Here is a 461373-nt window from a genome sequence, read left to right on the forward strand (position 1 = left end):
TCGAATACCTGTTGGCCGAACAGTTCTCGCACACGGACATCAACGCGAACCTCGCTCCCCTGTACGCGCAGATGCTGGTCGGACTCATTGCGCAGGTTGGACAGTGGTGGCTGGACGATCGGCGAATGAAGAAGGACGAGGTCGCCGCACACGTTGTAAACCTAGTCTGGAACGGCATTCGCAATATGCGTCCCAGCCCCTCGCTGGTCGTCCGATCGGAGGATTGTGTGCGCAATGACTTCAGCTGATCGCGCTTCCTGCCCGACGCACGAGGCGCACGATGAGGTCGCTCGCATTGTCGAAGCGTGGACGAACGAGCGCCCAGATCTGGATCCCACGCCGATGCTCGTTCTGTCGCGAGTGACTCGTCTGGCCAAGCACCTCGACCGCGCCCGCCGAGCCGCATTCGCCGACCACGGCTTGGAAACGTGGGAATTTGACGTTCTTTCGTCCCTGCGTCGCGCAGGGGAACCCTATGTGCTGAGTCCGGGTGATTTGATCGCCGAGCACTTGGTGACAAGTGGCACGATGACGAACCGTATTGACCGCCTGCAGGAGAAAGGCCTGGTCACGCGTTCTTCCGCGCGTGAAGATCGTCGCGTCGTTCAGGTGAAACTGACCGAGGAGGGCAAGACGAAGGTTGATACCGCGCTTGCGTCCCTACTCAATTCTGAACGTGGAATCCTGGCTCCTCTGTCATCTGGCGAACGCGAGAAACTCGCTGATCTTCTGACAGTTCTACTGGCCCCCTTTGAAACTAAAGAATGACTGTGACTCGCGAATCTGAAGCGTTGGAGCGCCTGCACCACATGGAAGAGCGCTACACCGAAGCGTGCGCGCTGATGGATCAGGCAGAAGGTGCGCTGGCCAGTATTGAGGCACTGGATCAGACAATGATTCCGCTGATGGGTCAGTATTCATCGTCGTGGATGAACGACCGTGAGGTCGCAATCGAAGCAGGTGAATGCCTTGAGGTGATCGGCGAAGACGAAGTGTGGAACCTCTATAGTCGCCAGTGCGCCCTCATGGCCAAACTTCTGGCGGATTCCAGCCGTTTCTTCACCGACGATCTGCTGGGCGACTGAGTTCTTCGTCCTCATCGGTGGCTGAGTCCTGACGGTGCCTGGGCTGAGTCCTGATGGTCGCTGAGTCCTGGCCGTCAGCTCCCAACTCATCCAACAGTTCCGCCGCTTCCAGCCACGCCATTTCAAGTTCATCGATCTCGTCGAGAATCTGGCGATGTTCGGCTGCCACCTGTGTCAGTTCATCGACCAACGAGGCATCCGTGGCAACGCGGGCACCCAAATCGGCGAGGCGATCAGACAGTTTTATTTCCGAGGCGCGCAGTTTTTCGAGTTTACGTTCGATACGATCGGCGTCTTTCTTCGCCGCCCGGCGAGCGGCGGCGTTAGAGATGGTCGGGGCGGCCTCGTTCCCCGCGGAATTCGAAGCAGAATTGCCCGCGGACTTACCTGTCGAATTCCCGGATACATTCGCCGACGTTGCCCCTGCATTACTGCCAGAAGTCGTAAGCCCCAGCCCCTCTTCGCGCATGGCGAGATACTGTTCGACACCACCGGGCAGGGCGCGCAACTTTCCATCGCCGAGCAGTGCGACCTGGTGGTCGGTGACGCGCTCCAGCAGGTAACGGTCGTGCGAAACGACGACGAGCGTGCCCGGGAAGGAATCCAGCAGGTCTTCCATCGACGCCAGAGTATCGGTATCAAGGTCGTTCGTCGGTTCGTCAAGCAGGAGCACGTTCGGTTCAGCCATCAGCAGGCGCATCAGCTGCAGGCGACGGCGTTCACCACCTGAAATCTCGCTAATTCGCGTGTAGGCGCGCTGACGGGTAAAGCCCATGCGTTCCGTCATCTGTGCGGCACTGACCTCGCGCCCGTCGACGATCGAGGTCTGCGCGACCTCGGCGACGGCTTCGACGACTCGCATATCCGCGAGCGCATCCAGTTCATGCGTATCCTGGGACAGCGTGGCCACTTCGACGGTTTTACCGCGCTTGACGCGACCGGAGTCAGGCTGGATGTCTCCGCGCAGCAGGTTCAGCAGAGTTGTCTTTCCTGCACCGTTGACACCGACGATGCCGACTCGTTCGCCAGGTGCGAGGCGCCAGGTGACACCGTCAAAGATGATGTTCGCCTCGCCGTTCGGGCGCGTGAATGCGATCGAAACATCCTCAAGGTCTAGGACGTCTTTGCCCAGGCGCGCGGTCGCCATTTTCACCAGTTCAACGGTGTCGCGCGGTGGTGGCACGTCGGCGATCAAGGCTTCTGCGGCAGCAATGTGAAACTTCGGCTTTGATGTGCGCGCGGGCGCGCCTCGACGCAACCACGCGAGCTCTTTGGTCAGCAGATTCGCGCGCTTTTGGGCAGCCACATCGGCTTGGCGGACACGTTCGGCGCGGGCCAGCGTATAGGCAGCGTACGAGCCGTCGTAGATTTCGACGTGGCCAGCGATCTGTGGGCGGTCGCCACCCGGGTCGACTCCGGCGACGACTTCCCAGATGTGCTCGCACACGGTGTCGAGAAACCATCGGTCGTGCGTGACAACCAGCAGAGCACCATTCGCGCCGGGCTTCGCGAAGCGCGCGTTCAGGTGACGGGCCAGCCACGCGACGCCTTCAACATCGAGGTGGTTCGTCGGCTCGTCCAAGCAGACGATGTCAGATTCGGTGGCGAGTACTCGGGCAAGTGCAACGCGACGCCTCTGCCCACCCGACAGGGTCCCAATCAGTGCGCGCGTGTCGATGTCGGACAGCAGACCCGCGTGGATGTCGCGGATCGTTGCGTTCGAGGCCCACTCGTATTCTTCAAGCCCGGGGTGGACAGCGTCGACAACACTCATCTGCGGGTCGAGCGAATCCACCTGATCCAACACAACGATGCGGACACCGTCGCGCTTGGTGATGAGGCCTAAGTCCGGTTCCTGAATCCCGGCCACCAGGCGTAGCAAGGTCGACTTTCCAGCGCCGTTCGGGCCAAGAATACCGACGCGCGACCCATCAAACAGGCTGACGGTGACATCATCGAGCAGTTTGCGTGATCCCGCCATTGTGGCCAGGGATTGCGTTCCTAGAAGGTGAGCCATTTATGCGTTGTCCTCGTGCTCAATCATTGCGCCACGCGCGGCACCCCACGTCGTCAACACTGCGGAGACGGCGGGGAGCTGAGCGAGTTCGTCGGCGATGCAGTGGGCGTCTTCCGCGCTGGTGGCAAGGGCGGCGATTGTCGGGCCGGATCCGGAAAGAATCACGGCCAGGGCGCCAGCATGACGCGCGCCAGCAATCGTCTTAGCCAGTTCGGGGCGCAATTCAAGTGCCGCTTCGGTCAGGTCATTGACGAGGCAGGGCGCGGCTTGCTCGGCAGAACCTGTCAGTAGAGCGCCCGCTTCATCACTGAGATCTTCAAGAAGCTCCCACGTGCCTCCAGGCCCGCCCATCTGGTCAAGCTGATGGAAAACAGCAGGTGTTGATAAACCCCCGTGCGCCAAGGCGATCGCCCAGTGGTGACGCGGTTCGTCTGAACCGTCGGCAAGCAGACTCATATGGTCGCCTCGACCTGTTCCCAGCGCGATGCCACCGGTCAGGCATGCGGGAACGTCAGCCCCCAGCGTTCGTCCCATCATTTCAAGCTGATCGCTGTTGAGGCCCAGCTCCCAGAGTGCATTGCAAGCGACAAGCGTCGCGGCAGCATCCGCGGAGCCACCGGCCATACCGCCAGCCATCGGCAGATGCTTTTCCACGTGGATCTCAATGCCGGCAGCCGTGTGTCCCCACGGCCCCATCGCAGCAAGTTTCTGCAGGCTACGTGCAGCTTTGACGCACAAGTGGTTTTCGGGATCCAACTCCGCCATTGCAGCAGTCGTCGCTTCATCAACCCGACCGTTAGACAGGTACGCCGTTGTTGTCACGTGAATACCAAGACGGCGCGACGTGCGAACAGTGACTGTCTCGCGCATATTGAGCGCTTCAAAGACCGTGACCAGCGGGTGATATCCGTCCTCGGTGGGGTGTCCCACGCGAAGAGTCAGATTCACTTTGCCCGGAGCACTCGCCCTCACTTCACGCATCAGCAGAATCCTGCTGTTGAGCGAGCGCCGACTCCGCCCCATTGTCAGCGCCAAGGGCTGCAGTGGAGGCGGCCTGATCTATTGGGGAAGACCCCACGGACTTGCCTGTACGAGGATCGACGCGAGCAGCCAGCACCCCACACGCACGCAGTTCGAGGACCGCGCGACCAAGGCGCACGAATTCTTCAATACCGAGTGCTTCACCGCGGGCGGTCGATTCCACTCCGGCAACGTCCAACAGCGCTTCGGCGGCAGCTGGCGAACCCGCCCACGTCTTCAACGCAGCGCGGAGAGTCTTACGGCGCTGACCGAACGCCACATCACAAACCTCGAAGGTTGCTTGACGCAGGTCTTCATCGCCACGAGGCTCGCCATCGCGGCGCAAACGAACCAACGCAGAGTCCACGTTCGGAACCGGCCAGAAAACACTGCGACCGATCGTGCCCGCACGCTCAGCCTGACCGTACCAGGCGACCTTCACCGACGGCACGCCATAGGTTCGCGACCCGGGGCCTGCAGCCAAGCGATCAGCGACCTCAGACTGGACCATGACAAGAACATCCGTCAGCGTCGGGAATCTCTCTAGCATCGCCAGAAGCACCGGAACAGCAACGTTATACGGCAGGTTCGCGACCAGCTTCGTCGGAGGTGGCCAATCCACACCAAAGTCAGCAACACCGTTGATCTTCGTCGCATCCGCGTTCACCACGTGGAAACGATCAGCGGCTTCAGGCATACGAGCAACAACAGTCTGCGGAAGAGCTCGAGCCAGTGGCGGATCAATCTCGACCGCCCGCACGCGCGCACCGGTCTCCAAAATCGCCAGCGTCAGCGAACCAAGGCCGGGGCCAACCTCAATGACCTCGTCCCCCGCTTCCACACCACCGGCGCGAACGATGCGACGAACCGTCCCAGCATCGTGTACAAAGTTCTGCCCCAAAACTTTCGTCGGGCGAATACCGAGCGCATCGGCAATCGCTTTCACTTCAAGCGGGCCAAGCAAGCCGGTTTCAGACGGCTGGACGCCCTCTGGAAGAGTCGGATCCAAGCGAGTATTCGGGGTGCGGGTACGAGATCGAGTCACCCTGTCATTCTACTGGTCAGGCAGGCTGGACCGCGGTGCGGAAAGTGTGCGCTAGGTTGCGCTCGCCATGCCAATGAACGGTGCCCGCACAATTCACGCGGAGGATTAGTACCAGCCGACAGACTCAGAATGAGCCCATGCACCACACGGGCTCTGGTAGCGACCCTTGATATACTTCAGACCCCACTTGATCTGGGTTTCTGGGTTGGTTCGCCAGTCGTCACCCTCGGACGCCATCTTCGAGCCGGGAAGCGACTGCGGGATACCGTAGGCGCCCGAGCTCACGTTCTCTGCTCTGGGGTTCCAATGAGATTCGCGAGTCCACAACTTGTCAAGGCACTGGAATTCACTGATGTCCCAGCCAAAACTGACCACCAGTTCCTGGGCAATGCCACGCGGATCGCCAGCAGCATAGGAAGCGACGCTGACACCGTACACGGACGCAGCGCGAGCCTTCGCACGATCCGTCGCGCTTTCAATCGATGCAATAACAGCGTTCACTTCGTCTTCGGTAGAGATCGTTCCAAGCTTTGCCGTGTATGCGGTGATCGAGTTGCCCGCACTGTCCACGGTTGTCTCCAACGTGGCCTTCGGGTCGATTCCGGCGATAGCAAGCGCCTGAGGAGTCGCTTCCTTTGTACCATTCGACCTGACCTGCGCGGTGGGAGCGGTTGTCACCAATTCACTGATCACGGCGAAAAAAACGGGCCTGCCGTTTACTCTTTCCTGCCATTGCTTCTGAGCAGCAACGCCTTGAACACCCGCTTGGGTAATCTTCGATTCACCCTTGAACAGGTCCGCAGACTCTTGGGTGGTTTCGCTGAATTCAACGGGGATATCCACATCAACGTATCCGCGAGTCACGCGGTCCACGTTAATTTTCATCGAGCGATCAGGCCGGACACTCACGTTCAGGCGGTCATTGGGAGTCAACTGGACTCCAGCCTGCGCGACGATGTCATCGGGACGCTGTTCAGGAGAGACCTGAACCGTAGTCTGCTGACCGTCAGCCTGAACCGTGATGTTCTGCGAACGCTCAACAATCTTCGTCACATCTTTCCTGACAGACCTACGATCCACCGCAACGGCAACATCGCTACCAAGGGATGATGAACTGACAAGAAGAGCCTGAGCGGAGGAAGCGGTCGACCAAATCGTCGTCGGCGTCCCATCAACGGTCAGCTTGTATTCCTTCGCGGTACGCACGATGATCGTTCCCCCATCGGGAGCAACCGTGTTCAACGACGGCTGGATCAGATCGTGTTCACCAACCGCGACACCCGCGCGCGCCAGAACCGACGAGACGCTTCCACCCCACGTCGTAATCGGCTGAGAAACCCCATCGACTTCGAGCGTCAGCTCGGCGCGAGACGACATCATTCCGCCTCCAGCAACAACCGCCATCGTCGCAGACGCCAACCATGCGGTGGCAACGACTGTTTTGCGCGTTGGGTTTAATCCGCCCAGGAAAGCACGGGTGGGGTGCAGGACGGTTTCAGAAAGCATCGAACGTGAAATCACGAGGTCGGTAGCTCCTTGAGTGGAATGTGAGTAGTTCACCAGTGTCCACGGTACGTGATTCCGGGGGCACTGCACAGGTGAACAGGTGCAAGGTGATCCTTTACACCCCACTTATTTTAAGAAAGTCAACGCTCACCCGCGGCGTGTTGAGAATCAACGTCACCCAGCAACGTGGATTCTGTTGTCACTCAGGCAGAATCTGTCAGTTCAGACCCAATGACCGGTTAGTACAGGCGCGTCACCTGTCAGTACAGGCCCATTGCTCGAGTGCACGACGGCCACTGACCCCAGCCTGCACGCGCCTGCAGCGCTTGAGCTCGGGCAGTTTGTTCTTCAGCGGACGCGTTGGACGGAAGCCCCGTACCACCAACTGACCGCCAGGTCGACAAGGTGAACTGGTAGAGACCGTAGTATCCGTTGCCCGTGTTCGTTGCCGGATTACCGCCCGACTCACACTGCGCAAGGGCTGCCCAAACACCAGAAGAATCAGCAGACAGTGAGTATGCGCTTCCAGCGCCGGCAGAAGCGGCAGCGGTTGAAGCGGTGCGCTCCTTGGTTCCCTTGGCAACGATCTCGCTGGTTGCCTTGGTCTTGGTTTCAGAGATCACACGGTTCACGGTGACCTGCCCGTCGACTGTTTCGCGGAACAGCTTGCGGGTGATAGAGCCGTTCACACCGGCCTGAACGACCGAGGTTTCGCCCTGGTAGAGGGTGTCGTCTTCACGCTCTTGGGTCGAGTAAGCAACCGCCTCGGTTTCGGTGACGGTTTCTCGGCTCACTCGGGTGACCTTCAACGTGGTCTTACCTTCGCTGAAGATGTAAGAGAAACGATCAAATTCGCCGAGCCTGACACCAGCATCTGCGAGAACCTTGTCAGCTCCCTTACCGGACGCGGTGATTTCGGTTTGTGTGCCATCAACGTCAAGGATGATCGGCGTACCGTCGGTAACAACGGGCATTTCAGAACGCAGTTTGGAACGATCCGCAGCCAACGTAATCGTGGACTCGCTGTTGATGGAGTCCAAGACGCCGTCGATGCTGTCGGCGGTCGACCATGCAGTCAGGTCTTCACCGTCAATGTTCACCGCGTATGCGGAGGCCATGCGGACTACGATCATGTCGCCGTCGTGGACGCGAGTTGAGGTCGCGGGAGCAACAAGGTCGTGCTCGCCAATATTCACACCTGCGGATTCAAGAACATCGTCAACAGTGGTGTAGAAACCTTCGACCGGCAGTGAGACACCGTCGAGTTCGAGGGTGACCTGATGATGAGCAGAGGCAACTCCGCCCGCGGCGATTCCCACCATTGCAAGGGCAAGCGCGGACGCGCCAGTGATGACGGTTCGTTTACTCGGGTGTGAAATGTTCACGCGGCTCCAGACTTTGAAGGTTCCGCTCGGGTGACTCGATGCGTGCATCGTGTGAGCCGATAACGGACTAACACACTTACCGTAACCGTTTTGTTATCTGCGTGCGTCAGTTCGTGTCTATCTTCACGAAACAAATTAACGAGGTTCATCACCGATCTTGATGCCTCATGGGACGAAGCTAGCGCGTTCTCAACCGCCAAAAAGGCGTACCCACCCCCTACTTTCCGTAGACTCTGAGCGAGTTTTCCATCAATCGACGGCAGGCCTCTTCTTCACTGGCTTCCCAAAGATCCGCGATAAATCGGACGGTGTGAGCCATCACGTACGAAGAGTTTGGCGAACCACGATGTGGGACGGGTGTCAGGTAGGGAGCGTCCGTTTCGACAAGAACAAGTTCGCGGGGCATCCGGAGAAGCCCCTGGCGAAGGTGATCATTGGCGGGATACGAAATGGGGCCCGCGAACGATGCATACCAGCCATTCTTTGCCAGGATGTCTGCCAGTTGCCCATCTCCGGAGAAGCAGTGAAAGACAATCAGCTGATCTGCGCGCGCCACGTCATCAAGGACGGAAACCGTGTCATCGTGAGCGTCACGATCGTGAATCTGCAGGGGCAGGCCGGCTCGCTCAGCCATCTGAATGTGGGCGGCAAACGATTCTTTTTGCGCTTGCTTACCTTCGTCTGCGGTACGGAAGTAGTCCAACCCGCTCTCTCCGACGGCGACGACCGTCGGATCACTTAAACGTCGTTCAACTTCTGACAGCGCTTCGTCAAGGGGAATGTGATGATCGCGTTGAGTCGGGATTAAGCCGTCGGGTGACGGGACCTGGACTCCAGCGTGAAGAGCGGCTTCGTTGGGGTGGATCGCCAGCGAAACCTGGACACCTTGGAAGGATCGAGCGATCTGAATCATCGGATCGAAGTCAGGGAGCTCGCAGGCAGAGGAGACCTGGCGGGTGATATTCACCGATCGAGCACGCTCAATCTGTTCTTCAAGGGACAGCTTCACACCGTCAGCTTTCGGAATTTCGCCCTCATGGACGGGAAGGTGCGTGTGATTATCCATGACCGGCTCTGCCAGCGGAGCCGGGACCTCTGGCCATGTGCGAGGACGTCGTTTACCCACGTCAAACCCCCTTCGGAGAATAGACGGACAATCCGGAATCTGGAACCGGGAACAAAGCAGAACCATCGTCACCGATCTGGACGGGTTCACATCCGCCGATCACGCACTCCCAGATCTGACCGGCATGATGAGCACCCACATTCAGAGTCTTTGCGCTTTCACCAGAATCGGAAATAACAACAGCAACACCGTCACTAGCGTCATCCATCTGCCCTTGCCTCGCCCAACCGACCACGTGAGAATCGTCGAACGCATCCCACTGGACACCGTACGCGCGCGTCTTACGCATCTTCATCAGGGTTTCTAGTCCTTCAACCGGAGCAATAGGATGCTCACCTTCAGCCCCGAATAGGTCGGCGTGGAATACACAGGGGTAGCCGGCCTCGCGAAGAAGAATCAGCGCATAGGCTGCGGGCTTGAACCAACTATCGACCGGCGACGCCAGCGATTGACCATCCTGAGTATCATGATTCTCCACAAATGTGACTGCCATCGTGGGGTCCGCGTCCACCAGCGTGCCGTTGAAGATTCCGCCCATGTCGAAGGTACCGTTGGCGCGCGACGCGTGGTGGAAGTTGAAGTGAAGCGGGACATCAAACAGGCTCAGTCGGCGATCATCACCGATGAACGACCGCAGTTCACCAAGGTCAGCGCTCCAGTATTCGCCGACCGTGAAGAGTTCCTTGCCAGAAACATCACGCATGCGGTCGAGCCATGCCATCGTAAAGTCGCGTCCCATGTGTTTCAACGCATCCATGCGCAGGCCGTCAACCCCCGTTGTTTCGAGATACCAGGCTCCCCATTCGACCAGGTGATCCATGACTTTGGGATCGGTCAAGTGGACGTCAGCGCCCATCAGGTAGTCAAAGTTACCGAACTCGTCATCGACGTTTTCGTTCCACTTTTTACCCTCGAACAGCCAGAGCCCCTTGCGCCCAGTCGCTTCATCCCAGTCAGTCCCGTGAAAACACGTCCAGTCCCATTCAAAATCCGAGTACGTGCCAGCACGACCTGGGAACGTGAATCGCGTCCAGACCTGGATCTGTTCAGGGTTGCCGACTTCAATGGTGCGATTCTGCTGATCAATCGGGGTTGCGGTCACCGTTTCTGACGCGTCTGCACCCATCTTGTGGTTGAGAACCGTGTCTGCAAGCACGTGGATCCCGTAATCATGCAAGGCCTGGATAGTCCCCACATATTCTTCGCGCGTCCCATACTTCGTGCGAACAGCGCCCTTCTGGTCAAACTCCCCCAGATCCCACAGGTCATACACGCCGTATCCGACGTCATCAATGCCCGCCTGCCCCTTATATGCTGGAGGCAACCACACGGCGCTGACTCCCAGGTCAGACAGGTGCTGCGCCTGATCAGCAATCGAACGCCAAAGCGAGCCGTCATTGGGCACGTACCACGAAAAACCCTGCAACAAAGTGCCGTTCATGTCAGTCGCCCTGTTTCACGATCGCGATTTCAACCGCCTTGGCAGCCTCTTCGCCCAGCAGATGGTTCACGAGGCTCAGACCAAGCTGGATAGCCGTCCCCATTCCGCGCGACGTGAACACGTTATCGTCCACGACAACCGAATCGGTCAGAGCGCGCGCCCCGCCCACTTCGAGATCCTTCATAAAGCCCGGGTTCGCCGTCGCGTTTCGCCCGTCGAGGAATCCAGCGTGAGCCAAGACCGAAGGAGCCGCGCAGATCGCAGCGACAGGCTTGCCGAAGGCGATGCGACGAGCAATCTCTGCCTGAATCTTCATGTTTTCTTCAAGGTTCACGGTGCCCGGCATGCCTCCGGGCAGGAACAGCACGGTGTATTCAGACAGGTCCGCGTCATCAAGATGCAGGTCACACACCAATGTGATGCCGTGCGACGACGTGACGGACAGGGAACGGGTAGGCGACAGCAACGACGGCGCGCTAGCAAAAGGATTGGAACGAGGTTCTTCTACGGCCTGACTGTCTGATGCCGGAACGGCAATCAGGTCAGCGCGCACGCCCGCCCGATACAGGCAGTCGACGACCGCGAGCGCTTCCACTTCCTCTAGTCCGGGCGCGATGAGGACGCCGACGGACGCGTCGGTTGTGACAGTGGTCGGGGTTGGCATGAGGACCTCCTAATAGCTTTCTGCCTTCAAGTATCGCGCTGACCATGGACGAATTCACTGACAGCAAGCGTGAAACTACCTACTGCCCCGCGTCTACGCGCCAAATGACTTGCTTCGCAGAGCCTCGACGGGATCTTCACGCGCGGTTTACGCGATGGGACGATGCCGACGACCACCGTCGGGCGGACGGAGATAGTGATCAGGATCATCGCCGCACTCACGGGAAGTTGCGCATGATCGACAGGATCAACCGATGTTGAGCATGATTTCTTCTTGGTCCAGGCGCTCCATTGCCGTTTCGAGGGCGGCGGATGAGAACACGCCTTCATTACGTGCTTCGAGCAGAGCCTGACGCTGTTCGCGGATCGCTTCGAGGGCAAGGACTCGCATTTGTTCGATGGTGAGGGCACCTTGCTCGGGATTCATGTCCGAACTGGGGTTTACGGGCACCGGGTCACGCCCATCACTTTCACTAGTGGAGGCAGTTTCTGATGCCCCCTCTGCGACGCTCGCTTGGACGATGGTTGCTCCGATCACCCCACCGAAAGGCATGGGTGTCTTAAGAGCGGAAGGATGCAGGGCCTCGGCCAGAGCACTCTCTTTAAGCGAGGAATGCATGAGGTGAAGAAGGTGCTCGCGTTCTTCTTCATTCACTGTATCTGCAGCCATCTGAGGCTTTACCAAGCGGATCACCCACGGCAGGGTCAAGCCCTGCAATGCCAACGAACCGCCGGCTACGACCAGTGCGATCAGCAGGAGGACGTTACGCATCGGGGTCGCGAAAGGCAGAGTTTGGGCGGCCGCAAGTGTGACGGCACCTCGCATGCCTGCCCACACCAGAATCGACCCTTCGCGCACGCCCAAGGGCTGGGCGTTGAAGTATTCCAAGTCGTTTCCGCGACGCCTCTGCTGGCGCCAGCCACGTTCAACCCTGCGGTGCCACCGTTCAACAGCCGCATTCCATTGCTCGGGGCTCATGTTTCGGGCTTCAAGAAGCTCAGGATCGACATCACTCGCGTGCGCCAGGCGCTCTTCATGCAGACGCAGACGTTCTTCGTCACGTTCCATTCGCGCGCGAGCATGCGATTGACTGTGGTTCAAGAACGCCAAGAGGGGCGCGAGGAAGAGGACGCGAACACCAACCGCGATGAGGCCAAGAAGCAGGGCGAGGAGCAGGGCATATCCAACGCCGATCTGGCCTTCCTCAACTTTCTCGAAGATGCCGAAAGCTTGGATCCCCATAATCAGGAAGACGAAGCCTTCCAAGACCAATTCCACCGTGTGCCAGTTCTGCTGGGAAAACCGCCTGTTCAGAGCAGGCATGCGCACGTTGCGATTGTAGGAAACGATCAAACCTGCAACGACGGCCGCGACCAAGCCTGAACCACCCAAGTGTTCAGCGGGGATCGAGGCAATGAACGGCATCGCAAACGAAAAAACGGTGTCTGCTGCGGGCTGTTTAATCTTTGAACGCATGCGGCTACCAACTTCGCCTACCACCCAGCCAACAGCAACGGCGGTCAGTAGCGCGATAACAAAATCGCTCAGCAGGTACGCGGGGTTGAGGGCATCGGCGTCACCCAGAAGTGCAGCCGACGTTGCCGACGACACCAGGACAAGGGCCGTCGCGTCATTAAACAGGCCCTCGCCCTCCAAGATGGTGATGATGCGTGGAGCGACACCCTGTTTCTTCACAATCGATACGGCAACCGCGTCAGTCGGCGAGAGCACCGCGCCCAGCGTGATTGCCCACGGGAGCGAAATAGCCGGGACCAGCCAGTTCAAGACACAACCGACGACCAGAGCGCTGATGATCACCAAGCCGATCGCAAGGGCTGCGACCATTCTCAGTTCGCGCCGAAAATCCATGATTGGCATCGACACTCCGGCCGCGAACAGGAGCGGGGGCAAGATGACTTCGAGGATCAGATCGGGTTCCAACTCGATCGGATCAACCCATGGTAGAAAGCCGATTGCGATGCCCAGTGCAAGCAGAATCAGCGGTGAGGCCACGCCGATTTTCTGCGACACCTGCGCAGCAAAAGCGATAGCGATCAACGCGACAACGGCAATCAGCAGGGTGTTCATACCCGCATTTTATTGAAGGGGTCGCGGGTTTTCTCGCCAGTCTCAGCGCCGGTGGTTCTGAGCGCAGGCACTTTTCAGAGCATATGACTGCGAGTGCAGATGATCGTGAGTACGAGGATTATCAGCGCACACGGGCATCAGCGCGATATTTATCAGCGCAGACGCTCACGACCTGCGAAGAACCTATCCCCCAAAGCAAGTAACGCCGGCAGGACAAAGATAATCAGCGCGGACGCACACAATGCGCCGATCGAAATGGTGCGACAGATCTGCGCGATCGTCGGGTTCTCAAATAGGAAGCCAAGAATGCCGGTCACGAGGATCATGATTGACCCGGACGTTGCGATCGTGTGCATCGAATTGTCGTATGCGCGAGCCAGTGCATGCCGGATATCAAGTTCTTTCCGACCCTCGCGATACTGGCTTGTCAGCAGGATGCCGTAGTCGATCGTCGCACCCATCAAAATGCACTGCACCATCAGCTGGGCCAAATAGTAATTGTCGTATCCCTGCAGTCCGATCGTGGCGATCGTCAGGAAAACGCCGCACTGAACCAGCAGAACCAGTAGCAACGGAACCGACAGCGACAGGAAGGTCAGCGCGACGACAAGGAAGATTGAGCCGGCAGTTAGCCACTGGATCAGACTCATTTCCGAATCGAAAGACGACTTGAGCTCGTGCACCAACACCGAGTTGCCGACCAGGTAGCAGTTCCCGCCCAGATCCTCCGCGCACGCCGATTCCAGTTGGCCGATCAACGCTTCGGTCGCATCGGATTCTTCAGGCAGGGTCGTAGTGATGACCATCCGTGACCAGGTGTCCCCGACCAGTTGAATTCTGGCCTGTCGGATCTGGTGTGATGCGTCGGTGATTGCCGTGCGCATCTTGTCGTCGATGAACGAAGAAAAGCGCGCATCATCCAAAATCTGCGTATTCAGCGTGTCCACCAATTGCGCGATCGATAGTGTCTGACCAGCGGTTTCACCCCGATCTGTTGCCGTTTGCGCGCCGTGAATCAGGTAGGCAAGCACGACGTGATTCGTATCGAGCGAGCGACTTGAAGCGGTCAGCGCCGAAAGCTGTCCCAGCAGGCTTGTCATCTCAGTTGGGTTCAGCTGACTGTCATCAACGACAGCGCGCATGACCTGACGCAGGGCACTCAGCTGGCTCACCTGGCTTTCACTGAAATTCCCGGACGTTTGAGGGTCGTACGCCATCGTGTCGAGGATGAAGCTCACGGCGTCATAGGCGCTCATATTCCACGAACTCGTATCGCCGTACATCGAGGTGCGGAGCAGGGAAAGCTGACGAACTTGGTTGGCGTCCATGCCAAGGAAACTCGCCAATTGCCTGGGCGTAAAGTAGGTGCCCGCAACCGAAGCATCGATGATCGAATGCAAGGTGGAGACCTCGGCTTGCTGTTGTTCTGACAGAGACGAGTCATTCGCCAAGTCAGAGGCAATCGTCTGCGGAGTGTAGAGCCAGTCGGTCGCATGGGCGGGCGAGTCCGCAATCGCAATGATCACCTGAAGCTGAGCCGAGTTCATCGACACGATGGACGCGAACGTTGACAGTGGGATCTGCTGACCGGACACGGCAAGGGAAGCGATCTGATACATCTGCTCGATGCCCGCTTTTTGGTCGTCGGTCAGAGAGCCCGCCAGCGGAGATGCTTCTCCCGCCTGGACCTGCGTGTTCAGGAAATCGATCATCTCCCACGGGCTGGCCGTAGTCGCGGTTGCAGGGTCGTGCCCCGAAAGCGTGGCGCGCATCGCAAGGATCTGCCCCACTTGTTCGGGCTCCATTGACAGGAACTGAGCCAGCCCCTGCGCATCCATCGGTGTAGCGAGCGTTGTGGTATCAGTCAATGCCATCAGGCTTGCCAGCTGCGCTGACCTCTCCCCCATTTGGGCACTGACCTGCGGTTCGTTTGTTGCAACCGCGTTGAGCGCTTCAACATAAGCCCTCAGTGTTCGCGAATCGTTCGCGTACTCCCCCGTTTCAGCTTTCTTCTTCGCGTAGAGCAGGCGCACCTGCGACGAATCAACCCCCAGCAGATTCGCCATCTGTTTGAAAGAAATCGGAGTGGTCATCGCCTGAGCATCGGTGAAACGTTGCAGGTTTTCCGCTTGAGCCCGCGCATCACCACTGACCATGGGCGCGTATTGAGTGTTCGGCACGTCGTTGACGATGAAGTCAGCGAACTGGCCAAGCGTCATCGAATCGGCCGAAATATTTGGGTTCGAGATCGCGTGATACAGGTAGATTCCGCGCGCCTCGGATTCGCTCATCCCCAGGAAGTTCGCCAAATCTGCGGGGCCTCGCACCCCCAGCAGAGCATCACGGTCAAGATAGGGCTCCAGCTGCGCCAGCGAATTCAACGTGTCTTCATCCGTGCGTGACACGATCAGCCGATTATTGCGAATGAAAGAAATGAACGCCGGCAGACTCATACGCTCAGTTGCCTGGCCGTCATGCGCTAAGAAGTAGACCAGAGACAGCATGTCCGAGTCGAAACTCAGGTCCTCACTCCCCATTTCGCTCAGGGCAACAGACATATCGTCGACAAAACGCTGGCGTCCGATCGTCGTCGGTTGAGACATGACAGAGCGAACCCCATCAGTATCGGAAATACGCTCAGCTAGCTGGCCCGCAATCGCATCATCGCCATTGCGATACAGAAGAACAATCGAGTTTTCCTTCTCGAAAACATCCGCAATCGGATCCGCCTTCGCCAGCGTGTACGCAACCGGCGCGCCTCCAGCCATCACGCCACCGCCAGCGAATAAAGCAATGAAGGCGACGAGGATCGGAATACGAGCTTTATATTCGAACCGTGCAAGAGAGGATGAAAGTTTGCCCGAAGATAAGGCTTCGCGGTCTTCTCAATCGCCCTATCGCACCACAGGATCAGCGTCGGCAGAATCGTAAACACGCTCACCATCGACAAGAACACACCCTTGGCCAAAGCAATACCCAAATCCATGCCGATCAGCAAAGACATGAAACAGAGCATCAGCAGGCCAACAACCGTGGTCATCGACGAAGAAACGATCGACGAAAAAGCCCCCCGAATTGCGCGCACCATCGCCTCTGGGCGCGACCCATCAGGCGTCTTCTCCTGGCGGTAGCGATTCATCAGGATGATCGAATAATCCATGGACAAGACCAGCTGAAGGATCGCTCCGATCGTGAAAGTCACATCTGCGATCGACCCACGAATCAGGTTCGTCCCCAAATTCAGGACAACGGCCATACCTATTGTGACCAAGAACAGAATCGGCTCAAGCCAGGACGCGCACATCGCAAACAGGATCAGTGCAAGCAAACCAACAGCAACCATCACGATCCACAATGGAAGCTCTGAGGTCGGTGACGGGTTATCCGACTCAATCAACGCACCCTTGATCGCGAATTGATCGGTGAGTGCCTGCTGGATCGCCGCGTCTTCTGCCGACCCATAAGCATGCTTGGACTCAACAATGAACAGAGTGTGATCACCCTGGTGATAAATCCCGTCTGAATCCTCAGTCCGAGCCTCGTACCCCACCGAATCAACATTCGGGATCGTCTGAAGCTTCGCCAAAGTCGACTCTTCTTCGGAAGCTGTCAGGCCGGTGAACATGACGCGCGTCGACGACGTGTCCATGGAGCCGGGGAACTCAACCTCCATGATGTCGGTGCCGGCACGCATCTGGGAGGTCGCGGGCAGGAACTCCACCATGTCATTGATAACGCCAACCCTGGGAGTCAAGACAGCGCACACACCGGTCGCCACCACCATGATGACAAAGATCAGATGGCGGAACCTCACCAAGAAATTGGCACTTGCGGTCAGCACTGACGACTCCGTTTGCTCCATTACATGCGGATTTTTACACGGTACCTGGTGGCGTGTCCGACACGCTAGAGAATCCGGGCAGGTGAGGGCTCGGTTGACGGGCTGAGCCTACGCCCGATGCTACACCTCGCCTCAGGACAACCGCGGCGCGATGCTGTGGCCACCTGAATCCACTTCCACAATCACCACACACCCACTCAACCTGCGAGAACCTCCCACCCATCACACAAACCAACCTCCCCGAACAGTACAGTGAGTGGCGGCCTCCGCCTCCAACACGCGTGTGGCGGCTTTCTCGACCTTTGGCGGGTCACAATGCTCTGTTCTGCACCGCCAAACACTCACAAATCTGTCAATGCTCCGCGCATGACGAAGCGGGTCGCCCCGAGGGGCGACCCGCTCACGCCGTTTTCTGCGACTACTCGCTCAGCTCCTGCGCTTGGCGCGCGTCGAAACAACGGCTCCAGTCGCGGCAAAGAGCGCGGCGAGAGCCATAAGACCCGCCACATCGGCGCCGGTCTTGGCAAGCCCGCGGCTCTTGGCCGTTGCGGCCTCCTTGGTCGTTGCGGCCTCGATGAGGAAAGGCACCTTGACGCTGACCCCGGTCGCCGCATCGGTGAGAATGATCTCATGGGATCCGATCGGCGTCGTCGCGGGAATCGTGTACGAGAAGCGCACGACTCCGCGCTCGTCCGCGACTGCGGTACCAATCGTGATCGGATCGGAGTGGAGAACCGCGCTGATCTCGTGACCGGCAGTGAAGCCCGTTCCTACGATCTCGATGCTCTCGCCGATCTTCGCGGTGCTCTTCTCGAGGGTAATGGTTGGCCCGGGGTTCGGGTTTGGCCCGGGGTTCGGGGCGGGCTCTGCGGCCTTCAGCTTGAGCTCGACGATCCCGGACTCGACGGTTCCGGCGGAGTTCTCCGCGAGCAGGCGGATCTGGGCACCGTCGGTGCTGGGAGTGACCTTGATCGACGTGGCCCGGCCAGTGTCGCCATCGAGGTTAACCCACTGGTCCAAGCCCTTCTCCTTGATCTGCCACTGCAGATCCGGGGCGGGATCGCCCGTCACATCGGCCGCAAGGTTGAGGGTCGTCCCCTCGGGTGCGGTGATGGTGCGGAACTGATCGTCTCCCGCTATCTCGACCTTATCCATGTCGTCCGACTCGATCGAAATTGGCGAGATGTGCGGTGCTTCTCCGTTAACGATCTTTTCACCGAAGACCTCGACCTCTGCGAGCGCAAGCTGGGTATAGGGACCCGGCAGGATAACGCGCACATGACGCGCCTGGAAGCCGCCGAAATCGACGCTCGACGGGAAGCCACCAACGCCGTTGACCTTGAGTGCCTTCACGCCATCGGCAAGCGGGCCGTTCGGATCAAAGTTGGACGGTAGCTCCTCGCGGGAGGCGACGACCCAGAAGTCCTTCAGGCTCTCATAGCAGGCCCCCTTTTGGCAGGGGTCGCGGTCCGAGCGATTCCAGACGTTGACGTTCGAGAGCGCGAACTCTTCGCCGAGGTCAACCTGCCACCACGGGTTGGTCGCATAGTTAGTGTGCGAGACGGAACCATTGTCGAAGACTCCATCGGTTATACCGTCATTGGCGCGCGAGGCGGGGGCGTACCAACCGGTCGAAACCTGCGTCGCTGTCTTGCCGAGCGCAAGATTCTCTGGAGCCGCGAGGGTCGGGGATACTGCGCCCGCGAGCGCGAGTGCTGCAACCGTCGCCCCACCCAAAATAGTTCTCGTGAAGTTCACCTTCTTACCTTTCGAAATGCTTCTCGCCAATGAACTCTGTCGTCGGCCGACCCTTATTGAGGCGCTCCTACGATAGTGGTTATCGATCGATTATTACATTGTTTGAAAGAAGAATCACATGTTACTCACACTTACCCCTAGGTGCACTGTTCGAGGTGGTTGATTCATTGTGTGATGGGCGGTTTGTTGTCGCAGGCCTGAGTGGAGTCTGCGATGATTGCGAAAGTACATCCAGCCAACTAAGGCATCGCGTCGACATTGTCCACAGATGTAGCGGTGGGCGCAGGCCCACCCCCTCGGCGGCATCAATTACTCTTCTCACATCCTTACACGCAGCGAGCGTGATCCGGGCCTCACACTCGAGGTTGCGCGGTTCGCAGACAACCCCGTACGATAATGCAAGTCGTTCTCATTATCGCTAGAAGGTTCATCATGCGCGCCACCCGCCGCGGGATTCATCCCCTCCTCGCCCTGTTCACCGCGCTCCTCACCCTCGCGTTCTTTGCTACGCCGACGATCGCCGCGCCCGACCCGCAGGGCGGAGAATCAACGACGAAAGCGCTCCTCACCCACGGGCACGCCGACGTCTTCGCCCTCGTCCCCAACGGGCCGACGATCTCCCTCGTCGCCAAGGAGGACGTCACCACTCCGGGCGCACCGACCTACCACAACCCCGCAAAGCTCATCCTCGGCGTCACCGACGCCGCGAAAACGAGCGCGACCAAAAAGATCGAGGGCGTTGGAACCGCCGGCTATGCACTCCCCCAGTCCGAGGATCCCGCTCTCCTGTGGCCCGGTTGGGACTCGAACGCCATCGCCCCTCTGCGCCCAACCGCGATCCGCCTCGTCATCGACGAGGTCTCTGGGCCTGGTCGCATCTTCCTCTGGCGCTCGGCCGCATTCGGCGCGACCTCCCCGATCTTCGAGCAGGGCTCCCTCGAGGCCACTCCCGGGCGCTCGATCCTCCAGAACGCGCCCGCCCACGAGCACGCGAACTGGCTCTTCACAGACGCGGGCACCTACTCCCTCACTCTCCACGGCGAGGTCGACACCCCCAGCGGGCACCTCGTCTCTGACCGAGCCTCCTACACCTTCGCCGTGGGCGCCACCGCGATCGCGCAGGCCACCCCCGGAGCGTCGGCTCCCGTCGAGCCGTCGACGCCCGGCACCGGATCGACCCCGACCCCCGCGCCAGCGCCTCAGTCCACCGCCCCCCAAGCGCCCGTACAGCCAGCCGCCGAGCAGTGCCTCCCCACCCCCGTCACCTCGAACGGGAGCAGCACCGCAGTCGGCGGATCCCACACGATACGAGCGAACACCCACGTCCACCCGAACTGGGTTTTCACCGCCCCCGGCCTCTACAAAGTCTCGATCACTCAGACCGCGACCCTGAAGTCCGGTGCCCGCGTCTCGACCTCCGGCATCCTCTCCTTCAACGTCGGCGGTGCCGGAAACGCCGACTCCGGCCACTTCGACATCGGGACGAGTGCCAGCCCCTCGTCGATCTCCATGCTCGTCAAAGACGACCGCTCGCAGCCCGCGCGCTGGGTCGCTCCCTCCTCCCTCGTTTTCGGGCTTGGCTCCGCAGCCGAGACGACTGCACCCGCCGGTATCGAGTTCATCGCGAAGCAAGGTCAGAGGATCTGGATGATCTCCTCAAGCCAGGTCCCCTCCGTCCCGTGGCTCGGCGCAAACACGATGCACCCCAGCCTCCTCGCCCGCACGACCGGCGATGTCACCTGGACGCTCAACGGTGTCTCCGGCCCCGGTTCACTCGCCGTCTTCGAGTCCGGCAACTTCGGTTTGCTCGTCGGCGCCCGCTGGTTCGGCGGCAGCAGCTCAGGCTCGACGACCGTCTACGTCGGCCGCACCGCCGACGGGCACCCCTGCGAACTCGACCAGGCGACGATCGATCGTCTGCGCGCCGAGGGTAAGATCGTCGACGGCTCAGCCCTTCCCGGCGGTCTCGCATCGACCGGCGCACGCTCCGCCACCCCGGTCGTCCTCGCCTCGCTCCTCGCCCTCGCTGGGCTCGCCGCACGACGGTGGGCAAGAAGGTGAGGCGCACCCGAGCGCGTCGCGCTGGGGGTGCCCTCGTGCTCTCCCTCCTCATCGGCGCTCCTTCGCTGCTCCTCGGCGCATGTGCCCCCGTCCTCGCGGACGACGGAGTCTCTGCCGAGGAGCCTCCCGGCGCACGATCAGAGTCCGCTGCACCTGGCAGTGCTGATGTGGCCGATGACGGGTCGCAGCCTCGGATCGTTGCGACGACGCCGATCATCGCCGACCTCGTGCGCGCGGTCGCCCCGCGAGCGCGCATCGCGACGCTCGTCCCCGCAAGCGTTGATCCGCACTCCTTCGAGCCCTCGATGGCGGCCCTCCGCGACATCGCGCACGCCGACATCGCTTTCTCCAACGGACTGCTCCTCGAGCAGAGCGCACTCACCTCCTCCATCGACGCGAACCTCCCAAAGGGCGCCCAGCACGTCGCCCTCGGCGAAGAGTCCGTCCCCTTCGGCGCACGTCCGATTCCCCTCGTCGAGGACCTCTCTCTCGCGACGATCTGGCTCGGGCTGCGCGTCGACGGACGCGCCTCAACCGACTCAACCGTCTCCTTCGAAGCAGTCTCGGCGACCGGCCCCGGCGACCTCGCCGCCTTCACGACCGGCACCTTCGGCGAACCGCGCCCGTGGATCGCCTCGAAGGATGGGATCAACTCGAACGACCGCGTCGAACTCCCGACCAACGCTCACACCCACATGTCGTGGGGTTTCACCGAGCCCGGCGTCTACTCGCTCTCTCTGCGGGCGACGCTCCACTCGCCGACGGGCGACACTCCGCTCGGTGAGAAGACCCTCGTCTTCGCCGTCGGCGTCGACCCGCACTCCACCGGGCGGAGCGTCCTCGACTCCGGGCACGCCGATCTCACAGCGAAGCTTGAGGGCTCGATGACCCTGCGCGCAGACGCCCCCGCAGGCGACCTCGACCCCGACCGGATCGTCATCGCCGTCCCGGACACGACGACGACCACGATCCCCGACAATCGGTGGCGCTTCCTCGCCGAACCAGGCACCTCCGCCCGCATCCTCGCCCAGGCCGTTATCGGAACCCACGTCCACGGTGAGATCGACCCGCACATGTGGCACGATGCGAAGAACGCCATCGCCTACACTGACCTCATCGCTGACCGCCTCGCCGCCCTCGATCCCTCGCGCGCGGCCGAGTATCGGGCGAACGCTGTCGCCCGCGACGCCGAACTTGAGGCCCTCAACCGGTGGATCCGCGAAGTCGTCGCCACTATCCCTGAGAAGAGCCGTACCCTCGTGACCGCGCACGACTCCTTCGGCTACTACGCGAAGGCCTACGGGCTGCGGATCGGCGGGTTTGTCGCGCCGAACCCGTCCCTCGAGCCCTCGGCCCTCCAACTCGCTAACCTCACGCGTGTCCTCGAGCAGACGCCAGCCGCCGGAGTCTTCCTCGAACCGATCTCCCGCTCCCACCTCGGCGAGCTCGTCGCACTCGCGCACACGACCGGTAAGTCCGTCTGCTCGCTCCACTCCGACACGCTCACCGACGAGGTCCCCACTTACCTCGACCTCATGGTGTTCAACACGCGCTCGATCAAGTCCTGCCTCGACCCCGCCTCGCTACCCGCCTGGCCCTTCGAGTCGGAGGCATCCATCCCGAATCCCACCCGAGGAGACCAGTGAAACTCACGCACGCACTCGCGCTCGCCACCGCGGCTCTCATCGCCCTGGCCCCCGCCTCAGTCGCCACAGACACGACGACGCAGGACCCCGCCCTCACCCAGGTTGTCGACTCGAACGAGACCGTCGCCCCCGAAGGCACGCCTGTCGAGATCTCCGCCGGGCACGTCGACCTCGGACCGAAGTTCCTCGACGGCACGTGGACCTTCCTCGCCCGCGACGACTCCGCTCAGACGCCGACCTGGCGCCACCTTGACGACGTCGTCCTACGAGTCTCCGACGCCGCGAAACTCGAACTCCCCGCCGACGACCAGTACTCCTTTATCTCGGCGAACGGCCCGGTCTGGGCCGTCCCCCAGTCTGAGATCGCCAACGTCGTGTGGCTCGGCTGGAACACCCAGGACCCCGAGGTCGTCGGCAGACTCGCCCAGGGCGCGACCCTCGTCTTCGAGGGACACGAGGGCGAGGGGGACTTCCACGCCTTCGTCCAGGCCGGAAACTTCTCCGGCCCCCAGCAGCTGTGGAACTCGACGAAGCCGAACTCGCAGCCGATCCACGTTGACGCAAACACGCACACCCACGCGAACTGGGTTTTCACGCAACCGGGGATCCACCTTATCCGCCTCAGCATCCAGGCCCAGCTCACCGACGGCACCACTGTCGAGGACACTCGCGTCCTCCGCTTTGCCGTCGGGGACGCCGCCGACGCGCAGAAGGCACTCGAAGCCCAGTGGAGCGTCTCGAACGCCCCTGAGTCGCCCGCTCCCGTTGACTCGCCGTCGGCCGTCGACCGCTCGACCGTTCTCCCGCTGTGGATCGCCGCGGGGCTCGGCGCCACAACCCTCGTCCTTGTCGCTCTCGTCCTCGTCGCCCGTCGCCGCAGCCACGAGCGCGAGCGGGTCGCTGAGAGGATCGTCGAGGATGGGACTTCCGGCTCCGTCGAGCCGAAGCCGGAAGCATCCGATGATGCCGACGACCGGGGGTCTCAGCGATGAGTCGCGCACTGGAGGTGTCCAGCCTGCGCGTCGACCTTGGCGGGCGGACGATCCTTGAGGATGTGTCCCTTCGAGTCGACGAGGGCGAGCTTGTCGGCCTCATCGGGCCGAACGGGGCTGGCAAGACGACGCTCATGCGCGCGATCATGGGACTCATCCCCTACCGCGGGAGCATCGAGGCGAGCGGCTCGGTCATCGGCTACGTCCCGCAGCGCCAGGATCTCGACTGGAACTATCCGATGAGCGCCGCCCAGCTCGTCGCGACCGCCTTCACCGGTCAGCGTCGCGCGCCTCGAGGTGCGACGCGCCTTGAGGCCGTCTACCGGGCTCTCGACGCAGTCGGCATGTACGCGTTCCGCAACCGGACGATCAACGAGACCTCGGGCGGTCAGAAGCAGAGGATCCTCGTCGCCCGGGCGCTCGTTACCTCGCCGCGTCTGCTCCTCCTCGATGAGCCCTTCACCGGGCTTGATCACCCGAATCAGGACGCGCTATCGCGCCTCTTCGTTGACCTCGCCCGTTCAGGAGTCGGAATCCTCATGTCAACGCACGACCTCGGGCAGGCCGTCGATATCTGCCACCGACTCGTCATGCTCAACGGGACTGTGAGGGCCGAGGGCGAGCCCTCCACCCTCTGCTCGCCGGAGCCGTGGATGGAGACTTTCCACGTCTCTAAGGACTCCGCACTCCTCCGCTCCCTCGGGATGGTGCGCCGATGAGCCTCCTCGACTTCCTCTCCGACCTCGCAAACCCCTCGCTCGCTTTCCTCCCGAGGGCGCTCCTCATCGCTGTCCTCTCCTCACTCGTCTGCGGCCTCGTCGGTGCGCACGTCGTCCTGCGCGGACTCTCCTTCGTCGGCGATGCGCTCTCACACGCCGTATTCCCCGGAATCGCGATCGCCTTCGCGCTCCAGGGGTCGATCCTCCTGGGAGGAGCCGCAGCCGGGATCCTCGTCGCGATCCTCATCTCCGTCTTCTCCCAGAACCGCCGGGTCGGCGAAGACTCCGTCATCGGCGTCTTCTTCGCCGCCGCTTTCGCCCTTGGCCTCGTCGTCGTCGCACGAACGCCTGGCTACACGGGATCCCTTGAGTCGCTCCTCTTCGGGTCGCTCACCGGCGTGACGAACACCGATGTCCTCATCTCCCTCGGGGCGTGCGCCGCAATCGGCATCGCCCTCGCGCTCTTCCACGACCGGATCGTTCTCGTAAGTGTCGACCGCGATTTCGCGATCTCGGCGGGCCTGCACGTTGGGCGCATCGATTTGCTTCTCCACCTCGCCATCGCTACTGCCGTCGTCGTCTCCATCCAGACGATTGGGAACGTCCTCGTCCTCTCGCTTCTCATCGCTCCCGCGGCGACCGCGCGACTCCTCACCGACCGCGTCATCCCCATGATGCTCATCGGCCCGGTCATCGGTGCCGTCTCTGCCTTCCTCGGCATCTGGGCCTCCTGGTCGCTCAACATCCCCTCGGGCGCGGCGATCGTCCTCGTCGCGACCCTCTTCTTCGTCCTCGCTCAGCTCCTCTCGCCCGGGCGCGGACTCCTCCTTCGCGCCCGACCGGTGGCGCAGACCACAGAAAGGACACTCGCATGAGGCCCCTGCCGTTCACCGGCCTCCTCACCGCGGCCGCCCTGCTCGCCGCGCCGATACTCACCGCACCCGTGGCGCACGCAGTCCCGTCAGAAACGACCTCTCCCACGGAGTACGCCTCCGGCTCGACCAACGCTGAGGCCGCACCCTCGTCCCCCGGAGCGCCCGACGATCCCGAGCACCTGCCCGGAGAGGCTGGCTACGGGGACCTCGTGCCCGCCGACCTCACGGTTCCTGCGGGCTCGCCCGGCGCCGACCCGGAGGCGACCCCTGGGCCCGACGGCCGCGTTCCCCACGTGTGCGCTGGCCGCAAGCTCCTCCACCACGCGCATGTTGACGCCGCCTACGTCACCCGTGTCGACGACACCTTCACCGTTACTGTTGTCGACGGGCGCAAAGTCGTCAAGGACCCAAACTCCGTCTGCGTCCGACTCGCCCCCGACGCGCGTACCTCCGACTCCCAGGAAGTCTCACGCATGGTCGTCCCCTCGGGTGGCCTCTTCAACTTCATTGGCAAGCCCGGCGACATTGTCTGGCGTGCCCCCCAGGAGCAGATCGACAACTGGCGTCCCGTCTGGGCTGGCATCGGCGCCTTCGACACGGCGCACGAGGTCGCCCAGCCCGAGGGGATCCTTCTTGACGAGGTGAAGCTCTCGATCGCGAATTCCTCCGGGCCCGGAGCCGTCGAGGTGTGGCGCACCGTCGGCACGAACTCCCTGAGTCGAGGGCTCTCTTCCGACCCCTCGCTCGCACCGCTCTCCCTCCAGGTTGGCTCCCACGGCCACTGGAACTGGACCTTCTCGAAAGCGGGCGTCTACCGGCTGGACATGGTTGCCTCCTACACGTCCACCTTGACCCAGAGAGCCGTTAATTCCTTGCCCTCGACCATCACGTGGCTCGTCGGCTCCGATGCCGAGGTCGGTCTGCCCGAAGGCACCACAACCTCCCTCACTCCGATCGGAACGACTACCGAGCAGGTGAAGGAAAAGATGATCGCTTCCGGCGAACTCTCCGCCGAGGAGACGCCCGCCGAGCCCGAGCCCCCCTTCACCCAGGCCGAGGCCCGCAAGCAGATCGAAGCTCTCTTCGGCTCTACTGCGAAGGCGCCAGCCTCACCCTCCTCCCCCTCCCACTACGTCTACAAGGGGACCTTCAAAGACGATGTGCGGGCTGGCGTGCCGATCAAGCGGGTGACCCTCGAGGTGAACGCGAACGACAAGCCGATCCCCGGGGAACCGATCCTCGAAATCCCCGACTCACTCAAGCAGACGACCGCCGACGGCGACCGCTGGGTCCTGCCTACCTCCGGTGAGCACGGATCGCTCGGATTCGACTTCACCCAAATGCCCGCCGATCTGCGCTCCGGGCCAGCCGTTTACTCCGTCGACACCTTCGACGGCCCCAAGGGCGGCCGCTACATCGCGGGGACCGTCACCGACGGGGCGATGAACGTCACCCTCGATACGACGCGCGACCCCAACCGTGGCTTCACCGTCGATGCAGCCGCAGTTCCCCTCGCCCACGTCTTCACGAAGCCAGGCGTCTACACCGTCGGTTTCAACATCGAGACACGCGACAAGGACGGGAACTTCTCCTACAAGTCCCGCTCCGCTCACTTCGTCGTCGGCGACGCCGCGATCTCGGCGCTGCGCGCGATCACTGCGGAGAACAACGGCGAGGCGCCCTCGCCCTCTCCAAACCCTGCGAATCCGGATGCCGATGCGCCACCGAGCGGTGGCGTTCAGCCCGACAATCCCTCGATACCTGATCCTGCCAACCCGTCCACCCCTTCCCGTCCCGGCGACTCGGCGATCCACATCATCACCGAAGGGCACATGGATCAGGCGATGTCCCTGAAGGACGGGAAAGCGGAGGTCTTCGTCGACGACACCGCCGACCCGCGCCACCCCGTCCACCGCGCCTCCGGAACCTTCGCCTACGCTGTCCCCGACTCGACGCACGCGAAGATCCCCGCCGGCGCGAAGGGCTACAGCGAACTCGCCGCTGCGGCGCCCGAAGGTGTGTGGAGTCTGCCCGAGACCCAGCTCGAGGGCATCCCCTGGGTCGGCTTCTCAACCCAGCGGGTCGACTACTCGCAGCTCTCAAGCAAGGGCGTCGAGGTCGCGATGAGGAACTTCACCGGCCCAGGTCGCCTCGTCACCGGCGTCTCCTCCCTCTTCGAGGGATTCACGCCCCGACTCGACTCGACGAAGCCCGACATGGTCCTCCACTACCTCTTTGGATCACACGACCACCAGGCCTTCTACTTCACAAAGCCCGGGCGCTACTCGACCGACTTTGTCTACACCGCGCACCTCGCTGACGGCTCCACCATCGAGAAGACGCTCCATGCGATCTTCCTCGTCGGCGATGACGCCATCAAGAGGGGCGCTGAACCGAACCCCTCGCCTGAGCCGAACCCCTCGCCCGCACCGAACCCGGAGCCCGGCGACACCCTTCCCATCGACGAACTCGTCGCGAAGCTCAACGCCGAGTTCCACAGGAACTGGACGAACCCGAACAACGGTGCGCAGCGGCCCGTCCAGCCCACGCCCGCTCCGGGCACCTCCCCGTCAACCGGATCAGCGTCCACGGGCTCCCCCTCAGCAAGTGCGAGCGCCCCGGCCTCGCCGATCGAGAACCCGACCGCGGCCGCCGCGAGCCTCGCCGAGGGTGCCGGGCAGACCGGAACCCCGGTAACCGGTGGGTCGACCGTATCCGGCTCACTACTGTCGTCGAACTCGGCAACTGGCGCGGAGTCAACGACCTCCGACTCCGACGCATCGGACGCTTCCAGCGCCGACGAATCCCAGTCGAGCGGCGTCGAGGGGCTGGACTTCGCGGACTCCTCACAGTCAGGAGAGTCCACGACGCGGGCGCTCACCAAGCCTGCTACCCCCGTGAGCGCCCTGCTCAATCCTGAGCGCGGTTCCGCCTCGTACGGGAGCGGCTCGAACTGGTGGCAGTGGATCCTCGTAGGGATCGCTGGTAGCGGACTCGTCGGGGCGGGCGCCTGGGCACTTCTCCTGCGCAAGCGCGTAAACGGCCGCGCACGTAGAGTTCGCTGACACGTCTCCCGGATCAGCTACCCAGCCCGTGACTGAGTGAAATGTGAACGCCGAGCGGCGGCCCGGACCTTCCCGGTTCGAGCCGCCGCTTCGTCATCTACTTCTTCGCTTGCGCCTCCGCCTACTTCTTCATCCGAACGAGCCGCTGGCGAACTTGACGCTGGCGCTAACTTCGACTTTGAGTCTGACTTTGGCGCTGGCGCTGACTTTGGCGCTGGCAAAGCCTCCACCAAAGCTTTGAACTAGCCCCCGGAAGTTGGACTGGTTTAATTCTAGGTGGTTAGGGTTTCAAGGGTTTGATTCCGATATTGCATCGGGGTCAGGCCCTTGAATCGTTTTTGAAGCCGGGTGTTGTTGCACCAGAAGATGTAATCATCTACGGCCCGGTAAAGCTCATCAACACTGGCGAAGTGCTCGCCGTAGTACATTTCGGTCTTCAGGTGACCGAAGAAGTTCTCCATCACCGCGTTGTCGTAGCAGTTGCCCTTTCGCGACATCGACTGGATGCCGCCAACGGACTCAATGAACTGGCGCCAACTGGAGTGCTGGTACTGGATCCCTTGGTCAGTGTGTACCATCAACCCTTCACCAGGTTCATGCCACGTGATCGCATTCTTTAACGAGGTAGAGGTGAACTTTGTTGACGGGGATGTCGACAACTCGTGTGCCAGAATGCTCCGGTCGCTCAGATCCATGATCGGTGAGAGATAGACCTTCGTGCCAGCCACCCGAAACTCGGTGACATCACACACCCACACAGTGTTGGGTTGTTCTGGCGTGAAGTTGCGGTTCAGGAGGTTGTCGGCAATGTGGCTAGTCTGGCCTTGGTACGAGTTGTACTTCTTACGTGACCTGACCTTGGATTTCAAGCCCATCTGGTCCATGAGTTTGTAGACGAGCTTGTGGTTAACCTCCCAGCCTCGTTTACGTAGTTCACTGTGGACCCGACGGTAGCCATAGCGGTGCTTCATCTGCTCAAAGATGGCCTTGATGACGTCCTTAAGCGTGGCATGTACGTCTGGCCACTCCAGGCGTTGCTGGTGGTAGAAGTACGTCGACCTGGCCAGGCCCGCGGCTTCCAAAAGATCATCGAGTCGATGCTCTGACTTGAGGATGACGATGGCTCTGGTCTTTAGCCTCGCCGTTGGTTCCTCAAGTCCCGCAATTTTTTTAGGTATGCATTTTCCGCCCGAAGTTTCTCCACTTCACGGACAAGCCTGTCTTCCTCGGTCAACAGTGCAGGCTCTACAGAGCCTTTCGGTCGTCCCTTCGGTTTGGGCCTGAGCGCCTCATCACCGCCTTTGCGCCACTTACTCACCCAGTTTTTGACCTGTTGAGGTGAGGACAGCTCAAATTCCTTCGCCAGGTCCATGCGTGTTTCGCCAGCGAGGAAACGGTCGACCACTTCCTTCTTGACCTCGAAGGAGTATTACTTCTTAGTTGGTTTCTCCGCAAGACATAGCCTGCCATGTAGAAGCCAGCGACGGTACAGGCTACGAGCCGGGTCGTGCCGGACCCCAATCCGACTTGCCGCAGCCTTAAAACCCAAGTCTTGCTCAAATAGGCCAACGAGCTGTTCTCGTTGTTCCTCTGACAGAGAACTTCGTGCTCTCATAGAAACACTCCCCTTTAGTCGGTGTCTGATTTCTCAGTCCAACTAAAGGGGAGCAGTTCACTTCAGCAGCCCCGCGGGTTATGCCCGCTACGCTTTCCTCCTGGTCCTGCTGATCACCAGCGCAATGCCAGCTACAGTAAACAAGGCTGCCGCATAGAGATAAACCAGCACATTAGCTCCGGTTACCGGTACGGGGGGCACCACTTTTTCTGCAAATACCGGGGTGATCTCCGTGTCCTCACTGAACTTATGCCGTTTCGTGAAGTCATAAACTCCCAGTTTAGCTTGCCCCTCATTTTGGGCAGCTTTATCAGCTGACCAATGCTTCAACCCGGTTGCGGCCTTATCTTTATCGCTGACTGCAATCTCGGGAATCTCTACCCAAGCCTTGGGGTTAACCCAATAGCTCTGAGGAGGCAGCTTGCCCAGTCGACTGGAGGGCTCCACCGTCACCTTTACATAGGTTTTTCCATCCAAGAGTTTCGCCAAATCGCCATGAGGATCGGTTGCCTGCTTCAAGAAGTCTGGCATGGGTCCCGTAGGGGGCGCATCGTACCGGTTCTTATAAACCCTTATCGGCAGCTCTATCTCTTCAATCTTTTCTCGGCCCGCAAACTTAACTTTCGCTTTGAGTTTCACGGTACGAACAAGTTCGTTTGAATCCGGTTCTTCTTTTACCAGCGCGTAAAGATCATTCTGGGTGGCTACAGGGGTACCGTTTTCATCTACGAACTCTACCGTCGCGTCATCAGGCAGTTTCGTTATCTTGGTTTTGTCTTTACTCTGTAGCTGAATAGCTGCCCTCAGCTCATCCAGAGTGGGCACAAAATTATTGATCCAGGTGTCATCGGATGCCTTAAAGGACTCGGTAGTCGCCACCCCTTTAGTCATCAGATCTGACCAATCAAACTGTGCGGGAAAGGTATGGTTTTCGTTTATCTCCGTGCCCGGCGATAAAAGTGGTTCCTTATCCCACTCTTTAAAGCTCTTGCCTTCTTCCGGCGTGACATAGTGCTTGTTCTCGTCCGGCTTTTTTCCATTCTCCAATTCTTGGGGAACTGGAAGCAGATCAGACTTAAGCCCCTTCAGTACATCGTAATTAATTTCTTTGATGGGGTTCCCATCTGTGCCGGCACCGAAGGAGCCGCCCTCACTGGCCTTAAAGGTTACCCGGACGTACCCGTCTGGAGGAGTAGGACTATTTGAGGGCACCTCAATAACCCTGACATCCTGATAGTAGAAGGTAATCTCATCGGAACCGGTACCGTTGATTCCTTTGAATTCATTAGTCTTTTCATCTACATCGTAGAAGAGCTGCTGCTGGGGAGCAGACGTTAGCCTCCAGCCGTTTATCGGCTTGTAGTTTCTGGCATCGTAATGTCGACAGAGGCTAGTCACTGTTTCCTGGTCTAGAATACGGTACTTCTCTATAATGTTTTTCTTTTCCGCATCGGTAGTGGCTTTCTCCAGCTCTGCCTTAGCTCTTTGGTCCACATAGTTAACCTTGTAATCATGGGTCCGGAAGGGGCGATAGAAGAAGTGGAACTCATTGTCCTTGGCTTTCGGATTATCAACTAACTTCCCGTCTTCTAGAATCTGTTTCGGTTCTACCCTAAGCGTCTGGAAATAGGTGTTATCTTTCGTTGCCCGATGCTCACCAGCCAGCTTTTGATAACCCTCATAGAGTTTTTTAGTTTCTTCGTCTTTGGTGTTCCGCAATTCTTCATCGGAAGCCAAAATCCATTTGGCATCTTGCTTAGAACCAATGGCGGCCACGTATGTTTCGGCACGCTGGTTTCCTTTAGTTTCTATAGCCGGATTATCCGTCACGGTCTTATCAATTGCGAGATTGTCATCCAAGAAGTGGTGGAAAACCTTTACATCCTGCATATCATTTTTTACCCAAATGGCTTTCAGGTAAATGGAACTTACTACGTCGTTACCGTAGGAGTAAACCTCCGGAACTTTATAGGTGTCCCGATAAGAGGTATCCACTTTGTCGGTGTCTTCGCCGGTATTGGCATCCTTCTGATAGCGCAGCACCTCCCAACCCATGAAGCTATAGCCTTTTCGGGTTGGTTTATTCGGTTCTACCAGTTTTTGCCGCTGCACTACAGTAAAGACTTGCTTATCCCCTTCGTTTTCACCCTTTTTCGCGTAGGTGACTTCTTTTTGGTCAGAGACATCGCCTTCCTTAATGGTCTTAGGTGCGGTGGTAACATTCTTCTCCTCAATGGGATCTAGCTTGCCCCCATTGGGATCGAAGGTTACCTTCCACTTATAGTCTGGTTCCCCCCATTTGGCGTAGAGCACCAGGTTGTGCACAGGCATAGTTTCCTTGTTTTCCCAAACCAGTTTCTGCCCGGCCGGGTCTAGCGCCCAACCCTTAAATACCATTTGGGGTGCGAGGCCCTCAGGTCTCTTAATCCGATCATTTCCCTCGTCATCTTTTTCCACCAGATCCGTCAGCTCTAGATCAATTAAGGTCTGCGGGTTATCTAGTTCTAAATCCTTTAAGGGTTTTTGGTAGAAGACGTCTGTCTGATTGGTCTCGTTGTACTCGCTGTCGTCCTTGAGGTTTGCGGGGTCATTGTTGAACCGCAACTTGTACTTATTCCGGTGGTACTGGAAGCGAATATAGCCATTTTTATCAAACGGGTCACCTTCCTCTTCCCGCGGATCCCCGAATTCATCAGCACGGTTAAAGAACGTGCGCATAAACTGCATGTCGCCCTTGGTTTTTTCGTTGCCATAGGGGTCTATTACCGTTTCGTCAGGAAGGGGAGTTTTGTCTTCCCGCTCATCGTTCATAGCAGCAAGCTCATCCTCGGTAAGCTTCTGGGAGGGTTCGTTTAGGCCGTAAGGGGTAAAACCCTGCACCGTTGGGTACGGGTGAAGATAGGCTGAACTGTCGGTATCCGCTTTGGTTCGATAGAGATTGTAGTCAACGATGGTCTCTCCGGACTCAAACCCATCCATCCAAAAGTCCATGTGGTGAGGTATTGACTGGCCTGATTCTTTGGAACCACCCTGTTGGTCGATACCAAAGGAAAGAGTAGTGAAAGTTTTCGGGTTAGCAAGCCAGTTGACCTTCAGAGTGACGCCATTTCCGGCATCAATCTCGTTAGTGTAACCACCCAGCCTCTCGTACTCTGCCATATCGAGAAACTCTTCAGCCGAGAGCCGGTAGGGAGGAGTATCGCGGTATTGCCAATTTGGAATAACGAAGTTTGGTCCCCAGCCAAAACTTTGCTTCCCCTCGGAAAACCCCTTGGTTTCTTGGGCGTCATCTGGCCACTCTGTCATCAACTGGTTAAACCGGGCCTTAAAGTGGTAGGGGTTTCCTGGCTCGCCTAACTTTTCGCCGTGTCTCCAAATTTCCGGATAGAAGGTCGACTCAGCTGCATCACCTGTCCTAGCATTCGACTTCGTAAAGTAAAGGTCATACACCTGGCGATCATAATAGATGTTATAGACGGTTTTGCCGGTGGAAGAAACCGCCTTTACTACGTCTGGGCTATTTGGATCAGCGTTTTCTTTATCGGTTAAATCTTTATTGTATTTATAAAATTTATTAAGGTAAAGGAAGGTATTGCGGTAAAATCTTTGGTTGTTCCATATTTTATCTAACCGTGCCTGATCTAGATCCGGAAACTCCACCCCTTTTACCGTCTCATTTGCAAGGTCTGGACGAGTACCGGTGGCCTGATCCTTATACACATGGGTACCCACGAAGTCGTACTTTTCTAAAAGAGAAGCCCCCTCGGGGTAGTCGGCCTTTTCCGTCCAAAATTGGATTGCATAGTCTGCCTTCTCGTTATCTTCCCAAATCGCAGTGAAGTTGACGTTTTCAGCGGGCATAATCAGCTTGGCGTTTAGATCTTTAATCGCATTACCGCTGTCGTCTTTAATAACTTCGCCGGCCTTAAACGTCTTCTCGCCAGATTCATCTTTTAGGTCAATCGAAGGCTTCCAACCTTGGAAGGTAGCTCCCACTTTTTCGGGAATATCTTTTTTCTCGAGAGTGGGGATGACCTGCCCGTAGTACAGAGTGCGGGAAGGAAGTTCCGCACCCCCATCGGTGTCGAAAGTGACGTCATAGTGGTTACGGTTGTAACGGTATTCCACGGAAAAATTCTTCGTGTCTTGGGGAACCTGCACCGTAATAGAATCAGCCTCTGGAATAAAACCCGCTATTTGAGCTTCATCTAAAGGCTTAACTTCTAGATCGGAACCGACGCTACCTTCCTCAGTAGTTTCAGTTATTTCTGTTTCCCCGGGTTTTGTACCATATTCGTCAAAATCATTGATGTCTTGGAAAACATGCTTGATCTTGACGCTATTTTTTACAGCCGGGTAGTCAAAGGATCGAGTTTTCTGATAGGTCTTTCCGTATTCATCATCGCCACTCTGTTCGCCATTTTTAGCTTCGTTAACCACCGTGTCGTAGTCAATACGGAAATTATCTTGAGGCTTGACGTAACCCAGGAAATCCGGGAGGTTAATAGTCTTATTTACCTTGTCTTTTTCTTTTTGACTAGCACCTGCCCCTACGGTCGCCACATAGGGCTGGTAGTTGATGGCATAGTCTCCCTCTCTCTCAACCCGATAATCGCTACGGAGGGTGTAGATATCTGGCTGCTCCGGATTCTTGACGAACTCTTCCGTTGTTTTGCCATCAGGAAGCTTCACCGGTTCCAGTTCCATAGAATTTTGGTATTTGCTGGTTTCCGCGGCGTCAGCTGTCAGCAGCCGAGAAAATATCACTGCCGCCGGAAGTATCAATGCCAGCGCCAGTAGTAGAGACAGGGTTTGTTTGAACGAAACTTTCATGGGGGGGACTTTCCGTCTCTGATGCCATAATTTATTTTTGAAGGCAAATATTGGATTTCTGACTATTGATTACTTTAACACCATTAAAACACTGTCTTACAACCTTTTAAGGCGGGTAAGAGTGCCAGCTCGCCCTGACACCTCAAATCGTCGGGCGCTCGGCGAGGGCGGGACGGACGTTCGCCCCAGAAGGCTCAGAGGCCCCTCCTCATCTATGGGAGAATCCTAATGAGCGAAGGAGGGGACATGCGCAAGGACTTGGTCGAACAGGTCGTCGACACCGTGATCGACAGGATCGTCGAGGGCGCGTACCGCGAGGGCGACGCCCTGCCCGGCGAGGTCGACCTGGCGAAGGAGCTCGACGTCTCCCGCCTCACCGTCCGCGAGGCCGTGAAGGTCCTCAAGGATCGGGGGGTCCTCGAGGTGCAGCAGGGACGCGGCACCTTCCTCGCGCCGCGGACCCGGTGGACCGATCTGTCGACGGTCATTGCGCTGACGATGCGCGAGTCCTCGCCGCGCGACGCCGGACTCCGACTCGTCGAACTGCGACGGATGATCGAGGTCGGGGCCGCAGGTCTCGCCGCGCGCAACCGCACGGAGGAGGACCTCGAGGCCCTCGAGTCCCTGCTCGAGCGGATCGACGAGGCCACGGCGGCCGGGGACATCGAGGCGAACGTCGATGCGGACCTCGATTTCCACAGGCGCATCCTCCTGGCGAGCGCGAATCCCTTCATGCCGGTCGTGCTCGCCCCCCTCACCCAGGCGCTTCACGAGTCCCGCTTCGTCACGGCCTCGCAGCCCGAAGTGCGCAGGCGGGCCCAAGACCACCACCGGGCGATCCTCGACGCGATCCGTTCGAAGGACGAGGAGGCGGCGAAGGACGCGATGCGCTCGCACATGACGCAGACGCGGCTCGATCTTCTCGCGAACACGGCCGAGTAGGAACGGAATCCGCAAGTCCTCAGAGGACTACTTGCGCGCACGCCGATGCGTGGCGTATAGTGACACCAGTCCTCAGAGGTCTGAGCAATGGTGCTCGGATGAGAGGGCCCGAATCCCGAAGGAGTGTCATGCCGCTCATCAGTCGCGACGAACTCGTCGCAGGGCTCCCCCCGCAAGCCCCCGTCTCCCCCACCGACGTCGACGCCGCCCGCGCCTCCGCCGCCCGGCGCCCCGTCCTCGTCGTCCTCGATGACGACCCGACGGGCACCCAGTCCGTCGCAGATCTGCCCGTCCTCACCGCATGGGAGGAGGCTGACTTCGACTGGGCCCTCGCGACGGGCTCCCCCGCCGTCTACGTGATGACGAACTCGCGCTCCCTCGCCCCCGCCGACGCGGAGCGCGTCAATCGCGAGGTCGTCGCCTCCGCCCTCGCCTCAGCGAAACGCCTCGGCATCGAGGTCGATTTCGTCTCCCGCTCCGACTCGACGCTCCGCGGCCACTTCCCCCTCGAGCCCGACACGATCGCCGCCGCCCTCGAGGAGAACGGCGAACGCGGAGTCGACGGGGTCGTCCTCGTCCCCGCCTTCCCCGAGGCCGGGAGGATCACCCTGCGCGGGATCCACTACGCCGGATCCGCCGAAGCGGGCTACGTCCCCGCCGCCGAGTCCGAGTTCGCGAAGGACAACACCTTCGGGTACGCCCATTCGACGATCGCGGACTGGGTGGAGGAAAAGACAGGCGGCCGCACCCCGGCCGGGCGGGTCCTCCTCATCGACATCGAGACCCTGCGCACCGACCCCGATCGGACGGTCGAGATCCTGAGGAGCGCACGGGATTCGCAGCCCATCGCGGTCGACGTCGTCGAGGCCTCGGACCTGCGAGCCCTCGCCCTCGCCCTCATCCGCGCCGAGGAGGCCGGCTCGCGCTTCGTCTACCGCGTCGGCCCGCCCTTCGTCCGCGAGCGCATCGGGCAGATCGCCCACGAGCCGCTCACCTCCGAGGAGATCGCGCAGTCGCGCTCCGGGAGGATCCCGAGCGCCGGTGGCCTCGTCGTCGTTGGCTCGCACGTCGGCGTCACCGCCCGCCAGCTCGACCGGCTCACCGCGAGGTCCGAGGCCGAGGTGCTCGTCCTCGATTCTGCGCGGATCATCACCGGCGACCGCGCGGAGGAGCACATCCGCGAGCTCGTGGAGAAGGCCGCCGCCGCCCTCGAGACGAACACGATCATCCTGCGCACCTCGCGCGCGATGCTCTCCGGATTCGATGCGGACACCGCCCTCGCCCAGGCGCGCGCGATCTCCGCGGCGATCGTCGCCGTCGTTCACGGCGTCGTCGAGCGGGTCACTCCCCGATTCGTCGTCGCGAAGGGCGGGATCACCTCCTCCGACGTCGCCTCGAAGGGCCTCGAGATCCGGCGCGCCCGAGTCATCGGACCGATGCTCCCCGGCATCGTCTCCCTCTGGTCCTCCGTCGACGGGATCGCCGCCGGCGTCCCCTACATCGTCTTCGCGGGCAACGTCGGCACCGACGAATCCCTCGCGGATGTCGTCGAGAAGCTCGAGAAGTAGCACCTTCATCCCCGTCCGGCCGCGGACGACGAGGTCTGCGGCCCCCAACTTCAAGGAGAGAACACCCATGTCGAAGCGAATCGCCGTCCTCGGTCTCGGAGCGATGGGACTGCCCATGGCCTCCCATCTCGCCAAGACCTTCGAGGTCACCGGATTCGACCCCTTCGAGGAGCGCCGCGCCCTCGCCGCCGAGCACGGCGTCGCCGTCGCCGACTCCGCCCCCACGGCCGCCTCCGGCGCGGACTTCGTCCTCATCGCCGTGCGCAACGCCGCCCAGCTCGAGGAGGTCCTCCACGGGCCCTCCGGCGTCGTCCCGGTCCTCGAACCCGGAGCCGCGATCATCCTCACCTCCACCGTCGGCGCCGAGGCCGTCGAGGCCGAGGCCGATCGCCTCGCCGAAACGGGCATCGGCCTCGTCGACGCACCCGTCTCCGGTGGCCCCGTCCGAGCCGGGGAGGGCGACCTCCTCGTCACCTGCGGCGCGACCCCCGAGGTCTGGGAAGTCGCGAGGCCCGTCCTCGACGAGATGGCGGGAACTCTCGTCCTCGTCGGCGACGCCCCAGGCAAGGGGCAGTCGATGAAGACCGTCAACCAGCTCCTGTGTGGCGTCCACATCGCCGCCGCCGGAGAGGCGCTCGCCCTCGCGGGGAAGCTCGGGCTCGATCAGAGGATGGTCCTCGACGCGCTCATGGCCGGCGCCGCCCAGTCCTTCATGCTCGGCAACCGCGGGCCCCGCGCGATCGAGGCGTGGGAGGGCGTCGAACCCGAGGTGTGCTCGCGACTCGATATCTTCGTCAAGGACATGGGCATCGTCACCTCCGCCGCGAAGCGCGCGGGCATCGCCGTTCCCGTGGCCGCCGCCGCCGAACAGCTCTACATCCTCGGCAATGCGCAGGGGCGCGGCGGGGACGACGACTCCACCGTCATCCGCGTCGTCTCCGCCAGGTGAGGTTCACATGAGCACCGGAATCCTCCTCGGGATCGCCGTGGGCGCGATCCTCGTCCTCCTCCTGCTCGTCATCCAGCTGAAGATGTCCGCCTTCGTGGCGATGCTCCTCGTGTCGCTCGGCACCGCCCTCGTCACCGGCATCGCGCCGGAGGAGGTCGTCGGCACACTCCAGAAGGGCATGGGCAACACCCTCGGCTCCGTGATGATCGTCGTCGGCCTAGGCGCTATGCTCGGCCGGATCATCGAGACCGCCGGGGGCGCGGACGCCCTCGCGCTCGCCTTCACGAAGAAGCTCGGCGCGAAGCGCGTGATCGGCGCGGTCGTCGCCGCCGCCTTCGTCCTCGGCATCCCCGTCTTCTTCGACGTGGCCTTCATCATCCTTGCGCCGATCGTCTTCGGCTTCGCGCGCATCGCGGGCATCAACCCGATGAGGATCGGGCTTCCGGTCGCAGGGGTCCTCCTCACCGTGCACGTCGCTATGCCTCCCCACCCCGGCCCCGTCGCGGCCGCCGGCATCACCGGCGCGGACACCGGCATGATGATCCTCGTCGGCCTGCCGATCTGCGCAGCGACCGCGTTCATCGGCCACTTCGCGGCGAAGCTCATCGACGTCGAGAAGTACGAGCTCGGTGACTCCCCCGCCTCCGCCCACATCGGCTCCGTCGGCTCCGCGGGCTTCGAGGGTGCGCTCGCCGTCGGCAGGAAGGCGATCCCCGCCGGGCTCGTCGTCCTGCTCATCCTCCTGCCGATCGTGCAGATCATGGGTGGCACCGTCTCGAACATGCTCCTCGCCGACGGACCCACCCGGAAGTGGATGGGCCTCATCGGCTCCTCCCTCGTGGCCCTCCTCGTCGCCGTCATCGTCGCGTCCATCGCGGTTGGGCACCACCAGGGGTGTAACCTCGAGAAGCGTGGCTCCGTCCTCGACTCAGCGCTCCCGGACGTCGCCGTCATCGTCTTCGTCACCGGCGCGGGCGGCGTCTTCGCCTCGGTCCTCGTTGCCTCGGGCATCGGCGATGCTCTGTCGACCTCGCTCGTCGCGATGCGCATGCCGTTGATCCTCGCGGGATTCCTCATCAGCGCCGCGCTCCGCGCCTCGCAGGGCTCGGCGACCGTCGCGATCCTCACCACCGCGGGCCTCCTCGCCCAGCCGATCGCCGATGCGGGCTACTCGCCCCTCCAGACGATGCTCGTCACCCTCGCCATCGGCTTCGGCGCTCTGGGACTCTCGCACATCAATGACTCCGGATTCTGGATCGTCACGAAGTACCTCGGTCTGTCCGTCAAGGACGGCCTCAAGACCTGGACGCTCCTCTCGACGGTCCTCGGCCTCACGGGCTTCCTCCTCACGTGGGGAGTCTTCGCCCTCGTCGGGTGATCCGTTCGACGTCCCTCCCCCTCGGTCAGCCGTGGTCGCCCCCGTACAATCGGAGGCGACCACGGCTGATCGGTCGCTCGAACACTATCCGCGCGCGCTCCGCGCCTCGACATGCGCGATCGACTGCCACCCATCCCCGTCAGAGACCGGGAGAGCCCGGGAGTCCCGGGAAACAAGGCGGATCGTAACCGACACGACTCACGAGGGTGCGGCCGCGCCCGAGAAGGACCAGGCCATCGAGACGACCCCCACAGCGGTGCCCGTCGAGTACTCCGTCAGAGTCGTCCGACTCGGCGACATCGTCCCCGTCGCCGTCGAGCCGGAGGCCGCTCCGGACATCACCGATTCGGGCAACGAAGCACAGACACAATTTTTTCAACAGTTTGTTGACGCGAACCTATTGAGTCACTAAGATAAACGATTAAAGCGTCAAAGCCGGAGGTTCTGCATGACTGCTTCACCGTCGAAGCTAAACGAGCACGATCAGATTATCTCCACCCTTCAACAGCTGGTTGAACCAATGAAAGCAACACTTGTCGGACCCGCCGAGGTCATCGTTCACGATCTCACTCGGCTCCCGAATTCAATCGTCGCGATTGGCGGCGATGTCACCGGTCGATCGATCGGCGATCCGGCGACCGACAAGCTCCTTGACGCCGTCGCCTCCGGAAATCTGCGCACCAGCATCGGATACCGGACAACGTCTCCGAGCGGTAAGGAGCTTCTCTCAACAACCGCCATCATCCGCGACTCGACCAACCAGCCCGTCGCCGCCCTGTGCATCAACCGCGACATCTCCAGCTGGGAGATCCTTCATTCCCTCACAGGCGCGCTCGCGGGCCTCTCGCTCCCAATTTCCGCCGAAGAGGAGCAGGCGACGACCGAAGTCTTCGTTAGAGACGTCGACGAACTCGCGACGCTCCTCCTCTCACGGGCCGTTGCAGAGTCGGGGGTTCCCGTCGACGAGATGAGAAAAGAACACAAGGTCGAGGTCGTCCGACTCCTCAAAGCGAGGGGCTTCTTCCTCCTGCGGGATGCAGCGGAAATGGCCGCCGAAGCCCTCCACTGCACGCGATTCTCCATTTACAACTACCTTAACGAGACCGAGGGGGAATGATGACCACTACTGACGAGGACTTCAGCCGGCACCTGTCGCGCTGGGGCACGCATTCGGCGAAATGGGATCTGCTCGCCAAGGACCTCGGCGAGAACGCGATCGCCCTGTCCGTCGCGGACATGGAGTTCGTCTCCTGCCCCGAGGTCCGAGAGGCGATCGCCGACGCCGCCGCCCTCGGCGCCTACGGCTACACCGAGGTCTTCGACGACTTCGCCGAAGCCGCGACCGCGTGGATGACCCGCCGCCACGGATGGTCCTGCGAGGTCGAGGACGTCCACTTCTTCCCCCGAGTCGTCCAGTGCGTCGCCGCCCTCGTCGATCACGTCCTGCCGCGAGACGATCGACCGGTCCGCGTCGTCACGCTCGATCCGGCCTACTCGCCCCTCCTCGAGGTGTGCGAACGCGCGGGCACCGATCTCGTCCGCGTGCCCATGCGCGACACCGCGGCCTCCGCCTCGATCGACTGGGAGGCCCTCGAGGAGGCGCTCGCCGACGCGGACCTGCTGCTGTGGACGAACCCCCACAATCCGACGGGCAGGATCTGGAGCGCCGACGAGCAGCGCCGACTCGCCGAGCTGCTGCGCGAATGCCGCGCCCTCGTCCTCTCCGACGACATTCACTGCGACTTCGAGCGCCCCGGCGGGCAGCGCTACTCGGCCCTCGCCCGCGTCGCGAAGGACCTGTGGATGAGCGGACGGATCGTCCACTGCGCCTCTCCCGGCAAGACCTTCAACATCGCGGGCCTCGAAGCGACGGCGATCTGCGTCCACGGGCCCCTCGGCGCCGAGCTCGAGGCAGCGAAGAGGCGCATGGGTCTGCACAACCCGAATTACTTCGCCATCCCGGCGGCCATCGCCGCGTGGACGAAGGGCGACGCGTGGGTCGACGCCCTCGCGAAGGAGATCGACGCCAACCTCGAAGCCGCGAGGTCCCTCCTCGCGCGCCTCCTGCCGGAGGCGAGGGTTTCGGACCCGGACGGCACCTATCTCCTGTGGATCGACGCCTCCGCGTACATCGGCTCCGAAGCCGACCTCGTGCGCGCCGAGCGCGCCGCCTCCGTCACGGTCAGCCCGGGACCCGATTTCGGTCCCGCATACGATCGATTCTTCCGTATCAACACAGCACTCCCCCGTCAAGAACTCCTCGAGGGGATCACCCGGCTCGCCGGGGCGCTCACGAGGAACTGACGATCCACATCGAAAGGACAACGATGTCTCCTACAACCCCCACCGCCCCGGCGAAGGCCGAGCGCAGGACTCCGAGCCTGCTCCTCGCTGCAGTCCCGGTCATCACGCTGATCGTCCTGTTGGGAGGTGGCTACATCTTCGCTGAACTCCCGGTCGAGCCCCTCCTCATCGCCTCGGCTGTCGTCGCTGGCCTGGTCGCCTGGCGTCTCGGGTACTCATGGAACGAGATCATGGACTCGGTCGCGGAGAAGATCGCGAAGACGATGCCCGCGATCCTCATCCTCATCTCGGTCGGCCTCCTCATCGGCACGTGGATGGCGGGCGGCACGATCCCGATGCTCATCTACTACGGCCTGAAGATCATTGACCCGCAGTACCTCGCCGTGATCGCCCTCGTCGTCACCGCGATCGTCTCCCTGTGCACGGGCACCTCCTGGGGCTCCGCTGGCACGGTCGGCGTCGCCTTCATGGGCGTCGCGGTCGGCATGGACGCGAACCTCGCGATGGTCGCCGGCGCAGTCGTGTCGGGCGCCTACTTCGGAGACAAGCTCTCCCCCCTGTCGGACACGACGAACATCGCCTCGATGGCGACCGGCGTCAACCTCTTCACGCACATCCGCCACCTCCTGTGGACGACGCTTCCGTCCTTCCTCACGGCGGCCGTCGTCTATCTCCTCTTCGGCCTCGGCCTGTCCGGCGGCCAGGTCCCCGAGAAGGTCGGCACGATCCTCGGCACCCTCGATTCGGCATTCAACTGGAACCTCCTGCTCCTGCTGCCGGTGATCATCGTCCTGGGCGGTTCGATGTGGAAGAAGCCGACGATCCCCGTGATCCTCGTGTCCAGCGCGGTCGCGATGTTCAACGCCGTGGTCTTCCAGGGCATCTCCTTCAAGGACACGGTCGTCGCAGGCGTCAACGGCTTCGACGTCGAGATGGTCGGGAAAGCCGGATTCGATGCCTCGTCCGTCATCGAGGACGTCACGCGCCTCCTCAACCGCGGCGGCATGAACTCGATGATGTCGGTCCTGCTCATCTGTTTCTGCGCGATCACCTTCGCCGGCGTCGTCTCGGTCTCCGGTTCGCTCGACGTCCTCATCTCGAAGCTCCTCAAGCCGGTGCGCTCGACCTTCGGCCTCATCGCGGCGACGATCGTCACGGGCCTCGCGACGATCGGCATCACCTCGAACGGCCAGGTCTCCCTCCTTATCCCGGGCGAGATGCTCCGCGGCGAGTACGTGAAGCGCGGCCTCGACCCGAAGAACCTCTCGCGCACGATCGAGGACTCGGCGACCCTGTGGGAGCCGATCCTCCCCTGGACGTCTGCTGGCGCCTACATGGCGGGCACGCTCGGCGTCGCGACGCTCTCGTACCTGCCGTGGGCGGTGTGCAACTGGATCGCCATCGGCTTCGCCCTCCTGTGGGGCGCGACCGGCATCGGCATCGCGCGCCTGAGCGAGGAAGAGAAGGCAGCTCTCCAGGAGGCCTGAGCCTCCATCACACGCCACTCCTCGTAGACAGGAGTTGCGCAAATCGAGCGGGGTCCGAAGCGTCAGTTTCGGGCCCCGCTCGTCGGCGTTTGGGCTTCTCGCGTCGAAACGACGCTGATGGCAGGGCGGTCGATCTGTTCCGCACGAACTACCTCGAGGCCGTTCACAACGGCGCCGCGACCGTCACCTATCCTTACACCTGGTCAGGACACCTGGTCAGGCCCTGTGAACACAGGGGTCGCCAGCGGGCGTAAGGCTGGTAGGTCCGATAAGGGCAGGGTCCACTCCACTGTGGCGCACAGCTGGCTTCTTGGACGTTCCTGTCGAAGTGCTTGTTCCAGCTGAAGCCATTGAAAAAGCAAAGCGCCAGACCCTTTCGGGGTCAGGCGCGTGAGCTTATTGGAGGAGTGCCCCAAGTCGGGCTTGAACCGACGACCGACGGATTATGAGTCCGTTGCTCTGACCGACTGAGCTATTGGGGCTTTCAAAGACTACCATCTCAAGACGCCACCTTCAGTTCACGCCCGCTCGCGTGGCTCGGCGCTTTCACTTGCATCCCTCGCCCGGGAACGAGTTTCGCGATGAAGTCCGCGTTTCTCTCATTCACGAGGCCACGCACTTCCGCTCGTACCAGTTCACTGCCGGATTCCGGCTGGCCCCTGGACGCTCCCTTACGTCAGTGTTGATGAGCTTTACCGGGCCGTAGATGATTACATCTTCTGGTACAACAACACCCGGCTTCAAAAACGATTCAAGGGCCTGACCCCAATGCAATATCGGAATCAGACCCTTGAAACCCTAACCACCTAGAATTAAACCAGTCCAACTTTCGGGGCTAGTTCAGGTCTGTGGTCACTGAGCTTTGGAGCCCTCGCACATACGCCCCGAGTACCGACGAATCCGGATGGGTGGACGAGAAGTCGTCATATTTCATTGGCGGGTTGCCTGATAACGGGAAAGCAGCGTGATTGGTTTTTAGCCTGCGTGCTGTAGCACAAAACACTAGGAGGAGCGGGAATGTTGTACGTCGAAGCCATAGTGTTATGCCTAGTGTTTTGGCTGACGTGCTTCCTAGGTACTGGCACGGACGTAAAGAATGCTCAGAGCTTGTCCTCCTACCCAAGCGAAGCACAAGACGCAGTACACGGCAGGCCTGAGATTACAGATAACGCTGGAAAGAAAACCTCCCCAGCGCTCTCTTTCCTTTCCAGTCTTCCGGTGTTCAGCGTGGTTCTTTTCCTGGCGGGCTTGCCGGTAAAACAAGCAGGCTTTACCGGCAACTTTCTGAATGTTCTGTTTTTAGGGCAGGCGCTGAATCTGTTCGATTTGCTGGTGATTGACCTTCTCTGGTGGAGACATTCCAAGCGAGTACGTTTCACCGGCACGAAGAACAACCCCGAGCTTTACCGTAATCCACGTAAACATCTGGCATCGTTCGCCCGGGGAACCCTCCTGTTCACCCTCGTCGCCGTCCTAGATGGCTGGCTCCTATCCCTGCTCTAATCCTTCCGGTAATAAGAGCATTCATACCCGTCAGCAGCGAGGGGCAGGCCGGCAGCCCAACCAGGTAAAACGCACATGAATTGGCAGCCTGGGTCACGGTGAAGCTGGAGCCGATGGGTTCGTCGATGACAATCTCATCGTGGACATGCATGACAATCCGATGCCCCGCACGGGCGACGAGCCCCATCGCGTGGACAAGCAGATCTCGAGCTGTGGCTTGCACGATGTTCTCGACGAGTTTCCCTCCGTAGGTCTCCAACCGACCCCACTTCCTGCCCGTGGTGACACCACTGTAGGTGATTGACGTGCCGTCCCAACGGTTCTCACCCAGACGCGGCTTCACATACGCCAGCCTGCGCCCAGAGGGGATGATGAACAAGATGCCAGACTCGACCGAGAAGCGAAGGTTGCGCAGCCGGACGGGTCGGCGGTGATGATCGTCCGGGTGGAGACGTTCGAACGCCTGGGCGGGAAGATCGTCACCGCCACTTCGGCGATGTCATACATTGACCCGAACGCGTGCAGAGCGCCCAGCGCATAGAGCATCAACTGCGGATTGTTCAGGGCCTCGACGAGGACGCCTTGCCCGTATTTGAGATCGATGATCTGCAAGGTGGGTTCGGCGATGATCACGCAATCCCCGGTACCGAACCCGCCCGGCACCACGTGGGAGAAGTCGAGGCGCTGCTCGATGAGCACCTGCGTATCACCACAGGCCTCCCGCGCCAACGAGACGTACTCCTGGACGAAGGCGACGTAGTCGTCAGTGAAGGTTTCCATCTCGTCATCGATCCAGGTCGATTCGGGTTTGAAGCCCGGTGCTCGGTGGAGGGCGCGGCGGAGCTTCCACTCCGCCAGGGCGTGTGCGGCGGTGCCCTGCTCGGCAGCATCCGACGTGGAGCCGGGTTCACCGGATTCGAGCACCGCCGACGGCGTGCAGTTCAGCCACCGATGCGCACCCGACGCCGAGAGCAGAGCGTGCTGGTCAGGCATCAGCCAGCCCCCGCGCCTGCTCCAACAACCACGCGTACTTGCCAGGATCAACCTCGGAGAGCTTCGCCGCACCAGCCGCCTGAATCAGACGCCGAACTTCGGCGGTCTTACCAGCCTGCGACAGAGTGGACAAAGCAGTGCGCACCTCGACAAGCGACACCGGCGAGACGGCAGGAACCGAGTTCGCCTCGCCTTGGACTGACGGCTTTGCATCGGTTGATGGTGCTGCTTCTACTGGGATGGAGGGGCGGTCGCCGACGAGTGCATACTCGTCCTCGAAGCCCTCGTAGGCCTGTGCCTCGACCCACTTCGCGGCTTCAACAAGACCACGGTTGAGTTGGTTGATGCCATCGATGATCTGGTTCGCAATATGAACGGGGATCACTTCGCACCCCCATCTATGACGCCGACAGCTTCGGCGAGGTCGGTGAGGTCGTCGCGTTCAACAATGTGGAGTTCGTCGACGCTTTTACCCGGCAGCAGTACCACGACGCGGTCGGTGCCACCAAAGATGCGGCGCATCCACCTGCGCGGCAAACGCAGACGCCGCACCCCGACAACGGCGAACGCCCGTCGCCCTTAGTGACGTGGGCTGTGACAGTGTGATTCATGTTCTCGTGCCTTTCTCTGGGAGCCAGCACCGAGTCGGTATCGTCTGGCACCTAGAGGGCTTCGAACCCCGCCCGAATATCACCCCTCCTCCAGAAGCTCTTTGAGCGTCTTCTTCGAACGCGCAACAATGGCCGATACCCGCGACTGAGCGATCCCATACCGCGCGGCGGCCTCTTTCTGCGTCAACCCGACCACCGCGACGTCAAGCAACAGTGCGCAGTCACGGGCAGGCAAAGCATCGAGCGCCTGGCGAATAGCGAGCACGCCGATCAGATTGTCAGCCTCCGAGGACTGCTCCTGGTCGGCGAGGTAGCCTGTCGACGTCAACGCACCATCGACCACCGAGGTCTGCTGCTCGGTGCCATCCACTGTCTTGTGTCGGGTATGACGGAGGTGCTTCTTCGCCTGGTTGTATTCCGGCTTGTTGATCTCCTCAATGAGGATCTCCTGGGCATCTCGGCGCTCCACGCTCGCAGGGTCTGTGGAGGCGGTGCGGCGGCGCTGATAGTCGGTCTCGACAAAGACCGCGATCTCGTCTTCAGAGACCTCGACGGTCTCGTACCGACAAGGTGCCACTTCCTTGATGTTCTGGGTTCGTTCGTAACGGATAACGAGTTTGCGGGTGTTCTTGGGTGCCAAAGGTCTGGCCCTTCCTTGAGGAAGGGAGACCCGTTCGAGCGGTGTTCAGTTGTGCACGGATCTGGAGAAGTCGTTCGAAATCACTACGGCGAGCACCTATTGCAGGTACCCGCCGTAGCTACTCGAACATGTCTCCGGTTGATTCGTAGACAGCCCTGATTAGCTACGCCAGGGCGTACGGAGCAGTTGACGGTGGCCACCGCCCGCTACTCCGGACAACCAACACGCTCGCTTTTGCGTTCGCGGAGTTTTACTCCCCGAACGCCGAGCAGTAGGCATATAATCCGTAATGTCTACCACTCGTTGCCGAGTGAGTCAGCCGTCGAGAAACAGACTATTTTTCGGGGTTGCTCACGCAGGGAGATCGAGGGAGACCATCAAGGGAGAAACCGGGAGACTTCAAGATCGGATGTGTCAGTGAAGTTCTGTGACCTGCTGAAGTGTCTGCAACCGATTACGGGGAAGGGATCGAACGGTGCTGCGCAAGTTGCCGAAGTCATCTCGATGTTGACGAGCGTCCCAGAAGACAGGTGGAACACGCCTGCTGACCCGTCAACGCTCGCGACGGAAGAGACACGTCGCAAGATCTTCACCTCAGACACAGCGTTCACGAAGAAACTGGCGAATGCCATGTATGAGTGCCTCAACCTCGACAACTTCATCTCCGCCATCGATGAGCACCCAATACCCGCAAAGGAGCAGGTGCTTGCGAACCTTGGCCAGCACGGCATAACTGGCATCGACCTGTACGACCTCGGCTCAGAATGCGCACGGATCGCTCAAGACTTCCTCATCTCCAAGGCCAAAATCGCCGTCGCCCCTCAAGCCGCCGAGCGTGCGGTACAGCTTGCTTCCGCCAAGTCCAAGAACCGCAGCTCTTTGTACCTCCAAGCGCGCGGATGTGCTTCATGCCAACGTGACCTGAGCGTCCCGTCCGGTTCAGATCGCGCCGCAGTCTCGGAACTCGTGCTCATAGATGCCAACTGCCCGGAACCCGGTTTCAACGATTTCGTCGTGATGTGCCCACAATGCGCGACCAGTTACAGCGCGAACGCAAGCCAAGAAGAACAAACCAAGATGGCGGACGTTAAACAGAACTTGGTGAAACAAGAAGAACTGTTCCTCAAAGCGATGGCTCCTCTACGACTCGAGAGTGAGATCACCGCTCTCTTGGAAGAGGTCAGCCGCCTCAGTAGCGATGATCTCGACCACGCGAACATCAACCGCAACTACGATCCCGTTGATGTAGATGCGAAGATCACTCAGGACGTAGAACTCCTCCTTGAAGTCCGTGACGCGATGACAAACTACTACGCGACAGTCGAATCACGGATGAAGAACCTGGACGACCAAGATCACCTGAACTTCCAGCTTCTGTCGAACGATATGCGTGGCCGATACCTTGAACTTCAACAGGGCGGAAACACGCAAGCTCAAGTCTTCGACCAACTGACGAGCTGGGTGCAACAACGTACGAACAAGAGGCAACGTACGTGCGCTATCTTCGTTTCCTACTTCGTTCAGATCTGCGAGGTGTTCGATGCGCCTACCAAATAAGCTCTTCACCTTTGCCGAATCCACCCTCTCAGATCTCGCGCCAGTCCTGTCGCAGATAAGCCCTGATGGCACCGCAGTAACTGATCTCCAAGCGAACTGTACGAGTTTGCGCGACGACCCCCAGCGATTCATCGAGGCACTAACAGTGCTTTTTGCACTCAACCGAGTACAACTCGATGAAGAAACGGAGATGATTCACCGTGTTGACTGAGATCTACTGTGAGCAGTTCTCCGATGACGACGGGCGCAGCCGCCGCATTCGCTTCAACCCAGGACTCAACATCATCCGGGGTAGCCAGAACGCGGCGAACTCCATTGGCAAATCGACGCTCCTGCTCATCATTGACTACGCCTTTGGAGGCGATGATTTCATCAAGTCAGAAGCCGTGGAACCCTTCGCTGTTGGGCACCACACCATCTACTTCGCGTTCCGTTTCCAAAACACTCTCTGCCACTTCAGCCGTGACACTTCACGCCCAGGTTTCGTTCAGACGTACACGGACAGCGACTACCAACACGCGGGCGAAGAACTCACACTGAAGGATTTTCGAGAGTTCCTGAAATCCAACTATGAGCTAACCGACCCCGACCTGTCATGGCGAGGCGCGTTCGGGATCTTCTCCAGGATCACCAAAGACAGAGCGATCAACTACCTGAAACCTCTCAAGGCCGTCGCTGAGTCAGCTGATAGAGATGGCATCAAGGCGCTCGAGAAACTCTTCGACGTCTACCAACCTCTGAAAGCCCTCGAAGAAAGACACGCAGTAGCGCAAGAACAGCTAAATACGCTCAAGGCGGCAGCGAGGCTCGGGCTAAGTGACTACATCAAGTTGCGCACGGATAAGGAGTACAAGACGGCGCAACGTGAATTGGCGACGGCGCAGGAGAACTTGGCACAGTTACGCTCCCAAACTGATCAGCGACTTTTCGACGAGGACATGGCCAAGGCCGATGAGCGCTCGCAACTCAACGCTCAGCTTAGCCAGCTCGTCACCTACCGCAAAGACGTCTCAGCAAAACTTGCTGTGCTGGAGCGAACCCGTCGTGGTACCCCAGAAATCGACACCGAGGAAATCAACCAACTTGGCGTGTTCTTCCCTGACGCGAACATCGCGGCATTGCGTCAGATAGAAGGCTTCCATCGCAAGCTGACCGGAATACTAGACCGACAGCTCGATGAACAGCAGGCTCGTTACATCGAGATCGCCGAGGTGCTGGATGGGCAGATCAATCAGGTTCGTACCCAGATGGCCGCCATCAGCATTTCTTCGAACCTCAACGACCGAGAGCTTGCTGACGCCGGTCGGTATAACGCGACCATTCAACGCCTCACCGCTCAGATCGACGCCTTCGAGAAGACACAGGCCGCCAAAACAGAGGTCAAGGAAGCGGCTGAAGAACTCGCGAGCAGACGACCAGCGCTCTTGGGAGAAATGACCGGGAAGCTCAATCAGGCATTGGCCGATGGCAACAAGACAATCTACGGTGACAGTCAGAACCCTCCCGAGTTCAAGCTGAAAGAGGGAACCCAAGGTAATCAGACCTACCAGTTCGGCACACCAAGAGACAAAGGCGACGGCACCAAAGCTAAGAACCTCATTCTGTTCGATCTGTCAGTGCTTCAACTTACGAACCTGCCCGCAGTCATCCACGATTCAACGATCATCAAGAACATTGGAGACGAGCCGGTCGAAAAGATCATGCAGCTGTACGTGGAGAGTGAGAGATTCGGAAAGCAAGTGTTCGTTGCCTTCGACAAGCACCTGTCGTACACCGCTGCAACCCAAGCGACGGTTGAAAGCCACACGGTCATCGAGCTTGGCGAGGGCACGGCATCACTGTATGGGTGGGCATGGAACACAAAGGACGAGAGGGGCGAGTGATGAGACTCAGCTACAACAAGCTCTGGAAACTCTTGATTGACAAAGGCATGAACAAGACTCAGCTTCAGACCAAGGCGAAAATCTCGCCATCGACCATGGCGAAGCTCGGGCGAGGCGGCAACGTACAAACTGATGTACTCGTGCGTATCTGCGAGACCCTCGACTGCGACATCGCTGACATCGTCGAGGTTGTTGAAGGCGAAGGAGCCTAGATTATGGCACGAATGCGGACTTTTGATGAGGCGACCAGGGTGCAGATGCCAGCAATGGTTCATCTGACCAGGCTGGGGTACACCTACTTCGGGAAGCTCACCGAGGACATGGCCGGAACCGTCTATGACTCGGATACGAACATCCTCCTCGAAGTATTTAAGTCTCAGTTCGAGAAGCTCAACCCCGAGCATGCCGGCTGCGCCGACGAGGTGCTTCGTAGCATCCGGCAGGAACTCGATAACGACGACCTGGGTCGAAGCTTCTACAACCGTCTGGTCAGTTCAAGCCCAGTGAAGTTGGTTGACTTCGACAACCCCGCGAACAACACGTTTCATTTCACTGCTGAGTTCACGTGCAAGAACGGGCAGGACGAGTTCCGCCCGGACATCACCCTTTTTGTGAATGGTCTCCCTCTGTCTTTTGTGGAGGTGAAGAAGCCAAACAATCGGGGCGGCATGGTTGCGGAGAGCACGCGCATGAACCGTGGGCGTTTCCCGAATCGCAAGTTCCGCCGATTTATCAACATCACGCAGTTGATGATTTTCTCCAACAACATGGAGTACGACGCGGAGGGAGGCATCACACCTATCCAGGGCGTCTTCTACTGCACGGGCGCGCGCGGCAACACGAAGTTCTCTACCTTCCGTGAAGACAACCCAGCGGGGTCAGCCGAGGCACCTTTTCACGCCCAGTTCCCCTACGCAAAGGTCGATGACAACGTCGAGCGACAGATCTTGGCTGACTACAACGTTCAAGTCATTCGCACCACCCCTGAGTACGCCACAAATCTGAAAGAGAACACACCAACGAACCGGGTGCTCACTTCGATGGTGTCCCCAGAGCGGCTGCTGTTCCTTATCAAGTACGGGATCGCCTACGTGCGAATCGACCGTGAGATTGACGGAAAGATCGAATCCACCGATCAAAAGCACATCATGCGCTACCAACAGTTGTTCGCATCCTTGGCGGTACGTCAACGACTGGACGAGGGTGTAGCTTCTGGGGTCATCTGGCATACGCAAGGTAGTGGCAAGACAGCGTTGTCCTTCTACTTGAACAACGTGCTGACCGACTATTACGCGGCGCATAACAAAGTGGCAAAGTTCTACTTCATCGTTGACCGCCTCGACCTTCTGGAGCAAGCATCGCAAGAGTTCGAGGCGCGCGGCTTGGAAGTTAAGACCGCGAACTCACGTGCGGAACTGATGGAACAGTTCCGCACGAATCAATCACTCGAGGGCGACTCGGGACGGCGCGAAGTGACCGTTGTGAACATCCAACGGTTCGACGAGGACAAAACCAAGATCGACGCATCCGCCTATGCGACGAACCTGCAACGAGTGTTCATCATCGATGAGGCGCACCGAGGCTACAACCCGAAAGGTAGCTTCCTGGCAAACATGCTCGAATCTGACCCCAACTCGGTCAAGATCGCGCTCACTGGCACGCCGCTACTCAAAGATGAGCGCGCATCCTGGAAAGTCTTCGGTGACTACCTGCACACCTACTACTACGACAAGTCAATCCAAGACGGCTACACCCTCAAGATCATCCGCGAGGACATCGAGACCGCCTACCGGGACAAGCTCTCTGAGATCTACGACAGCCTCGACCATCTGGTACTCAAGAAAGAGGTCAGCAAGAAGGAAATCGTCGAACACGAGCACTACGTCAAAGAACTGCTCCGTTACGTCATCACCGACTTCAAGCGTTTCCGCACGATCAACGGTGACGACAGCCTTGGCGGCATGGTGATCTGCGAGACCAGCCAACAAGCTCGGAATCTCGCCGCGTACTTCGATGAAATCCAAGCCGAACTCAACGCAACGAGTAGCAACCCGTCGAAACTACGTGCTGGACTGATCCTGTTCGACAGCGATGACAAGGACACTCAAAAGCAGATCATCAAAGACTTCAAGAAGAACTACACCGTAGACATCTTGATCGTCTTCAACATGCTTCTCACCGGGTTCGACGCACCCCGGCTCAAACGTCTGTACCTCGGTCGAAAGCTCAAAGACCACAACCTGCTCCAAGCGCTGACGCGCGTCAACCGCCCCTACAAAGACCACAAGTACGGGTACGTAGTGGACTTCGCAGACATCAAGCAGAACTTTGACGAAACCAACGCGGCCTACCTCAAAGAACTCAACAAGTTCAACGACCCGGACGAAACGGGAGAGGACGGGCGCGCCGCGATTGAACAAGTAATTGAGGATCCCGCTGCGCTCGTCGCTCAAGTACGCGAGGCCAGGAACATCCTCTTCACTTACGATCTCGATAACGCTGAAGAATTCAGCCGCCAGATCGCAGGGATCGACGAGAAAGAGACACTCGTTGAACTCCGGAAGGCCTTGCAGTCAATCCGTGAAGGCATGAACCTCGCGCGCACCTTCGGCGACGATGATCTCAAGGCCACGATGGAGCGAATGAACATTGAGAAGCTCCCTTCCCTGCTCTCCGAAGTTGAGAACGCCATCGGTATCCTCAACCAGAAAGAAGCGTTCACTAGCACCGATGAAACCCGACGGGTCATCAACGAGGCGATGCTCGACATTGAGTTCAAGTTCCGGCTAAAGAACGAAGAGGAACTGAACATACTCGCCGGTGCAGGCGACAAGTTCCAAGCGAAGTGGAGGCGCGCGATCCACGAGTTCACAGCGAATATCGACCAAGAAGACCCGGAGTTCGTTACCCTCCGCGACGCCTTCATGCACCGGTTCAAAGAACGTGGCTTCGTCATCGACTCGATGAGCGCTTTCGACGAGGAAGACCGTGCCCTCGACCAGGTCATGGATCGCCTCATCGAGATCAAGCGTCGCAACAATGCCTTGCTGCGTCGATACAACGGCGACCCGAAGTTTGTGCGCGTTCACAAACGCATTCGGGAGGAGGGTGAGCAGCGCCGCAGGTCAGGGCAGCCACCTATGGGGTTTGAATATGACGAGGAACTCGTCGAGTTCCTAACTGTCGTGAAGAACGAGATTGACTACAAGATCTACGAGCGAGCCGACATTCTGAGAACCGATGGGTACTTCTCCCAGGTCGTGATGCGGACTCTGGCTCTAGGTCTAGCAGAACTCAACCTCAACGGCACCCGAGCCGACAAGACGTTCATGCAAGAACGCATCACCCGCCAATACCGCGACCAGTACACCGGCGCACACACGATTGCATGATGAAAGGATCAAACTTCGTGAGCCAAGACATCAAGAGGGATACCGCTGAACTCATCGACGCCCTCAAGGCGACCTGTCAAACGTACGGTCTGGGTAACGACGGCAATGAGTACAAGATCATCACACAGGTGTTCTTGTACAAGTTTCTCAATGACAAGTTCGGCTACGAGATCAAGAAGCTCAGCCCCGCGCTTGCAGATGCTGACCAGTGGGAAGTTGCCTACGCCCAAATGAGCGAGGACGACCGTCTCGATCTGCTTGATCTGCTCTCCCCTGACGTGCCACGTCTGAAGCCTGAACACCTCATCGCGAACCTGTGGAACCAGCAAGCCAAGGGCGAGTTCGACGCGATCTTCGACGCAATCATGCTGGACATCGCAAATGACAACATCGAAATCTTCTCGACCCAAACCACTGAACGCACCAAGATCCCCTTGTTTGAGCGACTCACCGTCTACGTCACCGATGATGCACAACGCGCGGCGTTCGCCAGAGCGCTTATAGATAAGCTGGTGAACTTCTCGTTCGAGGATTCTTTCAAAGAGCACTACGACTTCTTCGCCGCAGTGTTCGAATACCTGATCAAGGACTACAACACCGCCGGTGGAGGCAAGTACGCCGAGTACTACACTCCACACGCCATCGCCACCATCATGGCCAGGCTACTCGTTGGAGACGAACACGACCTCTACAACGTCGAGTGCTACGACCCGTCAGCCGGAACCGGAACGCTCCTCATGGCGCTCAGCCACGCAATCGGTGAAGACCGATGCACGATCTTCGCCCAGGACATCTCCCAGCGCAGCAACAAGATGCTCAAGCTGAACCTCATCCTCAACTCGTTGGTCTCGTCACTGGATCACGCGGTTCAGGGCGACACGCTCACCCAGCCGTATCACAAGAGCGACGACGGATCCGAGCTGCGACAGTTCGACTACGTGGTGTCGAACCCACCCTTCAAAATGGACTTCTCGGACACCCAAGAGAGACTGTCCGCGATGCCTGAACGTTTCTGGGGCGGAGTGCCGAAGGTTCCCGCAAAGAACAAAGACAAGATGGCGATCTATCCGCTGTTCATCCAGCACGTCATCAACTCCCTCAAATCGGAGGGCAAAGGCGCAATCGTCGTACCCACAGGTTTCCTGACCGCCAAAACCGGCGTCGAGAAGAACGTGTTGCACCACCTGATCGACGACCGCATCGTCTACGGCGCAGTCAGCATGCCATCGAACGTGTTCGCCAACACCGGCACCAACGTCTCCGTACTATTCTTCGACAAATCGGGTAACAGTGACAACGTCACCTTGATTGATGCATCCAAACTCGGTGAACTCTACAAAGAAGGCAACATCCAAAAGCGTCGCCTCCGCGCAGAGGAGATCGATCAGATCGTCGAGACATTCACCAAACAAGAAGCTGTGGACGACTTCTCCGTAATCGTCAGCTACGACGACATCAAAGAAAAGAACTACTCCCTCGCAGCAGGCCAGTACTTCGACGTCAAGATCGAGTACGTCGACCTTACCCCCGAAGAGTTCCAAGCCCAAATGGCCGAATACCAAGCCACGCTCCAAAACCTCTTCTCAAAGAGCGCGAGCCTGCAAGACGAAATCATGACGGGACTGCGAGGGGTTGACTTTGCGTAAGACAACACTCAAAGACTTGTTTTCAATAGAGCAAGGGTATGCCTTCAAAAGTTCCAGATACGTGAAAAATGGCAAGTATGTGCTCTGCACTCTCGGGAACATCAGTGAAGACAACAACTTCAAGTTCAATCCCAGTAGAGCTAACTATTATCCAGATGAATTCCCGCATCGATTCATCCTTGAGGCAGGTGATCTGATCTTGCCGCTCACCGAGCAAGCGGTCGGGCTGTTTGGAAACTCTGCCTTCATACCTCAGACTGACGAATTCCATTTCGTTCTGAACCAACGCGTAGGCAAGATCGTGCCCAAGTCTGGCGTTAGCAAGCGCTATCTGCATTACCTGTTGTCGACAGGCTTAGTCAGACAGCAGATTGAAGCTACTGCATCTGGAACAAGCCAACGCAACACATCCCCCGAAAAGATTTACGGGGTGACGGTGTGGGTTCCCTCTGAGTCCGCTCAAGAGTCAATAGGTGACTTCCTGTTCAACATTGAGGAACAGATCAATGTGAACAATCAGGTAAACGATAATTTATCTGAACTGGCCACCGTCGCTTGACCGTTCATCAGCATCGGCAGTAGCCAGTCGCGTAACTCCTGCAGCTGTCGATTTTCCCGCAAGTTCTCTGAGATCATCGTCATTGCGGGTACTGCAACGGCATTGAACACATTCAGTTCAGCGTCTGACGGTATGTAGATCGGGCGCTTCTTCAACAGCGGCTTTTGCAAGTGGCGCAGACCGGTGCCCAGGAAGTACTTCTGGTCAAGTTCCGGCGAAATCGCCTGCAACAGCAAATATGCATAGTCCGCGAGGTCATCGCGAGCGGTGATAGCCCAAGTGTCCGTGGAGTAGGCCATCTCGCCTACGTAGAACTTCACGTCTGCATTGCCACCAGTATTCAGTAGTAGGTTGCGACCACCGGCCAGCGGCTCATCCCAACGCAAGACCGAAGCGCCGCTCGTGAAGAACGGGTAGCGACCGGCTATATCCTTCGCATCTCTCACCTGCACTTGAGACTTTGGTAGCTCGATCAACACATCAGACAGTTCGCCGTTCGGATCCTTGCGGAAGAACTGGTGCATGAACTGCGACAGCGCCATCGCCTGTAAATTATCGTTTACCTGAACGTTTGTGGCGATCGCTACATCTAACGAGTCAAGGAGGTCGACAATGGCTTCTTGCTCGTCTTTTGGCGGGTAGGAAAGTGGAATCGCCGAGACGATTCCAGAGTTCAAGTTCGGCATGTTGGAGCCAACAGCATGTTGGACTACCCATTGTCGAGTCTCTGGGCGGTTCAGGTAAAAGGACGCGAACTTGGGCATAACCTCAGGCGAGGACACGCGGATACGCATGCAACCCGTACCGCAAATCATGTCTGTATCGTTGGCGGTCACAAAGGCGTGTTTCTCAACGTCACCTCTTCGTGCATAGATGATGTCATCCTGCGTCACGCGATATCGACTAAGACGTTCTGTATCCTCTTCGCCAATTCTCGCGATGTCTTGGTAGTCAACGGTTCGGTTGCCGATATTTTGCGGCATCAAGACGGCGGTTCCGGAGGGTTTATAGTCAGATTTGTGGAGCGCACTTCCGAAAGGGCCAGTAATGATCTCTGCAACTTCTCCGAGGGTCGTTGCTTTCCACATGCCAGCTTTCCTATCCGATGTATCGCCTGTGGGCGTTCTTCACGTTCGTCTGCCTTACCATCGCATACTGCAGCGTGGTGTCGATACGTTTATGCCCAAGCAGGTGCTGCAGCTGTTCAACCGGCATGCCCTTGTCGATGGCCTTCGTCGCGAGCGTCCTGCGGAACTTGTGCGGGTGAACTTTCTCAATGTTCAGCGCTTCCCCCAATTGTCTCAACCTTGCTTCGATTGCGCCAATGCTGAGCCGCCGGTGTGGCGCGTACAAGCCGACGAACAGTGCGGGGTCATCGTCGTCGCGTCGGTCGAGGTAATTGCCCAGGTGAATCTTGGTTCGGGCGTCGAAGTAGGCGACTCGTTCCTTGTTCCCTTTGCCCTGCACAACGCACTCCCGTTCCCCGAAGTCGATGTCTGCCCTGTTCAGTTTGACCAACTCACCCACGCGCATGCCGGTGGACGCCAGCATATCTATCATCGCAAGGTCACGCACTGTTGGGCATCGGTCGCGCATCGTTTCGAGTTCCTCATCGGTGTATATCTCCTTGACCCGGATGACTGCTTTGACCTTGTGGATGCGTCGAACGGGGCTCTTTACGATGTGGTCTTCATCTTCGAGCCATGCAAAGAAGCTGGAGAGGATACGCCGTATGTTGTCGATGGTGATCTGACTTGAGCCACGTTCCTGCTGATACGTGGTCAAGTAGGTGCGTAAATCCTCGGTTCGTATCCTGGTCGCTGAGATCGCCGTGCCGTCAAGCATCGCTGCGATCGTGCGCTCGTAGTAGATGAGCGTCTTCTCTGAACAGCCTTCCAAGCGTTTCGCGGCGATGAAGGTGGCCAGCAGACCATCATCATTGGCTTGCTTCCGTTGGCCTGCCTGCACTTCGTAGCCTTCGGTCACGCGATGCAGGGTGGATTCGAGCTGCTTGAGCTGGGCGTTGTCGAGCACGTTGAGCATGCCTTGCAGAACGTCCGAGATGAGTTGTTGCTTCATGTCGTCCTCCGTCTATGGGGAGAACGCAGGTCGGCGGCTGCTCCCGGCTTGGGTAGCCCCGCCGCCGATGGGAGCACCTAGCTGCAAACGATAATTTATCTGAACTCGCCACCGTCGCCTGACCGTTCATCAGCAACGGCAGCAGCCAGTCGCGTAGTTCCTGTAGCTTCCTGTTCTCTTCCAGATTGTCGTTGCGCATTCTCATAATCGGAGAGACTGCGGATGCGTATGATTGCGCAATGGTCTCGGGTGGAATGACCGTCATCATGCCTTTCAGGGTTTCGTGACGGATGCCCTTGAATATGCTTCCCGTTGAACTCTGTTCGGCCTGTTTCACGAAAGCATCGCTCATGAGATGGCAGTAGACATACTCAGGCGTCGTAACACCGCGTCGCGGTCTGATCGAGAAAACAGATTCGTTGATCTCCCAGTCTCGTGGTTCCTCGTAGATCAGAAAGCATCGCCGAAGCGGTGCGATGCTCGCGAAGAGAATGTCTCCAACCCGCAGATCGGAGCGGCGGCGCACCTTAGCCATCGCTTCCTCGTCGATGTAGTCGCATGAGGTAAAGTCCAGACCGCCATCCTTCGTCAAGTTCTTCACTGTTAGATAAGCGATTCCTTGAGTTCGGAGGTTGAAGTTCTGACGTGGGTTGAGTCCGGTGCGGATTCCGTCGAAGAGTTCTTCGTTAGCTCCGACTCGCCAGTCTAAAGGGATCTCGCGTTTGAGCTGGTCGTTCCAGGCCATTCGTCCGCCGGAAGATCGGTACGGCCTGCCGTTCTCGTCCGGGAAGTCGAATTGCAAGAACCAGTACCCGTAGAGCGTCTGCAACATGACCTGTAAATTATCGTTTTGCGTCGCCTGCACGAGCATCTGCCCAGCAGACAACGCGCGCCACGAAGAACAATTCGACGCCACACTCAACCTTTTGACGGAGTCACCGCGCATCCACCTCCGTGGGTGCGTGCACACCTTCAGTGACGGGTTGACCGAACGACGGCACAAGGTTCGGTGCTGCATCGACTCATCGGATCAGAATGGAGATCCCCTGGCGAAGTCCGACTTCGCGGTGCTATCGCGCCAAATCAAGCAGTAAGCACATGCTCCGACACACCGCAGTCACGTATCAATAGCCGCATCCACTCTTTCCCATAGCCTCAAAGCTACGGGAACCAGCACGCCGATGGGTCCCGCACTTCTCTGTCTATCCGACACCTTTCGGCGGCACTCATACTTTTCGGCGCAAGCCACACTTTTTGGCACTACCCCTTAGAGTGTCATTCGCGATCCGATCGAAGCACCTAAAACGCGCCCAAGTACCCGCTTCCATGCCCGCCCCAGGTCACACCAGAAGCACAACAAACCCCTCGAATTCCTTGTTTTACCTAGTAAAACTCGGAACCCAAGGGGTTCTGTTCGCACTCACACTTTTGTATCAAAATGAGCGTCCTAATGGTGGAGCTAAGGGGATTCGAACCCCTGACCTTCTCATTGCGAACGAGACGCGCTACCAACTGCGCCATAGCCCCAGGTGCCCGTTTAGCATAGCACCCAACGGGCAGCGATGAAAAACCGGGCAGCGATGAAAAACGGAAAACGAAGACTCAGGAACGAGGCACCGATCTCAAACGCTTCGACCTTCGAACGCGCGTAGAGAAGCGCACGTAGTGAACAGAGGCTCACCCGGTGTTCGGGTGAGCCTGCCCAAAAGTCAGAGCGTCAGCACGGGTGTCAGTTACTGCGCGCGACGAGCCTCCAGCACGGCGTCCAAGTCAAGCGCAACAGCCTGGTCTGCGACAACCTGTTCGGTGGTCATGGCGTTCTCGGCGACAGTTGCTGCGATCGGGCGAGCCGGCACGGCCACGCCAACCTTCGGGATTCCGCGGATGTCGGTGTCAATGTGGACCGAACGACCGCTGACGCGACCGCGCGTTGCGTATCGTGGCGCGGGGATCGGGTTGACGGTCCATGTGCGACGCTCAACGGTGGTGCCGGTCAGTGCGAGTTCTTCAGCTTCGTCTTCAGCATTGACGAGGTCCGTCTGAGTTTCACCGCTGACCACATCGGCGGACGCATTGGGCATCTCGATCACGTTGGTGTCACCAGATTCGGCGAGCGAGGTAGAAGCGGATGCTTCCAGCTCAACTTTTTCAAGTGCGTGCGATGCAGGGGAGACCGTCGCGCGAGACGTGGAACGATCTGCGGTGATACCGGCGAAGAGGTCGTCCTTTTGCGCCTTCGGGGCGGGTGCGGATTCTTCCTTGCGGACTCCTCGAGCCGAGGCTGCGTTGCGCAGGTTTTCGAGCAATTCGAGCTCAGCTTCGTTTGCTTTGTCGGAACGAATTGCCGCCATACGCGAGGCAACTAGGGACATGACAAGCAGAGCTGCGGGGATCAGAGTCCAGAGGAAAGACGCCGAAAGAGCGGCACAGACGATGGCGACCAGTCCGGTCAGACCAACGCAGGTGGCGCTGACTCCAAGGCGACGGCGACCTGCAGCCGCTTCAGCGGCGAGGCGCGCAGCGCGACGCGCACGAAGCTTAGCAATCTCACGCACGGCTTTATTTGCGCGGTGCTCGATACGAATCTTCGCATTCATTGCAGCTTGATCTGCCATGGCGATCGTTGCCCTTTGCGTAATTGTGCGACGAACACCGAGCAACTGCCCGGTAGATCGACCGCAGGTTTGGCGGTTGCTTTCATTATTGTTGAGGAGCTTCATGCCCGTTGAGAAACGGTCACTTTCACGGCTGAAAGTTTTCGCATTTTGTCGGGCAGCGAGCAGGGGAATCAGCCCCAGTAGTGTCACTACCGTTGCAATGATGATGATTCCGCCAAACTCCACGGGACAACGCTATGGGTTTTCACATGCGTTTGAATGGTGGGCTGGGCGCGTGTTGTGTTTCCTGCTCAAAGCCACTTTCACACGTGCAACAATCGCAACATCAGCCCCACCAGCCACGCTACAACTGCGCCCTCAGCCCGCATGAAGACTGCGCGTTCAGCCCACACGAAAACCAGGCAACACCACCGGTCGAGACCTCGTACGCGACACCTACCGGCTGATCGCGTGACCGTAAATTTTCTTCACTAATCCACCGGCCGGCAGAGACTCCGTGTCGATCGAAAACGCTTCATGGTCCGCCCACGCGCCGTCGATGTACATGTAGCGCGGTCGCAGGCCTTCACGGTGTAGACCGAGCTTGCGAGCAACTCCCAGCGATGCGCGGTTCTCGGGTCGGATCACAACCTCGATCCTGTGGAGTCCCAGTTCGCCGATAACCAGGTCGATGATCGCCGCGCAGGTGAATGTTGCCAGCCCTCGTCCAGCCCATTTTTCCGCCAGCCAGTAGCCGAGCATCCCCGATGACATCGCCCCGTGCGTCACGTTGGTCAGCGAGAACTGTCCGGCAATCTCGCCGCCGATTTCAAGCTTCATCACCAGCGCCCGCCCCGCGCGTTGAGCCCTGTCGATGGTGCGCGCATATTCGCCAAGCGTCTGGCCTGCGTTGCCGTACGTGTTCGGTGGCAGGGTTGCGTCCCAGGGCTGTAGCCAATCGGCGTTCTCGCGTCGCACTCGGTCGATCGCCGTGTGAGCGCCGGCGAAAGCAGGGCGAATTCGTAGCAATTTCGGGTGCAGTTCCGCCTGCTCTTTCTTGGGTTTCGCACTACCTTCGTGCTCCGCCGATTTCGTCATCGACGAGGCCGCTCGCCCGTGCATGAACCCTTCACCGACTGGGTCGCGGACCTCAAGGCTCAGTTCACCAAGAGTTCTGCCCCAGATCCGGATGAAGTGTCCAAACATGATCTGGTCCTCTACGTAGTCGACGACTGGTCGGGCTGAAGCTAGCGACCGGAAGACAGTAGGTAACGGCTGATCACTAGCAGGTAGCAGCGAGCGGGTCTAAGAATCACTCAAGAACCAAGCACTGCAACATGTCACCCGTACGCACGTTAGTTGTGCTTTCAGGGACAATGGCAAGCGCGTTGGATTCCGCGAGTGCACTGAGCAGGAGCGATGCGGGAGCACCCATGACCTTCGCTTGGTAACCGGTCTTGGGGTCACCGACTAGGCGGACACGAACGAATTCGCGACGGCCTCGCGGTGAGTACCAAGAGCGGTCGACGGCAGCCTTCACGGAGGGTCGGGTCAGCTGGGTCCAGCCCTGCATATGACGAAGTGCTGGGCGAACAAAGACTTCGAAACAGACCTGGGCAGAGACCGGGTCGCCGGGAAGACAGAAGATCGGGGTTCCACCCTCACCGTTGTCGTCGCCCCCGACAGTTCCGACGCCGAGGATGTGTCCCGGCCACGCGGCAATGTTGTCGAAACGAACGGTGCCCAGCGTGGACAGGACCTCGCGGACCGTGTCGCCTGAACCGTGCGAGATACCGCCGGTGGTCAGGATCAGGTCTGCGCGAACAAGCTGGTCTTCGATGGTTTCGCTCAGGACGTGGCGTTCGTCTGGGACCGCGGCAACGCGGAAGGTCTGAGCCCCCGCATCGGCGATAGCCGTTGAGAGGGCGTGACCGTTTGCGTCAAAGACAGTGCCAGGACGCGCTTTTTCGCCGGGTTCAACAATTTCGTCGCCGATGGACAGGATGACGACGCGAGGACGCGGGTGAACGTACACGCGCGAGCGACCCACACCTGCAAGCAACGCGACCTGGCGGGCACCAACGCGGGTTCCCTTTCGCAGGACAATTTCGCCTTCTTCAACGTCTTCTGCCTTTCGGCGAATATTTTCGCCGACTGCTGGCTGGGTTCGAACGTTGACTTGCGCCATGCCATGGTCAGTGAATTCAAGGGCGATCACCGAATCGGCACCGGCCGGCATCGGGGCGCCAGAGGCGATACGAATCGCGGTTCCGGGCACCAGTGCTGCGGGGTTCACGTCGCCCGCGCGAATTTCTTCGGTGACGCGCAGGGAGAGCTCATTGTCGGGGCGAGCGCCGGCAAGGTCTTCGGAACGCACCGCGTAGCCGTCGCGGGCCGCAAGGTCAGCGACCGGAAGATCGAAGGGAGCTTCAACGTCCTCGGCAAGAACGCAGGACACTGCGTCCGCGAGTTGCACGTCCAGTGGTGGCTGCTGGGCTACGGCTGAAAGACAGTCTTGGTAGAACTCTGCAACGCTTCGCATCAGGCCTCATTCGGTTGGGTGTTCAGATATTCACGCAGTGCCGGCCCCATGTCTGGGTCGGTGAGCGCAAAGGCGATGGTGGCTCTAAGGTAGCCGAGTTTGTCGCCGGTGTCGTATCGGGGTTCGTCGATGATGACACCGTACAGTCCGCCACCGTTTTCGCGCGGCGTGGCGATGAGCTGGGCACATGCGTCGGTCAGCTGGTATTCGCCGCCGGCTCCTGGAGTGATGTGTGTGAGCGCGTCGACAACGATGGGGTCACAAATGTAGCGTCCGTCGATCGCTGGGCGCCCGACGTTCGGTAGCATTTCTTTTGGAACAGACTGTGTGATCGGCAGGAAACGGGTACCGCGTCCCGCGGCGGGAACAACCGCGTGGGTGACAGTCTCATGCTGCTCGATCATGCTCTCCACCCTAGTTCGAGCAGGAGCAAAACCGAGTGATACACGAGGACAAAGCCCTCATTCGCGCGAGAATCCGCACACAGCGGAGTCAGCGTCGGGTCTGCACTTCCGCCGATCAGCGTGCGCGTGAACGCGCTCAGTTGGCTGCGTTGTGGCCCGAGGTGCTGGCAGATTTCGGGTTTTCTTCCGCCTCTGTATCCTCTGCGCCAGTTGACGAGACCGCGCTTACCTCTGTGTCCTCTCCCCCTGCTCAGGGCGCGAGTTTTCTTCCCGCTCTCTTCATTTCAAGCCCCAGCGAACCTGACACTGCCGGGCTACTTCAAGCGTGTGAGTGGTGTTTGATTCCCGGCCTCGTCGACCCAGATGGGAAGGCAGCTATTGGCGTGGCCTGGACGTACGTGGATTCGCGCCCGCAGGCGGCAGAGCCAATGGAGGCGAACCTGGAATCTATTGTGTCTACTGGCCCGCGGTTTACTCCTACGCGTATAGAGAGCGCCGACGAATTGGCGAAAGCCGACCTGATCGTTGTACCCGCACTGGCTGTGGATGCGCGAGGAGTCCGTCTTGGGCAGGGTGGCGGATGGTACGACCGGGCGCTCGAGCACGCTCGGCCTGGTGTTCCGATTATCGCCGTAGTCTTCGACAATGAGTTTTTCTCCGATCCTCGCGATTATCTGCCCGTTGAGCCTCACGATCAGCGGGTGAACGGGGTGCTGACTCCCAGCGGTTACACGCGACTTATCCACAATTCGCGCTAAGTGCCACTTATCCACAGTTTCCGTTTCGCTCAGGTGCGAGGCTGCGACTGCGTGCTTTTACTTGAGGTATGACCAGACGCATTTCGTTCACGGCGATCCGCAGGCTTGGACTCGCCATCATCTTCGTGTTCACCATCGGAGCAATCGCTTTGACCTTGCTCCCTCATTCTGGCGGACATCAAGTGCTGATCCTCGCCACCGACATTGAACGCGGGGACGCCATCGACTCTTCAGCGGTCACGCCAATCGAGGTCCCAGAACGGCTCGTCCCCGCCGACGCCATTACCTCGACCGACGTATTACCCGCTACTTGGACAGGAGAGCCAGCCACGAAAGGCACAATCCTCTCGGAAAGCGTCATGGCAGGATCAGCGTTAGGGCGAAGTTTAAAACCCGGACAAAACCTGATTTCTGTCATATTAGATAGGACACAAGTCCCCCCACTTGAGGCCGGAGATTCCGTGGTTTTATGGGGTTTTCCTGACAACTGTGACGTAAACACCTGTTCAGCATCTTTATTGACTAATCAAGCACTTATATCCTCAGTGTCAGTAACCGACGCATCCCAATGGGGATCGTCTGCTACTGCTCGTCTCGACCTCATCGTTGACGAAGCAGTAACCGACACCGTTCTCGGCCACGCCGGGACACATACGCTCGGCCTCGCTTTGGCTACACCACATGGCTAGCGGGACACTTCAATCAGGAGATCACAATGATCCAGGGATTCAAGGAATTCATCTCCAAGGGCAACGCTCTTGACCTCGCAGTCGCCGTCATCATCGGCGCAGCCTTCACCCCCATCGTCACCGCTATCACAGACGTCATCATGGACATCATCGGCGCCGTCATCGGTCAGCCGAACTTCGACTCCGTCCTCCAGTTCACGATCAACGGCTCTGACCCGATTCGGCCGGGCACCATCATCACCGCTGTTGTGAACTTCCTCCTCGTCGCAATTGCTGTTTACTTCGCGATCGTTGCTCCGATGAACAAGATCAAGGCCGCAACCGCTAAGAAGGAAGAAGCTGTAGAAGAAGCACCGGCAGCTCCCTCCACCGAAGAACAGCTCCTCACCGAGATCCGCGACCTGTTGGCGAACAAGAACTGAGACTCAGTTCCTTACACGCGTTCAAGTGGCTCCATCCCTACAGGGACGGAGCCACTTTTGCTATGCACGGATATAAGCTCCCTAGTCCGCTTGTTTAAAGGACAGGCGATGAAGTGACGGGAGAGGCCTTTTCAATAGGAGAAAACGAAGAGCACCTAAGCGCGCGCTTGGGCGTGAGGCGGAACGTTGTCCAGCAGACGACGATCATTCGCCCCATCCCCACGATCCGGTGAATCCGCGAACGAACCTGCCCTGCGATCGTCGGGGTGAACGCGATCCTCCCACGATGGCGCGACCCCGTGAGCAATCAACTTACGATCCACGTCAGACACGAAAGTCGCCACGCGACGACGCTTCTTCGTACGCTCAACAGGCGCAGTCTGATCGACAGTCGCTCTCTGCTCAGCAGAAACTCGCCGATCAGAGGGAGTGAACGCGGGCGAATCAGTCGAGACGCTCAGGTTTTCAGACACCATGAATCACTGTTCGTCAGGGGCAGCCGGACGAGTCCTGCGCACGACGTTGCCCAGCACCGCATCAGACTGGAAACCGCGACGAGTAATCCCCAAAGCGTCACGCAACTCGTCAATCAACTCATTGAACGAGCGATCGACGCCGTCAGAGCGGATCCACATCGCCATCTCATCAAGCTGATCATCAGAGTAGGCCGCCAGTGGCAGGCCAGGGGCGATCGCCGGACGCGGACCACGCGCCGTCTCAGGCTGATTCGCAACGATGATCTCGAGCATGCCCGTAATCACCTCGTCAGCGCGCTCGCGGGCATCCATCTGATGATCCGACTTCGCAGGCTCCGTGACTACGTCATCCGTCTGTGCCCCAACGCCACCGGATTCAGCCGGTTCTTCCAGGACGATCTGTACCTCAGGCTCAAGAACTACCTGCTCGCTGGGAGCCAAGACCGGAGCGGGGGCCACAGCAGGACCCGCATCGCTAGATGCAACTTCAGGAGCGTTCAAGCCAACCAACGTATCCGGGCCAGAGGTATCCACGTCTACAACCATCGGGACCTCGACAACCTGTTGGTCAGGCACACCGTTGATTTCATCCACCGCATCCAAAACAAGCTGAACAATCGTGTTTGCTTCCTTTGCCGGGTCAATGAAAACGGCCATCGATAACGCCGTATGGACCTTCCAGCCCTGGGCTTCAAGCATCGCCGGCCACATACGGTCACGGACACGCAAGGACGGCTCCGCCACATACGCTTCATCATCAGTCAAAACCGCGACAAGCAGTCGACCGGGAACCTCCGGGTGGCCAATCGCAAGCGGAATACGCATTCCACCCGGGATACCCACGTTCGGGACTACCTCAAGCCCCATCGAATACAGGCGTTCTGCCAAGTCAATCAGCAGACGATCCGGTTCAGCTTCCAGAACCGGCCACCCTCCATTCCCCACACCGGACTGACCTTCGCCAATCTCAATCAGGTTGTAGAGCATCTGGGCGCCTTCAGCGGAAAGACGCGACGGATCGATATCGCCGGAGTGAATCGAAGAAATCAACGTCAGATCACCACGCACCGCACGCAAAACATCCGACATTGCCGACAGCCCGTTCTGGCTGGAGAAGACACCGAAATCATGGATCACACGCCCGTGCGGGGTCTTTGCAAAACCAACGGAAATGATGATCCGATCGCGACTAAAACCACGAGCGCCGCCAGGATCCACGACAGCGAACGGCTGAGCGGTTGCTTCGTCGAAGAAGGATGCCAGTCCGGGTTCCGAGGCTCGGACTTTCTCGATCGCGCGCTGAATGCGATTCGCGTGCGTAGTTGACAGGGCGATCACACCCAGCGAACGTTCCGGCTGAGACACGGCGTGCTCGATGACCTGTTCAACGACAGCATCGACTTCCGCGGTGGTTGATTCCACTGCGTGAGAACCCGGAGCGGGCATACCGGAGCTTTCGCACCAGAACGCCGTAATCGGAGCGGCTGCAGCCGTCCACGGGACCGGGACACCCGTATGGTCGATGCCATGGCGAGCAAGAAGCAATGCAACCTGGTCATTCAAACGCGTCGGTGCAACGTCCATTCGCGTCGTTGGTAGAACACTGGCCAGCACACGCGCCGCCCCACCTTCGTGAGCGCCAGACAAGTCTGCCAGTACAACAACTTGGCGAGCACGAGCAATAATCGGGATCAGTTCAACCAGTGGCAGATCATCAATATCGTCCAGGATCAGCAGGTCAACATGATGTCCGGCCTTGACGATCGCGGGAACCAACGTAGGAACCGTGAACACCACTGGCACCAGGTAACGGACCAGGGGAAGAGCGTTGTAGAAATCAAGCGCGCCAACGGGCGTGCCCGAAGCCAATAGAGCTTCCAGTTGTTCTTGCTGGTCCGGGCGTGTCGCCATCGCCTGTAAACGCAACCTGCGAAGCTGACCCAAAACCTGCGGAGCCAACGTATTCACCTGGGCAAGATCCAGGGCACGACCAGACTCAAGCGTGGCCTCAAGATGAGCGGGGTCGAAACCACCCAGTTGCGGATCGCTTGCCAGCATCAGGCCAAGAATTGATGCCCACCACGCCAGATCCAGTTCTGAATCCACCATCTCGTCATCAACGTGACGATCACGCAAGTCTTCAGCCAGCGACGCCAAACCTGCACCCTTGAGCTTCTTCAGCACTGTGACGCGACGTGGCAGTTCACGTGCACCTTCGGGATCAGTATCCAAGGACTCGAACAACGCCGCCAGATCAACGATCGTCATCTCTTCGAAGTTCTTATGACCCGTCGAGAACATCGGGCGCAGAGCCTTCAGATCATCCTGAATGCTTGTCGTCAATTCGATCGCTTCATTCATACGGTTCGGCAAAGTCGGCCAACCGTCGCCACCGGTATGGTCGCGCCACACATCGCGACGTTCCTGCACCTTGAGGAGTTCAGCGTGCAGGTCCGAAACATGCGTTCCAGGACGAACAAAGTCCTGGGCTCGTTTCAACAGACGCGTCCGTTCTGAACGCTTCATCGTGATGCCGTGGGCGGCACGCCACTGCTTCGACGCAGTCGCAATCACCATGTCAGCAGCCGAGTTCTCAAAGATCTGCGGAGTGAAAATATCAAGAACGTCGCGAACACCCTCAAACATATGCAGTTGAGCGAGCCACTGAGACAGCGTTGTCGCAGTTCGAATATCCGCTTCACCCGCAATCGTGCTGATACGAACACGAAGTTCAGGCAAGCTTTCCGTTGCCAAACGATGAACGCGCAACAAAACGTCAGGAACCTGCTCGTCCGACGAAATAACAACGCCCTTCCATGCGGTATGCGCCGTTGCGCGTGCAAAAAGACCCAAGTTCGAGGCCTCGTGCAGAAGCTCCCTAGCCTTCGCACCCTGATCCTGAGCAATATCTAACAGAACATCCTCGCGGAAACGAACGCGGGTAGAAGGGCTCGGATGCGCGCTTGTCAGGTCTGTCAGCACCTGAAGAGCCTCGTACGCACTTGCCCCAAATGCGCGGAACGGACGATGCAAGTACGTCGTGTACGACGACAAACGCGAACGCACATCGCGCAGCTTGGTACGTATCTCGTCCACTTCACCCATATCCGCAACCGGGGACGTATCGGTCATCACCTGATGGATGCGCGCACGGATTTCAGACCCGTCCGCGGTAGTGCCATCCAGACGGACCCCCGCTTCACTCAACCCCAAGGAACGCAGACGCTCTTCAGCCATCGTCGTACGCGACGGCGAACCCCCCAAGTGGATCACGCGCCTACCATAGGCCGCACTATCAGCAAGAATCGCGCCCACCAGCGCAGTGTCATCCGAACCGTGAGGCACATCCACAACGAAAGAACGACCCGAAGCAACAGCTTCAACAACATCCTGCTGCTGAGGCGTCAAATCGCCTGCGCCACGTTCTTTCCACGGATCGCGATCGGTTGGAACAGAATCCGGCAGTACGCGATGAGTGTTCTGGCGAGCTTCCTGATCGCCAGCCAGAGCACGCACAATATCCGAGCTCAAAATATGCTCAGCATTGTCATACTCGCGGTGCAGCTGAGAAGCCGGATGCTCGAACAGGCCGATAATGAGTTCGTCACGAAGCTCAAACTGGTCAAGATGACGACCCAACTCGCGGACCTTCGCCAGCGCCTTGGATGAAGAGAACCCGTGGATAGATGTCGCTTCATCAATCAACGCCTCAGCATCGACTGCGACTCCGCTCTTCAACAGAGCTGACGTGATCGTGTTGTCCAGCTTGTAGCCAGAAGCCAGACGAATCGTCACGTCATCAGGTTGGTCTTCAAGAAGAACAGGGCGAAGCAGGACAGCAGAGCTGGCCCATTCGCCAGCATTCATCCATCGGGCGTAGCCGATAGACATGTGAACAGTTCCCACACCGTGGCGTGCAGTGAGCTCACTTGAACGCGCCATGATTGCGCGCGCATGATCCAAGCCTCGTTTCAAGGCGGAAGGCTCACGGATGAGAAGGGACAGACGCGTCGGCTGGTCAGCGTAGAGCTTTGCAAGCCCACCTGGGTGCGGAGCGCCGATAGTCAGACGAGGAGCATCCGCACCATCAATGCGAGTCCGGCGAAGCAGGTCATCTTGCCACACAGTCAGTTGATCGCGAAGACGCTGGTGCGTGTTCGGCTGGGCTGACTCCTCTGTCGGCGCAACAGGAGTCTGTTGCTGCGACGAGGGCGTTCGTGAATGACGTGAGAAAAAACTAGAGGCCACGATTCCACGGTAGTGGAGTGGCCTCGGTTTTCAACGGAGGCGTTGCCGTGTAGGGGCAGATTCCCCTACGCGGCAACGCGTCTCACAATTGATGTCAGTAGTGAGTGACGACGGCAGTACCGGAATCAGCCCAGCTGAAGACGTAGTGTGCTTCAGCGACGGGCAGGTTCACACAACCGTGCGAACCACCAACGGAGCCTAGTCCAAACTGGCGAACCCACGGAGCACCGTGGATCGCGTAGGAACCGGTGAAGTAGGAAACCCACGGCACATCCTTCGCGCAGTAGGGCCACTCGGGGGTACAACCCATGTCCTGCTTCTCGTACTTCAGGTAGATGTGGTAGGTACCGGTGACGGTCTCATGACCGGGGGCGCCGTGGTTGACCGCAATGGGGTCGTGGACAACGGTCTGGCCTTCGTAGGCGGTCAGGCGGTTCGTGGTCAGGTTAATATCGATCCACTTTTCACCCTCATGCATGGCATATGGGTAGGCTTCGTAGCCCGCCATAACGGGGCGCGTTTCAGTGGGTGGCGGAACCTTGTCATAGTCGAAGCTACCCGAGTAGTCGGTCCCAGCATTCAGGGCAGCAACCACATCGGCGCCCACCTGAGCGGAGTTGTTGACGGCTTCGCCTTCCTTGCCGGGCATCGATTCGGCCAGGACATTACCGGCGCCATCAACGTTGTTGATTGCCGGGGTTGGGGCAACGTTCGTTGCTTCAGCAGTCTTATCAACCCATGCCTGGACAGCTTCAGGATCGATGGAAGGGGTTCCTTCTACGTCATCAACGCCGGGCAGAGCAACCCACGCTGCGCGGTCGACGGTTTCGGCAGTGTAGTCCTTAATACCGTCACTGATCGTCACCGAGTGAGCAACAAGAGCGGTGGCTGCGTCGGCAACCTTTTGAGCTTGCTTGTCAGACACAATCGGGTCCTGCGTGGACGGCGAAACGGAGATTGCCTGTGAGGACAGAGTCTGCAACGCCGTGGCCACAGCATCATTCAGCGGCTGGGCATCAATCGCGATACCAGGTACCCCGGGGGTCACAACGAACGCACCCTGCTCATCGACTGAAACGGTCGCCGACTTGGGGGCCTCGCCGACGGACTTCACCAGGGAAGCCATGTAGGCGTTGAAGGTTTTCTTATCAGTAGAGGAAACAAGGGGGTAGTCGCTACGCTTGAACAGGCCAACGAAGCGTTCCCAGACGGAATCCGAAGAAGCCAGAACTTGATCCGCTGACGCTTGCGCATCAACGGTGACGCCCAGATCTGCAAGCGATGCCTTTGACGGGGTACCGTCAACATCTATGTCAATTGAAACCTGGGAGGCCTGATCGTTGATCCATGCGACAAGCTCGTCACGATTCATCGCGTTGACATTGTGTCCGCCAACGGATGCGGTCGGAAGAGCTTTATCAGAGTAGTAGCTGGCGTACGCCGTGCCGGCACCACCGACAACAACTAATACTCCAATGATCGCTGCAATCAGCCATTTCATTCGGGTCATGCGTCACTGCCTTTCATTCCGCTCACAATCGTAATGGGCTGATGCTTGCTGAGGAAAGTCGTTGAGTTGTCAAACACTGTTAATGTCGCCTCAGTCGACATTTCTTTTTTCACAATCGTTCCACTCGGGTTAACCTGCCTGTCACCGCTAAGGTTGCGCCAATCGCTTCTGGCACACACTTTAAGTTCGTCGCCCTCGAGGATCCGCTACAGTCCGACTACACCGAAGGCAAGGTTGACGCGCTGACGCTGAATGACTCCACAGTTGATTCCAAGTAGTACACCGCGACTGGAGGTCAGAAAGTCTCCGTCGACTTCAACCAAGCGCAGATCGCCACCGGCGAATAAGAGCACCGATGCACTCACCAACAATGGCAGGCACGAAGTACATCAGCGTGAACACCGCAAGGTCGCCCCAATCTCTGGGCGAGGTCAGGCCAAACGCCTCGGGAACTGAGACAACGAACGCAATAGTCGTCACGACGGCAAGGAGCACCGGGCGCCAGAATCGAAAACCCCAGCGATACGCGGACACCATCGCGCACACGTAGGCAACAAGCGGCAGGACAATAAACATTCCCGACAGCCCTTTTTCATCGTCAATCATCGTGCGCATGGCATCAACGTGGAACAGCAGGAATTGATATCCCACCTGCACGACGAATACGACGAGCAACAAAATCCATTCGGCGCGACGCATCACTGCACCTGCCAGATCAGGAAGCCCCGCAACGCGATACCCGCATAGAAGAGCACGGGAACTCCCACGCCACTGACAATCAGCGCCACGACTGCTTTCGGAGTGAAAGGTGCGGGCGCGTGCCGGTCAAAGCGAGTCGGTATCTGCTGTTCGGGCGACGGGGCGGCCGACCCGAGGGGCTCGAGCTCTTCCATAGTCCAAGCGTACAGTCAGCACCTCGTTCACGGAAGAGGTGCCTCTGTATCGCTTGAAACGTCCGAAGTGAACGCGTCAGACCTCACCCCACCCCTAACCCGCACCTCGTCGAGCGTCACCACCTACACCTCACGCGACACAACCACGCGTTCCAAGCCCAAACCGTCGCACCAGGTGCAGTCCGTGCCAGAGAACTGGCACCCATTTAAGAAGCGGAACAAAACCCAGGACGCTTCAAGCACGGCTCCGCGAGACCATCGAGACCGCAACCCGCACCTACGCGCGCACGCCTACGAGTTCTAATCGAGGGCAAAGAGAGTAGATAGGAACGTAGATCGGGGTTCTGAGCGGCTTTTTGGCTCAGAACCCCGATCACTTTTCGTTGATATTCCAACGTTTCTTGTGCCCCCGAGACGATTCGAACGTCCGACACCCGCTTTAGGAGAGCGGTGCTCTATCCCCTGAGCTACGAGGGCTTAGCCAGCCATATCCTGCGCGCGAACGCGCCGGCAGTCTGAGCGCCTCCAACTCTACCAGCCTCGCCGACTTTCGCTCCACGCGCGAGCGCACAGCACCGGACGCCAGTTGTACGTATGGCCTCGTCAATCATCCGCTAGCGCGCAGTGCACACGCCCGCCCCTCATCCACGAGGCCGCGTACACCGCCACACCACTCCCCCATCGCCGGCGCAGAACACCACCGCACAAAACCCCGCCGAAACACACTGGTGGGGTAAGGCCGAAGCCTCACCCCACCAGAAAACGAGTACTACGAATCAGAGGGCAGCCAAGCACTCGATAATCGCGCTAGCAACCTTCGGAGACGCGACGCTCATGGCGCGCAGAACATCCTCGTGTTCAGTTGGTGTGTCGTCAAAACTGAGGTCGGAGACGACGGACAGACCGCCAACCTCGACGCCCAGCTGGTGGAGCGAGATCGCTTCAAGGATCGTGCTCATACCAACGGTGTCCACACCATTGTTCGCGAGCATCCGCGATTCAGCTGCCGTCTGGAACTCCGGGCCGCGCAGCAGGCCGTACGTGCCCACGCGGTCGCTAATCGGAGCCAGGATACGCGTAATGCGTGGCGACCAGACCTGCCAGATGTCGGTAAACACCGGGCCCTCGAACGGGGAAACACCAGAGAAATTGAAGTGATCTTCAATCGTCATCACGTCGCCCACTGTCCAGTTACGCAGGCATCCGCCAGCATTCGTCAGAATCGCGACCGTGATGCCGGTCATCGCGCAGACGCGGACCAGCTGGCAGACCTGTGTCGGCGTATAGCCCTCGTACAGGTGGACGCGACCGGTAGCAACCAAAAGGTGCTTCTCACGACCACCGTGCACATTCACGCGCACGCTCAGCAATTCAGCGCCGTGACCTTCAACCGCCGGAACCGGAACGCCGGGAAGGTCTGCCAAGGGCAGGCGAGCCTCGATTTTCCCGATTTCGTCCAGCGCATCACGCAGACCAGAGCCAAGAACGACAAGCGCGTCGTGGCGTTCAACGCCGGTGCGCGTTGCGATCAGCTGAGCACCCTCGCGCACCTCGTCCACTGCCAGCGGGTCACGCTGGAAGCAGTAGTCCAACGCTTCACTACGCACAGCATCCACAACGGCAACCGATAAATCAGGCACTGCGGTTTTCCTGAGCAGCGATCTTCTTCATGGAAGCCAGCAGGTAAACAACGTAGCCGATGATCAGAGCAAGGATGACACCGATGTTGCCGTATGCCCACGGGCCTTCCTTACCACCGAGCATCCACAGCAGGTAGCCCTGCCAGTTGTTCCATGCGGCAGCCTCAGCGAACGAGTTGATCACGAAGCCCCAGCCGATCACGCAAGAGACGGCCATGATAACGATGGACACCCAGTTGATCGAACCGTAGATGCCGGAAGCATCGAACAGGGCCTTCTCGTCGTAGTCAGCCTTACGCAGAGTAATGTCAGCCATCATGATGCCTGCCCATGCGGCGAGCGGAACACCCAGGGTGATCAGGAAGGACTGGAACGGGCCGATAAAGTCCGGGGAGAAGAACACGACGAAGATCGTGCCGGCGGTCAGGATGATACCGTCGATCAGCGAAGCCAGCGGACGAGGCACCGCGATGCCCAGCGTCAGCAGGGTCAGACCGGAGGAGTAAATACCGTTGATCGCACCTGACAGCAGGGACAGGATTGCGGTCAGCAGGAACGGAATGAGGAACCAGGTCGGCAACAGGGTGGCCAGTGCACCAACCGGATCGCCACCGATGGCGTCGGACAGGTCAGCGTCAGAACCGGCAAGCATGAGGCCGAAGGTGATCAGGACGACCGGGCCGAGCGAGCCACCGAAAGTGTTCCAAAAAACGATGGACTTACCATCGGCGTCGCGACTCTGGTAGCGCGCCCAGTCAGCAGCAATGTTGACCCAGCCAAGACCCATGCCGGTCATGACCATGGTGGCGGCACCGATCGTTGCAGCCAGTGAACCGGATTCGATTGCGCCGAGTGCGGACCAGTCGATGTGCGGGACGACCAGGATGATGTAGATGATCGTAGTGATACCGGTCAGCCAGGTGAGGACTGCCTGCATCTTCATGATGATGTGGTAGCCGGCAACTGCGCCGAGAACGATGAGCGCTGCGACGACAACGGCGGCAACGATCTTGACGGCGTTGCCGTCTTCGCTCGACCAGCCGAGGCGGACGAACACGGTGGAGGTCGCTAGGACGGCGGTGATGGCGAGGGAGGTTTCCCAGCCGATAGAGGTCAGCCACGAGAAGATACCGGGGATCTTCGCGCCGTTCACGCCGAAGGCGGAGCGGGACATGACCATGGTCGGTACGGAGCCACGCTTACCGCCAAGGGCGATGACGCCACAGATGATGAAGGAGACAACGACACCAATGATGGTGACGATGACTGCCTGCGCGAAGGAAATTCCGAAGCCGAGAACCCAGGCGCCGTAGCTCATGCCGAACACGGAGATGTTCGACGCGAACCAGGGCAGGAACAGGTTATGGGGCTTAGCGGTACGTTCTTCGTCGCTGATGATTTCAATGCCGGCAGTTTCGATGCCGGACTGGGAAACGGAGCGGGTTGCGTCCGCTACCATTTCTGGCGTGCTCATAGACGTTCCTTGTCTGTGTAGATCAGGGCGAACCGCAGGATCGGTAGTTCGCACCGAATTAGACTAGACCATTCTTGACTATGAGTGACGTTCCCTCGGCCACACGCCAGAAAACCTTGTGGCAACACAATGGTGTCTGGGCGGGGACCCGCCCAGACACCATCCATCAAGACAACGCGCTCTTCGCGCGAGCCATCGGCTGAGTCAAGCGTCAGCGACGCTCCCACGTCGGAGCCTTCGCTGATTCAGCCTTGCCCAGGTGATCAGACGGAACAATCATCACGGGGCATGTTGAGTGACTGAGTACCGTCTGCGCGGTCGAGCCGAGCAAGACGCCTGCCAAACCACCGCGGCCTCGTGTACCGACAACGACCAGATCAACTGCTGTCGAGAACTCAATCAACAGCGAAGCGGGCGACCCGTCCAGCGCATGGCGCGCAACCTCCATGTCGCGACCGTCAAGTGCCTGGTCAATGGCGGCACCCATTGCGGTGCGGACATCTTTCAACAGGTTGGAGTGATCCAAACCGGTCGGCGCCCACGTCATCATGGACGTGCTCGAAGCAATCGGAACAGCCGAAACAGCGGTCAGTCGAGCACCCCATGTGGATGCTTCATCAATCGCGCGACGCAAAGCCGACGAGGGAACCTCGGTACCATCCACACCGACAACGACACGTTCGATCGGCATGAAGCACTTGCCGGACGTATGGCGAGGAACGATGACAACCGGACACTTCGCGTGTGCCGGCAACGCGGACGAGACCGTGCCGAGAAGACGATCAGCAAAGGAACCGCCTCCACGCGAACCGACAACAACTAAATCAACTTCGCGTGACATTTCAACCAGAACGCCCGCCGGGTCACCCGGCTCAATAGATGAAGTGACCTTTCCTAGGCCACGCTCTTTCGCCGCTGCGACCGCTTCTTCAACGACCTGCTGGGCGCCACGCTTCAGAGCTTCATCGTCAAGAACCGCGTAGCCACCATCCAACGCCGCCGCTGAATAGGATGCCAATGCGTAGGTACAGAGAACGTGGACACGCCCGCCCGTGCGTAGTGCGCGGTCAGTGGCCCATTTGACGGCCGCGATGGACTCCGTTGAACCATCAACGCCGACCAAGATGACTTCGGTGGATGCCATAATGCCCCCTCGTGACTTACATCACCTACCATTGTGCACCACATCGCGATTTTCCGAAACCGAAAATAGAACTTTTACCTGTTCAAGAGGGTTTTAGACAAAAAACTAGAGCAAAAGAACCGAAGTTCTTTCGCTCTAGTTGAAGTATGCGCTCTTAACGAACGTTGAGCTCAGTAACGAACGAACATGCCACCTGCACGAACGGGCGAAACCTTAGAGAGAGAACCCGGGACGGTGGCTTCCACCATCTGGCCGTTACCAATGTAGATGGCAACGTGACCCGAATAAGCAACCAGGTCGCCAGGCTGAGCTTCGCCGGCCGAAACCTGGATACCACCGGCAGCCTGCGCGCCGGAGGAGTGCGGAAGGCTGATTCCCGCAGCGGCATATGCCAGCATGGTCAGACCCGAGCAGTCAACACCACCGTAGGAAGCGCCACCGTAGACGTAGGGAATACCGGTCAGAGCAAGAGCAGCGGCTACAATAGAAGATCCGGCAGCGTTGTACGCAGCAGCGGTTGCAGCGGTTGAAAGGCTGAGGTCTTCACGAGCCTCGGAACGATCCGCGGCGACAGTTTCTTCAGCGACCGGAGTAGCGGCAGCAGGAGCTTCTGCGGTCGCGGTCGGAGCTTCTGCTTTCCATTCAATATCCGCAACGGAAACGGTGACACCAGTTGCTTGAGGAGCAGTGGTCGTGGTGGGAGTAGCTTCTTGATCACCACTAGGAGCAGAAACGGTGACAGCGTTTGCGGCGCCACCAACAACTGCAGTCAGAGCAAGACCGGTCACGGATGCAATTGCCGCCGGACGGATCGGGCTGAGCGACGTGATCGTGTCGGTCAGTTCCACGATCGGCACCATTGGGCGACGTGCCTTGCGGTGACGTGGCGCAGGTTTGAGGTTCGTCAAGAGTGTTCTCCTTTTGCACCTTCGAGGTCAGCTGTCGGATTCGAGCAGGAGAGCCCGGCTTGGTTTCCCAAGCTTCACCCCAAGGCCACAAGGGCCGAATTGGTTCCCCCGAGTTGGATCAAATGAACCGGATCCTTCACGATCCAACTTCGGTAAATGAAGGACGGCTGGCCTATCGACCGTTATGAACTCTATACCTTTGACCCCCAAATGTCACGCAAAGGTAACGAAGTGGAGTCAAATCACATTTCGACTACTAGATGTGGTGCCAGCGCCAGAGGAATTCGGAAGCTGGAATCACTGTCAGAGGCATCCTGATCGGCGCGCGCAATCCGCACATAATCGCCTTCTCCGCGCAGGATAATGCTGACTCCAGGACCAATCTTTGCCGCGGCAAAATCAGCGATGATGTCATGTTCAGCCTGGATAGGTTCACCGATACGAACGAGTCTCACAATTTGGTCGTCGTGGGCACGCGCCACAAGTTCCGCAGACTGCCCACTGACCTCGACGCCCATTCCAGGAATCGGGTTACCGTAAGGATCCGTTGTCGGATCCTTCAAGAGCTCAAGCAGACGACCTTCGACCTTGTCGGACATGACGTGTTCCCAACGGCATGCTTCATCGTGGGCACACGCCCAATCCAAACCGATGACATCGACCAGGAGTCGTTCAGCCAAGCGATGCTTACGAACGACCTCTACAGCCCGCTTACGGCCTTCTTCAGTCAGCTCCAATCGACGATCACCCAGAACGTGCAGAAGCCCGTCGCGTTCCATGCGAGCAACGGTCTGCGAAACAGTCGGACCTGAGTGATCAAGTCGTTCAACGATGCGTGCACGCAGGGGCGTCACCCCATCCTCTTCCATTTCAAAAATGGTCTTGAGGTACATCTCGGTGGTGTCGATGAGGTCTCCCACGGCGGTTCCTTTCCTACGATGAACCCCTGCACGAATCGTGCATCGTTCAAAGGTTTTCAGGTACTTAAGAGAATATGAGTTATCGAGTATTTTTACCTGACGATTGTCATTTCCGTTGATATTGCGCCAAACGGTGGACAGGCATACGCGGTGAGCACCCACGGTATTTAGCACCATGTGTGTCATGGAATATGTTCCGCGAGCGCATCTAATGCGACTAAGTTTGAGCCTATGGAGACATTCCCCCCGATTCCTGTTTCTATCCTTCCTGCTGACGGCCGCTTTGGTTCCGGCCCGTCGCGTGTGCGCCCGGAGCAGATTGATGCGTTGAAGACGCCTAGGTTGATGGGGACCTCGCACCGCAAGTCCCCGGTGAAGAATGTTGTCCATTCAATCCGCGAGGGATTGACGACCTTGTTCAGTCTTCCCGATGACTATGAAGTCGCCCTTGGCAACGGTGGCGCCTCAGCGTTTTGGGACGTGGCGGCGGCCTCGCTCATTCGCAAGCAGGCCGCGTTCGCGACCTTCGGGGAGTTCGGCGCAAAATTCGCCAAAGAGGTGGACAAGGCCCCGCATCTCGCCGACGCGCTTCGCGTTGAAGGTCAGCTGGGCACCGTTGTCACGCTCACGGGGAACGAGGCCGGGACCGCTGGGGAAGAACCCGATGCTTTTGCTTATCCGCACCATGAGACCTCGACGGGCACGATCAGCCGGGTGAACCGTACCGGTGGTGAAGACGCATTGACGCTGGTGGATGCGACCTCGATCGCCGGCGCTGCGCACGTTGATATTGCCAACACCGACGCCTATTACTTCTCTCCCCAAAAGGCTTTCGCCTCTGACGGTGGCCTGTGGGCGGCGATCCTCTCCCCTGCAGCCGTCGAACGCGCACAAGAATTGCATGGGGCGACCGACCGTTGGATGCCGACCTTCTTCGACCTTTCGGTGGCGATTTCTCACTCGCGTAAGGATCAGACGCTGAATACGCCGGCTGTGGCGACGCTGATCATGATGGATCAACAAATCCAGTGGATGAATGCCGGTGGTGGCTTAAAAACGATGGAAGCGCGCTCTCGCGCCGCTTCCGACCTGATTTACGCCTGGGCCGACGCCTCGTCAGTTGCTCACCCCTTCGTTGAGAATAAGGACTGGCGCTCCCCCGTTGTCGTCACCGTTGAATTCGACGACGTGGTCGATGTGAAGGTCCTGTCTGACGGCCTGAGAGCATCGGGCATCGTCGACATCGATGCCTACCGCGGGGTTGGTCGCAACCAGCTCCGCATCGCGACATGGCCCTCGACTCCAACTTCGGACGTCGAAGCACTTCTGGAGTCGATCGATTGGGCGCTCGAACGAGCACTGTGACCCCAAAGGTCAGCCCAGGCCTCGTCGATCGCGATAATCCACCGCAGAGAACGTGGACGCAAGCTGGAACATAACGAGGTCCTACTAGGCGCAACCTGCACGACGCTCAGCGCGCAGGCACTTGACACGCTACTTTCCGGTCGCGTTCCGTTCAGCTTCAGCGAGCAGAGTAGCTAGGTATGCGCGCTCCGCGGGGCCCTCGACCTCGATCGGGTGCGCCGAAACACGGAACTTGACCCGGTAATTCCAATGAATCAGACCCCACACGCCCGCGATAACTCCGATCGCTAGGGAAGCTCCACCGCCGACAAGAATCGACCAACGGGCACCAAACTGCTCGCCCACCCAACCGATGAAGGGCGAGCCGATCGGCGTCGCGCCCATGAAAATCATCGAATAGAGAGCCATCACGCGACCGCGAACACTCTCTTCCGTGGTGATCTGAATAGTCGCATTCGCTGCCGTCACCATGGTCAACATTGCAAGGCCCGTCGGGATTGCAAGAACCGCGAACGACTCATACGTCGGAGCCAAAGCCAACACAATTTCAAGCAGACCGTAAATCGCCGCGCCCGACACGATCAGACGCAGTCGAGGCTGAGCGCGACGCGCAGCAAGAAGTGAACCGGTCAAAGCTCCCACTGCCATAAACGAACCCAGAATGCCGTACTCGCCCGCAGCCTTGCCGTAGACCTCAGTCGCCATCAGGGCACTGGTCAGCTGGAAGTTCATGCCCAAACCTGACACGACCGCTACAATCACCAGGATCAGCACAATGTCGGGACGATTCTTCACATAGGAAACGCCCTCGCGAATCTGGCCGGGCGAACGCTTCACAACCTTGCGGGGAACCAAATCTGCAGAACGCATCAACGCAAGCGTCAAAACTGGAGCAAAGAACGCAACAGCGGTCACGATCATCACCCAGCCAGTACCGATCGCATCAATCAACAAACCGGAAACAGCCGGGCCAAGCAGACGCGCAGCATTAAAGGCCGTCGAGTTCAAACCGACAGCGTTCGACAAAGACTGAGCCGGAACCAGTTCAGACACAAATGCCTGGCGCGCAGGTGAATCAATCGCGCCAGCAACGCCACCCAACAACGCCAACACATACACATGCCAAAGCTGGGCTGTATTCGTCAGAATCAGCACGCCCAAGATCAAGCCCAGGAGCGCGTTCGCCAACTGCATCGCCTGTAGCAGAGCGCGACGATTCAGACGATCAGCAAGCAAACCAGCCCACGGTGACAACAACAGAATCGGCAGGAACTGCAAAGCGGTGACAACACCCACTTGCGTGCCAGAGTTCTTCGTCAGAACGGTCAGAACCAGCCAGTCTTGCGCAACCCTCTGCATCCACATGCCCGTCGAGGCAATAATGTTTCCGAAGAACCACAATCGGAAGTTGAAGTAACGCAACGAATGGAAAGTACGTGACACGCGCGGATGCGCCTCCCTAGTTTTTCGGAGACCTAAGAAATAGCTGTTTCAAGCATACGAAAAGCCCCACGGCAATGTGAACTGCTCCCGAAGACTCGAAGCGCTGAAGCCCCAAGACCCATCAGCTCCCACCATGACGCGACCTCGAACGCGATGGCCTCATACACGCATCGGGCGAGGTCCGCATCAGTGGTCCCGAGCTGCAGGCCCCAGAAGACCCCGCTCGGCGCCTTCGACCACCTACCGCGATTTTGATCGGAAAGACGGGCGAAGAAGAAGGGCACCCCCGCGTCGAGTTCCAGCGCCGCCAGTTCATCACTTCGGTCGTATGTTCCACGCGGTAGAGCATTCTTCACGTACCACCGATGCGCGGCTCCTGCAGTCGCGACCGCCGCCTCTCTGACGAAATCCCCGCGCTTGAGAAAGGCGAAGACGGGACACCACTATGCGGGACTCCACTAATCGCGCCAACGTCAGCCTCAGATGAAGCCGGTACTTGTTAAGATGAGAAACGTCACGCCGACCTCCTGCGCAGTCACTTCACTCGCTCGTCTTCAGCGTCGACATTCCATCACCACCTATGCGAAAGGCCCGAAGTGAGCACCCCGTTCGAAGGGGGGAGCTGCAACTCCTCAGGAAGTTCCCTCCCCCCCTCCCCCCGTTAATCCCCAGATCCCTGTGAAGAAGCCGCGCAATACGCTCGGACTCGTCGCGCTCATCCTCGCCATCGCCGGAACAATTCTCTCGTGTGTACCCGGCATCATAATCCTCGGGTGGATCCTCCTGCCCGCCTCCTTCGTCCTCGGACTCGTCGCCGTGCTTCAGAAGGACAAGGCCCATGGTCAAGGCCTCGCAGCGATCATCATTTCCATCGTTGGAACCATCGTCGCAGCCATTGCTTTCATCGCCGTCATCGACCACGCCGTAGATCAGGCGCTGACCACTGAGACCACGACCTCGACCCCCGCAGCCTCGTCGCCTCAAAGCACTCCCGCCGAATCGAACGCCCCCGCTACGAATGAGGGCGATGCCGGCTCCTCCAGGGAGAATCCTCTCCCCATCGGCTCGGAGATCACGACGAAGGACTGGAAGGTCACCGTCAACTCCGTCGACCTCAATGCGGATGAGAAGGTTGCCGCCGCAAGCGATTTCAACGAGCCGGCCACGGATGGCTTCTCCTATGTTCTTATCAACATAACGGCCACCTACCTCGGCAATGACTCCCAGGGTCAGATGCCCTGGGCGACGGTCGACTTCGTCAGCAAGGACGGCAAGACGTACAACCTGGCGTCTTCTCAGAAGCTGACTGTCGCGCCGGAGGAGTTCGACCAATTGTCTCCCCTTTTCAATGGCGCATCGACGACCGGAAACATCGTCATCGAGGTCCCGACCGATGGGATCGAGCAAGGCACTCTCGCTGTCCAGGCGGAACTGCTTGCGGATAAGAAGTTCTTCGCCGTCAAGTAGTCGAGTCGATTCCACTGTACATCGGGGCCGTTGGAGCATCACTGCATCGACGGCCCCGCTGGCTTATCACGCACCGACGAACGCCCTCGCGACCTCGAGGAATGAACTGCTCCCCTTTAGTTGGACTGAGAAATCAGACACCGACTAATGGGGAGCAGTTCAATGCACCGTGGGGTCTTTCCATTCGGACGATTGGTGATCAGTCAAGCAGAGCATCACACCTCTGCGCATCACACGATCTGTTGCGAGGAGATCAGACTCCCAGCAGAGCCTGGATCGGCCCAAGCAGGAAGTAGACGACGAAGAGGATCGAAGCCAGCCACATGAGCGGGTGGACCTTCTTCGCACGGCCAAGAACAACCTGGATGACGGTGTGAGTAATGAAGCCAACGCCGATACCGACAGAGACGGAGTAGCCGAAGGGCATGAAGGCGATGGTCATGAACGACGGAAGAGCGATTTCCGGGGCCTGCCAATCGATCTCGGTAACCTGGGTCATCATCAGGAAACCAACGAAGACCAGAGCGGTCGAAGCGGCTTCGGTGGGGACGAGCTCCATGAGCGGTGCAAGGAAGGTCGAGAGGAGGAAGAGGATACCGGTGACGACAGACGCAAGACCTGTGCGTGCGCCTTCAGCGACACCCGCTGCGGACTCAACGTAGGAGGTGTTCGAGGAAACGCCACCGAAACCACCGACGGCGGCGGCGAGGGAGTCGATCACCAGGATTTCGCGAGTCTTCGGTGGGTTGCCCTGTTCGTCGAGCAGATTGCCTTGGGCGCCGACGGCGACCATGGTACCCATCGTGTCGAAGAAGTCAGCCAGCATGAGCGAGAAGATCAGCAAGGCGACGGAAACAATGCCTACCTTACCGAATGCGCCGAACATGTCGACCTTGCCGAGCGTGTTGAACACGGGGACGGCAACAGGTGAACCGTCGAGAGCCGGAATGGTCTGGCCCCAACCGGTAGCGTTCTCATCCGATTTCATACCAAGGTGAAGAACGGCTTCGACGATGACGGCCAGAATCGTCGAAGAGACGATCGAGATGAAGACGGCACCCTTGACCTTACGGATGTAGAGGACGAAGGTCAGAAACAGGCCGAAGACGAAGACCAGGGTCGGCCAGCCCTGCAGGGAGCCGTTGATGCCCAGCTGAACCGGGGTGGCGCCTGCGCGGACGATACCGGCGTCAACCAGACCGATAAGAGTGATGAAGAGGCCTAGACCAACGGTCAGAGCGGTCTTCAGCTGATGAGGAACAGCCTTGAACACTGCCTCACGGAAGCCGGTGAGAACCAGGATCAGGATGATGATGCCTTCCCATGCGACAAGACCCATGGCCTCTGCATAGCTCAGGCCCATGCCTATAACCATGGTGAAAGCAACGACAGCATTGAGGCCCAGACCGGCAGCAAGTGCCAGCGGATAGTTGGCGACAACACCCATGAGGATGGTCATAACGCCTGCAACAAGCGCGGTACCTGCCGCAATACCCTGAGCAGTAATAGAGCCATCCTCCGGCAGTGCTGCCCCGAGGATGGCTGGATTCACGACAAGAATGTAGGCCATGGCGAAGAACGTGACGACACCGCCACGAATTTCCTGGCCGATCGAAGATCCGCGTTCGCTGATCTTGAAGAACGAATCAATTGAACCTTTGGCCGCTGATTGGGATGAAGCGGCAGTCTGTTGTGTGCTCACGAACTCATCGTGCCAACGTGCGAAACTCACAGGCAAGAATCGTGTCGGGCGCCACAACACAATGTGGACACCGTGCCTACGGGGTCACATTCACAGGCATTTTCTCGGTGTCCAGTGCACCGTCGTCAATACGCGACGGGCGAACCGACCACTGGGTTCCCTGCTTGGCAACATCAGTTTCCGAGTGTGCGCCGCAGGTGTGATCGAGGCTGACCACGCGACCATCATCGGGAGCCCATTCGTTGGCGCATACACCGAACACCGTGCGCATCGAACCCGACAGTTTCACCAAGAAACCACAGGTTGAGCACGAGTTACGTGGCGGGCGAGACGACTTCGGTCCCTGCTCAGACTTGTACCAGCGATCAACGGCAGCACTACGGCCTTCTTCGGACAGGACGCGCTTGCGACCCAAGCCGATTTCCTTCAGCTCCGGGTAGTCAATGTCCTCGCCGACATCTTGGAATGACTGCTCAAGGCGGGCATCTTCTGCCTGGTAGGGGAGGATATCGTCGCGCGACAAATCGCCTGGACGCAGGCGGTCTTCCCACGGGATCCACTGCGGAGCAAGCAACGCACCATCGCGAGGAAGCATGTCGACCTCACACACGGTCGCGTGACGCGAACGCGGAACGCGCGCAACCGTCACTGCCCACGCCCAACCGACATAGCCGTCGTCGGCGGAAGCGAAATAGTGGGTTCCGATGCGCTCTGAGTCCATGACGAACCCAAGGTGTTCACCGATGGGACGCGGGTGGGCAACAGCCTTCGCGGATTCACGAGCAACGTCGACTGCTTGGGCAAGAACCGCGTCCTTCTTCGGGGTGCGCACCGCTCCCTTATGCGTTGAAGGCGAGCGCGACGAAGTTTTCACCGTTGTGTCATTGGCGGGCGTCTGGGGTGCAGGCGCAGTATCGCCAGCGTGTGTGTCAGGCATCGAAATCCTCGGCTACTGCTTTAAGAACCTTCGCGATCTGAGGCGCGTTCTCGGGGTACTTTCCGCGACGCAAGCTGGTCGAGGAAGCATCGAGCAGTTTGATGAGGTCCTCAATCACGGGGACCATGGCTTCAGGCTTGCGGTGACGCGCCGCCGCAAGCGACTTCTTTGGGGTCAGGATGCGAACAGTCAGTGCCTGTGGACCCTTGCGTCCGTCAGCGACACCGTACTCGACGCGCGTCCCCGGCTTCACCGTTTCAATTCCTTCGGGGAGCGCCGAAACGTGCAGGAATACTTCCATACCGTCGTCACCGCCGATGAAGCCGAAGCCACGATCAGCATCGAAGAACTTCACCTTGCCAGTAGGCATGTTGCTCCCCTTTCCTTTAGGAATCATTCGTTTTCGTTCGTCCTGTCATTCTAATGCGCCCGCCACCTTAATGCGCTACATGCTTTCAACGCCAAATGAATACGGGGCGGGTAACATCGAGTTATTGAACGCTTGCAGGTCGGCTCAAAGGTCAGGAGATCCCCATGTCGTTCCGTTCCGCTGTTTCGCGTGCGTGCGCCAGTGCCGTTGTCGGTATCGCCCTGATTGCAGACCTTGGCGCGCCAGCACTTGCCACATCCCCTGTCACTATTTCAACGTCGGTGACCGACCCCTCGGGTTGGCTCAGTGACTCTCACGTTTCGGAAATATCCTCTTCCGCGGACGAGGCCGGGTCTGCCGGTTTGCAGGTTTATTTCGTGACGGTTCCCGATTTTTCGGGTGCTGAGCCAATTGAATGGTGCAAGACTTCGGGTTTGAACTCCGGATTGTCACATCAGTCGATCATCTACGTGATTGCCTATGAAGAGCGCATGTTCGCAACGTGTGGCAACGCTGATCAGCAACTTGTCACCGATTCGGATATCACGCGCGCAACGTCGGCAGCAAAGAAAGTTCTTGCCGCATCGAATCCTCTGGACGCTGATACGACGACGGATGCAGCAACAACCTTTATTTCAACGTTGACATCAACCGTGACAGGTCAAACCTCGTCCTCTTCTTCACACTCTTCGTCGACCGACGCTCCTTCCTCCGAGAAGTCGGGATTCAGGTGGATCCGCACCGTTGTCATCCTTGTCGTTATCGGTGGACTGATTGTGTTCTTCGTGAAGCGCAACAAGGCGAAGGGCACTTCAACCCCCGCTCCGAAGGCAACCGCTGACCGCCCTTGGGCACCCGGCGATCAGCTTCCGTCATTGACCGAGGATCAGGTACTGGCCCTGACCAACCAATCTTCGACTCTGCTCCTTCAGGCAGACGAACTGGTACGTTCGGCCGCCGATGAGCTTGATTTCGCGCGCGCTCAGTTCGGTGAAACGAAGACCGACGCATATGCGAAGGCACTTTCTGCCGCTCAAGCGGGCATCGCGAAGGCATTTACTGCCCAGCAAACGATGAACGAGGCCCCCGATTCTCGTTCGCGTACCGAGGCTGCGCTTACGCTGCAACATGAGTTGAACCAGGTCATGCCAGCTTTGGTTGAGCAACAGAAGGCATTCAGCCAGCTTCGCGATGAAGAGGCAAGCGTTCCCACGCAGGCCACGGACGTGAAGACGCGCATTTCTGAGGCAATCGCAGCGTTGCCCAGCGTGGAAGCTGAACTCACCGCCCTTCAGACGCTGTACTCGTCCACGACCGTTGCCTCGTTGACGGACAATCCTCAGCAGGCACGCGCTCTCCTTGATTCAGCGTCGGTCGCTGCGAACCAAGCAACCTCCCTCGCAACCTCTGATCCGTCAGCAGCACTGGTGCAACTCGATATTGCTCGCCGAGCACTCGCGATGGCGGGACACCAGACCGAGGCAATCATGAGCGCCAAGCACGATCTCGCTGCCGCGAACGAGGTTCTGACGAAGGCAATTGCTTCGATCACCTCGGATCTTTCCGACGTGACGACCCTGAAGGCAGACTCAGCAGCGTTCGCACCGCTTGTTGCCGAAGCACAGAAGGCTGTAGCCGAGGCTCAAAGCGCACGCACAGGAAGTGGTGACCCGCTGGCTGCGCTGGAAAACCTACGTTTGGCCGAATCTCAGCTGGACGCCGCGCTTGAACCACTTCGTTCTCAGGCTGACGCAAGAGAACGCAAGGTCCAGGCAGCACGGAACGCCGTGTCCGACGCTCAAGCCCAGTACGCGCGAGCTGACTCTTACATTCAGGGACGCCGGGGCGTCATCCCGTTGGACGTCCGTTCCAAACTCGCTGAGGCTAAGGCTGAACTCGATCAGGCTGTTGCACTTGTCCAAACTGACCCCGATCAGGCAACGACCCTGGCGAAGAGCGCGCGTAGCGCGGCCCTTACCGTGCTGTCAACCCCGATAAACGATCCCTCATACAGGCAGGCTGATCAGTTCAAACACCACACGAATAGAAGCGGTGGAATCTTCACCGATAACACCGGCCTTGGCAATGCCCTGCTGTGGTCTGTCCTGATGGATGTCGGTCGTAGCCTCGGGCAAGGAGGAAGCTCCGGTGGCGAATTCTCTGGCGGAGGCTTCGGCGGAAGCGGTGGCGGATTCGGTGGCGGTAGCTCCGGCTCCTTCTGATCTGAACATATGGCTGGTGCCTTGCAGGAATGCCCTGCAGGGCACCAGCCATCTCGGCTCCACCTTCACACCGAACGGATATGCAGTCCGTTCACAGGAAGTATTCGGTGTCACACTCTAAAATGGAGGTGACGCGATAATCGCGCAATCCATCCAGCGAAGGACAGGAACAATGGCAGAAAAGCAGTCCATCATCGGTCGCATTTCCCAGCTCGCAAAAGCAAACATCAATGCCCTCTTGGATCGCGCTGAAGATCCGGCAAAGATGCTTGACCAGCTGATCCGTGACTACACGAACTCCATCGCAGAAGCCGAAACCGCAGTCGCCCAGACTGTCGGCAACCTGCGTCTGGCAGAAAAAGACCACGAAGAAGACGTTGTCGCAGCAGCTGACTGGGGTCGCAAGGCTCTGGCCGCTTCGCAGAAGGCAGACGAAATGCGTGCAGGCGGCGATGCTGCAGGCGCTGACAAGTGGGACAAGCTCGCCAAGGCAGCGATCGGCAAGCAGATCACCTTTGAAGGCGAAGCCAAGGACGCAGAACCAATCATCGCCTCACAGACCGAGGTTGTTGAGAAGCTCAAGACCGGCCTTGCTCAGATGAAGGACAAGCTCGAAGAACTCAAGTCCAAGCGCGATCAGCTGGTGGCACGGCAGAAGACCGCAGAGGCACAGACCAAGGTCAATGACGCTGTCGCATCTATCAACGTGCTCGATCCGACGTCAGAGCTCGCACGCTACGAAGAGCGTGTCCGTCGCGCCGAAGCACTGGCACAGGGTCAGGCAGAGGTCGCGGCCTCGTCCCTCGACGCACAGTTTAAAGAACTCGAAACCGACGCCTCCGAGATTGAAATCGAAGCGCGCCTGGCAGAGCTCAAGAACAAGGACTGATCGCTCAGCTCGAACGTCATTGCGACCAGCGAGTAGCTGAATCAAACAGAAGTGGTGTGGGGCAGTGCCCCGCACCACTTCTGTTTGAGGTTTGACGAACTATCCGGCACCTGATCGCCTCAGGCACAGGCATACTGACGCACAGGCCCCAAACAGCCCGGCTGGCGGTTTTTACAGGTAGTCGAACGGGTTGAAGTCGTCGACGTCGATGATGCTCAGTCGCGGTAGAGTTACCTGGAATGCGTGCAGATCGTATTCGAGGTCAAGGATCTCCAAGCCCTTGGCTTCCAGCTCATGGAAAGCGGTCGACAGGAATTCGCGGAAGCAGAGGATCGCGACACGACGTCCCTGATCCAGCAGACGCTCAACTTGAGGAGCGAAATCAGCGTCATGGCTGGCAAGAATGACCGAGCCCGAGTCCAGCTCTGAGATCGCATCCATCGTGCGCTGCAAACCAAGGTCAACGACCTTCACGTCGGCAGGACCCGAAAGCGGGATCACCGAGTAGTTCATGGCGATGAGTGCTTGAACGAATCCCATCGGTAGCGAACCGGAAGAACCGTTGAGGAAGAAGAGGCCCTTCGCTTCACTTCCCCAGTGTTCTTCGGCGCGTTCAAGGACTCGATTCCAGCGCGGGCGTTCTTCTTGATTCGGACGACGATCCAACACTGACATACCAAGAGTGGCATCGATATTTTCGCCGTCAACGATCAAGTAGGTTTTTTCTTCGTTAAATGAATAGTTATCCATAGGGTCAAGAGTAAAAGATTATTACGCGAAAAGGGCGTTGCTCGACACCTATCGTGCCGAGCAACGCCCTATCGAGTGGAAACTACCTACTCACGTGCGTGAGCAGATCACTTCACGTCTTCGTCAACCCAGTCGAAGGTGCGGGTAACAGCCTTCTTCCAGAGGCGGTAGGTGCGATCGCGCTCTGCGGTGTCCATGGACGGCTTCCAACGCTTGTCTTCCTGCCAGTTGGCAATGACATCGTCTGTGCCATTCCAGAAGCCGACTGCGATACCGGCTGCGTAGGCAACACCCAGAGCGGTCGTCTCTGCAACGACCGGGCGGATGACGTCCACGCCGGAGATGTCAGCCTGGAACTGCATGAGCAGATCGTCAGCCGTCATACCACCGTCAACCTTGAGTTCCTTCAGCGGGACGCCTGCATCGGCGTTCATTGCATCAATGAGCTCTGCGGACTGGAATGCGGTCGACTCTTCGACTGCGCGGGCAATATGGCCCTTGTTCACGTAGCGGGTCAGGCCAACGATCGCACCGCGAGCGTCGTCCTTCCAGTACGGTGCGAACAGACCGGAGAATGCCGGGACGAAGTACACGCCACCATTGTCTTCAACGGTCTGAGCGAGCTTTCCGATCTCGGAGGACTTCTCGATCATCCCGAGGTTGTCACGCAGCCACTGAACCAGCGAGCCTGCAACTGCCACGGAGCCTTCGAGCGCGTAGACCGGCTTGGCGTCACCAAGCTTGTACAGCACGGTCGTCAGCAGACCGTTGGTCGAGAAGACGGGCTCTTCACCCGTGTTCATCAGGGTGAAGCAACCGGTGCCGTAAGTGTTCTTCGCGGTGCCCTTTTCGAAGCAGGCCTGACCGAAGGTTGCAGCCTGCTGGTCACCAAGGATGCCGGAGATCGGAACGCCTGCGAGCAGACCATTCGGGCGACCGGTGCCGTAGGTGTCTGCGGATGCCTTGATCTCGGGGAGCATTGCCGGCGGGATGCGGAAGTCGGCGCAGATGTCTTCGCGCCACTTGAGCTCACGAACGTCCATCAGCAGGGTACGGGATGCGTTGGTCACGTCGGTTGCGTGGACGCCACCGTTAACGCCACCGGTCAGGTTCCAGAGAACCCAGGTGTCCGGGGTGCCGAAAAGCAGGTCGCCTGCCTCTGCCTTCTCACGTGCTCCCTCAACGTTGTCGAGGATCCAGGTAATGCGAGGTGCGGACGGGTAGGTTGAGATGTTCTCGCCGGTGATCTGGCGGTAACGTTCGGTACCCAGCGGGTCGCCTGCTGCGACGCCACGGACGATTTCCGAAGTACGGGCGTCCTGCCAGACGATTGCGTTGTAGACGGGCTCGCCGGTGTTCTTGTCCCACACGATGGTGGTTTCACGCTGGTTAGTGATGCCAACAGCAGCAAGTTGGGTGGCGTTGATTTCTGCCTTCTGAAGCGCCTCGGCGACGACGGTGCGAACCGATTCCCAAATCTCTACGGGATCGTGCTCAACCCAGCCCGGGTTCGGGAAGATCTGGGTGAATTCCTTCTGACCAACCGAGACGATTTCGCCGGAGTGGTTGAAGACGATCGCACGGGAGGACGTGGTGCCCTGGTCAATCGCGAGAACGAATTTTTCATTAGACATGACTGATGTCCCTTCTGTTCACTTCTTTGTGTTTCAGATAGAAACGTGGGGTCCCAGACGAGTCCGCCTGGGACCCCACGCAAGGTTAGAGTGCCAAAGCTCTAGGTTCAGGCCAAGCCGGAGCCGAATGCAACGAGTGTTGCGACGATGGCGCCGATGATCGGGCCGACGACCGGGACCCAGGAGTAGCCCCAGTCGGAGCCACCCTTACCCTTGATCGGGAGAATTGCGTGAGCAATACGCGGGCCGAGGTCACGGGCCGGGTTGATCGCGTATCCGGTGGGGCCACCGAGCGAGTTACCGATGACGACGATGATCAGTGCAACGCCGAGCGGGCCAATCGCGGTTTCGGTGTAGCCGGAGACGAAGACCCAGAGGATCAGGACGAAGGTGCCGATGGCCTCAGTGAGGGTGTTCCAGAATCCGTTGCGAATCTCGGGAGCGGTCGAGAAGACGCCGAGCTTGAGGGCCGGGTCGAGATCTTCATCGAAGTGCTGCTTGAAGGTCAGCCAGCAGAGGATTGCACCAACGAATGCACCGAGGAATTGAGCTGCTAAGTAGATGCCAACGTTTGCTGCAGTGACGGCAACGCCGGGGGCCAGTTCGACGGACGAATCCATCATGTGACCGACGGCCTTAGCAATGGTGACTGCAGGGTTGAGGTGGCCACCCGAGTCGTATGCGACGTAGACGCCTGCGAGAACTGCGAGGCCCCATCCCCAGTTAATCATGAGCCAACCGCCGCCGTTGCCCTTGGACTTGGGCAGGAGGTTGGTAGCAACGACGCCACCACCGAGGAGGAGAAGGACTGCTGTACCGAGGAACTCAGACATGAAGATATGTCCGGCAGTGAGTTCATGCGGCGCAAGAGGAAGAAGTGTTGCGAGCATTTTTCCAATCTTTCTTCGATGCTTCGTTGCATCGAATTGTCGGGCGGTTTCCCACCCGCAGGGTTCCTTTAGCGAGACAGGACTGATCACGCCAAGTGCGAAAAGTCTACCGCGTCACATACGAATTCTTTTTCAAGACTCCGCTTGTTTCGCAGGACCGCTCGTGAGCACTTTGCGGTCGCAGAACAAACCCGCGCTGACCTGTGATGTCTTCACCTGGACACCACACAGTATGACAGCGTTTGCACATCGAACCTGCCCCTGTGCACAACCGTGCATCTGAGGGGACACTTACCTCTCCAATGTGTGCACGCTCACCAAATCGCACAGTCTCCCAAAGGATTGGACATTCAACAGTTAGACCTGCACGCCTGTGCATGGCAGACTATGACACGTGACGATTCGTGACGAACAGGCTCATGAAGCCGCATCAATGTATTACCTCCAAGGCCAGACCATGGAGACGATCGCACGCCACCTTGGCGTATCACGCTCCTCGGTCTCTCGTTTACTGTCCTACGCGCGCGACACCGGCTTGGTTCGCATCTCAGTGAGCGCCGCTCCAGGACACAAAGGAACCCTTGCCGGTCAAATTTCTGAAATCTTCGGCGTACAGACGTCCGTTGTTCCGGTCCATGACGTCCACACCGAAGTCAACCGACTTCATAACGTCTCGCTTGTCGCGGCGGAACGTCTGGTCGACATGCTCAAACCCGGTGTCACCCTTGGCATCGCATGGGGCAACACGACCTCAGAGATCACCCGTTGTATGCCACGCGTCAACTTCCCCGGATCGACCGTCGTCCAGCTCAACGGGGCCGCGACCGCTACCGAGTCCGGCATGCCGTACGCAGACGCGATTATTTCCCGCGCAGCGCGCGCAATGGGCGGACGCATGGTCCACTTCCCCGTTCCCACGTTCTTCGACTACGCAGAGACAAAGAAGCAGCTCTGGCGCGAGCGCTCGGTTCAGACCGTGTTGAAGACGATTGACGACTGCGATATCGCTCTGTTCGGCGTCGGCTCACTTTCGGCACGCTTGCCCTCCCACGTTTATTCGGGTGGCTTCCTGGACACTGAAGAAATCGCAATGGCCCAGAAGGACGGCGTTGTCGGCGACGTCTGCACCGTCCTCCTGCGCGAAGACGGCTCAACAGACATGGAACTCAACAGCCGAGCTTCCGGGCCCAGCCCAGAGACTCTCCGCAAGATCCCGCGTCGCCTCTGCGTCGTAGCTGGTGCCTCGAAGGCGCTCCCGCTACTTGGCGCGCTGCGCGCACACGTCGCCACCGACCTCGTCCTTGACGATGGCGTGGCACGCGAACTGCTTGATCTGGTTCGCACTCGCGCGGCGCAGGCGCGTGGCCTCGCCCCTAGGCGCTAAGCCAGATCATACCCAGCCAAAAACCAAAGAAAAGTGGAGCTCACAACAATCGTGAACTCCACTTTTCTTTATCCAAGCAGACACCACACTCCGGTTGACAAGGACGTGTTCTAGGCGATCTGCGCACGAAGCCCATCAATGACAACGTTCAAGAGGCCGGTCCGGGAATGCTCAGAGCTTCTTGACCAGCGGGAACGTGATGGTCTCACGGATACCCTGACCGGTCAGAGCCATCAGCAGGCGGTCAAGGCCCATACCCATGCCACCTGCCGGTGGCATACCGTACTCCATGGCCATCAGGAAGTCTTCGTCCAAGACCATTGCTTCCGGGTCACCCTTTGCCGCAACAAGCGCCTGCGCTTCGAAACGCTCGCGCTGGATGACCGGGTCGACGAGTTCGGAGTAGGCTGTCGCCAGTTCGAAGCCTCGGACGTACAGGTCCCACTTCTCGACGATGCCCGGCTTGGAACGGTGTCCGCGGGTCAGCGGGCTGGAGTCTTCGGGGTAGTCGCGCACGAAGGTCGGCGCATACAGCTTGTCACCTACAGCGACTTCGAAGATAACCTCTGCGACCTTACCGGGACCCCAGTGGTCAGCAACGTCTTCACCGAGTTCTTCGGCGATCTTCACCAGTTCGTCCAGCGGAGTATTCACCGTGAACTCACGACCAAGAGCGTCAGCCGTGGCCTCGAACATCGAGATTTCTTTCCACGAACCCGAAAGGTCATAGGATGAACCGTCAGGCAGGGTGACGACCTCGGTGCCCAGGGCGTCGCGTGCCGCCTTCTGGATGAACTCACGGGTGCGACGAGCCATCGTGTCGTAGGAACCGTAGGCTTCGTAGGCCTCGAGCATCGTAAATTCGGGGCTGTGCGAAGAGTCCGCGCCCTCATTACGGAAGTTGCGGTTGATTTCGAAGACCTTGTCGACGCCGCCGACAACCGCACGCTTGAGGAACAGCTCGGGCGCAATGCGCAGGAACAGCTCGGTGTCGTAGGCGTTCATGTGAGTCGAAAACGGGCGTGCGGCCGCGCCACCGTGCAGGTTCTGCAGCATCGGCGTTTCGATCTCGATGAAGCCAGCTTCATCGAAGTAGTTGCGTAGCGACTTCACAACATTGGCGCGCATACGCACCATGTCGCGGGCGGCCGGGCGAACAATCATGTCGAGGTAGCGGCGACGAACACGCAGGTCCTCAGACAGGGACATTTCGGTGCCGTCTTCTCCGGTGTAGGTCTTCGGTAGCGGGCGGATCGCCTTTGCAGCGATCTGCCATGCGGGGACCGGGTCGCCTTCGTTGATGCCGGGCGTGAACAGGTCGGCGGGCGCGGTGCCAGGGCATGCCATGATCGACAGTTCGCCACGACGCGAGGAAATGACGCGACCGTGCACGAACAGGTGGTCACCAAGGTCCACGTCGGTCTTGTACTGAGCCAGCGAATCCAAACCGACCTCTGCGGCCGACAGCATGACCTGAATACGGTTGCCGGCGCCATCCATCAGGGTTGCGAAGCAGAGCTTGCCACCGTTGCGAGCAAGCATCACGCGACCGGCAATACCGACCTCGTCCTGAGTTTCTTCGCCGGTTTCAAGGTGAGCGTACTTTTCACGAACATCGGCGATCGAAGTGGTAATCGCCAGGACGACCGGGTAGGCCTGGCCTCCTTCGGCAAGCAGGCGCTCGCGCTTTTCTTGGCGGACACGCACCTGTTCGGGGGCGTCGTCGTTTTCCGGGGCAGCTGGGTTTGTATTCACGTCAGTCACCCTGCCAGTTTAACGGCATCACCGCACCCATTTCGCATAGGGAACGCGAGTGGGTGCAGTGCCACATCGCACAACGTCAGTTCGCGGATTATTCCACCTTGGCACTCGTATCGACGAGGCCGGACACTTCAACGTATGCCTATGCCACCGTTGCCCGTTTTAAAAAGGGACGCGGGGAGGGACAGAGGCACTACGTGCCGGACGACTTCAGGCCGAGTTCGCGAGCGCGATCAGAGTCTTCTGGAACCGTCCCCGCTGAGGACCCGACCTCGACAATATGGTTGTCAGCGTCAACGAATGCGACGGCGGGCTCCCAGCCTTTCACCATGGATTCTGGAACCTGGCAGTAGGCCATGATGATGACCAGATCGCCGAGGTTCACGAGGTGCGCAGCGGCGCCGTTGAGCTGGATGACACCGGAGCCTCGCGGACCGGCGATCGTGTAGGTGGACAGGCGATTGCCATTGTTCACGTCTGCAACGTCGACTTGTTGCCCGGGCGCAATGTTCGCCGCGTCCAGCAGCTCCTCATCGATGGTGATCGAACCGACGTAGTGCAGGTCAGCACCCGTGACGGTGGCGCGGTGGATCTTGCCCTGGATCATCGAGCGCATGATTTCACTCACCGGCATTCCCCTGTTCAACAGGCGCCACAAACGGCATATTGTCGATCAGGCGCGTGGCGCCAACCTTGACCGCGAGCAGCAGACGGTATTCGCGCTCCCCCGCCTGATTCAAGGTTGCGGGACGCAAGGAATCAGCCGACGTCAGTTCTGCCGATCCGTAGGCGCCCAGGATATCGAAGGTTCCATCATCAACCAGCGCGATGTAATCAATGTCGATATCGCCGGTCGCCTCGACGTGGCCTCGTATGACGTCAATAATCTGGGTGGCAGGTGCGCCCGCACGACCCGCTTCAACACCCAGCGTCAAGCTCTGGTTGAGAGCACGAGCGCGGACACGCTCTTCGTCGGACAGGTAGCGGTTGCGACTGGACAGGGCAACGCCGTCGGCGTCACGCACAATCGGAACGCCGATCACGGTCACCGGCACGTCGAGCTGGCGGAACACATGGCGCAACATCGCAAGTTGCTGAGCATCCTTTTCGCCGAACAGTGCAACATCTGGGCAAACGAGACCCATGACCTTCGTGCACACCAGCGCAACCCCACCGAAGTGGGTCGGGCGAGTCTTGCCTTCTAGGACGCGAGCAATCGGACCGGGATCAATCGAAACGGTGACGGGCTCGGGGTAGGCATCTTCGGGGCTCGGCGCCCACACGACATCCGCGCCCACGGTTTCAAGCGCGTCCATGTCCGCTTCGAGCGTGCGCGGGTAGGCGTCATAGTCCTCACCCGGAGCAAACTGCGTGGGGTTCACGAAAATCGTGACGATGACGTGGTCACCGTGCGCCTTCGCCTGTTTGACCAGCTCCAAATGCCCCGAATGCAGGGCGCCCATCGTCATCACCAGAGCACGCGAGCCGGTCAATGGCTTCAGCGCTGCGGCAAGTTCTTCACGCGTATGAGTGAGCACTGGTCGTTTCGTCATACTTCCATTGTCGTAGTAGGCAGACTCATATGCGACCTCTAAGGGCGAGTATTCCCCCACGTTTCTGACTGACGCACTGCCAATTCTGCGCCAACACGACGCGGACAACCAGCGTCAGAGCCCGCCTTCCATCAACGCCGTTTTAATCGAGTCGCACGCTCGATCACTCAGGTGGCCTCGTCGATAGAGGATGTCGGTCGCCTGATGCGCACGCGCGCGGTAGATATCCGCGAAATCACCCCCAGCATCACGATCACCGTCGGATGCGAGCAGGCCAGCCAGCGCTTTCACATGTTCAGCAATGACCTGCGTATCGCCGTTCGCAATCGGAGCCGCAAAAGCCCGCTCAATTTCAGACAGCGCTTTTTCTGCCGTTCCAGCCAGAAGCGAAGAAGCGAAGAGGGCGGGGTCCTCAATCCCAGCACGTTCAAGACCAGCCAACGACTGGACGACCGCCGTCACGATCCCAAGCGTGCCAAGCGTGAGCGCCGCGTGGACTGCCGGGCGAGCATCTTCGTCGACAACGATGGGTTCACCACCCATTTCCACAACCAGCGCCTGCGCGATCGGCAAGAAAGGTGCGGGCGCGCTGACAGCAAACGGAGTACCCGACAGACGCGGAATATCAAGGCTCATACCCGTGAATGTCATAACGGGGTAAATCGCGGTCGGAATCGCGCCATTCGCCTGCGCGGGCGCCAGAATCCCGGTTCCAAACGGACCGGCCAGATGACAGACGATCTGCCCCATTTTCCACGCGCCCATGTCGGCAAGGCCCTTGACCAGAGGCTCGATTTCTCCGTCGGGAACGGCCAGAATCACCAAGCCCGATGCGGCAATTACCTCGGTTTCATCCATGATCGCCACGCCCGGGAGCATCATCTCCGCACGCTCACGCTCAGCGTCCGTGTGCGCGACGACGCCGGCGATTCGATGCCCCACGGAACGTAGAGCGGAAGCGATGACAGGACCGACCGTCCCCATGCCGATGAGTCCGACGTCAAGCCTGCCTGGTTGCTCACTCACAATGTGCCGCCTTGAGTAGATGGTGTGCGCGGGCGCGCGTCTTCAACGGTAGTCGATATTCGCCCGCCGTTATTCGATCGACGAGGCCGCGCTCGATTCATCGGCTTCCAGCTGAACATCGGCGCGATCACAATCGAAGTTATCTTCACCTACGGTCAACGCTGCTTTCACACGAGGGGTCATCCTGTGGCGCGTAGACGCTCTGATCATCCTGACGGGCGTCAAGACCCTTCGTGACGCGCAGCATCCAGTGTTCCGCGGGCTCGCTGGCACGCTTCAGCTGAGACTTCGCACGGAGCTCTTCAAGCAAGGCAACGCCGGCTTCCTCATCAATGTGGCCTGCCAACTCTGGGGCACTACCTGGAACGATGGAAGCATTCACATCAACCAGCTGGCGCCTTTTCTCCCACGGACCTTGAATGATCGCCAGGGATTGAATCCGTTCCACGGGTATGAAACCGGTCTGCCAGGTCAGCCAGCCCTTGCGGATCACAAAGCACGTATCCGTCAGCGCGACTGCGCGACGCTTGTAAGAGAACCAATCAAACAGGCGCGCACGCATCGGAACGGGAAGGAATCCTTGCCCTTCGCGCGTTCCATTCAAAGCAGCTTCGATGAAAGCAACGGGGTCAGTCACACCCAAGTCACGGATCACCAGCCACAGAGCAAGCTCCGCGTCAGCGCGAGTGCCCACCGGCAAAAGAACGTCAGCGGAACGCTGAGACTTATCACTATCGGTTTTGCCACCGTAGCCAGCCTGCGTGATCTTCACGCGATACCAGCCGAAGCGACGCCAAAGCCACGGCTGTTGAACAAGAACAGCGTGGACACGACGTGGCGGAATCGTCTGATTACGGGTTTCCAGAAGACCCGAACGAGTGCGAATACCATCCGGGGAAACGGCTGCAGTGAAGTTAAATTCGCCTGCGAAACGACTCCAGATTGCAGCGACGGCAGCAATAATACCTGCAAAACCAGAGAAGATACCCGCCGTCCCCTCAATTCCGACTTTGATCAGCAAAACAACCGACATGACCAAGATGGCAAGCACAACCAGGATCGCAATGATCATGCCCATATTCGTCACCAGCGAAGCAACAAGCCTGCCCACAGGAACCGTGTACAGGACTCGTTCGGGAGCGACCACCGGACGCTGAGGAACCAAGGCACCGGCCTGTTCCGATGACGGTGTCTGATCGATGGAGCCGGCCTCGTCCCCCGATCCGATGGCGGAATCAGACTGAGGCGCATCCTCCACAGAAGCGGAAGTTGGCGAAGAGTAGACGCCGGCAGCGCGCGCCAAGATTTCAGCGCGCACATCATCCAATTCCTGTGTTTTAAGGAAACCGAATTCAACATTCGACTGTCCGCCACCGGCAACCTCAATGTTGATCTTGCCTAAGCCGAAAATACGCCCCAGCAACGGATGATGAATATCGACCGCCTGAATGCGATCCAGGCGAGCGTGCTTCAACGTTTTCACGAAGATGCCAGCGCGGTAATACACGCCTTCGTCGACAACGGCGAAAGACGTGAACTTCCACGAGAAGTACGAAAACAGCGCGATCGCAAGAAAAATCAAGAAGGCCGAACCGACAATGACACCAACGACCAGCGAGAGCGTCTGATGGCGAACAAAATCAGAATTCGCAATATCGGCAACCGTGTCGAAATTCTGATAGGTGACAACCGCAAGCAGAGCCACGATCGCCTTCCACGCATGGATAATCGGAGATGCCGGGTGCAGTTTGCGCCACTGCTCGTCGGAGACACCGCCCTGCGTGGCGCGCAAAGGGGCGGATTCATTCGATTTATTCACAGGCCAGCCAATTCCGCCGTGCCACGCTCGGCAAGCATGTCGCGAAGGCGAGCGGCTTCAGCAACCGGAACACCGTTCAACGTCGCATCCGTCGATGCGGACGCCGTATGAATCTTCAGCTCTGCGATGCCGTAGTGGCGAGCAATTGGACCTTCAGAGAGTTCCACATACTGAATACGACCGTAAGGAATCAACGTCAGACGACGGAACATAATGCCCTTGCGGATCAAAAAATCGTCATCGCCCGTGCCAAATGCCATCGCGCGAACCTGACGGTGAATAATCGCCAGCGACCAGACCATCATGATGACAACAACCGCGAATCCGATCCACCACCACTTCGAAACGAGAACCGCGAGCGCGACTCCGCCGGCGAGCAGAGGCAGGAACGTCAGAATCGTCGTGATGATGCGGACCTGGGCAAGCTTGGGCGATACGGAGTGGAACTCCACATCGGGTGGGCTCATTGGATCGAGCATCGCTGGTCCTTTCGGGGTTCCCTCATGTGTGTTCTTGGAGTTCTATCGTGCCATATACACAGGTCGTTGATAAGTGCTGAGTAAATGGTGTGGCACAGAAACGGGCTTTTATACGCACACATGCGACTCTCGCAAACCATTCAGGAAACATTCAGAAATATCAGTCACACTATGGATATGACACGCACAGGCACTGAGGAAGAAGCTCGCCTGCTCGTCGTTGACGACGAGCCGAATATTCGCGACCTTCTGGCATCATCACTTCGTTTTGCCGGATTCGATGTCCTGACCGCGGAAGATGGCCACTCCGCCTACCGTATCGCCATGGACGAGGCCCCTGACCTGATCGTTTTGGACGTCATGTTGCCAGACATGGACGGATTCACCGTGACCCGTCGCCTGCGCGAAGCAGGAGCGACAGTCCCCGTTCTATTCCTGACCGCACGCGACGATATGCGCGACAAGATCCAGGGTCTGACTGTCGGTGGCGACGACTACGTTACTAAGCCCTTTGGCCTTGAAGAGGTCGTTGCCCGTATCCGCGCCATCTTGCGACGCACCATCGGCTCCGACGAAGACGATGGCAAGCTCCGCGTCGGCGACCTGATCATTGACGAGGATGCGCACGAGGTCAGCCGTGCGGGCGTCGAAATCGACCTGTCCCCCACAGAGTTCAAGCTTCTTCGCTACCTGGTGATCAATGAGGGACGCGTCGTGTCGAAGATGCAGATCTTGGATCACGTGTGGGAATACGACTGGGGTGGAGAAGTTGCGATCGTCGAATCGTATATCTCCTACCTGCGTCGCAAGTTGGCAGTCGAAGGTGCGGGCGGCGAACTGATCCACACCAAGCGCGGTGTCGGATACATCCTGCGCGCCGACGACTGAGGAATACATGAGTAGCTCCTCGGGACCGCTTGGCCACCTGCGTACTTTTTGGGAACGTCGTCCCCTCTCTACTCAGCTGGTCACCCTGATTACAACCCTGTTGGCTCTGGGGCTGATCATGTCTGGAACGGTCATGGTAGGCCTCCTGCAACGCCATCTGGTGTCTCAGATTGACGAACAGTTGCGCGTCACGGCGAGCTCTTTCATTCGAGGCGAAAACACGTCGATTAAAGACGGCACCTCGGGTCTACCAACCCTGTATTACATTCACGCACGCTCCATAAGCGGCGACGATACGACCTACTACTACCCGGGAACGTTGGAAACATCGGGAACACCCGTGATCCCGGATCTGCTTGCAACTGCGCAGATTTCGGAAACCTCCGACGAGATCACTAACCCCATTACCGTGCCCTCGACTAAACTGGGCTCCAACTGGCGCGCGGTCGCTTTCCCGTTCTATGCGTCCTCCACGGCAAACACGCCCCTGGGCACCATGACGATCGCTCTTCCTCTGACAGACGTTCAACGCACCCTGCGCACCACGGGCACCTACTTCTCGATCGCCGGTGTTGTCATCGTCTTCGTCGGCGCATTCCTGGGCCACACTTTGGTTCGCCGTTCCCTGCTTCCCCTGAGAGAAATCGAATCGACCGCGGGCAAGATTGCGGCCGGCGACCTCACACAACGCGTTCCTTCCCAACCGGGAAGCACCGAAGTCGGATCTCTGTCCCTGTCGCTCAACGCGATGCTGACCCAGGTTGAGCAATCATTCCACGCTCGACAAGTGTCAGAACAGAAGATCCGTCGCTTCGTGTCTGATGCATCCCACGAACTACGCACGCCACTAGCCGCGATCTCCGGCTACTGCGAGCTCTACTCCATGGGTGGCGTTCCCGATGAACGCGTCGACGAAGTCATGGGACGCATCCAATCAGAATCAACGCGCATGGCCTCACTGGTCGAAGACCTGCTGACCCTGGCTCGCTTGGACGAGGGACGCCCCCTTGAAATCACCGATATCGACTTGGTGAAACTTGCCGGTAACGCCGTATTTGACCTGCAGGCACTGGACCCCACTCGTTCCGTTGCCCTGACGTCTCTCAGCGGACACAAACCACCCATGACACTGGTGACGCAAGCCGACCGCGACCGCATATCGCAGGTATTCACCAACCTCATTGGCAATATCGTCCGTTACACCCCCGCGGGCTCACCCGTCGAAATCGCACTCGGCAAAACAGGAGACACGGCTGTCGTCGAATTCCGCGACCACGGTCCCGGCATCGCAGAAGCAGACCAATCGCGAGTCTTCGAACGCTTCTACCGCGCCGACACGTCACGTGCTCGCACACAGGGAGGCTCCGGCCTTGGTCTTGCCATCATCGCCGGCATCATCAATGCCCACCGCGGCAACGCCACACTGAGCAAAACTAAAGGAGGCGGACTGACCGCCCGCATTGAACTCCCGCTCCTCTACTCCCCCACGGACACGAACCCGGATACACCAGCCATCAGCCCCACCGACGTAGAAAAGTAGCATCCAGACCGGTAGGCCCCACGCACCCAGCGCGCCTGTCACGCGCTTCTTTCACTTCGAGAACGCGCAGGCCCCCTCAATCCACAATGAGACGTAGGCCACCGAAAATGCCTTATTCCTATCCCCTGAGTATGATTTCGGCATATCCCTAAAACAGGAGTGAGCGTATGGGTGCTGGAGCACCACAATGGCTTATCAGCTCGTTTACTGACGCCATGATTGAACTCGGCACAACCGCCTCGGTTGACCGACTAACTCAAGAAGCGCACGCACTTGTCGAAGAATGGTCCGACGAGCGCCTGGCTCTGCATAACCTGCATCATCTGATTAACGTTCTTACGCGCATCGATGAGCTCTCTGCAACCACGCACGACCCAGACGTCCTCCGCGTCGCCGCATGGTACAGAGGGGCAACCCTCAACCGTTGCATCGCGGTGAAACTCAAGGGCATCGACCCGCAGGCGACCGTCAACGAATGCGTCGCCAACACCGCCGAGCACATGGAATCGCTCGGCGTCAGCGAAGACGTGACAAACCGTATCGGTGAACTCATCGGATACCTCGCCAAGCACCGCGCACCGCGTGACGATGTGGACGCCCAGGTACTGGTGGATGCCGACCTCGCACTGCTGGCCGGAAGCCCACAGGAATACAAGAAGTACCGCGAGAAGCTACGCAACGAACTCGCCGACCTGGAAGAAACTCCCTTCCTCAAAGCACGCCGCGCACTGATTATCAAGCTCCTGTCCTACGACCCGCTCTACCAGTCACCACTGGGAAGCGCGTGGGAAGACGCCGCCCGTTTCAACCTGGAAGTCGAACTAGCAAAAATCAACTCCGCACTCTGCCAGTGCGGTGACAACAATGACGATGCCGACGACACGGATGATTCCGACGACACCCCCGAAGAGGATCTCACCACAACCGGCACCATCATCTTAAAGCGACGCCATCTGAAGAAGAACGTTGCTACGGTCGAAACTCCGGCAGACGAACTCACGATGACCGGCACCCTGCCGAAGATCGTCATTCCTACAGAGCCTATCGCTCCAGAAGACGATGAAACAACGTCGTCCCTTGAAAGCGCGATCGAAGCAATGGATCTGCCGGCAAACCCGGCATAAGCCAGACTTATCCACATTGTGTGTGGGTGACACTTATCCACAATTGAGCGCTCGCCCGGTTTCTGCTTCGTCCTTTCTTTCCTAGCGTGGGCGTACGCACCATTTTTCAATGTGCGTCACCACGATTGGAAAGGGATTCTCATGGCAGTTTTCACCGTCGATTCTTCGCAAATCTCAGCGAGCGCTATGCGCGTCAGTGTCCTCAGCAACGAAATCCGTTCGCAGATTCAGACGATGCTCGCAGACCTACAGGCCTTGGAAGGCTCATGGACAGGCGCTGCGCAAGCAAATTTTCAGACATGCGTCGCTTCCTGGCAAGCCACACAAGCGCAGGTCGAAGCATCTTTGGACACGATCGGATCTCATATGCAGATTGCAGCCCAAAGCTACGAAGACGCCGAGGCCGCGAGCGCAGGCCTTTTTGTGGGCGCATAAGCCATATTTCACGCTCTCACGGAAGCGTCTGATGGGCTTGTCTACTGGCGTTTGCTCCAGGTGCCAACATCAGACGCCTGAGTAATGCCGATGGTTCCAAAGACACGCCTGATACCACTTGCTCGACTAGTCTGAAGAGACAGTCGGGGCCGACCCTCATCGAAGGGTCGGCCCCGGTTGTTTTCAGCTACGCGAGACGCGCGCGGGCATCAGTGGCTCAGTACATGCCACCCATGCCGGCGTCTTCGCCACCGGCCGGTGCCGGGGGTTCAGGCTTGTCGGCTACGACAGCTTCGGTGGTCAGGAACATGCCTGCAATCGAAGCAGCGTTCTGCAGAGCAGAGCGGGTGACCTTCACCGGGTCAGAGATGCCAGCTGCCATCAGGTCGCCATATTCGCCGGTTGCTGCGTTCAGGCCGTGACCCGGTTCCATTGCTGCGACACGGTCTGCGACAACGCCACCTTCGAAGCCAGCGTTCTCAGCGATCTGCTTGAGCGGAGCGGAGATTGCGACGCGGACGATGTTCACGCCGGTTGCTTCATCGCCGGGCAGGCCTTCGAGGGTTGCCAGTGCGCGGTCAGCGGCCTGGATCAGAGCAACGCCACCACCGGCGACGAGGCCCTCTTCGGAGGCTGCGCGAGCATTACGCACTGCGTCTTCGATGCGGTGCTTACGTTCCTTGAGTTCGACCTCGGTTGCAGCGCCGGACTTGATGACGGCAACGCCACCGGAGAGCTTGGCGAGGCGTTCCTGGAGCTTCTCGCGGTCGTAGTCGGAGTCGGTGTTGTCGATCTCCTGGCGGATCTGACGGACGCGAGCGTCGATCAGTTCCTTTTCGCCAGCGCCTTCGACGATGGTGGTTTCGTCCTTGGAGACTACGACCTTGCGTGCGCGACCAAGCAGTTCAAGATCAGCGTTTTCAAGGGAAAGGCCAACGGTTTCGGAGATGACCTGGCCACCGGTCAGGATCGCCATGTCCTGGAGCATTGCCTTGCGACGGTCGCCGAAGCCCGGTGCCTTGACGGCGATGGACTTGAAGGTGCCACGGATCTTGTTGACGACGAGGGTTGCCAGAGCTTCGCCCTCGACATCTTCGGCGACGATCAGCAGGGGCTTGCCGGTCTGCATGACCTTCTCGAGAACGGGGACGATGTCCTTGACGTTCGAGATCTTCGAGTCCATAAGGAGTACGTAGGCGTCCTCGAGGACGGCTTCCTGACGCTCGGTGTCAGTGACGAAGTAGGCGGACAGGAAGCCCTTGTCGAAACGCATACCTTCGGTGGTTTCGAGGGTGGTATCGAAGGAGTTGGTTTCTTCGACGGTGACGACGCCTTCTGCGCCGACCTTCTCGAATGCCTGAGCGATCAGCTGGCCGATGGCCAGATCGTTAGCGGAGATCGAAGCGGTTGCTGCGATCTGCTCGGTCGTTTCGACAGGCTTGGAGTCCTTGTGGAGTTGTTCGACGATAGCGGAGACAGCCTGGTCAATACCGCGCTTGAGAGCGATCGGGTTCGAGCCGGCTGCAACGTTACGGAGGCCTTCACGGACGAGCGCCTGAGCGAGAACGGTTGCGGTGGTCGTGCCGTCACCTGCAACGTCGTCGGTCTTCTTAGCAACTTCCTTCACCAGTTCGGCGCCAATGCGCTCGAACGGATCCTCAAGGTCGATTTCCTTTGCGACAGAGACGCCGTCCTTGGTGATGGTGGGGGCGCCCCACTTCTTGTCGAGAACAACGTTGCGACCCTTGGGGCCGAGGGTGACCTTGACAGTATCAGCGAGGAGGTTCAGGCCACGTTCCATGCCGCGACGTGCGTCCTCGTCGAAGTGAATGATCTTTGCCATTGGTGTGTATTTCCTTCCGCGGTGCGGATTGGGGATGGTGCCCGCGACGGACGGAACGCTGTTCATCTGGCCTTTCCAGATGCCGAACGCCCCTCACCTTCCCGCTGGTTTTATCACTCTGCCGTGGCGAGTGCTAACTCAAGTTTGGCACTCTCCCCTTTCGAGTGCAAGACGAGGCAAACGGGGTTCGCTGTGGGCGCAAACAGCAAAGTGGCCAGTCGATTTTCGACTGGCCACTCCTGCTAGTGTCGCGTTCGCGCCTAGAGCGCGAAGCGAGACTACCTCAACAGAACGACAATATCTGAATCGCCGATGTTATTCGACTGCTGAACGTTCGTGATGCCAACAGCTTCGGCAACCGCTCGCGCGCTGGCTTCCAAGTTCGGATCCTGGTAGTAAACGGTTGAAACATCGGTCTTCCAACCGGTTGCGTTGCCCGTCGCTGCACCGGCAAAGCCTGCTGCGGTGAGCTCTTCGGCGGTCTGAGCTGCCAAACCGTTTCGGCCGGTACCGTTCAGCACTGAAATCTTCACGTTGGTGTCAACGATGGGTTCGTTCGCCGGGGCGGGCGTTGATTCCGGTTCGGTTACCGGTTCCGACCGAGCAGATTCAGCCTGTTCAGCGGGAGCAGACTGGGTGGTTTCAGGTGTCGACTGAGCCGACTGCGCTTCGGATTGCCCTGAAGAGGCGACAGTCGTATTCGACGAGGTCGGCCTGTTCGTCAGAAGGCTACTTGCTCCCCAAGCCAGTAGGGGAACAACGATCAGAATGACCAGGAATGGCCAGACTGACTTCCACTTCGACGGCTGAGGGCGGTGCATACCGACAGGCATATCTTCGCCGGCAACATCAAATTCATCACGAGGGTTAACTGAACTCACCCTTTTAGCCTAACGTCACGCACGTTTCGATGCCGAAGAAGACGCCGGCGCGCCGAGGCCTCGCCACGTATCACAATCAGATAAACATCGCGGCTTCGATCGCACTAATCTGAGCATATGAATGACGTTGCTCCTCAACCGCTTATCAATCTCATCGATCCCGGATGGGCTGAAGCCTTGGCGCCCGTTGAAGACAAGATTCATGAGTTGGGAGTAATGCTCCGCAAAGAAATCAAAGCCGGGCACAACTATCTGCCCGCCGGTACGGATGTACTGCGAGCATTCACCTACCCATTTAACGACGTGAAAGTACTGATCGTCGGTCAAGATCCATATCCCACGCCCGGGCACGCGATGGGGCTCAGTTTCTCCGTCACTCCGGGGACACCGATTCCGCGGTCCCTCGTCAATATTTTCACCGAACTGGAGTCGGACCTAGGCCTAGCGCGACCGACATCCGGTGACTTGACGCCGTGGGCGCGCGAGGGAGTCTGTCTGCTCAACAGAGTGCTCACGGTTCGCCCGGGTGCCCCAGGCTCGCACCAGAAACGCGGGTGGGAGGAGGTCACCGAATGCGCGATCGATGCTCTTGTTGCCCGCACAGATGACGAGGGCACACCACAACCGCTGGTGGCAATCCTCTGGGGCCGACCGGCACAGACGCTGGAACCGCGACTGAACCGCTTCCCGATCATCAAGTCGGTGCACCCATCCCCTTTGTCAGCACGTCGCGGGTTTTTTGGTTCGAGGCCTTTCTCGAAGGCAAATGACCTTCTTCGGGCTCAAGGAGCAACGCCAATCAATTGGCAACTCCCCTAAAACATCGGCACGGGAAAAATTTACATAGAGTTGACATTCTTCATCTTTGCCCCTTACATCCGTCTTTCAGACTTGAGCGTGGTCATCATCGATCACGTTGAAGGAGAAAGACCTGATGAAGAAAATCATCACAACTCTCGCTGCCGGAACCCTACTGCCCCTTGCACTCGCCGCATGCGCTCCCAACCAAGGAAGTGGCGTTTCCACCGAAGGCTCAACATCCATGGAAAAGCTCATCGGGAGCCTCGGCGAATCATTCACTAACGAAACCGGCATCGCATTCACCTACAACCCGACGGGTTCTGGATCCGGAATCCAAGCGGTCAAAGACGGACGAACCGACATTGGCTTGTCATCGCGAAGCCTCAAGGACGAAGAAAAAGCCCTTGGACTGAAAGAAACGCTTCTTGCACGCGAAGCAATCGCCGTTGTTGTCAATCCCAACAACCCCATCACTGACCTGAGCGTCGAACAAATTGCCGACATCTACACCGGCAACATCACCAACTGGTCTGAGATCGGTGGAAACAATGAGGAGATCGTTCTTATCGGCCGTGAAGCCGGATCCGGAACCCGAGACGGCTTCGAATCCATCACTCAAACTGAAGATCAGAACAAATACCGTCAAGAGCTCACCTCGACGGGCGACGTCATCACCGCCGTATCGCAAAACCCTGCAGCAATCGGATACGCAGCTGAAGCTTCCGTCAACGACTCCGTCCACGCTCTGAGCGTGGACGGAGTCCAGCCCACCGAAGAAAACACCCAAAACGGAACCTACGTCATTCAGCGCCCCTTCGTTCTTGTCACGAAGGAAGGAAGCGCTCTTTCTGAGAACGCACAAAAGTTCTTTGACTTCGCCACGTCGGAAAACGCCTACGAGCTGATCCTGTCTAGCGGAGCGGTTCCGGCACACTCATGAAATACGCCCGCAACCTTGAAAAGGTCCTCCACGGCCTTTTCCTCGTATTAGGGACAATCAGTGTTCTCTCGGTCATCCTCATTACCGTCTTCCTCATTGTCTCCGGCCTACCAGCTATCCACTCGATTGGCGTCATTCCTTTCCTTTTCGGAACCCAGTGGGCCTCGACCTCAACTCCGCCCCTCTACGGGATTGCGCCGTTTATTCTCTCCAGCATTTACGGCACTGCCGGAGCCATCCTTCTGGGCGTTCCGCTGGGATTCTTCACCGCGGTATTTCTTGCAAAGATCGCTCCCTTACGACTGCGACGAAGCGTAGAAACAATCGTCAACCTGCTTGCCGGAGTGCCATCCGTTGTCTTCGGCTTGGTCGGCATGATCGTGCTCGTCCCCTTCATCCGTGCGACATTCAGCGTGCCGGACGGCGCGACACTCCTCGCAGCGATCATCGTGCTGGCAGTCATGATCCTGCCCTCGATCATCAAAATGTCGATCACCGCGCTCGACGCAGTGCCTCGTGAACTGGAAGAGGCCTCACTGGCCCTAGGCGCCACACCTCTGGAAACTATCTTCCGCGTATCCGTTCCGACAGCAAAAAGCGGAATCGCAACATCGATCGTTCTTGGTATCGGACGAGCCATCGGGGAAGCCATGGCCGTCATGATGGTCGCCGGAAATGCGCCAAATATGCCGAATTCACTGTTCCAATCCGTACGGTTCCTGACAACGGCAGTCGCTTCTGAAATGTCATATTCCGCCGGACTCCAACGCCAAGCTCTGTTTTCGATCGCGCTGGTTCTATTCCTGTTCATTCTGGCAATCAACCTCTCGTTGAACGTCATGGTGAAAAAAGAAAAGAAGTAAACGCATGCGGAACACACGACCACGCCTGTCCCGGCGCATCTACGCCATCGCTGTTTCAACGGCGATGTACCTGAGTACCGCACTCACCGTCACCTTGGCCATCAGCCTGATGATCTACGTCCTTGCGCAAGGAATCCCCCACATCACATGGGAAATGCTCTCAACCGCGCCCAGTTACATTGGCAAGCGAGTCGGCATTCTTCCCGACATTTTGAACACCCTGTATATCGTTCTTGCGACCCTCGCTTTTGTCATCCCGCTGGGAGTTGGAGCCGCGATCTATTTGAACGAGTACGCAACGAACAAGCGGATCGTTCAGACCATCGAATACGCCACAGAAACTCTCGCCGGAATCCCGTCGATCATCTTTGGTCTTGTCGGAATGCTCCTGTTCTCAAACACGATCGGAACCTCCCTCCTGGCAGGCGCTCTCACCCTGGTCATTATGAATCTTCCGACCGTCATCCGGAGCACTCAAGAATCCCTGAAATCCGTGCCACAAAGCTATCGCGAAGGCGCATTCGGATTGGGAGCAGGAAAGTGGCGGACAATCCGCACGGTCGTTCTTCCTCAGGCCATCGACGGCGTCATCACCGGTTGCATCCTATCTGTCGGAAGAATTCTGGGCGAGTCCGCGGCTCTGCTCTTCACGGCGGGTTTCGCTCACACAGTGCACGGGTTCTTCGACTCCCTCCATTCTCCCGGCGCGACTCTTTCCGTCAGTCTCTACGTCTACGCCAAAGAAAACGGCGATTTCACAGTCGCTTTCGCACTTGGAGCGCTATTACTGATCCTCCCCCTGATTATCAACGGTATCGCGACGCAAACAGGTCGCTATTTCGAAAGGAAACGAGCTGTATGAATCCGATTATGAGTGCAAGCGACCTCTGCCTCTGGTACGGCGAACATCAAGCCTTGAAAAACGTTAGCCTCGACATCCCCGAAAACACTGTCACCGCACTCATCGGCCCATCCGGTTGCGGAAAATCAACATTCCTTAAGACCCTCAATCGGATGAACGACCTTGTTCCCACCGTGCGTATCAACGGAGAGGTCCGCTACGACGGCAACGACATCTTTGACAGGGACGTTGACGTCAACGATCTACGACGTGAAATCGGGATGGTCTTCCAGAAACCGAATCCGTTTCCAATGAGCATCTACGACAACGTCGCTTACGGTCCGCGAACACACGGCATCCGTAAGAAGAAGGACCTTGATCTAATCGTCGAACAAGCACTCACCAGAGCCGCAATCTGGGAAGAGGTAAAGGACCGTCTTCACAAAAACGCTCTGGGATTGTCGGGAGGCCAACAGCAACGCCTCTGCATTGCTCGAGCGCTCGCTGTGGAGCCTCGTATCGTCCTCATGGACGAACCCACCAGCGCACTGGATCCGATCTCAACGGCACGCGTCGAAGACCTCGTCGGCGAGCTGAAAGAGGACTACACGATCGTCATCGTCACGCACAACCTTCAGCAAGCCGCACGTATCTCCGACTACACCGCATTCTTCCTCCTGGGTGAGCTCATCGAAGTTGGCAGAACGCACGAGGTCTTTGATCGCCCTCAACATGAACGCACAGAATCCTACATCACCGGCCGCTTCGGATAAGGAATCCCAATGAGAATCAAATTTGAACGCCACCTGAACACACTGACCAGCGAACTCATCACCATGGGGTCACTATGTGAAGAAGCAATATTGGGAGCTGAAAAGGCTCTCGCGTTGGGCAATATCGAGTCGATCCAGTACGTCCAAGAACTCTCCGAAGAAATCCGGCAAACAGAGCGCACAATCGAACGCAGGTGTCTTGCCCTTGTTCTGCACGAACAACCTGTTGCGAAAGACCTGCATCTTGTCTCGGCCGCGTTAAAGATGATCACCGACATGAAACGAATTGGCGATCAAGCACAAGAGATCACCGAAATCGTCGCCTTCTTTAACGGACGGCACCTGCCTGACATTGATACGACCAGCATGATGGCTGAAGCAACACGTTCCATGCTCTCCAACGCGATCCAGGCGTTCGTTGCCCGCGATGTCGATAAAGCGCTGGGTGTTGTGGCCGATGACGACATCGTAGATTCCTATTTCAATCAGATGAAATCAAATATCATTCACATGATTGCGAACGGTTCGACCGACGGAGAGCTTGCGCTCGATTTATTGATCATTGCAAAGTATTTTGAACGTATCGGCGATCACGCCACGAACATTGCGGAGTGGATTGTTTTCTCCGTCACGGGACAACACGAGGATGAAATCTAATTGATTTGGTGTGTCGAAGACGATGCCAGCACTCGAGATATCGAAGTGCATACTCTGCGCGCTACCGGCTTCGAAGCTCGCAGTTTCGACGATGGCACGTCGTTTTGGGAAGCCCTGCAGAAAGAACGTCCCCAGCTGGTCGTTCTTGACGTCATGCTTCCTGGCATCGATGGCATTGAGTTACTCCGTCGTATGCGCGCATCATCCACGCTCAAAGATTTACCCGTCATCATGGCAACCGCAAAGGGCCAAGAGTTCGACAAGATTAAGACTCTTGACATGGGAGCCGACGATTATCTGGTGAAGCCGTTCTCCGTGCTCGAACTCGTTTCACGAGTGAAAGCTGTTTTACGTCGCACAGAACCAGACCGTCTTGCGGATGTCTTCACCCACGGTGATCTCGTCGTGAACTTCGATGAGTATACAGTCTTTATCGGCGACGAACGCATCTTCCTAACTGCGAAAGAATTCGCTCTATTGCGACTGCTTCTTTCACGCCCGGGAACGGCATTCACACGCGAGCAAATCTTCTGGGACGTGTGGGAAACCGACTATATCGGTGATAGCAGAACCCTGGATATGCACATTCGCACACTCAGAGGAAAACTTGGACCGTACGCATCAAAGATCGAAACTTTGAGGAACGTAGGGTATCGGTGGGTAAGCAAAGACTGACAACTCGTGTTTTCCGTTCGATTTTGGGAGCGTCTGCGACGGTTCTCCTGGTATCTTTCTGCGTCATTTCAGCCACCCTGTGGCACTACTTCACGTCGATTCAAGACCACCAGTTACGCGACGAATTAGAGTGCGCGGTCCATGGCGTCCAGGTATCTGGAGAAAACTACCTGCAAGACTTTAAGCCGGGAGTCTACCGATTGACGTGGGTCGATGCCGACGGCAGTGTCATCTACGACAGCGAGGCGGCTCCGGCTACGCTGAAGAACCATTTTGACCGTGAAGAGATCGCTGAGGCACGCGCGAATGGGCATGGTTCAAGCTCTCGTTATTCGTCGACGCTGACTGAGCAAACCCTCTACGAAGCCGAACGCCTTCCCGACGGCACCATTCTTCGCATTTCAATAAGCAGGGCAACCGTCGTGTCCCTTGCTATTGGAGCGATCGTCCCGGTACTGGCAGTAATCCTGAGTGCCATGCTCATCTCAGCTTTTGTTGCTCATCGAATATCCCGGCGAATTATTGAGCCACTCAACAGCATCGATCTGGATCAGCCACTGTTGAACGATACCTACGTTGAGCTGACTCCGACGCTAGAGCGTATCGACGCTCAGCACAATGAGTTGAAGACTCAACTTGCGACCGTTCGCAGGCGGAGCGATGAGTTCACGTTGATCACAAGCAATATTCGCGAGGGCCTCATCCTTCTGGACGAAAACTATCGCGTACTATCCATCAATCCAGCAGCTCAGCGATTGTTTAACACGGATACCACCTGCGTCGGTACCAACTTGCGGACCATTCATCACGGGCATGCGTTGTGGGATGGCATCGAACGCGGAAAAAAGATTGGTTTCTCTTCACTCCGTTTGCCTATAGGTGATCGAGAATTCCAGTTTGATTGCAGCAGGATCGATTCTGATGGTCAGCCCGTTGGGGTGGTGATTCTGGCGTTCGATGTGACGGTTCAAGCAACACACGAAAAAATTCGCCGTGAATTTACCGCGAATGTGTCGCACGAATTGAAAACGCCTTTGCAGGGCATTATTGGCTCAGCTGAACTGATCGAGAGCGGTTTTGTTGACGGGGAGGATTTGCCTCGTTTTGTTGGGCATATTCGCCATGAGTCATCGCGTCTTGTTGATCTTATTGATGACGTCATCCAGCTTTCTCACCTAGATGAAGGAGTCGATGCTCCAAAGGAGCCGGTGTCACTTCTAGCTGTGTGTCGCGAAGTCGTTGATACGCTTCAGCCTTCAGCGCAGGCGAAGAATATTCGCTTTGCACTTGAAGGAAACGACGGCATGATCCTCGCAATTCGTCGATTGATCTACGAAATCGTATTCAATCTTGCCGATAACGCCCTGAAGTACTCACACCCGTCATCGACGGTCACCATCGGTGTTACTACGACCGATCAAACGGTTGAGCTCAATGTTCGCGACGAGGGAATCGGCATTGCCCCCGAAGAGCAGGAGCGTATTTTTGAGCGATTCTACCGCGTCGATAAGAGCCATTCGAAAGAGTCTGGTGGAACCGGGTTGGGCCTGTCGATTGTTAAGCACGCGGTCAACTACCACAATGCTCAGATCGCGTTGGACAGCGACCTCGGTCAGGGAACAACCGTCGCGGTCACGTTCGAGCGAGCACAACTCCCCTAGCCATTCCCACCGGCGTACCTTCGAGGCCGGTTCAACGCGACCTGAATCTGAGCAGAATCTGGGCAAACAAAAATCCCCGAAGCACGTGCTTCGGGGATTATTTACTGCTTACTCAGCGAGTCTCGCGGTGCGCAGTGGACTTGCGGCAACGCGGGCAGTACTTCGCGAGTTCCAGACGATCCGGCGTGTTACGACGGTTCTTCTTGGTGATGTAGTTGCGCTCCTTGCACTCCGAGCAGGCCAGAGTGATCTTGGGGCGAACATCCTGAGACTTGCTTGCCACGGTGTGTCCTCTTTTGCTTCAGTAGTTTGTCGGCGCGCGACCTGATATCTGGTAGCGGGGGCGGGGCTCGAACCCGCGACCTCACGATTATGAGTCGTGCGCTCTGACCAGCTGAGCTACCCCGCCGCAATGGCGCGACCCTCGTCGCTACCTGAGCCCCGAAAGGGAATCGAACCCTTGACCTTCTCCTTACCATGGAGACGCTCTGCCGACTGAGCTATCGGGGCAACGCGAAAGAGCCTATCTCAGTTCCAATTGCTTTAGCAATCTGTCAGTCTGAGAATGACCTCACACGATGGATCTTGGATACATCCAAGATGGTGGCGGGGGAGGGATTCGAACCCCCGTAGCTTACGCGGCTGATTTACAGTCAGCTCCCTTTGGCCGCTCGGGTACCCCGCCGTGCACCAATTTTTTCGGTGCCGTGGAAGAATAACAGATAAATTATCCTCAACGCCAATCGGCGGACCGCTGGTCGGACTCACCTGCCCACGAACCGCGCATTTACAAGGAAGGGAAAGCCCATGGCAGATTCCTCGTTCGATATTGTTTCCAAGTTGGATCGTCAGGAAGTTGATAACGCAGTGAACCAAGCTGCGAAGGAAATTTCGACGCGTTACGACTTCCGTAACGTTAATGCAGCGATCAAGTTGAGCGGTGACGCGATTGAAATGGAAGCGAATTCCGCCGATCGAGTCCTTGCAATCCTTGATGTTCTGCAGACAAAGCTGATTCGTCGCGGCATTTCTTTGAAGAGCCTGGACTATAAGGATCGCGAGCCGAAGCCGTCGGGCAAGATCTACAAGTTGGTCACTCCCCTGCGTGAAGGTATTGCTCAGGATGCTGCGAAGAAGATCGCGAAGCTCATCCGTGATGAGGGCCCGAAGGGTGTGAAAGCCCAGATTCAGGGTGACGAACTTCGCGTTTCTTCGAAGTCTCGTGATGACCTTCAAGCTGTGATTGCACTGTTGAAGGGCCCGGCCGGCGAGAACATTGATGTCGCGTTACAGTTCGTGAACTACCGCTGATTTTTCGATTCACGAGGCCGGGCGGGGTGGAAGCGAATGCTCCCACCCCGCCCGCCTTATACAGTCCATGTGACGACTTTCACCCAAGTGTGATGCACGTTGGGCGAGCAGATGCGACCTCGTTCCGCCCGTTGCGCAAACAGGAAGAGGGTCAGTAGCCGGCCATTTTTTCGAGGCGCGCGCAACGCTCATCCATTGACGGGTGCGTTGAGAACAGATTGCGCACCTTGCCGAAGGGATTGGCGATCATCATGGCAGCAACGGATTGGTTGGCCGGAGTTTGTTCCATTGGACGGTGTGCCGTGACCTGCTCCAGCTTGCGCAATGCGGAGGCTAAGGCCAGAGGATCTCCAGTCAGTTTCGATCCGTCCTCGTCCGCGTCGAACTCGCGGGTGCGCGACAGGGAGAACTGAATGAGGGTCGCAGCAAACGGCGCCAGAAGGGCGATGAGGATCGAACCGATAATGCCCACTCCCCCGCCTTCGCCATCACGCCTGCTCCCACCACCGAAGAACATGAGGAATTGCGCGACTGATCCGATCAGACCAGCAATACCCGCCGCAACGGACGAGGTCAGGATGTCACGATTGTAGACGTGCATCAGTTCATGCCCCAGGACGCCACGTAGCTCGCGCTCGCCCAATATTTCAAGGATGCCTTCGGTACAACACACGGCTGCATGGTTCGGGTCGCGCCCCGTTGCGAACGCATTCGGAGTCATAGTCGGAGCGACCCAAATGGAAGGAACCGGCTGATTTGCACGCGCAGCCAGCTCTTCAACAATTCGATACAGGTCAGGCCGTTCTTCCCGCGTCACCTGATAAGCGTTCATTGATCGCAGTGCAATTGTTGCCGAGTTCCAGTAGGACACTGCGGTCTGAACCAATCCAATACCCGCAAAGATCCAAATCCAGATTGATCGACCGGTTGAACCGGCAATCAAACCACCAATCACCAGTAGAAGCGCCCACATGCCTCCCAGCAGGAACGCCGTCTTCAAGCCGTTGTGATATCTACGCTGCGTCATAGAAACAGAATATGAGAACTGTCTGGGTAAGCCCTGAAAACAATCGGAACACTATCTGAAATCTGCCTCTTATCGCCAACGAGCGCCCTCGCGGGGATCAGCATTGCCCTTGAAACAAGGGGCGGGCAGGCCTGAGAAAAGCACTGCCCGCCCACACAAGGAAAACGTTACTTGCTTCGTCCCGGACCGGTGTAGTCATCGAAACGCTCGGGAGCTGAAGGAACACCCATCTCTCCCATCTGACCAATCAGGTCGGTGGGCTTCGAATCGGAACCTCGTGAAATGTCTGTCATCGCGCGACGGGAAACAACCTTCACGCGCTCGCGCACGCCACGACCTTCGGGAAGCTCGCCGTATTCAGAGCCGAGTGCACGCTCGTATTCATCAAGCAGTTCCCAGCCTTCCCAGGTCGTGAATTCGACGCCACGCTCGTTCAGCAGGTTCACCATCGCTTCGTGGCCCACCGCGGACGAGGACGCGTGCAGACGTCCAGCATTCGCATCCTCCACCAGGTGGGAGATCGTCTGCTGAGCATCAGACTTCGTCGAACCAATCAGACCAACCGGACCACGCTTAATCCAACCGGTGGCGTAAATGCCCGTCAGAGCCTCGTCCTCGCTCGCCTCCGGCGTCGGAACAACTCGGCCCTCAACGTTCGGGACAACGCCGCGAGCAGTATCGAACGGCAGGCCAGGAATCGGCGACGAGTAGTAGCCGACAGCGCGATAAACCGCCTGCACCGGCCACGTCGTGATGACACCCGTGCCACGCACGTTTCCATCGCCAGTCAGCTCCGTACGCTCGGTACGAATCGCCTTCACATGCCCCTTGTCATCGGCAACAATCTCGGCCGGCGACTGGAACAGGTGAATGTGGATGCGACGGCTTGCCGTGTGTTCCTCCTCGTCAGCCATCGCGTAGTTCGTCAGAGTCTTGACAACCTGGCGCTGCTGGTTGGATTCGCGCAGAGCCTGTTCACTGCCCTCATCGAAGTCGAAGTCTTCTTCAGAAACGATGATGTCAACGTCGGGCACCTTGCCCAGTTCGCGCAGTTCCAACGGGGTGAACTTCACCTGTGCGGGACCTCGACGACCGAAAACGTGAACGTCGGTGACGGGATTGTTCTTCAGCCCCTCTGCGACGTTTTCAGGAACCTCGGTGACCATCATGTCTTCGGCGTGCTTCGCCAGAACCCGCGCAACGTCCAACGCAACATTGCCAACACCCACGACCGCGATTTCCTTCGCCTCAAGCGGCCAGGTGCGCGGGTAATCCGGGTTGCCGTCGTACCAGGACACGAAATCGGCTGCGCCGTAGGACTCCGGCAGATCAACGCCGGGAATATTCAGCGGAGCATCGCGGTCGGCACCCGTCGCGATAATGACCGCATCGTAGTGTTCGCGCAGATCATCGATCGTGACGTCGCGACCGATTTCAACGTTGCCCAGCAGTCGAATGTCACCGCGCTGCAGGATCTTGTACAAGGCAACAATGATCTGCTTAATACGCGGGTGGTCGGGGGCAACACCGTAGCGGACCAGACCGTAGGGAGCGGGCAGACGCTCGAAGAGGTCGATGTTCACGTCCAACCCAGACTTCGACAAAATATCGGAGGCATAAATACCCGCAGGACCAGCACCAATGACAGCAACGTTGAGCGCAGTCAACCCGTTCTCCCTTCGAAGCCCCACGCGTTTTGATTTACGCAAACAGGACAACTTGAAAATCTATCTGTGTTGATCCTAGTGTCGATCGCGCAAATCTCGCCATTTCGTAACCGGCTTCACCCATTTGGTGGAGAGTTTCACCTTCTCTGATGCTCCGGTTGGGTTCGCGCACGAGGCTCGAACGAACTCTTGGCAGGGAGCGTGGCCTCGTCCCGGCTCCCAGCCAATATCTCACCCACTGTCCTTCTGACGTGCGAAACACGCTCGGGCGAAAGAGAAGAGACTCCCCATAAAGCACTGTGTGCCCCACAGTCACAGCTACGGGGCACACAGATGAAAACAACTGTCGAAGTCAGACCAAACGATCCACCATCAGGTGAGCAAACGCGATGAGTGCCTGCTTCGGTTCACCATCGGGCAGAGAGTCGAGCACCTCGATCGCACTATCTGACCATTGACGAGCCAGCGCACGCGTTTCCTCCAAGCAATCATGGACACGAATCTTCGCTACCAGGGCACCGAGAGCTTCATCCGACGACAGATCAGCGTCACGTTCAGCCAGAATCTGCTTCCCCGCTTCATCGATCGTGCCCTCAGCAACACGACGACGCAGGAGCAGAATCGGCAGGGTGTCTACACCCTCACGCAGATCAGTACCCGGTGTCTTACCAGACTGATCGGACGCAAGGTCAAGGACGTCGTCAGCGATCTGGAATGCCACACCAATGCGTTCGCCGAACTCAGAGACGATCGCAGCAATGTCATCAGAAGCACCCGACAGACACGCACCAAAGTACGCGGCCGTTGCGACCAGCGAGCCGGTCTTATCCGACAGAACCTTCAAGTAGAAGTCGACGCGGTCGTCTTCTTCAGTCGGACCGAAGGTTTCATTCAGCTGACCGATGCAGAGACGTTCGAAGGTCTTCGCATGGTAGCGAACCATCTCAGGACCAAGCGTCGTGATCAGCATCGACGCCCGAGCAAAAAGTACGTCACCAGCGAGGATCGCACGATTATTGCCCCACACGTGCTGAGCCGACGGAACGCCACGCCTGGTCGGCGCTGAGTCCATAACGTCATCATGGTAGAGCGACGCGAGATGTGTCATTTCAACGGCAGTCGCACCGCGAATGACCTCGTCACTGAGCGCACGTTCCGGGTCACCCAGCTGCGCGCACACCAGCGCGAGGAGGGGGCGAAGTCGCTTCCCACCTGCAAGAGCAAGGTGGCTGGTCAGGTCATCAACGAGGTCACGCGACCCCGTCACTGATTCGTACAGGCGACGCTCGACGACCTCGAGCCCCGGAAGAATTCGGGACTCGAGGTCGGGAACATGGAGATCTGGCGTAGAAACGGTCACGGCAAAAGTATGACGATGTTTGACAGAATCGACAAAACGGGACCGGGGAAGACGCCTAGCACAATCGTCGCAAGTGCCAAGATCAGGACCGCGATGAAGGTCATGCCTTCAGAACGGACAACCACTGAATTCTCAGTCGGCTCGGTGAAGAACATCAGGCGAACCAGGCGGAAGTAGTAGAAGGCCGTCACTGCGGAACACGCCAAAGCAAGCGCCACGAGCCAGCCGAAGCCACCGGCGAACCCATCGGAGAACACGACGAACTTGCCAACGAAACCAGCCGTCAACGGAATGCCAGCAAACGAGAGTAGGAAGACAAGCATGGATGCCGCCATCAGCGGGTTCTTCTTGCCAAGGCCTGCCCAGCGATCCAGAGCCGTTGCCTCGCCACCGGGTTCACCTTCAGCAGTCGCAGAGCGAACCAGAGTGATGACACCGAATGCGCCAACCGTTGCCAGCCCGTATGCCAGCACGTAGTAGAGGACGTGGCCAGCGGAGCCCTGAGCCAGCGAGAAAACACCGATCAGGATGAAGCCTGCGTGCGCGATCGACGAGAAGGCAAGCATACGCTTCACATCGGTCTGAACGATACCGGTGAAGGTGCCAACCAGCATGGTCAGAACGGCAACTGTAATCAGAACCGGAACCAGGTCCCACTGAAGCAGTGCTGCGATCGTCTGGTAGAAGCGCACCATCGCACCGAAGGCCGCCATCTTCACGGCTGCCGCCATGAAGCCGGTAACCGGGGTCGGAGCACCGGTGTACACGTCGGGCGTCCAGGCATGGAACGGAGCAGCACCCACCTTGAACAGCAAGCCGACCATGATCATGAAGACGCCAACAACTGCCAGCCAATCAAGACCGCTCGCGGTCGGGACGACTGCTGCAGCATCGGAGATTTTCAGGGAGCCGGTGAAACCGTAGAGGAGCGCCGAACCCATCAGCAGGAAGCCGGATGCGAATGCACCCAGGATGAAGTACTTCATGCCTGCTTCCTGGCTGAGCTGACGGCGACGACGCGCGGTGGCGGCCAGAATGTAGAGCGGAAGCGACATGACTTCAAGAGCCACGAACAGCATGATGTAGGAATCAGCTGCCGGGAACAACATCATGCCACCCAAGCTGAACAGGGTCAGCGGGAACATTTCCGAACGCTGGTAGTTCTGAGTATCGGAACGCTCTTCATCCTGCGAACCGGGGCGGTCCGAAGGCTGACCGGCGAAAGCGCCGTCACCAACAACAGTGCGATCGGCCATCACCAGGATCGCAAAGAACGCGACGATGGTCAGGACGAACTGGGCACCGATCGTCAGCGGGTCCTCGATGTACTCACCAATGGAAGTGGGCTTGTCAAGAACCGGGAACCACCGCGTAGCGAGCACCGCGGCTGCGGCCAGAGTCGTCAGCAGAGCGACGGCAATGACCAGCGTGCGACGGGTCTTGCGGGGAGCAAATGCTTCGATGAGCACGCCCAAGACCGCGCCGCCGAAGACGACGATGATCGGAATGAGCGTCACCCACGCAATCTGCGGAGCGCTAAAGTTTGCTGCTTGCAAGAGATTCAATTCGAGCTCCCTTCAAGAACTGCCGTTGCGGCAGTATCGGCAGTGCCAAGAGCAAGATCTTCACCGATCGGGGTCAGTGCACCGACAAGTGGCGCAGACCAGATACCGAGAACAACCATTGCAATGAGCAGCGGGGCCATCACTGACTTTTCACGAGTGTTCAAGTCAGGCAGTGCATCCTTGCCGGCGACGGGGCCACCGGTGAAGACACGCTGGTAAGGCATCAAGACGTACACGGCAGCGATGATCACGCCGAGTAGCGCGAAGACCGCCAGCACGATATTCACCTGCCACGTACCCATGAGGACAAGGTATTCAGGAACGAAGCCTGACAGACCGGGCAGTGCGATCGATGCAAGACCGGAAACCAGCCAGAGGCCGGCAAGAACCGGGGTCACGCGCTGCATACCCGAGTATGCGTTCATGTCCTGGGTACCACCGCGACGCGACAGCCAACCGGAGAGGATAAACATCGCTGCGATCGAAACGCCGTGAGCAACCATGTAGAACATAGCGCCAACCATGGCGACCGACGAGCCGATAAAGATACCCAAAACCATGAAGCCGAAGTGCGACACGGACGTGTAGGACACGAGGCGCATGATGTCGTCCTGGCCGTTAGCAGCAAGACCGCCCCAGATGATCGACAGGACTGCCAGTGCGCAGAGGACCCAGCGCGCTTCGAAGGAAGCTTCCGGGAAGAGGCGCAGGCAGAGGGTGATCATGCCGAAGGTGCCGATCTTGTCCAGCACGCCAACGAGCAGAACCGACGTGCCCGGACGGGCAACAGCGGCAGTGTCGGGGAGCCAGGTGTGAACCGGAACCATCGGAGCCTTGATTGCGAAGGCGACCATGAAGGACACGAACGCGCCCATCTGCACTGTGCTCGACAGGAGCGGCGCAACCTGGGACAGGGTGTCGAGGCGGAAGAAGGTGTCGGAGTGCTCTGGAGCGAATGCCCAAAGAGCGATCAGACCACCGAGCATAACCAGACCGCCGGCGAGCGAGTAGAGCAGGAACTTCATCGCTGCCGCATGACGCTCGGCAACCGGGCCGACACCGTAACGACCAATCATCAGGAACAGCGGGATCAGCATCGCTTCGAAGGCAATGTAGAAGACCACCAGGTCACACGCTGCGAAGATGACGACCATGAACGCTTCGAGGAAGAGGACGAGGGCCGCGTACGAGCCCGCATCCGCTTCGCTTTCATCTTCGTTCCAACCGGCGATCAAAACGATCGGAACCAGGATGACAGCAAGAAGGATCATAACCAGGGCCAAGGCGTTGACGCCGAGGGCCCATGAAACGCCCATCTGGGGAATCCACGAGACGGATTCGATGAGCTGATACATAGAAGCCGAACCCCAGTCGAAGCTCATGGCAGCGCCAATAGCAGCACCGAGTTCGAGGAGGGAGACGACCAGAGCAAAGCCCTTGCCTGCGCCCTTACGCAACGCGGGGGTTACTCCAAGCAGGAGCGCACCCAGCGCGGGAAGAGCGACCAGGAGGGTAAGCCATGGGAACGAGGATTCAACCATTGTGTTTTCCATTGTCTAACTCCCTCACAGCCTGAAGCCGAGGACGATCGCGAGGGCAACGACAACGCCCCCGAGGATGTATGACGCGTAGGCGCGGACGAAGCCGTTCTGCGTGATCGCAATCAGGCGACCAACACCAGCCGAACCCTTGGCAACCAGACCAACCGCGCCGTCGATTGCCTTACGGTCACCACCGGTTGCAAGCTTTGCAAGGCCCGCAGCGGGAGCGACGAACAGGGTGGCATTCACGTCATCCTGGTAGAGGTCACGACGTGCAGCCTCGGTCAGAGCATTACCGGCAGGAACGCCAGTCGGAACCTCGCCGGCACCGTACATGCGCCATGCGAGGAAGGCACCGGCAATCACAAGGACGAGGGTCAGGATCTGAATGGCCATCACCGGCATGACCGGTTCGCCATGGTGAACGCCACCGATTGCGGGAGACAACCAGTTGGTGAAGAAGTCACCAATCGACATGAGGCCACCGATGAAGATCGCGCCAATGGCAAGGATGATCATCGGGACGGTCATGAGAGCGTTGGACTCGTGCGGGTGAACCGGCGAGCCTTCCGCTTCAGTCGTCCACCGTGGCCTGCCGTGGAAGGTCATGAAGAACAGACGCGACATGTAGAACGCGGTGATACCGGCACCGATCAGAGCAACCAGGCCGTAGACCCAGCCGATCCACGGTGCTTCGATCGAACCGAAGGTGTGCGCCGCGAAGGCTGCTTCAATGATCTTGTCCTTCGACCAGAAGCCGGAGAACGGCGGAACACCGAGGATTGCCAGCCAGCCCATCATGAACGTGACCCACGTAATCTTCATGACGGTACGCAGGGCACCGAAGCGACGCATATTCACTTGGTCAGCCATGCCATGCATGACTGAGCCGGCTCCAAGGAACATAAGTGCCTTGAAGAAGCCGTGGGTGAACAGGTGGAAGATTGCGAATGCCCAGCCGATCGGACCGAGGCCCGCACCCAGCATCATGTAGCCGATCTGCGACATGGTCGAGGCCGCGAGGACCTTCTTCATGTCATCCTTTGCGGAACCGACGATCGCTCCGAAGAGCAACGTGATTGCACCGATAAGGGCGACTGCAGTTGCTGCCGCGGGAGCTGCAACGTAGACGGCACCGGAACGAACAACCAAGTAGACGCCAGCGGTGACCATGGTTGCCGCGTGAATAAGAGCGGAAACCGGGGTCGGGCCTGCCATTGCGTCACCAAGCCATGCCTGCAACGGGAACTGCGCGGACTTACCACAGGCAGCAACCAGGAGGAAGATGCCGATGGCGGTTGCTTGAGCAACCGGGATCGTAGCGACACCCTCGGTCACATCCTCGAAGCGGACGGACGAGAAGTTTGCGACCATGACCATCATTGCGGCGAGCATACCCATGTCACCGACACGGTTCATGACGAACGCCTTCTTTGCAGCGCGAGCATTCGCCGGAACGTGGTTCCAGAAGCCGATCAGCAGGTACGAGGCCAAGCCCACGCCTTCCCAGCCGACGAAGAGGACGGCGTAGGAGTCAGCCAGAACCAGGGTCAGCATTGCTGCGATGAACAGGTTCAGGTAGGCGAAGAAACGGCGACGATCCTTGTCATGTTCCATGTAGGCGATTGCGTACACGTGAATGAGGGAACCAACGAAGGTCACCAGCATCACGAAGGTCAGCGACAGCGGATCAACCAGCAGGCCGAAGTTCACGCTGAAATCCCCCGCGGGGATCCAGGTGAACAGGGTGTGTGCCATGCGGTGTGCTCCCCCATCAGCTCCCAGGACCTGGGCAACGATGACGGCACCGACGATAAAGGATACCCACGAGGCGCAGGTGGCCAGCAGGTGACCCCAGCGGTCAGAAGAACGACCCAGCAACAGCAGGATCATTGCACTTGCCAGCGGAATTGCAATCATCAGCCATGCCAGTGATGCTGCGCCTGTGGCAGGAACGATTACCTCAGCAAGGCCGTCGTTCATCGCGTGAAGAGCGAAGGATGTTGTCATTCTGTTTTCCTCCCTCAGTTCTTCAGCAGGTTGATATCGTCAACGCTCGTTGTCGACCGTGACTTGAAGATGGACACGATGATCGCCAGACCGACCACGACTTCAGCGGCCGCGACGATCATGACGAAGAACGCCATAATTTCACCGTTCACATCGCCGAAGATTCGCGCGAAGGTAACGAACACCAGGTTCGCGGAGTTCAGCATGAGCTCAACGCCCATCAGGGAAATGATGGCGGAGCGACGAACCAGAACGGTAACAGCGCCAATTGAGAAGAGCACTCCCGCAAGCAGGAGGTACCAAGCCAGACTCACTTCTCCTCCTCTTCCTTGGTTTGTGCGGGTGCTTCAGCGTCAGCCACACCGGCGGGACCGACCGGCTGATCAAGGCCGGTGGGCGCTGCCGGGCCAGGCATACCCCACGAGCCCGAACGCTCGACGGTCTGCGATGCAAACTGTGCAAACGGCGAGTCGATGGTATCGCCGGTACGGGCGAGCATGAGCGACTGTGCGACGTCGTGGTCGACCTGATCGATAGAACGCTCCAAGCCACGAACACGAATCACGCGCGGGACGGATTCTTCGACCGGGCCGAGGGTTTCACCGGAGATGGCCGGGACGTCAGCAGCGTTGCTGTGTGCGTAGACGCCAGGTGCCGGAAGCTGACCGATGCGTCGGCCGGATTCGGCAAATGCGCGCATCTTGGCCTTTGCGGTTTCTTCCTGCGAGATCTTCGGGCCGAGGTTGTCAGAGTGCGTCAGTAGCATTGCGCCGATTGCGGCGGTGATGAGCAGTGCGCCCGCGACCTCCATCGTCAGCCAGTGCTGCGAGAAGAGCGTCGTTGCGAGGGACTCGATCGGCTCATTCGAGTACGGGTCAGCGGGGACGAGGCCCTTTGCGTCAGCCGCGAACTTCGTGTGGCCGAGGGTGGCAGCGATGATCACTGCAAGGCCCAGCCCCGCGATGACTGCTGCGATAATCGAACCGCGTGACTGCGTTGCGTAGTCATCGGTGGCACCGATGCCAATCATCATGATGACGAACAGGAAGAGCATCATGATTGCGCCGGTGTAGACGACGATCTGCACAACACCGAGGAACGGTGCCTGTTGCGTCAAGTAGAGAACTGCAAGCCCCAGCATGACGCCGACCATCGAGATAGCGGCGTATGCGGCCTTTTTAAAGAACAGGACGCCCAGTGCGCACACCACCATGACGATTGCGGTGCATGCGAACAGCACGGCTTCGCCGGTAGATACCATCTCGGGCCATGTACCCAGTAGATTCATCGGACTTCCTCCTTTGCCACCACGCGCGCGTTGGCAAGGCTCGGATCCTCAGGACGGTGTTCCTTCACCCAATCAATCTGGGACTGGGTGGCACCACTGACCGCACCGCGGTAGTAATCGCCATCGTTCAGCCCCTCGACCATCGGGTGAGGCGGAGCGAGCATTCCATCGGAAAGAGGAACAAGCAGATCCTGCTTTTCGTAAATATCGTCTGCGCGAGTGTAGGTGGCGAGCTCGAAGTCATTGCTCATCGTCAGAGCACGAGTCGGGCAAGCTTCGATGCACATACCGCAGAAGATACAACGCAAGTAGTTGATCTGGTAGACGTTGCCGAAACGCTCGCCGGGGCTGTACTGCGCCTCGGGAGTATTCGATGCTGCTTCAACGAGGATAGCGTCAGCGGGGCATGCCCACGCGCAAAGCTCGCAGCCAATACACTTTTCCAAACCATCTGCGTAGCGGTTCAGCTGGTGACGACCGTGGAAACGAGGCATGACGCGCGCGGGTTCGCGCGGGTACTGCTCGGTGACGGTCGGACGGAAGAAAGACGAGATGGTGACGCCGTAGCCGGCGATCGGAGCAAAGAATTCGCCGATCGGCCCCTTCGGGTCATGCTCGAAGCGCATTTCCTCATTCTTCGAATCGTTCTTCTTACTCATCGGTGTCCTCCTTCGAGGCAGTCGCCACGACCGGCGTGCGGCCGGCGCGCGGGGACTCAACCGGACTCTGACCGGGAAGTGGCGGGATCGGGAAGCCATCAGCGAAGCCGGTGTATTCCATATCTGCAGGCTTGGGGGCCGGTTCAGGCTCTCCCTTATCCGTGACCCACATAATCAGCATGATGATTGCGAAGAGGATGACAATCGATACGCCAAGGACTGGCAGGGAAACCTCAACCCATTCGGTGATGCCACGAACGATGGCGACGGCAACCAGCCAGACCAGAGCGATCGGCATCAGCCACTTCCAGCCGAAGCTCATGAACTGGTCGTAACGGAAGCGGAGCAGCGTTGCACGGGTCCAGATGAGGAGGAACATGAAGAACCACATCTTGAGGAAGAACCAGAGCATACCGAACCAGCCGTCGTTGATGACCGGTACGTGCGACAGTGGCCACGGCGCGTGCCACCCACCGAAGAACATCGTGGTGGCAACCGCGGAAACGTTGAGCATGTTCACGTATTCGGATAGGTAGTACCAGCCGAACTTCATGGACGAGTATTCGGTCATGTGACCGGCGACGAGTTCGCCTTCAGCTTCGGGGAGGTCGAAGGGCAGACGGTTGACTTCACCGGTAGCCGAAATGCAGTAGACAACGAACGCTGGGATCAGCGCAAATGCCCACCAGACCTGGCCTTGGGAAGCAACGATCTGCGAGGTCGACATCGTGCCCGACATGAGGAACACGGAAACAAGCGCCATACCCATTGCGAGTTCGTATGAAATCACCTGAGCGGACGAACGAACCGCACCGTAGAGCGGAAGCGTCGAACGGGTTGACCAACCGCCGAGGACAACGCCGTACAGGCCAAGCGAGGTGATTGCCAGGATGTAGAGCGTTGCGACCGGCATATCAGCCAGCTGAAGCGGGCTGGAGTGACCGAACAGGTTAACGTTCGGACCCATCGGAATCACAGCAAAGACGCTGAACGCGCTGAATGCTGCGATGGCCGGAGCGATGAAGTACAAGAACTTATCGGCTCCGCGAGTCCACATGTCTTCCTTGAACAGAAGCTTGCCTGCATCCGCGATTGCCTGGAGCAAACCGAGCGGGCCGGCCACGTTCGGGCCCGGACGGGTCTGCATGCGGCCGAGGCCACGACGCTCAACCCAGAGGGCAAGAAGAACGTTCAGGATCAGGTAAACGATGATGAAGACGGCCTTGATGAGCGTCAGCCACCATGTTTCCTGCGAGAAATCTGCTGCGGTGTAATCAGGCACCGCACTGAGCAAGAGTTTCACCGGGCCACCTCCCCAGTAGCGCTGAGAGCCACGAGGCAACCAGCGTCACCCAGCGACTGATGGACTGCAGAACCCTGCGAGCATTCGGGAACCCACACGACGTTGTCGGGAAGGTCCGCGATTTGCGCGGGCAGTGTGATGGAACCGCGTTCAGTGGAAAGCGTCAGGGCTTCACCTGCATTCACGCCGGCACCTGTCAGCGTTGCCTGCGAAGCGAATGCGATCACGCGACGAGCAGAACCAGCGAGCCACGGCGCACCATCTTGCAGACGGCCAGCATCAAGCATCGGCTTGTGCGTTGCGAGAACTGCCTGACCAGCACCGACTGCTTGAGGAGCCTGCGGGGCAACCGGCATGAACTCGGCACGAGCGCCGTCCCAGGTACTGATGGCGTTGACCTCGTCGTATAGGTCGGTCAGCGTCAGAATGCCAAGATCCTCGCCAAATTCCTCGGCCAGCTTGACCAGAACATCGCGGTCGGTCAGCGAACGAGCGGAAACAGCCTGACCGTAGGGGCGCAGACGACCTTCCCAGTTGATCGACGTGCCGTTCTTTTCCAACTGTGGAGCAACCGGAAGAACAACGTCGGCCAGCTCGGTGATCTCAGAGGAACGAACCTCAAGGCTCACCAGGAACGGAACTGTTTCAAAAGCGCGAAGCGCAAGAGCCGGATCGGTGAAGTCGCGGTAGTCAACGCCACCAACGACCAGTGCCTGAACCGAGCCGTCGAGGGCACCTGCAAGCTGAGCGTCAGCATCCAGGCCCGCGCCCTTCGGATAGGACTTCCAGCCGAGTGAAGCCTGCGCGGCCTCGTCGCCCAGTTGACGACCGAAGGGCAACACGCCCGGTAGCAGGCCGGCTTCGACTGCGGCGCGATCACCGTTACGGCGAGGCACCCACTGCAAACGAGCACCCGTACGCTCAGCCAATTCGACAACCGCGGAAAGCAGGCCCGGGATGCGAGCTGCGCGCTCACCTACCAAGATGACGCCACCGTTCAGTGCGGCTGCAAGCTCTGCGTTCTGTTCGCCCTCAGCAATCGAAGCAACAACCTCAGGCTCGGTGCCAGGAGCGGCACGCAACAGAGTCGCGCTCATCTTCGCACTACCGTTCGTGGTGAACGGAGCAACCGTCGCAACCTTCACGCCACCCTTACGAACACCCTTGCGCAGGCGCAGGAAGATCGCGCCCGCTTCATCTTCAGGTTCGAGGCCGACCAGCAGGACTTGCCCCGCATTTTCAAGGTCGGTGTAGGTGACGCCAAGACCAGTACCAGCAACCTTCGAAGCCAAGAACGAGGTCTCTTCAGCGGAAATCGTGCGAACGCGAGCGTCGATCGAATCGGAGCCGATGACGGTGCGAGCGAACTTGCTCCATGCCCAGGCATCTTCGAAACTCAGGCGACCGCCGGGCAGGAAGCCCGTCTGATCCGTAGCTTCGAGACCCTTACGGACACGGTCAAGAGCATCCGACCACGAGGTCGGAACCAGTATGCCGTCTTCGCGAACCAGCGGGGTGACCAGGCGATCCTGCTTGTCCCACTCGAAAGCAAAGCGATCCTTGTCGGTGATCCACTCTTCGTTGACCTCCGGATCGTTGCCGGCCATACGACGGACAACCTCACCGCGCCGGATATCGACGCGGAGTGCAGAACCGGAAGCATCATGCTCGGCGACCGACGCGGTCGACACGAGGTCGAACGGGCGGGCGCGGAAGCGGTACGAGGAAGCGGTCAGTGCGCCGACCGGGCAGATTTGAATGATGTTGCCCGAGAAGTAGGACGCAAACTGGCGACCGGTCTGATCAAGATCAGCTTCGGTCAGGTCACCAGAGTTTGCCGAACCAATGATGCCTGCATCACCGTAGGGACCGGAGATTCCGGCGTTACCCAGGTTCTTCGGCTTCGGGTTGTGGAAGTCCAGAGCAGTCGTGTCGAACGCGCCGATCTGTTCTGCCATGAAGTAGTGGTCGTCGGTCGGAGCCGTACCACCACCGCGACCCTGCAGGTCGATGAACACGTCGCCGGAGATTTCCTTACCGAAGCGCACGCAACGCTGGCAGAGAATGCAACGATCGCGGTCGAGCAGGATTTGGCTGGTCAGACGCAACGGCTTGCGGTAGGTGCGCTTCGCATCGGCGAAACGGGACTTTGCGCGACCATCGGTCATTGCCTGGTTCTGCAGGGGGCACTCGCCACCCTTATCGCAGATCGGACAGTCCAGCGGGTGGTTGATCAGCAGGAACTCCATCACGCCATGCTGTGCCTTCTTGGCAACCTCGGATGTGAACTGAGTCTTGACGACCATTCCGGGAGTGACGGTCTGTGCACATGACGGCTGAGGCTTCGGCATGAAACGAAGCTCGCCGGTGTTGCGATCGGGCATACCGACCTCGACCAAACACTGACGGCACGCAGCAACCGGTGCCAGAAGCGGATGGTCGCAGAAGCGCGGAATACGAATTCCGGCCTGCTCTGCTGCACGAATAACAAGCGTGCCCTGCGGGACGGCGACAGTGACATCATCAATGACGACATCAACCATGTTGGGAGCGTCGCTCATCGGACACCTCCTCTGGCGTAGATGGCGGATGCCTCGTAGGGGAAGAGCTCATTGGCCGGAGTAGTCAGACCGGCTTCGAACTCTTCGCGGAATCGCTGAATACCCGACTTGACCGGCGTTGCAGCGGCATCGCCAAGGGCGCAGAAGCTACGGCCGGCAATGTTGTTCGCGATCTCGCCGAGCAGGTCAACGTCTCCGGGAAGCCCCTGGCCCTTTTCGAGGCGGTACATGATCTGCTTGAGCCAGTACGTACCTTCACGGCAGGGCGTGCACTTACCGCAGGATTCGTGCTGGTAGAACTCGATCCAGCGAGTGACCACGCGAACCACCGACACGGTCTCGTCAAAGACCTGCAGGGCTCGGGTACCGAGCATCGAACCTGCAGCGCCGACCGACTCGTAGTCGAGCGGGGTATCAAGTTCAGCTTCGGTGAAGATCGGGGTGGAGGAGCCACCGGGAGTCCAGAACTTCAGCTGATGACCATCACGGATACCGCCGGCCATCTCGATCAGTTCACGCATCGTGATACCGAACGGAGCCTCGAACTGCCCCGGATTGTTCACGTGGCCGGAAACGGAGAAGATGCCGTGCCCCTTCGACTTTTCCGTGCCCATCGATGCGTACCATTCCGGCGAATTGCGGAAGACACCAACGACCTGAGAGATCGACTCAACGTTGTTCACAACGGTCGGGCGGGCGTACAGACCTGCGACTGCCGGGAACGGTGGCTTCAAACGCGGGTGGCCACGACGGCCCTCGAGCGAATCGAGGAGCGCTGTTTCCTCACCGCAAATATAGGCGCCAGCACCAGCGTGAGCGGTGATCTTCAGATCGCCGAGCAGACCGGCATCGGTTGCCTCTTTAATAGCGTTCAGCAGACGACGGTATACGTGGACGACCTCACCACGCAGGTAAACGAACGCGTGCCTGCAGTTGATGGCGCGACTGGTAATCGCGATGCCTTCAACCAGAACATGCGGGTTCGCCATGATGGTCGGGATGTCCTTGCACGTACCCGGCTCGGACTCGTCAGCGTTGACAACGAGGTAGCGAGGCTTGCCGTCATCTGGTGGAAGGAAAGACCACTTGAGGCCCGTCGGGAAGCCTGCGCCACCACGACCGCGAAGACCGGAGTCCTTCACGATCTGGACGATGTCGCCCGCTTCAAGAGTGTTGGCCTTCTTCAGACCCTCGTAGCCACCGCGCTTCAGGTACGAAGCGAGAGTCCACGACTGGTCTTCACCCCAACCGTTCGTAACGATCGGCGTGAGGGGCCCAGGAGCTACAAATGTTGTCATGCCTGTTCGCCTCCCTGCTCACCTTCGGTGCCAGCAACAGCAACCGGCTCGGTCCAGTCATTTTCCGCGGCGAGCTTGCAACCCAGCAGGGACGGCTCACCGGCGGACGGACCTTCGTTTTCATGGCCATCAAGGAAGCCCGCGAGTGTGTGCTCAACTTCCTTGAAGGTCGGGGCAACCGCAGCGCCACGCGTCGGGTGGACGGGGCGACCAGCTTCGAGGTCATCGACCAGAGCAAGTGCCGATTCGGGCGTCTGATTGTCGAAGAACTCCCAGTTGACCATGACAACCGGCGCATAATCGCAGGCCGCGTTGCATTCGATGCGCTCAAGGGTGATGCGACCAGATTCGTTGGTTTCGTCGCTTCCCACACCAACGTGTTCGGAAACAGCATCCCAAATCGCGTCGCCGCCCATAACTGCGCAGAGCGCGTTCGTGCACACACCAACCAAGTAGTCACCGTTGGGGTGACGCTTGTACTGCGTGTAGAACGTTGCAACGGCACTGACCTCTGGACGCGACAAGCCCAGAATGTCGGCGACCAGGGCGATACCGTCGGGGCTGACGTAGCCGTCTTCGGACTGCACCAGGTGCAGCATCGGAAGAAGAGCCGAACGTGCGTGCCCTGTCGGGTAACGGCCAATAATTTCTGCGGATTCAGCCCTCAGGCGGGCTTCAACTTCCTGCGTGTAGCTCATCGGTCAACGCCTCCCAGCACCGGGTCGATGGCAGCAAGTGCAACGACGACGTCGGCCAGCTGGCCACCTTCGGTCATCATTGCCATGGCTTGAAGGTTTGCGAACGAGGGGTCACGGAAGTGGGCGCGGAACGGGCGGGTGCCCCCGTCAGAAACGAGGTGAACACCGATGATGCCCTTTGCGTGCTCAACCTGCTGGTACACCTGACCAGCGGGGACCTTGAAACCTTCGGTCACAAGCTTGAAGTGGTGGATCAGGGATTCCATCGAGGAGCCCATGATCTCGGAGATGTGCTGCAACGAGTTGCCCTGACCGTCGGTTGCCACCGACAGCTGTGCGGGCCACGCAATCGCCGGATCCGCGACCATCACGGGAGCACCTTCGCACTTCTCAAGACGATCGAGGACCTGGTAGATGATGCGCAGAGACTCGTAGCACTCGTCGAAACGAACCATGACACGGTTGTAGACGTCTGACTTGTCGCGCGTCGGAATGTCGAACTCGAGCTGTTCGTAACCACAGTAGGGCTGGGACTTACGAAGGTCGAGTGGCAAGCCAGCGGCGCGGACGCCCGGGCCGGTCGTGCCAAGAGCCATCAGAGCGGACAGTGGCATGACGGCCACGTCGCACAGACGCTTCTTGAAGATCGGGTTCTGCTTCGTCAGGTCTTCGAGCTCGCCAATATCGCGACGAGCCTTCGGAAGAAGCTCACGGATGTAGTCAACGGTGCCTTCGCCAATGTCCTGTGCGACACCACCGGGGCGGATGTACGCATTGTTCATACGCAGGCCGGTGATGCGTTCAAAGATGCGGAGGATCTCTTCACGACCGCGGAATGCGATCGTCATGATCGTCGTTGCACCCATTTCGTTACCGGTCGAACCGATAGCGACGAGGTGCGAGGCGATGCGGCAGAGCTCCATCATCATGATGCGAATCAGGTTCGCGCGCTCCGGAATGTCATCCGTGATGCCCAGGAGCTTTTCAACGCCGAGGCAGTAGACGGCTTCCTGGAAGATCGGGGCAACGTAGTCCATACGGGTACAGAGCGTCACGCCCTGCGTCCACGTACGGTATTCCATCGTCTTCTCAATGCCGGTATGAAGGTAGCCGGTGTCAACGCGGGTTTCGCGAACGGTTTCACCGTCGAGTTCGAGGATCAGACGCAGAACGCCATGGGTTGCCGGGTGAACCGGGCCAAGGTTAACGACGATGCGCTCGGAGGAAATCTTTTCGATTTCGTTCAGAACGTCCTTCCAGTCGCCACCCTGAGTCATGACCTCGGGGACTTCGTCCATATTCAGCGGGGCTGAAGAAGCCGCCGCGTGGAAGTGTGGTGTGCTCATCAGTTGTATGACCTCCGCGTGTCTGCAGGCGGAACTGTTGCGCCCTTGTATTCAACGGGGACGCCACCAAGCGGGTAATCCTTGCGCTGGGGGTGTCCTACCCAGTCGTCAGGCAGTGCGGTACGAGTCAGCGACGGGTGACCGTCGAAGATGATGCCGATGAGGTCCCAGGTTTCACGTTCCTGCCAGTCGTTTGCCGGGTAGACAGAAACGATGGAGGGAATGTGCGGGTCGCCATCGGGGCACGTGACCTCAAGACGAATGTTGCGGTTGTAGGTGATCGACATCAGCGGGTAGATCGCGTGGAGTTCGCGACCCTCGTCTGACGGGTAGTGAACACCGTTCGTGCCAAGGCAGAGCTCGAAACGAAGATCTGCATCGTCACGCAGGTACTTTGCAACGCGAGCAATATGATCGCGGACGATGAAGATTGTCAGTTCACCGCGGTCGACAACAACCTTTTCGATGATCTCTTCAACCTTCAGACCGTCGGCTTCGATCAGTTCTTCAAGAATGTCGACTGTGTTGTCGAACCAGCCACCGTAGGGGCGTGGCGTTTCACCGGGAAGGAAAGATTCCTTCACCAGGCCGGAAAATCCGGTCGTATCGGGGAACATGCCTTCGCGACGCGTCATCAGTTCGGGTGCACCGAACGCACGCTGCGGGGCTTTGGCTACGACTTGGGAGTCGTCCGGGGTGACGATTTCGTCACTCATGCGAGGAGTCCCTTCATCTGGTGGGTGGGCGTTGCGGCGAGAGCTGCCTGCTCAGCCTTGCGGGCAATTTCCTGACGGTGAACGCCGAGTGGTTCCTTACCAATCTGTTCGCGCAGTGTCAGAACCGCGTGAATCAGGGCCTCGGGACGGGGCGGGCACCCAGGCAGGTAGACGTCGACGGGAACGATGTGATCGCATCCCTGAACGACGGCGTAGTTGTTGAACATGCCACCCGATGATGCGCATGCACCCATCGAAATAACCCATTTGGGTTCCGGCATAGAGTCGTAGACACGACGAATAACGGGAGCCATCTTGTGGCTGACACGACCTGAAACGATCATCATGTCCGAGTGACGCGGCGATGCGCGGAAAACTTCCAGACCGAAGCGGGACATATCGAATCGAGGTGTGCCGGCTGCCATCATTTCAATAGCACAACATGCCAGACCCATGGTGACCGGCCATTGGCTGTACTTGCGTGCAAGGCCGAGAACCTTCTCGATGCTTGTCAGCGCAACGCCAGCGGGCAGGCTTTCTTCAAGACCCATTTATCTGCTCCTGTCCCTCAGTAATCCAGGCCACCGCGTCGCCACTCGTACACGTATGGCACGGTGATGAGCGCGATGAACGTCAGCATTGCAATAAGCCCGAACAGGCCGAGCTGGCTGAAGCTCACTGCCCACGGGTACATGAAGACGACTTCAATGTCGAAGATGATGAACGTCATGGCGACCAGGTAGTAACGAACCGGGAAGCGACCTTCGTGAAGGTGCCCCGAGGTCGGTTCAATGCCACATTCGTAGTTGTCAGCTTTGGTCTTAGACTTCTTCGTCGGGCCGAGAATCGCCGATGCGCCAAGGCCACCAAGTGCCAGCACGAGTGCAGCCGCAGCCATAATCAGCAACGGAAAATAGGGATTCGTCATCGTTCCTCCCGGGGTTGAAAGAAGTGAAGGGCGTTCATACGGACGGCACCATCTTTGTCAACATTGTGATGAGGCGGTCATCAAAGTCGCCGCCCTTACGTTCATAGCCGTCAGAAAGTAGCTTGTGAACGAAAGTCATAAGTCGCGGAATTGGCAGACCCCTGTTGGTGCAGAGCTGCATGATTCGCGGATTTTCAATGAGAGCCACGAAGACTCGGCCCAGCTGGTAGTAGCCACCGTATTCTTCGCGGAGAAGTTCGGGATATTCGCTCATGGCGCGGTCGATGCCTGCCGACGTGGTGCGCGAGAAGGCTTGGGCGATGCACGAGGCAGCGAAGCGACCCGCCTTCAGAGCCGGTGCGATACCTTCGCCATTAAACGGAGACACCATGCCACCTGCGTCACCAACGAGTACGAGGCCCGACACGTAGTGTGGCTTGCGATTGAAGCTCATCGGGAGGGCAGCTGAGCGGAGCGGGCCGATCTGATTTTCAGGGGTGAATCCCCATTCCTCAGGCACGTTCGCGATCCACTGTTCGAAGACCTTCTTGTAGGGAAGCTGCGTCGCATTGGCTGTAGAGGCAACAGAGCCCAAACCAACGTTGACGATTCCGTCGCCCATGGGAAAGACCCAGCCGTAACCGGGAAGCAGGTCCGATTGCCCGGGCACGCCCGACCAGAGTTCCAGCTGGGATTCCATGTAGTCTTCGTTGCCACGAGGCGACTTGAAGTAGGCGCGCGCCGCAACACCCATGGGGCGCTTGATCGCCTTTTCGATGCCGAGAGAGGTAGCGAGTCTGGCAGAAACACCACCGCAGTCGACAACCATCTTGGCGCGCATTTCCAAGGCCTCGGCATCTTTACCGCGCCCCTTCTTTGCCTTCACACCGCACACGCGACCCATTGGACTGGTCAGTGCGCCGGTGACGGTAATTCCCTCCATCAGACGGGCGCCCGCATGCACTGCATGCTGGATCAGATCGTGGTCCAGCTGCATGCGTGCGCGCGTCATCCCATAGCCCGGAAGCGACTTCTGATCAGGCCAGTCAAGGGAAATCGTGTGTCCTCCGCCGACGACGGTCAGCCCTCGGTTTCGGTTCCACGTGGAGATGTCCATGCCCATCGCGATCAATTCGTGGACGGCCGCGGGAGTCAGGCCGTCACCGCAAATCTTGTCGCGCGGAAACTCTGCTTTTTCAAGGACGAGGACGTCAATCCCTAGCTTTGCCAGGTGATATGCGGTGGAGGAACCCGCAGGTCCGGCACCGACGATAATGACGTCGGCATCCGTTACGCCAGTAAGGTCATTGACCACTGGTAGCCCTCCCAAAAAAGTGAGCGCAGCTGTACGGGCTGCGCAGATGTGCAAGTCGGAGCGGTGTGCACTGCACCGCGATCCGAATTGAAAGCGTAGCCTGTTGCGCCAACGAGTGCGCCCGTTCTTCAAGAAAGGCGGATTTTCGGGAAAAGTGAAATGCGAGCGTTAACAAAGATGCATTCAATTCGGAAAAAGAAGACGTACCTAATTCGGTACGCCTTCCTCCTCATTGATCTGTGGCGCCCTTAGGGCAACGGCTTCACAGCTCGGTGCAGTGCCGCGATTCCGCCAGTAAGGTTTCGATACTGGACATCGGTCCAGCCGTTCGCGGCGATCATTCGAGCAACATCTTGCTGATCCGGCCAATCACGAATCGACTCGATCAGATAGTCATAGGCGACATCATTCGACGACATTACTTTCGCCATCACCGGCATCACGGTGGACTGGTAGAAGTTGTAGAGCCTACGGAAAACCGCGTTCGGCGGGGTTGAAAACTCGCAGACAACCAGGCGGCCTCGTGGACGAACAACTCGCGCCATCTCACGTAGCGCGCGAGCCGGATCTGGGATATTACGCAGCCCCCACGAAATCGTCACCGCATCAAAGGACCCATCTTCGAACTGCAGGTCAAGCGCATTACCCTGGACGAACTCAATGTCGGGGTGACGCTGGCGACCAACCTCGATCATGCCTTCGGACAGGTCGCAAGCCACAACCTCCGCCCCGCCCTTCGCCAAGGCTGCCGACGAAGCGCCCGTGCCCGCAGCAAGGTCAAGGATCCTCTCCCCCGGTGCCGGCTTCACCGCGTTGCGCAACGCGACCATCCACACGTGATCCATACCGCCTGTCATCAGCGCATCCATAAGGTCATAGCGCTCGGCAACACGGTCGAACATCGATGCGACGTCGGTGGTTGATTTCGTGAGGTCAGCGCGCAGTGCGCCCGAAGGTTCATTCTCCATACCCCTATCTTCCCACGTCGGCCCCTCGTGTCATACCTGCACCCATATCGCACTGCTCGTTCACACTTCGCGCATCCCCGCGCCCGTCCTCACCAGTAAGACGCCCGCATTGGTTCACCCTCACACCCACACCCAGGTGAGGCGCACACACCCCAGCAAAGTCGCACGGGTAAGATTGACCCATGCCCACCGAGCTTTCCGTTCCCACTTTGCGTGTGCGTGCAGCCTCACTTCAAGGCACCCGCTGGGAAAACACGCCGCTGCTTGAACTGATCCCCGACGGCGTTTCGCCTTTCGTGTGGTTCGGATGGCGTCAATCAATGGTCGGCTGGGGCACCGCCGCCGAATGGTCATCCAACACCCCGTCCGCTATTTCCGATTCGGCATCGTGGTGGGACCAGGTGCGCCGTTCCGCAATCGGCGAGGCCGACCACACTGGCCTCAGCCTTCCCCTTGCTTTTGGGTCCTACGGTTTCGCTTCCCCCTCTGTTTCATACCTGAGCATCCCCGAATTCGTGATCGTGGCGACCAACAAGGAACGCTGGGCTGTTTCAATGTCCTGCTCGGATACTGCTCGTGATCCACTTGAGGTGCTCGCCCAGCTCCGCCCCAGTTTTAAGGACAGCGAACTGACCGGGCCGGACGGCCTCGTGACCGATACCGGCAGGATGACGCAAGCCGAATGGGCGTCCAGCGTCAAAGAACTCGCGGGGCGCCTCCAGGCTGGGGATGCCGCGAAGGCCGTCATGGCGCGCGACATGCTCGTACGGGCTGAAACCGCGATTGACCAGCGGTATCTTCTTGCTCGACTCAATAGGCTCTACCCGCAGACCTGGCGTTTCGCCGTCCATGACCTTGTGGGCGCCACTCCTGAAATGCTCGCGTCCGTGCACGTTTCTCAGCTACGTTCGCGAGTCTTGGCTGGAACTGCGCCCGCCGGCCACACCGATGAATTGCTCGCATCCGCGAAGGATCGTCGCGAACACACTTTGGCGGTTGATTCCGTTGTTTCAGCGCTCGCTCCCCTCGCATCTGAAGTCAACGCACCCGATGACCCCTTCATTTTGGAGCTCCCGAACGTCGTCCACTTTGCTTCCGACATTCACGCCACTTTGGCAGATGCGAACCTGTTGGATGCAGTCGCCGCTTTACATCCGACCGCAGCAGTCTGCGGGACACCGCGCCTCGAGGCGCTTGAGCTGCTGAAAGTTCACGAGCAAACCGCGCGCGGACGCTATTCCGGACCAGTCGGTTGGATCGACGCCGACGGCGAGGGTGAATTCTGCATTGCCCTCCGCTGTGGCCTTGTTGAAGACGACGGGCATACACTGCGCATTTTTGCAGGTGGCGGAATTATGCCGGATTCTGATCCTGAGATTGAGCTTGCAGAAACGCGCCAGAAGATGGCGCCATTGCTGGACGCACTCGGCTTGTGAGAGACATCCTTGGCGGACTCACTTTGTCGCTTGGCGGGTAGAGCGTCGCACCAGGTGTAACAGGTGCCAGGGTCAGGATCGTGGCACGGCCCCAACTACACCCCACGCGACACAAACACGACTATCCAAGCAAAACCGTCGCACCAAGTGCAGTCGGGAACAAAAAACCAGCCCACACACGGCACCAACTACACCCCACGCGACAAATCCGAGCTTTTAGACACACATCCGTCGCGTCAGATGCAACTGGTGCCAGGGTCAGGATCGTGGCACGGCACCAAGTGCAGTCGGCGCACTTGCACCAGAAGAGAGACCCCTAGATCGCTCCAAAAATCAACGGTTGATAGACAGTAAGACCCTGGCTTCTACAGGCACATAATGTGTCCGCAGAAGCCAGGGTCTTGTTCCGTCTGACAGACGCTTCAGCTACTGGTACAGCTCGCTATACCGAATAACGCTCTGCCCGTCGATCAGTTGAACTCCTTGCGAGTACGTCGTTGGGACGCCACCATGGTGCCACCTGCAACAAGGAAAGCTAGCGACACGTACAAAGACAGCCCAATGTGCGCAGCACCCGTCTTCGGGAGTTTTGCAGGCGATGGCGGCTTGACATCGATAACTGCAGGATCTTTCGTGACCTTCAAGGTGAGCTGAACTGCCGAGCTGTCAGTTCCCTCAAGGATCTTGTCGCGTCCGCCTTCCTTCTGGACAGAAACCCATTCCATCGAGAACGATGCCGAACGACCACCTTCAGCTGTCGCCAACGCCTTCATGTATCCAGAAACCTCGCCACTCACGGTGATGTTCTGGTCAAGTGGCGCGGTGTCTGGCACCTTGAAGCCAGCCACTGTCAGAATCAAGCTCGACTTCGTGTCATCATGAATTGCTTGACGCAAAGCCTTGTACGTTGGGTAGTCGCCCTTAAGCTTCATCGAAAGAGTGACGACACCATCTGCATACGCCACATCCGAGATCTCAAAAGCATCCGTTCCGGTCAGGGCGTAGCTTGCCTTGTCCTTCGGCCAGACTGCTCGAAGTTCTTCAGGAACGCTAATGCGAGTCGTGAATTCACTCTCGATCCGCTTCACCATCACTCGATCGAAGTGCTCCGCGGGCACGTTGTTGCTCTTTTCGATCTCTTCCATCTTCTTCTGAATCACGCTGACATCAAGGTCAGCCGAGAAGTTCAATTCACTTTCGCGCTTGGTCATGTGGATAGCTGAATTCTCGGTATCACCATTGACCAGAATGTCGGCGGGCAACAGCGCCTGATCCGGAGTGATGACTGTGAAACGAATGGACTTGTCCGAAGCATCAGCCACAGCATCCCTGCCATCAGGCCACTGTTCCGCACCCCAGGAGAAGTTGAATTCCTTAGCCGTTCCAGCTTCAGAGGTAGCTGTCGCTTCGAACGCGCCGGTGACTTCACCAAAGAGCGTCAGCTGCTTACCAGCCGGAGCATCCGAATTAACCGTGACACCGGGGATAACCATCTTCATCCAGTGATCCTTCGCACCAGCATCCATAACAATCTTTTGCAACTGTGCGTAGTTCGTGACGTCCTTATTCAGCGTCATCTTCACCGTAAGGGTTCGACCGTGAACTGATGTTTCCTCAACCTTGAAGCCTTCACCAAAGTCCTGAACTTGTGGCGTGACTTCTGCCGGAAGCGAGAGGCCTTCCGGAATAGTGAAGGTTGCTTCGAAGGCAAAGTTGCGAACCTGAATCCCAAGTTTCTTGTAATCATCAGCGACCCCAGGATAAAGAGCCTCGATTTCCTTCATTTGTTCTTTAATAGGCTCCACATTCACTGCGCCTACAAAGTCGAGCGATTCCCCACGACGCACCGGATACGCAGCATTATGCTGAGTTTCTTCACCAACCCGAATATCGGCGGGCAGAATCCCCAGGTACGGCTTCACTACGACGAGCGTGTACTCAATTGCCTTGACGTTGCTCGAGTTCGGATCCCCTGTCGAACCATCTTGCACTGCATTCCAAGTAAACTTGAAATGCTTTGAGGTGCCACCGGGGCTTGTAGCAACTGCCGAGAATGAACCAGTAACCTTTCCACTTATCGTGAGCTTGTCACCATTGGCAACCTTGTCACCATCAATACCCAAACCATTAACCGTCAGGGTTAAACCGCCATCAGCCATCGGGGTAACAGATTCTACAGCCGCCTTGAGTTTGGCGTAATCCGTCATTCCCGCTTTCAGGCTCAGGGTCACGGTGATGTCGCGATCGTCAACCTTCACGTCCGTGACCTCGAAAGCATCACCCAAACCTGCCGGAGTCACCTGAGGAGACTCAGGGATAGTGACGCCCTCTGGCATGGTCAACGTTGCAGTGAACGTCGATGTCGGAGAAGTCAAAGCAATCTGTGAAAGCTTCAAGTTTTCGCTGTTAGCGCTTCGATCCATCATGACCGCAGAACGATTACTACTCGTAACCTGAGGGAACATCGATTCAATCGCGTTCATCTGATCTTTGATGGAATCTGCGTTGATAACACCGGTCACGCTGAATGTGTCACCAACGCGAACAAATTGTTCCTTGGAGCTTTCGGCAGGGTTGACACCCCAGATATCTCCAGGGATTTCAGCATCGTTCTCGATCTTGTCAACCTTCGGATCTTCTTTCCATCCGAGGTAGAAGGTCATATCTTTCGTGATTTGTGGGTTATCGCCTGGTCTGGAGAACAGCCACGACTTCCGGTCCTTGAAGTTATATTTCTTTCCACCGGTGGGGGTTGTGTACCAATTCGTCGTGTCGCCGAGTATCCATCCGTTCTTCTGAGCCTTCTGATCCGGCACAAGCGTGTTGTAGTCGAGCGCACCAAGAAGAGAGCGGAACTCGTCGCCGTATTCTGCCTTCTTCTTCAGTACTGCGACGTCGCCACCGTTGGGATCGGTAATAACCGTGAACACGTCTGGATTCGTCTTGAAAACGGAATCATCGGAGAAGCGACCACCATTTGCAGAGAATGCAACCTGATACAGGTTGACGTCGTACTGCGCATACAAGTCGATGCTTGATGCACCCGTAATGGGAAGAGTCTCGCCCGGAGCAATCGGCTTGCCCTGCCCTGCAGGATCCGTCGTCCAATGTTTAAACGTCTTTCCTGGAACAGCAAATGTTGAATCTTGAGCGCTGATCGAGTCAAAGTCCAGAACAGTCGCTGACTGAGCCGAGGGAGCAACGGCACTGACGAAGTTCGTGCCACCGTTGTTGTTGTGGTAGATCACCGACGCTGCATTCCACTTAGCGTAAACCTCAAGGTTCGTATCCACGGCAGATGAAGCATCAAACTCGTGTTCCGCACCAGCGTCATCCCTGTAGAACCATCCAAGGAACTTGACTCCATTCGCGTCAGTTGGAGTCCCGGGATCCACATTTCCAGCAATCATGTCGAGGGCATAACCGCGAATTGTGGTGGCAGTCTTGGACTGCTTTGACCCGTCTGCGAATGAGGCGTTGGAGTTGTTCAATACGTAGGTAACCTTGGCGCTTGGCACCCACACGTGTTTGAGACCATCATCTGAGGCACGCGCAACGTTATAGGTGTACCTGTCACCGTTAATGTTCTTCGGATTCAACACGTTCGTTGAAGAATCAGCCAAGGTCAGCAGGCTCAGTCGCTCATTACCGTTCTCGGCACCGTTCGTCGGCGTAGTGACGTTATAGTTGTAGGTCGGATCGTAAGCGATCTTGAACGAGCCACCGGTTACAACGTACTGCGCAGGAGCGTTCGCACCACCATTATCGGCTGTTTTATCTACCGCAGCAGTGTTGACAACGCTGTTGCCAACAAACTTAATGAACTGGCCTTCTGGGTTGTTACGACCAGCTCCGAATAGTGGAATGTACCGCAGGTTTTCACCGACGAGAGTCGAGTTCGTAAACGTGGCGTTTGAATTCTCGTAGTTGATGTTGTAGCCACCTGCGGTGCTGTTTTTGAAGACCATCGTGGAGTCGGTGACTTCCATGGTTGAATGATCACCCTGAGAAATACGCGATCCGTCAGAAGTGAGCGTAGAGCCGTTGACGATTCGAAGCTGGCCGAAAATTGCCATCGTCTGCTTATATGCAGAAGAACCAGTGGCTTTGTAGACATACAAGTCAGAGTTATTCAAATCGAGAGAATACGTGTCTTTTTCAGGGTTCAGGTAGTACCAGACTCCGCGCGTGGTGAGCGACGCATTATTCATCACAAGCGGAGCGTACTGCTCGCTCTTTTCGTCCTTCGCTTGCACATTCACCGTGCAGTTGTTAAAGTTAGAACCTTTCCCATAGGTGAAAGCTCGCCCAGTGCTCTCTAGGGCAGATACGGTCAGCGCTTCTCGCGACGAACCGTTGAATTTGCCTTTCAAGTTAAAAGCAATCGCGTTCCGATCAAGGATGTAGATACCATCATTGACTTCCGCGCCAGAAGCAATGTCGAGAGCAGTTGCAAAACCGCTCATCGTGAGCTTAGCGCCATGAGAGGCCCCCAGCTTCGCACCGGCAGAGAGAATGATGCCATTTTGGCCGTTTGAACCGGTAAAGGTGGCATCTGAGTACACGTCAAGGTGTGCACCACTTGGGATAGTAAGCGGAGTGCCGGTTGTAAAAGTGCCTGCGATATGCAAAGTTCCGCCGTCACCAAGTGCATTTAAACCAGCTTTCAGCGATGCAAGTGGCGCATCTGCAGAAGTGCCAGCATTATCATCACTGCCAGAATCAGCATTCACCCAGACGTCAGACAAAGACTTGGTAGCCGGCGCCATACGAGGAAGCCTCTGTGGCTGAGCTATCTTATTTGAATCGGAGGGGGAGGCTTGAGAAGGAAGCGATGACGAAGCGGTTGGTTCGCCAGAGCCAGTCGACTGCGTGTTTTCCGTTGTAGCATTCTCTGAATCGCTCGAATTTGAAGCCGAAACTCCCATTCCATTGTCCGATGCATCTGCCTGGGATGACGAATCAGTCGGTGCAGTCTGAGACGCAGGAGCCTGCACCTTAGAAACCGTACTCTCTGAGCCTTCTATCTGTTCAGTAGCCCATGCGCTTGCTGGTACGCCAATCAGGACTACCGAGGCAGAGACGGCGAGCGCAAGTAGGCGCCGGCATGTCCCCCTCGTCCACGGAGCTCGATGGTTCTTCATCACTTACCTCTTATTCTTAGACACACGTTTGTTTTCAACGAGGAAAACTCCGGCTCGCATATACAGTGGGATGCTTACATTATCTTCCTCGTCATCAAGAAAGCACCAGCCCCGCACTCCCGCGAGATATGTCATACCTTTTTGGAGTAACTGTCCGTACCAAGCGCAAATCGAGACATGTGCATACAAACAGGTGGGCCCACCCAAAGGGTAGGCCCACCAAGAGTTAGAATCAGCAGAGCTGTCAGGACGCCTTGCCGAGCGTGACGGTCACATCCTGCTTCTCACCATTGCGGACGTAAGTGATCGTTACTTCCTGACCACTCCGGTAGCGACGGATGTACCCGGTCAACTGCTTCGACGAGGACACCGACTCTCCATCAACGGCGGTGATCACGTCCCCTGCCTGCAACCCGGCCTGAGCAGCGGCACCGCCACGCGTCAATTCCTCAACCGAGGCGCCCGCAACGTTAGAACCATCAACGGCAACAGCCTTCGTGGTCACCGAAACACCCAGGACCGCATGATCAACGGTGCCGGTTGCGATTAGCTGATCGGCCACGGAGGTCACCAAATCAACGGGGATAGCGAAGCCCAAGCCGATCGACCCGGCCTTGTCCGAGCTGGTATTCGACGCAATCGACGAGTTGATTCCGATCACCTTACCGGTCGCATCAAACAGCGGGCCACCGGAATTACCAGGGTTAATAGATGCATCAACTTGGATAGCGTTGGTGATCTGAGTATCCGTGGAGGACTGAGCCTGAGCCTGATTTTCTTCTTGTCCACCACCAAAACCGGGCAGTTGACCGAACGGATCGTTCGGGTCGACCTCTTGAGAGTTTTCTTTGCTTCTCGAAACTTCAACTGGCCTGTTCAGAGCGGAAATGATACCGGTGGTTGCAGTGTTTGACAGGCCCAGCGGAGCGCCCACGGCCATGACTTCCTGGCCGACAGCCAAGTCTGACGACGAACCGAAGGCAGCGACCGTCAGGTCGGAAGGGGCGTTTTCCAGGCGAATAACCGCAAGGTCAGTCGTCGGGTCAGTTCCGACGACTGACGCGTTGTACAAGCGACCATCACTGAGAGTCACCTGGATCGTCGCATCGGCACCGGTCGCACCTGAAACGACGTGGTAGTTCGTGACAATGTCGCCTTGAGCGTCGTAGATGACGCCGGATCCAACGCCGGAGGACGAACTGGAGCTCACTGAAATCGTGACAACCGCGGGTTGGACAGCTGCCGCAACCGCCTGCCAGTCAGGGTCTTCACCGCTGGTACTAACAGGCTGAACGGTTGACGCGCTTGTCTTCGTGTTTGCTGACGAATCGGTTTCGTTTGCCTTTCCATGACCGGCATTGATCATCGCGAAGGCTCCCGACAGGGACACGGCAGCAGTAGCCGTCATGCCAAGGATCATTGCAAGCCAGCTAGGACCGCGACGCTTCGAACTCCGCCTTGCAATAGATACCGTCGGCGTATTTGTCGGTGCACTCAAAGGTGAGGTGTAGGGGTGAGTCTCCGTCGTCGGCCCATTCCCGCCCGCGTACGAGGCTCCTTGCGAACGCGATCCTGGCTGATTCGGCTGTTGAAAGCCTGCTGATTGAGTGGCCCCCGCACCCTGGTAAGCCTGAGAGCTCGACGGCTGGTAGGGCTGGCCGCTCGTTGCAGATTGGTAGGTGCCACCGGAGGTCACGCCGGAGTACGCAGAACCTGTTCCGTATGACCCCTGCTGTTGGGAGGGAGTCGAACCGGTCGCACTGGCCTGCTGAGCGGGTGAGGATGGACGCGCAAACCTTGCGTGAGGCAACGGCTCTGTCGGCCTAGTTGGAGACGACTCTGTCGGCGTGGTGGGACCTGAGACTTGAGCGGGACGCCCCGCCCAGCGGGAGAGCGGAGTCGATTCCGATGTCCTCGAAGCGCCCGTGCCACTGGCCTGCGTCTGGACACGTGGTGCTGGCTTAGCTGTGGGGGTGGTTTCTGTCTTCGTCGGTTCCGATGACAAGGCGCGCTGTTTACCATTGTTGGGTGAGTCGCTCATTGCGGATCCTTCATTAGCTAGCGTGTTAAAAACTGAGTGCTTCTTGGAAGCTGATGACATTAGTGTGCACCCGCTTCTTGCCGACTCACTGAATCTTTCCTGTGCGTTTCCTGTGGTGCTAAATCTGATCCGCCAGCTTCCTCACATCAGCAATTTGCACAGGTCGAGCGCATTTCACATGACAGATCCGGATCCCGTGTACGTCGGAATCAAGCTCGCGCATCACGTCTTGACGCGTCATACATTCCACATAATCCACGCCGTAGGCGTGAGCCAGGTGCTTAAGAGACTGCGGTTGAGCAGTCGCAAACCATCTCTCGAACGTCGGAGCGTTTTCTGGGCGCCCGTGTTCAAGGGTGGAGAAAATTGACCCGCCACCATCGTCAGCAACAAAGATCAACAAATCGGGGGCGGCCTCGTCCGCTGGGATAGCCAACGCGCCCACATCGTGGAAGAACGTCAGATCCCCCATCAGCGCAACAGTCGGCTCTTCGCGAACAAGTGCCAGACCAATCGCAGAAGCGATCGTGCCATCAATTCCCGCAAGGCCCCGGTGAGAAACAACGGAGCGCCCATGCCCATCAACACCAACCAGGTCAAGTGCACGGATCGAGTGAGATGCTCCCACCATCAGCGGACGCGAATCGTAACTCCACACTAAGTCAGCAAGAACAAGCACTGACATCGGGGATTCATCAAGAATCGTGCGAATCTGCTGGGAGACTCTTCGGCCAGCTTCCTTCCACTGCTCCAGCCACACATCGTCCGTTGAAACCTGGCGTGGCGGAGCAAGCGATGCCACCACTTCACTGGCACACCCTTGAACATCAACCCACTCATCATGCGGGTCGACAACAATCAAGCGAATGTCACTGCGCCCAAGTAACGCAGACACGGGACGCGACAGGGTCGGACGACCGGTAACGATCACCTGTTGAATCTGATCTGCTAGGGGCGAGGCAAGGAGCACCTGCTGGTGAGCAATTCGATTCGGATCGCACGCAAGAACACTGGTCGGTTCAGCAAAAATCGGGATCTTCGCATAATTCGCCCAAGCTTCCCCACTCTGGTCATCACCATCGCCCGCCACGATCACAGTTCGCAGTGACGAATCAACGACGTCATCCCACGTCTGACCGAGACGACGAGGCCGGTAGATCGACGGCGATGACACCTTGGCAAGAGACAAAGGCTCAAGTGTCGCTGAACCTGACTGAGGTGTCAGCGGATCACGGAACGCAACATTGATGTGAACGGGACCTGCAACACCTGACGGTCTACCGCATGCGCGATGCACGGCTCGAGCTACTCGCGAGTCAACGCGCTGATCGGGCTTGGTATCCGCTGGCAAATCAAGGACAGTTGGAGCGTGCGGACCGAAAATGCCGTACTGAATCGTGGTTTGGGATGCTCCAACACCGCGTATTTCATCTGGACGATCCGCACTGAGAACGATCAGAGGCCGGTGAGCATGAGCGGCCTCGGCGACCGACGCATGTAACTCAGCCACTGCCCCGCCCGAAGTCGTCACAATCGCAACCGGCGACAGGTCCTCGACGTCGTGGCAGGTGGGCTCGCTTGCCCATCTCCTGGTCAAGCCGAGTGCGAGGAATCCAGCTGAGCGCTCATCAAGGCGAACATGGGCGCGGACAAGGTCGCCCCGCACTGCTGAGTCAAGAGCGTAAGCAAGGGGCGCGCTACGAGACCCAGGGCAGTACACGATGTCATTGACACCCGCAGCAATCAGCGCACCGACAATGCGCTGGGCAAGAACAATTGACTGGGATTCAGGCATGATGTCCTCCAGCGACAGATTCGAGATGCGCACACATGAGGTCAAGACGGTGAAGCCACCGGTCACGTATTTCAGCGTCAACGGGGCGGGCATCAACCAGACTCTGATCTGGTTCAACGTCACGCACCGGCAAAAACCCGTCAACAGGAAGCAGGCGTTGAGGGACAACGTCACAAGCCAAGAAGTGCGATGTCGCCAATCCGCACGCGCGTATCATTCCTGGCAGAAGCGAAGCGGCCCGCACACCGACGGCCAGGCCAACACTGGATTCCAAGGCGGACGAAACCACTAGGTCCAAGCCGGTTTGCTCACCAATCTGTAGGGCTCGTTCGATTCCACCAAGCGGAGCAATCTTAATGATCGCAACATCCGCGGCCTGAGCGCGCGCAACTGCTTGAGGATCATCCGCCCTGCGAATTGATTCGTCTGCAGCAATGGGCACATCAATTGAACGACGCAAGGTTGCCAAATCTTCGACCCTGGCACACGGCTGTTCTGCGTATTCAAGACCGCCCACTTGCATTGCTGCACGGTCTAGCTGAGGAACGGCTTTTCGCGCGTAGTCCACATCCCATGCGGCATTCACATCGACTCGAATACGACCGCGTTCGGCTCCGACCGTATCAACAAGCGCCTGAGCAACGGCTTCGACTCGAGCAATATCTTCGCTCAGTTCAGTATTGGGATCCGCAACTTTCACCTTCGCCGTAGCGCAACCACCCGAACTGATGACTCTCTGGTAGGCATCGGATGCGCAAACAACCGGAATCGTGACATTCACGGGAACACGATCGTGCAGTGAAGTTCTGCGCGGTCCAGTCGCCACCGAATAGGCGCCAGCCAGCCAGGTTGAGGATTCAACCGGGTCATAATCCCAAAATGGCGACGCTTCTGCCCAGCCGGACGGCCCGTGTAATAGCAGTCCTTCCCTGCTGGTCACGCGCCTAAAACGCACGTTCATCGGCAGATGGTGAAGAAGCAGATCATCGACGCCATCAAGAACGCGACGAACATGGCTCGGCAAAGATGCCATATCAATGCGCGTCAATTCACCATGGGATTCGCTCATACTTCCATTGTGCCCGAATTGGCGTCTCAACAAACTGTGAGGACGCCCAGTTGTGGATTGTCGTTATTCACAGGCGATACCTATGGATAACTGGTTTCCACAAGGAGTCCCAGCCTCGTGCGCTTCACGGAAGGCAAGACGCTAGGCTGGTTGCATGAGCGCACTGCCTTTCATCTCCGATACTTTCGACCCTGCCCGTTGGCGCGAGGTCGAAGGATTCACGCTGACCGACATGACATACCACCGCGGTATTTCGCGTGGTGAAGCCGAAGACGGCCAGCCCAAGGGCGCCGACATGCCCGTCGTTCGAATTGCATTTGACCGCCCCGACATTCGAAACGCCTTCCGCCCCCACACCGTTGATGAGCTCTATCGCTGCCTCGACCACGCACGGATGACGGGCGATGTCGCTGCGGTGATCCTGACGGGCAATGGCCCCAGCTCCAAAGACGGTGGCTATTCCTTCTGTTCGGGCGGAGACCAACGCGTGCGAGGCAACGACGGCTATCGATACGAAGTGGACGGAGCCGACTCTCAAGCCGACACTGTAGTTCGTCGCGAGCAAGTAGATCCCGCTCAGGCTGGACGCCTGCATATTCTTGAAGTTCAGCGTTTGATTCGTACCATGCCGAAAGTTGTCATCGCGGCAGTTCCTGGGTGGGCTGCCGGTGGCGGGCATTCTCTGAACGTGGTCTGTGACCTGTCCGTCGCGTCGAAAGAGCATGCTGCGTTTATGCAGACTGACGCGAATGTGGGGTCCTTTGACGCCGGATACGGGTCAGCTCTACTGGCCCGCCAGGTCGGTGACAAAAGGGCACGCGAGATCTTCTTCCTCGCCGAGCGCTACGACGGCGATACTGCTGAAAAGTGGGGCGTTGTCAACGCGTCGGTTCCCCACGCGCAACTGGAGGAACGCGCGCTCGAGTGGGCTGGCACAATCGCTACCAAGAGTCCACAGGCAGTCCGCATGCTCAAGTTCGCATTCAATTTGGCAGATGATGGAATGGCAGGCCAGCAGGTGTTCGCGGGCGAGGCCACACGCATGGCGTATATGACTGCGGAAGCACAAGAGGGACGCGATGCATTCTTAGAGCATCGTCAGCCCGATTGGAGCGGGCACCCGTACTACTTCTAAACCGAGGAAGCCAGAACGCAGTGAAGACTCAGTGGCATACAACCGCTGAGCCTTCACTATAAAAACGTGTGGACAGACCTTGGTAAAAGCCTGTAGCGGGCCCCAGTAAAAGCCTGGGCATCCTTAGTAGTGGGAAACCACCGTGGTGCCGTAGTCGGACCAGTCGTAGATGAACTTGGCCGCTTCAACTGGCATGTTCACACAACCGTGCGAGCCACCGGGGCCAGACCAACCGAAGGATGAACGCCATGGCGCACCGTGGAACGCGTAGCTACCGGTGAAGTAGGTAACCCACGGGACGTTCGGAGTTTCGTACTTGGAACCGTCAACGTTGTCGCCACGCATTGTCTGCTTCGCGTACTTCAAGTAGACGTGGTAGGTGCCGGTGACAGTCGGGGTCGCGGGGGCACCGGGAACCATGTAGTAGGGGCCGCCAACGACCGTACCACCCTCATATGCAATAACGGTGCTTTCGCTGAGGTTGAGGTCGATCCACTTTTCACCGTCGGCCGCCTGGTAGACCAGGTTTCCTGCGCCTTCAGCGACCTGACGGCTCTCGTAGGTGGGTTGAACCTCGTCATAGGTAAATTCAGCACTGTACGCGGTCAGGGCGTTGACAGATTCAACCAGTGCCTGAGCGATCGCATCGACATTGTTGACATTCTTGCCAGGCTGGCCTTCCTTGAAGACAGTCAGAACCTGACCCGCAGAGTTCACATTGTTCACGCCGTTCACAACGGCGGTGTTTGATGCTTCAGCGGTTGCCTGAACCCACGCGGTGGCCTTTTCAAGATTGACCGAAGGAGCCTTCAGCGAGCCGTCTTCGTTTGTGGTGACTTCAATCCACGATGCTTTTTCTGCCGGTGTTGCGGTCACGGTTTCTGTTCCAGTGTTGATCGAAACGTCAACGGCGACCAGAGCATTTGCTTCAGTGGCTTTCTCGGCAGCGTCTTCAGTTGTCACCTTAGGCTCACGCTGAACCGGAGAAAGAGTAACGGATCCGGAGGTCAGTGTACTCGCCTGCGTCAGCACGCCGTCCTTCACAGTCTTTGTATCGATCAGCGCACCCGCAACAGCTTCGGTGCCTTCGAAAGTTACACCGTCGCCGCCAAGGACAACCGTGCCTTCCTGCGCGACAGTGCCGGTCGATTCAGCTAGTGTGGTCGCGAACTCGGACAGGATCACGTCGTCGGTGACCAGAACCGGAGCCACGTCCTTCTTGACGAACAGAGCCTTCATTTCAGTGAAGAAATTCTTGTTGCCTTCAAACACTTCGTCGACGGTCTTATCAACGTCAACAGTAACGCCAGCATCGGCAAGAGTCGTCTGCGATGTCGCACCGTCAACGTCGAACGTCACGATGGTGTCCTCAACTCGCTGGGCGATGGACTCTTTGACCTGGTCGCGCGTCATCCCCGTAACGGAAACACCAGCGATCTTGACTCCAGGCAGAGCCTTGTGAACGAAATACGCGGCATATGCGCCGGAGGCACCAAGGGCGACAAGAACAGCCACAACGATACCTGCGACCGTCCACTTCATCTTGGAATTCAGCTTGTTCAACATCGGCTCAACCTTATCGGTTGTACATTTTTCAAGCGACTTGAGTCCCACAAGGAGGAGTGGAAAATCTGCCACAATTCCACGACCATTCTTGGCTTAATTGAGCGCTTTTTATACGTGCAACCTAGGCTGTAGGCAGTACAGAACAGACGCATTCTAGGGGGATCCACATTGACAACTCGAACGCTGGTGGTACCTGGAGGAACCTCAATCGGAGCTGTCGCTCTTGCACATGCGGCTCTTCACAAGCTGGTGGAACTTTACGAAGAACGCCAAGCTGACCCGAATCACCCCGCACCTCACACGGTGGTTGTGATGCGTGATCCGAAGGATGTTCCGCCATCAACTCTGCGCGGGGCCTCGGCAACCGTCGAAGAGGCGTTTCCAGCCGAGCGTTTCCCCTCGCTCTATCCGGCGATCACCGAGCCTGATTTCTTTAGCGGTGTCGACCTGGTCATTCCCACGTCCGGTTCGTCCGCAGGCACACCTCATCTTGTGGGCTTGTCGATCGATGCGTTGATCGCGTCCGCGCGTGCAACGCACGAAGCCCTTTCCGGGCCGGGAAAATGGATTCTAGCATTGCCGGCCCACCACATTGCCGGAGCGATGGTTTTGCTTCGCACGGCCGTTGCCGAAACGAATCCGCAAATCGTTGATACGTCTGCGGGCTTCGATCCGCGAGCGCTTCTTCCTGCGATCGCTGGGGCTACGGCCGAGGACGGAGTTCCTGGTTATCTGTCGTTGGTTCCGACTCAGTTGGCCTCGTGCTTGGCTGACGATCAAGTGATCGAGGCTCTTTCAGGGCTTTCTGCGATTTTGGTTGGTGGCGCGCACACGCGTTCGGATCTGCTGGATGTGGCACGAGGCCGTGGTCTGAATATCGTCACGACGTATGGGATGACGGAAACGTGCGGAGGGTGCATCTATAACGGGGTGCCTCAGCCCGGTGTTGAGGTGCGAACTGTTGAGCATGATTCTCAGGCGCGGATCGCTCTTTCAGGCCCGATGCTGATGACTCGTTATGTGGACGGGGATTCCCCTCTTTTTGTTGAAGGAGGCACAACCTGGATGCTGACGGGCGATATCGGTGTGATCACGAGTGAGTCAACCGTGAAAATTCAGGGGCGCGCGGATGATGTCATTGTTTCCGGTGGTCTTTCTGTTGCTCCTGCCCCGGTCTTAGAAGCTGTTCTATCTTGCGATGAGGTAGCTGACGCATGGGTGACGTCGACTCCTGACGATAAGTGGGGCGAGTTAATCACGACGCTGGTTGTCCCGAAGAATCCTATTTCATCTGCGGACGAAGTCGATCAGTTTGCTCGGCATCTGCGTTCTGACGTGGGCGAGGTCTTGGGGCGCGTGTACGCTCCTCGCCGTGTTGTTGTGACCGGTGTTCTCCCCTACCTGTCGGAGATGAAGATCGATCGCATGGCGGCCACGAAACTGTTGAAGGATGCTGAAGACACGGTCTTTGACTGGCGTCGTTAAGGCGCGCTTCTTGGCTTTTGTGCCTGACATGCAACCGAAGCAGAATGCTGTTTTCATCTTAGACAGCGTATTCTCGTGAAGCACGCTTGCGACAAACGCTCGTGAGCCCGTCACTTTTTCAGACAATGGAAAGCAGGTACTGCCACTCATGGCAACGTTGAACGACTGGATCGAAGGGGCGCGTCTTCGCACTCTGCCTGCTGCTATTGCTCCCGTGATGGTCGGTACCGCGTCAGCAATCCACATGGGTGCCGTTGCGCCAGTGCGCGCCGTTCTTGCTCTTGTCGTTGCCTTGGCGTTGCAGATCGGCGCAAACTATTCGAATGATTATTCGGACGGTATTCGAGGCACCGACGATTTCCGCCTGGGGCCTGCGCGCCTTACGGGTGGAAAGTTGACCGCTCCGAAGAATGTCCTGATTGCCGCGCTCACTTGTTTCGGGATTGCTGGTGTGGCCGGCTTAGCCCTGCTTGCTTTGTCTGGCGCATGGATTCTTCTGATCCCGGGCATTTTGGCCGTGCTTGCCACATGGTTCTACACGGGTGGCCGCACTCCCTACGGCTACATGGGGATCGGCTTGTCCGAGCTGTTCGTTTTCCTTTTCTTCGGTTTGATGGCGTGCGTGGGCACCACGTGGACTCAGATCCCTCAGGCACCGGGCTGGCTTTGGATGCTCGCATCCACGCTGGGTTTCCTGTCAGTCGCACTGCTGATGGCGAATAACATCCGCGATATTCCAACGGATCGCAAATCCGGTAAACGCACTCTTGCTGTTCGCCTGGGTGATACAACGTCGCGCAATATATTCACCGCCTGCTTTACTCTGTCCGTGATGAGCCTTGCAGTATTGCTGTTCACCCTCACCTATTCGTGGCCACTGATTCTTGTTGCCCTCATCATCACCGGATTCATGACTGCTCTCGCAGTTCTCCCGATCGTGCGTGGAGAAACTGGCGCCCGTTTGATTCCTGTTTTGCGCAACACCGGCCTGTACACGCTCGCCTGGGCGATCGAGGTCAGCGCTTTCCTGCTCCTCGCCTGATCCCCTAGCCGCTCAGCTCGGACTTTCAGCCTGAGCCTCGTACACGATGGCGAGATTGAGCACCCCGCGCATTTCGCTCGCATCCGTTGACCGCGAAGCCCTCCCCGCGAAGCCCTCGCTGCGACGCTTCAACGCTCCTTGGATAGACTGGCGCAATGGTACGCATTCTTGGCATCGTCATTTGGGCCACGGTCACGATTTACGCGATCACGGATTGGCTTCGCACGCCCGAAGATCAAGTGCCGGCGAAGTTGCCAAAGAACATCTGGCTACTGCTGATAATCTTGACGATCCCGTCGTTGTCGATCGGGTCGATCGCGTGGATCGCCTTGCGTTTCGTCGCCAAAGCGGAAGCCGGCGAGGCTCCCATCAGCTTCTCCGTCACCCGCCTCCCCTCGGAGAAACAAACGCCCGCACCCCTTGCTCCCGATGACGATCCGGAGTTTCTTTTCCGGCTCGAGCGCGACATTCAACGCCAACGCAAGAAGGCCAGCAAGGAAAGCGCGAACGCGTCTAACGATTCCGCTCCCGATTCACCATCCGCATTCGAAGAGGGCTCGGGCGCGTCAGATACGTCCGCGAACCATGACGACGAGACCACAAACCGCAACGACCCCCAGGCTTGATCGGGTCGGCGCGATAAAGACTCAGCGTTTGAGGGCCGCTTCGGAATCCCCGGGAGTCATATCGTGTGCGTGAACAAGCAAGTCAGCGCTTGGCTCAACGTAGTCAATATCGACCAGTGTGCCGTCATCGAAAATAAACGTCGTGATCGACGCTAGGGAACAGTGCCTCGACCATGGGGCGTGTGCCAGCATCTGCTTGCGAGCAAAACGCGTGAGCAACGTAATCGGACTCTGGTGCGAAACAACAAGGGCCTCGTGACCATAGGCACGTTTCAACGCGCCTGACAGTGCGGCACTCATGCGCGACGCAATCTGCACATACGGTTCGCCCCACGATGGCTCAAATGGATTGCGATAGTACTTCAGCACATTCGGCTTGATCAACACCCTGCGGTCAGCATTCACCGGCTGGCCTTCGAAGATATTTCCAGCTTCGATCAGGCGAAGATCCGAGTGAATAGGAAGCTCGTAGGCGCGAGCAGTCGGGGTCGCGGTCTGCTGCGCACGAAGAAGAGGCGACGCAATGACGGCCGTGATATCCGCGTCGGTTTCTTTCAGATAGTCGGCTCCACGCTGAGCCATCTGATGTCCGAGCTCCGTCAAACCAAAACCGGGAAGACGCCCATAGAGCAGGCCGTCTGGATTATCGACTTCGCCGTGGCGCATCACGTGGATCTTCGTTGTCGTCATGGGGTAAGTCTGACACGAATCATGTGAGTGTGCGCAAAGCGGGCTCCGACCAAAGCGGGCTCCGACAGATAAAAGCGAAGGCCCGACCGAATCGGCCGGGCCTTGAAGCTCACTTCTTGTTGCGACGCTGGTGACGCGTCTTGCGCAGCAGCTTGCGGTGCTTCTTCTTTGCCATACGCTTGCGGCGCTTCTTGATGACGGAGCCCATGGGGTTCCTCCCTCTTGTTGAAACTAGCTCGCGGCAGAGGTTCCTACCGCCTGACGAATCATGCCCATTACAGGCATAGCGTTGCTATCTTACCCGTTAATGGCACTACTCACCGAAATGGAAGTCTCGGTGTGATCAGCAAGACCCGATTCGATGATCTGGCCAAGAGCTGCTTCCGGCACGCGGAAGCTCTTGCCGACGCGGATCGCAGGCAGGTCGCCAGAATGAATCAAACGGTAGACGGTCATTTTTGAGACGCGCATAATTTCCGCCACTTCAGCGACCGTTAGAAAACGGGGGGCGGAATGCGACACCATGAGAACTCCCAAAAATATCTTCGTGAGGCAGCCAGTGGCGCCGGTCCTTTTGCGCGCGTAGCCTCAGGGTCAATACTAATGCCTAAAGACAGGTTGTGGATAATTCTGGAAGAATGCGTTCAGATATCTTTACTTCGCAGTCGCGCGCCGGCGAAAACCAAGAGTTTCTTTGGTGATAGTGGGGTGGTAGCGTGGCAAGGAATCATGGAATGCCAAGCGATAGGGGGCGAGTGTTGTGTCGATAAGGCGAAAGCATTCCGCATCGTCTGAACGCTCGTCGCACTCCGATGACTTCGCTGCTACCCCTCTTGTGCAATACGCAGACCAGTCCCTGGCGACACACTCAGCGTCCACGCGCCCCTTGGCTCACGAAAAAGAAACCACTCGGATGGATAAGTTCCGTGCGTGGTTTGTTTCTCAGGCCCGCTATTCGCCGGCGCGTCTGGCTCTGGGCATTTTCGCTCTGATCATTGCGGTCATCACGGGGCTTCTCTGCTTACCTTTTGCGTCCGTGTCAACGCGTTCGGCATCGTTCGTTGACATTCTTTTCACCGCGGTTTCTGCCGTGTGTGTGACAGGTTTAACGACCGTTGATACAGCCACCCATTGGACAGTGTTCGGTCAGGTCGTCATTGCAATGGGCATCATGATCGGTGGCTTGGGCGTGATGACCCTGGCGTCGATCCTCGGTTTTGCCGTTTCACGTCACCTGGGTTTGACGCAAAGAATGCTGGCCGCCCAGGAAACAAAGTCCGACGGCCTCGGCCAAATCACGGGGCTGTTGAAGGCTGTTATCGCAACCTCACTTGTGGGCGAGTTGCTTCTTTTCCTGGTTTTCCTGCCACGTTTCCTGACCATGGGTGAAGGCGTTCTTCACTCGCTATGGGAAGCGCTTTTCATGGCGATCTCAGTGTTCAATAACGCGGGATTCGTGATTCTAGTTGGTGGGCTTGCTCCCCACGTTTCCGACTGGTGGATGCTGGCTCCGATTGCTTTAGGTACCTTCACCGGCGCCATTGGTTTCCCCGTCATCCAGGATCTTGCTCACCGTTGGCGCACCCCGCAAAAGTGGGCGCTCCACACGAAGCTGACCCTGTCGGTCTACGTGTCCTTGATCTTCATTGGCGCTGTCCTTTTCGCATTGACGGAGTGGACAAACCCGGAGACGCTGGGAGCCTTGCCTGTTCCCAGTCGTATCTTGAATGCGTTGTTATCCGGTGTGAATACACGTTCCTCGGGATTATCCGCGGTTGACGTTGGGGTGATGCGCCCGCAGACGCACTTCGTTCAAGACATCTTGATGATGATCGGTGGTGGCAGCGCATCGACGGCCGGTGGCGTGAAGGTGACGACTTTCGCCATCTTGGTACTCGCCGTTATCGCCGAGGCTCGAGGTGATCAGGACATCGAAACCTTTGGCCGTCGCATTGCTCCGTCGGTTGTCCGCCTTGCTGTTGCCGTCTCGCTGTTGGGGCTGGCAATGGTGGCCGTTTCCGTTGTTATTTTGCTGAGCCTGACAAACTATTCGCTGGACACGATTCTGTTCGAAACAATTTCTGCCTTCGCAACAGTTGGCTTGTCGACAGGCATTACGGCGACTTTGCCTCCACTAGCGAAGTATGTCTTGATTGCCCTGATGTTTGCCGGCCGAACGGGTTCGATGACGGTTGCTGCAGCTCTGGCTCTTCGTGAGCGTTCTCGCGTGATCCGCATGCCCGAGGAACGCCCAATTATCGGCTAACGTTGTGCATGATCGGCCACCGGGGAAAAGAGGGCCGCGAAGGTGTGGCCGGCCTCGTCGCTTGGTGCGAACGGCCACCTCTCTGCCCGCCCACGCCGCGGCCTCCCTGCCCCATACCCATTGGAAACAAAAACAGGGCATAATTGCGCCATGGCATCAGATGACATCAAGGACCTTTCGTCCGGCACCCTGGCTATCGGATTGGGTCGTTTCGGGTCGGCAGTTGCGGTCACACTCGACAAGCTGGGATACGAGATCCTGGCAGTGGAAAAGAACCCCGCTCGCGTTCAGGCGTTCGCCGGCAGGTTCCCACTGGTGGAGGCCGACGCAACGAGTATCGAGGCTCTTGAACAGCTAGGTGCTCGCGATTTCCGCGCTGCCGTGGTTGGCGTCGGCTCGTCCTTGGAAGCGTCCGTGCTCATCACAGCAAACTTGGTTGACATGGGGATGCCGTCGATTTGGGCGAAGGCAACCTCGCGTGAACACGGTCGAATCCTGCGTCGTATTGGCGCTCATCACGTCATCTATCCCGAGTTTGATGCCGGCCAGCGCACGGCTCACCTCGTTGGTGGTCGCATGATCGACTACATCGAGATGGAGAAGGACGGCTTCGCGATTATGAAGTTGCGTCCACCAAAGGAAGTGCACGGTTTTACGTTGGCCGATCTGGATCTACGAGGCCGGTATGGCGTGAATATGCTCGGCTTACTCAGGCCGGGAATGCCGTTCGAGTACGCCGATGCAACGACCCGTATTAATCCCGAAGACGTCATCATCGTATCGGGCGATGCGCGCCTTCTGGAGTACTTCGCGAACCGTCCATAAAGTCGCATCACTTCAGCGGGTTGCACCACGTCATGTGGAATTGCAATCGGGTTTCTACACGGTGGGCTGTAGCGTTGTCCTATGGCTAAGGAAAAGATCAGCTACCGATGCACCGACTGCGGGTGGACTTCACCCAAATGGGTCGGCCAGTGTCGCGAGTGCCAGGCGTGGGGAACAGTGGAAGAGGCCAGCGCGGGTGGCGCCATCGCTGGTGTTGCCACGCCGGTTACACCCAGGGTTCTTGCCCGACCTATTGCTGACGTTGATTCTGCTCAAGCCCAGTCTCGTCCAACAGGGGTGGGGGAAGTCGACCGCGTCTTGGGTGGGGGCATTGTTCCCGGTGCGGTGATCCTTCTTGCCGGGGAACCGGGCGTTGGTAAATCAACACTTCTTTTAGACGTTGCCGCACGCGCCGCGCGGGATTCAGGGAAAAAGGGGCCGGTTCTTTACATCACGGGTGAAGAATCATCGTCGCAGGTGAAGGCTCGCGCAGAACGCATTGGAGCGATTCACAATGATCTTCTGCTCGCCGACGACAATTCTCTGCCGACCATTTTGGGGCACGTGGATGCGACTTCTCCTTCGCTTCTGGTGGTTGATTCGGTTCAGACAATTCAGTCTCCACAGGTTGATGGTGGCGCGGGTGGTGTCGCGCAGGTACGCGCTGTTGCCGCTGGGCTGATTCGCTTGGCTAAGGAACGAAACCTGCCGATTCTTCTGGTTGGTCACGTAACAAAAGACGGCGGGATCGCCGGCCCTCGCGTCCTTGAGCACCTTGTGGATGTGGTGTGTCAGTTTGAGGGCGAACGCCATTCACGCCTACGCCTATTGCGGGCAGTCAAGAACCGCTACGGACCAACTGACGAGGTCGGTTGTTTTGAACTGATCGATTCTGGGATCCGCGCTCTGCCGGATCCTTCCGGATTGTTCTTGTCACAGACGTCGCGTGATGTCCCAGGATCGTGCGCGACCGTGTCGCTTGAAGGCCGACGCCCCATGCCGATCGAGATTCAAGCTCTTCTTGCCCCCAGCGCGGGCGGATCTCCCCGGCGCACAACATCGGGCGTCGACCATTCGCGTGTTTCGATGATCTTGGCGGTGGCACAATCGCGATTGGGGCTCGATTCGTCTTCCTTAGACGTGTATGTCTCAACCGTTGGTGGAGCCAAGACAACTGAGCCCGCCATTGACCTTGCTACCGCCATTGCGATCATCTCGGCTTTTAAGGGCACTCCCCCACGGGAGTCACTCGTTGCGATGGGTGAAATCGGTTTAACCGGAGAAATCCGAGCATGCACCGGACTTGGGCGTCGCCTCACGGAAGCCGCTCGTCTGGGGTTCACAACGGCGATCATTCCCGCACAGGGAAGCGAAGATTTGCCACCAATCGAGGGAATGACCGTGTTCACCGTCTCTGATCTTTCAACAGCCATTCGTGTTGGTCTCCCGTAAAATTTCAATAGATGCTCGATAAAGGAAGGCCCGAGCGATGACCGACGATTCCGTAACTCTCCGTGAAGCCCTGCAGGCTGTTGCTCCAGGCACAGACCTCCGCGAGGGACTTGAACGCATTAAGCGTTCGCACACAGGGGCGTTGATCGTGCTCGGATACACGCCTGAAATTGAAGCCATGTGTTCGGGCGGCTTCGATCTCGATATTCCTTTCAGCGCCTCGCGTCTTCGCGAACTCTGCAAGATGGACGGCGCTGTCATCTTGGACAAAAACAACTGGCAGATCCGAAAGGCGAACGTCCAGCTACTTCCAGACCCGTCGATTCCGACGGAAGAATCCGGTATGCGCCACCGCACGGCTCAGCGTACCGCCCGCCAAACACACTTGCCTGTCCTGTCACTCTCGGCGTCGATGCGCATGATTTCCATCTACGTTGGACCTCATCACCACTTGGTTGAAGAGCCTGAATCTCTGCTGGCACGCGCAAACCTGGCCGTCGACACATTGGACCGCTACTCGCAGCGTCTTGACGAGGTCCTCCAGACTCTGACCGTTCTTGAGATGCGCGATTCTGCGACCGTTCGTGATGTCGCAACCGTTATGCAGCGCATGGAAATGATCCGCAGGATCACATCCGAAATTAATGGTTATCTTGAAGAACTCGGTTCGGAAGGTCGACTACTTGCGCTGCAGCTTGATGATCTGATCCGAGGCTCCGCATCCGAACGTGCGCTGGTGATGCGCGATTACATTCGCGATCAAGCAAATGTTGCTTCGGTCGAAAAGCATCTGTCGGATATGCCCAGTGAAAAGCTCGTCGACCTGGCAGTAATCGCTAACGTTCTTGGCCTGTCCGTCTTTGAGGTCGCTGACCTCGACCGTGAGATCCAACCTCGTGGTATTCGTTCGCTGTCGTTGGTTCCGCATCTTCCGTGGAGCGTCATCAAAGAACTGACCACCCACTGGGATTCATTCGCATCTCTACGTGGAGCTTCCGTGGACGAACTCCAGAGCATCGAAGGAATCGGCCCCTACCGCGCACGCTTGATTCGCGACAGTTTGGAACACCAAGCCCAGGTTGCCGCAAACGGAATTGTCGGCTGGTAATTCTTCGAATTGAGCACTACTCCAAACTGCATAAGCCCTCTGGCGAAGTAACTGTTGAACCGACAGACTTTTCACCTTCAGTTCATTCTGCGAGGTTTTCTCAGGCTCGACGATCCTGCTGAGCCCTACGCAGCAGGATCCGGTTCGGGGGCAATCACAACAAACGCACTCTTATCCGTTACCGAGCGAGCTCCCACATACAGCTGAGCGTTATAGGTTCCCGCAGCGGCAACCGGTGCCGAACTGGTTTCTTCCCCCTCAGCAAGCTCAACGCATCCGCCTAAGTGATGACGCCCATCCCACGTGATACTGGTAGCCCATTCAAGGTCAGGGGCCAATACCAGCTTCGTCGCCGTCTCATCGAACGCAGAACACTGCGCTGAATCATAAATCAGCTGGTCACCACTGGTGATCTTGAGTGAAACCTGCCCGAAGGTTGTCCAGCAGGAAATATTTCCCTCATTTTTCACGATAACACTGACTTCCTCGCCAGCGCCCTCGTTCGTATCCGTCGTCGATGCCTGATACTTAATCGCGGCCGAAGTACAGCGAGGGATCGTCACCGAATCATCGGCAGCAATAATCCCATCCTTGGTGACCTTATCGGTTGAGCGAAGACGAATCTCACCATCACCAGATTGCACCGTCTCTTCGGTGTATACCGAAATCGACTGAGGTCCTTCCACCTGCTTCTTCGTTGCATCCGTTGCCATCATGACGAGCGAATAGATGCCCCACCCAAGCAGAGCAATAATCAGAAGAAGACCCGTGCCCGTGATGATACGTCGCGGCCAGAGATTCACTTTTTTCACGCGCTTCTTCGCAGGCTGAGGCCGAGGTGCTGTGGAAGATGAGCCCATCGCCGAATTCCTCCTTATGAAGTAAAAGCAGGCAAAAACGTGTGGTTCGTCGAATCAGGCGGGGCTGACATTCGGGCTGTGATGCTCCGGATCATCGTCAGCATCGATGACGCACCAGCGTTCAACGATAACCGCACACACGCACCAAATGATTCCCGCAACGGCGCTCAACCCAGAAATCACAGCATTGGCAACCATTGCTGGAGCCCCAATACGTGCCATCGAAATGAGCATGAGAGCGATAAGCGTACCCGTGACGATTGATGAAACATACGCGCTGGCGCGGGCTGCCACGGCGATACGCAACGCATTGAGCGCGTTCACCCAGGTTTTACGGTGAGCAAGATAGCGCTTCACATGAATACCCGACCAGATCAGCATGAGCGCAAGGAAAAGTTCAAGCACCATGATCATCGGAGTGACTTCAAGTGGAGTGCCACCCATGATGACAACACCCATTCCGATCACGCCCACCAAGAGCAACGCAATGATTGCGTACCCAATCAGACGAGGTAACGAAACGGGTTTCATTCACTCACCCTGATCTTTAGTCAGTGGAATGTGTCCAGTTGAAGAGGGACGAACCACAAGCTTGCGGATGATCGATGTCTTCGTTACTTCAGAGTCATCGATCGGACCGCGAAGCGCATCTGCCGGTAGCTGAGGATCAACGATTGAACGTCGCTGAACGGCCCCAGATGACGAAAGAGCATCGACGGGGCTTGGTTCGTCAACAATACGTACCTCACGATGAGCGAAATCCCAACTCGGAAGAGCACGTGACGTCGGCCGAACCTCACCCTTGCGAGCGTTTTCAGGCACACGATCTTCGGTCGGGTTCAGTTCTTGGGCTTCGTCACGCGGGAACAGTGGGAACCACTTCAGTGAGCGTCCAAACCCCTGCAGACGATGGGAAGACGTCGACTTGGAAACAGGTTCTGACTCCCGGCCAGCCTCTTCACCCGCTGATGTTTCTTCGTCGTCATGAACGTCTGCATCAGCATCCGCAACAGATTCTTCCTGCGCATCCACGTTAGGAGGAATAGAAGCCTCGTCGCTCATCTCGACGGGCGATTCCGATTCTGTTTCGTTCCCTTCGACCAAGTTGTCCTGATCAAGCATCACCGGATTATCAACGTCCAGCTCAGGCACCTCGACGATATCGCCAGATTCTTCCTGGTACTGAGTGTCAGCTTCGTCCTGCTCAGCAACGGTTTCTAAGGCCTCGTCGGCCCGGCTCAGCGACCACTTGGCCCACAACGCGTTCCAGAGTTTGTCATCTGCTCCCTTATCCGGTTGCAGATTCACGCGAGAGATAGCCGGCATACGGTCAAGACGAGTCTCTTCACCTTCAAGAGTCGGAGGAGCAGCTAACGCGACCGACAGATCCGACAGATCCAAGTCATACAAGCTCGGAACACGTGGCGTCTGAGACTCAGCATCAACGCCAACAGCAGAGTCCTGCCGAAGCTCAGACTCCGATTCAGGCATCGCGTCAGCCGAACGTGTCTCTTCGAGATCCACAATCGAAGAGACACGAGCAGACGAAGTAGCATTCAGACACTCATCCGACTCAGCGATCACGGACGCTGGGTCCATCAGCCAATCTTCAACCGCGTCAATGATGCCATCTTTGTCCGAGGCATCGTTGAAAAGCTTTTCAACTTCCACCCCATCAAGCTGGGCCGAAGAATCAGCCATCAGCCAAGGAGCGAGAACAAAAGCACGAGAATGCGCGCGAATATGCGGAAGAACAAGCACGCCATCGTCGTATGAAATACCCGCGTAATCGACAATGTCAATGTCCAGCGTGCGCGCACCCCAGTGCTCGCTACGTTCGCGCCCAGCTGCGTCCTCAAGTTCGTGGGCAACGTCGAGGACCTCGCGCGGGGTCAAATCTGTATCAACCAGTACGACAGCATTCCAGTAGTCACTCTGCGGCTCCTGGTTCTCGTTCAAAACAGGAAGTGTGCGTAGGATCGGCGATACGTTCACAACGTCGAAACGCGCATCATCAATCAACGCTTCGATTGCCGAAGCGAAGGTTGACGGCACGTCACCAATATTTCCGCCCAATGCCAAGACCACTCGGACGGGCGATGCCGGACAATCCTCACCCTGATCGGCTACCTCGTCTACCTCGGAATCAAGGGCAAGGACAGGAACCAAAGCCGAAGGTCGCGGCGAAGAAGAATCCGTGTCCACGACAGACGCCGATTCGCTCAGGTTCGCGAGCCGATCATCATCGGCCATATCACCGCCAGTAGCGACTGAGCCGGGGTGGCCGGCCTCGTCGATAAAGGAACGATCCCGGGCAGAATCTGACACGCCAGCTGACGCGGACACATCAGGAGACGAAGATGCAGATGACGGCACAGCAAGCGGAACCTGCCCGCGACGAACCGTCACCGACACATCCACAAATGGCTGTTCAAGCGGGGCCTGGGGCTTGTGAACCGTCACTTCAACGCCGAGGACGTGAGCCAAGCGCAAAAGACGCCTCGCAATCGCATTGCCGAGGGTCTCGATCAGCTTCACGGAGGGACCTGAAACAATCGACGTGATTTCATCCGCGACCAGCGCATACGACACAGTGTCGGCGATATCATCTGACGATGAGGAAGCGGACGTATCCACCCACAGGGCACAGTCGACGATAAACGGCTGGGGCGCGTCATGCTCGAAGTCAAATACACCGTGAGCAGCCTCAACGTGCAGACCACGCAAAGTGATGACGTCAAGCGGCGAGCTCATCGCGTTTCCTCATTTCCTTCACGCATCATGGCAACATTCAAGCCAACGTTGTGAACGCGAACCGCCCACACACTGTTACGCATGCACGTCACACTGATCCGACCAGTTTCTTCGTCCATGTCCCGCCCAGTCGCTTTGATGAAACGCTTACGGGACGCGCCGATAAGAATAGGGTAGCCCAGTGCGGTCAGTTCCCCTAGAGAACGCACAATCTGCCAGCATTGTTCGTTCGTCAGCGAGAATCCGAGACCGGGATCAATGACAATTGCATCGCCACTCACGCCGGCATCCAGAGCCAGATCAACCTGGTGCATCAGACGCTCCGACAGTGTTGCCATCAAGTCGGAGCCGTAGTCGAAGTGTTCACCAGGCATTCCGGGAAGCGCACGATAGTGCTGAAGAATGAAACCTGCCTTCGTATCCGCAACAACCGAGAGCATCTGCGGATCCCAGCCACCACCGGACACATCGTTAATGATCAGCGCCCCAGCTTCCATGGCACGCACCGCGCTCACAGCGTGCAACGTATCAACCGAGCAAACGATCCCATCTTCAGCCAGCGATGAAACGACGGGACCAATGCGTTTCCACTCTTCGTCCGTATCGATCCGCGTTGACCCGGGAGCGGTGGACTCGCCACCAATGTCGACCAGCGTAGCCCCTTCGGCGATCATCTGGTGCGCATGTTCGATCGCGGCATCCACGTGCGCCCATTTCCCGCCGTCTGAAAAAGAGTCGGGAGTGACGTTGAGGATGCCCATGACCAGCGTGTTTTCGCCCCCAAGCGTACGGCCATCAGGCAGAAGCGGACCGCGGAGATTCACGAACGATCACCTCCAAGGACGAGAGCCATCATCTCAGCGCGTGTCGTTCCGTCATTCATGATTCCGCGCAGTGCACTGGTAACAGTGGAAGACCCGGGCTTCGTGATGCCACGCATGGACATGCACATATGCTCTGCTTCCATAACGACGATGACTCCCTGGGGGCAAAGGACCTCGTCGATGGCGTCCGCGATCTGCGCGGTCAGGCGTTCTTGAACCTGAGGGCGACGCGCGTAGCCTTCGACGACACGTGCGAGCTTCGACAGGCCAGTGACCTTGCCACCGCACGGAATATAACCGACGTGTGCACGACCGTAGAAGGGGAGCAGGTGGTGTTCGCAGATAGAGTGGAAGGTGATGTCGCGGACTAGGACAAGTTCGTCCGTTCCCGCCTCAAACTGAGTACGCAGGTAGTCGCGCGGATCTTCTTCCAAGCCAGAGAGCATTTCACGCCATGCGCGCGCCATCCGTTCAGGAGTACCTGCCATACCTTCGCGCGTCGGGTCCTCGCCGATCGCAATCAGCAGGTCGCGCGACGCTTTTTCCACGCCGGCCGCGTCGTACGCCATCAGTTCTCCCCTGCTTGGCTTTCGTTCGTGGACGAGGCCGGGGCCTCTTCAACACGGTCAGCTTGCTGGGCCGGCGCAGTGGGAGTCTGAGCCGAGGGAATACCCACGGGGTTACCCAAGCGAGCACCTTCAATAGCGGCATCCGCGCCGTAGTTCCAAACGGGGCGCTCATCCTGCTTAACGACATCCTTGAAGATTTCAGCAAGCTGAGCTTCATCCAGGGTCTCTTCGTCCAGTAGGCGCTGGGCAAGGGTGTCCAAGACATCGCGGTTCTTGGTCAGAATCTCCCATGCTTCGCGCATAGCGCCATCCAAGAGTAGGCGAACTTCATCGTCGATGATGCCAGCCATCTCGTTAGAGTAGGGGCGAGCTTCAGAGCCACCGCCGTGACCGAAAGCTTCGGTGTCGGTGGTGCCAAGCTTGACCAGACCCACGCGCTCAGACATACCGTAATCAGTGATCATGGCGCGTGCGGTCTTGGTGGCCTGCTGGATGTCGTTTGCCGGGCCCGTCGACGGATCGCGGAAGATGAGTTCTTCGGCTACGCGACCACCCATTGCGTACACCAGTTCATCGAGGAGCTGGTTGCGCGTGTGGTTGAAGCGGTCTTCGGTCGGCATGACCATGGTGTAGCCGAGCGCGCGACCACGCGGCAGGATCGTCACTTTCGTGACTGGGTCGGTATAGCGCAACGCTGCGGCGCAGAGTGCGTGACCACCCTCGTGGTAGGCGGTAACAGCCTTGTCATGGTCATTCATCACGCGGGTGCGCTTCTGCGGGCCGGCAATCACGCGATCGATTGCTTCGTCAATCGCACGATTGTCGATCAGGTCCGCGTTCGAGCGCGCTGTCAGCAGGGCTGCTTCGTTCAGAACGTTGGCCAAGTCAGCGCCGGTGAAACCAGGGGTGCGCTTCGCGATCTGGCGCAGATCAACGTCGTTGGTCATGGGCTTGCCACCAGCGTGGACCTTCAGGATGGCTTCGCGGCCCTTCAAGTCGGGAGCTTCAACAGCGATCTGACGGTCAAAACGACCCGGGCGAAGAAGAGCCGGATCCAGAATGTCAGGGCGGTTCGTTGCAGCGATCATGATGATGTTCGCACGCTCGTCGAAGCCGTCCATTTCAACCAGCAACTGGTTCAGAGTCTGTTCACGTTCGTCGTTGCCACCGCCAATGCCGGAGCCACGGTGGCGACCAACTGCGTCGATTTCGTCGACGAAGATGATCGCGGGAGCCGCCTTCTTGGCGCGCTCGAACAGGTCGCGAACACGAGATGCACCGACGCCGACGTAGAGTTCCATGAACTCCGAACCGGAGATTGAGAAGAACGGGGCGTGCGCTTCACCTGCGACCGCCTTGGCCAGCAGGGTCTTGCCGGTTCCGGGAGGACCGTAGAGCAGAACACCACGCGGGATGCGTGCACCAACCTTGTGGAACTTGTCAGGCGAAGCCAAGAATTCGCGGATTTCTTCGAGTTCTTCGACGGCCTCGTCTTCTCCGGCAACGTCAGCAAAAGAGATGTCGGGGCGTTCCTGGTTAAATTCCTTTGCCTTGGATTGGGCGAATCCGCCCATCATCCGCGAGCCGGACAATCTGGACATCAAGAACCAGAAGGCGAGCATCAGGATCAGGATGGGGATGACCATCTGTAGGACGGCAGAAATGGCTGACCCCTGGGGACGAATGGCGTTCCATCCCTTTACGGGGGCCTTTTCAGTGACCGTGGTAAGAATCTCTTCGGTCTGGGTGTACGAGTACGTGAAGTAGACGTTCTTACCCAGATTGCGAGTCCTATCCCCCAGGCCGGTGGCCTCGTGTGTGTAGTCCTGCGTCAGCGTCAGGTTGACCTGCTGGGTGCCCTCGTTCAGGACAACGCGTGACACGGTTTCACCCTTGAGGATTTCGAGGCCCTCGGACGTGTCAACTGCGCGCGGTTGGAAGTACTGCCAGAGGAACCATCCACCGATCATGAAAATCATGAAAGGGACGATGATTCCAGTCCAGCGAACTCGCTTCTTCTTTGCCTTTTCAGCCACAAGTTTCCTTTGAAGTAATGCGATAGATCAGTGTGAGTACACGGACGGCTTGAGCGTTCCAACGAACGGCAGATTCCTGTACTTTTCGGCGTAGTCGAGGCCGTATCCGACGACGAATTCATCAGGAATGTCGAAACCGACGTAGGAAACTTCCACGTCAACCTTCATTGCTTCCGGCTTGCGCAGGGCGGTGGCGATCTTCACACTCTTCGCGCCACGCGATTCAAGGTTGGTCTTCAACCACGCAAGGGTCAGGCCGGAGTCGATGATGTCTTCAACGATCAACACGTCGCGACCATTCACATCGTGGTCTAGGTCCTTCAGGATCCGGACAACACCCGACGACTTAGTACCACTGCCATACGAGGACACGGCCATCCAGTCCATTTCCAGCGGAGTGTGCAGTTTGCGTGACAGGTCAGCCATCACCATGACAGCGCCACGAAGGACACCAACCATGAGGATTTCTTTGCCTTGATAATCCGCGTCAATTTGCGCGGCCATTTCGCTCAGGCGCTGGTCAAGCTGCTCTGCCGTGACCAGAATTTCCTGCAGGTCGTCGCCCATATCCTGTGCGTCCACGTCATCTTCTTTCCGTGAATGCGCCCCCAATTCGAGAAGCGCCCTACCATCAAGATTGCCACATGTGCCCGCCTGACGCGATCCATCACGTTCTTTGTCACCTTAGGGCGAACGTGCCACTGAGGTTCGACGCTAGTGAGTGCGAAGAAATGGGACGAGGCTGGCCCCATTTTCTTTATCTTTTAGCCGAAAAATGGCCAGTGAGGGCACCTCAATTTCCTTCTGACCGTGCCAATTCACGACAAGGTTGTCGACGCGATCAATGTGGGTCATAGCGAGCTTTGATTCGTCAGCTCCACATTCGATAAGGAAGCGTCGAATGATGCGGGTTCTGACAGCTTGCGGAAGTGATTTCAAAGGTTCGACTGTAAGAGCCACCGTTTGAGTGTGCGCCTCGGGATACGTGTGGGTGGCCTCGTCGATGGGGGAAAGCGAAACGGGGCGCTCTAGCGTCACTTTCACGCGCGCCCACTCCCTATCAGCCCATTGGTTCAGAGCATCATCGTCACGCGCCACAAGGGTCGCCGTGCGCGCTAGGGCAAGCGCAGGGTCACTACCGAGCGCCTCCCCCAGTATCGGAATCGCACGGTGACGCAGAGCAGATCGGCGAAGAGGAGACCCGTCGGCGGCTTTCCAAGGACCATCGGGATAGTTCGTCGGATCATCAACAAAGCTAACTGCAAGCGCCTGACAGGTAGCGATCGTGTCGGCTCGACGCAGATGTAGCAGGGGACGAATCCACCTGATCCCCTCGCGGTCGGTCGCATCTTGACGCATCGCACGTAGCGAATGTGCTCCCGAGCCTCGTCCCAGGCGCAGGAGAACCGTTTCCGCCTGATCGTCCAATGTATGCCCCAGCAGAATCGGAGCATCGTAGGAACGCGCCACCCGCGCGAGCACCTCACGACGCGCCTCGCGCCCAGCACCTTCAGGACCTCCTTTATCCGCGAGCGCGACCCGCACAACGCGGGAGTCGGCTCCATAGGATCGGGCAAGGTCTCCGACGGTACGTGCCTCGTCAGCTGATTCCGCGCGAACTCCGTGGTCGACAGTCACAGTGACAATGTTGAGTCTCAAGCGGGAGGCACAATCTAGGGCACACAAGGTGAGCGCCAACGAATCGGCGCCACCGGACAAGCCGATGACAACAGCGGAGCCCGGCTGGAATTCCTTCAAACACGCCCAGACGGCACGCGATACTCTGCCGAGTCCGCCACCGGGGTTTGGGCCGATACGCGACGAAAGAGAGGGTGTTTCAGCCAACGCGCATAGTCCACACGTCAGGGTTTGCGCATTCGTGAGCCGAAGGAACGTTCGCTTCGTCTTCAACCAGTCGCGGCAAATGCCCACCGTGGATGATGAATCGAGCAAATTCTTCAATACCGTCACGGCTGGGATTGTCAGGCATATGAGTGTTCTGGTTCTCGTCGGTTGGCTCGCCAACTCCGACGTAGTCAATCAGGGAACGAACAGAGACACGAGGCCCGTGACTGCGCAACCACTCTACCGAGGACAGGTCCTTTGCCGTCAGAGTGTCCATACATGCGTCGACAAGAGCGTCAGCAAGCAGGAGTCGTTCAATGAAAACGTCCAGCCCACCATCCGGTTTCCAGAGGAAGGGAGCGGCGCTCAAGATGACGCCATAGAGACCCGCATGCATATTGACCCACTTACACCATTGGGACTGATCCAAGGAATAGCGGTAGGTGCGTTCCAAAACGTTGGGAGCCAGCAGAACACGCGAGCTGGTTGTCGGATCCCACAGGGCGGTCGCGTGCATTGTGAGCGTGCGGGTAATCCTTGCCCCAGTGACAACATCCATCAGAGATTCGTTGGGCATCGACGTGTCATAGATCCTGGCGACCATTGAGGCGAAGGTATGACGATCAACCACATAGGTCGGCTGATTGACTACACAATCAGCCGCTTCGTCTAGTCCGGTCAACTTGGCAAGCCTGCGATCTGCCCACCCGGTTGCTTTCTTCAGCATCGCAACACACGTATAGGCATTCGACGAGTGAGTCGCCGGGCCAGCATAGGACAAGGCATTCATCACGGACGCCATAGCGGACGCGCCAAAAGGTACCTGCATGCCCCCAAGTCTAAAAGGAAAGTGCTGTCCCGACCTTTTAGTCGGAGAAACGTGCACGGGCGAATAGAGGAAAGGTGGTGCGGGCACACGTCCGGCGTGTCTCAGAGCTACGGCATCACTCCTCAGGGCCACACGGCCTGGCGCGTCAGAGAGCTGCAAGCGCGCCGACGAACTTATCCAACGCGGGACGAGTGTTCGCAGCTGCATCGTCAGGAACGTTCTCCGTGCCGATCACGTAGACCAGCAGTCGCCCGCTGGAGGTCGACACGACGCCAGCGAGGGTCGAAACCGTCGACAGTGAACCAGTCTTGGCCTGTGCGTTTGCCCAGGCGGCAGAGTTGGACATACGACGTGTCATCGTCCCGTCAAGGCCGGACCACGGCAGTGAACGGACCAGGTCAGCCGTGCCACCCGACCCCATAACGGACGATCGGATGACATGTGCCAGCGTGTAGGGGGCTATTCTGTCGTTGCTCGACAGGCCCGAGCAGTCGTCTAGGCGCAGCCCGTCAATAGGATGCCCCGCGTTCGCGACAGTGGTGGCAAGAGTGGCGACCGCTCCTTGGTACGAGGTCTCTTGTCCTGCGGCGGATGCACTCAATCGACAGTATTGGTCGGCAAGCGTGTTGTCAGAGTTGTGAAGCATCCATCTGACCTGTTCAGCGACCGTTGCTGAGTCGATTTCTGCGATCTTCTGCGCCCCTTCGGGGGCAGTGGCAACAGAGCCTAGGGTTGTCGCAATTCCGGCCGAATACAGGGCGTTCGCGAACACCTGCGCGACTTGCGCTTCAGGGTCATCAAAGAAGGAGTAGGCGTCAGGCACTGTCCTGCCAGCATCGATGGCCATCGCCCCAACATGTCCCTCGAACTCACCAACACCCTGAGAAAGCCAGTCTGCGGAATGATCGGGGCCGACAAACGGATCGGCTTGCCAGTAGAGGGTGGTTGCGCTCAACCCAGCTTCGGCCAGCCTCTTCGCGGTTTCGTTTGCCAGATCGACGAGGCCGGCTCGCCCATTGACCTCACTGGCGTTCGAGGGGCCGGCGCCAAGAAGTAGATCCCCATCGGAGGACAGGTAGATGTCTGAGCCTTGAAGCTGAACGCGCGTCTTCAACGTTGAGGAGGGATCAAGGGTATTGAGTGCGGTAAATGCTGTCAGAACTTTTGTGATTGATGCGGGAGTGTGCCCTTGGTTTGCTCCAGCATCCAGCAGAACTGTGCCCGTTTGCGCGTCAAGGACGCTTCCCCATGTCGTGTACTGGCCTTCACTGCCTGCTCGGGTGACAGATGCCCAGGCGGCTGCGACAGCGTCAGGAGATACTTCAGCGCCTTGCGAGAGTGTTGCCGGCGAGAGGGATTGGGGTTGTTCAGCGGGAAATCCAGGAATCGGAGTCGCTTGCACATCTGACGACGTTTGCGCGGCCGACGAGGCACTATCACCAATATCGGCACTGTTGCACGCAGCAAGACCCGCAACTAGGCCTACAGCGCATACAATCACACCAACAGTCCTGTGACGCATGGATCTCCTCGAGGTTAAATACACTGGTTTCAACAGTAGCGTTTCGGGTAGCAGGCAGGCGGTCCGACACCCATAGGGCCGTCTCGATGATGAAGGAGCTCACCATGATGGAATTCGACGTGACCATCGAAATTCCCAAGGGGAATAGAAACAAGTACGAGATCGATCATGAGACCGGGCGTATCCGTCTGGATCGCATGCTCTTCACGTCGACGCGTTATCCGGATGATTACGGTTTTATCGATGACACCCTCGGCGAAGACGGCGACCCGCTTGATGCGCTGGTTCTGCTTGAAGAACCCACGTTCCCCGGTTGTGTGATTCGTTGCCGTGCTCTGGGTATGTTCCGTATGCGCGACGAAAAGGGCGGTGACGACAAGGTTCTGTGTGTCCCCGCATCTGACCAGCGCGCCTCATGGCGTACCGACATCGATGATGTGTCGGAGTTCCACCGCCTTGAAATCCAGCACTTCTTCGAGGTCTACAAGGATCTTGAGCCCGGCAAGAGCGTTGAAGGCGCTCACTGGGTAGGTCGTGAAGACGCCGAAGCTGAAATCCAGCGTTCCTATGATCGCCTCACGGCAGCAGAAGACCACTGACCTTCCCTGAACCTCAAGAGGGGCGGGAATCGAGTTGAACTCGATTCCCGCCCCTCTTTTTGGATGCTCTGAGCTTCCTTTCGATTCCTCGATCAGAATGACCGGTATCAGAAGCGCACGACGTACGGCATGAGCTGATTCCAACCCCAGATTGAGGTGATACGGACACTACTACCCGGAGCCGGTGCTTCGATCATGCTACCGCCACCTAAGTAAATGGCAACATGATAAATTCCGGACTGCGAACCGTTGGTCGACCAGAACAGCAAATCACCGGGTTGAGCGTTATTGAAGGACACTTTGGTTCCGTAGTCGTACTGCGACTTGGAATAGTGAGGAAGATAAACACCTGCTGATGCCCACGCAATCTGAGTGAGACCCGAACAGTCAACACCACCTCGTGACGCCCCACCCCATACGTAGGGGACGCCCAGGTAGCTCTTCGCTGTTGCGATAGCAGTCGATGCGCCACCGGAGCCGGGGTAGCTGACTGGCGGTTCGTATGACGGTTCCGGAGTCCACGACGATGAGCCTGACGCCGCCGCTTCAGCTTGGCGAGCTGCTTCACGTCGCGCAGCTTCCTCGGCCGCTGCACGCGCCGCAGCTTCGGCGGCGGCTGCGCGTTCTGCTTCAAGGGCCGCTTCGCGTTCTTGGATCAGTTCGACCGTGGTGTTCTGCTTGCGGGCGAGCTCAGCAAGGTAACCTTGGCGGGTTGCCTCAGTGGTTTCTTGAAGAGCGAGTGCCTTCTGGGCACTCGCCTGCGCAGCTTCAGTGCGTCGCTGTACTTCAGCCGTTGCTTCAGTTTGTGCAGCAACTGCTTCGTCGGCAGCTTTCTGCATGACGTTGGCGACCTGTTGAAGGGCAGCAACGCGTTGCATCTTTGCGTCAGCTGAAGCGGAGAAAGCTTCGATTGATGCCTGCTTGGTTTCAACAGTGCGCAGACCATCCGCGTTCACGTAGGGGGCAAGGGCATCCATTTCGGATCCGCCATCGCGGTACGCAGTCTGTGCGACTGAGGCAATTTCTTTCTTGCCCGCTTCGAAGTTCGCTTTTGCTTCATCAGCATCAGCTTGCGCTGAGCTGGCAGTGTTCTTGGCTTCTTCGAGAGCTATGTTGGCTGCGTTGAGATCTTCTGCTGCGACCTGGGCGGCCTGAAATGCTTGATCGGCTTCAGTCTTCACTGATGCAAGGCGAACTTCGATCTGAGCCACTGAAAGCTTGGCAGCTTCTTCTTCTGCCTGCGCGCGGGCGATGTCCGCTTCTGAGGGGGCAGCTTGCGCCATTTGTGGGGCGATCAGCGCCATGCTGGCAAGCAGAACCATTGCTCCTACACGGAAGCGGAGACGCTGCGAACGTCTTGACTGGTTGAACACTACTTCACCTGTCGTCGGGAACATATACGAGCATCGTCATCAGACAGTGCACCTGTGGTGAGAGTAGTCACTCTTAACAACAAAAGCAACACCTGCAACTATTTTCACATCTTTCCCATTTACAACATTGACAACATCAGCAACATATTTGGTCATCATCTCGCCCCCGCGTCATACAAGTCCTTGGACTGAACAGAGCGCTTTTTCTCCTCTTAGGCGGACACGTGATCTTACGGATACCTCGCTGACTGCGGGTCAGTCACTTTCAGCACCAGCACTAAAGCGCGCCGAGCAAGTAGCACACCGCTTTGCCTTGCGCCTCAACCGTCACGTTGACAATGCGCTCGCAGCCGCAAAGGTCGGCCTCATCCAGCGCGCACTGACGGGTGATGCGCAATTTTCGACCGAGCCGCACCGTCAAATCCCGTCGCGCGTCTCCGTTTTTGCGCAGTAAGTCCTCAGAATGACGCACACCTTCCCGCCCACCAGGAAGTCCTGCCGGACTTGGCGGAACCTCGTAGGGTTGTCGTATGACTGACGAGGATCTCGAGACACGCACACTTCACACTCGTGAAGCGGCCGCGGACAGTGAGCACCTAGAGGGTCTCGCCGCTTCAGATGGGGAACCCACCTATGACGTGATGAGCCCCTGGGGCGAAGAAGGACCAGCTCCGGTTGGCCAGTGGCGCACCGACATCCTGGGGCCGGCTTATCAGTCACAGACGATCGAACTGATCGCAGATGCCGAGGGCGACAACGTGGCAACGCTGGTGAAGTATCTTCCCCACCGTGACCCAGATGTCAGCGAAAATGCGAAAGCATTCCCGAAGAGCGTCACCCTGTACCTACACGGGCGCAACGACTATTTCTTCCAGACTGAGCTGGCGCAGACGTTCGCCGAAGCAGGTTCCGCTTTCTATGCGCTTGACCTGCGCAAATACGGTCGTTCACTTCGCCCCTGGCAAACGATCGGCTACACGGACAACCTGAATGTCTACGACGAGGAGATTGGCGAAGCACTCGACATCATTGCCGAAGAGAATCCAAATCTGCCCCTGATCCTGTCGGGACATTCAACGGGTGGTTTGATCACAACGCTGTGGGCGCATCGCCACCCTGGCGCGTTCGACGCGTTAGTTTTGAATTCAGCGTGGTTAGAAATGCAAACGCTAGCAAATCTACGGACGACGGTTGCGCCTGTCCTAGAACGGATCGCGCAACGCAACCCTCGCTGGGAAGTTCCCGGTGGCGGTGGCCCCGGCTTCTACGGGCGTTCACTGACTCAAGGCTGGGCAACCTCCGGTCTGACTGTGCCACAAGCGTGCGCAGACAATCCCGACGATCCAGCGGTGAAGGGCTGGGAGTATGCGCTGGCCTGGAAGCGCCCGGAGTCGTATCCGATTCCCGTCGCATGGTTAGACGCAATCTTGGATGGCCACAACACGGTCGAAAACGACGTGCACCTGTCATGCCCGGTTCTGTCCATGATGTCGACCTCGTCGTACACGGGCGAAGAATGGTCAGAACGCATCTTTTCCTCTGACGTTGTCTTGGACGTCGAGGTGATTGCTGAACGCTCAATGAATCTTGCTGATTGCGTGACGATTGCTCGTTTCCCAGGCAAGCACGACCTATTCTTGTCCGACCCGGATGTGCGCGCGAATGTGCGTCAAACGATGAAACGTTGGATCGGAGCGTTCGTCACGCCCGTTGAGTAAACCAACCGGCAACTAGGCCGTGAGCGGTCAGATACGGGTCATCGCCCGTGTTTCCCCATGCCCGAAGAAGCGGGAACGATGCGGTATTCGCGGATCATTTCGCGATTGACCTCTATAAGGGCCTCGGCAAGTGTTGGTCCCGCAAGGTCAGCGATGTAGAGGTTATTCCAGGCGTCAGAAAAGTTGGGAAGAAGCTCTTCAAGCTCATCGACGTCGTTCCACTGTCCAAGCGCGCTTCGAATCATGCCATCGACACCAAGTTGAAGGTCGGACGGCACCTTGAACGTTGGAGGGGCAACAAGGGGAACTGCCTGGCCGATAATCGCTCCAAGAATAGGAAGAGTCGATGCGGTGGCATCTAGGATCGGCACTCCATCTTCACGAGCTTGGCGAATATCGTCGGGTTCAACGAAGCCACGTTCATCTTTAGTTGCCGGGGCATCCGTAACGATGGAGTCGAAACCATCCGCGTCGTCTGTTTCATTAAGGTTGGCGCGGACTCCCCCGGCAACAAGAGCAAGTGCATCGTTGACAAAGTCAGAGACACCAGCGTCGAGCGTCATTTCGATTTCTTCGGGTGCAGCAATGAATTCCGCGTCGTCTGCCGGTTGATCATTCTCAGGTGCCTGTTCCAATGCTGACGCATCATGGCCGGAGTCATCGAGGGAAGCCGTGATTTCACTGATGCCTTGGGAGCCTTGGGACAACAGGGCTGGCGAGTGCATGTACAGGCGCGAGCCAACGGGCACAACATCAAGGAAAACGCGTCCATTGGACATCACTCGAACCTGAACCTCGTGAACTTCCACGCCAGAATTCGCCAGAACGTCCAGAGCGGGGCGAACCTGCGGATCAATTTCGCCGGTAACAACGATCAAGCGCGGGCCCGCACCCGGCGACGGTGGCATAGCGTCACGGAACTGCATCCACCCATGACGGAACGCGTCAAGACCACCGTCGTATTCGCGCGCCAAGTCACTCCACGACAGGGCAGCAGTATCCGCCAAACGCGACAGAGAGCTAATGAGGGTGTCTGAATCAAGGTATGTAATCACTTCAACACTGACGACTTGCCCCGTCGCATCGAGGGCAGTCAAGCGTTGAGAATCTTCGTCTTCTTCGTAACCGCGAACAATATCCCGCCAAGTAATTGGGAAAAGCGGGCGGGAAACAATCTCCAAGACCTGCCCACACACAGCGTCGATAACGTCGCCAGTCAAACCAGAATCCAATGGGCGCCCAAATTGCGCAGGAACCAGACGACCGTTGTCGAACTCGAAAAGAGCCACTGGCGTTTCCTCCCTGGATTGACCGGACATATCGCCTTGCCGAGAAAGGCGACAGTGTCCCCCTATTGTTTCACATCTGGCAGGCGCATAACACTGCCCAAAAACTAGGGGCTCAATAAAAATTACGGCCTATGCTCCCCCTCAAATTCAGGGCCTCGTCACGGACTGTTCCACGTGGCGAACACACAGATTCACGCATTGGCGCCAAAAAGTATGCGACAAAGCAGTGAAAAGGCTAGCTCATGCGAAGATTCACCTATGAGCGTCACGTGGGATCCAGCCCCTACAACCGGGCATTCATCAACGCCGATCGATCCTGCCCCGAAAAATGGGACGGCAACACGGCAAGCTGCGGTAAGCCAGATCGATCCGGAGTTTCTGCGGGCTCTGACCGAAGCGGTCGACGGCGATATAGATACGTCGACGGGATCTCGCGCGCGCTTTTCCACGGATGCTGGCCTGTACCGCATTCCACCGTTGGCGATTGTGTTCCCGAAATCGATCGAGGATGTCGAGGCAACGCTTGCCGTGGCGCGCACCTTCGGCGTTCCGGTGACGACGCGCGGTGGTGGCACATCCTGCTCCGGCAACGCTGTTGGCCCAGGTCTCATTATCGAATTCACCCGCTATTTGAACCATGTGGTCAGCATTGATCCCAAGGCAAAGACCGCTGTCGTTGAGCCCGGATGCGTGCAGGCAACTTTGCAGGCCGCGGCGGCCCCTTTTGGGCTACGTTTCGGTCCTGATCCGTCCAGCCAGAATCGCGCGACGATCGCGGGCATGGTTGGCAATAACGCGTGCGGCCCACATGCGACCGCTTGGGGGCGTACGGCTGACAACATCGTGTCCCTCGAATGCATCGACGGGCTGGGACGTCGATTCACGGCAACCACCGAGCATGCCCCCGATATTCCCGAAGTTCCGGGTCTGACAGAGCTTGTAGATGCGAACCTGGCATTGATCCGCACTGAGCTTGGCACCTTCGGACGCCAAGTATCCGGCTATTCGCTGGAACATGCGACGCCGGAAGGTCACCGTAATCTTGCCGCGATGCTAGTGGGCACCGAAGGCACACTGGTCACGATCCTATCGGTCACGGTTCGCCTTGTTGACCTGCCAACGTCTCCCGTTTTGGTCGTCCTCGGCTATCCGAACATGATCGACGTTGCCGACGACGTGCCCGCACTTTTGGAGCATCATCCTCTGGCGGTTGAGGGTATGGATAAGCGCCTCGTCGATGTTGTTCGCCAGCACCGAGGCCCGGGCACTGTCCCCGAACTGCCACCGGGCGAAGCCTGGATGATGTGCGAGGTCGGCGGAAGCTCGCCAGAGGATTCTCTGGAACGCGCTCACGCTTTGGTCGCGAGCGCCACCACCGACTCGGTCGCGATTTACCCGCCGGGTGACGATGCGGGTCGCTTGTGGCGTATTCGCGCTGATGGTGCCGGTCTTGGTGGCCGTACGCCGTTTGATCCGGCGTCCGGCACAGGCAATGAGCAGGGGTGGCCAGGATTCGAAGATGCCGCGGTTCCGCCCGCGAAATTGGGCGCGTACCTGCGTGATTTCACTGCTCTGATGGATGAGTTTGACATTGACGGCCTGCTCTACGGTCACTTCGGTGACGGCTGCGTCCACGTTCGTCTTGATTACCCATTGGACACTGACGAGGGTGTCGCCCACACTCGTCGCTTCTTGGAGCGCGCGGCGACCCTGTGCGCGAAGCACGGTGGGTCTGTGTCGGGTGAGCACGGTGATGGTCGCGCTCGCACAGAGTTGTTGCGCTTCATGTATTCGCCGGCAATGCTGGACTTGTTTGCACAGGTGAAGGCTCTGTTTGATCCGCGCAACATGATGAATCCGGGTTTGTTGACTGCACCGATGAGCCCGACCACCGCAACCGAACGTCGCCATGCTTTAGGTGACGCCTATTCACTGAAGCCGGCCGCTGTTGCTGTCTCGGCTTCGCGCGTTGATCCGCAGCCGGGCGTTGATCTGGTGGATCATTTCCTTCGTCGTCCCGCGGCGCGTTCAATGCCCGCCGATGGTGGCTTCGCGTTCCGCGAGGATCACGGCGATTTCACGAACGCAATTCACCGTTGCACGGGCGTGGGCAAGTGTCGCGCGGGTATTTCGGGGACGTTCATGTGCCCGAGTTGGAAGGCGACGAAGGACGAGAAGGACGTGACTCGAGGCCGCGCCCGCACCCTGCAGGATGCGGCGAACGGCCAGTTGATTCAGGCGATCGATTCTGCGGAAGTCCTCGATGCCCTCGACCTTTGCCTGGCATGCAAGGCGTGCTCCTCGGACTGCCCGGCCGGGGTCGACATGGCGAAGTACCGTTCAGAGACGCTGTTCCGCCGTTACCGCGGGAAGGCTCGTCCGTTGTCGCATTACACGCTGGGCTGGTTGCCACGCTGGACGCGCCTGACGGCGTCGATCCCCGGTTTGGCAAAGGTCGGCAACGCTCTCCTCGGCGTGGATGTGCTACGCCGGCTGGCGTTCGGGCTGATCGGGTTGGATTCACGTCGTCCGATGCCACCTCTGCAGTCGGGCAGGTTCTCGCGCTGGGCACGTAAGCGTGGCACAACTTCGATGGTGTCGTCCGCTTTCTCCCCCCTTGACGAGGTCGCCTCCACGTCTGGCGACCAGCTGTCACAGGGCGGAGGCCGACCGGCCTCGTCAATGAGCAAAACCAGGAAATCGGCGACACCCATTTCCCCCACAGACCCGGATGGCCGTCGCTATGTGGTGGTGTGGGCGGATTCCTTCTCGCAGACACTGGACGACACGGGAGCACGCGCTTTGACCGAGCTACTGGAAACGAACGGCTTTGCCGTGATCGTCGCGCCGGATGTGTGCTGCGGGCTCACGTGGATCACGACGGGCCAGCTGAAGGGCGCAAAGAAGCATCTGGCGACTCTGCTGGACACGCTCGCGCCATTCGCGGCGAACGGCATCCCGATCGTGGGCGTGGAGCCGTCGTGTACTGCTGTTTTGCGTGATGACCTGCTGGATCTGCTAGCGGATGACCCGCGTTCGGCGATGGTCTCGAAGGATACTGTGACGCTTGCTGAGCTACTGGCGACCGTCCCGGATGAACAGTTGAACCTACCAGACCTGAGCGGTGTTGAAGTTGTGGCTCAGCCACACTGCCACCACTACTCGGTCATGGGGTGGGACGCGGATCGCGCGCTACTGGATCGTCTGGGTGCGACGGTTACTCAACTATCGGGATGTTGCGGTTTGGCCGGCAACTTCGGCATGGAGAAGGGACACTACGAGGTCTCCGTCGCGGTCGCAGAGCAGTCGTTGCTACCTGCGCTCAGCGAGCACCCGGATGCCGTGTACCTGGCGGATGGATTCTCCTGCAGGACGCAGGCCGGCCAACTCGCCGAGCGCGGTGGCGTCCACCTCGCGACCCTCCTCGCGTGCGGCCCGAAGGCCGACTGAGCCCTCCCGGCGGAGACACCGACGCGCTCCCGGCCTCAGGCCGAGCTCTTGGAGGCGGAGGCGATACACAGAATCCACGTCGATCGAGACGAGCCTTCCGCGACTGTTCCTGGGGCACTTCGAAAGCAGCACGCAGGGGAGCGTACCATAACGTGAACGAGAACGCCTTCGGACGAATCGCGAGATCAGAGCGCGGATCCGCCCGTTCCTCGAGCCCCTTTCGGCACCCACCCCGCCCCCTCGGAGAAGGCGATCCCATCCCCGCGCGCGACGACGCTCTCCCAGCGGGTCGAGAGTCCCCTCGCCCTCCCCCAGACGTCCAAACGGGTACCGTCGACGCATTCCTCCCCGGCGACGAGGAGGGCCGTTGAAAGCGCCTCCGCCATGACTCCCGACGCGCAGATCACGCTCGCCTGGAGAACGCCCGATTCGCTCGGCCGTCCCGTCCTCGGATCGAAGGTCTCGTGGGCGAGCGCCTCCGGGAACGGGCGACCGGCGTCGAATGATGCGGGCGCGTAGTCGCCCGAGGTCGACAGAGCCGATGAGGAGGAGAGCTCGACGCTACCCGTCCACTCGTTCTCCGCCGCGCCCGGCTCCCGCAGGCCGACCGTCCACGGCCTCCCGTCCCACCGGCGTCCGAAAGCGGCGATGGACGATGTGCCCAGGGAGACGAGAACCCCCTCGGCGCCGGCCGCCACGACCGCGTCGCGCACCGCGTCGGCGGTCGCCCCTTTCGCGATGGCGCCGAGGTCGAGGGCCGGTCCCCTCGACGGGGAGGCTCCCCCGTTCACGGCCCGCGCGAGACGCCAGCGAGCGGCCTCGTCGCGTTCCAGGAGCGCCGGATCACACGAGCGGAGCGCCCCGTCGATCTCCTCCTGGGACGGGGCCTCGGGCACGCGCCCGCTCGCGAGGAAAGACCTTCGAGCGCCCTTGACATCCCACAGGCGCGCGAGTGCCCCCGCCAGCGGAGTGAAGGCCCCGCCGGTCACCTCCGACAGGGCCAGGGAATCGAGGAGCAGCGAATCCGTGCGCGGATCGACTTCGCACCACCCCTCGCCGGAGTTGATCCTCGAGACGTCCGAGTCTGGGCGGAAGACGGACCACAGCGCTTCGCGTTCGGCGACCAGTCGGCACACCCCGCGCGTGATGTGCGGAAGATCCCCGCCCGCACCGATGAGGTCAACGCGCGTGCCCATCGCCGGGAAGGAGACTCGCCAGGAACGCGCGCCCCCGCCCTCGCCGACCTCGAATTCGACGAGCGGACGCTCCCCCACCGCTAGCGGTCCGTCCCGCCGAGGTCCTTGTCGAGATCCGCGTCCCCGATGCGGGTCGACTCCTCCAGCCCCGGGATCTCCACGCCGTTCGCCCCAGAGTCGTCGACCCCCTGGGCCGCGGAGATCGCCCGGATCGCGGCCTGGATGAACTGGCGGTGCGCGACGGTCGCGCCCGACACGACATCGACCTTCGCGGGATCGTCCTTCTCGGTGAGCTCCTGCGAGTAGCGCGCAAAGGATTCGACGGCCCTCTGCGCCTTCTCGTAGTAGTCCTCGTTGAAGACCTCCCCGGAGGAGCTCTTCCCGTAGTCGACGTCCTTGTCCGTTCCGTTAGCCTGGAGGGTCTCGTAGCTCGTGCTCGTGATGTCGCCACCCTCGACCGTGATCGTGATGACCCCGATCGCCCCCTGATCGTCCGCGTTCGAACGGCCCTTCCACTCACCGTCCTTCATCGGCACGCTCATGTCGACGCCCGGCGAGGAAGCGCATGCGGCGAGCATCATCGCGCCGAGTCCCACGATCCCGGCCCTCAGGGCCCCGCGCTTCGCGTTCATCGCAGATCCACCTTGCTCTTCCCCGTTCCCGACTCGAGCCCCGCCTCGAGCGCGTCGTGATCGTGCCACGTCTCCTTGAAGATGCGCCCGTGATCGAGGGCGATCTCGCGCTGGCCTCGGCCGGCGACCAGGGCGTCGTGCGTGACGACCATGAGGGTCGTGCCCTCCTCGTGGAGTCGCCCGAACAGGTCGAGGACGATCCTCTCGTTCGTCTCATCGAGGTTGCCGGTCGGCTCATCGGCGAGGATGAGCTTCGGGTAGTTGATGAGCGCGCGCGCCACACACACCCTCTGCTGCTCGCCGCCGGAGAGCTGACGGGGCAGATGGGTGGCGCGATCGGCGAGGCCCACCCTGTCGAGGGCCTCCATCGCCTCCTTCTCGTCGGGCATCGAGTGGTAGTACTGGGCGACCATGATGTTCTCCAGCGCAGTGAGATGCCCGATGAGGTGGAACTGCTGGAATACAAGCCCGATCGTGGAGCGGCGGATCTCCGTGAGCTCGTCCCCCGTGAGATCCGAGATGTCCTGGCCGTCGAGGCGGACCCGTCCCTTGGACGCGGTGTCCATGCACCCGACGATGTTCATCAGGGTCGTCTTGCCCGATCCGGAGGGCCCGACGATGGAGACCCATTCCCCACGCCCGATGGTCAAGGAGACGTCGTCGAGCGCGTGGAGGTCGCCGTAGATCTTCGAGACCCCCTCCAGATCGAGAAGGGGCGTCGGCATCGTGTCTGTCATGATTCTTCCTTCATTCTCCACGTAGGACGAGGGCGGGGTCGACGGCGGCGGCTCGGCGCACCGGGGGCAGGCAGGCGAGGACGGCGACGGCCACGGATGCGAGGACCGTGATGAGAGCGATCAACGGCGGAAGGGAGATGCTCCGGTGGAACACGTTGTAGCTGATCCCCGAGGCGAGACCGTACCCGAGGACGACGCCGATCAGACCGCCGATCAGACCGAGGAGCACACCCTCGCCGATGAATTCGAGGGCGATGGAGCGCGAAGTCGCGCCCAGGGCCTTGCGCAGGCCGATCTCGTTGCGCCTTTCGGCGACGATGGCGACCATCGTCGTGGACACCCCGATCAGGGTGAGGACGAGGACGATGCCGGCGATGATGACAAGCAGGGAGCGCAGCATCGAGATGACGCCGGAGTCGGATTGCGCGAGGCGCTTGACGGCCTGCGCCGACACTCCGGGCACGGAGTCGTTGATGGCCGCGACGACGCCCTCCAGGACCGGGCCCTCGACAGCGATCGAGTACTCCGCGACCGTCGCGCGCGCCTCGACGCCGGTCAGGGCGGAGATCGCCTGCGAGGTCATGTACATGTAGGAGTCCTGCGTGCCCCCGGTCTTGAGGACCCCGGATACGGTGAAGTCGACGCTCGTCTTCGCCTCGGCCCCACCGGACTGGGCGCGCTCGTCCGCCTCCTCGAGGCGGACGACGGAGATCCTTTTCCCGACCGAAGCGCCGATCGTGTCCGCGATCTCCTCGCCGATCAGCACTTCGTCGGGTCCTTGCGGCCACTCCCCCTCGACGTACCAGTACGGGTTCATCGCGCGCACCGACTCCAGATCGGCTCCTGCGGCGACGTAGGGCCGATCGTTGACGCTGATCGCCTCGTAGTCGAAGGCCGCCGAGCCGACGAGGGCCCCCTTCGGCACGAGGGAGGGGATCGCCTCGAGGGACTCGGCGCTCATGGAGTCCTTCCCCGAAACGGGGGAGACAACGAGGTTCGCGCCGTAGGAGCGGACCTCGCGTGCGAGCTGAGCGGGGACCTCCAGGGCGATGGTCGCCAAGCCCGACAGGGTCGTGGCGCCGATGGCGACGGCCAGAACGGCGATGAGGACGCGGGAGCGCCTCCTCAGGATCGACGAGGAGACCATCCGCCAGAACATTGTGCGACGCTTCATCTCTCTCACCTTCCGTGGAGGACTTCCGCGGCGTTGAGCCGCAGCAGGTAGCGGATGGCCGGGATCGACGCGCTGAGGACGACGAGCAGGACGAGGAGCGAGACGAGTACCAGGACGACCGGGGTGAAGGAGATCGAGGCGCCGAACACGATCCGCCCGATGATCTGCGCGAGCCCGATCCCGCCCCCGTAGCCGAGGGCCCCTCCGACGAGGCCGACCACTGCGATCTCGCTGAGGTGCAGGGCGATGATCGAGCGGTTCTTCGCCCCGATCGCTTTCATCAGACCGATCTCCCCGGAGCGCTCCATGACGTTCGCGGTGACGAGATTCGCGATGGCCAGCGCGGAGGCGACGAGGGCGAGGACGGTGACGAGGAGCATGAGGAGCTGCGTCTTCTCCAGGATGGTCCCCTCCGATTCGGCGACCTGCCGAACGGGCCTGGCCACGGAATCGGTCATGACCTCTTCGATCTGGTAGGCGATGGAGGAGACGTAGGCGGTGCAGTACCAGGTCTCACGCTCGGACACGGACAGGGACTCCGGATTCTTCGCTGCCTTCCGCGCCAGGTCGTTGTCCGGGGTCGTCAGGGCGGACACCTCGACGGAGCTGACGGCTCCGGGCTCTCCGAGAAGGTCCTGGGCGACAGCCAGGTTCGCGTAGACGCCGGAATCGGCCTCGTCGCCCGATTCGAAGATCCCGCGCACCTTCAGCTCAACGGAGCGCCCGTCCCTGCTCAGGGTCAGGGGATCGCCGAGGGCGAGGCCATGCGCCGCGGCGTAGCCTTCACCGACCATCGCACCCTCGGGGTCCTCGTCTGCGACCCACTGGCCGGTAACCGTCCACCAGGCCCGCAGTTTGTCGAGGCCGGTATCGAGCGTCTCCTCAGTCTCCAGGTCGAGGTGGTGATCGAACCAGGTCCCGGTGAGCGCGACGGGCTCCCCCGAGGGGCCGACCGCGTCGACGGACAGCAGCGGGGCGAAGTCGAGGATGTTGTACGTCCAGAAGATCGTCTTGATCCGGCCGAGCTCGTCCTCGCGGAGGAAGGTCTGCGCGGGGGAGTGAGCGCCGTAGAGGTCCTGGAGGACCGCCGCGCCGCGCGGTCGCACAACGATGTTCGCGCCGTAGGACTTCAACTCCTGGTTGACTTTGTCCCCGACGTCGAACATCACCGAGAGCATGGACGTGGCCACGGCGGCGCCGAGGGCGACCGTCACGGCGATGAGGAGGTGACGCTCGCCCCTGCGCGCCAGAGCCCCCACCAGCATTCTCAGGAACATCATGGGATCAGATCCTCTCCCTTGTGGGGTCGGAAAACGAGAGGGCTCATGCGAAGACGCTCGCATTCGCCTCGAGGACCGACAGCGGGACCGTCAGCGTCCCGTTGGAGACCTCGTACTCGATCGGAATGGGGTTGCAGCCGCCCTTGAATCCGATCGTCGCGATGTTCATCGCGACTTCGCAGAGCTTGCAGATAATCTTCCCGTCCTTCTCGTAGTAGCCGGTCGGCCCGCAGATCTCGCAGGCGTCGAGGCCGACGCCGAAGGAGGCGCCCGCCTTCTGGATGACGATGAAGCGGACCTCGACCCCCGAAGAGGTCGTGTAGGCGTAGCGGTGGAGGTGGCCGTCGGAGATGTCCGCGATGTCGATGACCGCACGCTCCTCGACAACGGAGTAGGACTCCGGTTCGGAGAGCTCGACTTCGGCGGAGCCGACGACGACGCCGAGGGTGACCAGCAGCGCGCCGCACAGGTAGCCGCCCGCCGCCACCCCGGCCATCGTCTTCCAGACGCGGGCGCGGGCGCGGTAGAGGCGCCCCTCGGCGGGGTTGAAGCCGACTCGGGGCAGGGATCGTCCCTCGCGGACGACGAGAGCGGCGACGAGGAGGAGGACGAACATCGCGACGATCGGGAATACGGCTTCGTGGTTAATGAGCCAGGAGAGCACGGTGAAGGCCTCGTTCGACATCGAGACGACCCTTTGCGCCTGAAGGATGCGCACGACGAGCATGACGTGAGTAAGGGCGAGGACGGCCACGACGAGGGCGATCGGCCAGGTCCTGCGTCGACCGAGGGAGACGATCCTCCAGGAGAGGGCGCCGAGGGCGAGGGGGATGAGCCAGCCGAGGACGTAGCCGACCAGGGCGAGCATCGTAGTCGTCGCGAAGACCTCGATTCCCCGAGGGAACATCATGACCGCCTGGGCCATCGCCGTGGGAGCCGCGCGGAAGATGATGAGCGCCAGGTAGGCGCTCATCACGAGGAGGAGAGCGGAGTCGAGGGGCGCGCTCGGCGCCCGGCGCGCCCGCAGCGCCAAGAGCGAAACGAAGGCGATCGCGAGGAGGACGGCCAGGGGCAGGGTCCACAGGGCGACCGTTTGCCGATTGACGGCGCGAGGCGCGAGGGTGTTGACGAGGGTGAGGACGAAGGCGGAGACGAACCCGGCGACGGCACCGATGCCGATGGCCCATCTCCGGGCGGCTCTACCGGATCTGCCGCGCTCTCGCGCCGGTAGCGCGCCGATGGCCGCTCCCGCAGCGAGAGCGGTGAGGAGCAGCGCGAGAGTCGCCTGGCTCATCTGTTCGATCATCGTTCATCCTTATTCTCGTCGTCGCGACGCGGGGGCGCGTCGGCGTCATCACGAGGGCACGACAACGGGCCGGAGTCCGCCTCCGGCCCGTCCGTCACGTGGTCACCACTCTACAGCGGAGGGGTCCCACTTCCAATCCTTGAACTCCGCGGTGATCGGCTCGGTCCAGAAGCGCCCCTTGACGCCCGTGGTCTCGTCGGTGTGGAGGAGCCAGCCGTTCTCCTCGGGGGAGTGGACGATGAACTGAACCGTGTAGGTGCCGGCGTCGAGCTTCGGCAGGTTGAGGCCGTAGTGCGGGCCGTCGGAGGCGTTCATCGGCATGAAGGTGCCCTCGAGAACGGCGTTGCCGTCGGCACCGAGGATCTTGTAGTCGACCTTGAGGCCCGGGATGAAGTCGCCGACGCCGTAGCCGAGATCGTTGCCCTCGACGGCGGAGATGTCAGCCTCGATGTGCATCGAGGAGTCCTTGGCGGGGGTCTGGACCTGGGGCTCCATGTCGACCGGCTGGAAGTAGACGCCGGAGATCTTCAGAGGGCCGGAGAATACGTCGTCGCCGAGGGGGAACTCGTCGAAGCCGGCGTCCTCGCCGGGCGCAGCAGCCTCGCTCTCGCTGGACTGAGTGGCCATTTCCGCGGGCTTCTCGGTCTCTGCGGTCTGGGAAGAACATGCCGAGAGGCCGGTCATCAGGGCGACGGCCGCGACGGCCGCGCCGATGGTGCTAAGTGAGCGCTTCATGAATCAAACTCCATGTCAGTGTGGGATGGTTCGACGGTTCGTCACTTCTCGGGGATCGCGCGGCGCATGCGCCGCTTCCCCCAGAGGTACAGGCCGACGATGATGACGAGAACCGCTGCCTGTGCGGAGAGGTTCTCCACTCGGGGGTAGATCCCCAAGAGGTCGATGGTCGGGAGGCCGTCAAGAGGCGTCAGGGGCAGAACGTCGGCCTCCTGGAGCTCCTTGATGCCAGATCCGGTGAAGGTGACGGCCATGACCGCCAGGAGCAGCGATGTGACCGCGAAGAAGGGGCGCAGCGGAATCCTCAGGGCGGCGAATTGGATGAGGAGGTAGACCACGACGAGGACGGCGAGGCCGACGCCCATGCCGATCCACACGTGCCCGATGGCCGCGCCCGCGTGGGAGATGACCGGCACATAGAAGAGAATCGTCTCGGCGCCCTCGCGAAGGACCGCGAGGAACGCGATGGCGGCCAGGCCGAGGAGGGAGCCGCGAGTGAGCGAGGCATCCGTCTGACCCTTGATGTAACGGTCCCAGGCTTCGTTGGAGGACTTCGAGACCATCCAGTTCGAGACCCAGATGAGCATGGCGACCGCGAAGAGGGCGGCGAAGCCTTCGAGGAGCTCCTGATTGGCTCCGGCGAGATTCGCGAACGAGGAGAAGAGGACGGCGAGGGCCGCGGAGGCGACGAGGGCGAGCGCGACCCCGATCCACACGATCTTCGACTTGTCCTTGTGCCCGGCCTTGCCGAGGTAGGCGAGGATCGCGGCGACGACGAGGATCGCCTCCATGCCCTCTCGGAGGATGACGAGGAGCGAGGGGAGGAAGCCCGAGAGCCAAGGGCTCGTGGGGGCGGCCGCCTCGCCGACGTAGCCGTCGAGGGTGTTGGCGTCCTCGCGCAGGTAGTTCTTGAGATCGGTGAGGTGCTGAGCGACCGCAGCGTCGTCATGATCGCTCATCGCCTTCTTGACGAGGGAGAACTTCATCTCGACGGTGGAGACCCGATTCCCCGAGATGCGCGCCATGACCTGCTTCTCGAAGCCGAGGGTCTCATAACGCCGGTAGTAGGCGGTATTCACCCCGTCTTTACCCGCCTCGACATCGCCCGCCAGATAGTCCTTCTCGGCCTGATCCAGGATCTCACCCATCTCCTTCGCGACGCGCCCCCAGGCCCCCGGGCTGTAGTCGTTCGAGACAGCCGAGTTCCCGGCGCCGTCGAGGGTCTTGGCGTCCTCGCGCAGGTAGTTCTTGAGATCGGTGAGGTGCTGAGCGACCGCAGCGTCGTCATGATCGCTCATCGCCTTCTTGACGAGGGAGAACTTCATCTCGACGGTGGAGACCCGATTCCCCGAGATGCGCGCCATGACCTGCTTCTCGAAGCCGAGGGTCTCATAACGCCGGTAGTAGGCGGTATTCACCCCGTCTTTACCCGCCTCGACATCGCCCGCCAGATAGTCCTTCTCGGCCTGATCCAGGATCTCACCCATCTCCTCGGCGACCGCGCCCCAGCTGGACACGGCGCCCTCGGCTCGCGCAGCGGCCGGGGCGAGGACCCCGATGAGGAGGGCGAGGAGGAGCGGGGCGAAGAGGATCCAGGGACGCCTCGTCAATGCCGTCGTCGAGGATGTCGATACGCCCACCCGTGTTCCTCCAGAATTCCGCTTGTCGATGTTGATGAGGGCGAGGGGACCATGCCGACCCCGAAATCGCCAGAATTAGTTTAGCCTAACCTCCGCAAATTCAGAAATAAGTCACCGAAGAGTTACCTATTTGAGATCTTCGCAGGTGGGAGAGCCTCCGCGCGGGGCATCCCCAAGGCGCAGGACTCCGCTTTCCATCACCATCACACGATCGGCGAAATGAACGGCCTCATCCTCGTGCGTCACTACGAGCACCGCCGCACCCTCGTCCGCCGCACGCCGGAGCATCCTCAGCACCGTCTGGGCGTTCCCCGCGTCCAGCCCCGCGGTCGGTTCGTCGGCGAGGACCGTCTCCGGCCGCATCACCAGCGCCCGCGCCACAGCCATCCGACGCAGTTCCCCTCCCGAGAGCTCATCGGGGCGAGCGTCGGCCAGGGGCGCCAGATCGACGCCCTCCAGCAGGGCCTCCGCCCGCTCGCGGACCCCCTCCTGCTCGACTCGCGCCCGGATGATCGACGGGAGGAGGACGTTCTCCAGCACCGACAGGCTGCGTAGCGCGGTGTGCCCCTGAGGGATCACGCCGATCCGCTCGTTGCGGAGCGCCGAGGCCACGGCATCCGGGAGGGCGTACAGATCCTCGCCGTCGATCAGGACGGCCCCCTCCGTCGGCGCGAGGATCCCCGCCATCATCGACAGCAGGGTGCTCTTACCGCTCCCCGAGCGTCCGCGAATCACCAGCAACTCGCCGGGGTTCAGGCGAAGATCCACCGGCTCGACCGCCGAGAACATCGCTCCGCCGCGGACGCGCGGGAAGTCCTTCCTCACGCCTTTCGCTTCAAGAGTCACGTCATTCCCCTTCCCTGAGGACGAGCCCCACGTCCATCGCACCGATACGGCGAATCGAGACCCACCCCGCGACTCCCGCCGAGGCCAGGGCGACCAGGAGCGCGGCGAGGGCGATGAGTCCCGACTCCAAGGGCCCCGGCATGAGGAACCCGATGCCGAGCATTTGACTGACCAGCACCCGGAAGGCCGAGAGCAGGACCCCCGACACGACGATGCCCGCGAGCGCGCCGGCCAGATCGACGGCCGCGGACTCCGCGAGGACGAGACGTCCGAGCCGCGAGCGACTCACGCCCATCGCCCTGAGGAGGGCGAACTCCCGAGCCCTTTCGTGAATCATCATCGTGAACACGAGGACGCTCATCCCCGATCCGACCGCCCATACGACGCCCACGAGCAGCGCGACCGCGCGCGATGTCCGCACGAGCGTCTCCGAGATCCCCGAGACCATGCTCTTCGCCGTCGAAACGGAGACCCCGTCCACGTTCTCGCGGATCCGCTGAGCGACTGCCTCCGCGTCCTCGCCGTCCGCGACGCGGACGAGAACCGAGGACACGACGCTCCCCGGATCGGCGTCCTGATACTTGTTCAGTCCCTTCTCCAAGGAGGCCGCCATGAGGCTCCTGCCCGTGTCGAAGTTCGCGTACACGGCGTTGTCGAGGGTCGAGCCTGTCGGATCGAACTGGCCGACGACCCTGAGAGTCCGACCGTAGATCTTGAAGGAGCCGTCGACCGGTACGGTGACGTTCGCTCCCACGAGGACGTCCATCTCGCCGATCTCCACGTCGCCCGTCGTGTCGGCGATCCACGGTTGAATGGCGAAATCCGTCTCCGGATCGAAGGCGATGACCTGGTATCTCCCCGAGCAGCAGCTCGCCCTCGCGGATGCGAGGAAGATCTGGGGAGATGCCTTCTCCACGCCGACGACATCGCGGACCCTCGCAACGACTCCCGCATCCATGTAGAAATAGCCCGGCTCGGCCTCGAGGAGGAAGGTCTGGGCGTCGAAATCTCCGCCGGCATCGCTCGGGGTGACGAGCACATCGGCCCCGAGACGCGCCTCCACCGTCGCCAAGCCGCCGCAGATCCCCTGGACGAGGATGGTTCCCCCGAAGACGGCCGAGGCCATGAGCGCTGCGAATATGAACAGCGCGAAGGCGCGAATCGGCTGCGCGCGCAGAGCGCGAAGGGGCAGCTCCCTCAAAGAACGCATGGATCCGTCTCCTTCCTACGTCGTCAACAGCATCGAGTCGTCGGCGGCTCGCAACAGCCTCGGAAGCACGGCCCTTGCGCCGATCCAGGCGACGAGGAGGCTCATCGCCATCGCCGCGGCGGCGAGCGTGGCGAGGTTGCCCGGGGAGACGAGCTCGCTCCTCACGGGCGCGACGCCGATGAGGGCGACGAGCCCCGCTGCCACGAGCGCCCCGAGCAGAGCCCCCGAGGCGTGGACCATGAGCGCCTCCCGTAGGAGGACGCGCTCGACGAGGGCCCTCGAAGCCCCGAGGATCCGCCACACGTTCGCCTCGCGGCGCCGCTCGTTGAACAGCGCCCATTGGGCGACGGCGAGCGCCCCGAGCAGGATCAGCCACGTCAGGGCCGCGACCCCGGCGAGCATGGACGAATGCGCGGACACCGAGGAGGCGGTCCCCGCCAGCGCTTCCTCCGAATGGACGGCCGTCACGCGTCGGATGTAGAGGTTGATCCAGTTCGTCACCGATTCCGCGTCGGAGCGCTCCTTGAGTCGTAGCAGCGCGACCGAGTAGTCGGCATGCGGGTCGATAGAGGCATAGGAATCGTCGCCTGTGGCGACCGCGGCGGCGATCACCCGCTCGAGGGAGCCTATCGGCACGAGCACCGCCTTGTCCAGCTCGGCGCCGGTCCTCTCGAGATGGGAGTCGACCGGCCATTCCTCGCCGAAGAGGGTCACCGTGCCCTCCCGCGACACCGCCACATCGGCGCCCACCGCGACGGATCCCTCCGGCACCACGTGATCGGGGCCCTCGCGCAGCCAGGGCGCGACGACGAAGTCGGAGGCGGGGTCGAAACCGATGATCCAGAGGGGCTCCCCCCCACCGCTCGCGTCCGACAGGTAGAGCTGATAGGCGATGCGATCGATGTCCTCGTTGGAGTTCAGACGCGACAGAGTTGAGCGCTCCTTGTGGAAGAGGACGGGGCTACCGACCATCTGGATGCAGGACTTGTCGAGTTGTAGGAAGCCCGCCGAGGGGTAGACGACGACGTCCGCGCCCAGTCTGTCTCGAGCCAGAGAGAGCTCCGCCCTCGTCGACTGCACGAGGAGCAGGCCCGTCAGCGCACAGGCGGTCTGCGCGAGCGCGAGGAGCGCGATGATCATCGTCCTCAGCGGGCGGGCCCGCGCGCTCTTCAGCGGGAGGCCCCTCAGGGAAAGACGGTCGTGCCTCATCACCCGGCACCTCCCGCGCTCGTATCGAGCCACAGGGCCGGACGGACTCCGTAGGTCGCATCGGCGGCGGCACCGGAGCCGTGGCGTACGCCCTCACGGTCGACGTACTGCGCCGTGAAGTCGTAGGTCCCCGGGGAGCGCAACCACCAGTCGGCCCGCCCCTCCTCGTCCGCGGGCAGATCGTCGTTGTCGACGGCCGCAGACAGGGCGGCCGAACCGAGCGCGGCGCGCTCGACGGCGTTGGAGATGTAGATCGAGGCCTCGGTCTCGCTCAGCGCGAAGACGCGATCCTTCGTCGCGGGGCCCGCAGCGGTGCCGGTCGTGGACTGCGGAGTGTTGGGGACCTCGACCGTCGGGACGAGGGAGAGCTCGCTTTCATTGAAAGCTGCCGCGAGGAAGTCCGAGTTCATCCATCTGCGGAGGTCGGAGCGCTCCCAGGTGACGGGCTCGAAGGGGACGCGGTGGTAGGGGGCGGCGTCGAGGGAATCGCGGCTGAGCAGCAGCAGCCTCCCGTCGATCCGGTCGAGGACGATCCAGCGGATCGGCTCCGGGCCGTTCGCGGCATCGCCGTCCTGTTCGAAGGAGCCGAACTCGATGAGATCCCCCTTCTTCGCCGAACGATAAGGGAGGGCGGGGTCCGCCTCGGTCATCCCCCGAAGGCGCTCGGCCGAGTCGGCGTACCCATCGAGGCGCGAATAGGCGCGGTAGGCCCCTTCGCGCTCGCCGACCTCTTCAAGGCGGAGAGCCTCCCGATAGGCGGCGTCCATCCGAAGGCGGTGGATCCCGAAGAGGGCGAGCGCGAGCGCAAGCAACGCGACCCCGACGACGATCGCGCGCCGCTTCCGCCTCGCAGGGGAGGGCGGAAGCGCGATGGCACGCGCCCTCACCTCAGGCGACGGTCCGCTCGCCACGCTTCGCCACGGAGGCGAGCGCCCCTGCGCCGGACAGGGCGATGAGACCCGTCATCACTCGGGTGAAGGGCTGGAATACGGTGTAGCAGCGCATGTTCTTCATCATGCACATGGGGCAGATCCCGCCGGGGACGAAGAAGAGGACGACACTCGCGATGATGGCGAGAAGCTGAAGAAGGATCCTCACACCCCTGTTCTTCACGAAAGCGGCGGTACCGAAGAGGACGACGAGGCCGATGCCTCCCGCAGCGACCGTGTTCTGACACTGGTGACAGTGCATCCAGGTGCCGTCCTCTCGACGGGGGCAGGCGGAGAAGACCGTCGTGACCCCGAGGATGAGCAGGGCACTCAACGCTGCTGGGGCGACGGCGAGCGCCAGATTCTTCTTCGACATGGGTTTGCTCCTTTGTTCTTTAACGGGCTCATATGCTGACGAGGTTGAACACATATAGTTAAGGGCATCCTTACTTAAATTGTCAATCTGCGGGCACCGCCGGACTGCGGATCGCCGGACCGCGGATCTCTCATCCTGGGATTCCGGAAACCGGAAGCGCCCGAGAGCCTTCGACATACGCGATAATCGGGCAGAAACAGCCGGAGGGCGACGTCGCCCGCTCCCGGGGAAGGCGGAGCCCCCGCTCTCGGCCACGACGGTCGAGGGCGGGGGCTCCGAGGTTCGACGGGCTCTCATCGCCGCTCATCGGCGACGGGAGAGCACGATCCGGACCGACTCCCGTTCCACGGGCGCACGATCCGGGCCGCGGAATCGGCTCAGGCCTCCTCGGTGAGGACCGCGGCGCGGCCAGCCTCAAGGCGAGCAACCGGGACGCGGAACGGCGAGCACGACACGTAATCGACGCCGACCTCGTGGAAGAAGTGGATCGACAGCGGATCGCCACCATGCTCGCCACAGACACCCAGCTTGATGTTCGGCTTGGTCGAACGAGCGCGCGTCACGCCCTCGCGGACCAGGGTGCCAACACCGTGGACATCGATGGACTCGAACGGCGAAACACCGAAGATGCCCGCCTCAATATAGTGCGGGAAGAAGACGCCTTCGACGTCGTCACGCGAGAAGCCCCAGACGGTCTGAGTCAGGTCGTTCGTGCCGAACGAGAAGAAGTCAGCTTCTTCAGCGAGATCTTCAGCGGTCATTGCTGCACGCGGAAGCTCGATCATTGCACCGATGGTGACACCGGACAGGTCAACGCCACGCTCGGCTGCGACCTCGGCGATAATGTCTTCGCCCTCTTCGCGGATCAGCTGGAGCTCGCGGACGGAGCCGACCAGCGGAACCATGATTTCCGGCTTCGGGGACAGGCCACGGGAAACGAGTTCAGCGGCTGCCTCGCAGAGTGCGCGCATCTGCAGGGCGAACAGGCCGGGCAGGTAAATGCCGAGGCGGACGCCACGCAGGCCGAGCATCGGGTTCTGCTCGTGGAAGCGACGAACCTCAGCCAGCATCTTCTCGTCAGCCGGATCAGCTTCGCCGGTCGCCTTCGCGACAGCAACCTTGATTTCCAGCTCGGACAGTGCCGGCATGAACTCGTGGAGCGGCGGGTCAATCAGGCGGACGGTCATCGACTTGCCATCCATGACCTCGAGCATCTCGAGGAAGTCCTGCTTCTGAAGCTTTTCGAGTTCGCCGAACGCTGCGGCGCGTTCCTTCGAGCCCGGTGCGGAGAGGATTGCGCGCTCAACCAGTGGGCGACGTGCGCCGAGGAACATGTGCTCGGTACGGCAGAGACCGATGCCTTCAGCGCCGAACTCGATCGCGCGACGCGAGTCGGTCGGGGTGTCAGCGTTGGCGCGGACGCTCAGGCGACGAACCTTGTCGGCGCGCTGCAGGATCTTGTCAACCGCCTTAACCAGTTCCTGGGTGCCTTCGTCGTTGCCGGCAGCAATCAGGCCAGCTTCGAGGCCGTGCGACAGGTAGGTGGTGACCGGAGAGTCGGTAACCGGGACCTCGCCGATGAAGATTTCACCAGTCTGACCGTCGATCGCGATCGTGTCGTCGGAGGTGTAGGTGGTGCCATCAATGACGACGGTGCCGGCCTCGGCGTCAATCTCGAGTGCTTCGGCGCCACAGACGCAGGTCTTGCCCATACCACGCGCGACAACTGCAGCGTGCGAGGTCTTGCCACCGCGGGCGGTCAGAACGCCTTCGGCGACAACCATGCCCGGCAGGTCATCCGGGTTGGTTTCGCGACGAACCAGAACGCACTTGACGCCGTCAGCGTGGAACTTCTCAGCTTGAGCGTTGTCGAAGGCAATCTTGCCGACTGCTGCGCCCGGTGAAGCGGCCATGCCACGTGCGATGAGTTCCTTGGCAGCCTTCGAGTCGAACTGCGGGAACATCAGCTGGGTCAGCTGATCGCCGGTGACGCGAGTCAGGGCCTCGTCGCGGGTAATCAGCTTTTCTTCGGTCAGCTGGATGGCGATACGGAATGCGGCGGCAGCGGTGCGCTTGCCAACGCGGGTCTGGAGCATCCAGAGCTTGCCGCGCTCGATGGTGAACTCGATATCACACATGTCGCGGTAGTGGGTTTCAAGCTTGCGCATGATGCCACGCAACTTGTCGTAGGAAGCCTTGTCGATATTCTCGAGGTCGGCGAGGGACAGGGTGTTGCGGATACCTGCAACGACGTCCTCACCCTGAGCGTTCTCAAGGTAGTCGCCGTACACGCCTGCGTGGCCGGACGAGGGGTCGCGGGTGAAGCAGACACCGGTGCCGGAGCCTTCACCCATGTTACCGAAGACCATAGTGCAGATATTGACTGCGGTGCCCAGGTCGTGAGGGATGCGCTCACGACGACGGTAGATGCGTGCGCGCTCGGTGTTCCAGGAGCGGAACACGGCTTCGATGGCCATATCCATCTGGGTGCGAGGATCCTGCGGGAAGTCCATGCCCTTCTGCTCGGAAACGATCTTCTTGAAGGTCTCAACGAGGCCCTTCAGGTCGTCAGCGGTCAATTCGGTGTCGCCCTTGACGCCACGAGCTGCCTTCAGATCGTCCAGGGCGTCGGAGAACAGGTCACCATCAATGTCGAGAACCGTCTTGCCGAACATCTGGATCAGACGACGGTAGGAGTCCCATGCGAAGCGCTCGTTGCCCGAGATCTTTGCGAGACCCTGAACCGAGTCGTCGTTCAGACCGATATTGAGGACGGTTTCCATCATGCCCGGCATCGAGAACTTTGCGCCTGAACGCACCGAGACAAGGAGCGGGTTGTAGGGGTCACCCAGGTGGCGTTCCATCTGATCTTCGACGCGGCGAAGAGCGGTGGTCACCTCAGTTTCCAGGGATTCGGGAACAATCGAATCCTTGAGGTATGCGCGGCATGCCTCGGTGGTGATGGTGAATCCGGGGGGAACGGGCAGTCCAAGCTTCGTCATTTCCGCAAGGTTTGCACCCTTACCTCCGAGCAGGTCCTTCATGGACTTGTCGCCCTCGGAGAAGTCATACACATATTTGACCATTGAGGTCCTCAACTTCCGTCGATCACGTAAAAGTGGCCCACCATCGGGCCGCTAGTGGGAAGAATAGCAAAAAGGGACTTAGGTCACCGAATGCTTTACCTTTGTTTTCAACATCTTTGCAGTTCGCTTAGGCAGTTTGTCGCATATATGACATTTTCAGGCTGTTTCAGTAGGGGCAGAGGTGTGCCTACGCCTCGTTCCACTTCCCATCGACGAGGCCCCTCGACGCACTGCACCTGACGCGACACACCCGAGCTCAAACACGCAAAACCGTCGCACCAAGTGCACCCGGGAACACAAAACCCACCGACACGCGTCACCGCCTACACCTCACGCGACAAAACCCCACTAAAACAAACCAAACCATCGCACCAGGTGCAGTCGGTGCACAAAACACTGGCGGGCCCACCCCAAGGGTGAGCCCGCCAGCTCTACACGGTCAACGCCGGCCGCTGACCATTGAAGGTCGCTGACCGTTGAAGGTCAGTGACTGTTGAAAGTGAATTTTCGGTCCGAACCTTCACCCTCGACACCGACCGTAACAACCTGGCCGGCCACGATCTCTCCAAAGAGGATGCGCTCAGACAGAGCGTCTTCGATCTCGCGCTGGATGGCGCGACGCAAGGGGCGCGCACCGAGCACCGGGTCGAAGCCAAGATCGGCCAGCAGGTCGCGTGCTTCGTCGGTGAGCTGCAGGTGCATGTCCTGCGCTTCCATACGCTTGGCCAGCTTCGCGATCATCAGGTCGACGATCTGCTTGATCTGATCCTTGTTCAGTGGCGGGAACACGATCGTGTCATCGACGCGGTTCAGGAACTCGGGGCGGAAGTGCTGCTTGAGCTCTTCATCAACCTTTGCCTTCATACGCGAGTAGTCATGCGTCAGGTTGTCAGCGGACTGGAAGCCCGTCAAAACACCCTTGTTAATGTCCCGCGTGCCGAGGTTCGTGGTCATGATGATGACCGTGTTCTTGAAGTCGACCTTGCGTCCCTGGGAGTCGGTCAGACGACCTTCTTCGAGGATCTGCAGTAGCGAGTTGAAGATGTCCGGGTGAGCCTTTTCAACCTCGTCGAAGAGGACGACAGAGAACGGCTTGCGGCGAACCTTTTCGGTCAGCTGGCCGCCCTCGTCGTAGCCGACGTAGCCAGGAGGAGCACCGAAGAGGCGCGATGCCGTGTGCTTCTCAGAGAACTCGGACATGTCCAGCTGGATCAGAGCATCTTCGTCACCGAACAGGAATTCGGCAAGCGCCTTCGCCAGCTCGGTCTTACCGACACCGGTCGGACCGGCGAAGATGAACGAGCCACCGGGACGATTCGGGTCTTTCAGCCCAGAGCGAGTGCGGCGGATCGACTGCGACAGTGCGCGAACAGCTTCTTCCTGACCGATGACACGCTTGTGCAGCTCATCCTCCATCTTCAAAAGCTTCGTCGTCTCAGTCTGGGTCAGCTTGAAGACCGGGATACCAGTCGACATGGCTAAGACCTCGGCGATCTCTTCTTCCGTGACCTCTGCGATGGAGTCGGATTCTCCGCCCTTCCAGGACGTTTCTTTCTCTTCACGCTGAGCAACCAGGTTGGATTCTTCGTCGCGCAGGCCGGCTGCCTTCTCGAAGTCCTGATCGTCGATCGCCGATTCCTTGTTGCGACGAACTTCGGCGATCTTCTCGTCGAGTTCACGCAACTCCGGCGGAGCGGTCATACGACGAATACGCAGGCGCGCGCCCGCCTCATCGACCAGGTCGATGGCCTTGTCCGGCAGGAAGCGATCAGAGATGTATCGGTCCGCAAGTTCAGCGGCCGCCTTGATTGCTTCATCGGTGATGATGACGCGGTGGTGGGCCTCGTAACGATCGCGCAAGCCCTTCAGGATTTCGATGGTGTCCTCGACAGAGGGCTCGTCGACCTTCACAGGCTGGAAGCGTCGTTCAAGCGCCGCATCCTTTTCGATGTACTTGCGGTATTCGTCGTTCGTGGTCGCGCCGATCGTCTGGAGCTCGCCACGCGCAAGCATGGGTTTGAGCATCTGGGCGGCGTCGATCGACCCTTCAGCGGCGCCCGCACCAACCAAGGTGTGGATTTCGTCGATGAAGAGGATGATGTCGCCACGCGTACGGATTTCCTTGAGGACCTTCTTCAGGCGTTCTTCGAAGTCGCCACGGTAGCGCGAGCCAGCGACCAGCGACCCCATATCCAGGCTGTAGATCTGGCGGTCCTTGATCGTTTCGGGCACATCACCGTGGACGATTGCTTGCGCCAGTCCCTCGACGACGGCGGTCTTACCAACGCCGGGTTCCCCGATCAGAACCGGATTGTTCTTGGTGCGACGCGAGAGGACTTGCATGACGCGCTCCATCTCGACGCGACGACCAATCACCGGGTCGAGCTTGTTATCGCGAGCAGCCTGGGTCAGGTTGCGACCGAACTGCTCTAGAACCGCAGAGTTCTGGCGTTCGTGCGTGGAGGATCCGCCGACGCCCGCGCCGACAGATTCACGTCCTTCACCTTCGCCGCGCTGGTATCCGCTGAGTAGCTGGATCACGTTCTGACGGACCTGGGAAAGGTCAGCGCCACGCTTGGTCAGGACCTGGGCGGCGACGCCTTCACCTTCTTTCAGCAGGCCGAGCAAAAGGTGTTCGGTGCCGATGTAGTTGTGGCCGAGCTGCAGTGCCTCACGCAGTGATAGCTCGAAGACTCGCTTTGCTCGCGGTGTGAAGGGGATGTGACCTTCAACCGTCTTTTCGCCTTCGCCAATGATCTCAATGACGGACGCGCGGACGTCGTCATCGTTAATGTCCATCATCGCGAGCGCCTTCGCGGCGACGCCTTCACCTTCGGAGATCAGGCCGAGCAAAAGGTGCTCAGTCCCGATGTAGTTGTGTTTGAGCCCGCGCGCTTCATCCTGCGCGAGGACGACGACGCGCCTAGCTCGGTCGGTAAACCGTTCGAACATGTCATTCCCTTTGCGTCCGGGGACCGCGCCAACACGCGGAGTGATTCTTCAACTGAAACCACACTAAGCGAGCGCACGATTATATGCGCGTTAGTTCGCCATGGGGTGAAAAAGGAATATCGACGAGGCCGATCGGCTCCCGGCTGTTTCAGTTACGCTTCGGATTCCACCAGTACGGTGAACGGGCCATCATTGACCAGCGAAACTTCCATCATCGCGCCGAATTCGCCCGTTGCTACTTCGAGGCCGCGACCTCGTAAATCGGCGACAACCGCATCGACGAGAGGCTGTGCTTCATCGCCCGGGGCGGCATTCACCCACGAGGGGCGACGCCCCTTGCGCGTATCCCCGTAGAGCGTGAACTGCGAAACCACCAGGATCGGAGCACTGAGTTCCGAGGCGGACTGCTCATCACCGAGAATGCGAAGTTCCGCGATCTTACGGGCGACAGTCGCAACCTGCTCCGCGCTGTCTCCCCTTTTCACGCCGAGCAACACCATCAGGCCCGGGCGATCAATCGCCCCGACAACCTGACCGTCAACAGACACGGAAGCGCTGGTCACGCGCTGAATAACCGCGCGCATCAGCGGGCTCCCAACGCGCCCAGGCCACCGATCGGCGACACGTCATGGCGACGCAGATCAGGATTATTCAAATCAGCGCCCGGACGTGTTTCGGGGGACATTGCAGATTTGCCATCAACGGGAACAATCAGTTCCTGAGCTGCAGCAATACCACCCAAGTCGAACACCATCGACGCCGGAACGTTGCGCGCAAGCACCGCCAAAGCAATCGGACCAAGCTCTCTATGGCGAGCAACAGAGGTCACGATACCAACAACTCGACCGTTCGATTCAATGCGAGTACCTACCTCGGGAAGGTCGCCTCGTGAACCATCAAGCTGCAGGAACGTCAGGCGACGCGGCGGACGCCCCAAATTGAGCACGCGAGCAATCGACTCCTGCCCGCGATAGCAGCCCTTATTCGTGTGGACCGCGGTGCGCAGCCAGTCGACCTCAGCCGGAATCGACCGCGCGTCCGTGTCGACACCCAAGCGCGGGCGCCACGCAGCAATACGCATCGCCTCCCACGCAAGGAACCCCGCAGGCTTCCGCTTCGCATCAGTGGCCAGCCAGTCGGTAATAAACTGCTTCGCCCCGTCGCGATGCACAACATGCAAACATATCCGTGAACGCGCGCCCGGATGAGAGCCCTGGAAGTATTCCGTGCCTCCCTCGGTCACGCCCGGCCACGGATCGTTCCACGTCAGCACGAGGCCGGGAAGTCCGGTAGCTGTATCCGTGTCACTGCCCGCGGTCGCGAACACCGTCACGTCAGAGCGCACATCAACCTGCACGCGCAGAGCAAACTGCATCGAACGCAGGAACTCCGCTAGACCTTGGGTGTCATGGCCTTCACAGATCAGCCACGTGTTCTCACCGTCGTCCGCTACTGCAGCCTGGTGCTCAATATGACCCTGAGGATCCAGAACCAGAAGCTCCTTCGAATCCCCCGGGCCCATACCCGTGACAATCTGCGTCGTAATGCTGGTCAGCCACGTCTGACGATCCGCACCAGACACGGTGATGACGCCCAAGTCTGCGCGATCCGTGATCGCGCGCCCCTCTTCCAAGGCCCACTGTTCCCCCAAAGGGTCGCCGTAATGCAGGGCAATCGGCGTCACGGGGATCGCAAAGGTCTGTGGCTCCGCCCCTTCTTCAGGGGTGTCAGCTTCTTGAGCGCGGGTGGCCTGGTCCCCTAGATCGTCGGACGTGAGAATCGCACCCGGCCACGTGGCAAGCGGAGACAGCCACTCGTCAGCAGGCGAATCCGACGTAGTGGAAGAAACGGGGGAATCAGACAAGGAAACCACTCTCAGCCTGGGCGTCAATGCCTTCAACGGCTTCGCCCGACGCGGTGCGCGCCTGCTCGGTACGCATCAAGCGGCCTGAGAACTCAACTCCAGCTTCGCCACCGACAATAGTCTTTTCCTGCGTCCACATGAGCTCACCCGCAACCAGGCCGTACATGCGACCCAGGTGTTCGACCTCTTGCGCCTTCGCGTCACGCGCAATCGCATCCGACACCATCTGCACGCGCGGGCCAACTCCCACGCCCGCCCACAGCACACCAAGACCATTCGTCAAAGCCGAAGTCGCCGTGAACTCGCGCGGCACATACTGACCCGGCGGAGGCAGTTCATCCGTGCCCGGCATCACCGACACGTACATCGTCTCTTCGACCAAAAGCTCACCGCGACCAATGTGTGACAGCCCCTCGGCAGCGTCCCACGTCGGCTCAATCTCAACGCCGGGAGCCGGAAGCCCCTGGTAAATCGACGTGGTGAAACGCATCTGCTCACCACAAATCTCACCGCGCATCTCTTCAATGATCGCAGTATCCGTTTCAGCGCCAGCGGCCATCCCCCAGCCCTTCCACGTACCGAGCATCCACGCGAGAGGAGCAAGAGCAACAGGCAAATCAGCAGGAATAACCATCATGGAAATTAGCCTAAAGGTTTGCGCGCGCCCACGCGATATTTGGATCCGCGACCACCGCGTCAGTCAGCAGTTTCGAGGCTCGAAGCGAGGATTTGGCTCAGATGCCACCGATGCGGATCAACGCGTAAATCGGAATCGCAGCAACCAAGAACTTTGCGCAGGCGCGACCCAGCGCACCCGTCGGCGGGCGACGCGTCGTGTGATCACCTAGCAGACCATCAAGAACCACAATCGTCACACCAACAGCCACACCTTCAAGCAAACCGAAAAGAGCGGCCGCCGGGATCGGACCGATGACAGACGCAAGGCCCGGAAGAATAATCGGCGTCATCTGCGATGCGCGACCGGCAATATATGCGACAACACCAATGATTGCGCCCGAGATCGCTCCCACCGAAAGCGCACCAATCGACTGCGAACGATAGGTGTGGCCAATCTGGTCTCCCCACACAATCAGCGCAATCAAGACCGCGGCAACGGGGATCATCATGCTCCACTGCTCAAGAGAATTCAACGTGATCCACACAGCCGACGCGGCAATCAGAATCAAGGCTCCGATCGCGGAGGCAAGAGTCAAAGAGGTCGGACGCTCATTAGGACGAGTCTTCACTCGGCGTAGCACCATCACATCGGCCTCATCGACTGATTCACCTGCGATAAGAGCTTCCTGAAGAGCCCGCTCACGCTGGCGTTGCGCGATCGTTTCAGCACAATTCTCACCTGTGATAAACGAGTGATTCGTTGGCGTTGGAGCCGTGAAAATCACCGAAGCAACAATCGCAACAACCGACGCCCCAATCACCGGAACGCCATATTTTAAGTCGCCCGTCAGCGCGACCACCATCGGCAGAACAGCTGCCGAAAACGCCAACGCGATAATCGTGAGGGGAGGAAGATCCAGACCGGTAAGCGCACCCCACGTGAAGGCAAGAACAACACCGATCAGAGCAATCAGAGAAGCAAACGTCAAAGACATTGCCGGCAACGTCCACACGACCACGGTCAGAATCGAGAAAAGAAGAACGATGACCGCGGATAAGCGCATACCGGTCGCGATTGACAGGGTTGCCATCGAAAGGCGGTCGCTTAAATCGCGACGCCCTCGATGAGAATGGGGCCTCGAGGCAGGTCGAGTGGGAACAGACTCCATACGATTCATGGTCGCACATTTTGGTGGGATGTCCCACCTCTCCTCCCCTCGCTGGCGAGGCTCGCATTACGTATGCTTGTACGCGCACCGAGTTGTTAAGCCCCGGGCTCCAAACTTTGCCGCTACGAGCGGCCTTCGCGCCGACAGGCGCTTTCGGCTCGGTGTCTAATCGTTGGAAAGTGGCTGCGATGGGTTTCCTGTCGTGGCCACTTTTTCTGTTCCGCCCGTTCCCTGTAGGCCCCTATGAACGCCAAGGGATAAAACAAGGCTGGCCCGGGTGTTTCACCCGGGCCAGGCCTCGTCATTATGATCGCGGACGGTACTGCTAAGCTCACGTCAAAATCAGCGGAGTAGCAGCTCAGTCTGCGCGGGGCGAGAGATCCGCCAAACGGCGGACGGTCGCCAGCGGTGTCAGATCAGCGGGTAGCGGACGATCGTCGCTTCACGACCAGCGCCGACGCCGATCGACTGAATGCGACAACGCGACAGCTCTTCGAGGCGCGCGATGTAATCCTGCGCGTTCTTCGGCAACTCTTCGAAGGTACGGCAACCGGTGATGTCCTCTTCCCAACCGGGCAGTTCTTCGTACACCGGGACAGCGTTCTCGAAACCGACCTGGTCAAGAGGCATTTCTTCCATGCGGACGCCATCGACCTCGTAGGCGACGCAGACCGGGATGGTCGGATAGCCAGAAAGCACGTCGAGTTTCGTCAGGCAGATGTCGGTCAGGCCGTTGATGCGGGTCGCGTAGCGCATGACAACCGCGTCGAACCAGCCGGTGCGGCGAGCACGACCGGTGGTCACACCAAATTCGCCACCTTTGTGACGCAGGGCCTCACCGACCTCATCATCAAGTTCTGTCGGGAACGGGCCTTCACCCACGCGCGTCGTGTACGCCTTCGCAACACCAACAACGCGGTCGATGCGGGTCGGGCCAACACCGGTGCCAGTCAGCGCACCGCCGGCGGTCGGGTTCGACGAGGTCACAAACGGGTACGTGCCATGGTCGATGTCGAGCATGGTGGCTTGACCACCTTCAAAAAGCACCGTGTCGCCACGATCGAGCGCGTCATTCACTTCGAGGGACGCATCGCAGACCATTGGGCGGATGCGATCGGCATATGCGAGCAGTTCTTCAGTGACGGTGTCAGGGTCGAGAGTTTCCATGCCGACGGCTGCGAAAACCTCATTTTTCGGAGCAAGAGCTGCCTCGATCTTCTCGCTCAGCGTCTTCGGGTCGAACAGATCCTGAATGCGGATGCCGACGCGGTTCATCTTGTCCGCGTAGGTCGGGCCGATGCCACGGCCGGTTGTGCCGATCTGATTCTTCCCGCGAGCACGCTCGTTCGCCTGGTCCATCAGACGGTTGTAGCTGGGGATGATGTGAGCATTGGAGGAAATCTTCAGGCGCGAGCAGTCAACGCCACGCGATTCCATTTCTGCCAATTCCTGGAACAGAACATCAATGTCGACGACGACACCGTTGCCGATGATCGGGGTAACACCCTTGGACAGGATGCCCGCGGGCAGCAGGTGCAGCGCGTACTTTTCCCCGTCGATGACGACAGTGTGACCGGCGTTGTTACCGCCGTTGAACTTCACAACATAGTCAGTGTTCTGGCCGAGCTGGTCGGTCGCCTTACCTTTACCTTCGTCGCCCCACTGGGCACCGAGCACGATCACGGCTGGCATGGGTTTCTCCCCGATATTCTTGCTATACGTACGACTGTGGCCGCACCTCGCACCATTCTACCGAGATTTACGCCAGCGCGTGAGCAGTAACAGCAGACACGCTTAACGCATACGCCTTCACGTACGTATTAAGCAATAGAAATCTTACTCCGCCCCTTCATTGGGGGTTTGTTTGGGCGGGCGGCCTCGTCCCCGAAGCGGCTGAGCCTTTGCTTCACGCCCCGCATCCTTCAGCGCGCGACGCAGAATGATCTCAATCTGCGCGTTCACACTGCGCAGATCGTCTGCCGCCCACTTGGACAACGCCTCGTGGACGGCAGGATCTAAGCGCAGAAGAATTTGCTTGCGCTCATTCTTCGGAGTCATTTACTCACCCGGCGATTCGCTCCCCAATACCAACCCAGCAGGTCAGTACAGCGAGCCCGCATTCACGATCGGCTGAGTGCGCTGATCAGAGCAGAGCACGACCAGCAGGTTCGACACCATCTGAGCTTTGCGTTCATCATCAAGCGACACGATGTCATTGTCTTCCAGACGGTTCAGCGCCTGCTCAACCATGGTGACCGCCCCTTCAACGATCTGCTCACGGGCAGCGATCACAGCACCGGCCTGCTGGCGCTGCAACATTGCCTGCGCAATTTCGGGCGCGTAAGCGAGAGACGAAATACGAACCTCGACGATTTCAAGACCAGCCAGTTCGACGCGAGCCGCAACTTCGCGCGCAAGTTCAGCAGAGACGACGTCTGTACCGCCACGTAGCGAGGTTTCGCCCGGGCCGGGCTCGTCATAGGGGTGCGAAGTGGCGACGTGACGCAGCGCCGACTCCGCCTGAGCTTTGATGAATTCCTCGTACTGCTCGACTGCAAAGACCGCGCGCGCCGTGTCAGCAACCTGCCACACGACGATCGCCGCAATATTCACCGGATTACCGTCGGAATCGTTGACTTTCAGCTCGCTCGTCTCGAAGTTATGGACCTTGACGGAGACCTTCTTGCCATTCGTCAACGGTGGTACCAGCACCAGGCCCGTCTTGCGAACCGTGCCAACGTACTTGCCGAAGAACTGGCGAACCGAGGTCTGGCCAGGAGAGACGACCGCCAAGCAGGGCATCAACACCATGACGAGGAGGAACATGACCGAACCGGAGACTATTCTTGCGACACCGCCCGCTTCGCCAGCGTCATCCGCGATCGCACCTGTAACGAACAGGTAGATCGAGTAGCCGAAACCTGCGAGCAGGATCAAGGCCATCGGGAAGGCGATCGCCGATCCGAGTGCCGGCGCCTTCTTTTCCGCAATATTCACGCGCGCTTTTGCTTCAGCAAACGCATTATCAGCTACGCCTTTGACGTTGATGTGCTCTTCCTGAGCCACCGAGTGCGACATCAGTTCTCCTTTGCGACTCGCGCCAGCCGGTCGGCTAGCTCCACACGAGTGCGATATCAATATGATATCTATTTTTTAATCCGCGTCAATAGCATGTTTTTGTTTGGATACAGTGGGCGGTCTCGTGCATCATTCACGATCGCGTACTATCGACAATTCGCGAGGCCACGCGCGCAACGCCAGCCGAAAATGGGTGCTCACGCAGAATGCGTGGCACATCTGGTCAGCTGAAGGCAACCCGGATGAGCGCTCAGGAAAGAAAAGACGTACAAGGCGACGAAAATGGGCTTTCAACTGGGAAAACATCGCCTTACACGACAAAAACCGACGCCTGCCACCACCCGCACTCCGCCGAGCACCCACACATGCCTCATGCTCGCGCTCTTACGCAAGGGAAAACACGGGCACGACGAAAAAGCTGGCGACACCTACCTCAGCTGGCATCACCTACCTCGCCAGGCAATGCCTACCGTAGTTGACGGTTACCTCACTTAACCGTGGCAGCCTCCGCGCGGACGGAGGCGACCTCGTACAGGGCAATGCCGGTTGCGACGGCGGCGTTCAACGATTCGACCGCGGACGAGATCGGGATGGACACAATCTGGTCGCAGGTTTCGCGGACCAGGCGGGACAGGCCCGCCCCTTCGGCGCCGGTGACAACGACCAGCGGCGCATCGGCGAGCTTCAACCCGCGCAACGACGCGTCTCCCCCGCCGTCAAGGCCGATGACGAACATACCGTTCTTCTTGCATTCCTCGAGGGCACGGACCAGGTTGGTTGCACGCGCGACGGGAACTCGGGCGGCTGCGCCAGCAGAGACCTTCCACGCGGTGGTGTTGACACCTGCGGAGCGACGTTCCGGGATAATGACACCGTCGGCACCAAATGCTCCGGCAGAACGGAGAACTGCGCCCAGGTTGTGCGGGTCGGTCACTTGGTCGAGCGCGACCAGCAGGGGCGTTCCAACCTTCTGGAAGGATCCGACGATCAGGTCTTCGACGTGCGAGTATTCGTATCCGCGCACCTCAACGGCTACGCCCTGGTGGACTGCGCCCTCAGTTGCGACGTCGAGGTCGCGACGGGTGACCTCGAAAACAGGGGCCCCCATGTGGGTGGCGAGGCGGATGACCTCTTCGACGCGGTCGTCTTTCACATTGTCGAGCACGAAGACACGTTCAATCGGCACGTTGGCGCGGACAGCTTCGGCGACGGGGTTGCGACCGGCGATCAGTTCGTGGCCGGGTGCGACCTTGATGGATGACTTGGCGCGTGCGCGCGCGATCGCTGCTTCCCGAGCTTCGCGTGCTTCCCGCTGGATCTTGCGCTTGTACGCGGGATGGTAGGTCCGGTCTTCAGCCTTCGGGGTCGGCCCCTTACCTTCGAGCCTACGACGCGAGTGCCCGCCGGTGCCGACTTTCGCGCCCTTCTTCGATCCGGGTTTGCGCACTGCGCCGCGACGACCGTCGTTTCCCGCCATGAGTTTCACCTATCGTTCGTTGGTCTCGCCTCCCGGCGAGCAGTTCAGATAGCAAGCCTATCGGCTCCCCGACTGTTTTCCCGCACGATATCGCCATTTGCGGTAGGTATCACGGCGCACTTTCTCTTGTTCACCAATTGACGAGGCCGAGAACGCCAGCGATTTCCAGCTTTCGCTCCGATTATCGGCCTTGGCAATTCCTCGCGAGAAACGTGCCTGCGATCAACGGAAGGTCAGGCGAGTTTCCAGGTTGCTCCATCACGCCCGTCAGCGACTTCGATTCCTGCGTTCGCGAGGCGGTCGCGAAGAGCGTCTGCGCGCGCCCAGTCCTTTTCGGCGCGAGCCTGCGCACGTTCTTCGATGACGGCCTGAACGAGGGTGTCGAGCGCGTCGTGTTCGCCAGATCCCGCACCTCCAGCTGTTCCAGCGGAGCCTAGTCCGCTTCGCCACTGCTCGGATGCGGGGTCAAGTCCAATGACATCAAGCATGGAGCGCACCAACTGCTGTTCACGTCGGACCGCTTCGGTGTCGCCCGCTTCGATGGCAACGTTGCCGGCCTTCATGTGCTCGTAAATGACGGCAAGCGCTCCGGCCACGTTCAGGTCATCGTCCATTGCGGTCACGAAGCCCTCGGGTAGTTCGGACGCAGGCAGTGCAATTTCGGAAGCGGGAACCTCGTCTGCAATCGCAATCGCGCGTTCCACGAAGGCGGAAAACTTCGCCCATGCAGCGGCAGCAGCTGGCATGGTTTCAGGGCCCCACTCAATTCCACTGCGGTGATGAACGGTCGAAAGCGCCCACCGAACGGCAGCAGCCGGATGCTCTGCAGTCAGAGCGTCGATGGAGAGCACATTGCCCAGCGACTTCGACATTTTTTCGCCCTTCATGGTGACCCACGCGTTGTGAACCCAGAGGCGCGCGAATCCCCAACCTGCTCCGTGTGACTGCGCTTGTTCATTCTCGTGGTGCGGGAATCGCAGGTCGATTCCACCGCCGTGAATATCGAATTCGTCACCCAAATAGCGCCGCGACATCGCAGAGCATTCGAGATGCCAGCCCGGGCGGCCTCGTCCCCACGGAGAATCCCAAGCCGCAGTTTCCGGCTCGCTTGCCTTGGCTGCCTTCCAGAGCGCAAAGTCGCGAGGGTCGCGCTTGCCCGCTTCCACGGCGGCGTCGATCTGCGCCTCGTCTTCGGTGGTGCGCATGTCGTCGAGCTTCTGGCGGGTCAGCGACCCGTAATCGTCCTGGCTGGCAACGGAGAAGTAGACGTTGCCCTGGCCGTCGGCGTAGGCGTGCTCGCGCTCGATCAGGCGGTTAATCAAGTCAATCTGGTCCGGAATATGCCCGGTCGCGTGAGGTTCGTAGGTCGGTGGCAGAACACCGAGGGTCGCATACGCTTCGGTGAATTCGCGCTCGAAACGCTGCGCCCACGCCCACCATTCAACGCCCGCGTCGGCGGACTTGTTGAGGATCTTGTCATCAATGTCGGTGACGTTACGGATGTAAGTGACGTCCAGACCATTGCGCTTCAGCCAACGAATCAGCGAGTCGAACGCGACGGCCGCGCGCAGGTGTCCGACATGCGGCGCACCCTGCACCGTCGCGCCACACAGGTAAATCCCCACTTTCCCCGGGTTTACAGGAACCAGTGGCTGCAGGGTGGCGGACTTCGAGTCGTACAGGTGAAGCGTCATAGTGCCATGCTACCCGCGTCGGCTCCCACGGTACGAGGCCGCCTCCACTTTTAGGACTGCGTAACGCGACGAAAGGGCGGGGTGGCACAGGGGACAGGCGTTTCGGAAGCTCAGTTTCTGGGCGTGATCTTTTCTTCGATCAGAGCACGCAGGGCGTCGGCGTCGTTCGGCAGGCTCACGACGCGTTGCTCGCCACCCTCAATATCGGCGAATCGGGCGGGAACGGTGGGTTCATGGCCGGTTGCCTCGCGGATCGTGTCGGCAAACTTCACGGGAAGCGCAGTTTCCATGACGACGGTCGGCCCGCCCAGGCGCGGTGCCCACTGGCGTGCGACGTGCATGCCGTCCGCGGTATGCGGGTCCAGCAGGTAGCCGTCGTTTTCTTCGGTGAAGAGAATCTGTTCCAGGCGGTGAGCATGGTTTGAGGTGCCCGACACGAAGCCGTAGTTTTCGCCAAGGGCGGCAAATTCTTCAGTGCCGGACAGATCGAAGAAGCCGTCCGAGTTCAGGACCTCGCCGAACAGCTGAGCGGTACGCTCCCCGTCGCGACCAAGCAGGTCGAAGATAAAGCGCTCGAAGTTGGATGCCTTCGAAATATCCATCGACGGCGACGAGGTTGCCAGTGTTTGAGCCGAAGAACGAACGCGGTAGACACCGGTGCGGAAAAACTCGTCAAGAACATCGTTCTCGTTCGTGGCCACAACAAGCGTTCCCAGTGGCACACCCATCTGTCGCGCCACATGGGCTGCGCAAATATTGCCGAAGTTGCCCGAGGGAACGACGACGTTCACTCGGCAATCCAGGTCGAGGCCACCGTCCGCACCTCGTGCCACCTGCAACCAGGTCGCGACGTAATACACAACTTGGGCGAGCAGGCGCGCCCAGTTGATCGAGTTAACCGCGCCCAGATGCCATTTCGCCTTAAAGTCAGGGTCCATGTTGACCGTCTTCACCAAGTCCTGACAGTCATCGAATACGCCCTCAACTGCGACGTTCACAATGTTGTCGTCCAGCAGAGAGAACATTTGCGCGCGCTGGAATGCTGTCATGCGTCCGGCCGGAGTAAGCATGACGACCGACAGGGCATTCCGGCCTCGTAGCGCGTACTCGGCAGCAGAGCCGGTATCACCACTGGTCGCACCCACAATCGTCAGCCAATCTCCACGGCGGTCGAGCTCGTACTCGAAGAGTTCGCCAAGCAACTGCATCGCCATGTCCTTGAACGCTGCCGTCGGGCCATTCGACAGGTGCGACACCCAGACTCCGGACTGGAGGTGCGTAACCGGAACGATCGCCGGGTCGCTGAACGCGGGCGTGCGGTAGGCGCGAGCGGTAATCGCCTTCAGGTGCTCGGAGGGAATGTCGTCAATGAACAGTTCAAGAACGCGGGCAGCGAGCGCCGCATAGCCTTCATCTGCGAGGACTCGACTGAGTTCTTCGAGGTCTGTCGCGCCCAGTTGCGGGTAGCTTTCAGGCATGTAGAGGCCGCCGTCGGGAGCGAGGCCCTCAAGAAGGATGTCGCTGAACGAGCGCGCGTTGTCGGCCGAAGATTGGCGAGTCGAAATGTACCGCATGCGCCGATCCTATCGGGGTCAGGCTGTCGTGCGAGCTCCGTCCCAAATCCGCGTCGCACCGGCTAGCCTTGAAGCATGACTGACACCGCTCACTCCACTCCCGTCCCCTTCCGCGTTGGCCAAGCGATCGACGTTCACGCGTTCGCAGTCGCAGACGAGTGTGGGAATCTGCCCGACAAAACTCTCATGCTCGCGTGTTTGGAGTGGCCGGGCGAAACCCCACTGGAGGGTCACTCTGATGGCGACGTTGCAGCTCACGCAGTGTGCGACGCGATTTTGGCGGCGACCGGCCTGGGCGAAATGGGAAGCGTGTTCGGGACCAGTCGACCCGAGTGGTCGGGCGCATCCGGCGAACAATTCCTTGTCGAGGTATGCCGAATGGCGCGCAAAGCTGGCTGGCACATCGGTAATGCGACCGTGCAAGTGATCGGCACAAAGCCTCGCATGGCTGCGCGTCTACCCGAAGCGTGCCAGCGGATGAGCGAGATCGTCGGCGCCCCCGTTTCCGTCAGCGCCACGACGACGGACGGGCTTGGGTTTACGGGACGAGGCGACGGCTTGGCAGCAACAGCGGTTGCGCTCGTCGTTCGGGCTCAGTAGTTCGCCAGCACGAACGAGGTCACGGGGAAACCGCGGGTGAGTACCCGCGAAGAAAACGGCGGTCGAGATCCCCCGCGACAAGCGCACCTCAAGAATCGGGAAGAGAACAGAGGCGAGCAGGCAGAAAGAGTCAGCCCGCTACTCCCCCATTACTTTTCGAGGTGCTCCAAGTGTGCCTCGTCTGCCTTGACCGGGATGGTCAGGACCAAGCCAACGGCGAGGATCAGGATGATACCGAGGATGCCCCAGTAGGTGTAGTCGCCGCCGGTGGACTGCGCCTTGCCGATCTTCAGGAAGACGCCGTACATGAACGGCGCCAGGAAAGAGACGGCGCGGCCGGTGGTCGCGTACAGGCCGAAGACTTCACCTTCACGACCTGCGGGGATGATACGGCCGAGGAACGAACGGGATGCCGACTGCGTCGGGCCGACGAAGATGCAGAGCAACAGGCCAAGGCTCCAGAAGACGATCGAGCCGTGCGCGTGGAAGAAGAAGACGCCCAGACCGAAAACGACCATCGAAGCGAGCGAGAAGATAATGACCTTTTTCGGGCCAATCTTGTCGTCGAGAGCGCCGAAGCCGATGGTAGCTAGGCCCGCCACGACGTTCGCGGCGATTGCGAAGACCATGACGTCACCGGCGGAGAAACCGAACGCGGACTTTGCCAGGATTGCACCGAAGGTGAAAACGCCTGCCAGGCCGTCGCGGAAGACGGCGGAAGCCAGCAAGAAAAACAGTGTGTGCGGCGCTTCGCGGTGCAGGCCCTTCACGGTCTGCCAGAGCATACGGTAGGAGTCGAGCAGAGATTCTTTCGAATCATCGTGGTGCAGGACCGACGGTTTCGGCGGGTGCAGCACGACCGGCAGGGCGAAGAGACCGAACCAGAGTGCCGCAATGATCATCGCGATACGAATATTCAGACCGTTGTCGGTGGACACACCCAGCAGGTTCGGACCAATCAAGCCGACGTAGAGGATGAGTAGCAGGACGATGCCACCAACGTAGCCGGCTCCCCAGCCAAGGCCGGAGATACGCCCCATGTCCTTCTTGTCAGCCAGGTGGTTGAGCATCGCATTGTAGTTCACGGACGCGAACTCGAAGAAGATGTTGCCGACGCCCAGCAGTGAAATACCGAGCCAGAGCGACGCGTTCGGCCCGATCGACGATTCGGGGGCGACGAAGAACATGGCGAGCATCGACAGGACAACCGCGCCGGTAAACCAGCCGAGCCAGACACCGCCCTTACCACGACGGTCTGCGCGCTGGCCGGTAATCGGCGCGAGAAGAGCGATGATGAGGCCCGCGACCGTCAACCCGATCGACAGGTGCGAGTTCGCGGTGCCCGCATCGGTGAACAGCCCATCGCTGGTCAGGTAGGTGGAGAAGACGAAAGTGGTGGCGACAGCGTTGAACGCTGCCGACCCCCAGTCCCACGCTGCCCATTCAATGACGGGGCGCGTCAGGATTTTCGTTTTTTCTTTTGATGCCACTGGGGTGTTCGGGGTGGATGACATTCGTTTCTCCTCGGACATACGTCCGCTGCTTTGGGCGCTGTCAGTGTTGCTGACATCTGGAACTTAACACGAAGAGGAGCGAAATTTGATTTCTTGAACGTTTCGTGGACGTGCAAGTTGGTCGCATTATCTGCCTTGTGTCCCCGTTCTAGTCCCTCATTGACGAGGCCACACCGGGCATCTTTCTTACCCCGCTGTGGCAGGCAAGCTGGCAGTTTTCAGGATTGATCGAGTAGAAGTGTTGCGAGCGCAAGGTCGAGCCGGGTTGTGACTTTCATGGAGAGAAGGTCGCCAGGGACTGTCATCACTTGGCCACCCGCGTCTTCCACAAGACCCGCGTCATCGGTCGCCGCTGTACGTTCATTTGCTCCACGAGTCCGGGCGGACTCGTGCGCTTCGCGCAAGGTGGACCACGCGAATCCTTGAGGTGTCTGCACGCTGACAAGGGCGGAACGGTCGATGGTTGCCATCACCGGGCGCAGTCCGATGCCGAGGTGTGCTGACGCGGTGGAGTCGCCAACTTGTTTGAGCGTGTCGGTCACTGGCAGAACCGGGATAACAGCGTTGTATCCCAGCGTGACGGCTGCAATGACGCGACGAATCGCGTCTGGCGGAGTCAAAGCTCGCGCGGCGTCGTGAACAAGGACGGGGGTTGAAGCGTCAAGGCACATCCCGTGGGTTTCGGTGAGGGTTTCTAACGCATCCAGTCCGAGGGCAACTGAGGCTTGACGCGATGCGGATGATCCGGCAACGACAAGAACAGGTATTGAACAGGATTCGCCCTGCTCGCTTGTAAGCGTGATACGTCCATCTGGAAAGTAAGTGGCGAAGGTATCGACCTGATCGGCGGGAGCTGTCACGACGATGCCTGCAACACCAGCTTGAGCTAGCCCGCGGGCGGATCGTTCAAGAAGAGTAGTGCCAGCAAGCTCAACAAGAGCTTTGGGACCGTCACCCCCCAAACGGGTGCCGGAGCCTGCTGCTGTCAGGACTGCAAGAGCGGTTGACATTGAGGATCCGAAGTGTGACGGGTCAGGTCACTCAGCGTCTACGGTGTCTTCAGGGGTGATACGACCTTCGGCGAGGATTTCGTCAAGGCGAGCAGCTGCCTGTTCTTCGGTGATGTTACGCGCCAACGCAAGTTCAGAGCAGAGGATCTGACGAGCCTTGGTCAGGGTACGCTTTTCACCAACGGAAAGCTTCTTCAGATCGTCGCGACGCGTCAGGTCACGAACAACTTCAGCGACCTTCACGATGTCGCCGGTTGCGATCTTCTCTTGGTTTGCCTTGAACCGGCGGGACCAGTTGGTGGGCTCTTCAACGTAGGGGGCACGAAGAACCTTCAGAACCTCTTCCAGCCCATCTTCACCGACAACTTCACGCACACCAACAAGGTCAACGTTATTTGCGGGAACCTGAATGGTCATGTCGCCCTGTTCGACGCGCAAGGTCAAGAACGTGATCTCTTCACCACGCAACGTGCGCGTAGAGATCTCTTCGATCGTGGCTGCACCGTGGTGCGGATAAACGACCGTCTGACCAATTTCGAACGTCATGAGAGCTCCCTGCAGATATGCGACTAGCGAATACAAGTCTACCATTTGCACCCGTTTCCTACCCGACTAGGCGCTGGCGGGCCGAAGCCACTCACGAGGGGCGGCACTCGGTCCACCCCCGCGATCTACTTCACATGTGGATTCAAATCAGCACAATACAAATGGGGCGAATCCACTTTCGCGGATCCGCCCCACTCGTTCAGCTATCTAGATGCTCACTTGCCCTGGTTGGCGACAGCAGCAATCTTTGCTTCTGCCTCGGGATCCAGGTAGGTGCCACCCTTCTTGATCGGCTTGAGGGTTTCCTCATCCAGCTCGTAAACAAGCGGGATACCGGTCGGGATGTTGACGCCTGCAATGTCCTCGTCGGAGATTTCGTCGAGGTGCTTGACGATGGCGCGCAGCGAGTTGCCGTGTGCGGCGATCATGACGGTCTTGCCGGTCTTGATTGCCGGGACGATGGTGCCGTCCCAGTACGGGAGCAGGCGCTCAAGGACGTCCTTCAGGCATTCGGTCATCGGGATCGGCTCGCCTGCGTAACGCGGGTCGGTGTCCTGGCTAAATTCGGAGCCAGCTTCGATTGCCGGTGGCGGAACGTCGTAGGAACGACGCCACTGCATGAACTGATCCTCGCCATATTCGTCGCGGATTTCTTTCTTGTTCTTACCCTGAAGAGCACCGTAGTGGCGCTCGTTCAGACGCCAGTTGCGCTCAACCGGGATCCAGTGACGATCGGCAGCATCGAGTGCGAGGTTCGCGGTCATGATTGCGCGGCGCAACATCGAGGTGAACAGGAGGTCCGGCAGAACGCCAGATTCCTTGAGGAACTCGCCACCGCGTGCGGCTTCGGCGCGGCCCTTTTCGGAGAGCGGCACGTCAACCCAGCCGGTGAAGAGGTTCTTTGCATTCCATTCGCTCTCGCCGTGGCGGAGCAGCACCAGTGTGTATGTCATGACGTCATTCTTCCATCTTCGAGGGGTGTTGTCATAGACCCCAAGGACCTATCTCAGGCGTGAGCCCTCTCAAACTTCGCGACGATGTCGGCGGGGATGCGCCCACGGTCGGAAACCTGGATTCCGTTTTCTGTGGCCCATGCGCGAATTTCACCTGCGCGCGACAGAGCTGCCGACGAGGCCACGCGTGAACCGCGGATTGCTCGACCACCGATACGGCGCGATGAAGAAATCCACTTTTCAAAATCAGCGGAAATTTCAGAAATGTGTTCTTCCGAGAGGTCAATTTCGTAGGTCACACCCTGGAATGAGAATGTAACGGTGTCTTTTGCAGGAGTTCCATCAATATCGTCAACGAGAACGACGTGCGTCTTCTTCATAAGGGGTCCTATTCACTCATTGATGTTCGATTGTTATTGTCCGGAGACAATCAAATTGTCTCCGGACAGAATATAAATAAGAAAGAACCGACGCAACCGTTTTTAAATAGTGAAATTGAATACTTATAAAGTAAGACTAGAAGCGAGAGTTAATTGACCAAAACTCTCCGACGCGTGAACCAAGAGGGGTGTTTTGTTCAGTGGGGTCGACCTCGTAACCCTAGAGACGAAGCGCACAGGAGAAAATCTGCCACCAACTTCAATTGAGTTGATCGTTGTACCACATTGGATCTCAGCTAAGAACAAAGAGTACCCCTGCAGTTTGGAATCATGAGCGTCGCAGACATCACCGACTCTGATTACAACCAACAACCCCACCAAAAATGTCGAAGACTACGCAATGGCGCAATACATGTCAGGTGGTCGAATTGACCTGATGATGAGTCACGGAAATACAGATTCGGTTTACCCGTGGTTCGGAAAAAATATTCGCAACGGTATTCCGTTGGCCATTGAAAACTACGCTCTTCTACGCCGTTGATGGAGCGAAGATGATGTCGATTGGCACGGTAAATTCCGTACGTACGCCTTTGCACGGTTTCACTTCCACTCCACGCCCACTGGACGGAATTGCTCCATTTGTATGGCACGGCCCTATTCGCTCCCTCGAAATTACTGTACAGGTCGCCTATTACGGTGACTGTTTCTTCCACAACAGTGTTTTCTGGTCGCCAGAACACATGGTCCCCTGTACCACGAGCACTTTGAACACTACGGTCACGGTCCTGTAAAGAAGGCAATTGTCGGTCTGGGTGGTCAAGTCTTCATGGCACGCAAGTCGCAGGATGCGGTTCGTCCTCATTCACGCTGGAATGTCGGAGGAGTCTTCGACAGCGAAACGTGCCGATCGGATTGAGCGAGGCGTACGTGATCTTTTTGGACGTTTGGCACTTTCTGTTCACACTTCACATGACGAACCGTGAGATTCCGCCGTTTCTCAGCCAGAGAATGATTCACCTATACTCGATAACTTTTCTGAATCGGATATAGTTGAGACCTTGCGTCTCAGGTGGCCACGGACGCTGCCTCAGACCAAGAAGCCTCGCATTGGCCTGGGTTTGCTGACTTTGAAACGCCACTGAAGGGATGATCATGAGACGCGATGCTCGCGGACGCGCGTGGGAAACGTATTTCGTGACCACGGCACGTCTGACGAACGCTATCGAAGCCGCGCTGAAGGCGGAGTGCCACGTGACTCAGCCCGAATATAACGTGCTCCTTCAGGTGGCACGAGCTGGCGATGAAGGCATTCGCCCCTCCGCTTTGGCTCATGAGGTTGTATTCAGCCCCTCCCGCCTGACACACACTGTAAATCGGCTTGTCTCTCGCGGATACGTGGAGCGCACGACGTGCGTGGGTGACGGACGTGGTGGCCTGATTCTAATGACGGATGCTGGCAAGAAGTTCTTCGAAAAGGCTGCTGACGTGCACCGTGAGGTCGTTCGAGAGATCGTACTGAACGACCTGAGCGTAGAAGAGATCACCGTGCTCAACGAAGTGTTTGGTCGCATCGCTCGACGCATCGACGACCATATGGCCTGACCCGCTGTGCCTTCCAACCGCTTGCCTACCCTGCCCTATTGGGTTCGCTATATCAGCGCGACCCTTGCGACGGGGGTTACCGCCGGAATTGTTGGCTGGCTGTGTACTCGCCTTCTGCATGGAGTCGAGGCAGTGGTGTGGAATCATCACTCGGGCACATTCCTTGATTCTGTTTCTACCTCCGTTTCATGGCATCGCCCCTTGATCCTGCTTGTTGCTGGCGTGTTAGGGGCTATTTCGTGGACTGTGATGTTCCAGAAGAATCCTCAGCTGACCAGCGTGAAGGCTGGGGTTGAGGGAGAGACGCTACCTCCGCTTCGAACCATCTGGCATGCGCTGACGCAGATTGTCTTGGTTGGCATGGGAGCTTCGATTGGCCGTGAAGTGGCTCCTCGTGAAGTGAGCGCCTCGCTCTCTTCCTGGCTATCTTCGCACTGCGGGTTGTCCGCCGAGGATCGCAGAATTATTGTCGCGTGTGGTGCGGGTGCCGGCTTGTCGGCTGTGTATTCGATTCCTATTTCCGGCGCTGTTTATGCTCTTGAAATTCTGCTTTTGTCCAAGCGCCCGAAGGCGGTTGCGACCGCTTCTTTTATTGCTGTTCTTTCCGTATTGGTGTCTACCGGCTGGCATCGACCTGCACCCTTTTATTCGGTTGAGCCTTTGAAGACGTCGTGGGGTCTTGTCGTCTGGGCGCTGATCATGGGACCCATTTTGGGTGCGCTGGGCGAATTGTTCCGAACGTGGGTTAACCGGTGCGAACAGGCTAAGCCCCGATCTGCTCACCTTCTTTGGTCACTTCCGCTGGCGTTCGTCATTGTTGGTCTTATTGCGATAGTGATTCCTTCGGTGCTCGGCAATGGGCAGGCGAGTGCTCAGACGCAGTTTGATGCTCGCTGGCTAGCTGGCGCTGGTTTGATCACGGCACTATTGGTCCTTGTGGCGAAGACGTTCACGACTCTTGTGACGATTCGTGCTGGGGCATGGGGTGGAACGCTGACTCCTGGAGTCGCCTTGGGTGCCGGTATTGGCGCGGTGACTGGTTTGGTGTGGCAACAGGTTGTTCCCAGCGTATCGGTGGCTGCATGTGCGTTTATTGGCGCTGCGATTTTCTTGGGTTCGTCGATGGCGGCTCCGTTAACCGGTTTGACTCTGGTTTTCGAGTTCACCGGTTTTGCAGGTCTTCCCATTGTTGGTTCTACTGGAATCGCGTTGGTTGGTTCGGTGTTGATGACCGCGTGGATCCGCAAGAGGCGCGAGGCTCGCAGGCTTGCCGAAGTCCACGCAACCGTGTCGATTCCACCTCTTCCTTCTTCTGATTGACGAGGCCGCGCACCTCAAACATCGCTTGGCGTTCTTAGTGCGCGACCTCGTAGCAATCTTTTTCACCCTTGGTCGAAGCACCCCGGCGGGCACTCCCCCTGTTGGGGCGTAGATTGCTTTTAAGAGCGACGATGGAGTGCAATAGCTCCGACGCCCATCAGTGCAAAGAGTGTGGCACCTGCAAGGAATAAGAGTGTTTGGGCACCGGTTTTCGCAAGGTGTTCTTCGGGCGGGGTGGGAGTCTTTTCAAAGAGCACTGTCTGGTCTTCGTCGTTGATGTCAGTGTGGACAGCGATGGTTTGTCCGTCGTGTTCGAGGCGTTCGAACACGACGGTGGTCTTGCCGACCACCATGGAGCCGTCGATGGTGAAATCAACGTTTTCGCACCCATCAGCCTGCCCTGGGGTGAACGTCTTGGAAGCGGTCACAGGCTTGCCCTCAACCATCAGCGGCCCACCAGTAGCCTTATCCATCAACGTGCCCGACAGGGCGTATTCCCTGCCCTGTTTCAGGTTCGTGTAGCACACCTTGTCCGTGATCGTCACCAGGCCCGAAGAAGCGAGAGTCTTATCGCCGTCCACCTTGTCGGTCGCGGTGGTCTTCAACGTCGGCGGATTAGCCTCAACAACATACTGCTCGCTCTTATCAGTAACAGAGGTCGTAAAAGGAGCAACACGATCATCACCAGCAAACGAGGTGACAAACACGTACGTACCCGGCTCACCGTCTTTCATCTTGAACCCGGTTGACCCAACAGAGGGCTTAAAACCATGTGAAGCATCAACCTGCACTTCACTGATCGTCTCACCGGCCGCAACGTTTTCGTCAGTGACCGCTTCGCCTTCAGGGAAAAACACAAGCTTCTGCGTAAACGTCAGCTCGTCACCCTTAAACCCAGCCTTACCAGTGAAGTTCGGGTGAGACTCAGGCATTTCGGTGACGAACATGTCGTCGACAAGGTACGAGCCCGACTTGGTGGTACGAACCGACAAACTCGTATCCACATTCGCCTTGAAACGATATGACAGGGTTTCATCACCCAACCCGAACTGGTCGTGCCAGTCGGCGTGCACCAATTCCTTAATGTCAATCGCCGGATCACCAATCGTGCCAGGCTGAGCATCCTTGACAACCTTCCACACCCACGTGTAAAACCCAGGGGCTAAGCCTGCCACATCAACATTGACACTATGCTCACCAGGACCGGTAGCAGTAAACGACGCAGTCGCAACCACATGAGCATCTGCGGGAACCTCATCACGGGGGTCTACCGGCTCTTCGCCCAACGCATAGGCAGTGCCCTCATACACAACCGGAACCGGCTTGCCATCAATTTCCAGCCACTTACCATCACCATAATTCGGGTCAGCACTGGCAGTGATCGTGTCCGACAACGTCTGAGAATCAATCACCTTAGACGAACCCACATTGGACGTAGCAATCGGCTGAAAATCAAAAATCACCTCAAACGACGGACCCGCAACCGTCTCAGAACGCAGGCTTGAACTGTCGAACCAGATCACATCCTGGCGCACCCCCCTAGAAGAGGCATATCCCAAAGCAGAGTATCCAAGATTGTCATACTTAATACTCGAGTGAACCGTGCCGTTCGCTGTTGAACGCCATTGAATACCATCAATACGCGATGCGGTAGTTGTTCCCGTATAGGTGTTCGTCCCAGTCGCTTCGAAGACAGCCGGACCGTTCAAAGTGATAGTGAATGGTTTGCCCGCGATCAGAGTTCCATCAGCATTAGTAACACCAATGCCGTCAATAGTGCCAAAGCGCATACGCTCACCCGTCACCGTACCAGGTTTCCACCCAACAACACCGACCGCTTTTGCTTCAGCAACCATCTGACGAGCACGAGACTGAATGCTTTCGGGAACGGAAGCAAGAAGCGTATTCACATTCGCCTGAGCACGACGCGAGTTCTCAAAATTCACGTGAGCAAGAAAAGCAGTCGCAGCCGCATCAACATCGGTATTCGAAAACTCAAGCGAAGTAGGCGTATACCACTTCATGATGTACGCCATCTGCGCAATATCAACACTCAAATCAGCCGGACGAGACAAAGAAGGTTGAACCGTCAACTGACCGGGTGTCACGACCACCTCTGCTGCAGGATTGACTGCGTCAGCCTGAATACACAAACCAGGAACCGGCTGACCACTATAGGGAATCCACGTCCCCAACCAGCCAGACAATCCAGCAATCGGCACACCACGAACCCACGAACCCGCAGCAACAGAAGCAGGAGCCAAAGCAGTCAACGAGGCACACACAACCACCATCGTTACAAGAGAGGCTAAGATAGACCTCAGCCGTGAGTAGTGTGCCACCCTAGGCACAGAAGAATCCACCATCATCAAATTCCTTTCAACTGATGGGAATACATATGGAACCCACCAACTTGGCGATCAGCTTTGCGAGAAGTGGGTTTCACGACGACGCCTGTCGTTGCCATCAGTGTTCCGCTCGGCGCACGTGGGTGCGAGTGGACTGAAAAGAAATTGTGGATAAAAAAATGAGAACCTCACGCTTGTTGATAAGTGGGTGCTTCTGCACCTAGAAAGACGCAATTGACGGTAATCCCTGCTTCCAGTCGACTCTCGGAAACAGATCGAGTCTTTTCTTACAACGAATGCCGGTGTCATGGGTTCAACGCTCACTGCAACGAACCTGTTTACTCACCGTGGTTTCGACTACGTTTCGCGTAAGTCGAACGTCAAACGACTGTTGCTGAACAACTCAATAACAATCCGAGCAGTCTTGAACGACGGCACCTATCGGAGAAAATCAGACCCAAGCATCCGAGAACAGCAATCCGACCCAAAAACGCGCTGAACGAAGTTGGCCGCCCCTAGAGCCCCAGAAGATCCTTCGTACGCGTACCATGCGTCTCGATAGCATCCACTTCAGGACGACCCGACGCATGCGAAATATGCACAACCAGCATCTGCGCGGTTGTCAGCCACGGACTCTCAGAAGGCAACAAGCGCAACAAAGTCGAAGGCGTGACCGCACGGATCGGATCCAACAGCGCCGGAATTGTCGGTCGATGCGCGCACACAACAACCGCGTTCGTCTGGCGCACACACTGCGCAACAACCGCCGAAGCCGACGCGGGATCAGCCGCAACCGCAGCTTCCGTGAGCTCGTCGCGAACCTCAACCCGGCCTCCGCCGACGCTCGCCCACGGGCCAAGCGTCTGCTGACAACGAATCCACGACGACGACACGGCGCGCTCAATCCCAAACGCACTGAGAACATCAACCAAGCCCATCGCCTGTCGCACACCCAAGCGCGTCAACGGGCGCGAGGCCTCATCGCCTGCCCACTGAGTACGCGACACCGCTTTCGCATGGCGAACGAGGCCCAACGTGACGGTAACAAGCCTGCCTTCTTCCGCTCGCGCAACGAGCTCTTGGAGTAATCGCCGGTCACCTCGGCGGGTGAGCATCTGCTCGGCTTGATCGGGTGACACCCAGCGTGTCTCATCAATTTCGCTGGCCGGAGCTGGCTTCACGGGAGTGCGAACGCGAGAAATAGCAGAGGGCTGCGACAGCTGTACAGGCGAAACGACTGGCTGTTTGTCCGCGGGTTCGGGCATGTGAGTAGGCACAGGAGCCGGTTTGAGAGCCTGCCCCTTCTTGCGGTTCGCAAAAATAGCCGGAGAAATACGAACTTTCACCGGTGTAGACACTGGCGCAGAAATCGGCGTAGCAGTCGCCATAGGGGCGATCGTTGACGTGTCAAGACCGGTGCGACGGTCATCGTCGGCCAGCGTGCCCACCCAGTAGCGAACTTCCTTCGTCTGCCCGGAGCCAAGCCGGTAGCGCTGAGTTGTCAGCGGAGCACCCAAAATAACGGAGGCGCCAGTTTCTTCTTCGACCTCGCGGATGGCGGCGCAGATGATCGGTTCGTTCGCTTCCGATTTACCTTTCGGCCACGACCAGTCCTTGTAACGAGGACGGTGAACCATGAGGACTTCAATGTCCTCGGGCACAATCACCTGCCCGGGAACGCCCCGGCGCTCGGGATCAACGAAACGCCACACTAAAGCTCCCGCAGCGCGCACAAGGCGCGTCGGGACTGGAGCCGGGCGAATCGAACGAGACACCCCCTTAGCCTACCGGCACGGCGCCCCACCCGCTGAATCAACGGAGATCACACAGCAGTTGCGCGCCCGCCAAGCGACCACGCCGAGTTGCTGGCTCAACTTCAGGGCGCGATCCTCGTCGAGCGAACCCGCGCCACCCCCTTGCGTTACCGCCCGATCACGCGCGACGAGGCCGCCTCCATCAGCTCAACTTGCAGATCAACAAGGGGCGAGCCGTCTTTGTTCACCTGATGACGCTTCCAGTTTCCGCTCTTCTTCAGCGCCCACGATGAGGTCTTCGATGAAACGCCGCGCCTAATCAGGTTTGCGAGATACTCAACCTGGTCGGGGTCGCTCATGCGAACCAATGCTTCAACGCGACGATCCAGGTTGCGGTGCATCAGATCGGCAGAGCCAATCCACACTTCTTCCTCACCGGGCACCCCGAACGCGTAAATACGCGAGTGCTCCAGGTAGCGACCAAGGATCGAGCGGACGCGTATGTTTTCAGACAAGCCGGGAACTCCGGCACGGATCGCGCAGATGCCTCGAACTTGAACGTCGACTTTCACTCCGGCCTGTGAAGCGCGATAGAGGGCGTCAATCACGGCCTCGTCGACCACGGAATTCACCTTGATACCAATCCACGCTTCGCCACCAGCCTTCTTGCGCGCGATCTGGGTGTTGATGCGTTCAATGAGCCCATCGCGAATCGACAGCGGAGCAACCAGCAGTCGGTGGAACGTCGAACGAGGCGCATACCCGGACAATTGGTTGAATAGGCGGGTCAGGTCCTGAGCGACCTCACGATCGCAGGTAAGCAGGCCAAGGTCCTCATAGCCACGCGCGGTCTTTGGATGGTAGTTACCCGTACCCACGTGGCAGTAGCGACGCAGACCGTCGGCTTCTTGGCGGACGGCCAAGGAGAGCTTGCAGTGCGTTTTCAAGCCGACCATGCCGTACACGACATGGACGCCCGCACGCTCCAGTTTTCGCGCCCAGCCGATATTCGCTTCCTCGTCGAAACGGGCTTTGATCTCAACAATTGCAACGACCTGCTTGCCGGATTGCGCTGCTTCAATCATCGCCGACACGATCGGCGAATCACCGCTGGTGCGATACAGCGTCTGCTTCATTGCCAGCACGTTCGGATCACGGGCAGCCTGGGTGATGAACGCCTGCACCGACGTCGCAAACGAATCGTAAGGATGATGTAGCAAAACATCATGCGAGCGGATCTGAGCGAAAATATCACCCGCACGCGCCGACTCGAACTCCGCCAAGCCAGCGGCAGTCACCGGCACGTACTTCGCGTACTTCAAGTCCGTTAGATCCAGATCATGCAATTCGTTGCAGAGCGTCAAGTCCAGCGGAGCCGGAACGCTGACCACGTCAGCCGGCGAAATCTCAAGCTTTTCGATCAGGAAGTCACGGACGAACGATGAAATCGTATCCTCAACTTCAAGGCGTACAACCGGGCCAAACTTACGGCGCAGAAGCTCTTCCTCCATCGCCGTCAGCAGATTTTCAGCATCGTCCTCTTCGACCTCAAGATCTTCGTTACGCGTCACTCGGAACCCGTGAGCTTCAACGATTTCAACACCGGGGAACAGGTGCTCAAGGTGCGCGCGCACCACGTCTTCGAGCGTGATGAACGTCGTGCCTTCATCAGTCGCCACATACGATTCCGCAGGCCCACCCCCGATCACAGAATCCACGTTGATCAGGCGCGGAAGCGACTGGGGAACCTTCACGCGCGCGAAGTGCAGTTTGCCTGTCAGCGGATTGCGGACAACAACCGCGAGGTTCAAAGACAGGCCGGAAATGTAAGGGAACGGGTGTGACGGATCAACCGCCAACGGGGTCAGAACAGGGAAAATCTGACGACGGAAGTAGCGGGTGAGTTGAGCACGCTGATCTTCAGACACATCATCCCATCGAGCCAAACGAATCCCCTGCTCAGCAAGTGCCGGCAGAATATCGTCCTGGAATGCACGCGCCTGACGCGCAGTCAACTCCTGCGTACGCGCCTGAATTCCCTCAAGCACCTGACGCGGTTCCAACTCAGACGCGCCCTTCTTCGCGATCCCCGCGGCGATGCGACGCTTCAAACCGGCAACGCGCACCATGTAGAACTCGTCCAAGTTCGACGAGAAAATCGCAGTAAACCAGGCACGTTCTAGCAGTGGCAACGTTGGATCTTCCGACTGTTCCAAGACACGCTGGTTAAACGCCATCCACGAGATCTCACGATCCGCGAAACGCCCCTTCGGCAGTGGCTTGTTCTCTCCGATTGGCGCAGACATATCAACGTCAGTCGTCAAAGCGGGGAGCAAAATACGAGGCGTGGCCACATCGTCGTCATACTCAGAATCCTCATGTTCAACGCCCACAAGCCCGCCAGCCTGCGACGGAGGCACAAACATCTCTGTTGCCCGAGCGGTCTGAACACCATTGGTCATCTGAGTCGTGTCCGCGTTCTGCGCATCATCGCGCTCGTCGGGCATGACCGGTCCCGGCCACGAGTCGTCGGGCGCAGAGAATGTGGGTTCGTCGTTCGACATGGGGGCCTCTTCAAGCATCGTTGCTTTATGCGCGTTGGCGCATTGAACTGCCTTCTATGGTGTCATTGAGCGGGCGTTTTCGCACGCCAAAAGGGCTTCAACGCACCAAAGAATCACAACGTGCGGGCATTGTGCTCTTGCAGTGCCCTCGTACCCCGCCGACTCACTATTCGAGCGCACCAACATGCGCCTCACGCGCACTGACGGACAGCTCTTCCGCCGTCTTCAAAAGCGCCTTCGCACGCGTCGAAACCGGGTAGGCCAGCGGATCATTCGGATCCGTGATCCACGAACCGCCACCACCGAAACCAGCAGCCAGCACTCGCATCGCATTCGACGCGTCCGTGATGACATCTTCCAGATCATCGTCCGTCAGCTCGCCGGTCAGCAGTCGTGCGACATCCGCCATCACGTCCGCCAACTCCGGCAAGTTCAGAGGGTGTTCCAGTCCCGGAACAATATCGGCGTGCGCCCCGTCCACGTATCGCTCATCAACGAGGCCGGGCTCGCGTTCATACCACTCGAGTAGGAGATAGAGTCGCCACAAAGCACCCGGCAGAGTGTACTCCGGGCTACGCGACCAGAGGTGTGCCACCTGGTCCACGCCCAGGTTCCGGACAAGAGCCCGAAGACGAAGCGTGGCCTCGCGGTCAAAATCCTCATCGCCCACGCCCATCAGCGCCCACGCACTCGAATGCGCCAAGCCGGAACTTGCCGCCGTGTCCTCGTCGCCGACGATTGACTCCGCCTTCGTTGGCGTCAACATGGCGGGGCGACGCGGTGAACACGATTTAACCATTAGAAGAATCCTTATTACAATAGAGACGGATCTTTACGATCTTGGGCGGTTCACGCGCTTTGGCGCGACCGAAACCGCTGGGCCTATAGCTCAATGGTAGAGCAGCGGACTTTTAATCCGTGGGTTGGGGGTTCGAGTCCCCCTGGGCCTACCACCACTTGCTTCGTCGGCTTTTCAAATGCCACTTCACCTGCATGGTTGCAGATCAGTGTGCGCACCTGCCTTCCGCATAGCTCACCCCTTAGCCTTCCACATTGGGGGTCTACCAAGATTCTTAGAATCCGACCCTTCGTCGGCTTCTCCGCATTCTCCTCATAGAGATGACTCGTCGCATCAAGGGGCGCAGAAACGCCATGGCGACGGCACTCCAATTGCGTGACGCCAACTCGCTCATCGGACTTCGGACGTAGCTGGGCGCGCCCTGCGACGCACTGGTTCAAAGAAGAAAAATCCCCCGCCGAAATTCGGACCCAAGCCCATCACAAAGCAACCCGCGTGCACGTCAGCCAGAACCGGGAACCGTAAGTCCGGCCAGAACTACGCTTCAGCGCTGGAAGCGCGGGGACGATGCAATCCAGACTGCAATGGAAATCAGCACGAGTCCCCCCAGCTCACCCAGCGTTGGGAGCTGACGGAGCATCACCGCACCCACAATCGTCGACGTTGCCGGAAGCATCGCCGTAAACAGGGCAAAGGTTGCTGCGCTGACACGCGACATCGCCAAAGCTTCTAAACTAAACGGAATTACCGTCGACAGCACACCCACCACGACGAGCGCCCCGAACAAGTGCGCAGACGTAAAACCTCCGACGCCACCGGGAGCCAACACAACCGAACTGAACAGCGCACTCCAACCGAGCGACGCTGCCAGATTCGATACCGCCGACCGTTTCGACGCAAGCTTCTGACCGACCATGATGTAGCCAGCCCACGCAGTCGCCGCCAACAGAATCCAGACAATACCAGCCTTCACGCCGGGCGCATCAAGGTCCAACCCAAGCCCAGAGATCGACACAACCCCAGCAAACGCAAGGAGGGCGGCGATGCGTGGCGCTGGGCCTCGTCCCCTAAAAATCGCAACCAGAACGGGGCCCAAGAATTCCAACGACACGGCCGCACCAAGCGGGAGGCGAGCGATGGCTTCGTAGAAGGTGGAGTTCATCGAAATGATGAACACACCGAAAACCATGGACGTCACAAGATCTTTGCGACTCCACTTTTCACGCCACGGGCGACGCCACGCGAGCAGGATGCTCGCGGCGACTAAAACTCGCCACCATGCGACCGAAGCAGGCGACATCTGTGCAAACAGGCCGATTGCAATAGCTGCGCCAACGTACTGGATCAGCGCCGAACCGACGATGAAAAACTGAGCGGGAACCCTGTCCAGCCCCGACTGTGAAGGAAGCGATGGCACCGCGCATCATCCGCCCGCGGGCAGGAAAGTGAGCGCTGCAGAGTTCATGCAGTAGCGGTTGCCCGTCGGCTGATTCGGCGCATCCGGGAACACGTGACCGAGGTGCGAACCGCAGTTCGAGCAACGAACCTCGGTACGGACCATGCCGTGCGAGCGGTCTTCAATCTCGGTCGTCGACGCGTCTTTCGCCTGATAGAAGCTCGGCCAACCGCAGTGCGATTCGAACTTGGTGCTCGCATCGAACAGCTGGGCACCACACGCCGCGCAGTGATACGCGCCGTCACGAGTTTCCCCCAGCAACTCTCCCGTGAAGGGGCGTTCGGTCCCCGCCTCGCGTAGCACGTGGTATTGCATCGGCGTCAAGATACGCTTCCACTGCGCATCGGTCATGTTCGCTGCATCGTTCAAGCTTGGAAAATCAGTCATACACCTATTGTCGCCCTTGAGGGACGAGGTCGCGATTCGCGATTAACCTTCGGACTTACCTTCACGCGGGTAGATGACACCCAGAGCGAATCAGAGGTGCTGGATCTTCGTTTCCGTCAGATCTTCGTCATGACCGTCGCCAGATTCTTCGCCATCACACACGATGGCCGGGAAGGATCCGGTGGCGTTCATTGCTTCTTGCTCGCGTGTTTCCTGTTCGCGCTCGCGACGTTGACGCGTCGCTTCACGTTCCGCGAGCGCGTCTTCACCCGGGCCGGCGAAGATCGCGGATCGTTCTTCAGCGTCAGGTGAACCGGAGAACAAGCGTTCGCCCTTGCCACTGGTTGTCAGGGTCATTGTTATGGCGTCCGGTTCTTTACTCTGCGAAGAAGTCTTTTCGCTCTGCTCGCTCTGCGAAAACGAGGTGGCTTGCTCTAAGGCGCTAGCCGACCCATTTTTTTCACTGAGCTCGTGGGCGCTGATAGCCCCCGTGGCCATTACGCCCTGTGTTCCAGACACTGGCGATGAAGATTCTTCGGTACCCGGTTGAACACCCTTCGCAACAGCTTCGAGCACCTTCTGTAGCGTCCCGCGAGTCATCACCTGAGTCGACGAATCGTCGCTCGGAGAGGCCTCTCCGCGATCGCCCGCTTCAGCCAAGTCGCGTATACGATCCGCCATTGCACGTCGACGCGCACGCTTTGCTTTACGGCGTGCCGCGACCATACGAGCAGCGTGCTCCGCATCGATGCCTGCATCCTCACCTTCAAGGGCGTGACGCGCATCTTCGATCGCCGTATTACCAGACTCTTGACCCAGCGGAACCGAGGTGTCTCCGGCGATCGAGCGCAATTCAGCAGCGAACGCTGCAACCTGCGCGCGAGAGGTGTCATGCGCAACCGGTGTTCCCTGGTAGGTCTGAATGCGCGTCGACGGCCGAGTCCACGGTTCTTCGGCAACAATCCATTCGATCAAGCGTTCTCGCAAGTGGCAACGCAGATCCCACAGGTTTCCAGAGTTCGCGGCGGACACCAGAATTCGGATCGTGACCGTCGAGGTATCGGATGCCGTCATCTGAACGTTCCACGTACGCCCGTCCCACAGATCCGTCGAGGTCAGGATCTGCTCCACCTTCTGGCGAATCAGCGCCATCGGAGCAGACCAGTCCAGCTGGACTTCGACCGTTCCCAGCTGAGCGGCAGCCCGTCGTGTCCAGTTCTCGAAGGTTGTTGAGGTGAAGTAGGTCGAAGGAATAATCAGGCGTCGCTCATCCCACACTCGGACAACCACGTACGAGAGCGTGATTTCTTCAATCGCACCCGACTCTCCCTTCGCGTTCGCTACAACAACGTCGCCTACGCGGATCGCGTCCGTGAAAGCAAGCTGAATTCCAGCGAATACGTTGCCTAAGGTTTGTTGCGCGGCAAGACCTGCGATCACGGAGATCAAACCTGCGGATGCAAGTAGGGTTCCCATCGCCTGGCGCGCGGCCGCGAACGTCCCCAGAATGACGCAGATACCGACAATCACAACGAGAACCTGCGTCAAACGTCGTAGCACCTGGGCTTGGGTTGCAAAGCGCCTCGAACGCCCTTGATCCGCACGGTTACGCAGACGCGCCGCGTCTTCAAAAACCCACGCTGCCGAATACAGAATCCACGTCATCGCAACAATCGCCAGTATCAGCAGACCGTGAAGGGCGCTGGAGACTAGGGCCCCGTTCGACCATTTTGTCAGATCTGCTTCTTGCAGGCGCCAATTCAGTCCAATCCACGCGCCCCAGACCATCGCTGTGACATACAGGGGTGTGTGAACGCGCTTCACCAGCGCGGCTCCCACAGGCCAACGACGGAAGGTTCGACCGACAAGTGCGGAAACAAACGCGGCAACGACGAAACCGATCACCGCTGCCACTGCTGCGCTGAGCAGCAGTGAAGCAATATCAATGGCATTGCTCACCGCGACTTCCGCAACGCCCGACTGGGTGCCATCAGATTGCGCATCAGCTTCCGTGGCTATATACGAGGCCCCCCAGAGGGTCAGCATGTGCGAAGAAAACAGAGTCGGCAAAGTCATAGTCCAAGCCTAGGGGGTGATTCTTCAGATTGCTGAAGACGCACGGGCTTAGACGCGGACACCGAAAGCCTCAAATCGGAGAGAAACAATATGGAGTTTTCAGCGAATTTTAGCCATTTTTATTAACTGTGAGTCGGTTCACCATGATTCCGTTTTGCATTCCACCCCATTTTACACATATGCTTTTCCTCGTCTTCGGACGCCACTGTGGTGGCCGAAAAGGCCCCCATCGTCTAGCGGCCTAGGACACCGCCCTTTCACGGCGGCGACACGGGTTCAAATCCCGTTGGGGGTACTCTCTGACGGCACTCGTGCTGAACAGTGAAAATAACTCAATAGGTCTTACCTGTTGTAAGGCCCCGTAGCGCAGTTGGTTAGCGCGCCGCCCTGTCACGGCGGAGGTCGCGGGTTCAAGTCCCGTCGGGGTCGCCGACCAGACCTGCCGGTCCGGTTACTGGCTCTGTAGCTCAGTTGGTAGAGCGTTCGACTGAAAATCGAAAGGTCACCGGATCGACGCCGGTCGGAGCCACCAGATCCCCCGAAAGTTCACAAACTTTCGGGGTTTTTGTTTATCCCGAGCCCCGCTCCCGTTTTCATATGCACGAGGTCACTGGTTGCGTTTCCTTCATGCATCGCAGGAAATGAGGGCTATTCGCGTCTTCGGGCTCGTACGCGCCTCCCACTATAGGGGTCATGCTGATCCAACAAACGCACGGCAACGTGCCTCAATCTGAGACAATGCTGATATGACAAAGGACATCGACGCACACGGTCGCAAACCTTGGTTCAAGAGCGCTAAGTCTCATCATGCGCCAGGGCCAGGCGAAACTGTGACCGTCTTCTTGCGTGACGTGACGGCGAAGTCTGATCAGGGGATTCGCCTGCTCAACGGTGTTTCTTTGGGGTTCCGTTCGGCTTCACTGACTGCGATTTATGATCCGACGGGTAAGCGTGCGCGGGCTCTTTTTGATGTGATTGCGTCGTTTTCCCAGCCTGATTCTGGGGCCGTTTTTGTGCGTAGCCGACACGCGAATCGGCCTGGTCGTAACGCCTCAGTTGCTCTGATTACCGCGTCTTCGCCGTTGAACCTGTCGTTGACTGTCCGCCAGAACCTTGTGGCTCCTCTTGCTCTGACCGGGGTGAGCGCGCGGGCGTCGACGTTCCATTCGATTACTCAGATTCTGGGGTTGAAGGATCTGTTGGATACGCCGACGTCTTCGTTGAAGAAAATTGACCTGTATGCCCTTCTTCTGGCGCAGGCTGCTATCGCTGGTGGCGACATTATTCTGGCGGATGACCCGACGTTCCTTCCGGCTCCGCTCAGGCTTGAGGCGATCGACTTGTTGAGCCGTCTCACGCAGTTCGATGCGACCGTCATCTGTGCGACGGCTGATGCGCAGGTCGCGGCCTCGTGCAAACGTGCTGTACTGCTGGCCAACTCGGTGTTGAGCGCGGACCTTATTCACCCGACGCTTCAGGCGATTAAGCAGGCTCAGAGCGAGGATGTTGATAACCCCGCAACCTACTTAGGTCCGATTCCTTCGGCTCTACCTGCGACTTCAGTTTCGGCAACGTCGGCTTCTCCGTCAGTTTCGTCTTCTCTGCCCATTTCACTTTCTGGGGACGAGGCCGGGGCTTCCACTCTGGATCAGGATTCTTCATCGCAGACCCAGGACAGCGAACCGCTAGCTGATGGTGATCATGATGTACAGATTGCGATTCAGTGGAGGCCTTTGACGGAACACGCCACCGAAGAGGCTCAGACGAACACGAGCGATGATTCTGCGGAGCTGAGCGAAGACGTTGAGCCTGAGGATTCGAATACTGTTTCTGATGAACTTCCCGATTCGGAAGAACTGGAGCTCGAGGAGGAAACAGATGACGCAGACGCCACCGATTCTGACGAGCCCGCTGCGGAACCGCGATACTCCGGTTTCACGAGGCTGACACCTTTCACCAGCGAGGTTGTTCGGACTCCTTCGCACGCTGAAGAAGCCGGCGATCTGGAGATTACTCCCGAAGATGATTCAACGGATGTCGATGTGTCTGTACCCCTCAACGAAAGCGAGGATGCGCCGGAGGAAAACGACACTCCGATAGCAGACGAAGATGCCGACTCAACGCATCCGGTCGATCTGCCCCGCCGGGATGAAGAACCCGATCCGATCACTCAAGCGATTCGTTTGCTCGCATCGCCGAACGGCCGAGAAGCCCTTGCCGAAGCCGCACATTCACATGCTGGCCAAGCCTCGTATCCATCGAACGGAACGGGACATAACGCACCCACGCCCCAACAGGCAGAAGTCATCGACAAAGCGCGCAAGATCTTGGACGAGCTCCCCGGTTCGGTGATCCCGGAATAGGCTCCGATCTGCGCGGTCACCACATACGACTGCAGGGGCGCGCAGAACGTGAGAAACTGGAGTAAAGCGCGGAACCTACCGCAAGAAACGAACTCAGGAAGCGAGCGTCACCGATGACAACTCCGCTCGAACCGATCGAGGAACCCAAGGCAGCAAAAGCTCGCCCCGCATCGATGGGGGAACTGTTTGCGACCCTGTCCTCGCAGATTACGACGCTGGTCAACGGCGAAATCGAGCTGAACAAGCTCAAAGCTAAGAACTTTGTGAAGAGGATCGGCATCGGTGGCGTCCTGCTTGCGGTTGCAGCCGTTTTTGCGCTCTACCTGCTCGGATGGGTGTTCCACACCGTCGAGATCGCTATCGCAATCGCTCTTCCCGCGTGGGCCGCCTCGCTCATCACCACCGGCATTCTGCTCCTGATCGTGCTGATTTTGGCGCTTGTTGGCGCCTCGTTCTTGAAGAAGTCGCAGGCAGACAAGCCGGATCCGAAGGAACACATCACCCGTGACATCAACGCGCTGAAGAAAGGCTTGGGCAAGTGAGCGACATCAAGGAAACCAGCGAGCGCACCGAAGCTCAGATTCTCGCCGACTTGGCGACTACGCGCGCCGAAATGACGGCCACCGTCGATGAGCTCTTCGGTCGTGTTCAGCCGTCGTACATCATGGATCAGACGAAGAAAACCGCGAAGGCAAAGTTCGCCAACTTCCAGACTCAGGCTCAGATCACCGTTCAGGATGCCAAAGACGGCGAACCCGAGGCCTTGAAGAAGGTCGGTATCGCGGCAGCCGGAGCGGCCACGGTTGTCGGTCTGATCGTTCTCAACATCATTCGTAAGAAGCACTAATTTTCAGATTCTTATTCGATTATTTCGTTGAAAAACCGGCTTTTTGCCGGCACCGCCGGGGAACCAAGCGCGCCCGTGGGTATGGATGCATGTGAGCATTGCGCCCGAATAACGCTATGATGTTCCCACGACACATTTTCATTAACCAGGGCACCGCTTCGCGCGGACCCGAACAACGCGGAGGGGGTCGACGCCATGGGGCGCGGCCGTCAAAAGGCCAAGCAGACGAAAGTCGCACGCAAGCTGAAGTATTTCAGTCCTGATACCGATCTCGACGCTTTGCAGCGCGAGCTCGCTTCCTCTGAGCACTCTCATTACGACGAGTACGACTACGAGGACGCAGAGGACAAGCAGGACGAAGAAGACGACCTCTACTCCAAATACGCGGATTTTGCCGACGCCGATGATGCGGAGGAATCTCCCGAGCTCGACGAGGACTTCTGGATCAACCCGTCCAAGTGACGCACCCGTATGCGTTCCGTTGAACTCACGGTGTCACGTAGTGCCACTACGGTGCATTGCCGACGCTGACTGAAGAGGTTTGTTGATGACTAGCTCATACGCTGGTCTTCGTGTACCCATTTCACGTGTGAATAGAAGAGTGCCGAAACCCAGGGTGGGGCTTCGGCACTCTTTGTATGAGGTGATGGGAGGGTGTATGGGGTGATGCGAAGCTTTCCAATAAAGGGCTTCCGACTTTCGATGAAGCGGGACCTTCTGGCCTTCCGATCGGATCACCTTCCGACGAAGTTTCTCAAGCGATTCGGTACTGGCCGTGCAGGCGAACAGCTCCCGCGTTCACGCCCTTCGTTCCAGAGATGATGCGAGCGTCAGTCAAGCCAGATCCGTCATCAGCGTTCTTTTCGGAACGAACGGTGCCGAGAACCCATGCATCAATGCCAGTAGCCTTAGTCGCAGCCATGACAGCGTCTGCGCTTTCAGCGCCAACAACACCAACCATGCCAACGCCTAGGTTGAGCGAGTCTTCCATGCCTTCCCAGCTGACGGATCCGCCGCGGCGCACCCAGTCGAAGACCGGCGGGACAACCCAGGATCCGCGATCGACGTCCGCAATTGATCCCTTGGGGAGGACACGGGAGAGGTTTGCTCCCAGTCCACCACCGGTCACGTGGGACAGGGCGTGAATGCCGGTCAGGCCAGCACCCGCCACAGACTCCGCCGAAGAAGCGCCAGCTTCACCCAGCATTCCAACGCCGAACTGACCAATCAGATCAAGGCACAACGTGGTGTACAGGCGCGTGGGCTCTAGGAGTTCTTCACCGAGCGTGCGACCGAATTCTTCAACGTGGGCATCCAGCGCGAGCCCGGTTCGCGCGACAACGGAACGCACCAGCGAGTATCCGTTGGAGTGCAGGCCGGATGATGCCATAGCGATCAACACGTCGCCGTCAGCAACGCGTTCTGGCCCAAGCAACATGTCAGCGTCAACAACGCCGGTTGCTGCGCCAGCGATATCGTAGTCGTCGGGTTCCATGACACCGGGGTGTTCCGCGGTTTCGCCACCGATCAGCGGGGTTCCGGTTGCTTCGCAGGCGCGAGCGATGCCGGTGACGATCGCTGCGATACGTTCGGGGACAACGTGTCCGCACGCGATGTAGTCGGTCATCAGCACGGGGCGTGCGCCGATCACGACGATATCGTCAACGACCATGCCAACCAGGTCCTGGCCGATGGTGTCGTGGATGTCCATGGCCTGCGCGATAGCAATCTTCGTACCAACGCCGTCCGTGGAGGTGGCGAGCAACGGCTTCTTCATGCCAAGCAACGCCGAAGCATCAACCATGCCCGCGAATCCACCGGTTGCGCCGAGGACGGTCGCGTCGTGCGTACGTGACACGGCTTCCTTCATAAGTTCGACAGCGCGGTCTCCTGCCACGGTATCGACGCCGGCTGACGCGTAGTCGAGGGGGGTGTTCTCGCTCATCGAAGCTCCCTTGGTGAGGTGCGGTGGTGGGGTGGTCGGTTGAGGATCATGGTGCATATCCGGCATCGCGTGGTCACGAGGCCGTATCCGGTTAGCAACTGATAGCCCCTGGAGTGCCGGGGATAGGTGTGCCTGCAGGGATTGTTTCGGGGTAGTCGCCGGTGAAGCAGCCAAGACAGAGGCCGGTTCCCTGGCGAGTCGCGCGAACCATGCCCGGCATCGACAGGTATGCCAGCGAATCGGCGCCAATAGAAGCGCAAACCTCGTCAACGTTCATCGCCGAGGCGATCAGTTCCGCGCGGGTCGGGAAGTCGATACCGAAGAAACATGGCCACTGGACCGGCGGTGATGAAATTCTGACGTGTACTTCGGATGCGCCGGCCTCGCGCAACATGCGAACCAGGGCCCGCTGAGTATTTCCGCGGACGATGGAGTCGTCGATGACGATCAGCCGCTTCCCCTCGATAACCTCGCGCAACGGGTTGAGTTTCAGGCGAATACCCAACTGGCGTAGTGACTGAGTCGGTTGAATGAAGGTTCGGCCAACGTAGGCGTTCTTCACGAGGCCCTGCGCGAAGGGAATACATGACGCCTCTGCATAGCCGATGGCGGCCGGAGTGCCCGATTCAGGCGTGGGGATCACCAAATCGGCTTCGACACCTGACTCTTCGGCGAGGATCGCGCCCATCTCACGGCGCGCCGCCACAATCTGACGATCACCGATGACGGTGTCAGGGCGGGCAAGGTACACGTATTCAAAGACGCAGGTGTTGGAGCGTTTAACCGCGAAGTGGCGTGAGTGAACACCGCTTTGGTCGATTGCGATGAGCTCGCCGGGTTCAATTTCGCGGACGAACGTGGCACCGCACAGGTCAAGGGCGGAGGTTTCGGAAGCCAAGACCCAGCCGGAGTACAGGCGACCCAGTACTAGCGGTCGATATCCGTGGGGGTCGCGCGCAGCGTAGAGCGTGTTCTCGTCCATGAAGACCAGCGAGAACGCACCCTTCAAGCGTGGAAGGACCTTCAGGGCCGCCGGGATGAGAGACGAATAGCCTTCTGTTGTCCCCTGTGCCGGCACCTCGCCAGACGAGGAAGCAGAACCGGCCTCTAAGGTCGACGACTGCGCAAAGGAAGCAGAATCGCCCTGGTCCATGGAGGACGCAAGGGCGAGCGCTGGAGGAATAAACGGTACAGGTCCAGGGATACGATCTGCCAGTCCAAGAAGGGCCGTGACGATGGATGTGTCCGTGGTTGCACCATGTTCAATGTCGTCACCTTCGTCGGCGATTTTCTTCGCCAGCTCACGCAGTTCGGTCGTGTTCGTCAGGTTGCCGTTGTGGCAGAGAGCGACCGTTCCGTTTGGCGTGGGACCGAGCGTGGGCTGGGCGTTACGCCACGTATCCGCCCCCGTAGTCGCGTAGCGGACATGTCCGATGGCGACGTGGCCGGTCAGGCCTTGAAGGGTTTGTTCCGTGAACACCTGGTTCACCAAGCCTTGGTCTTTGTAGACCAGAATCTGAGAGCCGTTCGAGGTTGCGATACCGGCGGACTGCTGTCCTCGGTGTTGCAGAGCATATAGCGAGAAGTAGGTGAGTCGCGAAACGTCCTCACCGGGCGCCCACACGCCGAAAACACCACAGTGGTCGTGCGGTCGGTCGTCTTCGAAGATCTCTTGGTCGGATAGGGGCTTGTCCATGTTCACCGAGTCTGTGATCACGGCTTCACCTTCTCACAGATTGACGTGCGCGTGCCACGAGCGTCCGGGTGAGGTGAGGAACTCATCCCGTTCCTCTCCGGATCTTTCGCAACAGTGAGCTCGCGAAAAATGCGAATGAGGAGCGGAGCATATTGAGTCGAAACCGCGCGTTTGCACCCCACAACGCCATGTGCAGACAGTGGGTGCGACAATGAAAGCAGTTGATTCCTATCCGTTCGGAGATCATTTCGATGGCATCTTCTGCTCTGAGTGTTGTGTGCTGGGTGTTTTCCCTGCTGGTGACTCTGCTCGCCCTGCTGGCGTTCGGTCGCGGTATCGCACATATCTGGCGCCAGATCAACCAGGGGCAGCCTGATCCGGGGCGTCTGCGCCCGGTGGGCAAGCGCCTATGGTCGATGATTTCTACGATTTTGACTCACCGTGAGTTCAAGCATCGCCCGTGGGTGAAGGTCGCTCACTGGCTGGTGATGATCTCCTTCCCTCTGCTGTTCCTCACGCTTGTTGCCGGCTATGGGCAGTTGCGCGATCAGATGTATGCCCTGCCACTGCTGGGGCATTTTGCGCCGTGGGAGTGGCTGACAGAGGTCCTCGCCTGGGGTGGTCTGCTGGGCATCATCTACCTGATGATCGTGCGCAAGCGCGCTGGCCACGGCAGTGTCGCTGAGGCAGCCGTGTCGAATGATGATCAGGCTTCCCTGACGGGTGACGACGCGCCACTGTCCTGCCCGCACCCGCGCGACGGTTCACCGCAAGGGTTGGCGTCGCGTTTCCTCGGGTCGACGAAATGGCAGGCGCTGTTCGTCGAGTGGGTCGTTCTGATTGTGTGCGTGTGCATCATCGGTTTACGAGGCCTCGAATACGGCCTGATGTTCGAACAAAAAGTGGGTCAGGAATGGCCGTTGCCTCTGATTGTTCACTTCCCGCTAACCGGGTGGATCGGCGCGCTTGCTTTGAAGGCTGGGCTTGGCTCAACCGGTCTTGCAAACGCGATCGCCGTAGTTGCGACCGTCAAGATCATGACGTCGATGCTCTGGATGATGGTGGTCGGCGTGCAGACGTCGATGGGCGTTGCATGGCACCGTTTCGTTGCGATCGTCAACCTGTATGCGCGTCGCAACGATGACGGCACAAAGTCGCTTGGTCCCGCCGATCACATGCTGATCAACGGCGTGCCGGTGACCAGCGAAGAACAGTTCGAAGACCTTCCCGAGAACACCGTTCTGGGTACGGGCAGTGCCACCGACCTGTCGTGGAAGGCACGCCTTGACCTGTATGCCTGCACGGAATGTGGTCGTTGCCAGGAACTCTGCCCCGCGTGGAATACGGGCAAGCCCCTCTCCCCCAAGCTTTTGATCATGTCGATGCGCGACCACATGGAGTCAGCGTCAAATAAAGAGATCGTCTCTCAGGAACTTGTTGACGGTAACGTCCCCGGTGACCGCACTGTTGCCGACGTGATTGAGCACGGCGATCTGATGCTGGATAAGGGCGTTGAGCCTTCCCCGCATTCCTTCGATGTCCTGCAGATGCTTTCCGCGTCCGGGGCAACTGGTCCTGAGGGTGTCACTGACGTCGCCGGACCACTGGTTCCCGGCGTTGTCAGCGAGGAAGTCCTCTGGGATTGCACGATGTGTGGCGCCTGCGTCGAACAATGCCCCGTCGACATTGAGCACATCGACCACATTCTTGACCTGCGTCGCCACCAAGTGCTGATGGAAGCCGCATTCCCACGCGAACTGGGACGCGCATTCCGTGGCATGGAATCAAAGGCCAACCCTTACAACCAGCCGGCACGAAAGCGTTTGGATTGGGCGAAGAACCTGGAGTTCGACGTGCCCGTGATCGGCGAAGATATCGAGACCGCTGAAGAGGTCGACTACCTGTTCTGGGTGGGGTGCGCGGGCGCTTTCGACGATAAGGCAAAACAGACCAGCGCTGCCGTGGCAGAGCTATTGCACACTGCCGGCGTTTCCTTCGCTGTCCTCGGTTCGAGTGAGTCGTGCACGGGTGATGCTGCGCGCCGTGCCGGCAATGAGGTTCTCTTCCAGATGCTCGCCGCGCAGGCGATTGAGACTCTGAATGAGGCGAAGGCTCAGAAGATCGTTGTCTCGTGCGCTCACTGCTTCAACACGATTGCTGGCGAGTACCCCGAGCTCGGTGGTCACTTCGACGTCATTCACCACACCCAGTTGCTGAACCGCCTAGTGCGCGACGGTCTGCTGAAGCCGGTTGCTCCAGGCTCTCCGTCTGATACCAACCAGGCGGGTCGTCCCCTGCACGTCACCTATCACGATGCCTGCTACCTGGGTCGCCATAACCGCGTTTACGAGCCACCGCGCGAACTGGTCGCTTCCATTCCAGGGGTTGAGGTTGTTGAGATGCCTCGTAACCGCGACCGCGCCATGTGCTGCGGTGCCGGTGGCGCGCACGCCTGGTTCGAAGAATCACGAGGTACCCGCATTGGTGATGCTCGCATTGTCGAGGCAGCATCAACAGGCGCGGACGTGGTCGCCACTGCGTGCCCGTTCTGTTCGCAGATGCTGGGGTCTGCGTCCGGTTCCTCGGCGGGCTTCATGTCCGGCTCTGGCCAGGGCGCACCTGCTGACGGCGCCACGTTGACGGAAGCCACTTCCCTGCCCGAGGTGAAAGACGTGGCGGTCATGCTGCTCGAAGCCGTGAAGCGCGGTCAGTAGGGTCGTTATTCTCTTCCGTTCTGCCGAACCACGACTGTGTGTGACTAGCCTTTCTTTTGGCCCAAACTCGCAGTTTCTCGGCAGGCTCAAACCAGAATTCACGCACCCTGACTACCCCTGAGTCACCCCTGATTTGTCAGTGTCCTCATTCCCCCGCGACACGGGGCACTGATACCGTTGGGAACCATCAACGTTGATGAGCGTCTAGGAGTATTCGTGTCCTCTTCCACGTCCCCGCGTTTTCAAAAGATCATCGCCCTGATCAAGACAGGTGTATGGATCATCATCGCGATCAGCCTCGTGAAATTCGCATTCTTTCCTTCCACTGAGGCAAACCAAAGCGACCAACCCCTTGATCCGAGCGCGAATTACGGACAGATGACGGTCACCCCGACGAAAGCGGACATCACGAACACCGTCTCGGTCAACGGCAACATCGAAAACGATCCCTCCACCGTTGTTAAAGCAACCGGGGCTGGCACCGTCAACTACATCGCCGTAGCTGACGGCACATACGTCGAAGCAGGAGCCATGATCCTGCAGGTGCGCAAAGACGTCAACGAAAGCGCCCCGACGGCCGACCCCGACGCCGATGAGGACACGGAACAACCAGCTCAGAGGAGGACGACCTACACGGACATCACTGCCCCCGCCAGTGGCACCCTGCATCTCAGCGCGCTACTCGGCCAGGAGTTCAACATCGGCGACCAGCTGGGGACCATCGCCCCCTCCACCTATTCCGCCGTGGCAACTCTGAACGCCGACCAACTGTACCGCATTCAAGAAACACCTTCTGAAGCAACCGTGACCATCACTAATGGGCCCGCACCTTTCACCTGCTCTGGACTCAAGATCGTCACGCCTGACACGACGCAGAAGAACACGAATCAGCAGGGAGAGAACCAGCAGAGCACCGGTATCCAAGCACGTTGCGCAATCCCAGCAGATCAGAAGGTCTTCCCCGGCCTCGGCTTGAAAATGGACATTGTCGCGGGCTCCGCAACCGATGTCCTCACGCTCCCCATCAGCGCTGTTGAAGGCCGTTTCCAAAGCGGATTCGTTTACCTCCCCGCCAGTGATGGAGCCGACAAACCCGAAAAGAAGCCTGTCACCTTGGGTCTGACTAACGGTGAAATCGTTGAGATCAAGGAAGGTCTGACGGAATCCGACTCGGTGCTCGAATTCATTCCCACCTCCAGCTCAGAGAAAACACAGGGCAGTGAATCCGGTGTAGATGGAGCCACTCCCCTGACGGTCACCATTGAAAACTCGGCGGGCTGACATGAGCCTGATCGAACTCGCCCAGGTCACCCGGACGGTTCAACTACCCGACGGGTCCGACCTGAGAATCCTGCGTGGCGTCGACCTGAACGTCGATCCCGGCGACCACATTTCCATCGTGGGTCGCTCCGGCACCGGCAAATCGACGATGCTCAACATCATTGGTCTGCTGGATCTGCCGACTGACGGAACGTACACGATCAACGACATTGACGTGACGCATCTCAGCGAAGGGAAGCGCTCTGCCCTGCGCGGTTCAACCTTCGGCTTCGTGTTCCAGCAGTTCAACATTTTCAACGCGCGCACGGCACTTGAAAACGTTGAAGTCCCATTGCTCTACGCAACTGGACAAGCATTTTGGAGGCGTCGCACGCTTGCCGCTTCCATGCTCGACCGCGTGGGGCTCGGCGATCGCCTCGACTCCTACCCCACCCAAATGTCCGGTGGTGAACAGCAGCGCATCGCCATCGCACGTGCCCTTGTCCACCAGCCAAGAGTCATCCTCGCCGACGAGCCCACCGGCGCACTCGACCCCGAAACTGGCACGCTGGTCATGGAACTCCTTGAAAGCGTCGCCAGAGAAAACAACGCCGCACTCATCGTCATCACCCACGACTTCGCGGTCGCCTCGCGCGCAAAGAGAATCTTCCAGCTCGCCGACGGTACCCTGCACTCAATCGACTCCCACGATCTTTCCGCCACCCGTCCTTCAATCGACGAGGCCGACCCCACCCAACTGGTCACCTTCCCCGCAACCGGTGGTCGGAACGAAGAGGAGGAGACTCAGGAATGAACGCCCTCAACCAGATTATCGGTGCCCTCGTAGAAGCGTGGGGCGAAGTCAAAGTACAAAAAGCCCGAGTCATCCTCTCCCTCGTCGGCGTCGTCGCGGCCGTCGCAGCCATGTCCTCAGTCATAGCCTTTGGCGACATGCTGGTTCAGGCCAATAAAGAAATGGAGGAAGCCTATTCAGGCCGATCCATTACGCTGCACATCAGCGCGTCAAAAACCAGTTCAGACACCGGTGAAACAGGCGCGGCCTCGTCGACCGAAAACGGAACTGGCACCACAACAAACGCCGAAGGAACGCCGACTACCAACAGCGACTCAGCACCCCAAGGCACAACGAGCAGCGACGGAAGCAACGCACTCACCGGCGTCATTCACGACCCCATGGGTGACGCCATGACAACCGTCGCTCAACGCCTGCAAATCCCCTACTGGTCCAGGCTCGAAACAGGGAACATCACCTTTACTGAGATAGAACAGATCTCAAAAACCGGTTCATACCGAGGAGTCCCCACGACGCAGGACCTCACAACGATGGAAATATCCACATCCGTGAAAGCCGTCGACCCCACGTACTCCACGCTATTCCGATTGACCCCAACCGTCGGCAGGTGGATTGATGCGGGCGACGCCAACCAGCGAGTCGTCCCCATCGTCATCAACTCCACGCTCTGGAAATACCTAGCTAACGCGAATATTGCAGACCCGATCGTCCTGCACGCCAACGATGCGTCCGCCACCCAATACCGCGTCGTCGGAGTCATCAAATCCATCTCACAATGGGACAGTCCAACCGCTTACATCGACTACACCGCCTGGCAGTTCAGCAAATCGCAGTCGGCCGCGCTCAGCGGACAATCCCCCGCATCAAACGGTGTTGAAATGCTGGTCTGGACCGGAGCTGACCAGGCAGAACAAGCACGAGACCTGCTCCCCAAAGCACTCGCATCCGTACTCGGCAAAGGCTGGGAAGGCAACGTCTACGGCGGTGAAGGCTACGACGGCGGACAATCCAGCATGAATACGATCCGCACCGTCATCATGGTCATCGGTGGCATCGTCATCCTGCTGGGCGCACTCGGGCTACTGAACGTCGCGATCGTCACCGTGCGCCAACGCATCCGAGAAATCGGCATCCGGCGAGCTATGGGAGCATCCGCTAAACGAGTCTTCTTCGCGGTCTTCATGGAGTCAGTTGTCGCCACTTTCGTCGCCGGCGTCATCGGTGTCGGAATTGCCATCATCGTGATCCGACTACTGCCGCTTGACACGTTGGACATCTACCTGCAGGAACGCCCACGATTCCCGATGAGCGCAGCCATCGACGGCATTGCCATCTCCACGGGAATCGGCGCTCTCTGCGGAATTATCCCTGCATTCGCTGCCGTCAGAGTCAAACCAATCGACGCGATCCGGTACTGACAACTTGCCTGGCTAACCTCCGAGCAGTCGCTACCACTGTGCAGGTAGTCCCCAGAAGCTCAGACAATTGCTTTTAGTCCGGCCCACCAACTCTGTCGGCGAGCCGTCAGCAGCAAGCAAAACTCACCCTCGGGGACAACCTGTCTCCGTGGCAGTATGCAAGCGAGGACAATCAGCGCGGAAGAGCCAGGCGATCCTCGCCGACGCGCACCAGCAGGCCATCAGCAAGCAAGCCTTCGATCACACGGGGAGCCTGGTCAGGGTCACCACCCGGCAAGGTCGCCACTTCTAACGCCGCAGAGTACGAAACTGTCGGAGCGGCCTCGTCAATTGGAAAAGGGACATTGCCGGTAGCTGACAGATCACCGGAAGCAACGGGAGAATCGGAACTGGCGGAATCACCGGAAACGTGCAGGTCGCGCAACAGTTGCACCACTCGCCCGCGCGCCTGCCGGTCCGTGCCCGCCCAGGCCTGAGACTTTCTCTTGACCTCGACCATTGGACGCCCGGCAACGAACCATGCGCACTCACTGACAAGCGGACACGTATCACACCCAGGATTCTTCGATGTGCACGCAATCGCCCCGAACTCCATCAGCGCAAGGTTCCACGTCGCACACTCAACGCCCGACGACGGTAGCAGGGAATCGGCGAGGTCCCTCTCGACGCGAGTCGGGGACGAAGATGCAGGTCGCTCGATTCCGCTGAAAATCCGCGCAATCACGCGTCGAATATTCGTATCGAGCACCGCGCGACGCTCATGAAACTGGAACGACATCAACGCAGATGCCGTGTACGGGCCGATGCCCGGCAAGCTACACAACGACTCAAAGTCTGCGGGAACCTGGCCACCTGGACGCTCACTAATGGCGATCGCGCACTCGCGAAGGCGCAGTGCGCGCGACGGATAGCCGAGCCTCCCCCACTCGACCAGAACCCGCGACGCAGGAGCAACCGCGAGCGCAGCGGGCGTCGGCCACAGCTGCATCCACCGGCTCCAAATCGGTTGGACACGAGGCATGGGTGTTTGCTGGCTCATCACTTCGCCAACCAGAGTTCCCCACGGCGTCACGTCCTCGGAGCGCATAGGGAGTTCGCGCTTGTTTTCCTTCATCCAATTCACGAGACCGGTGAGCACCTCGTTGCGTTTGGCCTGCCGAGTAGCCGAGCTTGCGGGCGCAGTTTCGCCACGAACAGCGCCAGAAGAGGAAGAGGACATGACCATCAGCCTAAACGGTCGCCGTGAATGTGAAACAATTGAGCCATGCTATTGAGCGATCGCGATATTAATGCCGGCCTTGATTCTGGGCGTATTCAGCTGGACCCGCTTGATCGGGATCTGATTCAGCCAGCAAGTATTGACGTGCGTTTGGATAGGTTGTTCCGTCTTTTCGACAACCACCGTTACGCCGTGATTGATCCGTCCGCTGATCAGACGGATCTGACGCATCAGGTTGATGTGGGACCGGATCGACCGTTCGTTCTGCACCCGGGCGAGTTCGTACTGGGCGCAACCTACGAGCTGGTCACTTTGGGTGATGACATTGCAGCGCGTCTTGAAGGTAAGTCGTCGCTTGGTCGCTTGGGTCTGCTGACGCACTCGACCGCTGGCTTCATTGACCCCGGGTTTTCCGGCCACGTCACGCTGGAGCTTTCGAACACGGCGACCATGCCGATCCTGCTCTACCCGGGCATGAAGATCGGCCAGCTGTGTTTCTTCGATCTGTCATCTCCGGCGGAGCACCCCTACGGTTCGTCCGGTTTGGGTTCGCACTACCAGGGGCAGCGTGGCCCGACTCCGTCGCGCACGCACCTGCGTTTCAACCGCACTCGGATCGAGCGTTGAACGAACGTGTCAGACGAGGTTTCGGATAACAACGAGGGCACTGGGACGAATAGTGTTCCCGGTGCGCTGGCGCGTCGCTCTTTGCGCGATCGCATGGCAGACGCGTCTTCGCGTTCACGCTCCTCGTTGACCGAAGATTATGTTGGTGATTCAACGTCGCTCACCTCAACGTCGTTGAATGCCATCACCTCTCTGTCCGAGTTTTCGCAGACCTTCTCCGTTGGCACCGAAGGCGTTTCGCAGACGTCGCAGATTGCTCCTATTTCGGCAACAATTTCGACTTCCGCTCCCGCGCGTTCAATCGACGAGGCCGCAGCCTCTGAACACCATCTGCTGTTATTGGCGGATGAAGTAGATCCCTTAGAAATTGAGGCACTCGCCCTGTCAATTTGGGATGAAGCTCGCTGGGAAGGAGCCGGTCAGCTACACCTTGTTGGCGAGGCACGACTGGTGGGACCATGGAGCATTGACGCAACTCTACGTAAGACGCTCAAGACCCCCGCTTCACTCACAAACGTGTGGGTATTGGAATGCCCAAAGTCGCGCAGAAATCCCGTGGATCCTCAGCTTGCCGTCCTCGACGAGTGGGCAAGCGTTTTCCCTGATGGAGTTCCCGTCGGCCTAGAGTACCGGATCTTGACCGCACTGAAGCGGATGGCTCGACGCCTGGGTGGCGCTGTTCGCGTCGCCGATTCGGGGAAGATGATCGCCCCGGATCCTGATTCAGCGGTTTCGTTGACCGTATACACTCCACGCTGGCTGGATCCTGAGGACCTATTGAACCTGCTAAAGCCTCATTTCCCACAGCTCACAGATTCACGTCAGATTGCCACTCCCGCATCGCAGTCCGCGCAACAGGTGGTTCAAAAAAATGCTGCGATCGCTGCGGAACCTGGAACGATCCGCACAGATATCGCGACAAAGATCGCGAAAGCACGCGAACTGGCCGAAAGGGCAGCGAAAGAAGTAGGCGCCACCCCCGAAGTTGTTGCCGGGTACGCGCTTGTCACCCCGATCGCAAACCGGTCGGATCTCATGATCGAAGTAGAACCGGTTCCTCGTCCTCCCCAGGTTCTGCGTTGGGAATCGTGGACAACGGGCGTCATCATCGAATATCACCTGAAGTGGTTGCCGGCAGGAATGCTCGAGACACCGACTGGAGTGTCACGAGCAGCGCGTTTGGAGCGCATGCGCTCATCGCGTGACATTGAGAAGGTCGCAGAAATCATCGTCACCGCCGTCGGCGGATCCGTGATTGACGAAGACGGTTTCCTCGTCGGTCTTGTCGACGATACCGCAATCGAATAACAGCCCTACTCGGCCAGCTTGCGCCGTTTGTTCGCCTACAGCGCACACGAGGTCTTGCTCAGCCGAGATTCAGGAAACATTCAGACGAGTGCGATGGAATAGACCCATGAGCACCACCGGTAGCCCCGAACCTCGCGAAGTCGAACTCATCTTCGAGAACCCCACCCCCACTGGGCGCCCCTCCGCAGGATCAGCATCTTCGGCCTCCAACTCCACGCCGGATTCGCAGGGCCGCGTTCACTTCACCCAGCGTTCAACGCCGGGAGCCAACGAGCAGACCGCACCCCAGCCGACGACCACCCAAGCGGGCACGGCCTCGTACACCTCAGGAAACGCTGGTCAAGAATACTCTGGCGACTCAATCCCCACCGCACGCCTGAGCGAAACACAACTGCCCAGCCTGCAGGTTCTGGGGATCACTCTCCTCGTCGCACTCATCCTGAACATGATGCTGGCGTTCACTTCCTTGATCCCAGGAATCGCAGGAATTACAGCACCGTTGAACACGATGCTGACAACCAGGTCAGCACTCATTGCGACGGGACTTGTTTCAACGCTCGTCGCCATCGCAATCACATATGCCACCTGGAGTTACCTGCGTAAACGCGCAGAAAACGGGCGAGCAACCGCATTCGTGTTCATCACTTGGCTCTCATGGTTGCTCAGCGGAATCTTCGCTTCCGCATCCACCGGCTCCATCCCCTTCGTCGTCTCAGCGGTCGCATTCTGCGTCTCATTCACGACAACGGTGCACCACATGAACAACAGCACGACACGAGGTATCACCCGCTGGTGGGAATGGGTCGCCAGCGCCGTCAGCCTGATCGTGATCATCACTGCGGTCTTGACCGGCATTGCGACGCTCGCATCCGCGATCATCACGTCGATTATTTCGACGGCTGTCACCCTCACGTCAATCCGCGCATGGAACGCTTTCATTGCACCCATCATCGACACGCGCGAACACGTCCGCTCCGTGATGAATGCGGTACGAGGCGCCGGCTTCTGAGTCATTGCCGAATACGCCACAAGGTGCAGGCTTCTCAGTCACTGCCGAATACCCCACGAGGCACCGACGCTCGGCATAAAAATGTGTCCCGCAGTCGTTGACTGCGGGACACTCTGGCGGTAGCGCAGGGATTTGAACCCTGGGTGGCTGTTACACCACACAGCATTTCGAGTGCTGCACCTTCGGCCGCTCGGACACGCTACCAATGCGCATAAGTATAAACAGAAGTCGCCGGCAAACTCCACACGAGGTCCGCCCATGCGATACGTTCCACACGTTGTCCCCGCGTCGTTACGCAGGCATTCTGCCAACCGCGCACCGATCAGTGCTTCGCCCGCTTATACGCGTGACTACGCAACGGAATACCCGCCACTATGCGCACATCTGCCGGGGTGCCCGCATGTTTTGCGCGAGTGGGCGCAGATACAAAGGGCGTCATTTCCCCAGCTGGCACCGCATCCGCCTTCGAAGCAACGAGGCCCAAATTTTCGGGTTTCGCCCGATTAGACACTGGTTGCGAAGCTCGCTCCATCTGCGGAAGCAACGTCGTAGCAGACTCTTGTGTAGGCTCTTCAGACTTCTTCGCTTCCCTGTCACTGTCTGAAACGGAGTCCGAAGACTCGAGCGAACCCGGGTGATTCCACGACGCAATTGCCTCTAAGGGAGGGACAGCAACTGGCTCATTTGCTAGAGCACCGCGTCCCGTCGGCTCAGCCGTAGTTTCGCGCTTGTCTTGGAAGAACGCCTTCAGCTGGATCGTGGCTTCGACCCCTAAAACACCCGGAATGACCTCAAGGCTGTGATTCATTCGAGAATCACGCAACACATCACGCAACGAACCCGCCGCGCCAGCCTTCGGATCCCACGCGCCAAACACCACGCGATCAACGCGTGACGCCAACGCCGCCCCCGCGCACATCGTGCACGGCTCAAGCGTGACAACCAGCGTGCAGCCCACAAGATTCCAACGCTTCAAGGTCTGGCCAGCCTCGCGAAGCGCATTGATCTCTGCGTGACCGCACGGATCATGCGCGGCCTCGCGAGTATTCCAGCCCTTACCAACAATCCGCCCCAGCGAATCAATGACAACGGCACCAACCGGCACATCGCCCGATTCACGGGCCTGGTTGGCGTAGAACAAAGCGCGACTCATCGCGTCACGATAACGATCCATTGGTGTCACGCCTACAGCCTACCGGCAGGCATATACAAATTGAATCGCACTATCCAACCATGCAGGAAACTCTCAGGAAAAACGGCTTTTTCACGCGCCTTTCACTCAATAATCCACCTATCTCTCCACCTGAGACATCGCCCCAATAGTGTCCGACACAATCAAGGAATCACCCTCACATTACGGATCCGGGCCTCGTCCCCCATCAAACACCAATGGCACCGAGGCGGAATAATCACGAAAACGCCGGTGCGCTACCCACTGCCCGCCCGCGCGCGGTAGCCTTGAACTATGCATCTTCATGTCGCGGACCACCCGCTTGTTAGCCATAAGCTCACCGTTCTGCGCGACCGCGAAACGCCGTCCGCAACCTTCCGCCAGCTCGTCGACGAGCTCGTCACACTGCTCGCCTACGAGGCCACGCGCAACGTCGCCGTTTCCGAAACCGCGATCAACACGCCCGTCGCCCCGACCGTTGGCCTGCAGATCTCCGAACCGCGCCCGATTGTCGTCCCCGTCCTGCGCGCAGGCCTGGGCATGCTCGAAGGCATGACCCGCCTGGTCCCGACCGCAGAGGTCGGCTTCCTCGGCATGCGTCGCGACGACGACACCCTCGAAATCGAAACTTACACCAACCGCTTGCCCGACGATCTGTCCGGTCGCCAGTGCTTCATCCTCGACCCGATGCTCGCCACCGGTCACACCATGGTCGCAGCAACAAACTACCTGTTTGAACATGGTGCCAAGGATGTCACCTGCATCTGCATTCTCGCAGCCCCGGAAGGCATCGCCGAACTTGAAAAGACAGTGGGTGACCGCGCAGACGTCAAGGTTGTTGTCGCAGCTGTTGACGACCACCTCAACGAGAAGTCCTACATCGTCCCGGGTCTCGGTGATGCTGGCGACCGTCTCTACGGCATCGCTGACTGACATTGTTGCATGCACGTTCACTGACATGGTGAACGCCGTGCATATCTGAAGTAGGGAGCTATTCCAATCGGGGTGGCTCCCTACTTTTGTTTCTTCGTCTCTCTGGCTCCAGCACATCAGCAACGAGGACGAATTCCCCTGGTTGTTCACTCAGCGCCAGAGATTGACATGTGATGTGAGGCGTTTAATCGCTTACATAATGTCACGCTGTCAACGGATTGACATATGCTGACAGCATGAATATCACACAGACTAATCCGAAGCGTCGCAAGTACGGCGTTGCAGCACTCGTTGGCCTCATTGGTGGCATCATCTCCGCCATCATCAAATTCGGTTGGGAGGTACCACTTCCCCCGCGTACGCCGGAACGCAACGCCACCAACCCGCCGCAGTCCCTGCTTGAATTGTTCGGCATGAACCCCGACCTCACGCACGCCACCTACACCTTCAACGGCAATGAAGGCCTGCCGTGGATGTCCTTCATCATCCACTTCTCCTTCTCGATCGTCGTCGCCATCGTTTACTGCGTGCTCGCTGAGCGCTTCCCGCAGGTCAAGCTCTGGCAGGGTGCCGTCTTCGGCATCCTCGTGTGGATCGGCTTCCACGTCATCCTCATGCCACTCATGGGCATCGTCCCGGCACCGTGGGATCAGCCGTGGCAGGAGCACTTCTCCGAGATCTTCGGCCACATCGTCTGGATGTGGGTCATTGAAGTCTTCCGTCGCGACCTGCGCAACCGCTTCACCAAGGAACCGGACGCCGAGTTCGCGCTGGAAACTCACTGATCGCACTGATTACGCTGACCGCGACTTGAACAAGCATTCACGCAGACAAGCGAGGCTAGCTTCAGTAGCGACCAACACTTGAGCTGAGGGCCACCCCGACTTTCGGGGTGGCCCTCTCTTAAAGTAAGTTGGCTGGTCAGCTGCCAAGCTCGCCAATCAACACCGGCAGCCGGTCAGCAGAGCTGGTCAGCAGTACCGATCAGAACGCGGGGATGACGGAGCCGTCGGCCCAAGTCTGTTCAATGTAGGACTTGACCCCATCGGAGTGGAGCAACTCTTCGAGCTTCGCGATCGCTTCGGCCTTGTTAGTGTCACTCTTCCAAACGAGGACGTTCACTGCCGGGTTGTTCTTGGGGGACTCGACGACCAGGGCGTCGTTAGCCTGCGACAGGCCACCTTCCTGGGCGTAGTTGCCGTTGATAACGGCGATGTCAACGTCCTGCAGGGAGCGAACCAGCTGGGCGCCTTGAACCTCCTGGAAGGTGAAGTCGCCGAGGATCTTCACGTTGTTCACGTTGGCTTCAGAACCGTCGGTCGGCAGTTCGACGAGGCCCCGCTGGGAGAGCAACGTCAGCGCACGAGACTGGTTGGTGACGTCATCGATGATGCCGATCTTTGCGCCTGCCGGAAGTTCATCCAGCGACTTGATCTTCGACGAGTAGATTGCGAGAGGCTCAAGGTGAATACCTTCACCGGCGGTGAAGTCGTAGCCGTTTTCTTTTTCAGCGATCTCCAGGTAGGGGACGGTCTGGTAGAAGTTCGCGTCGAGCTCGCCGTCATTCAGGGCGGAGTTCGGCAGGACGTAGTCGGTGTACTCGACGATGTCGAGGTTCAGGCCCGCGTCAGCTGCCAGGTTGTCCTGGATGTACTGCAGGATCTTTGCGTGCGGGGCCGGGGTGGCACCAACCTTCAGGGTGACGGTGTCGCCAGAACCGGACGCTTCAGAGCCGGAAGCGGACGAATCGGAACCGGTGGAGCCACAAGCTGCGAGGCCAAGGGCAAGGACGGTTGCTACACCAGTAGCGGCAAGATTACGGATGGAACGCATGAGAATTCCTCTTTCTGTGTTGTTACCCAGAAACGTACTCGCTCAACCTCAAGGGGAGCACAGACGTCCGGGTATGAAGACTGTGTAACGAAATAGACCACTGAATGGTCAGTCGATGTGAAACGATTGATTGAACAGTGCTGGCCTGCCGGTTGCCCGACTGGTGGTCGACTCAGCGGTGATCCACCAGTCGGCTGATCATGTCACCAATCATCTGAACCAGCTGGACGATCACGATGATCGCAATAACCGTGGCGATCATGACGTCGTCCTGCCAACGGTTGTAGCCGTAGTTAATGGCCATCTGTCCAAGACCACCACCGCCGACGGCGCCCGCCATTGCGGAGTAGCCGATCAGGGTAATAGCAAGCGTGGTCGTGGACTGCACCAGCGCGGGTGCAGCTTCGCGAACCTGAACACCCCAGCGGATCTGGCGGTTCGTTGCGCCCATCATCTGAGCAGCTTCGATTTTGCCGGAGTCGATCGCAAGAATGTTCGATTCGACGAGGCGCGCGAAGTACGGCACCGATAGGAGCACGAGTGGGACGACGGTTGCCTGCCAGCCGAGCGTTGTTCCCACAATGATGCGGGTAACGGGCAGTAGGACGACGATGCCGATGATGAACGGCAGCGAGCGGATGACGTTCACGATCGTCGACGCGGTCTGGTAGATGGTCTTATTCGGAGTCAGGCCATTCTTGGCAGTCTGAACAAGCAACAGACCAAGCGGGATACCGAGCAGGACCGTGAACAGCGTGGAAAAGCCCATCATCGCCAGGGTTTCACCGATTGCCGGCAGGAACTGCTTCGTCAGCGCCGGGTTATCCAGCCACTTCGGGTCGTTCACACCAGCGGACAGGAGCCCAGCAGGTAGCAACCCTGCGGGCAACAGGCCTGCAAGCGACGTGTAGAGGGAGGGAAGAACGGGTGTCATGCGGACCTCACCTCGGCGTAGATGTCATGTTCACGCAGTTCAGAAAGAATTTGCTTCGAGTGGTAGCTGGGCACGGAGAGTGCCAGGCGACCAACCTGAGTCATTCCAATAGATTCGAAGGTTCCGGCTGTCACGTCGGCGCCCATTGAGGCGGCGAGGTTCAGAACGGTCGCACCGGTGGGCACGCCGGGGTGCGATGTGAAGATAACGTCGAGAAGCGTGGTGCCTTCGCGCAGGTCAGCATCGTCAACGGACGGTGCGGGAACGAGTTCACGCGAGAGTGGGCTGGACGGGTCGGCAACGACCTCTTCGACAGTGCCCGTCTGGATGACGCGACCGTGACCGAGCAAAGTAACGGAGTCGCAGATTTCGCGGACGACAGCCATTTCGTGGGTGATGACCAGAACGGTCACGCCTTCTAAGTCGCGAACCTTGCGGATGAGTTCCAGAATCTGGCGCGTCGATTCGGTGTCGAGCGCGGAGGTGGGCTCGTCACACAGCAAAACACTGGGATTGTCCGCGAGCGCTCGAGCAACGCCGACGCGCTGACGCTGACCACCGGAAAGCTGAGACGGATATGAGTCGCCTCGTCCCGAAAGACCGACAAGGGCAAGTAGTTCTTCAACGCGCGCTTTGATCTGATCCTTCGGTACGCCCGCAAGTTTCAGGGGGTAGCCGATGTTCTGCGCCGCTGTGCGCGAGTCCAGCAGGTTCGCGGCCTGGAAGACCATGCCGATCTTGCGACGAGCTTCTCGCAGGGCTTTTCCACGCAACTGCGCCAAGTCGAGCCCGTCGACGACGATATTGCCGTCGCTGGGGTGTTCAAGCGCGGTCAGGCATCGGATGAGCGTTGACTTGCCCGCACCAGACTGACCAACGATTCCGTGGATGGATCCACGTTCAACGTGGAGGGTGACATTGTCGAGCGCGACAACCTCGTTGCCACCTTTGACGGAGTAAACCTTTCGCACTCCGGCAAGGTCAATCATGGCGCCCTCCTTCGATTCAGATCGTGCGCGCCGGGTTTTCGGCGCGTTTTCGCGCTGCGTTGATGTTTTCAGCATAGGAGGCAAGTCCGCGCCACCCAAATTTTCTGTTACATAACGCCACGATGTGAAATGAAAGTGAGCCTGACCTGCAGTTTTACGCGATCACGTTTCGGTAACCGTCAGCGCGCGAACAGTGATCCAGATCGCGAATTGCGCCTTAGTCGACAGATACAGCTCATCCAATCCCCAGCAGATAGGAGACGAGTGCCGTTAATCCAAGTCCCAGCAGATAGGAGACGAGGCCACTCACCCAGCCGACAACAATCAGACTCATTCCGGCGCGGACCCGACGAGCCCACACCTCGGTCCACGCATCCAGGACCGCGGTTGAGAACGTGGTGAAGCCACCAAGGAAACCCGTTGATAGGACAAAACGCATGGTTCCGGTGACGCCCGGATAGTCGACCGTAGACCCACCGGCGACAAGGACCGCGAGTAGCGGGAGGATCCCGGTCAGGAAGCCAAGCAGGAAACAACCGACCGTATTGACGACCACGATGCCGACGTAAGGGCGGAGGGGCTTTCCAGCCAACGCGCGCTTGCCAACCCACCTGGTTTTTACAGCCAGATCGAGTTTCCAGCGCGAGAGGGCACCGAGTGCTCCGCCGAGGGCTGTGCCGAGCACGCTGAAGAGAACGATCATTGTTCCTCCTCAGCGAAGGTGTCACGGTCGACCATCCCGGCCGCATCAGAAGACGGAGATGAAACGCTGGACCCGGCCTCGTCACTCACCTCAACGACCTCGAACATGCCGAACTTTACGAAGCGGCCCAACGCACAACCACACCCCGCGCACACGACGCCAAGGAAAAGCAACGTCAGCGACGCGAGCGCCGGAACAATCGCCCCGACAATAGATCCGGACGCGATCATCCCATTCGCAGTTGCAGCGATCAATGTGCCGTAGGTCGTGAACGCTCCCAGGAAGCCGGTGACAACCAGCAGGCGCACGCGCTCGCGTGAGGGATCAGTAAAAAGCGGCACGACCACACCAAGCACAAACGCGCCGAGAAGATTCACGAGAACCGTCGACCACATGATGGGAATCGCGTGCGAAATGACCGCAGAATCGGGGAAGAACACTGTCAGATAGTCCACGCTAGCGCGAACAAGCGCGCCCAACGCGCCACCAACGGCAACGTACGGCCAGATGCGCTGGACGGGCTTTGCAGGATCATTCATCGCGTCCAGCCTACACAAGTTCACGAGACTCGGGCAGGAACGATCAGCCTGCCCTGTCGGCGCAGTTTGTACACTAAACCCATGACCAGCGGTTCCCTCATTCAGCAAGGCGTGGGACGTTTTGCGCCCTCTCCTACCGGGGATTTTCACGTCGGGAATCTGCGGACCGCGATCCTCGCTTGGGCCTGGGCGCGTAATAGCGGGCGCTCGTTTGTCCTGCGCATGGAAGATATAGACCGCGTGCGTTCGGGCAGCGCCGACCGCCAGATCGCTGACCTGAAAGCGATCGGACTGAACTGGGATGGCACAATACTGGTGCAGACGACGCGTTCAGCCGCCCACACGCAGGCGCTCGATTACCTGGTCGAGCAGGGATATGCGTTCGAGTGCTATTGCTCCCGCAAGGACATTAAAGAAGCCGCGTCCGCTCCCCATGTTCCGCCGGGACACTACCCCGGCACATGCCTCAACCTGACTGACACTGAGCGCGAGGTTCGACGCCGACAGCTCGCCGAGCTCGGGCGCACTCCCGCGCTTCGCCTTCGCGCTCCAGCAAGCGAGTGGACCGTATTCGACGAACTCCACGGTTCTTTCACCGGCCCCGTCGATCACTTCGTGCTGCGCCGTGCTGACGGCGTGCCCGCGTACAACTTGGCCGCGGTGGTCGATGACGGCTTCCAACATGTCGCCCAAGTGGTACGAGGCGATGATCTGTTGTCTCAAGCGCCCGCTCAAGCGGCGTTGGCAACACTGCTCGGAATCGCGGTCCCGACTTACGTGCACGTGCCACTGGCACTGAACGAGGCGGGCTCTCGCCTCGCGAAGCGCGACGGAGCCGTCACCCTCGCTGACCTGTATGAACTTGGGTGGACCACGGAGGATGCCGTCGAATGGATTGGTCGTTCCCTGGGAATCGACGGAGCGCGAACCGCCATCGACATTGCAGACGCTCTCCCCATCGACTCCCTGCGAGCACTCCCCCTTGACCCGTGGATTGTCACCCCGCCCACCGGGCTCCCCGCATTCTGAGCCAACCGAGTTTCACCCCCATCCTCCACCCTCTGAACAGGAGCATGACCAGCAGAAGTAGGCACCTCGTGCCACACTTAACCCATGGATTTCTTCCAGAAGCTTTTCGGATACAAAGAACCGACGCTCATCGTTGCTAAGTCGGACAACTGGACGCAGTTAGAGCCGTCGCACGACCTTGACGCCACGATTGCACGTCGTGCGCGCAAAGAAAAGTGGGCTCCAACCAGCGCGGATGCTCCTGCAGAGTTCCACTGCATGCTCATCGTGCACGGCGGGTTCTCCGATGGCTACTTGGAAGTGAACTGCCTGGGTAAGCCGATCGCCACTTTCAATCACGAACAGGTCGCAGACACTATGGAACGTATGCGCGCTGACAACGGCCTGCGAATGACAGCGGTCAAAACAACCGCTTTCCTCGACGCTGACCGCTGGATTGTCACCGTCAATATCTGACACGGCACACTCATCGGAGCAAATACCAAGACGGATCCCTACACATCCGCAAAGACTGAGCAGGCCACTAAAACCACCCCGACACGCCCGAAAAGACACACTTGGGCATGAGCCCGACATTTGGGCATTAGCCACAAAAAGCGCATTCAGTAGAAATAGAAAATCCGATCAGCTCAACGTAAAATCGTTGGAACTGAGCGGATTGTCACTAGAAATGCAGAACCCCCGCCGGTGGATCGCACCGAGGGGGGCCGCTGCGCGCTCGAAGGGACTCGAACCCCCAACCTTCTGATCCGTAGTCAGATGCTCTATCCATTGAGCTACGAGCGCATCGCCGTTTGGCTGAAAACAACTTTACGCGCGAGACCCCGCAATGACAAACTCGCAGATGGGGCTTGCATCACATCAATAGTCCATTGCGGGCTCATTCAAGCCATTTATTCCTATTTTAGTCTCCCTGTGAATGACCGAAACCACATAAAGAAGGAGCCTCGTACCACCGTCGCGCGCTTTTCGCGTACGGAAAACGGGGCACGAGGCCCCCTCTCAACGCGTAGTCGACGCGATCTGAGTCAGATACGTCGAGCAGGATCACACGAGCGATGCCACGAAGGAGCGTTCGTCATGTTTTCGTTCCCATTCCGCGCCTGTGCGGAATATAAGCGGAAAATAAAAGGACCCTCCGCGCACCCGGCAGCGCACCCTTATCCTTGCTGCCTTCCGGCCCTGGGGAGGTTCAGATGATACCGTCACACGGAGGATCGCTCCCCAGTTTACACACGCCACCACACAAAGGCGATTCGGAAAAACAAAAGTCCCGCCACCCAAAGGATGACGGGACAACCGCGGAGGATGGGGGATTCGAACCCCCGAGGGCTTGCACCCAACACGCTTTCCAAGCGTGCGCCATAGGCCACTAGGCGAATCCTCCAGCACGCACATCAGTGCGCTTGCTTATCTTAGGCTGAAACGGTCTAAAAATGCTAACTCAGCACATCGAACACCCTAATGGGATAGGTCACGCACCAAAAAGGCGAACGAAATTGCGAACCAGCTTGCCCGCCTGATGGTCACACGCCCCTAGGCGCCCGGCAAGCATCAGCGATTCCACATCATCGGTGCCCGGATAACCCGCATCTTCATAGCGTTCAAGGGCAGCACGAATCGCATCGGAATCGATTTCCGGATTGAACTGCGTCGCGTAGAAGTTGTCTGAAAACCGCATGACTTCAGCGGGACAGGTCAGCGATTTCGCCAACAAGACCGCATCTTCGGGGAGCTCTTCAACGGCTTCTGTGTGGTTCACATAGGTGTAGAACGTGCGGGAAACCCCTTCCAAGATCGGATCATCCGCATGCTCGGCAACCATATAAATCTCGGTGATCTGCGCGGGCTCAGCCCACTTGGTCGTCACCTGACCACCCATCAGAACAGCCGCAACTTCCGTTCCATACCCGGTTGTAAAACAGGGAACGTGAGCGGTCGTCACATCGTGAAGAAGGTGGAACAGTTCAGCTTCAGCGCGCTTCTGCGTCGCCGACTTGTGGACGTCGGACGTTGTCGTCCCATAGGGAGATCCACCAACGATGATGCCGGAATAGGCCTCAACATCAATGTCAGGCAGACCGAGCATGTCGAGTCTGACCTGTTCAAGCTCGGTTTCTGCTAGGCCGGTCGTTCGCTGAAACGAACGGTATTCCGCTTCAACTTCAACGTCTTCGGGACGTGTCGACACCAGCAAGAGAGGTTTCATACGTCAAGGATAGGTAAAGACTTGGAAATGGTCTAACAATTCTCAGAATGAAGACTGTCGATCCGCAAGGAGCCTCGTCACCACACCGCAGATGAAAATACGCAGTCCCAACCTTGCACCAAATTGTATCTTCGCGCCTATCCGGTCACAGAACGGACGCCAAACTACCGGCGCAATATCACTGCGGGCTAATCTGGTGTTCTGACCGGTGAAACGGCCCTGCCCATCAACTGATCAGATCGGAGAGCTCTTCCATGAGCGATAATTCCCGTGGCTTCTTCCGCTGGACCCTGCACGGTGACGGCACTTCCATTGCCCCCGGCGAGGTTGTCTCCCCCAGCGAGCGACTCACGTGGCCTCGAACAATCGGCATCGGCATTCAGCATGTTGTTGCAATGTTCGGCGCAACCTTCCTCGTTCCACTGCTGACCGGCTTCGACCCGTCAACAACTCTCTTCTTCACCGGCTTCGGAACCCTGCTGTTCCTGCTCATCACAGCCGGACGCCTTCCCTCATACCTCGGCTCGTCCTTCGCGCTGATCGCACCGATCGGCGCGGTGACCGGCTACGTTGCCGGCGGTGGCCAGACCATCGACGACCATCTTGCTTCCCTGGCACAGGGTGGCATCATCATGGCCGGTGGCTCGCTCTTCATCATCGGCCTGATCGTTCATTTCGCGGGTGCTGCTTGGATCGACAAGCTGATGCCCCCGGTGGTGACCGGCGCAATCGTCTCCCTGATCGGCTTCAACCTTGCGCCTAGCGCATGGAACAACGTGAAGACCGCCCCGCTGACCGCAACCGTCACGATCGTTTCGATCCTGCTGATCACGGTCCTATTCAAGGGCATCATCGGTCGCCTCGCGATCCTCATCGGTGTTCTGATTGGCTACGCAACCGCCTGCATCCGTGGCGAGGTCGACTTCTCCGCCATCGCAAACGCCGACTGGGTTGGCGCCCCGGCGTTCCGTGCCCCGGCCTTCGACCTGTCGCTGATAGGCCTGTTCGTCCCGGTTGTCCTGGTCCTCATGGCTGAGAACATCGGTCACGTGAAGTCCGTGTCCGCAATGACCGGCGAGAACCTGGATGATGTCACCGGTCGCGCACTCTTCGCCGACGGCCTGTCCACGATGATCGCAGGCTTCGGTGGCGGCTCCGGTACGACGACTTACGCCGAGAACATTGGCGTTATGGCCGCAACCCGCGTCTACTCGACCGCCGCTTACGTGGTCGCAGCTTTCACCGCTCTCGCCCTGTCGATGCTGCCGAAGTTCGGCCAGATCATCGCAACGATCCCGGCCGGCGTCCTCGGTGGAGCGGCAACGATCCTCTACGGCATGATCGGCATGCTCGGTGTTCGTATCTGGGTTCAGAACCGCGTTGATTTCTCCGATCCGGTTAACCTGAACACCGCTGCAGTCGCCATGGTTGTCGCCATCGCCGACTACACGCTGATTGCTGGCAAGATGACCTTCTCCGGTATTGCGCTCGGCTCCGTTGCAGCGATTGTCATCTACCACGTCATGCGCTGGATCTCGAAGGCCCGTGGTACGAACCTCGAACAGGTTTCGCCCGCATCGGTTCCCGCTGGCACGGAACTCGAGTCCGACCCCTACGCGAAGCGTCGGAAGGCACCTTCAACTGAAGCGTGATTGACGCGAAGTCGGCTCAGTCCGACTACGACCTCGGTGCACATCCAGTAAGCACCAATTGACGAGGCCAGTTACAGAGCGAATAGCCGGTGACTGCCCCCTGCGGGGCACTCACCGGCTATTTTCATGCAATTCCCACAGTGAAGATGCGCAAGGTCACTAAAACTCGCTGACATTGGTTGAATATCTTGGGAAGCCTTGGCGTTCATACCGGTAGACCTTTGAACGGTGTCTAGGGTCAGTAATGTCCTGCGCACCTCCTCTTCCATGTCTTCGTCGAAAGGAGACATCTCGGTGATTACTTTCGACCACATCTCGCACGTGTTCCCGAACGGGACGACGGCGTTGGATGACGTTTCTCTGTACGTTGAGCCTCATACGACGACGGTCCTGCTGGGCACGTCGGGGTCGGGCAAGACGACGCTGATGCGGATGGTGAATCGGATGCTCTCCCCCACGTCTGGGCGCGTGGTTGTGCGCGGGCAGGATGTTGCGGATGTGGACCCGGTGAAGTTGCGTCGCTCGATCGGATACGTGCTCCAGGATGCTGGACTTTTCCCGCATCGCAGCATTGTTGACAACATTGCGACGGTTCCGCGTCTTGAGGGTGCCTCGCGTAGAGAATCGGCGAAACGCGCGCTAGAGCTGATGGACCTGGTTGGTTTGGATCGAGGCCTCGCGAAACGCTATCCGGCGCAGCTGTCAGGTGGCCAGCGTCAGCGCGTGGGTGTTGCTCGCGCGCTCGCAAACGAAGCGGACATTCTGCTGATGGACGAACCTTTCGGCGCACTGGACCCGCTGGTTCGCGCCGACCTGCAACGGGAGCTCCGCGACCTGCGTGACCGCGTGGGCACGACCATCCTGTTCGTTACGCACGACTTAGATGAGGCGTTCATGCTCGGCGACCAGATCGCTGTTCTGCAGACCGGTGGCGTCCTAGCGCAGGTGGGCACGTCCGAGAACCTCGTGACGAACCCCGCGAACGACTTTGTCGCGTCCTTCGTCGGGTCGTCCGGCCAGCGCCGTCTGAGTATGAAGTCCACGCCCGCAGGCACACTCGTTTCTGACCCGGATGGCCGTCCGCTCGGCCTGTTGCCGGAAGGCGAACTCCGATGAGTTGGCTGTCGCAAAACTACTTACTACTCTGGGAGCTTACTGTCGCGCACCTACGCATCGCGATACCAGCAATTCTGGCCGCGGTCATCATTTCAATCCCGGTCGGTTGGGCTTCTACGCGTTCGAAGCGCTGGGGTAGCCCACTATTGACCGCACTGTCGTTGCTGTATGCGATTCCCTCACTGCCAATGCTTGTTGTGATCCCCGTGATCGTAGGAATTGCGCTCCGGAGCGAGCTGAACATCATCATCGTTCTTGCGCTCTACGGGATCGCGGTGCTGATCCGTCAGGTCGCGAATGCGTTTACCTCTCTGCCAGCTTCGGTTCTCGAGTCTGCGGACGCCGCTGGCATGAGCTCATGGCGTAAGTTCATCGGAGTCGAACTCCCACTAGCCTTGCCCGTCATCATCGCGGGCGTACGCGTGGTCGTTGTGTCGACGGTGTCGCTGGTGACCGTAGGTGCGTTCATCGGGATTCGCTCGCTGGGCACGCTGTTCACCGACGGATTCCAGCGAGGTCTGGTGTCCGAGGTATGCGCCGGCTTGGTTGCAACCGTTCTGGTCGCGCTTGTTTTGGATGCGCTGACCATCGCCGTGGGCGCCCTGCTCACCCCATGGACGAGGCCGGGATCCGCGCCTCATCGCTCCCCTGTTTCTAACCCATGTTTGAAGGCGGAGGTGGCCGCATGAGCTTGCTCATGGATGCATTGACATGGCTGTTTGCTGGTGGCCATTGGACGGGGTCCACGGGGATCCTCATTCGTATTGTTCAACATCTTGGCGTGACTGTCGGCGTTGTCACCATTGCCGGCCTGATTGCGCTGCCAATTGGTATTTACATCGGGCACACCGGCCGTTTTGTCACGCTAATGAGCGCGACGTTCGGGGTGGCGCGAGCGATCCCGACGCTGGGTGTTCTGACTTTAATCGGCTTGTGGCTGGGTATTGGCTTGTCAGCACCATTCTTAGCGCTTCTGATTTTGGCGGTTCCTCCGATGCTGTCAGCAACGTATTCCGGTATCAGGTCAGCCTCTCCGACAACGGTGGACGCTGCTCGAGCTATCGGCCTGACCGAAATGCAAGTCGTACGCGAAGTTGAACTGCCCGCCGCGCTTCCCTTGATTATTGGTGGCTTGCGCTCGACGACCCTGCAGGTTGTCGCCACCGCAACGCTCGCGGCGTACACCGCGGACGCTGGGCTGGGTCGTTTCCTCTACACAGGTCTGAAAACCCGCGATTACGGGCAGATGATTGGTGGCGCGATCCTGGTTGTCGCCCTCGCATTGATTCTGGACGCCCTGTGGGTGCGAGCATCACGCAACCCGCGCCTGAATGGCGAAGGCACTGGGAACGCTGAGCGGCCTCGTCGATTCTTTGGACGACGCACAACGAAGAACGAAAGCAATGCGCGCGTCGCGACTCGCTCGGCGGTAAAACGCAAGCGCAAAGCTGTCACCGCAATGCTCGGCGCCACTGCTCTGACGACCAGCGCGTGTGCGACCGCAGCAACCTTCGACCCGAGCTCACAATCGAACGGGCGCGAGACGATCATCGTCGGATCGCAGGACTATTACTCGAACGAAATCATCGCCGAAACCTACGCCATCGCCCTCGAGGAGGCCGGATTCGCGGTCACTCGTGAACTGCGCATCGGCCAGCGTGAGGTCTACATGCCAGAAATTCAGGCGGGCGCGATCGACGTGTTCCCCGAATACACGGGTTCACTGTTGCAGTACTTGGATGCCGATGCGACGCAGACCAGCGCAGACGAGGTGTACGAGGCTCTGAGCGCCACTCTGCCGGACGGACTGCGCGTGCTGAACGCCACGCCTGCTGCCGACCAGGATTCGTACGTGGTGACGACCGAGTTCGCGAACGAACACTCGCTGACGACGATCGGCGACCTCGCATCCGTGGGATCGGTAAAGATCGGCGGCAATTCGGAGTTGGCAACGCGCCCCTACGGTCCGGCTGGACTGAAGTCCATGTACGGCGTGACCGCGACGTTCACGCCGATCGAGGACTCGGGTGGCGCGCTCACGCTGAAGGCTCTGCGTGACGGCGACGTGCAACTGGTCGACATCTATTCGGCTGACCCGTCGCTGGCGGGTTCAGATCTGACAGTCTTGGAGGACCCGAAGGGGTTATTCCTGGCCTCCCACGTGGTGCCGATCGTCTCCCCGCGAATCGACGAGGCCGCGACTGCCGTGATCAATCGCGTGTCCGCGACCCTTGAGAGCGCGGATCTGGTGGAGATGAACCGTCAATCGACCAAAGATGGCGCGCCGGCGGCTACCATTGCTCGCTCATGGTTGGAGCGCAAAGGGCTGATTTAAAGCAAAATTTCGGCCTTGAGCGCGTTGTGCAATTTGGTTTCTACATGGTAGGGATCACACTTATTAACGCATGATCGTGCGCTGATCAACGGTTGCACGTACCTCCTTATGGATGACACCGGAATTGCCGGCTCGAAGAAATCTTCAAGTCGTCTTCACCGTAGACGCCTGCTTGTGGATAACCTCCCTTTGTCCTCAGCGTGCGTCACACTAGTAAGGACCACATACTCTTCTTTAGTCGCCGACGATGCTTGCTGGACTTGCACCTCGCCTCGCCAATGCGACTGAGATCAGCCCGCAGAAAGGAGCGCAGCACGTGGGAAAACGACGTACTTCGTCACGCGGTCGTGGCAGGGTTCATGGAAGAGCCCTCCGCATCGGTGACATCGCGGTCGCGTTGATCATCATCTGTATCGGGTCGTATTGTGTTTTTCCCTCGTTCCGTTTTATGCTCGGCCGCCTGTGGAACGATGTTGGCTTCCTCGTCCCCCACTCAGTTTCCGTCGACGATCTGCCTCCCAGCGAAGCTGCGAGGCAACTGAAAGCACTCACCGTTCTCGATCATGATGACGCACCCGACTACGATCGCGACCAGTTCGGGCACGCCTGGGCGGACGAGGACCATAACGGGTGCGATACTCGGAACGACGTGCTCGCGCGCGATCTCACGAACGTGACGTATAAGCCGAAGACACGTGACTGCATTGTCCTGACGGGAACCTTGGACGACCCGTATACAGGTTCCACGATCAACTTCCAGCGCGGACAAGAGACATCCGCTCTCGTACAGATTGACCACGTTGTCGCGTTAGGAAACGCATGGAGGTCGGGCGCGTGGCAGTGGGACGACACCCAGCGTCAACGCTTCGGGAATGACCAGAACAATTTGTTAGCCGTCGACGGTCAAACGAATAAAGACAAGGGTGCAGCATCCGCCGACAAGTGGCTACCCCCAAACGCTGACTTCCGGTGTGCCTACGTCACGAAGCAGATCAACGTGAAATACACGTGGGGGCTCACCATTACCTCTGCTGAGCAATCAAAGATGGCAAGCGTTCTAGCAGGCTGTAAGGCCTCATAGCTACCGCGATCAGGGTCGTCGATATAACAAGGCGGGCGGAGCAACCCTTGTCGCCCCGCCCGGCCTCGTCAACTATTCACTGGGTTCGTGCGCACCCAGGCGCACGATCGGCGAGCCTCAGAGGTTCAACTGAATCTGACGTCCAGGAACCGCCTCGATCAGCTCGCGCGTGTAATCCTGCACCGGATTATTGAACAGCGCGTCCGTCGAATTCTGCTCCACCAGCTTGCCCTTTTCCATAACGACCACGTCGTCAGCGATCTGACGAACAACCGCCAAGTCGTGGGTGATGAACAGGTAGGACAGACCTAGCTGAGCCTGAAGATCATTCAGCAAGTACAGGATCTGGTTCTGAACCAGAACGTCCAGAGCCGAAACTGCCTCGTCAAGAACGATGACCTCGGGGTTCAGGGCAAGCGCGCGAGCCACGGCCACACGCTGACGCTGACCACCGGACAGCTCGTTCGGGTAACGGCGCATCGCGGAACGTGGCAGAGCAACCATGTCCAGAAGCTCAGACACGCGCTCGATACGCAGATGCTTCGGATTGAATTCCTTCTTCTCCGCGGCAGTCAAAGAACGTCCAGCGTTCTTTGCTTCCATCAGAGCCGAGATCCACTTTTCAGGCTCACGACCGGTCGCCATCGCACGAGCAAACTCCTGCTCGGCGTACGCCATCGTGCCGTAGCCGTGGACGCGGAGCGGTTCTTCGATGATACGGAAGATCGAGAACATCGGATCCAGCGAACCGTACGGGTTCTGGAATACTGCCTGCAGGCGACGACGCAGAGCAAAGAGCTCCTTGTCGCTCATCTCGGACGTGTCCTTGCCGTCGAAGAAAACCTTGCCGGACGTCGGCGACAGCAGGTGCAGCACCATGTTCGCTGCGGTCGACTTACCGGAACCGGACTCGCCCACAACCGCCAGGGTCGTACCGCGACGCAAACCGAAGGTCACGTCATCAACGGCGATCAGCTTCTTAGCCTCACCCTTCGATCCACGGATATCGAACTCACGGGTCAGGTGCTCAACGCGAACGATTTCCTCGGTCGACGTTGCGCCCTTACCTGCGCCCGTCAGCTCTTCCTCCGTCACAGAAATACCGTGAGCGTGAGCGGACTCAATACGAGCCGACGCCAGCGACGGAGCAGCCGAAACAAGACGCTTCGTGTACGGGTGCTGCGGGTGTTGCAGGATCTCCAACGCGGGGCCGGATTCAACGATGCGACCACGGTGCATAACCACCAGCTGTTCGGCACGCTCAGCAGCAAGGCCAAGGTCGTGCGTAATGAACAGAACAGCGGTGCCCAGTTCGCGGGTCAGCGAACCAAGGTGATCGAGGATGCGACGCTGAACGGTCACGTCCAGAGCGGACGTCGGTTCGTCAGCGATCAGCAACTTCGGACGAGCCGCCATTCCAATAGCGATCAGCACGCGCTGACGCATACCGCCGGAGAACTCGTGCGGGTACTGCTTGGCGCGACGCTCTGCGTCCGGCAAGCCGGCCTCTTCAAGAAGCTGAGCCACGCGCTCACCAGTCTGGGACTTCGGAACAACGTTATTGGCGACAAGAGCTTCCTTGACCTGCGTACCAACGCGCAGAACAGGGTTCAGGTTCGACATCGGATCCTGGGGAACCAGGCCGATACCGGAGCCTCGCAAACGAACCCATTCCTTCGTGGTGAGGTTCGTGATCTCTTCACCGTCGAATTCGATGGAACCGCCGGTGACCTTACCGGTGCCCGGGAGCAGGCCGATGACCGCAGCAGCAGTCGTCGACTTACCGGAACCGGACTCGCCCACGATAGCGACCGTCTGGCCGGGGTAGATGGTCAGGTTTGCGCCACGGACAGCCGGAACGATACCGGTCGACGTGGTGAAGGTGACCTCAAGGTCAGTGATCTTCAGAAGCGGGTTGGCGTCCTCAGGGTGAACCTCTTCGGGAGCAGCCGATTCGCTAACGGTCTGAGAAGCATCAGCCTTGCCTTCGCCGAGCACCATCGTGTTGATGGCCTCTTCGATGGCGTCCTCGTTCGGAGTAGTCATATTCTCTTCGCTCACTTGCGTGCCTTCGGGTCGAGGGCGTCACGGACCGCATCACCCATCATGATGAAGCTGAGGACGGTCATCGCGAGAGCCAAAGCCGGGTAGAAAAGAACCATCGGGTTCGTACGCAACGACGCCTGTGCGGCCGAAATATCGGCGCCCCACGAAACGACCGTTGACGGAAGACCGATACCCATGAAGGACAGGGACGCTTCGGAAACGATGAACGTACCCAGAGCAACCGTCGCGTACACAATGATCGGAGCCATCGAGTTCGGGATGATGTGGCTCATGAGAATGCGAGCCTTTGATGCGCCGGTGGCGCGGGCAGCGGTGACAAACTCTTCGTTCTTCGCCGACATCACGGCACCACGAGTAATACGCGCGATCTGAGTCCAGCCGAAGAGGGACAGAACCAAGATAACCATCCAGATGTTTCGGTTTTCCTTGAACATCTGCATGAAGACGATTGCTGCCAGGAGCAACGGGATTGCGAAGAAGATATCGGTAATACGCGAGAGCAGAGCATCGAACCAGCCACCGAAGTAGCCGGCAATCGCGCCGATCACGCCACCGATGATGACGACGAAGATGGTCGTCAGAACACCAACGGAAACGGATGCGCGGGCACCGAAGACGATGCGAGCGTAGATGTCACAACCCTGACGGTTGAAACCGAAGGGGTGGCCGTCCGACGGACCCTTCAGCGAGTTCGAAAGCTCGCAGAAACGCGGGTCCTGGCTGGTGAACACGTTCGGGAATGCTGCGATCGCGATCGCGATCACGATGATGGTCAGAGCCACCCAGAAGAGCGGGCGCTTGCGTAGGGACTTCCATGCCTCGCCCCAGAGCGATGAAGGCGCGCGATCGTCGGCAACGGCGTCAACTGCACCAAGACCGGTTTCGTCGATATCGGAAACGAAGTGGCGTTGACCGGTTCGGGTGCGTTCGATGTTTGCGGAGGGAATGTAATCACTCATAGCGGATCCTCGGGTCGAGCACGGCGTACAGCAAGTCAACAACAAGGTTGGCGAAGATGTACACGAGCACCAGAACGGTAGTCACGGAAACGACGGTGGCGGGTTCGCCCTTGACGATGGCCTGCCAGAGCGTGCCACCAACACCGGAGATATTGAAGATGCCTTCCGTGATGATCGCGCCCCCCATGAGGGCGCCAAGGTCGCCACCAAGGAACGTTGCAACCGGGATCAGCGAGTTGCGCAGGATGTGGCGGGTCATAACCGTGCCACCCTTCAGGCCCTTCGCGCGAGCGGTGCGGACGTAGTCAGCAGACACGTTCTCAGAAACAGACTGGCGAGTCAGGCGAATCACGTATGCCAGCGAGACGCCACCAAGCACGATTGCCGGCATGGTCAACGACTGAAGGCTGACGTGCGCGCCGACTGTAGTCGGGAATACTCCTAGTTTCACACCGAGGACGAACTGCAGGACGAAGCCGAGGACGAAGGTCGGGACGGAAATCAGCAGAAGCGAGAAGACAAGAATGGTGGAGTCGAAGATGCCACCGCGGCGAACACCGGCAACGACGCCGGCAAGAATACCGAGGATTGCTTCAATCGCCATGGCGTACAGTGCAAGCTTCACCGTAATCGGGAAGGCACGCGCCATCACTGCAGTTACCGGCTGTCCGGAGAATGTCGTACCGAAATCAAGCGTGAACACGCCCTTGAGGTAAAGCAGGTACTGCATCCAGAACGGCTTATCGAGGTTGTACTTCGCAGCAATTTCAGCGTACGCAGCTTCAGAAAGCCCTCGGTCGCCGCCAAGGGCTGCGACGGGGTCACCAGGCATGAGGTACACCATCGCGAAGATCAGGAACGTGGCTCCGAAGAAAACCGGGATGGTCTGAAGGAGTCGACGTCCGATGTAACGCAACATGGACAGTCCTTTGAGATGTGGTTAGGAACTAGAGTCTTCGCCGCCTTGCTTATGAAAACTAGCAAGCAAGCGGGCACAGCCCACCTGTGGCAAAGACGCACTTACGCCATCATAGGGTAAAAACTCGGCAAACGGGAGTTTGATTAACTCGTCACCCACTAAATGGACAGTAAGAAAAAGAACAGAATTATTATCAATGATTCACCAGGCCCCGCCCAAACTCACGGTAAGAGAGCGCGGTGACGAGGCCTTGCAAACGCAATGGTGGCAGGTAGGAAAGCTCCCACCCGCCACCATTGGCACGTCCTCTAGGCGTAGTCAGTGATGACTAGCGCCTGGCCAGACTCACTCAGCCTTGGTGATCTCGTTGTAGATCGGCACGGACTTCCAGTTGAACACGACCTTGTCGACGTTCTCGGACCAGCCACCCACGACGTTGGCGTACCACAGCGGGATGACCGGGAGGTCCTTGAAGAGGATCTCCTGCGCCTGGTCGAGGATCTTGTTGGATTCCTCGGTGGAGGTCGCGGAGGAGGCCTTCTTCAGGAGGGCGTCGAAGTCGGCCGAGGAGTACTCGGTGTCGTTCGAGCCGGCGCCGGTGCCGTAGAGCGGTGCAAGGAAGTTGTACTTGCCCGGGTAGTCAGCCTGCCAGCCGGTACGGAAGGCGGAGGTGATGGTGTGGTTGGTGACCTCAGTACGCAGGGACTTGAAGTCCGGGTACGGGGCGCCAACGGCGTCGATTCCGAGCGTGTTCTTGATGGAGTTGGTGACTGCGTCAACCCATGCCTGGTGGCCACCATCAGAGTTGTAAGCGATCGAGAAGGTGCCGGACCACGGGGAAATGGCGTCTGCCTTTGCCCAGAGTTCCTTGGCCTTGTCAGCGTTGTATGTCAGGACCTCAGAGCCGGGGACCGAGTCGTTGTAGCCATCGACGACCGGGGAGGTGAAGTCCTTGGTCGGGGTACGGGTACCCGAGAAGATGGTGTCGGTGATGGTGTCGCGGTCGATCGCGTAGGAGATTGCCTGGCGACGCAGGTTGCCTTCTTCACCGGAGAAGTGTTCCAGGGCGAACGGAATTGCGAAGGACTGGAAGATTGCTGCCGGCTGATTCACGGCGCGACCGGAGAGGTCTGCTTCGTAGGTGGCGAATGCCGAGTCCGGAAGTGCGTCGAGGACGTCAAGGTTGCCGGAGAGCAGATCCTGGTATGCGGCGTCGAGCGAGGAGTAGAAGATAACGTCCACGCCACCGTTCTTGGCAACGTTGTCACCCTTGTACTCAGGATTCGGGATCAGGTGGATCTGAGCGTTGTGCTCCCAGCCGCCTTCGGCGACCATGTAGGGGCCGTTACCAATGGGCTGCTCGCCACCGGTTTCCATGTCTTCCAGGGTCGAGTCCGGAAGCGGGAAGTATGCGGTGTAGCCGAGGCGCTGCGAGAAGTCAGCTGCCGGGGCCTTAAGGGTGATGGTGAAGGTGTAGTCGTCAACGACTTCGAGGCCGGTCAGATCGCCGGCACCTTCATCATCGGAGCCAGCGATCGGCTCGTAGAAGTAGGAGGAGAGCATCGCTTCGGATGCGCCCTTCTTCCATGCATCAACGAAGTTGTGCGCTTTGACCTCGGAGCCGTCGGAGAACTTCTGTCCTTCCTTCAGCTTGACGGTCCACACGGTCGAATCTTCGTTCGGCTCGATGGATTCGGCCATGTCCATATGGGTTGCGCCGGATGCATCGTAGTAAACGAGGCCTGCGAAGATGGCATCGAGGATCTTGCCGCCACCGGTTTCGTTGGTGTTTGCCGGGATCAGCGGGTTCTGCGGCTCGGAGCCGTTGGTCGAAATGATGCCGGTCGACGAGCCCGCAGCTACGCCGGAAGCGCTTGAGTTAGCGTCGCCACCGCCAGAGCAGGCCGCGAGACCGAGGGCAAAAACGGCCGGAACTGCCAGCCATGTCCTCTTGAGGTTCATGAAAGACTCCTCCAAATTGATGGGTTAGACCCGTAACGTCCAGTCGCGGGTTACGGTTGCGAGCCTAACCCGCCACGCCGTGAAAGTCTTTCCCAGACCATAAAGTGGACATTGCTATTTGGTCACAAATGGTCACGTTTTGGTAAAGACTTGTCTATATAGACATTACTTAAGGCTCTATTCACGGCCGAAAATACCGCTTCGGACTAGGATTACATCAGCATTGACCATCGTCTCTACATGCATGCAAGGACCACTCATTATGACGTCACCTTTAAATACTGCGCCACGCGTCTGCGTTGCCGGTCCTCTTGTTTTAGCGCTGGTCATGGGCCCTTTGGAGCACGAACCTCGCCTTGGTGAAGAACAGATCGCGCCGGCATCTTCCTTCTCCCCCGGCGGCTCAGCGAATCGCGCTGTTGCCCTTGCTCGCCTTGGTCTAAACACTCAGTTCTTGTGCTCGATCGGTATCGACGAGGCCGGGGCCATTGTTCGTTCGATGCTCACAACAAGCCGGGTTGATTTGAGTCATGCGCTTCGTGTGCCTCATCAGGCGATCACGGTTTCTCTTGGTTTTGACGGGGATCGCGCACTCACCACATCTGGAGATCTGACGGTTCCATCGCTTTCGACCCTTCGCCAAGCTCCTCACGCGCTTGTGGCAGAGCTCCATGTGCTTGGAGCTAACAGTGAGACCGTGGAAAAGTGGCGCTCGAATCCGGTTCCCCCCATCACCATGCTTGAAGCTCCGCCCGCAGCACCGATTCCTCCAACGTGGGTTCTCTCGGAGTGCCGTTGGGATTCAACTGGTCAGTGGAAGAGCTCCGACCTTGATGCTTTGGATAACGTTGATGTCTTCACGCTGAACGAGCGCGAAGCAATGAATTACACGCATAAAGAAAATGCGCGTCAGGCGGCTCGCCAATTGGCATGGCATGTTCCGGGTGTCATCGTGACGCAGGGAGCGCAGGGCGCAACAGCCATTATTGAAGGCGAAGAGTTCTCGCTTCCAGCAGCCCCGGCGAAGACGATTGATACGACGTCGGCGGGACACGCGTTCTCCGCGGCTCTTGTGTGGGCGCGAATGCAGGGACTTTCCCCCGAGGGGGCCGTGTCGATGGCTCTGCTTGCATCTGCTCGATCAACGGAAACAATGGGGTCCTTCGCGGATGCACCGACGTTGGATGGTTTGAAGAAGTGGACCGAGTCCTGCGATGTGCCAGACGGATACGATCTTGCATTCATGGACTTTGACGACGTCACGCTTGAAGAAGAAACCACTCAGCGACCTGACCCCGCAGAACCTGACACGGATCTTCGTGACGATTCTGGTTTCGAGTTGGCAAAGGGAATCGCGGATATTCTCGCTCAGGAATGATGAATGGCCAAGGTTTGCCCCGTATCACCCCATCGCAACTAAAAGTGTGGGTCATTTAACATGAACAGGTTCCGACGCCCATGATCTAGCGGGAGAACTGCGCGTATAAATGAGGGATTTCAGCCAAAAAAGTTGCAGGTATAGGGAATCGTTGAAACGCTGAACAAAAAGCGCGCACCTTTTTTACGTGCATTTCACGGGCGCGTGTGTCCCATCGTCGACCGAAAGTACTCTATGAGTTCGCCTGACATATCAGCGAAAACAGAATCATCCTCATGTGACGCAGCGCCAATTGTGCCGCTTGAAACCTCGGATCTGACCGGAGACGTTCAGGGAGTGGAGCCTTCGCTGAATGTCACGGTATTCGGCATTTCGGCCGTGGTCATTCTTGCTGTTTCTTTGGCGTCGATTTTTGCTCCCGACACGGTGCAGTCTCTTTTTGACGCGACGGTGACGTGGACCAGTGAGTGGTTCGGCTGGTTCTACATTCTCTTGATCACTGCGGCGATCGTTTTTGTCATCGTTCTTGCCCTCACCCGTTTCGGCAACATCAAGTTGGGTCCGGATAACTCGACGCCAGACTTTTCAACGTTCTCGTGGGCAGCGATGCTGTTCGCCGCGGGTATCGGCACGTCAATCATGTTCTACGCGATCGCCGAACCGGTTGGACAGTACATTGCTCCCCCAACAGGCGAAGGTGAAACGATTGAAGCTGCTCGACAGGCCGTGACGTGGACACTGTTCCACTACGGCATTTCCGGCTGGGCTCTCTATGGTCTTGTTGGCATTGCCCTTGGCTACTTCGCGTACCGCAAGCACGATCGTCTGACCGTTCGATCCACTCTCCGCCCGCTTCTAGGAGATAAGGTCGACGGTATTTTCGGTGACATCATCGATATGTTCGCCCTTGTTGGTGGCGTGTTCGGCATCGCAGCCAGCCTTGGTATTGGTGTTGTCCAGCTGAACGTTGGCCTGACGATCATCTTCGGGATCCCGCAGGGCCTTGTTGCGCAGATCGGCCTCGTTTCCCTTTCTGTCATCATGGCGACAGTCTCCGCTGTCAGCGGAGTCGACAGGGGCGTTCGAATGCTCTCGTCGATCAATGTCTTCCTGGCGATGTTCCTTGCCCTCTGGGTGTTGATCACCGGAAACACGACGTTCCTTCTGGATGCGCTGGTCGCGAACGTGGGTGACTTTGTCACGCAGTTCCCCGTCCTCACTTTGGAGACATTCCCCTACCAGCGCCCCGATGAGTGGATGAACGCGTGGACCCTGTTCTTCTGGGCATGGTGGATCACGTGGGCCGCATTCGTTGGCATGTTCTTGGCCCGCATTTCGCGCGGTCGCACGATCCGTCAGTTCGTTATCGGCACGCTGACCCTGCCCTTCACCTACGTTCTGGTGTGGGTGTCCATCTTCGGCAATAGCGCCATCGACCTGATTCGTTCGGGTAACGTAGCGTTCACGAAGATCGCGTACGCCACCCCCGAAGGTGGTCTCTACGCCCTGTTGGACGCGCTCCCGCTTGGCAAAATCCTGATTGCGATTGCTCTGTTCGTCGGCGTTCTTTTCTATGTGACCAGCTCCGACTCCGGCGCACTGGTCATGGCGAACCTGTCGATGCGGAACCTGCCTGACCGTCAGGATGGCGTCGCCTGGCTTCGAGTCTTCTGGGCGACGTTGACCGGCGCTCTGACGATCACCATGCTTTTGGCGGGTGGTATTTCAATCCTTCAGCAAGCAACGATCGTCATGGCTTTGCCATTCTCCTTCGTTCTTATCCTGATCGCAGCCGCCCTCTGGAAGGCGTTGCGTTCGGAGGCCTCGAAGGCAACTGCGCGCACCCGCACCATCACATCCGGCCTGATTTCGATGAGTGGCACGGCAGCCGGTCGCGTCCGACTGTCATGGCAGGACCGCTTGAGTCGCACGTTCGATGCCGTCAGCCCGACGCGCGCCAAGCGAGCACTCGACAACCGTGTTGTGCCTGCCCTTGAAGCGGTTGGCACGCGCCTGCAGGAAGAAGGGCTTGTTTCTGAAATCGTGATCGAAGGCCCCGAAGCTCACGATCCCGACGACGATCGTCGCTTCCTCGGTCGAGCTTCTCTTGTTGTGAGTGCGACGCCTGAGGTCATGGAACAGCTGATTGCGCGCCTGCTTGATGTCCCGATTTCGGGAGCAACGATCGACGCTGAGTCCTTTAGATACGTGGTGCGCATGGTTGTCATGCCGGTTCCTACGTTTGGTGTCACACTCTCGGATGAGGATGACACGACTGTCCGTCTTGAAGTTCGCCCGCACGGTGGCGGTCAAGGCTACGACATCATGGACTGGACGGCAGATCAGGTGGCTCACGACGTGCTCGACCATTTCGAGCGTTGGGTCGAATATCTGGGTGCCACGTCCACCATCGAGTAATCGGATTGTTGCGAGGTACGAGGCCCCCTCGACATATTGAGGCTCCACCACTTTTCAGTGGAGGAGCCTCAATCTCTCTGACCAGCGTGTATCGACTACTTCGCAGAACGCTGTGCCATAGCTTCACGAATGAAGTAGATCGCGATGATGATCAACGTCAGGACGCTCATTGCGATCAGCTGCTGGCGGGCCTCGGGGTTCCATGCCATCAGGCCGGCAACCAACACCAGCGACGCGATAACGAGGCGAGGTAGCCAGGGCCAGCCCGGTGAACGCAGGGCAATTGATCCTTCAGCTTCAAGCTTGGGGTGTAGGCGAATTTGAGCGACCAAGATGAAAACCCAGATCAGTAGCAGAACCATGCCGACAGAGTTCAGCAGAATTCCAAGGAGCGATGCGGGGAGCAACCAGTTCAACGCCACCGACACCAGGGCGAAGAAGATAGAGACCGAGACAGCTCGACGAGGAGTGCGTCCTTCAGCAATGTCACCGCTCGCCCCTTCGGTGGCTACGCGGTCCTGAAGCGACTCCGCTTCCTCATCGGCCACAAGGGTAGCCGAGGTGGTCGATGAAGCGTGGCCAGCCTCGTTCATCTTCGACGAAGACACACCGCGGCCAAGCAGCCACTTCATGCCCATGCCACGCGCGGACAGCGAGTAGGCGATGCGGCTCGAGGCGTAGAGATTCGCGGAGAAGGCGGACACGAGGGCGACGAAAACGACCGCTTCCATGATCACACCGACCGCGGGAATACCTGCCATGTTCAACACCGCGGCAAACGGGCTGGTCGACATTTCTTTCGAATCCCAGCGCAACAAGCAGATCAACAGGATAACCGAACCGACGTAGAAGATCAGGATTCGGCTGATCACCGAACGAATTGCGGCGGAGATTGCGGCCTTCGCGTTCTCGGCTTCGCCGGCAGCGATCGTCACGATCTCAATACCGCCGAACGACGTGATAATCGCAAGAAGCGCGACCGCGATACCCGCCAGACCCGTCGGCGCAAAACCGCCATGTCCCAGAATCGTCTGACCGATTGGCTCGGTGCGACCGGGAACGATTCCCGTCACCAAACCGATACCGATCAGCAGGAAGACAATGATTGCCAGGACTTTGATGCCGGCAAGCCACGCTTCAACTTCACCGAAGTCGCGCGCGGCCATCAGATTCACGCCACCCAGCACAACAACGATTGCCAGAGCCACAACCCACTGCGGAACCGATGGGAACCAGCTGACGAAAATCGCTGCCGCACCCGTAATTTCGAGACCCAGCACCATCACCAGCATCGCCCAGTACAACCAGCCGGACGTGAAACCTGCCCAGCGGCCGATACCGACCTCGGCATAGGTGGAGAAGGAACCGGTCGACGGCAGGGAGCTTGCCAACTCCGACAGCGCGAACATCACCGACACGGCAATCAATGCCGCAAGAACGTAAGACACCAGGACGGCCGGGCCCGCTTCCGAGACCGCGACGCCGGTGCCGAGGAAAAAACCGGCGCCGATCGCGCTGCCCAACGCCATCATCGACAGGTGGCGCGTTTTGAATGTCTTACGAGGCCCCGATACGGGCATCGTTGCTTCGCCACCCGCGTTAGGGGCGGTCGTTGCCGGTGAGCTCATGGTTTTCATGCGCCTTTCGTTGAATCAGAGCTGGGAGTGCTCCCTGAAGAATCTGAAGATCCCGTCGACTGTTCGTGAGTTTCATTCGCCTTTTGAGCCTGTTCCTCAAGAACTGCCGTTGCTAGAGCTTTCTTTGCTGCCGGTGACATCAGGCGTCGCAACTGTGACGACGTGACCGTCAGCGTCCAGTCCCCCGCTTGGGGAAGCTGCCACTGACGCCAGTGGGATAAAACAGTGAAGCCCATGCCGACAATCGTTGCGGCGAGCATTCCGATGATCGGCAGATCGTACTTCCAGAAAATCACCGTAATCACAGCGGACGCGAACGCCGGCGTCGCGTACAGGTTGTTCCCGCCAAAAACTTGGGGGACGTTTCCGGCTGAAATATCACGGATTGCACCGCCACCAACTGCGGTGATGATGCCCAGCATGATCGCGGGAAGAACGTCAAACCCCGCGTCGAGAGTCTTCAACGCGCCGGTTGCTGCCCAACATCCAAGCACAGTTCCATCGGCGACCAGCAGGGCAGCACGCCACGGACGCGAGTCCAGCTTCCAGAGCATCGCGATCGCTGCACCCAGCAGTGCCGTCCCCAAATAAAAGGGGTCAGTTAAAGCAACCGGAGGCCCCACCTGGAGCAGAACGTCGCGGAGCATGCCACCCGCGAGCGCCGACATGATCGCGAGGACCGCAAAACCGACGGCATCAAAGCGCTTCATGCGTGCCAGTCGACCACCGATGATGCCATTCAGCAACACGCCAATCAGGTCGATGGCGCGAAACAGGTCCGGTAACGCATGGTTGAGGGTTTCAAGCACACGGACATTGTGGACTATCTTGGCTTTCCGTGGCGCGCGTGTTCACCAGACGGCGCATGCTGAGGCGCATTGTGAGACTCGGACGGATACGGATCTGCTGGTTGGGGGTCCGCTGCGGAAGGCGTCTGGTTTCCTGCGGGGCATCATCTATTGCGCGTACTAGGCGATCGCGGTGCCGAATGCTAGGCCCAGCAGGTAGGTGATAATCGCAGCACCGTAGCCGATTGCCAGCTGGCGAATCGCGCGAGGGGCGGGCGATTGACCAGAGAGGATACCGACGACTCCGCCGGTGCAGAGCAGGGTGACACCGACGATCGCGGCGGCGATGGCGATTGCTGTCAGACCGGAGAGAGCGAAGAGGTAGGGAATCAGGGGGAAGAAAGCGCCGATCGCGAAGAAGAAGAAGGACGAGGCCGCTGCCTGCCACGGTGTACCAACCTGTTCGGTGGCGCCAGCGTGAGCTGGTAGCCCGCCTTCGAGTGCGGCACGCACCGCGATGACACCGGACTCTGAGCCGGCGGGGCGGGCGACCTGGGTGAATACCTTTATGGCGTGAGCACGCGCTTCTTCGGGACTTTCGCCACGAGCACGGAACACGAGTTCCAGTTCGTTCGCGTCAACGTCGAGGTCCGGGACAGCTTGGTGTGCTTCGGGATCGGGGATCGATGCATCGAGCAGTTCACGTTGGCTGGTGACGGAGACCCATTCACCGGCTGCCATGGAGAGCGCGCCGGCCAGCAGACCAGCAAGGCCGGTCGCGAGGACGAGGTGCGGTTCCATTCCGGTTGCGGCCACACCCAGCACCAGGGCAAGGTTCGAAACCAAGCCGTCGTTTGCTCCGAAGACTGCGGCGCGGAAAGTTCCGGCCAGAGTTTCACGGGAGCGAGCAGTGAGTCCACGGATCACTTCGCCGTGAATGTGCTCGTCAGCGGCCATTTGAGCCGTCGCATCATCGTCGGCGTCGTAAGTGGTGCGCTGTTCGGCGCGCTGGGCCATCGCCAGAATAAAAATGGTGCCGAACATGTGCGCAAGCCACGCGCCAAGGCGAGTGCGAAGGCGCGGACGAGGCGCTGGAAGCGCTTTATCTCCTAGCAGGGACAGCCAGTATTCCTCGTGTCTGCGTTCAGCTTCGGCAAGCTTGAGAAGAACCTCGCGTTCAGAGCCGGTACGGCGTTCTGCGAGGGAGCGATAGGTGCGCGCTTCCATGCGTTCGTCAGCAAGGTGGCGACGCCAGCGCTTGATCTGTGCTTTCGAAACGTTCTTCGGAGGCTGCGGGGTGGGATACGCGTTAGTCATTCAATGACTCCGTAACGTTCTTTCACTATTCGTTCAAGAAGGGGAGAACGAATAAGAATCAGCCATTTTCGCGACCGACGACGTGAATTTCGATGTCATCGTCGACGACAGGAGCCGGCTGAGTTTGAGTTGCCGGAGCACCGAAGAGTCGCTCTTTCACAACGTCAGCAACCGTGTCGGTGACGCGCTCCCCCTGCTCGCGGACAATGTCCGACACCTTTTCGCCCGCTGCATCGAGGGGCTTTGCGACGACCGGGAATCGGCGGAGTTTCGATGCGCCACTGCGGATCTTCTCGTACTGTTCGCGACCAGCTTTCGTGCCCAGCACGTAGCCGGCTCCAAGACCAAGAAGCAATCCAAACCTGGTTCCCATGAAAACTCCTGTTTGTCGTGACGCTCGGCGAAAAACCGACGCGATCTGATTACTTCAACCCTACAGGCAGAACAATCCAATCAACGATCACAATTGAGAAGTTCACAAACGTACACCTAGCGGGATTGGGGTCGCTTGATTGCTCCATTCCCACTACGTTGGAGTGCGTGAGTGAGATCCGAATCATGACCCCTCGTGGCGTTTCGCTGGCGGGGACGTTCATTAACCCCGTTGACACTGGTGACGCAGCGGTTCTCTTCTCGCATTCGTTCCTTGCTGATCGTCACTCGGCTGAGCATTTCGATCGTCTTGCTCGTCTCTACCGCGCGGCAGGCTACGCCACGCTCGAGTTCGATTATTCGGGTCACGGTGAGTCCGGCGACGAAATTATTACCCTGGACGCTGAGGTTGAGGACCTGCGTGCAGCGTCCGGTTGGCTTGCCGACCAGGGGTTTGCTCGCCAACTCATTCATGCGCATTCATTCGGCGCGACGGTGGCGCTAGCAGCTCGGCCGGTCAATGTGCTCGCCTACGTTTTGTCCTCACCATCGCTTGGTCCCATGTCGGTCGATTGGACACAGATTTTCTCTGATGACCAGTTGCGTGACTTGGAAGAGATCGGCGCTACCACGATCGCTGACGACTCACCCTCGATTCGCCGACAGTTCACGATCTCGAAGCAGACGCTGATCGACTTGTCGCTGACCGATTCGGACAAGCTTCTGGCCGGCTTGGAACAGCCGACCTTGGTGATCCATGACAGCGTCGACGCCGAGTTCGGTCTGCTTGCCGCCACGCAGGATGTGTTCCACCTGCTCCCCGACGGCTCGCGCGTCGAAATCGTCTCTGATGCATCATTTGGCATGGGTGAAAAGGTCGAGGCCCTAGATGCTCCATCGCTCGAATGGGCGACCCGGTGGGTGCCCGTAGTTCGTCGCTAGCGTGACTGCACGGAGCAAGGTCGGCGTGTCTGGACCCCGTTGAGTTAACACCGAAAAATCCGGCATCGACAGTTTAGCGCCCCACCCAAACAACACCGGCCTCAAATGGCGAACTACTGCGGTTTCCATATGGAAATATGGATCAGAGCGCGAGGATTTAGCCATACCTAACGCGAGGATTTGACCATACCTGAGGCAAACGAGCCGAGGAACTCCTCGACCGCGGTCACCACTTCCGGTGCCTCGCACCACGAACGTGTACCAAATTTCGTCGTCGAGAACCCGGCGATAAGCGACGCAAAACGAATCAAGTCACTCGGGTCCTTGGGCATTGGCACATCAGCTACGTGCAATCTGCCCACCGCCCACGCGAACGCACCGTGGAAAACGTCGCCCGCACCCAGGGTTGAGATGGCATCCACCTGATCAACCTCGGTTTCACCTTCTCGCCCATCCCAATACCACTGCACCGATTCACATCCTCGCGTGCGGATCGTCCGCGTAATTCCGAAACCGGCGAGGAAGCTGGCAACCTCGGGTCCGGTCGGCTCATTCAGCAACGGCGGACAGAAGTCAGCAGACACCACCGCAATATCAACGAACCCCAGCAACGGGGCGAGCCACGGCTTCCACGACCCACCATCAAGGATCCGTTGGTGCAACGGCTTGGCTTCTAGGTGCGCGAAAGGATCCTCATCAGGATCGGGCTCCCCCAGCGTCCCCACCCGCAACACGCAGTCGGCAATCGCAGGATTGTGGCCGTCAATAAGGACAACGTCCGGAGCTCCGTCCTGGACCAGTACAGAGTCGAGCAGGTGGGTGGCCTCGTGCACGTCGATGTCGATCCGCGCATTGGTGGAAGCAACCATCCTGCCACCCGGGTGCTCAACTATGGAGGAAATCGCGGGCGTCTTCTGCGCTGAATCCACGCTGGTCGCGTCCAGCAGATGCACGCCGGCGCTGGCGAGGTCCGCGCTGATCACGCTGGCAATCATCCCCTCACCGATGGCGCTCAGCAGACTGATCGACGAGGCTGCCTCCCTCGCGCACCCCGCGGCTTTCTCAAGGGCGGAAAGGGTAACCGCAGCATTCGTTGCCGGGCCTCCCGCTGCCATCACATGATCCGTGGAGGTTGTTTTGGTGGCAATATTTGGCTCGTGGTCGAGGGCATGGATGACGTCAAGCGTCGTCAGGCCAGCGAAAAGTGCGTGCATAACTCAATCTTGCCCACAACGCTTCACACTCGCATCTTTGCGGGAAGAATGACAGGGTCTTCGATGGCGCATCGACTAAGAATGATGCGTTCACTGCCCCCTATATTTCCGACAGGCTGATATACGGGCTCCACAACGGCTGCTTCAACGTGTGTGGCATGCCGGCTCAGATCGCAGAACAAATCGAACAGAACACGGTTCGAACAAACCTGTGCCGCAAGGGAGCAAAACTCGCCGGCTGTTCAATGATCAGCACCATTGACGGATCTCTCATTTCGCTACGGATGGATCCGAACGGCATGACAGTCCTTGCTGTAGGGCGCGAATACGAGGCTACTTATCCACACGTAGCTATGGTCGTGGCACTTATCCACACGCGCACTGTTCTCGCTCCGCACGTGTGAACGTGCCTCGTTAGACTAGGCGGGTGCCAGAAAAACCAGTGCGTTCCAATGAATCGGGGTCGTCTCAGCACGGCCGCCGTGGCGGTGGAGCGCGCCCGCAAAATTCTGGCACGTCCAAAAAGGACACTCCGCGCAAGGGGCAGCAGCGTAAAAGCCGCGTCGGGCAGGAGCCTCGTACTCCCATAGGTTCCCGCGAGCGCAACGGGCACTCTGCCACCCAGCCACACCACAAGCCTCGTCGTAGGCGCAGTCCTCAATACGAACACGCACACACGTTTAAGCCGTTCACTCCCGAACAGCTGGCCGCGCGCGCAGCCGCAATCCCCGTCGTGACTTTCCCTGACCTGCCGGTCAGTGCTCGCCGCGACGAAATCGCTCAGGCGATACGTGACCACCAGGTTGTTATCGTTTCTGGTGAAACGGGTTCGGGTAAGACCACGCAGCTCCCGAAAATCTGTATGCAACTGGGTCGTGGCGTCTCCGGAATGATCGGACACACTCAACCCAGGCGTATCGCAGCGCGTTCGGTCGCTGACCGCATCGCTGAAGAACTCGGGCAAAAAGTTGGACGCGAACCTGGCCAGGTTGTCGGCTATCAGGTGCGTTTCACGGACAAGGTCGGGCCCACCACCCTAGTCAAGCTGATGACCGACGGCATTCTGCTGGCGGAAATCCAGTCCGATCCGTTGCTTCGTCGCTACGACACACTGATTATTGACGAGGCCCACGAACGTAGCCTGAACATTGACTTCATCTTGGGCTATCTGGCTCGTCTGCTTCCGGCGCGCCCGGATCTGAAAGTCATCATCACCTCGGCGACGATCGACTCGAAGCGTTTCGCTGAGCACTTCGGTGTGTGGGATGGTCTGCCCGGTCGTGGGACGTTGAAGCAGCCGGCACCTGTTATTGAAGTCTCGGGTCGCACCTTCCCCGTCGAAGTCCGCTATCGCCCCCTCACCGCTGACGTGATGACGCACTACTCGTCGTCCACTCCGGGCACTGAGCAGGAACCGGGCGACGCCTTGTCAATCGAAGACGATAATCTGCACCTGGGCGCAGAACAGCTGGTCTTGGAAGACCCTGACGATGATCTGCCGTCGCTTGGGTACGGGCTCGGCGAGGACACTGATGTTGAGACCGCGATCTGTCACGCCGTTGACGAACTTGCTGGTGAGGGCGAGGGGGACATCCTTGTTTTCCTGCCGGGCGAACGCGACATCCGCGATACCGAACAGGCATTACTCGACCATCTAGGTCCGCGCGGGGTAAAAGCGGGTGAGACTGCGAAGGCTCGCCCGACGGATATTGAAATCGTTCCGCTGTTCGCGCGCCTGAGTGCAGCCGAGCAGCATCGCGTGTTCGAGGACCACCGACTGCGTCGCGTTGTTCTGGCAACCAATGTTGCGGAAACTTCGCTGACTGTCCCGGGCATTCGCTATGTCATCGACCCTGGTTTTGCGCGTATTTCTCGCTATTCCAACCGGACGAAGGTGCAGCGACTGCCGATCGAAGCGGTGTCGCAGGCCAGCGCTAATCAGAGGGCTGGACGCTGTGGTCGCGTCGCTGACGGCATCGCAATCCGCCTCTTTTCGCAACGCGACTACGAGAATCGTCCTCGCTTCACCGAACCGGAAATCCTGCGCACCTCGCTCGCGTCGGTCATCCTACAGATGGCGGCGCTGGGCCTCGGTTCAATTGCCGACTTCCCCTTCCTCGACCCGCCCGAGCATCGCGCGGTTCGCGATGGCATCGCGACTCTGGTGGAGATTGGCGCTCTCGTAGAAGATGACGAGGCCACGCACATGTCTTCGCCCTCGAGCGCAAAGGACGCGGATTCAAACAGTGCTGGTGGCGCAAGTTCAAGGCGTTCCTTTGGACACCGCTTGACCGCAATTGGTCGGGATTTGGCGCGGTTGCCGATTGACCCCAGGCTGGGACGAATCCTTCTGGAAGCCGACGCAAACGGCTGTGCTTCCGAAGTCCTTGTCATCGTGGCAGCACTTTCAATTCAGGATGTCCGCGAGCGCCCCGCTGAACATCAGGCGGCTGCCGATGCTGCTCATGCTCGCTTGGCGAATCCGAAGTCTGACTTCGTCACCTACTTGAATTTGTGGCGCTACTTAACAGTCCAGCAGAGGGATCTATCGGGTGCGGCGTTCCGTCGCATGTGTCGGGCCGAGTTCCTGCACTACCTGCGTTTTAACGAGTGGCGTGACGTTGTTGTTCAGTTGCAGCAGATGGCCCGTCCGCTCGGGTTGGATGTGCATCCGATTGATATTCCGTCGTCTAGCGATGTTGTTCATGCGGCGGAAGCGGGCGGTTTGACTGATGCGGTAGCGCGTGCGGTTGTGGCGTTCACGGATGGTTCGCGCAGTGTGGATGCCGACCAGATTCACCGATCACTGCTTGTTGGTTTCCTGTCGAACTTGGGTTCGTGGGATCAGGCAAAACGTGATTATCAGGGTGCCCGCGGTACTCACTTCACGATTTGGCCGGGTTCAGGTTTAGCGCGCTCACATCCTGCGTGGGTGATGACCGCTGAATTGGTTGAGACCAGTCGCCTCTTTGCTCGCACTGTTGCGCGGATTGATCCGGCGTGGATTGAGCCGGTGGCTCGCCCACTGTTGAAGCGCGTATATTCCGAGCCCTTCTGGTCGAGCGCCAAGGGTGCGGCAATGGTGAAGGAAAAGGTCCTTCTCTACGGGCTGACTTTAGTTGCCGACCGTCCTGTCTTACTGGGTCGTTTGGGTGACCACGTGATTGACGCGGGTTCGGATTCGCGCTCGTCTCGCGTGGTCACGGCGGGTTCCTTGGCCGGAATCGCTCAGGGCCTGCTGGGTGTACCTACGTCGGATCGTCGTTCTCGTACCGAGATAGGCTCTATTGGTCGTGACTTCCTCGCGATGGCATTGGCTGGTGCCCTCAATCTGCCGTCGACCAGCTTCGATACATCCAGCGATGGTGACGACTTAGCGAACTTGGCTCCCAGCAATGAAACACCCGAGCAGTCGAATGGGGCATCTTCGTCGAGCACCACCCCGCCGATCGATAAGGTGGAGATCCCGGCCTCGTCGACCATTGACACTGCGCTGACGGCGCGAATACTCGCCCGCGAAATGTTCATCCGCCACGCGCTGGTGAACGGCGAATGGCGCGAACGCCACCGCTTCCAAAAGACGAACGATGAGCTACTGGAGCAGGCGCGCGAAGTCGAACGACGTTCACGCACCCACGGTTTGGTTGCTGACCAGGACGCGCGTTTCGCATTCTTCGACGACCTGCTTCCCGACGATATTGTGTCCGCCGGGCACTTCAATCGCTGGTGGAAACACACGCGCCAAAAGCATCCTGACCTGCTGACATACACTTCTTCCCTGCTTCTTCCGCGAGGGATCAGCCAAGATGCTGACGGTTTCCCCGATACCTGGGAATCGAATGGCCTGAAGCTTGATCTGTCGTATGCGTTCACGCCCGGCAGTGCGCGCGACGGCGTCACGATGATAATCCCGGTCGAAGTCCTGCAACGCGTCAATGATGTTGGCACGGACTGGTTGGTTCCCGGCATGCTGATCGAGCTCATTACTGAGTCGATTCGCGCTCTGCCGAAGGCTCAGCGTCGTCTACTTGCCCCCGCGCCCGAGGTCGGCGCTCAGGCCGGAGCATGGATGGAGCGCGCGCTCGCAGGAACCTTGACCGAAGCCGAGTCCGGCGTCGCTTCGCAGCATTCCGGCGCAGCCACGTCGTCCAAGAACGGTGACGAGGCTTCTACGGGGGTCGATCCGATGAGCCTGACGGCAGCGATGGATCGTCTTGCTCGCTGGGGTGCCACGACTGGGAATGCAAAGCAGAAGGATCGTGGAAAAAAGCCTGCGCCGATGCCAGAACCTCAGGCTGAAGAGACACCCGCGACCCCACCACAGTCGACGGTGATTGATTGGTCGAGAGAACGCCCTTCATTCAGCGAGGCTTTCCGCACCGCAGTGAGGATTCTGCGCGGAATCGATCTGAGCGATTCTCACCTTGCACACGCTCACGACAACCTACCCACGCATCTGCGGATGACATTCAGCGTTGTTGATTCGCACGGCGCTGAACTCGGTTCGAGCACCGACCTCACATACCTGCAACGCACGTTGGCATCGTCAGCAGACAATGCGATTCGTGACGCGGTGCGAGGCGCTGTCGCCGAGGCTCTTCTCGACGCCACACAGGATCGCTCCAATCGACGAAGCCACCCCAGTTCGCGCACAGATAGTTCGCGCGCGAGCTTCAGCGAAGCGAAGAACAACGCTGGTCATGCGCATTCAGATTCCGATGGTTCCCCCGAGGTTGCTACCCACCTGCACGTTGATGGGCTGACAGATTTCCCAGCTGACCCGCTTCCCCGGTCGATTGACTCTCCCGGTCAAACATCCAGCTCGCAAGGTATCCAGGTGATAACACTGCGCGGCTTCCCCGCGCTTGTCGCTCAAGGTAGCGCCACAGATCCGAGCGCTGGCGTAAGACTCATGGCGAATTCGAGCGACGCTGACCGCCATCACCGCGAGGGCCTTGCGCGCCTGTTGGTTCGCCGAGTTCGCTTGCAACAGACTCGAGTGACGACACGTTGGACGGGACGCCAAGCTCTGATGCTCGCCGCATCACCCTACCCGGATACCACTGCATTGATTGCGGACACTCAGTTGGCTTCCGCCCTCTCGCTAGTAGATGAATTGTCAGGCCAGGCCGGTCCCGGATCGATTCGAGACGCAGCCTCATTCGAAGACCTCGCCAATCGCGCACGAAACCTGCACGAGGACAGGGTCTACGAGATTCTCAGCTACGTTGTACGAGCCATGGAAGCCCACGGCGATATTGAGTCCGCGATCCGCTCTCACACGGAAGAATCCATGCGCGAAACAGTTGCTGACGAGCGAGATCACGTTGATTCTCTGATGTATCCGGGTTTTGTTCTTGATACGCCCCTATCGGCGATGCCTCACCTGGCGCGCTATCTGAAAGCCGGAGCGATGCGTATTGAACGCGCAGCCTCATCCCCCAGAGCACTCGATCGCGATCTGGAGAATAGGGACCGAATCCACGACATCCTCGACGCTTTGGGCGAAGCCGAAGAGAGCGCTCGCGCGCGCCCTTACAACGCGAAGTCGGCTACAACGATCTCGCACGTGCGATGGTTGATTGAAGAACTGCGCGTCTCCTTCTTCGCCCAACAGCTGGGCACACCCAACAAGGTGTCGGCGAAACGCGTCCTCGGCCTGATTGAGACGATCTGAAATGGATCGACGAATCGCACGAAAAGAAGCGCGCATGCTGATGGACGCCGCCGAACTGGGCGACTGGACATTCAAATTCGACACAGCAAAACGCCGAGCAGGATCCTGCGCCTACCGGACGAAGACGATCACTCTGTCCGGACCGCTCACCGATCTCTATGATCAGGACACCGTTCGTGGCGTCATCCTCCACGAAATCGCGCACGCCCTTGTCGGCCCAGACCATCACCACGATGCAACGTGGCGGAAGGTTGCTCGCGGTCTGGGCGCCCCCGATGACGCAAAGCTCCCCTCGCATCTGCCTTCCCCGGACGAACCCTGGGTCGGAACTTGCCCCAAATGCGGAGCACAACGCAAGCTCTACCGGCCACCGCGTCGCGTCACCGCCTGCGGACACTGCGCGCGACGCTTCGACGTCGAACGCATTCTGACCTGGACATATAAAGGACATCCACGTAACCCCGGCACCGCCTACCTCAAAGAACTGCGACGCATCGAACGCGCCTGAGACCACCCAAAACCGCGCCGGTAGCACGCTGGCAGGCTGAGCAATCGAGCGCGGCCTCGTCCCCCACGCGCACGAAGTTGCGCAACTGAACACGAACAGTGACGAGACCATCACTTCCGCACCCAATTTCGGTATCACCCACCGCGCGCGGAGTACTACTCTTGTCCCTAAGTTCTTTATCTGGTTTATTGAGACGGCCCACCCATAGCCGACCACCATAAAGCCGCTACCCAGGGAGTGACATGACGGATCAGCCGAACACCACCACTGCTCAGTCCACGGACGTTCCCAACGTTGCAGATCGCGAGGTTCTCACGTGGGAAGGTTTCGGCGTTGCAAGCCGTGAACTCACTCAGCAGATCGTTGACTCCGGCTGGATCCCCGAACTGATCGTCGCCATCGCGCGCGGTGGCCTGATCCCTGCGGGCGCCATCTCCTACGCAATGGACGTCAAGGCATGCGGCACCATGAACGTCGAGTTCTACACCGGCGTTGGCGAAACCCTCGAAGCACCGATCCTACTTCCTCCGCTCATGGATATTTCCGCGATGGAAGGCAAGCGAGTCCTGGTCGTTGACGACGTCGCAGACTCCGGCAAGACCCTCAAGATGGTCATGGACATGATCGCCGAAGACGGCCTGTCCCTCGACGGTGAAAACCAAGTGAAAGTTGACGCGCGCAGCGTCTGCATCTACAAGAAATCACGCTCGATCATCACCCCCGACTACATCTGGGCAGAAACCGACAAGTGGATCAACTTCCCCTGGTCGACACTGCCGACGATCACAGCAAACGCCTGATTGTGTCGAGCCGGTTGCGCGCGTCGCAGCCGGCTCTTTCATTTACCGTTTCCGCTCCGCCCCAGAACGACGAGGTTTCGGCCATGAGCACACACACTGACACCGCAGACAATCAACCCGCTGGCTCCATCAGCGGATCCGCACCCTACGCCATCTACTCTGAACGCGCGTCCGCGTCGCTGTCCGTCGCTCAACAGGTCGTTGACCTTGTCCTTCACCGGCTGGCAAATGGAGAAAACATTCGTGTCCTCGGTCTGACCGGCCCTCCCGGAACCGGGAAGACCACCGTTGCAGCCCTTGTCGCAGAAATCCTTGAAACTGCCGATGTTGCGGTGGCTGGCATCGCGCCAATGGATGGCTTTCACATGTCGAATGCCGTGCTGGACGACTTGGAGTGCCACGACCGCAAGGGCGCTCCCGACACGTTTGACATCTGGGGGTACGAGACCCTGCTGGCACGCATTCAAGCGAGCGAGCACCCCGTTTTTGCTCCCGACTACAACCGTGGCCTGCACGAACCTGTCGCAGCGTCCATCCTGATTCCAACTGAGGGCATCGTCATCACCGAAGGCAACTACCTGGCATTCGACAAACCGGGGTGGCGCGAGGCTCGCGGGCACATTGACTTCCTCGTCCACATTGATACGCCGACAGACGCTGTCATGCGGCGCCTCGTCACCCGCCACGAAGCATTCGGAAAATGCCGCGCAGATGCCGCCCACTGGGTGCGCACCGTGGACGCCCCCAACATTGAATTGGTCGCCGAATGCGCATCGCGCGCCGATGCGATCGTCTCGCCCCAAACAGGAGAGTAACTGTGACATCGTGCGCTCGGCGCACACAATAACCCTTGGTATTGCTAGCGTTCATCACATGACTGACAGCCTCACCTCGCCTCACGCCGATGAGACCCGTCCTTTAGACCAGGAGAACGCGGATCCCGTGGAGGTAGCCTCGTCGATCAACGAAACCCCCAGCGCACCCGCGGAAACCGACTCGCATTGGAAGCGTCGCGTCACCCTATTCCTGATCGCGCAGGCGATTTCCCTGTTCGGCTCCTCGATCGTGCAGTACGCGATCATGTGGTATCTGACGCTGACGCTCAAGACCGGGTGGGTCATCACCCTGTACGCCGTTGTCGCTTTCGTCCCCCAAGCGATTCTGTCTTTGTTTGGTGGCACGCTTGCCGACCGAATGAACCGTCGAACGGTGATCGCCGTTTCCGACTCGATCATTGCGCTGGTCACCCTAGGGTTGGCAATAGCAATGATTGCGGGCGAAACCTCACTTTGGCTGATCTACGGCGCGGTCTTCATTCGCTCCGTAGGCGCCGGCTTCCAACAACCCGCGGTTGGCGCTCTCCTACCACAGCTGACCCCGACCAGTCAGCTCATGCGCGTAAACGGCATTAATCAGACAATTAACTCGGCGATGGCACTGCTGTCTCCGGTGATCGCGGGCGCGGTCTACGGCTGGGGTGGCCTGGTTCCGACCTTCTGGATCGACGTTGTCACTGCCCTGATCGGCGTCGGTATTGTCCTGACGATCCCCGTTGCAACGGTGCGAAGCGGTGGCGAAGATGGAAAGTCGTTCGCTCACGATCTGATGGACGGCCTGCGCTACGTTGCGGGACACCGCACGATCCTCTGGCTGATGGTCCTCTACACAGTAATCTTCACGCTGATCGTCGCACCGAACTTCATGGTGCCACTGATGATCGCGCGCGACTTCACCGACGCTGTCTGGCCGCTGACGGTCATGGAAACCTCATTCTCAGCGGGCATGGCGCTAGGCGGTCTGGCGATCGCGACCTTTGCCGTGAAGTGGAATCAGAGCCGGATGCTTCTCTATTCGTGCGGGAGCTTCGGCCTGTTGTCCGCCGCCCTTGGCCTGACGCCATTCCTGGGGACGACCGTCGGCCTGTTTGCCCTGTTCGTACTGATGTTCATCATCGCTCTACTGATCCCGTTCTTCTCCGCGCCGGTCATGACACTGGTTCAGACCACGGTCGAACAGACGTACATGGGTCGCGTGTTTTCGCTGATCAACATCGTTGCAGTGCTGGGTATGCCAATTGGCATGATCGCGTTCGGGCCGCTTGCTGACCGATTCTCGATTCAGTGGATCTTCATCATCAGTGGCATCGTCGCGTTCGGATTCACGGTTGTGTCATTCATGGCTGAGCCCGGCCGCGAGGTCCTGAAGATGAGCGGGCAACCCGCAACTCAGCGTGACGATGAACCAGTCACTGCCTAGTCGCTTCGCTACTTCGACAGCTCTTCCACGATGAACGGCGTCGTGCGCTCAATCGTCTCGAGCGTCTCGACGAAGTCCTGATATCCGCCGTACCACGGGTCGGGGACATCATGGTCTGACGGGGTGGCCTGCGGATCAAAATCACGGAACAAACGGATATCAGGCCCAGCGGAGCCTCGTGAATCAGAAGCCGCATCGGCACGAAGCCCGGCGCGATCGCGAAGGCGGTTCAATGCAGACAGGTGATGGCCGGTCATGGCAAGGATCAGGTCCCAGTCCGCCAGTTCACTCATGCGGATCTGGCGCGCACGATGGTTGGGGACCTCGTGGCCGTATTCGCGCAAGACCCGGGCAGCGCGACGGTCGACCGGGTTGCCCTCTTCTTCGTCGGAAACTCCTGCGGAATCCACGACGATGTCAACGCCGGCATCGCGCGCGGCTTCAAGCAGAATCTGGTGAGCCATCGTCGACCGACAGATGTTGCCGGTGCAGACCATCAGAACTCGTTTCACTGGGATCCTTCCAATTAAAAAATGCAGGTCAGAGCGTCAGGAACGTGCGGACCGCGAGCGCGCTAATGCCGGCTGCCTTTTCGGAGTCCATGTGGAAGTCCTGGTCGGCAGCGGGGCCACACAAGTCGGAGACGGCGCGCAGGCTGACCCAGTCAACACCGCTGGACCAGGCGACTTCCGCCATGGCGCAGGTTTCCATGTCGGCGCCAATAGCGTCCGGGAATTTTTCGCGCATGGGCTGGGCGAGGGGGGCGGTGATGAACGAGTCGGAGGACAGGACGCGACCGGTCATGACGGTGAGGGTGTCGGACTTGGCAAGCAGGGCGACGCGAGCAACGGTTTCGTCGGAGGATCGGTAGTCTTCGGGCATCTGCGGGATCTGGCCCATGGCGTAGCCGAAGGCGGTGGCGTCGGCTTGGGAGTAGATGGTCGAGGTGCCGGCAGCGATGGTGGAGACGTTGATGTCCGCGGCGAGTCCACCGGTGGTGCCCGCTGCGATGATGATGGGACTATCAACCAGCGTGAGGGCGCGCGCGGTCGCGGACGCGGAGTTCGCCAGACCAATTCCGCTTTGCACAAGCAGAACGTCGTGACCGTCAAGAGCACCGAGCGCAAAACGCTGTTGTGCGTGGCCCTCCATTCCGACGATGAGTTCGGTGACCGTGTCACTACCGGCGCAGGGGTGCAACGCGGCGCGCAGGGGTGCCGCTTCCATTTCCATGGCGCATTGGATGATAGCGACGACGGTCGGACGAGCAGGAAATTCGATGCTGGTTGTCATAGCGCCCAGTCTACGGTTCGCTCTTACGGTGATGAAAGCGCACAATAGTTCGCATGACTTTTGACGCCGCCGATTCTCCGACCGCTCTTCCACTTGCTCAGGTGACGCCAGATCGTTTCGACGCTGGCGAGGCAACGCCCGCTGCCGTGCTTTCCGGTGAGGTTCCCGCTTCTCAGGCTGCGCACCCCCTGTCGGTTTTCGACATGTTCCGCATCGGTATCGGCCCATCGTCGTCACACACGGTTGGTCCGATGCGCGCCGGTCTTGCGTTTACAGGCGAGTTGGCGTCGTTGCTCGCCAGAGATAAAGGGGACGAGGCCGCCTCCACATCTCAACGCTCCCCCGAAGAAGAGGCGGAGTCGCAGGCGCCGTGCCGTATTACGATCGACCTGTTTGGTTCGCTTGGCGCGACGGGTCGCGGGCACAACACTGACCGCGCAGTCTTGCTGGGCCTTGCGGGCTACAGCCCGGAGAGCGTTGAGATCGATACGGTTGAGGGTATTTTCCCGGCGATTGCCGCGACCGGTTTCTTGCCGACTCCGTGCGGTCAGGTTCCTTTTGATATTGCGCGCGATATTCGTTTCGTTCCGCGCACGGTGTTGAAGTATCACGTGAACGCTCTGACGATCACGGCGTGGCGCGAAACTGATGGCCACGAGAAAATTCTGGAGCACACCTATTACTCGGTGGGCGGTGGCTTCGTGATGGTGCAGATGAATGATGACGTGGATAATCCGGAGGTCGCATCGCTGGCGACCGGCATGAGCGCCGCGACAATTGATGCTCCTGCGCCGTTCCTCTTTACGACCAGCGCACGCCTGCTCCACGAGTGTAAGCAGTCTGGTTTGCGCATCTCCGAGTTGGTTCGTCGTAATGAAGAAGCTGTGCGAACTGCTCAAGATCTCGATGAGTATTTGGATGCGATCGCGGACACGATGTTTGAGTGCGTGGATGCCGGAACCAGTGCCAGTGGCATTCTTCCGGGTGGTTTGGACGTCCCTCGTCGCGCGAAAGCACTGAGCGCAAAACTGTCCGAACGTGCTCGTACCAGCTGCGAACCGCTTCCCGGTGCTCCCTGGGCCTCGAGTCCCGACGACCCGATGCGCGCGATGGACTGGGTGAACCTGTTCGCGCTGGCGGTCAACGAAGAGAACGCTGCCGGCCACCGCATCGTCACCGCGCCGACGAATGGCGCTGCGGGCGTGATTCCTGCGGTCCTCGGCTACCTGGTCTCCTACTGCCCTGAAGCTGGTGCAACGATTGGTGCCGCATCGGCTCCGGCGCTGTTCGACTCACCTGAGGCTCCTTTTGCTCATGTGCGTTTCGGCTCAAAGGGGGTCGAGGTTCTTTCCGGCGCTTCCGACATTCACGGGGAGGCGTGGGCGCGCAGGCGTAAGGCAGTCCATGATTTCTTGCTTGCAGCAACGGCGATTGGCTCGCTGATTAAGACGAACGCGTCGATTGCTGGTGCTGAAGTTGGCTGTCAGGGCGAGGTTGGTTCAGCGTCCGCGATGGCGGCCGCAGGCTTGGCCGAAGCGTTGGGTGGAACCCCCGAACAAGTTGAGAATGCCGCGGAAATTGCGATGGAGCATTCACTGGGGCTGACCTGCGACCCTATTGCTGGCCTGGTTCAAATCCCCTGCATCGAACGCAATGCGATCGCCGCGGTGAAGGCGATTAACGCGGCACGTATGGCCCTCTGGAGTGATGGTCGGCATACGGTGTCGCTGGATGCCGTCATTGAAACGATGCGCCAAACCGGCAACGACATGCTGTCGAAGTACAAGGAAACGTCGACGGGCGGCCTGGCCGTGAACGTCGTCGAATGCTGAGCTCACATCATTTGCTCCCACTCGATAGGGACATTTACCTCTCGTAGCGGTACCCAACAGGCGCGCCACCAGTAGTAGTGGTTCATCTACCACGACCCCTACATATAGGGAGGGTGTGCGCAATCCACCCCCTACATGTAGGGGTCTGGCATATGCGACACGCCGATGACGCACACGAATTTTGAGGCAGTTTTTTCCATTCGCATCCGAAGTTATCCACAGGTAGGCACATATGTGTTCGCCTCCATGCACATGCGTGTGGACCTGGAACCGAAGAATGACAATCGTGTGATTTCCGCATAATCATGCCCTCTTCGAGGTGCTCTGTAAAACGATTTACCCACGGTTCAACGGACAATTTTTATATGAACAGTAAGCCCATCCACACCGTATTCACAGATCCGCCTCCCTCTATCCACAGTCTGAGTCACACAACGTTACGACCACAACATGTTGTGCCTATTCCTTCAAGCACCCACAAGGTGTAGTGTTAAGAGGTCTTCGGGATACCCCCTGAAGATACGCGTTTCCATCTCTTTAATTAGGAGAATCCCATGACGATCACCGTCTACTCGAAGCCCCGTTGCCCCCAGTGCGACGCAACCTGCCGCGCTCTCGACAAGCAGGGTCTTGACTACACGAAGATCGACGTGACGGAAAACCTCGAAGCGCTCGATTACATCAAGGGCCTCGGCTACCAGCAGGCTCCCGTCGTCATGGCTGGCGACACCCACTGGAGTGGCTTCCGCCCGGACCGCATCAAGGCCGTCGCAGTTGCGGCAGCTGCCGCAACGCCCCTCGCAGTCGGCCAGGCCTGATCTTTTCTTCCGTCCCGGTTACCGATAGAGGTGGCCGGGGCGAACTGCGTTCACGGACAGAGTTTCACGAACGCGATGACGATCCCCGGCAACATTCTCAAACAGTACTGAGATGTCCGGCCTCGTCAATACAATCGAATCGCACCTAGGCGCACGGTGCGCCACACCACAGCAGCACAAACGGCAGGTCCATCATGGTGAACATCGTTTACTTTTCCTCAGCAACCGGGAATACTCGCCGGTTCGTTGAGAAGCTTGGCCTGCCCGCGCAGCGCATCCCGCTGCTGAAAAGCGACGAGTTCCTGCACGTCGACCAGCCCTACGTGCTGATTGTTCCCACATACGGCGGGGGCAACCTCAAGGGCGCGGTTCCCAAGCAGGTCATCGCCTTCCTCAACGACCCGGGTAACAGGTCTCACTGCGTGGGAGTCATCTCATCAGGAAATACGAATTTCGGCACCGCGTACTGCCTCGCAGGCGATATCGTTGCAACGAAGCTGAGTGTCCCCCATATGTATAAGTTCGAGCTACTCGGAACCCCCGAGGACGTCTCACGAGTTCGAGAAGGACTGAAAGAGTTTTGGCAGAAAATCTCACCGACACAGGCGTAGAAGAAATCAGTAACCCAGAGCTCGATTACCACGCTCTGAACGCCCAGCTGAACCTCTACGATGCCAATGGCAAGATCCAGTTCGACGCAGATCGTAAGGCAGCTCGCCAATACTTCTTGCAGCACGTCAACCAGAACACCGTCTTCTTCCACGACCTGGAAGAAAAGATGGAATACCTGGTTGAAGAGGGCTACTACGAGCAGGCTGTTCTGGACCAATACGAGTTCCAGGACATCAAGGACCTGTTCAAGCGCGCCTACGCGCACAAATTCCGCTTCCCCACGTTCCTCGGCGCGTTCAAGTACTACACGTCCTACACGCTGAAGACGTTCGACGGTAAGCGCTACCTGGAGCGTTTCGAAGACCGTGTTGCGATGGTCTCCCTGTACTTGGCTCGCGGAGATGTGAAGCTCGCTCAGCAGTTCGTGGAAGAGATCATGGCCGGCCGTTTCCAGCCTGCAACCCCGACCTTCCTGAACGCTGGCAAGGCTGCGCGCGGCGAACTCGTATCCTGCTTCCTGCTACGTATCGAAGACAACATGGAGTCGATCGCCCGTGGCATTAACTCTGCTCTTCAGCTGTCGAAGCGCGGTGGTGGCGTCGCCCTGTCGCTGACGAACCTGCGCGAAGCCGGCGCTCCGATTAAGAAGATCCAGAACCAGTCCAGTGGCGTTGTCCCGGTCATGAAGCTTCTGGAGGACTCCTTCTCTTACGCGAACCAGCTGGGTGCGCGTCAAGGTGCGGGTGCCGTTTACCTCAGCGCACACCACCCGGACATCATGCAGTTCCTCGACACGAAGCGTGAGAACGCTGACGAAAAGATCCGCATCAAGACCCTGTCGTTGGGCGTTGTGATCCCCGATATTACGTTCGAACTCGCACGTAACAACGAGGACATGTACCTGTTCAGCCCCTACGACGTCGAGCGCGTCTACGGCGTTCCCTTCTCTGAAATCTCCGTTTCTGAAAAGTACCGCGAGATGGTTGACGACGGCCGCATTCACAAGAAGAAGATCAACGCTCGTCGTTTCTTCCAGACCCTCGCTGAAATTCAGTTCGAATCCGGCTACCCGTACATCGTCTTCGAAGATACTGTGAACCGCGCGAACCCGATCAAGGGTCGCATCACGATGTCGAACCTCTGCTCCGAAATTCTGCAGGTGTCCGAGGCCTCGACCTACAACGCTGACCTGACCTACAGCCACGTCGGCAAGGACATTTCCTGCAACCTGGGTTCGTTGAACATCGCCAAGACGATGGATTCTGAGGACTTCTCGACAACGATCGAAACGGCGATCCGCGGTCTGACCGCTGTCTCCGACCTGTCGGATATTCAATCGGTTCCCTCGATTGCTCGAGGCAACGCGATGAGCCACGCGATCGGCCTGGGCCAAATGAACCTGCACGGTTACCTTGCTCGCGAACACGTCATGTACGGCTCTCAAGAGGCTCTGGACTTCACGAACATGTACTTCCTGGCTGTCGCCTACGAAGCAATCAAGGCGTCCTGCCTGATCGCGAAAGAACGCGGCGTCTCCTTCGAAGGCTTCGAGGATTCACAGTATGCGTCCGGCGAGTACTTCGAAAAGTACATCAATGGCACGTGGGAACCGACCACGGACAAGTGCCGTGAGTTGCTCGCAAAGTCGACGATCCACATTCCGACGGCTGACGATTGGAAGGCTCTAGCCGCCGATGTGAAGCAGTACGGCATGTACAACCAGAACCTGCAGGCGATCCCGCCGACCGGCTCGATTTCGTACATCAACAACTCGACCTCGTCGATCCACCCGATCGTTTCTCAGATTGAGATCCGTAAGGAAGGCAAGATCGGTCGCGTCTACTACCCGGCTCCGTACATGACGAACGAGAACCGCGAGTACTACGTGGACGCCTACGAGATCGGCCCGGAGAAGATCATCGACACCTACGCGGTTGCTACTCAGCACGTGGATCAGGGTCTGTCGCTCACGCTCTTCTACCCGGATACCGTAACGACGCGTGACATTAACAAGTCCTACATTTACGCGTGGAAGAAGGGCATCAAGACCCTGTACTACATGCGTCTTCGTCAGATGGCGCTGGAAGGCACCGAAGTTCAGGGTTGCGTGTCCTGCATGCTCTAAGCATTCAGTCCGCCATCTGTCCCCCGGCGCGGTGGTAGTTGGCCACTGAGAATCCCGGCCTCGTTGATGTGAATTCACGAGGCCGGGATTTCTTTTCCCACTTTCATATTGCGCTACCCGGACAACTAGGGAATTGCTCGGTTGTTGCACTCTGACGGAAAGGGGACATTACGGGGTTGATCGGGGGTTAGTCAGGGGAGTCCCCACTATCGAGGTGCGCCCGCCTTTCTTAGACTGGTATCAACATCAAGGTGAGGAGACATTATGACGGATCAGCAGCCGAGCCCCGAAGAAGCCGAAAAGCAGGAAGGCACCCCAGCTGAAGAGCAGGTCGTTGAAGCGAACGCTGAAGAAGCAGAGGGAGCACCTGCGGATACTGACTCAACAGAGCCTGTTGCACTAAACAATGCTCCGGTAGAAGAGGCAACCGAACTGCTCCCGACCGAGGAGACGACTGAGCTTCCCGTTGGCGATTCCACCGTGGGCGCTGTCGAGGAAACCACGGTGCTTCCCGCTAAGGAAACCGCTGAGACGACGGAACTTGCCAGCGAACCCGCCCCTGAAGTGATTGACGTTGAAGCACAAGTAGTCGAGGATTCAACTCCGACTCAGCCAACGTGGGAACAGAATCCATGGGCATCGCCGACAAGCGAGCAGCCGGCAACCGCTAGTCAGGGTGCCTACACCGCACCGCAGTTCGATCAGCAGAACCCTTACGGGCAACCGGGTGTCCAGCCCGAGCAACCATACGGCCAGTACAACGGCGGTCAGTATGGGGCAAACGGCTTTGGCCAGGCGCCGTATGGGATGACGTTCCAGATGACTCCTCTGGCGCAGGAATTGAAGTCGAATTCGACCATCGTCCTGATCCTCGGCATTCTCGGACTGGTGCTCATCGGCCTCTTTGGTTCGATTCCCGCGTGGCTGTGGGGTAATTCGATCCTGCGCCAGGCTCAGGAAAACGGGGTCAGCGCCGACATCGTGTCGAACGCGAAGGTCGGTCGCATTCTCGGCATTGTCGGTGTTGCCTTGTGGGGCGTTGCGATTGCGTTTGTCGTGTTGATATTCCTGATAGCCGCGCTCATCGCACTGCTTGCTGCGTGATGCTCTGTTGGTGAGCTCACCGCATTCACCGAACTGACTCTCCCGCCCACTGCGACATTTCGGAAGCATTCTCCAAAATGTCGCAGTGGGCGGTCGTTTTTTCGCGCAATATTTCGTCCCAAAAACATGTGCGACTAAAGTCCTAGAGGTGTTATGCTCAACACAACCCGACGCAACGGCGCTTCGGGGCATCCCAGCTAGCACGCTGGCTCCCAACTCGCACCACTATCCGAGCCCACCACCTCGGGCCCCGATGATGCGACAACGCTAGGAGCTCCTTATGACTGAGACTACTTTCCAGGCCGTGGCGATGATCATCTACCTATTGGCGATGGTCATGATCGGTCTTTTCGCATACAACCGCACTAAGAGCCTTGACGACTACATGCTCGGTGGCCGAGATCTTGGCCCCGGCGTCGCAGCCCTTTCCGCAGGCGCAGCCGACATGTCCGGCTGGCTCCTCATGGGCCTGCCCGGTGCGCTCTACCTCAACGGCCTCATCGAAGGCTGGATCGCAGTTGGCCTGACCCTCGGCGCATGGCTGAACTGGAAGTTCACCGCCCCCAGGCTTCGCGCATACTCGAAGATCGCATCGAACTCGATCACCGTTCCATCGTTCCTCGGCCAACGCCTACGCGATACCTCCAATATTGTTCGTATCGTTGCCGGCCTTGTCATCACCGTGTTCTTCACGTTCTACGTTTCATCGGGCATGGTCGCCGGTGGCGCGTTCTTCGAATCATCATTCGGCATGGACTACCACCTGGGTATGGTCATCATCGCTGCGACGACAGTGCTGTACACGCTGGTCGGTGGCTTCCTTGCCGTATCGTGGACCGACGCCGTTCAGGGCATCATGATGCTGATCGCGCTCATCCTGGTGCCGGTTGTGGGCGTCATCCACGTTGGTGGCTTCTCCAATCTGATGAGCGAAGTGAACCGCATCGATCCGACGATCTTCTCGCTCACTCACGGTGAAGGCGCTCTGTCCGGCGTAGCAATCCTCGGCATCGTGTCGGCGCTCGCGTGGGGCCTCGGCTACTTCGGTCAGCCGCACATCATCGTCCGCTTCATGGCACTGCGTTCTACCGCGGAGGCCAAGCAGGGTCGTCGCATCGGTATCAGTTGGATGTTCCTGTCCGTGATTGGTGCAGGCATGACAGCAATTGTCGGCATCGCCGTCTACCAGCATGACGAAGGAAAGCTCGCGAACCCCGAAGGCGTCTTCATCAGCCTCGGGCAGTTGCTCTTCCACCCCTTCATCGCAGGCTTCATGCTTGCAGCGATCCTCGCCGCCATCATGTCGACCATTTCGTCCCAGCTTCTGGTGACCTCGTCCGCACTGGTCGAAGATATCTACCGCGCCTACACGAAGCGCGAACTGAACGGCGCTGACGGTGTTCTTGCTGGCCGTATCGCGGTTGGCGTGATCGCTCTGATCGCAGCGTTTCTGGCGTGGCAAAGATCCGACTCGATTCTGGGTCTGGTGGCGTTCGCGTGGGCCGGCTTCGGCGCATCATTCGGTCCGATCGTGATCCTGTCGCTGTACTGGCGCAAACTCACCTCGGCAGGCGCAATCGCCGGCATGGTGACCGGCGCGGTCGTCGTTGGCATCTGGGGCAACATTTCGGGTGGCATCTTCGACCTGTACGAGATCGTCCCCGGCTTCCTTCTGAACCTCATCGTTGCGGCCGTCGTGTCGCGTGCAACGTGGAAGCCAAACCCGGACATTGATGCCGAGTTCGACCAGACAATCGCAGAAACTCAGGGCATCTGACGCCTCAGCTTCGCGCTACTTCGCCACGAATGCAGGTGGCGCGAAGCAGTCAGATCCCTCTATTTCAGAATTGACGAGGCCACCTCGCCCACTGAACCGCCACGGCCTGAAACGGGGTGGGCGACCTCGTCGACTGAACATCACCGCACTGAATCTTTCCAACTCACTCACACACCACTGAACAAAGTAATCGAGGAAGAATGTCTGAATCAGAAAACCCCACCACGGATTTCGAAACGATCGTTGACCGCGCGCTTGCTACCGCGAGGCGTTGGGCGACATCATCGACACAGTTCCCGACTGACCCGGCAGCACAGTTGCTGGCCGGCGTGTTGAAGGACGAAGAGGGCTTGGATTACACCGTTTCATTCGTTGACGGAGTGGTTCGCCCCGAAGACCAGAAGGTGGCCGCACGCCACCTTGCCGAGGTCGGCGCGAAGAACCCGAAGTTCTTGCCGTGGTATCTGCGCACCCCTGCACTGGTTGGCGGTAAGGTTGGCACGCTAGTTCCGTCAATCGCTGTTCCCGCCGCCCGCAAGGTGTTTGCACGCCTTGTTGGTGATCTTGTTGTTGATGTGTCCGACGAGAAGCTCGGTCCAGCAATCGAGCGACTTCGTAAAGATGGCGCGCGCCTGAACATGAATCTGCTCGGCGAAGCCGTGCTGGGCGAGAAGGAAGCTCGCAAGCGCCTCGACGACACTCGTCGTCTGTTGGAGCGCCCGGATGTTGACTACGTTTCACTGAAGGTTTCGGCGGTGACCGGCCCGCACAACCCGTGGGGATACGACCAGATCGTTAACCACGCGGTGCGCGAACTGCTTCCGCTCTACCAGTACGCGGTCAGCGCCGGTGGCAAGTTCATCAACTTGGACATGGAGGAATACCACGACCTTCAGCTGACGGTCGACGTGTTCAAGACAATCCTCGACCGTGAAGAATGCCTGGGTCTGCGTGCCGGCATCGTGCTTCAGGCCTATCTGCCCGACACCCTGAACGTCATGAAGGATCTGCAGGAATGGGCAGCAGCACGCAGAGCGCGTGGCGGAGCACCGATCAAGGTGCGTGTCGTGAAGGGCGCAAACCTGGCAATGGAGCGCGTCGATGCCGCGATGCACGGCTGGGATCTGACGACCTGGGATTCGAAGCAGTCGACGGATGCGAACTACGTGCGAGTCCTGGATTGGGCGATGCACCCCGATCGTATTCAGAACGTCAACATCGGCGTCGCGGGACACAACCTGTTCACAGTCGCCTGCGCATGGGAGCTGGCGAAGGAACGCGGTGTTACCGACCACGTTGAATTCGAAATGCTGTCCGGTATGGCGATGCAGCAGGCGGCCGCAGTTCGTCAGGAAGTCGGCAACCTGTTACTGTACGTGCCCGTCGTTCACCCCGACGAATACGACGTTGCCATCGCGTACCTGGTGCGCCGACTGGAAGAAAACTCCGCGGACGATAACTTCATGGCGTCGATCTTCGATATCGGCACCTCGCAAGTGTCATTCGATAAGGAAAAGACTCGCTTCCTTGCCGCAGTTGAGCAGATGAAGCGCGAGGGAATCAGCCGTGTTGGCGCAAATCGTACCCAGGACCGCACGTCGGAAACTGCCGACGACCTGGCTGCACCGTTGAAGGACTCGAACGGTAACTGGGTCTTCGCGAACACTGCGGATTCGGATCCGGCTCTTCCGGTCAACCTGCAGTGGGCACGTGAAATCGCCGAGCGTATCCCGACCTCAACTCTGGGAACTTCGACCCTTGAAGCGGGGACGATCACTGATCGCGAAACCCTGGACACCCTCGTCGAGGCGACCGCGAACGCCGGCAAGGAATGGGCGGCCCGTAGCGCCGCAGAGCGTAGCGATATCCTGCACCGCGCAGGTGTTGAGCTGGCCCGTCGTCGCGCGGATCTGATCGAGGTTGCCGGCTCCGAACTGGGCAAGTCCCTGGAGCAGGCTGACGTCGAGGTTTCCGAAGCTACCGACTTTGCCCACTACTACGCACAGCTTGCTCTGGAGCTCGAAAAACTCGATGGCGCCCAGTTCACTCCGGTGGATCTGACCTTGGTTACTCCGCCGTGGAACTTCCCGCTGGCAATTCCTGCCGGTGGCGTTCTGGCCGCTTTGGCTGCAGGATCGGCTGTCATTTTGAAGCCTGCTGATCCGGCTGGTCGCTGTGGCGCCGTTATTGCCGAGTGCCTGTGGGCTGCGGGTGTCCCGAAGGATGTCCTGCAGTTTGTCTCCGTCGGCGAGGACACGCTGGGTAAGGACCTCGTCACGCACCCACGCGTGGGTCGCGTTGTCCTGACGGGCGCGGCTGGGACGGCTGAACTGTTCCGTTCCTGGGATCCGACGATGAAGATCATGGCAGAAACTTCGGGTAAGAACTCGATCATCATCACTCCGTCGGCCGACCTTGATCTGGCCGTAAAGGATGTTGTGAACTCAGCGTTCGGTCACGCTGGTCAGAAGTGTTCTGCCTGCTCCTATGTGATTCTGGTCGGTTCGGTCGGCTTCTCGAAGCGCGTGCGCAACCAGTTGCTTGACGCGGTTCGTTCCCTGCATGTCGCCTGGTCGGATGACCTGAGCGCTCAGATGGGTCCGCTGGCGACCGAGCCGACCGGAAAGCTACTGCGCGGTCTGACCACGTTGGAACCAGGTCAGAAGTGGGAAATCACCCCAAAGCCTCTCGATGACACGAACCGACTGTGGAGTCCTGGTGTCCGCTCGGGTGTCCAGGTCGGTAGCGAGTACCACTTGACCGAATACTTCGGCCCGATCCTCGGCATTATCCGCGTCGATACGCTCGATGAGGCGATCGAAGCGCAGAACATGGTCGAGTACGGTCTGACCGCCGGCCTACACTCGCTGGATCCGGACGAAATCAACTACTGGCTGAACAACGTCGAAGCTGGCAACGTGTACGTTAACCGCGGTATCACGGGCGCGATCGTGCGTCGCCAGCCGTTCGGTGGCTGGAAGCGTTCAGTTGTCGGCGAAGGCACGAAGGCCGGTGGCCCAAACTACCTGCTGGGCTTCGGTTCGCTGGCGTCCGCGCCACTCGATTCCGCTCCGTCGACGCACACGTTGAAGCCTCAGTTGCGTGATCTGCTCGATTCGGCGTCCGAGGTGCTTGACGGCGAAGAGATGGAGCGTTTGGCGAAGGCAATTTCGTCGGATAACGAGGCCGCGTTCACCGAATTCGACGTCTTACATGACCCGAGCGCGGTGCCCGCGGAGCGCAATATTCTGCGTTACATTCCGGCACGTGCAACGATTCGTGCCGGAGCGGGCGCTTCGCTGACCGATATTCTGCGCGTCATCTCGGCTGGCGTGGCAACGGGTTCCTTCGCTTCGAATCCACTGGGTGAGGGAATGATTCGCGAGACCACCGGCGGCGGTTGGGGCGATGTTGAGCTGACCGTTTCCACGACCACACCGCTACCCACGTCGATCACGTCGCTACTGGCGCACATGGGTATCGGGGTTGTTGTCGAAGACTTCGATCAGTTCACTATGCGTCTGACACAGGTGGAATTCAACTACGACGAGCGTATTCGTCTCATTGACGAGGCCGGCGACGACCTGCGTTGCGCCGTGGGCGGCTCGATTGACGTGGCCGTCTGGGATGGCCCCGTCACAAACTCTGGCCGTGTAGAGGTTCTGCCGTTCGTTCACGAGCAGGCAGTGTCGATCACGAACCATCGTTTCGGTAATCGCACTCCCCTGTCGACGCAGGTCTTGCAGGGCTGACTGAGGTGCCCCTGTGCGGGGTACTGCGCAGGCTTCCTCAACCGTGTGAGTGAGGAATAGCGCCGGCGGGCATCGGAAAGCGACCACGTTATGTGCGTGGAATGCCCGCCGGCGCGACCTGTGCCCGGGGTGGAGCGACCCGATACGATAGGGGCATGGTCCCTCGCTTTCACACCGACGATAAGTTCCACAAACGCTCTGGCTCTGACGCAGAGTTGATTCGTGACCTCGACCGTCTGGATGGTCGCTCCTACGGGTCGTATAAGTCGGTGATCGGCGACTGGGATTACGGCGATTTTTCGCTGAGCATCGATCGGATTCAGTCCGACCCTTACGCTCCTCCGTCGCAGATTCGCGCAACTGCGAAACCTGATCGAATGGGCTTGCCACCTGAAGCATTGGCGAATGGTCAGGCTCGTCTGGCGACGGCTGACTTCCTGGCGCGAGCCTTCGAGGCAGCAATCAGAAACCGCATTCGTGGTGGTGCCATTCGGATCGCTCACCCGGGTCCAGAGATCCTGCAACGTTCAAGCGCGAAGGTGATGCCCGATCATGTTGAGATCCGTTTCCAGGTTCAGATGCCTGCGCGAGGTCGAACGATCATGGGCCGCGAAGCTGCCCGTATTTTCGACGTGGATATTCCGAACATTGTGATGGACACGTTTGATTTTGTGTCTGACGATGACATCACCATCGCCAAGACTTCTGCCCTGAAAACCCACATTGCAACGTACGAGGATCATTGCGCTCTGATCGATTCTCTGGCGGAAAACAACTGGGTGTCTTTTATCGCCGATGGCTCGTTGCTTGCCCGTAAGTCGGGGGTTTCGCAGGTTCCGATGGACGCCGATACCGCGGTAACTTTTGAGTCCCCGCAGACTCTGCGTCAGACGGTGAACCTTCCTCACGCGGGCAAAGTCAGTGGCATGGCAATTGCTCCCGGTGTCACCGTGATCGTCGGCGGTGGCTACCACGGCAAGTCGACGCTATTATCAGCAATCCAACGAGGCGTGTACGCGCATGTTCCAAACGACGGTCGCGAACTCGTAGCAACTCTTCCGGATGCCATGAAGGTACGCGCAGCCGATGGTCGTACCGTGACCGGAGTCGATGTTTCTCCCTTTATTTCACATTTGCCGGCCGGCGCGGACACGACGAACTTCTCGACGTCGAACGCTTCAGGCTCAACCTCTCAGGCTGCGGCGATCATGGAGGCTGTGGAACTCGGCTCTCCTCTTCTGCTGATCGACGAAGACACTTCGGCAACGAACCTCTTGATCCGTGATGAGCGTATGCGCGCCCTCGTCGCCACCGAAAAAGAGCCGATCACTCCCCTCGTTGACCGTATCGGAGCTCTTGCAAAGCAGAATGTTTCAACGATTATGGTCATGGGCGGTTCTGGCGACTATCTGGACGTTGCCGACTGCGTCCTCATGCTTGACACTTACCGTTGCGTGGACGTCACCGCCCGCGCCAAGGATGTAGCTGCACAAATGCCGCGGCCTCGTAATGACAAGCAGGAATTCGCGTTGCCCGCGCCTCGTATCCCCCATCGCCTGCGCCCCACGTCCGACCGCCCGAAGACAAAGTCCGCGGGCCTGGACGAAATCACGATCGACCGCCAGACAATCACCCTGACGGACGTGGAGCAAATCGTCGATCCGGGTCAGACCGAAGCAATCGCGTGGGCGGTCCGAGGAGTTTTGGAAAACTATGCTGCCGGCAAGATGGCGCTAGTCGAACTGCTTGCTCGTCTTGAACGTCAGTTCGCATCCGAAGGCTTGGACGCGCTGACAAAGTTCGGGGCACGCTCATACCCGGCATTCTTGGCTCGCCCGCGACGCGTCGACATTGGGGCCGCGATCAACCGTTTCCGCGGGCTCAGTATTGTCGCCACCGACTCCGTGGAAAAGGACTGACCCCCCTTCTATTCGAGGTTAATCGGGGACATCCCCCACAAGAAAATGGGGGTGGAAATGGGCGCTTCCCCCATAGTGCGTAGCTCGTTGCTCGGCGCACAGTTGAAGCATGAGCATTCCACTTTCACAATCTCAGTCAGTCTCATCCGTTTCGTCGTCCGCGCCCGTTGTCGCGCTTGATCACGTATCCAAGATTTACGGTCAGGATGATACGCGCGTCGCAGCGCTTGACGACGTCAGCGTCGACTTTTACGAGCACACCTTCACCGCCATTATGGGTCCGTCGGGCTCAGGTAAGTCGACCATGCTTCACATGCTTGCCGGTCTCGATTTGGCGACCAGTGGCGAGGTTCGGATCGAAGGTAAAACCTTGTCGCAACTGGATGATGACGCGTTGACCCGTCTTCGTCGCGACCGCATCGGTTTCGTATTCCAGAGCTTCAACCTTGTTCCCACTCTTGATGCGCGCGCAAACATTGAGCTTCCCCTTCACTTGGCCGGACAAAAGCCTGACCGCCGTTGGCTCTCCATGATCATCGACGTGCTCGGCATCGGGAATCGCTTGAAGCATCGCCCGCAGGAAATGTCTGGTGGCCAGCAGCAACGCGTCGCCGTTGCCCGTGCGCTCGCATCGAAGCCAGCAGTGATCGTCGCCGACGAACCGACCGGCAACCTGGACTCCGCTTCCTCGCGCGAGGTCCTGCAACTTCTTCGCGCCACCGTTGATCAGCTGGGACAGAGCGTCATCATGGTGACGCACGATCAAAACGCCGCTCTGATTGCCGACCGTGTCCTGGTGATGCGCGACGGAAAGATCCGGGCCGATCTGGCCAAGCCGACCGAAGCTCAGCTGAGCGAGGCCGCACGATGAGCTCCATTAAACAACCGAGCGATTTCGCCCCTACATCCGAGCCTCGTACCGACGCTTCCACATCGCGTGGAACCCTTGGCCACTTGCTCCGCGCCAACGTGAAGACGCACGGTCATCGCTACGTGGCGACCGGCCTCGCCGTCGCGATTTCAACCGCGTTCATCATGGTGTTCCTGGCACTCGGCAACGGCATGACCGCATCGCTGACCGCGAGTGCGCGCGATTCCTACCACGGTGCTGCCACGGTGGTCGAGGCTACTGACGAGTTCTACGATGCCGGCCACTCGGATCTTTTAGAGGTCACCGATCAGTTGAAGGCAACCGACGGTGTCACGGCAATTGCACCGCAACAGCGGGCCTTCCTCAATCTGTCGAATGGCGCTAAGCGCACGGTTCGCATGGCACGCTCTACCCAGCCGGAACCTTTCCACCGCAGTGAAGTAACAGAAGGTGCCCTTCCGAACAGCGACACTGAGATCTTCCTCGACACGATCGCCGCTGACAACCTGGGCGTGAAGGTAGGCGACACGATTCAGGCAAGCGCTGCGTACACGCAGGATGCTTCTGCTCCAAAGACCAGCCTGACCGTTTCGGGCCTGGTGAAAACCGGGCCGACGGGCCAAGGTGTTGCGATGATGACACCGGACGGCTTGGTTGCCGCGTCCAATCACTCGCAGTACACGACCAGCATTCTGGTTGCCTCATCGAGCGCCTCCCCGTCGATTGCTGAGCAAGAAAAGTTGGCGAACACGCTGACAACGACACTCGATGACACCGGTCTGACAGTAATGACCGGCCAAGCGGCATACGAAAGAGAGATTGAGCAACTGGCCGTCGGGTCAGCAACACTCACAGCGATATTCCTGGTCTTCCCCGTGATTTCGATGATTGTCGCAATTATCGTTGTTGCGACGACCTTCCAGGTGATAATGACTCAGCGGCGTCGCGAGCTCGCCCTGCTACGCGCCATTGGCGCAACGAAGAAGCAAACTCGGTCGTTGGTCATGCGCGAGGCCGCATTGATCGGCCTCATCTCGTCGGCGGTCGGTACCGCCGTGGGCGCATTGGGCGGGTTTGCAATCCTGAACGGGTTCGGGATTGTCTCGTTCTCTGACGCAGTTGCCTCGGCTGCCTCGCCGATCGCCTTGGCGGGCACGTGGTCGGCTGGCACGCTGATGACGATCGCCGCGAACCTGCGCCCCGCGCGCTCGATTGCTCGCATGTCTCCGATCGAGGCACTGGGTAATCAAGCGGAAACCACATCCTCGCAGAAGTCGCATCGCGTGTTCTTCATTGTTTCTCTCATCATTGCGGCGCTTGCCTTCACAGGTATGGGTGTTGGCCTGTTCATGCGTGGGTCGACCAGCGGTTTCCTGCTCGCATTCCTTTCCGGAATGGTCGCGCTGGTCGCCATGATGTGCGCATCGATCGTTTTCATCCCGGCCTTGGCACGTCTGTGGGGCAGTCTTGGACGGGGAACCACGGCGAAGCTGGCACGCGAAAATACTCTTCGCAATCCTGGTCGCACCGCAGCAACAGGTGTTGCTATCGCCATTGGCGTCACCCTGATCACCATGATGAGCGTGGGCGCAGTATCAATGCGGGAGACACTCACTTCCGAGGTTGATTCTGCTCGTCCTTACGATCTGACCGTGCAGTCTGTCAGCGGTGAGCTACCCGCATCCGCTCTGTCGGAGGTCACTGGGACACAAGGTGTTGCCGCGGCGGTTGCGATTCACGGGACCAGCGGAACGATGACAGCGGGGACTGATTCGCTCGACGTCTTCATCGAGGGCGTGCCCGACTTGAATCCGGTCGCACACTCCACGATTGACGTATTGGATGATTCGACCGCAAAGTTCCAGAGCAGCACAGTGAAGACCGGCGACACGGTTCAGGTGTGTACCTCGAACGGAAAATGTGCTGACTTCACCGCTCTCATCGACGAACACTCCCAGGCTGGCTACGTTTCAATTTCTGCGAACGCCCTCGGCAAACTAGATTCATCAGCCGGCCTAAGCGCGATTCAAGTGAAGCTGGACGACCAGGCGAGTGCTACCAAAGTACAGTCCGCTCTGCTGTCGCTCAACGACCAGTACTCGGTGAACGGTACTGCTCTTGAACGCGAAACCTACAACCGGATGATCGATCAAGTCCTACTGGTCGTGATCGGAATGCTCGGTATTTCGGTTCTGATTGCACTGGTCGGTGTGACGAATACGCTCAGTCTGTCGGTTGCGGAGCGCACCCGCGAGAACGGTCTGTTGCGCGCTCTTGGTATGACCCGCCGGAATATTAAGACAATGCTGAGTGTCGAAGCTGTCTGTATCGCGTTGGCTGGGTCAACCATCGGTGTGATTCTGGGGATTATCTTTGGAATCGCGGGAACATACGCCCTGCCTTTAAAGGATGTGACCATTGCAATCGCCATGCCGTGGGGAACCCTGATTGCGGTTGTTGCTGTGTCCGTGTTGGCCGCTTTGATTGCCTCGTGGTTGCCCGGACGCAAGGCTGCAAAGGTCTCTCCCGTGGAGGCACTGGCGACTGAGTAACACGGCTCCGTGACGGGGCTCGGGGTGCATCCATTCGGATGCACCCCGAGTTTCGTTCAAGCCCGAACCTCGTCAATCCACATCGTGGACCATGACAGACTGTCAATGACGCACCCACCATGCGCGACAGATATTCATCCGCCGGACATTGGTGAACTATCACAGCCCGACGTGGGCAGGACAAGGGAGTCCTTCAGTGAGAACCCTCAGCCATTGCACCATAGTCCTTCTCAGGGGTGTCCTCTTCTTCATCGGCTTCGTCGCGACGATTTCGCAGATCACATACGCAGGCGTTCCTCCCGATTCAGACGAGGCAGAAAGTACAAGTGAGCAAGTCACACTCGACAACCCCGACGGAAGCTGGAGGGCAGAAAGCCGGATGCGAGAAACTCAGAAGCCGAGGAATGCCTTGATCGCGGGCATCTCGCGACGGATCTGCTCAAGGCCTGCCTGGTAGTTGGCGTCGAGGCGCTCGCGGCGCATTTCCGTGTTTTGAATGTCGATTGTTTCGGGAAAGAAGAGGTAGGCGCGCCCCTGTTCTTCCAGTTCAAACATCTTTTTGCGGGTGGCGTTGTAGCGAACCGGGCGCCGGGCGACGCCTTCATAGATGGAGGGGAACTTACGGAAGTTCGCCTTCAGCATTGCGCCGACCGAGGTGCGCATCGCTCCCTTGACGTAGTCGCGCGGGCGGGTCGCGATGACGACGAATGTGCGGTAGCCGTCGCGCATGGGCGCATCCAGTGGAATACCACCATTCGGACCGAGCGCACCGTCAACGTAGGTATCGCCGTCGATGATGACCGGCGGCATCAGAATCGGTAGCGTCGACGAGGCGCGAACGCGCGCCCCTAGGTCAGCCAGCGTCGTCATGTCGTCTTTGCCGAACCAGCGCATTTCGCCACGGGAGGCATTAAACGCGCCGACGCGCGCGGTTGCCGGGTTGGCGTTGAAGGTGTCAATGTCAAAGGGCATGGCGCCGTCAGGCTTGCCGATTTCTTCGTAGATCCATTGGGCGTTGAAAAATCCTCGGCCACGGGCGAAGTGGTCGAGCCCGCCAAATTCAGGGTATTCGGCGACGTCAACGAAGGTTTCGTAGGAGCGTTTCGGATCGCGTGAAATGTAGTTGACCGTGTGCGATGAGCCCGCGGAAATACCGGAAACATGGTCGAAGAACAGGCCTTGCTCCACGAATTCCGAGACGACGGCCGCCGTGTAGGCGTTGCGCATGCCGCCTCCTTCGAAGACGAGGGCAACGTCGTTGATGTTATTCGTCAGCGTGGGAACGGTGGTTTCTTGCATTTCAGGCACGTTTGCAGACTATGCCCTCCCGGTTCGAAATGCTCGCCGAGATCCAGCATGTGCGCTCACGGTTGACGCTCGCGAATTTGTCGTAGTTCTGCGGTTTTATTGACGAGGCCACGCTCGACGTTCTGGACATGGGGCGTGTATTTTGGCGCGAGTTTCTAAGGTTTTTCGCTTGTTGAGGCACAGGCTCATTTACCCGTGCGGGGTATGTAAAAACATTTGTATACGGTGCGGGTTAAAGTCTGTGCATGAGCGAATTCACCCTTCCACCCGTGGCCGAACGTCGATTCGGCTACCGCGTCCGCGATATTCACGGCGATCATTTTGATGATGTCTGGGACTGGTTGCGTGATGAGTCGAATCCTGATGTGGTCGCGCACCTGGATGCAGAGAATCACTGGGCGGATCACGTGTGTAAGCCAACTGAGTCGTTAGCTACGGCGATTGCTGGCGAAGTGAAGGGGCATACGGCTCTGGACGATGTCTCGGTTCCCGTTTTGGACGGTGATTATTGGTATTTCCACAAGTGGCATAAGGGCGATTCGTATGCAACGCATCATCGTGTGCCGGCCGATCGCAAGGGCATTTTTGATGCGTCTATTCTTCCACCTCAGCCCAGTGTTGATGGTGTTCTTCCTGGTGAGACGCTGATTTTGGACGAGAATGCTCTGGCCACGGGACAGGAGTTCTTTAAGGTCGCTGATATTCAGCCGAGCCCCGATGGTCGCTTGATCGCGTGGGCGCGGGACACTGCTGGCGATGAGCGCTTCACGTGGGTTGTTCAGGTTGCCGATACTGGCGAAGTCGTTGATGAAGCTGTCGTTGACGCTGGTTATGGGCTGGCGTGGGCAGCGGATTCTGCTTCGTTTATTTACATGGGTGTCGATGACGCGTGGCGCGCGTGCGAAGTCTGGTGGCACCAGCTTGGCACAGGTCGCGATCAGGATCGTTTGCTTCTGGTTGACCCTGACGAGCGTTTTGAAATGGGGATTTCCGATGGTGGGGACCCGTTCCATGTCCTCATTCATTCCATGTCGTCGACGTCTGGTCAGGCATGGGTGTGGTTGCCGGATTATCCGTCAACGCGCCCGGTCTCGATAACCGGTCTGGCAAAGCGTGTGATGGTGGCGGTGGATTCTGCTGGCGATCACCTGCTTGTGGTGCACACTGCTCTGTCGCAAGAGGGCACGCTTGCCGTTGCCTCTTATCCGTCTGATCTTGTGTCGCTGGCAACTCCCGTCGATGCTGACTATTCGCGCGCTGTTCTTGGTAATCGCGAGTCTGGATCAGCGATTGAGGGTGGTGAACCTGTGCCTTTTGCTCCACCGTCAACGTGGGTCACTGTGCGCGAAGCAGGCGCAGGCGAACGCCTGCTCGAAGTGGAAGCCAGGGCATCGTTCTGCGTGCTTTCTATGCGTTCAAATGCTCTGACACAAGTGGAGTACCGGACCCGAAACACGGCTATTGACGTCAGCGGGGATGTCCGGCCTCGTCCCCTTTCGAGCGACGAACTGTGCGAACTCTGGGGCGACGGGCACTTCGTGGAAGCAAAGGCTCCGGTGCGCACGATCAACTCCGTCGAGGGACCGCGCTTTGATGACCGTTTCTTCCGCGTGCGTGTTCAGTCGCAGATTCAACCGGAAACAACGATCCAAGTTGACCCATTCAGCGGCGAAACGACGGTACTGAAGGTCGCAGAGGCTCCCGGCTGGGATCCGTCCACGATGGTGGAAGAGCGTGTGTGGGTAACGGCTCGCGATGGGAAGACTCAGATCCCGGTTACGTTGATTCACGGGGTTGATGTGCGACCTGACGGCACACATCCCGGGTGGGAATTGGGATATGGGTCGTACGAGGTCTCCTATGACCCCGAGTTTGAGACGCTCCGCCTGCCAATCTTTGAGCGCGGTGTGGTGTTTGCGATCGCGCATATCCGTGGTGGTGGCGAACTGGGGCGCGCGTGGTATGACGATGGGAAGGAAGCCGTGAAGGTGAATACTTTCACCGACTTCATTGACGTTGGGCGTTGGATGGTCGAATCAGGGTGGGTTGCTCCCGGACGCCTCATTGCTGAGGGACGAAGTGCCGGTGGTCTGTTGATGGGTGCCGTGTTGAATATGGCTCCCGACCTGTATCGAACGGTGATCGCTGGCGTTCCTTTCGTCGACGCTCTGACGACAATCTTGGATCCGAGTCTTCCTTTGACGGTCGGTGAATGGGAAGAGTGGGGTAACCCCATTGAAAGCCCGGAGATCTTCCGGATTATGAAGGGCTACACGCCGTACGAGAACGTGCCAGAAAACGTCACTCTGCCAGCGGTTATGGCAACAACGTCAGTGAATGACACACGCGTTGAATTTGTTGAGCCGACCAAGTGGGTCCAACGCCTACGAGAAGCGTCAGGGCAGAACGCAGATGCTGACCTTGCCGCCTCGCGTCCGATTGTTCTGCGTACTCAGATGGTTGCAGGTCATGCTGGGCCGTCTGGCCGTGAAGGGCGCTGGAAGGCTCGCGCCGAAGAGTTCGCTTTCGCGCTCGGGCAGGTCGGAGTTCGCGAGCCCGCAGCATCGGAACTAGGTACGTCTGAAGCATCCGAAGCAATGGACAAGGCTGGTGATCAGCGATGACGCCTGCAGGTAACCGTATCGTTGCTGCCGTTGACGGTTCTTCACTTGGGAATCCTGGTCCCGCCGGCTGGGCGTGGGTCGTTGACGCCACTTGCTGGGATGCCGGTGGCTGGGAATCGGGGACGAACAATCTGGGTGAACTCACCGCTGTTCTTGAGCTGTTGAAGGCCACGGAAGCTGCTGGGTTTGCTGACTGTGAGCTCCATATCTTGGCCGATTCGCAGTATGCGATCAACGTGATCTCTCAGTGGATGCACGGGTGGAAGAAGCGCGGTTGGGTGAAAGCCGATAAGAAGCCGATCAAGAACCTTGAACTGATTCAAGAAATTGACCGTGTCATCGCTGGGCGGAACGTAACCTTCGAATGGGTGAAAGGCCACGCTGGGCACACCATGAACGAGCTCGCCGATGACTTCGCGCGCGGATGCGCCGAGGAATATCAGGCGGGTCGCATCCCCAAGCCTGGCCCCGGATTTGCTGGTAGTGGGGGAGAAACTCCCGCTTCGCAGTCCAACGAAACCGGTGATTTCGGCGATGATTCCGCGAGCGCAGTCGCGGAGCCGGCGGTTTCTTCTTCTGACTCTTCTTTCATGGAGATGCGTGACGGTTCCGGATCGGACAACAGGTCGCGTCTGATTGAGAATGAAAAGGTGTTCCTCACCGCCTGGCTTACAGGAGAATCATCGGTTTTAAAGCAGATTGCAGCCTCGGACTGCACGCGCGTTTGGCCGAACGGGAACGTGACCACGACGTTGGAGGGCCCTGTTCCCCTCGACGCGAAGATCAGTCGCATGACGGTGACTCCCGCAGGAAGCGCTTGGCTTGTTCGCTACGAGATGCGATGGAAGAACGGCGCCAGCGTTGAGCTGTCGGTCTGGGAGCCAAGTGAGAATTCGCGTGGGCTGAGCCTGGTTCATCATCAGACAACCTTGAAAGGTTAAGAGGCAGGCCACACTGACGTCCACGGTGCGTCCCTCGAACGAGCAGTAGCGACCCACGCGCAAGATTTGCTGAGTGATGTCCAGCCTGCAACCGCACTCCCGCAAAGAGCCAGCTTGCTCTCGGTTCACTGACATCGTTGCGGGTATGCGAATTGGATCGCCCGCCCGCGATACAGTGGGTTCATGCTCGTGAACTCGTATATTCAGCACTCTTGCACCGTCAATGAACACCGTTTCGTCGTCCCGTTGGATCACCGGAAGACGCTGAACGCACCCGCATCGACTCCGCAGACGCTGGAAACGATCGAGGTTTTCGCGCGCGAGGTGATCCGCCCCGGTGGCGAAAACCTCCCCTACTTGGTGTATTTGCAGGGGGGTCCCGGTTTTGGCGCGCCTCGTTCGGGTGACTTCCGCGATGGCTGGCTTGGGCGTCTGCTCGACGACCACCGCTTGGTTCTATTAGATCAACGAGGCACTGGCCAGTCGGGACGCCTTGATGCGCGCAGTTTGGTGGAGTCCGGTCGCTTCGATAACCCGGATGGGTCCATCAACGACCAGGCGTTGGCTGATTACCTGATGCTTTTCCGCCAGGATCAGATTGTCTGGGATGCCGAGCATGTTCGCCGTGAGCTGGCTGGCGACGCACAGTGGTCGACTCTGGGCCAGAGCTTCGGCGGATTCATCACGACCGCTTATCTGTCGCTCGCCCCAGAGGGCCTCGAAAAGTCACTACTTACGGGTGGTTTGCCGGGCCTTACACATGTTGACGAAATCTATCGCCGGACATACGCCGCCACGGCGAAGCGTAACCAGACCTACTTCTCGCGCTACGCATCCGACGAGCGCACGATCCGTGAAATCGCCGCTCACCTGCGCGACACCGAAGAACTACTGCCAACAGGAGAACGCCTCAGCCCCGCACGATTCCGCATGATCGGCATGGGCCTGGGAACAACAACGCGCACAGACATGTTGCACTACCTGCTCGAAGGCCCGTGGACGACGGTGCGTGGGCAGCGTCGTCTGTCACACCAGTTCCTCGAAGGCATCGCGGCGGAAATTGCAGGTACACCCATGTACGCGGTCCTGCACGAAACAATTTATGCGGGTGCGACCCCCGACCTGGCGGGCACGACAACGAACTGGTCCGCCGACCGTCTAGCCGAAGAAATCCCCGGTTTCGCTAAGGATGCCGATCCACTCGACGAATCTGAGCCCTACTACCTGACCGGCGAGCACATGATGCGCCGTTTCTTCGACGAGGATCCGTTCCTCCGCCCGTTCGCCAAAGCCTGCGACATTCTGGCGACACGCACGGATTGGCCGGCCGTCTACATTCCCGAGGTTCTGACTCACAACACCGTCCCGGTCGCAGCAGCCGTCTACTACGACGACATGTTTGTGCCTCGTGAACTGTCCCTCGATACCGCGGCGACAATCCGTGGCGCACGCACGTGGATCACGAACGAGTACCAGCACGACGGTCTGCGCGCGTCCGGAACGAACGTTATCGACCACCTTTTCGAGTTGGTACGCGACTGAGCACCGACTCCCTGGCTCCGCCTGCGATAAGAGCAGAGCCAAGATCGGCAGGCGGCCTCGTCGATTGGTGCACACTCGATGTGTGCGCAACTGGCCGATCTCACAAGATCGGCCGCCCGCCCACCTCACCTACCCACCCACATCGCGGGTAGGCTATGTCCATACCCCCAAACGCCCGCGCTTGGATACGAAGCACACCCCGGATTGAAAGAAGACCAGTGAGCACTCAGCCTGTTTTTGAAGCGATCAACTGGAACCGCATTGAGGACGAGAAGGACCTCGAGGTCTGGGATCGCCTCACCGGCAACTTCTGGTTGCCTGAAAAAGTGCCGTTGTCGAACGACATTCAGTCCTGGAAAACCCTGCACCCGGACGAGCAGCTGATGACGAACCGCGTGTTTACCGGCCTGACTCTGCTGGACACCCTGCAGGGCACCGTCGGCGCAATCTCCCTTATCCCCGACGCGCGCACCCCGCACGAGGAGGCCGTCTACACGAACATCGCGTTCATGGAGTCCGTGCACGCGAAGTCGTACTCCTCGATCTTCTCGACCCTCCTGTCCACCGAGGAGATCAACGAGTCCTTCCGCTGGTCGGAAGAGAACGAGCCCCTCCAGAAGAAGGCCGAGATCGTGAAGTCCTACTACGAGGGCGACGATCCGGCCAAGCGCAAGGTCGCCTCGACGATGCTCGAGTCCTTCCTCTTCTACTCGGGCTTCTACGCTCCGATGTACTGGTCGGCGCACGCGAAGCTGACGAACACCGCTGACCTGATCCGCCTGATCATCCGCGACGAGGCCGTTCACGGCTACTACATCGGCTACAAGTACCAGCTCGCCGTCGCCGAGTCCTCTCCCGAGCGCCGCGACGAGCTCAAGGATTACACCTACTCCCTCCTCTACGAGCTCTACGAGAACGAGGAGCAGTACACGGAGGATCTCTACGATCCGCTCGGCCTCACCGAGGACGTGAAGAAGTTCCTGCGCTACAACGCGAACAAGGCGCTGATGAACCTCGGCTACGAGGCCCTGTTCCCGGCCGACGAGACGAACGTGAACCCGGCAATTCTGGCGGCTCTGTCGCCGAACGCCGACGAGAACCACGATTTCTTCTCGGGCTCCGGTTCCTCCTACGTCATCGGCGAGATCGTCGACACCGAGGACGAGGACTGGGACTTCTAAGGCCCCTCCTTCAAGACAACTGACAAGGGCCCTGGCAACCAGCACGGTTGTCGGGGCTCTTTCGTTTCACCCCTGGATTTATCCTAGAAATCGTGGAGAAGCGTCCGCAAAAAACCCTCACTTTCGCGTTGACGGTTAAACTGTTTTTGTTACGTGTGTGCATTTACGCTCACGCGAAGCGTTTTTCCGTTGGAAGAGAGTCGATATTTCGGCGATCAACCGCCAGAAAAGCGTCCAATACCGCCTGTCCCTAGGAGTACCGAGCATGAGCATCTTTGATCGCTTTGAGAACGCAGTTGAGCGTGGTGTCAACGATGCCTTTTCGAAGGTTTTTCGTTCCGGCATTAAAGCGGTTGATGTGAACTCGGCTATTCGTCGCGCGATGGACGATTCGGCGCAGGAGCTGTCAACGGAGCGCACGATCGCGGCGAATCATTTCACGGTGTTTGCTACGCCGGCTGATTTGGATTCGTTGGAAGCTGACTTGAATGTTCTTGCGGACGAATTCGCAACGCAGGCGACCGAGCATGCTGCGGACAACGGGTACGCCCTGCTTGGCCCGGTAAGCGTTGAGTTCCGCGAGGATGACAAGGAGCAGGCAGGCAAGTTGCGCGTCGAGGCTTCGAATAAGCGTGGGAGTGTCGCGCCAGCGACTGCCTCGTCTCCTTCGCCTGAGCACCCGATCATTGAGGTGAATGGCGAGCGTTGGCTACTGACAGAACCCGTGACGGTGATTGGTCGCGGTACCGAAGCCGATATTATCGTCGCCGACACCGGCGTTTCGCGCCGTCACCTTGAACTGCGAATCACGCCGACCGGTGTGATTGCTACTGATCTTGGTTCCACGAATGGCACGTTTGTTGAGGGCCACAAGATTGATGCTGCGACCCTGCTGGATGGTAACCAGCTGACGATTGGTCGTACTGTCATCGACTTTTGGACTCACCCGGAAACGGGGGGTGATGAATGACCTCGGATCTCGCGTTTACGGTTTTTAGGATCGGGTACCTGGTCCTGCTGTGGTTGCTCGTGTTGGGTGCCGTGAATACGTTGCGTCGCGACGTGTTTGGCACGGTTGTTACCCCGCGTGGTAAGGGCAGAAAGGCCGCTGATCAGCGTCGTAAAGAGAATCGACGAAACCGCCACCAGGCTCGGAACTTAGAGCCCGATGTGCCACGGAACGTGTTGCTGACGGGTGGCCCGCTTGTGGGAACTGTTCTTCCGTTGGGAACGACACCGATTGTGATTGGGCGTTCGCCCGCGTCGACGCTTGTGCTTGAGGATGAGTACGCGTCGGGGCGTCATGCTCGCCTTCAGCCTTCTGAGCAAGGCTGGTGGATCGAGGATTTGAGTAGCCGTAATGGCACCTTCGTTGATGATGAGCGTCTGAGCGAGCCTCGTCTGCTTCATTCGGGCGATGTTGTGCGTATTGGGCAGACCACGTTTGAATTGGTGAGCTGATGGCAGCTGCCCCGATTGAATTCCGTTGCGCGGCCCGTTCTGACGTTGGGTTGGTTCGAAGCAATAACCAGGATTCTGGTTATGCGGGTCCGAACCTGCTTGTTTTAGCCGATGGCATGGGTGGTCCTGCCGGTGGCGATATTGCGTCAAGCGTTGCGATTGCGCACCTTGTTCCTCTGGATTCGGATTCGTATCCTGCGGACAAGATGCTGCCGTTGCTTCGCGAAGCGTTGATGGATGCGCACGATGAACTGTCGGATCGTTCTCGTCGAGACAAGGATCTTGAGGGTCTGGGGACGACGTGTATTGCTGTGATGCGTTCGGGCAATAAGTTGGCGATGGTTCATATCGGCGATTCGCGCGCCTATGTTTTGCGTGGAGAGGCTCTCACGCAGGTAACAACGGACCATTCGTTCGTTCAGTATCTGGTGGAGTCCGGTCAAATCACGCCTGAAGAGGCAGAACACCATCCGAATAAGAATGTTGTTTTGCGTGTTTTGGGCGATTCTCAGGCGGATGTGACTCCGGATGAGACGATCCGCGAAGCGGTTGTCGGCGATCGTTGGTTGCTTTGCTCCGATGGTCTGTCGGGTGTTGTGTCTCCCGAGACGTTGGGGGCTGTTCTTGCCGAAATTGATGATCCCGGTGAGTGCGCTGAAGAGTTGATTCGCCTTGCGCTTCGCGCGGGCGGTCCTGACAACATCACGTGCGTTGTTGCTGACATTGTCAAGCCCGGGTCGTATCCGGTTGGGCCTCCCCAGATTGTGGGCGCGGCGGCGATTGATCGTCATGCTGCTTCTCGCGGTGGCGAGGGTGCGGCTGGGCGCGCGGCGGCTTTGCGGAAGCAACGCCGTTTGGCGATTGACGAAGATGACGGCGAGGATCAGACGAAGCGTCGCGCTTGGTTCGCCCCGCTTTTGGGCCTTGTTGTCGCTGTTCTGCTCGGTGTTGGCGGATGGCTTGGTTGGTCGTGGACGCAGAGCCAGTATTACGTGATCGGCCAGGATGGCTACGTCGTTATCTACCAGGGCATTCCGCAGTCGTTGGGACCGTGGAAGTTCTCGCACGCCGTCGAAGTCACGGATCTTTCGTTGGCTGAGTTGACCGATGCGGACCGTCAACGCCTGAAGGATCCTGTTCTGCGTTCGTCGCGCGAGAAGATCGATCAGTACATTGATCAGTTGCGTCTGAACAAGAAGAGCTTTAAGTCTGCACTGAACGCTGATAACTCTCAGTCTGACGATAGCGCTCAATCCGCGTCCTCAGGACAGTCGGGAGCTCAATCAGGTTCGACGAATAACAGTTTGGCGAGTGGTCACTGATGGCTCTTGTGACCGTTGCTCCCGCGAAGCCTCGTCGCGGTCTTGAAATTATTCTTTTGCTGGTTGCTTTGACAGTCGGTATTGGCGGATATGTTCTGACCAACATTAATCGCACGGGTGAGTTGCCCGGCAATCTTGCGATGCACGCCGGTATTTTGCTGGCGATTGCGATTGTCGCCGAGGTGGGGATGCATTTCCTGGCACCCTTCGCTGACCCCGTGATTCTGCCGATTGCGGTAGCGCTCACCGGCCTGGGTTTGGCGATGATTTATCGCTTGGATATGTCCTACGATGCGCTTGGTCAGGCGACTGTCGACATGCGTCAGCTGATGTTTGTGGGCATCGCAATTGCTGTCGCCGCGTTGATTCTGATCGTGTTGAAGGACCATCGTTCGTTGCGTCGTTACACGTACACGTTCGGTGTCCTGTCCTTGATCCTGCTACTGCTCCCGATGATTCCGGGGCTCGGTGTCGAAACGTTCGGGGCACGAGTCTGGATCCGCATTGGTTCGATGTCGTTCCAGCCCGGCGAGCTGGTGAAGATCACGCTGGCACTGTTCTTTGCCGGCTACTTGGTGACGAATCGTGACAATCTTGCGATTGGTGGACGTCAGTTCCTTGGAATGCGATTGCCTCGCGCCCGCGACTTGGGTCCGATTCTGCTTGTCTGGTTGATCGGTATTGCGATTCTTGTTTTGCAGCGCGATCTTGGTACCTCGCTCCTGTTCTTCAGCCTGTTCGTGGCAATGCTGTACGTGGCAACGAATCGAGTGTCGTGGCTGGTCATCGGTTTCGTCATGTTCGTGCCCGCTGTTGCGCTGACAGTCAAGGCATTCCCGCACGTCGCGAATCGTTTCTCGGTGTGGTTGAACGCGTTGGATCCCGAGGTTTATGAGCAGACGGGCGGGTCGTTCCAGCTGGTGCAGTCGCTGTTCGGTCAGGCATCGGGCGGTTTGATGGGGACAGGTTGGGGTCGTGGCTACCCACAGTTGGTTCCTCTTGCCAATTCTGACTTCATTCTTTCGTCGCTTGCCGAAGAATTGGGTTTGACCGGTTTGGCCGCAATTCTGGTGCTGTATCTGGTGCTGATTGAACGCGGTTTACGTGCCGCCATTTCCGTTCGTGACGGTTTCGGGAAGCTGCTGGCAACGGGTTTGAGTTTCTCGCTGGCAATTCAGCTGTTCGTTGTGTTGGGCGGTATTACTCGCCTGATCCCGCTAACGGGTCTGACGGCGCCGTTCTTGGCAGCCGGCGGCTCGTCAATGGTGTCGTCGTGGTTGACTGTCGCGCTGTTGATTCGCGTGTCCGATGCGGCTCGTCGTCCCGCCGCCACACCTGCTCCGTGGAACTCAGGTATCCAACCGTCAGTTGCACGTGAGGTGAACGCATGAACCATCAGATTCGTCGCTTGTCCATCGTCATCTTCGCAATGTTTGCTCTGCTTGGTTTGGCTGCAACGAACAATCAGTTCCTTCAGGCTCCGTCTTTAAACGCCGATGGGCGTAATGAACGCACTATTTTGCACGCGGCGGAAACGGATCGCGGTCCGATCATTGTTGCGGGTTCGGCGATTGCGTCGTCAACGAAGATTGAGGGCTCTCATCGTTTCCAGCGTTCCTATTCTCAGGGTCCGCTTTATGCTTCGGTGACCGGGTATTTCTCGTCCGCATTTTCGCAGGCAACCGGGCTTGAGTCGGCCGCTGAATCAACATTGGACGGACAGTCTCAGGCTCTTCTTGGTCAGCGTCTTCACAACCTGTTTACGGGCGCTTCTCGCCAGGGCGGTGGCTTGGTGCTGACGTTGGATCCGACCCTCCAGCAGATTGCCGCTGATCAGTTGGGTAACCGCAAGGGCGCCGTCGTGGCGTTGAATGCAAAGACCGGCGCGATTTTGGCGATGTATTCATCTCCCAGCTATGACCCGAATTCTCTGGCCGCCTTCGATTCCGAGGCGGTGAGTGACGCGTATAAGGCTCTGACGGAAGATCCGAACGAGCCCCTATCGAACCGTGCGATCGCGGGTAATCGCTATGAGCCAGGTTCGACGTTCAAGATTTTGACGTCAATCGCTCTGATCGAAAATGGTGTCGCTTCACCATCCACGAATGTGGAATCCCCCGTTTCAACAGTGCTTCCCGGAACTCAGACGACGGTGTCGAACATTGAGTCTTCGACGTGTGGCGATGGGAATCCGACGTTGGCTGAAGCGTTTGCACGATCGTGCAACACGTCGTTCATTCTTGCCGCGCAGTCTCTTTCTCACAATCAGCTTGCCGATGTGGCGTCGCGTTTCGGTTTCGGCGCGTCCCAGTCGATTCCGCTTGCTGTGACTCCTTCGGTTTTCCCTGAAACGACGGACGCGGCCCAGTTGGCGATGAGCGCTATCGGCCAGTATTCAGTTCAGGTGACGCCACTTGAAATGGCTGAGATTGCTCAGACGATCGCTAACGGTGGTCAGATGATGACGCCCTACTTGGTGTCGCAGGTTGTGGATGCTGATTTGGCTGTCCAGTCCGAGACCAACCCGACTGTGTTGCGCACCCCGATTAGTGCCGATATTGCGACGCAACTGACCGAGATGATGAAGGGTGTTGTCAATCAGCCGTATGGCACGGGCACATCCATGGCGATCGACGGCATTTCCGTGGCGGCGAAGACCGGCACGGCGGAAACGGGCACTAACGGACACGCGAACGCGTGGGCGGTGGGTTTTGCTCCCGCTGATGATCCGCAGATTGCCTTCGCTGTCCTTGTCGAGGGTGACGATACGGATCCAGCTCCTCACGGTGGAACCGTTGCCGGCCCAATTGCTCGCGCGCTTCTAGAGGCAGGTATCCAATGAGTTCTTCCACAAAGTATTCAGCGGGCAAGAAGCTGGGCGGTCGTTACACGCTACTCACGCCGATTGCTCAAGGTGGCATGGGCGAGGTCTGGAAGGCCCGCGATCAGGTGACCGGTCGCATGGTGGCCGCAAAGGTATTGCGCCCGGAGTTCTCTGGCGAAGAGTTGTCCCTGTCGCGTCTGCGTATCGAAGCGAATAATGCGATGCGTATCCAGCACCCGAATATTGCGAACGTGCAGGATTCTGGCGAGCAGGATGGTCGCGGCTGGATCGTCATGGAGCTGGTTGAAGGCAAGCCCCTCAATCACTACTTGAAAGACGGTCATCGCATTGCCACGCAGGACCTCGTCCCCGTGCTGATGCAGGTCGCGATGGCGCTCGGCGCAGCGTCGGAAGCCGGGGTTGTCCACCGTGATATTAAGCCCGCGAATATTCTGGTGCGCCCCGACGGCATCGTGAAGCTGACCGATTTTGGTATTTCGCGCTCGAATAATCAGGCGGCTCTGACCGCCGCGGGAATGGTGATGGGCACGGCTCAGTACCTTCCGCCCGAGCAGGCAATGGGGGAAATCGCGACATCGTTGGGTGATTTGTACGCCTTGGGTGTGATTGCGTACGAGGCTGCTGCCGGGCAGCGACCCTTTACTGGCAAGACGCAAGTTGATATTGCGTTCTCGCACGTGAATGATCCTGTTCCTCCCCTGCCTTCTGACGTGCCGCGTCCGCTTGCTGACATCATTTGTCACCTCTTGGAAAAGAAGCCGGAGAAGCGCCCCGACTCTGGTGTGGCGTTGGTCCGCGAGCTGTCGAAGGCGGCAAAGCAGATGGGTATTTCTGTAGCAACTCATCCGCTTCCCGACCCATTCCCAGAGGCGAAGATGGAGCCGACGCAGGTTCACCCGTCTCCCGTGGCAGCGCCGGTTCATCACACGAAGCGTCGCAGTCTTCCCGAGGAACTGCTGGAACGCCCAGCGGGCCTTGATACTCCAACGGATCCGCAGAACCTTACGCAACAGTCAGATTCGCAGGATCCTCAAAACGTAAACTCCCAGACAGAACACTCACAGTCGCTCTCAGGAGATGCCATGCCATCGAACAAGGGGGATGTGGACTTAGATCCAACCGCGGTGCGTCGTCGTCAGCTCAGTGAACGACTGAAGGAACGTGCTCGCGTCCGCGAAGAGGCTGACACGGCTCACGCTTCGGTGTCGCCGACACTTCCACCACCACCGGCTCTCACCGACAAACGTTCGGCCATCGATTCAGCCAAGCGCTCAGGAACGCAGGCCGTGACCTCGTCCCCCCAGACGAAGACGCGCCAGCAGAAACTGTCGTCGCCACCACCCAAGCGGGTCAGACCGAAGCCGTCGAGCCAGGCGAGCAGGCAGGTCTGGTACTCCGTGTCGAAGCGGAATGCGCCACCGGTGAGCACCGTGCCCCCGACTCCGACTCAGTACAACAGGTCGGTGGTTGCGCCACCTGTTTCAAAGGGTCGACGCATCATCCAAGCAATCATCATTGCCCTGATAATCATCGCGATTCTCGCGGGCGCATATTTCATTCTTCAGCACATGTTCGGGTCACTCACGTCGCTTCTCAGTGACGGGCTCCCCACCACGAAGGAGGTTCAGACATGGCAGACTCCATGGGCCGCCGTCTAGCCGGCAGGTACGAGGTTCGCTCACTGATCGGGCGTGGCGGTATGGCGGAAGTCCACCTGGGCTTCGATACGCGCCTATCACGCGTTGTCGCAATCAAGATGCTGCGCTCTGACCTAGCACGAGACTCCGTGTTCCAGGCGCGTTTCAGGCGTGAAGCGCAGTCGGCTGCTTCTTTGAACCACGCGAATATTGTGGCCGTGTACGACACGGGCGAGGAAATGCTGACCGGCCCTGACGGTCGTGCTATCTCCGTGCCGTACATCGTGATGGAGTACGTTGAGGGGCACACGGTCAAGGAACTGCTCGCTGACGGTACTCCGGTGCCGATCAACGAGGCCGTTGCCATCGTATCCGGCGTGTTGGGCGCGCTTGAATACTCCCATTCGCAGCATTTGGTGCACCGGGATATCAAGCCGGGCAACATCATGTTGACGAATGACGGCAAGGTGAAGGTCATGGACTTCGGTATCGCGCGTGCGATCACCGATTCGCAGGCGACGATGACGCAGACGAACGCTGTCGTTGGCACTGCCCAGTACCTGTCGCCCGAGCAGGCTCGCGGTGAGCAGGTGGACGCGCGTTCCGACTTGTACTCCACCGGCGTTGTCCTGTTTGAGTTGCTGACCGGTCGTCCGCCGTTTACCGGCGATTCGGCTGTTGCCGTTGCCTACCAGCATGTTCAGCAGTTGCCTCCCACACCGTCGTCGATCACCCCGGATGTTCCCGAGGCACTTGATCGCGTCGTCATGAAGGCTCTGGCAAAGGATCGCACAGACCGCTACACGTCAGCTGCCTCTATGCTGGCTGATTTGATGCGAGCGTCGCACGGTGGCCACGTGAATGCTCCAGCCGTTGCGGTGTGGGCGGACACGGTTCCGATGGCTGCGGCAAACGTAGCTAATTCGCAGCCGACTCAAACGTTGCCTCCGGCAGTTGCTTCCCCGTCAAATGCGACAACGACCTTTGCGCCCGTTGCGACGCAGGAGTTTGAGGAAGAACCGAAAAAGAAGTCGAAGAAGGGCATTATTGTCGCGCTTGTCATTGTGGCTCTGCTACTGATGGGCGGTATTTGGTACGCACTGTCGCATGCTTCTTCGGATAAAGAGATGGTCGCTGTCCCCGACAATCTGATCGGAATGACGCAGGCGGAGGCGAAGTCCGCAGTTGAGTCTGTTGGCTTGGTGTTCGCGATTTCGAATGAGACGGTTGCCTCTGACGAGATTGAAGAAGGCAAGGTCGCCGAGACTGATCCGCCGTCGGGCGATCAGGTTGAGGTTGGTTCGACCGTGACAGCCAAGTTGTCGAGTGGCGCTGAATCCGTTGTTATTCCTGACAATCTAGTGGGTATGAGCCCGGATGCCGCGAAGCAGGCAATTGAGGCTCTGGGGCTTGTGTATGAACAGACCGCTGACCCTGTTGCTTCTGCGGATGTGGAAGAAGGCAAGGTTGCTCAGGTGAACCCGTCGGTTGGTTCGAAGGTCAAGAAGGGATCGACCGTGAAGGTCAGTCTGTCGTCGGGCCCGAAGAGCGTTGAGGTTCCGGATGTTACGGGTATGACGCAGGATCAGGCGCGCGAGGCTCTGGCTGCGAAGGGCTTGACGGTTGGTTCCGTTCAGGTGTCGGATGACCCGAGCCAGAAGGAAGGTCTAGTGATTTCCACTAACCCGGCTGCTGGCACGTCGGTTAATAAGGACACGGCGGTCACGTTGACTGTGTCTTCTGGCAAGATCACGATTCCTTCAGGTTTGGTTGGTTACGACCAGGCGCATGTTGTTCAGACTTTGCAGGAGCTTGGCTTGCGCACATCGGTGACGGAGCAGTACTCGAACAATCTGGAAGCTGGCGGTGTTCTGGCGGTGAATCCGACTGAGGGTTCTGTTGTCGCCCAGGGTTCGACCGTGAACCTTACGGTGTCGAAGGGTCCGCAGACTCCTCCGGCTAATCCGAACAATTCCGGTCAGGCGAACTCGGGTAGCTAGTGGGTAGTTATCCGATTCACCGTGGGTGGATTTGATTGACGAGGCCTGGCGGGGATCATATGATCCCCGCCAGGTTACGCTGAAGGTTGTTGGAACTTTCACCGCAACATCAACAGATGCAAACCTTAACTATGCGCCCTCACTCATAGTGGCGTATTTCCGCTCAGCTACAACAGGCTTCAAGCTCCGCGCCCGTCCAGGCGTGGCCTCGTCCCCCTTAAGCCACCCTGATAGAATCACGCCGATTCCACGCGCCAGAACACGTTGGCAACGCGTCACAACGACACCAAGATCAAACGAACCGGCACGAACCATCCGCGCGTATGCGGAAAAGTATCAGCCGAACGCCACCTGAAACGGCGAAAGCGTCAACGGGTGAACAGGTCAGACGGACGCTTCGCCCAACTCTAAGTATTCCTGGGCCCACGGGTAACCCCACTCAAGAAGAGCGTAGGCAACAAGGCCAATCAGAACCAACGACTCAATCACCTTCAACCATGTCGGTCCGGGAAGATGACGAAAAATCCAAGCGTACATGTGGATCAAATGTCCTTTTCAAGCGATGTTCAAGCGGAGAAAATGGGATCAGGCTGCGGGTTCGTCCGCCAGCGCACTGGGCACGCCAGTGTCCTTAGGAGTCCATGACTTGAACTTCAGGTGAACAATGAAACGTTGCGAGTTCCCGTATTCGGGGTGGCAAGTAGTCATGGTCATCCAACGTTCCGTGGGCACCTGGCTCCACGTGACATCATCAATCACGGGGGCGACGACGCGGTAGTTGTCCGGGTCATTGGCCTCAACAATTTCGCTGGTTTCCATAGTGTACGTGACGTAGTGGTTGTCGAGTTCGACAACAACGGGGTCGCCGACGGACAGGCGGTCGATCCAGCGGAAGTTATTACCGTAGGTGCGACGGTGGCCGGCAACAGAGAAGTTGCCGATGTCGCCGGGCTGAGCGGTGTCCTCATAGTGGCCTGCGAAACCCTGGTCTAGGACGAATGTCGACGTGGTTTCCGCCAACGGAATCTTCATCCAGTTCCACTTTGGGACATGAATAAGGCCGTAGATCTGGTTCGGGTCAACGCTGGTGGTCATTGACGGCGGGTCATCCGTGCGTTCCTCACCAACGTTTGTGGTAGCGGGCGCGTGCGCTTGGGCGTATGTTTCGATCGCTTGCTGGCGAGGTCCTTCAACTTTGAAAGACGTCCAGTAGAGCTGCCAGAGTGCGAAACCAATCAAAACGATGGCGACGGTAATGAAGAGTTCACCAATCACTCCAAGAGCGACGCTGAGCGGCGAGGCCTTCTTTTGGGGTGCAATATGTGCGCCTGCCATGGAACGCCTTGTCATGTTTTAGTCCACCACCTGTGCGTATGAGTTAAATGTCTTCACGCTAGCCGCGGGAAGATGAAGGGATTTGTTCGTCTCCAGATCCCAGCCAAGGCCATACAAAGCAACGTAGGCCTTGTAATTAACAATACGGGGATTTGCGTTGACCTTCTCTGTGAGCGCGTTCGGATCACCAATGGCTTCCACCACGTATGGCGGAGAAAAAGGCTGTCCGTCAACAAGAATCACGTTGCCAATGCATCGGATCACTGTTTGTCCGGTCACGCGTACTCCTTGGACAGTCATGGCTTCCGCGCCACCATTCCAGAGCGCGTTCATCACGTCTTCAATGTCCTGCTGGTGAATGACTAGGTCGTTCGGTGTAGCACCGTCGGGAATCGCCTGCTGGGGTGCGTCCGTGAGCGTAATAGTCACACCTGGGCCGGTCACGGGCTGTGCTGCCAGTGAGGTAATGGACGTATCCTCGGTCTGCGTTTGGCCGGACGAGTTGGCGTATTGAGAGACGATGTCGCGCAGTGCGTTCACCTCAAAATCAAGCGTTTCGACTTCATCCTGCGAGGCTCGTACCAGCGAAATCAGGTTGGTATCTCGCCCGAGGTTGTCGGCGTCATTCTTCGCCTGCGCTGAAACGATGAACAGCAAGCCGCAAGCCGCGGTGACAATAAAAACGGATGTGGCCGCGCGTGGAGACAGTGGCGCAAACTTCCGTAGCTTGCGCAGGGCCACGTGCCAGGGGCCGTCGAAGTGCGAAATGTGGGGCTTGGGTTTCATCGACGAGGCCGCCTTCTTTTTCGAACGCGACCTCGGTTCAAAGGCGGGTGGGCTCGAGGAATCGGATTTTTGTGATGCCTCGGGTGGAGTCAAATGGGGCGAATCGTCCTGATTGTGTGCCATCAATGCCTCCTTCCCGCGTTGCACTTTGGTTTGTCGTTACTTGGAAGACTACGCTAAAGGGGTTAGCGTTCTGCGATGCCTTTCCGAGAAGTAGTCGGCAAGGGCACCAAAGTTCAATTGAGGAGAAACGTGGCTGAGAACAAAAAGCGCAAGAATACGAAGCACCAGGTTCCCGAAGATCAGGATCTCAACGCCTGGACCGCAGGTATTCCGCTGAGCCCCAGCTGGTGGGCACCGGCTTTCGTTGCCCTTCTTCTCATCGGCCTTGTGTGGCTGATGGTCTACTACATTTCTTCGGGCGTTTACCCGATTCCCGGCATCGACTGGTGGAACATGGTGATCGGCCTGGGCATCATGATGGTGGGTTTCTTGATGACGCTCCGCTGGCGATGACCTGTTGATAAAGGTTTCCCGCTAGATTTCAACAATCACAAGAGTTATCCCCAGGTGTTTCCACACCTGGGGATAAATTACATCCGTGTAACTTAGACAATCACACAGATTGTGGATAACTCGCATAAACCTCGAGATTTCAACGAATTTATCCGAGAACCTCGAAAATCACTTCGTAGGTCAAGCCAATCAAGGCGATCGCAGCAACATACATACCCACAGTTATCCACAAGGCCTGACGTTCCTGCTTTTTCGCAGTAATTCCAGGCTTTGCACGCCCCTGACGCCAATAAATCCACGTCGCCAACGCGCCCGTGGCAAGGCCACCCACGTGCCCCTGCCACGACACATTCGGGACAATAAAACCGATCAGCAAGTTCACAAGTAAGAGGCCCACAACGGCCCTCGTATCCATACCCGACTGCTTCTGCAAAACGAACATCGCACCGAACAAACCGAACACAGCGCCGGACGCGCCCACGGTCACCGTCCCAAGCGACGACGGTTGAATCAAGACCCACGCCAAAACAAACAGCGACGCACCAATCGCACTCAGCAGATAAACAGACAAATACCGGGTACGCCCCAACACCTGCTCAAGCTCAATACCCACCGAGTATAAAGCCAACATATTGAACGCAATATGCATGAACCCGCTGTGAAGGAACGCAGTCGTCAAGAACCGCCACACCTGGCGGTAACCCACCGCAGGGTTAAAGAACAGCCAATTCCCCACCAACGGCAACACGAAGGACAAGATGAACAACGCAACGTTGATACCAATCAGCGTGTACGTCACAACCGGCTGACCACTGGGAACACGTGGCCTGCGAACGTTCGCGCACTCCACGCACACTGAACGAACCTCGGTCCGCACCGTGCAATCAACACACATCGGACGATTGCACTTCTTGCAATAATCCACCGAACGCACACCCGGGTGACGCGGGCACTCAGGAGCCGCATACGGGTTCGAACGCTGTCCATACAAAGGCGTCGACATGCTCTATATCCTCCACACACCGCCAGAAACCAGACACACCATCCCGCTCCCGACGCTCACGAGCAACCAAAATCGCTCTTACCGTCTGAATACACCTAGGGCGGACAGACGCACGAATCCACACGGGATCCGCTCCCCCATCCGCCCCACAATGAAGAAAACGTGATCGATCAAGTGGAGGCGGCCTCGCCAATCAGCAACAATTACCCAAGCGGGAAACCACGCCGAACACGAGACACGCCAACCTCACACTCAGTCGACGATCGAAACCGACTCGATCACAACGTCATTCACTGGACGATCATTCGCGCCCGTCGCAGTCGTTGCAATCGCGTCGACAACCTTCTTCGACTCTTCGTCTTTGACCTCACCGAAAATGGTGTGGTTGCCCAGCAACCACGGGGTCGGCGCAACCGTGATGAAGAACTGCGAACCATTCGTGCCCTTGCCCATACGCTTGCCAGCATTCGCCATGGCCAGCAGGTAGGGGCTGTTGAAGTTGAGTTCCGGGTGGATCTCATCGTTGAACTGGTAGCCCGGGCCACCAGTACCGGTGCCCAGCGGGTCACCACCCTGAATCATGAAGCCCGAAATAACGCGGTGGAAAATCGTGCCGTCGTAAAGCGGACGCGACGTCTTCTGGCCGGTCATCGGGTCAACCCACTCGCGCTCGCCACGAGCCAGCGTGACAAAGTTATTCACCGTGTTCGGTGCGTGGTTCGGGAACAGTTCAATGTTGATATCACCCATAGAGGTGTGCAGTGTTGCTTCCATGTCTTCATCGTCCCAGAAAAGGCGCCAAAAGGCATGATCTGGAGCCACCCGATTTTGTCGCTAGGGGTGCAGATCACAAAACTTCGGTGCACAATGGGAAGACGCGGTACAAACCGCAGCAACTATTGGAAGGATTCGGACTATGGCCAACACACCGAACTTCGACACGGAGAAACTTCGCAACGAAGCACTCCAACTGCGCGACGCGGTCGCCGTGCACGCCGGACGGGTGGCAGTGAAAGCCACCGAACTCGCTGAACAGGGCATCGACTGGGCAGCACCTCGCGCCCAAGCAGCACTGAACGAAGCAATCGACCGCGCAACACCGGTCGTCGAAGACGTCACCGCTCGCGCCGTTGACGCAGCAGACCGCGCACGCCCCGCATTCGAAAAGGCACGCGAAGAGGTCGTCGAAGACTACATTCCGCGCATCCAGCGAGCCGTCCACGAAGGTGGCGCAGCGCTCGCCGCAGAGGGAACGCCGTTGCTTGAACGCGCACGTCACGCCAGCGAAGCATCGCAGGCAGCTCTCACCACCCCGACAAAGAAGGTCATCGTGAAGAAACACCGCTTCCTCCGCGCCATCGGATGGACCGCCCTTGCAACAACCGTCGCCGGCGCCGGCTACGTGCTCTGGAAGCGTAGCCAGCCGATCGAAGATCCCTGGGCCGAAGAATACTGGGCCGACCTGGAAACGACTGTCGACCTTCCCACCACCGAACCTGAAAAGGTCGAAGGCGTCGAGCAGATTGACACCGCAACCGAAGAGTGAGCTCTCGGCGAAGTGAGTTCACTCAGAAGTGAGCCTCCGGCGCAACAAGATGACAGCGAAGTGGAATTCACGGGAAAGTGAACCCCTCGGAAGAGCGCAACTGAGCCTCACACCCCTCGCCATCACACGTTAAAGCTGGTGGTCATGCGATTGATGTCGCGTGACCACCAGTTTTGTGTTTGAGAAGCATCAGTTGTGCGTTTGTGGGTCACCAGCTTTGCTCGCGCGTTTCTCTCGTCGCGCGTCACCAACTACACCCCACGCGACACAACCACACATTTCAGGACAAAAGTGTCGCATCAAGCGCAGTCGGGGTCACTTCGCGAAAATCAGTCATCTCCTATCAGGGTGCGAACAACCTGGCCGACACCATCCTCATTGTTGGACGGCGCAATATATCGGGCTTCCGCAACAACGTCAGCGTGAGCGTTCGCCATGGCGAACGACCAGTCGGCGTACTTGAACATGGAGATGTCGTTGTGGAAGTCGCCGAATGCTGCGGTCTGCGCGGGCGTCACGCCAAGAGCGTCCTGCAGTGCGAGCACAGCATCACCCTTGTCGACGCCACGAATCTGCAGGTCAGCCCAGTTATCTCCGGAAACCGCATACTGGTGAGTGTCCGCGAAGTTCGCAAGTGTTGCTTCAGCCAGCGGGCCCACCGGGTCAAGACACATGACGGCGAGCTTCACGATGTCGTCGTCGATTTCACCGGAATCGATCATGTCGATGATCTCGTGCTGATCGGCGATTCGTTTGGTGCGGTGGTAGTAGGGCAGGACGCCGTCAACAAATAGGTCGTCCGTGCGTTCAACGTAGGCGAATTGCTTGCCACACATGACTAGGCCACCATTGATTCCGGTTGCGACGGCGTCGCGCACCATGTCGATGGCACGGTGGAGAGTTTCGTGGTCGATGGGGCTGGATGAAACTTCCTTGCCGTCTTTCATGACAATCGCACCGTTTTCAGCGATGACTGTCATTCCGGGGCGTCCGGGGAACATGTCGAGCAACGTCCATGCTTGGCGTCCTGATGATGGGGCGAACACGATCCCACGCTCATCCATGATGTCGAGGAGTTCAGGGAGTCTCTCGGGGAAGTTTTTGTCGTCATCGAGCAGGGTGCCGTCCATGTCGACAGCGACAAGACGCAGGTCGCAGTCGGTAGCGAGGGATGACAGGTCGGTGGGTTCAAGCAGTGTCATGCTTCGATTGTCCCCGATTGTTGGGGACGTATCCGACACGAAAGCTGTTCCTGGTCTCATTTCATGCGTGAGATTGTCGACGTTTATGCGATTGTGTTCGAATTCTTGTGCTCTGACTGTGCGTGAGACTACGTCTTGCTAGCGTCGTTGGTATGAAATACGTTCGTCCTTTTGCTTCGACCTCTTCTGATTCGCGTGCCATCGCGCAGGTTGTGGTGCGTCGTTTCGCGGCAACGACGAATCTGCTGGTTGCTGGTCGCTCGTTTGCGATTCTGACGTCCGCGAGCGCGTCCTCGCCATGGTGGTGCGAGGTGTACGAGGCACTGGGGTCGTTGCTCTCAGGGTTTGGCGCGCATGTCAGGTTTGTGAATTCGGTTGACGAGGCCACCGCTGACGCGGTGGTTGTACGTCCCGAAGAGGCTGACGAGCAATCGTTAGGGCACATTAGTGTGGTGGTGGGCGTGAATGAGGCGCCCGTTGTGCGTGTGAATCCGTCGCAGGTTGGCATGTATGTGAATGTGGATGAGGAGCCTGATGTTCGCCAGATTCCTCCCCACGTTCAGGTTCTTGATTCGGACGGGAAGCTTCTTCGGGATCCCTATGATCCTAAGAATGATGCGAGTTATGCGCAGCGTCGTCTGGCGTGGGCGCGATCATTCATGCCGGTGACGCGCGCGACGGTCAGTGATCTTGTAGCAACGGGCGCTCTTAAGGGTCGTCATGTCGGGCTCGCGTTGGTATTGGAGCCGAAGACGGCGGTGCTCGCTCTCCTGCTGAAGGAAGCGGGCGCGATGGTCAGCGTGTTTGGGCACGCAGATGAAACTCGGGACGATGTGGCGGATCAGCTTCGTGCGGCAGGGCTTGCCGTCTTTGCGGAGTCGAGCGCGACACCGGAGCGTGAAGAAGAGCTTGCTCGCCAGTTTCTGACCAGTGGGATCGAGTTCCTGCTCGATGATGGATCGCATCTGATCCGCATGGCGCATGACGAGACGCGCGCTCCTAACGCTCTGACTACCTTGAAGGGTGCCGCGGAAGAGACGACGTCGGGGATTCGTCCGCTTCGGGGCTTTCCGTTACGCATCCCGGTGATGGCATCGAATGATGCGCGCTCGAAGACTCTTTTCGATAACGCGTATGCGACGGGCCAGTCCTGTTTGCTGACTTCTCTGGACCTCGTTGATCCGCAGTTACAGGGGGTTCCGCTCTGGAATCAGCGTTTCGTGGTTGTGGGCTACGGCGATGTTGGCATGGGCGGTGCTCGCTTTGCCCGCGCGTGTGGCGCTCTGGTGACGGTGGTGGAGCTCGATCCGGTGCGCGAACTGCGCGCTCGCATGGACGGGTTCCAGACAGCCTCGCTTCTCGATGCCTGCGCGAACGCCGATTGGGTGATGAGCGCAACCGGCGAACATGACACGATCACCCTCGAAGCCCTCACTGCAATGCCCGACGCGTGCGTGGTGACAGTATCCGGTGGCGTAACCGACGAAGTTGCCCTTTCAGAGGCTCTCAAAGCCGGTTGGACTTGGGCAGATAGCAATGATCGCGCAGTCGGTCTGCTCTACGTTCCCGCGACGGCTACAGATCCTGCTCTCCCAGGTAGTGCGCAGGGGAACGAGGCCACCCACCGCCACATCACGATCCTCGACAAGGGCGGGTGCATTAACTGCACAGCCGGCGAAGGCAACGCTATCGAAATCATGGATATGAGCTTCGCCGTCCAGGTGTCTTCACTGCGCGAACTGCTCACGCACGAGAACCCCACACACGATCCGTTATCACCGGGCGTGCACTCCCTGCCCGAGGATGCAGATAATCTGGTCGCACGGCGCGCGCTCGACCTGCAGTGGACGACCGAACCCCAACCGATTTCTTTCGCGAAGGAAACTCATGTCTAACGTTCAAGTCTGGTCTGCCGGACTGGTTATCCCGATTACCGCTCCGTCCGTCATGGATGGCGCTGTCGCAGTGAAAGATGGTCGCATCGAGCACGTTGGGGCGCGCGACTGGGTTCTGGAAACGCTGGCCGAGCGCGGACTGTCATATTCGGAGCGCCACTTTGATGGGGTTCTGCTTCCCGGCCTCGTGAATGCGCACACGCACCTGCAGTACACGGGAATGGCCGAAGTTGGTGTCAAGCAATACAGAGGGATGCCCGACTGGATCAGCGGGTTCAACGCCGTCTACGACGCAGGCGGTTTGGATTGGGGTAAGGATGCGTCGACCGGCGCGCACATGCTCCTCGAAGCGGGCACGACCAGCGCCGCCGACGTAGTGACCGATCCCGAAGCCGCGTCCGCACTTCACAACGCTGGCTTACACGGCATCGCCTACTGGGAGGTCATGGACTGGACGAACGACGACTGGAAAGAGCGCGGGCCCGCAACCGTCGAGAAGGCTCTCGACGCAATGCCCACCCCTCCTGCCGTCGGCATTTCGCCACACGCCCCCTACTCACTCGAAGCTGACCCGCTACTCGATCTGCCCGACTTGGCGCGCAGACGCGGAGTTCGACTGCACATTCACCTCGGTGAATCACACTCGGAAGCCGAATGGGCTGAAGGCCGCACGGGCGAACTCTCAGACCTCTGGCGCACCGGTGACTCGTCGTCGTTCACGGCGATGCGCGCTCGCGGTGGCGGTTTCTCAGCGACGCAGTTCGTTGACCAGCTGGGAGTTCTCGGCCCCGACTGCCACGTTGCGCACGGCGTGTACATGACGGCAGATGATCGTCGCCGTCTGCGTTCTCGTTCAACTGCCGTGGCGCTTTGCCCGCGTTCGAACCGTGTCATTGGTTTGGATGCGCCACCCGTGGCCGCCTACCTCAATGAGGGCAATATGATTGCTGTCGGCACCGACTCGCTGTCATCGTCGCCCTCGCTGGACGTAATGGAAGATGTTGCCGTCCTGTTCGATATCGCACGCAACCAGGGGTATCGCGCGTCCGACCTGGCACGTAGGTTACTCAACGCCGCAACACTAGGGGGTGCGTGGGCCATGGGACTCGCGACGGGACCGGATCGCGTCGGTCAGCTTCAAGCGGGCGCGGTGGCAGACCTGTGCGTCATCGATGTCCCTGTTTCCGACATCACGGGCTCAATCGAAGACGTTGTTCGCTACGGCGCGGGTCGCCAAGTTGAAACAGTGATCGCAGGTCAGGTCAGGTTCTCGCGCGACGGAAGCCTCCGATGACCGATCAGCTAGACGTTTCCACCGAGGCGATCGGCCTCGTGAATTCTCTTTGCCTTGAGCCACACCCCGAGGGTGGCTGGTTCCGCAGAACATGGACAGCGCCCGCGGTCGTGGAAACGGAGGGTGGGCGACGAGCGACCGCGTCCGCGATCCTGTTCCTGCTCGACCAGGACATGGAAGCCCGCTGGCACGTCGTCCGCTCCGATGAGTTGTGGCTCTGGCATGGGCCGGGCGCGCTCGAAATCCAGTTCGGCGGAACCGGGGACGCGCCATGCAACCAACCCGAAACCATCATCTTGGGTGCACCCCAGGTTTCGACAGGGAACGAGGCCGGAACCCAGTCCGCATCGCCTTCACCTGATCAGGCCGGAACACCGCAGGTGCCCACCGACGCGGCGAACCCTGTTCAGGTCCTGGTGAAAGCAGGAACATGGCAGCGAACGTTCGCACGCGATAGCGTCGCATTGGCAACGTGTGTTGTCTCACCCGAATTCACCTACGAAGACTGGAGACTCGCAGAAAACGTGTGATTTTCTTGTCACAAACGTCCGTGAAGCAAGATTGCAGACGAATCTGTACATGGTCGCCCCGTAGGCTGAAGAGGTCGCGGAAAACTGCGACTGAGTTTCCCATCAGGCTAACTGGAGGCATGTGATGCGCCGTTCTGTCCGTTCATTCTCCGCTCTCGCGCTGGCAACGTCTGCTGCACTGTTCCTGAGCGCATGCTCGGGTTCTGCTGACACCTCGTCGGAATCTGCCACATCGGTCGCCACTCAGTCTGGTGCGCTTGAAACCGTCACCCCCGGCAAGCTGACCATCGCCACCGGCGAACCAGCCTACTCCCCGTGGGTTATCGATAACGCTCCCGAATCCGGTGAAGGCTTCGAAGCGGCCGTCGCATACGCTGTCGCCGAAGAACTCGGCTACAGCAAGGAAAACGTCCAGTGGACCCGCGCAACCTTCGATTCGTCGATCGCTCCGGGCGCAAAGGACTGGGACATTAACCTTCAGCAGTTCTCCATCACGGACGAGCGTAAGCAGGCCGTTGATTTCTCCAGCCCGTACTACACGACCTCTCAGGCTGTTGTTGCCATTGAAGGCTCCGCTGCTGCCTCCGCTCAGAGCATCGCAAAACTGAAGGATGTTCAGTTCGGCGTTCAGGCCGGCACCACCTCGCAGCAGTTCATCACGAACACGCTTGGCGATCAGCTGTCCAAGCAGGCTTCGATCTACAACAACTCCGACGACACTCTTGCTGCCCTGCAGAACGGCCAGGTTGACGCGATCGTCGTCGACCTTCCGACCGCGTTCTACATGACCAGCGCTCAGATCGATAATGGCGTCATTGTCGGCCAGTTCGAGGCCACCTCCGATGGCGACGACTATGGCATTGTTCTGCCGAAGGGATCGAAGCTGACCGCAGCCGTCACCGCAGCCGTTGATTCCCTGCGTGACAAGGGCACCCTTTCTGAACTCCAGTCCAAGTGGCTCTCTAACACTGTCGCGGTCCCGCTGATCAAGTGACGTTTCGTCAACCGCAGTTTGACTGCCGGCTCGGACGATAGCCGGCACTGATAACGAAGGACAATACGTGTCCCCAGCAGTAAACACTGATGCTACCGACGTGATGGCCGGGCTCCCCGTTTCTGACGTGGAGCTCGGCCGTCGCGCGTATCGGCGTAAGCGTGCAACACAATCGATTCTGATCTCCATGGCCTCGACACTGGTCTTCGCACTGGTCATGTGGTTCGTTATCACCCGCTCTCCCGGGTGGGAACGCACGCAGGAAACCTTCTTCTCAGGCGAGCACTTCATCAAAGCGCTCCCGCAGGTTGCCAAAGGCTTGTGGCTGAACATCCGGATTCTGCTGGTGTCCGTCATCGGCGTTGCCTTCTTCGCAACGTTGCTGGCTGCGGCACGCACTTTGGGTGGCCCGATCTTCTTCCCCATCCGATTCTTAGCGGCTGCGTACACGGATATTTTCCGCGGTGTCCCGTTCCTGGTGGTTCTTTACCTGATTGGCTTTGGTATTCCGGCACTCAACCCGACAACGCGCATCCCAGTCGCGTTCTTAGGCACGGTCGCGCTGATCCTCACCTACACGTCATATGTTGCCGAGGTCCTGCGCGCAGGTCTGGAATCGGTTCACCCGTCCCAGCGTTACGCTGCGCGTTCGCTTGGCTTGACGCACGGCCAGACTTTGCGCCACATCATCGTCCCGCAGGCAATCCGTAAGGTCACGCCGGCATTGATGAATGACTTCATTTCAATGCAGAAAGACGTCGGCCTGATCTCGGTCCTCGGCGCTGTCGACGCGATCCGCGGAGCGCAGATCTACCAGGCAATGACGTACAACTTCACCTCGTACGTCGTTGCTGGCCTACTGTTTATCGTCATGTCATTCCCCTTCATCCGCTTGTCTGACTGGTACACGGCACGCCTGCGCCAGCGCGAACAAATGGAAGGCACCGTCTGATGAGCACCCCCACAGCCCACGTTTTTTTGAACACCGCAAGCACGCCCGTCCTTGAAGCCAAGCGCGTCGTCAAACGATTCGGCGACAACGTCGTGCTTCGCGGGCTGAACCTTGCAGTCAATTCACACGAAGTCGTCGTCTTGCTCGGCGCATCCGGATCCGGTAAGTCCACACTTCTGCGCTGCGCCAACCTGCTTGAGCGCGTTGACGACGGCCAGATTTTCCTTGCTGGCGAAGACATCACTGATCCGTCAGTGAACGTCGACAAGGTTCGGTCACGTATCGGTGTTGTCTTCCAGCACTACAACTTGTTCCCCCACATGTCCGTTCTTGCCAACGTCACTCTGGCGGCACGCAAGGTCCACGGATGGGATCGCGAAAAGGCTGACCAGCGTGGCATGGAACTTCTCAGCCGAATTGGTTTGGAAAGCAAGGCGAAGGAATTCCCCGATCGTCTGTCCGGTGGCCAACAACAGCGCGTCGCTATCGTCCGCGCGCTTGCCACCAACCCCGAACTACTTCTGCTGGACGAGATCACATCCGCACTTGACCCCGTCTTGGTCGGCGAAGTTCTGGACCTCGTCCGCGAAATCAAAGCGCAAGGATCAACGATTCTCATGGCCACGCACGAAATTGGCTTCGCGCGCAACGTTGCAGACCGCGTTGTCTTCCTTGAGCACGGTCGCATCGTCGAGCAGGGAACACCCTCGCAGGTGATCGACAATCCTCAGGAAGACGCGACTCGAGACTTCCTGTCACGAATCCTGCACTAACGCTGTCAGGTACGTGCAGGAATAAAACATGGATGTGGGGCTCCGCGCCAAGGCGCGGAGCCCCACATCCATGTTCAGGACATGTGTTGGGCGAGAGCCCATAACCCCCGCTAGATAATGGACGAATCGGTGACGAACGCGGGTCCGTTATACCCGGACTTGCCAAGCACATTCAGCATCGCGCTCATCAATTCGGTGTGGGACAGGAAGCCCTGTGAGTAGTCCGCGTGCACGATCTCAATTGCCGCCATGCCGTGAACGTCATGTACCGGCTGAGTGGAAAAACGAGACAGCAACAGCATTTCAGCTTCAGCCAAATCGGTCGGGGAACCGAAAAACCAGGTACGCGCTTCCTTCCTACCTTCGATCTCGCCGATATACATGTGGGTCATAATCACACGATTGCCGGCCTCGACAATGTTCTTCCCCATGCGGGTAAAGAGCGAGATCTTTGCGCCCGAATCGAAGGAGGATTCAATCAACGAGTACGCAAAGGCACCGAAACCACGAACAATCAGAGCGTCTGCCAAGTCACCGAGGACCTCGTCAGGGAAAGGCTGTTCGGTGAAGTAGATGCCCTCACCAGCGCGCTCGCGCCCAGTGTTGATATCTCCCTTGCCGAGAATCTCCATATCGTAGCCAGCATCATCCAACGCATCTCGGACTGCTTCAATCTTGGTTTCCGGATAGGGATGAAGTACTGCCGAGTTGGCTGAGTTTCGCTCGATAAAAACGTAGGTCGAGAATCCGTAGGCGAAGCCTTCCATGTCGCACATCCTCAAGGTCGTTGTGTCACCCGCATTGTTGTGCGAGAAACTACCGTTGTTTATCTCATTCGATGTCATTGAATGAAACGCCCCCGAATTGCTTCAGGTGTTGCGTGGCGCTTACATCAAATCTGTTGAGATTGAATGTACTCGAAACAATGGTTTTTGTTTAGAGGTCAAACCCCTGCTTGTGGATAACTCTCAGAATGTCTGAAACCTGTGCACCGCCGATACCAACTTTGGTACGTACGAGAGTAGAAAATGACTCGACGCGCTTGGACGTATCACGCAGGTCGTAGTACTCGGTGATCCTCTGGTCGTATTCAGCCAAAGCTTCTTCATACGAGTCCAAGCACGGATACGTGTTATCGGCGACCGTGACCGACAGGGGCAGGCGAGGCTTGTACTGAGGCGACTGGTCGGGGTGGCCAATGAGCAAGCCGAGGACAGGGAAGGTTAGCTTCGGCAGGTTAAGGGCCTCGATAACCAGTTCCGGATTCGCGTGAATTGAGCCGAGGTAGCACGTTCCCAAGCCCATCGATTCAGCAGCGACAACAACGTTTTGCGCGCTGAGCAGAGCATCGTGAAGGGCGGTGAGAAACAAGTTGACCGTGTGAAGTGGGGTGTCTTCGATCCCCGCTTCTTCGCGAATTCGCGCATTGCGGTACTGATCAGCGACAAAAACCAGAAGCTCGCCTTTCGTGCCACCAACATATGGCTGTCCGGAAGCCTGATGGAGCTTCTCACGAACCTCAGGATCCGTGATCCGCAGGATGGTGCACTGCTGAAGGAATGAAGAAGAGGCAGTCTGACGTGCAACCTCAAACAGTGTTGTCAGTTCTTCTTCGGTAAGCGCCCTGTCAGTGAAAGCTCGGATTGTCCGGTGCCCAAGCTGAGTGGCAATCGTGTCGTTTTCGATGGGTGCTGATGGGCGGGTATTCAGATCAACCATGTCCTTCTCCATGTTCTTCGAGGCTCTTGCAAAGCATCTACGCTTTCGACGATGATCGGGTGATACACGCACGATGCAGGTCAAATCTATTCCGATACTTTCCGCCTGATTTTACTGGTCTTTCCTTAATCTTTAGGTCTTGGCAATGATGAATGAAAGGTCACGTTTTAAATGGGACTCAAACGTGACCTCTGCGGATTTTCAAGAATAATGCACCCGTATGATTGAAAGATGATGAAGAAAACCTCTATTTCTCTGTGCACAATTGCTCTCGCAACCGCTCTTCTTGCAGGTTGCTCGTCAGCTTCAACCGAGACCGCCGATTCTTCGGGTTCCGCTGCAACGTCTCAGTCCGCTTCCGCGTCGACCCAGATGCTGACCATCGAAAAGGATCCCGCAACCATTTCCGGTGCGCTGGTGACTCTTCCGATCAAGCGCGTCCTGATTCTCAAGGTTGATCAGGTAGCTGCCGCACACTGGACCGGCACCGTTGAAGACGCGTCGATCGCAGAGTTTGTTGCCGGCACCGATTCCGATGCCCCGATGATCAAGCCTCTGGCTGAAGGCGACACGACCGCAACACTGACCTCCCCCGAGGGTGAAACCATCACCTTCGACCTGTCGGTTACTCCGGGCGCTCGCTGAGTCGCTCACCTGAACTCAATACGACTGTCCTCGGGGGCGGGTTGCTACGGCAACCCGCCCCCGAGTTTCATATGGATGCACCCACCACACCGAGCTCCACGGGGCTCATCAGCCAGAAGACACCTGCACAACTCGTCGCAACGGCAACGAATACAGTCTTAGCTGAAACGAGGCCGGGGCCGGGGTGCAACGCCCCCGGCCCCGGCCTCGTGAATACAGAAACTAGCGGATAGCCTCCATGATTCGCACACCATCGAGAAGTGGCATGTACGGTAGCGGATCAACCTCAGCCTCAAGGACAAAACTTGTCAACTGATCACGCACAACGGCGCGTAGAGCATCTGCATCCCACGGCTTGGAAATGTAGTGGTCCAAGCCTGCTTCGTTCAGTGCACGGATCGTGTCATCTTGATCAGCCTGACCGGTAACCAAGACCGTGCGAGCCAGCTCGAAGCGATAGTCCTTCGTCAGCTCAATGAGGAAGTCAACGCCGGAACGACCGGGCAGCCGATGGTCCGACAAGACCAACGCCAACTGATCGTCGTCCGCCTCGATATCTTCCACCGCAGCCCACGCATCGTCCGCATCTTCGGCGACCTCAAGCCTGATCTTCGACCAGAATTCTTCAAGGTCACGCTCGATCGCGTCGCGCACGTCTGCTTCGTCTTCGAGAACCAGAATTGCCAGTGTCATCGTTCTACCTCCATTGGTGTGGACGCTTCGTGGGTTGAATGGTCGGCGGGGGAATCTGCGCCGGTCTGAGAAGAATGGGTACCAGTGACACTCTCAGTAGCAGAATCACCAATCATCGGGAATCGGGCTGTCATCACCGTACGCCCTGGGCGAGATTCAACAGTGAGCTCGCCACCGTGGTCGGCAATGATCGACCGAACAATGGACATTCCCATGCCTAAGCCGAATCGAACCATGCCCGCCTTCGTGGTGAAGTGTGGTTCAAAAATCTTATCCACCAGTTCCGGCGAAATGCCAGGCCCGTTATCGCCGATGACGACGCAGACGTGACCATCCTCAACCCGGGTGGTGATGTCGATCTGCGCGGGGGCTTCACCGCGGGCAGGCGCACATTCTTCACCTTTCGCTCGCCGATCTTTGATAGCGTCGCGCTCATCGTCAATCGCTTCGGCAGCGTTGACCAGAATGTTGGTCCACACCTGCTGAAGCCTCGAGGGAATCCCCATGATCGGTGGAACATCTTCCTCGTCGCGGGTAACGACGATGTCACGCATCCTGTATCCGGTCAACCGAATAACGTCATCGACTCCTTCACGCACATCGATGGGGTGCAGTTCTACCGCGTCGGGACGCGCGTACCCCTTGAGCGACTTCGTCAGATCGATGACGCGGTCAGAGGCTGCGCGAATAGAACGGAGCGATGAACCGATCCTTGAACCGGATTCGACGACATTAAGCGCCTCATCTCCCCCGCGCGCCAAAGCTTTGGCCGTCGCAGCCTCCGTCACGCCGGCAAGCATGAGGCGACGCGCCAAGCGCCGGTCTCCGCCCGCCGAAGACAAGAGCGACTTCACAATTTCGCGTTCCGTGGCCGTTGAGCGAGGAGGAGCTTCCAACGCAGAGCGCATGGACGTGCGCGCTGGCTCAAGCGATGGCGACGTAGACAAAACACGGTCGATGTCTTCATTTAAGTGTTCTGCCGCGCGCGCCAGCGCAGTGATCGGATTATTCAGTTCGTGCGCTATGCCTGCCGACAGTTCGCCGAGCATCGCGAACCTCGCCTTATTGACCAATTCCGCCCTGGTGCTTCGAAGGTCTTCAAGTGTGCGCGCCAATTCCTGCTTCTGCCTCTCAAGGTCGGCGGCAAGCATCGCGTTTTCCAAGTGGAGGTCTTCGGCGCGCATCAGTCTGCGAGTCAGCGACTGAATCGCAAGCGCGGCCAGAGGGGTCGCGAGAGACGGTTCTTCAAGCAACGCAATCGACAGCTGTTCGTGGGTCAGCCGGACAACTCGGGCCGTCGACGTTGCAGTCGCCGTGAAGAATGCGTTTTCTCGTCGAGCAAGGGAGACGAGACCAATGAGAGGGCCGGATGATGCAAGGTGCGCAAGGACTTCCCCGCCATTGGAATCACGGTGCAGTGAAACATCGCCGTCGAGCACAAGGTGGACAGCGCCAACCGGCTGGCCCTGAACGGCAAGTTCCGTTCCTGGTTCAATAACGAGGCGCGGTCTGGGACCCAGAACCTTTTCAACGCCAATAAGAAGCTCGCGAACAACATCATGCTCGCTGTGATCAAGGCCTGTCAGCAACGGACCGCGTACGGCGTTCGCTGGTGGATCACCGAGAAGAAGATGGATCTCGTCATCAGTTCGACCGTCTGCTTCAAGGTGGCCCACCATCGTCGAATATGACTGGCCCAGAAGAAGCGGAACAGTCCAGGGAACCGAAATCACGGACGCCAAACGGTCGGACGTGGTCGCTCGTGCCAAGTCGGTGTGCTCGTCCTGATCCGTCACCACCAGCCAGCGGGTGGGCTCCAGAATTGGACGACCGTCCATTTGATCCAGCAGATCATCGATCTGAGTGACTTCGGACGTCACCAGACCTAAGACCACGTGGTCAGCCGGGCCCAGGGAGGCATCGTAAATATTCAGGTCAGCGCCAGAATCGATGCGATCCAGACAAAGATTCGGGAATGCGATCCCCATATCCGTTGTCAGTTGGCGAGCAAGACCCCTCGAGTCATCACCGATGACAAGGATGTGGACGTGCGCATCCTGCTTGTGCCCTCTTTCGCGGACATTCGAGCGCTCCCACGGATCTTGCTTGTTCAGCACACAATTATGCAGACCTCGCGGGGCCTCGCCCCCGGGCGGAACTGAATCAGAACCCACGGTGACCATCTCAGATCACTCCGAGTGCGCCCCACGTTAGCGGTGCAACGAAAGAGAGCAGGACGACGCCCAAGACACCAACAACGATGCCAACGATCGCCATTTCGCGAGTCGGCGTTGTCCCCGTCGAGTAGGCGATCGCGTTCGGCGGAGTCGAAATCGGAAGGCACATACCCAACGAGCAACCGAGTGCCAAGACGATAGCGATTTCGGTAGCCGGCGTTGAAATCGTCGTAGCCAAGCCCATACCCATCGGAATCAAGAGGTTTGCCGACGCAGAGTGCGAAATAACGTTCGAGGTCACCCAACCAACCAGGGCAAGCACCAAGAGGAGCATGATCGTCGGGATCGATCCCCACTGGATAGAGCCAAGCATCCACTTATCCAAGCCCGTGTTACCAACGCCGGACCCAAGAGCGATACCACCTGCGACCAGCCACAACACAGGCCAGTCGAGGGCTCGAAGGTCGTCACCGCTCATAACCTTAAAGACCATCAGTGCAACGACAGGGAAGAAACCAACGATATTCGCCGACACACCGTGGAGCGATTCAGTCATCCAGAGCAGGATCGTCAGAAGCGAAACGACATAGAAGATCTTCGCGTTTCGCGACATATCGAACGTGGCCGTCATATCAATGTCGAACTGCGCATCCTTGGGAATGTAGCGCCACGAAATAAACAACCACGAGACCGCCAAAACAATCAGCATCAACGGAACAGCGGCGATCATCCAGTCAAGGAACGTCACGGAAATACCCGCAGTCTGCAGTGCGCCCAGGGCGATTGCATTCGGGGGCGTACCGACCGGCGTTCCCATACCGCCCACGTTGGCGGCGACGGGGATCGACAGTGCAATGCCTGTTCTTGCCTTACCTTCGGGCAACGCCATGATGACCGGCATCATGACCGCGAACATCGTGGCGGTCGTTGCCGTATTCGACATGAACATACTCATCAGAGCGGTAATGAGCATGACGCCCATGACCGTCAAGCGTGGTTTGCCCAGGAATGGCTTCAACAGGACAGCTGAAAGCGCGCGGTCCACTTTATATTTCGCCGCGCCATCGGCCACCATGAAACCACCCAAGAACAGGATGATCACAGGGTTGGCGAGCGCTCCGAAGAAGACGGTGTATTTGGGTGCTTCTTCACCGACGGGAATAATCGCATGGTCGGACACGAAAAGAACTTCGAGAAAAATCACCAGCGTCGCAGTCGCTGCCAGCGGAATCGCTTCGGTCACCCAGAGGAGGATCGCGGCAAGAAAGATGCCGAACATACGCGAGCCTTCGACTTCCAGCCCGGGAAGACGCACGAATAGGAAGGTGATGATAGCGATTGCTGCGCTAATCTGTCCGAAGAGTTTCAGCGGGCTAATCCCGTTTTCTTTCTTCGGTTTTTGGCGCGTAGTCATGTTCTGGGCAGAACGCGGATTCACTTCCACATGTGAGTGGCGCGAATGATGAAGGTGATGAGAGCGACTCATGGGATGAAGACCTCGTTGTCTTTGAAAATGCCGACCGTCATGCCGATTTTATGTTGCCCGTCACAGAAAATCTGCTGGTCGAACAACAACGCTGAAATTGTTAACAAATAACCGATATCCGCGGGCGTGCTTAGCCCACTGCGCACAAATGCCCCGTTCAAGGCACACTTAAACCATGAGTAAACGGCGCACTCCCCTAGCCCCCGCAGAAGTCGCAACCGGCGGCATTCTGGCGGGACTGTCGATTGCACTCGGACTCGCAGGAACGGTCATACCCGTGCTCTCCATCTTCTTCACAATCGGGTCAACAATCCCGATTGCGATGATCACCGCCCATATGCGCCCGCGCGCCAGCCTTGGCACCGCTCTCATCACGATCTTGATGTCACTGGCAGTCGGCGGTATCCAAAGCGCGCAGACCGTCGCTCAGGCTGTCGCCGTCGGCCTTGTTGTCGGCTACCTCGCGCGCAAAGAAGCCCACCGCGCTTTCGTTTACGGCGTGGCACTGTTGCTTGGCATCGCAGGCGGGGCCCTCACATGGCTCCTGCTTCTTGTACTTTCTGAATCGCGGAACCTCGTCCTTGAATCACTGCGCACAACGACCAACGGGTACATTGCCCTGATCGGGAAGATTCCCGCGCTGGCACCACAAACGGACGCCGTTCAGGCAATCATCAACACCTGGATTGAGCACTGGTACTACTGGATTCCACCCCTTGGAGCTCTTGGCATTTTTGTGTTGACGCTAGTTGCTCACTGGCTGACGATGAAGGTTCTACGTCGTATCACGATTACTGCGCCGTGGGATCCGTTGGTGGACACGGCAAACCGCGAGCGCACTGACACCCCGACTACCCCCGACCCGTTCCCTATTTCATTGCGTGATGTCACCTTCACCTACCCGGGGTCTGATACTCCGGCTTTGCGAGGGATCACCCTCGATATCAGTGATGGCTTCACGGTGATCGCGGGCCCGAACGGATCCGGCAAGTCCACCCTCTCCCTTGTCCTCGCTGGCGCGCAACCGACAAGCGGGCAGGTGATTCGACCTGGTGGTGTCGGTTTGGGGGACGAGGCCGGAACTGCTGTTGTCGCTCAACGTTCTGAGTTGCAGTTCCTCGGTGACACGGTGGCCGAGGATATTGCATGGGGAATGAGTGACGATGAGCGTGCTTCGCTGGACCTTCCCGAGCTTCTTCACACTGTCGGTTTGGAGGGTCTTGAAGATGCTTCTCCCCGACGTTTGTCCGGCGGTCAGTTACAGCGCCTATCTTTGGCTGGTGCTCTTGCGCGTAAGCCTCGCGTGCTCATTTCCGATGAATCCACGGCGATGATTGATTCGCCTGGCCGGCGCGAGCTTCTTGAGGTTCTGCATGGTCTGCCCGCTTTAGGAACGTCCGTCATTCATATTACGCACGATGCAACCGAAGCAAGTAGTGCTGACACGCTGATTCGTCTGCGCGATGGGCACATCGATACTTCTGATGCACCCGACCCTCTTGAAGATACGTACTCGCAGGTCACACCTGTTATTGAGCGGAGCATTGCAGTTCCTCAGCCCTATCAGGGCGGGTCAATTGACCACCTGTGGGTGAAGAATGTCGGGCACGCCTACGATGTTGGATCCCCGTGGGAAAACACGGTTCTCAGTGACGTCTCATTTATTGTTTCGCCCGGTCAAGCACTACTGATCACCGGCGAGAACGGGTCAGGCAAGTCCACCTTGGCGCGGATTCTAACCGGGTTGATGCGACCAACGTGGGGCGAGTGCACGCTTGGTGGCTCCCCTGTTTCTCTTCGAGTGGGTGACGTCGGGTTAGCGCGACAGTTCGCGCGCCTACAACTACAACGTCCAACGGTCGCAAAGGATATTTTGGCGGCCGCGAAAGTGGGTGCAGCTGTCGGCTCGTCCGATTCGGCTCGCCGCCACCGAGGCGCCTCGTCGACTCTGGTTGATTCTGACCAGCTTGTCGCTAAAGCCTTGGCCGAAGTGGGACTGCCCGGCGACCTTGCATCGCGCAACGTTGATGATCTTTCCGGCGGTCAGATGCGTCGCGTCGCCCTGGCGGGAGTGTTAGCGTCACACCCGAAAGTGTTGGTGCTAGATGAACCTTTCGCTGGGCTTGATGTCGAATCGCGACGCTTACTCAGTGACGTGTTGAGAAAGCGGAGAGCGGACGGGCTTGGGCTGATCATCATTTCGCACGATACGGATGAGCTGATCGATCTGGTCGATAATCACCTGCATCTTGCCCAGGGAGTGATCCGATGACGCGCGTGCGTTCACGTAAGACATATCGCCCCAGCGGATTCACTCTGCCCCGCCCGCTTCCATGGACGTCGCCTCTGACGCGTACCAGCCCGGAAGTCATGATCGTCTGCTGGACGGTACTCACATCGTTCCTGCTCGTATGGCCGAAGTGGCCGACGCTTGGACTGGTCGCTATCCCCCTAATCCTGGCAACCGTGATCTCACGCGTTCCACCGAAGGCCGTTCGCATTCCCCCGCTCTGGTTCTGGTCGGGCGTGATCGGCGGATTCATTGGCGCGTCGATCGGCGGAGGTTTCTGGGTTTTCCTGCGACTCTGCGTGCTTGCTCTGCTCGTGTTGTGGGGAACGTACCTGCTGGCGTGGACATTCTCTACCGCGCGCCTCGCAACTGCGTTGTCGCACCTGATCTATCCACTGAAGTGGATTGGTGCTCCCGTTGATGAGTGGGCTGCGATGATGGCACTCGCCCTCAAGTCGCTTCCCATATTGGGCGATCAAGCATCCGCCGTCGTAGACACTGCGCGCCTCAGGATGGGCAACGATCTCATGCGAGCATCGTTTACGACGCTAGTGAAAGCCGGGATCGACATCATCACGGCGTGCCTGTCGGCGGCATCGCGAAGCGCCGTCGACACGGGACGCGCAATGAGTCTTCGCGGTGGCACCCTGTTCACCCGCGGAAAAGGCAGTCAACTGAACTGGCCAGACCTCGTCGTCATCCTCATCGTCGTAGCCGACATTACGGGAATTGTCGCAGCGCACCTGCTGGTGTGATGCGCGCGTGCACGCCCTGATATTCCAACATAATTGGACGGAAAATATCTTCCATTTGACGTGCGCACACTTTTGCCCGTAATCTTTTCAACGCACGCGCGAGTGGCGGAATAGGCAGACGCGCACGGTTCAGGTCCGTGTCCCAGAAATGGGGTGGGGGTTCAACTCCCCCCTCGCGCACCACGTGTTTCTTAGCTGAAAAGCTATCTTCGGCAGATTTGCCGGCACCCCTTATATTCACCCTTGGGTGAAGTACATCCTCTTTTCTTCCCTTCTTTTTCGTTGCACCCGAGGCTTCCCTGCGGACGCAGATGGAGTTCGCAGACGTCGGCGGTCTCATCAATCATTCACGTGGCCACGCACACCGGCGTACCCCTACCACTAAAAGTGGGCGCGAAACCAATTACATGAGATGCCCCATGAAAGTGCCCGCGATAGCACTTTATTGATGGGGGTGGGGTAGCGTTAAACGCGTAGTTACACAGTTTCATTGCAGTACCCCACGTTTTTCCAAGTGTTTTTCGTTGTGTGTGCAGGAGGTTGGGTCACTATGCCGTCGCCGAACTCGGCACGGTACGACTGCTCCTAGTTCTTTCCTTATTGCTTGGGGCGCACACAGATTGGAAACACCCATGACCACTGGTGTTGTGAAATGGTTCAACGACGACAAGGGCTTCGGCTTCATCACTCCCGATGATGGCTCCGCAGACGCTTTCGCTCACTTCTCAAACATCGTTCAGGCGTCTGGCCGTCGCACCTTGATCGAAGGCGAAAAGGTTGAGTTTGACGTCACCGCAGGTCCGAAGGGCCCGCAGGCTGAGAACATCCAGCGTCTCGGCTGAAACTCTACGTTTTCACTTCACTGCTCGGCGCATACTGGCGTGATCGGTAGCGATCATCGTGATCGCATGCTCGCGCACAGATAGCCGAAACAGGACAGAGGATCCCCGAGCTTTACAGCTCGGGGATTGTTGTATGCACTTTGGCCTCACACATGCTTGGCAGGCCGTAGCTTTGCGTCAAAGATGTGATGTCAGGCTCAACAGTGGAAACGTTTCCGACACTTTGCTAAATTAAATGGTGCTGGACGAGGTTAGTTCCTCGGCAGCGAAACTGACACATTGCCGTGCGGGGCATGTTCAGTGCTTCGCATAGCGCTGAACAAAGGAAACCACCATGGCTCACATCGTCAAGTCTGAAATCTCCCGCGCCTCTTGGCAGACCACCGCTGATGTCACCGCTCTGGTCGTCGCAGTCGTCATCCTCGCAACCCTCGGTATTGCAGGCGCCCTCGCCGCATCTTCCCCCCTCTCCGTTGCAATCGCAGCGCTGGTCGGCCTGACTGCAATCCTGTTCGTTCCCGCAACCTACGCAATCTCGCAGCAGCAGAACGAAACTCTCTGATAGGTAATTCGGGGCGCGCAAAGAGGCGCGCCCCCGCATAGTCGCGCGACGCCAGTTCGTCGCGCTTTTTGTTTGCCTTCTTCCGGCTCGTCCGCATTCCGCTTCTCTAGAACCACTCTTCAACTTCCCTGACACACGTTGCTTCCCCGGCGCCCGGCTTCCCCATTCACGTCGCGTCGCTCGCGTAAGCAGATGCGCAAGGTGCGCGAGCAGATTGCCGGTACGCCTGACGCCGATTGACGAGGCCACGCTCGCCCACACATCTCGATTCACCGTTGGTGGCGCGCGACGGGTGGGGCCGATGCCGATTAGTCTTCTTCGCGACGCGTGTAGTTGGCGAAGCGCGCCAGGTGTCCTTGGAAGAGCGCAGTGATCGTCTTCGTTGCGCCCGCACGGTGTTTGACGACATGGATTTCTGCTTCGCCCGGACGATCGTCTTCGTTGTAGTAGTCGGGGCGGTGAAGCAGCATGATGATGTCTGCGTCCTGTTCCAGTGATCCGGATTCACGCAGGTCAGACATCATGGGGCGCTTGTCGGTTCGTTCTTCGGACTTACGGTTCAACTGGGCGACTGCGACGACGGGAACGTCGACTTCCTTCGCCAGAAGCTTGAGGCTTCGCGAGATTTGCGAGACTTCCTGCTGACGCGATTCGGCTTTGCCACCAGTTGTCATCAGCTGGAGGTAGTCAACGACGACCAATCCAAGGTTCTGTTCCTGCTTGAGTTGACGGCACTTTGAACGAATTTCCGTCATCGTGATGTTGGCGGAGTCGTCAACGTAGAGGGGAGATTGTGCGACCTTGCCGATGGTGTTGGCGACCTTGCGCCAATCGTCATCGTTCATGGTGCCTTTCTGCATCTTTGTCAGTGGTACGCCGGATTCTGCGGACACCATACGCATGGCGATTTCTTGCTGGCTCATTTCGAGCGAGAAGATCAGTGACGTGATGTCGTGCTTGATTGACGCCGAGCGACAGAAGTCCAGTGCGAATGTGGACTTACCCATTGCCGGTCGGGCTGCAACGATGATCATCTGACCACCCTTGAGGCCCTGCGTCAGGTCATCCAGGTCGGTAAAGCCGGTGGGCACACCGAATAGATCGTCGTTCTTTTGAATGGCTTCAAGGTGTTCAACCAGCGAATTCACCATCGTGTTCATCGACACGTAGTCGGTGGATGCACGGTCGGTAGCGACGGCGAAGATTTCCTGTTGAGCCTGATCGACAAGCTCATCAATTTCCGCGCCTTCTTCGGAGTATCCCAATTGAACGACTCGCGTTCCGGCACTGACCAAGCGTCGCATAATGGATTTTTCGCGAACGATGCGCGCGTAGTAGCCGGCGTTGGCGGCAGTAGGAACCGATGCCATCAATGTGTGCAGGTAGGGCCTGCCACCAATTTTTGTCAGAGTGCCATCGTGCTGGAGCTTGTCAGACACCGTGATGGGATCGGCAACCTGGTTTTGTCCGAAGAGTTCAACGATCGCATCGAAGACAATCTCGTGTTTCATCGAGTAGAAGTCAGATCCACGAATCTCTTCGGTGACATCAACGATCGCGTCAACGGTCAGGAGCATGGAGCCAAGGACAGCAACTTCAGCTTCGTTATCATGCGGTTGGACGCGATCAAACTCTTCTGCCACTGCTTCTCCTTACGCCAGTATCGTGATACTTCGGTGTCTCGCGAGCATAACCCCGCATGGACGTTCTGCCCACTCTCAAGGTGAACTTGAATGGGGATAACGTGCGGAAAAGGTGTGGACAATACAGCGTGTTATCCACAGCATGGTGTGGACAGTATGTGGATAGTTTTACTTGTTGAAGAATGCTACACAAGTCTTTTCGGCGCGATTTACCGAAAGCAATGGTATACGTTGTCCACAGATATGTGCACAGATTGTGGAAAACAAAGTGAAGGAAAAATAGTGGACGACACGCCCAAAGGTTCATCGAACTCTCAACCCCAACTTGAGGCTTCGGCGGCACTGTCTTCACCCTCCACACCATCCGACCAAAAAGCCGAAACCCCCTTCAAAAACGGCAGGATCCAACCCCATAAATACCGCAGTATTACGCGGAAAATCTTCACTTTAGCAATCCCCGCTCTCGGTTCTCTCATCGCCGAACCCCTATTTACTTTCATCGACTCTGCAATGGTGGGAAACCTGGGAACACAGCAGCTCGCAGGGCTTTCCGTAGCCTCCCAGATCCTGCAAACAGTCATTGTTTTATTCGTTTTTCTGGCGTATTCCACAACTTCATTAACAGCTCGGGCGCTCGGTTCGGGGGATAGAGCGCACGCTTTTGCACAAGGCATGAACGCCACGATTTTGGCGCTGGGGCTAGGCATCCTCTCCACCGTCGCTCTCATTGCCAGCGCGAAGCCCCTTGTGGGTCTGTTGACCCAAGATCCCGAGGTCTCCCATCAGGCGACCATGTACCTGATCGCGTCAGCTCCCAGCCTGATCGGCACCCTGGTCGGATTCGCCGTAGTCGGAATGTTGCGTGGCCTTCAGGACACGCGCACACCGCTGATCGTCACCGCTGTCGGCACACTCGTCAACATCGCCTTGAACGCGACGCTGATGTACGGCTTCAAGTTGGGTGTCGCAGGCTCCGGTATCGGCACCTCGGTTTCATTGATCGGCATGGCGAGCGCGTATGTTGCGATCCTCTATTCGCATGCTCGAGCCGAAAAGATCACCCTTCGCCCCGACGCCTCAGGCATCGCGCACGCAGCGATTGAAGGCGCCCCACTGATCGTCCGCGGTGTTGCTCTGCGCGTCGCTGGACTCGCAACGATCTGGCCGGTGTCCCATCTTGGTGCCAGCGAAGTCGCGTCCTACCAGGTGGTCCTGACAATCTGGACTCTCGCATCTTTCATCCTTGATTCGTTAGCAATCGCTTCGCAGTCCCTCGTTGGGTTCGCGGTCGGCAAGGGGTCCTCGTCCGAACTCCGTGAGCTCCTTAAAGTACTGACCATCTGGGGTCTTGGAGTGGGCTTCATCCTGACCGTGCTCATCGCGTTCTTGTCCCCTTGGCTTCCCCTGACATTCGGTTCGGACCCGGTGATGCATGAGCTCGCAAAGTGGGGACTGGCCGCGTCCGTGCTTGGTTTCCCATTCTGCGGTGTGGTGTTCATGCTTGACGGCGTCCTGCTCGGCGCTGGTGACAACATGTTTTTCGCGATTGCGGGTCCCCTCCAGCTGGCCATTCTTCTGCCCGCGCTTGGAGTTGTCGAATACCTCAGGCAGGCGGGCGCTGCCTCGTCGACCATCGTCGTGGGAGTCTGGCTGGCCTACGCCCTCGTCTACCTGGGTGCGCGATTCGCGGCGAACATCTGGCGCACCTGGTTTTCCGAAGGCGGGCTCTTGCGTTCAATGTCAGCTACCTCATAGGTGATTGACGAGGCCCGGTAAAGCACTCACATCGCAGGAAGTGAGTGACACAGCACTACCTGACTCCACTAGCGCGCGGACTCATTTTGACGGTAATCTTGAGTCTTGGATTGTCGTTGCACCAGTAGCGACTTTCCACGCGTTTGCAACCCGCAAATGCACACGCATTACCCTCCTGTCACGGACCGTCCGTGACCGCAAAGACCACAGGAGGTGGGATTAACAGTGCGTAACTACGAACTGATGGTGATCCTCGATCCTTCGATCGATGAGCGCACCGTCGCCCCCACGATGGAAAAGTACCTCGCACCCGTCACCGCAAACGGTGGCTCGATCGAGAACATTGACGTCTGGGGCAAGCGTCGTCTTGCATACGACATCCTCAAGCGCTCCGAAGGGATCTACGTTGTCATTAACATGACCACGACTCCCGATGTCGCGCTCGAGCTCAACCGCCGCATGGGTCTCGACGAGACAATCCTGCGCACCAAGCTCCAGCGCCCCGACGCTCACTGAGTTCAGTTCGATTTTCCACCACCGTCATTAGGAGTTGACATGGCACGAGATACCCAGATCACGATCGTCGGTAACCTCACCGCTGACCCCGAACTTCGTTTCACTAACAGCGGCCAAGCCGTTGTCGACTTCACCGTTGCTTCAACGCCCTCCCAGTACGACTCAAAGTCTGGTCAGTGGCGCGATGGCAACACCCTGTTCATGCGTTGCTCCGCATGGAACGAGTTCGCAGAGAACATCTCCGAATCGCTCCGTAAGGGCATGCGCGTCATCGTCCAGGGCAACCTGGTTCAGCGCAACTTCGAAGACCGTACGGGTGCTCAGCGCACCGTCGTTGAACTCCGCGTCGAAGAAGTTGGCCCATCCTTGCGTTGGGCCCGCGCCGAGGTGACTCGTCAGGAACGTTCCGGCTCCGGCCAAGGACGTGGCGGATACCAGGGTGGAAACCGTAACGCCGGTCAGTCCGGTGGCGGATACGTATCGAACCAAGCCAGCTACAGCGCACCTCAGGGTGGCGCGAACGATGATCCGTGGGGCACTTCCCAGGGTGACTCGTTCGGCGAACCCCCGTTCTGATTGGTGGCCCACGGGCCCACATCAGACACATAGACATCACATGAATTGGGCGGAACATTCCGTCCGGATCCAAGGAGACCATCATGGCGAAGCCTCAACTTCGCAATAAGCCCATCAAGAAAAAGGCCAACCCGCTGAAGTCGGCCAAGATCGAATCGATCGACTACAAGGACACTGCGCTTCTGCGTAAGTTCATCTCTGACCGTGGCAAGATCCGTGCACGTCGCGTCACTGGCGTTTCCGTCCAGGAGCAGCGTCGCATTGCCCGCGCAGTGAAGAACGCCCGCGAAATGGCGCTTCTGCCCTACTCGTCGACCGGCCGCTGATTCGGGGAAGGATACTTATTATGGCTACCACTAAGCTCATCCTCACCCACGATGTTGCCAACCTTGGCAACGCAGGCGAGGTCGTCGAGGTCAAGGCTGGCTTCGCACGCAACTACCTTGTTCCCCGCGGTTACGCGACCAAGTGGACGAAGGGCGCACAGTCGCAGATCGATCAGATCGCAGCTGCACGTCGTCGCCACGAGATCGCAACTGTCGACGATGCTCGCGAACTCCGCGACGTCCTTCAGGCAGCAGAGCCCATCACCGTTTCCGGCAAGGTCGGCCAGTCCGGTCGCCTATTCGGTGCAGTCTCGGCAGCTTCGATTGCTGACGCCGTCAAGGAACAGCTCGGTAAGACCATCGATCGTCGTCGTGTCATCATCGCAGCCCCGATCAAGTCCGTTGGTCAGTACACCGTCTCAGTGAACCTCCACCAGGAAGTTTCCGCGAACCTCAAGGTCCGCGTTGTCGCTGAGTGATTGGCATCCGCCGGTTGTTTACTTGACCGTTGAGTGAGTGAAGTAAACAGCCAGCACATAGCGGTGGGGCCCTACCAGTTGGTAGGGCCCCACCGCTGTTTTACCGGCTAGATGCTTGGACTACGGATTATCCGCAGGCTGCTCAGAATTCTGCCCATTGTGACCGTTCTGACCGCCACCCTGGTTCTGTCCGGAATTGTCAGTCCCGTTCTGGTTCTGCTGATCGGTTCTCGGAGTTGCAGGGGCAGGAGTCTGCTCCGTGGTCTGCCCCTGGGTGTCATTCGACTCAGTGGTCGAGTGCTCCGAAGTTTCAGTCTGAGGAGCTTGCGCACCACTCTGGCTCATGTTCTGTTGATTCGACTTGCGTTTCGGTGCAACGTACCAAGAGAAGGTCTGTTGGCTGAGCGTCGACGAAATCGCCGACATGTATGTGTTCCACACGGTCACAGGCCAGTCACCGCCGTGGAACTGGTCCAAGCCACCGATATTCGCCAGCGACACAGCGTTGCCTTCTTCGTCCGACTGATACATCGAAACAGCGGTCACCAATTCTGGAACGAAACCAATGAACTGGGCTGAAAGCTGGTCATTGGACGTGCCCGTCTTACCTGCAGTCGTAAAACCTGGCAGAGTGGACGACACCGTTTCAGCCGTACCACCCGAAGCGGTCACGGCCTGAAGAGCCGGCATAATTGCCGACACATCGGTTGACGAGAATGCCTGGCGAGCTTCAACGGTCGTCGTAAATATCGTGTTATCCGCTGAGTCAGCCACGGAACGAACGATGTGCGGGGTCATGCGCTGTCCGCCATTGGCGATCGTCGCGTACGCACTTGCTAGATCAATATTGTGGGGTGATGCGAAGCCAAGCACGTTCAGCAGGCTCGATTCCAAGCCGAGCGTAGATTCGGGAATACCAGCATCAATGGCTGCCTGCATCGTGGAAGCCGGACCAATATCCTTGTTCAAGGCGACGAACGAGGTGTTCACCGAATACTCGGTTGCAGTGATCAGATTGATCTTGCCGTAAGACACGTTCGCATTATTTTGAACGGGTTCGGGCAGCCCGGGGAACGACTGCGGAGAAGAACCGCTGTATGTGTCGTAGACAGATCCGCCGGCTCGCGCATTTGCGATGAGCGCAAACGGTTTGAAGCTGGAGCCGGCCATCGCGATATCCTGCGTCACAGCGTTCTGCTGACGAGCCAAGTAGTCATCGCCACCAAATTCAGCAACAATCTCACCCGTTGCAGGGTCAATGGACGACAGGGCAACGTGCATTGTCGCCGGATCCCAACCACTGACCGACGACATCGTCTGAGCGGCTGCAACCGCCTGATCCTGCTTCGTCTGATCGATGGTGGAGGTAATCTTCAAGCCACCCTCGTCGAGGCTTTCCTCCGTGAAAGCGCCCGTGGCGAGCAGTTCTTCCTTCACCTGCTGAATCAGATAGCCGTTGGGACCACTCATTGATTCAGTCTCCAAAGTTGCGGGGTCGATGGTTTCAGGGAAGGTTGCCTCATCAGCTTCCGCCTGCGAAATCCAGCCATCTTCGACCATGAGGTTGAGCACGCGCTCCCAGCGAGTCTTCGCCTGGTCTGCATCAACTGCAGGATCCCACGCGGAAGGCGCTGGGATAATGCCCGCAATCATTGCTGCTTCACTTAACGTCATTTCAGCAGCCGAATGACCGTAGTAAGCCTTTGCTGCCGCTTCAATACCGTATGCGCCACGACCAAAGTAGATCGTATTCATGTAGTTTGCCAGGATTTCGTCCTTGGACTGTTCACGATTGATCTTGATCGCCAGGACCGCTTCTTTTGCTTTACCTTTGTACGAGGTGGTTTCGCCCGTGTAGTAGCGCTCAACGTACTGCTGAGTCAGCGTTGAACCACCCTGACGTGAACCCGTTGTGACGTTGTTGAACAGGGCGCGAGCAATACCCTTCAAATCAACGCCCGAATTGGTGTAGAAGGTCCGGTCTTCCGACGCGACAATTGCCTTGCCGACATAGTCAGGAAGCGTGGTCGTATCAATGATCTCGCGGTTCACTTCACCAAGATCACCGAGCTTGGTCGTGCCATCCGAATAGTAGATGCTCGTCTTTTGAGCGAGCGCCAAGTCAGATGCGGCAGGAATCGTCGCACGTGAATACATGTAAAGGAACAGGCTCGCGCCAGCAATCACCGACAGCAAGAACGCGAAAACAATGGTCAGGCCAATGCGTCGACCCCACCCGGACTTCTTCTTCGCCACGGGTTTTGATTTGGTTGACTGGCCTCGTGACTGAGCGGAAGCCGAAGACGCAGAAGCCGGGCGGGCGGTGGCAGAAGTGACCGGAGCAAAATACCCCTGGCTCGCCTGCGCGCCCACCGAACGACGCTGAGGCGGTTGAGGCGCCTGCTTGGGTGGCTGCGACTGACGCTTACGGGCCTTCGCTACCGCTTCACGGTCGGCCACTTCCTGCGCGGCGCGACGCTGACGCGCATAATCAGCGCGCTTCGGCAGAGGTGAGCCCGGGTTATGACCGGTGGATTGTGCCACGGTTGAGCCTTTCGTCGGACAGTTCTACCACCAGCCTAGGCAGAAAACCTGAGAATCTGCGTGAAGAGTGACGGGGACAACCGAATCATCTTGAGTCTCACGCGAGATAATTCGCGCCCAACAAGAAAGGTGATTGCCCCCGTCACATGGAAGATGGAATCCCTGAGCTTTTGGGCCGAGGTTGCACAGTGAAGAGATGCAGTTAAGACCTCGTAGTTCGCACACTCAAACAGCAACTAGGGCGAAACTTAATCCGCTGATGTTGGCACTGTCTCATCTGCCAACTCAGATTGTCGCTTCGCTTTCGCAGCAGCTTTCTTTGCTCGCTTTTGCGCAACAAGCGACTCCCAGTGCGCCTGCTGAGCCTGATATTCCGCTGCAATCTCGCGGATTTCTTCCGAAGACCACCAGTCGAGCAAAGCTGCCTTTGCCGCCTCTTCACCCATCGGGCCGTTCTCCAGACGCAACTCCATCAGATAGTCGCGCGCGAGCTTGACCGCACGTGACGGACGCAATCCCAGGATTTCCATAATCTGGTCACCATCCAAGTCCGGGCGGATCGCGTCCAACTCTTCCTGCTCGCGCAGAGCAACGATACGGTTTTCCAGATCGTCGTAGGCGCTTGACAGCATCATTGCCTTACGACGATTACGCGTTGTGCAGTCAGCGCGAGTCAGACGATGAAGACGTTCAAGCTGGTCACCCGCGTCAGTAACATAGCGACGAACTGCCGAATCGCTCCAGGCTACTTCCCCGTACCCGTGGAAACGCAGGTGAAGAGACACGAGCTTTTCAACCGCCTGGGTTGTCGCCTTGTCGAACTTCAGAGCGCGCATACGCTTACGCGTCATCTTCGCACCCACGATTTCGTGATGGTGGAACGAGACGGTCCCGTTCTTCTCGAAAACGCGCGTATCGGGCTTGCCCACATCGTGCATCAACGCCGCGAATCGGAGGATGAAGTCGGGGCCGGGCACTGGACCATCCGGGCCGGTCTCCAACGCGATCGCCTGGTCGAGGACGGTCAGAGTGTGCTCGTAGACGTCCTTGTGGCGGTTGTGCTCATCCACAGTTTCCACCAGCGCGGCGAGTTCCGGCAGGACAATCTTGGCAACTCCCGTGTGAACCATCAATTCGAGGCCACGCCTAGGCCAGTGAGAAATGATCAGACGTTGCAGTTCGGCGCAAATTCGTTCTGCTGACACGATTTCAAGACGGGACGCCATTATTTCCATCGCATCCATGACATCCATGTCAACGTCGATACCTAGTTGAGCGCTGAAACGCGCAGCGCGCATGATGCGGAGCGGGTCATCATCAAAGGACTGCTCAGCTGTCACCGGCGTACGCAGGCGCGAGGCCGCGAGGTCTTCCAAACCGTTGTGCGGGTCAACAAGCGTCATGGACGGCAGACGCATCGCCATCGCATTCACGGTGAAGTCACGACGGGTCAGGTCGCCTTCCAGAGTGTCCCCAAAGGCAACTTCTGGTTTGCGTGAACCGACCTCGTACGAATCCGTACGATACGTGGTGACCTCGACGACCACATTCTTACGGCGTCCACCGATCGTTCCGAATTCCTTGCCGATATCCCATACGCCGTCGCCCCACATGGCCAGAAGTTCTTCGGTCTTATCTGGGCGCGCAGACGTTGTCAGGTCAAAATCATGCGGGTCCACACCCAGAAAGGCATCGCGAACCGGACCGCCGACTAGGGCGATCTCTTCTCCTGCATCTTCAAAAACGCGTCCAAGCTCAAGAATCTCCGATGGCAAATTGGCGAAGGCATTTCGAGCATTCACCATCAGCGATGGAATATCGCGAGCAGAGATATCCGCATATACACGTGCGTGAGGGCGCGAGTTAGGCTGATTCGAAAGTGTCGTCTTTTCACTCATCACCCCTAAGCGTGCCACGTTTTGGCGGGAAACTGCCATTAAGAAGCGCGTGAATCTGGTGACGAGTCTGCACACAAGGGCGGTCTGTCACAAAACGTTGCCATCGGACAACTAAAGTGGACGTATGCCTATGCGTCCGACGAATCACAGACAGGGGGTCCCACGACCCCCGATTCGTCATACGCGCCAGCTTCATTCGTCAACATCGCATCTTCCCGTTTCATCCGAAACGTCGGCCGGTGGCATCGTCATTGACGTTGTGGATGGAATTCCCTACGCCGCGTTGATTGCCAGAAGGAATCGTTCGGGTCGCATCGAATGGTGTCTTCCGAAGGGGCACATTGAACCCGGGGAAACGGCCGAGCAGGCAGCTCTTCGTGAAGTAGCGGAAGAGACCGGTATCCACGGCCAGATTCTGACTCACCTGACCAGCATCGACTACTGGTTCTCAGGCAATGAACGCCGGGTTCATAAGGTCGTTCACCACTACCTGATGCAGTACGTTTCGGGCGAAATCACGGTTGAAAATGACCCTGATCATGAAGCGGAAGCTGCCGCATGGGTTCGTTTGAAAGATCTTCCTCACCAGCTCGCTTACCCGAATGAGCGTCGCATCGTTTCTCTGGCCCTTGATCTTCTCTATCAGGGGCAATAGATGAGGCACGGACTTTTCGCCCGTCGGCTCTTCGCCACGAGTATCCGAAGCGTCGCCCTAGCAACCGCCACCCTTGCCGGCCTTGCCATGGTTGAAAGCAGTGTGGTCGCACCGGCCTCGTTCGGCGATGAAACGGCAGGTGGAACGCAGGCAACTGTCCCGGACCTGTTTGCCAAATCGCAATCATCGAACGGCTTGACCGTGTCGATCGACCAGCTCAGCCCGAAGATTCTGACGAACGAAAGCGAGCTGGTTGTTTCGGGCACAATCACGAACACCGGTGATGAAGCGCTTTCCGCCCCTTTGCTGATGGTCTCGATGGCCTTTGATCCGGCCGATAGTATTCGTGAACTCGCTGATTCTTTGGATGCGTCGACGCGTCCTGGGCGTCTGATCAGCTACGAAGAAACCAGCACGGACATTCCCGGCGGGCAGACCATCCCCTTCGAGGTTCATATTCCAGTTGATCGCCTCGACCTGTATTCGTCCTATGAGTGGGGTCCGCGAGCCCTCGGCGTCGACGTGCTGTCGGGGGATCGCAGTGGCGCGGATCGTACGATTTTTATTTGGGATTCCGGCCAGGAAGTCCAGCCCACACGGGTGAACGCTGTTGTTCCGTGGACCGCGTCGAATTCAAGCAATACCGTGAAAGAGCGTTCGGCGATAACTGAGATTGCTCAGATCCCGGGTACGACGCTGGCTCTTGATTCGACGGTGATTCCTCGTCCAACTCGTGACACGTCGACTTCGAAGGCGGATGCTGACGGATTGTTCGCATCGAAGCTATTGGTGGCTGAACGTGAAATCATCGCGCTTCCCACGGGGGATGCCGATCCCGGCGTGGTTGCGTTGGCGGCAAACGATCAGCTGTCTGCGCTGATGTCCGCGTCGATCAAATCCTTCCCGACGTCGGTGGAAGCAGCTGGGTGGAGCGCAACCGGCGTCGCGATTAAGGGGTACGAGGCCGCGTCTACCGACTTAGCCGAATCCAACCCGCAGAGCGCGACATCGCAGAGCTCTGACCAGTCGGGGGCTACCCAAACCCGGGATGATTTGGCGTCGCACAGTAAGCCAAACGGTTCACATTCTCAGTCCTCGAACGAAAGTGCTGCGCAGAAGGCGTCAAAAACCCACGCGAATGCAACGATTGTGAAGAATGTGGAGTGGCCGAAAGCTGAAACGTTCAGTACGACCGGGCTGGCCTTGGCTTCCGATAAGGTGACGATCGCTCCGGGCGGTGCGTTGGATCCGGACCCCGAGGTGTCGTTTACGTCCCTTGCTCCCGTTGAAGTGAATTATTCGACGGGTGAAACGTCCACGCAGGGGGCGACGGATTCGACGGCGACTGTTCTTTCAACGAATAAGACGTTGAACGATCTGCTGGGTTGGGAAGTGTCGACCAGCTCGGACGCTCTTGATGTTGACCAGGCACTTGCTGGCGTGTCTGCGATTATTACGCGTGAGCGTCCCAGTGTGTCTCGAACGGTTGAGGTGACGGCGTCGCGCACATTGACCCCGTCTGCTTCGCTTGTTCAGCGTCTGAATTCTTTGCTCCAACAGCGGTGGGTTGAGCCCACGTCGTTTAGCCAGATCGCGTCGTCGCAGGTGACTGACGTTGAGCGTTTCGTTGTTGGACCCGGTCAGCTGTCGGCTGAAACAAGCGCAGCGTTAACAACGCTTGGCGATGCACTGGCACAACTGAAGTCTTTTGCGGATTCAACGTCTGACCCGAAGGCGGTCAACGCGACTCTCCACGACGATATTTTGCCGACGGTGAGTGCGTCGATCAGCGCCGATGAGCAGGTGACGCGCGCATCCCAGTTCAGCGCGAAGGTGTCGCACCTCCGCTCTCTGGTGTCACTGGTGCCTTCAGACACGGTGAATCTGATTAACAAGTCCGCGGATTTTCCGATCCGTGTTCGTAATGATTTGGCGTGGGATGTGAATGTGACGGTCACGATCAACCCATCCGATCCCAGGCTGAAGGTTCGCCAGTCCGCGATCACAACCATTCCTGCGCAAACGGTCACCGCGGTCAACGTTCCCGTGAATGCCATCGGTTCGGGCGATATTGAAGTCACCTACCAAATCAATACTGCCGACGGCACGCTTCTTACCATTTCGGATAATGTTCTTGTTCGTATGCGTGCCGGCTGGGAAGATGCTTTTACTATTACGGTTGCGATTGCTTTTGGTCTTCTGTTTGTGATCGGCCTAGTCAGGTCGGTACGCAAGCGCCGTGCTGGGCGCGAAGAAGAGGAGAACAAATGACCGAGTCGAACTCTTCGGTTGAAGCGCCTCAGGAGCCTCGGAGCCGATCCATCCTGAGGGCCAGCGCGATCATGGCGTCGGGCACGATGGTGTCGCGAATCCTTGGGTTTGTTCGTTCGGCAATGCTTCTTGCTGCGATTGGAGCAGCCGGCGGTGGCGTATCTGCAGCCTTCCAAACGGCGAATACTTTGCCGAATACAGTCTTTAATCTTTTGGCGTCCGGCGTTTTTGATGCGGTTCTTGTTCCACAGATCGTTGGAGCACTGAAGCGGAAGCATGATGGTCAAACCTATGTGAATCGTCTGCTCACTCTTGCTGGGACGCTTCTGTTTATCGTGACGATCGTGGCGATGATTGCCGCTCCGCTGTTGGTCGTGATCACGGCGGCCGGCTACGATGCTCAAACTCGCACGTTGGCGATTCTTTTCGCTTTGCTCTGTTTACCGCAGCTGTTCTTCTACGGCCTGTACAACCTGCTGGGTGAGCTACTGAATGCGCGTGGCGTATTCGGCCCCTACATGTGGGCGCCGGTGGTGAATAACGTTGTTGGTATCGCCGGTTTGGGTGCATTCCTCTTTTTGTGGGGTGGCACCGAAGGGCGCATCAATGTCGAGGATCTTTCCGCGACACAATTCTGGCTACTGGGTGGGTCGGCGACGCTGGGCGTGATTGCTCAGGCGCTTGTCTTGTTCATCCCGATGAAACGATCGGGCGTTCATTTCAAGCCTGACTTCCATTTCCGAGGCACGTCATTTGGCTCCACGTCGAAGGTGGCCGGATGGACGTTTGCGACGCTGGGGGTCAGCCAGATTGGTGTCCTGTCGACGAATAACTTGGCCGCTTTGGCCGATGCGTACGCGAAGACGCATGACGGTGTGCTCGTCGGTATTAACGCCTACGCAACCGCTTTCATGATTTTCATGGTTCCGCAGTCGCTGATCACGGTGTCGCTGACAACAGCGATCTTCACTCAAATGGCGCGGGCGGTCGCCGATGATGATGATCGTTCCGTGGCAGCGAGCTACCACCTGGGCGTCCAAACGATTACGTCCCTGACTCTGCTGGCGGCTGCGATCCTGATGGCTGGTTCGGTGCCAATGATGCAGATGGTTCTGTACTCAAAGACGAACCAGGAAGTGATCACCGCGTATGCCTGGGTCCTTGTTGCTTTAATGCCGGGTGTGGCCTCAACGGGCATGGTCTTGATGAGTCAACGTGTTTTCTTCGCTTATGAAGACGTTAAACCAGTGTTCTTGATGGGTATTGGTCCGACCATTCTTCAGGTCATCGTCGGGTGGGGAATGTATGCGATGACGGGTGCCAAGTGGTGGGTTGTTGCCGCTGCTCTTGGTGAAACGTCGTGTCGCATTGTCCAGGGCGTGATTGCGGTGGCGTGGGTGTCGCGTCGTAATTCCTACGTGGATCGTGCCTTGCTTTTGCGTTCCTACAGCGCGTTTGTGGTTTCTGCCGTGCTGGCGGCGCTGTCTTCATTCGGCGCATTAAAGCTGGTGGGAGCGCAGACCCAGACTTCATCGACCCTGCTTCGTTTTGGTGGCGCTTCGTTGAAGCTGATCATGGTTTCACTGGTCGCGTCGATTGTGTACATGGTTGTTCTGAAGCTGATTTCGCCGTCGACAAGCGCGCGCACAATCACTCCGCTACTTCAAAGGTTGCGAGTTCCACTGGTTTTGCGGCGCATCCTTGCCACGCCAATACAGCCGAAATCGACTTCTTCAACGATAATGGATTGAGTTTCGTACTTTTTCAACGGAGGATCCCCATGAGCACGGACGGCAAGCCCGATCACGATGAATTGTCGGACGGTACGTCGTCTGAAAACTCACCCACTCTTGCGTCGCCCAACCCTGAGTTGAGCGAAGCCGAACGTGAGATTGCTATTGCGCTGGCCGCCGCTCTCCCCTCGTTCGACGAGATTCTGGCAGACCCTGAGTCTGATGATTCTGAAGTGGAAGATGGGGACGAGGCCGTGGTCGACTCTTCAGACACCCAGCTTGATGAAAGCCACGATGACGATGCGGATTCACCCGAGTTTGATGATGTGGTCGTTATCGATGAGCCTGAAGAACCTCTCCTAGGCGAGCAACCGGAAAGCATTGATCAGGATGAGGAGCGCGTCGAAGAAATCGATGATGTCTCTGATGGCGCCGACGATGCTGAATCCGAACAGGATAAGGACGCTGAAGACGACACTGACGTAGAAGACCGTGAGTCGAGCGACGATAGTTCTGACGAATCAGAAAATGAAGAATCTGATACTGAAAGCGGCGTGGCGCTCACGGGTTTTGCTGGCCTGATCGCCACGATCAAAGCAAAGTTGTCCGCTTCGAAAACACCTGAAGCGACAGATGACGTTGTTGAGTCTGGCGAAGACGGCGACCTCGACCAAGGCGCTCAGGACGAATCCGATGAAGATAATTCATCCATGCCTTCCGCCCCTGAAGAAGATCGGGGGAACGACGATGAAGGCAGCCTCGTCAATGAGGAAAACAACGAAGCCGAAAAGGCTGACAAGACTGTCACATCGAAGCACTCCACGGGCATTCCCCCGCTGGTGGCACCCGTTGACATGCCACTGGCACCCGAGGCCGATGTGACGACTTCCTTCCCCGGCCCGATTGTTGAGCGTCCCACAGACCATCTGGCTCTTGTGGCCTCCGCGGGTGAAGAGGACCAGCCTCAGCGTGAGCGAGGGCTGATTGATCCGACGAAGCCGACTCTTGTTTTCGCGGCTGTTTTGACTATTCTCGCTGCGATCTTCGGCACGGTGGGTCTGCTGAAACCCGTTGGCTCGCCTGACTTGGCGCAGTCGCTCGCAGACGCACAATCGGCAAACCACATCCAATCCGACGACCAATCGGCAATGCAGGGAACGACTTCTCCGCTTGTTTCTTCCGTATCCGTTCTGTCTTGGTCAAACGATGACGGCGATCACCCGGATACTGCGGTCAACATGATTGACGGCGACCCAGCAACCACGTGGCACTCTCGCTACTACGACACGAATTCTTTCACTGACGACAACACTGTCACCATCATTATCAAGCTCTCTGCAGAAGCAACGGTTTCTCAGATCACGCTGAACATGGATCCGTCCACGTCCGGTGGTGAACTGGTCGTGCGCAACGTCACGGATGCCGATGCTCCTCGGAGAGGAACAGAATTGGCTCGCGGGGCGTTGAGTCCTACAACGGAGATCACCCTTCCTGAACCCGTCACCACGTCGCAGATTGCTCTGTCCTTCGCGACCATGCCGACTTCGGTCGACGGTGACAACTGGGCATGGGTGAGCGAACTCAGCGTTCAGTAGCGATTTCCGCAAAGCACACTATTGGCTGATGAGGGTCAATAGGTGCCTGAAGCCTGACACTTTTGGCGATCTTTTCGAAAGGTAATGATGGAATTTACAGTGACGTCTGACCTGCTGGCCGTGAACACGGTTGATGCCGAGGTCGAGACCGTTTCGACCACACCGTCAACCCGCCCGTCTGGTGAGGTTCCCGCAGATGCGACCATTCACGATGTCATCGTCGTTGGTTCTGGTCCTGCCGGTTACACGGCTGCGATTTACACGGCTCGCGCCGGCCTGAAGCCAATCGTGATCGCTGGAGCTCTCGCTGCCGGTGGCGCTCTGATGACGACGACTGAGGTTGAGAACTTCCCCGGTTTCCCCGAAGGTATTCAGGGGCCCGAGCTCATGGATAACATGCGTGAGCAAGCAGAAAAGTTCGGCGCGGACGTTCGCTACGAGGATGTCACCGCGGTGAACCTGTCGGGTGATGTGAAGGTTGTGGCCGTCGACGACGAACTGTTGTACGCGAAGGCTGTTATTCTGGCGACCGGGTCTGAGTACCGTCACATGAATGTTCCGGGCGAGGATTCGCTGTCGGGTCGCGGTGTTTCCTACTGCGCGACCTGCGACGGCTTCTTCTTCAAGGATCGTGTGCTGGCCGTTATCGGTGGTGGCGACTCGGCAATGGAAGAAGCAACCTTCCTGACGAACTTCGCCTCCAAGGTGTACGTCGTGCACCGTCGCGATGAGCTTCGCGCTTCGAAGGCGATGGCTGACCGTGCGAAGTCAAACCCGAAGATTGAGTTCGTGTGGAATTCGACCGTCGACGAGGTCCTGGGTACCGACGAGGTCACGGGCCTGCGTTTGAAGAGCACCGTTGATGGCACGCTGTCCGACCTTGATGTCAATGGTGTGTTCGTGGCGATTGGTCACCTGCCACGCACGTCGTTCCTCGCTACGGACGTCGCACTGGACGACGCCGGCTACATCGTGGTCGACGAACCATCAACGCGCACCTCTGCAACAGGTGTCTTCGCCTGTGGCGACGCCGTCGATCACACCTACCGTCAGGCGATTACGGCTGCCGGTTCCGGTTGCCGCGCGGCCCTTGATGCCGAGCGTTGGTTGGCATCGAAGAGCGACTGATCATCTATCCGTGATGTGTGAGCGCGTGCAACAGCGCACATCAAGGTAAAAACGGGCATTCATCTCCTAATCTGCTCGGCTGGGCTCATACAGTTATCTGTATGAGCCCAGCTTCAGTTTCATCATCATCTGCTCCGACCCCTGCGCCAGCCACGGCGACTCAGTCTGGCCGGTCCGCCTCGTTGATGCGTATGTTGCCCGGCATCGCACTGTCTTTCGTTGCGGTCGGACTGGCATTGCTCATCAACCATTTTGTGCCGGCGCTGTCGGTAATGCTGGTGGCGATCATTCTGGGTGTTTTTCTGCGGAATATCGCACAGCTACCCGCGGTCCTGGATCCCGGTCTGGTTTTCACTTCCAAGCGTCTGTTGCGTGCTGGCGTTGTGCTATTGGGCCTACAGCTGGTGGTAGCCGATATCGTGGCACTGGGCGCTGGGATGATCGGTGTTGTTGTTGCGGTTATCGTCTTGGGTATTGTGTCGACGCTTCTTGTGGGGCGAGCTCTGCACCTATCGATCACGCAGACACTGCTGATCGCGTGCGGTTTCTCGATCTGCGGTGCGGCCGCTGTTGCCGCGGTTGATGGCGTTATTGAAGCTCAGGATCGCGAAGAGGTTGTCACCGCTATTGCGCAGGTCGTCATTTTTGGCACGCTGCTGATTCCGTTGATCCCGATTCTCGGCACGCTGTTCGGTTTGGATCCGCTAACCACTGGCTTGTGGGGTGGCGCAGCCACACACGAGGTTGCCCAGGTTGTCGCGATTGGCGGTGCGTTGGGAGGTGGCGAGGCACTGTCTGGTGCGGTTGTTGTGAAGCTTGCTCGCGTGCTGATGCTCGCTCCCGTTATGGCGACGATCAGCATCTGGAGGCGTCAGAAGATGGCGTCGGGAGCTCAGATCCCCGGTATGGGTTCCGAGGGTGGCAAACTTCCGCCTCTGATGCCACTGTTTGTCTTCGGATTCATCGTCATGGTCTTCGTGCGGTGGACCGGGATTGTGCCCGCGTCGTGGCTTGCGGTTCTGAAGATTATTCAGACGGCGCTACTCGCCTCGGCGATGTTCGCACTGGGCACGTCCGTGAAGCTGCGTGATTTTGCGTCCGTTGGCCCGAAGCCGTTCATTCTTGCTACCTCGACGACTGTCATTGTTGCTCTGACTGGCTTCATCGGCGTGATGCTGGCGCACTGATTCTTCGCTTACCGTCAACAGAGGGCCTCCGCTACCGCCCTCTTGCTGGCGTGGGGTGAGACCAGTGTGGTCGCCCTCGTATAGTGGTGAAAACAGCGACGGGCACACCCCTGTCCTGTTCGCTCCTCGTAAAATCTGCCCGGGTAGGCTGATTCGTATGACGTTTTCTGACGTGCCACGTAAAGGCGTAGCATCCGCGCAGGGCCTCGCACCCACTGACCCGTGCACCTGCGGTTCTTCCATCGCATTTCGCGCGTGTTGCTCCCCGATCCTTGACGGCGAGCCGGCACCCACCGCCGAAGCGCTCATGCGTTCGCGCTACTCCGCCTTCGTGCTGGGCAACGAAAACCATCTTTTCCGCTCGTGGCATCCGCGCACACGCCCCACTCCCCCATACATTGACCCGCAAATAACATGGAACGGGCTCACCATCGTCGACACCGTCACGGGAACCGAAAATGACCAGGACGGCATCGTCGAGTTCATCGCCGACTTCACCCACGCACGAGGCCACAACCGCCTGCACGAACGCTCCACCTTCACCAAGCGCGGTGGCCGGTGGGTCTATGTCGACGGGACGATAATGTGAACTTTCACCACACCCACACCGACCACATCCACCCCGAGCTCCGCGACCTTGTCCACTCAGTTGGCTTGATCGGCTGGACGCGGATTATTGTCGGCAACTGGGCGATTCTCGGCGCAATCATCCTGGGCCTGTTCATTCACCTGAAATCTGTTGCGAACTTTGATCAGGCGGTTCTGAACTGGGTGCTCACGATCCGCATCGATGCGTTGACCGCGTTCATGAAAGCGGTGACCCACCTTTTCTCCCCGACCGTTTCCGTGATCGAAGCGGTCGTCATCGGACTATTGATCTGGGCAGTCTCAAAGTCGTGGCGCTTCGGGCTGTTTATTCCTCTAGTGATGGCGGTGTCAGCGGTTGCAACGTCGCTGGTCAAGCTTGGTATCGAACGAGTCCGCCCACCGATCCCAGAGCGCCTCGTCGTCGAACTCTCCCATTCTTTCCCATCCGGTCACACCACCGCCGCCTCCGCCCTCGCTATCAGTGCTGCTCTGCTTGCGTTACATGCATGGGGACTATCCCTGATCAATGTCGGTATCGCAGACTCCCGCCTTTCATGGAATCGACGAGGCTACGCCTGCCTGATCTGGGCGCTCGCGATCTCATTAGTGGCGCTTGTGGCCACAACACGCATTTACCTGGCCGCGCACTGGACAACAGACATCATTGGTGGAGCGCTGATGGGATCAGGTACCGCGCTGATCTTGGGAGGTCTTTTATTGAGCCGCCACAGCGTCCACACACGCTAGACAGTGAACCATGTCACGGCCATACTGGGACTATCCCGGATGAAAGGAGACACCGATGTCTCTGGTGTTACGGTGGCTTGTCGCGTTCTTCTCAGGCTGGGTCGTCATCCTGATTGCAACAACATTTTCAACCGAGGTCGCCGCAGCTGACACCTACCGTATCTGCGCTCATGGCTATGTCATTATCGGCGCGTTCTTTCTTGCTGTCGCAGTGTTCCTTTACCTGCTGATTCAGGCTCTGTCGGCCACAAGTACGACCATTGAACTGCGCGGAAACTCTGACCAGTCCGCTTAGTCAAACATGTATGTGCCACGCCCGTGCGCGCCCAAATCAGCGGCAACAAACGAAAAACCCCGGCACCGAAATGTACCGGGGTATGTGTGGAGCTAACGGGACTCGAACCCGTAACCCCCTGCTTGCAAAGCAGGTGCGCTACCAATTGCGCCATAGCCCCAATGACATCAATCCTGGAAAGGATTGTCCGTCACGGATTTCCACAACTCTACATTGTCGGAGAGATCTTCGAGAATCTGTCGCACAACAATACCCGCTGCAACAGCCGTAGCCACCGCACTGAGTGCTGTGATCCATTTCTTCATTGGATCTCCGCCTTTCTTGCGATTGCGGAACGTGGGCCTAGATGGGCTCGAACCATCGACCTCAGTCTTATCAGGACTGCGCTCTAACCTACTGAGCTATAGGCCCAACCTTGTACCCCGAAGAGCACTCGATTATGTTACGCACACCCACCGTCCAACTTCAAATTGAATGGCGTGATGTAGCGCACCACACGATTATTCGTCCATCAAGGAGATCTTCACGCCACCCACCAGGGACGCGATGAGGTTGTACAGCATGGCGCCAAGGGTTGAGATGGCGGTCAACAGAACAACATTCGCGACACCGGCAATGGTGGCGTAGGACAGAACCTTGGGAAGACGCAGATAGTCAAGGAACGGGATGAACTTTTCACCACCGATGGTCTTCATGAAGTCTTCGATGGTGGAAAAGACATGCATACCGTCAACCATGAACCACAAGACAGCGGTTGCAATCACCATGGCAATGCCGAATGCGACGGAAAGAAGGAAGCTCACCTTCATTACCGTCCACGCATCGACTCGCGCGATAGCGATATCAACTCGACGAGGCGTGTCATTGATGGAATACATGCCGTGCGCGTCGCTCATTCGTCATTACCTTCCTGGGTGGACTCTTGCTCTGACGCTACAGTGTTATCAGCGCTTTCGTCAGCATTCGAAGAGTTTGTCGGCGTTTCATCACCCAAGCTATCGGAGTCCTGAGATTCAGATTCGCCATCTTCATTATCAATATCGCGCTCCGGGTTCGGAGTGATCGCGATGATGCGGTCGTCCTCGTCCGGGCGAGCGAAAATAACGCCCATCGTGTTGCGTGCCGTTGGGCGAACGTCCGAGGCGTTCACTTGGACCAGCTTGCCGGATTCGGTGATGACCATGACGTCTTCATCCGGATTGACCACAAGTGCACCAACAAGGCCACCGCGTTCATCAACGAGCTTGCCAACGCGGACACCCAACGTGCCACGGGACTTCGTTGGGTATTCCTCAACCGGAGTGCGCTTCGCATAACCGGAGTCAGTGACGATCAGCAGATCAGCGCCCTCGCGCGGAACCTCCATGGACAGCAGTTCGTCGTCACCGCGGAATCTCATGCCACGAACGCCCGCCGTGGAGCGACCCATCGGGCGGAGCTGCTCGTCGGTGGCGGCGAAGCGGACTGCCTGGCCATCACGCGAGACCAGGATCAGGTCCTGATCAGCGTTAATGACCTGTGCGGACACGAGCTCATCCGGGTTACCGGCCTCATCTTCACGCAAGTTGATGCCGATGATGCCACCGGTACGTGAGGACTCGTAGAGCTTCAGCGGAGTCTTCTTCACCAAACCGGACTTGGTTGCCAAGACAAGGTAGTCGGCGACCTCGTAGTCGCGGATGGCGAGGACCTGCGCGATGTGTTCCTCCGGCTGGAATGCCAGCAGGTTTGCAACGTGCTGGCCCTTGGCATCGCGACCGCCTTCGGGGATCTCGTATGCCTTCGCACGGTACACGCGGCCGAGGTTCGTAAAGAACAGCAGCCAGTGGTGCGTGGTCGTGACGAAGAAGTGCTCAACAACATCATCTCCGCGCAATTGCGTGCCACGAACACCCTTGCCACCGCGCTTTTGCGAACGGTAGTTGTCGGTGCGCGTACGCTTAGCAAAACCTTCGCGGGTGATGGTGACGACCACGTCTTCTTCGGGAATGAGGTCTTCCATCGACATTTCTCCGTCGAAGGCTACGATGCGCGTGCGACGATCATCGCCGTACTTGTCGACAATTTTCTGCAGTTCACTCGAGATGATGGAACGCTGACGCGCCGGCGTATCGAGGATGTCCTGCAGATCGGTGACGCGCGCGGTCAGTTCGGCATGCTCGTCCATAATCTTCTGGCGTTCCAGAGCAGCCAGACGACGCAGCTGCAGGGCGAGGATCGCGTCTGCCTGAACCTCGTCCACACCGAGCAAGTCCATGAGGCCCTTACGTGCTTCGTCGACAGTCGGCGAACGACGGATGAGCGCGATGACCTCGTCGAGAGCGTCGAGTGCCTTGAGGTAGCCCTCCAAGATATGGAGGCGTTCCTGAGCCTTGCGCAGACGGAACTGGGTGCGACGCACGATGACGGAAATCTGGTGCGTGATCCAGTGACGAACGAAGCCGTCCAGGCTGAGCGTACGCGGGACACCGTCGACGATCGCCAGCATGTTGGCGCTGAAGTTTTCCTGCAACGGAGTGCGCTTGTACAGGTTGTTGAGAACGACCTTGGCGACCGCGTCACGCTTCAAGACGATGACGAGGCGCTGGCCGGTACGACCCGAGGTTTCGTCACGGATATCCGCAATACCCTGGATCTGGCCGTCACGAACCAGCTGAGCGATCTTGTCGGCAAGATTGTCGGGGTTCACCTGGTAGGGAAGCTCGGTGACAACCAGGCACTGGCGTCCCTGAATTTCCTCAACGTTGACGACTGCACGCTGGGTGATGGAACCGCGACCAGTTCGGTAAGCGTCTTCGATGCCCTTGCGTCCGAGGATCGTAGCGCCGGTCGGGAAGTCCGGGCCGGGGATGCGCTGAATCAGAGCCTCAAGCAGTTCCTCGCGGGATGCTTCAGTGTTCTCGAGCGCCCACTGGATACCGTCGGCAACTTCTCGCAGGTTGTGCGGCGGGATGCGGGTCGCCATACCGACCGCGATACCTTCGGAGCCGTTGACCAACAAATTCGGGAAGCGGGACGGCAGAATGGTCGGCTCTTGGTTCTTGCCATCGTAGTTGTCCTGAAAATCGACGGATTCTTCATCGATATCGCAGACCATTTCCATCGCCAAAGGCGCCATCTTACATTCGGTGTAACGGGGTGCTGCGGGGCCAAGGTTACCCGGCGTACCGAAGTTACCCTGACCGGCAACCAGCGGATAGCGCAACGACCACCACTGCACCAGACGTGCCAGCGCATCGTAGATCGCGGCATCGCCGTGCGGGTGGTAGTTACCCATGACGTCGCCGACGACGCGGGACGACTTGGAGAAGGAGGAAGTGGGTCGGTATCCGCCGTCGTACATCGCGTAGAGCACGCGACGGTGAACAGGCTTGAGGCCGTCACGCACGTCGGGGAGGGCTCGACCGACGATAACGCTCATCGCGTAGTCGAGGTAGGAGCGCTGCATTTCTACCTGCAGGTCAACCGGCAGGACACGGTCGTAGTCGACAGCCGCGTCGGTTGTGTTGTTTAGCTCGTCGCTCACGTTTTTCCTTAAGTTTTATTGACGAGGCCGGCCTGCGGCCGGTGCGTGACTGTTAGATCAGATATCGAGGAAGCGCACGTCAGAGGCGTTGCGCTGGATGAAGGAACGACGAAGATCGACGTCGTCGCCCATGAGGATCGTGAAGATCTCATCGGCGTCGGCGGCCTCATCGAGGGTGACCTTCTTGAGGATACGGTGAGCCGGGTCCATGGTGGTTTCCCAGAGCTCGTGGTCGTTCATTTCGCCCAGACCCTTGTAACGCTGGATACCACCTTCCTTGGGCAGGCGGTGATTAGCTGCCTGACCCGCTGCGAGGAGCTTGTCACGTTCCTTATCTGAGTAAGCGAATTCGTGCTCGGCGTTCGTCCACTTGATGCGGTAGAGCGGAGGCATTGCGATATAGGTGTGGCCCTGTTCGATCAGCGGTCGCATGTAGCGGAACAGCAGAGTGAGAAGCAGGGTTGCGATGTGCTGACCGTCGACGTCGGCGTCGGCCATGATAACGATCTTGCCGTAGCGGAGCTTTTCAAGATCAAAGTCTTCACCGATACCGGTACCGAACGCTGTGATGAGTGAGCGGATCGTGTCAGAGGACAGCGCGCGATCGAGGCGAGCCTTTTCAACGTTCAAGATCTTGCCTCGGATCGGCAGGATCGCCTGGTGTTCGGGGTCGCGACCACCAACGGCGGAACCACCTGCGGAGTCGCCCTCGACGATGAAGATTTCGCACTCTTCAGCCTTGCGCGAGGAGCAGTCACGAAGCTTGCCCGGCATGGACGCTGATTCAAGGACACCCTTACGGCGGGTAGCTTCGCGAGCCTTGCGGGCTGCGACGCGTGCCTGCTGCGCCTGCTGACCCTTGTTAATGATCGCCTTCGCGTCTGCGGGGTGAGCATCGAACCAGTCGGTGAGCTGGGAATATACCTGCTGCTGAACGAAGGTACGTGCCTCGGTGTTGCCGAGCTTCGTCTTCGTCTGGCCTTCGAACTGCGGTTCGGTCAGCTTGATCGAAATGACGGCTGTCAGTCCTTCGCGGACGTCATCGCCGGTCAGATTGTCATCCTTCTCTTTGATGATTCCCTTATCGCGACCGTAGCGGTTCACAATGGTCGTCAGCGCCGTGCGGAAGCCTTCTTCGTGCATACCGCCTTCGGTCGTGTTAATCGTATTCGCGAAAGTGTGGACGCTGGACGAGTAGGCTGTGGTCCACTGCATCGCAATCTCGACACTCATCGTGCCTTCATCGTTTTCCGATTCGAAGTCGATGATGTCATTGTTGATCGTTTCGATCTTCTTCGCCGAATCCAGGTATTCGACGTAGTCACGTAGACCGTGTTCGTACATGTAGGTGACCTGACGGTGACCGGGAACCGGATCGTCTGCGGGACCCATTTCATCGCCGGTGATCTCGTCGCCCTCATCAACAGCGGTGGGGCGCTCATCGGTCAGCGAAATACGCAGACCCTTGTTCAAGAAGGCCATCTGCTGGAAGCGCTGACGCAGGGTCTCGAAGGAGAACTCGGTGGTTTCAAAGATATTTGGATCCGGGTAGAACGTCTGTGTTGTGCCCGTCTCGGTGGTTTCTTCGCCACGTTCAAGCTTCGTGATCGGCGTACCGCCGTTGGCAAAGGACATCCGCCATGCATACCCCTGACGACGGACAATCGTGTCGACGCGGGTCGACAGCGCGTTCACAACCGAAATACCGACGCCGTGAAGACCACCGGACACCGCGTATCCGCCACCGCCGAATTTGCCACCGGCGTGCAGGATGGTCATGACAACCTCAACCGTGGGCTTACCTTCGGTCGGGTGAATATCAACGGGAATACCTCGACCGTTATCTTCGACGCGAAGACCACCATCGGCAAGAATTGTTACTTCGATGTGATCCGCATATCCAGCTAGAGCTTCGTCAACAGAATTATCGACGACCTCGTAGACCAGGTGGTGCAGACCGCGCTCACCGGTTGAACCGATATACATACCTGGACGCTTACGAACCGCCTCAAGCCCCTCCAGAACGGTGATGTCTGAAGCACCGTAGCCTTCAGCCCCGCCTGTCGTCTTTTCGTTGTCAGCCACGCGGCTCCCCTCATACAAGCTGGGCCTGAAAAACCCAACGATTTAACGCATTAATTCTACCAAAAATGACCATAAAACCGGGGAAACTCACGCCGTGACAAAGGCAATGAAATATCTTCTGACCTGCGAATATAGGTATGTGACCAGTCACACCCTCACCGTGATAAGAAACAGACAACCATCGACGCGCACACCATAAAAAACACGTGTATTTTCCGGTCGCATCATCGTCACCTGATCCGGCCCCAATCAGCCGTATGTATCGCGCGGACCCCGGCCTCGTACCGACAGCGGACCTTTCTTCCACGAAGGCGCCACCGGCCCCAAAACCACAACCTGTTCCACCACGCCACTACCGACAACCTCGCTGATGCGACGCAGAATTCTGGGGAGCAATAACTGCAGCTGTTTCGCCCACGCCGTTGACGTACAGCGCACAACAATCTTCTTGCCTTCGAAGCTTTCAATGTGCGTGTGCTCGGCAATATTCGGACCAACAATCTCGGGCCAGCGATTCGACACCGACGCAATCTGGATCTGATTCGACCAGCTGTTATCCTTCACAAACGAACTCAGGATCGAATCAATACGCCCAGACCGATGATACGAGCGATGCATGGCCGCCATGCCCGGTGTCTTTACCCACACCTCTGGGCGATGGCGCTGAGCCTGAACAATGCCACTCAAGTCGCCGGCTTCAGCCATCTTGTCGCTGAAATCAGATTCGGCTGATAGATCTGCCTGACCACGAGACATATCCACCGCGCAATCTTCATTCGCGCCAACAAGTGCCCCCGGAGTCGGACCTTTCACTCCTTGCATGACGAACGTGGGCACGGGTGAACGCGTGAAACCTCGTGCGCGCGCATCCATCTGAGCACGCGCCAAGGCCGCTGCCAGGAAGTCTTCTTCGGGCTCGTTCATTCTTGGACTTCCGAGCCGTTGTCGACCGACCACGCCACTTTCACAACGTGTGCATCCAATTCGGGAGGAATATCGCCCTCAACAGCAGCGGTGATTAGCACCTGATCCGCTTTATCCATACGCGTGGTGAGTCCAGCTCGCCGTTTCGTATCAAGTTCGGCGAACACATCGTCGAGGATCAGAATCGGGGTTTCACCGTCATCAGCCAGAAGATCAAAAGCTCCAAGACGCAGAGCCAACCCCACCGACCAGGATTCGCCGTGGGACGCAAAGCCCTTCACAGGCATATGTCCAAGACACAATGACAGATCATCACGGTGAGCACCCACAAGGTTCACTCCCCGCTCCATCTCTTGATCCTGAATACGTTCTAAGGCGGCCAACAGACGCTGAGTCTGCGCCTCAACATTCTCCAAGTCGGCGCTTGTCGGATCGTCCGGATTCGTCCCGATTTTTCGGTCGATTGACGCATCCATCGCCAAAACCAAGTGGCGAGGAGAATCGGCAACATCGTCATATGCCGTTGCCACGGGATCAGACAATCGACGAACAAGAGATGCTCGCATTGCCGTGACCTGGCTGGACAATTCAGCGAACCGCTCATCCCACACAGACAGCGTTGAAATATCTGGGATGCGACCCCGTCGCAATGCCACCTGCGCCTGCTTCATCAACGCAGCCCGCTGGCGCGCCACTCTGTCAAAATCAGACTTCGTCTGCGAATACAGGGGGTGAATCTGAACCGCAATATCATCAAGAAATGCCCTGCGTACGCTGGGATCTCCACGAACAATCTGCAAGTCCTCGGGTGCAAAGACAACCGTACGAACGAGACCCAGAATGTCTTTCGGCTTCACGTTCGTGCGATTAATTCGCGCCCGATTTGCCTTGCCACGCACGATCTCAAGCTCAAGAACCTGGGAGCGATCGTCTTCCAAGGCTGTCTTCACGCGGACAAACGCTCCAGCCGGCGGGCGCTCCTCGACATCTAACGGAATACGAACCAGCGAGGACTCCGCAGACACCCTGTGCGAAGAAAATGTCGACAGGTAAGCGATAGCCTCAATGAGGTTTGTTTTCCCCTGACCGTTGGCGCCAAGAAAGACCGTGGGACCAGCCGGTAATTCAATGACGACGTGGCACCATGATCGAAAATCATCAAGCGCGACGTGCGAGACGCGCATGAAGATCAGGCACCGAAGCGAATCGGCATCAACAGGTAGCGGAACTGCGTCACTTCGCCTTCATCCACCTTCGACTGGCCGGTCATCACGGCGGGCTTGGTCGGGTGAGTGAAACCGAAACGAACAAAATCCGTGTCGAGAACGCCCAGGCCATCAAGCAGGAACTGCGGATTGAACGCGGTCGCAATATCTTCACCATTCAGGTGAGCTTCAATTGCTTCGGATGCCTGAGCGTTATCTCCCTGACCGGCTTCGAGAACCAGCTGACCATCCGAGAAAGACAGGCGAACCGAGGTCTTGCGCTCTGCAACCAGCGACATACGCTTCACAGCTTCAAGCAGTTCGTGGCGGTCGCACACTGCGGTGATCGGCGTAGATTCAGGGAACAGGCCGCGAACCGGCGGGTAATCGCCGTCCATCATGGTCGACGTGGTCCGACGGTTCGACGATGCGAAGCCAATCAATGAGGCTCCGCCCGCAACCATTTCATTAGACAGACCAATTTCGACCTTGGCATCCGACGTCATTGACTTCGAAACATCCTGAAGAATGCGAGCCTTCACGAGGGCAACCTGTTCGATCGAAGTATCGGCAGGCTCCCAATCAAGTTCACGCATTGCCAAACGATAACGATCAGTGGCAAGCAAGGTCATGTGTTCGCCGTCGATTTCCATTCGAACACCGGTCAGAATCGGCAGAGTGTCATCGCGCGATGCGGCAATAGAAACCTGGGAAATAGCCTGTGTCAGAACCTCGGAGTCAACGGTTCCCGCAAGCGGTGGCTGAAGTGGAAGCAACGGATATTCATCCAAAGGCATGACAGCAAGCGTGAAGTGCGAAGAACCACATCGCATATTCACCTTCTGACCATCAAGTTCAATGGTGACTGGCTTATTCGGCAACGATTTGGAAATGTCTGCCAGCAGGCGACCTGAAACCAGAACTTCGCCTTTTTCTTCCACATTGGCCGGAATACGCGAATTAGCGGAGACTTCGTAATCGAATGATGAAAGGGTCAGTTCCTCATTGTCTGCATGAATACGCACACCGGCAAGGATGGGGCTAGCTGGGCGAACAGGCAGGGCGCGAGCAGTCCAAGACACTGCCTCAGAAAGAACGTCTCTTGCGACGGTGAACTTCATGCCGGCCTCCAATTAAAAACTCGGTCAACGTACGTACGACACATGCCTCGCCATTCTACCTGTATGCACTACAACTATTCACCTAGAAAATATTTTGTTGTGAATAACTATCGTCTGACACTTTTTATCGTTGTTTGATTACCCATAATTCACCGCGTTCAACGCAATAGATTCCAATTGACTCGTTCAACGTGAATCCACAAGGTGGCACGCTCACATCTGTTCGGTTGATTTTTTCGCTACGCGTTTTTTAAAAGGAACCTTCATCATCAGTGTTGTGTACACAGTGGAGAACTATGTTTTTCGTTGGAATATAGCCACACTGATCGTGGATAGAGCTGAGTACGATCGTGTGAATGACACAGGAGCAGTTGTGGATGAAAAATGACTGGTTTTTGTCATTCACACGTAAGCCCACTCCATCATCAGCAAATGACACGTTTTCCACTGTGTCATTCACACCGAGGAAAGCTCTGATATGTGATGTGCAGTGACGGCAGGCAGGTATAGCTCCGCCCTTCGACATCCTTGAAGGGATACAGACTTCGAATAGGGTGACCGCGATAGGTCGAGTCGTCAGTTTCCGCCTCGCGCTACCTTCTTAATACGGTTCGTCAATTCAGTGACGTCGTTATAGACCTCGCGACGCTGTTTCATTTGTTCCAGGATCTTCTTATTTGCATGCATGACCGTCGAATGGTCACGGTCGAATGATTGACCGATCTTTGGCAAAGACAATTCGGTGAGCTCGCGACAGAGATACATAGCGATCTGACGTGCCTCGACAATCGCGCGACTGCGATCAGTTGAACACAGCTGGTCGATAGTGACGTTGAAATACTTTGCACACTGACCCATGATCAGCGGAATAGTAATTTCAGTGTCGTCGGGGTCAGAGATGTAGTCCTTCAAGGTCATCTCTGCCAACGCCAGGTCAATCTTCTCGTGGTAAAGGTTCGCATACGCGACTACGCGAAGGATGGCACCTTCGAGCTCACGAATATTCGACGAAATACGTTCAGCAATATACGTGAAGATTTCAGGGTCAATATCCAGATTTTCGTCTGCGGTCTTCTTCTGCAAGATCGCAATACGCGTTTCCAGATCTGGTGGCTGAACATCAACCAGCAGACCCGATCCGAAGCGTGACCTCAAACGTTCCTCAATGCCTTCGAGGTGCTTGGGCTGAACGTCCGAGGTAATGACGATCTGCTTATTGGCCTGATAGAGAGCATTAAACGTATGGAAGAAACCTTCCATCGTCTGCTCCTTCTTAGAAAGGAACTGAATGTCGTCGATTAATAGCAGGTCGAGTTCACGGTATCGACGGTGGAATTCTTCAACGGCCGAGTTATTGGGGTTGTTGACACGAATTGCATTGATGAATTCGTTGGTGAATTCCTCGGATGATACGTAGCGGACCTTCTGGTTTGGGTAGAGCGACAGCGTGTAGTGGCCGATTGCTTGCAGAAGGTGTGTTTTGCCCAGTCCGGATTCGCCGTAGATAAACAGCGGGTTGAAGTCAGTTCCCGGAGATTCCGAAACGGCGACAGCTGCCGCGTGAGCGAAGCGGTTCGACGGACCAATAACGAAGGTATCGAATGTGTGTTTTGGATTCAGCCTGGTTGACGAGGTATCGAGTGCGCGATCGGTTGATTGAGGCGCAACGTATGAGAATCGCTTGGGATCGTGCTCTTCAAACGAAGAATCTGGGAAGTCATTGATGGCTTCAACGCCGTCGAGCTGTCGAAGTCGTTCTTCTGCCGACGGGTACGAAAAGCTCTGTGCATAGGTGGGTGTATCGCCGGTCTGGTGGTGCCCCGCGCTGGGTACCTCATTGGTAGTTGGTTGATTATCTTCGGTTGACGAGGCCACCTCTACGTTCTTCGCCTGATGCTCTTTTTCGTCGGCGGTTTCTGGCAGTTCCATGTCCGGGTCAACGGTAATGGCGATCCTGGTGCGTTTTCCAAAGGTCTGGGACAGAGCATCCGTCACGCTTGACGATGAGCGTTCAATCCAGTTCTTCGTGAAGTCATTGGGAACGGACAGAAGAATTGTGCCTTCGATATTGCCCAAAGGACGTGTGGATTGAAGAAATCCCATGCCTGCGGGACCAAGACCTGTCTGAGCAAGTAACTCCAATGCTTGTGTCCAAGCAGCATTCAACGATGGAGTTTCCACAATCGATCCTTTAAATAGTGCGAAGTTGCGTGAGGTCTATCACCGAATTATGCCCCTCATTGAGCAGTGGTGACGTCGCTACTCTACTTGTCTTGTGAATAATTCACAGCCTGTGGATGAAGTTGTGGATAAGAATCTTTAAATCACATATTTGTAGTTACAAAAGTGTCAGCGCGTAGTTCCGCCAAAGAATCGACGTTCACGCTAACGAAAAGAAATTCATGTGATTTTCATTTGTGGAAAAGTTATCCCCAAGGTATTCCACAGTTGTGGATACGGGGACTTCGTCACAGACGGCGCTATCACATTGACTGATAAAACCTGAACTTCTAACCTGGATATCTGTCTGTGCCCACGCAAAAGGGCGCGCAAGAGGTTCCTGCGCACAACGAGTGCGGTGGAACCTGAACCAATACAACCGACAAGTTGAGTGCCAGCGGTGCTGGTGCTCGCCGCCAAGGAGAACAGCTGTGACCACCAAGCGGACTTTCCAGCCCAATAACCGCCGTCGTGCCAAGACGCACGGTTTCCGTCTGCGCATGAGCACCCGCGCCGGCCGCGCCATTCTGGCATCGCGTCGCCGCAAGGGTCGCGCAAAGCTGTCTGCCTGAGACTGCACTGGTGTTGCCTCGCGCACACCGGATGGTCGATCCAGGCGATTTCCGCTCAACCTTTCGACAGGGTAAACGGGCCGGAGATCGAGTCCTGATTGTCCACGCTCGAACCGACGAGGGTCAGTTGAACTCCCTCGTCGGTTTCGTCGTACCCAAAAAGGAAATCAAACTGGCCACGGGACGCAACCGTGTGAAACGACAGCTCCGGCACCTCATGCGCGATCGGCTCGACACTCTGCCCGACGGTTCACGCATCGTCGTTCGAGCAAGCTCCCAGGCCCTCGGCTGTACATCAGACGAGCTCGCTACACACTTAGACTCGGCTCTTCACCGCGCCTGGAAGAAGTGGGACGCTCGATGAGTGCGCGGCCTCGTGAACTAGTAAGGCGAATCTTCACCTACCCGATTCGTTTCTACCAGCGGTATATTTCGCTCAGAATCGCACCACGATGCCGATATACACCCACCTGCTCGGCATATGCGCTCCAAGCCATCGAAATCCACGGAGTTGTCAAAGGCATCATCCTTGGCACCTGGCGACTCCTTCGATGCAACCCTTGGAGCCACGGCGGAGTCGACTACGTCCCCGAAGTTGGACGCTGGAAACCAGAGCCATGGGTACCACCAGAAGATTGGGCCGGTAACGCAACCGACATCGTGCGACCCGCCCCCATGGGTATGAGCGACGAATACGCTTCGTTCACCACCCCCCAGAATTTCCCGGCATCCGCCGGACGACCGAAGGACGCTTTCAGCGTCCGCACTTCTTGAAGGAGCGCGCATGTTTGACAAGATCCTTCACCCCTTCGCCATAGCGGTGGCGTGGGTATGGGTGAAGATCCACGATTTCCTTGAGCTGATCGGATTCTCATCCGGTTCGGGTGCAGCCTGGGTGATTTCAATCGTCCTGCTGACCCTGATCGTTCGTATCCTGATCGTGCCGCTGTTCCTCAAGCAGATTAAGAGCTCGCGCGCCATGCAGGCTGTCCAGCCTGAAATGCAGCGCATCCAAGCCAAGTACAAGGGCAAGACCGACCAGCTGTCACGTCAGAAGCAGGCCGAAGAAACCCAGGCTCTCTACAAGAAGTACAAGGTCAGCCCCTTTGCTTCCTGTCTGCCACTGCTGGTCCAGATGCCGATCCTGTTCGCCATGTACCGCGCCATCTACGCGGTCAAGGACCTAGCAGCCGGCACCTACAAGTACGCCAACATCGAAACCGACCACCTCGGTCCGATCACCCAGGCAGTCGCATCCGACATCAACGGATCGACCGTTTTCGGTGTCCCGCTGTCGCACACCATTACTTCCGGTGATGGCACTGTTGCCGTCGCCGTCTTCGTCATCGCGATCATCGTGATGGTTGGCCTGCAGTTCTACTCCATGCGCATGTCCATGGTTCGCAACATGCCGCCGGCAATGGATCCGAACAACCCGATGGTTCAGTCGCAGAAGTCCATGCTCTACGTCATGCCACTGATGTTCGTGTTCTCTGGCGCCTTCTTCCAAATGGGCGTTCTGGTCTACATGCTGACCGGTTCCTTCTGGGCACTCGGTCAGTCCTTCTGGACGATCAAGGTCATGCCGACCCCCGGCTCACCGGCCTACAAGGAGCTCGTCGCACACCGCGAAGCACGCTACGCCGAATGGGCAAAGCCCTTCTTCGCTTCCTACGACGAAGCACGCTCTGCCCTGCCCGCAACAGCTGACAACGCCGAGGTTATCGCTCTGAATGAGAAGACCTTCGCTGAAGCAGCTTCGAAGGCCAAGGCTCAGAAGGTCGCCACCGACTTCCCCGAAACCATGAGCGCCGGCGAAAAGGTCTCTGTCCTGCGCAACCTGTCCATGCAGGAATGGACCACGCTCCCCGACGAAATGTGGATGCGTAGTGTCAAGGATGCAGCCTCTAAGGCCAATGAACGTCGCGCCCAGCAGGAAAAGCGCGAGCAGGCTAAGAAGATGTCCCGCGAACAGCGCAAGGCACAGTCTGAACGCAATCGTGCTCGCGAAGAGCGCAAAGCCGCTGTCTCCGACACTTCCGGCCTGTCAGCCGATGAGCTCGAGCGCCGTCGTCAAGAGCGTCGCAAGGCCCGCCGCCAGTCCAATAAGAAGAAGCGCTAAGGGATACGAGGCCCGGCCCGTTTACAGATACCCAGTTTTGTCCGGGTGGCCGACCTCGTGAATAGCGCATCGCACCCAAGCTGAAAAATTAAGGGAGAACCACATGAGTGAGAAGACCAAGTCTACGATTGAGCGCCTCGAAGAAGAGGGCGAACTCGCAGCCGACTACCTGGAAGAGCTGCTGGATATCGCTGACCTTGATGGCGACATTGAGATCGACGTTGAGAATGATCGCGCAAGCGTCGAGATCATCTCCGAAGAGTCCGCTACACTCGAACGCCTGGTTGGTGAAGACGGCGAGGTCCTCGACGCACTTCAGGAACTGACCCGTCTGGCAGTTCAGACCGAAACCGGTGAACGTTCGCGCCTGATGCTCGACATTGCTGGCTTCCGCGCCGACCGCAAGGCCGAACTGCAGGATATCGCGATGGAAGCAATCGCACGTCTGCGCGCCACCGGCGTCGCTCAGAAGCTTGACCCGATGAACCCCTTCGAGCGCAAGGTCTGCCACGACGTTGTCGCCACCGAGGGCCTGCGTTCCGAGTCCGAGGGTTCCGAACCCCACCGTTGTGTTGTCATCCTTCCCGCCGATGAATCCGACCAGATTGAAGAGAGCGACGCCGAGTGAGCGAACTCGACATTTCAGCTGATCAGGGCGAGTTTCATGACCCGCTGAAGCGCAAGGTTGGCGATCCATTTATCCCGGAACAGCCCACCGATGAGGTACGCGAATTCTTCGGACCGGCTTTTTCTGACGTCGAAGAATACGTCCACATGCTCGAAGAAGAAGGCGAAATTCGAGGACTTGTCGGTCCGCGTGAGATGCCTCGACTCTGGTCGCGCCACGCTGTCAATGCAGCAGCTGTTCTCGACTTCCTTCCCCGCTCGGGGCAGATTCTCGACATCGGTTCGGGCGCGGGACTTCCCGGTATCATCATCGCGATCTGCCGTCCTGAATTGGATGTCCACCTTGCTGAACCCATGCAACGTCGTTGCGAGTGGTTGAGCGATGTCATTGACCACCTAGCATTGGACAATGTCACTCTGCACCAGGTGCGTGCCGAAGAACTGCGTGGCAAAGGCCAGGCTGACGTGATCACCGCACGCGCGGTCGCCAATATGTCGAAACTGATCCGCATGACAACGAAGCTCATTGCTCCGGGTGGATCACTGGTCGCTTTGAAGGGGCGCCGTGCACCCATCGAAATTGATGAGGCAGCCAAGGAATTGAAGAGCCATCATCTGCGCGCTCAAATCCACGAGGTTCCTTCCATCATGGAAGAAGAATCTACATACGTGGTTGTCTGCAAGCGTCAGAAGTAGGCTCTGGGTGTGGCACCGTCGTTAACGCTGTGAGGCTTTGGCTCTCGACACGTGGGCTGTGGCGCCTAGCGTCTGTCGTTCAATTTACCTATGGTCGCCCGTAGACTTTCATAGGGTGTTCGCCTAGAACTCGTTCTAGGGCACGCATCCGTTGATAGCAGTTTCAAGAGAGGATCTCAGATGAGTTCAGGTAAGCGGAGTGATACTCCCCTGCTTTCTCAGATCGAACAGAATATGCACGATCGTAAGATCCTGGATGCTGCTACCTTCGGTCGCCCCTCGAAGACTCGCGTCATCGCTGTCGCTAATCAAAAGGGTGGCGTTGGAAAGACAACATCTGCCGTTAACATTGCTGCCAGTCTTGCATTGGGTGGCCTGTCGGTTGTCGTCATCGATGCCGATGCTCAGGGCAATGCATCAAGTGCGCTCGGCATTGAACACCCCGCAGGAACACCGTCTACGTACGACGTTCTGATTGGTGGCACTCCCCTGGCCGAGGTCCTTCAGCCGTGCCCTGATATTGAAGGGCTTTTAGTGTGCCCGGCGACGATTGATTTGTCAGGTGCAGAGATCGAACTGGTTGATTTACCGTCCCGCGAATTTCGCCTAGCCGACGCGGTTAAGCATTTCCTTGCAACGTCGCGCGATGTTGATGTCGTCTTGATCGACTGTCCCCCGTCGCTCGGTCTTGTCACCCTGAATGTCATGGTTGCCGCCCACGAGGTCATGATTCCGATTCAGACCGAGTATTACGCTCTTGAAGGACTCTCACAACTCTGGACCACCATCGACCGCATTGCCTCTGACCTGAATCCGAAGCTCCACGTTTCCACGATGCTTCTGACAATGATGGATAAGCGAACGCGACTCAGCGAAGAGGTTGAAGCTGAGGTTCGTACCCACTTCCCCGCTTTGACGTTGCAGACGGTTATCCCCCGCTCCGTTCGTATTTCCGAGGCTCCTTCATACGGTCAGACCGTCGTTACCTACGACCCGCGTAACACCGGTGCACTTGCGTATCGCAAGGCCGCTTTGGAGCTCAGTTTGCGTCTTGCTCAGCAGAGCTAACCGGGGGTTTTTGGGGTAGTTTTTTGTTTACCTGCCCCATTTCGACGTGGTCAAATAGCCTTTGACCTGCGATAATAATAGTTGTTCTATGTGTGCCGGATGTTGGCCTTAGAGGTTGTTTCACGCGAAACAATCACGTTGCAATGTGCATCGTTGTGCACTTCTGGATGCCTCTGCTTCCAATGTTTCACGTGAAACATTGACGATGATTACCTGTTCTCTGCGTGTACGAAGAACGCTATTCATAGCTAACAAATACTCACTGAAGCTTTCCACAACCCCGTGCTGCGAGATATGCGCATCGATGTTTCACGTGAAACAATGAAACATAAACTCGTCACGGAGGTTAATGATGGCAGATAAGAAGTCGACCACAGGTGGCCGTCACTCAGCATTGGGTAAGGGGCTCGGTGCTTTGATTCCAAATCAGATTGATACTCAATCGACCGAGTCGTCATCCCCCAGTGTTCCATCAAATCCTCTCGATGTGTTCTTCCCCGCCCGTCCGGCTGGTCAAGCTCCTTCAGCGTCACGTAAACGCGGAGGTTCAGCAGCGTCTCTTCTGAATCCGAAGACAACAAAGTCCGCTTCAAAGACGACGAAAAAAGCGTCTTCACGGATTAAAAAGGTTGAGGCGTCCACGTCTGTTTCGCCAGCAGAAAGCCTTGAGGAAAACGTAAAAACGCGTTCGAGTGCCACGAAAGCGCGTTCAACTCAGTCGAAATCGGAGCCGCGTAGACTGTCCCCCATTGCCGATGCTTTCGATAAACACAGTGCTCAGGAATCGAATCAGCAGCTGGATCAGCATGATTTGTCGTCTGATGAAGCGAATGTTTCACGTGAAACATTGGATAACCTCGTTCCGGTTCCAGGTGCAACATTCGCCGAAATTCCGCACGATCTAATCGTTCCGAATACCAGGCAACCTCGTGAAGTTTTCGATGAAGATGATCTTGCCGAACTTCGCGACTCGATTCGTGAGGTCGGTGTTCTTCAGCCGATCGTTGTGCGTCCGATTAACTTTGACGCTCCGATGACTGAGCGAATGCAGGAGTTTCTTGCAGAGAAGCCGAATGCTCGTTTCGAACTCATCATGGGTGAAAGGCGTCTTCGTGCGTCCGAGCTAGCTGGTCTTGAGGCAGTTCCGGCAATTATTCGCCAGACGGAAGACTCCGATCTTCTGCGCGATGCGCTCTTGGAAAACCTTCATCGTGCGCAGTTGAACCCGCTGGAAGAAGCATCTGCATACCAGCAGCTGATGGCCGACTTCGGCACAACTCAGGAAGAGCTTTCGAAGAGAATCGCACGGTCTCGCCCGCAAATTGCGAACACAATGCGACTGTTGAAACTACCCCCATCGGTTCAAAGCAAGGTTGCCGCGCAGACTATTTCTGCTGGTCATGCGCGTGCATTGCTCGCATTGAATAGCCCTGAAGAGATGGAATCTCTTGCTCAACGTATTATTGCTGAGGGCCTTTCGGTGCGCACAACTGAAGAATTGATTCGCTTGGGACGGGTAAAAGCTCAGACGGGTCCTACACGCAGGCGCGAAAAGATTGTGTCTGCTCTTGGGCAGGCGGTGATTAGCTCTTTGTCAGATGTCTATGAGACTCGGGTAACGATCACGGAAGGCGCTCGTAAAGGCAAGATCGTGATTGAGTTTGCTGGAGAAGAAGATCTCCAACGTATCGCGGACCTGATCGCGGAACAGAAGCGGTAACGTTTCTGGCGTTGTCCTGCTTGGAATACGCTCTCTTCGGGTCGTCGTTGCCTGGATCGGTAGTGCACACCATTCCGTAAAGTATGCATAATCGCCTCCTCTCAAACCCTGTAATGAGCCGTGCTTTCGGTTCAATTGCGCGGTTTCTGACGGGTGTTCACTATGTGGCGTGTCTTTCGACACGAAAGTGGTTAATCGGAAGTCAATCGGAAACAATAGAGACACCATCACGAGCACTAGGGGGTCGCATGTCGCAACAGCAGACACCACATGTCGCCCTATTTGACGTTGGTGGAGTACTGGTTGAATCTCATCCCGAGCCTCAGCGTGTGGCCGAGATCCTCGGACAGACCGACGATGCTTTCGTTTCCCTTGTTGACCAAGCAATGTGGGCACACCGTGCCAGCTATGACGAGGGGTGTTCGGATCGTGAATTCTGGGATCGCGTAGCAGGCGACTGCGGTGCACCACGGATCACCGATGATCAGATTGCTCAGTTGGTTGCGTACGATTCGATTCGAATGCACGACGCCGTCGAACCGGCCGTTCAGATTATTCGTGAACTGGAAGAAAACGGCATCGTCCTAGGCATTCTTTCAAACGCGCCTTTCGCTATTGCTGAAGAAATCCGCGTCACTGCATGGGCACAGCACTTTGATGACTTCGTATTCTCTTGCGAGGTTGGTTCCGCGAAGCCTCATCGCTCGATCTACCGTGAAGCTATCGAACGTTTTGACGTGGACGCTGAAGATGCTGTTTTCATCGACGACCGCAAGAAGAACGTTCGTGCCGCGGAGCTTCTGGGAATGAAGGGCCTGCTCTGGGAAAATGCATCCCAGGCGCGTGCGGATCTTCATGCTCTGGGGATGCTGAAGTAATCTTCAATTTGTTGCGAAATTCCAATGCTTAGCGTCGGTTGAATCGAACTTTTCCCAATTCTTCACGAGCATTTCTGTTGATGAGCACGTCATTGTTTCACGTGAAACATCATCACATACTCCAGTGACCGGACCGCACATTGCGATGCGCAATCCGGCCACTGTTTTAAGTGAAACCCTATTCGGTCTGGCCGGCCTCGTCGTCATAGGAAGCGGAAGGGTCGACCTTGTCTTCGATGATCCGAACATGACGGCCAGTGGCAACGAACTCAACGATGCGCGTGCACAGTTCAGCGAAGGAACCGTCAGCGTTGGCGGCCTGGGGGAGTAGCGACGTATCCGTCATACCCGGCGTGACATTAGCATCGATGAACCAGCAGGTGCCTTCATCATCGACAACGAAGTCGATACGTGACAGGTCGCGTAGACCGAGGATCGTGTGTGCCTCGACGGCTGCTTGGCGTAGAACATCGAGCTGTTCCTCGGTGAAGCGGGCGGGCACAAAGTACTCGGTTTCGTCCGTTGTGTAACGCGCTGCGTAGTCGTAGCGACCACCATCGGTCGAAATCTCAACCGGAGGGAGAGCCACCGGACCGTTTTCCAGATCGACAACGGAAACTGCGATGTCACGGCCCTTGATGAGTTCCTCGACCATGATGTGCTCACCGTAGGCGAAGGCATCGACCATCGCGCTACGGAGTTCTCCAGGGTCATGAACTGCGGAGAGGCCAAGAGCAGAACCGCCGTCGGTCGGCTTGATGATGACGGGGAACTGAGTCTGTGACTCGATAGCATCGAGAACCTGGGAGGCGCCGATTTGGCGGAAGAGGATCTGGGGAAGTGAAACCCAGCCGGGTGTTACCAAGCCAGCCGAACCGAGCAAGGACTTAGCTGTCGGCTTATTCGACGCGAGCATCGCCTGCACGGATGAGGAGCCGACGAAGGGGATGCCGATTGCCTCGAGCAAAGTCTGTAAAGAACCGTCTTCGCCGATGGAGCCGTGGACGACGGGCCAGATGACGTCGGGTGCGAACTCGTCAATGACGCTGGTCAGCTGGTGATCAACGTCGGCAACGTGCACGGTATAGCCGGCCTGGGTGAGGATGTTTGCGACTCGGCGTCCAGAGCGAACCGAGACGTCGCGCTCATGTGTGAGGCCGCCAGCAATGATGAGGACCTTTAATGCCACGGGATTACTCCTTAGTAATAGTGGTATGCCGATGTGTGGATGCGCGACGATGCGCCGAAGTATTTATGCAGGTCAGAGTGCGTTTGGTGCGGGTGCTACGCCTGGGCCAACGTCATCGATGTTCCGACGGTGGAAGCCGGCACCGAACATGTCGACCAGTTCCTTCTCTGCGTTCACGACGGTGGCAAGTCGCCTGACGCCCTCGCGAATACGCTCGGGAGTCGGGTAGCAGAAGGAGAGGCGCATGTGGTCGGCGCCTTCGCCGTTGTAGTAGAACGCGGTGCCGGACACGTAGGCAACCTGGGCGCGAACTGCGCGAGGGAGCATGGACTTAGCGTCGAGGCCCTCGGGGAGTGTGACCCATGTGTAGAAGCCGCCGTCGGGATGGGTCCACTCGCAGTCTGGCATGAATTCCTCGAGGGCGTCCATCATGGCCTGGCAACGTTCGGCGTACATGGCGCGGAACGTCTTGACCTGTGAATACCAGTCGTAGCTGGACAGGTAGTCGGCGATAGCCATCTGGCCGATCATCGAGGGGGAGAGGATCGCGGATTCGGATGCGAGAACCAGCTTGTCGCGGATGGCGTGTGGTGCGTAGGCCCAGCCGATGCGGAAGCCCGGGGCGAACATCTTCGAGAAGGAGCCGAGGTAGACGACGCCTTCGGGGGAGAAGCTCTTCAGTGCCGGCATGGGGTCGGAGTGGAAGCCGAGCAGACCGTAGGGGTTGTCTTCCATGATGAGGACGCCTTCGCGCATGCAGATCTCGGTGATTTGCGGGCGACGTTCCAGCGACAGGGTGACACCCATCGGGTTGTGGAAGTTCGGGATGGTGTAGAGCATCTTGATGGTGCGACCTGATGCGCGGACCTCGCGGATGACGCGTTCTAGTTCGGTCGGGATGATGCCCTTGTCGTCCATGGGGACGTGCGCGATATCGGCCTGACGGGCACGGAACACGCCAAGTGCACCAACGTACGATGGTGCTTCACACAGAATGACGTCGCCCGGATCGATGAAGAGTTCAGTCATCAGGTCGAGAGCCTGTTGCGACCCGGTGGTGATGACAACGTCGTCGGGATCAGCGCCGACGATTCCGTCGTAGCTCATGACTTCGGTGATGCGCTCGCGCAGAACTTCCCAGCCTTGACCCGAGCCGTACTGCATAGCCTGGGCACCGTGCGCTGAGATCAGGCGCTTCGCTGATTCAGCGAGCTGGTCGAGGGGGAGGTCCTTCAGGTTCGGCATGCCACCGGCAAGGGAGACAACTTCGGGTCGTGAGACGACGGAGAACAGTGCGCGAATCTCGGAAGCTCGCAGGTTGTGAGCTCGCTCTGCGTAGGCGTTAAACCACGGGTCGAGTCGGTTTCCCTGCTGATTGCTGTCCGGATTCTGCGCTTGCGTGCTCACTGGACCTTCCTTCTCTTGGTTTGGTTGCTCATCGCGTGGATGCGGTGAGCCAGCGTTGTATGGTCGTGACCGAGGCAACACTGGTTCTTAGTCTGCCACTATTGAGTGCCACATAGTGAATAGGGCGGGCGGTTATGGACAAACGGGGGAGTGAAGCGTCGCTTAGAAGCTAAGCGCCACGAGTACCAAGGGTAATCATCAAGGATGAGGGGTACGAGGCCGCGTCCACCAATGAGGCGCACAGCTTCAGCAGGCGCGGGCAGCCTCGTTCTTCTTTTCTGCTGAAGGTGAGCACGACGAAGCGGATTTCATAACGAAATGATTCCGACGAAGAACAACACGACAAGTGGATGACAGAACGCAAACGTTTGCGCTAGGATCATTTCATCCAGCGTTAAACGTGGGCATTGTCGCCCATAAATACGCTCTTAACCCCTCAACCTCTTTACCAAGGTGGTTCCATGAGCATCGCAGTCATCGGTTCGAACAACACTGATCTGATCACGTACATCACCCGCATGCCCGTCGAAGGCGAAACCATCGAAGCCCTCGACTTCGAGATCGGGTTCGGCGGAAAAGGATCAAACCAAGCAATCGCAGCCGCAAAACTCGGCACCAAAGTCACGATGGTGACCTGCGTTGGTGACGATGCGTTCGGTGAGACCTACCTGCAGAACTACCGAAACAACGACATCGACACCTCGTTTGTGAAGCAGGTTCACGGAACATCCGGCGTTGCCCCGATCTTCGTTGACCAGGAATCACATAACTCCATCATCATCGTCAAGGGTGCGAACAAAGGTCTGACCCCGGAGGACCTTGAAGAGGCCGCCGACGCGATCAGTGAATGCTCACTGATTGTTCTTCAGCTGGAAATCGCGTTCGAAACCGTGAAGGCTGCAATCGCTCTGGGTAACCGTCTTGGTATTCCGGTTCTTCTTAACCCCGCGCCCGCAACGAAGGAACTCGACTTGGCGCTCGCGGCGAAGTGCCAGTACGTCATGCCCAACGAGACAGAGCTCGAGCTACTGACCGGACTGCCGACGTCCACCGACGATGAGGTTCGTGTTGCAGCGCAAGTCCTTTTGGATGCCGGATGCACAAACGTCATCGTCACGCTCGGGTCTCGAGGAGTCTGGTGGCTCTCCGCTGACGGGGGAGACGTTCGCTTGGAGCAATTCCCGGCGAAGGCGATTGACACAACCGGCGCGGGCGATGCCTTCATTGGGTGTTTCTCGCACTGTTTGTCTGAGGGGCTCAACGAAGCCGAAGCTCTGGAACTGGCAAACGCATACGCGGCACTGTCGGTGACGGGTCGCGGTACTCAGAAATCCTACCGTGATGCGCAAGAGTTCTCTGCCTGGCTTTCCGAGGTCGGATCTAACCTAGCAACATCGCGGGTATTTGGGCTTTGATAACGATTGCACAACATCATGCGAAGAAGGTTGCTTCGTGTGTGCTGTGCAATATACCATCGAGCATGTTCGTACGAACGATCAGATGGATAGCTGTCTATTTGGTCGATCATTCGCGCATGACATACCGCTAATGATGGCGGTGTGATGCAACGAAATGATCCACGCACCTCGTGTGCAACGATCCTCATCAATGTGGATGTGAATCTCAAGGAGTCAACATGAAGTCTCGTATTGTAGCCGCTAGTGCAATCGTTCTCACTTCAGCACTTGCACTTGCAGCGTGCTCCGGTGGTGCGGGTGATACTGCAGCCTCCGGCGCAGCAAGCGGATCGGGTGACGGCGACTACACGATCGCCATCGTTCCTAAGGACGCCACCAACCCGTGGTTCGTCCGTATGGAGACCGGCGTTCAGAAGTACGCAGCCGACACAGGCATGAACGTGTTCCAGAAGGGCCCATCGGAAACTGACGCCACGATGCAGGCGCAGGTCATCCAGGACCTCATTGCGCAGGGCGTTGACGCAATCGGCGTCGTTCCGGTTGATCCGGGCGCAATTGAGCCCGCCCTCAAGGAAGCAAGGGATGCAGGCATCGTTGTTGTGACACACGAAGGTGCGTCGCAGGAAAACACGATGTACGACATCGAAGCCTTCAACAACGCCAAGTACGGCGCATTCATCATGGACAACCTTGCACAAGCCATGGGTGAAGAAGGCACCTACACCACGATGGTCGGCCACGTGACGAACGCTTCCCACAACGAATGGGCTGACGGTGCAGTTGCACGTCAGAAGGAGGCCTACCCGAACATGACCCTGCTCGAGGCAGAACCTCGTGTTGAGTCTCAAGACAACGGCGAAACCGCCTACCAGGTCGCCAAGGAAGTTCTCAAGAAGTACCCCGAGATTAAGGGCATCCTGGGCACCTCCTCGTTCGACGCTCCCGGCGTTGCACGTGCAATTGACGAACTTGGCCTGAAGGACAAGGTCTTCACCGCAGGTACCGGCATGCCGGCAGCCAACAAGGAAATCCTCGATAAGGGCCTCGTTGCAGCACTGACCCTGTGGGATCCGGCAGATGCTGGCTACGCAATGGCAGCACTCGCCACCAAGATCCTGAACGGTGACAAGATCACTGACGGTGTCAATCTGGGCGTCAAGGGCTATGAAGAGATGCACTTCTCCGAGGGTTCCGACAAGGTTCTGGAAGGCAACGGCTGGATCCAGATCACCAAGGACAATGTCGATAGCTTCGGCTTCTGATAGCTCCTCAGCATCGGTGCTGGGCAAAGATGCCCAGCACCGATGCTGTTGAAGCACTGAAATCGCGATCGCGTATCTCTATGCGCTAAATGCGGGCTGGAAGGAATCGATTTATGACAACGCCGCTTATTTCAGTGAAGAACATCAACAAGTCTTTTGCTGGTGTGCACGCTCTTCACGACATCAATCTTGACATCGCTCCCGGTGAAATCCACTGTCTTGCCGGCGAGAATGGCTGCGGAAAATCAACGCTTATTAAAGTTATTTCTGGTGTCCACGAGCCCGACTCGGGAACCATCGAAATTAACGGAAAATCTTGGACCAAGATGACGCCGCTCGAAGCGATCGACGCGGGCGTCCAGGTTATCTATCAGGACTTCTCCGTCTTCCCAAACCTGTCGGTTATGGAAAACCTTGCTATGACGACGGAGGTCGCAGCCGGACGAAAGCTCGTTAATTGGAAGCGATTGAGGAAGATCGCTGAAGAAGCAGTTGCCAAGATCGGTTTCAATGTCGACCTTGATGCGCGCGTCGGCGACCTTTCGGTTGCTGACAAGCAGCTGGTCGCCATCTGCCGTGCACTCATGTCAGACGCCAAGCTCATCATCATGGACGAGCCCACAACGGCACTGACGAAGAACGAGGTCAACGCCCTCTTCAAGATCATCTCCGATCTGAAAGCACGCGGTATTGCGATCCTCTTCGTTTCGCACAAGCTCGAAGAAGTTTTCGAAATCTCCGAACGCTTCACGATCCTGCGCTCCGGCGAAAAGGTCATCACCTGCGACTCATCCGAACTCGACCGTCACAAGTTCGCTAAGTACATGACGGGCAAGGAATTCGACGAAACTCGCTTCGAAGCATCAACCCTGACCGAAAACCCCGTCCTTGAGGTCAAGGATCTGGGCTCAGAAGGGGCTTTCGAAGGCGTGAACTTCTCGCTCCACGGTGGCGAAATCCTGGGTATTACGGGTCTGCTCGGCTCTGGCCGTACCGAACTCGCTCTTGCACTGTTCGGCGCCCTGCCCACGAATGCCGGATCGATCGCCATCAACGGCAAGACCGTCACCCTGAAGTCCATCCAAGACGCTATCGATGCTGGTATCGCACTGGTCCCCGAAGACCGACTGACAGAAGGTCTCTTCCTGTCACGCTCCATCGGCGAAAACATTGTCATCTCAGAAATGGACGAATTCGCTGGCGCACTCGGTGTTCTCGATAAGAAGCGCATCGCCGAAGAAGAGAAGCGTTGGGTCAAAGACCTCGAGGTCGCGACCCCCGATCCTGACAACGCGGTCTCCACTCTCTCCGGTGGTAATCAGCAGAAGGTCGTTCTTGCCAAGTGGCTTGCAACGAAACCGGATGTCCTGATCCTCAACGGTCCGACGGTCGGCGTTGATATCGGTTCCAAGTACACGATTCACTCCATCCTTCAGCGCCTCGCACGCGAAGGCATGGCCATCGTCATCATCTCTGACGACATCGCGGAAGTTCTGACGAACTGCTCGAAGGTCCTCATCATGCGTGCTGGCCGAATCCGTGAATCGATCGACCCCGCCCAGACATCCGAAGCCGAACTCGGTGAACTGATGTCGCGTGACGTTGCTACTCAAGGAGCGTGATGAACATGACGTCTCTTAAAACAAAGATCCTGCGAGCCAACGAATTCTGGGTTTTCCTGGTTATCGTTGCCCTTGCACTCGTCATCCAGGCACGAAGCGGTCAGTTCTTCACGGCAAACAACCTTGTTGACCTGGCAAACGCAATGGTCGTCCCCGGACTCTTCGCCGTCGCCGCCCACCTTGTTCTGGTTTCTGGTGGCATCGACGTGTCCTTCCCGGCCCTCGCATCGCTTGCCGTTTACGCAACTACGCGTTTCCTTGTCGATCAGGGATTCAACGGACCGGTCATCGTCCCCTTCCTGATGGCAATGCTCCTTGGTGCACTGCTTGGTGCCTTCAACGGTATCTTCACCTCGTGGCTGACCGTTCCCACGCTGATCATCACGCTCGGCACCTCGAACGTCTTCTCCGGTGTCATGCAGGGCGCACTGAACTCGGTGCAGATCCCGAACATTCCCGAATCCATGAAGACCTTCGGCGCTAGCTCACTGTTTACGGTGACGAACACGCAATCCGGACTCCAGTCCGCGATGCCGACCAGCTTCCTCATCTTCGTGGTTGTCCTGGCCATTGCCTACTTCATCACCCGATACACGATGTTCGGTCGTGGCATCTTCGCCATCGGTGGCGATGAATCCGCAGCAGAACGAGCAGGCTTCAAGGTCCGTCGCACCAAGTTCTGGCTCTACGTCATCGTTGGTGTCATCGCCGCACTCGCGGGCATGGTTCGTACGACCTCCATGGGTCAGATGCACCCGACCAACCTGCTTGGTATGGAAATGATGGTCATCGCGGCCGTCGTCCTTGGTGGAACCGCCATTACCGGTGGTACCGGCTCCCTGACCGGTGTCGTGCTTGGCACCCTGCTGATCGTCATCGTTCAGAACTCCATGATTCTGACCGGTATTCCCACCTTCTGGCAGGGCTTCGCGCTCGGCCTGCTGATCATCGTTGGTACCGGCGTTTCAGCAATCCAGGTTGCTCGTAGCCGCAAGCAACGAGCCTCGATTCTGTGAAAGGAGAGCGTGAAATGACTACTGAATCCGTAAAGAAGCGTTCTTTCGCACTCCCGTCCTTCATGACGAAGGATGCCTACATGACGAGGCTCGTCATCGTCTTCGCTCTGCTCCTCATCTTCTTCGCCGTGATTCGCCCGGGCCCCTTCTTCGCCCTGCGTACCTGGCAGTCGATGGCAATCCAGTTCCCTGAATTCGGTCTGATGGCTCTGGGCGTCATGCTGACCATGTTCACCGCAGGCATCGACCTCTCGGTCGTGGCAATCGCAAACGTGACATCGATTAGCGCAGCCCTTGTCCTGCGAGCAATGCTCACCGGCGATGGTGGTGGCCAAGCAGGTCTCGCCGTCGTGATCGCACTGGTTATCGCACTGCTTGTTGGCACAATTTGCGGTGCCATCAACGGCATGCTCGTCTCCATGCTGAAGATTCCACCAATCCTCGCAACACTGGGCACACTCGAACTCTTCGGTGGTGTCGCCATCATCCTGACTGAAGGCAAGCCCGTTTCAGGCGTGCCCGACGCATTCGGTTCGGTATTCGCAGCCCATCTGGGCGGTCTTGTCCCCATGCCGCTTGTCATTTTCATCATCTGCTGCGTCATCGTCGGCCTGATCCTTACCCTGACCGGCTTTGGCACCAAGATCCTGATGATCGGCACGAACGAAACCGCGGCACGTTTTGCCGGTCTGAAGATCACCAGCCTGCTGATGCGCACCTACATCCTGTCGGGCATCATGGCAGCCGTTGCAGGCATTGTCATGCTGGCGAACTACAACTCCGCGAAGGCCGACTACGGCGCAAGCTACACACTGCTGACCGTTCTGATCGTCGTCCTCGGTGGCGTGAACCCCAACGGTGGCCGTGGTCGAATTGCCGGCGTCGTCATGGCGATCCTCGTGCTGCAGGTCCTGTCTTCGGGCCTCAACATGTTCCCGAATATCTCCAATTTCTACCGACCCCTCATCTGGGGCGGCGTCCTGCTGTTCGTTATCAGCATGAATGAATTCAACGGCAAGAACCCCTTCAAGGGCCTCCTTGCGGGAAGGAAGAAGTAATGAAGACCGTACGAAGCAAGCACGTTGTCGTCGGCGCCGACTTCGCTGGTTTCCCTCTGAAGGAGGCCGTGAAGAAGCACCTTCAGGATCGTGGGTGGACCGTCACCGACATTACGCCGGACCTTGATAAGACTCCCATGTATCACAGAGTCGGTTTTGCTCTGGGTGCGAAGATCGCCGAAGGCGAATTTGAGCGAGCACTGGCATTCTGTGGCACCGGCATGGGTATCCACATCGCAGCCTCAAAGGTTCCTCACGTTCACGCAGCCGTCTGCGAATCCGTTGCGTCAGCTCGTCGCGCAGCTGCCGCAAACAGCGCAAACCTGCTGGCCATGGGCGCTTTCTACATCGCTGAACGTAAGGGTATGGCCATGGCGGATGCATTCCTCGAGTCGGAGCTTGGCAGCGGTTACGAAGATTGGGAAGGCTTCTACGCCTACCACCGCATTGGCTTTGACGAGTGCGAGAACTTCGACTACGAGGCCTATAAGGCAAACGGTTTCGAGGTTGTTAACCCGCAGTCGGCAGTGCTGGCAGACGAACCGAAGGGTCTTGCGTACTGAGACTCAGATACGTAGATCCTGACGGTTTGAACATCGTCTGAACTGAAATCGGCGGGTCCATCACGACAGTGGTGGGCCCGCCGATTGCTGTATAGGTCAAGGTGGGGTTATAGGACAAAATGTGTTGATTTTTTCCTTGTTTTATCGTCTGTTCCGGGCTAAGTAACATTTTGGGGTTAATACCCAAAGGGTGGCTGGACTTTTATGCGTGGGGTAGGATTAGGGTTACAGGGAATCTATAATCTTTACCTATTTCGAGCGAAATACTAAACCAATCAGAGGGGATTGATATGGCGCGCAAACAGCTTGCGAAGGTAGCGATTGCAGTAGGCACCGGGATCGCACTGGTGGCTCCGGCGGGAGCGGCATTCGGGATTAATCAAGCAGAACCGCAGGGCAAGTTGAATATTCAGGGAGCTGTTTCGCAGTGCCGCGTCGGAGTTGACGTAGCTGCGGTCAACAAGGCCTATCAGGATTATCTGCGCGCCCAGCAGCAAGCCACGGATGCGGCCACAAATTTGGATGTTGAACAATCCAAACCCGAGATTGCAGAGCCCCTCGCGGCTTATGCAGGCGCTCAGGATACCTTGCGGAAGGCACAAGCTGACCAGCAGCAGAAGCGCGATGATGCCACCGCTGCGCACCAGCAGATGCAGGACCAGGCGGCACAAGCCTTGGTGGCGGCAGTTGCTAATCTGGATAAAGCTCAAAAGGGCTTAGAGCAGGCTAAGCAGCAGCAAAAGCAGGCCGAAGAAAACCTCAGTAAAGCCAAGACGAACAAAAAGGCAACGGACGAAGCAAATACTGCGGCGCAGGCGGCTGCCCCCGGAGCTGACGCAGTAGCTGAAGCTAAGAAAGCTGTCGATGAGGCCGCAGCAGCTCTGGCTACGGCGCAAGAAAAAGCCGAGGAAGCTAAATCTAACCTGGACGCAGCCACCAAGGCTGCGGAGCAGGCAGACCAGGATGCCAAGAATACTGAAACCGCCAAGCAAGACGCAGAGCAAAAAGCTCAAGACGCTGCGGATGAGGTAAAAAATAAAGAAGAAGCCTTAGCTGACGCGCAGAATAAATTGCAGGACGTTAAAGATGTTCTGGAAAACGACGATGCGGTCAGTGAAGCACAAGCAAAGGTAGATCAGGCGCAGAAAGAAAAGGACGCTGCTGCCGAGGCTAGGAAAACTGCAGATGAAGCGCTTGCGGCTGCTAAAGCGACACTGAAAGAAAAGCAGGATGCCGCGGCAGGGAAAGCGCAGGCGGTTGTTGACGCGACAAATGCCTTTGAAGATGCAAAGACTGAGCTAGGTAAGTTAAGCCAGGCACAGGCGGAAAAGCGGACCGCCTATGAGGAAGCCGTCCAGGCGCAAAAAGAGGCTGAAGCCAATAGAGATAAAGCGCAAAAAGACTTGGATGCACAGCAGCCAAAATGCGACGCTGCTAATGCAGCGGTAACTACTGCGCAAAACGAAAAGAATGCCGCAGACCAGGCAGTCAAAGAAGCGGAAGCAGCGGTTAAGGCAGCGAAAGAGGCTCTGGAAGCTTCCAAAGCTGATGCTAAAGCGCAGATTGCTAAAGGATCAAAAGGCTTCTTCGAAAAGATGAATGCAACTAAGGCCTTGGAAGAGCTCAATACAGATTACAAAATCGGTGATACGCCCCTTGTGAACCACACTCATATAGGTGCTGACGGGGATGCGACTTCGCTTGAAAATATGCTGAAAGCTCTGGACTATATCGATCAAGGAAATGGTTTTAGAACAGCTGGGGATAATAACTTTGGTTCCATGGATGCCCTTCGAGTGACGGACCAGTTAATGGCACTTGCCCAAATAAACGCTAATGGTTCCGCAATTACCAAGAACCACACTAATAACTGGGGAGTTCTGCAAGAAGTTGGTAGAAGTGGAGAAAATCTAGCTTGGTCTTTGAATCCTTACGACGGTTGGTATAACGCTGAAAAGCATTTTTATGACGATAATGGTGGTCCGGTTAGCTACTCTGATAACAAAAAAGCTAAGTACGGGTATTGGATTGTTAATACCACGGGACACTATGAATCGCTAATGAAACGGGAATTTCTGTATACTGGTTTTGGTTTCGGTTCGAATCCAATGGCAAATATTCAACAGTTCCGCACTTACACCGCAGAAGAGTCCTACTCGGTATCAGAGTATAGGGAAAGACTCCTAAACTACTATGCTCCTCTGAAGGAGACAGCTGCTAAAGGTACTACAGATGCACAGACTGCGTTAAATGCAGCTCAAGTCACGCTTGTGGCAAAGCAGGCCGCACAAAAAACTGCAGAGACAAACTTACAGAACGCGAAGGATAACGCCGCTAAGGAAGCGAAGAATTGTGAGGCTTGCCAGAAAGCGCTGGACGAAGCAGAAGCAGCACTTAATAATGCTAAAGCTGCGGTTCCCGCTGCCGAGCAAGCTTTGAAAGCTGCCAAGGAAGCTGCTAACAATCAGAACGGCGTGGTGGAAAATAAAGCCACGGAACTGGACAACGCTGAAAAGGCTAAAGCAGCAGCAGATGAAGCAGTCACCCAGGCACAAGATGGGGTTAACGCCAAACAGCAAGCTGCTGATGACGCGCAAAAAACAGTGGACGAAAAGCAAAAAGCTTTGGATGTGGCCAAAGAGAACTATGACGCAGTAGTTGCCACCAAGGCTGACGCTAAGAAGCAGTTGGATGAGGCAGAAAATGCAGTAAAGCAGGCAGACGCTGCCCTGAATACCGCTAAAGACGAAAAAGCTAAAGCTGATGCGGCAGTAGCCGATGCCGCCACCAAGCTAAATGAAGCGAAGCAGAAAGCTGCCGAGGCCGAAACCCGGGCACAAGATGCGCAGAAAGCTAAAGACACCGCTGATCAAAAAGCAGCGGATGCCAAGACGGCAAACGACGCGGCAGCCAAAGATTACGCAGACAAAGCAGCCGCCCAAAAGGCTGCCGATGAGGCGCAGGCTAAAGCAGATGCCGCGGCGAAACCAGTAGAGGATGCGCAGAAAGCTAAAGACACCGCCGATCAAGAAGCAGTAGATGCCAACACGGCCAAAGAGACTGCCCAGAAAGCTAAAGATCAGGCTGCGGTAGATAACGAAGGCGCACAGAAAGTACCCGACCTTGACACCTGGATAGGACAACAACCTGGTAGCGCACCTGCTCCCGTAGCACCGCTGAGCATAATGGCGATGCGTGCACCGGCAGCTACCAGCGTTAGTGCCGAAACCCAGCAGGCGATCGATGACGTCCTCGCAAAGTATCAAGCTTATCTGGAAGCCACGCAGGCAGCAGATACTGCTACCGAGGAAGTACAGCAGTTAGAGGCCGCCTATAAAGAAGCTAAAGCCGCGCTAGCGCCATTTGAAGCAGCCCTGCAGCAGGCTAACACTCAGTTGGATAAGGCAAAAGCCACCTACGAGAAGCTCTATCAAGACTGCATCGCTCCCGGGTCAGCCTATAGAGGCAAGCACGCAGGTGAACCGGATAACGCCTCCAGGTCCGGCTTGGGTAAAACCGGAGCCGACGACCTGTCCACCATTTTGGGGCTATCGGCAATCAGTGCGGGTGCCGGTGCCTACCTGGTTGCCCGGCGGCGCCAGCCAAAGCACGCGCGCTAGAAAACGTGTCTTAATCTGACAGATAACCTATGGTGGGGTCAATGCCTGAAGAAGGCATTGACCCCACCATAAATTCAGCTATACGTTCTAAGTCGATAGGCGATACGGGTTAACAGGTTGAACACCTGATCACCAAAACGAAGGTTCATACCAGGATTAGGGGCTAATGCCCTTTTCGATATTAACCAGGCTCAGCAGTGGGGGCAGGCACGATGCCTGCACCCCATGAAACCCCACCCCGAACTAACCCATCAACACAATTTGTCCTATAAGCCTCAAGGTGCTACGATGCCGCGAGGCCGGTACGAGTATGCCGATAAGGTCGCGGACGACCGTGCTCAGACAGTGGTGGTCTAAAAACTCTGGGCTTTTTAACCCTTGGGCCTGTTCAGCCTCGGGATTGTGTACAGCTGCGGACCGTTTAAAATTCTGGGATCGTCGACTGCCGGATGACCAGCTCACCTTTAACCAAGATACGCTTGGGCAACTCAGAGTCCGACTCGTCAAGGAGAAGCTCTACACCCTGGCGTGCAATTTCCGGAAGAGGTTGGCGTAGCGTAGTCACGGATGGGCGCATCAGTTCGGCGAACTGAATATCGTCAAAGCCGGTGACCATGATGTCCTTGGGAATACCGAAGCCACGATGACGGAGCTCTGTAATTGCGCCGATGGCAAGAAGATCGTTCAGACACACGATCGCGTCCCAGCGATTTCCCCCGTTGATCAGGGTTGAAACTGCGCTACGTGCCGATTCGACGGAATGGTTGCATTCAAGGACATCGCTGTCCGCAAGTTCCATCCCGAACTCGGGAGCAGCCCGGCGCGCTTCGGTCACACGCTTAACGGACGATAGATCAGAGCCCGTATTCGACAGCATCGCGATGCGACGTGCTCCGCGTTCCTTCAGGTGTCCTAAGACTTCGCGAACGCCGTGCGCGTCGTCAACGCCAACGAATGGGATGTGAGGCAAAGAGACGGCTCTGTCGAGCTGGACGGTTGGCACCAAGGCTGCCGCGCGCTCTAGGGAGGGCGTTGAGAAAGATTCGTGACAGGGCACGATGATCAGACCGTCTACCGAACCCCCTTCGAATGAGCGAAGCTTCAAGTCTTCCGTAGTGACAGACATTTCCGCATCGGAAATGAGCAATGAGAGCCCGCGCTGGGATAAGTGGTGCTCGACTTGAACAATGAGGTCCGTGTAGAACGGGTTGGAGATCGAAGGGACGAGCATGCCGATCTGCTTCGTTTTGGCTAGGCGAAGAGATCTGGCGACGGGGTTCACTCTGTAGCCAAGTTTGCGTGCGACCTCTCGAACGTGGTCGCGCGTTTGCGCACCGATGAGCTCGGAACCTCGTCCTAGAGCACGTGAAGCTGTGGAAACTGAAACGCCTGCCGCTTGAGCGACGTCAACAAGGCGTGGGCGGGGTTTCTCATCTCCGATCATGGATACAGATTAACCCGCACATTGAGTGAAATTGCGGCACCCTGAAAGAAAACCGTGATGTTCTGCGGAGTTTGTCATGCTGTCCATGCCATGGGGTCATCGACCAAGCGCTGCAGAATTCGATATGCCGCTCCGCGCGAGTCAAGACCTTGGGAATCTCGGATTACTTCGAGTTTCGGCTGAGACCAGGCGTATTGAAGAACGCGGGTTTCGATTTCCTTTTCAGCTACGGGCACAAGCCATTCGCTCAGTTCAGCGACAATTCCGCCGAGCAGAACCAGCGGGATGTCCGCAGAGTTGATGACGGCTGAAAGCGCTCGACCAAGGGCTGCTCCGCCTTCTTCGAGGGCTTCACGTGCTTGCTTCGAACCGTTTTCTGCCGCCTTGCGAATGTCTTCAACGGTTGCGTGGCGATCAAGTCCGGAGCGCTCAGCGAGGGCGCGCAGACCGAGGTATGCCTCGAGGCAACCGGTAGTCCCGCACGAGCAGAGGGGGCCGGAAGGGTCTGCGCAGATGTGGCCGATTTCGCCGGACCACCCGTGTGCTCCGCTGAACGGACGATGGTCGACAATGATGCCGGCGCCGATGCCAACTTCGCCCGATATGTAGACGAATGACGCGGGCCCCGAGGGAACGCCGGGAAGTGGGTGTGCGACAGCGAAGGCGGCCAGGTCGGCTTCGTTGGCAACGATCGCAGGGTAGAGGTCTGATAGGGGAGCGAGCAGCTTTTCTAGGGGGATGTCGCGCCATCCCAAGTTGGGTGCGAGTGCCAGTCGGTCGGGGGATACGAGGCCTGGAAGAGCCAATCCACTGCCGAGGAAAATTGCTCCATCGGGAAGATGTTCCTCGACGAGAGCGTGTGCCATGTCGGCCAATGAGGTCATCACTTCGACGTGATCGGAGTTCGCAAAGTCGCCTTCGATGCGATTTCGTGCAATTTCGTTGCCACTCAGATCGATGATAACAGCGTCAAGGGCGGAAATATTGACTTCGAGCCCCAGCGCGACCGCCCTTCCTGGGGCTGGTGTGAGTCGATTGGCTGGGCGACCTCGTCCGCCGATGGATGGTTCAAGTTCGAGAACGAGGCCCGCGTTGATAAGCTCATCGACGAGGCGCGAGATGGTGGCCCGCGTAATGCCTGTTGCTTGAGAAATTCCTGATCGGGAGATCTCTCCGGGGGCGGCAAGGATATGTCGCAGGGCGAGGGAGAGGTTCAATGCACGCAGGCTTTCAGCCTTCACGCCCGCCATTGCGCGCTCCGACGGGCGCTGGGGTGCTCGCTGGGAAACCGACGTGTGTCGACGAATTGCTGCTGCCATGCTCTTGACTCTAGTACATTTCACACAGTATGTTTTGTTATGTAACAAAAGCGATCATATCGATCTCTGAATCTCTGAGAGGCAACCATGTCTGAGAATCTCTGGAACATCGACAAGATCCCCTTCGTCGGAACATCGTCGCTCCGTCAGGGTCTTGGCTTCCGCTACTACGACGCCGAACGAGTGGTCGCCGGCAAGACCATGCGCGAATGGCTGCGCTTCGGTGTTGCCTACTGGCACTCCTTCCAGGCCGAACTTGTCGACCCCTTCGGTGAGGGCACAGCGCAGCGCCCCTTCGATGGCAAGTACTCCAAGCCGCTCGATCTGGCACTCGCCAAGGTCGACTACGCCTTCGACTTCTACAAGGCGCTGGGCGTTGACTACTTCTGCTTCCATGACCGCGACATCGCTCCCGAAGGCGACACCCTGCGCGAAACCAACGCAAACCTCGACAAGGTTGTCGATGCGATCGAAGCAAAGCAGAAGGAAACCGGCGTCAAGCTCCTGTGGAACACCTCTTCACTGTTCACCAACCGTCGCTTTGTTTCCGGCGCAGCAACCTCGCCGTTCGCCGAGATCTACTCCTACGCCGGCGCACAGCTGAAGCACTCCCTGGAAATCGCCAAGCGCCTGGGCGCAGAGAACTACGTGTTCTGGGGCGGTCGCGAAGGGTACGAGAACCTGTGGAACACTGACCTCAAGCGCGAGCAGGACCACATCGCAGCAATGTTCCAGATGTGCGTTGACTACGCCAAGGAAATCGGTCTCGAAGCTCAGTTCATGCTCGAGCCGAAGCCGAAGGAGCCGACGAGCCACCAGTACGATTTCGACGCAGCAACCACCATCGCCTTCCTCCAGACCTACGGCCTGCAGGATCACTTCAAGCTGAACCTCGAAGGCAACCACGCCAACCTTGCTGGTCACACCTACCAGCACGAAATCCGCGTGGCACGCGAAGCTGGCATGCTCGGTTCTCTCGATGCCAACCAGGGCGACAAGCTCATCGGTTGGGACATCGACGAATTCCCGTCAGACCTCTACGAGACCACCGCAGTCATGTGGGAGGTCCTCGCAGAAGGCCAGATCGGCCCGCACGGTGGCCTGAACTTTGACGCCAAGCCGCGCCGTACCTCGTTCACCGCTGAGGACCTGTTCCGCGCCCACGTTGTTGGCATGGACTCCTACGCAGCCGGCCTGTTGGTCGCAGCCCGCATGCACGAAGAAGGACTTATCGAAGACCTCGTCTCCGAGCGCTACTCGTCCTTCGATTCGGGCATCGGTGCGACGGTCGAAGATGGCACAGCCTCCCTCGCCTCGCTGGAAGCACACTCACTTGACATTCCGCAGGCTGACCTTGTTGCAGCCACGAAGTCGGACCATCTCGAGTCTGTGAAGGCTACGATTAACAACTACATCGTCGATACTTTGGGCCGCGCCTGATCGACACTATCCTTACGGGCGGTCGCCAGCTTTTGGTGACCGCCCGTTTGGGTACTTTCGCTTCCTTCGCTTGGAAAAGTGGCATCGGTGCCACTTCGAAAAGCCCTTACTTTTGGAGCATATATGAGCACTCTTCGCCCCTACGTTGCCGGTGTTGATACGTCGACCCAGTCCTGCAAGGTCGTCATCTACGACCCCGCTACGTCCACCATCGTCCGCCAGGGCAAGGCCTCGCACCCGGATGGCACCGAAGTTGATCCCGAAAAATGGTGGGATGCCTTCGAGGAGGCCCTTGAACGTGCCGGCGGTTTGGACGATGTGGCTGCCCTGTCCGTCGGCGGTCAGCAGCACGGCATGGTCTGCCTGGATAAGGACGGCAACGTCATCCGTCCCGCCCTGCTGTGGAACGACACGCGTTCGGCTGGTGCTGCGCGCGACCTTATTCGCGAACGTGGCACCGATGACCGCGACGATGCCAGCTCTGAGGGCGCTGCATGGTGGGCCGAGGCCACGGGTTCCGTTCCCGTCGCATCGTTGACCGTCACCAAGTTGCGTTGGCTCGCCGATAACGAGCCCGAGAATGTCGCCAAGATCGCCGCAATCTGCCTTCCGCACGATTATCTGACCTGGCGCATCATGGGCAAGCCCGCGTTGGACCAGCTGGCAACCGACCGCTCCGACGCGTCGGGCACCGGCTACATGGCACGCGAGACCCCGACGTACCGTCGCGATATTCTCGCCTCTGCGCTTCGTATCGACGAGGCCACGGCTGCCTCTATCATTCTTCCGACCATTGCTGGTCCGTGGGACGTGGTCGGTCACGGTGACCCTGAGCGTGGCTGGGGAGACATTGTCCTTGGCCCTGGCGCTGGCGATAACGCTGCTTCTGCGCTGGGCGTCGACCTGGAGCCGGGCAGTGCCCTGCTGTCTCTCGGAACCTCTGGTGTGGTCGCAGCAGTGTCGGCAACATCCGTTGCTGATCCGTCCGGTCTGGTGACAGGATTCTCCGATGCATCGGGCAACTGGCTACCGTTGGCGTGCACCCTCAATGCGTCGCGCATTATCGACGCGATGATGAAGGTGACCGGCCTGAACTATAAAGAGTTCGACGAATACGCCCTGTCTGTCCCGGATGCCGGAGGCCTCGAGCTGATCCCCTACTTCGAAGGCGAACGCACCCCGAACCTGCCCGATGCGACGGCGGAGCTCCGCGGCATGACGTTGGCTAACTCCGACCGTGCGCACGTTGCTCGCGCCACGGTTGAAGGTCTGCTCAACCTCATGCGCTACGCGCTCGATGCCATGCGCGCGCTTGGTGTCCCGTTGAACAAGGTGCTCATTGTCGGTGGTGGCGTGAAGTCGACAGCCGTCCAGGCCCTGGCAGCAGACATGCTAGATGCCGTTGTGGAACTACCCGAGCCCGGCGAATACGTTGCTCTCGGTGCAGCGAAGCAGGCTGCGAAGGTTCTGGCTTCCCGCGCCTGATATCAGCTGGTACTTCTTTGCCCCTGGCCTTTCAGTAGGCTGGGGGCTTTGAAGTGTGGCCGGCCTCGTCAATTGGGAAGAGCTGGGATGCAGTGCGATGGCGGACTGTGCCAGCTTTCATTATTGATTACTTACAAACTGTCAAGTGCTTCAAGAGTGGGATATTAGACCTAATTTTACATAAGTAAAGGATTGGTCAAAAACCATTTTTCCTGATGGCGCAGTTTTTTGTTATCAAGTTGTAGCTTGAAAATGTTTGCAGGGTGTTGCGAATGTCTCTTTATCCAAGTATGTTTTCTTTTGTAACAAAATAACTGCTTTGTGATCCTTGATCACGAAATGCGCTAGCCCAAGGTCGCAAAGAAGCGACGATTCGCGATCTGACGTGAAGCAACGTGGAATTGAGAACGGGGGAGACAGTGAAGTTCACCAACGGATACTGGCTGAAGAAGGATGGATGGAACGTTCAGCATCCTCGTGAGATCCAAAGCATCGTCCCTGTCGGTAATGGAATTCGTGTCTTCGCGCCGACGCGTCATATTGCATTTAAAGGTGCGGAACTAGACGGAAGTCAGTTGACAATTACTCTTGAGCCAGCGGGTGAGGGAATTCTTCGCGTCCGTTTAGAGCACTTCCGTGGTTATTGTGAGTTGGCTCCCAATTTTGTCCTTGCTCCTCTCGAAGGTAACGGAACCGTTGCCATTGATTCAGCGAAGAAGAGTGCTGTTGTTTCGTCTGGCTTACTGCGGGCAGAAATTGGCGGTGAAGACCATTTCGAGCTCCGTTTCTATGATGGAGATCGTGAGATTACGTCATCGATACTGAAATCGATGGGAATTGCTATATCCCCTGAGGGTGAGAAGTTCATTCATGAACAGTTAGTCATCCAACCAGGCGAATCAATTTTTGGTCTTGGTGAACATTTTGGGCCTGTCGTAAAAAATGGGCAGGTTATTGATATGTGGAATGCGGACGGTGGAACCGCTTCTGAACAGGCCTATAAGAATGTACCTTTCTATTTTTCCGATCGTGGCTATGGTGTTTTTGTTAACCACCCCGAAAAGGTCTCTTACGAAATTGGATCCGAAGTTAACACGCGTGTTCAGTTTTCTGTCCCAGGTAACGTGCTTGAGTACTTTGTTATTGCTGGACCGACGCCGAAGGATGTTCTTCGACGATACACATTGATGACGGGACGTGCTCCACAGGTCCCTGCATGGAGCTACGGACTTTGGCTTTCGACGTCCTTCAAGACAGACTATTCGGAAGAAACAGTTAACGGTTTACTGGATCAGATGGAAGAACGTGGAATACCAATGAGCGTTCTTCACTTTGACTGCTACTGGATGCGCCCCAGTCATTGGTGTGATTTCGTCTGGGATCCTGAACTTTTCACTCATCCTGAAGAGATGCTTGCGCGTTACCACAACCGTGGTATCAAAATTTGCGTTTGGATCAACCCATACATCGCACAGCAGTCTCACCTCTTTGAAGAGGGGAAAGAACAAGGCTATCTTCTTCATGCACTTGATGGTTCTGTAAGACAGTGGGACCACTGGCAATCTGGAATGGGATGGGTTGACTTTACAAACCCTGAAGCGACCATGTGGTACAAGAATGAGCTGAAGAAGCTACTGCGTCAGGGCGTTGATTGCTTTAAGACGGATTTCGGTGAACGGGTACCTACTGACGTCATCTGGTTTGACGGCTCCGATCCGCAACGGATGCACAATTACTACACGTACCTATACAACCAGGCAGTGTATGAAGCAATTGCTGAAGAACGTGGCGAAGAAGAGGCAATCGTTTTTGCCCGGAGTGGAACCGCGGGATCGCAGTCATTCCCAGTTCATTGGGGTGGCGATTCCGAGCCGACATTTGTGTCGATGGGTGAAACTCTGAGAGGTGGCTTGTCTCTCGGGATGTCTGGTTTCGGATACTGGAGTCACGATATGGGCGGTTTCGAAGGCAAGCCGAATCCGAAAGTCTTCATCCGATGGTTCCCGTTTGGAATGTTCTCTTCGCATTCACGATTGCACGGTTCAGATTCGTACCGGACACCGTGGATCTACGGCGATGAAGCAGTTAGAACGGCGCAACGTTTCGTTGCTCTAAAGAATCGCTTGATGCCTTATGTGCTTCAGGTTGCTCGTGAAGTTACTTCTGACGGAATTCCTGTCATGAGGCACATGATTCTCGAACATCCGAAGGATCGCACATCAGCCCATGTTGATACCCAATACTATTTCGGATCCAAGATGATTGTTGCGCCCGTTTTCTCTGAATCAGACGAGGTTGAATACTATCTGCCGACGGATGGTTGGACGAACCTTCTCGACGGTTCACGTCGTGAGCGTGCCGGATGGTACTCAGAAACACACGCCTTGGATTCGCTTCCGATCATGATTCCCGACGGGACGGTGCTTCCGCTGGGTGAGCACTCAGAACAGACCGTCTACAACTGGGCAGACAACGTATGTCTGTATTTGTTCGGGCTGGTTCCAGGCGAACAAACGGTAACTGTTCCATCGTCAGAGAGCGATGTTACGTTCAACGTCACTGTTACAGAATCGAAGGTCACTATTACTTCTGATTCCGCTTTTCCTTGGTCCGTTCAGGTAGTTGCGCCACTCAAGAACATTGAGATCGCAACCGGCTCTCAGGAACCCATGCTTTTCCCTGACCTTGCGTCGGGAGAACGCATCATCGCCGATGCGAACGCTGTTGAGTTCACCTATTCGTTTATCGCGACGAAGTGAATTGATCAGAAACCACAACACAGAGAGATGAGATTTCAAAGGAGAGACGACATGTCGATGTCACGTCACATGCGAAAGAATGTAGCCGTCGTCAGCGCGCTGACTCTGGCGGGAGCACTCGCAGCATGTTCAACAGGTTCGGGAGATTCTGCCACAAGTGGTTCGAGCGATGCTAGCGGTGACCAGGTTACGATTGAAGTCTGGGACTACGAAGGTCAGGGCGTATCCAATGACGCAATGAACGCTGCAGTTGCAGCATTCGAAGCAGCAAATCCGGGCATTAAGGTCAATCGCACCTCGTTCGCATTTGGTGACCTGTCAAAGTCAATTGTCCAAGGTGGCGTTGGTGGCGAGGTCCCAGATGTCGCGATTATCGATACCGTTGACAATCAGAATTTTGCTTCCCTTGGTCTGCTTGCGGACATCACTGATGCCACTGCAGATATGAAGGACGAATTCTTTGAAGGTCCTTGGAACTCTACTCAGCTTGATGGCAAGACTTATGGTCTGCCGATGAATTCGAATAACCTTGCTCTCTTCTACAACAAGACGATGTTTGAAGCTGCAGGAATCACTGCTGCTCCGACCACCTGGGATGAACTGGCGACCACGGCTAAGGCTCTGGCTACCGACGGCAAGGCTGGCCTTGCACTTTCTGCTGTGAAGAACGAACAAGGAACCTTCCAAGTTCTTCCATTCGTTTGGCAGACCGGTGGCGACGTTGAGAACTATGACGTTGCTGGTGCCGAGGCGTTGACTTATCTGAAGGGTCTCATTGACTCTGGTGCAGTGAGCTCGGCTGTTGCTAACTACACGCAGGAAGATGCACGTACCCAATTCACTACCAGCCAAACTGCAATGATGGTGAATGGTCCGTGGGAAATATCCAACCTTGCTGATGTTGACTTCGAGTGGGGTGTTGCTCCTCTGCCGGTTGGTAAGGAAGCAGCAACCGGTATGGGCGGTGAAAACATCGTCCTATTCCAAGAAGCAAAGAACGCTGAAGCTGGTCTGAAGTTCGTCGAGTTCATGGCTTCTCATGATGGTGTTCAGACCTTCTGTGACGTTTCGGGTCAGCTTTCTCCGCGCCCCGACCTTGCTGGAAAGCTCAAGCTTTCATCCGATCCGAAGATGCAGGTCTTCGAGAAGCAGATGGAGATCACCCACGCGCGTGCCTACGGTGCTGAGTATGCAAAAATCTCTGAGGCAATCCAGCTGTCCATTCAGGAAGCTTTGACGGGCGCTAAGACCCCGGATGCTGCGGCAAAGGATGCATTCACTACGATCCAGCCACTGTTGCCGACTGAGTGAAATCATGACAACAACGCTCAGCACTGATGCTGAGCGGCATGAGAAGCCGAGGCGACGCAAGCGTTCTCAGAACGAGATTCGCACTCGCCGTCTCGGTCTTCTCTTGGCTGCTCCTGCAATCGTTTATGTACTGGTTTTCCTCGCGTTTCCACTGCTCTATAACTTGTTTTTGAGTGTTACGGACGCCAACGGGGCGAACCTGATTTCTCAGACGTTCTCATTTAACAGTTTTGAGAATTACTCTGCCGTTATCAATGACCCGGCTTTTTGGAATGCGCTGAAACTGTCCGTCATCTTCACGGTGTCGTGTCTCTTCTTCCAGTACACGATCGGTTTCGCTTTGGCGTTGTTCTTCCGCCGTCCGTTCCCGGGCAATGGAATTATCCGTGCTCTTCTGCTTGTGGGATGGATTCTGCCCCCTGTTGTTACAGGCACCATTTTCAAGTGGATCTTTGACTCGGATTACGGTGTTCTCAACTACTTCTTATTATCCATGGGGATCATCGATGAACCAGTGAAATGGTTGACTGTCGGGTCAACTGCGATGTTCGCTGTCGTTGTTGCCAACCTATGGATCGGCATCCCGTTCAATATGCTTCTGCTTCTTTCGGGATTGCATACGATTGACGATGGTCTGTACGAAGCTGCTGCGGTGGATGGTGCCAGCAAGTGGCGTCAGTTTGTTTCAATTACCTTCCCCTTGATGCAACCAGTTTCAATCTCTGTTTTGTTGCTTGGTGTGATTAACACATACAAGGTCTTTGACCTTATCTACACCATGACAAAGGGCGGTCCTGTTGATTCAACGACGACGTTGCCGATCTACTCTTACCTCGAGACATTTAAGATCTTTGAATTCGGAAACGGTGCGGCTGCTTCTGCGTTGACGTTGCTTCTTCCACTGGCTCTGTCCTGGTTCTATGTGAAGAGCTTGAATGAGGAGGATCTCAAGTGAGTTTTGTGAATAAGAGGTTTCGTCGCGCCCAAGTCTTGAAGTCAGTATGCGGTTGGCTGATTGCAATTGTCTATCTTTTCCCGGTGTATTGGATGATCAATACAGCATTGAAGACTGGACAAGAGATGTTCCAGAATCCGCCGACGATGTATCCCCACAATCTGTATCTTGGTTCGTTTCAGTCCGTGTTTTCTGGTCAGTACGGCATCGGAACAGCGTTTGTTAACTCACTGATAATTTCAGTGTCTGTGTTGGCTCTGACGTTGCTGATTGCAGTTCCTCTTTCTTACGCAGTGGCTCGAATGCGCGGTGTGATTACAACCTCGATGATGGTCATGCTGACGGTGGTTCAGTTGCTTCCTGCTATTGCAATCTCGATTCCGATGTTCGTGATGTTCCGTCAGGTTGAACTGAATAACACGTTTTACTCGATTGTGCTTGCTGATATTTCTGTGACGCTACCGTTTGCAGTGATCTTGTTGCGCCCTTACTTTAAGCAGTTCCCGTATGAGGTTGAGGAGGCAGCCAAGCTTGATGGTCTGAGCACTATCCAGACGATCGTCCGGATTATCATTCCTACGATTCGACCGGGCATCATCATGATTTCGTCTTTTGCTTTCCTTATGGCGTGGGGTGAATTCACATTTGCCTTGACACTCTCGACGAAGCAGGAGATTCAGCCGTTAACGGTTGCGTTGAATCGAATCATTGGTCAATATGGTACGAACTGGAATGATTTGATGGCAGTAGCCACAATCATTGCTTTACCTGTTCTGATTCTGTTCATTCTGTTGCAACGCTACATCGTTGCGGGTCTTGCGGGTGGTGCAACCAAGGGCTGACAGAGCGCGAGGTGTAACTCCCTCGATTGTCTATATAGTGCGAGGCTTCAAGTGGTTGCTTGAAGCCTCGCGCTTTTGCTTGTGTTGGATCAAATGCAGGTCGGATATCTGCTAAACAGGTATGAGGAATCGTTTTACCCCATTGCCGGCGTTTGCCAAAGATGGCACGCTACGGGGGGATTGCACACGCAGGAGTACGCATGTCGACCTTCTTCGACCTTGATCGGGACCAACTGGAAACTTATCGCCCCGATAGTTTCGAGCCCGCAGACTTCGATGAATTTTGGGCGACGACTCTTGAAGAGAATCCTTTCGACCCGAGGTCTGTGCAGATCGAAGAGGTCACCGATCTGGTGGTGAAGACTCACCGAGTCTTCGACGTGACCTTCGGCGGGTACGCGGGCGATCCGATCAAGGCGTGGCTGACAATTCCTGCAACGGCTCAGCCCGGCGAAGAATTGCCCACCATTGTCGAGTTCCGCGGATACGGCGGTGGACGAGGCCTCCCGTACGAGCACCTCGGCTGGGCGGGTGCGGGCTTTGCGCACCTGGTTATGGACAACCGTGGCCAAGGCGGAAACTGGGGGACAGGGGCGGACACCATCGATCCGCATCCCCTGGGCGTTGGTCAGTTCGGACTCATGACACGTGGAATCGAAGACCCTCACGACTACTACTTCCGTCGGATCTATATCGACGCGCACCACGCGGTTGAGGCTACTGCGCACCTTCCGCACTGCGACGAGAAGCGGATCATTGTCACCGGGCAAAGCCAGGGTGGCACACTGTCTGTTGTGGCCGGCGTTCTGAACCCGCGCGTTTTGGCTACGATGCCCGACGTTGCGTGGATGGCCGACTTCCGCCGTGCGGTCGGATTAAGCGAACACACGCCCTATCAGGAAGTTGTCCGCTACCTGTCCGTGTTCCGTGGCCGTGACGAGATGGTGTTTGAGACCCTCGCCTACTTTGACATTGTGTCGCTGGGGAAGCGCGCGACGATTCCCGCGTTGTTCTCGACCGGGCTCATGGATATCTGTTGCCCGCCGTCGACGGTGTATGCAGCGAAAAACTGGTGGGGTGAAAAGGTGGTTGAGGCTGGCGGACAGCGACCGAGTGCCCAGATTGATGCCCACGCATTCAACGAGCATGAGGGTGGTGGCCTGTATCAGTGGCACCGTCAGGTGTTGTGGGTGAAAGACTTCTTGGGCCTTGTCGACTGAGTTGTAGAGTGTGAAACGCAGGTGTTGTTATGAAATTGTTGCATAACAATCGAAAATAGCGACTTCGGTGCTTAAATCAGGAAAAATCGCAGTTCAGGGCTAGTTTTTCAGAGTCCGTAAAAGTCCAAGATAGGGGTAAATGTTCCCCGAAAACCGTGTGAAAACGGGCGACAGTTTGTTTTTGTCTTGACGAGACGTGTGCCACCGTTTATGTTTTGTTTGGGAACAAAAGGGAATCGGGGTTTACCCTCCCTACTAGCCGGCTAGCGGTGGCTATAGGAAGAAACCACCCCAGCCTCCACGGTTCTCCAGAATTGAAGACCGAATGCGCAGGTGGCCTCGTACCCCCTGCGTGAAGGGGAGCAACGCATACTCCCCAGATTCGCGAACATCCCATTTTGAATCACAGACCCGCGGGTCGTGCTGAAGCGACACCGCACGATGGCGAAGGAGCCAAACAATGCGAGGAATTGCAAAGAAGACGCTCGTTGCACTTGCAGCGTCATCCATGGCCTTTGGCATGGCCGCTTGCTCCGCAGAACGCGGTGGCTCGTCCGAATCTGGCGCAGCAGCTGGCGGTGAAGGTGGCCTCATCGGTGTTTCAATGCCGAGTAAGTCCCTCGAGCGCTGGAACCGTGACGGTTCGCACCTCGAAGAACTGCTGAAGGACGAAGGCTACGACGTCTCCCTGCAGTACGCAGACAACAAGGTTGAACAGCAGATCACCCAGATCCAGAACATGATCAACGCAGGCCCCAAGGTCCTCGTTGTCGCCTCCATTGACGGCTCCGCACTGGCTCCCGTTCTAGAACAGGCCAAGTCCGCAGGCATCCCGGTCATCGCATACGACCGCCTGATCCGCGACACCGAAGCAGTCGACTACTACGCGACCTTCGACAACTACAAGGTCGGCCAGCTGCAGGGCCAGTACATCGAAGAATCCCTCGGCCTCAAGGACGGCAAGGGCCCGTTCAACTTCGAACCCTTCTCCGGCTCCCCCGATGACAACAACGCCAAGTTCTTTTTCTCCGGCGCATGGGACGTCCTCTCGCCCTACGTTGAATCCGGCATGCTGACCGTTCCGTCCGGCAAGGCACCGTCATCCGTTGACGATTGGCAGTCCATCGGCATCCAGGCATGGATGTCCACCACCGCACAGTCAGAAATGGAAACCCGCCTCAATTCCTTCTATTCCGACAAGAAGGTTGAAGCCATCCTCTCCCCGAACGACTCCCTCGCACTCGGCATCTCCCAGGCGCTCGACTCGGACGGCTACACCGCCGATGCGTGGCCGGTCCTGACCGGTCAGGACGCCGACCAGGCAAACGTCCAGAACATCATCGCTGGCAAGCAATCCATGACCGTCTGGAAGGACACCCGCGCTCTCGGTGATCGCGTCGCCAAGATGGTCGACCAGATCGTCAAGGGCATTGAGGTCGAGGTCAACGACACCGAGTCCTACGACAACGGCAAGAAGGTTGTTCCTTCGTTCCTGCTTGATCCGGTCGTCATCACGAAGGACAACGTCCAAGAGAAGCTCGTTGACTCGGGCTTCTACACGGCAGCAGACCTCGGTCTCTGATCCTCGGACGTAAGTAACTCTCCTAGAAACTGAGGTGAATGATGCAGACCGATGAACTGGTCCTGCGAATGTCACATATCGTCAAGGAATTCTCTGGAGTCAGAGCCCTCGATGACGTGACGATGGAGGTCCGCCGAGGGGAAGTCCACGCAATCTGCGGTGAGAACGGTGCCGGCAAGTCGACCCTCATGAAGGTCCTGTCGGGTGTCTACCCCTACGGTTCCTACGAAGGCAGCATCGAATACGTTGGTAACGAATGTCGCTTCAAGTCCATCCGTGAATCAGAGGACGTCGGCATCGTCATCATTCACCAGGAACTGGCGCTGTCCCCGTTCCTGTCCGTTGCGGAAAACATTTTCCTTGGCAACGAACGGGGACGCGCCGGATTCGTTGATTGGCACGAAACCAAGATTCTGGCGAAGGAACTGCTCGACAAGGTCGGTTTGGACGTCAACCCTGACGCGCGCGTCGTCGACCTGGGCGTTGGCCAGCAACAGCTCGTTGAAATCGCAAAGGCATTGTCCAAGGACGTCAAGCTCCTGATCCTGGACGAGCCGACCGCAGCACTCAACGACGATGACTCTGAGCACCTGCTTGAGCTGATGCGTCAGCTCCGCAAAGAGGGCATCACCATGATCATCATCTCCCACAAGCTGGGAGAAATCCGTGAGATCGCCGACTCCACGTCGATCATCCGTGACGGCAAGACCGTCGGCTACATCGACATGCACCGCCCCGAAGGCGTAACCGAAGACGAAATCATCGCCAAGATGGTCGGTCGCGAACTGTCCAACCGCTTCCCGGAGCACACGCCGACCATCGGCGACACAATCCTCGAAGTTTCCAACTGGACCGTTCACCACCCGATCGACACTGGCCGAAAGGTCGTCGACGACGCGAGCTTCGAACTGCGCCGTGGAGAGATCACCGGCCTGGCCGGTCTGATGGGTGCGGGACGTACCGAGCTTGCCATGAGCATCTTCGGTCACCAGTACGGCACCTCGATCAGCGGTGAAGTTCGCAAGAACGGCGAGGTCATCGACACCTCCACCGTGACCAAGGCGATCAGCCACCGCCTGGCATATGTCCCCGAAGACCGCAAGACGATGGGGCTGAACCTGATCCAAGACATTCGCAAGAACGTCACCATTGCAGCCATCGACAAGATCATCAAGGGGCACGTCATCCAGTCCCATGACGAGGATGCGCTGGTCGAAGACTTCCGACAGAAGCTTCGCATCAAGACCTCGTCGATCGACGCACTCGCGTCGTCCCTGTCCGGTGGCAACCAGCAGAAGGTTGTCCTAGCCAAGTGGATCAACACCGATCCCGAGATCCTCATCCTTGACGAGCCGACACGAGGCATCGACGTCGGTGCCAAGTACGAGATCTACCAAATCATTCAGCAACTAGCCGATGAGGGTCACGCTGTCCTCGTCATCTCGTCGGAGTTGCCCGAGCTTCTGGGCATCTGCGATCGCATCTACACAATGAGCCAAGGCATGATCACGGGCGTCGTTCCCGCGGCCGAAGCAACACAGGAATCTCTCATGAAGCTCATGACCAAGGAACGAGTGAAGGAAGCACGATGAAAGAGTCGACCAAACGGCTGCAGGGCAGCCTCCAGCAGTACGGGATTCTCGGTGCGCTCGTCGTCATTGTCATCCTGTTCAACATTCTTACCGGTGGTCGCCTTTTGGCCCCGAACAATATCGCCTCGCTGATTCAGCAGAACGCGTACGTGATGGTCCTGACCATCGGCATGACCATGGTCATCATCGCCCGCCACATCGACCTCGCTGTCGGCTCTGTCGTCGCCTTCGTCGGTGGCGTGGTCGCACTGCTCATGTACCAGATGCATGTTGCGTGGCCACTTGCAGTGGTCATCGGCCTGCTTCTCGGTATTTTGATCGGCTGCTGGCAGGGCTTCTGGGTTGCCTACGTTGGCATCCCCGCGTTCATCGTCACCCTGGGTGGCATGCTCATCTTCCGTGGCCTCGCGATCGTCCTCGTAGAAGCAACCGTTTCCGGTCTGCCGTCGGGTTTCGTGGCCATCGCAGCCGGATCCCTGCCCCCGTTCCTCGGCTACGCGGGCATGCTTGACGTCGTCACTCTGGTTATCGGTATCGCAACGATCGCAGTCGCGCTCTTCTCCTCTTTCCGCCGTCGCGCAAAGGATGTCAAGGCAGGTGCAGCGGTCATCCCGTTCGGATTGTTCGTCACCGGTCAGGTCCTGATAGCCCTGGCAATCGCCTTCGTGACCTACCTTCTCTCCCTGTCCTCCGGTGGGACCCCGATCGTTCTCATCATCATCGGCGTCCTGGTGGTCATCTACTCGTTCGTCATGGCGAAGACGAAGTTCGGTCGTCACATCTACGCCGTTGGTGGCAACCTCCGCGCAGCCCAGCTGTCCGGTATCAACACCAAGCGCACTGACTTCCTGGTCTTCGTGAACATGGGCTTCCTTGCCGCACTCGCCGGCATCATCACGACCTCTCGCGCAGGTGCTGCAGTCGCAACCGCAGGTAACAACTACGAACTCGACGCTATCGCAGCAGCCTTCATCGGTGGTACTGCGGTCTCCGGTGGTATCGGTAAGATCTCCGGTGCCATCATCGGTGCACTCATCATGGGCGTTCTGAACATGGGCCTGTCGATTCTGGCAGTCGACTCCGCATGGCAGCAGTCCATTAAGGGTCTTGTTGTGATTCTCGCAGTCGCTGTTGACCTGATCTCCTCGAAGAAGAACTGAGGTTGAACAAGCGCGTGCTTGATACGCCTTAATCGCAGAGGGTGGTTTAAACACCTGGCTTGAATAATGTGACCCCGAAGGAATTCCTTCGGGGTCACATGCGTCTGTCAGCCTTTGCGCTGTTTCTCAAACGTATTACTAGGCCTCAGATGCGCTCGGCAGTGATGCGGTGAGTAATCGTGTAGGTCTGACCTGCCTTTAAATCGATCGCGGTGGCATATCCGGCTTCAGTCAGAGGGCTGGTCGCTGCTGAAACGCCTTCACCGAAGTCGAATGCTGAGGTAATCGGTTCGACGCCTAGACAGAGGTTGGTTCCTCCCCACGGAGCACCCTTACGACCATGGTTGGAGATCCAGAACATGACGTTATTCAACAGGGTGCGATCCCATTCAAGGGTGGTCTTGTATCCTTCAGCATCGTTGACCAAGGTGACTCGCCCGTCCTTGGGACCCGCGGTCAGAACGATTTCGTCAACCTCTTCGGTGAGGGGAAGGCGAGTCAGATCGATCGTGCCACCGTCCGCGCGCGGGGCCTTGGCAAGGTCGCTGAAACGCGCACCACGTTCAAGAACCGTCGTTCCCGAGTCGGCTGGGAAAGCCCAGAACCCATCGGCTTCGCCGAGCTCGATGTGAGCATCTCCGGTGTTCTTAGGAAGACGGAAGATGGGATGTAGACCAAGTGGCAGACGAGCATCGGTGCGCATGATGATTGAGTCTTCGAATTCAACAGCACCTTCAACGCAGGTCACGCGACGTTCCACGCGCTTTACCGGGTCGTCGTCGGCGTAGTTCAGGCTGAGTAGGGCAGAGTCGGCTTCCAGCGCCTCGACATTCCAACGCAGGTTTGCGGAGGGGCCGTGAATCCAGGGGCTGGCACCGTTGTGACCGTTACGCCATCCCTCGGGCAGTTCTTCGGCAGTTTCGGGTGCGGCGCCGAAAGGGACGCAGAGGAAGTCGCCACGAAGCTTGTCCAAAATTGGGGCCTCGGGGAAACCTTCCCACGTGGCAACGTATGAGGGAGTGAACTCTTTATCCGTTCCTGCCTCGAAAAGTGCGGTCGTCATCGCGCCCTGAATTTGGATAGTTGCGCGAACCTTACCGGTGCCGATCGAAACGCTCATCTGGACTCCTTTGTCAGTTTTCTTTAGGGCAGTTCCTGTTCTTAGCCTAGTCAATTCCGCTCTCAAAACAGGCAATACGCGTTATTGTTAGTTGTTAACAGTAATGATGCTGTTTGTCCGTACTACCCCAGTGCTGGCACCTGCTCACCCAAGGAAACGCCGTGAAATTTATCCTCGCACCCGACTCTTTCAAAGAGAACATGACTGCATTGGAAGCAGTAACGGCAATGGAAAAGGGAATCCATGACGTGTACCCCGATGCCGATTGCGTGCGCGTCCCCATGTCCGACGGCGGTGAAGGCTTCATTGAAGCCGTTGCAACCGCGTGGGGAGCTCGCCGAATCACGGCCGACAGCGTGGATGCCCTGGGCAGACCGATTCAATCCGAATACGCGCTCGCGGACGGTCGGGCCGTCCTTGATGTTGCGTCGTGTGCGGGAATTGAACTGGTCGCTCCCCACGAACGTAATGTCGTCGAATCCAATACTGCTGGCCTCGGCATGATCATTCGCGACGCCCTATCGCGTGGCGCACACGAACTGTTGATCGGAATCGGTGGGTCCGCCACAAATGACGCTGGCATTGGAATGCTTGTTGAGCTCGGTGCTCGTCTTCTCGATGCGAATGGTGCAGAGCTTGCCCCGAAGCTAGAAAACCTCGCCCAAGTAGCGAGCGTTGACACGTCTGCCTTGGGTGCGTTGCTGGACGGAGTGAGCGTCAAGGTCGCTTGCGACGTGACCAACCCGCTGAACGGGCCTGAAGGCGCCACTGCAGTCTTTGGCCCGCAAAAGGGAGTCCAGCCCGAACAGGTCGAATTCTTCGACTCCCTCCATCTGCATTTCGCCACCGCCAGTGGTCACGGAGACGACGCGCTTCTGCCGGGCTCGGGCGCTGCGGGTGGCCTTGGGTTTGCGCTACGTGCCTTCCTCCATGCGGAGTTGACGCCTGGAATTGACCTTGTCGCCGACGCGGTCGGCTTAGCCGATACAGTGCAGGGAGGCGACTGGGTGTTCACAGGCGAAGGCTCGGTTGACTCTCAGACGATCAACGGCAAGACCCCCGCTGGGGTCACAGCTATCGCGCGCGCCGCCGGTGTCCCCGTCATGGTCTTCGCCGGCCGAATTAAAGAAGGTGCTGAAATCCTGCTTGAGCACGGCGTTTCCAAGATCGTGAAGGTCGGCGATCCGGCTGAGTCCCTCGAAGAAGCACTGAAGAACGGTCAAAAGAACCTGCGCGCCGCGGTTGTGAGTGCGCTGAACGCTGAGTAATTCGGGCTTCGTAAGGAGTACGACTAAGTAGAGATCCCGGCCTCGTGAATAGGTACGAGGCCGGGATCTTCTGCCATCTTTCACCTCGGATCTGGCCCGAGTGACGAGGTTGAAAGTACTGGTGGGAGCTCAGTAGCCGTGTTCGAGCGCGAATTCTTCCTCGAAGTCTTCCAATGAAACGCCCTTCGTTTCGGGCACGATGTAAATGTAGAAGAGCAGGGAAATCACGTTGATGGCACCGAAGACCGCGTAGGTTTTCGCAGCTCCCAAATGGGCGATCATCACCGGGAACACCCAGGTAACAACCGCGTTCATCAGCCAGCCACATCCGACCGCGAAGCCTTGGGCGACGCCACGGATGCGGGCGGGGAAGATCTCGGATACGAGAACCCAGTTGACCGTGCCCGACTGCTTCGCAAACACGAACAGGGACACCAGAATGACGACCAGCCAGGGCAGGAAGACAGGGATCGTCGAATTGATGGTGCCATCAAGGCGCGTGTACGGGGTGATGCCGACGGCGAACACGATAGCCAGAGAGAACAGGAAGAACGTCACGCCGCTCTCCTGGTAAATACCGACGGTACGACGCTTCAGGCGTGCGACCAGCCAGAGGCCAAAAGCGGCGCCGATCGTGGCGACCGCGCCCGTAATGACGTTGATCGTGATGGCATCAGCGGACGAGAAACCGGCGGCATGCAGGATCTTCGGCAGGTAGTACATTGCCGTGTTGATGCCGGTCAGCTGGTCGAAACACGCCAGCCCGATACCGATGAACACCAAGCGACGTGTCCACTTCACCTTGAAGGTGCGATGCAATGACCAGTGACCTTCTTCATCGATTTTTTGGTGAAGATCGATCATCTGGCGAACTTCAGAGGCGACGTCATCGTGTTCGGGGTTACGGATGCGCTTCAGTGAGCCGATGGCTTCGGCGTAGTGGAGGTTCGCGGCATACCAGCGTCCAGATTCGGGCATCATGCGCATACCGATCCAGAGGGCGATCGCCGGGATCGTAGCCAGGACAAGCATCCAGCGCCAGACTGAACCGTTGCCGTCCGAAACGGCGAGGTTTGCGACCTGAGATGCCTGATCCCACGAGTACCAGGAGCCGGCATTGAGCGTGCCTGTTGCATCCGACGCGACCTGCACCTGCGGGCCACCGCGGGCGCGCGAGAGCATTGCGTTCATCGAGTAGGCGAGCAGCTGACCAAAGACGATCATGAACTGGTCAAGCGCGACCAGCTGACCCCGTACGCGCGTGGGCGCAGATTCGGACAGGTAAATCGGGACGGTTGCCGAGGCCCCGCCGACCGCCCAGCCGAGGATGAAGCGGAAGAAATACAGGATCCAAACGTTCGGTGACAGAGTGCAACCGAGTGTGCCGATCACGAAGATGGCGGCGAGGATCAGAATGTTGTGGCGGCGTCCGTAGCGGTCAGAGAGACGACCGCCGATGATTGCGCCGAAGGCCGCACCGATTGCGAGGAATGCGCCGACTAGGCCTTCTTCGAACTCGTTGATTGTAAGGCCACCCGCGTCGGTGGGCATGTACATGTAGGGCAGGGCGCCGGCGATGACGCCGGTGTCGTAGCCGAAGAGTAGGGATCCAAAAGTGGCGATTGTCGCCAGTAGCGCGATTTTGCGCGGTTTACCGGATGCTGGCGTGTTCTCAACCAGCGTGCGGAGTTCAGCTTCGGAAAGATGAGCGTTCTTTCCGCGATGAGCGCTTGAAGTCATACCCCTATCTTGCATGAATGAACACGCTAAATCACCTGACCTGCGCATACTTCCGGGAAAGAATGGGGTAGCCACGCGTTGTTGTCTGAGAAGTGGCAACTATTGGAAGGGGAGTGGAAAACAATGACTGTTAGCCGATGACAAGCGGTGACCAAACGGTATGGATCGCAGTGTTATACCTGCTCAGGCACCATTGAGATCGCGCCACATGGGCATTCTTCAGCACACACACCGCAACCCTTGCAGTAGTCGTACTTGAACTCGTACGTGCCGGGCTTGATTTTCGTGATCGCATTGTCCGGGCAGACGCCGAAGCAGTTGTCGCATCCGAAGCAGTTGCCACACGACATGCAACGACGTGCCTCGAAGACAGCTGATTCTTCATCCAGACCCTGAACGACCTCGTCGAACGTGGAGGCGCGACGAGGCCCTTCAAGCTTTTCGCGCACCTGGTGTGGCGCGTCCGAGTAGTACCAAGTGGTCATGCGGCTCAAGGATGCATCGCCGGGCTTTTTGGTCGGCGTGTATGTGGCGCCTCGTAGATAGGCGTCAATGTAGCGCGATGCCTTCTTGCCGTGGCCGATCGCGACCGTGACCGTGCGTTCGGAAGGAACCATGTCGCCACCAGCGAAAACGCCCTGGATGCCGGTCATCATCTGATCGTTAACGGTGACGACACCATCTTTGATTTCGATGTCGGCCGCATTTTCAATCAGCGACAGATCCGCCTCCTGGCCCAGAGCCATGATCAGCGAATCGGCGCCGAGTTCCTCGAACTCGCCGGTCGGCTGCGGGAAGCCACTTTCGTCCAGCTCCATCTTCTCGATCGTCAGCTTCTCGCCGTCAACATGCTTCACGGTCGAGAGCCAGCGCATCATGATGCCCTCTTCCTCGGCCTCGGCAACTTCCATGTCGTGAGCGGGCATACGGTCGCGGGTACGGCGGTAGACGATGATTGCCTCGCTGGCACCCAGGCGCTTCGCCGTGCGGGCAACGTCGACAGCCGTGTTGCCACCACCGTAGACGACGACTCGACGGCCGAGCATCGGCTTCTCACCGGTTTCGACGTCTTCAAGAACCGAGACGGCATCCATGATCTTCGCCGATTCACCGGCGGGAATGTAGGCGCGCTTACCGATGTGAGCGCCGACAGCCAAGAAGATCGCGTCCCAATTGCCGACCTCGTCGTCAATGTTCTCCACCTTCGCATTGAACTCGAAAGTGACGCCCATGTCTTCGATGCGCTTGATTTCTGCTTCGAGGATGTGACGAGGCAACCGGTAGGACGGGATCCCGAAACGCATCATGCCACCGGCCATCGGGCCCGCTTCCTTGATATGCACGCGGTGGCCAGCCATGCGCAGATGGTAGGCAGCCGACAAACCGGAGGGGCCGGCACCAACGATCAGCACGGACTTCCCCGAATCGGGAGCGGTCACCGGAACCGTCCACCCTTCAGCGATTGCCTTGTCGCCAAGGAAGCGCTCGATCGCGTTAATACCAACGGCCTCGTCAATCTGCACACGGTTGCATGCGGTCTGGCACGGGTGGTAGCAGACGCGACCCATCGTTGCCGGTAGCGGGTTGTTGACCATGATTTCACGCCATGCGCCCTCGTAGTCGCCTTCTTCAGCGTGGTAGAGCCACTGCTGAATGTTCTCGCCAGCGGGGCATGCGACGTTACACGGAGGAAGAAGGTTAACGTACACGGGGCGTTCAGTGCGCCATGAACCGGTTTCGTTTGCCAGCGACGACCCCACATTCAGTGTGATCGCGAAGGGCTGAGTTTCCATCGTCATTGTGTGGTCCTCTTCCTTACTCGGCGGTCTCGTCGTCTGCGAAGCGACCCTCGGGATCTTCGGGTGCGCGCAGGACGCGGTCGAGAACGTCTTCGTCCAGTTGATCTGCGTCGATCAAGCCGTAGCGACGGATATTTCGGTCAGCAATCGCCTGCAGGCGTGCAAGAGTTTCAGGATCGCCCCCGCCCTTGAACAGGTGGGCGAAGCGACGTTGCGGGCGCAGGTACTCTTCGACGGGAGCGGGACGGCGGATTTTTGTCACCGACGTGATTTCGCCACCCTCTGCTTCGAAGACGGGGAAGAGTCCCGTTTGCGTTGCCAGTCGTGCGAGTTTCACGGTGATATTCGAGGCCGCGCCCCAGCCGAGTGGGCAGGGGACGAGGACATGAATGTAGCGGGCACCGTGGTAGCTCATCGCCTTGTTGACTTTGTATTCCAGGTCGCGAAGGTCAGCGACCGTGGCCGTGGCAACGTAGGGAATCTCGTGTGCCATGGCGATGCGAGCCATGTCTTTGCCCTGACCGAAACGGTTGCCGGGGTGCTTGCCGACCGGCTGGGTCGTGGCCGTGCGGGCGGTCGGCGGGGTCGCGCCGGAACGCTGAACGCCCGTGTTCATGTACGCCTCGTTGTCGTAGCAGATGTAGAGGACGTCGTCGTTACGTTCGAACATGCCCGACAGGCAACCCATGCCGATATCGACCGTGCCACCGTCACCGCCCTGAGCGATGACTCGAGTCTGCTTGCCCTTGGCTCGCAGGCCAGCGGCAGCGCCTGCCGCAACGGCAGGAGCATTACCGAACAGGGAGTGCAGCCACGGCAGGGTCCAGGCCGACTCGGGGTAGGGGGTTGAGAAAACCTCGAGGCACCCGGTTGCGTTCACCGTGACAAGGTCACCGTGAGCTGCAACCGCCGCCGTATCAAGCGCGTAGCGAGCACCCAGTGCCTCGCCACACCCCTGACAGGCGCGGTGGCCAGACGTCAGCGTATTGAGACGGTTCGGATCGGACTGAACCGAACGGTAGTCCTCATCAGCAAGTCGGTTGCCCACCGCGTAGGAGCCAACCTGATAAAACTTCACGTGCTCGCGAGCAGGGATCTGCGTCGCGCCAACACCGGGAATACCAAGTTCAACAGCCATCAGTTATCCCTCTCAATTCCCTAGAGCCGCGTCGGTGCGGGCCTTCGAATCACGCATGATGTTCTCTGCGGTCGGGCCGCTTCGGCGCGTGGCGTTTTCGCGTGCGAGCTCGGCGTCCACCAGCTCGTGATCCAGATCCAAGAACGTCTGCGCGGGTAGCGTGCCCGCTTCCAAGTCGTTCAGCATCGAGTGGAGTGATGCCTTCGTGATCGGGCGACCACCCAGGCCAGCGATGACCTCGTAGTTGTCGATGCCCATCCCGCGCACGGCTGAACGGCAGTGCGACGACACTATGCCACCGATACCAACGGAGAAGGCTTTCTCGATGTTCACGAAACGCTTGGCGTTCTTCAGGGCCTCGCGCACCGCGTCGATCGGGAATGGGCGGAAACTCGTGATGCCCAGAACGCCGATCTTTTCGCCGCGCTCGCGGCGTTCATCGACGACATCCTTGATGGTGCCCAGCACGGAGCCCATTGACACGATGATCGTCTCGGCCTCATCCAAACGGTAGGGGCGAACCAGACCGCCCGAATCACGTCCGAAGATTTCGGCGAATTCCTTTTGGACCTGCGGGATGAGTTCCAGCGCCTGCATCTGGCGATGGTGAGCGAGGTAGCGCACCTCGGTGTAGGCCTCGGGACCGACCATTGCACCGATCGATACCGGATGTGCCGGATCGAGGACCTGACGCGGTTCATAGTCGGGCAGGAACCTCTTGACCTGCTCTGCTTCGGGAACGTCCACGATCTCCATCGCGTGGGTCAAGATGAAGCCATCCATGCAGACCATGACCGGGATGGAGAGCTCTTCGGCGATACGGAACGCCTGAATGTGCAGGTCAGCAGCCTCTTGGTTCGTCTCGGCATAGAGCTGTAGCCAACCGGAATCGCGTTGGCTCATCGCGTCCGTGTGGTCGTTCCAAATGTTGATCGGAGCGCCGATTGCGCGGTTTGCGACGGTCATGACGATTGGCAGGCCAAGGCCGGCAGCGTTGTACACCGCTTCGACCATGAACAGCAGGCCCTGCGATGCGGTTGCCGTGTAGGTGCGTGCGCCAACGGCGGAAGCACCGATGCAGGCGCTCATTGCGCCGAACTCGGACTCAACGTTCAGGTACTCGCATCCCGTCAGGTTGCCCTTCTTCACCAGCGCGGAGAGGGCCTCGACGATGTGCGTTTGTGGACTGATCGGGTAGGCAGCGATCACTTCGGGCGAGCAAGCTGCGACAGCCTTTGCGATTGCCTGCGATCCTTCGATTTGTTCACGCATCAGCGCCCTCCTTCATGTTTGCGCGCTCAGCGTTCACCTGGTCGTATGCGGCGGTCGCGGCGTTAACGTTTGCTTCGCCAACCTTGCCGGGGAATCGCTTGCGGATTGCGTCGGTGACGGAATCCAGGGCAATCAAGCCGGTCAGTGCCGCGACTCCGCCGAGCATGACCGCGTTCGGAAGTGGCCTGCCCACGTGTTCGCGGGCAATGTCGAATGCGGGGATCGTGATCGCATGCCCCTTGGGCAAAGAATTCACGAGGTCCATCAGACCGAGCTCTTCAAATGATTTTGTCGAGTTTAAAAGCACGTAGCCTTCAGGCTTCAAGCCGGCGAACACGTCCATCACCGACAACAGCGTCGGATCCTGAACGACGATGACGTCAGGCTCGAGCACCGGCTCGCGCGTACGGATCTCCTTGTCGGTGATCCTGCAGAAGGATACAACGGGTGCGCCGGTACGTTCTGAACCGAAGGACGGGAAAGCTTGCGTGTGGTGTCCGTCTGTAAAAGCAGCCATTGCTAACAGGTCGGATGCCGTGACGACTCCCTGTCCTCCTCGACCGTGGATTCTCACTTCAACCATGTCTTCGACCGTAGGTTGATTGTCAACAATTTGTGTGAGCCCTGAAAAAGTCGCGTAATAGCGCTGTTTATACGTGTCGAAAGGTGAGATTGTTAGTGACGGGCGACATAAAAACGTGCAACCGAAGTGTCGTAAAATGATGAGTGGTGCCACATCACATCAATTGGCCCTAATGCCTATGTGAACCCTATGTTCTCCACAGCGTGCCGACCTTGTCGCCACATTCCTTGGAGTGAACATTGGTGTCCTCGCAGTGACGATCGTCCTCGCGCGGTCGCGGACGATGGCAAAGGCGCCTAACCTGGAAGGGAATCGGCGTTGCTCGACACTAAGGAGCGGGCAGACGCCTGCGACGAATATGATCAGCGAAAACTGAAAGGACAGTCATGAGCCTGCCATCTGAAAAACTTGCCGAACTTGGCCTGGAACTTCCGCCCGTCGCAACTCCTGTTGCCGCATACGTGCCAGCCGTCCTTGACCGCGGTGTTATCCGCACCTCGGGTCAGCTCCCTGTTGTTGACGGTGAACCCGTTTGCATCGGTGCAGTCGGTGAGGATGCAACTGACCCCGAAGATGCCAAGGATGCCGCACGCGTCTGCGCGCTCAATGCGATCGCGGCAGCCGCGACGTTGGCGGGTGGCGTCGACAACCTCGCAGGTGTCGTCAAGGTTGTTGGCTTCGTGTCGTCGCGTCCTGACTTCTACGGCCAGGCCGGCGTCATCAATGGTGCGTCTGAACTATTCGCTGAAATCTTCGGCACCGCACACGCGCGTTCTGCATTCGGTGTTGCGGCCCTGCCGTTGAACGTATCCGTCGAGGTCGAAGCAGAATTCGCGCTCCGCGAAGACTGATCTGCTCGCGCTGAAATGGCGCGGAAATCCTATATTGAGCGGGTACCCCCATAGGGTATATTTCGAGTTAATGACTCAAGCTTTTGGAGGAAAAATGGCCGACGCCCTACCCGAGGTAGCGCCCTCGCAGAACCATCAGACATTCAAGCTCGTTGACGCGCGAACCGGCACCGAAGACGTGAAGTCCGAAGGCGGCTGTGGCTGTGGCGGCCACGGAAACGGTGGAGGATGCGGTGGCAAGGGTCGTGGCCACGAGGTCCCCGTTGAAGAAACCGCGTCCGGTTGTGGCTGTGGTGGACACGGTCATAAGGCTGAAGAGGCAAAGCCGGAAGGCGGTTGTGGTTGCGGTGGTAAGGGACATGGCCGCGGAGGTCATGGACACGGCCATCACGGTCACGGACACTGTGGCCATGGTGCGGGCGTTGAAGAACTCGTTCTTCACTCGATCCCGAAGGTCGTTCGTCGCGCAGCCTTGTTCGCGGCAATGGATTCTCTGCCGGTAGGCGAAAACATCCAGATCTGCGCTCCGCATCAGCCTGACCCGCTGTTTGCTCACCTGCAGGGCTCCGAGTCTCACTACCGTGTCGAGACCATCGAAGCGGGCCCGGAAAACTGGCGCTACCGCGTCACGCGTATTTCCTGATCATTCACTCACTTTGGGGTGCGTCGCGATCCGCGACGCACCCCAAAGTCATATTCGCGTTCATCTAGTGACGTGGGAAGATTCCGGTTACCGTTGAGGTATGAATTTCTTCGATGATGATGAGAACACCCCGGAAGAGGACTTCGACCGCGTCGAAGTTGACTGTGGAATTGCCACCTCTGTTGAAAACGTGTGGGCAGTTGTCAGCGAACCCGGCTGGTGGGTTAATGACGGTCCGGTCGACGACCACGAGGTCGCCCTTGATGATGAGGGCATCTACCACGTGACTGACCCTGAAGCGGGCGAGTGGCTGGTTGAAAAAGCAGACGAGGATCCGATGGATGTCGTCGCCTTCCGCTGGTATCCGATCGCGTCCGATGAGCTCCCCGACGAATACGCGACTCGCGTCGAAATCTCCCTCTCTGAAGAGGGCGACTCGGTGAACGTTCACATCGAAGAGTCCGGCCTCTCGTCAGTCAGCGACGATGAAGACGAGGCCCGCCAAATGTGGGATGACGAAGCGGGGATGTGGGCTGAAGCGCTTGATGCGATCAAAGCTCACCTCGAAGCCTGAACCTTTCTTCAGACCGCCCACGCTGCAAGCCCTGGTGCTTTGTGGTGTGGGCGGCCTCGTGATTGAGGAAGAGAAAACGCGAAGGTGCAAGATCGTGTAAATCGACACATATACGCAGGTGGGGCACGGTTGAGTGAATGCGACGTGACTCGTTTGCCATGTGTCGCGCATGAAAAGGTAACGCGAAGGTGAAGTATCGTAAACAATTATTGGGGCACTGTTAGCGAATTACGGACCTTGCACAGCAGCAGTGCTCGGCTTACCCGTAGTGTCGGCGTCATCACCGCCGACACACACGCTCGGCGATATCGCCGACGCGGAAGGAGTCTGATGAGTAGTCACGGCATGAGCGCAACCGGAACACCTGCGCCTAGCGCAGGAGCCGACACCGGCGAAAGTGGCCACCTGCAACGCAATCTGCAAAACCGACACGTCCAGCTCATCGCAATCGGTGGCGCAATTGGCACCGGCCTGTTCATGGGCTCCGGCAAGACGATCGCCACAGCAGGCCCTTCGATCCTGCTGGTCTACATCATTATCGGCGCGATCCTGTTCATGTTCATGCGCGCGATGGGTGAGTTACTTCTGTCGGACTCGCGCTATCACACGTTCGCTGACATCGCCCGCGACCTCATCGGTCCCTGGGCCGGGTTCGTCACCGGCTGGACGTACTGGATGTGCTGGGTCGTCACCGGCGTCGCCGACGTGATCGCCATCACCGGATACGTCAGATTCTGGTGGCCACAAACGCCCGCGTGGATCCCGATTGTCATTACGACAGTCCTGCTGTTCTCCCTGAACGCGATGACCGTGAAGGCGTTTGGTGAAACAGAATTCTGGTTCGCGCTGGTCAAGATCATTGCGATTCTTGCGCTGGTCGTCGTTGGTTTCATCATGGTCGCCATGCACACCACCTCCGAAGCTGGCACGACCGCTGCGGTATCAAACCTCTGGTCGCACGGCGGTGTTTTCCCGAAGGGTTTCATCGGATTCTTGGGTGGCTTCCAGATTGCTCTCTTCGCATTCGTCGGCATCGAACTGGTCGGCACGACGACCGCGGAAACCGCCGACCCGGAAAAGACTCTGCCCAAGGCGATCAACTCCATCCCCGTGCGCATCATGCTGTTCTACGTCGCGGCTCTCGCCGCGATCATGATGGTGACCCCGTGGGACCAGGTTGACCCCGAGCGCTCGCCGTTCGTCACCATGTTCTCCATGACCGGCCTAGCGGCGGCCGCGACGATCGTGAACATTGTCGTTCTGACCTCTGCTGCATCGTCGGCGAACTCCGGCATCTACTCAACGTCACGTATGCTGTTCGGCCTGGCGTCGCGCGGAGACGCCCCCAAGATCTTTGCCCGCCTGTCTCGCCGTCACGTCCCGAAGAACGCTCTGTTCCTGTCGTGTGTCTGCCTGCTGTCCGGCATTATCGTCATGGCGTCCGGCGGGTCAATCTCCGCGGCGTTCACGCTGGTCACATCCATGTCGGCAACCCTGTTCATGGGCGTGTGGGTCGTCATCATTGTCTCGTACCTGATTTACCTGCGTCGCTACCCTGAGCGCCACGAAGCCTCCGTCTTCAAGGCTCCGTGGGGCGCAGCATCCGCGTGGATCGTCTTCATCTTCATGCTGGCGATGGTCGCCGTCCTCATCCTGTTTGAGGACACGCGTCAGGGATTGTTCACGTCCCTCGTGTGGATCGTCTTTATCGTCGGTGTTGCGCTGATCAATCGCCATCGCATGTTGAAGCGCGCAGAGGAAGGCGCCCTCGATCACGCGGTCGCCGATGTTTGACGCACAGACGCGATTTCTCGCCCCTGTTGTCGGCACATCCGGCGTCTCCGTATCGCACGTCCTTTCATTTTCTGAAATATCGACCGTCCGAATTCGCAATCTGTGTATCCGCTGATTAGGCTTTACTTCAGTGCCACGGGAACCCGCACGCGTGCTGGGTTGAGAGGAAGGCAAAGTGCCTTCGACCGTCGAACCTGAACCGGATAATGCCGGCGTAGGGAGGCTTCCTACTCGTGAGCACCATGCTGTACACGAGAGGAGTTCTTCAGCATGAGTGACAACGTTGCATCCGCACCCCGCCTGAATTGGCGCGTCGTTGACATGGTGACCACCGCGATTCTTGGTGTTGCATGTGGTTTGCTGTTCCTGATCTGGAACCAGGTTGGTGGCTTGGGCTACGACGTTCTGGATGCTGTGACCCCCGGTTTCGGTGGTCTGATTACCGGTATTTGGCTGATCGGTGGCCCGATTGGTGGATTGATCGTCCGCAAGCCGGGTGCTGCAATCCTGGTTGAGGTCATTGCTGCTTCGGTTTCCGCTGCGCTGGGTTCACAGTGGGGTATTTCGACGCTGTACTCGGGTCTTGCTCAGGGTCTGGGCGCCGAAATCATCTTCGCTCTCTTCGTTTACCGTCGCTTCAGCCTGACGATTGCCGCCCTTTCGGGTGCTGGTGCCGGTGTGGGCGCGTGGATCCTTGAGTTCCTGGCGTTCGGCAACATGGCGAAGTCCTTCGGCTTCAACATCACTTACTTCATCACACTGATCATTTCGGGTGCGATTGCGGGCCTGCTGGCATGGCTGCTGGTTCGCGGTCTTGCGCAGACTGGCGCGCTGGATCGTTTCGCGGCCGGTCGCGAGGTTCGGACTCGCGTCTGATGAATTGACGAGGCCTGGACCCGCTGGCGAAGGCACAAGCCACCGCCAGCGGGTCCAGGTTTTATCGGTCTCTACTCTTTCTGGGGCGTTGCACTATGAGCACTAATCTGCCTGATCCCGGTGTTCCTGCTTTTCACTCTGACTCGTTACGTGGGGAGGATGCCAAGGAGCCTCGTACCCCCGCGTCGGTAGTGATCGAAGACTGGGGTTGGCGTCATGGCGGTCGTCTGAAGTGGACGCTCGATGGGGTGAATCTGCAGATTAACCCGGGTGAGCGCGTTCTGGTTTTAGGCCCGAGTGGCTCAGGTAAGTCGACGTTGATGGCGGGTTTGGCTGGCCTGCTCGGTGGGGAAGATGAGGGTGAAGCGCGAGGCTCCCTATTGGTCGAGGGCGAGAAGCCGGAGAATCTTCGCGGTCGCATCGGCTTGATGATGCAAGATCCTGAGGCTCAGGTTGTGCTTGCGCGTGTCGGTGATGACGTGGCGTTCGGCATGGAGAACCTCGGGGTTGTGCGCGAAGAGATTTGGCCGCGCGTTGATGCCGCTTTGGAAGCGGTTGGCCTGAATGTCAGCCGTGATCGCAATACGTCGATGCTGTCGGGCGGTCAGAAACAGCGCCTCGCACTCGCGTCGATTTTGGCGATGCAGCCCGGTCTTCTGCTTCTTGATGAGCCGACCGCAAACCTTGATCCGGAAGGCGTTGCGGGGGTTCGCGACGCGGTTGAGCGTGTCCTTGCTGTGAGCGGCGCAACGATGGTCGTTATTGAGCATCGCGTGGATGTGTGGGCGTCGCTCGTTGATCGTGTGATCGTGATCCTCGATGGCGCCGTTGCAGCTGATGGTCCGATTGAGCAGGTGCTTGCCGAGCAGGGCGAGACGCTGAAACAGCGTGGCATCTGGCTTCCCGTCGACGATGTTGTTGCCGCGCTCGGAGCTAGCGACGGAGAGAATCAGGCTCTCGATAACGGAGGGCAGACAGACTCCACTCCCATCCTGTCAGTTCGTGACCTGACGATCGGCTACTCACCGGAGCATCCTGTCCGCACCGGTATCAGCCTCGATATTCCGCGAGGCCAATCGACGTGCCTCGTTGGCGCGAACGGTGCGGGTAAGACGACTCTCGCTCTGACGCTCGCCGGCCTGTTACCGCAGATTGAAGGCACAATCAGAGCCACCCCGAAGGATGGTCTTCCCAGCGAATCCGCTGACCCGCACGAGTGGCGTTCGAAAGACCTCCTAGGCCGAATCTCTATGGTCTTCCAGGAACCCGAGTACCAGTTCGTCTCTACAACTGTGCGCGGTGAGCTTGAGATCGGCCCTCGTCAAGAGGGAATCGATGGAGACGAATTGGCCGGCCTCGTTGATGAGCACCTGGCCGCACTGGGCCTAGCCGCACTTGCTGGTGCGAACCCGATGACGCTGTCGGGTGGCGAAAAGCGCCGACTTTCTGTTGCGAGCGCGCTGATCAGCGCACCCGAACTGCTGATTCTCGATGAACCGACGTTCGGTCAGGATCGCACAACGTGGCTTGAGTTGGTCAGATTGCTTCGCCGTGCGCAGGCTCTCGGAACGACGCTCGTCTCGATTACGCACGACCCCGCCTTCGTCGAAGCGATGGGGCAGAACGTCATTGACCTCGGTAGCGTCGGCGTTGCGCCAGCGGGTGCGAATTCGTCGCTTGCGCCCTCGATCCCAGCGGACGAGGCCGACCATGCTTCATCGGACGCCACCGTGGAAGAGAAGGCCGAGCACTCCGCCACGGAGACGACGCGCCCCAAGCGTTTTATCGAATTGGTGAACCCGGTGACGCAGGTACTGTCCCTGATTCTGATGACGACGCCGTTAATCCTGTCGATCGACGTCGTATCCGCCGGCATCGCGCTGGTACTGGAACTTTTGCTTCTGCCGGTGACACATATTCGCGCTCGGACGATTGCGTTCCGCATGATCCCACTGTTCCTCGCAGCGCCTTTGGCTGCTCTGTCGATGTTGCTGTACGCGAACCCCGCGGGCGAAATCTTCTGGTCATTCGGTCCCGCAATCATCTCGGAGCGCTCCGTGTGGATGGCAGCCGGAATCTTTCTGCGCGTCCTGGCAATCGGCATGCCGGCAATCGTGTTGCTGTCACGGATTGATCCGACCGACATGGCGGACGGTCTGGCGCAGATCCTGCACGTTCCCGCCCGTCCCGTGCTGGCAACCTTAGCGGCGGCCCGCATGACCGGGCTGATGACCGCTGACTGGAAGGGCTTGGAGCAGGCGCGTCGGATCCGAGGAATCGGGGACGCTCATAAGGTCGTGTCACTGGCACGCGGTTCGTTCTCACTGCTCGTGTTCGCTTTGCGCCGTAGCGCGAAACTGTCTCTGACGATGGAAGCACGAGGCTTCGGCGCAACCGGACCTCGCACGTGGGCGCGCCAGTCCTCCATGGGCGTTCGAGACATCATCATGCTGATCGTCTCGATTCTGGTGCCGATCATCGCGTTGAGTGCTGCCGTCTATTTCGGTTATTTTGCCTTAATTGGACGCTGATGATGACGAACAAACAGGCTGAACAACGTCGGTTTTCATCCGCTCTGGGTCAACCGTTACCCGCCGACCTTGTCGAAGCGACGATGACCCACGCGCACGCCTCAGCCAGCGAAACCCCGATCATTCTGGTTGACGGGCTGTCGGGCGCAGGCAAATCCACGTTTGCGCTCGCTCTTCGTGATGCCCTGAATGGCATGGCTGGCGGATACAAGTGGCGAATCATTGGCCCCGACGAGTGGTATCGCGGTTGGCAGGGCCTCGCCGGTGCGCAATCCATCACTGAAACGGTGATGGCTGACCTTCGTGCGGGTCGCATCGCCAGCTATCGCCCCTGGGATTGGGAAGCATCCACTGAACGTGACCCAAAGCAGGTTCTTCCCGGTGTTCCCACGATCGTCGAAGGGTGCGGGGTGCTGACTGAGCGTAGTTGTGCGTTCGCGGACTACATTATCTGGATTGAAGCTGAGGGTGGCGAACCCGTCCGCTACGACCGTGCGATTGCCCGCGATGGAGACACATATCGGCCACATTGGCGCACCTGGGCCGAGCAAGATGATGCTCGCCTTCTGGTCGATCATCCACAAGAGCTCGCTGACGCGATCGTTCTGACCTGACGTTGCGTGAGCCTATTCGTTACCCAACGCATTCGTCTGTCCCATCCTCGCTTGAGCGTTCGCAGTGACTAGACTTCTCGCTGATGAATCCTTTCGACATTGCCTCCCCCGAGTATGCCTCGGTGCGTCCGGCATACCCAGTTTCGGTCGTTGACCAGCTTGTCGAAATGACGAGGCGAGGCTTGGCAGATCATTCCGCTGGCAAGAGTGATCTCGATGGCGAGCAGTGCCCCCGCATTGCTGATATTGGTGCTGGAACAGGAAAAATGAGCGCGCTTATTGCCGAGCGTGGCATATGCGTGGAGGCTGTTGAACCATCAGAAGCAATGCGCCAGCAGATGAGTGAAGCACTCGAAGAGCGCTCATCGTGCTGGCGTCACCTCATCGCGATTCACGATGGAACCGCAGAAGATACCGGTTTGCCGACCGGCAGTGTCGACCTCGTTGTCTATGCGCAATCGTGGCACTGGGTCGACGAAGAACTCGCGAGTCACGAAGCAAGCCGAATCTTGAAGGATCGCGGTGGGATTGGAGTGGTGTGGAACCAAATGGATGTTTCCATCCCCTGGGTTCATCGCCTGACCAGAATTATGAGGTCCGGTGACGTGCACCGACCCGACAAGCCACCGAGCTTTTCCAGCCAATTCACTGAGCCGGTGCTCGGCCTCGTGAACTTCGAAGAGTGCATCACCCCTGAGGACATTCTTCGCTTGGGCACCACGCGATCGTCCTACCTGCGTCAAAACGAAACCGGAAGGGCGCGGATGCAGGACAATCTGCGCTGGTACCTCTACGAACACCTCGCCTACGAGCCTGGACAACCGGTGACCATTCCGTATATGACGCTCATGTGGACGGCCCATAAGCGCTGAAACACACTGAAAGAAGCGGCCCCGCTTTCCCAAAGAGGAAAACGAGGCCACTCAAACGTGTGAAGTCAGGAAAGCTGACGCTCACTTCTCCCACGGGTAAACGATGTTCGTCTGAGCGCGCATCTCGTCCAGAAGTTCCATCACGCGCAGGGTCGCTGACCTGGGCATCGTGTCGGATTCTTTCTTGCCGGCGGTCAAGCAACGAGCGACCTCGGCCGCCTGGTACTGGAAGCCACCGGGGACGATGCCCGACCATTCAACGGTCTCACCATTTTCGGGCTTGCCTTCACCGAAAGTGCGCAGGCGCAGAGTCGAGGGACGGTAGAACTGCTCTTCCATCTCAATAGCGCCGTGTTCGAAAACAACTTCGCCGTAGGTCGCGGATCGGCCGTTGAAGTTCGAGGCCGCCATTGCCACCGCGGTGTCGGTCTTCAATAGGGCGGCGGACTGGACGTCGACCCCCAGGTCGGTGAGGTTTGCGGTTGCTCCCACAAGCTTCACGTCCGGAAGAATCTGGTGGACGAAAGACATTGAGTAGACGCCAAGATCCATCAGAGCGCCACCACCGAGCTCGGGATCCCACGTGCGACGAATGTGATCCAGCTTTTGGCCGTGATCAGCGTGAACGGTCGAAACTGCACCGAGACCACCATTGGCGACAATCTGGCTGAGTACCTTCTGGTGTGGCAGGTGACGCGTCCACATGGCTTCCATGCAGAACAGGTCCTTTTCCTTCGCCAGATCCAGGACGCGCTTCGCGGAAACGGCATCCATGGTGAAACACTTTTCCACCAAGACCGGTTTGCCGGCGTTGAGCGCGAGGGTCGCCAGTTTCTCGTGCTGCGGGTGGACGGTGGCGACGTAGACGGCGTCAATATCATCGGCTGCAACGAGGTCCTCGTAGGAGTCGTAGGCCTTTTCGACGTTGTAGGTTGCGGCGAACTCTTGGGCGCGCTTCGGATCGCGAGCTGCGATACCTGCCATCACACCGGACGAGTAGGCGGCGACGTCATGAGCAAAAACTGCTGCAATTCCGCCAGCACCGAGGATGCCCCAGCGAATTGCGGGGGCTTCCATCGGATCAAGGAGTTCCACGCCTGCGGCCAGTTCGGCCAGGGGAGCGGGTAGAGGGGCAAGGGCTGCATGAGGATTCGACTGCGTTGTCATACCCCTATTGTTTCATAGCGAATGAAAATCGTCGCTTGGTCAAACAAGAGTATTCACGCACTGAGAATCAGAGCAGGTCCTTGCGCTCCATGTACTTCATCGCCAGCCAACCGAAGGGGATGCGACCGTAGAACGTCACCAGACGGTAGAGGACCGCGGTGGGCAGGCCGATTGATAGGGGAACGCCGGCAACCTGAAGACCGGCGGTGAGGGTAGCTTCGACAGGACCAATACCGCCGGGTGAGGGGATGACAGAACCCAGAGAGTTCGAAGCCAAGTAGGTCAAAGCCAGTGACAGGAGGTTCATGGAGCCACCCATCGCGGCAAGGGCCGCCCAGAAAGCTCCGATGAAACCGACGTTCATCAGAACATTTCCGCCAAGAATGGCAAGCAGACGCTGAGGCTGTCCAACAATCCAGATCAGACGGGGGTGCACCTGAGTCCATGTCGGCTCGATCTTCGACCACATCCACTTTCTGAACTGCGGAATCGACAAGAGTGCTGCAATCACTGCAATGACAACGACAACGACTGCAAGGATCGTGCCATACGGCAACTGGACGGAGAAAGAACTGCCGTTGAGTACCATCGCGATCAGCAAGAACAACAGGATGAACGCCAACTGGATCAACTGTTGCAAGGTGACCGTGGTGGCAGCGACAACCGTGCCAACCTTCTTCTTTTTCAATAGTCGCAGGTTGACGACCGCGGGACCGACGCCGGCGGGGGCAACGATCGTCGCGATCGATGCGCCGATCTGGGCGGTGAGAGCCTCCCAGAAGCGCAGTTTCACGGGGCTGAGTGCCATCAGTGGAATTGCGCCACCAACCCATGTCAAGCATGCGAGTCCAAACGAGAGCACCATCCACCACGGGTTCGCCTGCGTCACCGCTGTCGTAATGTCTTCGAAGTTCATCGAGCCCAAAACAACGACGAGCGCCGTGAAAAGAACCGCCACCATGATTACGGTGCGCGGGCGGAAACGCTGAAGATCCGTCAGCTCCACTTCATCGTCAGATTCAACGCCCATCAACTGCGCGCGCAGATTTTCCGTCAGGTCAGTTCTGCGCACGTTTTGTCGGACGCTCGTCGGCAACACCGGTTCCTGTAACACGGCTGCGCACGAGGTCAAAACTTCGGGCGCCACCGTTCTGCGGGCCGATTCCAAAGCTCGTTCACTGCCGGCGGCAAGCGAGAGCAAGACAAGCATCTGGGCAATGTCGATACGGCGGTTGAGCTCAGTGGTTGCGACCTCGCCCTTTTGCCAATCGACAATCCACAGTTCCCCCCTATCGTCTAAGAGCACGGCATCCTGGGAAAGATCCCGGTGGCTAATACCGCTTCGATGGGCGGCACGAAGCTGCGTCCACGCCTCATCGAGCATCGCGTCACTGATCTGGTCAGCCTCGAATGACGTGAGCGGAGCCGTCGGTGGAAGCGCCTGCGATACGGAAATAAACGACTCGCCAGCCTGAGCGATTCCAGCAACGTCGGGGGTGTGAACACCAGCTTTACGGGCTGCAAGGGAAGTCAGCGTAGCGCGTTCCGTTGTTGCCTTCAGAGACGGGGAAATCCATCGCGAAATTCCGCGCAAGCGCACGTTGTTCCACACGTCAACAAGCGTTCCGACAATCTCGCGACCGGGATCCAACGCCACCACTTCATACAGCTGATCATCAACCGTCCACACCTGATAATGACGATTTTCGTCAACGTCAGGCCGACGATTCACCGTGTATTCGACAGTCTGCACGTCACGACTTTGAATGTGGAGCCGGCCTCGTGAATCTTCGATAATCGACCAAGCCGAAAGTGGTTCGCTTGATGTATCCAAATCGGTACGCACCACGCGAACTGGCACCAGACCCAAGTCCAAAAGAGCGGAAACGATATCCGTACCCGAGGCACGACGGTCCTCGAAGCCGAAAAACCACCGCGCAATTGAACCAACGATCCGCCCGATGAACACGGAAATGAACGCGCTTGGCAGAGTCATCGACGAACGCATCACGCCAAGGAAAACAATCACCCACAGGCCGATCCACGCCCAACGGACGGTTCGCATATTCTGCATCTCGCCCGCGACAGTGAACATTGCGCAGAGCGTGATCACGATCAGGTTGATCCCCAGCGCCGTTGACGTCGTATTGCCCAGCAGCGCGACAGCCTTCGCCACGCGAAGAGGAGCCGTGATGTCATCAGGTAGCAGTGAAGTCGCCCAGAGGAGCGCCCACCCCACCAGTACCGCGACGATCGCCGTGCCCACAGAATGAGCGATCGCGGAAATACGCCGACGCAAGGCCAGCGCAACCACAATCGCAATCGGAGCGATCAGGACAACGCTGCCCTCGACCAACGTGATCGGAAGAAGCAGAATTTCACGGATGAAACGAAAACGAAGAACATCCTCTGTCACACCCTGCGTAGTCGCGTTCGCAAAAACGCCGATTGCCCACGTGGCAGCGATTCCGAAAACACAGAAAAGTGCTTGAAACAAGTCCTCGCGACGTCGCCTGCGCGGAGTCTGCCTATCCGCATAGTGAACGGGGACGGGCAGACGGCCAGGTGTGTGGGGTTTCGCTTCATCATCCACGCCGTCGTCCGCCACGTCAGTTTCGGTATCCGCGGTGTCAGCCAGCGTTTCAGATTCCGCATAATTCTGCGGGTCTTCAGTGGTCTCGTGGTCTGCGAGGGCAGAATCAGTCTGAGAGGAAACGTCACCGGAACCTGCGGGTGTGACGTCATCCTCTGTGTACTCCATGCTCTCAATCCTAACTGCGAGCGCGTGACGGGTAGGGTGTGAAGCGCGGGAATATGCCGAGCGCTGTGTCCCGCCAACGCGCGAGAAAAGCTCGCACGAGTATCAAGGAGACTGAGTGATCATTTCGACCCTCGCCACCGACCTTCTGCCGGCGCTTTCGCCGATGGCCGATTCAAGCTGGCTGAGCACGTTCATCGGCTGGTTCCATGATCCGGAGGGCTTGCTTCTCGCAATGGGCCCGTGGGTTTTGTGGGGCACACTTGCGATCGTGCTGATCGAGTCGGGCGTTTTGTTCCCGGTTCTTCCTGGCGATTCCTTGCTGTTCACAGCGGGTCTTCTGCACGACCGTCTGGGTTTGCACCTGCCAACTCTGGTCATCCTGACCTTCATCGCCGCATTCATCGGTGCGCAGATCGGCTATTGGCTGGGTGCGCGCTATGGCCGTCGCCTGTTCTCTGACGATGCGCGCTTCTTGAAAACCGAGCATCTGCACAAAGCGGAGAGCTACTTCCTGAACTACGGCGGTCGCGCGCTGGTGATTGGTCGATTCATCCCCTTCGTGCGTACTTTCATTCCGCTTGCTGCGGGCATTGCACGCTACCCCTACTCGAAGTTCTTGGCGTTTAACTCGCTTGGCTCGTTGCTCTGGGGTGCAGGCATCACCTACCTGGGTTCGGTCTTGGGTGGCGTCGACTTCGTGCACGATCACCTGTCGATAATTATTTTGGCGATCGTGTTCGTGTCTCTGATCCCGATGATCGTTGAGTTCATCCTTCACCGTTCGCACAAGGACCAGGCCGAACCCGCTGTAGACGCTGTAGACGCGGGCACGCTTCCGCAGGAGTAAAACGTGTGTGGACAGTGGTGGGCCGCCGGACCGATCTTGGTGGAGATGGTGATGGCGCTGATTCTGCCGGGAGTCTTCTGGGTGCGCTCCTGGGTGCGCTCTTCCGTTATTGCGGTTGGCATTGCTCCTGCGATCACGCTTGGCTTCCTGACCATCCTGTCCGTTGTTTTTGATCGTAGCGATGTCACGTGGTCTCGTGAAAAAGTATTTCCCCTGCTCGGGATCGCTTTCGTTGTGGGATGCGTGAACTGGCTGTTTGCTAGCGCTCGCCGTGCTGGTGGAGGGCGCCTACAGCCGGGAAGCTTGCTGTCACACATTGGACCACGCCAGCCTCTGGGTGCTGAGCAGGCTCGACTACGAGCCTCAATGTGGATAATGATCGCCGTCGGTACGTTCGTGGCAGCCCTTCCGATGCTGTTGCACGCAAGCCCGAAAAATCCTGTCCAGCAGTGGGATTCAACATTCCATTTGAATGGCGTATGGACGATTGTGCGAACCGGGAATGCTTCACCCTTCGGCGGTCTTTCTGACCTCTACGGTGGTCGAGACGTTTTCTATCCGACCACGTGGCACGCTTTCACCGCCCTGTTCGCAACCCCGAAGACAGTTGTTCTGACCGCGAATGTGACATCGCTGGTTCTGATGCTGATCTGGATTATTGGTGCGACCGCGATGACCAGCGTCATTACGCGTAAACGTGGAGCGATTCTTGCAGCCCCCGTTCTGGCAGGCGCTCTGTTGGATATGCCTGCGGACAATCTGACGATGTACAACCAGTGGCCACTGGCGACCGGTCTTGCTCTGATCCCAGGCGTTGTTGCGCTCGCGGTGATCGTCGGTCGGCGCTTGTTGGATGCGCGTCGGGTGGGTGTGGGCGCGCTTGCTCATCAGATCCCGTTGACGATCCTGCTACTGGCAGGAATGTTTGGTGCGTCGGTTGCTCACCCGAGTTCTGCGTTCACGATCTACGTCATGCTGATCGCTGCGTTCCTTTCGGGTGTCGGTGGGGGCGCGATTCGCGCCTACCGTCGAGGCGCTCGATCCCTTGCTTTCGTCGGGGGACTTGTCTGCGTGGCGAGCCTCGTCACCCCCTTCTTGCTTTTGACGACGGGCAAAATTCGCGCGATGGGCAACTATCCACGTGCTGGAATTTCGTGGGAGTACGCGTTTAGCCACACGTTCACGCCCGCGCCACCGTTCTCGCAAACGACCGCGATGACAATGCTGATCGCCGTCCAAGTTGTCCTACTGCTGGTCGGCATTGCGGTGAGCGTTGACGCCTTCAGCATTTTCCGCATCGACGAGGCCGGGCCTGCTCAACATGCCGATACCTCCGATTGGGAGCCCGGTGCGATGTGGCCGATCGTCTCTTACCTGCTGTTCTGCTTCCTGACTTTCTTGGCGTACGCGCCGATCGGGGAATTCCGCACATTCCTTTTGGCCCCCTGGTACTTGGATCCGCGACGGATCATGGGACCGCATGGGCTGACAATGGTGCCGTTGATGGCGATCGGTTTCGAGCGGATTTCCTTCCTCGTTTTTGAGTGGGTAGCCCGCGTTTCGCAGGGTGCGACCGCGCAGCTCACCCACGAAGATGACGGCGGAACCGAAGAGATAGCGCATGTTTTGAGAACCGAAGAAGTGGCGCAACCCGGCGGAGCTCAAGAGGGGGTGCAAGCCGGTGAAGCTGAAGAATCAGAATTCTTCGGAGCCAGCGAAACCGACGAACTGGTGGGCCCCAACATGGGTGAAGAACACCTGCCCGCACTGTTCCCACGCTGGTTGATCGACGTTGTTATCGGCGTCCTGCTTCTGCTACTCACCGGCGGAGGTGCTTTGGATGCGCGCCTTCGCGCCACCGACTACGTCTACGACCCAGAAAACCTGGGGAAGCCGGGCATGGCTGACACCGCTGAGCTCGCAATGATTCGTCGAATGCAACTGCTGATTCCCGGAGATTCGCTTGTCCTGGGTGATCCGATTGCGGGCGCGGCGTACACGGAAGTTCTTGGACAGCATGACGCGGTTTTCCCTCAGCTGTCGACCACCAATAACGAGGAACGCTGGCAACAGGTTCTGGTGAAACACTTCAACGAGATCCACGACAATCCCGAAGTGTGCGAGGTCGTCAATCAGATGGGGATCACGCACTACTACGCCGATGAAGACGGAAAGTATTACAACTTCCTGCGTTCGTCTCGATTCCCGGGCCTGTACAACGTTGATACCTCGTATGGCTTTGAATTAGTGGATCAAGGCGGAACCGCGAAGCTCTACAGGATCACGGCATGTGGCGCCGTATCTGAGAACGCCGACTCTGCGTCTGCGGAAAACAAATAACGAAGGACATCAATGTCATTGCGAATCGCATTCCTTGGGCCGTTCGGAACGTTCACCGAGCAGGCCGTGCGCCAAGTCGCGCCAGTCGACGCGACACTGATGCCGATGACCAGTGCACCGCAGGCTCTGGCCGCTGTTCGCCAGGGCAAAGCCGACCGCGCGGTTGTGCCGATCGAGAATTCAATTGAGGGTGGCGTGAACGCGACTCTTGATTCACTCTCCCGAGGTGAGCCACTGGTGATCGTTGCTGAAATGGTTGTCCAAGTGGTGTTCCAGCTGGCTGTTCGTCCGGGAACCCAGCCCGAAGATGTTCGTCGCATTGGTACGCACCCGCACGCGTGGGCTCAGTGTCGTGGATGGGTTGAAGCCACTTTCCCGGGCGCTGTTCACGTGCCTGCCACTTCCACGGCAGCCGGGGCAGAAATCCTTTCCGGTGGTGACGCCCCGTTTGATGCGGCTCTCTGCAACGAGGTTTCGGTTCAGACCTATGGTCTTGAAGCGATTTACAAGGACGTCGCTGATAATCCAGGTGCCGTGACGCGTTTCGTCCTGGTGTCGAAGCCGGGTCAGATCCCCGCGCCAACGGGTGCGGATAAGACGACGATCCAGGTTGCTCTTCCGGTGAACGAGTCCGGTGCATTGCTGACCCTGTTGGAGCAGTTCGCTGTCCGCGGTGTCGACCTTTCGCGTATTGAGTCTCGCCCAAGCGGTGACGGTTTGGGTGATTACACGTTCAGCATCGACATTGTTGGACACATTTCCGAAGAACGTGTTCAAGCCGCTCTTGTTGGTCTGCATCGCTATTCGCCCGAGGTTCGTTTTATGGGGTCATACCCGCGCGTTGACGGAATGAAAGCACATGTTCTGCGTGGAACCAGCGATGAGGATTTCCATGCGGGTCGCGCATGGGTGGCGTCAATTCTTCAGGGTGGAAATGGCGTTGACGTTCCGGATTACCCGGTTGTGCCGTCGTGGCCGTTGAACGGCTGACTGCTTATTTCCCGGTTTCAGTTTTCGAGGCCGGGAACCGCAATATCTAGAGCCTGTGGATCAAGCCGGACGTGAACGGTTCGCGCAGTTCCGATCGCGTCACCATCAACCTGAATCACCTGGGGTGATTGAGCGGCGACGGATGCGCCCTCTGCCTGCCTGAACTGAATCTTGCCGGTGGAAACCGGAAGATTCATGGTCTTCACACCCAGTCCCTGTCCCATGATCTTCAAGGACAGGTCCGCCCAGCCCAGCACACCAGCTTCCGTGTTGACGGCAATGACATCAATCAGCCCGTCATCGACGCGAGCACCCGGTGCCAAGGTGATGAATGGAAGTTCCCCGCAGTTCGCAAACATGACAGTGCGCGAATGAACCCACGTGAGAACTGATTCGGGCTGATCAGGGACGCTGACCCCGCTGATCGTTGCGGATTCGTCAACGACGCGAGAGTGCTCATCATCTCCGGGAGCATCCCCGACAGGATCATCGATCGGTTTCGGGTTGCGGAGCATCAAGCGCAGTCGTGTTCCTTCCTTCGCGATTGCTCCGAGGGCTGCTACCACATAGGCAACCCATCCAACCTTCTTCTTCAGTTCTGAATCGGTCGCAGCCATCGTTTCGCCGTCGAAGCCAAGACCGGCGATGACGACAAACGAATACTCGTCCGTTCCCGGCAGATTCTGAGCGCGGTGCGCCAGTGAGGAGTCCGCCTGATCGAGTGATGGCGGAGTATCAGTGTCAACTCTGTTCTTCGTCAGAGCCGCCCGCACCAGCATTCCCTCCGCGGGAATCTCGGAAGGTGTGTCGACGTTGTCGACGCGCAACCACCCGCAGTCAAGCGCCCGGTGGTTTTCTCCCAGAGCAATGCGCATCGCTTGAGCTGAATCGTCGATCGGAATTCCTAGGTTACGGGCCAGAATGTTGCCGGTGCCGGCGGGAATAATGCCCATACGCACACCCGACCCAGCAACGCCCGCGGCCACAGCGCGCACCGTGCCGTCACCACCGGAAGCAATGATGACGGATGCGCCCTGCGCCAAAGCGTCAATTGCTTGACCGGTGCCGGGGTCTTCCGCGGTTGTTTCACGCCAATGCACGTGGTCAATGCCCATCTGATGCGCAGCCTGATTGACTTCGGCTTTGAAAGCATCCACATCATCATGCTTGACCGGATTCACGATCACCCACGGACGTGGGCGACCGCGCTCGGGATCGAAAGCGGAACTGGGGGTGAGCATCGCATCTTTGCGCAGTTGCAAGCGTGCTTGACGCGTCTGATACCAACGCCAGAGCCACAGGCCACCAAAGAGAACGAACGCAAGCGTAAGAATGCCCACCACAATCCAGATCATCATGCATCCAAGACTATCCATCGAACGCTTTTCGCGTCCCGCCAGAAAACAAAATTGGTGGATAAATCAAATCCGCAATCCATCGCTGTGGAAACGCCTGTCCACATCCGGAGCCTGTTCACTTGCGTTATCCACACAAGCGCTGGTCGTGAATAACGCCAGGCCGAACCCTGCCCTAAGATTGGAAGCATGATTGATGTTCGCGCACTTCGTGAAAACCCTGAGCCCGCCCGTGCCTCCCAGCGCGCACGCGGTGGCGATGTTGAACTCGTCGACCGCATCCTTGAAGCTGATGCACTGCGTCGCACCAGCCTGCAGGATTTCGAGTCCCTTCGATCTACCCAGAAGGAAGTTTCCAAGTCGGTCGGTAAGGCATCCAAGGAAGAGCGCCCTGCGATTCTCGCTCGGGCGAAGGAACTTGCCGAACAGGTGAAGGCTCTCGAAGCCAAGGCGAACGAAGCAGACGCAGACGCTGACCGTCTTGCACGCCTGTTGCCGAACCTCGTCCTCGATGGTGTTCCGGTTGGTGGTGAAGAAGACTTCGTCGTCCTGCGCCACGAAGGCCCCAAGCCACGTGACTTCGCAGCCGAAGGCTTCGAACCCGCAGACCACCTGGCCATTGGTGAAGGCCTCGACGCGATCGACACCAAGCGTGGCGCAAAAGTCTCCGGCGCACGCTTCTACTACCTCAAGGGCATCGGCGCTCGCCTTGAACTCGCCATGATGACAATGGCACTCGACCAGGCCGTCAAGGCTGGTTTTGTCCCGATGATGACCCCGACCCTCGTGACCCCCGCAGTCATGGGCGGTACCGGCTTCCTCAACGAGCACTCGGACGAGATCTACTACCTGCCCGCCGACGACCTGTACCTGACCGGTACGTCCGAAGTGGCGCTCGCGGGCTATCACGCCGACGAGATCCTCGATCTGTCCGACGGTCCGAAGCGTTATCTAGGGTGGTCCACCTGCTACCGTCGCGAAGCCGGTTCTGCAGGCAAGGACACACGTGGCATCATCCGCGTCCATCAGTTCAACAAGGCTGAAATGTTCTCCTACTGCCGCCCCGAGCAGGCTGAAGAAGAGCACCAGCGCTTCCTGGCATGGGAAGAAGAGATGCTCCGCAAGGTTGAGCTTCCCTACCGCGTCATTGACACGGCTGCCGGCGACCTCGGCACCTCGGCTGCACGCAAGTTCGACTGCGAAGCATGGTTGCCGACCCAGGAACGCTACATGGAGGTCACGTCGACCTCGAACTGCACCACTTTCCAGGCACGTCGCCTGGGCATTCGTGAGCGCCGCGAAAATGGCATGGCCCCAGTGGCAACGCTGAATGGCACTCTTGCCACCACTCGCTGGCTGGTTTCGATCCTCGAAAATCACCAGCAGGCAGACGGCTCGGTCTACGTTCCCGAAGCAATGCGTCCGTACCTAGGCGGTCTGGAAGTGCTCGAGCCTGTCAAGTGACATCGCATGGCTGAAACTTCCAACGCGCCCATCGTTAACCTTGTGTCCCCGCCCCCATCGGGTGAGGCACCGATCCAGTTTGAATCACTGGTCGAATCGGCATTTCAGGCGTTGCCTGAATCGATGCCGACGGATCCGAAGAAGATCCTGATCGGTCTTGACCTTGATGGAACGGTGCTCTTACCGACGGGGGCGTCGGCGCGTGTGCGCGCAGCAATCGGCGCTGCTGAAGATGCGGGGATGAACGTCGTTATTGCGACGGGGCGTTCGTTGGAAGCGACGCAGCCGGTGCTTGAGCAACTGGGGGATCCTCGTGCGTGGGCGCTCTGCTCGAACGGTGCTATCCGCGTTCACTTTTCTGACGCGTATGTTTCTGGCGCATTGTCTGCTGACATTTCCACTTTTGATCCGTCGACCTTGGTTGACCAGGTTGGTCAGGGGATGCCGAATGCTCTGATCGGTGTGGAAATTCCTGGAATGTTCCTCATCTCCGGCCTTTTTCCACCCGGGGAACTGATCGAAGAATTCTCCGTGAAACCGGTCGAGGACCTCAAGGTAGCTGACGCGATTAAGGTTGTTATTCGTGAACCAGCGATGAACCGTGAAGAGTTTGAAACTGCTTTGACCAATGCGGGAGTTATTGGGAACTGGGAATGCTCGATCGGTTGGACCAGTTGGGCTGACGTTCTTCCCCTGGGAGTAACGAAAGCCAGCGGGCTTGAAACTCTGAGCGCCGACTTGGGTGTTCCCTTTGAAGGCACTGTCGCGATCGGTGATGGCACGAATGATGTTCCCATGATTGAGTGGGCAAACTTCGGCGTTGTCATGGGTGGCGCCGATGATAATGTGAAAAAATCCGGTGATTTTGTCACGGGAGCCGTCGAAAACGATGGTGCAGCGGCCATCATTTGTGCACTTCTTCGTCATTGTGGGCAAACCCTTACGGACATTTGAGTCAGTGATAGCGTGACGTCGATAACGCGTGAAACAATTTCGACACGTCAACGATGACAAGTGGAGGACTAAACGCATGAGCGCTGCAGTTCAAGAGCTGATTGAAAACGGCCAGACCGCGCTGGGCATCGAGCTCGGCTCAACTCGAATTAAGGCCGTTCTTATTGGCCCCGACCACGAGGTTCTGGCGACGGGTGGTCATTCGTGGGAGAACCAGATTGTCGACGGCCTCTGGTCATACAGTCTTTCCGCCGTCAAAGAAGGCTTGTGTGATGCCTATGCGACGCTGGTTGCGCAGGTGAAGGAACGCTACGGTGTTGTTCCCACGACCTACGGTTCGCTGGGTATTTCGGCGATGATGCATGGCTATCTTGCGTTTGATGCCGATGGCAAGCAGCTTGCTCCGTTTAGGACGTGGCGTAACACGAACACGGGTCGCGCCGCGGCCGAGCTGATCGATGCGTTCCACTTCAACATTCCGCTTCGCTGGTCGATTGCTCATCTTCATCAGGCGGTCATTGATGAAGAGATGCACGTTCCTCAGATTGCGTCGATCAATACTCTGTCTGGTTGGGTGCATGAGCAACTGACTGGTCGTCATGTTCTGGGTATTGGTGACGCGTCGGGTATGTTCCCGATTGATTCGGTTGCCGGTGATTTTGATGCGTCGATGGTTGCTGCCTACGACGAGTTGGTTGCTCCGCGTCATCTGCCGTGGCGGTTGTCCGACCTGCTTCCGACGGTTTTGAGTGCTGGCGAAGATGCGGGTGTCCTGACCGAGGAAGGCGCGCTGTTGCTTGACCCGACGGGCACACTCCGCCCGGGTATTGCGATGTGTCCGCCTGAAGGTGACGCCGGTACGGGCATGGTGGCGACGAATTCGGTGGCTCAGCGTACGGGTAACATTTCGTGTGGCACCTCCGTGTTCCTCATGATCGTGCTGGAGAAGGCGTTGAAACGCCTGCACACTGAGGTCGATATGGTGACGACTCCCGACGGTTCGCCCGTGGCGATGGTTCACTCGAATAACGGTTCGTCCGAGTTGGATGAGTGGGTCGGCATGTTCGTCGAGTTTGCGAAGCTTGCGGGCATGGATATGAAGGTTTCTGACGTGTATGACCTTTTGTACTTCAACGCGCTGAAGGGTGATGCCGATGGTGCGGGACTGCTGGCGTACAACACGTTGTCCGCAGAGCCGATCATGGGCTTGGAAGGCGGTCGCCCGCTGTTCACTCACACCCCGGATGCCACGTTCACCTTAGCGAATGCGTTCCGCGTTCAGCTGATGAGCGTCTTCGCGGCCGTCCGTATTGGACTCGACATTCTTGCCGATGAAGGGGTCGGGCTGGACAAGGTTTTCGCTCACGGTGGTCTGTTCAAGACGCCGGGTGTGGCGCAGAAGATCCTCGCGGATTCGCTGGGGATTGCGGCGTCCGTTGGTGAAACCGCTGGCGAGGGTGGCGCGTGGGGTATCGCGGTGCTCGCTCAGTTCATGAAGTCGCGCGGTGAAGGTGAGACTCTTCCCGAATATCTTGATTCCAAGGTGTTCGCGAACGCCCAGGCTACCGTCATCGACGCGGATCCCGATGATGCTAAGGCGTACGAGAAGTTCTTGGAACGCTTCAAGGCTGCTCTTCCGGCTGTTCAGGCTGCCGCGGATAATAGCTGAGTTTTTCCGGGCACTTCCAGGTGCCAGTGTCGCTTGCGGCCCCGGCCTCGTGAATAATAATGACGAGGCCGGGATCATCTGCATTGTCGCACCGCGCTTGAGTGTGCCCGATTGGACTAGCGCCGAACCGGACGCGGAATAACGCTGGCGGGCGTGCTACCGCTACGATTTGGACTATGGGTAAAGCAAGCCGCCGCAAGAAGGTAACAAATCCTGCCGCTCGTCCGGCATTCCGCGCTCCGATTCCGTTCGTTGCCCGCCCTTACGAGGGCCTCAAGGGTGAGGTTGAACTGGTCGCCATGCGCGAGATCCTCCCGTGCGCCATCATGAGCGCATGCACTAACGCTGAGCATGGCGCGGTCGAATTCGATTTCGTCACTCTGCTCCCGGACGGTCATCCCGCGATGGTGCGTGGCGATGGTCGAATTCTGGTTGCAGCTCAGACTCGTTTCAACTCGGCCGACCTGTCACACGACGCTGGCGCTGCAATTCTCGCAGCGATTGCAGCCAAGGCTGACGGCGTCGAGGGCGTTATTGACATTGATGTGCGCGAACCTTCCGATCGTCTCCAGGACATCCTAGATCCGGAAGGCTTCGGCGAAATGAGCCTCGAAGAAAACTTCCACTTCTGGCTGAACCCGGAAGAGGAAATGGACGAGCAGACCACTCGTGCGCTTGAAGAAAACCGCGACGAGGTCATCCCAACCGTCGCAGTTCCTGGTGTTACCGGTATGTTCTGGTGCGAGATGAACCGTAACTTCGTGCGCTACGTGACCGACGTGGAAGAGTCCGCGCTGTTTACCGGCTTGGCTCGCCTGCAGGCGGCTGGCAAGGCTCGCATGGGCGAGGGCTCGCGCTTCGTAGGGGCGTTCCGTGCATGTGGCATCGCAATCCCGGTCTTCGAACTTGCCGAGGGTGCGACCGCTGATGACATCGCCGAAGACGCAGCAACCCTGGCAACTGAGCTTGAAAAGGCTCTTGCCGTGAAGGAGCCACTGACCGCTGATGAGCGTCGTGCTCGCCAGGGCATGGTCTCGCGTCAGGTGACGATCCGCTGATTGATGGTGTGAGTCGCTGACAAGCGTATGGTGCCCTGCTTGGGATCCTCCCAAGCAGGGCACCCAAGTTTTACGGTTGAAATCCTTGAACGGCTAGGCGTCAGTGAGTTCCCGATCACGTGCAACGCATGGGTAGGGGATTCCAACACCCTGGCGAGCATTCGCATACGGGTGCGGGTGATGGTGGCGCGCTTTTACGCGACCGAATACCGTGCGAATTGAAGCGATCGTCGTATCGGTGAAGCGCGTACGCGGGTTCAAATCGCCGAATGATTTATCGGCACCTGTGCGTTCGAAACTGCAGGGAATCTCAATGATCGACAAGCCCGCGTTGAGCACATCAATCGTCATCGCAATTTCCAAGCCGTACCCGTTCATAAAGGGCATAGCTGCCGTGATTCCCTCGCGTGTCACGCAACGCACGGACGCAAGCGGGTAAGCGGGTTCCCAGCCGGTTGCGCGTCGAATAACGCGACGCGCCAACCGCGCGGCCCGTCCCAATTTCGACGTGAGGCTCATTCCTACGGGAATAGAACACGCGCAGTCGGCTTCACCGTTCATCACGGACTCAACAAGCGCAGTAGCCTCAACCGCCGAATCTCCCAAGTCAGCGTTCAGAACAAGAAGAAGGCGCGCAGGCCAATCCGCCCGATCGCGCATCGCGGCCACTTTGACGCCAGTCTCGATGGCGGATGCGCGGCCTCGTTCCACAGAATGGCGGACGACGACTGCACCGGCGGCGCGGGCGGCAGCTCCCGTGTTGTCATCGGACCCATCGTCGACGACGATCAGCAGATCGACGCCGGGGATGGCTCGGCATGCGCGCACAGTACCGGCAACATCGTGGCCAACATTGTGGGCTGGGATGATGGCTGCCACTCGTTGAGGGGCGACGTTTGACCGTGCTGGCAGACTGGGAGGATTCACCCTTACAGTGTAAAACACTGGCAAAGTCTGTTAGGACAGTTGTTCACGTGGTGACCCGCTAGTGTGCTGAACGCAAACGCAACGAATTCAACACAACGAACACGGATGAGAACGCCATTGCAGCCGACGCAAGCATGGGGTTCAGCAGGCCGGCGATTGCCAGCGGAATCATTGCAACGTTGTAGGCAAATGCCCAGAACAGATTGCCCTTAATGATGCGCAGGGTACGGCGCGAAATGCGGATGGCAGTGGCTGCGCTGGTCAAGTCGGAATTGACCAACGTAACGTCGGCGACCTCGATCGCAACATCGGTCCCTGATCCCATAGCGATCCCCAGGCCATGGGTGCCCGCCTGAGCAAGTGCCGCAGCGTCGTTTATGCCGTCGCCAACCATGGCGACAACGCGTCCCTCATCCTGCAATCCCTTGATGATGTCGAACTTCTTTTCCGGCATAACCTGCGAAATAACGCGCGAAATACCAACTTGCTGAGCAACATGTTGAGCGGCTGCCTCGTTGTCTCCGGTCAGTAGGATCGGCTCAATACCCAATCCCTTGAACTGCTCGATTGCGGTCTTAGACGTGTCCTTCACGGTGTCACGAACAACCAGAACACCGTACGCGTAGCCTTCAATACGCTCCGGCAGGATCCTCTGAGCGGAGGTCGTCTTCTCTTCGGTGTTCGCTGACATCGACGTCTCTGACGCAGATACGTCGGTTCGCCAAAGCACGGTTCCTTGGTATCCCGCGTTGTTGACGATGGTTTCGAGTTCTTCATCCGTGTGCGGTTTGGTCAGCGTGATCGTCGCGGACTCGGTCGCAAGGTTCACCGAGGCACTGACACCGTCGAGTGTGCCGAGCTTCCTCTCGACCCTGCGCACACACGACGCGCACGTCATGCCCTGGACGTTCATAGTGATCGTGGCCAGAGGAGCGGGCGCGGTCAAGCCGGGGATGTCAAGCGAAGTTTCTGCCGACTCGGAGGTGGAAGAGTCGGCCACCGATTCTACTGCGGTGGCTGAGTGAGCGTGGCCGGCCTCGTTGGAATCACTCCACTGGCCAGTCTGGGCGATCATGATTGCGGTCGCGCCACTTGCTTCGGCGGTGGCAACTGCAGACTCGACCTCGTACGGAATGGTGACGCCCAGGGAATCCAGCCATGACGCGCGTCCAACCAACACCAGCGAATCGCCACCGGAAGGGGTGTCTACCAGCGCAGATACACCAAGTCCTGCGTGGTTCGAGAATCCGCGAATCGACGAGGGCGCGACTCCCCGCGCGCTCGCACCGCTGACAATGGCGCGAGCAATAGGGTGCTCGGACGCAGACTCAACCGCGGCAGCAAGGCTGAGGATTATATCTTCCGATAGCCGGTCGCCGTTCGACTCTGGTGGAGCAACGATGCTTTCCAGCGACATCTTGCCGGTGGTGACGGTGCCGGTCTTATCCAGAACGATCGTGTCGATCGTTCGCGTCTGCTCCAGCGTTTCGGCGGATTTGATGACGATACCCAGCTGGGATGCGCGACCGGATCCCACCATAAGAGCGGTCGGAGTCGCCAAGCCGAGTGCGCATGGGCAGGCGACAACCAGCACGGCAACGCCGGCGGTGAAGGCTGCTTGCAGGGATGCTCCAGCGATCAGCCAGCCGATCAAAGTCGCCAGTGCGATGCCGATGACGACCGGAACGAAGACTCCGGAAAGACGGTCGGCAAGTCGCTGAACAGGGGCTTTACTGGCCTGCGCTTGGCTCACCATCGCGCCGATGCGAGCAAAAGTAGTGTCGGCTCCGACTCGGGTTGCCTTGACCGCGAGGGTGCCCCACGTGTTGATCGTCGCGCCGGTGACCTCGTCGCCCACGCTGATATCTTCGGGCACAGATTCGCCGGTTAGCAAGGAAGTGTCGAGTGCGGACTGGCCTTCAACAACGATGCCGTCCGTGGCCACCTTCTCGCCGGGCCGAACAATGAACATGTCGCCGACCTGCAAAGATGCTGCCGGAACAACCACTTCGTGACGCTCGCCGGTGGCGGGATCGACTTCGATCTTCGTCGCTTCCTTTGCGCCGAATTCAAGCAGCGCTCGCAGTGCGTTGCCGGCGCGGTATCGGGCGCGCGCTTCCATCCACCGTCCGGTCAGAAGGAAGACGGTGATCGTGCAGGCGCCCTCGAAATAGATTTCCGCGTGATGTGTGGCCGTGGCTGCGCGTGGGAAGAGAGTCATCGACATGCGCATGCCGAGTTCGCCTGCACCACCGAAGAGGAGAGCCCACCAGCTCCACAGGGAGGACGCAGTGACGCCCAGTGCCACCAGGGTGTCCATCGTTGTTGATCCGTGGCGTCCAGCCGCAAAGGCTGCCTTGTGGAAGGCCCATGCACCCCAGGTGGTGACGGGGATCGATGCAATGGCGACAACCCACTGCCAGCCGACGAACTGCCAGGTGGGCAGCATCGACAAAAGCATGGCGATCAGCCAGAAGGGGATGCAGATGATCAGTCGGCGCTTGAGATCCTGCGCATGAACTTTGATGCCTTCGCCGATGTGGGTTGTGCCCTCGGATTCATAGGAGTCGGAAACGGGGGCGACGGACTGAAGAGTGGAGAATGTAGACACGGTTGTCTTTCCTTGTCCGCTTGTCGGGACGTGCCACGAAGGCTGAGTGTGTGGGCATGCCGACTGGTGGCGTGCCTGCAGGCGGTCGTGGGTGTCCGGGCGCGGAAGGGAGGTGGTCGAGGACGTGGCGCGTTATGTTGGGCCACGTGCCGGCCAGTTTTGAGGTACGAGGCCGGGCGCGGGCGATGCCCGCGCCCGAGGGTCTCAGAAGTCGCGGGTGATGCCGACCAGCTCGAAGCCTGCTTCGGACACGGCTTCACGCAGGGCGTCATCGTCAAGGGCAACGTCGGACACGAGGGTGACCTTGGAGGTGGCACCGGAGTTGAGGATGACGTCAACGTTCTTCACGCCGGCAACATCGGATAGTTCCTCGGTGACGGACTGGACGCAGTGTCCGCAGGTCAGGCCATTAACGGCGAGTTCAACGGTGCGATCGATTTCCATGGTCATGCTGTTCTCCTTGTTGTGGCTGGATCGTGCAAAGTAGGTGGTTCAGGACTTGATGAGTCGGGCGATTGCCTTGGTGGCCTCTTCAATCTTTTCGTGCGCGGCTTCGTCGGATTCTTTGGCGGCGTGGACGACGCAGTGGTTCATGTGGTCTTCCAGCAGGCCGATGGCAACAGAATCGAGCGCTGATTGAACGGCGGACATCTGCGTAATGATGTCGATGCAGTACTCGTTTTCGCTGACCATGCGCTGGAGTCCGCGAACCTGTCCTTCAATACGGCGGAGTCTGGCCAGATAACGGTCAGTGGAGGCTGAATATCCGTATGCCATAGGTTGCCTTTCCTGCTTGTCCTTCTGAAACGAAGATACCCCTAGGGGGTATGGGTGTCAATGGCTGAAATCTGCCACGGTACGTGTGGAACTCAGGGAACAGGCAAATGAACAGGGGGTGTCCCTGATTGCGCCTTTCGCTGACCGCACTACGCTTGAAAGACAAGGAACCGCGAGGAAAGGAGAAGCCATGGCGCGTCGTCGTACACCACGCATCTATGCGCCTCGCCGTGTTCCCCAGTCGTTTTCTCCCGCTTACACCGCCATGCGCCTGATTCCTTTGGCTCCAGCACTCCTTGCCTCCGTGGCATTAAGCCTCGTCTCAGAAGCTCCCGCCCTCTCTGAAGAGATGCGACAAAAAGCTCGCCACGCCTCTCAATCGATGGGCGCCGATTCATCGGAGCGCTCGCAACGCCTTTTCTTCGACGAACCCGGTCTTGATACGCTCTTCGTCCGCTTCCTCGCCGGTAGTGCGCAGGCTGTTTCCCACGTGGCAAAGACGGTGATGCGTGCTCGTATCGCCCTTGAACCCGACAGTCCAATGGGGAAACGAGCAGCTCAAGCACTTCCTCTTGTTCCCAAACGCGCATACGACACATTGATGACCGGAATGCTGTCGATCGGAACGGCCGTGGGCTACATTCATTCCGGCCCTGTTCACGCCCAAGTGATCGCAGATTCAGCCGAAGCCTCGTCCATTGATCCCCCAGCCGGACACGCCACAGCTGCACTTCGTCGCTGGCAAGCCCCCCAGAGTCTGAGTGATCTATGCGTCGATATCGACGACATGTACTGGTCGATGACCGACGGGCACACGGTGAAAATAACCCGCGTCGGCGAAGGAGAAGCCCGCAGATGGCTGGTATCCCTGCCTGGAACGGCGCGTATGGACTTCGAATCGAACGCGAATCCGGCGGATATGGAATCAAACATCCGCGAAATGATCGGTATCGAATCGAATATGCGCAGTGGGCTTGTCATGGCGATCCACGATGCAATGAAACGCGATGGCCTTAACCCGGAAGAGTACGCAACGGAACCGGTGCTGATCTGCGGTCATTCGCAGGGGGGATTGATTGCGACCGTGTTGGCGTCGATGAATCCCAAGATGGCCGGCCTAGATGTGCAAGCAATCCTGGCGACGGGAGCACCGGCGCGCAGGTATCGGATTCGCCCGGACGTCACCATGGTGTCGCTGGCTCACGACCAGGACGTTATCCCGTCGATGGATGGAACTCCGGCGCGTCAGGTCGATCACCGAGTCGTGATCGGTCGTAAGTTGGTGCGACCGCGTCGCCAGCCTCTCTATTACGCCCATTCGTCGGCAACGTACACCGAAACAGTGCGCTATTTGGAGCGCATGGTGAAGGTCAATCCGTGGGGTCGAACCGCGTCCGCTGTTGCTGCACTGCAGGATTTTCTTCCTCAAGATGACGAGGTCACGCGCGTCATGTTTTACGAAATCTGGCAGGACGTCACAACGCCGACCTCTTTTGAGACATTCGACCCGGTGGCAACGCTTGCAAAAGACGATTCCGTCACTCCCGTGGAATTCGATGTTTCTTGGCCACCCTCCTCATCGTGCGCCACCGTCTCAGTTGCATCCAGTGACTCCGATGAAGGGGCGCTCTCCACATCGACTCTGAATGACTTCCCCTCCCTGGAAAGGACACCCAATGACGAGTGAATCCACAGGCTCAGAATTGTCCGAAATCGGACGGAGGATGCGGATGGCTGCCATGTCACGCCAGAGGATACCTTCAGCCGGCAACGGCAAGAATTCACAGATTCCGCAGATCGGAAGCCCTCTGATGATCGGGGTCTTAGGCCTTGGCGCGTTGGGTGCAGGTATCGCCTTTCGTGCAATGAAGCCGACACGTCGACGAGGCCGATCAGACCGTTTTGAAACTCTGATCGAAGCGGGGATCGATGATGTTCTCACTGAAAAATACTGGAAAGACATTCACTTCGATGTGTCGGTGAACGTAGGGGAAGGCTTCGGGAAACCGGCGCTGGTGACCTTCGATATCACGCTTGATACCGACGGAGCGCAATGCCAAGAAGATGACTTGAGAGAGATTCTTGATGGGGCGACCCACGCTGTCTGGGACAATGGTGAACTAGCTCCACTCGCTATCCGTGGTCGTATTATGGCGCAGATTCTAGCCGATGCCGACTGTGACACAGAGGGGCAGGCAGACAAGAACTGTATATCCGCAGATGCTCTGGACATGAGCGAAACGGGTGCGGCCTCGTCGATAGTGATGGCGGATATGACGCTACTGGGATTCGAAGACGGAACCGCTCGACCCACCGACCTGTTCGAGCGATACGGTGCTCCCGCGTCGGATCGGAACTGGCGCCCGTAACAACGAAATTCGGTTTCTCCATGGTCTGATGGACAATAGTGGAGTGCGCGGAGCACAACGGACTATCAGATCGGGGGTCGGAATGACTGCTCACCAGGAACACAATGGAGCGTGGTGGCGCGGTGCGGTCGCATATCAGGTCTATGTCCGCTCATTTCGTGACTCGAACGGCGACGGGATTGGTGACCTGCCGGGGGTTACGCAGTCGCTGGACGATCTGGCGAAGCTGGGCGTTAACGCGATTTGGCTGAACCCCTGCTATCTATCTCCGCAACACGACCACGGCTACGACATTGCGGATTATCGTCAGATTTTGCCCGACTATGGAACTCTGGCCGATTTCGATCAGCTGGTCGCGCACGCTCACACGCGGGATATTCGCGTGCTGATGGATATCGTCCCCAACCACTGTTCCAGCGAACACCAGTGGTTCATCGACGCTATTTCCGCAGGTCCCGGCTCACCCGAACGCGATCGTTTTATCTTTGCCGACGGGGAAGGTGACGGGAGTCAGCCACCGAATGACTGGCCGTCGGTTTTTGGTGGCTCAGCCTGGGATCGCTTAGACGATGGGACCGAAAATCCTCAGTGGTATCTGCATCTCTTTGATTCCACGCAACCTGATTTCAACTGGCGCAACCCGGATGTCCGCACCGAATTCCTCGATATTCTGCGATTCTGGTTTGACCGTGGAGTCGACGGGTTCCGTATCGATGTTGCACACGGCATGGTGAAGTCCCTTCCGATTCCGCGCGGTACGCACGCGGACCAATCGGGTTTGTGGACCCAGCCGGAGCTCTTCGAAATCTATAGCCAGTGGCGTCAGCTTGCCGAATCCTACGATCCGCCGAAGTATTTTGTCGGCGAAGCGTGGGTCAATGATCCCGAGGTTTTCACTCGTTTTACAGCTCCTGGGCATCTTCAGCAGTCATTTGCGTTTGACCTGCTGGTTCAGCCTTGGTTTGCGTATAGGTTGCGTCGCTCGATTGAGCAATCCTTCGCGGTTGCCGGGCAAGAAGATGGGCCCGCGTGGGCGTTGGCGAACCATGATGTTCACCGCCTGGTTACCCGCTTGGGTCAGGAACGCATCGACAAAGACCCCGATCCTTTCGACATGCTGGCAGATGCCCGTCGAGATACTCCCGTGAATACTGCGCTGGGCAAGCGTCGTGCGCGCGCAGCAACCGCGTTGCTTTTCGCTCTGCCGGGAACGGTCTACGTGTATCAGGGTGAAGAACTCGGACTTCCAGAAGTACTCGATCTTCCCGATTGGGCCAGGCAAGACCCGATGTGGATTCGCACGAATGGCCAGCAACGAGGCCGCGATGGCTGTCGCGTCCCCCTGCCGTGGAAGAAGCGCGGATCGTCAATGGGTTTTGGACCCGAGGGGGCTTCTGCTCCGTGGCTACCTCAACCTGAAGAATTCCGAGCGTGGGCACGTGACGAACAAGGTGAGGATCCAACATCAATGCTGTCTTTGTACATGCGATTGGGTGGACTTCGACGCCAACTTGTTGGGTCAGCGCACCGTGTGCACTGGGCTGATCAGGTTCCCGAAGAAGTTCTGGCGTTCAGCGCGGGAAGACTGTTCTGCGCGACGAATACAGGTGGAGAAGATGTTGAGGTCCAGGTCCCTCAAGGTGCCCAGATACTCCTGAATACTGCGGTTGCCGACTGTGACGTGCACCTGTTGGATAACGGAATGTCACTGGCAGATGGCACCGATTTTGATTCTCGCACGTGGTGTTTGCCCGCCGACTCAACATCCTGGTGGTCACTGAATGGGGGTGCTGACACTGAGTGAACAGAGAACACGGTCGCGCCGGCCTTTTAATGCGAAATACATTCCCAACCTGCACTTCTTGACGCAACCGTCTTTTGTTGCCGTCGATTTCGAAACTGCTAATCGCGGTGGCGGAGTCTCCGCCTGCCAGGTGGCATTGGTGAAAATGGAAGACGGGCAGGTGACTGACGAATTCTCGACCTTCATTCAGCCCCCGCAGGGTTATAGCCGCTTCGAATTCACATGGCTTCACGGAATCGGCCCGCGTCAAGTAGCGACGGCTCCAATGTGGGATCAGATCGCTGACCAGATCGCACGCTTCGTTGGCGATCTCCCCGTCTACGCTCATAACGCGATGTTTGACGCTCGAGTCTGGAAAGACTTGGACGACTACTTTGGGACACTTTCTTTGCCCCACCATTTTTTCTGCTCGTATTTGACGGCACGACGAATGCTTCCGGGCCTCGAAAATTACGCGTTGCCGACTGTTCTTCACGAATGTGATCCGACCTTTAGTCTGAATCACCACGAAGCGGGTTCCGATGCTCACGCTTGTGCGCGAATCGTCAGGCACCTTGCGTCCCGCGATGATCTGCACGGCGCTCTTGCCCCCTGAAAACAGCCTTCAGCCAGCGCATTCTTAGATGGGGCACCTGCTCAAGGTGTCTTTTACCGTGCTCTTCGAACCGACCCACACGGCAATGCGATGATCGATCGACTCAAGCAACTTGAAGGCATCATGCATGCGCGCGTCAATGTCGTCGTCTAACAGGAACTCCATGTGCGCAACGCGGTTACGCAGATTGTGGAGGCGCGCCACCCTTCCGTAGGTGATTGACCCGTCGGGGTCCTTCTCATTCGGGAAAGCGTGAATCAGACACTGTCTCCACAACACGCGACGATGCTTCTCTGCCTCCAAGCTGGCCAAATCTGACGGCGTGATTGTCCCATGATGAGGAAGAAGATCCGCCCACATTCCAAACATGACGCAGGACAGGACGTCATCATGCGATGGCTGGTCTTTGCGAGAGTGAGCCTTCGGTTTTTGTTTAGATTCCTTATTCGCCCAGTTCAACGCTTGGCTTCGCTTTGAAGCAGAGAGCTTATCGAGCGGGGGAGCTGGATCCTCAAGAAGCCAACTGGTCGCTTCAGGGTCCTGTTTGCGGTTCCACGCCTGAAGTTGCCGATCCATCGCGTTGCGAACAAAAACTTCGGTCATCCCCAGAATGAAGTGAACATCGGACGCCAGTTCGGCGTGCCAACAGTATAGTTCCAGGCTTTTGGGAATGTCCCCTCCCGTGCGCTTCAAATACGGCTTGAGCCTGGCCATGGAAATGTGGCTCACTAGGAGTTCTTGCTGCGACACTGTCATAAATTGATGGTGTCAATCAGTGCAACGCCTGGCAAGTGGTTTCGTCGCAGTGTTGTGTTTCGATACCGAACCTTCAAGTGGACGTGCGCGCCGCCGGTGCAAGCGCCTGGTTTAGGCTGGCGTGATGAAAACCCGAGTTGATGCCATTGCAATGCTGGCCCTGATCTGTGTGACCGCGATCTGGGGCTCGACGTTCTTCATCATCAAGGGGATCCTGACGGCGATTCCGACGCTGGACTTCCTGGGCGTCCGCTTCTTCATTGCAGCGCTGGTGATTTTTGTTTTACGAGGCCGCACACTTCTGCGAGCT

General features: G+C 58.3%; 376 protein-coding genes, 16 tRNA genes, 1 other RNA gene, 4 pseudogenes and 2 riboswitches (2 of these 399 running past the window's edge). Of the genes and pseudogenes, 194 read left to right on the plus strand and 203 right to left on the minus strand.

Annotation, left to right across the window (positions count from 1 at the left end):
• The 3 genes in view from QP442_RS00245 to QP442_RS00255 are tightly spaced (each overlapping or abutting the next) and all read left to right on the plus strand, a layout consistent with a single transcriptional unit that may run on beyond the window.
• A protein-coding gene (locus tag QP442_RS00245) for a TetR/AcrR family transcriptional regulator (protein ID WP_285069496.1) crosses the window boundary here: on the plus strand, positions 1–248 show its 3' end. 400 nt of this gene lie to the left of the window's left edge; 248 of the gene's 648 nt are visible here — the last part of the coding sequence; its start codon lies off the left edge, out of view; its stop codon occupies positions 246–248.
• Positions 235–768 (plus strand): MarR family winged helix-turn-helix transcriptional regulator, encoded by a 534-nt coding sequence (locus tag QP442_RS00250; protein ID WP_006680896.1) that lies wholly within the window; start codon positions 235–237, stop codon positions 766–768. The genes QP442_RS00245 and QP442_RS00250 overlap by 14 nt, the downstream gene beginning before the upstream one ends.
• Positions 765–1085 carry a DUF4298 domain-containing protein gene (locus tag QP442_RS00255; protein ID WP_103632356.1) on the plus strand — a complete coding sequence of 107 codons (321 nt, stop codon included), beginning with the start codon at positions 765–767 and terminating at the stop codon, positions 1083–1085. The genes QP442_RS00250 and QP442_RS00255 overlap by 4 nt, the downstream gene beginning before the upstream one ends.
• Here QP442_RS00255 and QP442_RS00260 read toward each other — a convergent pair.
• The 13 genes from QP442_RS00260 to QP442_RS00320 form a co-directional block, all read right to left on the minus strand.
• The gene (locus QP442_RS00260; protein ID WP_103632355.1) at positions 1060–3102 is read right to left on the minus strand and encodes an ABC-F family ATP-binding cassette domain-containing protein; all 2043 of its coding nucleotides are present in this window, start codon (positions 3100–3102) and stop codon (positions 1060–1062) included. The genes QP442_RS00255 and QP442_RS00260 overlap by 26 nt on opposite strands.
• Complete coding sequence (locus QP442_RS00265; RefSeq protein ID WP_103632354.1) at positions 3103–4083, minus strand: 4-(cytidine 5'-diphospho)-2-C-methyl-D-erythritol kinase; 981 nt, start codon at positions 4081–4083, stop codon at positions 3103–3105. It lies immediately after the preceding gene.
• Positions 4076–5167 (minus strand): 16S rRNA (adenine(1518)-N(6)/adenine(1519)-N(6))-dimethyltransferase RsmA, encoded by a 1092-nt coding sequence (rsmA, locus tag QP442_RS00270; protein WP_103632353.1) that lies wholly within the window; start codon positions 5165–5167, stop codon positions 4076–4078. The genes QP442_RS00265 and rsmA overlap by 8 nt, the downstream gene beginning before the upstream one ends.
• A 105-nt stretch (positions 5168–5272) precedes the next feature.
• Positions 5273–6688 carry a ubiquitin-like domain-containing protein gene (locus QP442_RS00275; protein WP_285069497.1) on the minus strand — a complete coding sequence of 472 codons (1416 nt, stop codon included), beginning with the start codon at positions 6686–6688 and terminating at the stop codon, positions 5273–5275.
• Positions 6689–6933: 245 nt separating this feature from the next.
• Positions 6934–8058, minus strand: coding sequence for a resuscitation-promoting factor (locus tag QP442_RS00280; protein ID WP_006680890.1), 1125 nt, complete (start codon positions 8056–8058; stop codon positions 6934–6936).
• Positions 8059–8275: 217 nt separating this feature from the next.
• Positions 8276–9184, minus strand: coding sequence for a TatD family hydrolase (locus tag QP442_RS00285; RefSeq protein WP_103632350.1), 909 nt, complete (start codon positions 9182–9184; stop codon positions 8276–8278).
• A 1-nt stretch (position 9185) separates the two neighbouring features.
• Positions 9186–10625, minus strand: coding sequence for an alpha-amylase (locus QP442_RS00290; RefSeq protein WP_103632349.1), 1440 nt, complete (start codon positions 10623–10625; stop codon positions 9186–9188).
• 1 nt (position 10626) lies between these two features.
• Entirely contained in the window at positions 10627–11289 is a 663-nt protein-coding gene (locus QP442_RS00295; protein ID WP_103632348.1) for a DJ-1/PfpI family protein, read from the minus strand.
• Positions 11290–11315: 26 nt separating this feature from the next.
• Positions 11316–11498, minus strand: coding sequence for a hypothetical protein (locus QP442_RS00300; RefSeq protein ID WP_285069498.1), 183 nt, complete (start codon positions 11496–11498; stop codon positions 11316–11318).
• 37 nt (positions 11499–11535) lie between these two features.
• Positions 11536–13377 (minus strand): cation:proton antiporter, encoded by a 1842-nt coding sequence (locus QP442_RS00305; RefSeq protein ID WP_103632347.1) that lies wholly within the window; start codon positions 13375–13377, stop codon positions 11536–11538.
• 152 nt (positions 13378–13529) lie between these two features.
• Positions 13530–16145 (minus strand): MMPL family transporter, encoded by a 2616-nt coding sequence (locus QP442_RS00310; RefSeq protein WP_285069587.1) that lies wholly within the window; start codon positions 16143–16145, stop codon positions 13530–13532.
• The gene (locus tag QP442_RS00315; protein WP_285069499.1) at positions 16145–17218 is read right to left on the minus strand and encodes an efflux RND transporter permease subunit; all 1074 of its coding nucleotides are present in this window, start codon (positions 17216–17218) and stop codon (positions 16145–16147) included. The genes QP442_RS00310 and QP442_RS00315 overlap by 1 nt, the downstream gene beginning before the upstream one ends.
• Positions 17219–17644: 426 nt before the next feature.
• The gene (locus tag QP442_RS00320; RefSeq protein ID WP_103632345.1) at positions 17645–18976 is read right to left on the minus strand and encodes a galactose-binding domain-containing protein; all 1332 of its coding nucleotides are present in this window, start codon (positions 18974–18976) and stop codon (positions 17645–17647) included.
• A gap of 432 nt (positions 18977–19408) precedes the next feature.
• Here QP442_RS00320 and QP442_RS00325 point away from each other — a divergent pair, with 432 nt between their 5' ends.
• Genes QP442_RS00325 through QP442_RS00350 form a run of 6 tightly spaced genes read left to right on the plus strand, consistent with a single transcriptional unit; the run spans position 19409 to position 28334 of the window.
• Entirely contained in the window at positions 19409–21037 is a 1629-nt protein-coding gene (locus QP442_RS00325; protein WP_285069500.1) for a choice-of-anchor M domain-containing protein, read from the plus strand.
• The gene (locus QP442_RS00330) at positions 21034–22683 is read left to right on the plus strand and encodes an anchored repeat ABC transporter, substrate-binding protein (protein WP_103631556.1); all 1650 of its coding nucleotides are present in this window, start codon (positions 21034–21036) and stop codon (positions 22681–22683) included. The genes QP442_RS00325 and QP442_RS00330 overlap by 4 nt, the downstream gene beginning before the upstream one ends.
• A complete protein-coding gene (locus QP442_RS00335) occupies positions 22680–23675 on the plus strand; it encodes a choice-of-anchor M domain-containing protein (RefSeq protein WP_103631554.1) in 996 nt (331 codons plus the stop codon). The genes QP442_RS00330 and QP442_RS00335 overlap by 4 nt, the downstream gene beginning before the upstream one ends.
• Positions 23672–24394, plus strand: a complete 723-nt coding sequence (locus QP442_RS00340; protein ID WP_103631552.1) for a metal ABC transporter ATP-binding protein — start codon at positions 23672–23674, stop codon at positions 24392–24394. Before QP442_RS00335 ends, QP442_RS00340 begins: the two co-directional genes overlap by 4 nt.
• A complete protein-coding gene (locus tag QP442_RS00345) occupies positions 24391–25269 on the plus strand; it encodes an anchored repeat-type ABC transporter permease subunit (protein ID WP_103631551.1) in 879 nt (292 codons plus the stop codon). Before QP442_RS00340 ends, QP442_RS00345 begins: the two co-directional genes overlap by 4 nt.
• Complete coding sequence (locus QP442_RS00350; RefSeq protein ID WP_285069501.1) at positions 25266–28334, plus strand: choice-of-anchor M domain-containing protein; 3069 nt, start codon at positions 25266–25268, stop codon at positions 28332–28334. The genes QP442_RS00345 and QP442_RS00350 overlap by 4 nt, the downstream gene beginning before the upstream one ends.
• Positions 28335–28606: 272 nt before the next feature.
• Here QP442_RS00350 and QP442_RS00355 read toward each other — a convergent pair.
• A pseudogene (locus QP442_RS00355) lies at positions 28607–29903 on the minus strand (IS3 family transposase).
• 133 nt (positions 29904–30036) lie between these two features.
• Entirely contained in the window at positions 30037–34782 is a 4746-nt protein-coding gene (locus QP442_RS00360; RefSeq protein WP_285069502.1) for an InlB B-repeat-containing protein, read from the minus strand.
• Between the two features lie 246 nt (positions 34783–35028).
• Here QP442_RS00360 and QP442_RS00365 point away from each other — a divergent pair, with 246 nt between their 5' ends.
• From QP442_RS00365 to nhaC, 8 genes are all read left to right on the plus strand, one after another.
• Positions 35029–35724: a FadR/GntR family transcriptional regulator gene (locus QP442_RS00365; protein WP_103631546.1), complete on the plus strand. Its 696-nt coding sequence runs from the start codon at positions 35029–35031 to the stop codon at positions 35722–35724.
• Between the two features lie 128 nt (positions 35725–35852).
• Positions 35853–37292 (plus strand): four-carbon acid sugar kinase family protein, encoded by a 1440-nt coding sequence (locus tag QP442_RS00370; RefSeq protein ID WP_285069503.1) that lies wholly within the window; start codon positions 35853–35855, stop codon positions 37290–37292.
• A 67-nt stretch (positions 37293–37359) separates the two neighbouring features.
• The gene (locus QP442_RS00375; RefSeq protein WP_103632072.1) at positions 37360–38241 is read left to right on the plus strand and encodes an NAD(P)-dependent oxidoreductase; all 882 of its coding nucleotides are present in this window, start codon (positions 37360–37362) and stop codon (positions 38239–38241) included.
• Positions 38242–38248: 7 nt separating this feature from the next.
• Positions 38249–39619, plus strand: a complete 1371-nt coding sequence (locus QP442_RS00380) for a GntP family transporter (RefSeq protein ID WP_103632073.1) — start codon at positions 38249–38251, stop codon at positions 39617–39619.
• 256 nt (positions 39620–39875) lie between these two features.
• The gene (locus tag QP442_RS00385; RefSeq protein WP_285067902.1) at positions 39876–40031 is read left to right on the plus strand and encodes a hypothetical protein; all 156 of its coding nucleotides are present in this window, start codon (positions 39876–39878) and stop codon (positions 40029–40031) included.
• A gap of 36 nt (positions 40032–40067) precedes the next feature.
• Entirely contained in the window at positions 40068–40736 is a 669-nt protein-coding gene (locus tag QP442_RS00390; RefSeq protein WP_103632075.1) for a helix-turn-helix transcriptional regulator, read from the plus strand.
• Complete coding sequence (locus QP442_RS00395) at positions 40736–41923, plus strand: MalY/PatB family protein (protein ID WP_103632076.1); 1188 nt, start codon at positions 40736–40738, stop codon at positions 41921–41923. Before QP442_RS00390 ends, QP442_RS00395 begins: the two co-directional genes overlap by 1 nt.
• Before the next feature lie 23 nt (positions 41924–41946).
• A complete protein-coding gene (gene nhaC, locus QP442_RS00400) occupies positions 41947–43410 on the plus strand; it encodes a Na+/H+ antiporter NhaC (protein ID WP_103632077.1) in 1464 nt (487 codons plus the stop codon).
• A gap of 408 nt (positions 43411–43818) precedes the next feature.
• Here nhaC and QP442_RS00405 read toward each other — a convergent pair.
• A tRNA-Ile gene (locus QP442_RS00405) sits at positions 43819–43892 on the minus strand.
• A gap of 163 nt (positions 43893–44055) precedes the next feature.
• On the opposite strand from QP442_RS00405, the gene QP442_RS00410 reads away from it, so the two are divergent.
• Together QP442_RS00410 and QP442_RS00415 are read left to right on the plus strand one after the other, a co-directional pair.
• Positions 44056–44220, plus strand: coding sequence for an IS3 family transposase (locus QP442_RS00410; RefSeq protein WP_285067989.1), 165 nt, complete (start codon positions 44056–44058; stop codon positions 44218–44220).
• Between the two features lie 207 nt (positions 44221–44427).
• Positions 44428–44913 (plus strand): ABC transporter permease, encoded by a 486-nt coding sequence (locus QP442_RS00415; protein WP_103632078.1) that lies wholly within the window; start codon positions 44428–44430, stop codon positions 44911–44913.
• 444 nt (positions 44914–45357) lie between these two features.
• On the opposite strand, the pseudogene QP442_RS00420 reads toward QP442_RS00415, so the two are convergent.
• From QP442_RS00420 to QP442_RS00435, 4 genes and pseudogenes are all read right to left on the minus strand, one after another.
• Positions 45358–45909 (minus strand): annotated as a pseudogene (locus tag QP442_RS00420) (DUF2800 domain-containing protein); the annotation flags it as partial.
• Positions 45899–46291: a hypothetical protein gene (locus QP442_RS00425; RefSeq protein ID WP_219810889.1), complete on the minus strand. Its 393-nt coding sequence runs from the start codon at positions 46289–46291 to the stop codon at positions 45899–45901. The gene QP442_RS00425 and the pseudogene QP442_RS00420, both read right to left, overlap by 11 nt.
• Positions 46288–46428, minus strand: coding sequence for a hypothetical protein (locus QP442_RS00430; RefSeq protein ID WP_285067896.1), 141 nt, complete (start codon positions 46426–46428; stop codon positions 46288–46290). Before QP442_RS00430 ends, QP442_RS00425 begins: the two co-directional genes overlap by 4 nt.
• 168 nt (positions 46429–46596) lie before the next feature.
• Positions 46597–47157, minus strand: a complete 561-nt coding sequence (locus tag QP442_RS00435; RefSeq protein ID WP_103632079.1) for an RNA polymerase sigma factor — start codon at positions 47155–47157, stop codon at positions 46597–46599.
• 417 nt (positions 47158–47574) lie between these two features.
• On the opposite strand from QP442_RS00435, the gene QP442_RS00440 reads away from it, so the two are divergent.
• Genes QP442_RS00440 through QP442_RS00465 form a run of 7 tightly spaced genes read left to right on the plus strand, consistent with a single transcriptional unit; the run spans position 47575 to position 56194 of the window.
• Positions 47575–48714 carry an ABC-three component system protein gene (locus QP442_RS00440; RefSeq protein WP_103632080.1) on the plus strand — a complete coding sequence of 380 codons (1140 nt, stop codon included), beginning with the start codon at positions 47575–47577 and terminating at the stop codon, positions 48712–48714.
• Positions 48698–48925, plus strand: a complete 228-nt coding sequence (locus tag QP442_RS08670; protein ID WP_103632081.1) for an ABC-three component system middle component 7 — start codon at positions 48698–48700, stop codon at positions 48923–48925. Before QP442_RS00440 ends, QP442_RS08670 begins: the two co-directional genes overlap by 17 nt.
• On the plus strand, positions 48915–50597 hold the full coding sequence (locus tag QP442_RS00445; protein WP_103632082.1) for a DUF2326 domain-containing protein: 1683 nt from the start codon (positions 48915–48917) through the stop codon (positions 50595–50597). The genes QP442_RS08670 and QP442_RS00445 overlap by 11 nt, the downstream gene beginning before the upstream one ends.
• Entirely contained in the window at positions 50597–50809 is a 213-nt protein-coding gene (locus QP442_RS00450) for a helix-turn-helix domain-containing protein (RefSeq protein ID WP_103632083.1), read from the plus strand. The genes QP442_RS00445 and QP442_RS00450 overlap by 1 nt, the downstream gene beginning before the upstream one ends.
• A gap of 3 nt (positions 50810–50812) precedes the next feature.
• Complete coding sequence (locus QP442_RS00455) at positions 50813–53989, plus strand: type I restriction endonuclease subunit R (protein ID WP_219810891.1); 3177 nt, start codon at positions 50813–50815, stop codon at positions 53987–53989.
• Positions 53990–54006: 17 nt separating this feature from the next.
• Positions 54007–55635, plus strand: a complete 1629-nt coding sequence (locus QP442_RS00460) for an HsdM family class I SAM-dependent methyltransferase (RefSeq protein WP_285067893.1) — start codon at positions 54007–54009, stop codon at positions 55633–55635.
• The gene (locus QP442_RS00465; RefSeq protein ID WP_181002099.1) at positions 55628–56194 is read left to right on the plus strand and encodes a restriction endonuclease subunit S; all 567 of its coding nucleotides are present in this window, start codon (positions 55628–55630) and stop codon (positions 56192–56194) included. The genes QP442_RS00460 and QP442_RS00465 overlap by 8 nt, the downstream gene beginning before the upstream one ends.
• Here QP442_RS00465 and QP442_RS00470 read toward each other — a convergent pair.
• From QP442_RS00470 to QP442_RS00505, 8 genes are all read right to left on the minus strand, one after another.
• Entirely contained in the window at positions 56152–57282 is a 1131-nt protein-coding gene (locus tag QP442_RS00470) for a restriction endonuclease subunit S (RefSeq protein ID WP_285067891.1), read from the minus strand. The genes QP442_RS00465 and QP442_RS00470 overlap by 43 nt on opposite strands.
• A 10-nt stretch (positions 57283–57292) precedes the next feature.
• Entirely contained in the window at positions 57293–58237 is a 945-nt protein-coding gene (xerA, locus tag QP442_RS00475; protein ID WP_285067988.1) for a site-specific tyrosine recombinase/integron integrase, read from the minus strand.
• A complete protein-coding gene (locus QP442_RS00480; RefSeq protein WP_285069504.1) occupies positions 58131–59105 on the minus strand; it encodes a hypothetical protein in 975 nt (324 codons plus the stop codon). The genes xerA and QP442_RS00480 overlap by 107 nt, the downstream gene beginning before the upstream one ends.
• Positions 59106–59724: 619 nt before the next feature.
• Positions 59725–59800, minus strand: a tRNA-Ala gene (locus QP442_RS00485).
• Positions 59801–60006: 206 nt separating this feature from the next.
• Positions 60007–61116 (minus strand): hypothetical protein, encoded by a 1110-nt coding sequence (locus tag QP442_RS00490; protein ID WP_103632088.1) that lies wholly within the window; start codon positions 61114–61116, stop codon positions 60007–60009.
• Between the two features lie 210 nt (positions 61117–61326).
• Positions 61327–62076 (minus strand): GNAT family N-acetyltransferase, encoded by a 750-nt coding sequence (locus QP442_RS00495; protein ID WP_103632089.1) that lies wholly within the window; start codon positions 62074–62076, stop codon positions 61327–61329.
• Between the two features lie 106 nt (positions 62077–62182).
• Positions 62183–63412: a molybdopterin molybdotransferase MoeA gene (locus QP442_RS00500; RefSeq protein ID WP_103632090.1), complete on the minus strand. Its 1230-nt coding sequence runs from the start codon at positions 63410–63412 to the stop codon at positions 62183–62185.
• Positions 63412–63816: a hypothetical protein gene (locus QP442_RS00505; protein ID WP_103632091.1), complete on the minus strand. Its 405-nt coding sequence runs from the start codon at positions 63814–63816 to the stop codon at positions 63412–63414. The genes QP442_RS00500 and QP442_RS00505 overlap by 1 nt, the downstream gene beginning before the upstream one ends.
• Positions 63817–63851: 35 nt before the next feature.
• Here QP442_RS00505 and QP442_RS00510 point away from each other — a divergent pair, with 35 nt between their 5' ends.
• From QP442_RS00510 to mscL, 3 genes are all read left to right on the plus strand, one after another.
• Positions 63852–64574, plus strand: a complete 723-nt coding sequence (locus QP442_RS00510) for a 5-formyltetrahydrofolate cyclo-ligase (RefSeq protein ID WP_285069505.1) — start codon at positions 63852–63854, stop codon at positions 64572–64574.
• Positions 64575–64642: 68 nt separating this feature from the next.
• Entirely contained in the window at positions 64643–65263 is a 621-nt protein-coding gene (locus tag QP442_RS00515) for an SAF domain-containing protein (protein WP_103632092.1), read from the plus strand.
• Positions 65264–65289: 26 nt separating this feature from the next.
• Positions 65290–65685, plus strand: a complete 396-nt coding sequence (mscL, locus tag QP442_RS00520) for a large conductance mechanosensitive channel protein MscL (RefSeq protein WP_006680861.1) — start codon at positions 65290–65292, stop codon at positions 65683–65685.
• 155 nt (positions 65686–65840) lie between these two features.
• Here mscL and QP442_RS08625 read toward each other — a convergent pair whose 3' ends face one another.
• The 11 genes from QP442_RS08625 to QP442_RS00575 form a co-directional block, all read right to left on the minus strand.
• Entirely contained in the window at positions 65841–66029 is a 189-nt protein-coding gene (locus tag QP442_RS08625; protein WP_103632102.1) for a toxin, read from the minus strand.
• A gap of 135 nt (positions 66030–66164) precedes the next feature.
• The gene (locus tag QP442_RS00530) at positions 66165–70409 is read right to left on the minus strand and encodes a prevent-host-death family protein (RefSeq protein WP_103632093.1); all 4245 of its coding nucleotides are present in this window, start codon (positions 70407–70409) and stop codon (positions 66165–66167) included.
• Positions 70410–70503: 94 nt separating this feature from the next.
• Positions 70504–71919, minus strand: coding sequence for a L,D-transpeptidase family protein (locus QP442_RS00535; protein ID WP_006680858.1), 1416 nt, complete (start codon positions 71917–71919; stop codon positions 70504–70506).
• A gap of 315 nt (positions 71920–72234) precedes the next feature.
• Positions 72235–72618, minus strand: coding sequence for a hypothetical protein (locus QP442_RS00540; protein ID WP_103632094.1), 384 nt, complete (start codon positions 72616–72618; stop codon positions 72235–72237).
• A complete protein-coding gene (locus QP442_RS00545; protein WP_103632095.1) occupies positions 72618–72812 on the minus strand; it encodes a hypothetical protein in 195 nt (64 codons plus the stop codon). Before QP442_RS00545 ends, QP442_RS00540 begins: the two co-directional genes overlap by 1 nt.
• Positions 72813–73216: 404 nt before the next feature.
• Positions 73217–73289 (minus strand) — tRNA-Arg (locus QP442_RS00550).
• Between the two features lie 299 nt (positions 73290–73588).
• The gene (locus QP442_RS00555; RefSeq protein WP_006680854.1) at positions 73589–74452 is read right to left on the minus strand and encodes a purine-nucleoside phosphorylase; all 864 of its coding nucleotides are present in this window, start codon (positions 74450–74452) and stop codon (positions 73589–73591) included.
• Complete coding sequence (locus tag QP442_RS00560) at positions 74445–75926, minus strand: purine-cytosine permease family protein (RefSeq protein WP_442953358.1); 1482 nt, start codon at positions 75924–75926, stop codon at positions 74445–74447. Before QP442_RS00560 ends, QP442_RS00555 begins: the two co-directional genes overlap by 8 nt.
• Positions 75927–76137: 211 nt before the next feature.
• Positions 76138–77070: a universal stress protein gene (locus tag QP442_RS00565; RefSeq protein ID WP_103632097.1), complete on the minus strand. Its 933-nt coding sequence runs from the start codon at positions 77068–77070 to the stop codon at positions 76138–76140.
• A 170-nt stretch (positions 77071–77240) separates the two neighbouring features.
• Positions 77241–77978, minus strand: a complete 738-nt coding sequence (locus QP442_RS00570; protein WP_181002102.1) for a C40 family peptidase — start codon at positions 77976–77978, stop codon at positions 77241–77243.
• 2 nt (positions 77979–77980) lie between these two features.
• Positions 77981–78143, minus strand: a riboswitch (cyclic di-AMP (ydaO/yuaA leader).
• Between the two features lie 77 nt (positions 78144–78220).
• Positions 78221–78898, minus strand: coding sequence for a metal-dependent transcriptional regulator (locus tag QP442_RS00575; protein WP_040318369.1), 678 nt, complete (start codon positions 78896–78898; stop codon positions 78221–78223).
• 231 nt (positions 78899–79129) lie between these two features.
• Here QP442_RS00575 and serC point away from each other — a divergent pair, with 231 nt between their 5' ends.
• Positions 79130–80263, plus strand: coding sequence for a phosphoserine transaminase (gene serC, locus QP442_RS00580; protein ID WP_103632098.1), 1134 nt, complete (start codon positions 79130–79132; stop codon positions 80261–80263).
• A gap of 129 nt (positions 80264–80392) precedes the next feature.
• Here serC and QP442_RS00585 read toward each other — a convergent pair whose 3' ends face one another.
• Positions 80393–81706 (minus strand): MFS transporter, encoded by a 1314-nt coding sequence (locus QP442_RS00585; RefSeq protein WP_006680847.1) that lies wholly within the window; start codon positions 81704–81706, stop codon positions 80393–80395.
• A gap of 32 nt (positions 81707–81738) precedes the next feature.
• A pseudogene (locus QP442_RS08675) lies at positions 81739–82119 on the minus strand (FGGY-family carbohydrate kinase); the annotation flags it as partial.
• Between the two features lie 265 nt (positions 82120–82384).
• Between QP442_RS08675 and QP442_RS00590 the strand changes: the two are divergent.
• Positions 82385–83173 (plus strand): DUF4352 domain-containing protein, encoded by a 789-nt coding sequence (locus QP442_RS00590; protein ID WP_006680846.1) that lies wholly within the window; start codon positions 82385–82387, stop codon positions 83171–83173.
• 253 nt (positions 83174–83426) lie between these two features.
• Here QP442_RS00590 and QP442_RS00595 read toward each other — a convergent pair whose 3' ends face one another.
• The 3 genes from QP442_RS00595 to QP442_RS00605 form a co-directional block, all read right to left on the minus strand.
• Entirely contained in the window at positions 83427–84875 is a 1449-nt protein-coding gene (locus QP442_RS00595) for an NCS2 family permease (RefSeq protein WP_040318367.1), read from the minus strand.
• A 76-nt stretch (positions 84876–84951) separates the two neighbouring features.
• Positions 84952–85812 carry a DUF3027 domain-containing protein gene (locus tag QP442_RS00600; RefSeq protein ID WP_006680844.1) on the minus strand — a complete coding sequence of 287 codons (861 nt, stop codon included), beginning with the start codon at positions 85810–85812 and terminating at the stop codon, positions 84952–84954.
• Complete coding sequence (locus tag QP442_RS00605) at positions 85805–86182, minus strand: cold-shock protein (protein ID WP_006680843.1); 378 nt, start codon at positions 86180–86182, stop codon at positions 85805–85807. Before QP442_RS00605 ends, QP442_RS00600 begins: the two co-directional genes overlap by 8 nt.
• Positions 86183–86346: 164 nt before the next feature.
• Between QP442_RS00605 and QP442_RS00610 the strand changes: the two genes are divergently transcribed.
• Positions 86347–88404, plus strand: coding sequence for a TPM domain-containing protein (locus QP442_RS00610; RefSeq protein WP_285069507.1), 2058 nt, complete (start codon positions 86347–86349; stop codon positions 88402–88404).
• 172 nt (positions 88405–88576) lie between these two features.
• On the plus strand, positions 88577–89293 hold the full coding sequence (locus QP442_RS00615; RefSeq protein ID WP_103632696.1) for a PspA/IM30 family protein: 717 nt from the start codon (positions 88577–88579) through the stop codon (positions 89291–89293).
• Between the two features lie 171 nt (positions 89294–89464).
• Here QP442_RS00615 and QP442_RS00620 read toward each other — a convergent pair whose 3' ends face one another.
• The 3 genes from QP442_RS00620 to QP442_RS00630 all read right to left on the minus strand — a co-directional run bounded on the left by QP442_RS00620 (position 89465) and on the right by QP442_RS00630 (position 92567).
• Entirely contained in the window at positions 89465–90043 is a 579-nt protein-coding gene (locus QP442_RS00620; protein ID WP_006680840.1) for an NYN domain-containing protein, read from the minus strand.
• Between the two features lie 107 nt (positions 90044–90150).
• The gene (gene glpK, locus QP442_RS00625; protein WP_006680839.1) at positions 90151–91677 is read right to left on the minus strand and encodes a glycerol kinase GlpK; all 1527 of its coding nucleotides are present in this window, start codon (positions 91675–91677) and stop codon (positions 90151–90153) included.
• A 107-nt stretch (positions 91678–91784) separates the two neighbouring features.
• On the minus strand, positions 91785–92567 hold the full coding sequence (locus QP442_RS00630) for an MIP/aquaporin family protein (RefSeq protein WP_006680838.1): 783 nt from the start codon (positions 92565–92567) through the stop codon (positions 91785–91787).
• 433 nt (positions 92568–93000) lie between these two features.
• On the opposite strand from QP442_RS00630, the gene QP442_RS00635 reads away from it, so the two are divergent.
• Positions 93001–93951, plus strand: coding sequence for a sugar-binding transcriptional regulator (locus tag QP442_RS00635; RefSeq protein WP_040318513.1), 951 nt, complete (start codon positions 93001–93003; stop codon positions 93949–93951).
• Between the two features lie 171 nt (positions 93952–94122).
• Here QP442_RS00635 and QP442_RS00640 read toward each other — a convergent pair whose 3' ends face one another.
• The 6 genes from QP442_RS00640 to QP442_RS00665 form a co-directional block, all read right to left on the minus strand.
• Positions 94123–95715, minus strand: coding sequence for a lysine--tRNA ligase (locus tag QP442_RS00640; RefSeq protein ID WP_040318366.1), 1593 nt, complete (start codon positions 95713–95715; stop codon positions 94123–94125).
• Positions 95716–95905: 190 nt separating this feature from the next.
• Positions 95906–96328, minus strand: a complete 423-nt coding sequence (gene panD / locus QP442_RS00645; RefSeq protein WP_442953365.1) for an aspartate 1-decarboxylase — start codon at positions 96326–96328, stop codon at positions 95906–95908.
• 4 nt (positions 96329–96332) lie between these two features.
• Positions 96333–97265: a pantoate--beta-alanine ligase gene (panC, locus tag QP442_RS00650; RefSeq protein WP_040318365.1), complete on the minus strand. Its 933-nt coding sequence runs from the start codon at positions 97263–97265 to the stop codon at positions 96333–96335.
• Between the two features lie 114 nt (positions 97266–97379).
• A complete protein-coding gene (locus tag QP442_RS00655) occupies positions 97380–98291 on the minus strand; it encodes a Rossmann-like and DUF2520 domain-containing protein (protein ID WP_103632694.1) in 912 nt (303 codons plus the stop codon).
• Between the two features lie 145 nt (positions 98292–98436).
• Positions 98437–100110, minus strand: coding sequence for a PH domain-containing protein (locus tag QP442_RS00660; protein ID WP_103632693.1), 1674 nt, complete (start codon positions 100108–100110; stop codon positions 98437–98439).
• On the minus strand, positions 100107–100577 hold the full coding sequence (locus QP442_RS00665) for a PH domain-containing protein (protein ID WP_219810945.1): 471 nt from the start codon (positions 100575–100577) through the stop codon (positions 100107–100109). The genes QP442_RS00660 and QP442_RS00665 overlap by 4 nt, the downstream gene beginning before the upstream one ends.
• 189 nt (positions 100578–100766) lie before the next feature.
• Here QP442_RS00665 and QP442_RS00670 point away from each other — a divergent pair, with 189 nt between their 5' ends.
• The 4 genes from QP442_RS00670 to QP442_RS00685 all read left to right on the plus strand — a co-directional run bounded on the left by QP442_RS00670 (position 100767) and on the right by QP442_RS00685 (position 104576).
• Positions 100767–101477 (plus strand): response regulator transcription factor, encoded by a 711-nt coding sequence (locus tag QP442_RS00670; RefSeq protein WP_040318511.1) that lies wholly within the window; start codon positions 100767–100769, stop codon positions 101475–101477.
• Positions 101478–101484: 7 nt separating this feature from the next.
• Positions 101485–103017 (plus strand): sensor histidine kinase, encoded by a 1533-nt coding sequence (locus QP442_RS00675; RefSeq protein ID WP_103632692.1) that lies wholly within the window; start codon positions 101485–101487, stop codon positions 103015–103017.
• A 167-nt stretch (positions 103018–103184) separates the two neighbouring features.
• Complete coding sequence (locus QP442_RS00680; RefSeq protein ID WP_103632691.1) at positions 103185–104141, plus strand: HD domain-containing protein; 957 nt, start codon at positions 103185–103187, stop codon at positions 104139–104141.
• A gap of 141 nt (positions 104142–104282) precedes the next feature.
• Positions 104283–104576, plus strand: a complete 294-nt coding sequence (locus QP442_RS00685) for a WXG100 family type VII secretion target (protein ID WP_006680827.1) — start codon at positions 104283–104285, stop codon at positions 104574–104576.
• Between the two features lie 217 nt (positions 104577–104793).
• Here the strand turns inward: QP442_RS00685 and groL are convergent, their stop codons facing one another.
• Positions 104794–106419 (minus strand): chaperonin GroEL, encoded by a 1626-nt coding sequence (gene groL, locus QP442_RS00690; protein WP_103632690.1) that lies wholly within the window; start codon positions 106417–106419, stop codon positions 104794–104796.
• 278 nt (positions 106420–106697) lie between these two features.
• Positions 106698–107300: a LytR C-terminal domain-containing protein gene (locus tag QP442_RS00695; protein WP_103632689.1), complete on the minus strand. Its 603-nt coding sequence runs from the start codon at positions 107298–107300 to the stop codon at positions 106698–106700.
• Between the two features lie 117 nt (positions 107301–107417).
• Between QP442_RS00695 and QP442_RS00700 the strand changes: the two genes are divergently transcribed.
• The 8 genes from QP442_RS00700 (at position 107418) to QP442_RS00735 (ending at position 114511) form a co-directional block, all read left to right on the plus strand.
• Positions 107418–108119 carry a uracil-DNA glycosylase gene (locus QP442_RS00700; RefSeq protein ID WP_103632688.1) on the plus strand — a complete coding sequence of 234 codons (702 nt, stop codon included), beginning with the start codon at positions 107418–107420 and terminating at the stop codon, positions 108117–108119.
• Positions 108120–108234: 115 nt separating this feature from the next.
• Positions 108235–109041 (plus strand): phosphate ABC transporter substrate-binding protein, encoded by an 807-nt coding sequence (locus tag QP442_RS00705; RefSeq protein ID WP_006680823.1) that lies wholly within the window; start codon positions 108235–108237, stop codon positions 109039–109041.
• Positions 109038–109904, plus strand: a complete 867-nt coding sequence (pstC, locus tag QP442_RS00710; protein WP_006680822.1) for a phosphate ABC transporter permease subunit PstC — start codon at positions 109038–109040, stop codon at positions 109902–109904. Before QP442_RS00705 ends, pstC begins: the two co-directional genes overlap by 4 nt.
• A gap of 4 nt (positions 109905–109908) precedes the next feature.
• Complete coding sequence (pstA, locus tag QP442_RS00715; RefSeq protein WP_006680821.1) at positions 109909–110766, plus strand: phosphate ABC transporter permease PstA; 858 nt, start codon at positions 109909–109911, stop codon at positions 110764–110766.
• Positions 110763–111518, plus strand: a complete 756-nt coding sequence (gene pstB, locus QP442_RS00720) for a phosphate ABC transporter ATP-binding protein PstB (protein WP_006680820.1) — start codon at positions 110763–110765, stop codon at positions 111516–111518. Before pstA ends, pstB begins: the two co-directional genes overlap by 4 nt.
• Positions 111519–111527: 9 nt before the next feature.
• Complete coding sequence (gene phoU / locus QP442_RS00725; RefSeq protein ID WP_006680819.1) at positions 111528–112175, plus strand: phosphate signaling complex protein PhoU; 648 nt, start codon at positions 111528–111530, stop codon at positions 112173–112175.
• Positions 112176–112850, plus strand: a complete 675-nt coding sequence (locus tag QP442_RS00730; RefSeq protein WP_006680818.1) for a response regulator transcription factor — start codon at positions 112176–112178, stop codon at positions 112848–112850. It abuts the gene before it with no gap.
• Positions 112832–114511 (plus strand): sensor histidine kinase, encoded by a 1680-nt coding sequence (locus QP442_RS00735; protein WP_006680817.1) that lies wholly within the window; start codon positions 112832–112834, stop codon positions 114509–114511. Before QP442_RS00730 ends, QP442_RS00735 begins: the two co-directional genes overlap by 19 nt.
• Positions 114512–114623: 112 nt before the next feature.
• Here QP442_RS00735 and rpmG read toward each other — a convergent pair whose 3' ends face one another.
• From rpmG to QP442_RS00755, 4 genes are all read right to left on the minus strand, one after another.
• Positions 114624–114794 carry a 50S ribosomal protein L33 gene (rpmG, locus tag QP442_RS00740; RefSeq protein WP_006680816.1) on the minus strand — a complete coding sequence of 57 codons (171 nt, stop codon included), beginning with the start codon at positions 114792–114794 and terminating at the stop codon, positions 114624–114626.
• A 49-nt stretch (positions 114795–114843) separates the two neighbouring features.
• Positions 114844–114920, minus strand: a tRNA-Met gene (locus QP442_RS00745).
• Positions 114921–114948: 28 nt separating this feature from the next.
• A tRNA-Thr gene (locus tag QP442_RS00750) sits at positions 114949–115021 on the minus strand.
• A 91-nt stretch (positions 115022–115112) separates the two neighbouring features.
• Positions 115113–115196, minus strand: a tRNA-Tyr gene (locus QP442_RS00755).
• Positions 115197–115318: 122 nt separating this feature from the next.
• Here QP442_RS00755 and QP442_RS00760 point away from each other — a divergent pair.
• Entirely contained in the window at positions 115319–115822 is a 504-nt protein-coding gene (locus tag QP442_RS00760; protein ID WP_006680815.1) for a YajQ family cyclic di-GMP-binding protein, read from the plus strand.
• 151 nt (positions 115823–115973) lie between these two features.
• Here QP442_RS00760 and htpX read toward each other — a convergent pair whose 3' ends face one another.
• From htpX to QP442_RS00855, 19 genes are all read right to left on the minus strand, one after another.
• Positions 115974–116849 carry a zinc metalloprotease HtpX gene (gene htpX / locus QP442_RS00765; protein ID WP_006680814.1) on the minus strand — a complete coding sequence of 292 codons (876 nt, stop codon included), beginning with the start codon at positions 116847–116849 and terminating at the stop codon, positions 115974–115976.
• A gap of 167 nt (positions 116850–117016) precedes the next feature.
• Entirely contained in the window at positions 117017–118516 is a 1500-nt protein-coding gene (locus tag QP442_RS00770; RefSeq protein WP_103632685.1) for an FAD-dependent oxidoreductase, read from the minus strand.
• A gap of 352 nt (positions 118517–118868) precedes the next feature.
• The gene (locus QP442_RS00775; RefSeq protein WP_006680812.1) at positions 118869–119876 is read right to left on the minus strand and encodes a polyprenyl synthetase family protein; all 1008 of its coding nucleotides are present in this window, start codon (positions 119874–119876) and stop codon (positions 118869–118871) included.
• Positions 119873–121441 carry an NADH-quinone oxidoreductase subunit NuoN gene (nuoN, locus tag QP442_RS00780; RefSeq protein WP_103632684.1) on the minus strand — a complete coding sequence of 523 codons (1569 nt, stop codon included), beginning with the start codon at positions 121439–121441 and terminating at the stop codon, positions 119873–119875. Before nuoN ends, QP442_RS00775 begins: the two co-directional genes overlap by 4 nt.
• Entirely contained in the window at positions 121438–122982 is a 1545-nt protein-coding gene (locus QP442_RS00785) for a complex I subunit 4 family protein (protein WP_103632702.1), read from the minus strand. Before QP442_RS00785 ends, nuoN begins: the two co-directional genes overlap by 4 nt.
• Positions 122983–123006: 24 nt before the next feature.
• A complete protein-coding gene (gene nuoL / locus QP442_RS00790; RefSeq protein ID WP_181002146.1) occupies positions 123007–124992 on the minus strand; it encodes an NADH-quinone oxidoreductase subunit L in 1986 nt (661 codons plus the stop codon).
• Between the two features lie 14 nt (positions 124993–125006).
• Entirely contained in the window at positions 125007–125306 is a 300-nt protein-coding gene (gene nuoK / locus QP442_RS00795; protein ID WP_006680808.1) for an NADH-quinone oxidoreductase subunit NuoK, read from the minus strand.
• The gene (locus QP442_RS00800; protein ID WP_103632683.1) at positions 125303–126280 is read right to left on the minus strand and encodes an NADH-quinone oxidoreductase subunit J; all 978 of its coding nucleotides are present in this window, start codon (positions 126278–126280) and stop codon (positions 125303–125305) included. The genes nuoK and QP442_RS00800 overlap by 4 nt, the downstream gene beginning before the upstream one ends.
• Positions 126277–126939, minus strand: a complete 663-nt coding sequence (gene nuoI / locus QP442_RS00805; RefSeq protein ID WP_006680806.1) for an NADH-quinone oxidoreductase subunit NuoI — start codon at positions 126937–126939, stop codon at positions 126277–126279. The genes QP442_RS00800 and nuoI overlap by 4 nt, the downstream gene beginning before the upstream one ends.
• Entirely contained in the window at positions 126932–128242 is a 1311-nt protein-coding gene (gene nuoH, locus QP442_RS00810; protein WP_103632682.1) for an NADH-quinone oxidoreductase subunit NuoH, read from the minus strand. The genes nuoI and nuoH overlap by 8 nt, the downstream gene beginning before the upstream one ends.
• A complete protein-coding gene (locus tag QP442_RS00815; RefSeq protein ID WP_103632681.1) occupies positions 128239–130803 on the minus strand; it encodes an NADH-quinone oxidoreductase subunit G in 2565 nt (854 codons plus the stop codon). The genes nuoH and QP442_RS00815 overlap by 4 nt, the downstream gene beginning before the upstream one ends.
• On the minus strand, positions 130800–132101 hold the full coding sequence (gene nuoF, locus QP442_RS00820; protein WP_103632680.1) for an NADH-quinone oxidoreductase subunit NuoF: 1302 nt from the start codon (positions 132099–132101) through the stop codon (positions 130800–130802). The genes QP442_RS00815 and nuoF overlap by 4 nt, the downstream gene beginning before the upstream one ends.
• Complete coding sequence (nuoE, locus tag QP442_RS00825) at positions 132098–132799, minus strand: NADH-quinone oxidoreductase subunit NuoE (RefSeq protein WP_103632679.1); 702 nt, start codon at positions 132797–132799, stop codon at positions 132098–132100. The genes nuoF and nuoE overlap by 4 nt, the downstream gene beginning before the upstream one ends.
• On the minus strand, positions 132796–134145 hold the full coding sequence (locus QP442_RS00830; RefSeq protein WP_103632678.1) for an NADH-quinone oxidoreductase subunit D: 1350 nt from the start codon (positions 134143–134145) through the stop codon (positions 132796–132798). Before QP442_RS00830 ends, nuoE begins: the two co-directional genes overlap by 4 nt.
• The gene (locus tag QP442_RS00835) at positions 134145–134861 is read right to left on the minus strand and encodes an NADH-quinone oxidoreductase subunit C (protein ID WP_103632677.1); all 717 of its coding nucleotides are present in this window, start codon (positions 134859–134861) and stop codon (positions 134145–134147) included. The genes QP442_RS00830 and QP442_RS00835 overlap by 1 nt, the downstream gene beginning before the upstream one ends.
• Positions 134858–135412: an NADH-quinone oxidoreductase subunit B gene (locus QP442_RS00840; RefSeq protein ID WP_006680799.1), complete on the minus strand. Its 555-nt coding sequence runs from the start codon at positions 135410–135412 to the stop codon at positions 134858–134860. Before QP442_RS00840 ends, QP442_RS00835 begins: the two co-directional genes overlap by 4 nt.
• A 17-nt stretch (positions 135413–135429) precedes the next feature.
• Positions 135430–135789, minus strand: a complete 360-nt coding sequence (gene ndhC / locus QP442_RS00845; RefSeq protein WP_006680798.1) for an NADH-quinone oxidoreductase subunit A — start codon at positions 135787–135789, stop codon at positions 135430–135432.
• 34 nt (positions 135790–135823) lie between these two features.
• Positions 135824–137104 (minus strand): geranylgeranyl reductase family protein, encoded by a 1281-nt coding sequence (locus QP442_RS00850; protein WP_006680797.1) that lies wholly within the window; start codon positions 137102–137104, stop codon positions 135824–135826.
• A 248-nt stretch (positions 137105–137352) separates the two neighbouring features.
• Positions 137353–138072: a class I SAM-dependent methyltransferase gene (locus QP442_RS00855; RefSeq protein ID WP_006680796.1), complete on the minus strand. Its 720-nt coding sequence runs from the start codon at positions 138070–138072 to the stop codon at positions 137353–137355.
• 182 nt (positions 138073–138254) lie between these two features.
• Here QP442_RS00855 and QP442_RS00860 point away from each other — a divergent pair, with 182 nt between their 5' ends.
• Entirely contained in the window at positions 138255–139508 is a 1254-nt protein-coding gene (locus QP442_RS00860; protein ID WP_103632676.1) for an isochorismate synthase, read from the plus strand.
• Positions 139509–139978: 470 nt separating this feature from the next.
• Here QP442_RS00860 and QP442_RS00865 read toward each other — a convergent pair whose 3' ends face one another.
• From QP442_RS00865 to QP442_RS00880, 4 genes are all read right to left on the minus strand, one after another.
• Entirely contained in the window at positions 139979–144277 is a 4299-nt protein-coding gene (locus tag QP442_RS00865; RefSeq protein WP_285069508.1) for an InlB B-repeat-containing protein, read from the minus strand.
• Positions 144278–144896: 619 nt separating this feature from the next.
• The gene (locus tag QP442_RS00870) at positions 144897–146693 is read right to left on the minus strand and encodes a S1C family serine protease (protein ID WP_181002145.1); all 1797 of its coding nucleotides are present in this window, start codon (positions 146691–146693) and stop codon (positions 144897–144899) included.
• Between the two features lie 118 nt (positions 146694–146811).
• Positions 146812–148581, minus strand: a complete 1770-nt coding sequence (gene menD / locus QP442_RS00875; protein ID WP_285069509.1) for a 2-succinyl-5-enolpyruvyl-6-hydroxy-3-cyclohexene-1-carboxylic-acid synthase — start codon at positions 148579–148581, stop codon at positions 146812–146814.
• Complete coding sequence (locus QP442_RS00880) at positions 148481–149557, minus strand: o-succinylbenzoate synthase (protein WP_006680791.1); 1077 nt, start codon at positions 149555–149557, stop codon at positions 148481–148483. Before QP442_RS00880 ends, menD begins: the two co-directional genes overlap by 101 nt.
• Before the next feature lie 154 nt (positions 149558–149711).
• On the opposite strand from QP442_RS00880, the gene QP442_RS00885 reads away from it, so the two are divergent.
• Positions 149712–150692: a 1,4-dihydroxy-2-naphthoyl-CoA synthase gene (locus QP442_RS00885; protein WP_006680790.1), complete on the plus strand. Its 981-nt coding sequence runs from the start codon at positions 149712–149714 to the stop codon at positions 150690–150692.
• 123 nt (positions 150693–150815) lie between these two features.
• On the opposite strand, the gene QP442_RS00890 is transcribed toward QP442_RS00885, so the two are convergent.
• On the minus strand, positions 150816–152330 hold the full coding sequence (locus QP442_RS00890; protein ID WP_285069510.1) for a L,D-transpeptidase family protein: 1515 nt from the start codon (positions 152328–152330) through the stop codon (positions 150816–150818).
• A 96-nt stretch (positions 152331–152426) separates the two neighbouring features.
• Here QP442_RS00890 and QP442_RS00895 point away from each other — a divergent pair, with 96 nt between their 5' ends.
• The 3 genes from QP442_RS00895 (at position 152427) to QP442_RS00905 (ending at position 155411) form a co-directional block, all read left to right on the plus strand.
• Positions 152427–153743: an AMP-binding protein gene (locus QP442_RS00895; protein WP_285069511.1), complete on the plus strand. Its 1317-nt coding sequence runs from the start codon at positions 152427–152429 to the stop codon at positions 153741–153743.
• A 148-nt stretch (positions 153744–153891) separates the two neighbouring features.
• Positions 153892–154785 carry a 1,4-dihydroxy-2-naphthoate polyprenyltransferase gene (locus tag QP442_RS00900; protein ID WP_006680787.1) on the plus strand — a complete coding sequence of 298 codons (894 nt, stop codon included), beginning with the start codon at positions 153892–153894 and terminating at the stop codon, positions 154783–154785.
• 155 nt (positions 154786–154940) lie between these two features.
• Positions 154941–155411 (plus strand): hypothetical protein, encoded by a 471-nt coding sequence (locus QP442_RS00905; RefSeq protein ID WP_219585624.1) that lies wholly within the window; start codon positions 154941–154943, stop codon positions 155409–155411.
• A gap of 21 nt (positions 155412–155432) precedes the next feature.
• Here the strand turns inward: QP442_RS00905 and QP442_RS00910 are convergent, their stop codons facing one another.
• The 3 genes from QP442_RS00910 to QP442_RS00920 all read right to left on the minus strand — a co-directional run bounded on the left by QP442_RS00910 (position 155433) and on the right by QP442_RS00920 (position 156626).
• Entirely contained in the window at positions 155433–156101 is a 669-nt protein-coding gene (locus QP442_RS00910; protein ID WP_006680785.1) for a histidine phosphatase family protein, read from the minus strand.
• Positions 156102–156210: 109 nt separating this feature from the next.
• Complete coding sequence (locus tag QP442_RS00915) at positions 156211–156309, minus strand: 30S ribosomal protein bS22 (protein ID WP_003792170.1); 99 nt, start codon at positions 156307–156309, stop codon at positions 156211–156213.
• A gap of 89 nt (positions 156310–156398) precedes the next feature.
• Positions 156399–156626, minus strand: a complete 228-nt coding sequence (locus QP442_RS00920; protein WP_006680784.1) for a helix-turn-helix domain-containing protein — start codon at positions 156624–156626, stop codon at positions 156399–156401.
• A gap of 388 nt (positions 156627–157014) precedes the next feature.
• On the opposite strand from QP442_RS00920, the gene QP442_RS00925 reads away from it, so the two are divergent.
• The 4 genes from QP442_RS00925 (at position 157015) to disA (ending at position 161752) form a co-directional block, all read left to right on the plus strand.
• Positions 157015–158367: a potassium transporter TrkG gene (locus QP442_RS00925; RefSeq protein WP_131367607.1), complete on the plus strand. Its 1353-nt coding sequence runs from the start codon at positions 157015–157017 to the stop codon at positions 158365–158367.
• Between the two features lie 150 nt (positions 158368–158517).
• Positions 158518–159192, plus strand: a complete 675-nt coding sequence (locus QP442_RS00930; RefSeq protein WP_040318363.1) for a potassium channel family protein — start codon at positions 158518–158520, stop codon at positions 159190–159192.
• An 81-nt stretch (positions 159193–159273) separates the two neighbouring features.
• Complete coding sequence (gene radA, locus QP442_RS00935; protein ID WP_285069512.1) at positions 159274–160644, plus strand: DNA repair protein RadA; 1371 nt, start codon at positions 159274–159276, stop codon at positions 160642–160644.
• A 37-nt stretch (positions 160645–160681) separates the two neighbouring features.
• A complete protein-coding gene (disA, locus tag QP442_RS00940; RefSeq protein WP_006680780.1) occupies positions 160682–161752 on the plus strand; it encodes a DNA integrity scanning diadenylate cyclase DisA in 1071 nt (356 codons plus the stop codon).
• A 125-nt stretch (positions 161753–161877) separates the two neighbouring features.
• Here the strand turns inward: disA and QP442_RS00945 are convergent, their stop codons facing one another.
• The 10 genes from QP442_RS00945 to QP442_RS00990 all read right to left on the minus strand — a co-directional run bounded on the left by QP442_RS00945 (position 161878) and on the right by QP442_RS00990 (position 172991).
• Positions 161878–162612, minus strand: coding sequence for a hypothetical protein (locus QP442_RS00945; protein ID WP_006680779.1), 735 nt, complete (start codon positions 162610–162612; stop codon positions 161878–161880).
• Positions 162613–162666: 54 nt separating this feature from the next.
• Positions 162667–163143 carry a DUF3180 domain-containing protein gene (locus QP442_RS00950; RefSeq protein ID WP_006680778.1) on the minus strand — a complete coding sequence of 159 codons (477 nt, stop codon included), beginning with the start codon at positions 163141–163143 and terminating at the stop codon, positions 162667–162669.
• Positions 163144–165366 carry a 2-amino-4-hydroxy-6-hydroxymethyldihydropteridine diphosphokinase gene (gene folK, locus QP442_RS00955; protein WP_006680777.1) on the minus strand — a complete coding sequence of 741 codons (2223 nt, stop codon included), beginning with the start codon at positions 165364–165366 and terminating at the stop codon, positions 163144–163146. It abuts the gene before it with no gap.
• Positions 165363–166190 (minus strand): dihydropteroate synthase, encoded by an 828-nt coding sequence (gene folP, locus QP442_RS00960; RefSeq protein WP_006680776.1) that lies wholly within the window; start codon positions 166188–166190, stop codon positions 165363–165365. Before folP ends, folK begins: the two co-directional genes overlap by 4 nt.
• Positions 166187–166759, minus strand: a complete 573-nt coding sequence (gene folE / locus QP442_RS00965; RefSeq protein WP_006680775.1) for a GTP cyclohydrolase I FolE — start codon at positions 166757–166759, stop codon at positions 166187–166189. The genes folP and folE overlap by 4 nt, the downstream gene beginning before the upstream one ends.
• Positions 166759–168738 (minus strand): ATP-dependent zinc metalloprotease FtsH, encoded by a 1980-nt coding sequence (ftsH, locus tag QP442_RS00970; protein ID WP_103632698.1) that lies wholly within the window; start codon positions 168736–168738, stop codon positions 166759–166761. The genes folE and ftsH overlap by 1 nt, the downstream gene beginning before the upstream one ends.
• Before the next feature lie 84 nt (positions 168739–168822).
• Positions 168823–169377: a hypoxanthine phosphoribosyltransferase gene (hpt, locus tag QP442_RS00975; protein ID WP_040318362.1), complete on the minus strand. Its 555-nt coding sequence runs from the start codon at positions 169375–169377 to the stop codon at positions 168823–168825.
• Between the two features lie 132 nt (positions 169378–169509).
• A complete protein-coding gene (tilS, locus tag QP442_RS00980; RefSeq protein WP_181002144.1) occupies positions 169510–170640 on the minus strand; it encodes a tRNA lysidine(34) synthetase TilS in 1131 nt (376 codons plus the stop codon).
• Entirely contained in the window at positions 170633–171469 is an 837-nt protein-coding gene (locus QP442_RS00985) for a hypothetical protein (protein ID WP_181002143.1), read from the minus strand. The genes tilS and QP442_RS00985 overlap by 8 nt, the downstream gene beginning before the upstream one ends.
• A gap of 145 nt (positions 171470–171614) precedes the next feature.
• Positions 171615–172991 carry a D-alanyl-D-alanine carboxypeptidase/D-alanyl-D-alanine-endopeptidase gene (locus tag QP442_RS00990; RefSeq protein ID WP_285069513.1) on the minus strand — a complete coding sequence of 459 codons (1377 nt, stop codon included), beginning with the start codon at positions 172989–172991 and terminating at the stop codon, positions 171615–171617.
• 107 nt (positions 172992–173098) lie between these two features.
• Between QP442_RS00990 and QP442_RS00995 the strand changes: the two genes are divergently transcribed.
• Positions 173099–173590 (plus strand): inorganic diphosphatase, encoded by a 492-nt coding sequence (locus QP442_RS00995; RefSeq protein ID WP_040318497.1) that lies wholly within the window; start codon positions 173099–173101, stop codon positions 173588–173590.
• A gap of 107 nt (positions 173591–173697) precedes the next feature.
• Here the strand turns inward: QP442_RS00995 and QP442_RS01000 are convergent, their stop codons facing one another.
• Positions 173698–174987, minus strand: coding sequence for a C40 family peptidase (locus QP442_RS01000; protein ID WP_006680768.1), 1290 nt, complete (start codon positions 174985–174987; stop codon positions 173698–173700).
• A 506-nt stretch (positions 174988–175493) separates the two neighbouring features.
• On the opposite strand from QP442_RS01000, the gene QP442_RS01005 reads away from it, so the two are divergent.
• On the plus strand, positions 175494–176681 hold the full coding sequence (locus QP442_RS01005; protein WP_006680766.1) for an alpha/beta fold hydrolase: 1188 nt from the start codon (positions 175494–175496) through the stop codon (positions 176679–176681).
• Between the two features lie 38 nt (positions 176682–176719).
• On the opposite strand, the gene QP442_RS01010 is transcribed toward QP442_RS01005, so the two are convergent.
• On the minus strand, positions 176720–177970 hold the full coding sequence (locus tag QP442_RS01010) for a hypothetical protein (RefSeq protein ID WP_006680765.1): 1251 nt from the start codon (positions 177968–177970) through the stop codon (positions 176720–176722).
• A 258-nt stretch (positions 177971–178228) separates the two neighbouring features.
• Between QP442_RS01010 and QP442_RS01015 the strand changes: the two genes are divergently transcribed.
• Positions 178229–181420 (plus strand): FAD-binding and (Fe-S)-binding domain-containing protein, encoded by a 3192-nt coding sequence (locus QP442_RS01015; RefSeq protein ID WP_257878468.1) that lies wholly within the window; start codon positions 178229–178231, stop codon positions 181418–181420.
• 185 nt (positions 181421–181605) lie between these two features.
• Here the strand turns inward: QP442_RS01015 and QP442_RS01020 are convergent, their stop codons facing one another.
• The 25 genes from QP442_RS01020 to thrC all read right to left on the minus strand — a co-directional run bounded on the left by QP442_RS01020 (position 181606) and on the right by thrC (position 212202).
• A complete protein-coding gene (locus QP442_RS01020; protein ID WP_006680762.1) occupies positions 181606–182694 on the minus strand; it encodes an FAD:protein FMN transferase in 1089 nt (362 codons plus the stop codon).
• A gap of 2 nt (positions 182695–182696) precedes the next feature.
• A complete protein-coding gene (locus QP442_RS01025; RefSeq protein WP_006680761.1) occupies positions 182697–183248 on the minus strand; it encodes an FMN-binding protein in 552 nt (183 codons plus the stop codon).
• The gene (locus QP442_RS01030; RefSeq protein ID WP_006680760.1) at positions 183245–183985 is read right to left on the minus strand and encodes an ABC transporter ATP-binding protein; all 741 of its coding nucleotides are present in this window, start codon (positions 183983–183985) and stop codon (positions 183245–183247) included. The genes QP442_RS01025 and QP442_RS01030 overlap by 4 nt, the downstream gene beginning before the upstream one ends.
• A 10-nt stretch (positions 183986–183995) precedes the next feature.
• Entirely contained in the window at positions 183996–185159 is a 1164-nt protein-coding gene (locus QP442_RS01035) for an ABC transporter permease (RefSeq protein WP_006680759.1), read from the minus strand.
• Positions 185160–185164: 5 nt separating this feature from the next.
• Complete coding sequence (locus QP442_RS01040; protein WP_207326468.1) at positions 185165–186436, minus strand: ABC transporter permease; 1272 nt, start codon at positions 186434–186436, stop codon at positions 185165–185167.
• Positions 186437–186482: 46 nt separating this feature from the next.
• Positions 186483–187745: a DUF2318 domain-containing protein gene (locus QP442_RS01045; RefSeq protein ID WP_285069514.1), complete on the minus strand. Its 1263-nt coding sequence runs from the start codon at positions 187743–187745 to the stop codon at positions 186483–186485.
• Positions 187746–187847: 102 nt separating this feature from the next.
• The gene (locus QP442_RS01050; RefSeq protein ID WP_006680756.1) at positions 187848–188480 is read right to left on the minus strand and encodes an iron transporter; all 633 of its coding nucleotides are present in this window, start codon (positions 188478–188480) and stop codon (positions 187848–187850) included.
• Positions 188481–188521: 41 nt separating this feature from the next.
• Positions 188522–190120, minus strand: a complete 1599-nt coding sequence (locus tag QP442_RS01055; RefSeq protein ID WP_219585618.1) for an FTR1 family iron permease — start codon at positions 190118–190120, stop codon at positions 188522–188524.
• Positions 190121–190246: 126 nt separating this feature from the next.
• Positions 190247–190966 (minus strand): ABC transporter ATP-binding protein, encoded by a 720-nt coding sequence (locus QP442_RS01060; RefSeq protein WP_179370134.1) that lies wholly within the window; start codon positions 190964–190966, stop codon positions 190247–190249.
• Between the two features lies 1 nt (position 190967).
• Positions 190968–192176 (minus strand): ABC transporter permease, encoded by a 1209-nt coding sequence (locus QP442_RS01065; RefSeq protein WP_006680753.1) that lies wholly within the window; start codon positions 192174–192176, stop codon positions 190968–190970.
• 15 nt (positions 192177–192191) lie between these two features.
• Entirely contained in the window at positions 192192–193316 is a 1125-nt protein-coding gene (locus QP442_RS01070) for an FtsX-like permease family protein (RefSeq protein WP_243440758.1), read from the minus strand.
• A gap of 68 nt (positions 193317–193384) precedes the next feature.
• The gene (locus QP442_RS01075; RefSeq protein WP_257878466.1) at positions 193385–194296 is read right to left on the minus strand and encodes a DUF6273 domain-containing protein; all 912 of its coding nucleotides are present in this window, start codon (positions 194294–194296) and stop codon (positions 193385–193387) included.
• A complete protein-coding gene (locus QP442_RS01080) occupies positions 194274–194690 on the minus strand; it encodes a DUF4418 family protein (protein WP_006680750.1) in 417 nt (138 codons plus the stop codon). Before QP442_RS01080 ends, QP442_RS01075 begins: the two co-directional genes overlap by 23 nt.
• A gap of 377 nt (positions 194691–195067) precedes the next feature.
• On the minus strand, positions 195068–197776 hold the full coding sequence (ppdK, locus tag QP442_RS01085) for a pyruvate, phosphate dikinase (protein WP_006680749.1): 2709 nt from the start codon (positions 197774–197776) through the stop codon (positions 195068–195070).
• 483 nt (positions 197777–198259) lie between these two features.
• The gene (locus tag QP442_RS01090) at positions 198260–200728 is read right to left on the minus strand and encodes an ATP-dependent Clp protease ATP-binding subunit (protein ID WP_006680748.1); all 2469 of its coding nucleotides are present in this window, start codon (positions 200726–200728) and stop codon (positions 198260–198262) included.
• A 152-nt stretch (positions 200729–200880) separates the two neighbouring features.
• Complete coding sequence (dtd, locus tag QP442_RS01095; protein ID WP_103633147.1) at positions 200881–201312, minus strand: D-aminoacyl-tRNA deacylase; 432 nt, start codon at positions 201310–201312, stop codon at positions 200881–200883.
• Positions 201312–202601 carry a CAF17-like 4Fe-4S cluster assembly/insertion protein YgfZ gene (ygfZ, locus tag QP442_RS01100; protein ID WP_285068017.1) on the minus strand — a complete coding sequence of 430 codons (1290 nt, stop codon included), beginning with the start codon at positions 202599–202601 and terminating at the stop codon, positions 201312–201314. Before ygfZ ends, dtd begins: the two co-directional genes overlap by 1 nt.
• Positions 202585–203229, minus strand: a complete 645-nt coding sequence (locus tag QP442_RS01105; protein ID WP_006680745.1) for an FABP family protein — start codon at positions 203227–203229, stop codon at positions 202585–202587. Before QP442_RS01105 ends, ygfZ begins: the two co-directional genes overlap by 17 nt.
• Before the next feature lie 97 nt (positions 203230–203326).
• A complete protein-coding gene (locus QP442_RS01110; RefSeq protein WP_219811012.1) occupies positions 203327–204301 on the minus strand; it encodes a hypothetical protein in 975 nt (324 codons plus the stop codon).
• Between the two features lie 489 nt (positions 204302–204790).
• Positions 204791–206071: an adenylosuccinate synthase gene (locus tag QP442_RS01115; protein WP_103633149.1), complete on the minus strand. Its 1281-nt coding sequence runs from the start codon at positions 206069–206071 to the stop codon at positions 204791–204793.
• Positions 206072–206215: 144 nt separating this feature from the next.
• The gene (locus QP442_RS01120) at positions 206216–206437 is read right to left on the minus strand and encodes a hypothetical protein (protein ID WP_103633150.1); all 222 of its coding nucleotides are present in this window, start codon (positions 206435–206437) and stop codon (positions 206216–206218) included.
• A 42-nt stretch (positions 206438–206479) separates the two neighbouring features.
• A complete protein-coding gene (locus QP442_RS01125) occupies positions 206480–207457 on the minus strand; it encodes an SPFH domain-containing protein (RefSeq protein WP_103633151.1) in 978 nt (325 codons plus the stop codon).
• 487 nt (positions 207458–207944) lie between these two features.
• The gene (gene rlmB, locus QP442_RS01130; protein ID WP_219585616.1) at positions 207945–208934 is read right to left on the minus strand and encodes a 23S rRNA (guanosine(2251)-2'-O)-methyltransferase RlmB; all 990 of its coding nucleotides are present in this window, start codon (positions 208932–208934) and stop codon (positions 207945–207947) included.
• 233 nt (positions 208935–209167) lie between these two features.
• Complete coding sequence (gene cysS, locus QP442_RS01135; RefSeq protein WP_103633154.1) at positions 209168–210628, minus strand: cysteine--tRNA ligase; 1461 nt, start codon at positions 210626–210628, stop codon at positions 209168–209170.
• A 110-nt stretch (positions 210629–210738) separates the two neighbouring features.
• On the minus strand, positions 210739–212202 hold the full coding sequence (gene thrC, locus QP442_RS01140) for a threonine synthase (protein WP_285068019.1): 1464 nt from the start codon (positions 212200–212202) through the stop codon (positions 210739–210741).
• Between the two features lie 75 nt (positions 212203–212277).
• Between thrC and ispF the strand changes: the two genes are divergently transcribed.
• Positions 212278–212802, plus strand: a complete 525-nt coding sequence (gene ispF / locus QP442_RS01145; protein WP_006680737.1) for a 2-C-methyl-D-erythritol 2,4-cyclodiphosphate synthase — start codon at positions 212278–212280, stop codon at positions 212800–212802.
• Positions 212803–212951: 149 nt separating this feature from the next.
• On the opposite strand, the gene QP442_RS01150 is transcribed toward ispF, so the two are convergent.
• From QP442_RS01150 to QP442_RS01170, 5 genes are all read right to left on the minus strand, one after another.
• Positions 212952–214316 carry an MFS transporter gene (locus QP442_RS01150; protein WP_006680736.1) on the minus strand — a complete coding sequence of 455 codons (1365 nt, stop codon included), beginning with the start codon at positions 214314–214316 and terminating at the stop codon, positions 212952–212954.
• Positions 214317–214534: 218 nt separating this feature from the next.
• Positions 214535–215326, minus strand: a complete 792-nt coding sequence (locus tag QP442_RS01155) for an IspD/TarI family cytidylyltransferase (RefSeq protein WP_006680735.1) — start codon at positions 215324–215326, stop codon at positions 214535–214537.
• A gap of 27 nt (positions 215327–215353) precedes the next feature.
• On the minus strand, positions 215354–215872 hold the full coding sequence (locus QP442_RS01160) for a CarD family transcriptional regulator (protein ID WP_103633157.1): 519 nt from the start codon (positions 215870–215872) through the stop codon (positions 215354–215356).
• Between the two features lie 215 nt (positions 215873–216087).
• Positions 216088–216825: a phosphoglyceromutase gene (locus tag QP442_RS01165; RefSeq protein WP_006680733.1), complete on the minus strand. Its 738-nt coding sequence runs from the start codon at positions 216823–216825 to the stop codon at positions 216088–216090.
• 53 nt (positions 216826–216878) lie between these two features.
• Positions 216879–217205 (minus strand): histone-like nucleoid-structuring protein Lsr2, encoded by a 327-nt coding sequence (locus tag QP442_RS01170; RefSeq protein ID WP_006680732.1) that lies wholly within the window; start codon positions 217203–217205, stop codon positions 216879–216881.
• A 358-nt stretch (positions 217206–217563) separates the two neighbouring features.
• Here QP442_RS01170 and QP442_RS01175 point away from each other — a divergent pair, with 358 nt between their 5' ends.
• The 3 genes from QP442_RS01175 to QP442_RS01185 all read left to right on the plus strand — a co-directional run bounded on the left by QP442_RS01175 (position 217564) and on the right by QP442_RS01185 (position 220127).
• A complete protein-coding gene (locus tag QP442_RS01175; protein ID WP_336619946.1) occupies positions 217564–217746 on the plus strand; it encodes an LLM class flavin-dependent oxidoreductase in 183 nt (60 codons plus the stop codon).
• 611 nt (positions 217747–218357) lie between these two features.
• A complete protein-coding gene (locus QP442_RS01180; RefSeq protein WP_006680730.1) occupies positions 218358–218807 on the plus strand; it encodes a MarR family winged helix-turn-helix transcriptional regulator in 450 nt (149 codons plus the stop codon).
• Between the two features lie 6 nt (positions 218808–218813).
• A complete protein-coding gene (locus QP442_RS01185; protein ID WP_103633159.1) occupies positions 218814–220127 on the plus strand; it encodes a chloride channel protein in 1314 nt (437 codons plus the stop codon).
• A 119-nt stretch (positions 220128–220246) separates the two neighbouring features.
• Here the strand turns inward: QP442_RS01185 and QP442_RS01190 are convergent, their stop codons facing one another.
• From QP442_RS01190 to QP442_RS01205, 4 genes are all read right to left on the minus strand, one after another.
• Positions 220247–222412, minus strand: coding sequence for a VaFE repeat-containing surface-anchored protein (locus QP442_RS01190; protein WP_285069515.1), 2166 nt, complete (start codon positions 222410–222412; stop codon positions 220247–220249).
• Between the two features lie 578 nt (positions 222413–222990).
• Positions 222991–224187, minus strand: coding sequence for an NUDIX hydrolase (locus QP442_RS01195; protein WP_181002166.1), 1197 nt, complete (start codon positions 224185–224187; stop codon positions 222991–222993).
• Between the two features lie 209 nt (positions 224188–224396).
• Positions 224397–226793, minus strand: coding sequence for an RNA degradosome polyphosphate kinase (locus tag QP442_RS01200; RefSeq protein WP_103633177.1), 2397 nt, complete (start codon positions 226791–226793; stop codon positions 224397–224399).
• Between the two features lie 166 nt (positions 226794–226959).
• Complete coding sequence (locus tag QP442_RS01205; RefSeq protein WP_103633161.1) at positions 226960–227592, minus strand: hypothetical protein; 633 nt, start codon at positions 227590–227592, stop codon at positions 226960–226962.
• Positions 227593–227671: 79 nt separating this feature from the next.
• Between QP442_RS01205 and QP442_RS01210 the strand changes: the two genes are divergently transcribed.
• Positions 227672–227746 (plus strand) — tRNA-Lys (locus QP442_RS01210).
• Positions 227747–228136: 390 nt separating this feature from the next.
• Here the strand turns inward: QP442_RS01210 and QP442_RS01215 are convergent.
• From QP442_RS01215 to QP442_RS01225, 3 genes are all read right to left on the minus strand, one after another.
• Positions 228137–229009, minus strand: coding sequence for an EamA family transporter (locus QP442_RS01215; RefSeq protein ID WP_103633162.1), 873 nt, complete (start codon positions 229007–229009; stop codon positions 228137–228139).
• A gap of 6 nt (positions 229010–229015) precedes the next feature.
• A complete protein-coding gene (msrB, locus tag QP442_RS01220) occupies positions 229016–229435 on the minus strand; it encodes a peptide-methionine (R)-S-oxide reductase MsrB (protein WP_103633163.1) in 420 nt (139 codons plus the stop codon).
• Between the two features lie 90 nt (positions 229436–229525).
• Complete coding sequence (locus QP442_RS01225; protein WP_285069516.1) at positions 229526–231511, minus strand: mechanosensitive ion channel family protein; 1986 nt, start codon at positions 231509–231511, stop codon at positions 229526–229528.
• A gap of 222 nt (positions 231512–231733) precedes the next feature.
• On the opposite strand from QP442_RS01225, the gene QP442_RS01230 reads away from it, so the two are divergent.
• The 7 genes from QP442_RS01230 to QP442_RS01260 all read left to right on the plus strand — a co-directional run bounded on the left by QP442_RS01230 (position 231734) and on the right by QP442_RS01260 (position 235183).
• A tRNA-Glu gene (locus QP442_RS01230) sits at positions 231734–231806 on the plus strand.
• 60 nt (positions 231807–231866) lie between these two features.
• Positions 231867–231940 (plus strand) — tRNA-Asp (locus QP442_RS01235).
• 27 nt (positions 231941–231967) lie between these two features.
• Positions 231968–232043, plus strand: a tRNA-Phe gene (locus QP442_RS01240).
• A 214-nt stretch (positions 232044–232257) separates the two neighbouring features.
• Complete coding sequence (locus QP442_RS01245; protein WP_103633165.1) at positions 232258–233874, plus strand: hypothetical protein; 1617 nt, start codon at positions 232258–232260, stop codon at positions 233872–233874.
• A gap of 113 nt (positions 233875–233987) precedes the next feature.
• Complete coding sequence (locus QP442_RS01250; protein ID WP_006680715.1) at positions 233988–234416, plus strand: phage holin family protein; 429 nt, start codon at positions 233988–233990, stop codon at positions 234414–234416.
• Positions 234413–234721, plus strand: coding sequence for a DUF3618 domain-containing protein (locus QP442_RS01255; protein WP_006680714.1), 309 nt, complete (start codon positions 234413–234415; stop codon positions 234719–234721). Before QP442_RS01250 ends, QP442_RS01255 begins: the two co-directional genes overlap by 4 nt.
• A 195-nt stretch (positions 234722–234916) precedes the next feature.
• Positions 234917–235183: a DUF3073 domain-containing protein gene (locus tag QP442_RS01260; protein ID WP_006680713.1), complete on the plus strand. Its 267-nt coding sequence runs from the start codon at positions 234917–234919 to the stop codon at positions 235181–235183.
• 292 nt (positions 235184–235475) lie between these two features.
• Here QP442_RS01260 and purM read toward each other — a convergent pair whose 3' ends face one another.
• Positions 235476–236666 (minus strand): phosphoribosylformylglycinamidine cyclo-ligase, encoded by a 1191-nt coding sequence (gene purM, locus QP442_RS01265; protein WP_006680712.1) that lies wholly within the window; start codon positions 236664–236666, stop codon positions 235476–235478.
• 91 nt (positions 236667–236757) lie between these two features.
• Positions 236758–238362 (minus strand): amidophosphoribosyltransferase, encoded by a 1605-nt coding sequence (gene purF / locus QP442_RS01270; protein WP_285069588.1) that lies wholly within the window; start codon positions 238360–238362, stop codon positions 236758–236760.
• 251 nt (positions 238363–238613) lie between these two features.
• On the opposite strand from purF, the gene QP442_RS01275 reads away from it, so the two are divergent.
• The 4 genes from QP442_RS01275 (at position 238614) to QP442_RS01290 (ending at position 244568) form a co-directional block, all read left to right on the plus strand.
• Positions 238614–241076: a (Fe-S)-binding protein gene (locus QP442_RS01275; protein WP_285069517.1), complete on the plus strand. Its 2463-nt coding sequence runs from the start codon at positions 238614–238616 to the stop codon at positions 241074–241076.
• A gap of 216 nt (positions 241077–241292) precedes the next feature.
• Positions 241293–242357: an efflux RND transporter periplasmic adaptor subunit gene (locus QP442_RS01280; protein WP_285069518.1), complete on the plus strand. Its 1065-nt coding sequence runs from the start codon at positions 241293–241295 to the stop codon at positions 242355–242357.
• Between the two features lies 1 nt (position 242358).
• A complete protein-coding gene (locus QP442_RS01285; protein WP_285069519.1) occupies positions 242359–243150 on the plus strand; it encodes an ABC transporter ATP-binding protein in 792 nt (263 codons plus the stop codon).
• Positions 243147–244568, plus strand: coding sequence for an ABC transporter permease (locus QP442_RS01290; protein ID WP_285069520.1), 1422 nt, complete (start codon positions 243147–243149; stop codon positions 244566–244568). Before QP442_RS01285 ends, QP442_RS01290 begins: the two co-directional genes overlap by 4 nt.
• A 172-nt stretch (positions 244569–244740) precedes the next feature.
• Here QP442_RS01290 and QP442_RS01295 read toward each other — a convergent pair whose 3' ends face one another.
• Complete coding sequence (locus QP442_RS01295) at positions 244741–245787, minus strand: A/G-specific adenine glycosylase (protein ID WP_219585600.1); 1047 nt, start codon at positions 245785–245787, stop codon at positions 244741–244743.
• Positions 245788–245832: 45 nt separating this feature from the next.
• On the opposite strand from QP442_RS01295, the gene dcd reads away from it, so the two are divergent.
• The 3 genes from dcd to QP442_RS01310 all read left to right on the plus strand — a co-directional run bounded on the left by dcd (position 245833) and on the right by QP442_RS01310 (position 248731).
• On the plus strand, positions 245833–246414 hold the full coding sequence (dcd, locus tag QP442_RS01300) for a dCTP deaminase (protein ID WP_101628705.1): 582 nt from the start codon (positions 245833–245835) through the stop codon (positions 246412–246414).
• A 6-nt stretch (positions 246415–246420) separates the two neighbouring features.
• Positions 246421–247722, plus strand: a complete 1302-nt coding sequence (locus QP442_RS01305) for a PRTRC system protein E (protein WP_285069521.1) — start codon at positions 246421–246423, stop codon at positions 247720–247722.
• 106 nt (positions 247723–247828) lie between these two features.
• Positions 247829–248731, plus strand: coding sequence for a hypothetical protein (locus tag QP442_RS01310; RefSeq protein ID WP_285069522.1), 903 nt, complete (start codon positions 247829–247831; stop codon positions 248729–248731).
• 114 nt (positions 248732–248845) lie between these two features.
• Here the strand turns inward: QP442_RS01310 and QP442_RS01315 are convergent.
• Together QP442_RS01315 and tadA are read right to left on the minus strand one after the other, a co-directional pair.
• Positions 248846–248935 (minus strand) — tRNA-Ser (locus tag QP442_RS01315).
• Positions 248936–249053: 118 nt separating this feature from the next.
• On the minus strand, positions 249054–249905 hold the full coding sequence (tadA, locus tag QP442_RS01320; RefSeq protein ID WP_006680702.1) for a tRNA adenosine(34) deaminase TadA: 852 nt from the start codon (positions 249903–249905) through the stop codon (positions 249054–249056).
• Positions 249906–250196: 291 nt separating this feature from the next.
• On the opposite strand from tadA, the gene upp reads away from it, so the two are divergent.
• Complete coding sequence (gene upp / locus QP442_RS01325) at positions 250197–250835, plus strand: uracil phosphoribosyltransferase (protein ID WP_006680701.1); 639 nt, start codon at positions 250197–250199, stop codon at positions 250833–250835.
• 236 nt (positions 250836–251071) lie between these two features.
• Positions 251072–251620 carry a YagU family protein gene (locus tag QP442_RS01330; protein ID WP_006680700.1) on the plus strand — a complete coding sequence of 183 codons (549 nt, stop codon included), beginning with the start codon at positions 251072–251074 and terminating at the stop codon, positions 251618–251620.
• Positions 251621–251819: 199 nt separating this feature from the next.
• On the opposite strand, the gene QP442_RS01335 is transcribed toward QP442_RS01330, so the two are convergent.
• The 5 genes from QP442_RS01335 to QP442_RS01355 all read right to left on the minus strand — a co-directional run bounded on the left by QP442_RS01335 (position 251820) and on the right by QP442_RS01355 (position 255833).
• On the minus strand, positions 251820–252668 hold the full coding sequence (locus tag QP442_RS01335) for a MetQ/NlpA family ABC transporter substrate-binding protein (protein ID WP_219585598.1): 849 nt from the start codon (positions 252666–252668) through the stop codon (positions 251820–251822).
• A 172-nt stretch (positions 252669–252840) separates the two neighbouring features.
• Positions 252841–253602, minus strand: a complete 762-nt coding sequence (locus QP442_RS01340) for a methionine ABC transporter permease (protein ID WP_219811019.1) — start codon at positions 253600–253602, stop codon at positions 252841–252843.
• A complete protein-coding gene (locus QP442_RS01345) occupies positions 253599–254591 on the minus strand; it encodes a methionine ABC transporter ATP-binding protein (RefSeq protein WP_006680697.1) in 993 nt (330 codons plus the stop codon). The genes QP442_RS01340 and QP442_RS01345 overlap by 4 nt, the downstream gene beginning before the upstream one ends.
• Positions 254592–254826: 235 nt before the next feature.
• Positions 254827–255294, minus strand: a complete 468-nt coding sequence (locus tag QP442_RS01350; RefSeq protein ID WP_103633170.1) for a fluoride efflux transporter FluC — start codon at positions 255292–255294, stop codon at positions 254827–254829.
• A complete protein-coding gene (locus tag QP442_RS01355) occupies positions 255291–255833 on the minus strand; it encodes a fluoride efflux transporter FluC (protein ID WP_006680695.1) in 543 nt (180 codons plus the stop codon). The genes QP442_RS01350 and QP442_RS01355 overlap by 4 nt, the downstream gene beginning before the upstream one ends.
• A gap of 81 nt (positions 255834–255914) precedes the next feature.
• Between QP442_RS01355 and gluQRS the strand changes: the two genes are divergently transcribed.
• Both gluQRS and QP442_RS01365 read left to right on the plus strand, forming a co-directional pair.
• Positions 255915–256862, plus strand: coding sequence for a tRNA glutamyl-Q(34) synthetase GluQRS (gene gluQRS / locus QP442_RS01360; RefSeq protein ID WP_006680694.1), 948 nt, complete (start codon positions 255915–255917; stop codon positions 256860–256862).
• Between the two features lie 84 nt (positions 256863–256946).
• The gene (locus tag QP442_RS01365) at positions 256947–257318 is read left to right on the plus strand and encodes a hypothetical protein (RefSeq protein WP_285069523.1); all 372 of its coding nucleotides are present in this window, start codon (positions 256947–256949) and stop codon (positions 257316–257318) included.
• A gap of 257 nt (positions 257319–257575) precedes the next feature.
• Here the strand turns inward: QP442_RS01365 and QP442_RS01370 are convergent.
• The 4 genes from QP442_RS01370 to QP442_RS01385 form a co-directional block, all read right to left on the minus strand.
• Positions 257576–257648: transfer RNA gene (locus QP442_RS01370), tRNA-Arg, on the minus strand.
• 340 nt (positions 257649–257988) lie between these two features.
• Positions 257989–258084: signal recognition particle sRNA small type (ffs, locus tag QP442_RS01375), an RNA gene on the minus strand.
• An 80-nt stretch (positions 258085–258164) separates the two neighbouring features.
• Positions 258165–258249, minus strand: a tRNA-Ser gene (locus tag QP442_RS01380).
• An 87-nt stretch (positions 258250–258336) separates the two neighbouring features.
• The gene (locus QP442_RS01385) at positions 258337–259071 is read right to left on the minus strand and encodes a glutamine amidotransferase-related protein (protein ID WP_285069524.1); all 735 of its coding nucleotides are present in this window, start codon (positions 259069–259071) and stop codon (positions 258337–258339) included.
• 254 nt (positions 259072–259325) lie between these two features.
• Here QP442_RS01385 and QP442_RS01390 point away from each other — a divergent pair, with 254 nt between their 5' ends.
• The 6 genes and pseudogenes from QP442_RS01390 to QP442_RS01415 all read left to right on the plus strand — a co-directional run bounded on the left by QP442_RS01390 (position 259326) and on the right by QP442_RS01415 (position 265255).
• Positions 259326–260723 (plus strand): uracil-xanthine permease family protein, encoded by a 1398-nt coding sequence (locus tag QP442_RS01390; RefSeq protein WP_285069525.1) that lies wholly within the window; start codon positions 259326–259328, stop codon positions 260721–260723.
• 294 nt (positions 260724–261017) lie between these two features.
• Complete coding sequence (locus tag QP442_RS01395; RefSeq protein WP_179370109.1) at positions 261018–261839, plus strand: ABC transporter ATP-binding protein; 822 nt, start codon at positions 261018–261020, stop codon at positions 261837–261839.
• Positions 261836–262528, plus strand: coding sequence for an ABC transporter permease (locus QP442_RS01400; RefSeq protein ID WP_285069526.1), 693 nt, complete (start codon positions 261836–261838; stop codon positions 262526–262528). Before QP442_RS01395 ends, QP442_RS01400 begins: the two co-directional genes overlap by 4 nt.
• Positions 262529–262536: 8 nt before the next feature.
• Positions 262537–263127, plus strand: a pseudogene (locus QP442_RS08680) (ABC transporter permease); the annotation flags it as partial.
• A 171-nt stretch (positions 263128–263298) separates the two neighbouring features.
• Positions 263299–264174: an ABC transporter substrate-binding protein gene (locus tag QP442_RS01410; RefSeq protein ID WP_285069589.1), complete on the plus strand. Its 876-nt coding sequence runs from the start codon at positions 263299–263301 to the stop codon at positions 264172–264174.
• 316 nt (positions 264175–264490) lie between these two features.
• Positions 264491–265255: an HNH endonuclease family protein gene (locus QP442_RS01415; protein ID WP_103632995.1), complete on the plus strand. Its 765-nt coding sequence runs from the start codon at positions 264491–264493 to the stop codon at positions 265253–265255.
• Positions 265256–265372: 117 nt separating this feature from the next.
• On the opposite strand, the gene QP442_RS01420 is transcribed toward QP442_RS01415, so the two are convergent.
• From QP442_RS01420 to QP442_RS01435, 4 genes are all read right to left on the minus strand, one after another.
• Positions 265373–267316 carry a dipeptide ABC transporter ATP-binding protein gene (locus QP442_RS01420; protein ID WP_219810956.1) on the minus strand — a complete coding sequence of 648 codons (1944 nt, stop codon included), beginning with the start codon at positions 267314–267316 and terminating at the stop codon, positions 265373–265375.
• A complete protein-coding gene (locus QP442_RS01425; RefSeq protein ID WP_006680683.1) occupies positions 267313–268281 on the minus strand; it encodes an ABC transporter permease in 969 nt (322 codons plus the stop codon). Before QP442_RS01425 ends, QP442_RS01420 begins: the two co-directional genes overlap by 4 nt.
• Positions 268274–269200 (minus strand): ABC transporter permease, encoded by a 927-nt coding sequence (locus tag QP442_RS01430; protein WP_006680682.1) that lies wholly within the window; start codon positions 269198–269200, stop codon positions 268274–268276. The genes QP442_RS01425 and QP442_RS01430 overlap by 8 nt, the downstream gene beginning before the upstream one ends.
• A 345-nt stretch (positions 269201–269545) precedes the next feature.
• The gene (locus QP442_RS01435) at positions 269546–271162 is read right to left on the minus strand and encodes a peptide ABC transporter substrate-binding protein (RefSeq protein ID WP_006680681.1); all 1617 of its coding nucleotides are present in this window, start codon (positions 271160–271162) and stop codon (positions 269546–269548) included.
• Between the two features lie 262 nt (positions 271163–271424).
• Between QP442_RS01435 and QP442_RS01440 the strand changes: the two genes are divergently transcribed.
• Positions 271425–272540 (plus strand): carbohydrate kinase family protein, encoded by a 1116-nt coding sequence (locus QP442_RS01440; RefSeq protein WP_285069527.1) that lies wholly within the window; start codon positions 271425–271427, stop codon positions 272538–272540.
• A 234-nt stretch (positions 272541–272774) separates the two neighbouring features.
• Positions 272775–274958: a choline BCCT transporter BetT gene (betT, locus tag QP442_RS01445; RefSeq protein ID WP_285069528.1), complete on the plus strand. Its 2184-nt coding sequence runs from the start codon at positions 272775–272777 to the stop codon at positions 274956–274958.
• A 95-nt stretch (positions 274959–275053) separates the two neighbouring features.
• On the opposite strand, the gene QP442_RS01450 is transcribed toward betT, so the two are convergent.
• The 4 genes from QP442_RS01450 to QP442_RS01465 form a co-directional block, all read right to left on the minus strand.
• Positions 275054–276595 carry an amino acid permease gene (locus QP442_RS01450; protein WP_219810957.1) on the minus strand — a complete coding sequence of 514 codons (1542 nt, stop codon included), beginning with the start codon at positions 276593–276595 and terminating at the stop codon, positions 275054–275056.
• Positions 276592–277404, minus strand: coding sequence for a trimeric intracellular cation channel family protein (locus tag QP442_RS01455; RefSeq protein ID WP_103632820.1), 813 nt, complete (start codon positions 277402–277404; stop codon positions 276592–276594). The genes QP442_RS01450 and QP442_RS01455 overlap by 4 nt, the downstream gene beginning before the upstream one ends.
• A gap of 159 nt (positions 277405–277563) precedes the next feature.
• On the minus strand, positions 277564–278700 hold the full coding sequence (locus QP442_RS01460; protein ID WP_006680676.1) for a VIT1/CCC1 transporter family protein: 1137 nt from the start codon (positions 278698–278700) through the stop codon (positions 277564–277566).
• 58 nt (positions 278701–278758) lie between these two features.
• Positions 278759–279073, minus strand: coding sequence for a hypothetical protein (locus QP442_RS01465; RefSeq protein WP_006680675.1), 315 nt, complete (start codon positions 279071–279073; stop codon positions 278759–278761).
• Positions 279074–279240: 167 nt separating this feature from the next.
• On the opposite strand from QP442_RS01465, the gene QP442_RS01470 reads away from it, so the two are divergent.
• Positions 279241–280014, plus strand: coding sequence for an alpha/beta hydrolase (locus QP442_RS01470; RefSeq protein ID WP_040318355.1), 774 nt, complete (start codon positions 279241–279243; stop codon positions 280012–280014).
• Positions 280015–280181: 167 nt separating this feature from the next.
• On the opposite strand, the gene QP442_RS01475 is transcribed toward QP442_RS01470, so the two are convergent.
• On the minus strand, positions 280182–281228 hold the full coding sequence (locus tag QP442_RS01475) for a PfkB family carbohydrate kinase (RefSeq protein ID WP_103632822.1): 1047 nt from the start codon (positions 281226–281228) through the stop codon (positions 280182–280184).
• A gap of 158 nt (positions 281229–281386) precedes the next feature.
• On the opposite strand from QP442_RS01475, the gene QP442_RS01480 reads away from it, so the two are divergent.
• From QP442_RS01480 to QP442_RS01505, 6 genes are all read left to right on the plus strand, one after another.
• Complete coding sequence (locus tag QP442_RS01480; RefSeq protein ID WP_006680672.1) at positions 281387–281632, plus strand: hypothetical protein; 246 nt, start codon at positions 281387–281389, stop codon at positions 281630–281632.
• 23 nt (positions 281633–281655) lie between these two features.
• On the plus strand, positions 281656–286905 hold the full coding sequence (locus QP442_RS01485; protein WP_442953362.1) for a DUF3418 domain-containing protein: 5250 nt from the start codon (positions 281656–281658) through the stop codon (positions 286903–286905).
• A gap of 1 nt (position 286906) precedes the next feature.
• The gene (locus QP442_RS01490; protein WP_040318354.1) at positions 286907–287413 is read left to right on the plus strand and encodes a SprT-like domain-containing protein; all 507 of its coding nucleotides are present in this window, start codon (positions 286907–286909) and stop codon (positions 287411–287413) included.
• Between the two features lie 242 nt (positions 287414–287655).
• On the plus strand, positions 287656–288213 hold the full coding sequence (locus tag QP442_RS01495) for a phosphoribosyltransferase (RefSeq protein WP_103632824.1): 558 nt from the start codon (positions 287656–287658) through the stop codon (positions 288211–288213).
• A complete protein-coding gene (locus tag QP442_RS01500) occupies positions 288162–289028 on the plus strand; it encodes a phosphoribulokinase (protein WP_336619944.1) in 867 nt (288 codons plus the stop codon). The genes QP442_RS01495 and QP442_RS01500 overlap by 52 nt, the downstream gene beginning before the upstream one ends.
• Before the next feature lie 58 nt (positions 289029–289086).
• Entirely contained in the window at positions 289087–290469 is a 1383-nt protein-coding gene (locus tag QP442_RS01505) for an MFS transporter (protein WP_285069529.1), read from the plus strand.
• A gap of 8 nt (positions 290470–290477) precedes the next feature.
• On the opposite strand, the gene QP442_RS01510 is transcribed toward QP442_RS01505, so the two are convergent.
• The gene (locus tag QP442_RS01510) at positions 290478–290966 is read right to left on the minus strand and encodes a low molecular weight protein-tyrosine-phosphatase (RefSeq protein ID WP_040318353.1); all 489 of its coding nucleotides are present in this window, start codon (positions 290964–290966) and stop codon (positions 290478–290480) included.
• A gap of 43 nt (positions 290967–291009) precedes the next feature.
• Positions 291010–291762, minus strand: a complete 753-nt coding sequence (gene mtnN, locus QP442_RS01515) for a 5'-methylthioadenosine/S-adenosylhomocysteine nucleosidase (protein ID WP_285069530.1) — start codon at positions 291760–291762, stop codon at positions 291010–291012.
• Between the two features lie 53 nt (positions 291763–291815).
• Here mtnN and QP442_RS01520 point away from each other — a divergent pair, with 53 nt between their 5' ends.
• The 10 genes from QP442_RS01520 (at position 291816) to QP442_RS01565 (ending at position 309124) form a co-directional block, all read left to right on the plus strand.
• Positions 291816–293594: an L-serine ammonia-lyase, iron-sulfur-dependent, subunit alpha gene (locus QP442_RS01520; RefSeq protein ID WP_285069531.1), complete on the plus strand. Its 1779-nt coding sequence runs from the start codon at positions 291816–291818 to the stop codon at positions 293592–293594.
• 554 nt (positions 293595–294148) lie between these two features.
• A complete protein-coding gene (nrdH, locus tag QP442_RS01525; RefSeq protein WP_101628451.1) occupies positions 294149–294412 on the plus strand; it encodes a glutaredoxin-like protein NrdH in 264 nt (87 codons plus the stop codon).
• A gap of 194 nt (positions 294413–294606) precedes the next feature.
• Positions 294607–295023, plus strand: a complete 417-nt coding sequence (nrdI, locus tag QP442_RS01530) for a class Ib ribonucleoside-diphosphate reductase assembly flavoprotein NrdI (protein WP_103632827.1) — start codon at positions 294607–294609, stop codon at positions 295021–295023.
• Positions 294993–297149 carry a class 1b ribonucleoside-diphosphate reductase subunit alpha gene (gene nrdE, locus QP442_RS01535; protein ID WP_103632828.1) on the plus strand — a complete coding sequence of 719 codons (2157 nt, stop codon included), beginning with the start codon at positions 294993–294995 and terminating at the stop codon, positions 297147–297149. Before nrdI ends, nrdE begins: the two co-directional genes overlap by 31 nt.
• A 264-nt stretch (positions 297150–297413) precedes the next feature.
• Positions 297414–298253, plus strand: coding sequence for a hypothetical protein (locus QP442_RS01540; RefSeq protein WP_103632829.1), 840 nt, complete (start codon positions 297414–297416; stop codon positions 298251–298253).
• Positions 298254–298533: 280 nt separating this feature from the next.
• A complete protein-coding gene (gene putP, locus QP442_RS01545) occupies positions 298534–300030 on the plus strand; it encodes a sodium/proline symporter PutP (protein ID WP_103632830.1) in 1497 nt (498 codons plus the stop codon).
• A 200-nt stretch (positions 300031–300230) separates the two neighbouring features.
• Positions 300231–303782 (plus strand): proline dehydrogenase family protein, encoded by a 3552-nt coding sequence (locus QP442_RS01550; RefSeq protein WP_103632831.1) that lies wholly within the window; start codon positions 300231–300233, stop codon positions 303780–303782.
• Positions 303783–303937: 155 nt separating this feature from the next.
• Positions 303938–305701: an ABC-ATPase domain-containing protein gene (locus QP442_RS01555; RefSeq protein ID WP_103632832.1), complete on the plus strand. Its 1764-nt coding sequence runs from the start codon at positions 303938–303940 to the stop codon at positions 305699–305701.
• Between the two features lie 109 nt (positions 305702–305810).
• On the plus strand, positions 305811–306572 hold the full coding sequence (locus tag QP442_RS01560; protein ID WP_179370099.1) for an ABC transporter ATP-binding protein: 762 nt from the start codon (positions 305811–305813) through the stop codon (positions 306570–306572).
• A complete protein-coding gene (locus QP442_RS01565; protein WP_103632833.1) occupies positions 306569–309124 on the plus strand; it encodes an FtsX-like permease family protein in 2556 nt (851 codons plus the stop codon). Before QP442_RS01560 ends, QP442_RS01565 begins: the two co-directional genes overlap by 4 nt.
• A gap of 390 nt (positions 309125–309514) precedes the next feature.
• On the opposite strand, the gene QP442_RS01570 is transcribed toward QP442_RS01565, so the two are convergent.
• Positions 309515–310423: a patatin-like phospholipase family protein gene (locus tag QP442_RS01570; RefSeq protein ID WP_103632834.1), complete on the minus strand. Its 909-nt coding sequence runs from the start codon at positions 310421–310423 to the stop codon at positions 309515–309517.
• A gap of 254 nt (positions 310424–310677) precedes the next feature.
• On the opposite strand from QP442_RS01570, the gene QP442_RS01575 reads away from it, so the two are divergent.
• The 11 genes from QP442_RS01575 to pknB all read left to right on the plus strand — a co-directional run bounded on the left by QP442_RS01575 (position 310678) and on the right by pknB (position 325985).
• Positions 310678–313056 (plus strand): S9 family peptidase, encoded by a 2379-nt coding sequence (locus tag QP442_RS01575; protein WP_103632835.1) that lies wholly within the window; start codon positions 310678–310680, stop codon positions 313054–313056.
• A complete protein-coding gene (locus tag QP442_RS01580) occupies positions 313053–313997 on the plus strand; it encodes a ribonuclease H family protein (RefSeq protein WP_103632836.1) in 945 nt (314 codons plus the stop codon). The genes QP442_RS01575 and QP442_RS01580 overlap by 4 nt, the downstream gene beginning before the upstream one ends.
• A 183-nt stretch (positions 313998–314180) precedes the next feature.
• Positions 314181–315539 (plus strand): alpha/beta fold hydrolase, encoded by a 1359-nt coding sequence (locus tag QP442_RS01585; RefSeq protein ID WP_103632837.1) that lies wholly within the window; start codon positions 314181–314183, stop codon positions 315537–315539.
• A gap of 218 nt (positions 315540–315757) precedes the next feature.
• The gene (nrdF, locus tag QP442_RS01590) at positions 315758–316720 is read left to right on the plus strand and encodes a class 1b ribonucleoside-diphosphate reductase subunit beta (protein ID WP_103632838.1); all 963 of its coding nucleotides are present in this window, start codon (positions 315758–315760) and stop codon (positions 316718–316720) included.
• A 265-nt stretch (positions 316721–316985) separates the two neighbouring features.
• Positions 316986–317690: an FhaA domain-containing protein gene (locus QP442_RS01595; RefSeq protein WP_103632839.1), complete on the plus strand. Its 705-nt coding sequence runs from the start codon at positions 316986–316988 to the stop codon at positions 317688–317690.
• Positions 317687–318181 (plus strand): FHA domain-containing protein FhaB/FipA, encoded by a 495-nt coding sequence (locus QP442_RS01600; RefSeq protein ID WP_006680648.1) that lies wholly within the window; start codon positions 317687–317689, stop codon positions 318179–318181. Before QP442_RS01595 ends, QP442_RS01600 begins: the two co-directional genes overlap by 4 nt.
• Complete coding sequence (locus QP442_RS01605) at positions 318181–319503, plus strand: PP2C family protein-serine/threonine phosphatase (protein ID WP_103632841.1); 1323 nt, start codon at positions 318181–318183, stop codon at positions 319501–319503. Before QP442_RS01600 ends, QP442_RS01605 begins: the two co-directional genes overlap by 1 nt.
• Positions 319503–320894, plus strand: a complete 1392-nt coding sequence (locus tag QP442_RS01610; RefSeq protein ID WP_103632842.1) for an FtsW/RodA/SpoVE family cell cycle protein — start codon at positions 319503–319505, stop codon at positions 320892–320894. Before QP442_RS01605 ends, QP442_RS01610 begins: the two co-directional genes overlap by 1 nt.
• Positions 320891–322345 (plus strand): peptidoglycan D,D-transpeptidase FtsI family protein, encoded by a 1455-nt coding sequence (locus tag QP442_RS01615; protein WP_285069532.1) that lies wholly within the window; start codon positions 320891–320893, stop codon positions 322343–322345. The genes QP442_RS01610 and QP442_RS01615 overlap by 4 nt, the downstream gene beginning before the upstream one ends.
• Positions 322342–324006, plus strand: a complete 1665-nt coding sequence (locus tag QP442_RS01620) for a serine/threonine-protein kinase (RefSeq protein ID WP_179370098.1) — start codon at positions 322342–322344, stop codon at positions 324004–324006. Before QP442_RS01615 ends, QP442_RS01620 begins: the two co-directional genes overlap by 4 nt.
• Positions 323979–325985 (plus strand): Stk1 family PASTA domain-containing Ser/Thr kinase, encoded by a 2007-nt coding sequence (gene pknB / locus QP442_RS01625; RefSeq protein ID WP_103632845.1) that lies wholly within the window; start codon positions 323979–323981, stop codon positions 325983–325985. The genes QP442_RS01620 and pknB overlap by 28 nt, the downstream gene beginning before the upstream one ends.
• A 384-nt stretch (positions 325986–326369) precedes the next feature.
• Here pknB and QP442_RS01630 read toward each other — a convergent pair whose 3' ends face one another.
• Genes QP442_RS01630 through QP442_RS01640 form a run of 3 tightly spaced genes read right to left on the minus strand, consistent with a single transcriptional unit; the run spans position 326370 to position 328106 of the window.
• Entirely contained in the window at positions 326370–326522 is a 153-nt protein-coding gene (locus tag QP442_RS01630) for a hypothetical protein (RefSeq protein ID WP_006680642.1), read from the minus strand.
• A gap of 48 nt (positions 326523–326570) precedes the next feature.
• Complete coding sequence (locus tag QP442_RS01635; protein WP_103632846.1) at positions 326571–327320, minus strand: class E sortase; 750 nt, start codon at positions 327318–327320, stop codon at positions 326571–326573.
• Positions 327321–327338: 18 nt separating this feature from the next.
• Positions 327339–328106 carry a DUF881 domain-containing protein gene (locus tag QP442_RS01640; protein ID WP_285069533.1) on the minus strand — a complete coding sequence of 256 codons (768 nt, stop codon included), beginning with the start codon at positions 328104–328106 and terminating at the stop codon, positions 327339–327341.
• 252 nt (positions 328107–328358) lie between these two features.
• On the opposite strand from QP442_RS01640, the gene QP442_RS01645 reads away from it, so the two are divergent.
• A complete protein-coding gene (locus QP442_RS01645) occupies positions 328359–328622 on the plus strand; it encodes a cell division protein CrgA (RefSeq protein ID WP_103632848.1) in 264 nt (87 codons plus the stop codon).
• A gap of 148 nt (positions 328623–328770) precedes the next feature.
• Here QP442_RS01645 and QP442_RS01650 read toward each other — a convergent pair whose 3' ends face one another.
• Both QP442_RS01650 and QP442_RS01655 read right to left on the minus strand, forming a co-directional pair.
• Positions 328771–329625, minus strand: a complete 855-nt coding sequence (locus QP442_RS01650) for a rhomboid family intramembrane serine protease (RefSeq protein WP_103632849.1) — start codon at positions 329623–329625, stop codon at positions 328771–328773.
• A 252-nt stretch (positions 329626–329877) separates the two neighbouring features.
• Positions 329878–330399: a peptidylprolyl isomerase gene (locus tag QP442_RS01655; RefSeq protein ID WP_006680637.1), complete on the minus strand. Its 522-nt coding sequence runs from the start codon at positions 330397–330399 to the stop codon at positions 329878–329880.
• A gap of 142 nt (positions 330400–330541) precedes the next feature.
• On the opposite strand from QP442_RS01655, the gene QP442_RS01660 reads away from it, so the two are divergent.
• Positions 330542–331171 carry a hypothetical protein gene (locus QP442_RS01660; protein WP_103632850.1) on the plus strand — a complete coding sequence of 210 codons (630 nt, stop codon included), beginning with the start codon at positions 330542–330544 and terminating at the stop codon, positions 331169–331171.
• 329 nt (positions 331172–331500) lie between these two features.
• Here the strand turns inward: QP442_RS01660 and QP442_RS01665 are convergent, their stop codons facing one another.
• Positions 331501–332373, minus strand: coding sequence for a Cof-type HAD-IIB family hydrolase (locus QP442_RS01665; protein ID WP_179370097.1), 873 nt, complete (start codon positions 332371–332373; stop codon positions 331501–331503).
• Positions 332374–332525: 152 nt separating this feature from the next.
• On the opposite strand from QP442_RS01665, the gene QP442_RS01670 reads away from it, so the two are divergent.
• From QP442_RS01670 to QP442_RS01695, 6 genes are all read left to right on the plus strand, one after another.
• Complete coding sequence (locus QP442_RS01670) at positions 332526–334268, plus strand: adenosylhomocysteinase (protein ID WP_285069534.1); 1743 nt, start codon at positions 332526–332528, stop codon at positions 334266–334268.
• Complete coding sequence (locus QP442_RS01675; RefSeq protein ID WP_103632851.1) at positions 334261–335562, plus strand: amidohydrolase family protein; 1302 nt, start codon at positions 334261–334263, stop codon at positions 335560–335562. The genes QP442_RS01670 and QP442_RS01675 overlap by 8 nt, the downstream gene beginning before the upstream one ends.
• Positions 335559–336092, plus strand: a complete 534-nt coding sequence (locus QP442_RS01680) for a cupin domain-containing protein (protein ID WP_103632852.1) — start codon at positions 335559–335561, stop codon at positions 336090–336092. The genes QP442_RS01675 and QP442_RS01680 overlap by 4 nt, the downstream gene beginning before the upstream one ends.
• Before the next feature lie 124 nt (positions 336093–336216).
• Positions 336217–337086: an ABC transporter substrate-binding protein gene (locus QP442_RS01685; RefSeq protein ID WP_219585571.1), complete on the plus strand. Its 870-nt coding sequence runs from the start codon at positions 336217–336219 to the stop codon at positions 337084–337086.
• 103 nt (positions 337087–337189) lie between these two features.
• Positions 337190–338038, plus strand: coding sequence for an amino acid ABC transporter permease (locus QP442_RS01690; RefSeq protein WP_219585844.1), 849 nt, complete (start codon positions 337190–337192; stop codon positions 338036–338038).
• Positions 338038–338811 carry an amino acid ABC transporter ATP-binding protein gene (locus QP442_RS01695; RefSeq protein WP_257878462.1) on the plus strand — a complete coding sequence of 258 codons (774 nt, stop codon included), beginning with the start codon at positions 338038–338040 and terminating at the stop codon, positions 338809–338811. The genes QP442_RS01690 and QP442_RS01695 overlap by 1 nt, the downstream gene beginning before the upstream one ends.
• 110 nt (positions 338812–338921) lie before the next feature.
• On the opposite strand, the gene QP442_RS01700 is transcribed toward QP442_RS01695, so the two are convergent.
• Together QP442_RS01700 and QP442_RS01705 are read right to left on the minus strand one after the other, a co-directional pair.
• Positions 338922–339578, minus strand: coding sequence for a hypothetical protein (locus QP442_RS01700; RefSeq protein ID WP_006680628.1), 657 nt, complete (start codon positions 339576–339578; stop codon positions 338922–338924).
• Positions 339579–339747: 169 nt separating this feature from the next.
• Positions 339748–340530, minus strand: a complete 783-nt coding sequence (locus QP442_RS01705; protein WP_257878461.1) for an NADPH-dependent oxidoreductase — start codon at positions 340528–340530, stop codon at positions 339748–339750.
• 231 nt (positions 340531–340761) lie between these two features.
• Here QP442_RS01705 and QP442_RS01710 point away from each other — a divergent pair, with 231 nt between their 5' ends.
• Positions 340762–341175 (plus strand): hypothetical protein, encoded by a 414-nt coding sequence (locus QP442_RS01710; protein ID WP_006680626.1) that lies wholly within the window; start codon positions 340762–340764, stop codon positions 341173–341175.
• Between the two features lie 222 nt (positions 341176–341397).
• Here the strand turns inward: QP442_RS01710 and QP442_RS01715 are convergent, their stop codons facing one another.
• The 3 genes from QP442_RS01715 to QP442_RS01725 are packed head-to-tail and all read right to left on the minus strand — an operon-like array spanning position 341398 to position 345459.
• Positions 341398–341868 carry a response regulator gene (locus QP442_RS01715; RefSeq protein ID WP_006680625.1) on the minus strand — a complete coding sequence of 157 codons (471 nt, stop codon included), beginning with the start codon at positions 341866–341868 and terminating at the stop codon, positions 341398–341400.
• Positions 341865–344051, minus strand: a complete 2187-nt coding sequence (locus tag QP442_RS01720) for a sensor histidine kinase (protein ID WP_219585570.1) — start codon at positions 344049–344051, stop codon at positions 341865–341867. Before QP442_RS01720 ends, QP442_RS01715 begins: the two co-directional genes overlap by 4 nt.
• A 1-nt stretch (position 344052) precedes the next feature.
• Positions 344053–345459, minus strand: a complete 1407-nt coding sequence (locus QP442_RS01725; RefSeq protein ID WP_179370314.1) for an SLC13 family permease — start codon at positions 345457–345459, stop codon at positions 344053–344055.
• Between the two features lie 32 nt (positions 345460–345491).
• Between QP442_RS01725 and QP442_RS01730 the strand changes: the two genes are divergently transcribed.
• The 6 genes from QP442_RS01730 to QP442_RS01755 all read left to right on the plus strand — a co-directional run bounded on the left by QP442_RS01730 (position 345492) and on the right by QP442_RS01755 (position 349980).
• Positions 345492–345626, plus strand: coding sequence for a hypothetical protein (locus tag QP442_RS01730; RefSeq protein ID WP_257878460.1), 135 nt, complete (start codon positions 345492–345494; stop codon positions 345624–345626).
• A gap of 80 nt (positions 345627–345706) precedes the next feature.
• The gene (locus QP442_RS01735) at positions 345707–347803 is read left to right on the plus strand and encodes an ABC transporter ATP-binding protein (protein ID WP_179370096.1); all 2097 of its coding nucleotides are present in this window, start codon (positions 345707–345709) and stop codon (positions 347801–347803) included.
• Entirely contained in the window at positions 347800–348576 is a 777-nt protein-coding gene (locus QP442_RS01740) for a CbiQ family ECF transporter T component (protein ID WP_103632859.1), read from the plus strand. Before QP442_RS01735 ends, QP442_RS01740 begins: the two co-directional genes overlap by 4 nt.
• A gap of 96 nt (positions 348577–348672) precedes the next feature.
• A tRNA-Leu gene (locus QP442_RS01745) sits at positions 348673–348759 on the plus strand.
• Positions 348760–349208: 449 nt separating this feature from the next.
• Complete coding sequence (locus QP442_RS01750) at positions 349209–349418, plus strand: cold-shock protein (RefSeq protein WP_006680620.1); 210 nt, start codon at positions 349209–349211, stop codon at positions 349416–349418.
• A 334-nt stretch (positions 349419–349752) separates the two neighbouring features.
• On the plus strand, positions 349753–349980 hold the full coding sequence (locus QP442_RS01755; RefSeq protein ID WP_006680619.1) for a hypothetical protein: 228 nt from the start codon (positions 349753–349755) through the stop codon (positions 349978–349980).
• A 308-nt stretch (positions 349981–350288) separates the two neighbouring features.
• Here the strand turns inward: QP442_RS01755 and dnaB are convergent, their stop codons facing one another.
• Positions 350289–351623, minus strand: coding sequence for a replicative DNA helicase (gene dnaB / locus QP442_RS01760; protein WP_006680618.1), 1335 nt, complete (start codon positions 351621–351623; stop codon positions 350289–350291).
• A gap of 243 nt (positions 351624–351866) precedes the next feature.
• Here dnaB and QP442_RS01765 point away from each other — a divergent pair, with 243 nt between their 5' ends.
• The 5 genes from QP442_RS01765 (at position 351867) to rplI (ending at position 355275) form a co-directional block, all read left to right on the plus strand.
• A complete protein-coding gene (locus QP442_RS01765; protein WP_218840470.1) occupies positions 351867–353378 on the plus strand; it encodes an MATE family efflux transporter in 1512 nt (503 codons plus the stop codon).
• 225 nt (positions 353379–353603) lie between these two features.
• Entirely contained in the window at positions 353604–353894 is a 291-nt protein-coding gene (rpsF, locus tag QP442_RS01770; protein WP_006680616.1) for a 30S ribosomal protein S6, read from the plus strand.
• A 39-nt stretch (positions 353895–353933) separates the two neighbouring features.
• The gene (locus tag QP442_RS01775; protein ID WP_103632861.1) at positions 353934–354470 is read left to right on the plus strand and encodes a single-stranded DNA-binding protein; all 537 of its coding nucleotides are present in this window, start codon (positions 353934–353936) and stop codon (positions 354468–354470) included.
• 83 nt (positions 354471–354553) lie between these two features.
• A complete protein-coding gene (rpsR, locus tag QP442_RS01780) occupies positions 354554–354796 on the plus strand; it encodes a 30S ribosomal protein S18 (RefSeq protein ID WP_006680614.1) in 243 nt (80 codons plus the stop codon).
• 20 nt (positions 354797–354816) lie between these two features.
• Complete coding sequence (gene rplI / locus QP442_RS01785) at positions 354817–355275, plus strand: 50S ribosomal protein L9 (RefSeq protein ID WP_006680613.1); 459 nt, start codon at positions 354817–354819, stop codon at positions 355273–355275.
• A 120-nt stretch (positions 355276–355395) separates the two neighbouring features.
• Here the strand turns inward: rplI and QP442_RS01790 are convergent, their stop codons facing one another.
• Complete coding sequence (locus tag QP442_RS01790) at positions 355396–357819, minus strand: transglycosylase domain-containing protein (protein ID WP_006680612.1); 2424 nt, start codon at positions 357817–357819, stop codon at positions 355396–355398.
• A gap of 248 nt (positions 357820–358067) precedes the next feature.
• The gene (locus tag QP442_RS01795) at positions 358068–359624 is read right to left on the minus strand and encodes a CCA tRNA nucleotidyltransferase (RefSeq protein ID WP_050998782.1); all 1557 of its coding nucleotides are present in this window, start codon (positions 359622–359624) and stop codon (positions 358068–358070) included.
• Between the two features lie 223 nt (positions 359625–359847).
• Between QP442_RS01795 and QP442_RS01800 the strand changes: the two genes are divergently transcribed.
• From QP442_RS01800 to QP442_RS01840, 9 genes are all read left to right on the plus strand, one after another.
• The gene (locus QP442_RS01800; RefSeq protein WP_006680610.1) at positions 359848–360372 is read left to right on the plus strand and encodes an NUDIX hydrolase; all 525 of its coding nucleotides are present in this window, start codon (positions 359848–359850) and stop codon (positions 360370–360372) included.
• On the plus strand, positions 360373–362643 hold the full coding sequence (locus QP442_RS01805) for a DUF6049 family protein (protein WP_006680609.1): 2271 nt from the start codon (positions 360373–360375) through the stop codon (positions 362641–362643).
• Positions 362640–364394 carry a murein biosynthesis integral membrane protein MurJ gene (murJ, locus tag QP442_RS01810; protein WP_006680608.1) on the plus strand — a complete coding sequence of 585 codons (1755 nt, stop codon included), beginning with the start codon at positions 362640–362642 and terminating at the stop codon, positions 364392–364394. The genes QP442_RS01805 and murJ overlap by 4 nt, the downstream gene beginning before the upstream one ends.
• A gap of 29 nt (positions 364395–364423) precedes the next feature.
• Positions 364424–365971 carry a hypothetical protein gene (locus tag QP442_RS01815; protein ID WP_006680607.1) on the plus strand — a complete coding sequence of 516 codons (1548 nt, stop codon included), beginning with the start codon at positions 364424–364426 and terminating at the stop codon, positions 365969–365971.
• An 87-nt stretch (positions 365972–366058) separates the two neighbouring features.
• Positions 366059–367099, plus strand: a complete 1041-nt coding sequence (gene trxB, locus QP442_RS01820) for a thioredoxin-disulfide reductase (RefSeq protein ID WP_006680606.1) — start codon at positions 366059–366061, stop codon at positions 367097–367099.
• Positions 367100–367200: 101 nt separating this feature from the next.
• Entirely contained in the window at positions 367201–368286 is a 1086-nt protein-coding gene (locus tag QP442_RS01825; protein ID WP_040318349.1) for a YeiH family protein, read from the plus strand.
• A 157-nt stretch (positions 368287–368443) separates the two neighbouring features.
• A complete protein-coding gene (locus QP442_RS01830; protein WP_006680604.1) occupies positions 368444–368875 on the plus strand; it encodes a YchJ family protein in 432 nt (143 codons plus the stop codon).
• Positions 368872–369621 (plus strand): phosphatase PAP2 family protein, encoded by a 750-nt coding sequence (locus QP442_RS01835; protein WP_006680603.1) that lies wholly within the window; start codon positions 368872–368874, stop codon positions 369619–369621. Before QP442_RS01830 ends, QP442_RS01835 begins: the two co-directional genes overlap by 4 nt.
• Before the next feature lie 55 nt (positions 369622–369676).
• Complete coding sequence (locus QP442_RS01840; RefSeq protein ID WP_006680602.1) at positions 369677–369916, plus strand: hypothetical protein; 240 nt, start codon at positions 369677–369679, stop codon at positions 369914–369916.
• Positions 369917–370003: 87 nt separating this feature from the next.
• Here QP442_RS01840 and QP442_RS01845 read toward each other — a convergent pair.
• The 10 genes from QP442_RS01845 to dnaA form a co-directional block, all read right to left on the minus strand.
• A tRNA-Ala gene (locus QP442_RS01845) sits at positions 370004–370076 on the minus strand.
• A gap of 7 nt (positions 370077–370083) precedes the next feature.
• Positions 370084–370221: a DLW-39 family protein gene (locus QP442_RS01850; RefSeq protein WP_006680601.1), complete on the minus strand. Its 138-nt coding sequence runs from the start codon at positions 370219–370221 to the stop codon at positions 370084–370086.
• Positions 370222–370253: 32 nt separating this feature from the next.
• Positions 370254–370327, minus strand: a tRNA-Ile gene (locus QP442_RS01855).
• Between the two features lie 89 nt (positions 370328–370416).
• The gene (locus QP442_RS01860) at positions 370417–370812 is read right to left on the minus strand and encodes a DUF3566 domain-containing protein (protein ID WP_006680600.1); all 396 of its coding nucleotides are present in this window, start codon (positions 370810–370812) and stop codon (positions 370417–370419) included.
• Positions 370809–373442: a DNA gyrase subunit A gene (gyrA, locus tag QP442_RS01865; RefSeq protein ID WP_006680599.1), complete on the minus strand. Its 2634-nt coding sequence runs from the start codon at positions 373440–373442 to the stop codon at positions 370809–370811. The genes QP442_RS01860 and gyrA overlap by 4 nt, the downstream gene beginning before the upstream one ends.
• 57 nt (positions 373443–373499) lie before the next feature.
• Positions 373500–375527, minus strand: coding sequence for a DNA topoisomerase (ATP-hydrolyzing) subunit B (gene gyrB, locus QP442_RS01870; protein ID WP_006680598.1), 2028 nt, complete (start codon positions 375525–375527; stop codon positions 373500–373502).
• Between the two features lie 249 nt (positions 375528–375776).
• Entirely contained in the window at positions 375777–376451 is a 675-nt protein-coding gene (locus tag QP442_RS01875; protein ID WP_006680597.1) for a DUF721 domain-containing protein, read from the minus strand.
• Entirely contained in the window at positions 376448–377635 is a 1188-nt protein-coding gene (gene recF / locus QP442_RS01880) for a DNA replication/repair protein RecF (RefSeq protein ID WP_006680596.1), read from the minus strand. Before recF ends, QP442_RS01875 begins: the two co-directional genes overlap by 4 nt.
• A gap of 5 nt (positions 377636–377640) precedes the next feature.
• Positions 377641–378777 (minus strand): DNA polymerase III subunit beta, encoded by a 1137-nt coding sequence (gene dnaN, locus QP442_RS01885; RefSeq protein ID WP_285069535.1) that lies wholly within the window; start codon positions 378775–378777, stop codon positions 377641–377643.
• Positions 378778–379353: 576 nt separating this feature from the next.
• The gene (gene dnaA, locus QP442_RS01890) at positions 379354–380919 is read right to left on the minus strand and encodes a chromosomal replication initiator protein DnaA (RefSeq protein ID WP_424133815.1); all 1566 of its coding nucleotides are present in this window, start codon (positions 380917–380919) and stop codon (positions 379354–379356) included.
• Between the two features lie 509 nt (positions 380920–381428).
• Between dnaA and rpmH the strand changes: the two genes are divergently transcribed.
• The 9 genes from rpmH to QP442_RS01935 all read left to right on the plus strand — a co-directional run bounded on the left by rpmH (position 381429) and on the right by QP442_RS01935 (position 388680).
• Positions 381429–381569 (plus strand): 50S ribosomal protein L34, encoded by a 141-nt coding sequence (gene rpmH, locus QP442_RS01895; RefSeq protein WP_101628105.1) that lies wholly within the window; start codon positions 381429–381431, stop codon positions 381567–381569.
• Between the two features lie 31 nt (positions 381570–381600).
• Complete coding sequence (gene rnpA / locus QP442_RS01900; RefSeq protein ID WP_218840465.1) at positions 381601–381933, plus strand: ribonuclease P protein component; 333 nt, start codon at positions 381601–381603, stop codon at positions 381931–381933.
• Entirely contained in the window at positions 381930–382343 is a 414-nt protein-coding gene (gene yidD / locus QP442_RS01905; RefSeq protein WP_285069536.1) for a membrane protein insertion efficiency factor YidD, read from the plus strand. Before rnpA ends, yidD begins: the two co-directional genes overlap by 4 nt.
• Before the next feature lie 10 nt (positions 382344–382353).
• Entirely contained in the window at positions 382354–383691 is a 1338-nt protein-coding gene (yidC, locus tag QP442_RS01910) for a membrane protein insertase YidC (RefSeq protein WP_006680590.1), read from the plus strand.
• Between the two features lie 103 nt (positions 383692–383794).
• Positions 383795–384319: a Jag family protein gene (locus QP442_RS01915; protein WP_103632873.1), complete on the plus strand. Its 525-nt coding sequence runs from the start codon at positions 383795–383797 to the stop codon at positions 384317–384319.
• Positions 384316–385014 (plus strand): 16S rRNA (guanine(527)-N(7))-methyltransferase RsmG, encoded by a 699-nt coding sequence (rsmG, locus tag QP442_RS01920; RefSeq protein WP_006680588.1) that lies wholly within the window; start codon positions 384316–384318, stop codon positions 385012–385014. The genes QP442_RS01915 and rsmG overlap by 4 nt, the downstream gene beginning before the upstream one ends.
• Before the next feature lie 180 nt (positions 385015–385194).
• Positions 385195–386082 carry a ParA family protein gene (locus QP442_RS01925; protein ID WP_006680587.1) on the plus strand — a complete coding sequence of 296 codons (888 nt, stop codon included), beginning with the start codon at positions 385195–385197 and terminating at the stop codon, positions 386080–386082.
• Positions 386083–386434: 352 nt separating this feature from the next.
• Positions 386435–387802 (plus strand): ParB/RepB/Spo0J family partition protein, encoded by a 1368-nt coding sequence (locus tag QP442_RS01930; protein WP_103633009.1) that lies wholly within the window; start codon positions 386435–386437, stop codon positions 387800–387802.
• Between the two features lie 248 nt (positions 387803–388050).
• On the plus strand, positions 388051–388680 hold the full coding sequence (locus tag QP442_RS01935) for an HAD family hydrolase (RefSeq protein WP_006680585.1): 630 nt from the start codon (positions 388051–388053) through the stop codon (positions 388678–388680).
• A 178-nt stretch (positions 388681–388858) separates the two neighbouring features.
• On the opposite strand, the gene QP442_RS01940 is transcribed toward QP442_RS01935, so the two are convergent.
• Together QP442_RS01940 and QP442_RS01945 are read right to left on the minus strand one after the other, a co-directional pair.
• Positions 388859–389869: a D-alanine--D-alanine ligase family protein gene (locus QP442_RS01940; protein ID WP_103632875.1), complete on the minus strand. Its 1011-nt coding sequence runs from the start codon at positions 389867–389869 to the stop codon at positions 388859–388861.
• A 72-nt stretch (positions 389870–389941) separates the two neighbouring features.
• Positions 389942–391276, minus strand: coding sequence for an aminotransferase-like domain-containing protein (locus QP442_RS01945; RefSeq protein ID WP_103632876.1), 1335 nt, complete (start codon positions 391274–391276; stop codon positions 389942–389944).
• Between the two features lie 461 nt (positions 391277–391737).
• On the opposite strand from QP442_RS01945, the gene rbsK reads away from it, so the two are divergent.
• From rbsK to QP442_RS01980, 7 genes are all read left to right on the plus strand, one after another.
• Positions 391738–392691 (plus strand): ribokinase, encoded by a 954-nt coding sequence (gene rbsK / locus QP442_RS01950; RefSeq protein ID WP_006680582.1) that lies wholly within the window; start codon positions 391738–391740, stop codon positions 392689–392691.
• 221 nt (positions 392692–392912) lie between these two features.
• The gene (locus QP442_RS01955; RefSeq protein WP_103632878.1) at positions 392913–393956 is read left to right on the plus strand and encodes an autoinducer 2 ABC transporter substrate-binding protein; all 1044 of its coding nucleotides are present in this window, start codon (positions 392913–392915) and stop codon (positions 393954–393956) included.
• Positions 393957–394069: 113 nt separating this feature from the next.
• Positions 394070–395578 (plus strand): sugar ABC transporter ATP-binding protein, encoded by a 1509-nt coding sequence (locus tag QP442_RS01960; RefSeq protein ID WP_006680580.1) that lies wholly within the window; start codon positions 394070–394072, stop codon positions 395576–395578.
• Between the two features lie 5 nt (positions 395579–395583).
• Complete coding sequence (locus QP442_RS01965; RefSeq protein ID WP_006680579.1) at positions 395584–396594, plus strand: ABC transporter permease; 1011 nt, start codon at positions 395584–395586, stop codon at positions 396592–396594.
• Between the two features lie 14 nt (positions 396595–396608).
• On the plus strand, positions 396609–397652 hold the full coding sequence (locus QP442_RS01970; RefSeq protein WP_006680578.1) for an ABC transporter permease: 1044 nt from the start codon (positions 396609–396611) through the stop codon (positions 397650–397652).
• Positions 397652–398215 carry an RpiB/LacA/LacB family sugar-phosphate isomerase gene (locus QP442_RS01975; protein ID WP_006680577.1) on the plus strand — a complete coding sequence of 188 codons (564 nt, stop codon included), beginning with the start codon at positions 397652–397654 and terminating at the stop codon, positions 398213–398215. Before QP442_RS01970 ends, QP442_RS01975 begins: the two co-directional genes overlap by 1 nt.
• Before the next feature lie 290 nt (positions 398216–398505).
• The gene (locus QP442_RS01980; RefSeq protein ID WP_285069537.1) at positions 398506–401835 is read left to right on the plus strand and encodes a hypothetical protein; all 3330 of its coding nucleotides are present in this window, start codon (positions 398506–398508) and stop codon (positions 401833–401835) included.
• A 421-nt stretch (positions 401836–402256) separates the two neighbouring features.
• On the opposite strand, the gene QP442_RS01985 is transcribed toward QP442_RS01980, so the two are convergent.
• Positions 402257–403279, minus strand: a complete 1023-nt coding sequence (locus QP442_RS01985) for a LacI family DNA-binding transcriptional regulator (protein WP_103632881.1) — start codon at positions 403277–403279, stop codon at positions 402257–402259.
• 74 nt (positions 403280–403353) lie between these two features.
• Complete coding sequence (locus QP442_RS01990) at positions 403354–404598, minus strand: ROK family transcriptional regulator (protein WP_219585560.1); 1245 nt, start codon at positions 404596–404598, stop codon at positions 403354–403356.
• A gap of 87 nt (positions 404599–404685) precedes the next feature.
• On the opposite strand from QP442_RS01990, the gene xylA reads away from it, so the two are divergent.
• From xylA to mmsB, 10 genes are all read left to right on the plus strand, one after another.
• Positions 404686–406038, plus strand: a complete 1353-nt coding sequence (gene xylA, locus QP442_RS01995; RefSeq protein WP_103632883.1) for a xylose isomerase — start codon at positions 404686–404688, stop codon at positions 406036–406038.
• A gap of 123 nt (positions 406039–406161) precedes the next feature.
• Positions 406162–407523 (plus strand): xylulokinase, encoded by a 1362-nt coding sequence (locus QP442_RS02000; protein WP_285069538.1) that lies wholly within the window; start codon positions 406162–406164, stop codon positions 407521–407523.
• A 419-nt stretch (positions 407524–407942) separates the two neighbouring features.
• Positions 407943–410282, plus strand: coding sequence for an alpha-xylosidase (yicI, locus tag QP442_RS02005; RefSeq protein ID WP_103633010.1), 2340 nt, complete (start codon positions 407943–407945; stop codon positions 410280–410282).
• A 51-nt stretch (positions 410283–410333) separates the two neighbouring features.
• Positions 410334–411593: a sugar ABC transporter substrate-binding protein gene (locus QP442_RS02010; RefSeq protein WP_103632885.1), complete on the plus strand. Its 1260-nt coding sequence runs from the start codon at positions 410334–410336 to the stop codon at positions 411591–411593.
• 4 nt (positions 411594–411597) lie between these two features.
• On the plus strand, positions 411598–412548 hold the full coding sequence (locus QP442_RS02015; RefSeq protein WP_103632886.1) for a carbohydrate ABC transporter permease: 951 nt from the start codon (positions 411598–411600) through the stop codon (positions 412546–412548).
• 5 nt (positions 412549–412553) lie between these two features.
• Positions 412554–413390: a carbohydrate ABC transporter permease gene (locus QP442_RS02020; RefSeq protein WP_285069539.1), complete on the plus strand. Its 837-nt coding sequence runs from the start codon at positions 412554–412556 to the stop codon at positions 413388–413390.
• A 200-nt stretch (positions 413391–413590) separates the two neighbouring features.
• A complete protein-coding gene (locus tag QP442_RS02025) occupies positions 413591–414610 on the plus strand; it encodes an acetylxylan esterase (RefSeq protein ID WP_103632887.1) in 1020 nt (339 codons plus the stop codon).
• A gap of 460 nt (positions 414611–415070) precedes the next feature.
• A complete protein-coding gene (chvE, locus tag QP442_RS02030) occupies positions 415071–416192 on the plus strand; it encodes a multiple monosaccharide ABC transporter substrate-binding protein (protein ID WP_103632888.1) in 1122 nt (373 codons plus the stop codon).
• 41 nt (positions 416193–416233) lie between these two features.
• Entirely contained in the window at positions 416234–417784 is a 1551-nt protein-coding gene (locus tag QP442_RS02035) for a sugar ABC transporter ATP-binding protein (protein WP_103632889.1), read from the plus strand.
• Entirely contained in the window at positions 417781–418944 is a 1164-nt protein-coding gene (gene mmsB / locus QP442_RS02040; protein WP_103632890.1) for a multiple monosaccharide ABC transporter permease, read from the plus strand. The genes QP442_RS02035 and mmsB overlap by 4 nt, the downstream gene beginning before the upstream one ends.
• Before the next feature lie 145 nt (positions 418945–419089).
• Here the strand turns inward: mmsB and QP442_RS02045 are convergent, their stop codons facing one another.
• A complete protein-coding gene (locus QP442_RS02045) occupies positions 419090–420064 on the minus strand; it encodes a hypothetical protein (RefSeq protein WP_103632891.1) in 975 nt (324 codons plus the stop codon).
• 161 nt (positions 420065–420225) lie between these two features.
• Here QP442_RS02045 and QP442_RS02050 point away from each other — a divergent pair, with 161 nt between their 5' ends.
• A complete protein-coding gene (locus tag QP442_RS02050) occupies positions 420226–421332 on the plus strand; it encodes a glycerate kinase (protein ID WP_103632892.1) in 1107 nt (368 codons plus the stop codon).
• A gap of 129 nt (positions 421333–421461) precedes the next feature.
• Here the strand turns inward: QP442_RS02050 and QP442_RS02055 are convergent, their stop codons facing one another.
• The 5 genes from QP442_RS02055 to QP442_RS02075 form a co-directional block, all read right to left on the minus strand.
• Positions 421462–423072, minus strand: coding sequence for an MFS transporter (locus QP442_RS02055; RefSeq protein ID WP_103632893.1), 1611 nt, complete (start codon positions 423070–423072; stop codon positions 421462–421464).
• Positions 423073–423245: 173 nt separating this feature from the next.
• Positions 423246–424928, minus strand: a complete 1683-nt coding sequence (locus QP442_RS02060) for an NAD(P)-binding protein (RefSeq protein ID WP_285069592.1) — start codon at positions 424926–424928, stop codon at positions 423246–423248.
• The gene (locus QP442_RS02065; protein ID WP_103632895.1) at positions 424888–426009 is read right to left on the minus strand and encodes a thiamine pyrophosphate-dependent enzyme; all 1122 of its coding nucleotides are present in this window, start codon (positions 426007–426009) and stop codon (positions 424888–424890) included. Before QP442_RS02065 ends, QP442_RS02060 begins: the two co-directional genes overlap by 41 nt.
• Before the next feature lie 12 nt (positions 426010–426021).
• Complete coding sequence (gene porA, locus QP442_RS02070) at positions 426022–427281, minus strand: pyruvate ferredoxin oxidoreductase (protein WP_103632896.1); 1260 nt, start codon at positions 427279–427281, stop codon at positions 426022–426024.
• The gene (locus QP442_RS02075) at positions 427274–427864 is read right to left on the minus strand and encodes a 2-oxoacid:acceptor oxidoreductase family protein (protein ID WP_103632897.1); all 591 of its coding nucleotides are present in this window, start codon (positions 427862–427864) and stop codon (positions 427274–427276) included. The genes porA and QP442_RS02075 overlap by 8 nt, the downstream gene beginning before the upstream one ends.
• Positions 427865–428250: 386 nt before the next feature.
• On the opposite strand from QP442_RS02075, the gene QP442_RS02080 reads away from it, so the two are divergent.
• The 8 genes from QP442_RS02080 (at position 428251) to QP442_RS02115 (ending at position 436619) form a co-directional block, all read left to right on the plus strand.
• Positions 428251–428715 carry a RidA family protein gene (locus QP442_RS02080; protein WP_103632898.1) on the plus strand — a complete coding sequence of 155 codons (465 nt, stop codon included), beginning with the start codon at positions 428251–428253 and terminating at the stop codon, positions 428713–428715.
• Between the two features lie 94 nt (positions 428716–428809).
• The gene (locus QP442_RS02085) at positions 428810–429358 is read left to right on the plus strand and encodes a DUF2249 domain-containing protein (protein WP_103632899.1); all 549 of its coding nucleotides are present in this window, start codon (positions 428810–428812) and stop codon (positions 429356–429358) included.
• 100 nt (positions 429359–429458) lie between these two features.
• Positions 429459–429932, plus strand: coding sequence for a hypothetical protein (locus QP442_RS02090; protein WP_006680547.1), 474 nt, complete (start codon positions 429459–429461; stop codon positions 429930–429932).
• 345 nt (positions 429933–430277) lie between these two features.
• Positions 430278–431726 (plus strand): amino acid permease, encoded by a 1449-nt coding sequence (locus QP442_RS02095; RefSeq protein WP_285069593.1) that lies wholly within the window; start codon positions 430278–430280, stop codon positions 431724–431726.
• Between the two features lie 125 nt (positions 431727–431851).
• Positions 431852–431964, plus strand: a riboswitch (TPP riboswitch).
• Positions 431965–431996: 32 nt separating this feature from the next.
• Positions 431997–432602: an ECF transporter S component gene (locus QP442_RS02100; protein ID WP_006680545.1), complete on the plus strand. Its 606-nt coding sequence runs from the start codon at positions 431997–431999 to the stop codon at positions 432600–432602.
• 95 nt (positions 432603–432697) lie between these two features.
• Positions 432698–435133 (plus strand): ATP-binding cassette domain-containing protein, encoded by a 2436-nt coding sequence (locus tag QP442_RS02105; protein WP_285069540.1) that lies wholly within the window; start codon positions 432698–432700, stop codon positions 435131–435133.
• A 2-nt stretch (positions 435134–435135) separates the two neighbouring features.
• Positions 435136–435747, plus strand: coding sequence for an AAA family ATPase (locus QP442_RS02110; RefSeq protein WP_285069541.1), 612 nt, complete (start codon positions 435136–435138; stop codon positions 435745–435747).
• Positions 435748–435830: 83 nt separating this feature from the next.
• The gene (locus tag QP442_RS02115) at positions 435831–436619 is read left to right on the plus strand and encodes a class I SAM-dependent methyltransferase (protein WP_285069542.1); all 789 of its coding nucleotides are present in this window, start codon (positions 435831–435833) and stop codon (positions 436617–436619) included.
• A gap of 81 nt (positions 436620–436700) precedes the next feature.
• Here the strand turns inward: QP442_RS02115 and QP442_RS02120 are convergent, their stop codons facing one another.
• Together QP442_RS02120 and QP442_RS02125 are read right to left on the minus strand one after the other, a co-directional pair.
• A complete protein-coding gene (locus QP442_RS02120; protein ID WP_219585533.1) occupies positions 436701–437786 on the minus strand; it encodes a Gfo/Idh/MocA family protein in 1086 nt (361 codons plus the stop codon).
• Between the two features lie 67 nt (positions 437787–437853).
• Entirely contained in the window at positions 437854–440547 is a 2694-nt protein-coding gene (locus QP442_RS02125; protein WP_103632903.1) for a lysylphosphatidylglycerol synthase domain-containing protein, read from the minus strand.
• Between the two features lie 163 nt (positions 440548–440710).
• Here QP442_RS02125 and QP442_RS02130 point away from each other — a divergent pair, with 163 nt between their 5' ends.
• From QP442_RS02130 to pheA, 3 genes are read left to right on the plus strand one after another with little or no spacing between them, the layout of a single operon-like run.
• A complete protein-coding gene (locus QP442_RS02130) occupies positions 440711–441394 on the plus strand; it encodes a DedA family protein (protein WP_103633013.1) in 684 nt (227 codons plus the stop codon).
• Positions 441395–441397: 3 nt separating this feature from the next.
• Positions 441398–443734 carry a DUF6541 family protein gene (locus tag QP442_RS02135; protein ID WP_103632904.1) on the plus strand — a complete coding sequence of 779 codons (2337 nt, stop codon included), beginning with the start codon at positions 441398–441400 and terminating at the stop codon, positions 443732–443734.
• A gap of 12 nt (positions 443735–443746) precedes the next feature.
• Positions 443747–444724, plus strand: a complete 978-nt coding sequence (pheA, locus tag QP442_RS02140; RefSeq protein WP_006680537.1) for a prephenate dehydratase — start codon at positions 443747–443749, stop codon at positions 444722–444724.
• A gap of 17 nt (positions 444725–444741) precedes the next feature.
• Here pheA and QP442_RS02145 read toward each other — a convergent pair whose 3' ends face one another.
• Positions 444742–446082, minus strand: a complete 1341-nt coding sequence (locus QP442_RS02145; protein WP_103633014.1) for a diacylglycerol/lipid kinase family protein — start codon at positions 446080–446082, stop codon at positions 444742–444744.
• A 186-nt stretch (positions 446083–446268) separates the two neighbouring features.
• Between QP442_RS02145 and serS the strand changes: the two genes are divergently transcribed.
• The 4 genes from serS (at position 446269) to QP442_RS02165 (ending at position 451224) form a co-directional block, all read left to right on the plus strand.
• Positions 446269–447543, plus strand: coding sequence for a serine--tRNA ligase (gene serS / locus QP442_RS02150; RefSeq protein ID WP_103632905.1), 1275 nt, complete (start codon positions 446269–446271; stop codon positions 447541–447543).
• A gap of 6 nt (positions 447544–447549) precedes the next feature.
• The gene (locus QP442_RS02155) at positions 447550–448497 is read left to right on the plus strand and encodes an HAD hydrolase family protein (RefSeq protein WP_103632906.1); all 948 of its coding nucleotides are present in this window, start codon (positions 447550–447552) and stop codon (positions 448495–448497) included.
• Positions 448498–448573: 76 nt separating this feature from the next.
• Positions 448574–450166, plus strand: a complete 1593-nt coding sequence (locus QP442_RS02160; RefSeq protein WP_103632907.1) for a xylulokinase — start codon at positions 448574–448576, stop codon at positions 450164–450166.
• Between the two features lie 176 nt (positions 450167–450342).
• Positions 450343–451224 (plus strand): DUF5926 family protein, encoded by an 882-nt coding sequence (locus QP442_RS02165; protein ID WP_103632908.1) that lies wholly within the window; start codon positions 450343–450345, stop codon positions 451222–451224.
• 93 nt (positions 451225–451317) lie between these two features.
• Here QP442_RS02165 and QP442_RS02170 read toward each other — a convergent pair whose 3' ends face one another.
• The 4 genes from QP442_RS02170 to QP442_RS02185 all read right to left on the minus strand — a co-directional run bounded on the left by QP442_RS02170 (position 451318) and on the right by QP442_RS02185 (position 455539).
• A complete protein-coding gene (locus QP442_RS02170) occupies positions 451318–452103 on the minus strand; it encodes a glycosyltransferase (protein ID WP_006680531.1) in 786 nt (261 codons plus the stop codon).
• Positions 452104–452209: 106 nt separating this feature from the next.
• Positions 452210–454762: a heavy metal translocating P-type ATPase gene (locus tag QP442_RS02175; protein ID WP_103632909.1), complete on the minus strand. Its 2553-nt coding sequence runs from the start codon at positions 454760–454762 to the stop codon at positions 452210–452212.
• Positions 454763–454966: 204 nt separating this feature from the next.
• The gene (locus QP442_RS02180) at positions 454967–455212 is read right to left on the minus strand and encodes a heavy-metal-associated domain-containing protein (RefSeq protein WP_103632910.1); all 246 of its coding nucleotides are present in this window, start codon (positions 455210–455212) and stop codon (positions 454967–454969) included.
• Positions 455213–455254: 42 nt separating this feature from the next.
• Positions 455255–455539: a metal-sensitive transcriptional regulator gene (locus tag QP442_RS02185; RefSeq protein ID WP_103632911.1), complete on the minus strand. Its 285-nt coding sequence runs from the start codon at positions 455537–455539 to the stop codon at positions 455255–455257.
• Between the two features lie 190 nt (positions 455540–455729).
• Between QP442_RS02185 and QP442_RS02190 the strand changes: the two genes are divergently transcribed.
• The 4 genes from QP442_RS02190 (at position 455730) to QP442_RS02205 (ending at position 460307) form a co-directional block, all read left to right on the plus strand.
• Positions 455730–457226, plus strand: a complete 1497-nt coding sequence (locus QP442_RS02190) for an alpha/beta hydrolase (protein WP_103632912.1) — start codon at positions 455730–455732, stop codon at positions 457224–457226.
• A gap of 43 nt (positions 457227–457269) precedes the next feature.
• Positions 457270–457908, plus strand: coding sequence for a hypothetical protein (locus QP442_RS02195; protein ID WP_285069543.1), 639 nt, complete (start codon positions 457270–457272; stop codon positions 457906–457908).
• Positions 457909–457990: 82 nt separating this feature from the next.
• Complete coding sequence (locus QP442_RS02200) at positions 457991–459712, plus strand: glycoside hydrolase family 13 protein (protein WP_103632914.1); 1722 nt, start codon at positions 457991–457993, stop codon at positions 459710–459712.
• A 58-nt stretch (positions 459713–459770) separates the two neighbouring features.
• The gene (locus QP442_RS02205; RefSeq protein ID WP_219810984.1) at positions 459771–460307 is read left to right on the plus strand and encodes a 3'-5' exonuclease; all 537 of its coding nucleotides are present in this window, start codon (positions 459771–459773) and stop codon (positions 460305–460307) included.
• 24 nt (positions 460308–460331) lie between these two features.
• On the opposite strand, the gene QP442_RS02210 is transcribed toward QP442_RS02205, so the two are convergent.
• Entirely contained in the window at positions 460332–461063 is a 732-nt protein-coding gene (locus QP442_RS02210) for a hypothetical protein (RefSeq protein ID WP_103632916.1), read from the minus strand.
• Between the two features lie 124 nt (positions 461064–461187).
• Here QP442_RS02210 and QP442_RS02215 point away from each other — a divergent pair, with 124 nt between their 5' ends.
• Positions 461188–461373, plus strand: the beginning of a protein-coding gene (locus QP442_RS02215; RefSeq protein WP_103632917.1) for a DMT family transporter. It continues 699 nt past the right edge of the window; the window shows 186 of its 885 coding nt (coding positions 1–186); its start codon is at positions 461188–461190; its stop codon lies off the right edge, out of view.

The sequence above is a fragment of the Pauljensenia sp. UMB1177 genome, assembly GCF_030217965.1.
GTDB classification, from domain to species: domain Bacteria; phylum Actinomycetota; class Actinomycetes; order Actinomycetales; family Actinomycetaceae; genus Pauljensenia; species Pauljensenia turicensis_A.

Excerpts from the sequence above, each read along its gene's own strand:
- pstA (WP_006680821.1), top strand. The coding sequence starts at position 109,909 with ATGCGGAACACACGACCACGCCTGTCCCGGCGCATCTACGCCATCGCT.
- QP442_RS01385 (WP_285069524.1), bottom strand. The coding sequence starts at position 259,071 with ATGAAACCTCTCTTGCTGGTGTCGACACGTCCCGAAGACGTTGAAGTT.
- QP442_RS01795 (WP_050998782.1), bottom strand. The coding sequence starts at position 359,624 with ATGGTGAATGCTCGAAATGCCTTCGCCAATTTGCCATCGGAGATTCTT.
- yidD (WP_285069536.1), top strand. The coding sequence starts at position 381,930 with ATGAGTGCGCGGCCTCGTGAACTAGTAAGGCGAATCTTCACCTACCCG.
- QP442_RS01350 (WP_103633170.1), bottom strand. The coding sequence starts at position 255,294 with ATGATCGTTCTCTTCAGCGTGCTCGGCACAGCCCTCGGCGGAGCACTC.
- QP442_RS00375 (WP_103632072.1), top strand. The coding sequence starts at position 37,360 with ATGTCGAAGCGAATCGCCGTCCTCGGTCTCGGAGCGATGGGACTGCCC.
- QP442_RS01550 (WP_103632831.1), top strand. The coding sequence starts at position 300,231 with ATGTCTGAATCAGAAAACCCCACCACGGATTTCGAAACGATCGTTGAC.
- QP442_RS01345 (WP_006680697.1), bottom strand. The coding sequence starts at position 254,591 with ATGATTGACCTTGCCGGAGTGCGAAAGGTTTACTCCGTCAAAGGTGGC.
- QP442_RS01465 (WP_006680675.1), bottom strand. The coding sequence starts at position 279,073 with ATGGGAACCAGGTTTGGATTGCTTCTTGGTCTTGGAGCCGGCTACGTG.
- QP442_RS01975 (WP_006680577.1), top strand. The coding sequence starts at position 397,652 with ATGAAGACCGTACGAAGCAAGCACGTTGTCGTCGGCGCCGACTTCGCT.
- QP442_RS02130 (WP_103633013.1), top strand. The coding sequence starts at position 440,711 with ATGGCCGATTCAAGCTGGCTGAGCACGTTCATCGGCTGGTTCCATGAT.
- rbsK (WP_006680582.1), top strand. The coding sequence starts at position 391,738 with ATGAGCATCGCAGTCATCGGTTCGAACAACACTGATCTGATCACGTAC.
- betT (WP_285069528.1), top strand. The coding sequence starts at position 272,775 with ATGAGTTCGCCTGACATATCAGCGAAAACAGAATCATCCTCATGTGAC.
- panD (WP_442953365.1), bottom strand. The coding sequence starts at position 96,328 with ATGCGCTCGATGATCCAGGGCAAGATCCACCGCGCCACCGTCACGGGT.
- ispF (WP_006680737.1), top strand. The coding sequence starts at position 212,278 with ATGACTGACACCGCTCACTCCACTCCCGTCCCCTTCCGCGTTGGCCAA.
- QP442_RS01585 (WP_103632837.1), top strand. The coding sequence starts at position 314,181 with ATGCTCGTGAACTCGTATATTCAGCACTCTTGCACCGTCAATGAACAC.
- xylA (WP_103632883.1), top strand. The coding sequence starts at position 404,686 with ATGTCTGAGAATCTCTGGAACATCGACAAGATCCCCTTCGTCGGAACA.
- QP442_RS01935 (WP_006680585.1), top strand. The coding sequence starts at position 388,051 with ATGTCGCAACAGCAGACACCACATGTCGCCCTATTTGACGTTGGTGGA.
- rnpA (WP_218840465.1), top strand. The coding sequence starts at position 381,601 with ATGGTCGATCCAGGCGATTTCCGCTCAACCTTTCGACAGGGTAAACGG.
- nrdH (WP_101628451.1), top strand. The coding sequence starts at position 294,149 with ATGACGATCACCGTCTACTCGAAGCCCCGTTGCCCCCAGTGCGACGCA.
- QP442_RS01080 (WP_006680750.1), bottom strand. The coding sequence starts at position 194,690 with ATGTCGAAGAAGAATCTGGCGCTCGCCGTCGCCCCAGCAGCGTTGAGT.
- QP442_RS01025 (WP_006680761.1), bottom strand. The coding sequence starts at position 183,248 with ATGAACGCGAAGCGCGGGGCCCTGAGGGCCGGGATCGTGGGACTCGGC.
- radA (WP_285069512.1), top strand. The coding sequence starts at position 159,274 with ATGGCTAAGGAAAAGATCAGCTACCGATGCACCGACTGCGGGTGGACT.
- msrB (WP_103633163.1), bottom strand. The coding sequence starts at position 229,435 with ATGACTGATTTTCCAAGCTTGAACGATGCAGCGAACATGACCGATGCG.
- QP442_RS01990 (WP_219585560.1), bottom strand. The coding sequence starts at position 404,598 with ATGGCAGCAGCAATTCGTCGACACACGTCGGTTTCCCAGCGAGCACCC.
- QP442_RS00945 (WP_006680779.1), bottom strand. The coding sequence starts at position 162,612 with ATGGGCTCATCTTCCACAGCACCTCGGCCTCAGCCTGCGAAGAAGCGC.
- QP442_RS01355 (WP_006680695.1), bottom strand. The coding sequence starts at position 255,833 with ATGAATGATCCTGCAAAGCCCGTCCAGCGCATCTGGCCGTACGTTGCC.
- QP442_RS01250 (WP_006680715.1), top strand. The coding sequence starts at position 233,988 with ATGACAACTCCGCTCGAACCGATCGAGGAACCCAAGGCAGCAAAAGCT.
- QP442_RS01695 (WP_257878462.1), top strand. The coding sequence starts at position 338,038 with ATGAGCACCCCCACAGCCCACGTTTTTTTGAACACCGCAAGCACGCCC.
- QP442_RS00310 (WP_285069587.1), bottom strand. The coding sequence starts at position 16,145 with ATGGCTGGAGGCGCGCCGGTTGCGTACACGCTGGCGAAGGCGGATCCG.
- QP442_RS00600 (WP_006680844.1), bottom strand. The coding sequence starts at position 85,812 with ATGCCTGACACACACGCTGGCGATACTGCGCCTGCACCCCAGACGCCC.
- QP442_RS00995 (WP_040318497.1), top strand. The coding sequence starts at position 173,099 with ATGGAATTCGACGTGACCATCGAAATTCCCAAGGGGAATAGAAACAAG.
- nuoI (WP_006680806.1), bottom strand. The coding sequence starts at position 126,939 with ATGAGTAAGAAGAACGATTCGAAGAATGAGGAAATGCGCTTCGAGCAT.
- rplI (WP_006680613.1), top strand. The coding sequence starts at position 354,817 with ATGGCTACCACTAAGCTCATCCTCACCCACGATGTTGCCAACCTTGGC.
- QP442_RS02065 (WP_103632895.1), bottom strand. The coding sequence starts at position 426,009 with ATGGCTGTTGAACTTGGTATTCCCGGTGTTGGCGCGACGCAGATCCCT.
- QP442_RS01740 (WP_103632859.1), top strand. The coding sequence starts at position 347,800 with ATGACGCGCGTGCGTTCACGTAAGACATATCGCCCCAGCGGATTCACT.
- QP442_RS01670 (WP_285069534.1), top strand. The coding sequence starts at position 332,526 with ATGAAATACGTTCGTCCTTTTGCTTCGACCTCTTCTGATTCGCGTGCC.
- QP442_RS01575 (WP_103632835.1), top strand. The coding sequence starts at position 310,678 with ATGAGCGAATTCACCCTTCCACCCGTGGCCGAACGTCGATTCGGCTAC.
- putP (WP_103632830.1), top strand. The coding sequence starts at position 298,534 with ATGACTGAGACTACTTTCCAGGCCGTGGCGATGATCATCTACCTATTG.
- QP442_RS00800 (WP_103632683.1), bottom strand. The coding sequence starts at position 126,280 with ATGAATCTACTGGGTACATGGCCCGAGATGGTATCTACCGGCGAAGCC.
- QP442_RS01125 (WP_103633151.1), bottom strand. The coding sequence starts at position 207,457 with ATGTCGCACTCGGTGGCTCAGGAAGAGCACATCAACGTCAAAGGCGTA.
- QP442_RS01390 (WP_285069525.1), top strand. The coding sequence starts at position 259,326 with ATGAGCGATAATTCCCGTGGCTTCTTCCGCTGGACCCTGCACGGTGAC.
- QP442_RS02015 (WP_103632886.1), top strand. The coding sequence starts at position 411,598 with ATGACAACAACGCTCAGCACTGATGCTGAGCGGCATGAGAAGCCGAGG.
- QP442_RS00950 (WP_006680778.1), bottom strand. The coding sequence starts at position 163,143 with ATGAAACCCGTTTCGTTACCTCGTCTGATTGGGTACGCAATCATTGCG.
- QP442_RS00450 (WP_103632083.1), top strand. The coding sequence starts at position 50,597 with ATGAGACTCAGCTACAACAAGCTCTGGAAACTCTTGATTGACAAAGGC.
- pheA (WP_006680537.1), top strand. The coding sequence starts at position 443,747 with ATGTCATTGCGAATCGCATTCCTTGGGCCGTTCGGAACGTTCACCGAG.
- QP442_RS01755 (WP_006680619.1), top strand. The coding sequence starts at position 349,753 with ATGGCTCACATCGTCAAGTCTGAAATCTCCCGCGCCTCTTGGCAGACC.
- QP442_RS01960 (WP_006680580.1), top strand. The coding sequence starts at position 394,070 with ATGACAACGCCGCTTATTTCAGTGAAGAACATCAACAAGTCTTTTGCT.
- xerA (WP_285067988.1), bottom strand. The coding sequence starts at position 58,237 with ATGCTCAACGTGCTCGACAACGCCCAGCTCAAGCAGCTCGAATCCACC.
- dtd (WP_103633147.1), bottom strand. The coding sequence starts at position 201,312 with ATGCGCGCGGTTATTCAGCGCGTGACCAGCGCTTCCGTGTCTGTTGAC.
- serS (WP_103632905.1), top strand. The coding sequence starts at position 446,269 with ATGATTGATGTTCGCGCACTTCGTGAAAACCCTGAGCCCGCCCGTGCC.
- pknB (WP_103632845.1), top strand. The coding sequence starts at position 323,979 with ATGGCAGACTCCATGGGCCGCCGTCTAGCCGGCAGGTACGAGGTTCGC.
- QP442_RS00635 (WP_040318513.1), top strand. The coding sequence starts at position 93,001 with ATGTATTACCTCCAAGGCCAGACCATGGAGACGATCGCACGCCACCTT.
- gluQRS (WP_006680694.1), top strand. The coding sequence starts at position 255,915 with ATGACCAGCGGTTCCCTCATTCAGCAAGGCGTGGGACGTTTTGCGCCC.
- QP442_RS02090 (WP_006680547.1), top strand. The coding sequence starts at position 429,459 with ATGAATTTCTTCGATGATGATGAGAACACCCCGGAAGAGGACTTCGAC.
- QP442_RS00665 (WP_219810945.1), bottom strand. The coding sequence starts at position 100,577 with ATGAGCCCACCCGATGTGGAGTTCCACTCCGTATCGCCCAAGCTTGCC.
- QP442_RS00610 (WP_285069507.1), top strand. The coding sequence starts at position 86,347 with ATGTCGTTCCGTTCCGCTGTTTCGCGTGCGTGCGCCAGTGCCGTTGTC.
- QP442_RS00900 (WP_006680787.1), top strand. The coding sequence starts at position 153,892 with ATGGCAACGTTGAACGACTGGATCGAAGGGGCGCGTCTTCGCACTCTG.
- QP442_RS01800 (WP_006680610.1), top strand. The coding sequence starts at position 359,848 with ATGCGTCCGACGAATCACAGACAGGGGGTCCCACGACCCCCGATTCGT.
- menD (WP_285069509.1), bottom strand. The coding sequence starts at position 148,581 with ATGCCCGCCCCGTTGACGCTGAAATACGTGACCGGTGGCTTCACCGTC.
- QP442_RS00390 (WP_103632075.1), top strand. The coding sequence starts at position 40,068 with ATGACTGCTTCACCGTCGAAGCTAAACGAGCACGATCAGATTATCTCC.
- QP442_RS01710 (WP_006680626.1), top strand. The coding sequence starts at position 340,762 with ATGATGAAGAAAACCTCTATTTCTCTGTGCACAATTGCTCTCGCAACC.
- QP442_RS00415 (WP_103632078.1), top strand. The coding sequence starts at position 44,428 with ATGTTGTACGTCGAAGCCATAGTGTTATGCCTAGTGTTTTGGCTGACG.
- QP442_RS01970 (WP_006680578.1), top strand. The coding sequence starts at position 396,609 with ATGACTACTGAATCCGTAAAGAAGCGTTCTTTCGCACTCCCGTCCTTC.
- QP442_RS01490 (WP_040318354.1), top strand. The coding sequence starts at position 286,907 with ATGGATCGACGAATCGCACGAAAAGAAGCGCGCATGCTGATGGACGCC.
- QP442_RS01765 (WP_218840470.1), top strand. The coding sequence starts at position 351,867 with ATGTGCACAGATTGTGGAAAACAAAGTGAAGGAAAAATAGTGGACGAC.
- QP442_RS00990 (WP_285069513.1), bottom strand. The coding sequence starts at position 172,991 with ATGCGTCACAGGACTGTTGGTGTGATTGTATGCGCTGTAGGCCTAGTT.
- yidC (WP_006680590.1), top strand. The coding sequence starts at position 382,354 with ATGTTTGACAAGATCCTTCACCCCTTCGCCATAGCGGTGGCGTGGGTA.
- QP442_RS01120 (WP_103633150.1), bottom strand. The coding sequence starts at position 206,437 with ATGACTCCGAAGAATGAGCGCAAGCAAATTCTTCTGCGCTTAGATCCT.
- QP442_RS00605 (WP_006680843.1), bottom strand. The coding sequence starts at position 86,182 with ATGCCTACTGGCAAGGTGAAGTTCTTCGATGCTGATCGTGGCTTCGGC.
- QP442_RS01830 (WP_006680604.1), top strand. The coding sequence starts at position 368,444 with ATGACGTTTTCTGACGTGCCACGTAAAGGCGTAGCATCCGCGCAGGGC.
- QP442_RS00680 (WP_103632691.1), top strand. The coding sequence starts at position 103,185 with ATGGGTGCTGGAGCACCACAATGGCTTATCAGCTCGTTTACTGACGCC.
- ftsH (WP_103632698.1), bottom strand. The coding sequence starts at position 168,738 with ATGATTTTCATGATCGGTGGATGGTTCCTCTGGCAGTACTTCCAACCG.
- QP442_RS01310 (WP_285069522.1), top strand. The coding sequence starts at position 247,829 with ATGAGCACCACCGGTAGCCCCGAACCTCGCGAAGTCGAACTCATCTTC.
- QP442_RS00910 (WP_006680785.1), bottom strand. The coding sequence starts at position 156,101 with ATGACGACAACGAAGATCCACGTGATGCGCCACGGCGAAGTCGATAAT.
- QP442_RS01610 (WP_103632842.1), top strand. The coding sequence starts at position 319,503 with ATGGCTCTTGTGACCGTTGCTCCCGCGAAGCCTCGTCGCGGTCTTGAA.
- QP442_RS00250 (WP_006680896.1), top strand. The coding sequence starts at position 235 with ATGACTTCAGCTGATCGCGCTTCCTGCCCGACGCACGAGGCGCACGAT.
- QP442_RS00540 (WP_103632094.1), bottom strand. The coding sequence starts at position 72,618 with ATGCGTCGCGCCGAATGGATTTTGTTGCTCGTCGTATTCGTCGTGCAG.
- QP442_RS01440 (WP_285069527.1), top strand. The coding sequence starts at position 271,425 with ATGACGTCACCTTTAAATACTGCGCCACGCGTCTGCGTTGCCGGTCCT.
- cysS (WP_103633154.1), bottom strand. The coding sequence starts at position 210,628 with ATGACGCTTCACCTGTACGACTCGAAGTCCGCCACCCTGCAGCCACTG.
- QP442_RS01635 (WP_103632846.1), bottom strand. The coding sequence starts at position 327,320 with ATGGCAGGCGCACATATTGCACCCCAAAAGAAGGCCTCGCCGCTCAGC.
- QP442_RS01620 (WP_179370098.1), top strand. The coding sequence starts at position 322,342 with ATGAGTTCTTCCACAAAGTATTCAGCGGGCAAGAAGCTGGGCGGTCGT.
- QP442_RS01050 (WP_006680756.1), bottom strand. The coding sequence starts at position 188,480 with ATGAAGCGCTCACTTAGCACCATCGGCGCGGCCGTCGCGGCCGTCGCC.
- QP442_RS00345 (WP_103631551.1), top strand. The coding sequence starts at position 24,391 with ATGAGCCTCCTCGACTTCCTCTCCGACCTCGCAAACCCCTCGCTCGCT.
- QP442_RS02080 (WP_103632898.1), top strand. The coding sequence starts at position 428,251 with ATGAGCCTGCCATCTGAAAAACTTGCCGAACTTGGCCTGGAACTTCCG.
- upp (WP_006680701.1), top strand. The coding sequence starts at position 250,197 with ATGCATCTTCATGTCGCGGACCACCCGCTTGTTAGCCATAAGCTCACC.
- QP442_RS01285 (WP_285069519.1), top strand. The coding sequence starts at position 242,359 with ATGAGCCTGATCGAACTCGCCCAGGTCACCCGGACGGTTCAACTACCC.
- QP442_RS01200 (WP_103633177.1), bottom strand. The coding sequence starts at position 226,793 with ATGTCGAACGACGAACCCACATTCTCTGCGCCCGACGACTCGTGGCCG.
- thrC (WP_285068019.1), bottom strand. The coding sequence starts at position 212,202 with ATGCGGTACATTTCGACTCGCCAATCTTCGGCCGACAACGCGCGCTCG.
- chvE (WP_103632888.1), top strand. The coding sequence starts at position 415,071 with ATGCGAGGAATTGCAAAGAAGACGCTCGTTGCACTTGCAGCGTCATCC.
- QP442_RS01205 (WP_103633161.1), bottom strand. The coding sequence starts at position 227,592 with ATGGTTAAATCGTGTTCACCGCGTCGCCCCGCCATGTTGACGCCAACG.
- htpX (WP_006680814.1), bottom strand. The coding sequence starts at position 116,849 with ATGACGCAGCGTAGATATCACAACGGCTTGAAGACGGCGTTCCTGCTG.
- QP442_RS00295 (WP_103632348.1), bottom strand. The coding sequence starts at position 11,289 with ATGCCAACCCCGACCACTGTCACAACCGACGCGTCCGTCGGCGTCCTC.
- QP442_RS01875 (WP_006680597.1), bottom strand. The coding sequence starts at position 376,451 with ATGAACGAGCCCGAAGAAGACTTCCTGGCAGCGGCCTTGGCGCGTGCT.
- QP442_RS00560 (WP_442953358.1), bottom strand. The coding sequence starts at position 75,926 with ATGAGCACGCCAGAAATGGTAGCGGACGCAACCCGCTCCGTTTCCCAG.
- QP442_RS01805 (WP_006680609.1), top strand. The coding sequence starts at position 360,373 with ATGAGGCACGGACTTTTCGCCCGTCGGCTCTTCGCCACGAGTATCCGA.
- folK (WP_006680777.1), bottom strand. The coding sequence starts at position 165,366 with ATGAGCTCGCCGCTTGACGTCATCACTTTGCGTGGTCTGCACGTTGAG.
- QP442_RS02190 (WP_103632912.1), top strand. The coding sequence starts at position 455,730 with ATGGCGCGTCGTCGTACACCACGCATCTATGCGCCTCGCCGTGTTCCC.
- QP442_RS02125 (WP_103632903.1), bottom strand. The coding sequence starts at position 440,547 with ATGGAGTACACAGAGGATGACGTCACACCCGCAGGTTCCGGTGACGTT.
- groL (WP_103632690.1), bottom strand. The coding sequence starts at position 106,419 with ATGGCAAAGATCATTCACTTCGACGAGGACGCACGTCGCGGCATGGAA.
- QP442_RS00350 (WP_285069501.1), top strand. The coding sequence starts at position 25,266 with ATGAGGCCCCTGCCGTTCACCGGCCTCCTCACCGCGGCCGCCCTGCTC.
- murJ (WP_006680608.1), top strand. The coding sequence starts at position 362,640 with ATGACCGAGTCGAACTCTTCGGTTGAAGCGCCTCAGGAGCCTCGGAGC.
- QP442_RS01365 (WP_285069523.1), top strand. The coding sequence starts at position 256,947 with ATGGATTTCTTCCAGAAGCTTTTCGGATACAAAGAACCGACGCTCATC.
- QP442_RS01480 (WP_006680672.1), top strand. The coding sequence starts at position 281,387 with ATGCCGGCTCAGATCGCAGAACAAATCGAACAGAACACGGTTCGAACA.
- QP442_RS01335 (WP_219585598.1), bottom strand. The coding sequence starts at position 252,668 with ATGCGTTCCATCCGTAATCTTGCCGCTACTGGTGTAGCAACCGTCCTT.
- QP442_RS01925 (WP_006680587.1), top strand. The coding sequence starts at position 385,195 with ATGAGTTCAGGTAAGCGGAGTGATACTCCCCTGCTTTCTCAGATCGAA.
- QP442_RS01450 (WP_219810957.1), bottom strand. The coding sequence starts at position 276,595 with ATGAAAACCATGAGCTCACCGGCAACGACCGCCCCTAACGCGGGTGGC.
- QP442_RS02120 (WP_219585533.1), bottom strand. The coding sequence starts at position 437,786 with ATGACAACGCAGTCGAATCCTCATGCAGCCCTTGCCCCTCTACCCGCT.
- QP442_RS01165 (WP_006680733.1), bottom strand. The coding sequence starts at position 216,825 with ATGACATACACACTGGTGCTGCTCCGCCACGGCGAGAGCGAATGGAAT.
- QP442_RS01425 (WP_006680683.1), bottom strand. The coding sequence starts at position 268,281 with ATGAGTGATTACATTCCCTCCGCAAACATCGAACGCACCCGAACCGGT.
- QP442_RS01000 (WP_006680768.1), bottom strand. The coding sequence starts at position 174,987 with ATGTTCCCGACGACAGGTGAAGTAGTGTTCAACCAGTCAAGACGTTCG.
- phoU (WP_006680819.1), top strand. The coding sequence starts at position 111,528 with ATGAGAATCAAATTTGAACGCCACCTGAACACACTGACCAGCGAACTC.
- QP442_RS00470 (WP_285067891.1), bottom strand. The coding sequence starts at position 57,282 with ATGTGGAAAGCAACGACCCTCGGAGAAGTTGCAGAGATCATTACTGGC.
- QP442_RS01040 (WP_207326468.1), bottom strand. The coding sequence starts at position 186,436 with ATGTTCCTGAGAATGCTGGTGGGGGCTCTGGCGCGCAGGGGCGAGCGT.
- QP442_RS01840 (WP_006680602.1), top strand. The coding sequence starts at position 369,677 with ATGTCTCTGGTGTTACGGTGGCTTGTCGCGTTCTTCTCAGGCTGGGTC.
- QP442_RS02160 (WP_103632907.1), top strand. The coding sequence starts at position 448,574 with ATGAGCGCTGCAGTTCAAGAGCTGATTGAAAACGGCCAGACCGCGCTG.
- QP442_RS00835 (WP_103632677.1), bottom strand. The coding sequence starts at position 134,861 with ATGAGTGACGAAATCGTCACCCCGGACGACTCCCAAGTCGTAGCCAAA.
- nuoF (WP_103632680.1), bottom strand. The coding sequence starts at position 132,101 with ATGACAACATTTGTAGCTCCTGGGCCCCTCACGCCGATCGTTACGAAC.
- QP442_RS00455 (WP_219810891.1), top strand. The coding sequence starts at position 50,813 with ATGGCACGAATGCGGACTTTTGATGAGGCGACCAGGGTGCAGATGCCA.
- QP442_RS01965 (WP_006680579.1), top strand. The coding sequence starts at position 395,584 with ATGACGTCTCTTAAAACAAAGATCCTGCGAGCCAACGAATTCTGGGTT.
- QP442_RS02055 (WP_103632893.1), bottom strand. The coding sequence starts at position 423,072 with ATGACTTCAAGCGCTCATCGCGGAAAGAACGCTCATCTTTCCGAAGCT.
- QP442_RS01930 (WP_103633009.1), top strand. The coding sequence starts at position 386,435 with ATGGCAGATAAGAAGTCGACCACAGGTGGCCGTCACTCAGCATTGGGT.
- QP442_RS01675 (WP_103632851.1), top strand. The coding sequence starts at position 334,261 with ATGTCTAACGTTCAAGTCTGGTCTGCCGGACTGGTTATCCCGATTACC.
- QP442_RS00395 (WP_103632076.1), top strand. The coding sequence starts at position 40,736 with ATGACCACTACTGACGAGGACTTCAGCCGGCACCTGTCGCGCTGGGGC.
- QP442_RS00360 (WP_285069502.1), bottom strand. The coding sequence starts at position 34,782 with ATGAAAGTTTCGTTCAAACAAACCCTGTCTCTACTACTGGCGCTGGCA.
- QP442_RS01715 (WP_006680625.1), bottom strand. The coding sequence starts at position 341,868 with ATGACACTGGCAATTCTGGTTCTCGAAGACGAAGCAGACGTGCGCGAC.
- purF (WP_285069588.1), bottom strand. The coding sequence starts at position 238,362 with ATGGACAAGCCCCTATCCGACCAAGAGATCTTCGAAGACGACCGACCG.
- QP442_RS01110 (WP_219811012.1), bottom strand. The coding sequence starts at position 204,301 with ATGGCAACCCTGTCAATCGCGACCGGTATGCGCTTATCCGCGGTCATC.
- QP442_RS01580 (WP_103632836.1), top strand. The coding sequence starts at position 313,053 with ATGACGCCTGCAGGTAACCGTATCGTTGCTGCCGTTGACGGTTCTTCA.
- QP442_RS00870 (WP_181002145.1), bottom strand. The coding sequence starts at position 146,693 with ATGAGCGACTCACCCAACAATGGTAAACAGCGCGCCTTGTCATCGGAA.
- QP442_RS01115 (WP_103633149.1), bottom strand. The coding sequence starts at position 206,071 with ATGCCAGCCGTGATCGTGCTCGGTGCCCAGTGGGGCGACGAAGGTAAA.
- QP442_RS01035 (WP_006680759.1), bottom strand. The coding sequence starts at position 185,159 with ATGAAGCGTCGCACAATGTTCTGGCGGATGGTCTCCTCGTCGATCCTG.
- QP442_RS00480 (WP_285069504.1), bottom strand. The coding sequence starts at position 59,105 with ATGTTGCAGACGCTCTACGGGTACTGGTTCTTGCAATTCGACTTCCCG.
- QP442_RS00535 (WP_006680858.1), bottom strand. The coding sequence starts at position 71,919 with ATGACCCGAATGAAATGGCTGATTGCAGCGATCATTGGAGTATTAGTT.
- QP442_RS00925 (WP_131367607.1), top strand. The coding sequence starts at position 157,015 with ATGGATAAGTTCCGTGCGTGGTTTGTTTCTCAGGCCCGCTATTCGCCG.
- nhaC (WP_103632077.1), top strand. The coding sequence starts at position 41,947 with ATGTCTCCTACAACCCCCACCGCCCCGGCGAAGGCCGAGCGCAGGACT.
- QP442_RS02200 (WP_103632914.1), top strand. The coding sequence starts at position 457,991 with ATGACTGCTCACCAGGAACACAATGGAGCGTGGTGGCGCGGTGCGGTC.
- QP442_RS01565 (WP_103632833.1), top strand. The coding sequence starts at position 306,569 with ATGAGCTCCATTAAACAACCGAGCGATTTCGCCCCTACATCCGAGCCT.
- QP442_RS00670 (WP_040318511.1), top strand. The coding sequence starts at position 100,767 with ATGACACGCACAGGCACTGAGGAAGAAGCTCGCCTGCTCGTCGTTGAC.
- QP442_RS00920 (WP_006680784.1), bottom strand. The coding sequence starts at position 156,626 with ATGGTGTCGCATTCCGCCCCCCGTTTTCTAACGGTCGCTGAAGTGGCG.
- QP442_RS01685 (WP_219585571.1), top strand. The coding sequence starts at position 336,217 with ATGCGCCGTTCTGTCCGTTCATTCTCCGCTCTCGCGCTGGCAACGTCT.
- QP442_RS00930 (WP_040318363.1), top strand. The coding sequence starts at position 158,518 with ATGGCATCAGATGACATCAAGGACCTTTCGTCCGGCACCCTGGCTATC.
- tadA (WP_006680702.1), bottom strand. The coding sequence starts at position 249,905 with ATGGATCGTTATCGTGACGCGATGAGTCGCGCTTTGTTCTACGCCAAC.
- QP442_RS00840 (WP_006680799.1), bottom strand. The coding sequence starts at position 135,412 with ATGGGTCTTGAAGAAAGCCTGCCCGCTGGCGTTGCGCTGACAAGCATC.
- QP442_RS01225 (WP_285069516.1), bottom strand. The coding sequence starts at position 231,511 with ATGACTTTGCCGACTCTGTTTTCTTCGCACATGCTGACCCTCTGGGGG.
- QP442_RS02180 (WP_103632910.1), bottom strand. The coding sequence starts at position 455,212 with ATGACCATGGAAATCGATCGCACCGTTGAACTCGCCGTTAATGGCCTG.
- QP442_RS00380 (WP_103632073.1), top strand. The coding sequence starts at position 38,249 with ATGAGCACCGGAATCCTCCTCGGGATCGCCGTGGGCGCGATCCTCGTC.
- QP442_RS01955 (WP_103632878.1), top strand. The coding sequence starts at position 392,913 with ATGAAGTCTCGTATTGTAGCCGCTAGTGCAATCGTTCTCACTTCAGCA.
- QP442_RS00325 (WP_285069500.1), top strand. The coding sequence starts at position 19,409 with ATGCGCGCCACCCGCCGCGGGATTCATCCCCTCCTCGCCCTGTTCACC.
- QP442_RS00365 (WP_103631546.1), top strand. The coding sequence starts at position 35,029 with ATGCGCAAGGACTTGGTCGAACAGGTCGTCGACACCGTGATCGACAGG.
- dcd (WP_101628705.1), top strand. The coding sequence starts at position 245,833 with ATGCTATTGAGCGATCGCGATATTAATGCCGGCCTTGATTCTGGGCGT.
- QP442_RS01980 (WP_285069537.1), top strand. The coding sequence starts at position 398,506 with ATGGCGCGCAAACAGCTTGCGAAGGTAGCGATTGCAGTAGGCACCGGG.
- QP442_RS02075 (WP_103632897.1), bottom strand. The coding sequence starts at position 427,864 with ATGGTTGAAGTGAGAATCCACGGTCGAGGAGGACAGGGAGTCGTCACG.
- QP442_RS02010 (WP_103632885.1), top strand. The coding sequence starts at position 410,334 with ATGTCGATGTCACGTCACATGCGAAAGAATGTAGCCGTCGTCAGCGCG.
- QP442_RS00370 (WP_285069503.1), top strand. The coding sequence starts at position 35,853 with ATGCCGCTCATCAGTCGCGACGAACTCGTCGCAGGGCTCCCCCCGCAA.
- QP442_RS02095 (WP_285069593.1), top strand. The coding sequence starts at position 430,278 with ATGAGCGCAACCGGAACACCTGCGCCTAGCGCAGGAGCCGACACCGGC.
- QP442_RS01615 (WP_285069532.1), top strand. The coding sequence starts at position 320,891 with ATGAACCATCAGATTCGTCGCTTGTCCATCGTCATCTTCGCAATGTTT.
- QP442_RS01105 (WP_006680745.1), bottom strand. The coding sequence starts at position 203,229 with ATGATGGTTATTCCTGCTGATTTGCCTGTTGCTCTTGCTCCTCTCGCG.
- QP442_RS00860 (WP_103632676.1), top strand. The coding sequence starts at position 138,255 with ATGCCCACCGAGCTTTCCGTTCCCACTTTGCGTGTGCGTGCAGCCTCA.
- QP442_RS01505 (WP_285069529.1), top strand. The coding sequence starts at position 289,087 with ATGACTGACAGCCTCACCTCGCCTCACGCCGATGAGACCCGTCCTTTA.
- QP442_RS01430 (WP_006680682.1), bottom strand. The coding sequence starts at position 269,200 with ATGTTGCGTTACATCGGACGTCGACTCCTTCAGACCATCCCGGTTTTC.
- QP442_RS01860 (WP_006680600.1), bottom strand. The coding sequence starts at position 370,812 with ATGAGCGACGCGCACGGCATGTATTCCATCAATGACACGCCTCGTCGA.
- QP442_RS01640 (WP_285069533.1), bottom strand. The coding sequence starts at position 328,106 with ATGAAACCCAAGCCCCACATTTCGCACTTCGACGGCCCCTGGCACGTG.
- QP442_RS01160 (WP_103633157.1), bottom strand. The coding sequence starts at position 215,872 with ATGACGTTCGAAATTGGTCAGACGGTCGTTTATCCGCACCACGGTGCA.
- QP442_RS00430 (WP_285067896.1), bottom strand. The coding sequence starts at position 46,428 with ATGCGCCGCATCTTTGGTGGCACCGACCGCGTCGTGGTACTGCTGCCG.
- mtnN (WP_285069530.1), bottom strand. The coding sequence starts at position 291,762 with ATGACAACCAGCATCGAATTTCCTGCTCGTCCGACCGTCGTCGCTATC.
- trxB (WP_006680606.1), top strand. The coding sequence starts at position 366,059 with ATGGAATTTACAGTGACGTCTGACCTGCTGGCCGTGAACACGGTTGAT.
- QP442_RS01540 (WP_103632829.1), top strand. The coding sequence starts at position 297,414 with ATGACGGATCAGCAGCCGAGCCCCGAAGAAGCCGAAAAGCAGGAAGGC.
- QP442_RS01825 (WP_040318349.1), top strand. The coding sequence starts at position 367,201 with ATGAGCCCAGCTTCAGTTTCATCATCATCTGCTCCGACCCCTGCGCCA.
- QP442_RS01665 (WP_179370097.1), bottom strand. The coding sequence starts at position 332,373 with ATGACACTGCTTGAACCCACCGACCTGTCATCCCTCGCTACCGACTGC.
- QP442_RS00290 (WP_103632349.1), bottom strand. The coding sequence starts at position 10,625 with ATGAACGGCACTTTGTTGCAGGGTTTTTCGTGGTACGTGCCCAATGAC.
- QP442_RS00905 (WP_219585624.1), top strand. The coding sequence starts at position 154,941 with ATGGTACGCATTCTTGGCATCGTCATTTGGGCCACGGTCACGATTTAC.
- QP442_RS00630 (WP_006680838.1), bottom strand. The coding sequence starts at position 92,567 with ATGCTCGCAACACTTCTTCCTCTTGCGCCGCATGAACTCACTGCCGGA.
- QP442_RS00515 (WP_103632092.1), top strand. The coding sequence starts at position 64,643 with ATGACCAGACGCATTTCGTTCACGGCGATCCGCAGGCTTGGACTCGCC.
- QP442_RS00815 (WP_103632681.1), bottom strand. The coding sequence starts at position 130,803 with ATGAGCGACGCTCCCAACATGGTTGATGTCGTCATTGATGATGTCACT.
- serC (WP_103632098.1), top strand. The coding sequence starts at position 79,130 with ATGGAGACATTCCCCCCGATTCCTGTTTCTATCCTTCCTGCTGACGGC.
- QP442_RS01850 (WP_006680601.1), bottom strand. The coding sequence starts at position 370,221 with ATGAAGAAATGGATCACAGCACTCAGTGCGGTGGCTACGGCTGTTGCA.
- QP442_RS02085 (WP_103632899.1), top strand. The coding sequence starts at position 428,810 with ATGGCCGACGCCCTACCCGAGGTAGCGCCCTCGCAGAACCATCAGACA.
- panC (WP_040318365.1), bottom strand. The coding sequence starts at position 97,265 with ATGACGAAACGACCAGTGCTCACTCATACGCGTGAAGAACTTGCCGCA.
- QP442_RS02155 (WP_103632906.1), top strand. The coding sequence starts at position 447,550 with ATGGCTGAAACTTCCAACGCGCCCATCGTTAACCTTGTGTCCCCGCCC.
- QP442_RS00855 (WP_006680796.1), bottom strand. The coding sequence starts at position 138,072 with ATGGAGAATGAACCTTCGGGCGCACTGCGCGCTGACCTCACGAAATCA.
- nrdI (WP_103632827.1), top strand. The coding sequence starts at position 294,607 with ATGGTGAACATCGTTTACTTTTCCTCAGCAACCGGGAATACTCGCCGG.
- QP442_RS01520 (WP_285069531.1), top strand. The coding sequence starts at position 291,816 with ATGACTTTTGACGCCGCCGATTCTCCGACCGCTCTTCCACTTGCTCAG.
- QP442_RS01495 (WP_103632824.1), top strand. The coding sequence starts at position 287,656 with ATGACGGATCAGCCGAACACCACCACTGCTCAGTCCACGGACGTTCCC.
- QP442_RS00760 (WP_006680815.1), top strand. The coding sequence starts at position 115,319 with ATGGCAGATTCCTCGTTCGATATTGTTTCCAAGTTGGATCGTCAGGAA.
- QP442_RS01600 (WP_006680648.1), top strand. The coding sequence starts at position 317,687 with ATGACCTCGGATCTCGCGTTTACGGTTTTTAGGATCGGGTACCTGGTC.
- QP442_RS02110 (WP_285069541.1), top strand. The coding sequence starts at position 435,136 with ATGACGAACAAACAGGCTGAACAACGTCGGTTTTCATCCGCTCTGGGT.
- QP442_RS00340 (WP_103631552.1), top strand. The coding sequence starts at position 23,672 with ATGAGTCGCGCACTGGAGGTGTCCAGCCTGCGCGTCGACCTTGGCGGG.
- QP442_RS00885 (WP_006680790.1), top strand. The coding sequence starts at position 149,712 with ATGAGCGCACTGCCTTTCATCTCCGATACTTTCGACCCTGCCCGTTGG.
- ppdK (WP_006680749.1), bottom strand. The coding sequence starts at position 197,776 with ATGGTCAAATATGTGTATGACTTCTCCGAGGGCGACAAGTCCATGAAG.
- QP442_RS00620 (WP_006680840.1), bottom strand. The coding sequence starts at position 90,043 with ATGGATAACTATTCATTTAACGAAGAAAAAACCTACTTGATCGTTGAC.
- QP442_RS01275 (WP_285069517.1), top strand. The coding sequence starts at position 238,614 with ATGGCATCTTCTGCTCTGAGTGTTGTGTGCTGGGTGTTTTCCCTGCTG.
- QP442_RS01030 (WP_006680760.1), bottom strand. The coding sequence starts at position 183,985 with ATGACAGACACGATGCCGACGCCCCTTCTCGATCTGGAGGGGGTCTCG.
- QP442_RS01290 (WP_285069520.1), top strand. The coding sequence starts at position 243,147 with ATGAACGCCCTCAACCAGATTATCGGTGCCCTCGTAGAAGCGTGGGGC.
- QP442_RS01655 (WP_006680637.1), bottom strand. The coding sequence starts at position 330,399 with ATGGAAGCAACACTGCACACCTCTATGGGTGATATCAACATTGAACTG.
- QP442_RS01475 (WP_103632822.1), bottom strand. The coding sequence starts at position 281,228 with ATGCACGCACTTTTCGCTGGCCTGACGACGCTTGACGTCATCCATGCC.
- mmsB (WP_103632890.1), top strand. The coding sequence starts at position 417,781 with ATGAAAGAGTCGACCAAACGGCTGCAGGGCAGCCTCCAGCAGTACGGG.
- QP442_RS01915 (WP_103632873.1), top strand. The coding sequence starts at position 383,795 with ATGAGTGAGAAGACCAAGTCTACGATTGAGCGCCTCGAAGAAGAGGGC.
- QP442_RS01650 (WP_103632849.1), bottom strand. The coding sequence starts at position 329,625 with ATGTCGACGCCTTTGTATGGACAGCGTTCGAACCCGTATGCGGCTCCT.
- QP442_RS02105 (WP_285069540.1), top strand. The coding sequence starts at position 432,698 with ATGAGCACTAATCTGCCTGATCCCGGTGTTCCTGCTTTTCACTCTGAC.
- QP442_RS01015 (WP_257878468.1), top strand. The coding sequence starts at position 178,229 with ATGAGCGTCACGTGGGATCCAGCCCCTACAACCGGGCATTCATCAACG.
- QP442_RS00565 (WP_103632097.1), bottom strand. The coding sequence starts at position 77,070 with ATGGCATCCACCGAAGTCATCTTGGTCGGCGTTGATGGTTCAACGGAG.
- QP442_RS02100 (WP_006680545.1), top strand. The coding sequence starts at position 431,997 with ATGAGTGACAACGTTGCATCCGCACCCCGCCTGAATTGGCGCGTCGTT.
- QP442_RS01245 (WP_103633165.1), top strand. The coding sequence starts at position 232,258 with ATGACAAAGGACATCGACGCACACGGTCGCAAACCTTGGTTCAAGAGC.
- QP442_RS01435 (WP_006680681.1), bottom strand. The coding sequence starts at position 271,162 with ATGAACCTCAAGAGGACATGGCTGGCAGTTCCGGCCGTTTTTGCCCTC.
- QP442_RS00685 (WP_006680827.1), top strand. The coding sequence starts at position 104,283 with ATGGCAGTTTTCACCGTCGATTCTTCGCAAATCTCAGCGAGCGCTATG.
- QP442_RS00260 (WP_103632355.1), bottom strand. The coding sequence starts at position 3,102 with ATGGCTCACCTTCTAGGAACGCAATCCCTGGCCACAATGGCGGGATCA.
- glpK (WP_006680839.1), bottom strand. The coding sequence starts at position 91,677 with ATGTCTAATGAAAAATTCGTTCTCGCGATTGACCAGGGCACCACGTCC.
- QP442_RS01555 (WP_103632832.1), top strand. The coding sequence starts at position 303,938 with ATGGTCCCTCGCTTTCACACCGACGATAAGTTCCACAAACGCTCTGGC.
- QP442_RS01725 (WP_179370314.1), bottom strand. The coding sequence starts at position 345,459 with ATGACTACGCGCCAAAAACCGAAGAAAGAAAACGGGATTAGCCCGCTG.
- purM (WP_006680712.1), bottom strand. The coding sequence starts at position 236,666 with ATGAGCGAGAACACCCCCCTCGACTACGCGTCAGCCGGCGTCGATACC.
- QP442_RS01330 (WP_006680700.1), top strand. The coding sequence starts at position 251,072 with ATGAATATCACACAGACTAATCCGAAGCGTCGCAAGTACGGCGTTGCA.
- QP442_RS00300 (WP_285069498.1), bottom strand. The coding sequence starts at position 11,498 with ATGATCCTGATCACTATCTCCGTCCGCCCGACGGTGGTCGTCGGCATC.
- QP442_RS00265 (WP_103632354.1), bottom strand. The coding sequence starts at position 4,083 with ATGCGTGAAGTGAGGGCGAGTGCTCCGGGCAAAGTGAATCTGACTCTT.
- QP442_RS02145 (WP_103633014.1), bottom strand. The coding sequence starts at position 446,082 with ATGATGATCTGGATTGTGGTGGGCATTCTTACGCTTGCGTTCGTTCTC.
- QP442_RS01705 (WP_257878461.1), bottom strand. The coding sequence starts at position 340,530 with ATGGTTGATCTGAATACCCGCCCATCAGCACCCATCGAAAACGACACG.
- QP442_RS01155 (WP_006680735.1), bottom strand. The coding sequence starts at position 215,326 with ATGTCAACCGCTCTTGCAGTCCTGACAGCAGCAGGCTCCGGCACCCGT.
- QP442_RS00880 (WP_006680791.1), bottom strand. The coding sequence starts at position 149,557 with ATGAGCGAATCCCATGGTGAATTGACGCGCATTGATATGGCATCTTTG.
- rlmB (WP_219585616.1), bottom strand. The coding sequence starts at position 208,934 with ATGGCGGGAAACGACGGTCGTCGCGGCGCAGTGCGCAAACCCGGATCG.
- ndhC (WP_006680798.1), bottom strand. The coding sequence starts at position 135,789 with ATGACGAATCCCTATTTTCCGTTGCTGATTATGGCTGCGGCTGCACTC.
- QP442_RS02185 (WP_103632911.1), bottom strand. The coding sequence starts at position 455,539 with ATGGCATACGGATATTCAGCCTCCACTGACCGTTATCTGGCCAGACTC.
- QP442_RS01605 (WP_103632841.1), top strand. The coding sequence starts at position 318,181 with ATGGCAGCTGCCCCGATTGAATTCCGTTGCGCGGCCCGTTCTGACGTT.
- QP442_RS00545 (WP_103632095.1), bottom strand. The coding sequence starts at position 72,812 with ATGGAAGAGCTCGAGCCCCTCGGGTCGGCCGCCCCGTCGCCCGAACAG.
- QP442_RS01750 (WP_006680620.1), top strand. The coding sequence starts at position 349,209 with ATGACCACTGGTGTTGTGAAATGGTTCAACGACGACAAGGGCTTCGGC.
- QP442_RS08670 (WP_103632081.1), top strand. The coding sequence starts at position 48,698 with ATGCGCCTACCAAATAAGCTCTTCACCTTTGCCGAATCCACCCTCTCA.
- QP442_RS01260 (WP_006680713.1), top strand. The coding sequence starts at position 234,917 with ATGGGGCGCGGCCGTCAAAAGGCCAAGCAGACGAAAGTCGCACGCAAG.
- QP442_RS01150 (WP_006680736.1), bottom strand. The coding sequence starts at position 214,316 with ATGTCATCCACCCCGAACACCCCAGTGGCATCAAAAGAAAAAACGAAA.
- QP442_RS01815 (WP_006680607.1), top strand. The coding sequence starts at position 364,424 with ATGAGCACGGACGGCAAGCCCGATCACGATGAATTGTCGGACGGTACG.
- QP442_RS00500 (WP_103632090.1), bottom strand. The coding sequence starts at position 63,412 with ATGCGAAGCGTTGCAGAGTTCTACCAAGACTGTCTTTCAGCCGTAGCC.
- QP442_RS01005 (WP_006680766.1), top strand. The coding sequence starts at position 175,494 with ATGACTGACGAGGATCTCGAGACACGCACACTTCACACTCGTGAAGCG.
- QP442_RS00830 (WP_103632678.1), bottom strand. The coding sequence starts at position 134,145 with ATGAGCACACCACACTTCCACGCGGCGGCTTCTTCAGCCCCGCTGAAT.
- QP442_RS01690 (WP_219585844.1), top strand. The coding sequence starts at position 337,190 with ATGGCCGGGCTCCCCGTTTCTGACGTGGAGCTCGGCCGTCGCGCGTAT.
- QP442_RS00615 (WP_103632696.1), top strand. The coding sequence starts at position 88,577 with ATGGCAGAAAAGCAGTCCATCATCGGTCGCATTTCCCAGCTCGCAAAA.
- QP442_RS00495 (WP_103632089.1), bottom strand. The coding sequence starts at position 62,076 with ATGTTTGGACACTTCATCCGGATCTGGGGCAGAACTCTTGGTGAACTG.
- rpsR (WP_006680614.1), top strand. The coding sequence starts at position 354,554 with ATGGCGAAGCCTCAACTTCGCAATAAGCCCATCAAGAAAAAGGCCAAC.
- QP442_RS02000 (WP_285069538.1), top strand. The coding sequence starts at position 406,162 with ATGAGCACTCTTCGCCCCTACGTTGCCGGTGTTGATACGTCGACCCAG.
- QP442_RS01400 (WP_285069526.1), top strand. The coding sequence starts at position 261,836 with ATGAGTTGGCTGTCGCAAAACTACTTACTACTCTGGGAGCTTACTGTC.
- QP442_RS02210 (WP_103632916.1), bottom strand. The coding sequence starts at position 461,063 with ATGACAGTGTCGCAGCAAGAACTCCTAGTGAGCCACATTTCCATGGCC.
- QP442_RS02025 (WP_103632887.1), top strand. The coding sequence starts at position 413,591 with ATGTCGACCTTCTTCGACCTTGATCGGGACCAACTGGAAACTTATCGC.
- QP442_RS01070 (WP_243440758.1), bottom strand. The coding sequence starts at position 193,316 with ATGATCATCGCGCTCCTCGCGCTCGCGCAGACCGCCTGTGCGCTGACG.
- mscL (WP_006680861.1), top strand. The coding sequence starts at position 65,290 with ATGATCCAGGGATTCAAGGAATTCATCTCCAAGGGCAACGCTCTTGAC.
- nuoE (WP_103632679.1), bottom strand. The coding sequence starts at position 132,799 with ATGAGCTACACGCAGGAAGTTGAAGCCCGCCTGAGGGCTGAATCCGCA.
- disA (WP_006680780.1), top strand. The coding sequence starts at position 160,682 with ATGACCGACGATTCCGTAACTCTCCGTGAAGCCCTGCAGGCTGTTGCT.
- QP442_RS01065 (WP_006680753.1), bottom strand. The coding sequence starts at position 192,176 with ATGCGTTCTTTGAGGGAGCTGCCCCTTCGCGCTCTGCGCGCGCAGCCG.
- QP442_RS00675 (WP_103632692.1), top strand. The coding sequence starts at position 101,485 with ATGAGTAGCTCCTCGGGACCGCTTGGCCACCTGCGTACTTTTTGGGAA.
- pstC (WP_006680822.1), top strand. The coding sequence starts at position 109,038 with ATGAAATACGCCCGCAACCTTGAAAAGGTCCTCCACGGCCTTTTCCTC.
- QP442_RS01660 (WP_103632850.1), top strand. The coding sequence starts at position 330,542 with ATGGCCAACACACCGAACTTCGACACGGAGAAACTTCGCAACGAAGCA.
- QP442_RS02195 (WP_285069543.1), top strand. The coding sequence starts at position 457,270 with ATGGCTGCCATGTCACGCCAGAGGATACCTTCAGCCGGCAACGGCAAG.
- QP442_RS01170 (WP_006680732.1), bottom strand. The coding sequence starts at position 217,205 with ATGAAGAAGACGCACGTCGTTCTCGTTGACGATATTGATGGAACTCCT.
- QP442_RS01630 (WP_006680642.1), bottom strand. The coding sequence starts at position 326,522 with ATGTACGCTTGGATTTTTCGTCATCTTCCCGGACCGACATGGTTGAAG.
- QP442_RS00700 (WP_103632688.1), top strand. The coding sequence starts at position 107,418 with ATGAATGACGTTGCTCCTCAACCGCTTATCAATCTCATCGATCCCGGA.
- QP442_RS01560 (WP_179370099.1), top strand. The coding sequence starts at position 305,811 with ATGAGCATTCCACTTTCACAATCTCAGTCAGTCTCATCCGTTTCGTCG.
- QP442_RS01570 (WP_103632834.1), bottom strand. The coding sequence starts at position 310,423 with ATGCAAGAAACCACCGTTCCCACGCTGACGAATAACATCAACGACGTT.
- QP442_RS01720 (WP_219585570.1), bottom strand. The coding sequence starts at position 344,051 with ATGGTCACCGTGGGTTCTGATTCAGTTCCGCCCGGGGGCGAGGCCCCG.
- dnaN (WP_285069535.1), bottom strand. The coding sequence starts at position 378,777 with ATGAAGTTCACCGTCGCAAGAGACGTTCTTTCTGAGGCAGTGTCTTGG.
- QP442_RS00985 (WP_181002143.1), bottom strand. The coding sequence starts at position 171,469 with ATGCAGGTACCTTTTGGCGCGTCCGCTATGGCGTCCGTGATGAATGCC.
- QP442_RS01680 (WP_103632852.1), top strand. The coding sequence starts at position 335,559 with ATGACCGATCAGCTAGACGTTTCCACCGAGGCGATCGGCCTCGTGAAT.
- pstB (WP_006680820.1), top strand. The coding sequence starts at position 110,763 with ATGAATCCGATTATGAGTGCAAGCGACCTCTGCCTCTGGTACGGCGAA.
- QP442_RS01295 (WP_219585600.1), bottom strand. The coding sequence starts at position 245,787 with ATGTCCTCTTCCTCTTCTGGCGCTGTTCGTGGCGAAACTGCGCCCGCA.
- QP442_RS01460 (WP_006680676.1), bottom strand. The coding sequence starts at position 278,700 with ATGACTAACGCGTATCCCACCCCGCAGCCTCCGAAGAACGTTTCGAAA.
- QP442_RS01340 (WP_219811019.1), bottom strand. The coding sequence starts at position 253,602 with ATGACACCCGTTCTTCCCTCCCTCTACACGTCGCTTGCAGGCCTGTTG.
- QP442_RS01045 (WP_285069514.1), bottom strand. The coding sequence starts at position 187,745 with ATGATCGAACAGATGAGCCAGGCGACTCTCGCGCTGCTCCTCACCGCT.
- QP442_RS02035 (WP_103632889.1), top strand. The coding sequence starts at position 416,234 with ATGCAGACCGATGAACTGGTCCTGCGAATGTCACATATCGTCAAGGAA.
- QP442_RS01090 (WP_006680748.1), bottom strand. The coding sequence starts at position 200,728 with ATGTTCGAACGGTTTACCGACCGAGCTAGGCGCGTCGTCGTCCTCGCG.
- QP442_RS00915 (WP_003792170.1), bottom strand. The coding sequence starts at position 156,309 with ATGGGCTCCGTCATCAAGAAGCGCCGCAAGCGTATGGCAAAGAAGAAG.
- QP442_RS00705 (WP_006680823.1), top strand. The coding sequence starts at position 108,235 with ATGAAGAAAATCATCACAACTCTCGCTGCCGGAACCCTACTGCCCCTT.
- folE (WP_006680775.1), bottom strand. The coding sequence starts at position 166,759 with ATGGCGTACGACGCGGCCGGCGTGGAAAAAGCGTCGCGCGACCTGCTG.
- porA (WP_103632896.1), bottom strand. The coding sequence starts at position 427,281 with ATGCGTGAACAAATCGAAGGATCGCAGGCAATCGCAAAGGCTGTCGCA.
- QP442_RS01510 (WP_040318353.1), bottom strand. The coding sequence starts at position 290,966 with ATGGTCTGCACCGGCAACATCTGTCGGTCGACGATGGCTCACCAGATT.
- QP442_RS01775 (WP_103632861.1), top strand. The coding sequence starts at position 353,934 with ATGGCACGAGATACCCAGATCACGATCGTCGGTAACCTCACCGCTGAC.
- QP442_RS02045 (WP_103632891.1), bottom strand. The coding sequence starts at position 420,064 with ATGAGCGTTTCGATCGGCACCGGTAAGGTTCGCGCAACTATCCAAATT.
- QP442_RS01595 (WP_103632839.1), top strand. The coding sequence starts at position 316,986 with ATGAGCATCTTTGATCGCTTTGAGAACGCAGTTGAGCGTGGTGTCAAC.
- QP442_RS01735 (WP_179370096.1), top strand. The coding sequence starts at position 345,707 with ATGAGTAAACGGCGCACTCCCCTAGCCCCCGCAGAAGTCGCAACCGGC.
- QP442_RS01700 (WP_006680628.1), bottom strand. The coding sequence starts at position 339,578 with ATGGAAGGCTTCGCCTACGGATTCTCGACCTACGTTTTTATCGAGCGA.
- QP442_RS01180 (WP_006680730.1), top strand. The coding sequence starts at position 218,358 with ATGAGACGCGATGCTCGCGGACGCGCGTGGGAAACGTATTTCGTGACC.
- QP442_RS00255 (WP_103632356.1), top strand. The coding sequence starts at position 765 with ATGACTGTGACTCGCGAATCTGAAGCGTTGGAGCGCCTGCACCACATG.
- recF (WP_006680596.1), bottom strand. The coding sequence starts at position 377,635 with ATGCGCGTCTCGCACGTCGCGCTTGATGATTTTCGATCATGGTGCCAC.
- QP442_RS02115 (WP_285069542.1), top strand. The coding sequence starts at position 435,831 with ATGAATCCTTTCGACATTGCCTCCCCCGAGTATGCCTCGGTGCGTCCG.
- QP442_RS00865 (WP_285069508.1), bottom strand. The coding sequence starts at position 144,277 with ATGGCGCCGGCTACCAAGTCTTTGTCTGACGTCTGGGTGAATGCTGAT.
- QP442_RS01985 (WP_103632881.1), bottom strand. The coding sequence starts at position 403,279 with ATGATCGGAGATGAGAAACCCCGCCCACGCCTTGTTGACGTCGCTCAA.
- QP442_RS00305 (WP_103632347.1), bottom strand. The coding sequence starts at position 13,377 with ATGAACACCCTGCTGATTGCCGTTGTCGCGTTGATCGCTATCGCTTTT.
- nuoL (WP_181002146.1), bottom strand. The coding sequence starts at position 124,992 with ATGACAACATCCTTCGCTCTTCACGCGATGAACGACGGCCTTGCTGAG.
- QP442_RS00505 (WP_103632091.1), bottom strand. The coding sequence starts at position 63,816 with ATGATCGAGCAGCATGAGACTGTCACCCACGCGGTTGTTCCCGCCGCG.
- QP442_RS00785 (WP_103632702.1), bottom strand. The coding sequence starts at position 122,982 with ATGGTTGAATCCTCGTTCCCATGGCTTACCCTCCTGGTCGCTCTTCCC.
- QP442_RS02165 (WP_103632908.1), top strand. The coding sequence starts at position 450,343 with ATGGGTAAAGCAAGCCGCCGCAAGAAGGTAACAAATCCTGCCGCTCGT.
- QP442_RS01410 (WP_285069589.1), top strand. The coding sequence starts at position 263,299 with ATGCTCGGCGCCACTGCTCTGACGACCAGCGCGTGTGCGACCGCAGCA.